General features: G+C 71.4%; 404 protein-coding genes, 3 tRNA genes and 2 riboswitches (2 of these 409 only partly in view). Of the genes, 232 read left to right on the top strand and 175 right to left on the bottom strand.

Annotation, left to right across the window (positions count from 1 at the left end):
• The 6 genes from rsmG to rpmH all read right to left on the bottom strand — a co-directional run.
• On the bottom strand, positions 1-463 hold the 5' portion of the coding sequence (rsmG, locus tag EWV39_RS04685) for a 16S rRNA (guanine(527)-N(7))-methyltransferase RsmG (RefSeq protein WP_129657133.1). Its footprint begins 251 nt before the window's first position; 463 of the gene's 714 nt are visible here — the first part of the coding sequence; the start codon lies at positions 461-463; its stop codon lies beyond the left edge, outside the window.
• Positions 460-1,110 carry a Jag family protein gene (locus EWV39_RS04680; RefSeq protein WP_129657131.1) on the bottom strand — a complete coding sequence of 217 codons (651 nt, stop codon included), beginning with the start codon at positions 1,108-1,110 and terminating at the stop codon, positions 460-462. Before EWV39_RS04680 ends, rsmG begins: the two co-directional genes overlap by 4 nt.
• A gap of 111 nt (positions 1,111-1,221) precedes the next feature.
• Complete coding sequence (gene yidC, locus EWV39_RS04675) at positions 1,222-2,193, bottom strand: membrane protein insertase YidC (RefSeq protein ID WP_129657129.1); 972 nt, start codon at positions 2,191-2,193, stop codon at positions 1,222-1,224.
• Positions 2,194-2,235: 42 nt separating this feature from the next.
• On the bottom strand, positions 2,236-2,529 hold the full coding sequence (yidD, locus tag EWV39_RS04670) for a membrane protein insertion efficiency factor YidD (protein WP_238148090.1): 294 nt from the start codon (positions 2,527-2,529) through the stop codon (positions 2,236-2,238).
• 122 nt (positions 2,530-2,651) lie between these two features.
• Positions 2,652-3,011 (bottom strand): ribonuclease P protein component, encoded by a 360-nt coding sequence (gene rnpA / locus EWV39_RS04665; protein WP_129657124.1) that lies wholly within the window; start codon positions 3,009-3,011, stop codon positions 2,652-2,654.
• Positions 3,012-3,115: 104 nt separating this feature from the next.
• On the bottom strand, positions 3,116-3,253 hold the full coding sequence (rpmH, locus tag EWV39_RS04660) for a 50S ribosomal protein L34 (RefSeq protein WP_129657122.1): 138 nt from the start codon (positions 3,251-3,253) through the stop codon (positions 3,116-3,118).
• A 692-nt stretch (positions 3,254-3,945) separates the two neighbouring features.
• Here rpmH and dnaA point away from each other — a divergent pair.
• The 12 genes from dnaA to EWV39_RS04600 all read left to right on the top strand — a co-directional run bounded on the left by dnaA (position 3,946) and on the right by EWV39_RS04600 (position 17,283).
• Entirely contained in the window at positions 3,946-5,667 is a 1,722-nt protein-coding gene (dnaA, locus tag EWV39_RS04655) for a chromosomal replication initiator protein DnaA (RefSeq protein WP_129657120.1), read from the top strand.
• 467 nt (positions 5,668-6,134) lie between these two features.
• The gene (dnaN, locus tag EWV39_RS04650; RefSeq protein WP_129657118.1) at positions 6,135-7,259 is read left to right on the top strand and encodes a DNA polymerase III subunit beta; all 1,125 of its coding nucleotides are present in this window, start codon (positions 6,135-6,137) and stop codon (positions 7,257-7,259) included.
• 10 nt (positions 7,260-7,269) lie between these two features.
• Positions 7,270-8,463 carry a DNA replication/repair protein RecF gene (gene recF / locus EWV39_RS04645; protein ID WP_129657116.1) on the top strand — a complete coding sequence of 398 codons (1,194 nt, stop codon included), beginning with the start codon at positions 7,270-7,272 and terminating at the stop codon, positions 8,461-8,463.
• Entirely contained in the window at positions 8,456-9,100 is a 645-nt protein-coding gene (locus EWV39_RS04640) for a DciA family protein (RefSeq protein ID WP_129657114.1), read from the top strand. Before recF ends, EWV39_RS04640 begins: the two co-directional genes overlap by 8 nt.
• A gap of 319 nt (positions 9,101-9,419) precedes the next feature.
• Positions 9,420-11,450 (top strand): DNA topoisomerase (ATP-hydrolyzing) subunit B, encoded by a 2,031-nt coding sequence (gene gyrB, locus EWV39_RS04635; RefSeq protein WP_129657112.1) that lies wholly within the window; start codon positions 9,420-9,422, stop codon positions 11,448-11,450.
• A 94-nt stretch (positions 11,451-11,544) separates the two neighbouring features.
• Positions 11,545-14,214, top strand: coding sequence for a DNA gyrase subunit A (gene gyrA, locus EWV39_RS04630; protein ID WP_129657110.1), 2,670 nt, complete (start codon positions 11,545-11,547; stop codon positions 14,212-14,214).
• Positions 14,211-14,765 carry a DUF3566 domain-containing protein gene (locus EWV39_RS04625; RefSeq protein ID WP_129657108.1) on the top strand — a complete coding sequence of 185 codons (555 nt, stop codon included), beginning with the start codon at positions 14,211-14,213 and terminating at the stop codon, positions 14,763-14,765. The genes gyrA and EWV39_RS04625 overlap by 4 nt, the downstream gene beginning before the upstream one ends.
• Before the next feature lie 151 nt (positions 14,766-14,916).
• A tRNA-Ile gene (locus EWV39_RS04620) sits at positions 14,917-14,990 on the top strand.
• 149 nt (positions 14,991-15,139) lie between these two features.
• Positions 15,140-15,212 (top strand) — tRNA-Ala (locus EWV39_RS04615).
• 191 nt (positions 15,213-15,403) lie between these two features.
• Positions 15,404-15,922, top strand: a complete 519-nt coding sequence (locus EWV39_RS04610; RefSeq protein ID WP_238148029.1) for a helix-turn-helix domain-containing protein — start codon at positions 15,404-15,406, stop codon at positions 15,920-15,922.
• Positions 15,922-16,485 carry a DUF6036 family nucleotidyltransferase gene (locus EWV39_RS04605; protein ID WP_129657106.1) on the top strand — a complete coding sequence of 188 codons (564 nt, stop codon included), beginning with the start codon at positions 15,922-15,924 and terminating at the stop codon, positions 16,483-16,485. The genes EWV39_RS04610 and EWV39_RS04605 overlap by 1 nt, the downstream gene beginning before the upstream one ends.
• Before the next feature lie 156 nt (positions 16,486-16,641).
• Complete coding sequence (locus EWV39_RS04600; RefSeq protein WP_129657104.1) at positions 16,642-17,283, top strand: phosphoribosyltransferase; 642 nt, start codon at positions 16,642-16,644, stop codon at positions 17,281-17,283.
• On the opposite strand, the gene EWV39_RS04595 is transcribed toward EWV39_RS04600, so the two are convergent.
• Positions 17,220-18,350 carry a LacI family DNA-binding transcriptional regulator gene (locus tag EWV39_RS04595; RefSeq protein WP_165313139.1) on the bottom strand — a complete coding sequence of 377 codons (1,131 nt, stop codon included), beginning with the start codon at positions 18,348-18,350 and terminating at the stop codon, positions 17,220-17,222. The genes EWV39_RS04600 and EWV39_RS04595 overlap by 64 nt on opposite strands.
• A gap of 165 nt (positions 18,351-18,515) precedes the next feature.
• Here EWV39_RS04595 and EWV39_RS04590 point away from each other — a divergent pair, with 165 nt between their 5' ends.
• From EWV39_RS04590 to EWV39_RS04575, 4 genes are all read left to right on the top strand, one after another.
• On the top strand, positions 18,516-19,856 hold the full coding sequence (locus EWV39_RS04590; protein WP_202864886.1) for an NCS2 family permease: 1,341 nt from the start codon (positions 18,516-18,518) through the stop codon (positions 19,854-19,856).
• Between the two features lie 125 nt (positions 19,857-19,981).
• Entirely contained in the window at positions 19,982-20,977 is a 996-nt protein-coding gene (add, locus tag EWV39_RS04585) for an adenosine deaminase (RefSeq protein WP_129657100.1), read from the top strand.
• 121 nt (positions 20,978-21,098) lie between these two features.
• On the top strand, positions 21,099-22,367 hold the full coding sequence (locus tag EWV39_RS04580) for an inorganic phosphate transporter (RefSeq protein WP_129657098.1): 1,269 nt from the start codon (positions 21,099-21,101) through the stop codon (positions 22,365-22,367).
• A gap of 3 nt (positions 22,368-22,370) precedes the next feature.
• Positions 22,371-22,664 (top strand): hypothetical protein, encoded by a 294-nt coding sequence (locus tag EWV39_RS04575; RefSeq protein WP_129657096.1) that lies wholly within the window; start codon positions 22,371-22,373, stop codon positions 22,662-22,664.
• Positions 22,665-22,858: 194 nt separating this feature from the next.
• Here the strand turns inward: EWV39_RS04575 and EWV39_RS04570 are convergent, their stop codons facing one another.
• Positions 22,859-23,698, bottom strand: a complete 840-nt coding sequence (locus EWV39_RS04570) for a hypothetical protein (protein WP_129657094.1) — start codon at positions 23,696-23,698, stop codon at positions 22,859-22,861.
• A 221-nt stretch (positions 23,699-23,919) separates the two neighbouring features.
• On the opposite strand from EWV39_RS04570, the gene EWV39_RS04565 reads away from it, so the two are divergent.
• Positions 23,920-24,465: a peptidylprolyl isomerase gene (locus tag EWV39_RS04565; RefSeq protein WP_129657092.1), complete on the top strand. Its 546-nt coding sequence runs from the start codon at positions 23,920-23,922 to the stop codon at positions 24,463-24,465.
• 117 nt (positions 24,466-24,582) lie between these two features.
• Entirely contained in the window at positions 24,583-25,401 is an 819-nt protein-coding gene (locus tag EWV39_RS04560) for a rhomboid family intramembrane serine protease (protein ID WP_129657090.1), read from the top strand.
• A gap of 331 nt (positions 25,402-25,732) precedes the next feature.
• Here the strand turns inward: EWV39_RS04560 and EWV39_RS04555 are convergent, their stop codons facing one another.
• The gene (locus tag EWV39_RS04555) at positions 25,733-26,590 is read right to left on the bottom strand and encodes a shikimate 5-dehydrogenase (RefSeq protein WP_129657088.1); all 858 of its coding nucleotides are present in this window, start codon (positions 26,588-26,590) and stop codon (positions 25,733-25,735) included.
• A gap of 183 nt (positions 26,591-26,773) precedes the next feature.
• On the bottom strand, positions 26,774-26,968 hold the full coding sequence (locus EWV39_RS04550; protein WP_129657086.1) for a CsbD family protein: 195 nt from the start codon (positions 26,966-26,968) through the stop codon (positions 26,774-26,776).
• 259 nt (positions 26,969-27,227) lie between these two features.
• Between EWV39_RS04550 and EWV39_RS04545 the strand changes: the two genes are divergently transcribed.
• Positions 27,228-29,225, top strand: a complete 1,998-nt coding sequence (locus EWV39_RS04545) for an APC family permease (RefSeq protein ID WP_129657084.1) — start codon at positions 27,228-27,230, stop codon at positions 29,223-29,225.
• Positions 29,226-29,316: 91 nt separating this feature from the next.
• On the opposite strand, the gene EWV39_RS04540 is transcribed toward EWV39_RS04545, so the two are convergent.
• The 4 genes from EWV39_RS04540 to EWV39_RS04525 all read right to left on the bottom strand — a co-directional run bounded on the left by EWV39_RS04540 (position 29,317) and on the right by EWV39_RS04525 (position 33,403).
• Entirely contained in the window at positions 29,317-30,432 is a 1,116-nt protein-coding gene (locus EWV39_RS04540; protein ID WP_129657082.1) for an NADH:flavin oxidoreductase/NADH oxidase, read from the bottom strand.
• A gap of 176 nt (positions 30,433-30,608) precedes the next feature.
• Positions 30,609-31,985 (bottom strand): galactokinase, encoded by a 1,377-nt coding sequence (locus EWV39_RS04535; RefSeq protein WP_129657080.1) that lies wholly within the window; start codon positions 31,983-31,985, stop codon positions 30,609-30,611.
• 102 nt (positions 31,986-32,087) lie between these two features.
• A complete protein-coding gene (locus tag EWV39_RS13890) occupies positions 32,088-32,771 on the bottom strand; it encodes a TetR/AcrR family transcriptional regulator (protein ID WP_193554677.1) in 684 nt (227 codons plus the stop codon).
• A 95-nt stretch (positions 32,772-32,866) separates the two neighbouring features.
• The gene (locus EWV39_RS04525; RefSeq protein ID WP_129657078.1) at positions 32,867-33,403 is read right to left on the bottom strand and encodes a type 1 glutamine amidotransferase domain-containing protein; all 537 of its coding nucleotides are present in this window, start codon (positions 33,401-33,403) and stop codon (positions 32,867-32,869) included.
• A gap of 122 nt (positions 33,404-33,525) precedes the next feature.
• Between EWV39_RS04525 and EWV39_RS04520 the strand changes: the two genes are divergently transcribed.
• Both EWV39_RS04520 and EWV39_RS04515 read left to right on the top strand, forming a co-directional pair.
• Positions 33,526-35,178 carry a Na+/H+ antiporter gene (locus EWV39_RS04520; protein WP_129657076.1) on the top strand — a complete coding sequence of 551 codons (1,653 nt, stop codon included), beginning with the start codon at positions 33,526-33,528 and terminating at the stop codon, positions 35,176-35,178.
• Between the two features lie 12 nt (positions 35,179-35,190).
• Positions 35,191-35,385, top strand: coding sequence for a hypothetical protein (locus tag EWV39_RS04515; protein ID WP_129657074.1), 195 nt, complete (start codon positions 35,191-35,193; stop codon positions 35,383-35,385).
• Here the strand turns inward: EWV39_RS04515 and EWV39_RS04510 are convergent.
• A complete protein-coding gene (locus EWV39_RS04510; protein WP_129657072.1) occupies positions 35,382-36,092 on the bottom strand; it encodes a MarR family winged helix-turn-helix transcriptional regulator in 711 nt (236 codons plus the stop codon). The two genes, EWV39_RS04515 and EWV39_RS04510, sit on opposite strands and share 4 nt — an antisense overlap.
• A 224-nt stretch (positions 36,093-36,316) precedes the next feature.
• On the opposite strand from EWV39_RS04510, the gene EWV39_RS04505 reads away from it, so the two are divergent.
• Entirely contained in the window at positions 36,317-37,351 is a 1,035-nt protein-coding gene (locus EWV39_RS04505) for a serine hydrolase (protein ID WP_129657070.1), read from the top strand.
• A gap of 25 nt (positions 37,352-37,376) precedes the next feature.
• Here EWV39_RS04505 and EWV39_RS04500 read toward each other — a convergent pair whose 3' ends face one another.
• The 3 genes from EWV39_RS04500 to EWV39_RS04490 all read right to left on the bottom strand — a co-directional run bounded on the left by EWV39_RS04500 (position 37,377) and on the right by EWV39_RS04490 (position 40,084).
• On the bottom strand, positions 37,377-38,039 hold the full coding sequence (locus EWV39_RS04500; RefSeq protein WP_129657068.1) for a response regulator transcription factor: 663 nt from the start codon (positions 38,037-38,039) through the stop codon (positions 37,377-37,379).
• Between the two features lie 78 nt (positions 38,040-38,117).
• Positions 38,118-39,473, bottom strand: coding sequence for a sensor histidine kinase (locus tag EWV39_RS04495; protein WP_165313137.1), 1,356 nt, complete (start codon positions 39,471-39,473; stop codon positions 38,118-38,120).
• A 116-nt stretch (positions 39,474-39,589) separates the two neighbouring features.
• On the bottom strand, positions 39,590-40,084 hold the full coding sequence (locus tag EWV39_RS04490) for a PTS sugar transporter subunit IIA (protein WP_129657064.1): 495 nt from the start codon (positions 40,082-40,084) through the stop codon (positions 39,590-39,592).
• 126 nt (positions 40,085-40,210) lie between these two features.
• Between EWV39_RS04490 and EWV39_RS04485 the strand changes: the two genes are divergently transcribed.
• A complete protein-coding gene (locus tag EWV39_RS04485; protein ID WP_129657062.1) occupies positions 40,211-40,975 on the top strand; it encodes a DeoR/GlpR family DNA-binding transcription regulator in 765 nt (254 codons plus the stop codon).
• A gap of 93 nt (positions 40,976-41,068) precedes the next feature.
• Here the strand turns inward: EWV39_RS04485 and EWV39_RS04480 are convergent, their stop codons facing one another.
• Positions 41,069-41,935 (bottom strand): CE1 family esterase, encoded by an 867-nt coding sequence (locus EWV39_RS04480; RefSeq protein WP_202864885.1) that lies wholly within the window; start codon positions 41,933-41,935, stop codon positions 41,069-41,071.
• A gap of 129 nt (positions 41,936-42,064) precedes the next feature.
• Between EWV39_RS04480 and EWV39_RS04475 the strand changes: the two genes are divergently transcribed.
• Positions 42,065-42,490 carry a DUF805 domain-containing protein gene (locus EWV39_RS04475; protein ID WP_129657060.1) on the top strand — a complete coding sequence of 142 codons (426 nt, stop codon included), beginning with the start codon at positions 42,065-42,067 and terminating at the stop codon, positions 42,488-42,490.
• Between the two features lie 13 nt (positions 42,491-42,503).
• On the opposite strand, the gene EWV39_RS04470 is transcribed toward EWV39_RS04475, so the two are convergent.
• Positions 42,504-42,800, bottom strand: a complete 297-nt coding sequence (locus EWV39_RS04470; RefSeq protein ID WP_129657058.1) for a PLD nuclease N-terminal domain-containing protein — start codon at positions 42,798-42,800, stop codon at positions 42,504-42,506.
• A gap of 256 nt (positions 42,801-43,056) precedes the next feature.
• On the opposite strand from EWV39_RS04470, the gene EWV39_RS04465 reads away from it, so the two are divergent.
• Positions 43,057-43,716, top strand: coding sequence for a LysE family translocator (locus EWV39_RS04465; protein WP_129657056.1), 660 nt, complete (start codon positions 43,057-43,059; stop codon positions 43,714-43,716).
• 84 nt (positions 43,717-43,800) lie between these two features.
• Here the strand turns inward: EWV39_RS04465 and EWV39_RS04460 are convergent, their stop codons facing one another.
• The 5 genes from EWV39_RS04460 to EWV39_RS04440 all read right to left on the bottom strand — a co-directional run bounded on the left by EWV39_RS04460 (position 43,801) and on the right by EWV39_RS04440 (position 48,614).
• On the bottom strand, positions 43,801-44,631 hold the full coding sequence (locus tag EWV39_RS04460; protein WP_129657054.1) for a CE1759 family FMN reductase: 831 nt from the start codon (positions 44,629-44,631) through the stop codon (positions 43,801-43,803).
• Entirely contained in the window at positions 44,628-45,878 is a 1,251-nt protein-coding gene (locus tag EWV39_RS04455; protein WP_129657052.1) for an LLM class flavin-dependent oxidoreductase, read from the bottom strand. Before EWV39_RS04455 ends, EWV39_RS04460 begins: the two co-directional genes overlap by 4 nt.
• A 247-nt stretch (positions 45,879-46,125) precedes the next feature.
• Positions 46,126-46,989 carry a glutamine amidotransferase gene (locus EWV39_RS04450; RefSeq protein ID WP_129657050.1) on the bottom strand — a complete coding sequence of 288 codons (864 nt, stop codon included), beginning with the start codon at positions 46,987-46,989 and terminating at the stop codon, positions 46,126-46,128.
• A gap of 41 nt (positions 46,990-47,030) precedes the next feature.
• Complete coding sequence (locus EWV39_RS04445; RefSeq protein WP_129657048.1) at positions 47,031-47,489, bottom strand: DNA-binding protein; 459 nt, start codon at positions 47,487-47,489, stop codon at positions 47,031-47,033.
• A gap of 57 nt (positions 47,490-47,546) precedes the next feature.
• On the bottom strand, positions 47,547-48,614 hold the full coding sequence (locus EWV39_RS04440; RefSeq protein WP_129657046.1) for an EamA family transporter: 1,068 nt from the start codon (positions 48,612-48,614) through the stop codon (positions 47,547-47,549).
• 133 nt (positions 48,615-48,747) lie between these two features.
• Here EWV39_RS04440 and EWV39_RS04435 point away from each other — a divergent pair, with 133 nt between their 5' ends.
• Entirely contained in the window at positions 48,748-49,692 is a 945-nt protein-coding gene (locus tag EWV39_RS04435; protein ID WP_129657044.1) for a LysR family transcriptional regulator, read from the top strand.
• A gap of 705 nt (positions 49,693-50,397) precedes the next feature.
• Here the strand turns inward: EWV39_RS04435 and EWV39_RS04430 are convergent.
• Positions 50,398-51,330 carry a sulfite exporter TauE/SafE family protein gene (locus EWV39_RS04430; RefSeq protein WP_129657042.1) on the bottom strand — a complete coding sequence of 311 codons (933 nt, stop codon included), beginning with the start codon at positions 51,328-51,330 and terminating at the stop codon, positions 50,398-50,400.
• 180 nt (positions 51,331-51,510) lie between these two features.
• Entirely contained in the window at positions 51,511-53,031 is a 1,521-nt protein-coding gene (locus tag EWV39_RS04425) for an MFS transporter (protein WP_420329937.1), read from the bottom strand.
• Positions 53,032-53,130: 99 nt separating this feature from the next.
• Here EWV39_RS04425 and EWV39_RS04420 point away from each other — a divergent pair, with 99 nt between their 5' ends.
• The 5 genes from EWV39_RS04420 (at position 53,131) to EWV39_RS04400 (ending at position 57,444) form a co-directional block, all read left to right on the top strand.
• Positions 53,131-53,661, top strand: coding sequence for a TetR/AcrR family transcriptional regulator (locus EWV39_RS04420; protein WP_129657038.1), 531 nt, complete (start codon positions 53,131-53,133; stop codon positions 53,659-53,661).
• A gap of 77 nt (positions 53,662-53,738) precedes the next feature.
• Positions 53,739-54,581, top strand: a complete 843-nt coding sequence (locus EWV39_RS04415; RefSeq protein WP_165313135.1) for an inositol monophosphatase family protein — start codon at positions 53,739-53,741, stop codon at positions 54,579-54,581.
• 140 nt (positions 54,582-54,721) lie between these two features.
• Complete coding sequence (locus EWV39_RS04410) at positions 54,722-55,330, top strand: hypothetical protein (RefSeq protein ID WP_129657035.1); 609 nt, start codon at positions 54,722-54,724, stop codon at positions 55,328-55,330.
• Positions 55,331-55,392: 62 nt separating this feature from the next.
• A complete protein-coding gene (locus tag EWV39_RS04405) occupies positions 55,393-56,127 on the top strand; it encodes a copper chaperone PCu(A)C (protein ID WP_165313133.1) in 735 nt (244 codons plus the stop codon).
• 9 nt (positions 56,128-56,136) lie between these two features.
• Entirely contained in the window at positions 56,137-57,444 is a 1,308-nt protein-coding gene (locus EWV39_RS04400) for a Dyp-type peroxidase (RefSeq protein ID WP_129657033.1), read from the top strand.
• A 56-nt stretch (positions 57,445-57,500) separates the two neighbouring features.
• On the opposite strand, the gene EWV39_RS04395 is transcribed toward EWV39_RS04400, so the two are convergent.
• Positions 57,501-58,235 (bottom strand): class F sortase, encoded by a 735-nt coding sequence (locus EWV39_RS04395; RefSeq protein WP_129657032.1) that lies wholly within the window; start codon positions 58,233-58,235, stop codon positions 57,501-57,503.
• A gap of 21 nt (positions 58,236-58,256) precedes the next feature.
• Positions 58,257-59,078 carry a hypothetical protein gene (locus tag EWV39_RS04390; RefSeq protein ID WP_129657031.1) on the bottom strand — a complete coding sequence of 274 codons (822 nt, stop codon included), beginning with the start codon at positions 59,076-59,078 and terminating at the stop codon, positions 58,257-58,259.
• A 358-nt stretch (positions 59,079-59,436) separates the two neighbouring features.
• Here EWV39_RS04390 and EWV39_RS04385 point away from each other — a divergent pair, with 358 nt between their 5' ends.
• Together EWV39_RS04385 and EWV39_RS04380 are read left to right on the top strand one after the other, a co-directional pair.
• Positions 59,437-60,051 carry a sigma-70 family RNA polymerase sigma factor gene (locus EWV39_RS04385; protein ID WP_238148028.1) on the top strand — a complete coding sequence of 205 codons (615 nt, stop codon included), beginning with the start codon at positions 59,437-59,439 and terminating at the stop codon, positions 60,049-60,051.
• Positions 60,045-60,974, top strand: coding sequence for an anti-sigma factor (locus EWV39_RS04380; protein WP_129657029.1), 930 nt, complete (start codon positions 60,045-60,047; stop codon positions 60,972-60,974). The genes EWV39_RS04385 and EWV39_RS04380 overlap by 7 nt, the downstream gene beginning before the upstream one ends.
• A 90-nt stretch (positions 60,975-61,064) precedes the next feature.
• On the opposite strand, the gene EWV39_RS04375 is transcribed toward EWV39_RS04380, so the two are convergent.
• Entirely contained in the window at positions 61,065-61,793 is a 729-nt protein-coding gene (locus EWV39_RS04375) for a GntR family transcriptional regulator (protein ID WP_129657028.1), read from the bottom strand.
• Between the two features lie 106 nt (positions 61,794-61,899).
• On the opposite strand from EWV39_RS04375, the gene argH reads away from it, so the two are divergent.
• The 15 genes from argH to EWV39_RS04300 all read left to right on the top strand — a co-directional run bounded on the left by argH (position 61,900) and on the right by EWV39_RS04300 (position 75,782).
• Positions 61,900-63,351, top strand: a complete 1,452-nt coding sequence (gene argH, locus EWV39_RS04370) for an argininosuccinate lyase (RefSeq protein WP_129657027.1) — start codon at positions 61,900-61,902, stop codon at positions 63,349-63,351.
• A complete protein-coding gene (locus EWV39_RS04365) occupies positions 63,348-64,250 on the top strand; it encodes an amino acid ABC transporter permease (RefSeq protein WP_129657026.1) in 903 nt (300 codons plus the stop codon). The genes argH and EWV39_RS04365 overlap by 4 nt, the downstream gene beginning before the upstream one ends.
• A complete protein-coding gene (locus EWV39_RS04360; RefSeq protein ID WP_272947822.1) occupies positions 64,247-65,044 on the top strand; it encodes an amino acid ABC transporter ATP-binding protein in 798 nt (265 codons plus the stop codon). Before EWV39_RS04365 ends, EWV39_RS04360 begins: the two co-directional genes overlap by 4 nt.
• 10 nt (positions 65,045-65,054) lie before the next feature.
• Entirely contained in the window at positions 65,055-65,912 is an 858-nt protein-coding gene (locus EWV39_RS04355; protein ID WP_129657025.1) for an ABC transporter substrate-binding protein, read from the top strand.
• Between the two features lie 82 nt (positions 65,913-65,994).
• Positions 65,995-66,831 carry a polysaccharide deacetylase family protein gene (locus EWV39_RS04350; RefSeq protein WP_129657024.1) on the top strand — a complete coding sequence of 279 codons (837 nt, stop codon included), beginning with the start codon at positions 65,995-65,997 and terminating at the stop codon, positions 66,829-66,831.
• Positions 66,828-67,862, top strand: a complete 1,035-nt coding sequence (locus tag EWV39_RS04345) for a polysaccharide deacetylase family protein (protein ID WP_129657023.1) — start codon at positions 66,828-66,830, stop codon at positions 67,860-67,862. Before EWV39_RS04350 ends, EWV39_RS04345 begins: the two co-directional genes overlap by 4 nt.
• A gap of 4 nt (positions 67,863-67,866) precedes the next feature.
• Entirely contained in the window at positions 67,867-68,073 is a 207-nt protein-coding gene (locus EWV39_RS04340) for a hypothetical protein (RefSeq protein WP_129657022.1), read from the top strand.
• A complete protein-coding gene (locus tag EWV39_RS04335; RefSeq protein ID WP_238148026.1) occupies positions 68,073-68,441 on the top strand; it encodes a type II toxin-antitoxin system death-on-curing family toxin in 369 nt (122 codons plus the stop codon). Before EWV39_RS04340 ends, EWV39_RS04335 begins: the two co-directional genes overlap by 1 nt.
• Positions 68,442-68,633: 192 nt before the next feature.
• A complete protein-coding gene (locus EWV39_RS04330; protein ID WP_129657020.1) occupies positions 68,634-69,416 on the top strand; it encodes a DeoR/GlpR family DNA-binding transcription regulator in 783 nt (260 codons plus the stop codon).
• Between the two features lie 272 nt (positions 69,417-69,688).
• Positions 69,689-70,690 (top strand): 1-phosphofructokinase family hexose kinase, encoded by a 1,002-nt coding sequence (locus EWV39_RS04325; protein ID WP_129657019.1) that lies wholly within the window; start codon positions 69,689-69,691, stop codon positions 70,688-70,690.
• 42 nt (positions 70,691-70,732) lie between these two features.
• Positions 70,733-72,232, top strand: coding sequence for a PTS fructose transporter subunit IIC (locus EWV39_RS04320; RefSeq protein WP_129657018.1), 1,500 nt, complete (start codon positions 70,733-70,735; stop codon positions 72,230-72,232).
• Positions 72,233-72,251: 19 nt separating this feature from the next.
• Positions 72,252-72,695, top strand: coding sequence for a PTS sugar transporter subunit IIA (locus tag EWV39_RS04315; protein ID WP_129657017.1), 444 nt, complete (start codon positions 72,252-72,254; stop codon positions 72,693-72,695).
• A 72-nt stretch (positions 72,696-72,767) separates the two neighbouring features.
• Complete coding sequence (locus tag EWV39_RS04310) at positions 72,768-73,610, top strand: class II fructose-bisphosphate aldolase (protein ID WP_420329942.1); 843 nt, start codon at positions 72,768-72,770, stop codon at positions 73,608-73,610.
• Positions 73,611-73,828: 218 nt separating this feature from the next.
• A complete protein-coding gene (locus EWV39_RS04305) occupies positions 73,829-75,214 on the top strand; it encodes an APC family permease (RefSeq protein WP_129657015.1) in 1,386 nt (461 codons plus the stop codon).
• A gap of 124 nt (positions 75,215-75,338) precedes the next feature.
• Positions 75,339-75,782 carry a hypothetical protein gene (locus tag EWV39_RS04300; protein WP_129657014.1) on the top strand — a complete coding sequence of 148 codons (444 nt, stop codon included), beginning with the start codon at positions 75,339-75,341 and terminating at the stop codon, positions 75,780-75,782.
• Positions 75,783-75,832: 50 nt separating this feature from the next.
• Here the strand turns inward: EWV39_RS04300 and EWV39_RS04295 are convergent, their stop codons facing one another.
• Positions 75,833-76,246 carry a GNAT family N-acetyltransferase gene (locus tag EWV39_RS04295; protein WP_129657013.1) on the bottom strand — a complete coding sequence of 138 codons (414 nt, stop codon included), beginning with the start codon at positions 76,244-76,246 and terminating at the stop codon, positions 75,833-75,835.
• Between the two features lie 87 nt (positions 76,247-76,333).
• On the opposite strand from EWV39_RS04295, the gene EWV39_RS04290 reads away from it, so the two are divergent.
• The gene (locus EWV39_RS04290; protein WP_129657398.1) at positions 76,334-76,588 is read left to right on the top strand and encodes a DUF1272 domain-containing protein; all 255 of its coding nucleotides are present in this window, start codon (positions 76,334-76,336) and stop codon (positions 76,586-76,588) included.
• A 426-nt stretch (positions 76,589-77,014) separates the two neighbouring features.
• On the top strand, positions 77,015-77,455 hold the full coding sequence (locus EWV39_RS04280) for a hypothetical protein (protein ID WP_129657012.1): 441 nt from the start codon (positions 77,015-77,017) through the stop codon (positions 77,453-77,455).
• Between the two features lie 129 nt (positions 77,456-77,584).
• Here EWV39_RS04280 and erm read toward each other — a convergent pair whose 3' ends face one another.
• From erm to nrdI, 12 genes are all read right to left on the bottom strand, one after another.
• Positions 77,585-78,394, bottom strand: a complete 810-nt coding sequence (gene erm, locus EWV39_RS04275; protein ID WP_129657011.1) for a 23S ribosomal RNA methyltransferase Erm — start codon at positions 78,392-78,394, stop codon at positions 77,585-77,587.
• 240 nt (positions 78,395-78,634) lie between these two features.
• The gene (locus tag EWV39_RS04270; protein WP_129657010.1) at positions 78,635-80,032 is read right to left on the bottom strand and encodes a GntP family permease; all 1,398 of its coding nucleotides are present in this window, start codon (positions 80,030-80,032) and stop codon (positions 78,635-78,637) included.
• 44 nt (positions 80,033-80,076) lie between these two features.
• Entirely contained in the window at positions 80,077-81,048 is a 972-nt protein-coding gene (locus EWV39_RS04265) for a 3-hydroxyacyl-CoA dehydrogenase family protein (protein ID WP_129657009.1), read from the bottom strand.
• A 536-nt stretch (positions 81,049-81,584) separates the two neighbouring features.
• A complete protein-coding gene (locus EWV39_RS04260) occupies positions 81,585-82,613 on the bottom strand; it encodes an LLM class flavin-dependent oxidoreductase (RefSeq protein ID WP_129657008.1) in 1,029 nt (342 codons plus the stop codon).
• 90 nt (positions 82,614-82,703) lie between these two features.
• Positions 82,704-83,726 (bottom strand): alpha/beta hydrolase family protein, encoded by a 1,023-nt coding sequence (locus EWV39_RS04255; protein WP_129657007.1) that lies wholly within the window; start codon positions 83,724-83,726, stop codon positions 82,704-82,706.
• 145 nt (positions 83,727-83,871) lie between these two features.
• The gene (locus tag EWV39_RS04250) at positions 83,872-84,264 is read right to left on the bottom strand and encodes a hypothetical protein (protein WP_129657006.1); all 393 of its coding nucleotides are present in this window, start codon (positions 84,262-84,264) and stop codon (positions 83,872-83,874) included.
• Positions 84,265-84,517: 253 nt separating this feature from the next.
• Positions 84,518-84,793, bottom strand: coding sequence for a hypothetical protein (locus tag EWV39_RS04245; RefSeq protein WP_129657005.1), 276 nt, complete (start codon positions 84,791-84,793; stop codon positions 84,518-84,520).
• On the bottom strand, positions 84,751-85,419 hold the full coding sequence (locus EWV39_RS04240) for a nucleotidyl transferase AbiEii/AbiGii toxin family protein (RefSeq protein ID WP_129657004.1): 669 nt from the start codon (positions 85,417-85,419) through the stop codon (positions 84,751-84,753). The genes EWV39_RS04245 and EWV39_RS04240 overlap by 43 nt, the downstream gene beginning before the upstream one ends.
• Positions 85,403-86,458, bottom strand: a complete 1,056-nt coding sequence (locus EWV39_RS04235) for a type IV toxin-antitoxin system AbiEi family antitoxin domain-containing protein (protein WP_129657003.1) — start codon at positions 86,456-86,458, stop codon at positions 85,403-85,405. The genes EWV39_RS04240 and EWV39_RS04235 overlap by 17 nt, the downstream gene beginning before the upstream one ends.
• Positions 86,459-86,543: 85 nt before the next feature.
• The gene (nrdF, locus tag EWV39_RS04230) at positions 86,544-87,569 is read right to left on the bottom strand and encodes a class 1b ribonucleoside-diphosphate reductase subunit beta (RefSeq protein WP_165313131.1); all 1,026 of its coding nucleotides are present in this window, start codon (positions 87,567-87,569) and stop codon (positions 86,544-86,546) included.
• 196 nt (positions 87,570-87,765) lie between these two features.
• A complete protein-coding gene (nrdE, locus tag EWV39_RS04225; RefSeq protein ID WP_129657002.1) occupies positions 87,766-89,925 on the bottom strand; it encodes a class 1b ribonucleoside-diphosphate reductase subunit alpha in 2,160 nt (719 codons plus the stop codon).
• A 2-nt stretch (positions 89,926-89,927) separates the two neighbouring features.
• On the bottom strand, positions 89,928-90,395 hold the full coding sequence (nrdI, locus tag EWV39_RS04220; RefSeq protein ID WP_129657394.1) for a class Ib ribonucleoside-diphosphate reductase assembly flavoprotein NrdI: 468 nt from the start codon (positions 90,393-90,395) through the stop codon (positions 89,928-89,930).
• A gap of 316 nt (positions 90,396-90,711) precedes the next feature.
• Here nrdI and EWV39_RS04215 point away from each other — a divergent pair, with 316 nt between their 5' ends.
• Positions 90,712-91,110 (top strand): pyridoxamine 5'-phosphate oxidase family protein, encoded by a 399-nt coding sequence (locus EWV39_RS04215; RefSeq protein ID WP_202864884.1) that lies wholly within the window; start codon positions 90,712-90,714, stop codon positions 91,108-91,110.
• Positions 91,111-91,155: 45 nt separating this feature from the next.
• On the opposite strand, the gene EWV39_RS04210 is transcribed toward EWV39_RS04215, so the two are convergent.
• Complete coding sequence (locus EWV39_RS04210; RefSeq protein WP_337589933.1) at positions 91,156-92,586, bottom strand: hypothetical protein; 1,431 nt, start codon at positions 92,584-92,586, stop codon at positions 91,156-91,158.
• Positions 92,587-92,809: 223 nt separating this feature from the next.
• Here EWV39_RS04210 and EWV39_RS04205 point away from each other — a divergent pair, with 223 nt between their 5' ends.
• From EWV39_RS04205 to EWV39_RS04165, 9 genes are all read left to right on the top strand, one after another.
• Complete coding sequence (locus EWV39_RS04205) at positions 92,810-93,907, top strand: polyprenyl synthetase family protein (RefSeq protein WP_129657001.1); 1,098 nt, start codon at positions 92,810-92,812, stop codon at positions 93,905-93,907.
• Positions 93,904-94,845 carry a phytoene/squalene synthase family protein gene (locus EWV39_RS04200; protein ID WP_238148025.1) on the top strand — a complete coding sequence of 314 codons (942 nt, stop codon included), beginning with the start codon at positions 93,904-93,906 and terminating at the stop codon, positions 94,843-94,845. Before EWV39_RS04205 ends, EWV39_RS04200 begins: the two co-directional genes overlap by 4 nt.
• Complete coding sequence (crtI, locus tag EWV39_RS04195; protein WP_337589932.1) at positions 94,842-96,557, top strand: phytoene desaturase family protein; 1,716 nt, start codon at positions 94,842-94,844, stop codon at positions 96,555-96,557. Before EWV39_RS04200 ends, crtI begins: the two co-directional genes overlap by 4 nt.
• Positions 96,554-96,877, top strand: coding sequence for a lycopene cyclase domain-containing protein (locus EWV39_RS04190; protein WP_129657000.1), 324 nt, complete (start codon positions 96,554-96,556; stop codon positions 96,875-96,877). The genes crtI and EWV39_RS04190 overlap by 4 nt, the downstream gene beginning before the upstream one ends.
• Positions 96,874-97,302 carry a lycopene cyclase domain-containing protein gene (locus EWV39_RS04185; protein WP_129656999.1) on the top strand — a complete coding sequence of 143 codons (429 nt, stop codon included), beginning with the start codon at positions 96,874-96,876 and terminating at the stop codon, positions 97,300-97,302. Before EWV39_RS04190 ends, EWV39_RS04185 begins: the two co-directional genes overlap by 4 nt.
• Entirely contained in the window at positions 97,299-98,198 is a 900-nt protein-coding gene (locus EWV39_RS04180) for a prenyltransferase (protein ID WP_129656998.1), read from the top strand. Before EWV39_RS04185 ends, EWV39_RS04180 begins: the two co-directional genes overlap by 4 nt.
• 181 nt (positions 98,199-98,379) lie before the next feature.
• Positions 98,380-99,816 carry a sodium/glutamate symporter gene (locus tag EWV39_RS04175; protein WP_129656997.1) on the top strand — a complete coding sequence of 479 codons (1,437 nt, stop codon included), beginning with the start codon at positions 98,380-98,382 and terminating at the stop codon, positions 99,814-99,816.
• A gap of 83 nt (positions 99,817-99,899) precedes the next feature.
• Entirely contained in the window at positions 99,900-101,588 is a 1,689-nt protein-coding gene (locus EWV39_RS04170; protein ID WP_129656996.1) for an amidohydrolase, read from the top strand.
• A gap of 52 nt (positions 101,589-101,640) precedes the next feature.
• Entirely contained in the window at positions 101,641-101,970 is a 330-nt protein-coding gene (locus EWV39_RS04165; RefSeq protein ID WP_129656995.1) for a P-II family nitrogen regulator, read from the top strand.
• 24 nt (positions 101,971-101,994) lie between these two features.
• Here EWV39_RS04165 and EWV39_RS04160 read toward each other — a convergent pair whose 3' ends face one another.
• From EWV39_RS04160 to EWV39_RS13790, 4 genes are all read right to left on the bottom strand, one after another.
• On the bottom strand, positions 101,995-102,846 hold the full coding sequence (locus EWV39_RS04160) for an HAD-IIB family hydrolase (RefSeq protein WP_129656994.1): 852 nt from the start codon (positions 102,844-102,846) through the stop codon (positions 101,995-101,997).
• Positions 102,847-102,984: 138 nt separating this feature from the next.
• Positions 102,985-104,022 (bottom strand): glycosyltransferase family 2 protein, encoded by a 1,038-nt coding sequence (locus tag EWV39_RS04155; protein WP_238148018.1) that lies wholly within the window; start codon positions 104,020-104,022, stop codon positions 102,985-102,987.
• Positions 104,019-104,903, bottom strand: a complete 885-nt coding sequence (locus EWV39_RS04150; RefSeq protein ID WP_129656993.1) for a PRD domain-containing protein — start codon at positions 104,901-104,903, stop codon at positions 104,019-104,021. The genes EWV39_RS04155 and EWV39_RS04150 overlap by 4 nt, the downstream gene beginning before the upstream one ends.
• Positions 104,904-105,156: 253 nt before the next feature.
• Complete coding sequence (locus tag EWV39_RS13790; RefSeq protein ID WP_165313129.1) at positions 105,157-105,318, bottom strand: hypothetical protein; 162 nt, start codon at positions 105,316-105,318, stop codon at positions 105,157-105,159.
• 101 nt (positions 105,319-105,419) lie between these two features.
• Here EWV39_RS13790 and EWV39_RS04145 point away from each other — a divergent pair, with 101 nt between their 5' ends.
• On the top strand, positions 105,420-105,935 hold the full coding sequence (locus EWV39_RS04145; protein ID WP_129656992.1) for a mycothiol transferase: 516 nt from the start codon (positions 105,420-105,422) through the stop codon (positions 105,933-105,935).
• Positions 105,936-106,033: 98 nt separating this feature from the next.
• Here the strand turns inward: EWV39_RS04145 and EWV39_RS04140 are convergent, their stop codons facing one another.
• Together EWV39_RS04140 and EWV39_RS04135 are read right to left on the bottom strand one after the other, a co-directional pair.
• Positions 106,034-107,473, bottom strand: coding sequence for a glycoside hydrolase family 1 protein (locus EWV39_RS04140; RefSeq protein ID WP_129656991.1), 1,440 nt, complete (start codon positions 107,471-107,473; stop codon positions 106,034-106,036).
• Positions 107,474-107,558: 85 nt separating this feature from the next.
• A complete protein-coding gene (locus EWV39_RS04135; protein WP_129656990.1) occupies positions 107,559-109,529 on the bottom strand; it encodes a beta-glucoside-specific PTS transporter subunit IIABC in 1,971 nt (656 codons plus the stop codon).
• Positions 109,530-110,143: 614 nt separating this feature from the next.
• On the opposite strand from EWV39_RS04135, the gene EWV39_RS04130 reads away from it, so the two are divergent.
• Entirely contained in the window at positions 110,144-111,337 is a 1,194-nt protein-coding gene (locus EWV39_RS04130; RefSeq protein ID WP_238148016.1) for an MFS transporter, read from the top strand.
• A gap of 236 nt (positions 111,338-111,573) precedes the next feature.
• Complete coding sequence (locus EWV39_RS04125; RefSeq protein WP_129656988.1) at positions 111,574-112,683, top strand: PLP-dependent cysteine synthase family protein; 1,110 nt, start codon at positions 111,574-111,576, stop codon at positions 112,681-112,683.
• 27 nt (positions 112,684-112,710) lie between these two features.
• Here the strand turns inward: EWV39_RS04125 and EWV39_RS04120 are convergent, their stop codons facing one another.
• Positions 112,711-112,893, bottom strand: a complete 183-nt coding sequence (locus EWV39_RS04120; protein ID WP_129656987.1) for a hypothetical protein — start codon at positions 112,891-112,893, stop codon at positions 112,711-112,713.
• A 202-nt stretch (positions 112,894-113,095) separates the two neighbouring features.
• Between EWV39_RS04120 and EWV39_RS04115 the strand changes: the two genes are divergently transcribed.
• Positions 113,096-113,743, top strand: a complete 648-nt coding sequence (locus tag EWV39_RS04115; protein ID WP_129656986.1) for a dihydrofolate reductase family protein — start codon at positions 113,096-113,098, stop codon at positions 113,741-113,743.
• Here the strand turns inward: EWV39_RS04115 and EWV39_RS04110 are convergent.
• The 4 genes from EWV39_RS04110 to EWV39_RS04095 all read right to left on the bottom strand — a co-directional run bounded on the left by EWV39_RS04110 (position 113,709) and on the right by EWV39_RS04095 (position 119,481).
• Positions 113,709-115,223 carry a PTS transporter subunit EIIC gene (locus EWV39_RS04110; protein ID WP_129656985.1) on the bottom strand — a complete coding sequence of 505 codons (1,515 nt, stop codon included), beginning with the start codon at positions 115,221-115,223 and terminating at the stop codon, positions 113,709-113,711. The genes EWV39_RS04115 and EWV39_RS04110 overlap by 35 nt on opposite strands.
• Positions 115,224-115,555: 332 nt before the next feature.
• Positions 115,556-117,064, bottom strand: a complete 1,509-nt coding sequence (gene araA, locus EWV39_RS04105; RefSeq protein ID WP_129657384.1) for an L-arabinose isomerase — start codon at positions 117,062-117,064, stop codon at positions 115,556-115,558.
• A gap of 58 nt (positions 117,065-117,122) precedes the next feature.
• Positions 117,123-117,839 carry an L-ribulose-5-phosphate 4-epimerase gene (locus EWV39_RS04100; protein WP_129656984.1) on the bottom strand — a complete coding sequence of 239 codons (717 nt, stop codon included), beginning with the start codon at positions 117,837-117,839 and terminating at the stop codon, positions 117,123-117,125.
• On the bottom strand, positions 117,832-119,481 hold the full coding sequence (locus EWV39_RS04095) for a xylulokinase (protein ID WP_129656983.1): 1,650 nt from the start codon (positions 119,479-119,481) through the stop codon (positions 117,832-117,834). The genes EWV39_RS04100 and EWV39_RS04095 overlap by 8 nt, the downstream gene beginning before the upstream one ends.
• Positions 119,482-119,768: 287 nt before the next feature.
• On the opposite strand from EWV39_RS04095, the gene EWV39_RS04090 reads away from it, so the two are divergent.
• From EWV39_RS04090 to EWV39_RS04070, 5 genes are all read left to right on the top strand, one after another.
• Complete coding sequence (locus tag EWV39_RS04090; RefSeq protein ID WP_202864883.1) at positions 119,769-120,827, top strand: LacI family DNA-binding transcriptional regulator; 1,059 nt, start codon at positions 119,769-119,771, stop codon at positions 120,825-120,827.
• Positions 120,828-121,210: 383 nt separating this feature from the next.
• A complete protein-coding gene (locus EWV39_RS04085; RefSeq protein WP_129656982.1) occupies positions 121,211-122,635 on the top strand; it encodes a sugar porter family MFS transporter in 1,425 nt (474 codons plus the stop codon).
• 189 nt (positions 122,636-122,824) lie between these two features.
• The gene (locus EWV39_RS04080; RefSeq protein WP_129656981.1) at positions 122,825-124,105 is read left to right on the top strand and encodes a type III polyketide synthase; all 1,281 of its coding nucleotides are present in this window, start codon (positions 122,825-122,827) and stop codon (positions 124,103-124,105) included.
• Complete coding sequence (locus EWV39_RS04075) at positions 124,102-124,854, top strand: class I SAM-dependent methyltransferase (RefSeq protein ID WP_129656980.1); 753 nt, start codon at positions 124,102-124,104, stop codon at positions 124,852-124,854. The genes EWV39_RS04080 and EWV39_RS04075 overlap by 4 nt, the downstream gene beginning before the upstream one ends.
• A gap of 189 nt (positions 124,855-125,043) precedes the next feature.
• Complete coding sequence (locus EWV39_RS04070; RefSeq protein WP_238148013.1) at positions 125,044-125,616, top strand: cysteine hydrolase family protein; 573 nt, start codon at positions 125,044-125,046, stop codon at positions 125,614-125,616.
• Between the two features lie 53 nt (positions 125,617-125,669).
• Here EWV39_RS04070 and EWV39_RS04065 read toward each other — a convergent pair whose 3' ends face one another.
• Positions 125,670-126,068 carry a hypothetical protein gene (locus tag EWV39_RS04065; protein ID WP_129656978.1) on the bottom strand — a complete coding sequence of 133 codons (399 nt, stop codon included), beginning with the start codon at positions 126,066-126,068 and terminating at the stop codon, positions 125,670-125,672.
• Positions 126,069-126,123: 55 nt separating this feature from the next.
• Entirely contained in the window at positions 126,124-126,867 is a 744-nt protein-coding gene (locus EWV39_RS04060; RefSeq protein WP_129656977.1) for an MBL fold metallo-hydrolase, read from the bottom strand.
• 485 nt (positions 126,868-127,352) lie between these two features.
• Between EWV39_RS04060 and EWV39_RS04055 the strand changes: the two genes are divergently transcribed.
• The 7 genes from EWV39_RS04055 (at position 127,353) to EWV39_RS04025 (ending at position 134,782) form a co-directional block, all read left to right on the top strand.
• Positions 127,353-127,556: a hypothetical protein gene (locus tag EWV39_RS04055; RefSeq protein ID WP_129656976.1), complete on the top strand. Its 204-nt coding sequence runs from the start codon at positions 127,353-127,355 to the stop codon at positions 127,554-127,556.
• Between the two features lie 180 nt (positions 127,557-127,736).
• Positions 127,737-129,533, top strand: coding sequence for a thiamine pyrophosphate-requiring protein (locus EWV39_RS04050; protein ID WP_129656975.1), 1,797 nt, complete (start codon positions 127,737-127,739; stop codon positions 129,531-129,533).
• A gap of 85 nt (positions 129,534-129,618) precedes the next feature.
• Positions 129,619-130,134, top strand: a complete 516-nt coding sequence (locus tag EWV39_RS04045) for a hypothetical protein (RefSeq protein WP_129656974.1) — start codon at positions 129,619-129,621, stop codon at positions 130,132-130,134.
• A gap of 184 nt (positions 130,135-130,318) precedes the next feature.
• Positions 130,319-132,565, top strand: a complete 2,247-nt coding sequence (locus EWV39_RS04040) for a catalase (protein WP_129656973.1) — start codon at positions 130,319-130,321, stop codon at positions 132,563-132,565.
• An 86-nt stretch (positions 132,566-132,651) separates the two neighbouring features.
• Positions 132,652-133,077: a CBS domain-containing protein gene (locus EWV39_RS04035; protein WP_129656972.1), complete on the top strand. Its 426-nt coding sequence runs from the start codon at positions 132,652-132,654 to the stop codon at positions 133,075-133,077.
• Between the two features lie 242 nt (positions 133,078-133,319).
• Positions 133,320-133,808: a transporter substrate-binding domain-containing protein gene (locus tag EWV39_RS04030; RefSeq protein ID WP_129656971.1), complete on the top strand. Its 489-nt coding sequence runs from the start codon at positions 133,320-133,322 to the stop codon at positions 133,806-133,808.
• On the top strand, positions 133,805-134,782 hold the full coding sequence (locus EWV39_RS04025; protein ID WP_129656970.1) for a cation efflux transmembrane domain-containing protein: 978 nt from the start codon (positions 133,805-133,807) through the stop codon (positions 134,780-134,782). The genes EWV39_RS04030 and EWV39_RS04025 overlap by 4 nt, the downstream gene beginning before the upstream one ends.
• Before the next feature lie 135 nt (positions 134,783-134,917).
• Here the strand turns inward: EWV39_RS04025 and EWV39_RS04020 are convergent, their stop codons facing one another.
• The gene (locus EWV39_RS04020; RefSeq protein ID WP_129656969.1) at positions 134,918-136,099 is read right to left on the bottom strand and encodes a zinc-dependent alcohol dehydrogenase; all 1,182 of its coding nucleotides are present in this window, start codon (positions 136,097-136,099) and stop codon (positions 134,918-134,920) included.
• A gap of 192 nt (positions 136,100-136,291) precedes the next feature.
• Here EWV39_RS04020 and EWV39_RS04015 point away from each other — a divergent pair, with 192 nt between their 5' ends.
• From EWV39_RS04015 to EWV39_RS04005, 3 genes are all read left to right on the top strand, one after another.
• A complete protein-coding gene (locus EWV39_RS04015) occupies positions 136,292-137,296 on the top strand; it encodes a diacylglycerol/lipid kinase family protein (RefSeq protein ID WP_129656968.1) in 1,005 nt (334 codons plus the stop codon).
• A 178-nt stretch (positions 137,297-137,474) separates the two neighbouring features.
• The gene (locus tag EWV39_RS04010; RefSeq protein WP_129656967.1) at positions 137,475-137,885 is read left to right on the top strand and encodes a hypothetical protein; all 411 of its coding nucleotides are present in this window, start codon (positions 137,475-137,477) and stop codon (positions 137,883-137,885) included.
• Positions 137,886-138,680, top strand: coding sequence for a nitroreductase family protein (locus EWV39_RS04005; RefSeq protein WP_129656966.1), 795 nt, complete (start codon positions 137,886-137,888; stop codon positions 138,678-138,680).
• Here EWV39_RS04005 and EWV39_RS04000 read toward each other — a convergent pair.
• Positions 138,677-139,342 carry a CPBP family intramembrane glutamic endopeptidase gene (locus EWV39_RS04000; RefSeq protein ID WP_129656965.1) on the bottom strand — a complete coding sequence of 222 codons (666 nt, stop codon included), beginning with the start codon at positions 139,340-139,342 and terminating at the stop codon, positions 138,677-138,679. The genes EWV39_RS04005 and EWV39_RS04000 overlap by 4 nt on opposite strands.
• Before the next feature lie 173 nt (positions 139,343-139,515).
• Here EWV39_RS04000 and EWV39_RS03995 point away from each other — a divergent pair, with 173 nt between their 5' ends.
• The gene (locus EWV39_RS03995; protein ID WP_129656964.1) at positions 139,516-141,069 is read left to right on the top strand and encodes a tryptophan-rich sensory protein; all 1,554 of its coding nucleotides are present in this window, start codon (positions 139,516-139,518) and stop codon (positions 141,067-141,069) included.
• Between the two features lie 97 nt (positions 141,070-141,166).
• Here the strand turns inward: EWV39_RS03995 and EWV39_RS03990 are convergent, their stop codons facing one another.
• Positions 141,167-141,904: a DUF2382 domain-containing protein gene (locus EWV39_RS03990; RefSeq protein WP_129656963.1), complete on the bottom strand. Its 738-nt coding sequence runs from the start codon at positions 141,902-141,904 to the stop codon at positions 141,167-141,169.
• A 417-nt stretch (positions 141,905-142,321) separates the two neighbouring features.
• Between EWV39_RS03990 and EWV39_RS03985 the strand changes: the two genes are divergently transcribed.
• Genes EWV39_RS03985 through EWV39_RS03975 form a run of 3 tightly spaced genes read left to right on the top strand, consistent with a single transcriptional unit; the run spans position 142,322 to position 143,460 of the window.
• Positions 142,322-142,732, top strand: coding sequence for a phage holin family protein (locus tag EWV39_RS03985; RefSeq protein ID WP_129656962.1), 411 nt, complete (start codon positions 142,322-142,324; stop codon positions 142,730-142,732).
• Positions 142,719-143,114, top strand: coding sequence for a DUF3618 domain-containing protein (locus tag EWV39_RS03980; RefSeq protein WP_129656961.1), 396 nt, complete (start codon positions 142,719-142,721; stop codon positions 143,112-143,114). Before EWV39_RS03985 ends, EWV39_RS03980 begins: the two co-directional genes overlap by 14 nt.
• A gap of 46 nt (positions 143,115-143,160) precedes the next feature.
• Positions 143,161-143,460, top strand: coding sequence for a DUF4235 domain-containing protein (locus EWV39_RS03975; RefSeq protein ID WP_129656960.1), 300 nt, complete (start codon positions 143,161-143,163; stop codon positions 143,458-143,460).
• A gap of 100 nt (positions 143,461-143,560) precedes the next feature.
• Here EWV39_RS03975 and EWV39_RS03970 read toward each other — a convergent pair whose 3' ends face one another.
• Positions 143,561-144,751, bottom strand: coding sequence for a YihY/virulence factor BrkB family protein (locus tag EWV39_RS03970; RefSeq protein WP_129656959.1), 1,191 nt, complete (start codon positions 144,749-144,751; stop codon positions 143,561-143,563).
• 185 nt (positions 144,752-144,936) lie between these two features.
• On the opposite strand from EWV39_RS03970, the gene EWV39_RS03965 reads away from it, so the two are divergent.
• Positions 144,937-145,656 (top strand): TetR/AcrR family transcriptional regulator C-terminal domain-containing protein, encoded by a 720-nt coding sequence (locus EWV39_RS03965; protein WP_129656958.1) that lies wholly within the window; start codon positions 144,937-144,939, stop codon positions 145,654-145,656.
• 158 nt (positions 145,657-145,814) lie between these two features.
• On the opposite strand, the gene moeB is transcribed toward EWV39_RS03965, so the two are convergent.
• The 4 genes from moeB to EWV39_RS03945 all read right to left on the bottom strand — a co-directional run bounded on the left by moeB (position 145,815) and on the right by EWV39_RS03945 (position 149,691).
• Complete coding sequence (moeB, locus tag EWV39_RS03960) at positions 145,815-147,005, bottom strand: molybdopterin-synthase adenylyltransferase MoeB (protein WP_129656957.1); 1,191 nt, start codon at positions 147,003-147,005, stop codon at positions 145,815-145,817.
• Positions 147,002-147,799 carry a thiazole synthase gene (locus EWV39_RS03955; RefSeq protein WP_238148084.1) on the bottom strand — a complete coding sequence of 266 codons (798 nt, stop codon included), beginning with the start codon at positions 147,797-147,799 and terminating at the stop codon, positions 147,002-147,004. Before EWV39_RS03955 ends, moeB begins: the two co-directional genes overlap by 4 nt.
• 327 nt (positions 147,800-148,126) lie before the next feature.
• Complete coding sequence (gene thiS / locus EWV39_RS03950) at positions 148,127-148,366, bottom strand: sulfur carrier protein ThiS (RefSeq protein ID WP_129656955.1); 240 nt, start codon at positions 148,364-148,366, stop codon at positions 148,127-148,129.
• Positions 148,363-149,691 carry an FAD-dependent oxidoreductase gene (locus EWV39_RS03945; RefSeq protein WP_238148010.1) on the bottom strand — a complete coding sequence of 443 codons (1,329 nt, stop codon included), beginning with the start codon at positions 149,689-149,691 and terminating at the stop codon, positions 148,363-148,365. The genes thiS and EWV39_RS03945 overlap by 4 nt, the downstream gene beginning before the upstream one ends.
• 159 nt (positions 149,692-149,850) lie before the next feature.
• Here EWV39_RS03945 and thiE point away from each other — a divergent pair, with 159 nt between their 5' ends.
• The 3 genes from thiE to EWV39_RS03930 all read left to right on the top strand — a co-directional run bounded on the left by thiE (position 149,851) and on the right by EWV39_RS03930 (position 153,350).
• Positions 149,851-150,717, top strand: coding sequence for a thiamine phosphate synthase (thiE, locus tag EWV39_RS03940; RefSeq protein ID WP_129656953.1), 867 nt, complete (start codon positions 149,851-149,853; stop codon positions 150,715-150,717).
• Between the two features lie 338 nt (positions 150,718-151,055).
• Positions 151,056-152,732, top strand: coding sequence for a heparinase II/III domain-containing protein (locus EWV39_RS03935; protein ID WP_129656952.1), 1,677 nt, complete (start codon positions 151,056-151,058; stop codon positions 152,730-152,732).
• 141 nt (positions 152,733-152,873) lie between these two features.
• Positions 152,874-153,350: a pyridoxamine 5'-phosphate oxidase family protein gene (locus tag EWV39_RS03930; RefSeq protein WP_129656951.1), complete on the top strand. Its 477-nt coding sequence runs from the start codon at positions 152,874-152,876 to the stop codon at positions 153,348-153,350.
• 58 nt (positions 153,351-153,408) lie between these two features.
• On the opposite strand, the gene argE is transcribed toward EWV39_RS03930, so the two are convergent.
• Positions 153,409-154,668: an acetylornithine deacetylase gene (gene argE, locus EWV39_RS03925; protein ID WP_129656950.1), complete on the bottom strand. Its 1,260-nt coding sequence runs from the start codon at positions 154,666-154,668 to the stop codon at positions 153,409-153,411.
• Between the two features lie 369 nt (positions 154,669-155,037).
• Positions 155,038-155,556: a flavin reductase family protein gene (locus EWV39_RS03920; RefSeq protein WP_129656949.1), complete on the bottom strand. Its 519-nt coding sequence runs from the start codon at positions 155,554-155,556 to the stop codon at positions 155,038-155,040.
• 383 nt (positions 155,557-155,939) lie between these two features.
• Between EWV39_RS03920 and EWV39_RS03915 the strand changes: the two genes are divergently transcribed.
• The 10 genes from EWV39_RS03915 to EWV39_RS03870 all read left to right on the top strand — a co-directional run bounded on the left by EWV39_RS03915 (position 155,940) and on the right by EWV39_RS03870 (position 169,585).
• Positions 155,940-157,487, top strand: a complete 1,548-nt coding sequence (locus tag EWV39_RS03915) for a glycosyltransferase family 4 protein (RefSeq protein WP_129656948.1) — start codon at positions 155,940-155,942, stop codon at positions 157,485-157,487.
• On the top strand, positions 157,477-159,258 hold the full coding sequence (locus EWV39_RS03910; RefSeq protein WP_129656947.1) for a glycosyltransferase family 4 protein: 1,782 nt from the start codon (positions 157,477-157,479) through the stop codon (positions 159,256-159,258). Before EWV39_RS03915 ends, EWV39_RS03910 begins: the two co-directional genes overlap by 11 nt.
• Before the next feature lie 11 nt (positions 159,259-159,269).
• Positions 159,270-160,193 (top strand): ABC transporter permease, encoded by a 924-nt coding sequence (locus EWV39_RS03905; RefSeq protein WP_165313127.1) that lies wholly within the window; start codon positions 159,270-159,272, stop codon positions 160,191-160,193.
• Complete coding sequence (locus tag EWV39_RS03900; protein WP_129656945.1) at positions 160,180-161,001, top strand: ABC transporter ATP-binding protein; 822 nt, start codon at positions 160,180-160,182, stop codon at positions 160,999-161,001. The genes EWV39_RS03905 and EWV39_RS03900 overlap by 14 nt, the downstream gene beginning before the upstream one ends.
• Before the next feature lie 96 nt (positions 161,002-161,097).
• Positions 161,098-162,246: a non-hydrolyzing UDP-N-acetylglucosamine 2-epimerase gene (gene wecB / locus EWV39_RS03895; RefSeq protein ID WP_129656944.1), complete on the top strand. Its 1,149-nt coding sequence runs from the start codon at positions 161,098-161,100 to the stop codon at positions 162,244-162,246.
• 98 nt (positions 162,247-162,344) lie between these two features.
• Entirely contained in the window at positions 162,345-163,199 is an 855-nt protein-coding gene (locus EWV39_RS03890; RefSeq protein WP_129656943.1) for a hypothetical protein, read from the top strand.
• A complete protein-coding gene (locus EWV39_RS03885; protein WP_129656942.1) occupies positions 163,200-165,716 on the top strand; it encodes a glycosyltransferase in 2,517 nt (838 codons plus the stop codon).
• Positions 165,713-167,146 carry a polysaccharide pyruvyl transferase family protein gene (locus EWV39_RS03880; RefSeq protein ID WP_129656941.1) on the top strand — a complete coding sequence of 478 codons (1,434 nt, stop codon included), beginning with the start codon at positions 165,713-165,715 and terminating at the stop codon, positions 167,144-167,146. The genes EWV39_RS03885 and EWV39_RS03880 overlap by 4 nt, the downstream gene beginning before the upstream one ends.
• Entirely contained in the window at positions 167,136-167,648 is a 513-nt protein-coding gene (locus EWV39_RS03875; protein ID WP_129656940.1) for a hypothetical protein, read from the top strand. The genes EWV39_RS03880 and EWV39_RS03875 overlap by 11 nt, the downstream gene beginning before the upstream one ends.
• Positions 167,649-167,665: 17 nt before the next feature.
• Positions 167,666-169,585: a hypothetical protein gene (locus EWV39_RS03870; protein ID WP_129656939.1), complete on the top strand. Its 1,920-nt coding sequence runs from the start codon at positions 167,666-167,668 to the stop codon at positions 169,583-169,585.
• Between the two features lie 210 nt (positions 169,586-169,795).
• On the opposite strand, the gene EWV39_RS03865 is transcribed toward EWV39_RS03870, so the two are convergent.
• The 4 genes from EWV39_RS03865 to EWV39_RS03850 all read right to left on the bottom strand — a co-directional run bounded on the left by EWV39_RS03865 (position 169,796) and on the right by EWV39_RS03850 (position 176,163).
• On the bottom strand, positions 169,796-172,468 hold the full coding sequence (locus EWV39_RS03865) for a glycosyltransferase family 2 protein (RefSeq protein WP_129656938.1): 2,673 nt from the start codon (positions 172,466-172,468) through the stop codon (positions 169,796-169,798).
• A 2-nt stretch (positions 172,469-172,470) separates the two neighbouring features.
• Positions 172,471-172,764 carry a hypothetical protein gene (locus EWV39_RS03860; RefSeq protein ID WP_129656937.1) on the bottom strand — a complete coding sequence of 98 codons (294 nt, stop codon included), beginning with the start codon at positions 172,762-172,764 and terminating at the stop codon, positions 172,471-172,473.
• Positions 172,764-174,017, bottom strand: a complete 1,254-nt coding sequence (gene wecC, locus EWV39_RS03855; protein ID WP_129656936.1) for a UDP-N-acetyl-D-mannosamine dehydrogenase — start codon at positions 174,015-174,017, stop codon at positions 172,764-172,766. Before wecC ends, EWV39_RS03860 begins: the two co-directional genes overlap by 1 nt.
• Before the next feature lie 133 nt (positions 174,018-174,150).
• A complete protein-coding gene (locus tag EWV39_RS03850) occupies positions 174,151-176,163 on the bottom strand; it encodes a glycosyltransferase family protein (RefSeq protein WP_129656935.1) in 2,013 nt (670 codons plus the stop codon).
• A gap of 93 nt (positions 176,164-176,256) precedes the next feature.
• On the opposite strand from EWV39_RS03850, the gene EWV39_RS03845 reads away from it, so the two are divergent.
• Positions 176,257-177,012: a DUF6270 domain-containing protein gene (locus EWV39_RS03845; RefSeq protein WP_129656934.1), complete on the top strand. Its 756-nt coding sequence runs from the start codon at positions 176,257-176,259 to the stop codon at positions 177,010-177,012.
• A 6-nt stretch (positions 177,013-177,018) separates the two neighbouring features.
• Here the strand turns inward: EWV39_RS03845 and EWV39_RS03840 are convergent, their stop codons facing one another.
• Positions 177,019-177,870, bottom strand: a complete 852-nt coding sequence (locus EWV39_RS03840) for a LysE/ArgO family amino acid transporter (RefSeq protein ID WP_202864882.1) — start codon at positions 177,868-177,870, stop codon at positions 177,019-177,021.
• Positions 177,871-177,950: 80 nt separating this feature from the next.
• Between EWV39_RS03840 and EWV39_RS03835 the strand changes: the two genes are divergently transcribed.
• The 4 genes from EWV39_RS03835 (at position 177,951) to EWV39_RS03820 (ending at position 181,311) form a co-directional block, all read left to right on the top strand.
• Complete coding sequence (locus EWV39_RS03835) at positions 177,951-178,883, top strand: LysR family transcriptional regulator ArgP (protein WP_129656933.1); 933 nt, start codon at positions 177,951-177,953, stop codon at positions 178,881-178,883.
• Positions 178,884-178,967: 84 nt separating this feature from the next.
• Entirely contained in the window at positions 178,968-179,525 is a 558-nt protein-coding gene (locus tag EWV39_RS03830; RefSeq protein WP_129656932.1) for a gluconokinase, read from the top strand.
• A gap of 7 nt (positions 179,526-179,532) precedes the next feature.
• Entirely contained in the window at positions 179,533-180,933 is a 1,401-nt protein-coding gene (locus EWV39_RS03825; protein WP_129656931.1) for a GntP family permease, read from the top strand.
• 150 nt (positions 180,934-181,083) lie between these two features.
• A complete protein-coding gene (locus EWV39_RS03820; protein WP_129656930.1) occupies positions 181,084-181,311 on the top strand; it encodes a hypothetical protein in 228 nt (75 codons plus the stop codon).
• Here the strand turns inward: EWV39_RS03820 and EWV39_RS03815 are convergent.
• Both EWV39_RS03815 and EWV39_RS03810 read right to left on the bottom strand, forming a co-directional pair.
• Positions 181,308-182,909: an amidohydrolase gene (locus EWV39_RS03815; protein ID WP_129656929.1), complete on the bottom strand. Its 1,602-nt coding sequence runs from the start codon at positions 182,907-182,909 to the stop codon at positions 181,308-181,310. The genes EWV39_RS03820 and EWV39_RS03815 overlap by 4 nt on opposite strands.
• Before the next feature lie 64 nt (positions 182,910-182,973).
• On the bottom strand, positions 182,974-184,386 hold the full coding sequence (locus tag EWV39_RS03810; RefSeq protein WP_129656928.1) for an APC family permease: 1,413 nt from the start codon (positions 184,384-184,386) through the stop codon (positions 182,974-182,976).
• A gap of 119 nt (positions 184,387-184,505) precedes the next feature.
• On the opposite strand from EWV39_RS03810, the gene EWV39_RS03805 reads away from it, so the two are divergent.
• Complete coding sequence (locus EWV39_RS03805; RefSeq protein WP_165313123.1) at positions 184,506-185,171, top strand: TetR/AcrR family transcriptional regulator; 666 nt, start codon at positions 184,506-184,508, stop codon at positions 185,169-185,171.
• Positions 185,172-185,372: 201 nt separating this feature from the next.
• On the opposite strand, the gene EWV39_RS03800 is transcribed toward EWV39_RS03805, so the two are convergent.
• Positions 185,373-186,449 carry a LacI family DNA-binding transcriptional regulator gene (locus EWV39_RS03800; protein ID WP_129656926.1) on the bottom strand — a complete coding sequence of 359 codons (1,077 nt, stop codon included), beginning with the start codon at positions 186,447-186,449 and terminating at the stop codon, positions 185,373-185,375.
• Between the two features lie 117 nt (positions 186,450-186,566).
• Here EWV39_RS03800 and EWV39_RS03795 point away from each other — a divergent pair, with 117 nt between their 5' ends.
• Both EWV39_RS03795 and EWV39_RS03790 read left to right on the top strand, forming a co-directional pair.
• Complete coding sequence (locus EWV39_RS03795; RefSeq protein WP_129656925.1) at positions 186,567-187,580, top strand: sugar phosphate isomerase/epimerase family protein; 1,014 nt, start codon at positions 186,567-186,569, stop codon at positions 187,578-187,580.
• A 212-nt stretch (positions 187,581-187,792) separates the two neighbouring features.
• On the top strand, positions 187,793-188,470 hold the full coding sequence (locus tag EWV39_RS03790; protein ID WP_129656924.1) for a metal-dependent transcriptional regulator: 678 nt from the start codon (positions 187,793-187,795) through the stop codon (positions 188,468-188,470).
• A gap of 10 nt (positions 188,471-188,480) precedes the next feature.
• On the opposite strand, the gene EWV39_RS03785 is transcribed toward EWV39_RS03790, so the two are convergent.
• Genes EWV39_RS03785 through EWV39_RS03775 form a run of 3 tightly spaced genes read right to left on the bottom strand, consistent with a single transcriptional unit; the run spans position 188,481 to position 191,151 of the window.
• Positions 188,481-189,359 (bottom strand): metal ABC transporter permease, encoded by an 879-nt coding sequence (locus EWV39_RS03785; RefSeq protein WP_129656923.1) that lies wholly within the window; start codon positions 189,357-189,359, stop codon positions 188,481-188,483.
• A 2-nt stretch (positions 189,360-189,361) separates the two neighbouring features.
• The gene (locus EWV39_RS03780; RefSeq protein WP_129656922.1) at positions 189,362-190,159 is read right to left on the bottom strand and encodes a metal ABC transporter ATP-binding protein; all 798 of its coding nucleotides are present in this window, start codon (positions 190,157-190,159) and stop codon (positions 189,362-189,364) included.
• Positions 190,156-191,151, bottom strand: a complete 996-nt coding sequence (locus EWV39_RS03775; RefSeq protein WP_129656921.1) for a metal ABC transporter substrate-binding protein — start codon at positions 191,149-191,151, stop codon at positions 190,156-190,158. The genes EWV39_RS03780 and EWV39_RS03775 overlap by 4 nt, the downstream gene beginning before the upstream one ends.
• Positions 191,152-191,484: 333 nt before the next feature.
• Between EWV39_RS03775 and EWV39_RS03770 the strand changes: the two genes are divergently transcribed.
• From EWV39_RS03770 to EWV39_RS03760, 3 genes are all read left to right on the top strand, one after another.
• Positions 191,485-191,970, top strand: coding sequence for a MarR family winged helix-turn-helix transcriptional regulator (locus tag EWV39_RS03770; RefSeq protein ID WP_238148008.1), 486 nt, complete (start codon positions 191,485-191,487; stop codon positions 191,968-191,970).
• A 122-nt stretch (positions 191,971-192,092) separates the two neighbouring features.
• Positions 192,093-194,381 (top strand): MMPL family transporter, encoded by a 2,289-nt coding sequence (locus EWV39_RS03765; protein ID WP_193554676.1) that lies wholly within the window; start codon positions 192,093-192,095, stop codon positions 194,379-194,381.
• 469 nt (positions 194,382-194,850) lie between these two features.
• On the top strand, positions 194,851-195,732 hold the full coding sequence (locus EWV39_RS03760; RefSeq protein ID WP_129656920.1) for a fructose bisphosphate aldolase: 882 nt from the start codon (positions 194,851-194,853) through the stop codon (positions 195,730-195,732).
• A 7-nt stretch (positions 195,733-195,739) separates the two neighbouring features.
• Here EWV39_RS03760 and EWV39_RS03755 read toward each other — a convergent pair whose 3' ends face one another.
• Entirely contained in the window at positions 195,740-197,350 is a 1,611-nt protein-coding gene (locus tag EWV39_RS03755) for an FAD-dependent oxidoreductase (RefSeq protein WP_165313121.1), read from the bottom strand.
• Positions 197,351-197,603: 253 nt separating this feature from the next.
• On the opposite strand from EWV39_RS03755, the gene EWV39_RS03750 reads away from it, so the two are divergent.
• Together EWV39_RS03750 and EWV39_RS03745 are read left to right on the top strand one after the other, a co-directional pair.
• Positions 197,604-198,152 (top strand): YceI family protein, encoded by a 549-nt coding sequence (locus tag EWV39_RS03750; protein ID WP_129656918.1) that lies wholly within the window; start codon positions 197,604-197,606, stop codon positions 198,150-198,152.
• Between the two features lie 258 nt (positions 198,153-198,410).
• Entirely contained in the window at positions 198,411-199,166 is a 756-nt protein-coding gene (locus EWV39_RS03745) for a hypothetical protein (RefSeq protein ID WP_129656917.1), read from the top strand.
• Between the two features lie 63 nt (positions 199,167-199,229).
• Here EWV39_RS03745 and EWV39_RS03740 read toward each other — a convergent pair whose 3' ends face one another.
• Both EWV39_RS03740 and EWV39_RS14080 read right to left on the bottom strand, forming a co-directional pair.
• Positions 199,230-199,592 (bottom strand): hypothetical protein, encoded by a 363-nt coding sequence (locus tag EWV39_RS03740; RefSeq protein WP_129656916.1) that lies wholly within the window; start codon positions 199,590-199,592, stop codon positions 199,230-199,232.
• The gene (locus EWV39_RS14080; RefSeq protein WP_238147999.1) at positions 199,583-200,284 is read right to left on the bottom strand and encodes a cell division protein CrgA; all 702 of its coding nucleotides are present in this window, start codon (positions 200,282-200,284) and stop codon (positions 199,583-199,585) included. Before EWV39_RS14080 ends, EWV39_RS03740 begins: the two co-directional genes overlap by 10 nt.
• Before the next feature lie 365 nt (positions 200,285-200,649).
• On the opposite strand from EWV39_RS14080, the gene EWV39_RS03730 reads away from it, so the two are divergent.
• The gene (locus EWV39_RS03730) at positions 200,650-201,288 is read left to right on the top strand and encodes an anthranilate synthase component II (RefSeq protein ID WP_129656915.1); all 639 of its coding nucleotides are present in this window, start codon (positions 200,650-200,652) and stop codon (positions 201,286-201,288) included.
• A gap of 124 nt (positions 201,289-201,412) precedes the next feature.
• Here EWV39_RS03730 and pknB read toward each other — a convergent pair whose 3' ends face one another.
• From pknB to EWV39_RS03695, 7 genes are read right to left on the bottom strand one after another with little or no spacing between them, the layout of a single operon-like run.
• The gene (gene pknB, locus EWV39_RS03725) at positions 201,413-203,533 is read right to left on the bottom strand and encodes a Stk1 family PASTA domain-containing Ser/Thr kinase (protein ID WP_129656914.1); all 2,121 of its coding nucleotides are present in this window, start codon (positions 203,531-203,533) and stop codon (positions 201,413-201,415) included.
• 9 nt (positions 203,534-203,542) lie between these two features.
• Entirely contained in the window at positions 203,543-205,546 is a 2,004-nt protein-coding gene (locus EWV39_RS03720; RefSeq protein WP_129656913.1) for a protein kinase domain-containing protein, read from the bottom strand.
• Complete coding sequence (locus EWV39_RS03715) at positions 205,543-206,985, bottom strand: peptidoglycan D,D-transpeptidase FtsI family protein (RefSeq protein WP_129656912.1); 1,443 nt, start codon at positions 206,983-206,985, stop codon at positions 205,543-205,545. Before EWV39_RS03715 ends, EWV39_RS03720 begins: the two co-directional genes overlap by 4 nt.
• Positions 206,982-208,535: an FtsW/RodA/SpoVE family cell cycle protein gene (locus EWV39_RS03710; protein WP_129656911.1), complete on the bottom strand. Its 1,554-nt coding sequence runs from the start codon at positions 208,533-208,535 to the stop codon at positions 206,982-206,984. Before EWV39_RS03710 ends, EWV39_RS03715 begins: the two co-directional genes overlap by 4 nt.
• Positions 208,532-210,409 carry a protein phosphatase 2C domain-containing protein gene (locus tag EWV39_RS14075; RefSeq protein WP_238147997.1) on the bottom strand — a complete coding sequence of 626 codons (1,878 nt, stop codon included), beginning with the start codon at positions 210,407-210,409 and terminating at the stop codon, positions 208,532-208,534. The genes EWV39_RS03710 and EWV39_RS14075 overlap by 4 nt, the downstream gene beginning before the upstream one ends.
• A gap of 4 nt (positions 210,410-210,413) precedes the next feature.
• A complete protein-coding gene (locus EWV39_RS03700; RefSeq protein WP_129656910.1) occupies positions 210,414-210,911 on the bottom strand; it encodes an FHA domain-containing protein FhaB/FipA in 498 nt (165 codons plus the stop codon).
• Complete coding sequence (locus EWV39_RS03695) at positions 210,911-211,864, bottom strand: FhaA domain-containing protein (protein ID WP_129657373.1); 954 nt, start codon at positions 211,862-211,864, stop codon at positions 210,911-210,913. Before EWV39_RS03695 ends, EWV39_RS03700 begins: the two co-directional genes overlap by 1 nt.
• Positions 211,865-212,070: 206 nt before the next feature.
• Here EWV39_RS03695 and EWV39_RS03690 point away from each other — a divergent pair.
• The 9 genes from EWV39_RS03690 (at position 212,071) to EWV39_RS03650 (ending at position 223,510) form a co-directional block, all read left to right on the top strand.
• Positions 212,071-212,157: transfer RNA gene (locus tag EWV39_RS03690), tRNA-Leu, on the top strand.
• A 419-nt stretch (positions 212,158-212,576) separates the two neighbouring features.
• Positions 212,577-213,923, top strand: coding sequence for an ATP-binding protein (locus EWV39_RS03685; protein ID WP_238147996.1), 1,347 nt, complete (start codon positions 212,577-212,579; stop codon positions 213,921-213,923).
• A gap of 236 nt (positions 213,924-214,159) precedes the next feature.
• Positions 214,160-215,275, top strand: coding sequence for an alcohol dehydrogenase catalytic domain-containing protein (locus EWV39_RS03680; RefSeq protein WP_129656909.1), 1,116 nt, complete (start codon positions 214,160-214,162; stop codon positions 215,273-215,275).
• A gap of 358 nt (positions 215,276-215,633) precedes the next feature.
• Positions 215,634-217,451, top strand: a complete 1,818-nt coding sequence (locus EWV39_RS03675) for a glycoside hydrolase family 15 protein (protein ID WP_129656908.1) — start codon at positions 215,634-215,636, stop codon at positions 217,449-217,451.
• Between the two features lie 136 nt (positions 217,452-217,587).
• Positions 217,588-218,256, top strand: a complete 669-nt coding sequence (locus tag EWV39_RS03670) for an OBAP family protein (RefSeq protein WP_238147995.1) — start codon at positions 217,588-217,590, stop codon at positions 218,254-218,256.
• A gap of 312 nt (positions 218,257-218,568) precedes the next feature.
• On the top strand, positions 218,569-219,000 hold the full coding sequence (locus EWV39_RS03665; RefSeq protein ID WP_129656906.1) for a hypothetical protein: 432 nt from the start codon (positions 218,569-218,571) through the stop codon (positions 218,998-219,000).
• A gap of 113 nt (positions 219,001-219,113) precedes the next feature.
• Positions 219,114-220,832 carry a dihydroxy-acid dehydratase gene (ilvD, locus tag EWV39_RS03660; protein ID WP_129656905.1) on the top strand — a complete coding sequence of 573 codons (1,719 nt, stop codon included), beginning with the start codon at positions 219,114-219,116 and terminating at the stop codon, positions 220,830-220,832.
• Positions 220,833-220,889: 57 nt separating this feature from the next.
• A complete protein-coding gene (locus EWV39_RS03655) occupies positions 220,890-221,288 on the top strand; it encodes a serine/threonine protein phosphatase (protein ID WP_238147994.1) in 399 nt (132 codons plus the stop codon).
• Between the two features lie 128 nt (positions 221,289-221,416).
• On the top strand, positions 221,417-223,510 hold the full coding sequence (locus EWV39_RS03650; protein WP_129656904.1) for a choline/carnitine O-acyltransferase: 2,094 nt from the start codon (positions 221,417-221,419) through the stop codon (positions 223,508-223,510).
• Here EWV39_RS03650 and EWV39_RS03645 read toward each other — a convergent pair.
• Positions 223,421-224,251: a nucleotidyl transferase AbiEii/AbiGii toxin family protein gene (locus EWV39_RS03645; RefSeq protein WP_129656903.1), complete on the bottom strand. Its 831-nt coding sequence runs from the start codon at positions 224,249-224,251 to the stop codon at positions 223,421-223,423. The two genes, EWV39_RS03650 and EWV39_RS03645, sit on opposite strands and share 90 nt — an antisense overlap.
• On the bottom strand, positions 224,248-224,790 hold the full coding sequence (locus EWV39_RS03640) for a type IV toxin-antitoxin system AbiEi family antitoxin domain-containing protein (protein WP_129656902.1): 543 nt from the start codon (positions 224,788-224,790) through the stop codon (positions 224,248-224,250). The genes EWV39_RS03645 and EWV39_RS03640 overlap by 4 nt, the downstream gene beginning before the upstream one ends.
• Positions 224,791-224,924: 134 nt before the next feature.
• On the opposite strand from EWV39_RS03640, the gene EWV39_RS03635 reads away from it, so the two are divergent.
• The 7 genes from EWV39_RS03635 to EWV39_RS03605 all read left to right on the top strand — a co-directional run bounded on the left by EWV39_RS03635 (position 224,925) and on the right by EWV39_RS03605 (position 233,287).
• Positions 224,925-225,614 (top strand): GntR family transcriptional regulator, encoded by a 690-nt coding sequence (locus EWV39_RS03635; RefSeq protein WP_129656901.1) that lies wholly within the window; start codon positions 224,925-224,927, stop codon positions 225,612-225,614.
• Positions 225,611-226,813 (top strand): MFS transporter, encoded by a 1,203-nt coding sequence (locus tag EWV39_RS03630; protein ID WP_129656900.1) that lies wholly within the window; start codon positions 225,611-225,613, stop codon positions 226,811-226,813. The genes EWV39_RS03635 and EWV39_RS03630 overlap by 4 nt, the downstream gene beginning before the upstream one ends.
• A gap of 114 nt (positions 226,814-226,927) precedes the next feature.
• On the top strand, positions 226,928-228,043 hold the full coding sequence (locus EWV39_RS03625) for a peptidase C39 family protein (protein ID WP_238147992.1): 1,116 nt from the start codon (positions 226,928-226,930) through the stop codon (positions 228,041-228,043).
• 29 nt (positions 228,044-228,072) lie between these two features.
• Positions 228,073-228,915, top strand: coding sequence for a helix-turn-helix domain-containing protein (locus EWV39_RS03620; protein WP_129656899.1), 843 nt, complete (start codon positions 228,073-228,075; stop codon positions 228,913-228,915).
• Between the two features lie 234 nt (positions 228,916-229,149).
• The gene (locus EWV39_RS03615; RefSeq protein WP_238147990.1) at positions 229,150-230,004 is read left to right on the top strand and encodes an ABC transporter ATP-binding protein; all 855 of its coding nucleotides are present in this window, start codon (positions 229,150-229,152) and stop codon (positions 230,002-230,004) included.
• Complete coding sequence (locus EWV39_RS03610; RefSeq protein WP_129656897.1) at positions 230,001-231,059, top strand: iron-siderophore ABC transporter substrate-binding protein; 1,059 nt, start codon at positions 230,001-230,003, stop codon at positions 231,057-231,059. Before EWV39_RS03615 ends, EWV39_RS03610 begins: the two co-directional genes overlap by 4 nt.
• A gap of 179 nt (positions 231,060-231,238) precedes the next feature.
• The gene (locus tag EWV39_RS03605; RefSeq protein WP_129657367.1) at positions 231,239-233,287 is read left to right on the top strand and encodes an iron ABC transporter permease; all 2,049 of its coding nucleotides are present in this window, start codon (positions 231,239-231,241) and stop codon (positions 233,285-233,287) included.
• 45 nt (positions 233,288-233,332) lie between these two features.
• Here the strand turns inward: EWV39_RS03605 and EWV39_RS03600 are convergent, their stop codons facing one another.
• From EWV39_RS03600 to EWV39_RS03580, 5 genes are all read right to left on the bottom strand, one after another.
• Positions 233,333-234,145, bottom strand: a complete 813-nt coding sequence (locus EWV39_RS03600; protein ID WP_129656896.1) for an alpha/beta fold hydrolase — start codon at positions 234,143-234,145, stop codon at positions 233,333-233,335.
• A 171-nt stretch (positions 234,146-234,316) separates the two neighbouring features.
• Positions 234,317-235,264 (bottom strand): quinone oxidoreductase family protein, encoded by a 948-nt coding sequence (locus tag EWV39_RS03595; protein ID WP_129656895.1) that lies wholly within the window; start codon positions 235,262-235,264, stop codon positions 234,317-234,319.
• 121 nt (positions 235,265-235,385) lie between these two features.
• Positions 235,386-236,120, bottom strand: a complete 735-nt coding sequence (locus EWV39_RS03590; protein ID WP_129656894.1) for a hypothetical protein — start codon at positions 236,118-236,120, stop codon at positions 235,386-235,388.
• On the bottom strand, positions 236,117-236,524 hold the full coding sequence (locus EWV39_RS03585; RefSeq protein ID WP_129656893.1) for a PadR family transcriptional regulator: 408 nt from the start codon (positions 236,522-236,524) through the stop codon (positions 236,117-236,119). Before EWV39_RS03585 ends, EWV39_RS03590 begins: the two co-directional genes overlap by 4 nt.
• Before the next feature lie 80 nt (positions 236,525-236,604).
• On the bottom strand, positions 236,605-237,243 hold the full coding sequence (locus EWV39_RS03580; RefSeq protein ID WP_238147989.1) for a TetR/AcrR family transcriptional regulator: 639 nt from the start codon (positions 237,241-237,243) through the stop codon (positions 236,605-236,607).
• A gap of 69 nt (positions 237,244-237,312) precedes the next feature.
• On the opposite strand from EWV39_RS03580, the gene EWV39_RS03575 reads away from it, so the two are divergent.
• Positions 237,313-239,001, top strand: a complete 1,689-nt coding sequence (locus EWV39_RS03575; protein ID WP_129656892.1) for an amidohydrolase — start codon at positions 237,313-237,315, stop codon at positions 238,999-239,001.
• A complete protein-coding gene (locus tag EWV39_RS03570; protein ID WP_129656891.1) occupies positions 238,998-240,422 on the top strand; it encodes an APC family permease in 1,425 nt (474 codons plus the stop codon). Before EWV39_RS03575 ends, EWV39_RS03570 begins: the two co-directional genes overlap by 4 nt.
• Positions 240,423-240,458: 36 nt before the next feature.
• On the opposite strand, the gene EWV39_RS03565 is transcribed toward EWV39_RS03570, so the two are convergent.
• Both EWV39_RS03565 and EWV39_RS03560 read right to left on the bottom strand, forming a co-directional pair.
• A complete protein-coding gene (locus EWV39_RS03565; protein WP_129656890.1) occupies positions 240,459-241,127 on the bottom strand; it encodes a GntR family transcriptional regulator in 669 nt (222 codons plus the stop codon).
• 118 nt (positions 241,128-241,245) lie between these two features.
• The gene (locus EWV39_RS03560) at positions 241,246-242,586 is read right to left on the bottom strand and encodes an MFS transporter (protein WP_129656889.1); all 1,341 of its coding nucleotides are present in this window, start codon (positions 242,584-242,586) and stop codon (positions 241,246-241,248) included.
• A 96-nt stretch (positions 242,587-242,682) separates the two neighbouring features.
• Here EWV39_RS03560 and EWV39_RS03555 point away from each other — a divergent pair, with 96 nt between their 5' ends.
• From EWV39_RS03555 to EWV39_RS03545, 3 genes are read left to right on the top strand one after another with little or no spacing between them, the layout of a single operon-like run.
• Positions 242,683-243,546 (top strand): transketolase, encoded by an 864-nt coding sequence (locus EWV39_RS03555; protein ID WP_129656888.1) that lies wholly within the window; start codon positions 242,683-242,685, stop codon positions 243,544-243,546.
• Positions 243,543-244,523 carry a transketolase family protein gene (locus tag EWV39_RS03550; RefSeq protein WP_129656887.1) on the top strand — a complete coding sequence of 327 codons (981 nt, stop codon included), beginning with the start codon at positions 243,543-243,545 and terminating at the stop codon, positions 244,521-244,523. Before EWV39_RS03555 ends, EWV39_RS03550 begins: the two co-directional genes overlap by 4 nt.
• A 23-nt stretch (positions 244,524-244,546) precedes the next feature.
• Positions 244,547-245,332 carry an SDR family NAD(P)-dependent oxidoreductase gene (locus EWV39_RS03545; RefSeq protein WP_129656886.1) on the top strand — a complete coding sequence of 262 codons (786 nt, stop codon included), beginning with the start codon at positions 244,547-244,549 and terminating at the stop codon, positions 245,330-245,332.
• A 251-nt stretch (positions 245,333-245,583) separates the two neighbouring features.
• On the opposite strand, the gene EWV39_RS03540 is transcribed toward EWV39_RS03545, so the two are convergent.
• The 4 genes from EWV39_RS03540 to EWV39_RS03530 all read right to left on the bottom strand — a co-directional run bounded on the left by EWV39_RS03540 (position 245,584) and on the right by EWV39_RS03530 (position 249,147).
• Positions 245,584-246,342: an SDR family NAD(P)-dependent oxidoreductase gene (locus EWV39_RS03540; protein ID WP_129656885.1), complete on the bottom strand. Its 759-nt coding sequence runs from the start codon at positions 246,340-246,342 to the stop codon at positions 245,584-245,586.
• A gap of 123 nt (positions 246,343-246,465) precedes the next feature.
• Complete coding sequence (locus EWV39_RS03535; protein ID WP_129656884.1) at positions 246,466-247,254, bottom strand: SDR family oxidoreductase; 789 nt, start codon at positions 247,252-247,254, stop codon at positions 246,466-246,468.
• Between the two features lie 165 nt (positions 247,255-247,419).
• Complete coding sequence (locus EWV39_RS13785) at positions 247,420-247,593, bottom strand: hypothetical protein (protein WP_165313119.1); 174 nt, start codon at positions 247,591-247,593, stop codon at positions 247,420-247,422.
• Positions 247,594-247,656: 63 nt separating this feature from the next.
• Entirely contained in the window at positions 247,657-249,147 is a 1,491-nt protein-coding gene (locus EWV39_RS03530) for an MFS transporter (protein ID WP_129656883.1), read from the bottom strand.
• A gap of 464 nt (positions 249,148-249,611) precedes the next feature.
• On the opposite strand from EWV39_RS03530, the gene EWV39_RS03525 reads away from it, so the two are divergent.
• Genes EWV39_RS03525 through EWV39_RS03515 form a run of 4 tightly spaced genes read left to right on the top strand, consistent with a single transcriptional unit; the run spans position 249,612 to position 252,770 of the window.
• Positions 249,612-250,997, top strand: coding sequence for an LLM class flavin-dependent oxidoreductase (locus EWV39_RS03525; protein ID WP_129656882.1), 1,386 nt, complete (start codon positions 249,612-249,614; stop codon positions 250,995-250,997).
• 11 nt (positions 250,998-251,008) lie between these two features.
• On the top strand, positions 251,009-251,551 hold the full coding sequence (locus EWV39_RS13945; RefSeq protein ID WP_202864881.1) for a flavin reductase family protein: 543 nt from the start codon (positions 251,009-251,011) through the stop codon (positions 251,549-251,551).
• Positions 251,548-251,976 carry an ester cyclase gene (locus tag EWV39_RS13940; protein ID WP_202864880.1) on the top strand — a complete coding sequence of 143 codons (429 nt, stop codon included), beginning with the start codon at positions 251,548-251,550 and terminating at the stop codon, positions 251,974-251,976. Before EWV39_RS13945 ends, EWV39_RS13940 begins: the two co-directional genes overlap by 4 nt.
• An 11-nt stretch (positions 251,977-251,987) precedes the next feature.
• Positions 251,988-252,770, top strand: coding sequence for a 2-keto-4-pentenoate hydratase (locus EWV39_RS03515; protein ID WP_129656881.1), 783 nt, complete (start codon positions 251,988-251,990; stop codon positions 252,768-252,770).
• 63 nt (positions 252,771-252,833) lie between these two features.
• On the opposite strand, the gene EWV39_RS14215 is transcribed toward EWV39_RS03515, so the two are convergent.
• Positions 252,834-252,968 (bottom strand): hypothetical protein, encoded by a 135-nt coding sequence (locus EWV39_RS14215; protein ID WP_272947821.1) that lies wholly within the window; start codon positions 252,966-252,968, stop codon positions 252,834-252,836.
• Here EWV39_RS14215 and EWV39_RS03510 point away from each other — a divergent pair.
• The 5 genes from EWV39_RS03510 to EWV39_RS03490 all read left to right on the top strand — a co-directional run bounded on the left by EWV39_RS03510 (position 252,919) and on the right by EWV39_RS03490 (position 257,570).
• Positions 252,919-253,632, top strand: a complete 714-nt coding sequence (locus tag EWV39_RS03510) for an IclR family transcriptional regulator (protein WP_420329941.1) — start codon at positions 252,919-252,921, stop codon at positions 253,630-253,632. The genes EWV39_RS14215 and EWV39_RS03510 overlap by 50 nt on opposite strands.
• A 119-nt stretch (positions 253,633-253,751) precedes the next feature.
• Entirely contained in the window at positions 253,752-255,359 is a 1,608-nt protein-coding gene (locus EWV39_RS03505) for an aldehyde dehydrogenase (NADP(+)) (protein WP_129656879.1), read from the top strand.
• A gap of 109 nt (positions 255,360-255,468) precedes the next feature.
• Positions 255,469-256,746 carry a flavin monoamine oxidase family protein gene (locus tag EWV39_RS03500; RefSeq protein WP_129656878.1) on the top strand — a complete coding sequence of 426 codons (1,278 nt, stop codon included), beginning with the start codon at positions 255,469-255,471 and terminating at the stop codon, positions 256,744-256,746.
• Between the two features lie 135 nt (positions 256,747-256,881).
• On the top strand, positions 256,882-257,376 hold the full coding sequence (locus tag EWV39_RS03495) for a riboflavin kinase (protein WP_129656877.1): 495 nt from the start codon (positions 256,882-256,884) through the stop codon (positions 257,374-257,376).
• Positions 257,377-257,381: 5 nt separating this feature from the next.
• Positions 257,382-257,570: a helix-turn-helix domain-containing protein gene (locus EWV39_RS03490; RefSeq protein ID WP_129656876.1), complete on the top strand. Its 189-nt coding sequence runs from the start codon at positions 257,382-257,384 to the stop codon at positions 257,568-257,570.
• Between the two features lie 36 nt (positions 257,571-257,606).
• Here the strand turns inward: EWV39_RS03490 and EWV39_RS03485 are convergent, their stop codons facing one another.
• On the bottom strand, positions 257,607-258,557 hold the full coding sequence (locus EWV39_RS03485) for a LysR family transcriptional regulator (RefSeq protein ID WP_129656875.1): 951 nt from the start codon (positions 258,555-258,557) through the stop codon (positions 257,607-257,609).
• Between the two features lie 395 nt (positions 258,558-258,952).
• Here EWV39_RS03485 and hxlB point away from each other — a divergent pair, with 395 nt between their 5' ends.
• Together hxlB and hxlA are read left to right on the top strand one after the other, a co-directional pair.
• A complete protein-coding gene (gene hxlB, locus EWV39_RS14340) occupies positions 258,953-259,456 on the top strand; it encodes a 6-phospho-3-hexuloisomerase (protein ID WP_165313115.1) in 504 nt (167 codons plus the stop codon).
• Positions 259,457-259,505: 49 nt separating this feature from the next.
• The gene (gene hxlA / locus EWV39_RS03475; protein ID WP_129656873.1) at positions 259,506-260,132 is read left to right on the top strand and encodes a 3-hexulose-6-phosphate synthase; all 627 of its coding nucleotides are present in this window, start codon (positions 259,506-259,508) and stop codon (positions 260,130-260,132) included.
• A 94-nt stretch (positions 260,133-260,226) separates the two neighbouring features.
• Here hxlA and EWV39_RS03470 read toward each other — a convergent pair whose 3' ends face one another.
• Positions 260,227-261,666, bottom strand: coding sequence for a GntR family transcriptional regulator (locus tag EWV39_RS03470; protein ID WP_129656872.1), 1,440 nt, complete (start codon positions 261,664-261,666; stop codon positions 260,227-260,229).
• 197 nt (positions 261,667-261,863) lie between these two features.
• On the opposite strand from EWV39_RS03470, the gene EWV39_RS03465 reads away from it, so the two are divergent.
• The 6 genes from EWV39_RS03465 (at position 261,864) to EWV39_RS03440 (ending at position 272,401) form a co-directional block, all read left to right on the top strand.
• A complete protein-coding gene (locus EWV39_RS03465; protein WP_420329934.1) occupies positions 261,864-265,430 on the top strand; it encodes a bifunctional proline dehydrogenase/L-glutamate gamma-semialdehyde dehydrogenase in 3,567 nt (1,188 codons plus the stop codon).
• Between the two features lie 1,077 nt (positions 265,431-266,507).
• Positions 266,508-267,518 carry an ABC transporter substrate-binding protein gene (locus EWV39_RS03460; RefSeq protein ID WP_129656871.1) on the top strand — a complete coding sequence of 337 codons (1,011 nt, stop codon included), beginning with the start codon at positions 266,508-266,510 and terminating at the stop codon, positions 267,516-267,518.
• Positions 267,515-269,449, top strand: coding sequence for a siderophore-interacting protein (locus EWV39_RS03455; RefSeq protein ID WP_129656870.1), 1,935 nt, complete (start codon positions 267,515-267,517; stop codon positions 269,447-269,449). The genes EWV39_RS03460 and EWV39_RS03455 overlap by 4 nt, the downstream gene beginning before the upstream one ends.
• A 20-nt stretch (positions 269,450-269,469) precedes the next feature.
• Complete coding sequence (locus tag EWV39_RS03450; protein ID WP_238147987.1) at positions 269,470-270,483, top strand: FecCD family ABC transporter permease; 1,014 nt, start codon at positions 269,470-269,472, stop codon at positions 270,481-270,483.
• Positions 270,480-271,562 (top strand): FecCD family ABC transporter permease, encoded by a 1,083-nt coding sequence (locus EWV39_RS03445; protein ID WP_202864878.1) that lies wholly within the window; start codon positions 270,480-270,482, stop codon positions 271,560-271,562. The genes EWV39_RS03450 and EWV39_RS03445 overlap by 4 nt, the downstream gene beginning before the upstream one ends.
• A 50-nt stretch (positions 271,563-271,612) precedes the next feature.
• A complete protein-coding gene (locus EWV39_RS03440) occupies positions 271,613-272,401 on the top strand; it encodes an ABC transporter ATP-binding protein (protein ID WP_129656868.1) in 789 nt (262 codons plus the stop codon).
• 25 nt (positions 272,402-272,426) lie between these two features.
• Here EWV39_RS03440 and EWV39_RS03435 read toward each other — a convergent pair whose 3' ends face one another.
• Complete coding sequence (locus tag EWV39_RS03435) at positions 272,427-273,326, bottom strand: LysR substrate-binding domain-containing protein (RefSeq protein ID WP_129656867.1); 900 nt, start codon at positions 273,324-273,326, stop codon at positions 272,427-272,429.
• Between the two features lie 221 nt (positions 273,327-273,547).
• On the opposite strand from EWV39_RS03435, the gene EWV39_RS03430 reads away from it, so the two are divergent.
• The 3 genes from EWV39_RS03430 (at position 273,548) to EWV39_RS03420 (ending at position 276,639) form a co-directional block, all read left to right on the top strand.
• On the top strand, positions 273,548-274,768 hold the full coding sequence (locus EWV39_RS03430) for a thiolase family protein (RefSeq protein WP_129656866.1): 1,221 nt from the start codon (positions 273,548-273,550) through the stop codon (positions 274,766-274,768).
• A gap of 143 nt (positions 274,769-274,911) precedes the next feature.
• Entirely contained in the window at positions 274,912-275,877 is a 966-nt protein-coding gene (locus tag EWV39_RS03425) for an EamA family transporter (RefSeq protein WP_202864877.1), read from the top strand.
• A gap of 96 nt (positions 275,878-275,973) precedes the next feature.
• On the top strand, positions 275,974-276,639 hold the full coding sequence (locus EWV39_RS03420; RefSeq protein WP_129656865.1) for a hypothetical protein: 666 nt from the start codon (positions 275,974-275,976) through the stop codon (positions 276,637-276,639).
• Between the two features lie 130 nt (positions 276,640-276,769).
• Here EWV39_RS03420 and EWV39_RS03415 read toward each other — a convergent pair whose 3' ends face one another.
• Positions 276,770-278,155, bottom strand: coding sequence for an ABC transporter permease (locus EWV39_RS03415; RefSeq protein ID WP_129656864.1), 1,386 nt, complete (start codon positions 278,153-278,155; stop codon positions 276,770-276,772).
• Positions 278,156-278,357: 202 nt separating this feature from the next.
• Here EWV39_RS03415 and EWV39_RS14210 point away from each other — a divergent pair, with 202 nt between their 5' ends.
• Entirely contained in the window at positions 278,358-280,049 is a 1,692-nt protein-coding gene (locus EWV39_RS14210; RefSeq protein WP_129656863.1) for a sensor histidine kinase, read from the top strand.
• Complete coding sequence (locus tag EWV39_RS03405; protein ID WP_129656862.1) at positions 280,046-281,893, top strand: glycosyltransferase family 2 protein; 1,848 nt, start codon at positions 280,046-280,048, stop codon at positions 281,891-281,893. The genes EWV39_RS14210 and EWV39_RS03405 overlap by 4 nt, the downstream gene beginning before the upstream one ends.
• On the opposite strand, the gene EWV39_RS03400 is transcribed toward EWV39_RS03405, so the two are convergent.
• Complete coding sequence (locus EWV39_RS03400) at positions 281,819-282,241, bottom strand: response regulator transcription factor (protein WP_129656861.1); 423 nt, start codon at positions 282,239-282,241, stop codon at positions 281,819-281,821. The genes EWV39_RS03405 and EWV39_RS03400 overlap by 75 nt on opposite strands.
• Before the next feature lie 286 nt (positions 282,242-282,527).
• Here EWV39_RS03400 and EWV39_RS03395 point away from each other — a divergent pair, with 286 nt between their 5' ends.
• From EWV39_RS03395 to EWV39_RS03385, 4 genes are all read left to right on the top strand, one after another.
• The gene (locus EWV39_RS03395; protein WP_129656860.1) at positions 282,528-283,415 is read left to right on the top strand and encodes an SDR family oxidoreductase; all 888 of its coding nucleotides are present in this window, start codon (positions 282,528-282,530) and stop codon (positions 283,413-283,415) included.
• 37 nt (positions 283,416-283,452) lie between these two features.
• The gene (locus EWV39_RS13775; RefSeq protein ID WP_165313113.1) at positions 283,453-283,611 is read left to right on the top strand and encodes a hypothetical protein; all 159 of its coding nucleotides are present in this window, start codon (positions 283,453-283,455) and stop codon (positions 283,609-283,611) included.
• Between the two features lie 161 nt (positions 283,612-283,772).
• Positions 283,773-284,012 (top strand): type II toxin-antitoxin system VapB family antitoxin, encoded by a 240-nt coding sequence (locus EWV39_RS03390; protein WP_129656859.1) that lies wholly within the window; start codon positions 283,773-283,775, stop codon positions 284,010-284,012.
• A complete protein-coding gene (locus EWV39_RS03385) occupies positions 284,009-284,404 on the top strand; it encodes a type II toxin-antitoxin system VapC family toxin (protein WP_129656858.1) in 396 nt (131 codons plus the stop codon). The genes EWV39_RS03390 and EWV39_RS03385 overlap by 4 nt, the downstream gene beginning before the upstream one ends.
• Positions 284,405-284,527: 123 nt before the next feature.
• Here the strand turns inward: EWV39_RS03385 and EWV39_RS03380 are convergent, their stop codons facing one another.
• The 5 genes from EWV39_RS03380 to EWV39_RS03360 all read right to left on the bottom strand — a co-directional run bounded on the left by EWV39_RS03380 (position 284,528) and on the right by EWV39_RS03360 (position 289,138).
• Positions 284,528-285,664, bottom strand: coding sequence for a DUF4097 domain-containing protein (locus tag EWV39_RS03380; protein WP_238147986.1), 1,137 nt, complete (start codon positions 285,662-285,664; stop codon positions 284,528-284,530).
• Positions 285,661-286,353, bottom strand: a complete 693-nt coding sequence (locus tag EWV39_RS03375) for a response regulator transcription factor (protein ID WP_129656857.1) — start codon at positions 286,351-286,353, stop codon at positions 285,661-285,663. The genes EWV39_RS03380 and EWV39_RS03375 overlap by 4 nt, the downstream gene beginning before the upstream one ends.
• Positions 286,341-287,696, bottom strand: a complete 1,356-nt coding sequence (locus EWV39_RS03370; RefSeq protein ID WP_129656856.1) for a sensor histidine kinase — start codon at positions 287,694-287,696, stop codon at positions 286,341-286,343. The genes EWV39_RS03375 and EWV39_RS03370 overlap by 13 nt, the downstream gene beginning before the upstream one ends.
• A 123-nt stretch (positions 287,697-287,819) precedes the next feature.
• Positions 287,820-288,470 (bottom strand): hypothetical protein, encoded by a 651-nt coding sequence (locus EWV39_RS03365; RefSeq protein ID WP_129656855.1) that lies wholly within the window; start codon positions 288,468-288,470, stop codon positions 287,820-287,822.
• 5 nt (positions 288,471-288,475) lie between these two features.
• Positions 288,476-289,138 carry a pentapeptide repeat-containing protein gene (locus tag EWV39_RS03360; RefSeq protein WP_165313111.1) on the bottom strand — a complete coding sequence of 221 codons (663 nt, stop codon included), beginning with the start codon at positions 289,136-289,138 and terminating at the stop codon, positions 288,476-288,478.
• A gap of 617 nt (positions 289,139-289,755) precedes the next feature.
• Between EWV39_RS03360 and EWV39_RS03355 the strand changes: the two genes are divergently transcribed.
• Positions 289,756-290,991, top strand: coding sequence for an MFS transporter (locus EWV39_RS03355; RefSeq protein WP_202864876.1), 1,236 nt, complete (start codon positions 289,756-289,758; stop codon positions 290,989-290,991).
• A gap of 102 nt (positions 290,992-291,093) precedes the next feature.
• Here the strand turns inward: EWV39_RS03355 and EWV39_RS03350 are convergent, their stop codons facing one another.
• From EWV39_RS03350 to EWV39_RS03340, 3 genes are all read right to left on the bottom strand, one after another.
• Positions 291,094-291,852, bottom strand: a complete 759-nt coding sequence (locus EWV39_RS03350) for an SDR family NAD(P)-dependent oxidoreductase (protein ID WP_129656853.1) — start codon at positions 291,850-291,852, stop codon at positions 291,094-291,096.
• A 117-nt stretch (positions 291,853-291,969) separates the two neighbouring features.
• Positions 291,970-292,236, bottom strand: a complete 267-nt coding sequence (locus EWV39_RS03345; protein WP_129656852.1) for a hypothetical protein — start codon at positions 292,234-292,236, stop codon at positions 291,970-291,972.
• Positions 292,237-292,392: 156 nt separating this feature from the next.
• Positions 292,393-293,664, bottom strand: a complete 1,272-nt coding sequence (locus EWV39_RS03340; RefSeq protein WP_129656851.1) for an alpha/beta hydrolase family protein — start codon at positions 293,662-293,664, stop codon at positions 292,393-292,395.
• Positions 293,665-293,836: 172 nt separating this feature from the next.
• Here EWV39_RS03340 and EWV39_RS03335 point away from each other — a divergent pair, with 172 nt between their 5' ends.
• Positions 293,837-295,171 carry a carboxylesterase family protein gene (locus tag EWV39_RS03335; RefSeq protein WP_129656850.1) on the top strand — a complete coding sequence of 445 codons (1,335 nt, stop codon included), beginning with the start codon at positions 293,837-293,839 and terminating at the stop codon, positions 295,169-295,171.
• A 68-nt stretch (positions 295,172-295,239) separates the two neighbouring features.
• On the opposite strand, the gene EWV39_RS03330 is transcribed toward EWV39_RS03335, so the two are convergent.
• The 6 genes from EWV39_RS03330 to EWV39_RS03305 form a co-directional block, all read right to left on the bottom strand.
• A complete protein-coding gene (locus EWV39_RS03330) occupies positions 295,240-296,766 on the bottom strand; it encodes an alkylhydroperoxidase domain protein (RefSeq protein WP_129656849.1) in 1,527 nt (508 codons plus the stop codon).
• Positions 296,767-296,890: 124 nt separating this feature from the next.
• Entirely contained in the window at positions 296,891-297,931 is a 1,041-nt protein-coding gene (locus EWV39_RS03325; RefSeq protein ID WP_129656848.1) for a putative FMN-dependent luciferase-like monooxygenase, read from the bottom strand.
• Positions 297,932-297,941: 10 nt separating this feature from the next.
• Positions 297,942-299,906 (bottom strand): dipeptide ABC transporter ATP-binding protein, encoded by a 1,965-nt coding sequence (locus tag EWV39_RS03320; RefSeq protein WP_129656847.1) that lies wholly within the window; start codon positions 299,904-299,906, stop codon positions 297,942-297,944.
• On the bottom strand, positions 299,903-300,706 hold the full coding sequence (locus tag EWV39_RS03315; protein ID WP_129656846.1) for an ABC transporter permease: 804 nt from the start codon (positions 300,704-300,706) through the stop codon (positions 299,903-299,905). Before EWV39_RS03315 ends, EWV39_RS03320 begins: the two co-directional genes overlap by 4 nt.
• Positions 300,703-301,707, bottom strand: a complete 1,005-nt coding sequence (locus EWV39_RS03310; protein WP_129656845.1) for an ABC transporter permease — start codon at positions 301,705-301,707, stop codon at positions 300,703-300,705. Before EWV39_RS03310 ends, EWV39_RS03315 begins: the two co-directional genes overlap by 4 nt.
• 21 nt (positions 301,708-301,728) lie before the next feature.
• Positions 301,729-303,357, bottom strand: a complete 1,629-nt coding sequence (locus EWV39_RS03305; protein ID WP_129657354.1) for a TIGR04028 family ABC transporter substrate-binding protein — start codon at positions 303,355-303,357, stop codon at positions 301,729-301,731.
• Between the two features lie 356 nt (positions 303,358-303,713).
• On the opposite strand from EWV39_RS03305, the gene EWV39_RS03300 reads away from it, so the two are divergent.
• The 6 genes from EWV39_RS03300 to EWV39_RS03275 all read left to right on the top strand — a co-directional run bounded on the left by EWV39_RS03300 (position 303,714) and on the right by EWV39_RS03275 (position 309,976).
• Positions 303,714-304,133, top strand: a complete 420-nt coding sequence (locus tag EWV39_RS03300) for an RNA-binding S4 domain-containing protein (RefSeq protein ID WP_129656844.1) — start codon at positions 303,714-303,716, stop codon at positions 304,131-304,133.
• Between the two features lie 106 nt (positions 304,134-304,239).
• A complete protein-coding gene (locus EWV39_RS03295; protein ID WP_193554675.1) occupies positions 304,240-305,643 on the top strand; it encodes an MATE family efflux transporter in 1,404 nt (467 codons plus the stop codon).
• A gap of 113 nt (positions 305,644-305,756) precedes the next feature.
• The gene (locus tag EWV39_RS03290) at positions 305,757-306,551 is read left to right on the top strand and encodes a hypothetical protein (protein WP_129656843.1); all 795 of its coding nucleotides are present in this window, start codon (positions 305,757-305,759) and stop codon (positions 306,549-306,551) included.
• A gap of 6 nt (positions 306,552-306,557) precedes the next feature.
• Positions 306,558-307,559 carry a TPM domain-containing protein gene (locus EWV39_RS03285; protein ID WP_129656842.1) on the top strand — a complete coding sequence of 334 codons (1,002 nt, stop codon included), beginning with the start codon at positions 306,558-306,560 and terminating at the stop codon, positions 307,557-307,559.
• Between the two features lie 119 nt (positions 307,560-307,678).
• Positions 307,679-307,782: riboswitch (TPP riboswitch) on the top strand.
• 41 nt (positions 307,783-307,823) lie between these two features.
• Entirely contained in the window at positions 307,824-308,633 is an 810-nt protein-coding gene (locus EWV39_RS03280) for a 3-oxoacyl-ACP reductase (protein WP_129656841.1), read from the top strand.
• Positions 308,630-309,976 (top strand): LLM class flavin-dependent oxidoreductase, encoded by a 1,347-nt coding sequence (locus tag EWV39_RS03275; protein WP_129656840.1) that lies wholly within the window; start codon positions 308,630-308,632, stop codon positions 309,974-309,976. Before EWV39_RS03280 ends, EWV39_RS03275 begins: the two co-directional genes overlap by 4 nt.
• Positions 309,977-310,015: 39 nt before the next feature.
• Here EWV39_RS03275 and EWV39_RS03270 read toward each other — a convergent pair whose 3' ends face one another.
• From EWV39_RS03270 to pdxS, 12 genes are all read right to left on the bottom strand, one after another.
• The gene (locus tag EWV39_RS03270) at positions 310,016-310,321 is read right to left on the bottom strand and encodes an antibiotic biosynthesis monooxygenase family protein (RefSeq protein ID WP_129656839.1); all 306 of its coding nucleotides are present in this window, start codon (positions 310,319-310,321) and stop codon (positions 310,016-310,018) included.
• Positions 310,322-310,409: 88 nt separating this feature from the next.
• Positions 310,410-310,838, bottom strand: a complete 429-nt coding sequence (locus EWV39_RS03265) for a hypothetical protein (protein WP_129656838.1) — start codon at positions 310,836-310,838, stop codon at positions 310,410-310,412.
• The gene (locus EWV39_RS03260) at positions 310,835-311,467 is read right to left on the bottom strand and encodes a helix-turn-helix transcriptional regulator (RefSeq protein ID WP_129656837.1); all 633 of its coding nucleotides are present in this window, start codon (positions 311,465-311,467) and stop codon (positions 310,835-310,837) included. Before EWV39_RS03260 ends, EWV39_RS03265 begins: the two co-directional genes overlap by 4 nt.
• A 106-nt stretch (positions 311,468-311,573) precedes the next feature.
• Positions 311,574-312,050 carry an RNA polymerase sigma factor gene (locus EWV39_RS03255; RefSeq protein ID WP_129656836.1) on the bottom strand — a complete coding sequence of 159 codons (477 nt, stop codon included), beginning with the start codon at positions 312,048-312,050 and terminating at the stop codon, positions 311,574-311,576.
• A gap of 98 nt (positions 312,051-312,148) precedes the next feature.
• Positions 312,149-312,790 (bottom strand): ATP-binding cassette domain-containing protein, encoded by a 642-nt coding sequence (locus tag EWV39_RS03250; RefSeq protein ID WP_129656835.1) that lies wholly within the window; start codon positions 312,788-312,790, stop codon positions 312,149-312,151.
• Between the two features lie 62 nt (positions 312,791-312,852).
• Positions 312,853-314,805, bottom strand: coding sequence for a hypothetical protein (locus EWV39_RS03245; protein ID WP_129656834.1), 1,953 nt, complete (start codon positions 314,803-314,805; stop codon positions 312,853-312,855).
• Positions 314,806-314,911: 106 nt separating this feature from the next.
• Positions 314,912-315,355: a lactococcin 972 family bacteriocin gene (locus EWV39_RS03240; protein ID WP_129656833.1), complete on the bottom strand. Its 444-nt coding sequence runs from the start codon at positions 315,353-315,355 to the stop codon at positions 314,912-314,914.
• 319 nt (positions 315,356-315,674) lie between these two features.
• Entirely contained in the window at positions 315,675-316,622 is a 948-nt protein-coding gene (locus EWV39_RS03235) for an NAD-dependent epimerase/dehydratase family protein (protein ID WP_129656832.1), read from the bottom strand.
• A complete protein-coding gene (locus EWV39_RS03230; RefSeq protein WP_129656831.1) occupies positions 316,619-320,176 on the bottom strand; it encodes an aminotransferase class I/II-fold pyridoxal phosphate-dependent enzyme in 3,558 nt (1,185 codons plus the stop codon). Before EWV39_RS03230 ends, EWV39_RS03235 begins: the two co-directional genes overlap by 4 nt.
• Complete coding sequence (locus EWV39_RS03225) at positions 320,169-321,542, bottom strand: beta-ketoacyl [acyl carrier protein] synthase domain-containing protein (RefSeq protein WP_165313109.1); 1,374 nt, start codon at positions 321,540-321,542, stop codon at positions 320,169-320,171. Before EWV39_RS03225 ends, EWV39_RS03230 begins: the two co-directional genes overlap by 8 nt.
• A 350-nt stretch (positions 321,543-321,892) precedes the next feature.
• Positions 321,893-322,474, bottom strand: coding sequence for a pyridoxal 5'-phosphate synthase glutaminase subunit PdxT (gene pdxT, locus EWV39_RS03220; protein ID WP_129656829.1), 582 nt, complete (start codon positions 322,472-322,474; stop codon positions 321,893-321,895).
• A gap of 4 nt (positions 322,475-322,478) precedes the next feature.
• Entirely contained in the window at positions 322,479-323,405 is a 927-nt protein-coding gene (gene pdxS, locus EWV39_RS03215) for a pyridoxal 5'-phosphate synthase lyase subunit PdxS (RefSeq protein WP_193554674.1), read from the bottom strand.
• Positions 323,406-323,491: 86 nt separating this feature from the next.
• Here pdxS and pdxR point away from each other — a divergent pair, with 86 nt between their 5' ends.
• From pdxR to EWV39_RS03200, 3 genes are all read left to right on the top strand, one after another.
• Positions 323,492-325,018 (top strand): MocR-like pyridoxine biosynthesis transcription factor PdxR, encoded by a 1,527-nt coding sequence (gene pdxR / locus EWV39_RS03210; protein ID WP_129656827.1) that lies wholly within the window; start codon positions 323,492-323,494, stop codon positions 325,016-325,018.
• 137 nt (positions 325,019-325,155) lie between these two features.
• Positions 325,156-325,776, top strand: a complete 621-nt coding sequence (locus EWV39_RS03205) for a hypothetical protein (protein WP_129656826.1) — start codon at positions 325,156-325,158, stop codon at positions 325,774-325,776.
• A gap of 70 nt (positions 325,777-325,846) precedes the next feature.
• Positions 325,847-326,302 (top strand): hypothetical protein, encoded by a 456-nt coding sequence (locus EWV39_RS03200; RefSeq protein WP_129656825.1) that lies wholly within the window; start codon positions 325,847-325,849, stop codon positions 326,300-326,302.
• A 99-nt stretch (positions 326,303-326,401) separates the two neighbouring features.
• Here EWV39_RS03200 and EWV39_RS03195 read toward each other — a convergent pair whose 3' ends face one another.
• Positions 326,402-327,685 carry a hypothetical protein gene (locus EWV39_RS03195; protein ID WP_129656824.1) on the bottom strand — a complete coding sequence of 428 codons (1,284 nt, stop codon included), beginning with the start codon at positions 327,683-327,685 and terminating at the stop codon, positions 326,402-326,404.
• 190 nt (positions 327,686-327,875) lie between these two features.
• Entirely contained in the window at positions 327,876-328,199 is a 324-nt protein-coding gene (locus EWV39_RS03190) for a metal-sensitive transcriptional regulator (RefSeq protein WP_129656823.1), read from the bottom strand.
• 140 nt (positions 328,200-328,339) lie between these two features.
• On the opposite strand from EWV39_RS03190, the gene EWV39_RS03185 reads away from it, so the two are divergent.
• From EWV39_RS03185 to EWV39_RS03175, 3 genes are all read left to right on the top strand, one after another.
• The gene (locus EWV39_RS03185; protein WP_129656822.1) at positions 328,340-330,364 is read left to right on the top strand and encodes a glycoside hydrolase family 15 protein; all 2,025 of its coding nucleotides are present in this window, start codon (positions 328,340-328,342) and stop codon (positions 330,362-330,364) included.
• Between the two features lie 298 nt (positions 330,365-330,662).
• Positions 330,663-331,274 (top strand): hypothetical protein, encoded by a 612-nt coding sequence (locus tag EWV39_RS03180; protein ID WP_129656821.1) that lies wholly within the window; start codon positions 330,663-330,665, stop codon positions 331,272-331,274.
• A gap of 16 nt (positions 331,275-331,290) precedes the next feature.
• Positions 331,291-331,839 carry a GNAT family N-acetyltransferase gene (locus EWV39_RS03175; protein ID WP_202864875.1) on the top strand — a complete coding sequence of 183 codons (549 nt, stop codon included), beginning with the start codon at positions 331,291-331,293 and terminating at the stop codon, positions 331,837-331,839.
• A gap of 250 nt (positions 331,840-332,089) precedes the next feature.
• On the opposite strand, the gene EWV39_RS03170 is transcribed toward EWV39_RS03175, so the two are convergent.
• From EWV39_RS03170 to EWV39_RS03155, 4 genes are all read right to left on the bottom strand, one after another.
• Positions 332,090-333,811 carry a glycoside hydrolase family 13 protein gene (locus EWV39_RS03170; protein WP_129656819.1) on the bottom strand — a complete coding sequence of 574 codons (1,722 nt, stop codon included), beginning with the start codon at positions 333,809-333,811 and terminating at the stop codon, positions 332,090-332,092.
• 59 nt (positions 333,812-333,870) lie between these two features.
• Positions 333,871-334,782 carry a carbohydrate ABC transporter permease gene (locus EWV39_RS03165; RefSeq protein WP_129656818.1) on the bottom strand — a complete coding sequence of 304 codons (912 nt, stop codon included), beginning with the start codon at positions 334,780-334,782 and terminating at the stop codon, positions 333,871-333,873.
• Positions 334,782-335,720, bottom strand: coding sequence for a carbohydrate ABC transporter permease (locus tag EWV39_RS03160; protein ID WP_129656817.1), 939 nt, complete (start codon positions 335,718-335,720; stop codon positions 334,782-334,784). The genes EWV39_RS03165 and EWV39_RS03160 overlap by 1 nt, the downstream gene beginning before the upstream one ends.
• Positions 335,721-335,805: 85 nt before the next feature.
• Complete coding sequence (locus tag EWV39_RS03155) at positions 335,806-337,098, bottom strand: ABC transporter substrate-binding protein (protein ID WP_238147984.1); 1,293 nt, start codon at positions 337,096-337,098, stop codon at positions 335,806-335,808.
• 107 nt (positions 337,099-337,205) lie between these two features.
• Here EWV39_RS03155 and EWV39_RS03150 point away from each other — a divergent pair, with 107 nt between their 5' ends.
• A complete protein-coding gene (locus EWV39_RS03150) occupies positions 337,206-338,411 on the top strand; it encodes an ROK family transcriptional regulator (RefSeq protein ID WP_129656816.1) in 1,206 nt (401 codons plus the stop codon).
• A 17-nt stretch (positions 338,412-338,428) separates the two neighbouring features.
• On the opposite strand, the gene EWV39_RS03145 is transcribed toward EWV39_RS03150, so the two are convergent.
• Both EWV39_RS03145 and EWV39_RS03140 read right to left on the bottom strand, forming a co-directional pair.
• Complete coding sequence (locus EWV39_RS03145) at positions 338,429-340,399, bottom strand: vWA domain-containing protein (protein WP_129656815.1); 1,971 nt, start codon at positions 340,397-340,399, stop codon at positions 338,429-338,431.
• A gap of 86 nt (positions 340,400-340,485) precedes the next feature.
• On the bottom strand, positions 340,486-341,931 hold the full coding sequence (locus EWV39_RS03140) for a sigma 54-interacting transcriptional regulator (RefSeq protein ID WP_129656814.1): 1,446 nt from the start codon (positions 341,929-341,931) through the stop codon (positions 340,486-340,488).
• Between the two features lie 123 nt (positions 341,932-342,054).
• Here EWV39_RS03140 and EWV39_RS03135 point away from each other — a divergent pair, with 123 nt between their 5' ends.
• Both EWV39_RS03135 and EWV39_RS03130 read left to right on the top strand, forming a co-directional pair.
• Positions 342,055-342,666, top strand: a complete 612-nt coding sequence (locus EWV39_RS03135; RefSeq protein ID WP_129657349.1) for an MSMEG_4193 family putative phosphomutase — start codon at positions 342,055-342,057, stop codon at positions 342,664-342,666.
• Positions 342,663-343,370 carry an SCO1664 family protein gene (locus tag EWV39_RS03130; protein ID WP_129656813.1) on the top strand — a complete coding sequence of 236 codons (708 nt, stop codon included), beginning with the start codon at positions 342,663-342,665 and terminating at the stop codon, positions 343,368-343,370. Before EWV39_RS03135 ends, EWV39_RS03130 begins: the two co-directional genes overlap by 4 nt.
• A gap of 20 nt (positions 343,371-343,390) precedes the next feature.
• On the opposite strand, the gene EWV39_RS03125 is transcribed toward EWV39_RS03130, so the two are convergent.
• Positions 343,391-345,232: an ABC-F family ATP-binding cassette domain-containing protein gene (locus EWV39_RS03125; RefSeq protein ID WP_129656812.1), complete on the bottom strand. Its 1,842-nt coding sequence runs from the start codon at positions 345,230-345,232 to the stop codon at positions 343,391-343,393.
• Between the two features lie 250 nt (positions 345,233-345,482).
• Between EWV39_RS03125 and EWV39_RS03120 the strand changes: the two genes are divergently transcribed.
• Together EWV39_RS03120 and EWV39_RS03115 are read left to right on the top strand one after the other, a co-directional pair.
• Complete coding sequence (locus EWV39_RS03120; protein WP_238147983.1) at positions 345,483-346,691, top strand: agmatine deiminase family protein; 1,209 nt, start codon at positions 345,483-345,485, stop codon at positions 346,689-346,691.
• A 1-nt stretch (position 346,692) separates the two neighbouring features.
• A complete protein-coding gene (locus EWV39_RS03115; RefSeq protein ID WP_129656811.1) occupies positions 346,693-348,411 on the top strand; it encodes an amidase in 1,719 nt (572 codons plus the stop codon).
• 25 nt (positions 348,412-348,436) lie between these two features.
• Here EWV39_RS03115 and EWV39_RS03110 read toward each other — a convergent pair whose 3' ends face one another.
• The 5 genes from EWV39_RS03110 to pta all read right to left on the bottom strand — a co-directional run bounded on the left by EWV39_RS03110 (position 348,437) and on the right by pta (position 355,263).
• Positions 348,437-348,949: an FBP domain-containing protein gene (locus EWV39_RS03110; RefSeq protein ID WP_129656810.1), complete on the bottom strand. Its 513-nt coding sequence runs from the start codon at positions 348,947-348,949 to the stop codon at positions 348,437-348,439.
• A gap of 424 nt (positions 348,950-349,373) precedes the next feature.
• Positions 349,374-350,024, bottom strand: coding sequence for a TetR/AcrR family transcriptional regulator (locus tag EWV39_RS03105; RefSeq protein ID WP_129656809.1), 651 nt, complete (start codon positions 350,022-350,024; stop codon positions 349,374-349,376).
• Positions 350,025-350,124: 100 nt separating this feature from the next.
• On the bottom strand, positions 350,125-351,741 hold the full coding sequence (locus EWV39_RS03100) for a M48 family metallopeptidase (protein WP_238147982.1): 1,617 nt from the start codon (positions 351,739-351,741) through the stop codon (positions 350,125-350,127).
• Positions 351,742-351,940: 199 nt separating this feature from the next.
• A complete protein-coding gene (locus EWV39_RS03095; protein WP_129656808.1) occupies positions 351,941-353,110 on the bottom strand; it encodes an acetate/propionate family kinase in 1,170 nt (389 codons plus the stop codon).
• A gap of 44 nt (positions 353,111-353,154) precedes the next feature.
• On the bottom strand, positions 353,155-355,263 hold the full coding sequence (gene pta, locus EWV39_RS03090) for a phosphate acetyltransferase (RefSeq protein WP_129656807.1): 2,109 nt from the start codon (positions 355,261-355,263) through the stop codon (positions 353,155-353,157).
• Between the two features lie 129 nt (positions 355,264-355,392).
• Between pta and EWV39_RS03085 the strand changes: the two genes are divergently transcribed.
• Positions 355,393-355,701: a thiamine-binding protein gene (locus tag EWV39_RS03085; RefSeq protein ID WP_129656806.1), complete on the top strand. Its 309-nt coding sequence runs from the start codon at positions 355,393-355,395 to the stop codon at positions 355,699-355,701.
• Between the two features lie 6 nt (positions 355,702-355,707).
• On the opposite strand, the gene EWV39_RS03080 is transcribed toward EWV39_RS03085, so the two are convergent.
• The gene (locus tag EWV39_RS03080) at positions 355,708-357,357 is read right to left on the bottom strand and encodes a dihydroxyacetone kinase subunit DhaK (RefSeq protein ID WP_129656805.1); all 1,650 of its coding nucleotides are present in this window, start codon (positions 357,355-357,357) and stop codon (positions 355,708-355,710) included.
• A gap of 216 nt (positions 357,358-357,573) precedes the next feature.
• Between EWV39_RS03080 and EWV39_RS03075 the strand changes: the two genes are divergently transcribed.
• Positions 357,574-358,449, top strand: a complete 876-nt coding sequence (locus EWV39_RS03075; protein WP_129656804.1) for a spermidine synthase — start codon at positions 357,574-357,576, stop codon at positions 358,447-358,449.
• Here EWV39_RS03075 and EWV39_RS13770 read toward each other — a convergent pair.
• From EWV39_RS13770 to EWV39_RS03060, 3 genes are read right to left on the bottom strand one after another with little or no spacing between them, the layout of a single operon-like run.
• Entirely contained in the window at positions 358,446-358,793 is a 348-nt protein-coding gene (locus EWV39_RS13770; protein WP_165313107.1) for a hypothetical protein, read from the bottom strand. The genes EWV39_RS03075 and EWV39_RS13770 overlap by 4 nt on opposite strands.
• On the bottom strand, positions 358,763-359,191 hold the full coding sequence (locus EWV39_RS03065; RefSeq protein ID WP_129656803.1) for a YchJ family protein: 429 nt from the start codon (positions 359,189-359,191) through the stop codon (positions 358,763-358,765). The genes EWV39_RS13770 and EWV39_RS03065 overlap by 31 nt, the downstream gene beginning before the upstream one ends.
• 9 nt (positions 359,192-359,200) lie before the next feature.
• Positions 359,201-360,682, bottom strand: a complete 1,482-nt coding sequence (locus tag EWV39_RS03060) for an NCS2 family permease (protein ID WP_129656802.1) — start codon at positions 360,680-360,682, stop codon at positions 359,201-359,203.
• Between the two features lie 215 nt (positions 360,683-360,897).
• On the opposite strand from EWV39_RS03060, the gene bcp reads away from it, so the two are divergent.
• The gene (gene bcp / locus EWV39_RS03055; protein WP_129656801.1) at positions 360,898-361,371 is read left to right on the top strand and encodes a thioredoxin-dependent thiol peroxidase; all 474 of its coding nucleotides are present in this window, start codon (positions 360,898-360,900) and stop codon (positions 361,369-361,371) included.
• Between the two features lie 627 nt (positions 361,372-361,998).
• On the opposite strand, the gene EWV39_RS03045 is transcribed toward bcp, so the two are convergent.
• The 4 genes from EWV39_RS03045 to EWV39_RS03030 form a co-directional block, all read right to left on the bottom strand.
• A complete protein-coding gene (locus tag EWV39_RS03045; RefSeq protein ID WP_129656799.1) occupies positions 361,999-362,820 on the bottom strand; it encodes a bifunctional allantoicase/(S)-ureidoglycine aminohydrolase in 822 nt (273 codons plus the stop codon).
• Between the two features lie 138 nt (positions 362,821-362,958).
• The gene (locus EWV39_RS03040; RefSeq protein ID WP_129656798.1) at positions 362,959-364,281 is read right to left on the bottom strand and encodes a DUF6986 family protein; all 1,323 of its coding nucleotides are present in this window, start codon (positions 364,279-364,281) and stop codon (positions 362,959-362,961) included.
• The gene (gene aceB, locus EWV39_RS03035) at positions 364,271-365,881 is read right to left on the bottom strand and encodes a malate synthase A (RefSeq protein ID WP_129656797.1); all 1,611 of its coding nucleotides are present in this window, start codon (positions 365,879-365,881) and stop codon (positions 364,271-364,273) included. The genes EWV39_RS03040 and aceB overlap by 11 nt, the downstream gene beginning before the upstream one ends.
• A 33-nt stretch (positions 365,882-365,914) precedes the next feature.
• Positions 365,915-367,342 (bottom strand): NAD-dependent malic enzyme, encoded by a 1,428-nt coding sequence (locus tag EWV39_RS03030; RefSeq protein WP_129656796.1) that lies wholly within the window; start codon positions 367,340-367,342, stop codon positions 365,915-365,917.
• A gap of 144 nt (positions 367,343-367,486) precedes the next feature.
• Here EWV39_RS03030 and EWV39_RS03025 point away from each other — a divergent pair, with 144 nt between their 5' ends.
• The 5 genes from EWV39_RS03025 (at position 367,487) to EWV39_RS03005 (ending at position 371,813) form a co-directional block, all read left to right on the top strand.
• Entirely contained in the window at positions 367,487-368,230 is a 744-nt protein-coding gene (locus EWV39_RS03025; RefSeq protein ID WP_129656795.1) for an SDR family oxidoreductase, read from the top strand.
• A 215-nt stretch (positions 368,231-368,445) separates the two neighbouring features.
• On the top strand, positions 368,446-368,940 hold the full coding sequence (gene uraD, locus EWV39_RS03020) for a 2-oxo-4-hydroxy-4-carboxy-5-ureidoimidazoline decarboxylase (RefSeq protein WP_129656794.1): 495 nt from the start codon (positions 368,446-368,448) through the stop codon (positions 368,938-368,940).
• Complete coding sequence (gene uraH / locus EWV39_RS03015; protein WP_129656793.1) at positions 368,937-369,278, top strand: hydroxyisourate hydrolase; 342 nt, start codon at positions 368,937-368,939, stop codon at positions 369,276-369,278. Before uraD ends, uraH begins: the two co-directional genes overlap by 4 nt.
• Before the next feature lie 4 nt (positions 369,279-369,282).
• Positions 369,283-370,191 carry a factor-independent urate hydroxylase gene (pucL, locus tag EWV39_RS03010; RefSeq protein ID WP_129656792.1) on the top strand — a complete coding sequence of 303 codons (909 nt, stop codon included), beginning with the start codon at positions 369,283-369,285 and terminating at the stop codon, positions 370,189-370,191.
• Positions 370,192-370,256: 65 nt separating this feature from the next.
• Positions 370,257-371,813, top strand: a complete 1,557-nt coding sequence (locus EWV39_RS03005) for a nucleobase:cation symporter-2 family protein (RefSeq protein WP_129656791.1) — start codon at positions 370,257-370,259, stop codon at positions 371,811-371,813.
• A gap of 117 nt (positions 371,814-371,930) precedes the next feature.
• On the opposite strand, the gene EWV39_RS03000 is transcribed toward EWV39_RS03005, so the two are convergent.
• Positions 371,931-372,698, bottom strand: coding sequence for an IclR family transcriptional regulator (locus EWV39_RS03000; protein ID WP_129656790.1), 768 nt, complete (start codon positions 372,696-372,698; stop codon positions 371,931-371,933).
• Positions 372,699-372,964: 266 nt separating this feature from the next.
• Between EWV39_RS03000 and EWV39_RS02995 the strand changes: the two genes are divergently transcribed.
• The 9 genes from EWV39_RS02995 (at position 372,965) to EWV39_RS02955 (ending at position 384,317) form a co-directional block, all read left to right on the top strand.
• Positions 372,965-373,792: a hydroxypyruvate isomerase family protein gene (locus tag EWV39_RS02995; RefSeq protein ID WP_129657345.1), complete on the top strand. Its 828-nt coding sequence runs from the start codon at positions 372,965-372,967 to the stop codon at positions 373,790-373,792.
• Positions 373,750-374,724 carry a 2-hydroxy-3-oxopropionate reductase gene (locus EWV39_RS02990; RefSeq protein ID WP_272947826.1) on the top strand — a complete coding sequence of 325 codons (975 nt, stop codon included), beginning with the start codon at positions 373,750-373,752 and terminating at the stop codon, positions 374,722-374,724. Before EWV39_RS02995 ends, EWV39_RS02990 begins: the two co-directional genes overlap by 43 nt.
• Before the next feature lie 9 nt (positions 374,725-374,733).
• Positions 374,734-376,512, top strand: a complete 1,779-nt coding sequence (gcl, locus tag EWV39_RS02985) for a glyoxylate carboligase (protein WP_129656788.1) — start codon at positions 374,734-374,736, stop codon at positions 376,510-376,512.
• 43 nt (positions 376,513-376,555) lie between these two features.
• On the top strand, positions 376,556-377,731 hold the full coding sequence (locus EWV39_RS02980; RefSeq protein ID WP_129656787.1) for a glycerate kinase: 1,176 nt from the start codon (positions 376,556-376,558) through the stop codon (positions 377,729-377,731).
• A 457-nt stretch (positions 377,732-378,188) separates the two neighbouring features.
• The gene (gene allB, locus EWV39_RS02975) at positions 378,189-379,508 is read left to right on the top strand and encodes an allantoinase AllB (protein WP_272947825.1); all 1,320 of its coding nucleotides are present in this window, start codon (positions 378,189-378,191) and stop codon (positions 379,506-379,508) included.
• Between the two features lie 276 nt (positions 379,509-379,784).
• Positions 379,785-381,377 (top strand): NCS1 family nucleobase:cation symporter-1, encoded by a 1,593-nt coding sequence (locus tag EWV39_RS02970; protein ID WP_129656786.1) that lies wholly within the window; start codon positions 379,785-379,787, stop codon positions 381,375-381,377.
• Positions 381,378-381,565: 188 nt separating this feature from the next.
• Complete coding sequence (locus EWV39_RS02965; RefSeq protein WP_129656785.1) at positions 381,566-382,291, top strand: aspartate/glutamate racemase family protein; 726 nt, start codon at positions 381,566-381,568, stop codon at positions 382,289-382,291.
• Positions 382,292-382,663: 372 nt separating this feature from the next.
• Positions 382,664-383,674 carry an aldo/keto reductase gene (locus EWV39_RS02960; RefSeq protein WP_129656784.1) on the top strand — a complete coding sequence of 337 codons (1,011 nt, stop codon included), beginning with the start codon at positions 382,664-382,666 and terminating at the stop codon, positions 383,672-383,674.
• 61 nt (positions 383,675-383,735) lie between these two features.
• Positions 383,736-384,317 carry a TetR/AcrR family transcriptional regulator gene (locus tag EWV39_RS02955; RefSeq protein ID WP_129656783.1) on the top strand — a complete coding sequence of 194 codons (582 nt, stop codon included), beginning with the start codon at positions 383,736-383,738 and terminating at the stop codon, positions 384,315-384,317.
• A 96-nt stretch (positions 384,318-384,413) separates the two neighbouring features.
• On the opposite strand, the gene mgtE is transcribed toward EWV39_RS02955, so the two are convergent.
• A complete protein-coding gene (gene mgtE / locus EWV39_RS02950) occupies positions 384,414-385,781 on the bottom strand; it encodes a magnesium transporter (RefSeq protein ID WP_129656782.1) in 1,368 nt (455 codons plus the stop codon).
• A gap of 302 nt (positions 385,782-386,083) precedes the next feature.
• Here mgtE and iolC point away from each other — a divergent pair, with 302 nt between their 5' ends.
• The 8 genes from iolC (at position 386,084) to EWV39_RS02910 (ending at position 395,017) form a co-directional block, all read left to right on the top strand.
• Positions 386,084-387,058 (top strand): 5-dehydro-2-deoxygluconokinase, encoded by a 975-nt coding sequence (iolC, locus tag EWV39_RS02945; protein WP_129656781.1) that lies wholly within the window; start codon positions 386,084-386,086, stop codon positions 387,056-387,058.
• Entirely contained in the window at positions 387,055-387,939 is an 885-nt protein-coding gene (locus EWV39_RS02940; RefSeq protein WP_129656780.1) for a Cgl0159 family (beta/alpha)8-fold protein, read from the top strand. The genes iolC and EWV39_RS02940 overlap by 4 nt, the downstream gene beginning before the upstream one ends.
• Before the next feature lie 10 nt (positions 387,940-387,949).
• Positions 387,950-389,881, top strand: coding sequence for a 3D-(3,5/4)-trihydroxycyclohexane-1,2-dione acylhydrolase (decyclizing) (iolD, locus tag EWV39_RS02935; protein ID WP_193554673.1), 1,932 nt, complete (start codon positions 387,950-387,952; stop codon positions 389,879-389,881).
• Positions 389,882-389,891: 10 nt separating this feature from the next.
• Positions 389,892-391,397 (top strand): CoA-acylating methylmalonate-semialdehyde dehydrogenase, encoded by a 1,506-nt coding sequence (locus tag EWV39_RS02930; RefSeq protein ID WP_129656779.1) that lies wholly within the window; start codon positions 389,892-389,894, stop codon positions 391,395-391,397.
• 253 nt (positions 391,398-391,650) lie between these two features.
• Complete coding sequence (locus EWV39_RS02925; protein WP_129656778.1) at positions 391,651-392,565, top strand: sugar phosphate isomerase/epimerase family protein; 915 nt, start codon at positions 391,651-391,653, stop codon at positions 392,563-392,565.
• Positions 392,566-392,600: 35 nt separating this feature from the next.
• The gene (locus EWV39_RS02920; protein ID WP_129656777.1) at positions 392,601-393,578 is read left to right on the top strand and encodes a Gfo/Idh/MocA family protein; all 978 of its coding nucleotides are present in this window, start codon (positions 392,601-392,603) and stop codon (positions 393,576-393,578) included.
• A 51-nt stretch (positions 393,579-393,629) separates the two neighbouring features.
• Positions 393,630-394,508, top strand: a complete 879-nt coding sequence (locus EWV39_RS02915; RefSeq protein ID WP_129656776.1) for a sugar phosphate isomerase/epimerase family protein — start codon at positions 393,630-393,632, stop codon at positions 394,506-394,508.
• A 317-nt stretch (positions 394,509-394,825) separates the two neighbouring features.
• Positions 394,826-395,017, top strand: coding sequence for a hypothetical protein (locus tag EWV39_RS02910; RefSeq protein ID WP_129656775.1), 192 nt, complete (start codon positions 394,826-394,828; stop codon positions 395,015-395,017).
• A 94-nt stretch (positions 395,018-395,111) separates the two neighbouring features.
• Here the strand turns inward: EWV39_RS02910 and EWV39_RS02905 are convergent, their stop codons facing one another.
• From EWV39_RS02905 to EWV39_RS02885, 5 genes are all read right to left on the bottom strand, one after another.
• The gene (locus EWV39_RS02905) at positions 395,112-396,152 is read right to left on the bottom strand and encodes a Gfo/Idh/MocA family protein (RefSeq protein WP_129656774.1); all 1,041 of its coding nucleotides are present in this window, start codon (positions 396,150-396,152) and stop codon (positions 395,112-395,114) included.
• A gap of 242 nt (positions 396,153-396,394) precedes the next feature.
• Positions 396,395-397,603 carry a Gfo/Idh/MocA family protein gene (locus EWV39_RS02900; RefSeq protein ID WP_129656773.1) on the bottom strand — a complete coding sequence of 403 codons (1,209 nt, stop codon included), beginning with the start codon at positions 397,601-397,603 and terminating at the stop codon, positions 396,395-396,397.
• Positions 397,604-397,808: 205 nt separating this feature from the next.
• Positions 397,809-398,582 (bottom strand): sulfite exporter TauE/SafE family protein, encoded by a 774-nt coding sequence (locus EWV39_RS02895; RefSeq protein WP_129656772.1) that lies wholly within the window; start codon positions 398,580-398,582, stop codon positions 397,809-397,811.
• An 8-nt stretch (positions 398,583-398,590) separates the two neighbouring features.
• Positions 398,591-399,478: a 5-deoxy-glucuronate isomerase gene (iolB, locus tag EWV39_RS02890; protein ID WP_129656771.1), complete on the bottom strand. Its 888-nt coding sequence runs from the start codon at positions 399,476-399,478 to the stop codon at positions 398,591-398,593.
• 134 nt (positions 399,479-399,612) lie between these two features.
• The gene (locus EWV39_RS02885; RefSeq protein ID WP_129656770.1) at positions 399,613-400,350 is read right to left on the bottom strand and encodes a GntR family transcriptional regulator; all 738 of its coding nucleotides are present in this window, start codon (positions 400,348-400,350) and stop codon (positions 399,613-399,615) included.
• Between the two features lie 194 nt (positions 400,351-400,544).
• Between EWV39_RS02885 and EWV39_RS02880 the strand changes: the two genes are divergently transcribed.
• The 4 genes from EWV39_RS02880 to rarD all read left to right on the top strand — a co-directional run bounded on the left by EWV39_RS02880 (position 400,545) and on the right by rarD (position 405,166).
• Positions 400,545-402,014: a sugar porter family MFS transporter gene (locus tag EWV39_RS02880; protein ID WP_202864874.1), complete on the top strand. Its 1,470-nt coding sequence runs from the start codon at positions 400,545-400,547 to the stop codon at positions 402,012-402,014.
• Positions 402,015-402,087: 73 nt separating this feature from the next.
• Positions 402,088-402,687 carry a pyrimidine dimer DNA glycosylase/endonuclease V gene (locus tag EWV39_RS02875; protein WP_129656769.1) on the top strand — a complete coding sequence of 200 codons (600 nt, stop codon included), beginning with the start codon at positions 402,088-402,090 and terminating at the stop codon, positions 402,685-402,687.
• Positions 402,684-404,114: a TIGR01777 family oxidoreductase gene (locus EWV39_RS02870; RefSeq protein ID WP_129656768.1), complete on the top strand. Its 1,431-nt coding sequence runs from the start codon at positions 402,684-402,686 to the stop codon at positions 404,112-404,114. The genes EWV39_RS02875 and EWV39_RS02870 overlap by 4 nt, the downstream gene beginning before the upstream one ends.
• Before the next feature lie 38 nt (positions 404,115-404,152).
• On the top strand, positions 404,153-405,166 hold the full coding sequence (gene rarD, locus EWV39_RS02865) for an EamA family transporter RarD (RefSeq protein ID WP_238147981.1): 1,014 nt from the start codon (positions 404,153-404,155) through the stop codon (positions 405,164-405,166).
• Between the two features lie 13 nt (positions 405,167-405,179).
• Here the strand turns inward: rarD and EWV39_RS02860 are convergent, their stop codons facing one another.
• Positions 405,180-406,574 carry a hypothetical protein gene (locus tag EWV39_RS02860; RefSeq protein ID WP_129656767.1) on the bottom strand — a complete coding sequence of 465 codons (1,395 nt, stop codon included), beginning with the start codon at positions 406,572-406,574 and terminating at the stop codon, positions 405,180-405,182.
• A 182-nt stretch (positions 406,575-406,756) separates the two neighbouring features.
• On the opposite strand from EWV39_RS02860, the gene EWV39_RS02855 reads away from it, so the two are divergent.
• On the top strand, positions 406,757-407,884 hold the full coding sequence (locus EWV39_RS02855; protein WP_129656766.1) for a CPBP family intramembrane glutamic endopeptidase: 1,128 nt from the start codon (positions 406,757-406,759) through the stop codon (positions 407,882-407,884).
• Positions 407,885-407,893: 9 nt separating this feature from the next.
• A complete protein-coding gene (locus tag EWV39_RS02850) occupies positions 407,894-409,210 on the top strand; it encodes a M18 family aminopeptidase (RefSeq protein ID WP_129656765.1) in 1,317 nt (438 codons plus the stop codon).
• Positions 409,211-409,354: 144 nt separating this feature from the next.
• Here the strand turns inward: EWV39_RS02850 and EWV39_RS02845 are convergent, their stop codons facing one another.
• The gene (locus EWV39_RS02845) at positions 409,355-410,794 is read right to left on the bottom strand and encodes a glyceraldehyde-3-phosphate dehydrogenase (protein ID WP_272947819.1); all 1,440 of its coding nucleotides are present in this window, start codon (positions 410,792-410,794) and stop codon (positions 409,355-409,357) included.
• Positions 410,795-410,942: 148 nt separating this feature from the next.
• Here EWV39_RS02845 and EWV39_RS02840 point away from each other — a divergent pair, with 148 nt between their 5' ends.
• The 5 genes from EWV39_RS02840 (at position 410,943) to EWV39_RS02820 (ending at position 415,114) form a co-directional block, all read left to right on the top strand.
• Positions 410,943-411,869 (top strand): carbohydrate kinase family protein, encoded by a 927-nt coding sequence (locus tag EWV39_RS02840; protein ID WP_129656764.1) that lies wholly within the window; start codon positions 410,943-410,945, stop codon positions 411,867-411,869.
• Positions 411,870-412,037: 168 nt separating this feature from the next.
• The gene (locus EWV39_RS02835) at positions 412,038-412,565 is read left to right on the top strand and encodes a YbhB/YbcL family Raf kinase inhibitor-like protein (RefSeq protein WP_129656763.1); all 528 of its coding nucleotides are present in this window, start codon (positions 412,038-412,040) and stop codon (positions 412,563-412,565) included.
• Complete coding sequence (locus EWV39_RS02830) at positions 412,562-413,368, top strand: HAD family hydrolase (protein WP_129656762.1); 807 nt, start codon at positions 412,562-412,564, stop codon at positions 413,366-413,368. The genes EWV39_RS02835 and EWV39_RS02830 overlap by 4 nt, the downstream gene beginning before the upstream one ends.
• Positions 413,369-413,378: 10 nt before the next feature.
• Entirely contained in the window at positions 413,379-414,350 is a 972-nt protein-coding gene (locus EWV39_RS02825) for a glycerophosphodiester phosphodiesterase family protein (protein WP_238147980.1), read from the top strand.
• Between the two features lie 212 nt (positions 414,351-414,562).
• Positions 414,563-415,114 (top strand): hypothetical protein, encoded by a 552-nt coding sequence (locus tag EWV39_RS02820; protein WP_129656761.1) that lies wholly within the window; start codon positions 414,563-414,565, stop codon positions 415,112-415,114.
• A 107-nt stretch (positions 415,115-415,221) separates the two neighbouring features.
• Here EWV39_RS02820 and EWV39_RS02815 read toward each other — a convergent pair whose 3' ends face one another.
• Together EWV39_RS02815 and EWV39_RS02810 are read right to left on the bottom strand one after the other, a co-directional pair.
• Positions 415,222-416,535 (bottom strand): uracil-xanthine permease family protein, encoded by a 1,314-nt coding sequence (locus tag EWV39_RS02815; RefSeq protein ID WP_238148076.1) that lies wholly within the window; start codon positions 416,533-416,535, stop codon positions 415,222-415,224.
• Between the two features lie 231 nt (positions 416,536-416,766).
• A complete protein-coding gene (locus EWV39_RS02810; protein ID WP_129656759.1) occupies positions 416,767-418,758 on the bottom strand; it encodes an OPT family oligopeptide transporter in 1,992 nt (663 codons plus the stop codon).
• A gap of 332 nt (positions 418,759-419,090) precedes the next feature.
• On the opposite strand from EWV39_RS02810, the gene EWV39_RS02805 reads away from it, so the two are divergent.
• Positions 419,091-420,734 (top strand): ATP-binding protein, encoded by a 1,644-nt coding sequence (locus tag EWV39_RS02805; RefSeq protein ID WP_165313105.1) that lies wholly within the window; start codon positions 419,091-419,093, stop codon positions 420,732-420,734.
• A 33-nt stretch (positions 420,735-420,767) separates the two neighbouring features.
• Positions 420,768-421,340: a hypothetical protein gene (locus tag EWV39_RS02800; protein WP_129656757.1), complete on the top strand. Its 573-nt coding sequence runs from the start codon at positions 420,768-420,770 to the stop codon at positions 421,338-421,340.
• 39 nt (positions 421,341-421,379) lie between these two features.
• Here the strand turns inward: EWV39_RS02800 and pgm are convergent, their stop codons facing one another.
• Positions 421,380-423,014, bottom strand: coding sequence for a phosphoglucomutase (alpha-D-glucose-1,6-bisphosphate-dependent) (pgm, locus tag EWV39_RS02795; protein WP_129656756.1), 1,635 nt, complete (start codon positions 423,012-423,014; stop codon positions 421,380-421,382).
• A 184-nt stretch (positions 423,015-423,198) separates the two neighbouring features.
• Complete coding sequence (hutG, locus tag EWV39_RS02790; protein ID WP_238147979.1) at positions 423,199-424,233, bottom strand: formimidoylglutamase; 1,035 nt, start codon at positions 424,231-424,233, stop codon at positions 423,199-423,201.
• A gap of 232 nt (positions 424,234-424,465) precedes the next feature.
• Between hutG and EWV39_RS02785 the strand changes: the two genes are divergently transcribed.
• The 6 genes from EWV39_RS02785 (at position 424,466) to EWV39_RS02760 (ending at position 431,844) form a co-directional block, all read left to right on the top strand.
• Positions 424,466-424,795 (top strand): rhodanese-like domain-containing protein, encoded by a 330-nt coding sequence (locus EWV39_RS02785; protein ID WP_129656754.1) that lies wholly within the window; start codon positions 424,466-424,468, stop codon positions 424,793-424,795.
• Between the two features lie 5 nt (positions 424,796-424,800).
• Positions 424,801-425,724: a prephenate dehydratase gene (pheA, locus tag EWV39_RS02780; protein ID WP_129656753.1), complete on the top strand. Its 924-nt coding sequence runs from the start codon at positions 424,801-424,803 to the stop codon at positions 425,722-425,724.
• A gap of 1,002 nt (positions 425,725-426,726) precedes the next feature.
• The gene (locus EWV39_RS02775) at positions 426,727-427,491 is read left to right on the top strand and encodes a lysophospholipid acyltransferase family protein (protein ID WP_165313103.1); all 765 of its coding nucleotides are present in this window, start codon (positions 426,727-426,729) and stop codon (positions 427,489-427,491) included.
• On the top strand, positions 427,488-428,270 hold the full coding sequence (locus EWV39_RS02770) for an ABC transporter ATP-binding protein (RefSeq protein ID WP_129656751.1): 783 nt from the start codon (positions 427,488-427,490) through the stop codon (positions 428,268-428,270). Before EWV39_RS02775 ends, EWV39_RS02770 begins: the two co-directional genes overlap by 4 nt.
• Positions 428,251-430,707, top strand: coding sequence for an FtsX-like permease family protein (locus EWV39_RS02765; RefSeq protein WP_129656750.1), 2,457 nt, complete (start codon positions 428,251-428,253; stop codon positions 430,705-430,707). Before EWV39_RS02770 ends, EWV39_RS02765 begins: the two co-directional genes overlap by 20 nt.
• Before the next feature lie 21 nt (positions 430,708-430,728).
• Positions 430,729-431,844, top strand: coding sequence for a HesA/MoeB/ThiF family protein (locus EWV39_RS02760; RefSeq protein ID WP_129656749.1), 1,116 nt, complete (start codon positions 430,729-430,731; stop codon positions 431,842-431,844).
• Here EWV39_RS02760 and EWV39_RS02755 read toward each other — a convergent pair.
• Positions 431,841-432,782, bottom strand: a complete 942-nt coding sequence (locus EWV39_RS02755) for a diacylglycerol/lipid kinase family protein (RefSeq protein WP_165313101.1) — start codon at positions 432,780-432,782, stop codon at positions 431,841-431,843. The two genes, EWV39_RS02760 and EWV39_RS02755, sit on opposite strands and share 4 nt — an antisense overlap.
• A 417-nt stretch (positions 432,783-433,199) precedes the next feature.
• Between EWV39_RS02755 and serS the strand changes: the two genes are divergently transcribed.
• From serS to EWV39_RS02740, 3 genes are all read left to right on the top strand, one after another.
• Positions 433,200-434,516 (top strand): serine--tRNA ligase, encoded by a 1,317-nt coding sequence (gene serS / locus EWV39_RS02750; protein ID WP_129656747.1) that lies wholly within the window; start codon positions 433,200-433,202, stop codon positions 434,514-434,516.
• Positions 434,517-434,598: 82 nt separating this feature from the next.
• Positions 434,599-435,450 (top strand): HAD family hydrolase, encoded by an 852-nt coding sequence (locus EWV39_RS02745; RefSeq protein WP_238147978.1) that lies wholly within the window; start codon positions 434,599-434,601, stop codon positions 435,448-435,450.
• Between the two features lie 99 nt (positions 435,451-435,549).
• The gene (locus tag EWV39_RS02740; protein ID WP_129656745.1) at positions 435,550-436,350 is read left to right on the top strand and encodes a carbon-nitrogen hydrolase family protein; all 801 of its coding nucleotides are present in this window, start codon (positions 435,550-435,552) and stop codon (positions 436,348-436,350) included.
• A 22-nt stretch (positions 436,351-436,372) separates the two neighbouring features.
• On the opposite strand, the gene EWV39_RS02735 is transcribed toward EWV39_RS02740, so the two are convergent.
• The 4 genes from EWV39_RS02735 to EWV39_RS02720 all read right to left on the bottom strand — a co-directional run bounded on the left by EWV39_RS02735 (position 436,373) and on the right by EWV39_RS02720 (position 441,474).
• Positions 436,373-438,508: an AMP-binding protein gene (locus EWV39_RS02735; protein ID WP_129656744.1), complete on the bottom strand. Its 2,136-nt coding sequence runs from the start codon at positions 438,506-438,508 to the stop codon at positions 436,373-436,375.
• Positions 438,509-438,578: 70 nt separating this feature from the next.
• Complete coding sequence (locus tag EWV39_RS02730) at positions 438,579-439,487, bottom strand: ABC transporter permease (protein ID WP_129656743.1); 909 nt, start codon at positions 439,485-439,487, stop codon at positions 438,579-438,581.
• A 3-nt stretch (positions 439,488-439,490) separates the two neighbouring features.
• Positions 439,491-440,534 (bottom strand): aliphatic sulfonate ABC transporter substrate-binding protein, encoded by a 1,044-nt coding sequence (locus EWV39_RS02725; RefSeq protein WP_129656742.1) that lies wholly within the window; start codon positions 440,532-440,534, stop codon positions 439,491-439,493.
• A 133-nt stretch (positions 440,535-440,667) separates the two neighbouring features.
• Positions 440,668-441,474 (bottom strand): ABC transporter ATP-binding protein, encoded by an 807-nt coding sequence (locus EWV39_RS02720; RefSeq protein WP_193554671.1) that lies wholly within the window; start codon positions 441,472-441,474, stop codon positions 440,668-440,670.
• Between the two features lies 1 nt (position 441,475).
• Positions 441,476-441,590: riboswitch (SAM riboswitch) on the bottom strand.
• Between the two features lie 233 nt (positions 441,591-441,823).
• Here EWV39_RS02720 and EWV39_RS02715 point away from each other — a divergent pair.
• From EWV39_RS02715 to purU, 6 genes are all read left to right on the top strand, one after another.
• Positions 441,824-443,263, top strand: coding sequence for an LLM class flavin-dependent oxidoreductase (locus tag EWV39_RS02715; protein ID WP_129656740.1), 1,440 nt, complete (start codon positions 441,824-441,826; stop codon positions 443,261-443,263).
• A gap of 213 nt (positions 443,264-443,476) precedes the next feature.
• Complete coding sequence (locus EWV39_RS02710; RefSeq protein WP_165313099.1) at positions 443,477-444,088, top strand: TetR/AcrR family transcriptional regulator; 612 nt, start codon at positions 443,477-443,479, stop codon at positions 444,086-444,088.
• A complete protein-coding gene (locus EWV39_RS02705; protein ID WP_129656738.1) occupies positions 444,085-445,815 on the top strand; it encodes an MDR family MFS transporter in 1,731 nt (576 codons plus the stop codon). Before EWV39_RS02710 ends, EWV39_RS02705 begins: the two co-directional genes overlap by 4 nt.
• Before the next feature lie 128 nt (positions 445,816-445,943).
• A complete protein-coding gene (locus EWV39_RS02700) occupies positions 445,944-446,264 on the top strand; it encodes a type II toxin-antitoxin system VapB family antitoxin (protein WP_129656737.1) in 321 nt (106 codons plus the stop codon).
• Positions 446,265-446,312: 48 nt separating this feature from the next.
• On the top strand, positions 446,313-446,975 hold the full coding sequence (locus EWV39_RS02695; protein ID WP_129656736.1) for a TetR/AcrR family transcriptional regulator: 663 nt from the start codon (positions 446,313-446,315) through the stop codon (positions 446,973-446,975).
• A 262-nt stretch (positions 446,976-447,237) separates the two neighbouring features.
• The gene (gene purU, locus EWV39_RS02690) at positions 447,238-448,110 is read left to right on the top strand and encodes a formyltetrahydrofolate deformylase (protein WP_129656735.1); all 873 of its coding nucleotides are present in this window, start codon (positions 447,238-447,240) and stop codon (positions 448,108-448,110) included.
• 181 nt (positions 448,111-448,291) lie between these two features.
• Here the strand turns inward: purU and EWV39_RS02685 are convergent, their stop codons facing one another.
• The gene (locus EWV39_RS02685; protein ID WP_129656734.1) at positions 448,292-449,113 is read right to left on the bottom strand and encodes a hydroxymethylpyrimidine/phosphomethylpyrimidine kinase; all 822 of its coding nucleotides are present in this window, start codon (positions 449,111-449,113) and stop codon (positions 448,292-448,294) included.
• A gap of 128 nt (positions 449,114-449,241) precedes the next feature.
• Between EWV39_RS02685 and EWV39_RS02680 the strand changes: the two genes are divergently transcribed.
• Positions 449,242-449,952, top strand: a complete 711-nt coding sequence (locus EWV39_RS02680; protein WP_129656733.1) for a queuosine precursor transporter — start codon at positions 449,242-449,244, stop codon at positions 449,950-449,952.
• 69 nt (positions 449,953-450,021) lie between these two features.
• On the opposite strand, the gene EWV39_RS02675 is transcribed toward EWV39_RS02680, so the two are convergent.
• Positions 450,022-450,882: an MBL fold metallo-hydrolase gene (locus EWV39_RS02675; RefSeq protein WP_129656732.1), complete on the bottom strand. Its 861-nt coding sequence runs from the start codon at positions 450,880-450,882 to the stop codon at positions 450,022-450,024.
• 150 nt (positions 450,883-451,032) lie between these two features.
• On the opposite strand from EWV39_RS02675, the gene EWV39_RS02670 reads away from it, so the two are divergent.
• On the top strand, positions 451,033-451,827 hold the 5' portion of the coding sequence (locus tag EWV39_RS02670) for an amino acid permease (RefSeq protein WP_238147975.1). The gene runs 621 nt beyond the window's last position; only the first 795 of its 1,416 coding nucleotides appear in the window; the start codon lies at positions 451,033-451,035; its stop codon lies beyond the right edge, outside the window.

Below are 451,827 nucleotides of genomic sequence, written 5' to 3'. Positions count from 1 at the left end.
CCTGCTCGCCTCGCGAACGCAGGATCGTGGCGTTCTCCAGCCCGAGGTCGTCGATGACCTCGTCCAGCCAGATGATCCGCCGCTCCAGCGGCTCGATCAAGGTGACCTCCAGGTCGGGGCGGGCGATCGCCAGGCAGAGGCCCGGCAGGCCGGCTCCCGAGCCGACGTCGGCCAGCCGCGCCCCCTGGGGGATCAGCTCCTGCACCACGGCGCAGTTGAGCACGTGCCGGGTCCAGAGACGGGGGATCTCGCGAGGCCCGATGAGCCCGCGTTCGATTCCGCTGGTGGCGAGGTGCTCCACGTACCTGCGGGCGAGGTCCAGGCGGTCTCCGAAGACGCCCTCGGCGGCCCTCAGATCGCCCCCTGAGAGTTCGGGAAGCTCCGGGACGGCTCCGGATGCATCCACAGCGACGTCGGCGCTCTCAGAGCCCTCCACGGCCTGGCGGCGGTCCTGCCCGCTCATGCCTGTGCCTCGTCGTTCCCGGCACCGGCCGCCGAGACCACGATGTGACGGCGCGCCCCCTCGCCCTCGGAGGCCGAGCGCATGCCGTGCTCGGCCACGATGTCGTGCACGATCTTCCGCTCGTAGGAGCCCAGCGGCTTCAGGTGATAGGGCTCCCCGGTGGCACGCACCGACTCCAGGGCCTGCTCGGCGAGCTGCTGCAGCTCGTGCTCGCGCCGTCCGCGGTGGCCGGCGACGTCCAGGATGAGGCGGGAGCGGTTCCCCGTCGAGGCGAGCACCGAGAGGCGCACGAGCTCCTGCAGGGCCTCGAGGACCTCGCCCTTGCGTCCGATCAGCAGACCGAGCTCGTCCTCGGCGTCGCCCTCCGCCACGACCGAGAGGTAGGTCCGGTTCTGGCGGACCTCGATGTCGATGTCCCCGTCCAGGTCCGCGATGTCGAGCAGCTCCTCGAGGTAGTCCGCGGCGATCTCGCTCTCGTCGTCCTCCGCGGAGGCGACCTCGCGTCCCTCGGAGGAGGGCGACGCGGTCCCGGCCGCGGGGGCGACGTCGTCCCCCGCGGGCCCTGACGCCTCGCCGGAGCCGGGGGCTGCGGCCTCCTCCGCCGGACGCTCGTCCTCGGCGCCGTTCGTCTCGTTCTGTTCTGACATGGGTGCTCTCCTCGCGCCCGCGCCGACCGCGCGGTGATTAGGGACGGGGATCCCGGCGAACCGGGCGGACCGGCGGCTCGCCGGGCGGGCGGCGGGTCCGGCCGGACCCGCCTAGCGCTTCTTCTTCTTGCTGCGCTGCTTGCTCACGGGCTGCTGGCGCTGACCGCTCTTGGCCCTCTCCCGCTGGGCCTCGAGCTCGGCCTCGTGCTCCTCCTTGCTCTTGCCCCGCGGGGGCAGGCCCTTGGCCGCGCGGCGCTCGTTGAGCTCCTTCTCCGCCTCGGAGCCCGGCGTCGGGTTGTTGCGGATGACCCACCACTGCTGGCCCATGGTCCAGAAGTTGGAGACCGTCCAGTACACGAGGACGCCGAGCGGGAAGTTGATGCCGCCGACGGCGAAGACGACGGGGAAGATGTAGACCAGCATCTGCTGCTGGCGGTACATCGGCGACTGCTTGGCCTGCTCGCTCATGTTCTTGGCCATGAGCTGCTTCTGGGTGAAGAACTGCGTGCCGGACATCAGGATGATCATGATGATCGCCATGGTCACGGTCGCCACGTGGTTGCCGTCGCCCGGCTTCATCAGGGTGGAGAACAGCGGCGCGCCGAGGACGTAGGCGTCGTTGAACTGGTGGACCATGTCCGGGGTCAGCAGGAGGATGCCCTCGTTGTTGGACGCCGCGCCGGGGACGCCGTTGAGCACGCGGAACAGGCCGAAGAAGATCGGCATCTGCACGATGATCGGCAGGCAGGAGGAGAACGGGTTGGCGCCGGTCCTCTTGTACAGCGCCATCTGCTCCTGCGCCTGGGCCTGGCGGGAGAGCTGGTCCTTCTTGCCCTTGTACTTGGCCTGGATCTTGGCCATCTCCGGCTGCAGCTCCTGCATGCCGCGCATGGACTTGATCTGCTTGACGAACAGCGGGATGGTCAGGGTCCTCATCACCAGCGTCAGGCCGATGATGGCCAGCACCCACGTCCAGCCGGACGTGGGATCCATGCCCACCGCCTCGAAGAGGCTGTGGAAGACCCAGAGGACCGCTGAGACGATCCACTTGAAGGGCCACAAGATGATGTCGAAGAAGTTCATGCGAAAATCGGCTCCTAGCCCCTGAGGCTCACGGGGCGTGTTCTAATCCGCAAGCGGCGGATGGTTCAACAGCAAAATTCTGGGTTCCGAGTGGGGCGCGAAGCGGCGCGAGCCGGCCGGCACCGGATCGACCCCGCCCGTGGCCCACGGGTGGCACTTCAGCAATCGTCTCACGGTCAGGGCCAGGCCCTTGACGGCTCCGTGGGTGGTGAAGGCCTCCAGCGCGTAGGCGGAGCAGGTGGGGAAGTGACGGCACACGTCCCCGTAGAGCGGCGAGATGAGCCGCCGGTAGAGCCTGAGGAAGGCGATCGCGAGATTCTGCGGGAGGGTCCACATGGCCTGCCCCGGTGTGAGGGGGCGGACGTACTCGGTGGGGGCCGCGTCCAGGGCTTCCTGGGACGTGCGGACGTCGTCGGCCTCGGCAGCGGGGCAGCCTGCGCCGCGGGGGTGCCGGGTCATCAGAGGCCTGCCTTCACGGTCGCCTTGCGCAGCGCGGCGCGCAGGGACCCCCGGTAGTCCTGGGAGAGCTCCTGCCAGCCGGCCTCCGAGGACGGCGGAAGGGCCCGCACCACGAGATTCAGGCCCGTGGGACGCTCCGCGAGGGTGCGGGCGGCCAGCTCCCGGAGACGTCGCTTGACGCGGTTGCGCACGACGGCGTTCCCCACCGCCTTCGAGACGATGAAGCCGCTGATGCTGGGGGTGTCCTCGGCCGTCAGGCGCGCATATAGAACTAAGTTCCGGCGCCCGCTGCGGGCGCCGGAACGTGTAGTTTCAGAGAATTGGACCGAGGTCCGCATCCGGTGCTGCTGTGCCAGCACGTGACGGCTCCTTCAGACGTCGGCCGGGCTCATCGGGCCCGGGCCGGCTCCATTCGCAGGGGCCGCGCGAGGACGTCGATCAGATCCCAGGCAGGAATGCTGCTCTAGGCCGAGACGGAAGCGCGGCCCTTGGACCGACGGTGAGCCAGGATGGCACGGCCGGCGCGGGTGCGCATACGAAGACGGAAGCCGTGCTTCTTGGCACGACGGCGGTTATTCGGCTGAAAAGTCCGCTTGCTCACTGGTTACTCCAAGACGATTAGTTCGGGCGCAACCCTTGGCCTAGTCCGCAGAGGAATCATGCAGGTTGACGCGTTGCCTGTACGACGTCCATGCGACGGACCGGCGGAGGCCGGGCCCACGCCCGCTTCACCGTGGGATGAACCCCGGGAGGGCGCAGTTCGCCGCATAAACGACTAACCAACTCTAAGAGAGGTCGGTTCGGCGGGTCAAGTCGCAGAGCGGGGGAGAAGCGGATTCGGACGCACGCCACATCGCGGGCCCGCCGCCCCCCTCCTGCACGGAGGGTGCAGCATCACCCCCGCACGAGGGGCCGCGCAAGGGTCGCAGGAGGGCGGCGGCAGGCCGGCGACGAGGCGGCTCCCGACGCCCGGAGGAGGGTTCCCGCTCCTCAACATCCTGTGGGCACAGCGCAACCCCCAACTGTGGATAATTTTAACGACATTTGGGCCGGCCCCCACGGCGGGATGACGGGGAACTACAGAACTGTGATTACAGGAACCCCCGAGATTCTGGGGCAGAGCGAGGGGTTCATGGCCTAAGCTGAACGGGTGCCGCGCGAGTTATCCACAGCGGGGAAGCCTGTGCACAACTATGTGGACAGGATGGGCACAACCGCTGGGAACGGCTCCGCACGACGTCGCGGAAGCCGACTCGTCAGACCGCAGACCGATCCCGATCAGCTAGGAGAGCCGTGACCGTACAGGGCAACGAAGAGATCCAGTCCCGATGGGACGCGTGCATCACGGATCTGCATGCCAACGAGAGCGTCTCGCGCCGCAACAAGGCGTTCCTCCGGATGGCTCAGCCCCAGGGCCTGTTCGGCAACACCCTGATCATCGCGGTGCCCAACGACCTCACCCGGGACGTCTTCCAGCGGGACATCACCGGCGCCTTCAAGGACGCCGTCTCCCGGTTCTTCTCGCCCGACACGATCGAGGCCTTCGTCATCGATCCCGACATGACCGCGCCGGGCGCTCCCGCACAGGCGCAGGCGCCGACCCAGGCGAGCCCGGCGGGAGGCGCCGGCGCGTCCGGCGCCGGACGCGCGTCGTCGAACCCCGCCCCCTCCGATCCGGCAGCCGCCGCCCAGCCGTCCCGGGCCGAGCCGGTCCCCGCGGACCCCGCCGCCTCGCGGTCCAGCGCCCCGGATACGCCCAGCTCCGGACTGCCGCCCATCGACGAGCTCGAGGCCGAACGGGGATACACCTCCTCCGCGCCCTCGGCCCTCCACGTCCCCTCCGAGCACGACGCCGAGGCGGCCCGCCCCCTGCCCGAGGTGCGCCTCCCGGCCCCCCGCACCACGCCGCCGCCGGCCGCCCGAGACATTCCCGAGGCGGCATCCTCCAGGACCGGCGGTGAGACCGAGTGGGAGAGCACCGCCCGGCTGAACAACAGCTACGTCTTCGACACCTTCGTCATCGGGCAGTCCAACCGCTTCGCCCACGCCGCGGCCTTCGCGGTCTCGGAGTCCCCCGCCAAGGCATATAACCCGCTGTTCATCTACGGCGACTCGGGGCTGGGCAAGACCCATCTGCTCCACGCCATCGGGCACTACACCAAGCGGATGTACCCGGACATGCGGGTGCGGTACGTGAACTCGGAGGAGTTCACCAACGACTTCATCAACTCCATCCGCGACGACGAGGGCTCGAGCTTCAAGCAGATCTACCGCAACGTGGACCTGCTGCTGATCGACGACATCCAGTTCCTCGCGGGCAAGGAGCACACGCAGGAGGAGTTCTTCCACACCTTCAACGCGCTGCACAACCACGAGAAGCAGGTGGTCATCACCTCCGACCTGCCGCCGAAGCAGCTGACCGGCTTCGCCGAGCGGATGCGCTCCCGCTTCGAGTGGGGTCTCATCACCGACGTGCAGCCGCCCGAGCTGGAGACCCGCATCGCGATCCTGCGGAAGAAGGCGCAGAGCGAGAACCTCGAGGCGCCGAGCGACGTCATGGAGTACATCGCCTCCCACATCACCACCAACATCCGGGAGCTCGAAGGGGCGCTGACCCGCGTCACCGCCTACGCCTCCCTGAACAAGCAGCGCATGGACCTGCCGCTCGCGGAGCTCGTCCTCAAGGACCTCATCACCGACGAGGGGATCTCCGAGATCACCGCCTCGACGATCCTGGGGCAGACCGCCAGCTACTTCGAGGTGACGCTCGAGGAGCTGCGGAGCAAGTCGCGCAACCGCACCCTGGTCACCGCCCGCCAGATCGCGATGTACCTGCTGCGGGAGCTGACAGACATGTCCCTGCCCAAGATCGGGCAGGAGCTGGGCGGCCGCGACCACACCACCGTGATGCACGCCGACCGGAAGATCCGGAAGCTGATGGCGGAGCGCCGCAACATCTTCAATCAGGTCACCGAGCTGACGAACCGGATCAAGCAGCAGCACCGGGACGCCTGAGCCGGGGATGGGAGCCGCCGTCGTGGACCTCTGAAGGGGGTCTGGGCGGGGTGTGGATCCGGCTGTGGAGAATCCGGGGATAACCCGGGCTCCTCGGGGGACGGAGCGCCGGCAACTGTGAATTACAGAAAATCGCCCCGATCCGGCTCCACATCCCGCCCACCGGGGCGGAGCTCTTAAGTCACAATCTGTCTACAGGGCGGATCCCCGCGCCGGCAGGGCAGATGGGGGTTATCCACAGTATCCACACGGGTTATTAACACTACTGTCCTTTAAAGAGATCATTCCGAATAACTATTCATCCGACCATCCAAGCCTGCCGGCAGGGTCCCGGGGGCCGCTCACGCGGCCTCTCGCTCCACGGAAGATCGGTAATTACAGAAAGCTGGGACGTCAGACGGCTCCGGTAAGCTGGCACCAGATCCGAAGCACTCGCCCACAGACCTGCAGAGAGGGACTTCGCAGACGTGAAATTCTCAGTTGACCGAGACGTACTGGCAGAGGCCGTCACCTGGACCGCGCGCTCCCTCTCCCCCCGTCCGCCGGTACCGGTGCTGTCCGGGCTGCTCATCAAGGCGGAGAACAACGAGGTCTCCATCGCGAGCTTCGACTACGAGACCTCCGCCAAGCTGAAGATCGCGGCCGAGGTCTTCGAGGAGGGGGAGACCCTGGTCTCCGGCCGTCTGCTCGCCGATATCTGCCGCTCCCTGCCCTCGGCCCCCGTGGACTTCCAGACGCACGACTCGAAGGTCTATCTCCACTGCGGCCCGGCGAAGTTCAACCTCGCGGCCATGCCGGTCTCCGACTACCCGGAGCTGCCCGGCCTGCCCGAGGTCTCCGGCACCGTGGACGGCGCGGCCTTCGCCCAGGCCGTCTCCCAGGTCATCATCGCGGCGAGCAAGGACGACACGCTGCCGATCCTGACCGGCGTCCGCGTCGAGATCGAGGGCCCCACGATGACCCTGCTCGCGACCGACCGCTACCGGCTGGCGATGCGCGAGCTCATCTGGGATCCGGCGGATCCCCAGATCTCCACCGCGGCCCTCGTCAAGGCCAAGACGCTCAACGAGGTCGCCAAGACGCTGGGCAACGCCGGCCAGCTGAAGATCGCCCTCTCCGACGCGCACGAACTCGTCGGCTTCGAGTCCGGCGGCCGCCGCACCACGAGCCTGCTGGTCGACGGCGACTACCCCAAGATCCGCTCGCTGTTCCCCGACCAGACCCCGATCCACGCCGTCGTGCGGACCTCGGAGCTGGTCGAGGCGGTCCGCCGCGTCTCGCTCGTAGCCGAGCGCAACACCCCGGTCCGCCTGGCCTTCTCCCAGGGCCAGCTGGCCCTGGACGCCGGCACCGGTGAGGACGCCCAGGCCAACGAGGTGCTCGACGCCCAGCTGACCGGCGAGGACATCACCGTGGCCTTCAATCCCGTCTACCTGAGCGAGGGGCTGCACGCCTTCGGCAGCGACTACGTCCGGTTCTCCTTCACGACTCCGCCCAAGCCCGCCGTGCTCTCCGCGCAGCAGGACCCGGACGGCGACGAGAACCGGGAGTACCGTTACCTGCTGATGCCCGTGCGCCTCCCGCAGCAGTAGGGGCCGCGGGGTGTACGTCGATCACCTCTCGCTCATGGGCTTCCGGACCTACGGGTTCCTGGACCTCCCGCTCACCCCGGGGCTGACCGTGCTGGTCGGCCCCAACGGGGTGGGCAAGACCAACATCGTCGAGGCCATCGACTACTGCGCGAACCTCTCCTCGCACCGCGTCAGCAACGACGCGCCGCTGGTCAAGGTCGGCAGCGACCGCGCCTACATCCGGACCCGGGTGGTGCGGGCGCACCAGCAGACCACCATGGAGCTGGAGGTCACCCCCGGCAAGGCCAACCGGGTGCGCATCAACCGGGCCGCGCCGGTGCGGGTCCGGGAGGCCTTGGGCATCTGCCGCACGGTGCTCTTCTCCCCCGAGGACCTCGGGCTGGTGAAGGGGGAGCCGGCGGCGCGGCGTCGCTTCCTGGACGACCTCGCGGTCTCGCTGCGGCCCGTCGTCGCCGGCTACCGCGCCGACTACGAGCGCGTGCTGCGCCAGCGCAACGCGCTGCTGAAGTCGATGCGCCGCTCCCGCGGCGCCGGCGAGGACGAGCGCGCCACCCTCGAGGTCTGGAACGGCCAGCTGGTGAACCTGGGCGCCCGCCTCCTGCAGGCTCGGTTCCAGGTGCTCGCCCGGCTGCTGCCGGAGGCCGACCGCGCCTACGGCCAGCTGACCGACGGTGGCAAGGAGCTGGGCTTCGCCTACGAGTCCTCCACGCTGGGCCGGCGCGAGGCCACGGACATGTCCGCGCTCGCCGCGCTGCCCCTCCAGGAGCTCGGGCAGATGCTGGCCAGCGCCCTCGAGGAGCGCGCCGAGGAGGAGATCGAGCGCGGGATGAGCCTGGTCGGCCCCCACCGGGACGAGCTGACGCTGATGCTCGGGGGCATCCCGGCCCGCGGCTACGCCTCGCACGGGGAGACCTGGTCCTACGCCCTGGCCCTGCGGCTGGGCTCCTGGTACGTCCACCGGGCCGACGCCGACGACGCCCCCGGCGCCTCCCCGATCCTGATCCTCGACGACGTCTTCGCCGAGCTCGACGCCGTCCGCCGCGCCCGCCTCGCCCGGATCGTCACCGAGGCCGAGCAGGTCCTGGTGACCTGCGCCGTCGAGGAGGATCTCCCGGACGAGCTCGACGTCGCCCGCCGGGTCGTGCGCGTCCGCCCCGGCGAGGCCGTGGCGGTGGAGGAGAGGACGGGCGCCCGCGATGGCTGAGCCCGGCGGGGACCCGTCACCGGGCGACGCCGAGCTCCGGCGGCGCCGGGAGCTGGAGCGCAACGAGGTCGACGCGCCGGCCTCGCTGCTGCAGCGCCTGCGCAACGCCGCCCTGGCCCGCGGCGAGGGACGGCTCACCGGCAACGCGGCCAAGAAGGTGATCCGCGAGTTCGGCGAGGTCGTCTCGGCGGAGCCCGGCAAGGCCAAGAGGAACCGGTGGCGCGAGGAGGGGTGGGACCCGAGGATCCTCGGCGGCTACAGCGGCCCGGGCAAGTCCTCGCGGGATCCCCAGGGCCTGGGCTCGGTGGTGGGGCACATGATCGCCTCCCGCGGGTGGAAGGAGCCGGTGGCCGTGGGCAGCGTGCTGGCCCGCTGGGGCGACCTCGTGGGCCCGGCGCTCGCGGCCCACACGGCCCCGGAGCACTTCGAGAATTCGGAGGTCACGATCCGCTGCGACTCGACCAACTACGCGACCGTGCTGCGGACCATGATCCCGCAGCTGATGCAGACCTTCGAGCGGGAGCTGGGGCACGGCATCGTCACCAAGATCACGGTGCTGGGGCCCTCGGTGCCCTCCTGGAAGAAGGGCCGGCGGGTGGCCCCGGGCGGCCGGGGCCCGCGCGACACCTACGGGTGAGGAAGCGCCCCGGTCCCGACCGCCTGTAATCCGATCTCTGGTGCTCGGTCCTCTTCGTGGATGGGACCCACACGGTCGAGGGTCACGGGAGCCTGAAGGGCCGTGACGGGCCTGTGAAGGCCATCCGCTCTCCGTCTGCACGCTCACAGCGAGCGATATCTGCCCCTTTTCGCCTCCGCGTCCGGTAGAATGGAGGGAGGTCAAACACCGCGCTCTCCTCTCCCTGCGGCTGCGGCACGCCCGCTCAGCGCGTCAGGGGAGTGCGCCCACTCGGACCGGGATCCCGCGGGGCCCGGAAGCAAGGAGCTGAAACCTCAAAGTGGCAGCGGAAGAGAAGCACGAATACGGCGCGAGCGACATCACGGTCCTCGAGGGCCTGGAAGCGGTGCGCAAGCGGCCCGGCATGTACATCGGTTCCACCGGTGAGCGCGGTCTGCACCACCTCGTCTACGAGGTCGTCGACAACTCGGTCGACGAGGCCCTGGCCGGCTACTGCGACCACATCGAGATCACCATCCAGGCCGACGGCGGGCTCAAGGTGGTGGACAACGGCCGCGGCATCCCCGTGGACCTGCACCCCACCGAGAACAAGCCCACCGTCGAGGTCGTCATGACCGTGCTGCACGCGGGCGGCAAGTTCGGCGGCGGGGGGTACGCGGTCTCCGGCGGCCTGCACGGCGTCGGCATCTCGGTGGTCAACGCGCTCTCCACTCGGGTGGAGACCACCGTGCGCCGGCAGGGCCACGAGTGGAGCATCTCCTTCCACGACGGCGGCTTCACCGATCACGAGCTGACCCAGGGCCGCGAGACCACCGCCACCGGCACCACCCAGGTCTTCTACCCGGATCCGTCGATCTTCGAGAGCACCGACTTCGACTACGAGACCCTGCGCGCCCGCTTCCAGCAGATGGCCTTCCTCAACAAGGGCCTGCGGATCACGCTGACCGACGAGCGGACCTCCGTGGACTTCGAGGACGAGGTGACCGAGGAGAAGAAGAAGCCCAAGGAGTTCAGCCTCAACCACGAGGGGACCACCGCCGAGGGCTTCCGCACGGTGGTCTACCAGTACGACGAGGGCCTGCTGGACTACGTGAAGTTCCTCAACTCCAGCCTCAAGACCACGGTGATCCACGAGGACGTCATCGCCTTCGAGACCGAGGACTCCGAGCGGATGCTCTCGCTGGAGCTGGCGATGCAGTGGACCGAGTCCTACCGGGAGTCGGTGCACACCTACGCCAACACCATCAACACCCACGAGGGCGGCACCCACGAGGAGGGGTTCCGCACGGCCCTGACCTCGCTGGTCAACCGCTACGCCCGGGACAACAAGCTGCTGCGCGAGAAGGACGAGAACCTGACCGGCGACGACGTCCGCGAGGGCCTCACCGCCGTCATCTCGGTCAAGATCTCCGAGCCGCAGTTCGAGGGCCAGACCAAGACCAAGCTCGGCAACTCCGAGGTCAAGACCTTCGTCCAGCGCGAGGTCTGGGACCAGCTGGGCGACTGGCTGGAGCGCAACCCCAACGAGGCCAAGGCGATCGTGCGCCGCTCGATCACCGCGGCCCAGGCGCGGATGGCGGCCCGGAAGGCCCGCGAGACCACCCGCCGCAAGGGCCTGCTGGAGTCCGGCGGCATGCCGGGCAAGCTCAAGGACTGCTCCTCCAAGAACCCGGAGATCTCCGAGATCTACCTCGTGGAGGGCGACTCCGCGGGCGGCTCGGCGGTCCAGGGACGCGACCCGGAGCGCCAGGCGATCCTGCCGCTGCGCGGGAAGATCCTGAACGTGGAGCGGGCGCGCCTGGACCGGGCGCTGTCCAACGCGGAGGTCCAGTCCATGATCACGGCCTTCGGCGCCGGGATCGGCGACGAGTTCCAGATCGAGAAGGCGCGGTACCACAAGATCGTGCTGATGGCCGACGCCGACGTGGACGGCCAGCACATCACCACGCTGCTGCTGACGCTGCTCTTCCGCTTCATGCGCCCGCTGATCGAGGCCGGCTACGTCTACCTCGCGCAGCCGCCGCTGTACCGGATCAAGTGGTCCAACGCCTCGCACGACTACGTCTACTCCGACGCCGAGCGCGACGAGGTCGTGGCCCGCGGCCTGGCCAACAACCAGCGCCTGCCCAAGGAGAACGGCATTCAGCGCTACAAGGGCCTGGGCGAGATGGACTACACCGAGCTGTGGGACACCACCATGGACCCCGAGCACCGCACGCTGCTCCAGGTGACCATGGACGACGCCGCCGCGGCCGACCAGGTCTTCTCGGTGCTCATGGGCGAGGACGTGGAGTCCCGCCGCGAGTTCATCCAGAGGAACGCCAAGGACATCCGCTTCCTCGACATCTGAGCGGACAGAATATATTCCGGGAACTGAATATTCCCGCTAGGGCACCCTGGACGGGCGCCGCACGATCTTCAGCAGGACGGGACAGGCAGACAGCATGAGTGACGACAACGGCTCGACCAACGAACCCCAGGACGGGCAGCCCCTCGAGGGGGAGGTGCTCGGCGGCGACCTCGAGGCGACGCCCTCGATGACGGACCGCGTGGAGCACGTGGACCTCCAGACGGAGATGCAGCGCTCCTATCTCGACTACGCGATGGCGGTCATCGTCGGCCGCGCCCTGCCGGACGTGCGCGACGGCCTCAAGCCGGTGCACCGCCGCGTCATCTACGCGATGCACGACGGCGGCTACCGGCCGGACCGCTCGTTCAACAAGTGCGCCCGCGTCGTCGGCGAGGTCATGGGCCAGTACCACCCCCACGGCGACTCCGCGATCTACGACACCCTGGTCCGGCTGATCCAGGACTGGATCATGCGCTACCCGCTGGCGCTGGGCCAGGGGAACTTCGGCTCCCCCGGCAACGACGGCGCCGCGGCCCCCCGGTACACCGAGTGCAAGATGGCGCCGCTGGCCATGGAGATGGTCCGGGACATCCACGAGGACACCGTGGACTTCCAGGACAACTACGACGGCAAGAACCAGGAGCCCGTGGTGCTGCCCGCGCGGTTCCCGAACCTGCTGGTCAACGGCTCCTCGGGCATCGCGGTGGGCATGGCCACCAACATCCCGCCGCACAACCTGCGCGAGGTCGCCGAGGGCGTCCAGTGGTACCTGCAGAATCCCGAGGCCGGCGACGAGGAGCTCCTGGAGGCGCTGATCGCGCGGGTCAAGGGCCCCGACTTCCCGACCGGCGCGCAGATCCTCGGCCACAAGGGCATCGAGGAGGCCTACCGGACCGGGCGCGGCTCGATCACCATGCGCGCCGTCGTCGACGTCGAGGAGATCCAGGGCCGCACCTGCCTGGTGGTCACCGAGCTGCCGTACCAGACCAACCCGGACAACCTGGCCATCAAGATCGCCGACCTGATCAAGGACGGCAAGGTCAGCGGCATCGCGGACATCCGCGACGAGACCTCGGGACGCACCGGCCAGCGCCTGGTGATCGTGCTCAAGCGCGACGCCGTGGCCAAGGTCGTGCTCAACAACCTCTACAAGCACACCCAGCTGCAGGAGAACTTCTCCGCCAACATGCTGGCGATCGTCGACGGCGTGCCCCGCACGCTCTCGCTCGACGCCTTCGTCCGGCACTGGGTCACCCACCAGATGGAAGTCATCGTCCGCCGCACCCGGTTCCGGCTGCGCCAGGCCGAGGAGGAGGCCCACATCCTGCGCGGCCTGCTCAAGGCCCTGGACGCCCTGGACGAGGTCATCCAGCTGATCCGCGCCTCCCCGACCGCCGACGAGGCGCGCACCGGGCTGATGGAGTTCCTCCAGATCGACGAGGCGCAGGCCCAGGCGATCCTGAACATGCAGCTGCGCCGCCTCGCGGCCCTGGAGCGCAAGAAGATCCAGGACCGGCATGACGAGCTCATGCGCCAGATCGAGGAGTACAAGACGATCATCGCCTCGGAGGAGCGCCAGCGTCAGCTGATCTCCGAGGAGCTCCGCGAGGTGGTGCACCGCTTCGGCGACGACCGCCGCACCCAGATCCTCATGGGCTACGACGGCGACATGTCCATCGAGGACCTCATCCCCGAGGAGGACATGGTCGTCACGATCACCCGCGGCGGCTACGTCAAGCGCACCCGGATCGACCAGTACCGCTCGCAGCACCGCGGCGGCAAGGGGATCCGCGGGGCGCAGCTGCGGGGCGACGACGTCGTCGAGCACCTGGTGGTCACGACCACGCACAACTGGATCCTGTTCTTCACCAACTTCGGGCGGGTCTACCGCACCAAGGCCTACGAGCTGATCGAGGCCGGCCGCGACGCCAAGGGCCAGCACGTGGCCAACCTCCTGGCCTTCCAGCCGGACGAGAAGATCGCCCGGGTGATGGCCCTGCGGACCTACGAGGACGCGCCGTACCTGGTGCTCGCCACCAAGCACGGACTGGTCAAGAAGTCCCGTCTGAGCGACTACGACACCAACCGCACGGCCGGGGTCATCGCGATCAACCTGCGCGACGGCGACGAGCTGATCTCCGCCCAGCTGGCCTCCTCCTCGGACGACCTGATGCTGATCTCCCGCAGCGGGATGTCGCTGCGCTTCACCGCGACCGACGAGGCCCTTCGCCCCATGGGCCGGGCCACCTCCGGGGTGACCGGCATGAAGTTCCGGAACGACGACGAGCTGCTGGCGGCCAGCGTGGTCACCGACGACTCCTACGTCTTCGTGGTGACCGAGGGTGGCTACGCCAAGCGCACCAAGGTCGAGGAGTACCGCGTGCAGGGCCGCGGCGGGCTGGGTATCAAGGTCGCCAAGCTCGTCGAGGACCGCGGGGAGCTGGTGGGCGGCCTGATCGTCGGCGGCGACGACGAGGTGCTCGTGGTCATGCAGTCCGGCAAGGTGGCCCGCTCCCACGTCTCCGAGGTCCCGGCCAAGGGCCGCGACACGATGGGCGTGATCTTCGTGAAGCCCGGCAAGAACGACCGCATCCTCTCGATCGCCCGCAACCAGGACAAGGGCGTCGACGAAGGGGAGGCGATCGCCGAGGGCGGCGCCGTTGAAGTCATCAATCCGGACGATGAAGTACCGTTGGGTGACGAGACTGATCGAACCGATGCACCGGAGGAGTCCGGCACGCGAGCACACGGAGGTAACGCGTGAGCAGCAATACACCGAGTTCTTCGGGAGGCAGGACCTCCGCGGGAGCCAAGGGCTCCGGCGCGGCGGGCAAGGCCTCCTCTCCGGGGACCAAGGGCTCCGGCACCGCGGCCAAGGCCCCGGCGTCGAAGGGGTCGGCCCCTCGCAAGACGACCGGCAACCGCCCGCTGGTCCGTCCGGCGCCCCGCTCCAAGGTGCGCCGCGCGCACCTGACCGTGGCGAGGATCGACCTCTGGTCGATCGCCAAGCTGGTCTTCCTGCTCTCGGTGGCCGTGGGCATCGTGACCGTGGTGGCCACCGTGATCCTCTGGCTGGTCTTCGAGGTCACCGGCGTGTTCAACGGGGTCAACGAGGTCCTGTCGATGCTCTCGAGCCAGGGCAGCGGCATCGAGATCACCGACTACCTCTCGCTGGGCCAGGTGGCCGTGTACGCGACCATCCTCTCGGTGCTCAACGTGGTGCTGATGACCCTGCTGGGGATCATCTCGGCGTTCCTGTACAACGTCGCCGCCAAGCTGGTCGGCGGCATCGGCGTGACGCTGACCGACGACTGATCGCCGGGTCCCGTGGAGCGCGGGCCGGCGCCTGAGAGGGCGACCGGCCCGCGCTTCGCGGGCGACGGGGGATGTGGGCCGCCTCACCGGATCGCCGGTTTGGTTCTCCCCGGGACGTCGTGTAGAGTCTAGTCTCGGTCCAAGGCCATGAGGGCGTATAGCTCAGACGGTTAGAGCGCTTCGCTGATAACGAAGAGGTCCCAGGTTCAATTCCTGGTACGCCCACCGAATCCCTCAAGGAGGACCCGATGAAGAAAGCGATCGCCGTCATCATCGCGGGAGCCCTCGCCTTCTCGGCGGCCAGGCGGCTGAGGGATGTCAGGGAGAACCGTTCCACGTGGGAGGCATCCACGGACCGGGTCGGCTGACTCCGCGGGGGCGTGGCGCAATTGGTAGCGCATCTGCTTTGCAAGCAGAGGGTTAGGGGTTCGAGTCCCCTCGCCTCCACCCGCATCACGGAAACCCCGTCAGACCTGATAGGTCTGGCGGGGTTTCGTGTTGCCCCCGGGCCCGGCTTCTAAGTCGTCCAGCGGAGCACCACGGCACGGCTCCCTCACCGGGTGGGAAGACGTATGACCACCTGTGCAGTCGGCTCTCCCCGCCAGGGGTATAGCTTTTTTCGCTATAATAGGGGCATGATGGCTGATCGCAGCGAGCTGCTTCGTCAGGTGATGCTCTCCACGGGCACCACCCAGTCCGAGCTGTCGAAGATCAGCGGGATCCACCAGCCCAGCATCAGCCAGTTCCTCGCCGGCAAGGTCGATTTCAGCGATCGTCGGGTCGACCGCCTGCTCGCTTGCATGGGGCTCCGGCTGGAGGTGGTGCGCCGAGCGGTGGAGCCGGAGCTGACCCGCGCCGAACACCGTTCGTGGCTGCTGCATCGTACGCTCTCGAGCCGCCTGACCAGGACGAGTCTTGACCAGTGGCAGCCGGTCATCGAAGGCAACCTGACTCGTCTGCACGAGGGAGTCACGGGCCAGCCGCATGAGCGGAACGTCGCCCGATGGGCGGCTCTCAACGGCGAACGAGACGTGCTCGGCCTGAAACGGGTGATGACGGGCCTCGACCGCGATTCGATGGAGATGCGCGAGGTCTCGCCGATGAGCGGCCTGCTCTCCGAGAGCGAGCGCCTCGACGCTCTGGTGGGGGCGGCCTGATGCGGCGCGACCAGCTGGAGCACGCGATCCGCGCGGCCTGTCAGATCATCGGGCACCCCGAGGTCATCGTCGTCGGTTCGCAGGCCATCCTCGGAACCTTCCGCGAGGACCGCCTTCCGCGAGACGCCACGATGTCGATCGAGGTCGATATCCTGCCGATCGCCGAGGACGCCGAGGAGACGAGCCGCTTGGCGGACATGATCGAGGGGGTCGCGGGCGAGTTCTCCTCCTTCGAGCAGACGCATGGTTTCAGCATCGACGGCGTGGATCTGGGGACCTCGGCGCTCCCCTCCGGCTGGCGCGATCGGCTCGTCAAGGTCCAGAACGCCAATACGGCCGCCCCATCGGGGGAGCCTCCGTTCACCGGGTGGTGCCTCGAGCGGCACGACCTCTGCGTGGCCAAGCTCTGCGCATTCCGTGAGAAGGACCGGAACTTCGTCATGGCCCTGCTGAACGCCGGGCTCGTCCGGCGGGAGGCCATCGCGGATCGACTGCCGGCGGTCGAGGAGCGCCACCGAGGTGCGGCGGCCCGGGCGCAGGAGTGGCTAGCTGCCCAGCCGTGAGGAGTGCGGCCTTTTCCCCACGCGGAGGGCGTCCCGGCCCCATGCCGTTCGGCGAGTCCATCGGCTCCCACCCTTGACCCCGCCCCCGTCCGGCAGTAGACCGAGGGAAAGGCCCCGCGCAGAGGCGGGCCCGCACGGGAGACGGAGGAGAGCGGCATGGTCCGGTTCCTTGATCGGCACGACGCCGGCCGGCTGCTGGGACAGGAGCTGGCCCGGACGCCCCTGCCCGCCCCCGTCATCCTGGGCCTGCCGCGCGGGGGAGTCCCGGTGGCCGCCGAGGTCGCCGTGCGGCTCGACGCGCCGCTGGACGTGCTGGTGGTGCGCAAGCTGGGACTGCCCGAGCACCCGGAGCTGGCGATGGGCGCCGTCGGCGAGGGCGGCGTCACGGTGCTGAACCCCGACGTCGTGCGCTCCTCCGGCGTCAGCCGGGAGCGGCTGGAGGAGGTCGCGCGGCGGGAGCGGGCCGAGGTCGAGAGCCGGTCCGAGCGGTTCCGGCGCGGGCGCCCCGGGCTGGAGCTGGCCGGGCGGACCGCGGTGATCGTCGACGACGGCGCCGCCACCGGCGCGACGGCACGGGCCGCGTGCCTGATCGCCCGGGCGCAGGGGGCGGAGCACGTGGTCCTCGCGGTGCCGGTGGCCCCGCCCCGCCTCGTCGACTCCCTCGCGGCCGCCGGCGACGCCGACGAGGTCGTCTGCCTGCACGCCCCGCGCGACTTCGGCGCCGTGGGCGCCTTCTACGAGGACTTCTCCCAGACCTCCGACGCAGAGGTGGTCAGGATCCTGGGCGCGGCGGGCTGACCCGCGGCGGCCGGACCCGCCGCGTCGCCCGCCTGCCCGGCAGCGTCGGCCGCCCGCGCCGTCGAGGTGCCGGGCAGCAGCTCCACCGGCAGCAGCGCGTGCTCGGCCCGCTGCGGTCCGGCGGAGGGGGAGCGCAGCTCGAGGCGCTCGAGCACCATCGAGGCCGCGCGGCGCCCGGCCTCGTGGGCCGGGATGTGCAGGGCCGTGAGGTGGGGGAAGGAGAGACCGGCGTCGGTCAGGTCGTCCGCGCAGGCGACGCTGAGGTCCTCGGGCATGCCGATGCCCATGGCCCGCAGCTGGTGGACCAGGCCGACCGTGACGACGCTGTTGTAGACGATGACCGCGGAGCAGCCGCTGCGCGCGACCCCGTCGGCGCTGACGGTCCCGGCCGCGAAGGTCGGCTCGGTGATCGGCAGCGCGGCGACCTCCCCCTCGGCCTCGTGCACGACCTCCTCCAGCGCGCCCAGGCGGTCCCGGTCCGTGCGCGAGCCCTCCGGGCCGCCCACGTAGGCGATGCGCCGGTGGCCCAGGCCGGTCAGGTGCCGTCCGAGGGCGCGCAGGCCCTCGTTCGTGTCGATCACCACCGAGCTCACCCCCGGGACCTTCCGGTTGACGGTGGCCACCGGCTGGGCGCGCGCCTGCTGGGACAGCAGCCCGGAGCGCCCGCGGGGGGCGACGGCGACCAGGCCCGCCACGCGCCCCCGAAGCCGCGCCATGAGGGTCGCCTGGCGCTCCGGATCGGCGGCGTCGACGATGATCACCAGGTCGTAGCCGTTCTCCTCGGCCGCCTGCTGGGCGCCGGAGACGATCGGCGTCAGGAAGGGGTTGGTCAGGGAGGGGACGGTCAGTCCCAGCAGCTCGTTGCGGCCGGTCGCGAGCGCGCGGGCGGCCGGGTTGTGCATGTAGCCCACCTCGGAGACCGCCGCGAGCACCCGCCGCCGGGTGCGCTCCGAGACGATGTCGGGCTGCCGGATGGCGCGCGAGACCGTCGCGATCGAGACACCCGCCGCGCGGGCGACGTCGGTGATCGTCGCGGGTCTGGCCCCGCTGTCTTCCCCAAGTGCCATCCGACCTCCCTGCGACCACCGTACCGTGGGTCCCGCCCTCCCGGAAGTCCACATTCTGAAAGCGTTTACACGCCGTTAACACCGCGAATTGACAGGCCGTGATCGTGAGGTCGAGCATATGAGCGTACAAGCGCTTTCACCGGCGCCGCGAGGAAGGCCACCGCCGTGAACACACCCCCGACGACCACCGGGAAGACCAACCGCCTGGCGGCGACGACAGACCGCCTCTTCCGCATCTCGGAACGCGGGAGCAGCATCCGGACCGAGCTGCTCGCGGGGATCAGCATGTTCCTCGCCTCCGCCTACACGATCGTCGTCATCCCGGGCATGCTCGCCGACGCCGGCGTCCCCCGGGGCGCCGCGACCACCGCCCTGATCATCGTCGCCGTCCTCGGCACGTTCGCGATGGGGCTGTTCGCCAACCTGCCGCTGGTGCTCGCGCCGGGGCTGGGCGGCGTCGCGCTGGTCGCCTACACTCTCGTGCAGAACGAGTCGGTGCCCTTCGGCGTCGCGATGGGCATCGTGTTCTGGTCCGGGATCCTCTTCCTGCTCCTGACGGTGCTCGGCATCCGCAGCCTCGTCACCCGGATCATGCCGACCAACGTGCGGCTCGCGATCGGCTCCGGCATCGGGCTGTACATCGCGTTCATCGGCTTCCGCTCCACGGGGCTGGTGGTCGGCGACGGCGACGGCCTGGTCCTCGGCGACCTCGGCGCGCCCGCGGCCCTGCTCGCGCTCGCCGGCATCGTCCTGCTGGTGGCTCTGCAGGCCCGGAAGGTGCCCGGCGCCTTCGTGATCGTCATCGTCGCGATCACGCTGGTGGGCATCCCGCTGGGCGTCACCGAGCTGCCCGGCAGCTACCTCGCCCCGCCGGACAGCCCGGGCCCGGTGGCCTTCGACATCGACCTGATCGGCGCGCTGGCCCCGCACTACTTCCCCTACCTCTTCGCGTTCTTCGCCGCCGAGTTCTTCTCCACCACCGGCGTGGTCCTCGCCGTGACCGAGAAGATCGGCGAGGCCACCGGCAGGAAGGACGCCGACCTCAAGCGGCCCTTCCTGGTGGACTCGGCCGCGATCGCCGGCGGCTCCTTCATGGGCGCGCCCAGCGTGACCACCTACCTCGAGTCGGCGGCCGGCACCGAGGCCGGCGGCCGCACCGGGCTGACCTCGTGGACCACGGCCCTCCTGTACGCCGTGGTGCTCGCCTTCATCCCGGTCGCCGGCATGATCCCCTCGGCCGCGACGGCGCCCGTGCTGGTCGTGATCGGCCTCAACATGCTCGCGGGCTTCCGCAAGGTGGACACCTCCGACATCACCGAGGCCATCCCCGCCGCCCTGCTGGTCTCCTGCACCCTGCTCTGGGGCAACTTCGGCACCGGCATCGCCACCGGGCTGCTCAGCTACGTGCTGATCAAGGCCGCGACCGGGAAGTTCAGGGACATCCACCCCGGCATGTGGGTGCTCACGCCCTTCCTCGTCTACTTCTTCGTGGCGGCCGCCCACTGAGCGACGCCGGCGCGGGGCGGCGGAGCGCCCTGCCCACGACGGCGTGACTGCGTCCCGCGGCGGGACGCCGGCCGCGGCCTCCTCGCCGCACCCGACAGCATCACCTACGACGAACGGACTCCTCCATGAAGACCATCGACCTCCACGTCCACCTGCCCGGCACCGTGCGATCCGGGACCCTCGCCGACCTCGCGGCCGCCAACGGCGTCGAGCTCCCGCTGCCGGCGGCCGAGCTGTACCCGCGGATCAACTCCGACCCCACCGATCAGGAGCAGGGCCGCGGGCCGTGGTTCCCCCTGCTGCGGGTCTACGAGCTGATCTCGGCGAGCCTGCGCACCCGCGGCGACTTCGCCCGGACCGTCTACGAGGCGATGGAGGACGGCTACCGGGACAGCGGGACCGTCTACTCCGAGCTCGCGTTCAGCCCCTCGGTGCACCTGGCGGCCGGCGTCGACTACCGGGAGATGGCCGCCGGGATCTCCGAGGGGATCGAGGCGGCGCGCAGGGACCTCGGCGTCGACGCCCGGGCGCTGGCCGCGGTGAACCGCGAGGACACCCCCGAGGTCGCTGTGGCGATGGTCGAGGAGGTCATCGCGCATCCTTGCGACGCCGTCGTTGGCATCGGCCTGGACTTCGACGAGCGCAAGGGGCTGCCCGGGAAGTTCGCCGAGGCCTTCCAGCTGGCCGGCCGCCACGGCCTCAAGCGCACCGCGCACGCCGGCGAGCACGTCCCCACCGCCGCGACCATCCCGACCTGCCTGGACGATCTGGGCTGCGAGCGGATCGACCACGGCTACCACGTGCTGAAGGACAGCGACGTCGTGAAGCGCTGCGCCGACGAGGGGATCCACTTCAACGCCGCGTTCACCACCTCCCGGCGGGCGCTGCGGCCGTGGCGCCGCGAGTCGATCCAGGGGATGCTCGACGCCGGCCTGAAGCTGACCATCAACTCCGACGACCCGGCCCTCTTCCCGACCACGCTGAAGCACGAGCTGGAGCTCGCCGTGGATCTGCTGGGCGAGGACCGGCGCCGCGAGTTCGTGGCCAACGGCGTCGAGGCGTCCTTCCTGCCCGAGGCGGAGAAGGCGGCGCTGCGCGAGGCGGTCGCGCGGGAGGACTGAGCCCCGCGCCGCCCATCGTCACGCGATCTTCACGCCCCGGACACCGCTCACCGTTGATGTTCACCTAAAGTTCACCCCGAGAATTATCCGCATCCTCGCACGGTCGGCATAATGCCTATATGTGACTCCCGAACTCATCATCCTCGGCATCGTGGTCATCACCGCCCTCGTCTTCGACTTCACCAACGGATTCCACGACACCGGGAACGCGATGGCGACGTCCATCGCCACCGGCGCGCTGAAGCCCAAGGTCGCGGTGGGGCTCTCGGCGGTGCTCAACCTGGTGGGGGCGTTCCTCTCCATCGAGGTCGCCAAGACGGTGGGCCGGGAGGTCGTGAACCTGGAGATGGCGGACGGGCACTCGCTCATGCTCATCGTCTTCACGGGGCTGGTCGGGGGCATCGTCTGGAACCTGCTGACGTGGCTGCTGGGACTGCCCTCCAGCTCGTCCCACGCCCTGTTCGGCGGGCTCATCGGCGCGACCATCGCGGGACTGGGGGTCAGCGGGGTGCTGTGGGCCGGCGTCGTCGCCAAGGTCATCATCCCCGCCCTGGTGGCACCGGTGATCGCCGCCCTGGTCTCCACGGTGGGGACGATCCTCGTCTACCGCCTGACGGCGCGCGTGGGGGACCGGCAGAAGACCCGCGGCTTCCGCTGGGGGCAGGTCGGCACCGCCTCGCTGGTCTCCCTGGCCCACGGCACCAACGACGCCCAGAAGACCATGGGCGTGATCTTCCTGGGCCTGGTGGCCTCCTCCGCGATCGACCCCTCGGCCGACATCCCGTTCTGGGTCAAGCTCGCCTGCGCCTTCGCGATCGCCCTGGGCACCTACCTGGGCGGCTGGCGGATCATCCGCACGCTCGGCAAGGGGCTCGTGGAGATCGACTCGCCGCAGGGCATGGCCGCCGAGGGCGCCTCCGCGGCCATCATCCTCACCTCCTCCCACTTCGGCATGGCCCTGTCCACGACCCACGTGGCCACCGGATCCATCCTGGGCACCGGGCTGGGCCGCAAGGGCGCCGACGTGCGGTGGAGCGTGGCCGGGCGGATGGTCCTCGCCTGGGTCATCACCATCCCCGCCGCCGCCGTGGTGGGGGCGGTGTGCTGGCTGATCGGCCACTTCGTCGGGCTGGTGAGCAACGAGCTGACCGGCGTCCTCGTGGTCTTCGCGATCCTGGCGGCGCTCTCGGCGGTCATGTTCGTCCGCTCCCGCCGCCAGCCCGTCCACTCGGGCAACGTCAACGAGCAGTGGGAGCCCGAGGACCACGACATCGCCCCGATCACCGGCGTGCTCGCCCAGGTCCCCGTCGCCGCAGGCCAGGTGCCCACGGCCCACGTGACCGTCCCGCCCGACGACGCCCCCGACCACCGACGCGCCTCCGGAGCCTGAGCCATGAACGACCTCCTCTCCCTGATCTCCAACATCATCCCCGTGACGCTGGCCGGGCTGGTCCTGGGCGCCGGGATGCCGGCGCTGTTCGCCCTGGCGCTGCGGATCTCCGCGGGCCGGACCGAGCGCCGTCCCGACGGGGCGGTGGTGCAGGTGCACCGGGCCTCCGCGGCCGCCCGGATCCTCGCCGGGCTCCTCTTCGCGGTCATCGTGCTGGTGATCCTGGCCGGGGTGCTGTGGATCGCCCGCGAGTACCTGCACCAGCTGACCGGTCTCCCCATCCTCGACGCCGGCTGAGCGGGGAGGGCCAGCTCCGGGGGCGGGGCGCCCGCATTCCTTCCGTCGTCGGGGGACATCGGGACGCCGTCCTCAGCGCTGGGAGTCCCCGGGGCTGGACGAGCCGTCCTGAAGGCGCAGTCCCGCCCGAACGCGACGAAGCCCGCCGCGCAGATGCGCGACGGGCGTCGTCGTGAACCGGTTCGGGACGAGGATCAGGTGTTCTTGTCCTTGTTGGCCGGCTCCTCGCCGTCGTCCTTGCGACGGACCTCGGGCTTGACGGTGTCCTCGCCCTTGCGGTTCGCGGTGTCCGCGCTCGCGGGCTTGTTCATCGCCGAGCCGGGGGCGGGGTGGCCGGTGTTCTTGGGATCGGCGTGCTCGGTGACCTCCTCGTTGGAGGGCGCCGGGGCGTTCGCCGGCTTGGTCACCTTCTGCTCGGCCGGGTTCGCCTTGCCGGCCGCGCCGGACTCGTCGTCCTGGGCGGCGGGCTTGGCGGCCGGGGCCGGCTTGGGGTCGGCCGGGGTCTGCCACGGATCCTCCACGGGGCGGGAGGCGCGCCAGGCGGCGACGCCGGCGACGGTGGCCGCCGCCAGGATGCCGAAGACCAGGAGGCCCTTGTGGGACTTCTTGTTGGCCTTCTTCTGCTCCTTGGCGAAGTCCTTGGCGGCCTGGGAGGCCTGCTTCTGGGCCTTCTTGAGCGCCTTCTTGTCCCCGGTGAGCTTGGCGACCGCGGTCTTCACCTGCGGCGGAGCCTCCGCGGAGTCCAGCTTCTCGGCCAGGCCCGCGGCGGCCACGCTGGCCTTGGCGCGAGCGTTGCTCACCGCCTGCTCGACGGCCGGGGTGGCCTTGTCGATCTGCTCCTGCACGCGGGGGGCGACCTCCTTCTGAGCCCACTCGTTGGCCTGGCCGGCGCGCTCCTGGAGCCTGGCGGCCCACTCCCCGGCGAACTCGGACGCCCTGTCGGCGCCCTGGTGCAGCTTGTCACCGGCGTTCTTCTGAGCCTTCTGAGCGGCCTTGGATGCTTCTTTCCTGGCCTTCTTGGTCTTGCTTGCCATGAGTTGTACCTCCTCATTGACCGACGCGCCGCGGATCTCGTCCGCGGCGATGCCCCGCTCCCGTTCCGGGAGGGGCACGCACATCGAGTCGGTTGTCGTCCTCTCTCACCATATGATGGGCGGCACGGCCGGGTCTGTCTTTGCTCCGGTATCGCCCCCTTGTTTTCACTGAAGGCGGAACGGTCTTGGGACCGCGCGCGAGCCCGTGTGAAAATAGCGCCATGACTGCCATCCCCACTGCCAAAGCCACCATCCACACCAACCACGGAGACATCGCCGTCAACCTGTACGGCAACCACGCTCCCAAGACGGTGCAGAACTTCATCGGCCTCGCCGACGGTTCGCAGGAATGGGTCGACCCGAAGAGCGGCGAGAAGAAGACCGGCACCCCGCTGTACGACGGCGTGATCTTCCACCGCATCATCCGCGACTTCATGATCCAGGGCGGCGACCCGCTGGGCCAGGGGACCGGCGGCCCGGGCTACCAGTTCGACGACGAGATCAGCCCCGACCTGAACTTCAACGAGCCCTACAAGCTGGCCATGGCCAACGCCGGCACCCGCGGCGGCAAGGGGACCAACGGCTCGCAGTTCTTCATCACCACGATCCCGACCACCTGGCTGCAGGGCAAGCACACCATCTTCGGCGAGGTCGCCGACGACGAGTCCAAGAAGGTCGTCGACGCCATCGAGGGCGTCGCCACCGGCATGATGGACCGCCCGGTCGAGGACGTCGTGATCTCCTCGATCGACGTCGAGCAGGCCTGACCGGCAGTCTCGGACGCCTACACCCTCACCTGAGGCCCACTCGCCCCGCGCGAGTGGGCCTCAGGTGTATCGCGGGCCCGCACACCCCGCGCCACGAGCACACAGCACAGGAGAGACATGGATCAGGAACCTCCCCGCTACGGGCAGCGCGCCGACGAGGAGCAGGGCGGCGAACGGCCGGTCTGCCCCCGGCATCCGGACACGGTGGCCTACGTGAGCTGCTCCCGGTGCCACCGGCCGGCTTGCCCCCGCTGCCAGGTGCAGGCGCCGGTGGGCGTGCAGTGCGTCGACTGCGCCCGCCAGGCGCGCCTGGAGGCCGAGCGCCGGGGCGGGGGAGTCCGGGGCAGGAGCTCCCTCTTCCCGCGGGCCGGCGCCCTGCCCGTGACGTGGACGCTGATCGCGGTCAACCTCGTGGTCTTCGTCCTGCAGTGGCTGCTGCCGAACCAGCTGGTGACGCGGGAGCTGGCGTACATCCCGGTGCTCACGGCGTCGGAGCCCTGGCGCATGCTCACCAGCGGATTCGTCCACGCGGGGATCGCGCACATCCTGCTGAACATGTACTCGCTGTACATCTTCGGACAGGCTCTCGAGCCGCGGATGGGCAGATGGCGGTTCCTCGCCGTCTTCCTGCTCTCCGTCCTGGGAGGCTCGGCGGCGGTGCTGCTGCTCTCCCCGCCCTACACCCTGGTGCTGGGGGCCTCCGGCGGCGTCTTCGGGCTCTTCGGGGCGTTCTTCGCCTGGACCCGGTTCCGCGGCGGGGACACCCGCGCGCTGGTCATCCTCATCGCGGTGAACCTCGTCTTCGGCTTCGTGGTGCCGGGCATCGCGTGGCAGGCCCACATCGGCGGCCTCGTGGTGGGGGCGCTGGTCGCCTGGCTCTTCGAGCTCGCCGCGAGAGGGCGCCGTCGCAGCGGGCGGGGCGCCTCCCGGCGGTGAGATCGGCCCCGGCCGGCGGACGGCCGCTCCGGAAGGGAGCGGAACGGGCCCGGAGATTCTTGTGATTACAGGAATCTCCGGGCCCGTCCGCGTTATCCACAGGCTTAACCCACAGGTGTTCATAACTACAGGGCTGTAACTCCACAGCTGTTAATAAGGCTGTGGATACCGAACGGCCCCGGAATATCGGGGTTGCCGGCGTATGCGTCGCGAGTTATCCCCCGCTGTTACCCACACTTGTGGATAACTCTGTGCACGGGGTGGGGATCATCCCGTCGGGTGGAAGAGCGCGGTTCCTTGTCATTCACCCTTCGGGCATTCATCCCGGCTCTCACGCTCCGCGTCGTCGCGTGGCCTCCTCCGCCTCGTCCACGTCCTCGGGCGAGGGGCGGACCCCGGTGTAGAGCGCGAACTGCTCCGCGGCCTGCAGGGCCGCGACCTCGCTGCCGGTGATCGTCTCCTTCCCCGCCGCGCGGGCGCGGAGGACCAGCGGGGTCTCCGCGGGCATGGCGACGACGTCGAACACCACCTGCGCGGCGTCGATCGCCTCCGCGGAGAAGGAGAGCTCCTCCTGCTCGGGACCTCCCTCCATCCCCACGGGGGTGACGTTGACGAGCAGGTCGGCGCGCAGACCCTCGGCGCTCGCCGCCCACTCGAAGCCGTACCGGCGCGCGATCTCGGGGCCGGTGCGCTCGTTGCGCGCCACGACGGTGCCGCGGGTGAACCCGGCGTCGTGCAGCGCCCCGGCCACGGCCCGGGCCATCCCGCCCGAGCCGCGCAGCACGAAGCTCGACGCCGGGTCCACGCGGTGGGTGCGCAGCAGCGAGGCCACCGCGATCACGTCGGTGTTGTACGCGGTCAGCCGGCCGGCGTCGTTGACGATCGTGTTGACCGCGCCGATGACCCCTGCGGAGTGGTCCACCTCGTCCACCAGGGGGATCACCGCCTGCTTGAACGGCATGGAGACCGAGCAGCCCCGGATGCCCAGGGCGCGGACGCCGCGGACGGCGCCCTCGACGTCCTCGGTGGTCATCGACTTGTAGAGGTAGTCCAGGCCGTACTTCTCGTACAGGTGGTTGTGGAAGAACGTCCCGTGGTTGCTGGGGCGCCCCGCCAGCGAGATGCACACGCGGGTGTCGCGATTCAGGGCGGGGCGGCTGGGTGCTTCGGCGGAGGGCTGCTGGTTCATGGGTCTCCTGGGGTCTGGCGGTCGTGGGTTGAGGTCAGCCGTGGGCCGTGGGCCGTGGGCCGTGGGCCGCAGGTTTGGGCTTTGAGGATGCGGGCGCGGGCGGGCGGGGCGCTTAAAACACCCGTGGCGGGTCACCTGGAGGTGACCCGCCACGGGCACGTCGGGCGTCAGGCGCCTGCGGTACTACTTGGTGAACTTGTCACCGAGGTTCCGCGCGGCGTCCTTGACCTTCTCCGCTCCGTCCTTGACGGCGGAGCTGATCTGATCGGCCTTGCCCTCGTTCTTCAGATCGTCGTTGCCCACGGCCTCGCCGACCTTTTCCTTGGCGGTGCCGGAGGCATCCTGTGCCTTGTTCTCTGCCTTGTCTTCGATACCCATGGGCTCTCCTTTCCTCATCGGCAGCCCCTAGCCTGTGCTACCCGGATCCATGCCGGGAGGGGGCCGCCTCCTGACCCTCACATTATGCGAGACGCCGGGGCCTGTGAACCGCCTCGGGGCCGTACGCGGCGGTTGTTCACGGTTGGCTCAAAACGGCGGCGGAAATAGCCTCCCGGAAGGGGCCCTCTCCCCGGCGTCCGGGTGTATGTTCTCTATGGGCGCCCACCGGTGCCCCTTGGTCAGTGAAGGACACGTCACGATGGGCACCATCCTGTCTGGCGAGACCCGCTCCTCCGGGACGCAGAGCCCCGGGCCGCACGCCTCGCATCCGCGCTCGCAGCGCCTCCGCTCCTGGTTCCTCTCCGAGGAGTCCTCGGTGCACGGGGACCTCCAGGGCCCGCACGGCCGCCGACCGGCCGACCGGCGGGGCCACCCCTGGTGGAAGGTCATGTGCCTGTCCGGCGTCGACTACTTCTCCACCCTCGGCTACCAGCCGGCGCTCGCCGCGCTCGCCGCCGGGCTGCTCTCGCCGGTGGCGACCCTGGTGCTGGTCGCGGTGACCCTGGGCGCGGCGCTGCCGATCTACCTCCGGGTGGCCCGCGAGTCCCCACAGGGGGCGGGCTCCATCCGCATGCTGGAGCGCCTGCTCTCCCGGTGGTCGGCCAAGCTCTTCGTGCTGGTGCTGCTGGGCTTCACGGTCACCGACTTCATGATCACCATGACGCTGTCCACCGCCGACGCCGCCGCGCACATCGAGGCCAACCCCTTCGTCCCCGCCGGCCTCCACGGGCATCAGGTGCTCCTGACCCTCGGGCTGCTGGCGCTGCTCGGGGCGGTGTTCCTCCGCGGATTCAGGGAGACCATCAACCTGGCGGTGTGGCTGGTGGGGGCGTACCTGCTGCTCAACGTCGTCGTGCTCGCGGCGGCCGGGCTGCGGATCGCGGCGCAGCCGGGGCTGCTCGCGGGGTGGTCGAGCGCGGCCCTGTCCTCGCACGGCAGCCCGTGGCTCGCCGTCGCCTTGGTGCTGCTCGTGTTCCCCAAGCTGGCCCTGGGGCTCTCCGGGTTCGAGACCGGCGTCGTCGTGATGCCCCAGATCCGGGGTGCCGGCGGGACCCCGGTGGCGAGGACGCGCGCGCGGATCCGGGGTGCGGGCCGGCTGCTGAGCACGGCCGCCGTGACCATGTCCGTGCTGCTGGCCGGCTCCTCGCTGGTCACCACCGTGCTCATCCCGCAGGAGCAGTTCGGGCCCGGCGGGGAGGCGAACGGGAGGGCGCTGGCGTACCTGGCCCACGAGCTGCTGGGCGAGGCCTTCGGCAGCGTCTACGACGTCTCGACGATCCTGATCCTCTGGTTCGCCGGCGCCTCCGCGATGGCCGGGCTGCTCAACCTGGTGCCACGCTACCTGCCGCGCTACGGCATGGCGCCCGAGTGGGCACGGGCCTCCCGCCCGCTGGTGCTCGTGTTCCTCGCGGTGGCCGTGGCGGTCACGCTCGTCTTCGACGCCGACGTCGAGGCCCAGGGCGGCGCCTACGCCACCGGGGTGCTGGTGCTGATCACCAGCGCCGGCGTCGCGGTGACGCTGTCGGCCAGGATCGCCGGGCAGCGCGGCCGGTTCCTGTTCTACGGCGCGGTGGCCACCACCTTCGTGTACATCACGGTCGCCAACATGATCGAGCGGCCGGACGGCCTGCGGATCGCCCTGGTCTTCATCGCCGGCATCCTCACGGTCTCGCTGCTCTCTCGGTGGGCGCGCTCCTACGAGCTGCGGACGACGTCGGTGACCTTCGACGCCGCGGCCGAGGAGCTCGTCGCGGCGCATCCGGGCCGGCCCCTGCACCTGATCGCCCACAAGCCGGACAACTGCACCCTGGCGGACTACCTCGAGAAGCGGCGGCGGGAGGGGCGCTCCCACAAGATCGGCGCGGAGAGGAACATCCTGTTCGTGGAGGTGAGCATCGAGGACCCCTCCGAGTTCCGCAGCGAGCTGCGGGTGATGGGGCGCAGGGTCGGCCGGTACGGGGTGCTGGAGGTCAGCGGCGCCACGGTGCCCAACGACCTCGCGGCGCTCGCGCTGAGGATCCGGGACATGACGGGGCAGGTCCCGCACCTCTACCTGGACTGGAGCACCGGGGCGCCGCTGCGCAACATGCTGGACTTCCTGCTCTTCGGGCAGGGGCAGATCGCGCCGACCGCGCACGAGGTGCTGCGCCGGGCGGAGCCTGACGAGGCGCGGAGGCCCGTGGTCCACGTGTCCTGAGGGGGGCTGGGCGGAACGGGAGAACGACGACGCCGCCCGCCCCTCGGAGGGAGGGACGGGCGGCGTCGTGCCTCGGCTCGGGGCGCGCCGGTCAGCGGCGGGCGCGGGCGTACTGCCCGGGCCAGGCGGTCTCCTGGCCCAGGGTCAGCGCGGCGTTCAGGGCCCAGCGCGGGTCGCGGAGCGCCTCGCGGCCCACGCTCACGGCGTCGGCCTGCCCGGAGGAGAGGATGTGCTCGGCCTGCACGGCGTCGGTGATGATCCCGACGGCGCTGGTGGGCACGCCGGTCTCCCGGCGGACGTGCTCGGCGAAGGCGGTCTGGTAGCCGGGCCCGGGGCGCACCTGCGGCGCGGCGAGGTTGCCGCCCGAGGAGACGTCCACCATGTCCACCCCGAGGTCCCGCGCGCGGGCCACGAACTCGGTGATGTCCGCCAGGTCCTCGGCGTTGGCGGCCCGGCCCTGCTCGGTGTCCGCCGGCTCGCGCCAGTCCACGGCGGAGACGCGCAGCAGCAGCGGCATGTGCTCCGGCAGCGCGCCGCGCACCGCCTCGACCACGCGCAGCGGGAAGCGCATGCGGTCCTCGAGGCTCTCGCCGCCCCAGCGGTCGGAGCGGGTGTTGACGCGGCGCTGCAGGAACTCGTGCAGCAGGTAGCCGTGGGCCGCGTGGATCTGGACGGTGTCGACGCCGGCCTCCACGGCCCGGCGCGCGGAGGCTGCGAACGCCTCGACCGTCTCCTCGATCTCCTCCTCGGTCAGGGCGTGCGGGGCGGGGAAGCCGCCGAAGGGCTCCTCGGTCGGGGCGAGGGTCCGCCACGCGCCGTCGTCCTCGGTCAGCGGACCGCCGGACAGGCCCGGGAGGTCGCCGGTGGTCGAGCCCTTGCGGCCCGCGTGCGCCAGCTGGATGCCGAACTTCGCGCCCTCGCCGTGCTCGTGGACGAAGTCGGCGATCCGGGCGAAGGCCTCGGCCTGCTCGTCGTCCCACAGCCCCAGGTCGCGCGGGGAGATGCGGCCCTCGGGCACCACGGCGGTCGCCTCGGCGAGCACCAGGGAGAAGCCGCCGGTGGCGAAGGATCCCAGGTGCATGAGGTGCCAGTCGGTGGGGACGCCGTCGGCCGCGGCCGAGTACTGGCACATGGGGGCGACCAGGGCCCTGTTCTTCAGATCCAGCTTCCGCAGGGTCAGGGGGCGGAAGAGCTGCGAGTAGGACACCGAATTTTCCTTTCCACATCACGTATCTGTCGACAGGGAGAACCTAGCGGAGGACGGAAGTATTCCGGTGTCCGCCCGCAGCGGAGCGAGGGGATGGAGCGGCGGGGGTGCGATGTGCGCGCGGGCGGCCGCGCCCGGGCACCCGGCGCGGTCGCCGCGCCGGATACGGCTCGGGCTCAGGCGTCCCGGTCCGCCGGCCGGCCGGGGGCCAGGGGGAGGAAGACCGGGCTGGCGAAGCCGCGGTCGGCGAAGGCGTCGGCCACGGCCTGCGCCGTCGGCTCCAGGCGGTCCTCCTCGACCAGCGCGAGCACCGCTCCGCCGAAGCCGCCGCCCACCAGCCGCGCGCCCAGCGCGCCCTGCTCGAGGCAGGTCCGCACGGCGACGTCGAGCTCCTCGCGGGAGGCTCCCAGGTCGTCGCGCATCGAGGCGTGGGACTCGGTGAACAGCTCGCCGAGCTCGGTCCACGTGTCCGCGGTGACGGGCAGGCGGTCGGTGAACAGGGCGCGGGCCCGCTCGACCAGCACCATGTCCGTGAACACGTGCCGGATCCACGACCGCAGGGTCTCCTCGCCGACCGAGTCGCGGATGGCCGGCTCGGCCGCGCAGCGGTCCAGGGTCTCCTCGACGACGCGGTGCCGCGCGGTCCGGGCCGCGGCGGCGTCGAGCTCCGGGAAGGCGATGCGGGCGGGCAGCAGGGCGCGCAGGTTCTCCACGCCCGCGGCGCGCGTGACGTCCTCACAGGCCTGACGGCGCCGCGAGTACTGGCCGTCGGCGAGGTCGTGCGGCGCGCGGGTGTCGATGACCAGGAACTTCAGCCCGGCCCCGGAGGCGTCGATGTGCACCGCCTCGATCGAGAGGTCGCGGAAGTCGATGACCAGCGCCTCGCCCGGCAGCGAGCGCAGCGCGGCCGTGTGGTCGAGCCCCCCGGTGCGGGCGCCGGCGACGCGGTTCTCCGCGTCCATGCTGACGGCGGCGAGGCGGGCGCGCAGCGCGTCGTTGTCCGGGCCGCAGCCGCCCACCGGCAGCGGGACCAGCGCGGCGGCTGCCCGCAGGGGGCAGGAGAGCTCCAGGAGGGCGAGCGCCGTCGCCGAGAGCAGGGCCGCCGAGGAGGAGAGGCCGCCGCCCACGGGGACCGTGGAGTCGATGAGCAGGTCGGCGCCGAAGTCGGCGGGCAGGGCGATGTCCGCCCCGCCCTGCTGATTCATCGCCCAGGCCACGCCGCCCACGTAGGCGAACCACCCGGAGACCCCGTCCGGGGAGAGCTCGGGGACCCTGGCCTCGGCGGGGTCCTCCATCTGCAGCGACTCGGCGTGCAGCACCCCGTCGCGGCGCAGCCGGCCCGCGACGAGCGTCCGGTACGGCAGCGGCGTCGGCATGCAGGAACCGCCGTTGAAGTCGACGTACTCGCCCAGCAGGTTCAGCCTCCCGGGGGCCGACCAGACGCCGTCCGGCTCCTGCCCGTAGCGGGCCGCGAACTCTCGGCGGAGGGCCTCCACCTGGGCGGTGTGGTCCGGCAATGCGGCCCAGTGGGCTGCGACGTGGGCGTCGGACATGCTGGAGAGCTCTTTTCTGGCGGTGGCGGGATGCGTCCGCGCGCCGGCCGGCGTCAGCGGCGCGCCCCCGGCACGCGCTCGGACGGCGCACATCACCACAGTTTAGAGGAACAGGCCCCTCAGCACCGCGCGCACTCCGAAGGCACAGGCCTCGGCGGAGGCTCCCATGACCTGGGTGGAGGGGTTCCCGACCTCGGCCGGGGACGTCCCAGGGGCGGCCTGGGCCCGGCTCTGCTCCTCGCCCACGAAGCCGAGCACCGTGTACAGGACCGTCCGCGCCGCCCAGCCGGCGCGCTCGGCCGCGAGGCCGGCGGACTCCAGGGCCGCGGCGACGGCGCCCAGGGGCGGCACCGCCTCGGGGCGGAGGGCCATCGCGAGGGAGACGACGTCGGCGGCGTCGGGGATGCCCGCCAGGCTCGCGCGCACGGCCAGGGCGCGCTCCAGGGCCGCCTCGGCCGCGCGGCGGGCCGCGGGCGGGGAGCCAGGGGGGAGGACCGGCTCGGCGGCGGGGGAGGCGGGCTCCGGCTCGGCGGTGCGGGTGCCGGATGCCGGCGCAGCGGGCCGGGAGGCGGCCGCGGCGGCGCGGGGAGGCCGGCCCGGCCCGGTCTCCAGCAGGCGGTGGGCCAGCTGGGCCAGCAGCTCCTGCTTGTTCCTGACGTGGTAGTACAACGCACCGGGGGCGACGTCGAGCTCCGCGGCGAGCCGGCGCATGGAGAGGTCCCCGAGGCCGTAGGCGCTCAGGATCTCCAGGGCGGTCTCGAGGATGCGCTCGCGGGTCAGGGCCACCCCACGAGTCTAGCCATGCGAAGGCCCCCGCCGGCCCCTCCGGCGCCGTGGCGCGCGGGGAGCCGGCGGGGGCCGGGCGGGGACGGCGTCGAGCCCTAGCTCAGCGCCTTGATGATCTCGGTGCTGAAGGCCTCGAGGTCGCCGGGGTTGCGGCTGGTGATCAGGTTGTTGTCCACCACGACCTGCGAGTCCTGCCACTCGGCGCCCGCGTTCTGCAGGTCCACCCGGATGGACTGGAACGAGGTGAGGGAGCGGCCGCGCAGCGCGTCGGCCTCGGCGAGGATCCAGGGGCCGTGGCAGATGGCCGCCACGGTCTTGCCCTCGCGCAGGAACGCCTTGACGAAGTCGGTGGCGCCCTCGGCGATCCGGATGGTGTCCGCGTTGACGGTGCCGCCGGGCAGGACCAGGGCGTCGTAGTCGGACGGATCGGCGTCCGCCAGGGCGACGTCGACGTCGAAGGTGTCGGCGTGGTCCCAGTCGCCCTTCATGGCGGTGAGGGTCTCGCCGGCGGGGGAGACGATGCGCGTGGTCGCGCCCGCCTCGTCGAGGGCCTTGCGGGGCTCGGTCAGCTCGGCCTGCTCCACACCGTGGGTGAGGAGGAAGGCGACCTTCTTGGAGGACAGATCTGCCATGGTGATTCCTTCCGTTGTACGAGGGGACATGACTCGTCTTCCGACGCTACCCCTGCGTCACGGAGGGCTGAACCCCCGTACGCTGTCCGCGCAAGGGCTTCCTTCTGCGTAGCATGCCTAGTGTGGAATTCCTGATCGTACTCATCGCCATCCTGCTGGCCACCGTGATCCTGGTGGGCGTGGGCGATCGCTTCAACCTGCCCTGGCCGGTCCTGCTGACCATCGCCACGGGCGCTGTGATCTTCGTCCCCGGCGTCCCGGAGGTGACCCTCGACGCCGAGCTGATCCTGCCGATCTTCCTCCCGCCGCTGCTCTGGGCCCTGGGCCAGCGGGCGAGCTGGCAGATGTTCCGCACCAACTGGCGCGCCATCGTGGTCTACTCGGTGGTGCTCGTGGTGCTCACCATCCTCGCCGTGATCTGGACCTCCATGATCTTCATCCCCGGCATGACGATCGCCGCCGCGGTCGCCATCGGGGCCGCCGTCGCCCCGCCCGACCCGGTGGCGGTGGAGGCCGTCGCCGAGCCCGTGGGCATCCCGCGGCGCATCGTCGCGACCCTGCAGACGGAGGGCCTGTTCAACGACGCCGTCTCCCTCGTGGCGTTCCAGGCCGCGCTCGCGGCGATCACCAGCCACAGCCACCTCTCCCCCGGGGCCCTGGGACTCCAGTTCGTCTACACCGCCGTCGCCGCGGTCGGCGTCGGGCTGCTGATGGGCTGGCTCGGCGCGGTGGGGCGGCGCCGGCTCGCGCACGGCGTCGGGCGCTCGGCCCTGACGCTGGTCATCCCGTTCGCGGTGTACATCGTCGCCGAGGAGGTCCACGCCTCCGGCGTGATCGCCGTGGTGGTCGCGGCCGTGCAGATGTCCAGCTCCAAGGGCGACCTGGAGCCCGAGGACCGCCTGACCGGCGCGGCCTTCTGGGAGGTCGTCGAGATGCTGCTGACCGGCGTCGCCTTCGGCCTGATCGGGCTGCAGCTGCGCCAGGTGATCGACGACGCCGGGGACCGCATCGGGGAGATGGTGCTGCACGGCGTGATCATCTCCGCGGTGGTGATCCTCCTGCGGCTGGCCTGGACGCTGCTCATCGCCGCGCTGAGCAAGGTGGGCCGCTCCAAGACCTCGCTGACGCCGCGCACCTTCGGCGAGTCGCTGGTGATGACGTGGGCGGGGATGCGCGGGCTGGTCACGCTGGCGCTCGCGCTCTCGCTGCCGGTGGAGGACTTCCCGTTCCACGCCGAGGGACTGGTGATCGCCGCCGTCGTGCTGCTGTTCACGATGGTCTTCCCCGGCCTGACCCTCCCTCTGCTGGTGCGCATGCTGGGCCTGGGCCGGGAGGACTGGCAGGACCGCCAGGAGCGCCGGCTGCTCGAGCGGGCCCAGCGCGCGGCTCTCGTCTCCCTCAAGGACAAGGCGGACGAGGCCCCGCCCGAGATCGTCGCCACGGTGACCGAGATGTACCGGCGGATGGTGCCCAAGAAGCCCTCCGAGGTCGAGGACCAGGAGGCGTACCGGCGCCAGATGAAGGAGCGGAAGGAGCGCCGCGCCCTCTTCGCCCAGGTGCGCGACGACGCCCTGGCGGCCGCGCAGGACGAGGTGATCCGGGCCCGCTCGGACCGCGGCGTGGACCCCGCCGCGGTGGACCGGGTCCTGCACCAGCTGGACCAGATGGCGGCGGTCAACAACCCCGATATGTACTCCATGATCGCCCTGACCAGGCAGGGCGGAACCGGGAACAAGAACCCCCGGCCGGAGGCGCCGGGCCGCGGCGAAGCATGATGGAATAGGGCTATGAACTTCCGAGCCTTCCTCACCCCCGCCTACATCACCTCGCTCGTGCTGCTGCTGCTCGCGGCGATCTTCATCTCCACGGGCCTGGGCGTGCTGGGATGGCTGGTCCTGCTCATCGGACTGGCCCTGAACGTGGTGGCCTCGAGCGTGACCAGCAACCGGGAGGAGCTGCGCCGCGCCGAGCGCGAGGGCTAGTCCTCCTCCAGCAGAGCCTGGTGGATGCGGGAGAAGAGGATCTCCAGGGCGGTGACCTCCTCGGAGGAGAGGTGCCGGAAGAAGAGGTCGTGCACGTGCCGGCGGTGGACCCGCCGGGCGGCGGTGAACACCTCGACGCCGTGATCCGTCAGCTCCGCCAGGGTCGCCCGGCGGTCCTCCGGGTCCTCGACGCGGTGGATGATGCCCTTCCCGCACAGGGTGCTGACCATGTAGCTCAGCCGGGAGGGCGAGAAGACCATGCCGCGGGCCAGGTCCCCCAGGCGGAGCCGCCGGTCCGGGGCCGAGTGCAGCATGAGGCAGAGGTTGTAGTCGGCGAGCCGCAGCTCCGAGTGCTTTCGCAGTTGCGCCTCAAGCCTGTTCTGCAGCGCCTGCGAGGTCTCGAAGTACTGCCGCCAGGCGCGCACCTGCGCCGGGGCCAGGAGGGCCTCGGGGGCGGGGAGCGGGGTGTCCGGGGCAGGCCCCGGCGCGGCTTCGGCCACGCCTCCCGGCTCGACTCCGAGCGCGGGGTCCGGGTCGGATCCCTGCACGGCCCCCGCCTCGGCCGCAGGGCCGGAGGCCGGCTCGGGACCATCGACGTCGCCCGGCGCGCCGGCCGCGAGCGGGAGGGGCGGCATGTCCGCGGCCTCTCCGCCCGCTGCCTCCCACAGCCCGATCGGGTCGCCGAACGGATCCTCTGGCGTCTCCACGGTGTCCTCCCGGTGATGCGGTCGTGCGGCACGGCCCCGCACCCTCCGCGCGGCGGCGCTCCACAGGGTGCGGCGTCTCTTCAGCTCTCCATTTTACGGTCCTCGCCGGCGGGTTCACCCTCCCCTCTCTGGGCGTATTCCGTGAATGACATGTGTCGAGGATCGCGGGGCCCGAACCCGTGAGCGGTTGGTCCCACGGGGTTCGCATCTCTAGGCTGAGGTGCATGTCTGAAGAATTCAGGGCCCCTGCGGCCCCTCGCGCCGAGCGCTCCCGTCCCGGCGGCGAGCGGCTCCCCGCCGCGAGTCAGCGCACCCCGTCCGGAGCGTCGATGGGGCGCCGTCGCGCCCTGGGCCTCGGCGCCTCCGCGCTGCTGGCCGGCGCCGTGCTGAGCGCGTGCGGCGGGAAGGGGCAGGAGGACGCCGTGCCCAGCGTCGGCGCCGCGCCGGGAGACGAGGCGGGCGAGGAGATCAGTCCCGTCCTGGAGGGGATCGCCGAGGAGTACGGGGCCGCGATGAGCCTCGCGGTCTTCGACCACGACGCCGGGACCCTCTACCGCTTCGCACCCGAGGAGTCGAGCTTCGAGGCGAGCATCGTCAAGGTGCCCATCGCGCTGTCGACGATGCGCCGGGCAGCCGAGGAGGGCGGCCGGCTGAGCGATCTGCAGCACGACCTCATCGAGCGCTCGGTGGGCTACTCCGACAACCTCGCGACCGCCGAGCTGTTCCGCCTGCTGGGCGTGCAGGGCGAGTACCTCTCGGAGCAGGGGCCCGAGGAGCCAGGGGACCCGGCGATGGAGGAGGAGGACGCCCGGAAGTCCTCCGACTACCTGAACGAGACCTACGACCTGCTCGGGGTCACGGGCACGCACGCCGACGGCACCTGGGGGGACAACGAGACCCAGGCCGCGGACCAGGTGCAGATCATGCGGGGGATCGTGGACGGCGTCGACTGGGTGGACCCCGAGGACATGACCTTCCTCACCGGCGTCATGACCCCCGAGGACGAGTCGCAGAACTGGGGCGTGGGCGCGATGATCGGGGACTCCGTGGGGGGCGAGGCCGTCACGGACGTGGATGTGAAGAACGGCTGGATCCAGGACGACACCGGCGCCTGGCACATCAACTCGGTCGGCGTGGTCTTCGTGGACGATCGGGCATATTCCGCTGCGGTGATATCCCACGGCTTCGACGAGCAGATGGTGGGCCAGGAGGCGGCCAGCGAGATGGTGCGCGCCTACTTCGCCGAGAAGTTCGGCTGACCGGCCCGGCCCGGCGGGCCGCCGCTCACCGGCCCAGGAACGCCAGCACCGCGCGCACGCGGCGGTTGCCGGCGTTGGGGTCCAGCCCCAGCTTGTCGAAGATGTTGCCGATGTGCTTGGCGACCGTGGCGGAGGAGACGTACAGCTCCCGCTCGATCTCCGAGTTGGCGCGGCCCTGGGCCATCAGCTCCAGGATCTCCAGCTCCCGCGGGGTCAGGCTCTCCAGGGCGCTGGAGCGGCTGTCCGCGGCGGCGTTGCCCATCAGGTGCTTCACGACGTCGGGGTCGATCACGGTCCCGCCCTCCGCGACGGTCTCCAGGGCGCGGGCGAAGTCCTCGATCCTGCCCACCCGGTCCTTGAGGAGGTAGCCGAGCCCGGTCGAGTCCTCCGAGAAGAGCTCCCGGGCGTAGGCGGCGGCGATGTACTGGGAGAGGACCAGCACGGGCATCCCGGGGTGCCGCTCCCGGATCCGGTGGGCCGCCTGGAGGCCGTCGGAGGTGTTGGTCGGGGGCATGCGGACGTCGGTGATGACGACGTCGACCTCCCCCTCGGCGGCCTCCTCCTCGACCGTGCGGATGAGGGAGGGGGCGTCCGCCACCTGGCGCACCACCTCGTGTCCCAGCCGGTTGAGGACCATGACCAGCCCCTCCCGCAGGAGGGTGGAGTCTTCGGCGAGGACAATGCGCACGTGGAGCCGCCTTTCGTGGAGCCGTCGGGCGCCGCGTACGCTCGCGCCGAGCCCGCGGCGGGGCGGCGGGCTCCTGCGTCAGAAGCGCAGCGTGTTCACCCGCTCGTCCTGGTTCAAGGGTAGCCGCACGCGCAGCGTCGTCGGGCCTCCGGCGGGCGAGTCGACGACGACGGTCCCGCCCATGGCCTCCGCCCGCTCGTTCAGCCCCGCGATCCCGCTGCCGTGCGCCGGGTCCGCGCCGCCCTGGCCGTTGTCGGAGATCTCCAGGTGCAGCGTCCCCTCGGCCGAGTGCGCGGTGATCCCCAGCCGGCTGGCGGTCGAGTGCTTCAGGGCGTTGGCGATCCCCTCGTTCGCGGCGTAGTAGGCGGTCCTCTCGATGTTCTGCGGCAGCACGGTGGTGGCGCAGTAGCTGAGGTCCACCGGCAGGATGCAGTTGTTGGCCAGCTCCTCGAGCGCGGCGCGCAGGCCGTGGTCCTCCAGCACGGCGGGGTAGATGCCGCGGACGGTGTTGCGCAGCGTCTGCAGGGCGTGGCGGGCCTGCTCCTGGGCGAGGGTGAGCTGCTCGCGGGCCCCGGCGGCGTCGACCCCCTGCTGCTCGAGGCCCTTGATGTCCAGCTCGATCATCCCCAGGCGCAGGCTGAGGTTCACGAGCTCCTGCTGGACGCCGTCGTGCAGGTCCCGCTCGATGCGGCGGCGCTCCCCCTCGAAGGACTCCATGATGCGGGCGCGGGAGTTCGTCAGGCCCTCGATCTGGCGCTGGATCTCCTCGGGGCGCGGGGCGAGCAGCGCCTTGGAGGCCGAGGCGGAGATCGCCGCGAGCAGGCCGTTGAGGTAGCCGAAGACGATCAGCGCCAGGAGGAGCAGGAGGGCGAACTTCCACCACTCGTCGGGGGTGAAGCCGGCGACGTCGGGTGCGAGGGGTGCGAGGGGGCCGAGGTAGTTGGACTGGATCTCCTCGCGCACGAGCCCTAGGGTCACGAGGCTCGCCGCCAGTGCCGCGGCCGTCGCGGTCTCGAGGATCAGGATCACCGCGCTGACCAGGCCGAAGATCCCGCCGATCACCGTGGCCAGCACCTCGCGCCAGGTGGCGGGCTCCCGGTATCGCACCCTGATCCACGTCCAGAACGGGCGCAGCGGCAGGCGGACGTGGCCGCTCGCGACGCCGTCGAACCCCAGGACCCACAGACGGCCCCGCTCGATGTAGCCGTACCAGAGGCCGAACAGCGGGATCATCGCGACGCAGATGAACGGCAGGAGGAGGATCAGCGGGCTGGTGAGGGAGTAGGACCCCAGGCCGCCCACCACGGCGAGCAGGAGCATGAGCGCGGCGAAGGCGAGGAACGGCTGCATGGCCAGCGCGAACAGAGCGAGCCAGGGCCCCTCCGAGACGGCGTAGAGGGGGCGGGAGAGCTTGCGCCACATACTGGTCGTCATGCTCCTCATCTTCCCCGAATCCGGCCCCGCGCGCAGTGGAGGGAGCTCGACGCCGCGGGGTAGGGGTGGCTCTACCGTCCGGCGCGGCGAGGCCCACCTGGGCGGCCGGCTGAGTCTCAGAGCGCGAGCCGGCCGAGGCGGGTCCGTCCCCGCACTACCTGCCCCCGCGGCTCCACGAACTCCGCCCCCTCGCCCCGCCGGGTCAGCACCAGCGCGCAGACCGTGGGCAGGGCGGCGATGCGCAGGTACTCCAGGTCGGCCAGGCAGAGGGCCTGCCCCGCCTGTACCGCCTGCCCCTCGGAGACCAGCGGGAGGAAGCCCAGCCCGCGCAGGAGGTGGGCGTCCACGCCGATGTGCACGAGGACCTGGGTGCCGTCCGGTGCATCGAGGTAGAAGGCGTGGTGGGTGCCGGGGCACGTCCGGACGGTCCCGGTCAGCGGCGAGGCGAAGAGGCCGTCCCCGGGTTCGACGGCGATGCCGGGCCCCAGATGGCGCTCGGAGTAGAGCAGGTCGGGGACCTCCTCGAGGGCCAGCAGGCGCCCGGAGACCGGCGCGATCAGCTCCCTGGCGGCCACGCGGGGCGCCGGAGCGGTGGGGGTCGGCTCGAACATGCTCGCTTCCTTTCGTTTGAGCTCGAAACGAGCCTATGATGGAAGCAAACGAAAAACAAGGGAAGGGAACGGAAGCCAATCGAAAGTCCGGTGCCGGTGCGGCGCTCTTGGATATCCTGGAGAGCGATGAGCAATCACCTGGACTTCGCCGAGCAGCGTCGCCATAAGATCGCCGAACTCGTGCGCCGCGAGGGAAGCATCCGACTGGTGGACCTCACCGCGCCCTTCGGCGTGAGCGAGCCGACCCTGCGCAAGGACCTCTCCGCCCTGGAGCGCGACGGCGTGCTGCGGCGCACCCACGGCGGCGCGATCGCGGTGGAGTCCCGCCCGCTGTCGACCCTGGCGGCGCGCAAGGCCCACAACATCGACGCCAAGCGGGCCATCGCGCAGATCTGCGCCACGCTGGTGGAGGAGGGGCAGTCCGTGTTCCTCGACTCGGGGACCACCATCGAGGTCCTCTCCGGACTGCTCCACCAGACGACCATCAACGTCCTGACCAACTCACCCGGCGTCGCCATGGCGGTGGCGGAGAAGCCGGGGATCCGGCACACGCTGCTCGGCGGCGAGTACAACCCCGTCGGGGGCTCGGTGACCGGCGCTCTGACGATCGAGACGCTCGGGCGGTTCAGCGTGGACACGGCCTTCATCGGCGTCAGCGGGGTCTCGCCCCAGGGGATCTTCACGGTCGACGTCGCGGAGAGCCACGTGAAGCAGGCGGCCATCGCCGCGGCCCGGCGCGTCGTCGTGCCCCTGGACACCTCCAAGATCGGCTACCGCGACTACTACCTGCTCACGGACCTGGAGTACGTGGACGACGTGGTCGCGGAGCGGCACGACGCCGAGCTCTCGCGCTGGTGCGCCGACCACGGGGTGCGGCTGCACGTTCCGTAGGGGGAGGGGCGCGGATCAGGGCGGCTCGACGACGAGCCCGGCGGCGGGATCGGACCCGAGGGGAGGTCCGGGCGCGGCCCCGGGCAGCGGTCGTCAGCCGTCCCGGCCCGTGAGCCCGAAGAACCCGCCGATCGCCTCCGCCGCCACGAAGGCCCGGGTCCCCGGCCCGAGCGAGGCGGGGAGGTCGTGGGGCGCCGGGACGAGGTGCCCCATCCCGCGGACCGTCCACAGCTGGACCGGCGCCCGCCCCTCCTGGGCCCAGGAGCTCACGACGACGCCCTCGCCCCGCTCCTCGAGCCGGGGCGGCCCCTCGTGGCCGTTGCGGCGCGCGAAGTACGCGGCGGAGTCCGGCGCCGAGAGCACCCGGCCGCGCGACTGCTCGCCCCACAGGCTGGCCTCGCCGCCGTCGTAGGGTGCCAGGGGGTCGGCGGTGCCGTGGACGGCCAGCAGTGGCACGGGATGCGGCGAGGCGTGCGGGTGCGCCGGGGCGAAGTTCTCCGGGGCGGGCTGGGTGGCCGCGAGGGTGGCCGCGCCCGCGAGCAGCTTGGGCGCGTCGTGGAGCAGCCGGATGACCATCTGGCCGCCGTTGGAGTAGCCGGCGGCGTACACGCGCTCGCGGTCGATCCCGTGGGTCCGCGCGAGCCGGCGGATGATGCCCGCGGTGAAGGCGACGTCGTCGACCCCCAGGCGCCGGCACTCGAAGTCGGCCCCGCGCCGCGCGTCGTTGAAGTGCCGCCCGACGCCGTCCGGGTAGGCGAGCACGAGGCCGGCGCGTGCCGCCAGCTCGTCGAAGGTCCCCGCCGTGAACTTCCGGAAGACCCGCGAGGACTGCTGCGACCCGTGGAAGAGCAGGAGCAGCGGCGGGCTCGCGGGCGCGCTCTCCGGGACGAGGAGCGTGAAGGTCCGCTCGCGTCCTTGTAATTCCATGGTCTCGCGGGTCGCTGTCCAGGGGGTGCTCACGGGGTCATCCTAAGCGGCGGCGACGTCGGACGCTCGGCGAGGCCCCGGGGTTCAAGTGCGGTGCCGCGTGTGATCTGCTGGGAGGGCAAGCCGCACGCCGGATGCCGACTGAGAAGCGAGGCCGTCTCCATGTCAGAGTCCCCGAGCTCCACCGCCTACCGCACCCCTCCCCGGAGCGCCCTCCGGCGCGCGAGCCTCAGGCAGGCGTGGCGGAGCTTCTTCCAGCACTACTTCGAGTTCAAGGGCTTCGCCTCCAGGAGCGAGTTCTGGTGGGTCCAGGGGCCGTTCATGGTGCTCTCCGGTCTCTACGCGCTGCGGCGGGAGCGCATGGACGAGATCCTCATGAGCAACGCCTTCGTGGCGCTGCCGGTGCTGCTGATCAGCCTCTTCCTGTTCATCCCCTCCCTCTCCGTCCATTGGCGGCGTCTGCACGACGCCGGCCTGGCCGGTCCCTGGTGGTTCCTCAGTTGCATCCCCGTCCTGGGGCCCTTCGCCCTCATGGTGCTGACGCTGCTCCCTCCCCGGCCGGAGCGGCAGAAGCCCGAGTGGACGTGAGGGCACGGCCGGATCAGCGCAGGGCCATCGAGCGCGGGTGCCGCCGGGCCTTTCCGGTGTCCTCGGTGGTCCCGGGGGCCCGTTCGGCGCGGAACCACAGCGCGGCCCCGAGCAGGGGGAGGCCCACGATGGCCAGGGCCCACCGCGCCTTCGAGGCGGCGGGGTGATGCGGCGAGCGCGCCGCGGACCGCAGCGCCGCGAGGGTGACGATCAGGAGGGTCGCGGCCGCCGCCGTCGTCATCAGGGCCATCACCAGGTCCGGTCGCTGGCCCAGGATCCCCAGGAGCGCCGTCAATTTGCTGATCATCATGGAACCAGTCTGGGGCGGCGGACGGGCCGGGCGCAGTGGAGACGGCGCTACTGATCCTTATAGCTGGCTCTACCTCGGCGGGGCCGGCCTTCGGCGCGCCGTGCTCGTCACTGCTGCGGGCCCGCATTGGGCCTGACGAGGGAATCGATGAACGCATCTTGGAAGAGTTGTCGTTTCACGTGAAACACAGTCCCCGGGTGGTATAGCGTGAGGAGGTTCGCGGCGGATCGCGCCGCGAGGAGAGGGAGGCGAGTCCTTGACGCTACAGGTGGTCCTGCCGCTGATCGCGGCCTGGGTGGTGGCGATCGCCTCGCCGGGCCCCGACCTGCTGATGATCCTCCAGCAGTCTGCACCGCGCGGAGGCGGGGGACAGGGTCCGCGTCCGCGGGCCCTCGGCCTCTCCGCCGCCCAGGGCGTCATGACCGGGAACCTGCTGTGGATGACGGCGGCGGCCCTCGGCCTGGGTGCCGTGGTGGCCCTGGCCCCCGGCATCCTGCCGACGCTGAAGATCCTCGGCGGCGCCTTCCTGCTCTGGATGGGTGCCTCGGGGCTGTGGGCGCTGCGTCGCTCCCTCGGCGGCGAGGGGCCGAGCGTCACCGGGCACCGCTCCACGATCGGCCGTTCCTACCTGCGGGGACTGGGGACCAACCTCGCGAATCCCAAGGCGCTGATCTTCTTCACCGCCCTCTTCGCCCCCTTCTTCAGCCGGGGCTACCCGAGCTGGCAGACCGCGATCCTGCTGGCGGTCATCCTCGTCGTCGGGATCGCCTGGTTCTCGACCTTCGCGTGGCTCGCCTCCAGCGGCCCGGTGATCCGCCTGGTGCGGCGGTACTGGGTGACCCTCGAGGTGGTGACCTCGGCGCTGTTCGCGATCATCGGCATCGCCTTCGTCGTCAACGGGGTGGTGAGCCTCTAGCGTCCGGCGGGTGCTGCGGGCTCGTGGGGAAGGCACACCGGGCCCGGGCGCGCGTGCGCACGGGCCCGGCCGCGTCCGGCGGGGTTACTGGCGGAGCAGCTGCTCGAAGGGCGTGACGCGCAGCGGCGGGAGACCGCTCGCGCGGTGGGCGGTTCGATGGGACGCGGTGCCGGAGGCCGCTCGTGCCGGATCGGGGGACGACTCGTCACCACTGGGTGCGGTGAGAGCTGGATCGCCCGGTGCGGTCTCCTCGCTCCTCAAGGGCCGGGGAGCCGGAGAGAGCTCTTCCCCGGCGGCGGACCTCGTCTCAACGGCCCCGGGTTCGGCCGGACCGGCGGGTGCTGCGGCCGGGGCGACGTCGTGCGCCGGCTCCCCGGTGCGGCGGCGGATCCGCTCCGCGAGCTCGCCGGCCGCGCGGTCGATGCGGCGCTGCAGGGACTCGTCCGCGCCGAAGTCGTCGGTCGCGGCGAAGACGCCGGTGGGGACGGCGTCGGCCCTGAGGTAGGCGAAGAGCGGGCGCATCGCGACGTCGATCATCAGGGAGTGGCGGGCAGTGCCGCCGGTCGCCGCGAGCAGGGTGGGGACGCCGTCGAGCTCCCCGTCCTCCACCAGGTCCCAGAAGGACTTGAAGAGGCCGGTGTAGCTCGCCTTGAAGGTCGGGGTCACGGCGATGACCGCATCCGCTCCGCGCAGGGCGTCCAGGGCCGCGGCCAGCTTCCCGGAGGGGAAGCCCATGGTCAGGTGGTCGGCGATGCCGTGGGCGAGGCCGCGGAGGTCGATCCTGACGGCGCGGGCCTCCGCGCCCGTTGGGCGCAGGCGGGCCTGGACGGCCTCGAGCAGGCGGTCGGCGAGCAGGGCCGTGGAGGAGGGCTCGGAGAGGCCGGCGGTGACGACGGCGATGGTCGGCGCGCTCATCGGGTCTCCTCCGTCCGCGTCGCGGGGCGCTCCTGATCGGTTTCACGTGTCCGCGCGGCGGTCCCGCGCTCCCGTTCGGCTCCGGGCTCCTGGCCCGCCTGGTGATCCCGCTCGGCCCGGCGCGCTTCTCCGGCCGGCGAGTCCTCGCGCCCGCCGGGCACCGGGTCGGCGCCGGCGCGCCGCCGCTCGACGAGCGAGGCGTGGGTGGGGGCCTCGGGCACGTGCGCGGGGCGGGCGGCGTCGAACTCCCGCCGCAGCGTCGGCAGCACCTCCTCGCCGAACAGGTCCAGCTGCTCCAGCACGGTCTTCAGGGGCAGGCCCGCGTGGTCCACGAGGAACAGCTGGCGCTGGTAGTCCCCGGCGTACTCGCGGAAGGACAGCGTCTTCTCGATGACCTCCTGCGGGGAGCCGACCGTCAGCGGCGTCTGGTCCGTGAAGTCCTCCATGGTGGGGCCGTGGCCGTAGACCGGCGCGTTGTCGAAGTAGGGGCGGAACTCCCGGCGGGCCTCCTGCGCGTTGCGGCGCATGAAGAACTGGCCGCCCAGGCCCACGATCGCCTGGTCCGCCGCGCCGTGGCCGTAGTGCTCGTAGCGCTCGCGGTACAGGTCGATCATCTGGCCGGTGAACTCCTTGTTCCAGAAGATGTTGTTGTGGAAGAAGCCGTCGCCGTAGTACGCGGCCTGCTCGGCGATCTCCGGCGTGCGGATGGAGCCGTGCCAGACGAAGGGCGCGACGCCGTCCAGCGGCTGCGGGGAGAGCGTGAAGGACTGCAGCGGCGTGCGGAACCTGCCGCTCCAGTTCACGACCTCCTCGTGCCACAGCCGGTGCAGGAGGTTGTAGTTCTCGATCGCCAGCGGGACGCCCTGCCGGATGTCCTTGCCGAACCAGGGGTAGACCGGGCCGGTGTTGCCGCGGCCGAGCATGAGGTCCGTGCGGCCGTCCGCGAGGTGCTGGAGCATGCCGTAGTCCTCGGCGATCCGCACCGGGTCGGTGGTGGTGATCAGCGTCGTCGAGGTCGAGAGCATGATGCGCTCGGTCTGCGCGGCGATGTAGGCGAGCGTGGTGGTGGGCGAGGACGTCGCGAACGGCGGGTTGTGGTGCTGGCCGACGGCGAAGACGTCGAGGCCGATCTCCTCGGCCTTCCGGGCGATCGCGACCGTGGCCTTGATGCGCTCGTGCTCGGTGGGCGTGGTGCCGTCGGTGGGGTCCTGGGTGACGTCGCCGACGCTGAAGATGCCGATCTGCATGGTGTGCTCCCGATTCATTTCAAAACTGAACTAAACATGGAACGCCCTTGGTGTGGGCCTTATTCCCGGAGGTTTTTGGTTGAAGGGTAAAGCAAAGATGGTCTCATCGAGCGTGGCGTGAGCAAGTCGTCAGCCGGGTGGGCGGCGGCGCCCGTCGTTCCGGCGGCCCGACGCGCCGCCGTGCTGACGTGCCGCCGGGTGACGTTCCCATGGGGCGACGTTCCGACGGAGGCCGTCCGGCCCTCCTTCAGTGGCCGTAGCGCTCGCGGAAGTTCCGCAGGATCATGGCGGGCCGGTCCACGACCGCGGCCCGGGCGGCGGCGAACGTCTCCTCGGCGCGCTCGGGGTCGAAGTACCCCTGATCCGCGTAGATGTGCAGACGGTAGAGGAGGCTCTCCAGGTCGAGCTCGGGGTGGAACTGGGTCGCGTACATGTTCCGCTGCACCCGGAACATCTGCACCGGGCACGCTACGCCTGCGGCTAAGAGGGCGGCGTGCCCCGGCAGTCGGCGGATCGCCTCCTTGTGCCCCACGAAGGCCTGGAACGTACGCGGCATGCCCGCCAGCAGGGGGTCCCGCGCCCCCTCCTCGGTCAGGGTGATCTCCACCGGGCCGGCCTGCTCGGCGTAGAGGTCGTCGACGACGGCGCCCTGGTGCAGGCCCAGCGTGCCCACCCCGTAGCAGGCGCCCAGGAAGGGGTGGTCCCGCCGCGCGACCTCGTCGAGCAGGCGCCGCAACTCCGCCTCGACGCGCACCTGTAGGGCCGACTTCGACTCCTGCGGGTCCGTGGAGTTGAAGGGGCTGCCGCCCAGGATCACCCCGGCGTGGCCGTCCAGGATCGTGGGCCAGTCGATGGGCGCGGAGGGCGACGACTTGTTATGCCGCACCTTGTCCTCCCGTGCCTCGTCATGCCGCGTCCTGTCGCGTGACGACTCGTCGCCCGGTGCGTCGCTTCCGTCGCCGCTCTGCCGAGCCCGGGCGTCCAGGATCCGGTCCAGGCGCATCGAGAGCAGCTGTCCCTCTCCGAAACCGCCGAGCCGCGCGGTGGAGCGCAGCTCGTCCGCCACGACGTCGTCGTGGGAGCGGGTCTGGATGAGCAGGAACGGCAGCATAAGGCTCAGCGTAGCGGTGAAAGGGGGCGAGCGGGCGCGCTCTACTCCGGGGCCTCTGGGGACTCTGCGACGGGGGCGGTGCGACTGAGCAGCCGTTCGTAGCGCTGTTTGGCCGCCTGCGGGGTGCCGAGGCCCAGCCCGAAGGCGATGTCCTGCCATGTCAGGCCGCGACCTCGCGCCATCTGGAGGAGCCCGCTCTCCAGCTCGTCCATCTCCCTGCGGGCCAGGGGGAGGAGGGTCAGGGCGGCGGTGATGTCGACCTGGTCCACCTCCGGCTCCTCGTCGTCGAGCTGTGCGATCCCGCCGAGCAGGAACGAGACGAGCCGGACGGCCTCGTGCGCGCCGAGGACCGAAGGGTGGATCTGGCGGTCGCGCTGCTCGGGCGTCGTCGCATGCCGCTCGGCTATGCGCATCAGGGAGGCGTAGACGCGGTGGGCTCGTGCCTCCTCCGGCTGGGGAGGGGTGAAGAGGTCGCCGGGGTGTTCGGGAATCGAGGTCATGGGAAGAGAATAGGGTTCCCATGGAAAAACTTCAACACTTTATTTTAAACAACTAGTTTAATTACCTGTGCTGTCATCGCTCCTGCCCGGCTCCCCGGCGTCGTCGGGGTCCTCCTCGGAGCGGACCACCGGCATCGCCCCGGTCCTGACGCCCAGCACGGACTCGTCTTCCTCCGTGGGCTCGATGACGGGCAGCGCGCCGGTGCCGACGCCGACCACCGGCTCCTCCTCGGCTCCGGCCTTGCCCGCCGCGGCCTTCCGCGCCCGGGAGCTGGAGACGGTGATGCCCACGCTCGCGATGATGACCAGCGCGATCGCGGCCAGGCGTATCGGCCCGGTGGCCTGCGAGAGCAGCGCCCAGCCCGCCAGCGCCGCGATGGCCGGCTCCAGGCTGAGCAGGATGCTGAAGACGTTGCTCGGCAGCCGGCGCAGGGCCGCGAGCTCCAGGGTGTAGGGGATGACTGAGGCGAGCAGCCCGGTCACGGCCGCGAGCAGCAGGATCCGCCAGTCGGCGAAGGCCTGCACGGCGCTCGAGGCGCCGATCGGCAGGATCAGCACCGTGGCGACGCCCATCGCCGCTGCCAGCCCGCCGGTCCCCGGCACCGCCTGGCCCACGTGTGCGCTCGAGAGCACGTACCCGGCCCAGAACGCCCCCGCGATCAGGGCGAACAGCACCCCGAGGGGATCCAGCCCCACCGCCCCCAGGAAGCTCTCCAGCCCCAGCAGGCACATCCCCGCCAGCGCGACGCCGACCATCGCGAAGTCGGCCACCCGCCGCGAGAGCACCGCGGCCAGCACCAGGGGCCCGAGGAACTCGACCGCCACGGCCGCGCCCAGCGGGATCCTGTCGATCGAGGCGTAGAAGAAGCCGTTCATCCCCGCCAGCGCCGCGCCGAAGAGGATCACGGAGCGCCACTGCCGCCACGTCCAGCCGAACATGCGCGGGCGCACCGCGACCAGCAGGATCACGGCCGCCATGAGCATGCGCAGGGAGGTCACGCCCCACGCGCCGAGGATGGGGAAGAGGTGCGTGGCGATCGCGGCCCCGAACTGCAGCGAGAAGCAGGAGCCGACGACGAGCGCGACGCCGCCGCCGAGCCGCGGCGATGCATCGGTGCGGGTCATGAGGCGGCTCCTGGGCAGGGCTGGGTGCGAGGGGCGATGGGCATGCATCCAGCATGGAGGCCCGGAAACCAATAGTCTAGCGAATGTATCTAATGGAAAACCGTCACTGAGTCTTAATGATCGGAAGGGTGCGATGCTGAACCTCCAGCGACTGCGGATGCTCCGCGAGCTGTACCGGCTCGGGACCCTCGCCGAGGTCGCCCGCACGCTGTCCTACACGCCGTCGGCGGTCTCGCAGCAGCTGGGGCTGCTGGAGCGCGAGGCCGGCGTGCAGCTGCTGCAGCGGGTCGGGCGCGGGGTGCGGCTGACCGACGACGCCGTGACCCTGGTGGAGCACACCGAGGCGCTGCTGGCCCGGCTGGAGCTGGCCGAGGCGGAGCTGGCGACCTCGCAGGAGAAGGTCAGCGGCGTGCTGCGGATGGCCTCGTTCCAGAGCGCGCTGCTGACCATCGCCCCCACCGCCCTGACGCTGCTGGAGCAGCGCCACCCCGAGCTGCAGGTGCAGATCGCGGAGCGGGAGGTGGGCCCGGCGTACGAGGGGCTGCTCTCGCACGAGTTCGACGTCATCCTCGGCGAGGAGTACCCGGGCCTGCCCGACCCGATCCATCCCGGCGTCGACCGCGTGGACCTGGTCACCGACCCCCTCCACCTGGTGCTGCCGACCGAGGGGCGGCTGGCGGAGCCGCCGCGGTACCTCTCCGACCTCGCGGAGGCGCCGTGGGCGGTGGACCCGCCGGACGCGGCGAGCGGGCGGTGGGCGCGGGCGATGTGCCGCGGCGTCGGCTTCGAGCCCCGCGCCCACTTCGACACCCTCAACCCGCTGCTGCAGGCCCAACTGGTGCGCACGGGGCACGCCGTCGCCTTCATCCCCGCCCTGATCGCGGTCCAGCACCTGGAGGGGACGCGGCTGGTGGCGCTGCCGGGGGACCCGCGGCGGAAGCTGTTCACCGCGGTGCGCAGCGGGCGGGCCCAGCACCCGGCGGTGTTGGCGTGCCGGGCCGCCTTCGCCGAGTCGGCGGCCAGGGAGCGGGCGCCCCGGCCGGCGTGGCGGCTCGAGGGGCTGAAGGCCGGGGGATGACGACGGCGTCCGGTCCCTCGGGGCTCGGAGCTCGAACCGGGCGGCGCCGGCCGGGGAAGGATCGCGGGGACGAACTGAGGGCAGGCAGGATGCCTACGCAGCGCGACTGCTGGGCTCGTCGGGCCAGAGCGATCCGGAAAGAAGCGGCTCGGAAAGAAGCGGGCCAGGGGGAAACGGTCCGGGGAGAACTGGGCCAAAGGGAAGCGGGCTGGGGAGAAGAGGGCGAGAGAGAAACGGGCTGGGGAGAAGCAGATCAGGGGGAAGGGGATCGGGGAGAAGAAGGTCAGGGGAAACGGATCGGAGAGAAACAGGTCAGAAAGAACAGCAGAGCTTCACACAACTAGCGTTTTTCGGAGCTTTCCCTCCGAAAAATCGGGCTGTTCGCTGTGAGGGGGTGGGTCCTGGGCCATGGACGCAGATTTTCGGTGCGATAACTCCGAAAACGGCTAGTTGAGGTCAGCACATATATCGCTCGATCAAACGGCCGGCGCTTCCGCTCCGGCATGCACCGCCGGCCCGTCGACGGAGCTCCCACCGGGCCCCGCGCCGGTCCGGCAGCGGTGCCTCTCCGGCCGCCTTCGCCGCCCCGGCCACCGCTAGTCCCGACCGCCGTCAGCTTCAGCCGCGGTCAGTCCCAGCCGCGGTCAGTCCCGGCTGTCGTCACTCTCGGACGTCGGCCGTGGGCCGGCGTCACCCGGGCCGCCGTCAGCGCTCGACGTCGCTCCCCACGCCGTCGGGCGCCGGAACCACCGAGGCCGAACGCTCGACGCGTCGGTCCGCTAACTCCCGGCGGACCGCCCACACGATGCCGGCCGCCCAGGCGAGGGCAATGAGGGCGAGGACCGCGGGCCCGACGCCGGCCGGGATCGCCCCGCCCACGGCGTCGGTCCCCAGCAGCGTCCGGGCGTTGGTCAGAATGATCAGCCCGCCGGCGCCCACCGCCAGGATGCGGGGTGCGAGCCAGCGCACCAGGTACGCGGCGACCGGGGCCGCGATCACCCCGCCCACCAGCAGCGCCAGGACGAAGGGGAGGTCGATGCCCTGGTGCCCCAGCGCGAGCAGGAAGCCGACCGAGGCGCCCACGCTCACCACGAACTCCGAGGCGTCGATCGAGCCGATGACCTTGCGCGGATGGATCTTCCCCGAGGCCAGCAGCGTCGGCGTCCCCACGGGCCCCCAGCCGCCTCCGCCGATCGCGTCCATGAACCCGGCGACCCCGGCCAGGGGGACCAGGAGGAAGCCGGGGACCCTGCCCGTGAAGCTCGGGCGCCGGTCCGGCATCCGCAGGAAGCGCCAGACGACGTAGACCCCCAGCCCCAGCAGGATGAGCGACATGACCGGCGCCGCGGCGTCGCCCGAGGCCGTCAGGACGTTGGCCCCGAGGAAGGCGGCGATCCCGCCGGGGACCGCCATGAAGCCGACGATCCGCCAGTCGATGTTGCCGAAGCGCCAGTGCGCCGCCCCGGAGGCCAGCGTGGTCCCGATCTCGGCCAGGTGCACGGTCGCGGAGACGGCCGCCGGGGCGAGCCCCACGGTGAGCAGCAGCGTCGAGGAGGTGACCCCGTAGGCCATGCCCAGGGACCCGTCCACGAGCTGCGCGGCCAGGCCGATCAGGGCCAGGAGGATGAGTTTCCGCATCGGGGTGCTCCGCTTCTCGGGGTGAACAGTGGGTTCACTCTAGGAAGAGGCGGGCCCCGGGCCCAACGATGAGTCACACCGCGTCTCGGCGTGAATCCAGGTTGCGCAACGCGACGTCAAATTGCCGGCCCCGGCGGCTAGCTCCTCGCGGCGCGCAGCGCGATGTGCCGGCCCCGGCGGTCAGCTCCTCGCGGTCCGCAGCGTGCGCAGCGCGATCACCGCCGCCGCGAGCATCAGCACGACGCCGATCCCCGAGGTGATCGCCACGCCGGAGTCGAAGGCGTGCCGCGCGGACTCCATGAGCTGACCCGCCAGGTCGTCCGGCAGCCCGCCGGCCGCCTGGGCCGCGCCGCCGAGGGTCTCGCCCGCCCCCTCGGCCTGCCCGGCGGGCACCGCGGAGGGCACCTCCACGTGGGATCGGTAGGCGGCGTTCAGGATCGAGCCGAGCACTGCCGTGCCGAGCACCGCGCCCGTCTCGTACGCGGTCTCCGAGATCGCGGAGGCGGCGCCCGCCTGGTGCGCGGGCACGGCGCTGAGGATGAGGTCGTTGGAGATCGTCTCCGCCGCCCCGATGCCGGCGCCCAGGATCACGAAGGCGAGGACCAGCCCCAGGTCGGACCCCATCGGTCCCGCGATGCCGATCACGGCGAAGCCCACGGCGTTGAGCAGCAGCCCGGCGGCGACGACGTGCGAAGGTCGCACCCGCCGCACGATCGGCACCACCGCCAGCCCCGAGATGATGGTCACGGCCAGCCCCGGCACCAGGAAGAACCCGGCCTCCATGGGGGAGCGCCCGCTGACCAGCTGCAGGTGCTGGGAGACGAAGTACAGGAAGCCCACGAGGGAGAAGACGCTCAGCAGGTTGGCCGAGACCGCTCCGGAGAACACCGGGTTGGCGAACAGCCGGACGTCGAGCATCGGCTCCGGACGGCGCAGCTGGCGCCGGATGAAGGCCCAGCCCGCCGCCGCGCTGATCACCAGCGCCAGCACCGTCTCGACGCCGAAGCCGTGGGTGGAGAAGGTCTTGATCCCGTAGACCAGCGGCGTCATGGTCAGCATGACCAGGAGGATGCTCAGCGGGTCGATCGGGCCCGGCCGGGGGTCGCGGGACTCCGGCACCAGGATCGGCCCCAGGATCAGCAGGGGCACCATCACGGGCACGGCCAGCAGGAACACGGAGCCCCAGTAGAAGTGCTCGAGCAGGAAGCCGCCCACGATCGGCCCCAGCGCCGCGCCGCCGGAGAAGCCGGCGGCCCAGATCGCGATGGCGGTCCGGCGCTCGGTGGCGTCCTCGAAGATGTTGCGGATCAGCGAGAGGGTCGAGGGCATCAGCATCGCCCCGAACAGGCCCATGCCGGCGCGCGCGGCGATCAGCCAGGCGGCGTCGGGCACGAAGGCGGCCGCGGCCGAGAGGACGGTGAACCCCGTGCCGCCGATCAGCAGGAGCCGCCGCCGCCCGATCCGGTCGCCCAGGCTGCCCATGGGCACGAGCAGGCCGGCGAGAACGAGCGGGTAGACGTCCACGATCCACAGCATCTGGTTGCCGGAGGGCCCCAGCGCCTCGGAGATGGGGGGCAGCGCGAAGGACAGCACCGTGTTGTCGACGGCGACCAGCAGCACGGGCAGCATGAGCACGACGAGCGCGGCCCAGCGCCTGGAGTGATGGACGCTGCGCCGGGGGCGGGCGAGGGCGGTGGACAAGGCTTCTCCCAAACGGACGTGGTGATGCGGGCCGGGGTGTGGCCCGATGACTACTGTACCGTCTGGACGGTTCATCGCAAGGGCGATATGGTCGAGATCATGAGTGCTCGCAGCAAGATCCTCGACGCCTACGAATCCATCCTCATCGAGGAGGGGGAGCGCGCCGCCACGCTGGAGGCCGTGGCCGCCCGCGCGGAGGTCTCCAAGGGGGGTCTGCTCTACCACTTCAAGGACAAGGGCGCGCTCGCCGACGGCCTGCTCGAGCGCCTCGGCGAGCTCGCGGCGCAGGACATGGAGGAGATGAGGGCGGCCCCCGACGGCGCCTGCGCCTACTACGTGCGCAGCTCCGTGTACGAGGACTCGGGCCTGGACCGGGCGCTGGTGGCCACCCTGCAGCTCGGCCAGGAGGCGCACCCCCGGGCGCGCACCGCGATCGCAGAGATCCACCAGCGGTGGCTCGAGCTGATCGTCGAGGAGGTCGGCGACCGGGCCACCGCCCGCGCGATCCTGCTGATCGGCGACGGGCTGTACTACACGGCGGCCCTGAGCGCCGGTGCCGTGCTGGAGGAGCCGGCGGCCGACGTCGAGGAGCTGCTGGGCGTGGTGGAGCGGCTCAAGCGGGGGAGCTGACCGCCGCGGCGTCGCGCTCCGCCGATAGAGTGCAGGTATCCGAGGCAGCGAGCAGCAGGGATGGAGGCGCGGTGCGCGTGACCAACGTACGAGGCATCACGGAGCTGGCGATCGAGGCGGCGCGCGGCGCCGGGCGGATCGCGCTGGAGGGCTTCCGGGCGCCCGACCTGGAGATCGACCTCAAGCGGGACTTCCACGACCTGGTCACGGAGTTCGACCGGCGCAGCGAGGAGCACATCCGGGCGCGCATCCGGGAGGCCTTCCCCGGCTCGGCGATCATCGGCGAGGAGGGCGGACGCTCGGGGGCCGACGACGCCGCGGGCCCCGGCGAGGGCGTGCTGACCTGGCACGTGGACCCCATCGACGGGACCTCCAACTTCGCCCGCGGCATGGCGCTGTGGGCCGTGTGCATCGGCGTCGAGCTCGACGGCGAGATGGTCTCCGGCGTCGTCTACGACCCGGTCAACGACCAGCTGTTCTGGGCCGACGAGCGGGGCGCCTTCCTGAACGACGAGCTGCTGGTCAGCCGCGGTGCGGCGGAGCCGTCCCGGGCCACGGTGATCAGTGACTTCCCGCTGCCCCGCGACCTGGTGCACTTCCCCGACCTGGCGCTCTCCCAGCTCGCGGAGCTGAGCACCTCCTTCTCCCAGCGCCGCTCGATCGGCAGCAGCGCCGTCGCCCTGTGCTGGGTCGCGGCCGGGTGGGCGGACGCCACGTTCTGCTTCGGCGCGAGCTCGTGGGACGTCGCCGCGGCCGGGTTCATCGTGCGCCGGGCGGGCGGGGTCTACGAGACCTACCTCGGCGGCGAGCGCCGGCCCGAGGAGCGCGACTTCGAGAACCCGCACTACTACGCGCACGTCCCCGAGGCGCGCTTCGACCTGATCCGTCGCATCATGCGCGAGCAGAGCCGGAGGCCCTGAGGGCCTCCTCGCCCGGTGCCTCCAGGGCCGGGGAGAAGGTCCCCGGAGCAGGGTGACGGGGCTCCGCCGCCCCTTGGTATCCTGCTGGGGTAGGCATCGAGCGGCTGCGCCGGAGGGAGGGAGCCCCCATGGAGCGAGGCATGCTCGCACGGCGCGGCTCCGTCGTCGCGCGCGGCTGGGCCGTCGGCACGGTCGCCGTGCTGGGAGGGGCCTCCGCCCACGCCGTGGCCGAGGGGCACGCGCCCCAGCTCGCGGTCGTACTGGTCTGCTGGGCGCTCTCCGGCCTGCTGTGCACCGTGATCGCCCTGTGCCGGCTCCCCGCCCTCTCGGGCGCCCTGGGCGTCCTGGTCTCCCAGGGGCTCCTGCACTGGCTCTTCGCCCAGACCGGCCACGGCACGACGTCGTCCGCCTCCCCCGCCGCGGCGGCGCACGCGCACCACGGCGCCGCCGTCCTCCCCTCCTCCGCGATCCCCGAGCCCCACGACCTCTCCCCGGCGATGGTGCTGCTGCACGTCGCCGCGGCCGCGCTGACCTACCTCGCGCTCCGGCAGGGGGAGGGCGCCCTGGGGCTGCTGGGCGACGCCCTGGCCCTGGCGATGCGCGGCCTGTTCCGCCTTCCCGCCCGCCCCGTCCTGGTGACCGCGCGTCTGCGGGCGTGCGGGAGCCACACCGTCCGGGCGCTCGCGGCCGCGACGGTCCCGCGACCCGTGGCTCCTCGCGGCCCGCCGCTTCCTCTCCTCACCAGCTGACCGACGATTTCTCTGCCCCCGCCACGCCGGGGCGCAGAGCCATGCCAAGAAGAGAGAACACCATGAGGAACACCATCAGCGCGCGCCGTCTCGGCGCGGCCTCCATGGCCCTGATCGCCGCCCTGACCCTCGCCGCGTGCGGGAACGACGATCCCGAGAACACCGCCGAGCCCTCCTCGGCGCAGAGCGCCGACGCCCCGGACACGCACAGCAACGAGGAGGTCGGCCTGACCGTCACCGGCCAGTGGGCCAAGGCCGCCGACTCGGGGATGACCGCCGCCTTCGGCACCATCGCCAACGACTCCGACGAGCCCGTGACCATCACCGGCGTCGACTCCCCGGCCTCCGAGGACATGCAGCTGCACGAGACGGTCACGGGCGAGAACGGCACCTCGACCATGCAGGAGAAGGAGGGCGGCTTCACCATCCAGCCGGGGGAGGAGCTGAACCTCGAGCCCGGCGGGAACCACCTGATGTTCATGGACCTCTCCTGCTCGCTGCTGGCGGGGGACGACATCGACCTCACGCTGCAGACCGAGGACGGCCACGGCATGAGCTTCGAGGCGCCGATCCGCGACTACCAGGGCGCCCAGGAGAACTACGACCCCTCGGCCGAGGAGTCCGGATCCGTCGAGGACGGCGAGGACCACTCGGGCCACGGGACGGAGGGGACGGACCACTCCGAGGGCGACATGGAGGGGATGGACCACTCCGAGCACGGCGGCTCCTCCGAGTCGTCGATGGACATGGGCATGGGCGACCCCGCCCAGGACTCCCTGCCCTCCTGCAGCGAGTAGGGGCAGCCCATGACCGCTGACAGGAAAGGACCGGGCAGCGGGAGGAAGAACCTGCTGACCCGGCGCAATGCGCTGATCGGCGGGGCAACGGCCACGGCGGGCGCCGCGGCGGCGGTCGGCATCGACACCGTCCGCCGCGGCGGCCTCCCGGGCGGCGGGGGGAACCCGCAGGTCGAGGACGCCTCCTCGACGGCCCCGCTCGCCGAGGCGCGGGTCGGCTTCCACGGGGAGCGGCAGGCCGGCGTCGTGACCCCCGCGCCCGCCTACGGGAACTTCATCGCCGTCGACCTCCGCGAGGACGTCGGCCGGGCCGACCTCCGCCGGATGCTCAAGGTGCTGAGCGCCGACGCCGCCGACCTCGCCGAGGGCCTGCCGCCGATCGCCGACCAGGAGCCCGAGCTGACGGAGATCCCCGCCAACCTCACCGTCACGGTGGGGTTCGGGGAGCGGGTGTTCGACGTCGTCGACCCCTCCGCCAAGCCCGGGTGGCTCAAGCCCCTGCCCGCCTTCGAGCAGATCGACCGGCTGCGCGAGGAGTACAGCGACGGCGACCTGCTGCTGCAGATCTGCTCGGACGACAGGATGACCCTCGCGCACGCCCAGCGGCTCCTGCTGAAGGGGCTGCGCGGCTTCGGCACCGTCCGCTGGGTCCAGGAGGGGTTCCGCAACGCCTCCGGCTCGCTGAAGGAGGGGACCACCATGCGCAACCTCTTCGGCCAGGTGGACGGGACCATCAACCCCACCACGGAGGACTCCAGCATGGACGACGTCGTGTACGGGCTGATGGACGGCCTCGAGCCGTGGGCGCCGGGCGGGACCTCGCTGGTGATCCGGCGGATCCACATGAACCTGGACACGTGGGACGAGGCGGACGCGCCCGGGCGGGAGGACGCCGTCGGGCGGAAGCTCTCCAACGGCGCGCCGCTGACGGGCGAGCGCGAGGAGGACCCCGCGGACCTCTCCGCGACGACCCCCCTGGGCTTCCACGTGATCGCCGACTACGCCCACATCCGGCGCGCCACCGCGACGACGCCGCAGGAGCGGATCCTCCGCAGACCGTACAACTACGACCTGCCGGTCAGCGCGGCCGGCGGGCTGGCCGGGAAGGGGGCGGACTCCGGCGGCGTGAGCGAGTCGGGGCTGATCTTCGCCTCCTACCAGGCCGACCCGGTGAAGCAGTTCCTGCCGATCCAGCGGCGGCTCGCCGAGCTGGACATGCTGAACATGTGGACCGTGCCCATCGGCTCCTGCGTGTTCGCGATCCCGCCGGGGTGCTCCCCGGGCGGGTTCGTGGGGGACTTCCTCTTCGAGGGGTAGTCCGAAGCCCCGCGGCGGCGCGGTGCGACCCTCCGGGGAGGCGCCGCGCCGCCGCGTCAGCGGACCAGGCTCGCGTAGACCACGTAGTTGTCGTCGAACAGGCCGGTCGCGGGGTCGTAGCCGTCGCAGGTGATCAGGCGCAGCTCGGCGTCGTCGGTGTTGCCGTAGACCTGGAGCGTCGGGAAGTCGTCCTTGGCGTAGGCCTCGCCGCGGTCCACGGCGAACGTGGCGGTGGACCCGTCCTCCCTGGCCACTTCCACGGTGTCGCCGGGAGCCAGGGAGCGCAGGTCCGCGAAGACGCCGGGCCCGCCGTCGGTCGCGTTGACGTGGCCCAGGAAGACGGAGGGTCCGCGCTCGCCGGGGACGGGGGAGCCTTCGTACCAGCTCGCGGGTGCGCCGGGTCCGTCCGGGGGCACCTCGAGCGCGCCGTCCTCCTGCAGGCCCAGGTGCAGGGTGAGGGTCCCGACGCCGATCGAGGGGATCCTCAGGGCCGTCGGCGGCGAGGGGTCCATGACCGCCGGGGGATCGGGAGCATCCGGCGACGACGCCTCGGCGGAGGGTGCCGGCCCGGAGGGGCCAGCTTCGGGAGGACCCGTCTCGGAGGGCCCCGGCGCGGCGGCGGTCGGCCCCGCGCCGGGAGCGGCCGCAGCGGACTGCGAGGCCGCGGACGAGGCGGGAGCGTCCGCGCCGTCCTCGTCCCCTGCCCCCGCCGAGCATCCGGCCAGGAGCAGGACGGCGGCGGCCGCGGAGGCCATGAGGCCCCCGCGGCCGCCCGTCGATGACCGCGTCATGACGCCGTCCGCCCGTTCCGGCTAGTCCTGCGCCGCCGCGCGACGACGACGCAGGTACAGCGCGCCGCCGCCGAGGGCGACCAGGCCGGCGGCACCGGCGCTCACGCCCGCGATCGCGGCGGTGTCGTCCGTGCCCTGCGCGACGCCGGTCTCGGCGCCACCGGCCGGCATGCCGTCCATCTGCGTGGCCGTCAGCGTGCCGCACGCGGCCGGGAGGGTCGCGGCCAGCGGCAGCGACGGGTCCAGTTCGCTCATCTCGTTCTGGGCCTGCTCGCTGAGGTTCATCGGATCCACGCCGTGGACCACGACGACGGCGGTGCCGTCCTCGATGGCCTGCTTGGTGGCGTCGTCGACCTGGAGGGTCCGCTCGTAGGTGTACTCACTGCCGCCGGGGAAGCGGTCCACCGCGAGGCCCGAGTCGGCGCCGGTGTCGCCCTCGGTGGTCAGCGAGCTGGCGATCATGCCGTAGTAGTCGTGACCCTCGGCCACGTTCACGGCGCCGTCGCCGTTCATGTCGGCCTCGGGGGGAGGGCAGACGCCCTGGGCGCCGATGTGGATGTGCTGCGCGTGCGGGAAGGGCCCGTCCATGAAGGTCTCGGCCGCACCCTGCACGTGCATGGTCACGGTGGCCTCGTTGCCGTCGACCTGAACGGTCGCGTCACCGGTGGTGCCGCTGTTGTTCATGGAGTTCAGGGTCGCCATGGAGGTCCAGGACCCCTGGCTGCTGTAAGTGGAGGCCCCTTCGTGGCCTCCGTGGCCCTCGTGGGCGGCGGCGGGGGCCGCCGCCATGGCAAGGGCGCCGAGCGCCAGGGCGGGTGCTGCGAGGAACGTTGACGTGCGCATCGGAATCTCTCCTCAGGTATGTGCGGCGTACGTCCCGGTTCCGGAGCGTACGTGTGATGTTCGGCACCGCTGAGGGGGTGGATGGGTGGGCGTTGTGATTTTTCTGAGATTTCTCTGGGCCGCACTCTCCGTGGCGCGCCGGCGTCGACGGGAGCCGCGCACTCGTCGGCGCGATGCTGCCCTTCCCGGACCTCCCGGGACCTTCCGGGCAGAGCGGACCCATCTCCCTTTCCCCCGGTGCCGAACTATGGGCATGAGGCGGCGAGGCCCGTCGAAGGCCGAGGTGACATATGGCATAGTTCGATGGGCGCACCGCCTCCCGGCGGACACCCCACCACGCAGCGGAGAGCGAGAACACGTGAGCTCAGGCCCCGACGCCCCGGACGGCGGCGACGGACCCTCGGAGGGGTCCGCCGCGGTCGGTGAGGCGTCCCATGCCGAGCTGGTGCGTCGCAGCGCCACGAGTGACGAGGGAGCCTTCGCGCAGCTCTACGACGCGACGGCCTCGCTCGTGTACGGCGTCGTGCTCCGCATGCTGCGCTCGCGGGATCTCGCGGCGGAGGTCGTCCAGGAGGTGTACCTCATGGCCTGGCAGCAGTCGGCGCGCTTCGACCCCGAGCGGGGCAGCGTCAGGGCCTGGCTGTGCACGATGGCGCACCGGCGGGCGGTGGACAGGGTCCGCTCCAGCCAGCGGGAGCGCGACCGCGAGGAGCGGTACGAGGCGGACCGCGCGGAGCCCGGCCCCGGCGACTCCACCTGGGGTCAGGTGGAGAGGACGCTGGACGAGGGCGAGGTCCGCGCCGGCCTGGAGCACCTGAGCCGGATCCAGCGGGAGGCCGTCTGCCTGGTGTACTTCCGCGGCTACAGTCACCGTGAGGTGGCCGAGCGCTTAGACATACCGTTGGGCACGGCCAAGTCCCGCATCCGGGACGGGCTGGTCGGCCTGCGGGCGGCATTGGGGGAGAGATGGTGAACGAACGAGCTGATGGGAGCGGCCGGGCCGACGACGTCCACGCGGACGCCGTGCTCTACGCCGTCGACGCCCTCGACGCCGCCGAGGCCCGGGCCTTCGAGGAGCACCTCGCCGGCTGCACCCGGTGCCGCGAGGAGGTCGACTCCTTCCGGGAGACCGGCGCCGAGCTGGCGGGCGCCGCCGCGGTGGATCCGCCGCCCGAGCTGCGCGAGAGCGTCCTGGGGGCCATCCGTGCGACGCGGCCCGATGCCGGGGAGGTCGAGGGAGCCTCCGGCACCGTCGTCGCCTCTTCCTCCGCGGACCGCGAGGACGACACCGCCTCCGCCCGCGCGTCGACCGCGGCCGACCAGGACGCGGCGGGCACCGCATCCTCCCCCGCGACGTCCGCTCCGACGGGCCCGCGGCACGCGGACCCGCAGGCGACGGCCGCCGTGCACTCCCTGGACGCCCGACGCCGCCGCGGCCGCTGGGTCCTGGCGGCCGCGGCCGCGGTGGTCGTCCCCGGCGTGGCCCTGGGCGGCTGGGCGCTGGGCCAGCACTCGGGCCAGCAGGAGCAGCGGGTCGTCGCGCAGGAGCATGAGCAGGAGCGGCAGCGCCAGGAGCGCCTGCTCGCCGCGGCCGACGTCGCCGTGCGGCACGTCGAGATGGACGGCGGCGGGACGGCGACCGTGATCGCCTCCCGCGACCGCGACGCAGTCCTGCTCGTGGCCTCCGGCGTGGCCGACCCGGGCGAGGGCAGGCAGTACCAGCTGTGGCTCATGGAGGACGGCACTCCGGTGCCCGACGCGACCTTCGACGCCGGGGCGGCCGGCGTCTGGGTGGACGGCGACCTCGAGGGCGCCCAGGCGCTCGCCGTCACGGTCGAGCCCGAGGGGGGGTCCGAGAGCCCGACGTCGGATCCGCTGATGGTCGCGGAGATCTAGGGGCACATGAGGCGCGCTCCGGGATCTCCCCGGCCGGCGCGTGCCGCCCTCTCATCGCGGCTCGATCCGCCGGGCCCGACGCGGTCCGGCTCAGACGGCGTCGACGTCGTCCTTGGCGGCCCTGCTGACCATCCGCAGGTGTTCGCGCACCAGCTGCTCGGCACGCTCGGCGTCGCGCTCCAGAAAAGCGGCTGCGAGCCGCTCGTGTTCGCGGCGCATCTTGGCGATGTCGTCCCTCTTGAAGTTGACGACCTCCACGATCAGGGTCGAGTCGAGCATGAGGTCGTCCTCGCAGCGCATCAGGGCGGTGTTCCCGGTGGTCGCGACCAGGGCGACGTGGAGGTCGCGGTGGGCCCCCGAGGTCTCCATGACGTCGTCGCCGCCGACGACGTCCACGTAGGCCTCCAGCGCCTTCCGCAGGGCCTCCAGGGCTTCTCCCGAGGCCGAGGCGCAACCGCGGGCCGCGTGACCCTCCAGGAGTAGGCGCGCCTCGAAGATGTCCTCGATCTCCCGCCCGGTGAAGGAGCGCACCCGGGCGCTGCGGTAAGGGCGCAGCTCCACCAGCCGCTCCTTGGCCAGCAGCCGCAGCACGTCCCGGGCGGTGGTGCGCGAGGAGCCGTAGGTCTGCGTCAGCCACTTCTCCGTCAGCTCGGCCCCCGAGCCCAGGGTCCCCTCGACGATCGCGGCGCGGACCCTGCGGACGATCTCGGCGGTCACCGGGGAGGAGTCCGTCCCCGGGGCCGGGCGTTCCGGGGAGGAGCCCACCGGCGCGAGGGGAGCCGCGGGCGAGGCCGCGTCGTTCCGCGAATTCTGTTTCATCTGAGTAAACTCTCCCGATTGTCGTACAATCCTCTTGACATGAGTGACCTGTGCCACCAGACTGTACGAATAATTGTATGACAATTATGGATCGAGAGGCGAGACGGTGACGGACACACACGTACATGACGGTGGAGCCCACGCGGAGGGCAAGCTCTGGGGAGGCCGGTTCACCGGCGCCAGCGCACCCGCCCTGGAGCGCCTCTCCCGCTCCCCGGAGCAGTACTTCTCCCTGGTCCCCGAGGACGTCGCCGGCTCGCTGGCCCACGCGGGGGAGCTGGAGCGGGCCGGGATCATCACCGGCGAGGAGCGCGCGAGCATCGCCGCCGCCCTCGAGCAGCTGGTGGTCGACCACCGCGAGGGCGCCATCCGCCCTCTGCCGCAGGACGAGGACGTGCACGGCTACCTCGAGCGCGAGCTCATCGCCCGGCTCGGGCCCCTGGGCGGGAAGATCCGGGCTGGCCGCTCCCGCAACGACCAGACCGCCAACGACCTCCGCCTGCACCTGCGCCGCGTGATCCCCGAGATCGCCGAGGGCGTGCGGGAGCTGACCGAGACCCTGCTGGCCCGGTCCCGGGAGGTCGAGGGCGTCGTCGCGCCGGGGTTCACCCACCTGCAGAACGCGCAGCCCATCCTCTTCTCCCAGCAGCTGCTGGCCCACGCCTTCCCGCTGGCCCGGGACCTCACCCGCCTCGAGAACGCCCGGCTGGCCTGCATGGCCTCGCCGCTCGGGGCGGCCGCGATGGCAGGCTCCACCCTGGCCGGGGACCAGCGGGCCATGGCGGCGGACATGGGGTACGACGACGTCGTGCGCAACTCCATCGACGCCGTCTCCAGCCGCGACCACGTCGTCGACTTCCTCTACGCCGGCGCGATGCTGGGCGCCGACCTCTCCCGCCTGTGCGAGGAGATCTGCCTCTGGTCCTCTCAGCAGTTCGGCTGGGCGCGGCTGGACGACGCCTGGTCCACCGGCTCCTCGATCATGCCGCAGAAGAAGAACCCGGACATCGCCGAGCTCGCCCGCGGCAAGACCGGCCGGCTGATCGCCAACCTCTCCGGCATGCTCGCCACCCTGAAGTCCCTCCCCTTCGCCTACAACCGCGACCTCTCCGAGGACAAGCACTACGTCTTCGACACCGCCGGGACTCTCCGCACGATCCTCCCGGCCCTGACCGGGCTGGTCCGCACCGTGGGGTTCGACGCCGGGGCCATGCGTCGGCAGGCCGTCCAGGGCTTCACGCTCGCCACCGAGATCGCCGACTGGCTGGCCGAGCAGGGCCTGCCGTTCAGCGAGGCGCACGACGTCGCCGGCCGCTCCGTGGTGCACTGCGAGGCCCGCGACATCGGGCTGGAGGACCTCACCGCCGAGGACCTCCGGGCGATCGACGAGCGGCTGACCCCGGAGGTGCTGGAGCGCCTGACGCTGGAGTCCGCGGTCGCCCGGCGGACCGGGGCCAACGGCACCTCCCCGGAGCGGGTCCGCGAGCAGCAGGCCGCGCTCGCCGACCTCCTCGAAGCTTCCCGCAGCGCATCCCAGAACGGCAGGTCACCGCAATGAGCACCGTCCCCACCGGAACGAACGTCGAGTCCTACCGGGTCATCCGGAACAAGCACGTCGGCAGGTACGTGGCGGCCGTGGTCACCGTGCTCCTGCTGCTCTCGGTCGTCCTCGCCTTCGCCCGCGCGGACATCGACTGGGCCACGGTCGGGGAGTACCTGACCGCGAAGTCGATCCTCACCGGCTTCATGGTGACGATCTACCTGACGGTCATCTCGATGGCCATCGGCATCGTCCTCGGCATCCTCATCGCCGTGATGCGCCTGGCCCACAACCCCGTGGTCAGCTGGATCGCCTGGCTCTACGTCTGGTTCTTCCGCGGCACCCCGGTCTACCTGCAGCTGCTGCTGTGGTTCAACATCGCGATCGTCTTCCCGCGCTACGGCATCCCCGGTATCTACGAGGGCCGCACCGTGGACATCGTGACGCCGATCGTCGCGGCCATCCTGGGGCTCGGGCTCAACCAGGCGGCGTACACCTCCGAGGTGGTGCGCGGCGGCATCCTCTCCGTGGACCGCGGGCAGGACGAGGCGGCCAAGGCTCTGGGCCTGACCGGGCTGAGCTCGATGCGCACCGTGGTGCTCCCGCAGGCGATGCGCGTGATCCTGCCGCCCATCGGCAACGAGACCATCGGCATGCTCAAGACGACGTCGCTGGCCTCCGCGATCGGCGCCACCGAGATCCTCAACGAGGCCCAGCACATCTACCTCGTCAACAACCTCATCATCGAGCTGCTGATCGTCACGGCCATCTGGTACCTGCTGGCGGTCTCGGTCCTCTCGATCGTCCAGTACTACATCGAGAGGCACTTCGGCCGGGGGCACGCGGCGCAGACCGCCGGCGTCGGGCTGCTCAGCCGCATCCAGACCGTCCTCGGCACCTCCAGGAGGAACCCGTGAGCACCACCGATACCGCGACGAGCACGGACCCGCTGGTCAGGCTCGAGAAGATCCGCAAGTCGTACGGCTCCAACGAGGTGCTGCGCGGCATCGACCTGAAGATCGCCTCCGGCGAGGTGGTCTGCATCCTGGGCCCCTCCGGCTCGGGGAAGTCGACGCTGCTGCGGTGCATCAACCACATCGAGAAGCCGAGCTCCGGCTTCGTCATCGTGGACGAGGAGGTCATCGGCTTCCGCAAGGACGCGCGCTCGGCGGGCGCCCTCCGGGAGCTGAAGGAGGCCGAGCTCGCGCGGCAGCGCCGCACCATGGGCATGGTCTTCCAGCGCTTCAACCTCTTCCCGCACATGACGGTGCTGGAGAACATCACGCACGCCCCGCGCCTGGTCCGGCACGTCGCCTCCCGGAAGGCCCGGGAGCGGGCCCTGGAGCTGCTGGACACCGTGGGGCTGAAGGACCGCGCCTCGGCGTACCCCGGCCAGCTCTCCGGCGGTCAGCAGCAGCGGGTCGCGATCGCCCGGGCCCTGGCCATGGACCCGGCGCTCATGCTCTTCGACGAGCCCACCTCGGCCCTGGACCCCGAGCTGGTGGGCGACGTCCTGGAGGTCATGAAGAAGCTGGCCCAGCAGGGGCTGACCATGATCGTGGTGACCCACGAGATCGGCTTCGCCCGCGAGGTCGCCGACCGGGTGGTCTTCATGGACAACGGCGAGATCATCGAACAGGGCCCGCCCCATGCGGTGATCGACGACCCGCAGCACGAGCGCACCCGGGCCTTCCTCTCCCGAGTGCTGTGAGGAGAAGGCCATGACAACGCGTACCCGACGGGGCGGGATGCTCGCCGCGCTCGCCGCCGCCCTGGTGCTGGTCCTCACCGGCTGCATCCCGGCCGCCGACGTCGACCGCAGCGAGAAGACCGTCATCCCCGGCACCCTGATCGTCGGCATGTCCCCGGACTTCCCGCCCATGGAGTACCGGGACGACGACAACGAGCTGGTGGGCGCCGACGTCGAGCTGGTCCGCGAGGCCGGCCGCCGGATGGGCATGGAGGTGCAGTTCGAGGAGCAGAAGTTCGACCAGCTGATCACCTCCGTGCGGACCGATCGCGTGGACGTGGTGTTCTCCGGCATCTCGGACACCCCGGTCCGGCAGAAGACCGTGGACTTCGTGGACTACTACCAGTCGGTGGGCCAGTTCTACACCCTGCCCGAGAACGCCGGGAGGTTCCGGGAGGACGCCGACATCTGCGGGCAGCCGGTCTCGGTGAGCACCAAGACGGACTACTACACCTCGCTGCTGGACTACAACGACGAGGTCTGCAAGGCCAACGGGCTGCCCGAGATCAGCATCGTGGCCACCGACTCGGGCGCCGCGGCGCGCCTGCAGCTGGACCAGGGGCGCGCGGTGGCCGCCGTGCAGGGACGCGAGAACCTCGCGTACTTCGCCACCACCGAGCCCGGCAAGTACGAGGTGGTCCTCTCCGACCTCACGGCCCTGCCCTTCGGCGCGGCGGTGCGCAAGGACAACACCCAGCTCTCCGAGGCCATCCGGGACGCCTTCCAGGACATGTACGACGACGGCACGATGGTCCGGATCCTGGAGAAGTACGGCATCGAGTCCGGCGCCCGGGCGCCGGAGATCAACGGGGTGAAGGGTGAGGCGTGACGTGCGGGGCTCGGCCCGGGGCGACTCGTCGCTCGGCGTCGGCCGTGAGTCGGCGGCGGGGACCAACGGTTCTCCGTCGCTGATGACCAGCCACGAGGGTGCCCGCAGGGCGGCGTCGGCTGAGGCCGCCGGGACCTTCGTCCTGTGCTTCGACCTGGACGGCCCCTCCGGGGACGCCCTGGTCAGCGGGGAGCTGTGGGACAAGCCCGGCTTCTTCTGCCAGGGCGCCTACGGGCCGCACCGGGCCGTGCCGCGCATCCTCGGGATCCTGCGGGAGCTCGGCATCCGGGCCACCTTCTTCACCCCCGGCTGGGTGGTGCGGACCTGGCCCGAGCTGTGCCTCCGCATCCGGGAGGAGGGGCACGAGGTCTCCGGCCACGGGGACCTCCACGAGCAGTTCTTCGGCCGTCCGGCCGAAGAGCAGCGGGAGGTGCTGGAATCCGCCCAGGCGTCCTTCCTCTCGGTGCTGGGCGAGCGGGCGGAGGGCTTCCGGGCGCCGTCGGGCGACTACGACCCCGCCACGCCGGCCCTGCTCGCCGAGGCCGGGTACACCTACTCGAGCTCCCTGCGCAGCGGCGACCGGCCGTTCCTGCGCCGGGACGCGCCGCTGGTGGAGATCCCCGCCAAGTCGATGTTCGACGACTACGCCTACTTCGCCTACCACCGGGCGCCGGACTTCCCGCGCGGGCTGGACCGGGTGGCCTCCTACCGGACGACCTTCGCCACCTGGGCCCTGGAGGCCCGGGCCGCCGCGGCCGAGGGGCTGACCACGGCCAGCATCTGGCATCCCAAGGTCATCGGGACGCCGGGGCGGCTGATCGAGCTGGAGCGGTTCCTGGCCGGGCTGCTGGAGGAGGGGGCTGTGAGGTTCAGGACGGCGCGCGAGGTCGCCCGTGAGTGCGGGGAGGAACGAGCATGAGGTGGCCCGAAGGGAAGTCCTGCGGGGTCCTGGTGACGGTGGACCTCGACGGCGACGCGCCGTTCCGCTCCGCCGCCCCCGAGAACGCGGGCCGGGAGAAGTCCCGCTCGGTCGGGCGCTACGGCCTGGACGAGGGCGCGGCGCGGCTGCTGCGGGTGCTCGACGACGCCGGCCTCGCCGCCGACTGGTTCGTCCCGGGCCTGACCGCGCGCGAGAACCCCCGGCTGGTCCGCCAGATCGCCGCCCGGGGGCACGCGGTGAGCTCCCACGGGGACCTGCACCTGGACTTCAACGGGCTGAGCCTGGAGGAGCAGCTCGCGGAGATCGTCGACGGGCGGACCGCGCTGGAGGAGGTACTGGCCGGCGGGGATGCCGCGTTCGCATCGGGCGGTGAGGACGGCCACCGCGCATCCGACGGCGATGCAGTCGCCATCGGCCCTTCCGCCGGCAGCCCTTCTGCCGACGGTCCATCCATCGGCGGTGCGGCCACCGGCGTGTCGTCCGCCCTCGGCGCGGGCTTCCGCATCCCCGCCGGCGAGTGGGCCCACGGGTTCCCCGAGGCCGCCCGCGAGGCCGGGTTCCGGTGGAGCTCCTCCCTGCCCGCCGACGAGCGGCCGTTCCGCTGCGGCGTCGGCGGCCTGGTGGAGATCCCCTTCCGGTACGAGCTGGAGGACCACCAGTACTTCGGCTACAACCTGGACCCGCCCTTCCCGCCGGGCCAGTCGCGGATCTCCCCGATCGAGACGGTGCGGGAGAACTGGGAGCTGGAGTACCGCGGCGCGCTCCGCTACGGCACGCTGTTCCACCTGCGGCTCAATGCCGAGGTCATGGGGACGCCGGGGCGGGCGGCCTTCCTGCGCGAGTTCCTGGCGGAGATCCGAGAGGAAGGCGATGCCTGGTTCGGCACCTGTGAGACCGTCGCCGAGTGGTCGGGCAGGATGGAGCCCGAGCCGGGTCATCCGTATGAGATGTTCGTGCGGTTGAAGGACGAGCTCGACTCTTCACGGGCGTTGAAGGGGCAGATATCATAGTGATATGGCTTTTCTCCTCCGGCTCCCCGATGACCTCGACCAGGCCCTCGAAGCGCAGGCCGAGGCGGAGCACAGCACCAAGCACGCCTTGGCGCTCGAGAGCGTGCGGGCCATGCTCAAGGAGCGCGAGCACCAGCGCCTGGTCATGGAGGGCGCCGAGCACATCATGACCGATCACGCCGAGACCCTCAGGCGTCTGGCCGACTCCTGATGCAGCGGGTGGCGATCGAGGCGGCGCTGGCGGTCACCGGCCGCCTGGGATTCCACGTGCGCGACGCCGGCCTCCTGGAGTCGGCGTTGGACCGCCCGGTGACCAGGGTCTTCGGCGAGTACGCCTACCCTCGGCTCGAGCTCGCGGCCGCGGCGCAGACCGAGTCGATCACTCGCAATCACGCCATGATCGACGGCAACAAGAGGACCGCTCTGGTGCTGATGGGCGCGTTCCTGAGGGTCAACGGCCTGCGGCTGCAGATGGACTCGGACACCGCCTATGACCTCATCATGAGCGTCGCGCAGGGGCAGCGCACCTTGGAGGACAGCGGCCGGCTCATCGGAGAGCATATGCGGGCCTGGGCGTGAGTCGCGGGGCGGACGCGGCGGCGTCGCTCGTCATCGAGCGCACGTACTGGTGGAGACGGCCGCTGTTTCTTGTGTACTTCTTTATAGTTTTCATAGCCCGAGCCGAAACCCTCTGGTCCAGGCCCCTGCGCCGCCGCCCGCCGCGCGGCGCATAGACTGGTGCCGTACCGCGCGGCGCCTCAGGAGGGATCCATGAACCAGCAGTCCCACACGGTGCGGCGCGCCTCCGAGCGCCGGGCCGACCTGATGCGGACGCTGGCGGCCTCCGGGAAGATCGACGCCGCGGCCGCGGCGCGGGAGATGAACGTCACCACCGAGACCGTCCGCAAGGACCTCATCGCCCTCGAGAACCAGGGCAGGCTGCGCCGCGTCCACGGCGGTGCGGTCCCGATCGAGGCGCTCACCTTCGAGCCCGAGGTGGAGGCCCGCACCGACTATGCCGAGGAGAAGCGGCGCATCGCGGCCGCCGCCGTCGAGTTCCTGCCCCGCACGGGCTCGGCGCTGATGGACGCCGGGAGCACCGTCGCCGTCCTGGCGGGCCTGCTGCCGATGGACTCGGCCCTGCAGTTCTACGTCAACGCCCTGCCCACCGCCCAGGCCCTCCTGCGCCTCCCGGAGGCGCGCGTCGAGCTGCTGGGCGGGACGCTGCGGCGGCCGACCGTGGCCACCGTCGGGGACTCGGTGACGCGCGCGCTGGAGGAGATCAACGTCGACGTCGCCTTCCTGGGGACCAACGGCATCTCCTTCGAGCGCGGCCTCACCACGCCCCAGCCAGACGAGGCGGCCGTGAAGCGGCGGATGCTCGCGAGCGCCGAGCGGCGGATCCTGCTGGCGGACCGCTCCAAGATCGGCCTGGTGCGCGGGGCCCAGCACGCGACCCTCCGGGACATCGACGTGCTGATCACCGACGTCGGGCTGGACCGCGAGCAGCGGCGGCGCCTGGAGTCCTTCGGCATCACGGTGGTCATGGCCTGATGTCGCGGCGCTGATCCGGAAGGGACCGATCCCGCCCCGGACTGCCCTCGGGCCTCTCCTTCCCCTCCCTGGGGTACAGCCTTCCGGCGTCTTCTTCCCTCTCCAGGTGTGGGATGACTGCGCCCACTGTGTTGCGAAAGCAGATTTTTTCTTGCCTTCCTTCGTGAAGCTCTTGCGTTAGCACGTCCGGGGGCCAATAATGGGCAACTAAGAGCATTGGAAACCAACTATTTAAGTTGGATACGCAGTTTTTAGTTCTCAGGAGAGCCTCCATGAAGGTACGCATCGGACCGGTGCTGACGGTGACGCTGGCCCCGGCCGTGGACTGGACCGTCTCGGTCGAGGGATTCGAGCTGGGCGGCGTCAACCGGGCCGTCTCCTCGACCCGGGAGGCCAGCGGGAAGGGCGTCAACGTCGCCTGGGCGCTGAGCCGCGCCGGGGTCCCGGTGGACGTCCTGGTGCCCGGGGCGGGGACGGCGTCGGCCTTCATCGACGACGAGCTCGAGCGGGCGGGCATCCCGCACCGCACCGTCCCCACCCGCCGGGAGACCCGCACCAACATCACGCTGCGCGTCCCCGGCTCCTCGACCAAGATCAACGAGCCGGCCCCGGCGCTGTCCGAGGACGAGTTGGCGGAGGTGACCCGGGAGGTCCGGGCCCGGGCGGCATCGGCCGAGGTGGTCGCGCTGTGCGGCAGCCTCCCGGCGTCGGTCCCGGCCGCCACCTACGCGGGGCTCATCGAGGCCGCCCGGGCGGCGAACCCTGATCTGCGCGTCGTGCTGGACACCTCCGGAGAGCCGCTGGCCCTCGCGCTGGCGGCGCGACCGGACCTGGTCAAGCCCAACGTCGACGAGCTGGCCGAGCTCACCGGCCGGACCATCGGGACCCTCGGGGACGTCCGCTCCGCGGCCGAGCAGGCCATGGAGATGGGCGCTGGCGCCGTGCTGGCCAGCCTGGGCGCCGACGGCTCCCTGCTCGTCACTCCCGAGGGGGCCTTCCGCGCGGTCAGCCGGGACATCCCCGTCTCCAACTCCGTCGGCGCGGGGGACGCCCTGCTCGCCGGGTTCATCGCCGGCGGCGACTTCGGCCCCCGCAGCCTCGGGACCGCCGCCCTGTGGGCGGCCAGCGCGGTCTCGGCCGCGACCACCCTGTTCCCCGTGCGCGAGGAGTTCACGGAGCGCATCGCCGTTGCCGGGGACCCCGACCCGGCGATCGCGCTCACCGAGCCCTCGCGCCCCCTGTCCAAGACCCCCGGCCCCCTCACGGCCGGTTAGCCACCTCCGCATCCACACCCACTCGTCAAGGAGGACGGATCCATGTCGGAGCAGTTCATCATCGCGGCCACCGGCTGCCCCACCGGCGTCGCGCACACCTTCATGGCGGCCGAGGCGATCAGCCAGGCTGCGGAAGCCCGCGGCATCGAGATCAAGGTCGAGACGCACGGCCAGGTCGGCGTCGAGAACGCGCTGACCCCGGCGGACATCGAGCGCGCGACCGGCGTCATCGTCGCGGCGGACAAGGACGTCCAGGCGGAGCGGTTCCAGGGCAAGCCCCTGGTCGACGTCGGCGTCGCTGTCGCGATCCACGAGCCGGACCAGCTGATCGACCGCGTCCTGGCCGCCGCCGAGCGGGGCGCCCGAGCGGCCTCCTCCGCCGAGGGCGCGCAGGGCGAGGACGGCGGGGCCGACGCCGCGCTGGACCACGACCTGCTCGACGTCGACTCCATCGAGACCGGCGGCAGCGGCGCGCGCCGGGCGCTGCGGGCCATCTACAAGCACCTGATGAACGGCGTGTCCTACATGCTGCCCTTCGTGGTGGGCGGCGGCGTCCTGCTCGCCGTCTCCTTCCTCTGGGGCATCTACTCCGCCGACCCGGAGAGCTCCGAGTACAACTCCTTCGCGGCCGCGCTCAACGAGATCGGCGGCGTGGGCCTGGGGCTCATGGTCCCGATCCTCTCGGCCTTCATCGCCGAGTCCGTCTCCAAGCGGCCCGGCCTGGTGGTCGGCCTGGTCACCGGCATGATCGCGATGAACAACGGCACCGGGTTCCTGGGCGGCATCGTCACCGGGTTCCTCTCCGGCTACGGGATGCTCGGGCTGTCCAAGCTGCTGTCCCGCATGCCCTCCGCCCTCAACGGGCTGAAGGCGATCTTCATCTTCCCCGTGCTCGGCTCCCTGGTCTTCGGCCTCGTCACCGTCCTGATCTCTGCCCCGATGGCCGGGTTCTCCGGCTTCCTCGAGGACTTCCTGACCGGGTTCCAGGGCGCCAACCCCGTGATCCTGGGGCTGATCCTGGGCGTCATGTGCGCCTTCGACATGGGCGGGCCGCTCAACAAGGCGGCCTACGTCACCGGCGTCGCGCTGCTGAGCGACGGGAACATCACCTTCATGGCGGCGGTCTCCGCGGCGTGCATCGCCCCGCCGCTGATCACCGCGATCGCCTGCACGCTCTTCCCCCGCGGCTTCGAGCCCGCCGAGCGCCGGGCCGGGTACGTCAACTACATCCTCGGCTCGACCCACATCACCGAGGGCGCGATCCCCTTCGCGGCCCGCAACCCGCTGGTGGTCATCCCGATCCTCATGGTCGGCAGCTCGATCGCCTCGATCCTGAGCCTCCTGTGGGGAGCCGGGTCCCCTGCGCCCCACGGCGGCTTCCTCGTCCTGCCGATCGCCACGCACCCGTTCCTGTGGTTCGGCGCGATCCTCATCGGCGCCCTCGTCGGCGGCTTGCTTTTCGGCCTCTACCGGACCCGGGCCGCCCGCAGGCAGGCCCTCCGGGCCGAGGCGACCGCCTCCGACCCCGTCCCCTCCGCCTGACAAGATCAAGGAGAACACCATGAGCATCTTCACCCAGCAGTCCATCCGCCTGGGCGTCCCGGCCCGGGACCAGCGGCAGTTCCTCCAGGCGGTCGCCGAGCTCGGCGCGGAGCAGGGGATCCTCGAGGACGTCCCCGGCGTCGTCGCGGCCATGCTGGACCGCGAGAAGCAGTCGACCACGGCCCTGATGGACGGCGTCGCGATCCCCCACGCCAAGCACGAGGCCATCCGGCGCCCCGGCGTCCTGGTCCTGCGCAGCGCCGCCCCGGTGGAGTGGACCGCGGGGGAGAGCGTCGGCGTCGGCGTCGCCCTGCTGGTGCCCGGCGCCGAGGCGGGCACCACCCACTTGCAGATCCTCTCCCGGGTGGCTCGCGCCCTGATGAACAAGGGGCTCCGCGAGACCCTCAACGGCGGCACGGAGGCCGAGATCCACGAGGCCCTGGGAGCCCGCCTTGACGCCTGACGCCTCGCTCGGCGCCCCGTCCCGCCGCCGATCCCGCCGTTCCCACCGCCGACTCGTCACCGAGGGAGACCGATAATGCTCGCCCCGCTCACGCACCTCGCCCTGCACTGCCGCCGCAAGGGGACAGGCCTGGGTGCCTTCAACGTCATCCACCTCGAGAACGCCGAGTCCATCGTGGAGGCGGCCGAGCGGCTGGACGTCCCCGTGGTCCTGCAGATCTCGGAGAACGCCGTGAAGTTCCACGGCGGGCGCCTGGCGCCGCTGGCCCGCGGCGTCCTCGCCCTGGCCGAGCAGAGCTCCTCCCGCGCCTGCGTGCACCTGGACCACGCCAAGGACACCGGGCTGATCCGCGAGGCCATCGGCCTCGGGTTCACCTCCATCATGTACGACGGCTCGCACCTGCCCGACGAGCAGAACCGCGCCGAGACCGCCCGGGTGGCCGGCTGGTGCCTCGACGCCGGGGTGAGCCTGGAGGCCGAGCTGGGCGAGGTCGGCGGGAAGGACGGCGTCCACGCCCCGGGCGCCCGCACCGACCCCGACGACGCCGCCCGGTTCGTGGCCGAGACCGGCGTCGACCTGCTGGCCGTGGCCGTCGGCTCCTCCCACGCGATGACCGAGCGCACCGCCCAGCTGGACCTCGACCTGATCGGGCGCCTCGCCGAGACGGTCCCGGTCCCGCTGGTGCTCCACGGCTCCTCCGGGGTCAGCGACGAGAGCATGGTGGCCGCGATCCGGGCCGGCATGACCAAGATCAACGTCTCGACGCACCTCAACCACGTCTTCACCCGCACGGTGCGGCAGGTGCTGGACGAGCATCCCGAGATGGTGGACTCGCGCAAGTGGGCGGGCCCGGGGTACCGGGCGATGACCGACGAAGTGGCCCGGCTGCTGGAGTTGTACTCGACGGCGGGGTGAGCACGCGACAGCGTGCAGGGCGCGCAAGCGCCCGTAGGAGGAGCGCAGCGACGACCGAGGCCGCGCGACAGCGCGGCCTCGCCCCCCCCCCCGGGGGGGCTGACCACCTCCTACGGCTCGTTGCCGAGGCCGAAGTCAGTGCTAGGGCCGCATGTGACTCACTGGCCCTCAGCGAACCGGGGGATCCGCCCCCGCGCCCACGGGCCTAAGATCGCCTCATGGCCACTTCACATGATCAGGCCGCCCCTGCCGCGGGGCCGGGCCTGCGCCGGGAGGTATCCTTCCACCAGCTCGTCGCCTACGGGCTGGTGTTCATCGGCCCGGCTGCGGCCGTCGGCGTCTTCGGGACGCTGGATGCGAAGTCGGGCGGCGTCGTGCCCCTCGTCTACCTCGTGGCGACGCTGGCGATGGCGCTCACGGCGTCGAGCTACGCGGTGATGTCCCGGGCGGTGCCGCGGGCGGGCAGCGTGTTCGCCTATGCGAGCGAGGCGATCGGGCGGCGCACCGGGTACATGTCCGGCTGGATGGTGCTGCTGGACTACGTGCTGATCCCCTCCGTGGCCTACCTGTTCTCCGGCATCGCGCTGAACTCGCTGTTCCCGCAGGTGCCGGTGTGGGTCTTCGTGATCCTCGCGGTGGTGGTGACCACGGGCCTGAACCTCTCCGGCGTGAAGGTGACCTCGCGGGTCTCCACGGCGGTGGTGGTGATCGAGGTCGTGGTCCTGCTGATGGTGCTCGCGGCCGGCGCCTGGGTGCTGGCCACCAGCGGCCCGGTGCGCGGCTGGCTGGACCCCTTCACCGGGGGCGACGCCGGCCTCTCCTGGCACCTCATGCTCGGCGCGGTCTCCGCGGCGGTGCTCTCCTACCTCGGCTTCGACGCGCTGGCGACCTTCGCCGAGGAGACCAAGGGCGGGCACCGGGTGATCGGGCGCGCGACGCTGGTCTGCCTCGTCGTCGTCGGCGTCCTCTTCATGGCGCAGACCTACGTGGGCGCCCTGCTGAGCCCCTACTCCACCGAGCAGCTGCAGGCCGATCCCTCGCTGCAGGGCGGCGCGTACTACGACACCGTGGACTCGGCGATCTCGCCGTTCCTCTACTGGCTGCTCGCGCTGGCCAAGGCGGCGGGCGGGGCGTTCGCGGCGCTGGTCGGGCAGTCGGCGGCCTCCCGCATCCTCATGGACATGGGGCGCTCCGGGGCGATCCCGAAGGTCTTCTCCCGGGTCACCGGGAAGACCGGCGTGCCCCTGGTCGGGGTGCTCGTGGCGGCGGCCGGGAACGTCCTGGTGGCGGGATGGGCCGCCACGCGCTCCGACGGGCTGGACACGGTGGTCTCCATCGTCGACGTCGGCGCGCTGGTCGGGTTCATCATGGTCCACGTCTCGGTGCTGACGTACTTCATGATCAGGCGCCGCGGCGGGCGGCCCTCGGTCTTCCGGCACGTGGTGATCCCGGTGGTCGGTGCCGCGGTCCTGGCCCTGGTGCTGGCGAACTCCACGCCGCTGGCACTGCTGATCGGCGCGGGGTGGGCCGTGGTGGGCTTCGTGGTGCTGGGGATCTATGCGGGGCGCAGGAGCCGGGCCGAGGTCGGGGGAACCGAGGGCTGAGGGCGAGGACGAGCGGTTGCAGCCTGCTTCCGCCGAAGCTCACCCATCCCTGGGGAAGGGGTATCCAGCCGCGGCGGCATGAGATACATTATGGCTCTCACTGTTATCCAGAGCGGAAGTCACCATGGGCCATTCTTACGGGGTCGATCCCGATCTCTCCGAGGAGGAGGCCGCGCGGCTGCGCACGGCGGTGGAGGGCCTGCGCGCCGAGCGCCGCCCGCTGACCGTTCTCCGGCGTTTCGCCGAGTACGACGCCGCGTTGCAGGCCAACCTCCTCGAGTCGCTCCGGCAGCGTCGGGACCGGTGGCGGGGCCTCTCCTGGTCGGCGAGGCTCGCGGGGCTGCTGTGCGTGGTCCTCGCCTGGCTGGCCTCCGGGGCAGGCAGCGGCGTCGGCGTCCTGGAGGGGCTCCTGCTGGCGGTGGGGGTTCTGCTCTTCCTCGCCGGCATCGTCGGCGGGTTCAGGGGCGGGGCCTACCGCAGGACCTTCTCCGCGGCGACCCTCGACGGCGTCGCGCCCGAGACCGTCGAGCTGATCCGGCGGAACGCCGAGCGGCGGGCGCGGGGCTAGCCGGCCGACGGCGTCGTGACGACGACTGCATCTGCGCAACCGCGGAGGGTTCACCCCAGCAGGCAGGCGTAGCGCTGGCGCTCCGGCCAGCGCGGGTCGGGCGCCTTCTCGGTGACCGTGAAGCCGAGGTGGCGGTAGAAGTCGACGGCGTCGTCATCGGTCTCCGCGTAGACGGCCCGGCCGGACCCCGCCTCGCGGGCGGCGTCCACCAGCGCGCTCCCGTGGCCGCTGCCTTGGGACGCCTCCTCGACCGCGATGTACTCGATCACCGTCGGCTCGGTGCGGGGATCGAGGGCCGCGAAGGCGACGACGCGGCCCTCCTCGATCACGCCGATGACCGAGAGCCCCGGCAGCTCCTCGCGCAGGATCCTGCCGAGCTCCTCCTCGCCGGTCTCGGTGGCCAGCCACATCAGGTGGGCGAACTCCGGCCGCGCCGTCTCATTCCTCCGCAGGGTGCGGATCATGCGTTCTTCCCTTCCGTGGATAATTCCCTCCGGATCGAGGAGGTCGTGCAGATCCGACTGCACGATTCTGACTTATACACTCGTTTCATGCTGGGGATTCGCCCCGATTGTGAGTGTTGCGACCGGGATCTTGTGGTCGATGATCCTCAGGTCTACATCTGCACGTTCGAGTGCACCTGGTGTGCGGACTGCGCCGAGCTGTTCGAGAACCGTGCGTGCCCGAATTGCGGAGGCAACCTCGTCCCACGGCCGATCCGACCGGAACGCCCACTTCGGAACACGCCGCCTTCAACGAAGCGCGTAGTGAATTCGGATTGCCTATCCCGGTACGCCCGGTTCTGAGGTCGTTCGGACCTCGCTCGACCGCGTCCCTCGACCGGCCCCACCGTGTTCGGCCGCCACCCGAGTGCGGGCGCGAGGTGCTCGGCGAACGTCTGCAAGACATGTGTACAAAAAACAACGCCGAGCTGTCTTGTGACGGTCTTGCACACGATTGTGAGATTCGGGTACGTCATCGATGTGGTCGAGCCCACAGCGGATCGCTCTCTGCTTGGCCTCCTCCGGGATGCTCTTCGGCGTGGTCGCTACCTTCCTTCCACTCTTGAAAGGAAGCGGCATCACACCGGAGACGGTTCAGCCCCCTGGATGGATGACCCTAACCATAAAATCCCGAGGCCAGGAAACCAAGAAAACGGCCTCTGCCAAACCGGGGTTTGACGCCCCACCAGGGCGCGATGCGACTTGATCTGTGTGTGCGAGCATGGAGCCATGTCGATGGATGTGGTGGCCGCTGCCTTGCTGGGCCTGCTCGTGGCGGCGGTGGGCACGGCCCTGCTCCTGCTGGCGGCGTGGTTCCGCTGGGGGCGATCGACGGCAGCTCGCCGCTGGGCGCGACGGAAGGACATCGACCAGGCTGCTGACTATGCCAACCTCGAGGCACTCGCCCTGGCGTGGACACCGATGCTCGGACAGACCCTGCTCCTCGCGGGGCCGGTCATCCCGTTGGTCACGCTGCTGGGCATCGGCACGTTAGCGGCGAACACGGTGACTGGACTGTTTATTGTCGTCGAGCTGGGTGCCTGGATCGCAATGCTCTTGATGACGGTCTACCGCTGGATCCTGCCGCTGTGGATGTACCCCGGCTGGCTGCGAGAAATCCGGCGGAGGGAAGTGGAGTATCTGCGGGACAGGCGGAGTCGTCCCCACTGAGCGATCAGCGTCCCGCCGGATCGATCCGCTTGCAGACCGCGCCGGGCCGGGGCGGACCCACGATGTTTCGGTCTCCTCGCACGAGTCATCCTACGATCTTCCGCCGATCGGGGAGCGCCCGGCGTCGCGTCATCGGCGTCCGCCCCGTTTCCCGCCTCCTCTCGCCGAGGGCCCGTCGACGATGGCGAAGAGTTCGGCCCACTGCGCGGCCGAGAGGTCGCGGGGCAGCGGCACGCCGCGGAACCCCTGGCCCGCGAGCCATCTCCTCGCCGCGGCCCTCTCCGGCCCGCTGACGACGCGTGCCAGGATCTGATGGAGGCCGTGCCCTCTGCCGGTGAACACGGCGTGGACGAAGTCCCTGTACCGAGAGCGCAGCCGGGGCTCCACGAGCGGGACGGGCCGCCGCGTGATGGTGAACAGCCCGCCGTCGACGCCGGGCGACGGGGTGAACGCCGATGCCGGGACGCGTGCGGCCAGTTCGAACTCGTACCAGGGCCACCATTGCGCGGTCATCATGGTCGCCCCGCCGACTGCCGCGCGACGTCGTGCCACTTCCCACTGCACCAGCAGGACCGCCGAGGTCCAGCGCTCGGCGTGGAGGATGCGGCGGAGCATCGCGGTGGTCTGGTCGAAGGGCAGGTTCCCCACCAGGGCGTGGGGCGTCGAGGGCAGCCTGTAGCACAGGAAGTCGGCGTGCACGACGGCGGTCTCCGGGGAGAGCCGGCGGCGGAGCCGGTGGACGTTCCGCAGACTCACCTCGACCGCGGTGAGAGGGCGGTCCAGCGACTGGAGGGGCAGGGTGAGCGCGCCGTCTCCGGCGCCGATCTCCAGGATGGGGCCCTCCGTGCGGGCGACGAGGTCGACGACCGCGGTGACGGTCCTGCGGTCGGTGAGGAAGTTCTGGCCGAGCTCGTGGCGGCCAGAATGATAGGTAGGCATGGGACAAGACTCCGGGCGAAGATGGGATGGCCCGGGCAGCATGAGACGCCGCCCAGCAACTGACGTGCTGAATGCGGCGGAGTGGTTATCGCGTGGTCTCCGCCGCTAGTGGCGGCGAATCTTTGTCACGGCGATGCTCGTAATTCCCATGCCTGGAATCTTATAGCACGGTCGCGAGGCGTCAAGGGCGTCGTATCCTACGTCCTGCGGGCCGGTGCGCCCGCGCGCACCGGCCCATCGTCATGCGATCGTGAAGACGATCGCGGAGAGGGCGAAGGCCACCAGCGAGATCGTCGTGCCGACCAGCGACCAGGTCTTGAAGGTGGTCATCGTGTCGAAGCCGCAGAAGCGGCCGATCAGCCAGAAGCCGGAGTCGTTGACGTGGGACCAGCCGATCGACGCCGCGCCGATCGCGACGACCACGGCGGCGACGGCTACCGAGCTGAAGCCGCCGTCCGTGATGGCCGGGGCCATGATGCTCGCACCGACGGTCGCGGCCACGGTGGCCGACCCCTGGGCGATGCGCATCGCCATCGTCACGAGATAGGCGGTCAGGATGACCGGCAGTCCCATCGCGTCGAGGCCGTCGGCGACCGAGTCTCCGATGCCGGTCTCGGTGAGCACGCTGCCGAAGGCGCCTCCCGCGCCCGTGATCAGGATGATCGAGCAGACCGGAGCGAGGGCGTCGTCGATCAGCTGCTCGAGCAGGCCCCCGGCTCTCTCCCCGCGTCGGCGGCGGGGGATCACGTACAGCAGCAGCATCGCGGCCAGGGCCGATAGGGCCAGCGCCACGGACGTGTCCCCGAGCAGCTGGGAGAGCTGGAAGAGGAAGTTCTCCTCGGCGACGGTGCCCTGGGCCTCGAGCGTCGCAAGACCGGTGTTGAAGAAGATCAGCACGAGGGGGAGCAGCAGCACCAGCAGGATCGTCCCGAAGGCTGGTCGTTCCTCTTCCGGCACGTCGCGCGGCTCACCGAGCAGGGTGGGCACCGGGGTGTCCGGGAAGCGCCTGGAGATGAGCCGGGCGACGCGGTAGCCGCCGAGGTACCAGGTGGGGAGCCCGACCAGCAGACCCACGAGGACCACCATGCCGACGTCGGCCCCCATCACGGTTGCGGCCGCGGTGGGGCCCGGATGCGGAGGCAGGAGGGCGTGCATGGTCATGAACGACGCGATCGACGGCAGCGCGTAGAGCATGAACGAGCCCCCGAGGCGGCGAGCCACGGTGTAGATGACGGGCAGCATCACGATGAAGCCCGCGTCGAGGAAGATCGGGAACGCGTAGAACAGCGAGGCCACCGAGAGCGCGAGCGGGGCCCGCCTCTCCCCGAATGTGCCGATCATCTTGTCGGCGAGCACCTGGGCTCCGCCGGTGATCTCGATCAGCCGTCCCATCACCGCACCGAAGCCCACCAGCAGCGCGACCGATCCGACGGTCGATCCGAAGCCTTCGATGACGACGTCGATCACGTCGCCGACGCCGGTCCCCGCCGCGAGACCCGTGGCCACCGCGATGATCAGCAGGGAGAAGAAGGCGTGCAGCCTCACCTTGATGATGAGGACCAGCAGCAGGGCGATCGCGACCACCGCGATCGTGAGGAGCAGCCAGATCGGCCGCTCTGCGAGGACGAGGTCTTCCACAGGTATCTCCGTTGACGTGTGTGGGACGGCCGGGTCGGCCTGGGTCAGTCGGCTCGCGGTGCCGGGCGGGGCGCCGGCCCGAGCTCGGCGAGGAGCTGCGCCATCTTCGCGTAGGCCCGGTTGCGGTAGGCGATGAGCTCATCGCGCGTGGCGTCGTCGTAGTCGCCGAGCAGTCCTTGGCCGTTCTTGACGCCCTTGCGGTCCTCGGCCACCGCCTCGGTGAGCATCGCCGGGGTCGCGAGGCGCTCGCCGAAGGCATCCTCGAAGGTGACGAAGCAGTTCGCGTAGACGTCGAGGCCGGCCTGGTCGGCGATCGCGAACGGGCCGAAGAAGCCGAGGCGGAAGCCGAAGGTCGAGCGCACGATCGTATCGACGTCGTCGGCCGTGGCCACGCCCTCCTCGACGATCGCGGTCGCCTCCTTCATCAGGACGTACTGCAGGCGGTTCAGGACCATGCCGGGGGTATCGGCCACCTGCGCTCCCTCGTTGCCGGAGCGGGCGAGCAGCTCCTTGACCGAGGTGACCGTCTCGGGGGACGTCGCCTCGCCTGCGACGAGCTCGACGCCGGGGATGAACGGAGCCGGGTTGGAGAAGTGCACCGTGAGGAAGCGCTCGGGGTTCCTCACGGCGCTCTCGAGCTCCTTGACCGGGATGGTCGAGGTGTTCGTGCCGATGATCGCGTCGGGGCGCGCGTGCTCGGAGATGCGACCGAGCACCTCGCGCTTCACGTCGAGGCGCTCGAACACGGCCTCCTCGATGAAGTCGACGTCCGCGACGGCCTCCTCGATGGTGCCCCCGGCGGAGATGTTCTCCTCCACGAGCGCGGTGCTGCCGGGGGCGAACAGGCCCTGGTCCTCGAAGTCGCGGGCCTCCTGGCGCAGGCGGGCGAGGGAGCGGTCAGCGGCCTCGACGTCGACGTCGGCGAGCCGGACGTCGAAGCCGGCGATGGCGAGGACCTGGGCGATCCCACCTCCCATATAGCCGGCGCCGACGATGGTTACGGTCGAGATGGGCATGCGAGAACTCCTTTGTCTTCGTCGTGCTGCGCGACTCTGCGAGCCGGCGCCTCTGTTCCGCGCACGTCATCCGGGGCTCCCCGTCCGGGTACGCGGATTCCCTCCAGACTACATATCCTATTGGATATTGGGTAGGGTCTTGGCTCTCCTCCGACTCGTTCCGGGTGTGATCGTTGCGGCCACCGCCGAGCCGGTGAGAGGCCTCCGTCTCCCACGAGGGGGCTGCTCAGCCTAGGGGAAGGTGGTGAAGGGCAGGCGGTGGTTGGGCATCCCTCCCCGTCCTCGACTCAGACATAGTCGCTCACCAGCGAAAACATGCGCGATCGCGAGCGGGTGAGGCTTGGCCGCTCCGCGGGATCGACAGGACTGCCGCTGAAGGCTTCGACACATCCGGGGAACTCGAGTTCGAAGCTCGCGCACGTTCTGGATTCCCGCGGCGGTAAGAGCCCTGTGAAGCGTTCCAATATGATCTGCCTTCTCGAGCAAGAGCCGTCGCTTCTCTGCGAGGAGTTTGCTGGCCGAGCGACGAGGCGCTTCTACCGCCACCCCAGGGCGGGCGCGACATACCGTATGAAGTTCTCCATCACCGACGCGCAGTAGGCGACCCCCAGCTGATTCGGCACCGTCAGCAGCAGCGTGTCCGCCGCCTGGATCGCCTCGTCCCCGCGGAGCTGCTCCACGAGCGCCTCGGGCTCGTCCGCGTAGGTGCGGCCGAAGACCGAGCGGGTGCTGTCGATGTAGCCGACCTGGTCGCTGCGTTCCCCGCTGCCGAGGAAGTAACGGTGGTCCAGGTCGCTGACGATCGGGAAGATCGAGCGGGAGACCGAGACCCGCGGCTCGAATCCGTGCTCGTGCCGCCCCCACTCCTCGCGGAACGCCTCGATCTGCCTGCGCTGCTGGACGTGGAAGGGCTCGCCGGACTCGTCGTCCTTCAGCGTCGAGGACATGAGGTTCATGCCCCGTTGCGCGGCCCAACGCGCCGTCGCGTCCGAGCCGGCTCCCCACCAGATGCGACGCCACAGCCCCTCCGAGTGCGGCTCGATGCGCAGCAGGCCGGGCGGGTTGGGGAACATCGGCCGCGGGTTCGGCCGCGCGAACTGGCGGCCGGAGATGGCCTCCAGCGCGGTCTCGGTGTGGCGGCGGGCCATGTCCGCGTCGGACTCTCCCTCGGCCGGCTCGAAGCCGAAGTGGCGCCAGCCGTCGATCACCTGCTCGGGCGAGCCGCGGGAGATCCCCAGCTGGAGCCTTCCCCCGGAGATCAGATCAGCGGCCCCGGCGTCCTCGGCGAAGGTCAGCGGATTCGAGTAGCGCATGTCCACGACGCCGGTGCCGATCTCGATGCGACTGGTCCGGGCTCCAGCCGCCGCGAGCAGCGGGAAGGGCGAGCCGAGCTGGCGTGCGAAGTGGTGGACGCGGAAGTAGGCGCCGTCGGCCCCGACCTCCTCGGCGGCCACGGCCAGGTCGATGCTCTGGAGCAGCGCGTCCGAGGCGCTCTGCGTGGACGAGGTGGGGTGTGGCGTCCAGTGCCCGAAGGAGAGGAAGCCGATCTTCTTGCTCACGTGCATCACAACCCCGCCGCGTGGGGTGCTATTCCGCACGACACCGACGCCGTGGGACCTCCCCTCCCGACGTCGTCCGCCAGCTGCTCGCCGGTCTCAGCCCGGCGAGGGGGAGGGTACGCCCACCTGATCCGCGGGCGCCTCCGAAGTCTGGACGATGAGGTCCAGGATCTCGGCGTGGTGCGCTCCCTGGGCGTCGAAGAGGGATCCGTGGGTCTCCCCCTTCAGCAGATGCAGGCCGCCGCGGCCGCCCCGCTCGCGGAGGGCCTCGATGTACCGCTGGGAGTTCTCCGGGGCGACCCTGGTGTCCGCCGTGCCGTGGACCGCCACGACCGGCACCGCCGGGTCGATGTTCTGGATGGGGTCGACGTCGGCATAGCGCTCCGGGACCTGCTCGGGGGAGCCGCCGAGGACGTCGACGATGCTCCCGTCGCCGTGCTTCGCCCCGTAGGTCATGTCGAGGGGCCCGGCGAGCGAGAGGACCCGGGTGGGGACGAAGCGCGGATGGGCGCCGAGCTCGTGCTCCTCCGCGGAGTCCCGGCTCCCGGCCCAGGCGGCCAGCTGCGCGCCGGCGCTGTAGCCCACCACCAGCTCGTCGTCGGTCGTGAACTCGGGATGCTCCTCGCTGAGCTCGGGGATGAAGTCCAGGGCATCGGCGACGTCGGTGAAGGTGATCGGCCAGCCGCCCCCGGAGCCGACGCGGCGGTACTCGATGTTGTACACCGCCATGCCGCGGCTCACCAGGTAGTCCGCGTAACCGTCGAAGGACGCGGCACCCGCCCCGGACCGCCAGGATCCTCCGTGGATCAGCACCACCAGCGGAACCGACTTCTCCGGGTGCCGCCCGGCCGGCAGATAGAGGTCTCCCCAGTTCTGGCTCGGGTCCGCCTCTCCCTGCACTGGGTAGCGGACCCGCTTGACCAGGGGTTCGTCCCGATCTGCGACGACGTCGCCGGAGAGCGTGGGACTGGAGGCGGGGGAGCCGGAGCCCGACGGCGTCACCCCGTCCCCCGTGCCTCCCGGGGAGCAGGAGGTCGCGAGGAGCAGCAGCGCGATGAGGGCCGCGCCGAGGCGCAGGCGAGCCGATCGGCTCCTCGTGCCCTGGGGGCTGACCCTCATGGTTCCCTCCGCTCGCCTCGGCGGTCGGTCACCGACCGGTGTCTTGCCTCGTCAGCGTAGCAGTGGGGCGGCCTGAGCGGCGGGGCGAGTTGCGGGGAGTGGCTTCCGACGACGCCGTAGCGCGAGGCGGCCGAAACATCCCCGCTCAACGACAATCCCCGGCCAGTCGTTCTATGGTCGCCTCACGGATTTCCTCGAGGAAGCCGCCCAGCCCCGGGTTGTGGATGAGCAGCCTGGCGTCCATCCTCCGGCGCAGCGCCGGTGCGAGCGGCAGGGGATTCAGGGGCTCCGGTGCCTCCGGGTCTCCCGGCAGGTCCATCACCGGCACGGCGTTCTTGAAGGTCAGCACGGGAGTCAGCCTCCCCGCCGAGGCCAGGCCGACGCCGAGCCAGAACGTCCACGGCATCGGCGAGAGGACGTACGCGATCGGCTCCGGGGCCTCCGCCGCCAGGGGGATGCCGGCCGGGTCCCCGTCGAGCCACCGGCGGTAGGCATGTGCCGAGTCGGGGGCGAGGAGGACGACGTCGAACTCACGCACGGACGGCTCCTTCCGCGATTCCGAGGGGACGCCCATACCCTAGCAAGTCACGTCTGGGCACCTCCTCACGGCTCAGAAGTCCCGTCCTCCTTGTGGCTTATCGGATGCGGATTCAGGAGGATCACGTTGGCCAGCTCCAGCACCCCCCCCCGCGTGACATGCGCGCGGGGCCACTGTGATCCTGCGACAGCAGATCTGCACACGGAACGGATGCGGGCTTGTGAGGATGAAGAGGGGCAGGCGCAGGGTGCTGTCAGTCCCAGCTGAGGGTCTCTGGCGACCATGTCTTGTCACTGGCTTCACCGGTGAGAGCGGGATCGATGAGGCGCGCCGCGAGTCGGCTTGCCAGCTCTACCGTGCTGTACCCGTCGCAGTGGGGCACCGGTTTGCTGAGCTTGATGTACCCGGGCCCCCACTGCGCTGGAACGGTGAACCGATCAAAGGGCTCCATCTTCCGTCGCCGCAGTTCGGCGTCGAGGGCGAGGGTCAGTGCGCCGCCGTCGATATGCTGCGTGACCGCGAAGACCACGATATCGACGAGATCCTTCTCCCGTCCCGAGGGGCGGCCATCGTGGCGCACACCTTGTCGGCGATCTGGTCGGCGACCGGATAGAGCCTGTACGGGTTGCTGATGAGTCGCGGCAGGTCGAGCGCGGTCACGGGTTCCGACGTCGTAGCCTCATCCGTCATGGCCACACCGACGGCGAGATCGACCTGAAGGCTGCCCTTCGCCGCGGTTCCGATGAAGACGTTGAACGTCACCCGGCATCCGTCCGCATAGGGCTGCGTATCGGTGGCGATGGACGCCGCGTGCCTCACGTACTCGAAGCGGAAGTGGTCATCGAGGCCGATCGAGGCGAGGCGTCTCAGATCTTTCAACGCCTGCTCGAGCGTATGCTCCTGCCGGTAGAGGTCGATGTCGCGGGTCGAGCGGGTGGACGTCACCCGCGCCAAGATGCCCGTTCCGCCCTTGAGAACCCAGCCCGATTCCTGACCTTCTGAGAACACCCGGCTGAGGAAACGGTTGAAGTACTCCAGCTCGATGCGTTTGTTCACGTTCAGGGAAGGATCCGCAGCTGTCGCCTTCCGGGCGGCGTCCTTGATGGCGGATTCGACGCCTCGGGCCGTGGGGTAGGGTTCAGGTCCGGTCGCCATGTGAGGTCTCCTGGTCTATGGGCGCGGCATCTCGCCGAGCAGCGGGAAGATCCTCGTGAGGCAGCGTCTTGGCTCTTTGCTCAGCAGCATTCCTCAGCGCAGGCGCGTTGACAGGCCTTTCGGTTATGCGCCCGGACTGGTCTGCCAAGCCACTGGAGAGCAGCCCCGCGAGGGCGGCGTCCGCGTTCGCCTGAGCGACAGCAAGTCGGGGCGTGACGGAGACCCGGAGCGTCCTGGCCAGGGACACCAGAACAGGACGGAGCGCCTGCTGGACCTCCGAGACAGCCGCAAGCTGCCTGAAGATGGCGGGGTCGATGCGCGGAAGATAGTTCGACATGATGAGAGCCCCCAGCGCAGGGTCGGCGGCAACACGGCGAGCGACGGCGTTCGCATCCAGCCCGGCTTCTTCCAGCAGCCTGTCTAGCACTGCCTGTCCAGCATGTCGTGTGAACCCATTCCGCTCGGCCAGCGGGGCCAGCAGATCACGGAGACGCTCAAGGTCCAGACTCTGCTTCTCGAGCGCGGCACCGAGAGCGTCCGCGACGAGACTGAGATCGCCCACGTCTTCGAGGAGGTCTGCGATCGTCCGCTCGAGTGTCATGGAGGGAAGACCGCGCACCATGGTCACGTCACGAGCATCGAGCGTGCGTCGCCGGTAGCGGAGCTCGGTTCGCTGCGTTTGGCGACGCGAAGACGAGACGAACTCGTGGCGCTCCGCCCACAGATCGCCGATTCCATGGAGCCGCGCTGCGGAGGCCCCCGCGACTACGACGTCGTCCGTGGGATCCTGCAGGCGACGCTCTCCGAGAGCCTTCGGCTCGGTGCTGAGCCAGGCGGCGTGAAGGTCCTCGAACTCGTCGCTCGGAGCACCTGCGTCTTTGTAGACACCATGCGCAAGACGTTCAAGGTGCCCGGCTTCCGCTAGGCGGGAGAGCATGAGCCGCGTGACCCCGAGCGCACCGGCCTGCGCCGCCGTCACCAGGCCCCATTGGGAGGCCGTGATGTCGGCGAGCACGCGGAGCGCGTCAGTGGATTTCATACTTGGATTGTATCCTTATGATGAAACTTTTCAAGGGTAAAATCACCAAGACCGGACTTTATGGGATGAGGCTCAGGGAACCGCCTCAGAAGTCCCAGTCCTCGTCACTAGTGTCCTCCGCCGTGCCGATGACGTAGGAGGAGCCCGAGCCGGAGAAGAAGTCGTGGTTCTCGTCCGCGCCGGGGGAGAGCGCGGCCAGGATCTCCGGGTTCACCTCGGTCTCCTCGGCGGGGAAGCGGGCCGGGTAGCCGAGGTTCATCAGCGCCTTGTTGGCGTTGTACCGGACGAAGACGGCGACGTCGTCCATCAGCCCCAGCGGCTCGTAGAGCGCGCCGGAGTACCTCAGCTCCAGTTCGTAGAGCTCCTCCAGCAGGGCGTAGGTGAACTCGCGCATCTCCTCCTGCTCGGCCGCGCTCCGCCGCTCCAGGCCGCGCTGGTACTTGTACCCGGAGTAGTAGCCGTGCACCGCCTTGTCCCGCAGGATCAGGCGGATCATGTCCGCGGTGTTGGTCAGCGTCGCGTGCACCGAGAAGTGCAGCGGCAGGTAGAAGCCCGCGTAGAGCAGCAGGGAGGAGAGCAGCGTCGAGGAGACCTTCCGCTTCAGCGGGTCCTCGCCGTAGTAGTGCCGCAGGACCTTCTTGCCACGCTCCTGCAGCAGGTCGTTGTCCACGGCCCAGCGGTAGGCGGCGTCGATCTCCGGGGTGCTGGTCAGCGTGGAGAACACGGAGGAGTAGGAGCGGGCGTGCACCGACTGCATGAAGGCGATATTGGTGTAGACGGCCTCCTCGTGCTCGGTCCGGGCGTCCTGGATCTGGCAGATCTCGCCGACCGTGGCCTGGATGGTGTCCAGCATGGTCAGGCCGGTGAACACCCGCATCGTCAGCGTGCGCTCCTCCCCGGACATGCGCTGCCAGGCCGGGATGTCGTTGGACAGCGGCACCTTCTCGGGAAGCCAGAAGTTGGCGGTCAGGCGGTTCCACACCTCCAGGTCCTTCTCGTCGTCCACCCGGTTCCAGTTGATGGGCCGCAGGCGGGCGGCGGGGTCGCGCCGGTACCCGGGCGGGGTGACGGAGGGGGCGGTCAGGGACGTCTCGCGGTCGGCGATGGTCATCGGGGTGTTCTCCTCGGGTCGTTGGTGTCTGGGGCCCACTCGTGTGGGGTGGAATGCGTCCCGCCTGCTGGCGGGCGGTCCGCTCGACGGTGGTTCCGTGGGTGCGGTGCGGCGTACCGGGGCCGGGCGACGGGTCCCGCCTGGTAGGCGGAGCCCATCGGCGCCGCGTCGGGCCGACGGCGCCGTCCGGGCGCGGTCAGAGCGCGCAGGAGACGCAGCCCTCCACCTCGGTGCCGGTCAGCGCCTGCTGCCGGAGCCGGATGTAGTAGAGGGTCTTGATGCCCCGGCGCCACGCGTAGATCTGCGCCCTGTTGATGTCCCGGGTGGTCGCCGTGTCCCGGAAGAACAGGGTGCAGCTCAGGCCCTGATCCACGTGCTGCGTCGCCGCGGCGTAGGTGTCGAGGATCCTCTCGTACCCCACCTCGTAGGCGTCCTCGAAGTACTCCAGATTGGACTGCTCCATGTGCGGCGCGGGGAAGTAGACGCGGCCCAGCCTGCCCTCCTTCCGGATCTCGATCTTCGCCGCGATCGGGTGGATCGAGGCCGTCGCGTGGTTGATGTAGGAGATTGATCCGGTGGGCGGGACGGCCTGCAGGTAGGCGTTGTAGATGCCGTCGCGCACGACGTCGTCCCTCAGCCTCGCCCAGTCCGCCCGGGTGGGCAGACGGATGCCGGCGTCGGCGAAGAGCGCGCGGACCCGCGGCGTCGCCGGCTCCCAGACGCGCTCGGTGTACTTCGCGAAGAAGCTGCCGTCGGCGTAGGCGGAGTCCTCGAACCCCTCGAAGGCGCGACCGCGCTCGCGGGCCAGCCGGTGGGAGGCACGCAGGGCGTGGTAGGCCACCGCGTAGAAGTACATGTTCGTGAAGTCCACGCCCTCCTCGCCGCCGTAGCGGATGCGCTGGGAGGCCAGGTAGCCGTGCAGGTTCATCTGGCCCAGCCCGATCGCGCGGCTCGCCCGGTTGCCGGCCGCGACGGAGGGCACGGCGTCGATCTCGGTCTGCTCCGAGACGCTGGTCAGCCCCCGCACGGCCGTCTCCACGGTGGCACCGAAGTCCGGCGAGGCCATCGCGCGGGCGATGTTCAGCGAGCCGAGGTTGCAGGAGACGTCCCGTCCGACCTCGCGGTAGCCGAGGGCGGCGTCGTACGTCGAGGCGGTGCCGACCTGCAGGATCTCCGAGCACAGGTTGGACATGGTGACCCTGCCCCGCAGCGGGTTCGCCCGGTTCACGGTGTCCTCGAACATCACGTACGGGTAGCCGGACTCGAACTGCAGCTCGGCGATGGTCTTGAAGAACTCCCGCGCGCTGATCTCGGTCTTCCGGATGCGCGGGTTCCGCACGAGTTCCTCGTAGCGCTCACCGACGGAGAGGTCGGAGAGCGGGACGCCGTACTCGCGCTCGACGTCGTAGGGGCTGAACAGCCGCATCGGCTCGTTCCGCTTGGCCAGCTCGAAGGTGATGTCCGGGATGACGACGCCGAGCGAGAGCGTCTTGATCCGCACCTTCTCGTCCGCGTTCTCCCGCTTGGTGTCCAGGAAGCGCAGGATGTCCGGGTGGTGCGCGTGCAGATAGACCGCGCCGGCTCCCTGGCGCGCGCCGAGCTGGTTGGCGTAGGAGAACGAGTCCTCCAAGATCTTCATCACCGGCACCACGCCGGATGCCTGCCCCTCGATCCTCTTGATCGGCGCCCCGGTCTCCCGGAGGTTGCTCAGCAGCAGTGCGACGCCGCCCCCGCGCTTGGACAGCTGCAGCGCCGAGTTCACCGCCCGACCGATCGACTCGAGGTTGTCCTCGATGCGCAGCAGGAAGCAGGAGACCAGCTCGCCGCGCTGCTTCTTGCCGGCGTTGAGGAAGGTGGGCGTGGCCGGCTGGAACCGGCCCGAGAGGATCTCCTCGGCCAGCGCCGCGGCGAGCCCCTCGTCACCGCGCCCCAGGTACAGGGCGGTGGCCACCGCCCTGTCTGTGAAGGTCTCGAGGTAGCGCTGCCCGTCGAAGGTCTTCAGGGCGTAGGAGGCGAAGAACTTGAAGGCCCCGAGGAAGGAGGCGAAGCGGTGCCCGGCGTCCTCGGAGCGGCGGTGGAGCTCCTCGACGAACTCCCAGCGGTAGGCCTCGATGAACTCCCGCTCGTAGTAGTCGTTCTCGATCAGGTGGTCGATCCTCTCCCGCAGGCTGCCGAAGCGCACCGTGCGGGGGATGACGTGCTGGCGGAAGTACTCCGCGGCGGCCTCGCGGTCGCGTTCGAACTGGATGGAGCCGTCCGGGGCGAAGAGGTTCAGCTGCGCGTTCAGCGCGTGGTAGTCCCTGCGGGTGCCGATGCCGGCGGGCGCCCGGTCCTGGGAGACGGCGGTGAGGGTCATGGTCAGTTCCTTCCTGCGAGGGCGGTCTCCGCCCAGAAGCGGCCCAGGCCGGCGTCGACCCGGTCGATGTCGCGCCGGGTGCCCAGCAGCTCGAAGCGGTACAGCTCCGGGACGCGGCACTTGGCGGCGATGACCGGCCCCGCCAGGCAGTAGTGCTCCCCGAAGTTGGTGTTCCCCGCGGCGATGACGCCGCGCAGCAGGCCGCGGTTGACGGGGTCGTTGAGGAACGCGCCGACCTGCTTGGGGACGGCGCCCGCGCGCTCGCCTCCCCCGTAGGTGGGGACCACGAGCACGTAGGGACGGGAGACCCGGATGCGTCCCTCGATCCGCGGCCGCAGCGGGATACGCGTCGCGGTACGCTCCAGGCGCTCGACGAAGCGGCGGGTGTTCTCCGAGGCGCTGGAGAAGTACACCAGGTCCGGGCAGCGCTCGGGAGGGATCTCCCGGACGCTCGCTTCCGGGCGTTCCATGACGGCTGTGGATCGGTTCACGTCGACCTTCCCCCGAGGATCTACTACATGTTGTGATCATGGCGCTCCGATGGCGCTAGATATGGTTCTACCATGGGTCGGCGATTTAATCTACGGCAATCCTGCGTTGCAAAGTACGCCTAGGCGAACTTATGATGTGAGCGGTGTGGGGGGCCTGGGCCCGCCGGCTTCGCGAGGGGATCCGCGAGGCCGGCGGCGCCGTCCCGGCGGACGGCTGCGATGAGCCCGCTGCCGCAGGGGGAGAGTCCGCCGCCGACCGAGACATCGAAGAAGAACCGAAGCGAGGAGCCCAGCCGTGGACGCCACCCTGACCGAAGAGATGAAGGACATGCTGAGGACGCAGCTGCCGATCCTCGCGACCGTCACCGACGCCGAGACCCCCAACATCGGGCCGAAGCGCACGCTGCGGGCGTATGACGAGTCGTCGCTGGTCTTCAACGAGAACACCGCGGGCCGGCACCTGGGGAACATCCGGGCGGGATCGAGGGTGGCCGTCGCCGTCGTCGACCGCGAGGCGCCGGACGGCTACCGATTCCTCGGCCGCGCCGAGGTGCACGAATCGGGCCCCGTGATGGACGACGCCGTCGCCTTCGCCCGGGAGCGCGGGATGGGCCTCCCGAAGGCCGCCGTGCTGATCCGGATCGAGGAGATCTTCTCCCTCAAGCCGGGGGCGACGGCGGGGAAGAGGGTCTGAGGCGAGGCGGCGTGCCTCGGGGTGCCTGCTCCGCCGCCGCCGGGCCTAGGCCCCCTCCTTCGCCGAGTTGGCCTCGGCGGACTCCTCGGGGCTCGTCTCCGCCTCATCGTTGGGGTCCACGTCGGCCTGGGCCTCGGAGCGGGAGCCCGGGTCCTGCGGCGACTCGTCGGCCCTGTCCTCGGGCTTCCCGGCGCCCTTCTCGTCGGTGCGGCGGCCGGAGTCCGCCTCCGAGCGGTCCTCCGGGGACTCGTCATCGCGTGCCGGCGACTCTTCACCCTCCGGGGACTCGCTGGCCTCTTCCCGGTCCGATCCGTCGTCCGGCCCGCGCCTGGACCCCGGCTCCGTGTCCTCGGAGCCGGAGTCGGTCGTCTGCTCGCTCGGGTCCCGGGTGTCGTCCTGCTTCCGTGCCTCCTTCTGCTCCTCGTCCTCGGTGAGGCGGCGCTGGCGCTCGCGCTGGCCGTGGGTGAGCTGGCGCAGGTCGGTCGCCGAGTCGAAGCTCGAGCCCAGCGCGCCGGCGACCACGCCCATGGCGGCGCTCAACCACGCGATGTCCAGGTAGTTGGAGAAGCGCGACTCGTGGCCGAGCTGATAGGCCATGAAGTCGGGGTCGATGACCACCAGGCCGCCCAGGAAGATCAGCAGGACCAGGGCCAGATAGAGCGCCAGGATGCAGATGAACAGGGTGACCACGGTGGAGAGGTTGTACAGCAGCACCACGCTGGCCAGGCTCTCCTTGACCGGCTTGTCCCAGAGCCTGTTGCTGGTGATCAGCCAGAGCACCATGAGCACGATCGCCATCAGGCCGATGGAGAGCAGGCGCGGCAGGCTGAGGGCGTCGGACATCTGCCAGATCGAGCTGTAGAAGATGCCGAAGGCGCCGACCGCCGCGGCCGCGGCGAGGGCGCTGGAGAGCCTCGGGGCGGTCCGCCACGGATCGTTGGAGAGCACCATCCCCGTGATCGTCCGCGGCGCGCCCGTTATGGTGTGCGCTCGCAGCGCGTACCTGCCCGTCGAGTCGTCCTTGTCCCACTGGCTCCAGTGGTGGTCCTTCAGGTCGATGCGCCCCCGCCGCTCCTCCGGCAGGGTCTGCTCTACGCAGTTCAGGATCAGGTCCCGCAGCCGCTTCTTGGGGAAGGCCGCACCCATCGTGGGGCAGGAGATGATGGCCAGCTTCTCGTCGGGGAACAGCTCGGCGACGAGCGGCTTGCCCTCGGCGTGGCGCGGCATCTCGGTGAGGAGGACGACGACGTCGACCCTGTCGTAGTCATCGGCGAGCTTCCTCGCCGCCGAGAAGTCGATGGTGTTGTCCGTGCGGATGCGGATCGGCTCGGTCTGGAGATGGAGGCCGTTAGGCGGAGCGAAGGCTTGGTCGAGGCGCTCGTTGAGCTCGTCCTCGATCTTCTTCATGCGGCGGGTGGGGAGACCCGGGTCGGCGATGACGAGCACGCTGACCCCGGCGATGGTCTTGTCAGTCACCGTTCTCACACTACGGGGGAGAGGTCCGCGGCGGCACCACTGCGCGGCGGCTTTCTGCTCAGGGACGTGCGGCGGGCGCCGGCGGGTTCTTGGGGGTATCCTGCTCCGCCCCTTCCGGCGCAACGGACCCCGGCGCGCCCCTCCCCGGCGCGGCCGGGCGCCTTCTCGGGCGCCGGGCCGCGTTATCCCGCCCCGCCGGCTGCCCTGCTGGTTGAATGGTGACATGTCAGCGCATCCCACCCACCTCACAGCGGCCACGGCCCGGTTGGCCGCGTTCGCCGAGGTCAGGGCGGGGGCCGCCCAGCATCTCAACACCGCCGCCGGAACGGTGTGGGATCTCATCCGGCGCATGGGCGAGGAGGGCAAGCACATCCGCTCCCGCCTCGTGCTGGCCGGCGCCCGTATGGACCCGGACGCGCCCGCCGTCGAGACGGGCCGCGCCGCCGAGGCCGCCCACCGCATCGCCGCCGCCTTCGACCTGCTGCACGTGGGCTTCTTGATCCACGACGACGTGATCGACGAGGACCCCCTCCGCCGCGGCGTCCCCACTCTCCACGCTAGCGCGCCCGGGGCGTTCCGGCGTCCTGGCGTGACCCTGGACCTCCCCACCGAGGGCGCGCGCCGCCGCTTCGGCGAGTCCGTGGCCATCGTCGCCGGCGACTCGGCCATCACCGGCGCTTACCGCATGATCATCGACGCCGGCGTCGACCCGCGGACGACGGTGCGGATCCTCGAGATCCTCGACGACGCGGTGGCCGCCACGGCCCTCGGCGAGATCCTGGACATCGAGTACTCGGCGCTCAGCGCCTCGGACGTCAGCTCGGAGGACATCGCGCGGGCCTCCGCGCTGAAGACCTCCGCCTACACCTTCGAGGCGCCCCTGGTGGCCGGCGCCCTGCTGGCGGGGGCCGACGACGCCGAGCTCGCCCTCCTCACCGCCATCGGCGAGCAGCTGGGCTCGGCCTACCAGATCCTCGACGACCTGGACGGCGTCTTCGGCTCCGCGGAGCACACCGGCAAGGCCGAGGGCGGGGACCTCCTCGAGGGGCGGCGCACCACGGTCCTCGAGTTCGCCCGGGACTCCGAGCTGTGGCCGCGGATCGTCGAGGCCTCCCGGGATGCGGCGCCGGACGTGCCGCTGCTGCGCGAGCTGATCGCCCGTTCCGGGGCGCCCGAGCGGGCGGGCGGCGTCGTGCTCGGCAAGGTCGCCCGGGTGCGCGAGCTGATGGCCGAGATCCCGCACGCGGTGACCGCCGCCGTGGTGGGGCGGGCGTGCGAGAGCTTCGAGCGCCGCGTCGAGCGGATCGGGGCGCTGGCGTGAGCGGGCTGGGTCGGTACCAGGAGATGTCCCGGGCCGCGGCGGCGAGCGTCATCGGCTGCTACTCGACGTCGTTCGGCGCCGCCACCCGGCTCCTCGCGCGCCCCGAGCGCGAGCGGATCCGGGACGTCTACGCGATGGTGCGGGTCGCCGACGAGATCGTGGACGGTCCCGCCGCCGCGGCCGGCCTGGACGCCGGCGAGGTGGCCGAGCGGCTGGACCGCTTCGAGCGGGAGGTCTTCGAGGGGATCGGGACCGGCTTCTCCGCCAACCCCGTGGTCCAGGCCTTCGCCCGCACCGCCCGCGAGTGCTCCCTGGACCCCGAGCACATCCGGGCCTTCTTCCGCTCCATGCGGGCCGACGTGGAGACCAGCGACTACAGCGGCGAGCGGCTCGAGGAGTACATCTACGGATCCGCCGAGGTGGTCGGGCTGATGTGCCTGGACGTGTTCCTCGCCGGCCCCTCCGGTCCCGACGCCGCCGCCTGCGGCCGTCCGGCTCCGGCGCGCACCGCGGTCCACCGCCAGGCGCTCGGCGACGGTGCCCGCCACCTGGGCGCCGCCTTCCAGAAGATCAACTTCCTGCGGGACCTCGCCGAGGACCGCGAGGATCTGGGCCGGGACTACACGGGCGTGCGCTCCGAGGAGGAGAAGGCGCGGGCCGTCGAGGATATCCGCCGCGACCTCTCGATCGCCGCCCACAGCCTGCCCGGGCTGCCGGTCTCGCCGCGCACCGGCGTCACGGCCGCCTACCTGCTCTTCAGCGAGCTGACGGACCGGATCGCCGCGACCCCCGCCGCGCGGCTGAGCACCGCCCGGGTCCGGGTGCCCGACGCCGTGAAGGTCAGGATCGTCGCCAGCGCCGTCCTCAAGGCCCGCCGGGGCGGTCCGGAGCGGGAGCTCCTCACCCGCCATCCGGCGCTGGCGGAGGATGCGTCGTGAGTCCCCGGCAGCGTGGGTCCCGCCCCGCCGCCGGCCCCGCCGTGGTGATCGGCGGCGGCGTCGCGGGCCTGGCCACCGCCGCGCTGATGGCGCGGGAGGGGTACGAGGTGACGCTCCTGGAGCGCCGCGAGGAGCTGGGAGGCCGCGCCGGGACCCTCCGTGCGGAGGGGTTCACCTGGGACGCCGGGCCCTCCTGGTACCTCATGCCCGAGGCCTTCGACCACTTCTACGAGCTGATGGGCACCTCCACCGCCGAGCAGCTCGAGCTGATCTCACTGGATCCCGCCTACCGCGTGTACTCGGGCGAGCGGGAGCCGCTGGAGGTCCGCAGCGGGGCCGAGGAGGTCGCGCGCCTCTTCGAGGGGATCGAGCCGGGGGCGGGCCGGGCCGTCCGGGAGTACCTCGACGACGCCGGGGAGACCTACCGCACGGCGGTCTCGGCGTTCCTCTACTCGACCTTCACCCGGCTCGGCCCCTACCTCGCGCCGGGAATCGCCGGGCAGGCGCCGAAGCTGGTGCGCATGCTGGCCCGCAGCCTCCACACGGAGGTGGCCTCCCGATTCTCGGACGGCCGGCTGCGCCAGATCCTCACCTACCCGGCCGTGTTCCTCTCCTCGCAGCCGCGCCGGACGCCGGCGATGTACGGGCTGATGAGCCACACCGACCTGGTCCAGGGCGTCCGGTACCCCCTCGGCGGGTTCGGGACCTTCGTGGACTCGCTGCGCCGCCTCGCGGAGGAGGCCGGCGTCGAGATCGTGACCGGCGCCGAGGTGACCGCGATCGAGACCGAGCCGCTGGCCGGGGGCGGTCGCGGTAGGGCGGCCGATGGCGGGAGGACCGGGCGCGAGGGGGCGCCCCGCCTCGGCGGCGTGGCCGGCCGGGCGCGCCGCCTGCTCGGGCGCCGGGCACGCGTCACCGGGGTGAGCTGGCGGGCCGGCGAGGGGGCGAGGCGGAGCCTGCCGGCCGGCGTCGTGGTCTCCGCCGCGGATCTCCACCACACCGAGACGGCGCTCCTCCCGCCGGGCCTGCGCACCCGCCCCGAGTGGACGTGGCGCCGGCGGAACCCGGGGATCGGGACGGTGCTGGCGTACCTGGGCGTGGAGGGCGAGCTGCCGCAGCTGGCGCACCACACCATGGTCTTCAGCGAGGACTGGGACCCCGACTTCCGCGCCATCTTCACGCGCGGCGACGTCGTCCCCGGGGCCTTCTCCGAGTCCGTGTACGTGTGCCGGCCCTCCGCGAGCGATCCCGGTGTCGCGCCGGAGGGCTCCGAGAACCTCTTCCTCCTGATCCCCGTGCCCGCCCGCGCCGGCGGGATCCGCGGCAGCGTCGACGGTCCCGGCGATGCGGAGACGGAGCGGATCGTCGACGCCGTGATAGCCACGATCGCCCGCCGCGCCGGCATCCCCGACCTCGCCGAGCGCGTCACCGTCCGCCGCACCGCGGGCCCCGGCGACTTCGAGGGCCGGTACCACGCGTGGCGCGGCAACGCCCTCGGGCTCGCCCACACGCTGGCGCAGTCGGCCTTCCTGAGGGGCTCCAACGCCTCCCGCCGTGTCGAGGGCCTGCTCTACGCCGGGTCCACGACGGCGCCCGGCGTCGGCCTGCCCATGTGCCTGATCTCCGCCGAGAACGTCATCAAGCGGCTGCGCGGCGACGTCTCCGTGGGGCCGCTGCCGGCGGGCTCCCTCGGCGGGGGGAGGCTCGGATGATCGGCTTCGCCTACCTCGCGGCCCTGGCCGTCAGCGCGGGGGGCATGGTGGTCCTCGACTGGAGGTACCGGCTGGCCTTCTTCCGCCGGCCGGGCTTCAGCGCGCTGGCGGTCCTCGGGATGCTGGTCTTCTTCCTGGCCTGGGACGTCGTCGGGATCTCCACTGGCATCTTCCTGCGCGGGGAGACCGAGTTCATGACCGGCGTGATGCTGGGGCCCGAGCTGCCGCTGGAGGAGCCGGTGTTCCTGGCCTTCCTCGCCTACCTGACGCTCGACGTCGCGGGGCTGCTGAACCGGCTGGGCCGGAGGGACGCCGCGTGACGTACTGGCTGATCAACCTTCCCTTCCTGCTCGTGGCGGCGGGGTTCACGGGATGGGGCGCGCTCCGGGCCGGGCGGCCCGGGCTGCCGAGCCGGAAGCGGTTCTGGGCGGTCTGGGGTGGGACGACGGCGGTCCTGCTGGCGCTCACGGCCGTCTTCGACAACATCATGATCGCGTCGGGGCTGTTCACATACAGCGAGGGGAATATCTCGGGGATCCGGCTGGGCCTCATGCCGGTCGAGGACTTCACCTACTCGCTGGCCGCTGCGTGGATCCTGGTGCCGTTGACGGTGGCGGGGCCGGGGCGCGCCGGGGCTGCGGGCGCGGAGGCCGGCCCGGCCTCGTGCGAGGAAGCGGGGCGCAGGCTTGGAATCTCTGAGGCGGGGACCGCCGCGACGGAACGCACGGAGAGGGGACGCACATGAGCAGCCGGAGCACGAGCGCGGGGAGGCTGGGTCCGGGGCGGATCCTGGGCGGCGTCGTCCTCTCCTCCCGCCCCCTGTCCTGGATCAACACCGCGTATCCCTTCGCGGCGGCATATCTGCTGGTCGGAGGCGGGTTCGACGCGCGGCTGGTGCTGGGGACGCTGTTCTTCCTCATCCCGTACAACATCGCGATGTACGGGATCAACGACGTCTTCGACTACGAGTCGGACCTGCGCAACCCCCGCAAGGGCGGCGTCGAGGGCGCCGTGCTCGCCAAGCCGCTGCACCCGTGGATCCTCGGCGCCTCGGCGGTCACGGTCATTCCCTTCGCGGCATATCTATGGACCGTGGGCACCGTGGTCTCAGGGATCTGGCTGGCGGTGAGCCTGTTCGCGGTGCTCGCCTACAGCGCCAAGGGGCTGCGGTTCAAGGAGCGGCCCTTCCTGGACTCGATGACCTCCTCGGCCCACTTCGTGACGCCCGCGATCGTCGGCGCGACGCTGACCGGCGTCGGGCTGGGATGGGGCTTCTGGACGCCGATCCTCGCGTTCTTGCTGTGGGGCATGGCCTCCCAGGCGCTCGGCGCCGTCCAGGACATCGCCGCCGACCGGGAGGCGGGCATCGGCTCCATCGCGACCGTGGTCGGCGCCGGCCGGACCGCCCTCTTCGCGACCCTGCTCTACGCCGCCTCTGCGGTGCTGCTGCTCTTCCGCGACGACGCCGGCCTCCTCGCCGCCCTCATCCCGCTCATGTACGCGGTCAACTCCGGTCGCTTCATCGGCCTGCCCGACGCGGAGTGCGAGCGGGCCCGCGCCGCCTGGCGGGTCTTCCTCCGGCTGAATTTCTTCGCGGGCTTCCTGCTGACGATGCTGCTGCTGTGGATGCGGGTGCTCTGAGGAAGGAGCCTCCGCGCGGCGTGCCCTGAGCGCGCGCCTCCTGCCGCCGGGACTGCTGTCGAGGTTCATCAGGACGTCCCGGCGTTCGCTCACAGGGGACAGACCCGCTGGGTCCGTCTTCCTCCGCCTGCGTGACGCTTCGCTAGTGTTGACGAACACATCGTCCCTGAGAGGAAAGACCATGCCCGCACTCTTCGCGCTCTCCGTGATCGGCGTGCTGTGCTGCGTCGGCATGGTCCTGAGGCGCTGGATCCCGTTCCTGAGGAACAACCTGGTCCCCGCCACCGTGATCGCCGGGTTCGTCGGCACGATCGCCATGAACGCCGGCCTCCCCCGCCTCCTCGAGGGAGTGGACGCCGAGCTGCTGGCGGGCATCACCACCCAGCTGTTCACCCTGGCCTTCATCTCGATCGGCCTCACCCAGACGCCGCGGGCGGGCGGCCCGAGGGGAGCCAGGGGCTCGGGCCTGCTGCGCGGATCCTGGTCCATGGGGCTGACGTGGACCCTCCTGTTCAGCCTCCAGGCGCTGCTGGGCTTCCTGGTGGTGTTCCTGGTGGGCGGCCGGTTCGACATGGACCCCATGTACGGGCTGCTGGCCGCCTTCGCCTTCGCGCAGGGACCCGGTCAGGCGGCCACGTTCGGCGCCATCTTCGAGCAGCAGGGCTGGGAGGGCGCGGTGCCCGTCGCCCTCGCCTTCGCCGCGGTCGGATTCGCCGCCTCCTTCCTGGTGGGGGTGCCGCTGGCGAAGTGGGGCATGCGCCTCGGGCTGGGCAAGCACAGCGTCCCGCTGAGCGACTCGGTCCGGAGGGGCTACTACCCCCGGGAGGAGCAGCGGGAGGCCATGGGGCGGGTCACCACCTTCCCCGGGAACTTCGAGACCCTCGGCTTCCACTTCGCCCTCATGGGCATCGCCTACCTGGGGGCGCACGGGATCTCCTGGTGCTTCGCCTTCCTGCCGGGGTTCCTGGGCACCACGATGTCCGGTCTCATGTTCTTCAACGGGCTGCTGGCGGCGCTGGTCGTTCGCTGGGTGCTCAACCGCGTCGGGCTGGGCCATCTGCTGGACAGCCAGCTGCAGGCGAAGATCACGGGCTTCACCTCGGACTACCTCGTGGTGGCCTCCTTCATGGCCGTGCAGCTGGCCGTCGTCGCGGCCTGGCTGGTGCCGATCCTTCTCGCGTGCGCGGTGCTGATCCTCGCGACGCTCGTGATCTGCTATCTGATCGGCCAGCGCTACGGCAGCGACCACGACTTCGAGCGCACCATGGGCCTGTACGGCACCGCGACCGGCACCACGCCCACCGGGCTGACCCTCGTCCGGATCATCGACCCCCGGCTCAGGACCGCCACCATGGCGGAGATGGGGCTGATGAACCTGCCGGAGATGCTCTACATCCCCGCGATGCTGACGATCGCCGCCGGGTTCGCCGGGACCCTCGCCGCGTGGCCGGTCGCGGGCATCCTGGCCGCCCTCACCCTCGCCTACTTCGTCCTGATGCTCGTCACCAGGTCGATCGGCCGGCGGACCTTCTCCTTCAGCAGGAGACGGAACGGCCGGCGCCGGGGGAGGGGCGGAGAGGCCGAGCGCCTGGAGGGCGAGCTGAACCAGTCGCCGTGAGCCGCCTTCCGGAGACGCCCCGCACCATCAGCCAGCCCCGGCGCCAGCGGCGGCCGGGATCATCGAGCAGCAAGGAGAACACGATGCGCACGCTCTTCCACTCAGGGACCATCCGCACCATGGTGGACATCGACGACGCCCCCGAGGCCGTCGTGGTCGAGGACGGCCGGATCCTCTTCGCCGGTCCCCGGGCGGAGGCGGTCGCGCTGATCGGCGAGGACCACGCCGAGGTGGACCTCGAGGGCAGGACGCTCATGCCCTCCTTCATCGACCCCCACGGCCACTTCCTCCTGTACGGCCAGTTCGCGGCCATGGTCGATCTGAGCGAGGCCTCGAGCGTGGACGAGATCGTCGGGGCCCTCTCCGAGCGCCTCTCCCGCCGTGAGGGCCCCGGCTCGGCGCCGCTGGTGGGCGTGAACTACGACCACAACTTCCTGCGCGAGGGCCGCCACCCGAACCGGGACGACCTGGACCGGGTGAGCGCGACCGTGCCGATCGTGGTGATGCACGCCTCCGTGCACCTGGGGGTGGGCAACAGCGCCGTGCTCGAGTTGGCGGGCGTCACCGAGGACACCCCCGACCCCGAGGGAGGCAGGTTCGGCCGGAGGCCCGGCGGGACGGAGCCCGACGGCTACGCGGAGGAGATGAGCGCCATCGCCGCCTTCACGACGGCGCTGGCCGACGGCGAGCAGTCCATGCAGCTGATCCCCGGCGCGGCGCAGAACCCCGCCGAGGCGATCCGGCGGGCCCAGGACGAGTACCTGCGCCACGGCATCACCACGGTGCAGGAGGGCGCGGCGGGCGCCCGCTCGGTGAACGACCTGATCGAGGCCGGGGGTGAGGGCCGGCTGGCGCTCGACGTCGTGGCGTACCCGGTCATCAACCACGGCGGCCCGGAATGCGTGGCCGAGCACCCGGAGCACGCGGCCGGATACCGCGACCACGTCCGGATCGGCGGCTACAAGATGATCCTCGACGGCTCGCCGCAGGGCCGCTCCGCGTGGCTGAGCACGCCCTACGAGGAGGACGACGCCGGCGGCGAGGCGGATGCGGCGGAGACCGGGCCCGGCGACGCCGCCGAGGACGTCCCGCACTGCGACTGCGGCTACCCCGCCCTGCCCGACCACGAGGTCGAGGACTGGGTGCGGCTCGCGGTCTCCCAGAGGCGCCAGCTCCTCGCCCACTGCAACGGCGACGCCGCCTCGGAGCAGTTCATCACGGCGATGGAGGCGGTGCAGCGGGACCACCCGGACCTCGCGGAGCTGCGGCCGGTGATGATCCACGCCCAGACGGTGCGCGCCGATCAGCTCGACCGCATGCCCGGCCTGGGGATGATCGCCTCGTTCTTCTGCGGGCACGTCTACTACTGGGGCGACGTGCACCTGCGGAACCTCGGGCCGCGGCGGGGGCGGTTCATCTCCCCCGCCCGGGCCGCGCTGGACCGCGGGGTGGGCATCACCCTCCACCAGGACGCCCCGGTGACGCCTCCGGACATGGCGCTCTCCCTGTGGGCGGCGGTCAACCGCGTGAGCCGCTCCGGCCGCCCGGTGGGGCTGGACCAGAGGATCACCACATGGGAGGCACTGCAGGCGGTGACCTCGGGGGCGGCCTACCAGTACGGGGAGGAGGCGGAGAAGGGCAGGATCCAGCCCGGGATGAGGGCCGACCTGATCGTCGTCTCGCAGGACCCGGTGGCGATGGACCCGGCCCGGCTGCGCGAGCTCGAGGTCGAGATGACCCTCAAGGACGGCGAGGTCGTCTACTCCGCCTGACGGGCCGGCCGGCCCCGACGGCGTCCACGGAAACGAAGCGAAAGGTCTCATCATGAAGCTCATCACCGCCGTCGTGCGCGACACCGCCGTCGTGCCCCTGCAGGTAGCGCTCGCCGAGGCCGGACACACCGGGATCTCGCGATGGAACGTCATCGGCCGGGGCCGGCAGCACGGGATCAGGGTCGGGGAGGTCGTGTACGACGAGCTCGCCAAGACCATGCTCTACATCGTCGTCGAGGACGGGGAGAAGGACGCGGTGGTCGACCTGGTCATCCGGACCGCGCAGTCGGAGGGCGGCCAGCCGGGGGACGGCCGCGTCTTCGTCAGCGACATCGCCGAGTCCTACACCATCTCCTCCCAGTCGAAGGACGGGGAGGAGTAGGGCGCCGGGGCGCCCGCCGGCCTCCTACGCCGTCTCGGCGGCCGGGGCAACGGCGTCGTCGGAGGCGGGGCCCGCACCGTCCGCGGCGCGCTCCTCCGCCTCCTCGGCGAGGACCTCGCGGATGTAGTCGGCGGCGCTGGTGGTCACGGTCTCCGTGGCCTCCTGGACCTCCAGGGGCGAGTGCTCGAACGACGCCGAGTGCTTCGCCCACGCGTGCATCGGCAGGTCGTTCCACGAGTCGCCGATCGAGTAGGGCAGGTAGCGTCCGCCCAGGTGCTGCTCGTCGAGCCAGACCAGCCCGCTGGCCTTGGTGCAGTTGGAGGGCACGATGTCCAGGAACATCTGGTTGCGGTGGCAGTCCACCACGTCGCCGTAGGTGGAGGTGATGAAGTCCTGCAGGCCGGCGATCTTGCGCTCGTCGTCCACCCAGATGGGGACGCCGACGAACTCGTGCTCGGGGATCTCGTCGGGGTCCATGGCCTGGAAATGCGGGAGGATCTCCGTGGTCTTGTCCGGGATGTTGGAGTAGAAGCGGACGTCGTCGGTGTCCAGGGTGGTGCCGTAGACGGCGACGTCGGGCTCGTCCGCGAACTTGCCCACCACGTCCTGGACCAGGCCGTTGGGCAGGGTGCTGCTGGTGAGCACGTGCTGCTCGGCGTCGGCCACCACGGCGCCGGTGTAGAGCACGTAGTAGTCGAAGCGGATCCCGTAGCCCTCGACCGCCTTGCGCGCGGAGGCGAGCGACTTTCCGGTCGCGCACACCGCCAGGTTCCCGGCCTCCTGCCACTCGCGGATCGCGTCAGCGCTCTCGCTGCTGATCTTCTGATCGAAGATCAGGGTTCCGTCCAGGTCGAAGGCCATCAATTTGCCGGGCATGCCTATGCTTTCCGTCCTCGTGGGGTAGGCGCACGGGACGGGGTCGCCCCGCCCGTTTCCCCATAGCTTAGGCTCCTGCGTCTCCGCAAGCATCCCGAGACGGCGAAATGAGCGATGAGCGAATATTCTCCGCCGGGCTCACAGCCCGTAGGCGCGCTTCACGTATGCGCCGTAGAGGGCCCGGTACAGGGCGGGCGAGGTCTTCAGCAGCACCCCCGCGGCGCCGAACACGGGACGGGCGCGCAGCGCGCGCAGCGTCTGGGACCACGTGATCCGGCTCCGGCACCGTCCGATCACCCCGCGGGCCTCCCGCTGCCCGGAGAACAGGGCCTGCTGGGCGTTGTTGAGGTAGGTGAGGACCCAGGAGACGTCGTAGGCGCGGCGGCCGGCCGGCGTCGTGACGGCCCCTCCCGCGGCCCGCCGCAGGTGGTCCATGAGCAGGTCGCTCTGCTCCACCGGGGTCACCCGACCCCAGGTCAGGCTGCCGGAGTCCACCGTGTACTCGTACAGCGACGTCGAGATCACGACGGCGCGGCGCGCCCCGGCGTAGACGCCCATCGAGAGGACGGCGTCCTCGGCGCGGTGGATGTCCTCCGGGAAGCGGAGGTCCTCGAAGAGGCTGGCGCGGACGAGCTTGTCCCACACGTAGGGGGTGAAGCGGTCCTCCAGCAAGCCCAGCACGGCCTGCTCGCCGGTGTAGACGCCGGCCGGGGTGCGGAAGCGGTCGCGGTTCTCGCCCGTGGCGTGGACCAGGGTGTGGCCGCAGGCAACGACGTCGGCCTCGTGCGCCTCGGCGAAGGCGTGCATCGTGGAGAGGAAGTTGGGGCGGTAGCGGTCGTCGGAGTCGATGAAGGAGACCCAGGAGCCCCGGGCGGCGTCGAGCGCCTGGTTGCGGACCGCGGAGACGCCCTGGTTCTCCGGGTTGTCGAAGACGCGGATGCGCTGGTCACCCGTCGCTTCGACGAAGTCGGCGACGACGCCGGAGGAGTCGTCCGGCGAGCCGTCGATCATCACCAGCAGCTCGAAGTCCGGGTCCGTCTGGGCCAGGACCGACTTGATAGAGCCGACGACGCGGGCGGCGGTGTTGTAGACGGGCATGATGATGGACGTGCGGGGGGCGCCGTGCGCCTCGCTCCGGGCATGGCGGGCCGACGTCCGGCTCCTCGGGTCGCTCACGGGCGGCTCCTCTGCTCCTCGGTGGTGCTCTCGCCCCACAGGTCCGCCGCCAGGCGGGCGATGTGGATGGTCAGGTAGGTGTGCTCGTCCTCGGAGAGGTCCTCGCCCACGTGCATCTCCAGCAGGAGCATGACCTTGTAGGCGCAGGCGTAGGCCTCCGGATACCCGGTCTTCACGGCCTCGTGGATCGCGGGAAGGGTCGGGTCGCTCTTCAGGGCGGGACGGCCCTGCTCGGCGCGGACGAAGAGGTAGCGCAGGTGCGTCACGAAGCGCGCGACCGAGAGGTTGGACTGGTCCAGCTCGTGGCCGTAGGCCGAGGAGATGATCTGGAAGATCTGCGCGAAGATCTGCGTCATCTTGAAGGTCTTGGCGAGGTCCTCGCTGGAGAACTGCGAGTTCACCAGGTGCAGGGCGAGGGGAGTGGCCTCCTCCTCGGGCAGGTCCGCGCCGAGCCGCTCGCGGGCCATCCGCACCGCGCGCTGCCCGAAGGCGAGCTCCTTCGGGTAGAGCTGGGAGACCTCGATGCTCAGCGGGTACTCGACCCCCATGCCCTTCCGGGCGCGGACCATCGCGAAGTTCAGGTGGTCGGCCAGCGGCAGCACGAAGGAGTGGGAGATCCTCATGCCCAGCTCCGTGCGGGCGATCTCCTCCAGCTCGGTGGCCAACGCCAGGATCTCGGCGGGGATCTCCGAGAGCAGCGCGCTCAGGTGCTCGTCGCCGCCGGCGGTCTCCGGGACGAAGGTCCGCTCGACGAGGGAGGGGTCCAGCGCCTCGTTCTTCTTCTTGCCGAAGGCGAGGCCCCGGCCGATCATGACGGCCTGCTCGCCGGCGTCGTCGGAGGCCAGCACGACGTTGTTGTTGAAGATGCGTAGGATCCGCACGCGCGCTGCTCCTTACTGTGCTGGAACTCTCGGTTCTCTCGATCAAGTCTACGGTCCCACCGTCCGGACGGTGGGGTGGGGCGGCTTCTGTGGATGGGGGCGGGGCGCGGGGAACGAGGGCGCGGCCTGGCGCCTGATGAGCTCGGAGGCTCGGAGGCTCCGGGGCGCGGGACGGCGTCGGAGCCCGGGGGCGGGGGGGGGGGGGGGGGGGGGGGGGGGGGGGGGGGACGCAGGGCCGTCAGGGCGGGCCGGCCTAGAGGGAGAGGATCAGCGCCAGCGGCACCGCGACCACCAGCACCGCCGCGACCACCCACGTCACGGCCCGCTGCCAGTTGATCGGACGGGGGTCCTCCTCATCGGGCTCATCCTCCGCGTACTTGAGCTCGTCCGGCAGTCCATCGGGGTAGTGGGCCATGGAATCCTCCTGGGGCGCTTGCGTGGAGCATCCAGCGTATCCGCTGGGGATTCCCGCTGGAACGGGTTCAGTGCGGAGCAGTGCGGACGTAGGGTTGGACCATGGATGCCATCGAGATTCTCAAGGACCTGGCCCGGCGCCCCCTCGAGGCCGCGGAGGGCCTCAGGGACTCGCTCACCCCCGAGCTGCTGAACGCGCACCCGGGCCACGACAACTCGATCGCGTGGCTGCTGTGGCATGCCGCCCGGGAGATCGACGAGCAGATCTCCGCCCTCTCCGGCGAGGAGCCGGTGTGGACGGCGCGCGGCTTCGACGAGCGCTTCGGCCTCGGCACCGAGCGCCACGAGCTGGGCTTCGGCCAGTCGGGCCAGCGGGCCCGGTCCATCGTGGTGGACGACGTCGAGCTCCTGTACTCCCACCTCGAGGCCGTGGTCGACGCCCAGCTGGCGTACCTCGGCACTCTCACCGCGGAGGACCTCGACGACGTGATCGACGAGGACTGGGACCCGCCGGTCACCCGGGCGGCCCGGCTGGTCAGCGTGTCCGAGGACGCGCTGCAGCACGTGGGCCAGGCGGCCTACGTCGCGGGGATGCGCGACGCGGCCTTCGTGGGCTGAGAAATCCCGAGAACCGGTCCCATCCCTCCGCCGGCCGCCCTTTCCGGACGACCGGCGGAGAAAAGGGCCGATCCGCGGAGCCGATTCCGCCTGAGAGGTCAGTAGCTCGGGCTCCAGTCCTCCGCGGGCAGCTCATTCTTCGCGATCAGCTCCTGGTACCAGTAGAAGGAGTCCTTGCGGTACCGGGCCAGGTCCTTGAGGTCGTCCTCGGTGCGGTCGACGTAGACGAAGCCGTAGCGTTTGGACACGCCCTGATGGGTCGATACCAGGTCGATCGCGGTCCAGGGGGAGTAGCCGAGGATCTCGACGCCGTCGGAGATCGCCTCCTGGGTCTGCTCGAGGTGGCGGCGCAGGTACTCGATCCGGTAGTCGTCGTGGACGCGGCCGTCATCGGTGAGCTCGTCGAAGGCGCCGAGGCCGTTCTCGGTCACGATCAGCGGCAGGTGGTACCGGTCCCAGATCGCGCGGTAGGTCATCCTCATGCCGACCGGGTCGATCTCCCAGCCGAACTGCGTCTTGACCAGGTGGGGGTTGTCCACGGCCTTGTAGAAGCCCTCCTCCCCGGCGGCGATCTGCTGGTCGGCGTCCGCGCCGCGGCCATCGGGATCCTCGCCGAAGGGCGCGTCCGCCACGGTGGAGGTGTTGTAGTAGTTGAAGGCGATGAAGTCGGGCTTGGCCGCGCGCAGGATCTCCATGTCGCCCTCGGCGATCTCCGGTGCGAGGCCCCTCTCCTCCATGTAGGCCCAGGCCACGGAGTTGTACTCGCCGCGAGCCGCCAGATCCAGGTAGAGCCAGTTCCGGAGGGCGTTGAAGTTGTCCGCCGCGATCACGTCCTCCGGCCTCGGGGAGGCCGGGTAGACGTAGGAGATGTTCGGGGCCGGGCCGATCTTGTTCTCGGGGAACTTCTCGTGGCTGGCGATCATGGCCTTGGCCTGGGCCAGGAACATGTTGTGGTTGGCCTGGAAGAGCTCCTTCTCCGGGGTGTCGGTCAGGGCGTCGATGATGCCCAGCTTCACGCCGAGCATGATCATCATGTTCTGCTCGTTGATGGTCAGCCAGTACTTGACCTTGTCGCCGTACTCGTCGAACAGGATCTCGGAGTAGCGGACGAAGGCGTCGGTGGTGGTCCGTGAGGCCCAGCCGCCCTTCTCGTTCAGCGCCGCCGGGGTGTCGAAGTGGAACATGGTCACGATCGGCTCGATGCCGTGGGCCAGCAGCTCGTCGATCAGGTCGTGGTAGAACTTCACGCCGGCCGGGTTCACCTCGCCGTCGCCGTCGGGGATGATGCGGGTCCAGGCGATGGAGAACCGGTAGGCCGTGAAGCCCATCTCGGCCATCAGCGCCACGTCCTCCTTGTACCGGTGGTAGTGGTCGGAGGCCACCGTGAAGTCGGAGGTGCCCGCCGGCAGATCGGTCTTGGTGTCGATGATCGAGGGGCCCTTGCCGTCCTCGTCCCAGGCTCCCTCGACCTGGTACGCGGAGGTGGAGGCGGACCACAGGAAGTCCTTCGGGAACGGCTTCAGAGTCTGGTGATGCACGGTATTCCTTTCCTTCGGATGCTGAACAGCTGGTGTGCGACGCCGCCGGCCCCGGGGAGCCCGGACAGCGGCGGCGCCGCGGGGATCAGGGCTCGACGACGACGGCCAGCTCGCCGGCCGCGAGGTCCTTGCCGATGCCGGGCTCCACGGCGGAGAAGTTCCCGGTGTTGGTGACGATCATGATGACCGAGGGGTCGTACCCGGCCTCCCTGATGGCGGCGATGTCGAAGTCCACCAGCGGCTGACCGGCGACCACGCGCTCGCCCTTGGCCACGTGGGCGGTGAACGGCGCGCCGTCGAGCTTCACGGTGTCGATGCCCACGTGGATCAGGACCTCGACGCCGGTCTCGGAGCGGATCCCGAAGGCGTGCCCGGAGTCGAGCGCGGTGACGACGACGCCGGAGATCGGCGCGATCGCCTGGCCGGCGCTCGGAACGACGGCCAGTCCCTTCCCCATGGCCCCGGAGGAGAAGACCGGATCGGACAAATCCTCCAGCGCCACGGTGTGGCCGGTCGCGGGGGAGACCAGGTCCGTGGTGTTCTCCTCGTCCACGGCCACCGGGACGATCGTGCCGGCGGGGACCACCTGGGCCTCGGCGGGGACGACCTTGGTGCCGATGGGGTTGGTGTCCGCCGGGACGCCGGAGTCGCCGCCCTGCGCGAGCTTGCGCTCCACGGGGGTGGCGGCGTCGTCCTCGGGGTCCTTCTTGGGCATCCCGAAGAAGAGGGTGAGCAGGAAGGTCACGACGACGGCGACGCCGATGCCGGTCAGGAGGGCGGTGAAGCTGCCCACGGTGAGGTAGGCCGGCAGCGCCAGGAGGGAGGGCAGCACGAAGGAGTCCGCGGCCGACCCTCCCGCCGCGGCGATGGCGCTGCCGATGGCGCCGCCGATGCAGCCGAAGATGAAGGGCTTCTTCAGCGGCAGGTTCACGCCGTAGACGGCCGGCTCGGTGACCCCGGCGAGGAAGCCGGAGAGCGAGGCGGGCCCGGCCAGCTGCTTGAGCTTGGCGTTCCTGGTGCGGATCATCACGGCCAGCGCCGCGGCGGCCTGAGCGATCACTGGCGCGAAGATGGCGCCGCTGAGCGGGGAGGACCCCTGCGTGATCAGGTCGTTCAGCATGATGGGGACGAATCCCCAGTGCAGGCCGAACATCACGAAGACCTGCCAGAAGCCGCCCAGCAGGGCGCCGCCGAGGATCGGGGAGAGGCTCCAGAACCAGCCGATGCCGGCGGAGATCGCCTCGGAGAGGAACACCGTGATCGGGCCGAGGGTCAGCAGCGTCAGGAGGCTGAGGACCAGGATGACGATCAGCGGCGTCGTGAAGTTCCGGATCGCGGCGGGCAGGACCTTCAGCAGCCACTTCTCCAGGTAGCTCTGCAGCCACACGGTCACGATGATCGGGATGACCGAGGAGACGTAGGAGACCGCGAAGACCGGGATGCCGAAGAAGCTCACGGGATCCGTGCCCTCGGAGAAGGCGACGATGCCGGGATAGAGCAGGAAGCCGGCCAGGGCCATCGAGGTGAACTGGTTGGTCTTGAACCGCTTGGCGGCGGTGACCGCGAGGATGAAGGGCAGGAAGTAGATGATCGCGTCCGAGGCCGCGTTCATGATCGCGTACTCCTGGGACTCGGCGTCGAATCCCAGGGTCACGGCCAGGGCGAGGAAGGCCTTGTAGAGGCCGGCGCCGGCCAGCGTCCACAGCATCGGCAGGAAAAGGCTGGAGATCAGCTCGATGAAGCGGTTGAGCAGGCTGCCCTTCGGCGCGTCGTCCTCCGCCGGGGCGTCGCCGCCGAGGCCGCTGGCGGCGATGATGGCGGCGTAGGCCTTGGGGACGTCGTTGCCCACGACCACCTGGTACTGGCCGCCGGCCTCCATCACGGTGACGACGCCGTCGAGGCCCTTGATCCTCCGGGTGTCCGCCTGGGAGGCGTCCTTGAGCTTGAAGCGGAGGCGGGTCGCGCAGTGCGTCAGGGAGCTGACGTTGTCCTCCCCGCCGACGGCGGCGAGGATCTCCTGGCCCGTCTGGGCGTAGTCGACCTTGGTCGATGCCATGGAAACTCCTTCGTCTATGGCATATGCGGTGCTGGGGCCTGTTTTCGGGCGCACTGAGTAGAGGTGCGTGCAATAGAGGCCTGCGGGCGGGTCCGGCGGCAGCCGGAGGGGGACCCGGGCACCCAGGCAATAAAAAAGACCCGAGCTCTCGACGCCGCCCAGTGGGGAACGTTCGATAGCTCAGGTCTTGCCTCAGATGATGGGGAGTGAACCCCGCCCCGAGTCACAATCCTAAGGACTGCCGGTCGGATGACCGTGATGCAGATTATATCCGAGAGATTCCGGAATTGTCCAGGGGCGGATGCGGCCGAGAGGGGAAGGGGCCCTTCCCCGAGAGCAGAGGGCCGGCATCGCCCTGGAATCCGTGCCGGGATCGTGGAAGCCGATTCGGTGCGCCCAGCGCACCGGTCCGCTGCGCCCGCGTCCTCCCTTCCTACCGTGGCTCGATGAGGAGGGCTCGAGGTCGGGGCCCGGCAGAGAGAGGGGGACGCATGGAACGGCGGGCGCTTTTCGCGGGCGGAGGGGCGAGGCGGGGGAGAGGAGGGCAGGGGACCGGGGCCGAGCGGGGAAGCCCACGCGGGGCCGGCCTCGTACTGGGCCTGTGCTGGACGGCCGTGTTCTTCGACGGCCTGGACATGTTCATGTTCGGGGCGACGATTCCGGCCATGCTGGCCGACGAATCGTTGGGGATGGAGGCCGGACAGGCGGGAGTCATCGGATCGCTGGCGACCTTCGGGATGCTCCTCGGGGCCCTCAGCGCGGGGCTCCTGACGGACGCGGTGGGCCGCCGCTGGGGCATCGCGGCGTGCTGCGCGGTCTTCTCGCTCGCCTCGGGGCTGTGCGCGGCCGCCCCCACCGCCGAGGTGTTCGGGGCGGGACGGCTCGTCGCGGGCCTCGGCCTCGGGGGCCTGCTCCCGACGGCGATCGCGATGGTCTCCGAGTCTGCCCCGGAGCGGCGGCGCAACCTCTCCATCGGGGTCCTCATGACGGGCCACCACGCCGGAGGCATCGCCGCGGCGCTGCTCGGCATCTCGCTCGTCTCCGCGCTGGGATGGCGCTCGATCTACTGGGTCGGCGTCGTCCCGGTGCTGGTGGTCGTCCCGCTGGCGCTCCTGGTGCTGCCGGAATCGCCCGGATTCCTGGCGGCACGAGGGCGTCGCGGGCAGAGGCGGGAGGCCGTGGGAACCGGCAAGGCGCGGCTCGGCATGATGGGACTGTTCCGCGGCCGCCGCGGGGTGACGACGCTGCTCTTCTGGTTCTCATCCTTCGCGGGTCTGCTCCTGGTCTACGGGGTGAGCACATGGCTTCCAGCCCTGATGCAGGCCGAGGGGCATCCCCTCGGCTCCTCCCTGGCGTTCCTGCTCACAGTCAACGCCGGCGGCATCGTGGGGATGCTCGTGGCCGGACGCATCTCCGACGCGTGGGGGCCGATGCGAGTCGCCACCCTGTGGTTCCTCGTCACCGCCCTGGGGACGTTCCTCCTGGGGTTCAAGGCCCCGCTGCCGCTGACGTACGCCCTGGTCTTCCTGGTGGGAGCGTTCCTCTTCAGCGCGCAGACCATGGTCTACGCGGCGGTCGCCCACGTCTTCCCCGCCCAGAGTCGCGCGACGGCGATCGGCTGGACCACCGGCATGGGCCGCTTCGGCGCGGTGTTCGGCCCCGGGATGGGCGGGTGGCTCTTCGCGACGGGTCATCAGTCCTGGGGGTTCGCGGCCTTCGCGCTCGCGGCGGTGCTCGGGACGGTGATGCTGCTGGGGGTGGCCTGGACGATGAGGCGGTGGGAGGGGCCGGCGTCGGCGCAGACCTGAGAGCCTGTGGACAGGGTGCGAGCGGGTCGTCCCTCCGGTCTATGGTGGGAGGAGGAGAGAGGTGCGGCCGGTGGGGCGCTCCTCGCGGAGGACCACCTGGCCGGCATCGTGCTCGCCGGAGTCCGCGGTCCGTCTCGCAAGCTGACAGGGAAGTAGGGATCCATGCACACGTACCCGAAGGCGGAGGCCGCGCGCCTCGCTGCAGGCTCCTCCGTTCAGCCGGCGGGAGGCCGCCGATGAGCGCCGGGATCCCGCCGCTCGAGGCCGAGGACATCGACCGCTACGACCCGGAGCACCGCGCCTGGCTCAACGCCGCGATCGCCACGGTGCAGTCGGAGGGCAACCGCACCTCGGACACGCATCTGCTCGCGGTGCCCCTGCCCGCCGAGTGGGGAGTGGACCTCTACCTGAAGGACGAGTCCACGCATCCGACCGGCTCGCTCAAGCACCGGCTGGCGCGCTCGCTGTTCCTGTACGGGCTGTGCAACGGCTGGATCCGCCGGGACGGCCCGGTGGTCGAGGCCTCCAGCGGCTCCACGGCCGTCTCGGAGGCCTACTTCGCCCGGCTGATCGGCGTCCCCTTCATCGCGGTGATGGCCCGCTCCACCAGCCGGGAGAAGGTCAAGCTCATCGAGCTGTACGGCGGGCGCTGCCACTTCGTCGAGGATCCGCGCGAGGTGTACGACGTCGCCGCCTCGCTGGCCCGGGAGTGCGGCGGCCACTACATGGACCAGTTCACCTACGCCGAGCGCGCGACCGACTGGCGGGGGAACAACAACATCGCCGAGTCGATCTTCGCCCAGATGGCGCGGGAGCCGCACCCGGAGCCGGCCTGGATCGTGGCGACGGCGGGCACCGGCGGGACCTCCGCGACGCTCGCCCGCTACGTCAACTACACCCAGCGGGCCACCGGCATCTGCGTCGCGGACCCGGAGAACTCCGCCTACTTCCCCGGCTGGCGCGACCACGACCCGGAGGCCGTCACCGCCGTCGGCTCGCGGATGGAGGGCATCGGGCGCCAGCGGGTGGAGGCGAGCTTCCTCCCCAGCAGCATCGACCGGATGATGCGGGTGCCCGACGCCGCCGCGATCGCCGCCGTCCACGTGCTGGACGAGCTGATCGGCCGGAAGGCCGGGGCCTCCACGGGAACGGGCCTGTGGGCTGCGCTGCGGCTGATCGGCGAGATGCGGGCCGGGGGACGGCGGGGCAGCGTCGTCGGGCTGATCTGCGACCCGGGGGAGCGCTACCTGGACCGGTACTACTCCGAGCGGTGGCTCGCGGAGCAGGGACTCGACGTCGCCCCGCACCGGGCGCGGCTGGAGGAGTTCCTGGGGATGCGGGGCTGAGGACGCTCGGCCCGGTGCGAGCCGACCTCACCCGAACAGCACGTAGGCGAAGATGCCGCCGAAGACCAGGATCGTCATGATCAGGGAGACGAGCTTGGCGCCTCCCATGGGCTCCCGCTCCGGGGTGTTGAGGCCGCCGTGGCCCATGTCCGCGTCGCCGGAGCCCGAGGAGTCGACGAAGTCGTAGTTGTTGTGGTCGTGTCTGTCCATGACGATGACCTCCTCTTCCGAGGCTATCAAGCGCCGTGCCGCGGTCGCCGGGAGCGACGGAGGCCGGGACGCCGAGGTGAGGCGGGACGCGGAGCCGATGCGGGAGGCCGGAGCCTTCCGCATCGTGCCGGTCGAGCCTAGAGTGAGCCTCACGGGCGCCTCGTCCGGGAGGCCTCCTCGGACGAGCAGACGGAGTCAGCAGATGGCACGGACCCGCATCCACAACCTCTCCGTATCGCTGGACGGCTTCGCGGCGGGTGAGGGACAGTCGCTCGAGACGCCTATGGGCCACGCCGGGCAGCGGCTGCACGAGTGGATGTTCGCCACTCGCTTCGGCGCGCCGATCCTGGGAGGCGAGGGCGGCTCCGCCGGAGTCGACGACGTCTTCGCCCAGCAGAACGAGCCCGGCATCGGCGCCGAGATCATGGGCGCGGGCAAGTTCGGCCCGCCGGGCTGGCAGGACGAGGCCGAGTGGACGGGCTGGTGGGGCCCGGAGCCCCCGTTCCGCACGCCGGTCTTCGTGCTGACCCACCGCCCGCGCCCGGCGATCGAGATGGAGGGCGGGACCGTCTTCCACTTCCTCGACGCGGAGCCGGCCGAGGCGCTGGAGGCCGCCCGCGCTGCCGCGGAGGGCCTGGACGTTCGCATCGGCGGAGGCGCCACCCTCGCGCGCGACTTCCTCGCCGCGGGCCTGGTCGACCACATGCACCTGGTCCAGGTCCCGATCGTGCTCGGCCGCGGCGTCAGGCTGTGGGACGGCCTGGAGGGCCTGGAGCGGGACTACGAGATCGAGGCCGTCTCGGCGCCCAGCGGGGTCACCCATCTGACCTTCGACCGGCGGGCTTCGTGACGGGGGCCTCCCGGGCCTTCCGTCGCTCCGCCGGCACCCCGAAGAGGTAGGTCAGGACGAAGGCCAGGGCCATCGCCGTTGCCATCCCGGTCAGGAACACCGCGAAGTTGCCGTAGTTCATGTACCCGGTGAGCGAGAGCAGGGAGGGCAGGCCGGTCACGTCGGCCGCGGAGCCCCCCGAGGTGGCGATCGCCCCGCCGATCGCTCCCGCGACGCACGCGATGACGAAGGGGCGCTTGAGCGGCAGGTTCACCCCGTAGACCGCCGGCTCGGTCACGCCGGCGACGAGGCCGGAGAGCCCCGCGGGCGCCGCGGCCTGGCGCAGCTTCCGCTCGCGGACGCGGAAGAACACGGCCAGCGCGGCGGCGCCCTGGGCGAGGACGGCGGCCGCCGTCGCGGTCTTCATGACGCTGTAGCCCAGCGTCGCGATGTCGTTGATGAGGATCGGCACGATGCCCCAGTGCAGGCCGAAGATCACCAGCACCTGCCACAGTCCGCCCAGGACGGCCCCGGCGACGACCGGCGAGAGGGCGAACAGCCACTCGATCCCGCCGGAGATCCCCTGCGCGAGGGCCACGGTCGCGGGGCCGATGGTCAGCAGCGTGACGACGGAGAGCAGCGCGAGCACGATCAGCGGCGTCGTGAAGTTCCGGAGCGAGGCCGGCAGCACCCGCAGGAGCCGGCGCTCCAGGTGGCCCTGCACCCAGACCACCACGATCATCGGGATCACCGAGGAGACGTAGGAGACCATGACCACCGGGATCCCGAAGAAGCTCACGGGTTCCCCGGCCGTGTTCAGGGCGATCACGCTGGGGTAGAGCAGGAAGCCGGCGAGGGCGAGGGAGGTGTACGCGTTGGCGCCGAAGCGCTTCGCCGCGGAGAGCGCGATGAGCGCCGGCAGGAAGTAGATCAGCGCGTCCGAGGCGGCGTACAGGATGGTGTGCTCCTGCGAGGCCTTGTCGAAGCCCAGTGCGACGGCGAGGGTCAGCAGCGCCTTGAACAGGCCGGCGCCGGCCAGCGGCCAGAGCATCGGGGTGAAGAGCTCGGCGATCAGCGCGATGAAGCGGTTGAAGAGGTTCCTCGAGGCTCCCTGAGGGGCCGGGGAGGACGCTCCCTCCGGGGTGGCACCCGGGGTGCCGGGAGCCGTCTCCGCTGCGTTCGGCGTCGGTCCCGCGCCGTCCGGCGTCGCGCCCGCGTCCGTCCCGTCCGGCCGCACCCCGAAGGAGGCGATCGCGTGGAGCGCGGCATAGACCCGGGGGACCTCGTCGCCGACCACCACCTGGTACTGCCCGCCGGCGGACCTCACGGCGACGACGCCGTCCAACCCCTCGATCCGCTCGGTCTGCGCTCGGGCGGGGTCCGCGAGGACGAAGCGGAGGCGGGTCGCGCAGTGGGTGAGCGAGCGGACGTTCCCCTGGCCGCCGACGGCGTCGAGCACCTCCCGCGCGAGCCGGGGTGCATCCATCCTGCTGGTCGCCATGACAACTCCTTCGTCTCCTGGCCCGGGATCGGGGCGGTGCTCGGCGCAGGAATGACGGCATGAAAAAAGACCCGGGTCCCGCGCGCCGGAGCGGCGCGGGACCCAGGTCTTGCCCCGGCGACGAGCCGCGCTCGGTCCGGGTCGCAATCCTGCGGTGCGGCTGTGTGGGGCCGCTGATTCCAGAGGTTAGGCGGGGCGGTCAGAGGAGCACAAGCGCAGAGGAGCGGTGCGGGACATATGCCGGATGCCCGGCATGACGCCGCGGAGGAGCCAAGGCGGACGGCCCCGCGACGTGCTCAGGATCCCGGAGATGCTCAGAACCTCGGAGGAGCTCAGAACCCCTGCGCCACCCGGTGGTAGACCGAGTTCCAGCGCAGCGCCTCCTCGAAGCCGTGCGCCGTGGTGCCCTCGTCGATGGCCGCCAGCTCGACACCCGCGATCGTCGCGAAGTCCCGCCACGCCTCCATCCCGAGGGCCGTGGTGAGCACGGTGTGGTGCGCTGCGCCGGAGGTCAGCCAGCACGTCGTCGAGGTCTGGAAGTCGGGTTCCGGACGCCATACGGCACGCGCCACGGGGAGCCGGGGAAGCGGCTCGTCCGGCTCGGTGACGGTCACGGCGTTGGCCGTCAGGCGGAAGCGGTCGCGCAGATCCGACATCGCGACGACGACGCCGCGGGAGGGGTCGGCGTCGAACACCAGGCGCACCGGGTCCTCGCGATCGCCGATGCCCAGGGGATGGATCTCGACCCTCGGCCGCCGCGTGGTCAGCGACGGGCACACCTCGAGCATGTGGGCGCCCAGGATCTTCTCCTGCCCGGGCCGCAGGTCGTAGGAGTAGTCCTCCATGAGGCTGGCGCCCCCGGGAAGGCCGTATCCCATGACCTTGGCGATGCGGATCAGGATACCGGTCTTCCAGTCGCCCTCGGCGCCGAAGCCGTATCCGTCGGCCATCAGGCGCTGCACGGCGAAGCCCGGCAGCTGGCGCAGCCCGTCCAGGTCCTCGAAGGTGTCGGTGAAGGCCCCGGCGCCCTCGCGCTCCAGGAAGCCCCGGATGGCGGCCTCCTGGCGGGCGGCGTAGCGCAGCGACTCGTGCCGTGAGCCGCCGGGACGCAGCTCGGCCTCGATCTCGTAGAGCCCGGCGTACTCCTCCACGAGCGCGTCCACGGTCTCCTCGCCGACGGCGTCGACCTCCTGCACCAGCTCACCGACCGACCACGTGTTGACCGAGGTCCCGAAGCGGATCTCGGCCTCCGTCTTGTCGCCCTCGGTCACCGCCACGTTGCGCATGTTGTCCCCGAAGCGGACCATCCGCAGGCTCTGGGCCTCGTGCCACCCCGCGGCGGCGCGCGCCCACGTCCCGATCCGCCGCGTGCACGCGGAATGGGTCACGTAGCCGACGACGGTGACGCGGGGGACGTTGAGGCGGGTGAGGATGTACCCGAACTCCCGGTCGCCGTGGGCCGCCTGGTTGAGGTTCATGAAGTCCATGTCGATGCTGGCCCACGGCAGCTCCTCATGGGCCTGGGTGTGCAGGTGCAGGAGCGGCTTGCGCAGCGCCTCGAGCCCCCGGATCCACATCTTGGCGGGGGAGAAGGTGTGCATCCAGGCGATCAGCCCGATCACCTGCGGCGCCGCCTCGGCCTCCCGGACGGTCTGCAGGATCCTCTCGGAATCGGTCAGGACGGGCTTCCACACGATCCGCACCGGGATGTCGGGCGAGTCCGCCAGGATCGAGGCGAGCCGCTGGGACTGCTCGGCGACCTCCCGCAGGGTCTCCTCGCCGTACAGGCCCTGGCTGCCGGTCAGGAACCAGATCTCGTGCTCGGTGAACGGGTTCTTCATCATCGGATTGCTGCTCCTTGGTTGGTGTCGGGGCCGGACGGGGGCGTGCTCCGGCGGCTCATCGTCCGTAGACGTTCTGGTATCGCTCATAGAGGCGGTCCACGACCTCCTCGGGGATCGGCAGCGGCTCGCCGTGCTGGCGCGCCAGGTGCACCGTCTTGGCGACCTCCTCCACCATCACGGCGGCCTTGACCGCCGCCTCCGCGCTCGGGCCGATGGTGAACGGCCCGTGGTTCCTCATGAGGACCGCGGGCGAGCGGTGGCCGCTCAGGGTCTCCACGATCCCCCGGCCGATCGAGTCGTCGCCGATGATCGCCAGGGGCCCCACGGGCACCTCGCCGCCGAACTCGTCGCCCATCATGGTCAGGGCGCAGGGGATCGGCTCGCCGCGGGCCGCCCAGGCGGTGGCGTACGAGGAGTGGGTGTGGACCACCCCGCCCACCTCGGGCATGCGGCGGTAGACGTAGGCGTGCGCCGCGGTGTCGGAGGAGGGGCTGCGCGTGCCGTCGAGGAGCCTCCCGCGGAGGTCGCACACGACCATCGCCTCGGCGGAGAGCTGGTCGTAGGAGACGCCGGAGGGCTTGATGACCAGCAGGTCCTCGGCGCTCGGCCGCCCGTCTCCCCTCACGACCACCCGTTCGGAGACGTTGCCGGCGGTCCAGACCACGAGGTTCCAGCGGGGGAGCTCCGCGTGGAGGCGGGCGACTCGTTCGCGGGCCTCCAGCAGGGAGCGCTGGATCGCGGGGGGAAGGTCGTGGATATCGGTCTCAGGCATGCTGCTCCTCGGGGTTCTGGGTCGGGCGCTCGGGTGCGTTCACGGTGGCCGCCGCGGTCCTCTGGAGCTCCAGGGCCTCCCGGTAGCGGGAGAGGTACCTCCGGAAGCCCTCGACGTCCCCGTCGCGGGGATCCACCACGTGGGTCTCGGCGTGGAGGAAGACGACGTCCTGGAGGTAGTCCTCGAGTGAGGAGCCGGCGTGGTCCAGGTAGGCGGCGAGCAGGGCGATTCCCCACGCCCCGCCCTCGGAGGCGCCCCGGGACACGGCGACCGGCGTCCCGGTGGCCGCGGCGAGGAACCGCTGCGCGACGCCGGCGGTCCGGAACAGGCCGCCGTGGGCGTGGAGGGCCTCGGGCGCGGTGCCCTCGCCGTCGAGCAGCTCCAGTCCGATGGCCAGGGCCGCGAAGGCCGAGTAGACCTGGGCCCGCATGAAGTTCGAGAGGGAGAGGGAGCTGCCAGGCGCCCGGACCGTCAGGGCCCGGCCGTCCTCCAGGCCGAGCACCGGCTCGCCGGAGGTGGTGTTGAAGGCGAGGAGGCCGCCGGCGTCGGCCTCTCCGCTGAGCGCCTCGGTGAGGATGGCCGCGTACGCCTCGTCGGGATCGACCGTGCGGCGCGTGCCGAAGGCCAGGGCGACCTCGGCGAACAGCTCCACCCAACGGCTCAGCTCATCGGCTCCGTTGTTGCAGTGCACCATGGCGACGGGCGCCCCCGCAGGGGTGGCGACCAGGTCGATCTCGGGAGGGCCGCCGTCCAGCCGGCGGTCCAGGACGACCATCGCGAAGATGCTGGTTCCGACGCTGACGTTGCCGCTCCGGGCGCGCACCGCGTTGGTCGCGACCATCCCGGTGCCGGCGTCCCCCTCGGGAGGGCACAGCGCGACACCGGGAGCCAGTCGCCCGGAGGGGTCGAGGAGCAGGGCGCCCTCGGCGGTGAGGGTGCCGGCGGGCTCGCCGGCCCGCAGGACCTCGGGGAACACCTCCGCGACGTCGACGGGCAGGCTGTCCCCGACCAGCTCGCGGAGCAGGTCCATGCGGCGGCGGTCGTAGCCGCGGCCGGCGTCGTCGACCGGGAACATGCCGGAGGCGTCGCCGACGCCGAGCACCCGCCGCCCGGTCAGCTTCCAGTGGACGTACCCCGCCAGCGTCGTCAGGTGCTCCAGGCGGGATACGTGAGGCTCCTCGTCCAGCATCGCCTGGCGCAGATGCGCCACGGACCAGCGGAGCGGGATGTTGGTCCCCAGCCGCTCGGACAGCTCCCGGGCGGCGGGACCGGTGGTCGTGTCCCGCCAGGTGCGGAACGGCACGAGCAGCTCGCCGGCGGAGTCGAAGGCCAGGTAGCCGTGCATCATCGCCGAGATCCCCAGGGCCGCGAAGCTGCCCGGCCTCGCCCCGAAGGCGTCCTCGGCCCGCTGCGCCATGTCCTCGTAGCAGGCGGCGAGGCCGGTCCACACCTCCTCCAGGGGGTACGTCCAGTGACCTTCCATCCAGTGGTTCTCCCACCTGTGCTCCCCCGTCGTCAGCACGACGCCGTCGGGGGAGACCAGGCAGGCCTTGATGCGGGTGGAGCCGAGCTCGATCCCCAGGACGGTCCGGCCGGCCTCGATGTCCTGCCGGTGCCCCGCCGTGTCCGAAGGGGCGCTCATGACCGTGCTCCTCGGGGTCCGCATGCTCTCGAGTCAGGGTTCCAGATCCGCATGGGCCGGTCTCCTCGCTGTTTGTTAACGCTAACATTTGTGGTGCGCCTCTCATCCTGCATCATCATCGGGTCCCTCGCAAGGGCATGACGGCGCCTTCAGCCGGGGGCCGCCTGGGGGAGGCGGCTGTGCTCGAGGGGCGGGGTGGGGCGCGTGCGGCCGAGCCGCCCTGGTGGCCGGGCGCCGTTCCGGCGCAGTCGCGCCGGGTGCTGAGATACCCTGAGGTGTTGCAGGGCGTGCACTCGGGCGCCGGCGAGCACAGGGGGCTGAACGGCATGGAGAAGCGGAATCGTCGTCCCAGCATGGCCGAGGTCGCCCAGCACGCCGGCGTCTCCCATCAGACCGTCTCGCGGGTCATCAACGGCTTCGCAGGGGTGCGCCCCCAGACCAAGGAGCGCATCGAGGCGGCCATCGCGGAGCTGGGGTACCGGCGGAACAACGCCGCCCGCACCCTCGTGACGCGCCGTTCCGGGCTGCTCGGCGTCATCGCCGCGGGCTCCTTCCTCTACGGCCCCACCAGCACGCTGGCCGGGATCGAGGAGGCGGCCCGGCATCGCAGCTACACCACCCTGCTCGCCACGATCAGGGAGGGGGCGCAGCAGGAGTTCGAGAACGCCATCGGCGTCTGCCTGGACCGGGCCGTGGAGGCGATCGTCGTGATCGCGGCGCAGGAGGACGTGATGCGCTACCTGTCCTCGTTGAGCGTCGACGTGCCGGTGATCGTCGTCGGGCCCGACCCTCATGAGCTGCCCTCCCTGGCGACGATGAGCGTCGACCAGAACGAGGGGGCCCGCCTCGCCGTGCGCCATCTGCTCGAGCTGGGGCACCGGCGCATCGTGCTGCTCTCGGGGCCGGAGCGCTGGGTGGATGCCGCCCAGCGGACCAAGGGGGCGGTCGAGGAGTGCGCCGCGGCGGGCGTCGACCCGGTGGTCGTGCACGGCGACTGGACGCCGGCCAGCGGCTACCGGCTGGGGCGGGAGATCGCGGAGCGGGCCGAGCCCGAAGGGGCCCTGGCGGTGTTCGCGGCCAACGACGCCATGGCGCTGGGCCTGCTCTCGGCCCTCCACGAGGCGCGAGTGGAAGTCCCCGGCCGGGTCTCCGTGGTCGGCTTCGACGACATCCCGGAGGCGGAGTTCTTCACCCCCTCGCTGACCACGGTGCGTCAGGACTTCACGGAGCTGGGCCACCGGGTCGTAGAGGCCGTGATGGCCGAGGTCGACGGCCAGGAGGCCGACCTGACGCCGGTGCCGCCCACCTTGTCGCGACGGGGGTCGACTGCCTCCGCCTGCGGCTGACCGCGCCGCCGCCGGGCCGCGGGATGCCCTGAGGCCGCCCCTCCCAGGGGCGCGGCGGGCCTTCGACGCCCCAAAATGTGAGCGTTGACATCCTGAAAAACTGTGGGCTAGGCTACATCACATCATAAATGTTAGCGCTAACTTCCTGCTTCTCCATCAGGGTTAGACGCTCGAGGCCCCACCCGGAAGAGGCAGCGTGTCAGCGAGGACGGCTGTTGTGAGACGAGGGACGACGTCGCACCGACGCCCGGCCCCTCGGCAGCGCACCGGCACAGAATCGCCGACCGCTCCGGCCGCGAGGCGGGCCGCACCGACAACTCGAAGGATCACGGCGATCCTCGGACCATGAGGGGCGAACTCCGGTTCCCCGCGAGGAGTGGAAAATGGAGCAAGAGAAGAAAGTCTCCAGCAGGTTCATATACTTCTTCGGATCCTTCGGAGGGATCCTCTTCGGCTACGACATCGGCGTCATGACCGGCGCCCTGCCGTTCCTCCAGAGCGACTGGGGCCTCTACGACGAGGCGGCCGTGATCGGCTGGGTGACCTCCGGCGTCATGTTCGGCGCGATCTTCGGCGGGGCCCTGGCCGGGCAGCTCTCGGACCGGTTCGGCCGGCGCAAGATGATCCTGGCCTCGGCGCTGGTCTTCGTGCTGGGCTCGATCCTCTGCGGCATGGCGCCGCACGACGGTGCCCTGTACCTGGTGCTGGTCAGGATCCTCCTGGGCCTGGCGGTCGGCGCGGCCTCCGCCCTGGTCCCCGCCTACATGTCCGAGCTGGCGCCCGCGCGGCTGCGGGGCAGGCTCTCCGGGCTGAACCAGACGATGATCGTCTCGGGGATGCTGCTCTCCTACATCGTGGACTTCCTCCTGAAGGACCTCCCCGAGACCTGGGCCTGGCGGACCATGCTCGCGATGGCGGCGCTGCCGGCCATCGTCCTGTACTTCGGCGTCCTGCGGCTGCCTGAGTCCCCCCGGTTCCTCATCAAGCACGGCCGCGAGCAGGAGGCGCTGAGGGTCCTCGGATACATCCGGAGCCCCCAGGAGGCCCAGCGCGAGGTCGCGACGATCAAGGACATGGCGCGGAGGGAGGAGCGGTCCGCCGCGAGGACCTCCTTCGCCTCACTCCTCGACGGCAAGTACCGCTATCTCGTGATCGCCGGCGTGGGGGTCGCGGCGTTCCAGCAGTTCCAGGGCGCCAACGCGATCTTCTACTACATCCCGCTGATCGTGGAGAACGCCACCGGGAACTCCGCCAGCTCGGCGCTGCTGTGGCCCATCATCCAGGGCGTCATCCTCGTGCTGGGCTCCCTGCTGTTCCTGCTCATCGCCGACAAGTTCAACCGGCGGCTGCTGCTGACCGTGGGAGGCACGGTCATGGGCCTGTCCTTCCTCCTCCCCGCTCTCCTCAACACGCTCATCGCGGATGCCGACCCCATGATGATCGTGATCTTCCTCAGCATCTACGTGGCGTTCTACTCCTTCACCTGGGCGCCGCTGACGTGGGTCATCGTGGGGGAGATCTTCCCGCTGGCCATCCGGGGGCGGGCGTCCGGCGTCGCCTCCTCCTTCAACTGGATCGGCTCCTTCGCCGTGGGGCTGCTCTTCCCGATCATGACCGCATCGATGCCCCAGGAGGCCGTGTTCGCGATCTTCGGCGTCATCTGCCTCCTCGGGGTCATCTTCGTCCGGGCCAGGGTGCCGGAGACCCGCGGGCGCTCGCTGGAGGACATCGAGACGAACAGCCTCCCGATCCGCGGCGCGGCCGCCACGGGGGCAGGGACCGTCAACCAGTTCGACGAGTCGCGCTAGCTCCCGGGCGGGGGCGGGAGCCGCCGGGGCGGGCCCCATGGGGTCTTCGCCCCGGCGGCTTTCCGCGTTGCTTCGGCGCTGATCCTGCGCCCGTCCCAGACCGGGACGGGTCGGTGGGCCGCGGGGAGGCGCTCTTCCCGGAGGCCGCGTCGCCGTTGCGCCCGTCCAGCCGGAGGGAAAGAATGAGCTATGCCCGCTGTCCTGAGATCCATCGAGATCGCCGTCCCGCCCGTCTCCCTCCGCCAGGAGGAGCTGCGCAATGTCTTCGCCGAGCAGCCGGGGATCAGCGCGCTCGCGAAACGCCTGATCAGGGCGGCATTCGACCACTCGGGGATCGAGCGGCGCCATACGGCGGTGGCGGAGCTGGGACTGGCCGCGGCCTCGGACGGCGGGACTTCGGGCGCCGCGGCGCCGGGCGGTGGAGCCTCGGCCGCCGCGGCCGCGGGGGCCGAGGCTGCCGGAGGGCCCGCGCCCGGCCCCGCCGGAGATCCCGCCCCCGACGCCGTCGAGCCCCTCTTCTTCGACGTCCGCACCCGCGAGGTCCTCGCCCCCAGCACCGGTGCCCGCAACGCCTTCTACGCCCGCGAGGCGCCCGGCCTCTTCGTCGGCGCCGCCCGGCGCGCCGTCGAGGCCTGCCCGGGCCTCGAGCCGGGCGCGGTCACGCACCTGGTCACCGCCTCCTGCACCGGATTCTACGCGCCCGGCCCGGATCTGGACGTGGTGCGCGGCCTCGGGCTGCCGGCGTCGGTGAAGCGCTCCCACCTCGGCTTCATGGGGTGCTGCGCGGCGTTCCCGGCCCTGCGCCAGGCCGCGGAGATCTGCGGCGCGGACCCCAGCGCCGTCGTGCTGGTGGTGTGCGCCGAGCTGTGCAGCATCCACCTGCGGACGGCGGAGGACCCGGACACCATCCGCGGTGCCTCGCTGTTCGCCGACGGCGCGGCGGCGGCGGTGGTCACGGGGCCCGACGCGGTCCTGGCCTCTGGCGCCGTGCCGGCTCCCGGCACGGCGCAGGCTCCCGCCGGCGAGGCCCCCGCCCCGGTCCTGCACCTGGACCGCTTCGAGACCACGGTGACCCCCACCGGCGGGGAGGAGATGGCCTGGAGCATCGGCGACCTCGGCTTCGAGATGGTGCTGGGCTCCTACGTCCCGCAGATCATCGGGACCCACATCGAGGAGGCGACGGCGCCGCTGGTGGGCGAGGACCGGACCGCCGTGCGCCACTGGGCGATCCACCCGGGCGGGCGCAGCATCCTCGACAAGGTCGAGGAGACCCTCGGCCTGAGCCCCGAGCAGCTCGAGCCCTCCCGCGCCGTGCTCCGGGACTACGGCAACATGAGCAGCGCGACCGTCCTCTTCGTGCTCCGCGAGATCCTCCGGGCGCCCATGGACGCGGACGAGGAGCTGGTCTGCGGCATGGCCTTCGGCCCCGGCCTCACCGTGGAGACCGCGCTGATGAGGAAGACCCGATGACCCCCGGCCGGGACCCGGCGGCCCTCCTCCTCTCCGACCTGCGGCACCGGGACGAGGATGCCGTGGAGCTCATGGACGACGCCGGGTGCGACCTCGCCGCGCTGAACCGCACCTACGCCGACTTCCGCTTCGTCAACGCGATGGTCGCGGGATGGCGCCGGACGTACGTGCGGCTGCTGCGCCCCCGCCTCCCCCGTGGGCGCACCGCCACGCTGCTGGACATCGGGTCGGGAGGGGGCGACGTCGCCCGCTCGCTCGCCCGCTGGGCCCGGCGGGACGGGCTGGACCTACGGGTGACCGGCATCGACCCCGACGAGCGCGCCCACGCGTGGGCCGCCGCGCGGCCGGGCCCGGACGGCGTCGAGTTCCTGCGGGCCGGCAGCGGCGAGCTGGTGTCCCAGGGGCGGAGATTCGACGCCGTGATCTCCAACCACGTGCTGCATCACCTGCGAGGACCCGCGTTCCGGCAGCTTCTGGAGGATTCCGCGCACCTGGCGAGGGGCGTCGTCGTGCACAGCGACATCCGGCGCAGCCCCTGGGCCTACCGCCTCTACGCCCTGGGGACGGCGCCCCTGCTCCTGCGGCCCCCGCGCCGCGCCTCCTTCGTCCGCGTGGACGGGATGATCTCGGTGCGGCGCAGCTTCACGGCCGCGGAGCTCCGCGAGGCCGCGCCCGCCGGCTGGAAGGTGGTGGAACAGGCCCCGTGGCGGAACCTCCTGTTCCGCGGTGGCTCCTCGGATGGGGGATGAGCCTGGAAGAGGGCGAGCGGCGCTGAGCCTGCGGAGATTCCGGGCCGAGCGCTGAGGTCGCGGAAGATTCCGGCCCGGGAGTGCTTCTGGGGACGCCGCACCGGCGAGTAACATCGCTCTCGGGGGCGCAGGCACCGGGGAGCGCCCCGGGCCGGGACGCTCGTCCGACGACCCGAGGAGATGGACCACGTGAAATCGGCTCTGCTGATCATCGATCTGCAGGAGGGCTTCTTCCAGGCGGAGGAGATGAAGGGGAGGAAGACGGACCTCGTGGACGCCGCGAACCGTCTCTCGGAGGCCGCCAAGGCGGTGGGAGTCCCCGTCTTCCTGATCACCACCGAGCACAGCCGCGACCGCTCGACGTGGACGCTCAGCATGCTCGACGACGGCCAGGGGTACCTCTTCCACGGCGACTCCTCCACCGAGCTGGTCGAGGGACTGAGCACCGAGGACGTGACGCGGGTGGAGAAGACCCGTGACAGCGCGTGGTTCGCCACCGACCTGGAGCTGCGGCTGAAGAACTTCGGCGTGGCGCACGTGTTCCTGGCCGGTGTCACCACGAGCGGATGCATCGCGCAGACGGCCCGCGATGCGTACGCCCGGAACGTCCGCACCACGATCGTCACCGACGCGATCGCCGACAGCAGACCCCACTACCAGGAGGCCGCGCTGAACCAGCTGGTCGAGGACCGGCAGGTGGACCTGACCACCCTCGATCAGGTCATCGATGAGTGGAGCGTCCCCTCGGGACCCTCCTTCTGAGAGGCTGCTCCGAACGGCTCTCCGCACCATAGGGCGCGGAGGGCCCGGCGCGGTCAGCCCCGGTTGTCGAGGCGGGTGAGGGCGCCCTCGGCGAAGGCGTAGGGGATCTCGTGCTCCTCGAAGATCTGGTTGGCCCCCGCCTCGAAGCGATCGCGCTGCCCGGGGTGGTCGGCGAGGGCCTCGCTGACCGCCGCGATGAGGTCGATGGCCTTGTCGTAGGACCGCGTCTGCCGCAGCTCGTGGGGGACCACGTGCTCCGGGACGTTCCAGCCGCCCTCGCAGCCGACGATGGCGCCGATCTTCCGCGCGAACTCCTTGTCGTGGTCGAACTCCTCCCAGAGGTTGGCGAGCTGGTTCCGAGCTCGTGGCGCCATCTCCTCCGTGGAGAAGCTCTCGTCCTGCCCGGAACCGGCTTCCGGGTCGTCCTGTTCGGTGGGCTGTGAAGAGATCATGGCTCTATCGTATGTCTCCTGCTCGTCGGTAGCTGGGGCGGGGCCGGGAAGTTCCTCAGGAGGGGCCGTGGGTGCGGGCCGCAGCCACCGCGTCCGCCGCTCCTCCGGCCCAGGGTTCGCCATGGCCCGGCAGGATGAAACGCGCGCCGGTCTCGGCGATGCCCTCCAGGGAGGCCAGGGCCTTCTCGCTGTCGGCAGTGGCGGCCCCCGCGACGATCCGGGGGCCGCGAGTGGCGGTGTAGGGGTCCAGCGTCACCAGGGCGTCACCGGTGATGACAGCGTCGCGCTCCGGTAGGTGCAGGCTGATATGGCCGTCGGTGTGGCCGGGCGTCGGGATGACGCGAGGGGCGCCGGGGCAGCTGAGGGTCTCGTAGGGCGCCACGGGGGTGATGCCCCGGACGCCGGGTGCCCATGCCGCGCCGTCGCGGACCATGGACGCCAGGAGGGGGATGGACCGGGGATAGCGGAACGGGTAGAGGACGGCCGGTCTCTCCCGGGAGTAGCGATAGGGATGGGCTGCCAGCGTCGCGTCCGCCGGATGGGCGTAGACGGGCAGCGACAGCCGCTTCTGCAGCCTGGCCGCGGTGCCCACGTGGTCGAAGTGGGCATGGGTGAGGATCAGGGCCCTCAGATCCTCCGGGCGCCGTCCGAGGCGTCTGATGGCGACGCCGATGTCCCGCCAGAAGGCGGGCAGGCCGGCATCGACCAGGGTCAGCCCGCCCTCGTCCGCTATCAGCCAGCAGTTGACGCCGCCCCGTCGGATCATGTGGATACCCTCGTGGACCTCCGAGAAGCTCATCGTCCTCCTTCGAGTGGTGGGAGAGTCCGCCTCGGCAGGGCGCATGCTCTCGACCGTCCGACCCCCGACGCGGGTTTGCCGGACTGATGAAGGAAAAATCTACCGTCAAAAGATATTTCCGGGAAGCCCCTTTTATACATACTCCATTGTTTATATCTTCTCCCGTGGAGTTCCGCAGGGCATTATGTGATGGTTGTCCCACGAGTCCAAGGGGCCAAACGGTTAAATTTAAAAAATGTAGACCCATGGACATGATGAGGATGGAGGAGTATCCTTCTCTGCCGCTCCAGCGGCCGCTTGTTACAGGGATGACAGGGCTACATCCGCATGATGGCGGGGGCTCCGCAAGAGTCGGTCAGAGGCCTGGGAGAATTCCCGAGGTTTTTCCTGATCCTGGTTGAAATACCTTCCCCGGGGTGCTTAGCGTGGTCGTGGAGCAACAAGCTCCGGTCAAAACCACGAAATTCTCGTCAAAGGAGTGGATGATGGCTGACAAGAACAACCCCGGACAGTTCGGCAACCGCAACGACACTGAGCAGCAGGCCCACAAGGGCGGCGAGGCCAGCAGCGGCAGCTTCGGCGAGTCCAACGCGGCTGACCCGCATCAGGCGGGCCAGGAGGGCGCCCAGGCCCAGTCCACGGAGGACAAGGCCAAGGGTGGCCGTCACAGCGGGGGCAATGGCAGCTGACCGGAGCCTACCGTGATCACCCGCCATCGGCGGGGTCGACCTGACCCGATGGTGCGGGATGGCGACCGGGGGCGGCGTACGCCGCCCCCGGTCGTCGTATCCGCGGACCCCGGCCACCGTGGGAACGGCCTTCCTAGGCCGACCTGCGAGACCATCCAGAACATCCCCCAGGAGGACCTCATGCTGACCAGCGACCTCATCGTGCGCCGCCTCTCCGCCTGGGGAGTCGAGCGCATCTTCGGCTACAGCGGCGACGGCAACAACGCGCTCATGGGCGCGCTCCAGCGCGCGGGATCCCCCGAGTTCGTCCAGGCGCGCCACGAGGAGGCGGCGGCCTTCATGGCGGTGGGGCACTCCAAGTACGGGGGCGGCGTCGGCGTCGTGACGGCCACCCAGGGGCCTGGCGCCATCCACCTGCTGAACGGCCTGTACGACGCCGCCTCGGACAGCGTGCCGGTGGTCGCGATCGTCGGGCAGCAGCAGACCGACACGCTGGGCTCCGGCTACCAGCAGGAGGTCGACCTGCACACGCTCTTTCAGGACGTCGCCGTCGGCTTCGCCCAGCAGCTCGCCTCGCCCGCCCAGGCGCCCATGGCGATCGACCGCGCCTTCCGTCAGGCCCTGAACCACCGCGGGCCCGCGGTGGTTATCGTGCCCCAGGACGTCCAGGAGGCCCCCGCCGTCGAGCCGGGGCAGGAGCACGGCCAGATCCCCACCTCATCCGTCAGCGCCGCCCCGGCGGTGCGCCCGTCCGCGGACTCCCTCGACCGGGCCGCCGAGGTCCTGGCCCCCTCGCGGAGGCTCACCCTCCTGGTGGGCCAGGGCGCCGCGGGGGCGTGGGAGCAGGTGGAGGCCTTCGCCGAGCACCGCGGGGCCGCCGTCGTGACGAGCCTGCTCGGCAAGCCCCACGTGGACGAGAGGGCGCCCTACGCGGCCGGGACCATGGGCCACCTCGGGACGCCGGAGAGCGCCGTCGTGCTCCAGGAGTGCGACGCCCTGCTGATCGTCGGCTCGGACGACCCCTGGACGGAGTACTACCCGCCTCCCGGCAGCGTGCCGGCGGTCCAGATCGACGTCGACCCCGTGAAGCTGGGCAACCGGCACCCGGTGGACGCGGGCATTGCCGGCGACGCCGCGGCCTCCCTGGAGGGCCTGCTCTCCCGGACGAGCCGGCTGGAGGAGACGGCGTGGCGGGAGCGGACCGTCCAGGCCGTCGACGCCGGCCGCCGCATCGCCCGGGAGCGCGCCGCCGTGGAGGTCGCCCCGGGGCGGGTCAACCCCGAGGCCGTCTTCCGCGAGTGGGACGAGCGCCTGACGGACGAGGCCATGGTGGCCGTCGACGTCGGATCGAGCGTCTACTGGTACGCCCGGCAGCTCAGGAGGGGCCCGGTGGGGCGCTCCCACCTCTCCAGCACCTTGGCCAGCATGGGGTGCGCGGTCCCGTACGGCCTGGCCGCGAAGCTCCTGCATCCCGAGCGCCTCCTCGTCGCCTTCGCCGGGGACGGGGCCCTGCAGATGCTCGGGGTCAACGAGCTCATCACCCTCGCCCGCGCCTGGCAGCGGTGGGAGGACCCCCGCTTCGTCCTCGTGGTCCTCAACAACGGGGACCTGGCCGAGGTGAGCTGGGAGCAGCGGGAGATGGAGGGCCAGCCGCGGTTCGAGCAGAGCCAGGCGCTGCCGGGGTTCGACGCCGCGGCCTACGCCCGCCAGCTCGGGCTCGAGGGCATCACCGTCACCGAGCCGGGGCAGCTGGGGGAGAGCATCGACCGCGCGCTCGCGGCGGACCGGCCGGTGGTCATCGACGTCGCGACCGATCCGCGGACCCCGATGCTCCCGCCGCTCTACCAGGACCGGGAGAAGCTCGAGGGCATCCGCGAGGCGATCTCCCACGAGCCCGAGGGCCGCGAGCACGCCCTGGACCTCCTGGACCGGTACGCCGGGATCGAGCTGCGGCTGCTCGGACTGGAGAAAGGCTGACTGGAGGAGGACTGAGGAGCCCGGCCGCCGCGGCGCCGGAGACGACCGAGACGACGACCCATCGCGCGAAAGGCCTGATGATCAGATGACACGACACCACGAGAGAGACTTCTTCCTCCGGGACTACGTGCAGCACCACTTGGTGGGCTCCAAGGGAGGGCTGGACCTGTTCCGGCGGGCCGCCCGAACCCAGCGGGACCCGCAGACGCGGGAGAGCCTGGGCGGGATCGCCCGGCAGGTCGAGCAGGAGCGCTCCGCGCTGGAGGGGTTCGCCGAGGCCCTCGGCGCCTCGAAGGGCCGCAGCTGGCAGGCGCTGGCCGGCCTCGGCGAGACGCTGGCGAGGCTGAAGCCCAACGGCCGGCTCCTGCGCCGCTCCCCGCTGAGCGACGTCTTCGAGCTGGAGATGCTGGCCCTCGGCGTCGAGGGCAAGAAGCGCGGGTGGATCACCATGCTCGCGGTGTCCCGACACGACGACCGCCTAGACCGGGGCCGGCTCGAGGAGCTGCTCGAGAGCGCCGACCGGCAGCTGGAGGAGCTCGAGCGCCTCCGGCGGACCACGGCCGCCGGATTGTTCGCGGGCGAGGCCGAGGAGGCGGCCTGAGCACCGCGGAGCGCCCCCGCCGCTGAGCACGGGGCGTGAGGAGAGACGGAGCCGTCGGACCCGGTCTCGGATGCATTCTCCGCCTCGACCCCCTCACACCGCACGCGATATGCGTCACACTGGAACTGGAGGGGAACCGCATCACCCTTCCCTTCGCATCACACACCATCCGAAAGGGCGCGCCATGCCGCACTCAGAAGCGAACCGTTCACGCACCAGCGCCGCCGACCAGGAGCTGACCCCGCCGCCGGGCAAGCCGGCGGGGCGGACGCCGTCGGAGGAGGAGCCCACGACGCCTCGGGAGCCCTGGGCCGCCAAGCCCGACCAGCACGAGGAGCCGCCCCGCACCCCCACCGGCGTCGAGCCCGGACCCGACCCCGACACCGTGGGCCAGCAGGGGTCCCGTCTCACCACCTCGCAGGGCGCCCGGCTGCGGGACACCGACCACTCGCTGAAGGCAGGCCCGCGGGGCCCGGTGCTCCTGCAGGACCACCACCTGCGGGAGAAGATCACCCACTTCGACCACGAGCGCGTGCCGGAGCGGGTGGTCCACGCCCGCGGCGCCGCGGCCCACGGCGTCTTCACCGGCTACGGCACCGCCAGCACGGTGACTTCCGCCGGATTCCTCGCCGAGGGGAAGCAGACGCCGGTCTTCACCCGCTTCTCCACCGTCCTGGGGTCCCGGGGATCCTCGGATACCGTGCGGGACACCCGCGGGTTCGCCACCAAGTTCTACACCGACGAGGGCACCTTCGACCTGGTGGGCAACAACATCCCCGTCTTCTTCATCCAGGACGCCATCAAGTTCCCGGACGTCATCCACGCGGGCAAGCCCCACCCCGACCGGGAGATCCCGCAGGCCCAGAGCGCGCACGACACGTTCTGGGACTTCGTCTCCCTGCACACCGAGGCGCAGCACCACGCGATGTGGAACATGTCCGACCGGGGCATCCCCCGCTCCTACCGGATGATGGAGGGCTTCGGCATCCACACCTTCCGCCTCTCCGACGAGGCGGGGGAGACCTCGCTGGTGAAGTTCCACTGGAAGCCGGCCCTCGGCGTCCACTCGCTGACGTGGGAGGAGGCCCAGCTGATCAACGGCAACGACCCCGACTTCCACCGGAGGGACCTCGCGGACGCGATCGAGAGCGGCGCCTACCCCGAGTGGGAGCTGGGCATCCAGGTCTTCCCCGACACCCCGGAGCAGACCTTCGAGGGCATCGACCTGCTGGACCCCACCAAGATCGTCCCGGAGGAGCTGGCGCCGGTGCAGCCCATCGGGCGGCTGACGCTGAACCGGAACCCCCGGAACTACTTCGCCGAGACCGAGCAGGTCGCGTTCCACCCGGGCCACCTCGTCCCGGGCATCGACGTCACGGACGACCCGCTGCTCCAGGGCCGGCTCTTCTCCTACGTGGACACCCAGCTGACCCGCCTCGGCGGCCCGAACTACGGGCAGCTCCCCATCAACCGGCCGCACGCCCCGGTCAACGACATGCTCCGCGACGGCTACGGCCAGCAGGCGGACCACGTCGGCACCGCGCCGTACCAGCCCAACTCGCTGGACGGCGGGTGCCCCTTCATGGCCGGCGGCGACGAGCGGGCTTTCACGGACATCCCGGTGACGGTCCCCGAGGCGAGCAAGCAGAGGGAGGCGCCGGCGAGCTTCGACGACCACTTCAGCCAGGTCCGCCTGTTCTGGGCCAGCATGACGCCGGTCGAGAAGGAGCACATCATCGGCGCGTACTCCTTCGAGCTCGGCAAGTGCTACGAGCCGGCCATCCGCCGGCGCCAGTTGCAGTGCCTGGCGGAGATCGACGCGACGCTGTGCGCCGAGGTCGCCACCGCCCTGGGGGAGCAGCCTCCGGCGCCGGAGGGGACCGTCGAGGGCCCCCTCGATCTGGAGTCGAGCCCGGCCCTCTCCCAGCTGGGGAGGACCTGGCCGCTGGACGGCCGCAGGATCGCGATCGTGGTCGACCCTGAGACCGCCGGGCCCGAGCTGGCCGAGCTGCACGAGGCGATCGTCTCCGCCTCGATGGTCCCCGCCGTCGTCGGGCCCACCGGTGGCGAGGTCGCGGGGGTGCCGGTGAGCCACACCTTCGCCGCCGCCCGGTCGGTGGAGTTCGACGCCGTCCTGCTCGCCGGCGCCCCGGCCCCGGCGGCCGACGCGCTCCCCGCCCGCGAGGCCAAGGCCGGGGCGGGCGGCTCCCGGCCGATCGACCCCCGCGTGCGGCTGCTGCTCGACGAGTCCTGGCGGCACGCCAAGGCGATCGGCGCCTGGGGCGAGGGACGCGCCGCGCTGGAGAGCGAGGGGTACGTCCTCGACGATGCCGGCGTCGTCGCCGCCGAGAGCTGGAGCAGCGCCCTCGAGAGGATCAAGGAGGTGATGGCCGGCCACCGGGTGTGGGACCGGTTCCCGACCCGGGTGTGACCCGCCGCCCGACGCCAGGGCGGGGGACAGCAGAGCGCAGAATCGACCGACGATGCGGCCGCGAGCCGCAGGAAAGCGAGTGAACCATGACGACAGCACGCGAGATCATGACCGCCGGCGCGCAGTGCGTCGGAGAGTCCGACAGCCTGGTGGAGGCGGCCCGCCTCCTGAGGGACCTGCAGGTCGGCGCCGTGCCGGTCTGCGGGGAGGACGACCGGCTCAAGGGCATGGTGACCGACCGCGACATCGTGGTGCGGTGCCTGGCCGAGGGCGGGGACCCCGGGTCGGTGACGGCGGGTGAGTTGGCCGACGGCAAGCCGGTCACCATCGGCGCCGACGACAGCGTCGAGGAGGCGATCGCCACCATGTCGAAGAACCAGGTGCGCCGCCTGCCCGTCATCGACGGGCACGACCTCGTGGGGATGCTCTCCCAGGCCGACGTCGCCCGGAACTATCCCGAGGACCGGGCGGGGGAGCTCCTCGAGTTCCTCTCCGGAGGGCCGGTGAGCTGATCCCGGCTCCCCGTTCACGGGAGGGAGGGCGCCGGGGCGCGGCCGTGGAGCCGTCCCCGGCGTCCTCCGCGCGCCGGCCTGCGCGGGTCGCCTCCGCGCGCCGGCCGGCCTCGCGCGCCGGACCCGCGGGCCGCCCACCTCGCCGTGGGCGGCCCGCCAGGGTTTAATGGAGGCAGCTCACTCCTCGCCCCGGCGTGCCGGGGGAGCGACGGAGCGGGGAACGTCGGGCCGGAGGAGGGCGCATGGGGTGGACGAGGCGGAAGACGACGACGCTGCTGGCGGTCGTGTCCGCGCTGGCCGTGCTGGCGGGATGCGGGACGACGATCCCGGCCGACCCCGACGGCACGCTGGACCGCGTCACCGGCGGCACGCTGCGGGTGGGGGTCTCGCACCAGCCGCCCTGGACCGACATCACCGGCGACGGCGAGCCGAGCGGAACCGAGGCCGGCCTCGTCCGCGATTTCGCCGACTCCCTCGACGCCGAGGTCGAGTGGGAGACCGGCGGCGAGGAGCACCTGATCCACCTGCTCGAGGAGGAGGAGCTCGACGTCGTGATCGGCGGGCTGACCAAGGACTCCCCCTGGGAGAGGCAGGTCGCGCTGACCACCTCCTACCGTGAGGCCACCGGCCCGGCGGGGGAGACCTCCCAGCACGTCATGGCGGTCCCGATGGGCGAGAACGCGTTCATGACCGCCCTGGAGCGGTTCCTGCTGGCGGAGGGGGAGGCATGAGCCCCGCTCCGCGGTTCGGCATCACCGAGCTCCCCGAGAAGCAGGCCCGGGTCCTGCGGCGGGCCATCCGGCTGGAGCGGATCGACCTGTGCTTCCGGGCGGTGACGGTGGTGCTCATGATCACCGTCGCCGGAAACTCCCAGGCCATGAAGGCGGCCTGGATCGAGGACGCGCTGTCCTTCCTGCCGCCGCTGTCCTTCCTGCTCGCGGTCCGCATCATCCGGCGTCGCCCCAGCCGGCGCCACCCCTACGGGTACCACCGCTCCGTCGGCGTCGCGCACCTGGTGGCCTCGGTCTGCCTCCTGACCATGGGGCTGTACCTGCTGATCGAGTCCGGGCTGGGACTGGTGGAGGCCGAGCACCCGGCGATCGGCGTCGTCAGCCTCCTCGGCCACCCCGTGTGGCTGGGATGGCTCATGATCCCCGCCGCGCTGCTGACGGGGATCCCGACCATGATCCTGGGGCGGATGAAGCTGAAGCTCGCGCCCGACCTGCACGACAAGGTGCTCTTCGCCGACGCGGACATGAACAAGGCCGACTGGATGACCTCGCTGACCACGGTCATCGGCATCCTGGGGATCGGGATCGGGTGGTGGTGGACCGACTCGGTGGCGGCCATCATCATCTCGGGCAGCATCATCAGGGACGGGTGGGGCAACCTGAGGAGCTGCATCGCCGACCTCATGGACGTGCGAGCCACCACCTACGACTCCTCCGAGCCCCACCCGATCATCGGCGAGATCAAGGAGGAGCTGCGGCGCCGGGACTGGGTGGAGGAGGCCGACTGCCGGGTGCGGGACCAGGGGCACGTCTTCCACGTCGAGGCGTTCGTGGTGCCCCGCGGGGGCCGCACGCCCTCTCTCGAGGAGCTGGCCGCCGCCCGCGAGGCCTGCGTGGAGCTCGACTGGAAGATGCAGGACATGGTCCTGGTGCCGGTCGAGAAGCTGCCCGAGGAGTTCCTGCCCCGCGGATGAGCCGCCGGGACCGCCCGCCTGCCCGGGCGGCCCCGGCGGCTTCTCAGCCCGAGCGGGCCCTCGGCTTCTCGGCAGCCTGGGCGGCCCCGGCGGCTTCTCGGCCCCAGCGGGTCCTCCGGCCGGCCCGGTCTGCTCTCAGCTCGCCTGCGGGTCCAGGACCACCTTGATGCAGCCTTCCGTCTTCTTCTGGAACATCTCGTACCCGTGCGGGGCCTCGTCCAGCGGCAGCCGGTGGGTCACGAGGTCGTCGATGCCCAGGGGATCGCTCGCGTCCTCCACGATCGGCATCAGCTCGTCGATCCACCTCTTGACGTTGCACTGGCCCATGCGCAGCTGGATCTGCTTGTCGAACAGCCTGAGCATGGGCATCGGATCGGCCTGCCCGCCGTAGACCCCGCTGAGGCTGATGGTCCCGCCGCGGCGAACCAGCCCGATCGCCGCGTGCAGGGCCGAGAGCCGGTCCAACCCGCCGACCTCCATCACCTTCTGCCCGGCGGCGTCGGGGAGCAGCCCCACGGCCTGGTGGGCCAGCTTGCCCAGCGGCGACTGGTGGCCCTCCATGCCGACGGCGTCCACCACGGCGTCGGGCCCCCGCCCCTCGGTGGCCTCCCGGATGGCCTCGTGGCTCTCCTCCGAGGTGTCGAAGACCTCGGCGCCGTGGCGCTTGGCCATCTCGCGCCGCTCCTCGACCGGGTCCAGGGCGAAGACCCTGGCCCCCAGGTGCACCCCGATCCGGGCCGCGAACTGCCCGACCGGGCCGAGGCCGTAGACCGCCAGGGTGTCCCCCTCGCCGACGCCGGCGTACTTCACGCCCTGCCAGGCGGTGGGGAGGATGTCGCTCAGGAAGAGGTAGCGATGGTCCGGGCGCTCCTCGCCGACCTTGATCGGGCCGAAGTCGGCGTGAGGCACGCGCAGGTACTGCGCCTGCCCGCCCGGGACCGAGCCGTAGAGCTTGGAGAAGCCGAACAGCGCCGCGCCGGAGCCGTACTCGGTGATCTGCGTCCTCTCGCACTGGGAGTACAGTCCGCGGGAGCACATCCAGCACGAGCCGCAGGAGATGGTGAAGGGGACGACGACGCGGTCGCCCTCCGAGAGCCCCGAGTCGGGTCCCGCCTCGACGACCTTCCCCATCGGCTCGTGGCCGAGGATGTCCCCCTGGTCCATGTAGGGTCCGAGGACCTCGTAGAGGTGCAGGTCGGACCCGCAGATCGCGCTCGAGGTCACCTCGATGATCGCGTCGTTGGGCATCTGCAGGCGCGGGTCCGGGACGGTCTCCACGCTGACGTTCCTCTTGCCTTGCCAGGTCAGAGCTTTCACGGCGTTTCCTCCTTATACTGGGCGTGCGCCGGGTCGGCGGTATCCCCCATCCTTCTCCGCCGCGGAAGGGGTGCACAAGACGGTGCGGACGGAGATTGTCGTGCTCTCGGCCCAGGGGGTGCAGGATGCTCCCCGCCGCCTCCGCGAGAATCGACAGGCGGCTCCCAGCAATGTGCCGGATGATGGGAGGAAATGAACCAGAAGCACAGCGGCGAGCAGCGCCCTCCTCGGAGCGTTCCGCACGGAGAAGACGCCCCTTCGGCCCGGGGCGACGGAGGAGCGCGTTTCCGCCGCATCGTCCTGATCTACAACCCCGATCCCGGGAAGGTCCCGCTGCATGCCGCCCGGCTGCTGGCGGACCGGTTGGAGCGGACCCTCCCCGGGGTCCCGCTCGAGCACCGCTGGACCGAGCGGGCGGGGCACGGGCGGCAGATCGCCCGGGCCGAGGCCGAGGGCGCTGCTCCCTCGGGGCCGCCCATCCTGCTGGTCTCGGTCAGCGGCGACGGCGGGTACAACGACGTCGTCAGCGGCGTGATGGACGTGCCCGCGGCCCATGTCGTCTGCGCGGTGCTCGCTGCCGGCAACGCCAACGACCACCGCCGCAGCACCCGCACGATGCCGCTGGCCGATGCGATCCTCCGCGGCCGGGTCCGTGAGGCCGATCTCCTGCGCTTGACGGTCCGGCCCAGCCACGAGGCCGTGGAGCACGACGGCCCCGAGCCGGTGACCCATGTAGCCCACTCTTACATCGGCTTCGGCCTGACCGCGGCCATGGCGGGCGGGATCGAGGACGCCGGCAAAGGCAGCTTCCGCGAGCTGCTCGGCGTCGTGAAGACGGCCCCGGCGCTGCGGCCGTTCGAGATCCGGCGCGCGGACGGGGAGCGCGCGCTCTACGACAGCCTGGTCTTCGCGAACGTCGGCAAGATGGCCAAGTACGGCAGGATCAGCCACGACGCCGAGCCCGACGACGGCCGCTTCGAGATCCTCGCCGTCCCGCACGCCAGCCGGTGGCGGATGCTCGGCACGACCCTGCAGGCGGTCACGATCGGCCTGTTCCCCCAGGCGACGCTGCCCCGCTACGCGTTCGAGACCTTCGAGGAGCTCCCTCTCCAGGTCGACGGCGAGATACTGCGCGTGCCGGCCCGCTCGCGGCTCCTGGTGGAGAGCGCGCACCGGGCGATCCGAGCCCTCGGCTAGGGGCGCGCTCCCGGGACGCCGCCCGGGAACTCGGGCCCGCCGACGCCGGGCCGGGGCGCCGCGGACCTCGTGAGGCCCCCGCCGGGCATCCCACATATCCGCCCTCCCGGTGCCAGAATGAGACGGAGACGCGGGTCACGTCCAGTGGTTCGCCCGGGCCGGTGGAAGGGGGAGTCTCATGGTCGGCACGGCAGCGCGGGTGCTCGTCGGCCTGAGGGCTGCCGCCGGCCCGCTGCTCTCCCCTCGGGCGCCCTGGGCCCCGGCGGCGTGTGCGGTCTACGCCGCGAACCTCCTGGTGGGCACCGCGAGCCTGCGCCGGCACCGGATGCCCCGCAGCCTCCACCACCGGCTCTTCGTCCTCACCTGCGCGACGACGTCGTGCGCCGCCGCCTGCTCCCTCCCGCGCGCCCGCTCCCGCGGCCTCGCCCTGGCCGGCGCCCTGCTGCCGCTCGCGGCCCTGCCGCGCTTCGGCGCCCACGCACGACGTCGCCCCCGGCGGCACGTCCTGCTCGCCGCGAGTGCGGCGCCCTTCTACCTCACGGCCCTCGCCCTCTGGGCGGCGGGCCTCCGCGACCACCAGGAGGCATGAGTGGAATTCCTCGACGCGCTCTTCAACCGCCGCACCACCAACGGCCCCTTCCTGCCGGACCCCGTCTCGGAGGAGCACCAGCGGCTGCTGATCAAGGCCGCGGCGTCGGCGCCCTCGCAGTTCAACAGCCAGCCGTGGCGCTTCCTGGTCATCGAGGACCGGGAGACCATCGAGACGATCGCCGGGATCAGCGGCGAGTCGATGACGGCCGTGCTCTCCGAGGGGTCGTTCTTCCAGCGGTACAAGCGCCACTTCCGCTTCAGCGCCCAGGAGATGGCCGAGCACCGCTCCGGCATGTACTTCGACAAGCTGCCCCGGCTGCTGCGGCCCTTCACCCGCACGGTCTTCACCTCGGCGGGGCAACGGACCATGAACGCGCTGCGGGTCCCGCAGACGCTGGGCGAGGAGAACCGGAAGCTGGTGGCGGGCTCGCCGCTGATCCTCGGCGTCATGCTCGATCGGAACGAGCGCTACGCCCACCCGCTGGCCGACTTCTACTGCCAGTTCAGCATGGGCGCGAGCATGGAGAACGTCTGGCTGACCACCGTGGAGCTGGGGATGGGCATCCAGTTCATCTCCTTCCCCATGGAGGTCCCCGAGCAGTGGGAGCGCATCACCGGGATGCTGGAGATCCCCGAGGACCTGGAGCTCATGGCCCTCTACCGGCTGGGCTACGTCCCGGAGCAGGCGGGGCGGCCGGTCATCGACTGGTCGAGCCGGGAGCGCCGCCCGCCCTCGCGCTTCGTGTTCCGGGAGACCTGCCGGACGCCGCAGGAGGGGTGGGACGAGGGCTAGTCCGTGATGACGGCCGGCAGCACCAGGAGCATGCCGAGCGTCCAGACCAGGTGCAGGGCGATGGGGGAGAGCAGCGCCCCCGTCCGCTTCGCCTCGTACTGGGCGGCCACGCCGATCACCAGCGCGGCGAAGACCAGCAGCGGGACGCCCATGCTGGCCGTGACCAGCATGTAGAGGACCACGGCCGCGATGCGGGAGGGCCTCTCCGCCCAGGGCAGCCGCCGCACCGCCACGTCCCGGAAGAACAGCTCCTCGCCGACGCCGTTGACCGCCGTGGTCAGCACCGTCAGCCACAGGATCCCCTGGCGGGCGTTGTCCAGCAGGCCGTCCACCGGCCCGGAGAGCGCCTCGACGTCCCGGACCACGAGCGCGCCCAGGAGGAAGACGACGATGAGCCCCGTCCCCAGCAGGGCGCCCCGCAGCACGTCCGGTCCGGGGGAGGTGCTCGCGAAGCTCCCCCGGCGGCCGCCGAAGACCAGCCAGGCCACGAGGTAGACGACGGCGGTGAAGAACGTGCCGAGATAGAAGACCGCGCCGCCGCGCTCGGAGACCGCCGAGGCGAACAGCCCCGCCGCGCCCAGCACCGCGGGCAGGACGACGGCCGCCAGCGCCGGCTTCACCGCCGACGTCGACGGCGTGGGGGACCTCCGTGACTCGTCCATGGGCACCAGTCTCGCACGGTGCGGCCACGGCCCGGGCCGCACCGGCCGCGGGACCGTCCCCGGCAGGGTCCGGGAAGTTCCCAGCCTCCGCAGAGCCGAAATCCCCGGCCCACCCCTCTTCCCGGCAAGACGGGAGCCATAGACTGAACATCCAGACCACGAGGAGGTTCGTCATGGCCCGAGAAGCCACCGAGACCCGCGGCGGCGCCCCCGCCCAGACCCTGTCCGGCATCCGGCAGCCCGAGGCCGGCGCATCCGCCGGCTCCCGGGAGGAGACGCGGAGGGCCCTGGTCACCGGCGCCACCGGCTACGTCGGCAGCCAGGTCACCGCCGAGCTGCTGAAGCGCGGCTGGGCCGTCAGGACCCTCTCCCGGAGCAGGGACAAGGCCCTGGACATGGAGTGGGGCGCCAAGATCGTCCAGGAGGGGCGGCAGGCCGGCCCCGGCCAGGTCGAGGTCCACGAGGGCGACGCGACCTCCGAGGACGACGTCGAGGCCGCGCTGGAGGGCGTCGACGTCGCCTGGTACCTCATGCACTCGATGTCCGGCGGCAGCGACTTCGTCGAGGCGGAGGCCCGGATGGCCCGTTCCTTCGGTACTGCGGCCAAGCGGCAGGAGGTCGGCCGCATCGTCTACCTCGGCGGCCTGCACCCCGAGGACGAGGAGCTCTCGGACCACCTGAGGTCGCGGGTGCGGGTCGGCGAGGAGCTCATGGACTCCGGGGTGCCGACGGCGGCGCTGCAGGCCGGCGTCGTGATCGGCGAGGGCTCGTCCTCCTTCCACATGCTGCGCCACCTCTCGGAGCGGCTGCCCGGCGCGATCGGGCCCTCCTGGATCGTCAACCGGATCACGCCGATCGGGGTGCGCGACGTCGTGCACTACCTCGTGGGCGCCGCCGACGTGCCGGGCAGCGTGAACCGGACCTTCGACGTCGGCGGCCCCGAGGCCATCCCCTACGCGGACATGATGAAGCGCTACGCCAAGGCGCTGGGGCTGATCCCGCGGGTGGTGCTCACGGCCCCGGTGACCACCAACTCGCTGGCCTCGCACTGGATCGCGCTGGTCACGCCGGTCCGGCGCGGGCTGGCGAAGCCGCTGATCGGCAGCCTGCTGCACGACACCGTGGTCCACGAGCGGGACCTCGAGTCCTACGCGGGCAAGCCCGAGGGCGGCAACCAGACCTTCGAGCAGGCGGTGCGGGCCGCCGTCGTGAACCTGGACACCCGGCGCTGGACCAGGGTCTTCTCCGTCACCGCGGTCTCGGTGGCGGCGTGCGCCGCCGTCGGCTCCGTGCTGGCCGACCCGCAGAACGCCTGGTACCGCTCGCTGCGCAAGCCCGCCTGGCAGCCGCCGGGCGCGGCGTTCCCGGTCGTGTGGACGGCGCTCTACGCCGACATCGCGGCGATCTCCTCGCTGATGATCGCCGACGAGCTGGAGGCCGGCCACGTGCGCAGGGCCCGCAGCCACATGGTGGCGCTGGGGACCAACCTCGTGCTGAACGCCGGGTGGTGCGGACTGTTCTTCCGCAGCCGCCGGCCGGGGCTGGCCGCCGTATGGGCGGGGGCGCTCGCGGTGAGCTCGGCGGATCTGGTGCGCCGAGCCGCGGAGTCGGCGCCGCAGCGCGGGGTGCTGCTGGCGCCCTACGCGGTGTGGAACGGGTTCGCGACGGTGCTCAGCGGGGCCATCGCGGGGATGAACCGGAAGGGTCGGCGGCGGCTCAAGCGGTGAGCGGGGCGCCGGCCCGCGGCATCCGGAGCGCGCTCCACGAGCGCGGGCTGATGCCGCGGGCTGGTCCCGCCCTGATCAGTGACCGGCCGCGCCCTGATCAGCGACCGGCGGCCGAGGATGCGTCGCCGTCGTCCTCGACGTCGATCTCCTCCTTGCGCACCTCGGCGCTCACCGACTTGCTGTCCTGCACGGTCCGCTTGCCGACGTTGACCTTCTCGGTCGCCACGGTCTCCTTCTCCACGACCGGGCGCTCCTTCCGCAGGGTGATGACCTCCTCGTCGTCGGCCGCCTCGCGGATGGGGGCGTCCGAGCGGGCCTCGGGGGAGCCTGGGTCGATGCGCTCGCGCTCGACGACGAGCTCCTCGTGCCGGACGGGGACCTCGATCTGCTCCGTCTGGGTGCGGACGCGCTTGCGCAGGTGAGCGCGTCCCGCCTCCTGCTGCCGGGTCCCGACGTTGAGGCGCTCCTCGTGGGCCACCATCTGGTCCCCGCCGCGGCCGGACCGCGGGCGGTCCTCGGCGCCGCCGTTCGCGTAGTACCGGACCACCTCGCGTTCCTCCTCCGGGGTGATGTGCTGGTCCGCGTCGATGGCGGGGGCGTCCTTGATGTACGCCTTGGAGAACGGAATGATCAGGCCCTCGTCGAGGCGCTGTGTGGCGTCGACCGGCACGAACGTCTCCCGGGTGCCGAAGAGCCCCATGTTGACGGTCACGAAGGTCGGCTCGCCGGTCTCGTCGTCGAGGTACACCTGGCCGACCGTGCCGATCTTGGAATGCTCGCTGTCAAACACGGTGGCATTCTCGAGCGCCTGGAAATCATATTCTTGATCAACCATTTCTGGATCACACCTTTTCATTCATGACCGCCCGTGAGATGCGCGGTCCGCCTGCCCGAGGATGACGGGTGGAACCACCGTAGTCCCGTAGCCTTACGTTGTAAACCAACCAGATCGAGCCGCGGAACCGGGGCGCCCTGCGGGCGAGGACCCCTCGTCAGGCCGGAGTCTGCAGGAGCCGGGAACACGAGGCCGGGCCCGCCCGGAAGAGGGTGACACCTCTCGAGCATACGTTGTAAGGTGGGCCGCATCACGCCATGGCGGATCCATGAAGGAGTACGTCCGCGACGGGATCCGAACCACCGATTCAGGTGGTCCGGTGCCGTGACGGGCCGGGAGCCGGCCCTCATCGGCCGCCCCGTCGTCTCCGGGTCCCCTCCGGCGCATCCGTCCCCGTCCCCACAGAAAGCGAGCGTCATGAGCCATCCAGCACCCCCGGAAGAGCCGAGCCCGGCACAGCTGATCACGCGCCTCTCCGAGCAGACCTCGCGCCTGGTGCGCGACGAGCTCAAGCTCGCCCGCGCGGAGCTGACCGCCACGGCCAAGCAGGGAGGCGTCGGCGCGGGCCTGCTCGGCGCCGGCGGCATCCTCGCCGCGTACGGCTTCGCGGCGCTCATCGCCACGGCGATCATCGCGCTGGCCCTGGTCCTCCCCGCCTGGCTCGCGGCGTTGATCGTGACCGTCGTGCTCTTCATCGCGGCGGGCATCGCGGCCCTGCTCGGCAAGAAGAAGGTCCAGGACCTCTCTCCGGCCCCCGAACGAACCATCGACAGCGTCTCCCAGGACGTCGACGAGCTGAAAGGACACATCCGCCATGACCGTTCCTGAATCCCCGAAGCCCTCGGACCGGACCGCGAGCAACCGGCCCGCGGCCGCCCCCGGCCGGGAGCCCGACGCCGAGGCCACCCCGGAGCAGATCGAGGCCGACATCGCCCGGACCCGTCAGGACCTCGGCGAGACCGTCGAGCAGCTGACCTCGGCCCTGGACGTGAAGGAGCAGGCCAGGCACCAGCTCGACGCCGCCAAGGACCGCGCCGCGGCGCAGCTGACCCGCGCCAGGGCCGGTGCCGAGGAGGGCCTGCGCACCGCCCGGGACTCGGTGACCGACGACGACGGCCGGCTCGCACGCAACGGCTGGGTCGCGGTGTGCGCCCTCGGGGTGTGCCTCGGCCTGGGCGTCGTCCTGCTGGTCCGCGCGACCCGCCGGTGAGCGCGAGTCCCACGACCACCCATCCCTCCCCGTGAAAGGAACCGACATGTCGAAGAACTCCTCCACCAGCACGTCCGCGAAGATCCTCTACCGCCCCCTCGGAATGGCCGGGAGCCTGGTCAGCGGCGCCGTGGCCGGCGTCGTGTTCAAGCAGGTGTGGAAGCTGGTCTCTCCGCAGAAGTCCGGCGACGACGCCCCCAAGGCGCTCGAGTCCGAGTTCAACCTCGGCGAGGTGCTCGCCGCGGCGGCGCTGCAGGGCGCGATCTTCGCGTTGGTCAAGGCGCTCGTCGACCGCGGCGGGGCGCGCGCGTTCCAGCGGGTCATGGGAGAGTGGCCGGGCGACTGAGTCGGCCGCCGACGCCGTTCCGCCGGCGCCCCCACCGGAAACCAGAAACGCTCCCGGGTCCCATCGGACCCGGGAGCGTTCCCCGTCGCGCGGAAGGGACTCAGTCCCGGCGGGCCGAGGACCCGCCACCGGCGCCGTCCTCCCCGCCGGGGGCGTTGGAACCGTCCTCAGCGTCCCGGGCGGTGCGATCCTCCTCGACAGCGTGCGCCTCGGCGTCGTCGGCGGTGGGGGAGTCGTCCTCCCCCGCGCTCATCCGCAGCGAGCGCGCCCGCTCCACGTCCTCCTCGTACTTCCGCTCGCGCTTGTCGCTGGCCTTGGTGTCGCGCGCCGGCAGCTGCAGCTCCTCCTCGGCCGGGATCCCGGCCTGCAGCTCACGCCCCCGCTCGACCTCGGCGTCGACCTCGGCGCCGAACAGCAGGATCACGTTGAGGATGTACAGCCACAGCAGCATGATGATCACGCCGGCCAGGGCGCCGTACGTGGCGTTGTAGCTGCCGAAGTTGGCGACGTAGAAGAAGAAGCCCAGGCTCGCCAGGACGGCGACGACGATGGCGATCAGCGCGCCGATGCTCATCCACCGGAACTTGGGCTGCTTCACGTTGGGCGTCGCGTAGTACATCAGGGCGACGACCAGCACGACGACGCCGGCCAGGATCACCCACTTGGCGATGCCCCACACGGTCAGCGCGACCTCTCCCAGCCCGATGGCGCTCCCCACCGCCTCGGCGACGGGCCCGGAGAGCACGAAGACCATGAGCGCCACGGCGCCCAGCACCAGGATCAGCGCCGTCAGCAGGTACTGCTGCAGGTTGAGCTTGATGGGCCCCCGGCCCTCGGGGACGTCGTGGATGGTGTTCATGGCCCGCCCGAAGGCCTTGACGTAGCTCGACGCCGACCACAGCGCCGTGAGCAGGCCGAGGACGAGTCCCAGCCCGGCGGCGGGCGCGGTCAGCACGGCCTCGAGCGCCGGCTTCACCGTGGACCAGGCGTCCGCCGGGACGATGCCCTCCGCCTCGTCCAGGATGCCGGTCACGGCCGAGCCGCTCTGGCCGAACAGGCTCAGGATGGACACGAGCGCGATGAGCGCGGGGAACATCGAGAAGACGGTGCGGTACGTGAGGCTGGCCGCGAGGTCTGAGCATTTGTCCGCCGAGAACTCCCGCACGGTGGTTCGCAGCACGTACTTCCAGGAGCGGGTCGTCAGCTCGGTCGGCGTGTCGGGTTTGCGGTCGTCCTCCGGGGCCGGCGCCTGGGCCGGATCCTCCGTTCCGCGGGTGGTGGATCGTGTCACGGGTCGTTCCTCTCCTCGGGTGCGCCCGCCGTGCGGCGCCGGGCGGGGGAGCGCCCGCGGCCCGGACCGGGCCGCTCCGGCTCGGCGCGAGGGGCCGAGCTCGGATGACGCTCCTCCTCAAGACTAACAACGTAAGGCTGAGCGTCCACTGGCGCTCGCCGGACGAAAATCGGAAACTGGGTGGCATGGACAGTGAGACGACGAAGCGGAAGGGCCACCGGACGAGCGCGCGCGGGCTGGATCGCGACCAGGTGATCGACGCCGCGCTGCAGATGATCGACGCCGAGGGCCCCCACCTGCTGACGATGCGCGGGCTCGGCAAGGAGCTCGGCGTCGAGGCCATGTCCCTCTACCGCTACGTCACCGGCCGCGAGGAGCTGCTCGAGGCCGTGGTGGTGCGGCTGCTGGAGGGGCTGATGGACCAGCTCGACGGCTCGATCACCGGCAGCTGGCAGGGGTATCTGCAGAACCTCGCGCACAGCGTGCGGGATCTCGCCCTCGCGCACCCCCGGGCCTTCCCCCTCATCGCGACCCGCCATCCGGCCGCGCCGTGGCTGCGCCCGCCCCTGCGCAGCCTGGAGGTGGTGGAGAACTTCCTGACGACGCTGGGGGACTTCGGCTTCACCGACGCGCAGAAGGTGGGCGCCTACCGCTCGTTCACCAGCTTCCTGCTGGGCCACCTCCTGCTCGACGCCGCCGCGCGCGGCGGGGGTACGGGCCCGGTGGAGGACCCCCTCGACGAAGGCGACGCGCAGATCCCCCACGGCGACGGCAACACCGATCTCAGCCGGGAGAGCGAGGTGTACCGGCTGCGGGACGCCCTGAGCGAGGACCACGGCGAGGAGGAGTTCGAGTCCTCGCTGGAGACCCTGCTGGACCGGATCGAGCTCGAGCTCTCGCAGTAGGCGACCTCGCGCCCTCCTCGAGCGGCGCGCCTCGTCGGATCAGGCGTGCCGGGCCCGGCCGGAGGGGCCGGACGGGCCCGGGCGAGAGCCGGCGGGACTTCACGCGGCGGCGCCCGACCTCGCGACGTCCGGCCGCGCGGGGCCCCACCCCGTGACGTTCAGCCTCGCGACCAGGCGTCGTAGCCTCCCGTCAGGCTCACGAGGCGGGCCTGCGGGTACCTCCCGCGCAGCACCTCCTGGGCGCGGCGGGAGCGGACGCCGGCCTTGCAGTACACGACGACGACGCCGTCGTCGTCGCGACCGAGCCTCAGCGGGTCCAGCGCGGGGAGCGCCCCCTCCGAGTCGACGATCCCGCCGAGCGGGACGTGCAGGGCGTCAGGGATCGCGCCGAGGCGATGCTCCCACTCCTCGCGGACGTCCAGGAGCCGCACCGGGCCGCCGTCGGGCCCTCCCGCCAGGAGCTCTCGCAGCTGCGCCGGGGAGATCTCCTCGGCGGTCCCGTCCTCGGCCGGCACGGCCGCACCGGCCGTCTCCCCGCCGACGGCGCACGCGCTCGCGGACTCCATCAGCGGCCCGAGATCCGCTCCGACCTCCTTCACGGGACGCCGCCCGGGGTCTGGCTCCAGCCTCAGCTCGCGGAACGAGGCCTTCAGGGCGTCGAAGAACAGGACCCTGCCGATCAGCGGCTCGCCCACGCCGGTGAGCACCTTGATCGCCTCGGTTGCCATCAGGGTGCCGACGACGCCCGGCAGCACCCCCAGCACGCCGGCCTCCGCGCAGGTCGGGATCTCGCTCGGGTCCGGCAGCTCGGGGTACATGTCCCGGTAGGTCGGCCCGCGGCCGGCCCAGAAGACGCTGACCTGCCCGGAGAACCGCAGGATCGCGCCGTGGACCACCGGCTTGCGGAGGATCTCCGCGGCGTCGGAGACCACGTAGCGGGTCAGGAAGTTGTCCGAGCCGTCGATCACCAGATCAGCCTCGCGCATCAGCTCCAGCGCGTTCCCGGGGGTGATGCGGCAGCGGTGCTCGACGACGTCGACCTCCGGGTGCAGCCCGCGCATGACGCCGGCCGCCGAGGCCGTCTTCGGCTCGCCGATCCGCTCCTCGGCGTGGATGACCTGCCGGTGGAGGTTCGAACGGTCGACGACGTCGTCGTCCACGATCTCGATGCGTCCCACCCCGGCCGCGGCCAGGTAGGTCAGCACCGGAGCGCCGAGCCCGCCCGCGCCGATCACGAGCACCCGGGAGTCGAGGAGGCGCTGCTGCGGCTCGGGGCCGAAGCCGCTCAGGGAGAGGTGCCGCTGGAAGCGCTCGAGCTGCGAGTCGCTGAGGCCGCTGAGGTCGCTCATCGGGGGTCCTCCGTGATGGTGGGGGCGGCGGACGGGTCCGGGGCGCCGTTCGAGGTCGGGGGATGCTCGGCATCGCCGGAGGCCACCCTCCCCTCCTGCGGGGAGGAGGCGAGGGCCTCGTTCCGGCGCGGGATGCGCCCGGCGCCGCCGGCGAACCAGCCCGCCTCGACCGCGAGGCTCATCGCGCGTCCCATCGCGCGGGGGTCGCGGGCGCGGGTCACGGCGCTGGCGACCAGCACGGCGTCGCACCCCAGCTCCATGGCCTGCGCGGCCTCCGAGGCGGTGCCGATCCCGGCGTCCACCACCACCGGCACGGAGGCGCGGGAGGCGATGAGCTCGATGTTGTAGGGGTTGAGGATGCCCAGGCCCGTGCCGATCGGAGAGCCCATGGGCATCACCGCCGCGGCCCCGGCCTGCTCCAGCCGGAGCGCCGCGGCGGGATCGTCGCTGGTGTAGACGAAGGGGACGAAGCCCTGCGCGGCGAGCCGCTCGGTGACCTCGAGGGTCTCGACGACGTCGGGCAGCAGCGTCCGCTCGTCGGCGATCACCTCGACCTTGATCAGGTCGGTCTCCAGCGCCTCGCGCGCCAGCTGGGCGGTGAGGATCGCGTCGCGGGCGGTGTAGCAGCCGGCGGTGTTGGGCAGGACGTCGATGCCGAGGCGGTCCAGCAGGGCGAAGACGCTGGTCTTCGTCTCGGGGCTGTACCGGCGCAGGGCCACCGTGGTCAGGGTGGTGCGCGAGGCGACGAGGGCGTGCTCCAGCGCGGCGAGGTCGCTCGCGCCGCCGGTGCCCATGATCAGCCGGTTCTCCAGGGTGTAGCCGCCGATGGTCAGCGGGGGCGGGGCAGCGGGCTGCGTCGCCGGGCCGGGCTGCGACGTCGGCTCGGTCTGCGGCGATGTCGGCTCGACCCACCTGGGAGAGGCGTCCGGATCGGTGGCGGGGCGCGCGGCGGTCTCTGGCGGGGCGGAGGTTCGAGGGTGCGCGGTCATGGTTCTCCTAGCGGGGCGATGGCGGTGGACGGCGGTGGGAGCCCGGTGGCGGTGGGGCCGGGGTGCGGCCAGGTGGTGGCGGCGAGCGGGCGGGCGGTGAGTGAGCCGGTGGCGGCGGTGCTGCAGGGGCGATCAGCCGCCCTGCACCGCCGTGACGAGCTCGAGCTCGGCGCCGGGCGCGAGCACGGTGCTCTGCCAGGCGCTGCGCGGCACCACGGCGTCGGCGAGGGAGACGGCTACGCCGAGCCGGCCGCCGTCGGCGGGCCTGCCCTCGGGCGTGAGCTCGCGCTCGAGGGTGCTGGCGACGGCGTCCACGATGGTCGCGTCTTCTTGTAATTCCACGGTTTTCCCGTTGACGGACACGGTGATCATGCGGGGGCTCCTTCCAGGGAGGGGGTCGAGGGTGCGGCCTGGGCCGAGGTGAAGCGGGCGGGGTCCATGCCGGCCAGCAGCGCGGCGTCGCGGTCCCCGAGGGGGTGGTCGGTGAGCAGCTCGGCGGCCAGGCGCGCGCCGAGCGGGGCGAGGAGGATCCCGTGCCGGGAGTACCCGGTGGAGACCACCACGCCCTCGGCACCCGGAACGCGGCCGAGGCAGGGGACGTCGTCCGGCGTGCCGGGGCGGGCGCGGGCGGTCATTTCCACGAGCTCCATGTCCTTGACGGCGGGGAGGACGGCGACGGCGTCGTCCAGCAGCTCCTGGACCCCGCCGGCGCTGACGCCGGCCAGGCCGTCCTCCCGCACGCTCGCGCCGACGACCAGGCCGCCGTCCTCGCGCGGCACGAGGTAGACCTGGCGGCCGCGCACGGTCGCCCGGACGGTGGCGCCGATCAGGTGGGCCTCCCCGGGCAGCAGCTGGCCGGGGGTGAGCCGCAGGCGCAGGACGTCGCCGTGGACGGGGCGCAGGTCGAGGGGGAGCCGCTCGGTGACGCCGGCGATCTCGCCGTGGGAGAGGCCGGCCGCGACCAGGACGCGGTCGGCGGTGAGCGACGAGTCGTCGCCGGTGGGTGACGACTCGTCACCGGCCAGCGTCGACTCGTCACCTGGGGGTGACGACTCGTCGCCCCGAGGCGGCGGCTCGTCACCGCCGGCGGAGACCGTGAGCCTCCACCGCTCGCCCTCGGCGTCGATCCGGGTGACCTTCCCGCGCACCCACTCGGCGGGCGGTCCCGCCTCGGGGAACGCAGCCGGGTCGAGCTCGCGGCCGAGCGCGTCGGTCAGCGCCCCGATCAGCAGCCGAGGGTCCACCTGCTGGTCCTCCGGTGCCGCGTATCCGCCTGCCAGACGGGGGTTCAGGGCGGGCTCGGCGCGGCGCAGCCCGCGGCCGGTCAGCTCGCGGACCTCCATGCCGTGGCCGCGCTGGACCGCCGCGCGGTCGTCCAGGGCGCGCCGGTCCGCGGCGTCCCAGCCCAGCAGCACCATCCCGTTCTCCCGGTAGCCGTGCGGGCGCGTCGTCGCGCGCTCGAGGTCCTCGATCAGGGCGGGGTACTCCTCCCGCGCGCGCATCATCAAGGGGTAGAGGCGCTCCTGGCCGAACTGCACCTCGCTGACCGGGGCGAGCATCCCGGCCGCGGCCCAGCTGGCCCCCTCCCCGACGTCCGGGCTGACGACGACGACCCGGTGGCCGCGCCGGCGCAGCTGCCACGCGGTCTGCACGCCGACGATCCCGGCGCCCACCACGGCGATATGCACTGAATTCATCTCCTCACGGCGGCATGACCCGCATCGAGTTCTGATGGTCGGCGGCTTCGCCCTCTCAGCCCGGCCTGCCCGGACTCCCACGTGTGCTCCCCAGTGTACGGAAGAATGGGCGTGGGATGCATCACCCTCTTGAAGCGCGCGTGATCTACTGTGGGCACCATGACTCCATCATCCGGCCAGCAGCCGTACGACGAGCAGCCACTCGCCTCCAGCGCCGAACAGTCACTCGGAGCCCCGGAGGAGGCCTCCCCTCTCCCCGCCCGCGACGGGGCGTGGCGCCGTCGTCGGCTGCAGGAGGCGCGCCTGTACCTCTGCACCGACCTGCAGCGGTACCTCCTCGATCCCTCGGACGGGGAGACCGTGGAGGTGCTCGACGCCGAGGCGCTGGAACGGTTCTTCGAGGCCTGCTTCCGCGGCGGCGTCGACATCGTCCAGGTCCGGGACAAGAAGGTCTCGGTGCAGGCGGAGCTCGAGGCGCTGCGATTGCTGGGCGAGGCGGCGAGGCGCCACGGCGGGCTCTTCGCGGCCAACGACCGGGCCGACGTCGCGCTGCTGGCGGGAGCGGACGTGTTCCACGTCGGCCAGACCGACCTGACCTCCGCCCAGGCCAGGCAGCTGCTGGGACCCGACGTGGTGCTGGGCCGCTCCTGCCACGACCGCGACCAGGTCAGCGTCGCGGCGCAGGACCCGGAGACCGACTACTTCTGCACCGGGCCCGTCTGGGAGACCCCCACCAAGCCGGGCCGCGCGGCCGTCGGCCTGGACCTGCCCGCCTTCGCGGCGCAGGTGACCGCGCGCGGGGTCATGGTGCACGGCGAGGTCGGCGGCATGGGCCCCACCACGGACAAGGGCTCGACGACGACGGCCGGCAAGCCGTTCTTCGCGATCGGCGGGGTGGACGCCGAGACCGTCGGCCCGGTGGTCGACGCCGGGGCGGGCCGCGTCGTCGTCGTGCGGGCGATCACCGAGGCGGCGGACCCGGAGGGTGCCGTCCGTGCCCTGCGCGAGGTCCTGCCGATCATCTGACCGGCACGTCTCATGACCTCGATCGCGTGCTGCCCCTCTGCTTCGACATGCTGAGCAGTGTGGGGCCGCACCCAGCAGGCGCCGCTTCACTCCCGTTGATGACTGCCGGTAAGCGCTAGAGGCGCTCCGCCCACATTCGTCGTCCCGTTCCTCTCCTCAGCCTGCAAGCCCTCATATGACCCTGGTTTCAGACGACCCACATCCCCACTGGCCCGTTGACAATTTGCGTATCCAGTGATGCTAAGTCTGATAGGCTGTGACAACCTAAAAATAATTCTTCCCTCTCGAGGCTAGGTATTATCCTGTATCGCTGGCCTGAAAGATCTGAAAGGTGCGACATGGATGACCTGTTCCCGAATCTGACGGAGCAGACGGTTTCACCGTCGGTCGAGACGAGCCGCCATACAGGGCCCGTTGCCAAGAAAGCAATGGATGGTTTTATTATCCCGTTCCCCGGATACCCCCAAGTGGAGTTCGGCGAGTCATTCGATTGGGGGCACGAAGAGCCGGGTCTGACGACAACCTATCAACTATATTTGCAGAACCTGCGTGTTGTTAACGAGCTGCTGAACGAGTATCAGCGTTCAGGGGATGTTGAATTCGTGGATAAGGCGACTGAGCTTGTTTTCAGTTGGCTCGAATATGTTGATGACGGTAATTCAGTGGCGATGACTTGGTATGATCACGCCATTGCGTCGCGCGTGCGTACCTTGATCTACTATGCGTACGTGTGCCGGTTGGCGGAAGTGGCGATCGACGAAGAGCGAATTGCGCAGTCGATCCGCCAGCACGCCGAGTTGCTCATGCTCGATGAGAACCACCGCATGAATAACCATGGCATCATGGTTGACTGGGCCTTGATCTGCTCCGGATTCGTTTTGGGAAACGAGAGCTACGTGCTCAATGGTCTCGGGCGGGTTCGGTCGATTTTCTGGCAGACTTTCAGCCCACGTGGGGTTCACCAGGAGAACTCCCCCGAATATCATCGGATGGTCTCGGGGATGTTCCGGTCGCTAGAGGAGTATCTCGGCGAAAACGGGGCCACGCTCGGCGGCGATATAGTCGAGTCCTTGGACAATATCGATCGGTATCCGGCGATTATCGCGAAGCCCGATCGGAAGCTTCCAGCCCTGGGTGACAGCTCGAGCGGCATATCGTCACCTCGAATCCTCTGGGGCAACTTCCATGACGAGCTCTCGGGGACAAGCGTCATGAAGCACAAGGACAGCGGGTTTTACCTGGCCTTCATATCCGGATTTTCGCAGACTGCCCACAAGCATTCCGATGATTTGAGCGTCATCCTGTCAAGCGGCGGTGTCGACTTTTTTGTCGATGCCGGAAAATATAATTACGGGAACAACAAATTTCGGCGATACGTGGTCTCCAGCAAGGCGCACTCCTCCTTCTCCCTCAATCGTGGTTACATCAAGACGCCTGATAATAAAATAACCCGAAAGATAGCCACCGACCATTTCCTCGATTCGAAATCGTTCACCGTTGCCTCTGGTTATAACGCGGGTTATGAAGGTGCGATCCTGCGACGTACCGTGTACTATCTTCCCGCTGAAGGTTTGACTTTGATTCGAGATCATGGGCGATCCGACCGTTCGGATGAACGCTGGTTTGAAAGGTTCAACCTCCATCAGGACGTGGCGATCGAAGCGATGGGGTCGAATGAGTACATGCTCAGCCGAGCCGGGGCCTCCCTCAACTTGAAATATTTATATGACGCGGATGTGAAGATCATTCAGGGGAACACGAAATCGAAATGGCCGTCCGCCCTGAACTCTCCTGCGAGCGGGAAGGTTGTGCCGACGTCGCAGGTCGTCGCGAGCAGGGATGGCGGTCACGAATTCCGGGGTTCGATCGCCCTTTCGGCAGGACAGCCTCGTACCGTTGAGGAGCACTCTGAGATGGGAGTGCTGCATCTGCGGGTCGATGGCCAGGAGTACCACCTTCCAGAATTCGATCTCCATCCCAGTGAGATGTTCGCGGAGGATGTGGCGGGTCGATGAGGGTTCCGCATCTCGTGGCCTGAGCGTCCGTGAACGAATCCTCTGACGACCACATATCTCGCCGAGAGCCGAAGGCGTTCCCCTCCGCCGCGCCGTCGGGTTGACTGGCGTCACAGACAATCCCGACCACGAGGAGGAACCATGACGGAGCTGACACAGGAGAAGGTCGTCGAGATCATGCGGGGCGAGGGCCTCGCGATGCTCACGTGCATCTCCCACGACGGCAAGCTGCACTCCCACCCGATGGCGCCCCAGGAGGTCACCGACGACGCCGACGTGCGCTTCTTCATCGGCCTGCAGGGCGAGCAGGCGGACGAGCTGCGCACCAACCCGGAGGTCAACCTCGCCTTCACGGAGGCCGGCTCATGGCTCTCGGTCTCGGGGCGCGCGGTCTTCGAGGAGGACCGCTCCAAGATCGACGAGCTGTGGAACGACGGCGTCTCCAAGTGGTTCGACGGCGGCAAGGACGACCCGAACCTGGGCCTGATCCGCGTGATCGGCGACTCGGCGCAGTTCTGGGGCCAGCCGGGCGGCAAGGTCGCCTCGATCGCCGAGCTGGTCAAGTCCAAGGTCACCGGCCAGCGCCCCGAGGGCGGCAGCGGGACCACGGAGCTGTAGCCGGATGCCGAGGCGCCGGCCGGGGACCCGCAGAGTCCTCGCCGGCCGGCCTCGCCCCCTACGCCTTCGCCCGCTCCAGCAGCGCCGTGAGGAACTCCTCGCACGCCTCGATCTGGGACAGCTCGATCCACTCGTTGGCGGTGTGCGCCTGGGCGATGTCGCCGGGGCCGCACACGATCGTGTGCAGGTCGGCGCCCTGGAACTGGCCGCCCTCGGTGCCGTAGGGAACGCGCGAGGGCAGCGGGGCGCCGTCGGGACCGGGGCCGCCGCGGTGGCCGCCGAGCTCCTCGCCCAGTGCGATCGCCGGGTCGTCGTCGGAGGTGTTCAGGCCGGGGACGTCGGCCAGGATCTCCAGGGAGATGCCGACGGCGTCGAGCGCCTTCTCGTCCGCCCCGCCGAGGCCGCGCACCAGCTCGGCCTCCCGCTTCATGGCGGGCTCCAGCTCCTCGAAGAGGAACCGCTCGATCCGGGCGCGGATCTTGTGCGGCGGCGTCGCGGCGATCGCCCGGAAGTCGTACTCGAGCACGCACTCCTCGGCCACGATGTTGTAGGCGATCCCGCCGCGGACGAAGTTCACGCCGCCGGTGGTGTGGGGGATCGCGAAGCCCTCGTCGTAGGGGCCCTGATCGCGCCAATCGTCGGCGAGACCCTTGTAGAAGTGGATGAACTCCCCGGCGTAGTGCACCGCGTTGACGCCGTGCACGGCCATCGAGGAGTGCTTGGGGACGCCGCGGAAGGTCACGCGGCCGCGCTGTGGCGACTTGTGCGCCTGGATCACGTTCATGAGCGAGGGCTCGCCGACCACGCAGTGCTCGGGGCGGATCCCGCGGGCACCGAACTCCTCGATCATCCGCGGCGCGCCGAGGCAGCCGGGCTCCTCGTCGTAGGAGAAGGCGAAGTGGATGGGCTCGGCCAGCTCGGCCTCCGCGATCCGGGGCAGCAGCCACATCGCGGCCCCGATGTAGGCCTTCATGTCCGCGGATCCGCGCCCGTAGAGCCTGCCGTCCTTGACCACCGGTTCGAAGGGGTCGGTCTCCCACGGCTGGCCCTCCACGGGCACGACGTCGGTGTGCCCGGAGATCACCACGCCGCCGTCGGTACCGCCGTCAGCGGCCGGGACGGTGGCGAAGAGGTTGGCGCGCGTGCCGTCCTCGGAGTAGCTCCGGTGGCTCTCGACGCCGTGGCGGGAGAACTCGGCCTCGAGGACCTCGATCAGCTCCAGGTTGGACTCGTAGCTGACGGTGGGGATGCGGATCAGCTTCTCGGTCCAGGGGAGGGAAGCGGGCGTGTGCTGGGATGCGTTCGCGTTCTGAGCCATATGACTCAGCCTAATCCCCGTCGCCTGCCGCGCACCTGCGCGAGGGCATGAAAGAGCGGGTTGCCGTGCGGCCTATGCCTATTTGGGGGAAAGGTCAACAGGAGAGTCGGAAAAATGTGGTCACTATGGGGGGATCGACCATCATCTGCATCGAGCAAACCCGCAGGCCCTCACGACAACCCGCCACTCTCACGCTACTTCCAACCCCCATCCCACCAACCTTTATGAAGCTTTATGACGTGAGGGAAAATGGGACTTTCACCTCAGTTGTCCCGGCTCGGGACAGCGTGGGTAGCGGAAGAGGGTACGGAGTGCAAACGCCCTGGTCGGCATCTCACCCGGGTGAGCCCGCGGGGCGGCCCGGAGGCTTCAGATGACGTAGGTGTTCTCCCCGAGGGAGTGGAAGGTGCGGTGATGGTAGACCAGCGGCGTGCCGGAGAGGTCGTGACGGGTCGCCTCCAGGACCTCGGCCGTGAAGACCAGGGCCGGGCCGGCCTGCGCCTTGGTGAGCGGGCGGCAGCGCAGCACGCGGCGCACGTCGGTCAGCAGGGGCTCCCCGGTGGGCAGGGCCTCCCAGCCCATCGAGTCGTCGAAGCGCGAGGAGCCGTGGGTCGCGAAGGTCTTGGCGAGCTCCACGTTCTCCGCGTCGAGCAGGTGGACGAGGAAGGTCTCGGCCTCCGCCACGTGGGCGGCGGATCCGCGCTGCGCCGCCAGGGAGAAGCCCAGGATCGCGGGGGAGGCGGAGATCGAGGTGACCGACGACGCCGTCAGCCCCACCGGCCCCTCCTCGCTGTCCGCGGTGATGATGGCGACCCCGGCCGGATGGTGGCCGAAGGCCTCCTTGAAGATCTCGCTGATCGGCGAGCCTGGCTCGGGGGTGACGCTCATGCTGGTCCTTTGCGTCCGTGGCGGGTACATGCGTGAGGACGCCGGACGCGGTCCGGCGGCTCATGGCCAGGATAGGCCCGCCGGCGGGGACGGGGAAGACGGGGCGTCATCGTGACACCGGAAGAACGGGCGGTGTCACAATCTGGCATCGAAAGTCGGATGATGATAAATGGCGTGGCTAGGTAATCTGAGAAATACCTGCACGTGAGGCGCTTTTTGCTTAGACTGCGGAAGGCGGCGTCCCAGCCGGTCACCCATCAGCTCCCGCACAACTCGCACGGTTGCCGAGCCCCTGCAGCGCGGCACCTCGCCCCCATCGCATGAGGAATATTCGCAGTGGAACACACCATGGAGGCGCCGATCCCGGGTCGGCGACGGCCCGCGTGAGGATCCTCCTCATCTCCCACTACTACGCTCCCGAGATCGGAGCCCCGCAGCGGCGGTGGTCCTCTCTGGTGGGGGAGTGGCGTGCCCTCGGGCACGAGGTCACCGTGCTCACCTCCATGCCGCACTATCCGCATCCGGACCTCACCGCGGACATGCGGGCAGGGACGCGGCCCTACCGGCGGGAGACCGGCGAGTTCGGCGAGACCGTGATCCGCATGCCCTTCCTGCCCCACGGCAGGGACGTGCTCACCCGCACCCTCGACCACGCCTTCGTCAGCCTCCAGAGCCTCGTCGTCGGCATGCCGCGGGCGGGCAGCAGGTTCGACGTCGTCATCACCACCGTCCCGGCGCTGACCTCCCTGTTCGTGGGGCACGTGGCCGCTCGGATCCTGCGGGTGCCCCTGGTGGTGGAGATGCGCGACGCCTGGCCGGACTTGGTGACCTTCACCCCCGGCATCGCGCCCGGCAAGGGGATCACCGGCCTGCTCCGCGGGCTCACGCACCGGCTGGTGACCCGCCTCCAGCTGGGCTCCCACCAGGTGGTGACCACCAGCGCGCGCTTCGCCGGGGTGCTGACCGCCCGCGGCGTCGAGGCCGTGACGGTGATCCGCAACGGCGCGGACCTGACCAGGACGCCGGACCTCGGCGGAGACCGGGCGGCCGAGCGCCGGGGGCTCCGGCGGCAGCGGGAAGCCCCGGGCTGCCCTCCCGCCGCTTCCGGGCCGGACCGCGGCTCTGCGGCTCCCGTTCCGGGCGACGACGCCGCGGCGTCGGCCCCGGAGCGCTCTCCCGGCACGCTGCGGATCCTCTACCTGGGCACGCTGGGACGCAGCCAGGGGCTCGCGGCGGTGATCGACGCCGCCGGGATGGCCGCCGCGGGGGGCGTGCACGTCCAGCTCCGCTTCGTCGGCGCGGGCGCGGAGCGGGAGGCGCTCCAGGAGCGCGCCCGCGAGTCCCTGGCCACCATCACCTTCCTCGATCCGGTGCCCCACCGGGAGGTCGGCGAGCACTACCGGTGGGCGGACACCGTGGCGGTCTCCCTGCGCGACTGGGCGCCCTTCCGCTGGACCGTGCCCTCCAAGCTGTACGAGCTCCTCGCGACCAACCGGCACGTCTCCGCCCTGGTCGCCGGGGAGTCGGCGGAGATCATCCGGGACGCCCGGGCCGGCTTCGTCGCCGCGCCGGGGGATGCGAAGGCGCTGGCCAGACACTGGATGGAGGTGGCCGCGGACCGGTCCCTGCTGGACCACGGCGGCGCCGGCAGGCGCTGGGCGGCCGCCCACACCGACATCAAGGACCTGAGCTCCCTCTACCTCCGCCTGCTGGAGGCCGCGCACCGCGAGGGCCGGCGCGCCCGGGCCCTGCCGCCCGAGCTCCGCGGGAGCACCGAGGGCCCCCGGGCCTCGGAGCACCGCGCTGCCGGGCCGGATCCCGCCGAGGGGGAGGCCGGGCGCCCGGCCGCCACCGGAGGGCCCACCGGCGCAGGGAACGGTTCCAGGGAACCCGACGCCCGCGAGGAGGGCGAGTACCGCGATGCCTCGTAGTCTCCTCCGCAACCTGGTGCTGATGGGGCGGACCCTGACCCAGCACGCCGTCGACGACCCCGTCCACCTCGTGGTGCAGGGGTCCCGGCGGGTTCCGCGGCGCCTCTCGCGGGCCCTCGGCGCCGGGATCGGCGCTGTCCCTGTGGACGGCGCGCGGGCGCTGGCCGCGTACCTCGGCGGGCGGGAGGACCGGGCGCGCGAGCTGTGCCGCCGGGCCCTCGAGGGGCGTTCCGGCGGCGTCGGGCGCCGTTTGGCCGCCGAGGTCGCGCTGGTGGTCGGCGGCGTGGACCAGGACCTCTCCCTCCTCCCGGCCGCCACCCGCGCCCGCGCCCTGTGGAAGGCGGGGAGGATCTCTGAGGCGCTGGAGGCCCTCTCGGGAGACAGGGGAGAGGCCGGCGGCTCCGCATCGAGCCGGTCTGGCACTCGCGGCCTCCTGCGCCGGCTCGAGGGCGAGGCCGCCACGATGCGCGCCGACTTCGCGCTTCCCGCCACGGGCAACCCGCTGCCGTCGGCTGAGCCCGGCTCCCAACATCCGGCGATGCGCGCGCTCCACGTGCTCACCAACTCGCTGCCCCACACCCAGTCCGGCTACACGCTGCGCAGCCACCGCCTGCTGAGCGCGCTCGCCGCGCGCGGGGTCGGCGTCGACGTCGTGACCCGGCTGGGCTACCCCGTGCTGGTCGGCATCCCCTGGGGCGAGGACGTCCAGGAGATCGACGCCGTCCGCTACCGCCGCGCCCTCACCATTCGCCCCGGCCCCGACCTGCCCTCCCGCCTGGAGCAGCAGACCCGCATGATGGCCGCGCTCGCCGAGCGGATCCGGCCCCGGGTCCTGCACTGCACCACCAACTACACCAACGCCCTGATGACCGAGGCGCTGGCCCGCGGCCTGCGGCTGCCGTGGGTCTACGAGGTTCGCGGCCTGCTGGAGGAGACCTGGGCCTCCGGGCAGCCGGATCACGACGCCGCCCGGGCCAGCGAGCGCTTCCGCGCGCTGCGGGAGCAGGAGACCCGCATGATGGGCCTCGCCGACCACGTGGTCACGCTCTCCGGGGTCATGCGGGATGCGCTGGTGGGCCGCGGGATCCCCCGGGAGCGCATCACGGTGCTGCCCAACGCCGTCGCGGAGCGGTTCTTCGAGCGGGAGCCCGCCCCGGCGGCCGCGCGACGCGAGCTCGGTCTGGCGGAGGAGGGCCTCTGGATCGGCTCGGTCTCTTCGCTGGTGGGCTACGAGGGCTTCGACACCCTGCTGCGCGCCGTCGCCCTGCTGAGGGCCGAGGGCGAGGACGTCCGGGTCCTGCTGGTGGGCTCCGGCGCGGCCGAGCCCGCCCTCAGGGCGCTGGCGGTCGAGCTGGGAATTGCCCCCGCGGTCATCTTCACGGGCCGAGTCGCGGCGGACCAGGCGGTAAGCTATCACCGCGCCTTGGATGTCTTCTGCGTACCCCGCAGGGACACCGAGGTGTGCCGTTCCGTCACCCCGCTCAAGCCCATCGAGGCGATGGCGGCGGGAACGCCGGTTCTGCTCAGCGACCTTCCGCCGCTGCGCGAGCTGGTGGACGCCGGACCCGACGCCGCCCCGCGCGGGGCGCTGTTCCGTCCGGAGGACGCCGAAGATCTGGCCCGCGGGCTGAGGAGGCTGCGAGCGGCGGAGGATCGGGCGCGGCTGGGCCGTGCCGGAAGGGAGTTCGCGCGGACCAGGACCTGGGCCGCCAACGCCGAGATCCTCGAGAACCTCTACGCCCGGCTGGCGTCGGAGGCCGTGAACCGGTGAGGAATGATGAAGTGAGCACTGAGACCGAGCGCCGGGCGAGCCCGGCCGGTCCCTGGGACGACAGCGCCCTCGCGGAGCGGGAGCCGTTCCGGGATCTCATCGCGGCCGGAGAGCTCAAGGCGGTGGGCACCCGCCCCTCGATCGGGGCCTATATCCGGGATATCTGGCGACGTCGTCACTTCCTGTGGTTCGACGCGCGCTCGCGGGTGCTGACCAAGAACAGCAAGCATCGGCTCGGCACGTTCTGGCTGGTGGGCAAACCGATCCTGGATGCGGCGTTCTTCTACGTCATCTTCGGCCTGGTGCTTCAGGTCGACCGGGGCATCGATAACTATCCGGGTTACGTCATCGTCGGCGTGCTGATGTTCAGGCTCACGACCGGCGCCCTCGGGCAGTCGGCCAATCTGATCCATTCCAATCGCTCCATGATCCGGGCTTTCAGCTTCCCACGAGCGAGCCTCGCGATCTCGATGTCGCTACGCGAGCTGCTCACCGCCGGACCGATCATCGTGGCGGTCTTCGTGATGCTGATGATCATCCCGCCGCATGAGTTCCCGAGCCTTTCGTGGCTGCTCGTCTTCCCCCTCATCCTGCTCCAGTCGCTGATCAATCTGGGCGTGGTGTTCATCGTCTCGCGGCTGGCGGTGAGCCTGCCGGACATCTCCTTCGGCGTCGGCTTCTTCAGCAGGATCCTGATGTACGGATCCGGCGTGATCTTCCCGATCGAGCGAATCCTCGCGCATCACCCTGCCGCCTATGTCGTGATCACCAACAACCCGCTGTTCATTCTGCTGTCCATGTACCGGTCTCTGCTGCTGGACCACACCGTCCCCTCCTGGGACCAGTGGTTGACCGTTGCGCTGTGGGGTCTCGGCCTGACAGTCGTCGGGTTCCTATTCTTCTGGAGGTCGGAGGAACGCTATGGCCGGGAGTGAGCTTCTGGGCAAGGAGACGAGTGTGCTGGTGGACTCGGTCTCCTTGACCTATCAGTCGAAGACGAGCTCTCCCTCTGGCGGGCTGCTCTCGGGCCTCCGCAGAGGCTCGCGGACGCAGGTGCAGGCCGTCAAGGACGTCAGCTTCAGCGTCTCACGGGGCGAGTTCGTCGGATTGGTCGGCCGCAACGGCTCGGGCAAGAGCTCATTACTGCGGGTGATCGCGGGGGTCGAGCCCGCGACCTCCGGGACCGTCTACGCCCGTTCCACCCCGACGCTCATCGGGATCAGCGCTGCCCTCATCGGTGAGATGACCGGTGCCGAGAACATCACGCTCGGGTGCTTGGCGATGGGAATGTCACCTGAACAGGTGGAGGATGCCCGACCCGGCATCGAGGAGCTGGCCGGCTTGGGAGACGCTATACAGCGGCCGATGAACTCGTATTCGTCGGGGATGGGCGCCCGTCTCCGCTTCGCCATCTCCAGGGCCGCCCATCCGGAGATCCTGCTGGTCGATGAGGCCCTCTCGACCGGAGACGCCGCCTTCTCCGACAGATCCCGCCGGGCGATGAATGATGCCCTCGACGACGCCGGGACCATCTTCCTCGTCAGCCACGCCGCCCAGACCATCGAAGAACTGTGCAGTCGGGCCATCTGGCTCGAACAGGGCCGGCTGGTGATGGACGGGTCCGCCGAAGAAGTCGCCCGGAAGTACCGGTGGTTCGCCCACGTTCTGGCCGAAGGCGATGAGGAGAAGGCCTTAGGCCTCCTCAACGACGCCTACGCGGAGAACCGGCGTCAGTACGACTGACGCTCCCATAGATATTTGTTTCGCCTTCCAAGAGTCAGACGTTGATAGCGTCCGATACCGCAGAGTACCCCTCGAAGACACCCCAAGGAGCAGTCGATGTCCCCGAAGCGCATTATGACCATCTACGGCACTCGCCCCGAAGCCATCAAGGTGGCCCCCATCATCAAGGCGCTGGAGGAGTCGGACTCCTTCGAGAGCCTCCCGGTGGTCACGGGTCAGCACAAGGAGATGCTCGCCCAGGTCAACAACCTCTTCGGAATCGAACCGGTGCGTGACCTCGAGGTTATGACTGCCAACCAGACCCTGAACGGGATCGTGGCCAAGGTGGTGCAGGGCGTGGACGGCATCCTCGAGGAGTTCAAGCCCGACGCCGTTATCGTCCAAGGCGACACGTCGACAGTCATGGGTGCAGCCGTGGCGGCCTTCAACCGGGAGATCCCGGTGATCCATCTGGAGGCCGGTCTTCGGTCGGGGGACATCAACTCCCCCTTCCCCGAGGAAGCGAACCGCAAGCTGACCACCCAGATCACCAAGCTGCACCTGGCCCCCACCGCCGAGTCGAAGGGCAACCTCCTGCGTGAGAACGTCGCCGAAGAGGACATCGTGGTGACGGGCAACTCGGTGATCGACGCGCTGTTCACCACCGTGGAGAAGCAGGTCGCATTCTCGGACCCGAAGCTCGAGAGCTTCCTCAGTACCGATCAGCCGGTGGTGCTGGTGACGACGCACCGACGAGAGAACCTGGGCGAGAAGATGGTCAGCATCTCCCGGGCCATCCGGCATCTGGCCCTCGAACACCCGGAGTACCGCTTCGTGTTCCCGATGCACAAGAACCCGAAGGTTCGCTCCGCGGTGCTGCCGCAGCTGGAAGATCTCGAGAACGTGCTGACGATCGAACCCCTCGACTACGGCGAGTTCACCCGGCTCATCGGGGCTTCCCGGTTCGTCCTCACCGACTCCGGCGGCGTCCAGGAGGAAGCGCCCAGTCTGGGGAAACCGGTGCTGGTCCTGCGCGAGAACACCGAGCGTCCTGAAGCCGTGACTGCTGGAACCGTACGTCTGATCGGCACCGATTTCGACCGCATCGTCGAGGAGGCGACCGCACTCATCGACGATGAGGAGCACTTCGCGTCGATGGCCAACGCAGTCAATCCCTATGGGGATGGCCAGGCCGCCGAGAGGACGGCTGCAGCTCTGAAGGAATTCTTCGGAGTCGGTTCGCGTCTCACGGATTTCCGGCCGTAAGAAGTGCCCGTGTGGTGCGCTGAGGGCGTGGGAGACTTGACCTGCGCTCTCGGCGCTCATGCAATACATCCGAGCCTGATGAAAGAATGGAGTGGCCAGTGGGCATAGCGGAAGAGGCGCAGATCGTCCGAATGGGAGAAGTGCCGTTAGGGAGCCCGTTGGCTCCCGAGCCGGGAACTTTCCTTCGATTGGATGTCCTTGTGGGGCTCGTCGCCGTGCCCGCTTTGCTGTGGGTCAACCCGGAATGCTCGGACCGTCTGCTGGTCCTGACCAATGGTGCGGTGGCTCGCGAAGAATCCAAGTCCCCCTTGGAGGTCTTTCAGCGCCGCACTTGGGCCGACCAGTTTCACGCTCACGTCCTGTATCTCTCCGATCCCACGTTGAGGCCCGAGAACGACCTGAGGATCGGATGGGGGCAGGGAGAAGCCGACCGATACGCACTTCCGGCGATGGCGCAGGCGGTGCAGTACGTGAGCGAGTGTCTCGATGTGCCCTCTCATCAGCATCTTTATTACGGCAGCAGCGCAGGTGGCTTCCAAGCGCTGCAGCTTGCGGCTAGAGACGACGGCTCATACGCCTTGGTGAACAACCCACAGGTGGACTGGAGCAAATATGTCAGCTACTTCCCTCGGAAGGCGGCCGAATACGCCTACGGAACGTCTGATGTTGAGTCAGTCCGCCAGGAGTTCCCGGATCGGGTGTCAGCTGCGAAGGCCATCGAGGATCTTGGCTATATCCCGAAGATCCGATACCTGGTCAACGCCGCGAGCAAAAACGACATCGAAGCGCAGCTGTCTGAATTCATGAGAGGCGTGAAATCGTCCGGTAGCAGGCTTGCAGATACTAAGGTCGATATTTCCGTCTATTATGACAAAGCGCTGGGTCACTGGCCGCTGCCGAAGCCGAGGACGCTTGCAGCGATCAACCATAGTCTGGCGGAAGGGAACTCATAGATGCCTGAGCAGACGTCGCTCATCACTACACTCTGGAACCTGGCGGAGTACTTGGACAGCGGTGCCGAGACGAGTCTGGAAGGGCGCATGTCCCGCGTCTGCAACTCTCTTCGCCCGCATTCCGGCCCGCAGCTCGTGTCGCGGATCTACCTTCGAGCCGCGATGCTCTCGGGAAGTCCGAAGCAGGCTCGGTTCGTCACGGATGTGCTGACCGAGAGCGAGCAGCTCAGCATGGCTCGCGTTCTGGCGGAGGAAGCGGCTAGGTCCGCTACGAAGTCTTGGCATCGGACCAAGCTCAATGCGCTCAAAGAGCACGAGCCTCGGGTATCGGACTTCGACCATCGCCGGGTGCTCTCGGTGACGGTCGGTCCCCATGGAATCAATTCCATCGGCATGGCCGTTCAGGTCGGTGGGGAGATCGTGGAGAACCCCGAGGCGGTGGATCCGAAGAGGTGGTTCTCCGAACTCGTCTCCCTGATGGAGGGAGGCGGCCCGGGCTACTTCCCGGACGTCCTGAGAGTTCATCTCACCGGCGACGCCGACCTGCGATCCTTATCGCTGCTGCTCTCCGGGGCGCAGATGCTCCCCCTCGTCCCCCTTCTCATCGCAGACAACGCACGACAGGCGCATGAGGTCCAGCGGCTGTGCAGAGAACGTGGAGAAGCCTTGTCGCTCGATGTGCCCGTGGGCCTCGCCACGGCGATCTCGGGCTCAGCGGAGAACGGTCAGAAGAGCTACACGTTCATAGGCTTCATGGATCGGTGTCTGCTCTCCACGCTGGGCACCGCACGATTCGCCGGGCGTACGCTCCGTGAGCTTGACGCCCAGATGCTGGGCGGGGCCGCCGTATGGTTGGCACGTCAGCCGGCCTTCCGCGGCAGACGCACCCTTCTGTTCGACGGGCTGCGCCAGGAGGCATGTGAGATCCTTCCGCTGCTGTCCAGGAGTAGGAGCATATCGTCAGCGCTGGCCTACCACGTGGCGGGCCGTGAGCGCTCACGAGAGGCAGAGGAGATCGCGGCCTCTCTCCTCGAGGTCGGGTTCTACGAGGAGGCCCTCGGGCTGCTCGACGACGTTCCTGAGAGTCATTGGGGCGCCTATCATCTGCCACGTCTTGTCAGGGCCCTCTACGGCGCGGCGGACTTCGACAGGCTCTGCGACCCTGCATTCGACGCCATGAATTCAAAGCGTGACTCGCAGATGGTCCGAGAGGGACGGGCCGCGCAGCGGATGCTCTCAGAGCTCTCGGAAGTACAGGAGGCCGCCCCGAAGGCGCCCTTCGAACCGGTGCCGGGCAAGGTCGTATCGATCCTTCACGCGAGCCAACCCTCACAGAGCGGAGGGTACGCCAATCGTGCTCATCAGCTGCTCCGGTCGCTGGGGGAGCAGGGTCTCGAGGTGGCTGCCTACACACGTCCGGGGTTCCCTGAGGGCGAGAATCGTCTGGAGCCGGGAGAGATCGACGAGGCTGACTTCGACGGGGTCGCCTATCGGCGAATCGGCACGAGCTCTCTGAGGAAGGCCGGCGAATACACGTATATGGAGGAGTCGGTCTCGTACTACCGACAGATCCTCCTGCAGGAGAGGCCTTCAGTCGTCCATCTCCGCTCGACCTATGTCTCGGCGCTGCCCGGCTGCATAGCGGCGAAGTCCCTCGGCCTGCCGGTGGTCTATGAGGTCTCCGGCATGTGGGAGCTGGTCTACGAAGCCAAGAACGAGTCGCGGATGGAAGGCCGGAGGGCGCGAACGGTGGCCCTCGAGAACGCGGTGCTGTGCGCGGCGGACGCGGTATCCACGCTGACGGGGGCCATGCGGGACATCATCCGGGAAAGGGTATCCCTGGCGGCCCCGGTGGACGTCCTGCCCAACGCGGTGGACCCCCACCGGTTCGCTCCGCAGGCCAAGTCCGACGACGTGCTCGAGAAGCTGGGCTGGCTCTCGGAGCTGCCGGTCGTCGGCTACGCCGGAACGTTCGTGGATTATGAAGGCCTGGACGTTCTGATGCGGGCGTTGGCCATCCTCAAATCGCGAGGCGCCGCCTTCCAAGGGCTGATGGTCGGCGACGGCGCGGTGCACGCCCATATCACGCATCTCGCGGAGGAACTCGACCTCGGAGAAAGGGTGCGCTTCACCGGCAGAGTCCCCCATGAGGAGGTGGACGAGCTCTACAGTGTAGTGGACATCTGCGTATACCCGCGGAAGCGCACGCCGGCTACCGTCGCGGTCTCTCCCCTGAAGCCCTTCGAGGCGTTGGCCTCTGAGAAGACGGTGATCGTCTCCGATGTTCCGGCTCTGACGGAGATCGCCGGAGACAACGAGCGGGCGCTCATCGTCAGGCAGGATGATCCCGAGGATCTGGCGGATGCGATACAGGTGGCGATGGACGATCCTCTGCGCATGACAGCGATGAGGAAGAGAGCGCGCACCTGGGTCGAACAGGAGCGAAGCTGGTCGACGGTGGGCTCCGCCTTCGCTGGGCTTCTCACGGCACACACACTGAAAGCAGGCCCGGCATGACAAGAGTCGCAGTCTTCTATGGCCACGCAGCCTCCAACTGGGGGGACCTCGCCATCAACTCCGGACTCGTCGAGATGCTGCAGAGCCTCGACGTCGACGTCGAACAGTCCTTCGCGGTGAGGCTGAACCCATCGGACAAGTATTCTGAGCCCTCCAGGGAGAGCCTGCAGTCGATGGCCCTTCTCGATGCTCCGCTGGACGGGGCCTCGAAGAGCGCATCGCGTGAACTGATGCAGCTCAATGACTACGTCTCCGCCTTGGACGGCTTCATCCGAGATTTCAAGCTGCGGTCTCTCGACTTCATCATCATCAACTCCGGCGAACATTTCTTCGAATCCGCAACGCAGGAGAATTTCCGGGATCTCCTGTGGCGTGCTCTTCCCGTGATGGCATCGAACCGGGCACGAACCCCCGTCGTCGTCATGCCCTCCACCATGGGCCCGTTTCGAACGCCGTTCGGTGAGACGCTCATGAACCTTTTGAAGAGGCTTCCTGTCGGCATGGCCTTTCGGGAGACCACGTCGCCGGAGATCGTGGGCCAGGAACCCTCCGAGGACACGCCGGTGCTGTTGGACCCCGGTTTCTTCGCGAAGGGGCTGAAGCGCAAGGAGGACGATGACGGGGAACGGGACGTCACGCACTATGGGATGGTCCTGCGCCTGGAGGACTACGGGCTGAGAGCGGGGTCTCGGCGCAGCGCCTTCGTCCAGACCAAGAACCGGAACTCGAATTTCCGTGATTCCGCCGCGTACCAGACGTACGCTGAATTCGGGAGAAGGCAGCTGCGTGCGGGGCACCGCGTGACGATCGTGGTGCAGACCTTGGCAGATCGCGAGATATCGCTGGCGCTCTTCGAAGGCCTCCATGAAGAGTTCCCGGACAGCGGCATCCGCCTGGAGGATCCAGAGGATTTCTCGGCGTTCTTAGAATGCATGCGCGCTCCGGGTGTGCTGGTGACCTCCCGTTTCCACGCAGCGATACTCGCGAGCGCCCAAGGCGTTCCCGTCGTCGGCATCTATTCGCAGACCCACGGACATAAGATGCCCGGCCTCTTCGATCTTCTGGAGCTCGGAGAATGCTCTGTCCGTCTGGACGACAGAGCCGCGGCGCAGGTGGTGACGGAGATGGTCGATGCTTGCGGTGTCGCGGTACGTCAGAAGGCGCATACCGCGGCCCGCATCGATGCGCTGAAGGTCCGGACTCTCTCCTGGCTAGAGGCGGCGCTTCGAAAGGGGTTCGAGCGTCCCATCGATACATCCAAGACTCAGATCCAGGCATTGGCCACCATCAATCGCGTCTTGGCGGAGACGATGAGCAAAGAGCACGAAGGGTCTATCAAGGCATCGATCAAGGGGATCGAGAAGTCGCTCGATGAACTGATCGATAGGCAAGCCGCATCCCAGGAGGAGACTGTAGAAGATGATGACTGACCACGATGATCTTCGATGGAGAAGACCGTCTGTGTACTCCACCTACAAGTTAATGCGCGATGACTATCGGAACAACCGGAAGGGCGGTATTCCGGGGCATACGAGTTGGACCACGGAAAACGCGGCCGGAACGGTCCTGATGAAGCACGCCATCCTCAGGGAGCCGCAGGATATGCTGTGGCTTCCGCCGCAGCTCTGCGCACCTGGCGTCGTGAATGTGCAGAGGCGGAGGAACGGTTCCTTCCCGATGCGGATGAGGTTCCTGATCTCGACCGACGCGGCTGTGCGTGACCTCCCGCTCTCGCTGAGGGTGGGAGTGGACGGTGACCTCAGCGAAGCGACGCCTATAGCAGAGGCGGAGGGGCTCCACGCCATGGACATCCCGCTCATCGGGCCGGGACAGTCGGCCTGGGTAGGCCTGCGTGCGGAGGAAGAGATTCCCCACTCTGTAAGAAAATGGGCTCGAACAGCGATCTTCTCGATCGACTCCCAGCGGCTGTGATTCTGAAGGATTCCCATATGTATGATGTGACCCTGTATCCGAGAGGCTTTGTTTTCTATCCGGCGGATTACACCGTCCCGGAGACGGCCCCGACCGCTGCCTTCGAGAGAATGGATCTGCCGGGCGGCGCATCGGTGGACATCGAAGAACTGGCCGACCGCGATGTTGTCCGCGACTCTGCGGATTGGGTCGTACTCATAGGGCTTGGCCTGCTGTTCGATCCTGTGACGGGGACGGTGAGAACGGACGGCCTGGCCGAGTCACTCCTCACTGCTGCGCACGAGGACCCTCAGGAGATGACGAAGGTCGAGGATCTTCTCTATGAAATGGGTGGTCGCTACTGCGTGCTTCTCCATGTGCAGGGGAAGACTCGCATCTATCACGATGCCCACGGCGGCAGGACCGTGTACTGGCGGACGGACTCTGGAGTGGTCTCATCCCATTTCGACATCCTGGAACGCCTGCGAGAGGAAGTGCCGAACCCCCATCCGCTGAGCCGGCTGACGATCGGCGGTCGATGGGAGCACACTCGTGATGCCAATATTCGGGCCTTGCTCCCCAACCACCGTCTTGAACTCGAAGAACGGAACGAGAGACGCTTCTTCCCGTTTCGGAACAACCCTTTCATGGGGTGGACCGCTGAGGAGAAGGCGCGGGAGATCGGGAGGATCTGGCACGCCCAGCTCGACGCCGTCCTCGCCCTGGGCCGGCCCAACGTCATGTCTGTCACGGCGGGCATCGACTCCCGACTCCTGCTTTCATTCGTCAAAGGCCAGGAAGAGCAGTTCGATGCTTTCACCTATGGGCCGCTTCCGGGCAGCCCGCAGGAAAGCAAGTTCAAGAAGAGTCTGAAGCTCGATCTCGAGAGAGCGGACCGTATCGCGTCAGCGATGGGACTTCGTCATCGATCGCTTTACCTCGATTCCGAGAAGCTTAAGCATATTGACAGCGATGTCCTCGACAGGAATTCCATACATATTCACGGACGTTATATCCTTCCGCTCTACCTCGAGAGCTTTCCCGATCGTCGTACTCTCTTCTACCGAGGGAACCTCGTCGAGACCGTTCGAGCGCATCTCGGCCTTCCCCCGGGAAAGGACTGGCACCGGGCGGTAGAGAAATTCTTGCTGGCAACCTCGATACGCGACATGAAGAGCGACGAACTCGCGATCTGCGCCGAGGCGACTCGCGAAGAGATGAAACGATTCGAAGACCCGGTGATCTCCTCTGACTACCAGATCACCGACCTCGCGTACTGGGAGGTGCGCATGGGCCGTTTCATCAGCGAAGTGTCCAATGAAACGGACATCGCTTTCGATGTATGGATGCCCATCAACCAGCGTCGTCTCCTGGACCTCTTCCTGGCATTCCCCTTCTCTGAGAGGCAGGACGAGTCCAGCATGTTTCAGGTGATCGATCAGGAATACCCGCTGCTCAACAGCTTCGACCTGAACAGCTACCCGTCCATGGAGGCCAGAACCCGTCTGTATGAAGAAGAGAAATCTCTCATCGAACGGGCTGCAGGGCGTCCGACGGATCGACAGGTCTGGAGAAGCCCGGCCGGTGAGGAGACCGTGTATTCGCCGGAGGGGCCGATGGCCCTGGACGAGCACACCTACGTGGCGGGATCTGCTATGCGACGGGAGTGGGAATTCTCCCGCGAGAGAGGCGCTGCTCGTCTAGTGTTCCGCAATCGATGGGCAGCACGTAGGGGTGCCGGGTATATGAAAATCGAGGTCGGCGTGGGCGACCAGACCCTGCGCGCGGTAGATATGTCTGAATCTGCACTCGCTGAGGTCGTCGAGATCCCCGAGGCTGTCCTCGGCGACAGGATCTGGATCGAGTTGAAGCCACTCCGGACAATGGGCACCGAATCATGGTTCAGGGCCTCTGTCACGGATGTTCTCGCATATGAAGAAACCGGCCACGGGGACTGAGGCGCTTCAGGATCTGATGATCTGTTCGTCTATCGCTGGAGCACCGGTACGGTCCTGAACTGGTATCGAACGCGGATGTTTCGATGGAATGGCCTCCCTCTTCGGTACAGTGCCATCCTCATGCGAGGCGATACCAGCAGAACAGAAAAAGGGGCCTCCCCCATCCGATGCATCGGATGGGGGAGGCCCCTATGGTCTCTCAGGCGGGCCTCAGCCGTCCGCCAGGGAGAGGACCCCGTCCTGGTCCTCCAGGACCGTCAGATCGTACAGATCCGCTAGTCCTTCGATGAGCTCTTTGCACTCAGGCTTGTGCTCTTCGGAGACGTTCTTGTTGTACTTATGCAGGTACCAACCGGTGAAGTACGGACGCAGGCGTCGTTCACGGTACGCGCCCATGAGGTTCGTCCGCTCCAGCCAGTCGATGCGGGCACGCTCCAGCGGGAAGTACTTCCGGTAGAACTTCGGCTGCAGTGTATTGACGACGGAGTTGGAGACCGCCCCGTAGTACACGTGGATCACCGTGGCGGTGACGCCGATCAGCTCGCTGGCCTCCAGCATCTCCTGGAACATGAGCGAGTCCTGCCCGAGGGCCCCCTCGGGCTGACGGATGCCCGTCGAACGCAGCCAGTCGGTGCGTGCCACGAGCGCCTGGATGCTCATCGGCTGGAAATTGATGGAGGCGATGGAGCCGGGTCCGGTCCTGCGGAGAGTGGTGGACTTCGGCAGCGCCGCGGGAGCCCGCAGGCTCTTGCGGAGAGGCCCGGAGTTGCCCACCTTGCGCCGGCTGGTGGACCACTTGGACATGTTACCGATGGCGAAGTCCATGTCCTTGTGGCTCTGCATCATGCGCAGCAGCTTGGCGTAGCCGTCCTCGACGGCCTCGTTGTCAGGATCCAGGTAGGTCACGAACTCGCAGGTGGCGAGGTCGAGCCCCTGGTTGCGCGGACGCGAGGCGCTTCCGGAGCCGCCCGGCGCGTTGAAGTAGGCGCGCACCGAGTCGGGGAACTCTCGGGCGAGGTCCCGTGCGATGAACGGGGTGATGCCATCCGTGGACCCGTCGTCCACGAGGATGATCTCCATCTGGTCGAAGACCGAGGAGCGCCTCAGGGACCTGAAGCACTTGTCTCGAAGATGAAGCCCGTTGTTGAAGATCGGGACGATCACCGACAAGGACTTGGCGGGGAGCTCTCCCCTCACGGATTCGACGCCGTCCGCGTCCGTCTGCAGCTCGACCGTCTCGACGACCGGCCGGGCGCCGAACGGGTCGATCTGGTAGCCGCCTGCCATCTCCTTGCGGCCCAGGTAGGCCTCGGCGTCGTATGCAACGCACGCCCCCCGGGTCGGACGCTCGACCTGCTGATGGCCGGCGTCCGCGGAGAGGTCCAGGGACTTCTCGATGAAATCGACGTCCGCGTACTTGAAGCCGTTGACCAGGTCCTCGACGACGTAGGGATCGTAGGAGAGGTCCTTGGAGAGGGGGAGAACCAGGTCGAACTTCTCCATCTCGGCCGCATCGGCGTCCGCCCCGAGGAACTCGGTGTTCCGGTACGTCTGAGGCTGCAGGGCCAGCTCTTCCGGTGAGACGCCCTCCTGCGTGAGGAGAGCGACTCGCGGCTGGACCCGATCGACGGGGAACCCTGCGAGCGTGAGGATTTCCCCCATCCTGTCGCGTGCGAGGTAATGGGAGTACGCGGTGCGCAGGCCGCGCATCTGATCCGCATAGATCTGATGGGGGGTGCCCCGGGAGCTGACGATGGCCTCGACCTCTTTGCGGCTGTCCCCGAGGAGGACGCTCGGGAACTGGTCGTTGACGCCCATCGAGTAGTTGGACAGCACCGAGGCACCCATGGCCTGCAGCTCGACGACTCGGTTGGCGAACATCGTCGATGAGCCGTAGACGGAGTTCAGGTTGATCTGAAGGTCCGTGATGCGCTGGATCTTCATCAGCAGGCTGTGGTCGACCGCCGGCCCCAGCGAGGAGATGTACTCCTCCGGGTAGCAGTAGTCGGGGTTCCCGAGCTCCGAGTTGCGATCCAGGATGAGCAGGTCGCGGCCCGCGTCCTGGACGCCGTCGAAGATGTTGCGAGCGTGCGCGCGCCGCTGGGGGTACTTGTGGCCGAGCCAGGACCCCGCGAAGATCACCTCGTCGCGGCGGTTCTTCCTGGAGCCCACCGGATTGTGGTGCTTGGGGCTCACCCCGAAGGTGACGGCCCCGTACCCCTGTGCCTGAGGGCAGCTCGTCATGTAGTCGGGGATCTTCTCCTCGGCCGAGGTGACGATGAAGTCCGCGACTGCGGCGTACGGCAGGAACTTCCCGTAGTTGGGGGGATCCTCCTTGGAGTAGAAGATCACCGGGATGCCCTGCGCCTTGAAAAAGGGCATGACGTCGTTCTTCAGCAGGTTCTTGGCCGCCCCGCTCCGCCACTCTCCTCCTACGCCCGTCCAGGTGGAGGCCACGAGGAGGACGTCCACCCCGGACGCCGTCTCCCGGTAGTTCTCAGGCGTGATGTAGACGAGGTTGGCGGTGCCTTCGAACGTCTCGTAGAGGAATTGGTCCGCGACGATCCCCACGCGGTAGGGATGAGGGCGGAGGAGCCGCGAGCCGAGATGGTCGGGCAGCATCGCCGCTTCAGCTGCGATCTCCTGCACCAGATCACGACGCTGATACTTGTGCACCCGCTGGGTGTACTCGCTCAGGCTGCGCGAAGGACGGAGGTCGTCCGCAGGACTGTCGGAGTCGATCAGTCGAGCGAAGTGGGAGGACTTGAAGTAGCTCTCCTGCGACTGGAGCTGCAGCCTCCGGGCGTTCAGCTGGTCGATGCGCAGCTGAACGCGTTCTCGACGGAGCGGGGTGGAGGAGGGCTTCTGGGTGTTGGGGGACATCGTTAGCGCTTGCCCTTCCGGTTCAGCTGCCAGTATTTCCGCTGCAGGCGTCCGAGAGGGGAGTTCTGGAGAACGCGCAGGTGCTGACGGGCGCGGAGCGCCTCGGTCCTGGCCTCGTTCTCCCGCCTCTTCAGCTGTTCGAGAGCTTCCTCCTGAGCCTGGATCCTGGCGAGCTGATCCTGGATCTTGGCGAGGAGCTCCAGTTCCTTCTGGTAGCTCTTGATGAGCTCGGAGGACAGCTTGTCCAGTTCCGAGCCCTGCTCATTGAGTAAGTCGGCGATTCCTTCGTGCGCCATTACCGCCAGATGCCCTTGGTGTCGATCACGGTCTTGCCCTTGAGCGCGGTGGCCGGCAGGTCCTTGAACTCCTGGTGGTCCACCAGCAGCAGCACGACGTCGGCCCGCTCGATGGCCTCCGAGTACTCGGCGAGCTCCAGGTTGGGGGTGCCCGTCAGCTTGGCGGGGAGCTCCTCGACGTTCGGCTCGGCGGTCAGCACCGTGGCGTGGGGGAGGTCCGCCGCGAGCTTCTTGGTGATGTTCAGGGCGGGCGACTCGCGCAGGTCGTCGATGTCGGCCTTGAAGGCCAGGCCGAGGGCGGCGACCGTGGGGTCGGCGATGCCGCGCATGGCCTCCTCGACCTTGCCGATGACCCACTCGGGCTTGCCGTCGTTGACCTCGCGGGCGGTGCGGATCAGACGCGAGTTCTCCGGATCGGCGGAGACGATGAACCAGGGGTCCACGGCGATGCAGTGGCCGCCGACGCCGGGGCCGGGCTGCAGGATGTTCACCCGGGGGTGGTGGTTGGCGAGCTCGATGAGCTCCCAGACGTTGACGCCGAGGCGGTCGGCGATCAGGGAGAGCTCGTTCGCGAAGGCGATGTTGACGTCGCGGAAGGAGTTCTCCGTCAGCTTGGCCATCTCGGCGGTCACGGCGTTGGTGGGCAGTAGCTCGCCCTCGCAGAAGCTCGCGTAGACCTCGGTGGCCCGGCGGGTGGCCTCGGGGGTCTCGCCGCCGATGATGCGGTCGTTGGTGATCAGTTCCTCCATGGCCTTGCCGGGGAGGATGCGCTCGGGGCAGTGGGCGAAGTAGAGGACAGGCTTGCCCTCGGGGTTCTCGGCGCCGTCGGCGACCAGGTCCGGGCGGAGGGAGAGGATCCTCTCCGCCATCTTCTGGGTCGCGAGCGGCGGGGAGGTCGACTCGAGGATGACCAGCTCGTCGCCGGTCAGCTGGGGCGCCAGCGACTCCGCGGCGGCCAGGACATAGGAAAGGTCGCCCTCGTAGTTGTCCTTGAACGGGGTGGGGACGGCCAGGATGTAGGCGTCGGCGTGGACCATCTCCGTGGTCGCGGTGAGGTTGCCGGAGTCGACCGCCTGCCGCAGCTGCTCGTCCAGGCCGGGCTCCACGATGGTCACCTCGCCCCGGTTGATGCGCTCGACGTTGGCGGCATTGATGTCGACGCCGGTCACCTTGACGCCGTGGTTGGCCATGACGACGGCGGTGGGGAGGCCGATGTAGCCGAGCCCGACGAAGCACACTGACTGAGAAGTCATATTCAGGGGTTCCTCAAATGTTTGGGAGCGATGTGGTCACCGGGGAAAGGCCAGGCATAGCCCTCGCCGGACCGTAATTGTTGCGTTTTTAAACCGAGGTGGAGTATATCGGATACCCGCCTCTGGCAAGCCGCTATGTCATCATGTGAGCGGTATTGAGACCGTAATATTTGAGCTCTCCGGAGGCGAGGATCTCCCGATCCTCCACCGCCCACGCGTGCCCGCCCTCCGCGGCATGGCGCATCTGGCAGAAGTTGAAGCGGTCCGCGGAGTATATGCGCCCGCCGGCATCCAGGACGCTGACTAGGAAGTTCGAATCCTCCCCGCGGGATACCTCGGCGAACGGCGTGTTGCGGAACGTCTCGGCCGTCCCCGTGATGGTCGGTCCCATGACGAAGTCGGTCCAGCGGTGCTCGCGCTCCGCGAAGCGCAACAATGTCGCGTCCGTCTCCTTCAGGTGCATGTAGTGCGCCTGCTTGCCCACGACGTCGGCCCCGGAGAACCGCATGGCCCGGAGCAGGTCGGCGAGGTACTGCGGGCCGTAGAGGTCGTCGTCGTCGACCTTGGTCATGACCTCGCCGGCGGCGGCGTCCACGAGCCGGTTGAGGCACGCGCCCAGCGGCACCCCGGGCTCGGCGTGCAGGATGCGGACGTCGGCGATCCCTGCATCGCAGGCCAGCCGGGCCACCTCCCCCGGGGCGGGCTCGAAGCCGTGGGTCAGCAGCACCAGCTCCGTCTCCACGTCCTGGAAGGCGCCCACCGTGCGGATCACGTGCTCGAGTTGGTGCGGCCGGTTGGTGGAGACCAGGGCGCTCACGCTGGGCAGCCGCAGCCGCTCGGTGAAGGCGAGGCCGCCGGCGTCGTGCTCCAGGCCCGCCGCGCGCAGCACGTCCACGGCGCGGTGCGAGTAGGTGTGGTGCCGCCAGATGGTCCGCTGGGCCAGGTGGACGGTGCGGTCGTTGAGCTCGGGGGAGCGGACCAGGGAGCGCAGGACGTCGCGGGCCTGCTCCGGGGTGTCCACCACGGGAACCTGGTTCTCGGTGAAGAAGCGGGGGATCGCCTCCGAGCGGGTGGTGACCACGGGCGTTCCGGAGGCGGTGATCTCGAAGACCCGGCGCGCGCACATCGAGGGCGAGTCGGTCACCGAGTTGACGTTGAGGAACGCCTTGTAGCCCTTGTAGGCCGTGAGCATCTTCGCGTACGGCAGGCCGCCGACGACGCGGCGGTCATAGGGCTCGGGGAACTGGTACCGCTCGTCGTCGCCCAGGAAGCGGGAGAAGATCTCCAGGCCCGTGGGCATCCGGCGGGAGGCCTCCTCCGCGGCGCCGAGCAGTAGGTCCATCTGCTCGCGGCGCTCGGGGAACTTGTGGGCGAAGTACATGCCGGCGAAGGCGACGTCGCGCTCGTGGAACCCCCACTGCGGGCGGATGGGGTTGTGCATCGCGTCCTGGGCGGCGAAGGGCAGGGGAGCGACGCGGTCGTGGCCCAGGGCCTCGCGGTAGCGCTCGATCAGTCGCGAGTCGGAGGTGAACACGGCGTCGAAGAGCTCGGCGGTGCCCAGGAAGTCCTCGAAGTGCGGTGGGTCCTCCTTGTTCCAGAAGACGGTGGGGATGCCGAGCTCCCGGCAGCGGGACACCAGGGCCCGCAGCTGATCCGAGGGCGCCTTGGAGCCGGTGAGCTGGTACTGCCAGGCCTTGCCGCTGCCGGCCCACGCCGACTCCACGAGCAGCAGGTCGATCCGGTGCCGCTCCAGGTCCTGCCGCCAGCTCTGCGGGGTGAGGGCCACGGTGGTGAACTCGTAGCCCCAGGCCAGCTCGGAGAAGTCGTCCAGGATGGTGGCGACCGTGACGTCGGCGAAGCGGCGGGGCCGGTCGGTCGGCTCGGCCGGCAGGAAGTCGAGGGTGTAGCCGGCGGGGGAGCCCCCGGGGGAGACGCCGGCGCGGGCGCCGAAGGGGTTGGAGCGGCGGGAGGCGGGCGCGGCGGTCCCGGCCCCGGTGCCGGCCTCGAGCGCGCGGGGGGCCGGGCCGGCGTCGAGCCCCAGCCTCACCCGCCGCAGGTGCTTCCGCGCCTGCTGCACGCCGCCGTGCCGCAGATGCCACAGGGTCCGGCGGAGGGAGCGCAGGGTGCTGGGGCGGGGAGAGCTCATGGGGCCTTCCGAGTGAGAAGATGGGGGCGGGGACTAGTCTATATAGACTCGTCCTCTGTGAAGACCGACAGGAGTATGGTTCTGGGAACTGAAGTGCGGAACACGCCGCGTCGCGTGTTCATCTACGGCTCGTGCGTCTCCCGGGACGCCTACGAGGAGCTCCCGGGCCGCGGCGAGGACCACGAGCTGATCGCCTACGTCGCCCGCCAGTCGCTGCTCTCGGCGGACCAGGACGCGACCGCGCGCCTGCCGGAGGACCTCGGCCTGGAGCACGCCTTCCAGGAGCGCATGGTCCGCAGCGACTGGGCCGGAGACCTGTGGGAGCGCCTCGAGGACGCCGAGGGCCTGGACCTGCTCGTGTGGGACCTCGTGGACGAGCGCCACGGCGCCTACTGGTTCCTCGACGGCGGGGTGGTCACCCGCTCGGTGGACATCATGGGCACCGGGCTGATGGACCTGCTGCCCGAGGAGCAGCTCATCGGCTTCGGCACCGAGGACCACCTGGAGGCGTGGAGCGACGCCGCCGAGGACTTCGCCGAGCGGCTGAGGGCCGCCGGCCTGTTCGAGCGGACCGTGGTCCTGGAAGTCCCGTGGGCCGAGGCCTCGCTGGGCGGCGAGCCCGTCCCGGCGAGCATGGGGCTCGCGCCCCAGGACGCCAACCGCCTGTACGCGCCCTACTACGCCCGGCTGCGGGAGCTGGGGTTCGACGTGCTGAGCGTCGAGGGCCCCGTCTACGCCGACCCCGGCCACAAGTGGGGCCTCGCGCCCTTCCACTACGCGCCCGAGGTCTACGAGCGCATCGACGCGGGCATCTCCGCGCGGCTGGGCCTGGGGCACGACGCCGGCTGAGCGCGCCTACTGGAGCGCCAGGCTCCCCGCGATGCAGAGCATCAGCACCGCGATCCCGCCGTCCAGCAGCCGCCAGGTGAGGGGCCGGGCGAAGAGCGGGCGCAGCAGCCGCGCGCCGTATCCCAGGGCGAAGAACCACGCCGCCGAGCCCGTGCACGAGCCGAGGAAGAACCACCAGCGGCCGGCCTCTCCCTGCTGGTTGGCGACCGAGCCCACCAGCACCACCGTGTCCAGGTAGGTGTGCGGGTTCAGGAAGGTGATGGCGGCGCAGGTCAGCAGGACCTTGGTCAGCTCGCGGCCTCGTCCGCGGGAGGCACCGGCCGGCGCGGAGGCGGGCTGCTCCACCCGCGGCAGGACGCCCGTCGTGGCGCGGGCCCCCGTGGTGGCGTCGGGGGACACGCTCTCGCGAGCCGCCTCCCTGCCGCCGGGGGCCGGGGTCGTCGCGGGGCGGGCATCCGCGCCGTTCCCCTGGGGGTCGTGGTGCTGCCCCTCGACGTCGTGGCCGCGCCCCTCGGCGTCGTCGTCCTTGCCGGTCTCCCGCGGCGGCACCACCAGCGTCTCCCCGGAGGGCCGGATCGCGCGCCGCGCGGCCATCGCCCCGTACCCGAGGAGGAACGCGACGCCGCCCCACTTCAGCGCCGTCAGCACCCACGGAGCGCGCTCGACCAGGAAGCCCATGCCGGAGACCCCGAGGGCGTAGAGCAGCGCGTCGGAGAGGGTGCAGAACACGATCACCGGCAGGATGGCGCGCCCCATGATGCCCTGGCGGAGGATGAAGGCGTTCTGCGCGCCGATGGCGACGATCAGCGCGAGCGTGGTGCCCGCGCCCATGAGGATAAGGGGGAGTTCAACGACCATGCTCTCCACGGTAGGCAGAGCGCACGGAACAGTACAGCTAAACTCTTTCAGGATGCCTGAGAAAAACTTATGATGGCCGGATGAGGAGATTCACGGCCGAGCAGCTGCGCACCTTCGCCGCCGTCGTCGAGGAGCGGACCTTCGAGGAGGCCGCGCTGGTGCTGCACGTGACGGCGTCGGCGATCTCGCAGCGGATCAAGGCCATGGAGCAGGCGAGCGGTCAGATCCTGCTGCGGCGCAGCAACCCCGTGGAGCCCACCGACGCCGGCCGGACGGTCCTGCGCCTGGCTCAGCAGATCGAGCAGCTGACCCTTGAGGCCGAGCGGGAGCTCACCGGCCGCTCCACGGACCGGCGGCTCGCCGTCGCGGCGAACTCCGACTCGCTGGCCACCTGGTTCCTCGACGCCGTCGCCGCCCTGCCCCGCGCGGAGCGGATCTTCTGCGAGATCCACCGCGAGGACGAGATGCACTCCTCGGCCCTGCTGCGCTCGGGCACGGTGATGGCAGCCCTGACGGCCGACCCGCAGCCGGTGCAGGGCTGCTCGGTGGAGCGGCTCGGCAGTATGCGCTACTGGATCGTGGCCGAGGCCGGATTCGCCGCCGAGCTCTTCCCCGACCTGAGCACGACGCCGTCCGGCCGCATCAGCGGTGGCCTCACCGAGGAGCAGCTCGCCTCCGCCCCCTCGGTGCGCTTCGACCGCAAGGACACCGGCCTGGACTCCATGGCGGAGATGCTCGCCCGGCGGCACGGCCTGCGCCCCCAGCACCACGCCCCGCGCGTCTTCATCCCCTCCTCCACGGAGTACCACCGCGCCGTGGTGCTGGGCCTGGGCTGGGGCGGCATCCCCGAGCAGCAGTGCGCCGGGGAACTGGAGCGGGGCGAGCTGGTGCGGCTGGTGGAGCGGCCGATCGACGTGCCCATCTACTGGCAGCGCTGGACGATCGCCTCGCCTGCCCTGGAGACGCTCACGGCCTCGGTGCGGGGGACGGCCGCCCGGGCCCTGAGGGAGTGAGCGCGTCGAAGGCACCCGGACGCCTCATGACGCCCGCGCCGGAAGGGTGAGGCGCCCCGCCGTGAAGGGTGGCACAATCGGGGCATGATGCCTTCTCCCGCACAACCCGTCCACGTGATCGTCATGGGGGTCTCCGGCACCGGCAAGAGCTCGGTGGCCGAGGCCCTCTCCCGGGAGCTGGGCAGCCGCTTCATCGAGGGCGACGCCCTGCACCCGGAATCGAACGTGCAGAAGATGGCGGCCGGGACCCCCCTCACCGACGAGGACCGCTGGCCGTGGCTGGACCTCATCGTGGAGGCCATGCGCGAGGAGGCCGGGCGGGGCGGCTCGCTGGTGGTCACCTGCTCGGCGCTCAAGCGCAGCTACCGCGAGGTGTTGGCCGGCAACGGCGCCCGGACCGTCTTCGTGCACCTGGCCGGCTCCCGCGAGCTGATCGCCTCGCGGCTCGGCGGGCGGGAGGGCCACTTCTTCCCGCAGGCCCTGCTCGACTCGCAGTTCGACACCCTCGAGCCGCTGCGCCCGGAGGAGAACGGCTTCACCGTCGACGTCGCCGCCCCCCTGGACCGGGAGGTCGAGGAGGTCCTGGAGCAGCTGCCCCGGTACAGTGGCGACAGCTCGGCAGAGACCACCTCGCACAGTTAGGACCGTCATGGAGATCGAGGGCTGGACCCCCACACTCGGAGCGCTTCCGCTGCTCCTGGTCGCCGCGGCGGCCATCGCGCTGCTGCTGGTGCTGATCATGAAGCTCAGGCTGCACGCCTTCCCGGCGCTGATCCTCGTCAGCCTCCTGACCGCCGTCGTCACCATCCCGCTCGACTCGATCGCGGACGTGATGCTGGACGGCTTCGGCGGCACGCTGGCGAGCGTGGCGCTGCTGGTGGGGCTCGGGGCCATGCTCGGCGGCCTGCTGGAGGTCTCCGGCGGGGCCAAGGTGCTGGCCCACAAGCTGATCTCGGTCTTCGGCGAGCACCGGGCGCCGCTGGCGCTGGGCGTGGCCTCGCTGCTCTTCGGCTTCCCCATCTTCTTCGACGCCGGCCTGGTGGTCATGCTGCCGGTCGTCTTCTCCGTCGCCCGCTGGGTCGGCGGCTCGATGCTGTTCTACGGGATCCCCGCCGTCGGCGCGTTCTCCGTGATGCACGTCTTCGTCCCGCCGCATCCGGGGCCGGTCACGGCGGCGTCGTTCTTCGACGCCAACGTCGGCATGGTTCTGCTGGTGGGCCTCGTCGTCGCGATCCCGACCTGGTTGCTGGCCGTCTACGTCTACAGCAAGTACATCGGCCGCAAGGTCAACCTGCCGGTGCCTAGCCTCTTCAGCGACCAGGAGGTCCAGGACCGCTCGGATCCGCCGCGCTGGGGCACCGTGGTGGCGCTGCTGCTGCTGCCGATGATCCTGATCTTCGCCAACACCGGCCTGAGCACCCTGGACAGCGCCGGCGCCCTGGGCGAGGGCGCCGCGGACCAGCTCTGGTTCCAGATCTTCGGGCTGCTGGGCGAGACGCCGGTGGCGCTGCTGATCACCCTGCTGGTCGGCGTCGTCGTCCTCGGGAGGGGGCGCGGTCAGAGCAAGAACGCCGTGCAGTCGACGCTCGAGGGCGCGCTGCCCGCGGTCTGCTCGGTCATCCTCATCACCGGCGCCGGCGGGATGTTCGGCGGCGTGCTGCGGACCTCCGGGATCGGCGACGCCCTGACGGACTCGCTCGAGGGGATCGGCGTCCCGCTGATCTTCGCGGGCTTCCTCATCGCCGGCATTCTGCGGGTCGCGCAGGGCTCGGCCACGGTCGCGCTGACGACGGCGGCCGGGCTGATCTCCTCCGGCGTCCAGGCCGGCGGGTACAACGAGGTCCAGGTCGCCGCGATGGTGCTGGCCGTGGCCGCCGGCTCGGTGATCCTCTCCCACTTCAACGACTCCGGCTTCTGGCTGGTGGGCCGCTTCTTCCAGATGGACGAGAAGACCACCCTGAAGACCTGGACCGTGATGGAGACGCTGATCGGCGTGGTGGGCTTCGCCTTCGCCGCGATCATCTTCTACGCGGCGGCAGCCTTCGGCTGATTCGGCTGAGCCGAAGGCGCGCCGTCGCCGTCATCGGCAGCGCGATCTCCTACGTTCGGCGTCCGTGCCGGGTAGCATGGACAGTCACGGCGGCATCGCAGTCGCCGGCCGGTCCCGAGGGTCCGGTGGGCCTCTCCGGAAGGGGGACGCGTGGCACAGTTTCCGAAGCGCTCCAGGAGCCAGGTCACCCTGGCCTTCCTGGGCACTCTGATCGTCGGCTCCGCGGTGGTCGCCTGGATCACCATCCAGTCGGGCACCCCGCACCTGTGGGTGTACGCCGCGCTCGTCGTCTTCGTGATCCTCGTGGTCCTCGCCGTCGTGTGGCTGGCGAAGGACAAGCCGGAGCACGGGGAGCGCGGGCCCGGAAGCAGGCACTAGACGAGGACGACCCGCTCTCCGCCCACGTAGGTCGCCACGACCCTCGCCGCGGCCATCTCCTCCGGTGAGACCGCCAGCGGGTCGGCGTCGAGCACCGTGAGGTCGGCGAGCGCGCCGAGGACGATCCGCCCGCCGGCGGCCCCCGTGGACTCGTGGCCCCCGGCCGTGTACCCCTCCAGCGCCTCCAGGGCCGTCAGCCCCTGCGCGGGCAGGATCGGCTCGCTCCCCGGCACCGCCGTGCGGCGCCGGCTGCGGGCGTCGGCCATGATCTCGCGCGGGTCGTAGGGCGCGATCGGCCAGTCCGAGCCGAGGGCGAGGACGACGCCGGTGTCGTGCACGTCCCGCAGCCGGAAGGCGAAGTCCACCCGCTCGTCGCCCAGGCGGCGCGACCACGCGTCGGACCGGTCGGCCTCCAGGAAGTGCGTGCAGTGGGTCGGCTGCATGCTCGCGGCGGCGCCGGAGGCGCGCAGGGCGGCCAGCCCCTCGTCGTCGAGCTCCTCGAGGTGCTCGATGCGGTGCCGTGGGCCGCCGGCGGGCAGGGCGGCGATGGCGTCGATGACGAAGCGGATGCCGCGGTCGCCGATCGCGTGCGTCGTCGTCGTGACCCCTGCCTCGTGGAGGGCGCGCAGGGTGGAGAGGTACCGCTCCGGCTCGGAGTAGTGGCCGTGGGTGCCCTCGCCGTACGCGTCGGGCCGGTGCAGCCACGCGCTGCCGTTGTCGATGGTCCCGTCGATCATGAGCTTGGCGCCGCGGACGGCGAAGCGCCGCCCCTCCCGGCCCTGCAGGGCGAGCACCCGCTCCAGCTGCTCCGGGCCGTGCTTGGAGAGGATCCACGGCGCCACCCGGAGCCGGATCGGCAGCTCGCCGCGCTCCTCGATGGCCTCGAGGATCCCGATGGAGTCGGGGTCCTCCAGGTCGAGGACCTCCCCGCCGGTCAGCCCGGCGGCGGCCATGCCCTCGAAGGTCGCCAGCACGGCCTGCGTCTTCTCCTCGAAGGTCATCGCCGGGACGACGGCGAGCACCCGCTCCATTGCGGTGGTTTCGACGAGGAAGCCGGTGGGCTCCCCCTCGGCGTCGACGACGATCTCCCCGCCTCCCTCGACCGGGCCGCCCTCCCTCACCCCGGCCGCGGCCAGCGCGGCGGGGGAGGCGATGCTCGCGTGGCCGTCGAAGAACATCACGTGGACCCTGCAGCCCGGCAGGAAGCGCTCGAGGAAGCGGCCCTCGGGCGCGCGCTCGCCGAAGACCGTCTGCTTCAACCCCCAGCCCAGGACCCACTCGCCGGACGAGGCGGCCTCGCCGGCGTGCTCCGCCAGGGCCTCGCCGACCTCCTCCGGCGTCGCGGCGTCGCCGAGGAAGACCCCGCGGGCCACGCTCTGGCCGTGGACGGGGTGGATGTGGGCGTCCACCAGCCCCGGCACCAGCGTCGCGGCGCCGTGGTCGACGACGCGCCGGGCGCCCCAGCCCGCGGCCTCCTCCCGGGTGCCGAGGTGGGTGACGCGCCCGTCGGTGATGCCGAGGGCGGTGATCCCGCGCTCGTCGGATAGCGTGTGGATCGTGCCGGCGAGGATCGCGAGCTCGGGTCCTGCGTGGGTCATCGTGTGGGGCCTTTCCGGTCGGTTCGTGGGTTCGTCGGTTCGGGGGTTCCTGCGGTGGTTCGGGTCAGAGGCGGATGTCGGTCGAGGGGGCGCGGGGCTCGGTGCCCGTTGCCGGATCCTCGTCCAGGGCGATGGCCGGCGGCTGGCGGCGGAAGCCCCCGGTGCGCCAGGCGAGGATCGCCAGGCCGACGAGGATCCACGCCCCGCCGAGGATGAAGGTGAACGGCGCCAGCGAGCTCCAGAGGTAGGCGATGAAGGCGAAGCCGAGGGCGGGGAGGAGCAGGTGCCGCACGGCCTGCAGCGGGCCCCGGTCCTTCCGGTCCCACCAGAAGTGCTTGATCATCGCCAGGTTCACCACCGCGAAGGCGACCAGGGCCCCGAAGTTGATCATGTACACCGCCTGGTCCAGCGTGATGAACAGCGCGGTGAGGGAGACGATCGAGACGAGGATCGCCGCGACGTAGGGGGTTCGGAAGCGCGGGTGGAGGAAGGCCAGCGGCCGGGGCAGCATCCCGTCGCGGCCCATGGCGAAGATGACGCGGGAGACGCTCATCTGGGCGGCCGTGCCGCACAGGACGGTGCCGAGGAGGTAGGCGATCAGGAACGCCGTCGTCAGCACGCCTCCTCCGACCGCGGCCATCATCTCGGTGCCGGCGGCGTCGAGGTTGGTCAGCTGCGTCCAGTCCGGGTAGAGCACGTTGCCGGCCCACGCGACGAGGAAGAAGATCACGCCGATGAACAGGATCGAGAGCACGACGCCGCGCGGGATGGTCCGGCGCGGGTCCCGGGTCTCCTCGGCGAGGGTCGAGACGCCGTCGAAGCCGAGGAAGGCGAAGGACAGCACCGCCGCGGCGGCCATCACGGAGCCCAGCGACCCGTTCTCGGGCAGCAGCGGGGCCGTCAGGGACTCGACGGTGAGGTCCTCCGCATGGGTGAAGGCCAGGACGACGAAGGCGCCCGCCACCAGCAGCGCGACCACCGAGAGGGCGAGGTTGAGCCTGCCGATCCAGCTCACGCCGATGATGCTCAGGCAGAGCACCAGGACGATGGCGGTCAGCGTGAAGATCCACATCGGCACCGCGGCGAACACCGAGTTGAGGTAGATGCCGATCAGCAGGAAGTTGACCATGGGCAGGAACATGTAATCCAGGAGCATGACCCAGCCGGTGAGGAAGCCGACGAACGGCCCGAAGGACATCCGCGAGTACACGTACGCCGAGCCCGAGCGGGGGACCGCCCAGGCCATCCGGGCGTAGCTGTGGGCGGTGAGCAGCATGGCCACGATGGCCACGATGTAGGCCGCCGGCAGGTGCCCCTCGCTCAGCCGCGTCCCCGTGCCGTAGATCGTGAAGACGGCCAGCAGGCCCATGGAGGAGAGCCCGTAGGCGACGACCGCCGGCAGTCCGAGGACCTTCTTCATGGTGACCTGCGGCGGGGTGCCGAAGGTCGCCGTGATGGGACTCTGGTGCTCGCTCATGGTGTTCTCCGCATCGCCGGACGGGGCCGAGACCCTCGATAATTAATCCCCATAATTTTCAACAGTGTGACATGGGATACTGGAGGTGTCCAGAGGGAATTCCAGGAGGTCATTGCCCGATGCCGGTCCCCCCGCGCCCCAGAGGCCGCCCCACCCGCCCCCTCCTCAGCAGGGAGCGCATCCTCGAGGCGGCCTTCGAGGTGAGCCGGGAGCAGGGCGCGTCCGGGTTCAGCCTCGCCCGGGTGGCGAAGCACCTCGGCGTGCAGCCTCCCGCGCTCTACAACCACGTCAGGGGGCGCGAGGAGGTCGTGACCCTGATGCGGAACTCCTTCACCGCCGGCATCGACGGCTCCGCCTTCGCGCAGGCGGACTGGGACGCTGCGATCGTCCCGATGGCGTGGTCCTACCGCGAGGCCTTCGCCCGCGACCCGGAGGTCGCCACGCTGCTGGCCGTCAACCCCGTCGGCTCGGCCGAGTCCGCCCTGGCCGTCTACCGGCCGATGGCGGCGAGCCTGCGCGCGGGCGGGTGGCCGGACCGGGAGATCGTGCCCGTCATCGTCGCCCTGGAGTCGTTCATCATCGGCTCCGCCCTGGACGTCGTGGCCCAGGGGGAGATCGCCCTGCCGGAGGGCGAGGGCGGGGACGATGCCCTGGCTATGGCCGTCCGGGCGGCCCGCGAGGACGGCCGCGAGCGGGGCGTCAGCGCCGCCGACCAGGCCTTCACGCTGGGGCTGGAGGTCATGGTGGAGGGTCTGCGCGCCCGGCTGCGGCGGCTGGGCGGGTAGCCGCGTCGGCTCGTCGTGGCGGTCCGACTCCGCGGTGCCCTCCGGCGGGGCCGCTCCCCAACGACGGAAGCCCCCGCCTCACGGCGGGGGCTTCCAGCATCACACACACAGGAAACTTATCAGCAACCAGTAAGGTGAGCCTATCCTCAACAGTTCGCGCTTGCCAAGGGTCTGCGGAGAATTTCCTACGTCATTCGTCATCTAATTCGGAGGCTGGGCGGGGAACGGCTGGGACGAGCCCGTTTCCGCCGGGGCTGGCCCGGTGGTCCGGCGTGCGATGAGGGTGGGTTCGAGGAGGGCCTCCGGGGTCGCTCCTGGTGTCGATGTCGATGCTGGGGCCGACGTCGCGCCGCCCTCCCCGCGGATCAGCCGCACCAGCAGCCCGGCGGCCGCGCGGCCGACCTCGTCGTGATGCGGGTCCACCGTGGAGAGCCGCAGCAGCGGGGAGGCCGCCAGGGGAGTGGCGTCCTGCCCCATGACCGAGAGGTCCTCGGGCACGCGCAGCCCCAGCTCCCGCGCCGCGGCCAGGGCGCCCATCGCCATGACGTCGTTGGCGGCGAGGATCGCGGTGGTGTCCGGGTGCTCGCGCAGCAGGCGCAGCGCCGAGATGTAGCCCGCCTCCTCGGTGGGGGCGCCCTCCCCGTCCACCGCAAGGCTCGTCGCCGGGTCCTCGGCGGCTGCCGCCTCCGCGGCCTCGCGGCGCGCCCGCGCACTGCCTCCCGTGCCGGTCAGATGGGCGATGCGGCGATGCCCGAGTCCGCGCAGGTGCTCCAGCGCCAGGCGGGCCCCGGCGGCCTCGTCCGCGGCCACCGCCCAGGCGCCCGCCGGCCGCTGCGCCCGGGTGCCGGCGACGACGAGCGGGAGCTCCGCCGGCACGGCCCGGGGATCCAGGGCCTCGGCGGCCATGATCAGCCCGTCCACCCGGAGCGAGAGGGCGTCGTCGACGGGGTCGCTGCCCAGGTGCCGGTTCATCGCCGCGTCCGTCAGCGTCAGTCGCAGCCCGTGCGGGACCAGCGCCTCCCGGACGCCCTCCAGCAGGGGGAGGTACCAGGGGTTGCGCAGGTCGTCGACGATCACGCCGACGGTGTCCGTCCGGGTGCCGGCGAGGATCGACGCCGCCCGGTTGGGGCGGTGGCCGAGCTGCGCCGCGGCGTCGAGCACCGCGGTCCGCCGGGCCTCCGAGACGCCGGGGTCCCCGCGCAGCGCCATCGAGACCAGCGACTTGGAGACGCCCGCGCGCCGGGCGACGTCGATGATGGTGGGCTGCCGATGCGCCATGCCGCCTCCTTGACAGGACATATAGACATAGATCACACTTCAGGAGTGGAGAAGTCTGGAACGTTCCACATTCTTCCACGCGACCCTCGGAACAAGCCCCCGGAGAGGAGCCGCCCCGTGAAGCTGGGCCTCTACAACGCCATCCTGCACGACCGCCCGCTGGCCGAGGCCCTGAAGGCCGTCGCCGGCCAGGGCCTCACCGGGATCGAGCTGAACACCGGCGGCTTCCTCCCGCCCCTCCACGTCCCGGACATGGACGCCATCCTGACCAGCGATGCCGCCCGCGACGACTACCTGGCGCAGTTCGAGGGCACCGGCGTGAGCATCGCCGGGCTGAACTGCAACGGCAACCCGCTGCACCCGAACCCTCGGATCGGGCCCCGGCACGCCGAGGACCTCCGCCGCTCCATCCGGCTCGCTGCCCGCCTGGGCCAGGACCGCGTGGTCACCATGTCCGGCCTGCCCGCCGGCGAGGAGGGCGGTACGCGCCCCAACTGGATCGTCAACGCGTGGAACTCCGCCGCGCTGGACGCCCTGGAGCACCAGTGGGGGATCGCGACGCCGTTCTGGCGCGAGATCGACGAGCTGGCCGCCGAGCACGGCGTCAAGGTGGCCCTGGAGCTGCACCCGCAGAACCTCGTCTTCAACCCCGCCGGCGTCCGGGAGCTGCTGGAGCGGACCGGGGCCGGGAGCCTCGGCGTCGAGCTCGACGCCTCGCACCTGTTCTGGCAGCAGATGGACCCGGTGGCCGTGGCCCGCGACCTCGGCCCGCTCGTCCTCCACGCGGCGGCCAAGGACGTGCGGATCAACCCGCAGGCGGCGATCAACGGCGTGCTGGACAACTCCTTCCGCCGTCTCGGCCCGGACGAGGAGCGCACCAACCTCGGCGGCGACGAGTGGGCCAACGAGTGGCCCCAGCCCGCCGCCTGGGACTTCGTGGCGATCGGCAAGGGTCACCCCGTGGAGTACTGGACCCGGTTCCTCGAGGCGCTGCGCGAGATCGACCCGCAGATGTGGGTCAACATCGAGCACGAGGACACCGAGCTGGGCCGCGAGGAGGGCATCGCGCTCGCCGCGGAGGCGCTGCGCGAGGCCGAGGCGGCGATAAGCGCCCCGACGAACGCGGGGTGAGGCCTCCGTCGCCTGTGCGGGATCGATCCCGCACGGGCGCTCGGCATCGCAGGGCGGGGGCCCGTCCCTCGTCCTCCGCGGGTCCGGATCCGCCGGGCGGCGGTCTCCGCCCTCCCCCTTCGCAGGCGCCACCTCGAGTGCCGAGGCGCGTTCAGTGGGCCTCTTCTCCGGCGGGCCCGCGCCCGTCCCGGCGGTTCCGTACCATGGAGACCATGTCTGTCACCCAGCTGAGCAGCTCCGCCCAGAACTACCTCAAGACCATCTGGACGCTGGCCGAGTGGTCCGACGACGAGGTCACGGCGTCGGGCATCGCCGCGGCCACGGGACTGCGGCTCTCCTCCGTCTCGGACGCGATCCGCCGGCTGACCTCGCAGGGTCTCCTGGAGCACGCTCCCTACGGCAGCGTGGAGCTCACCGAGGCGGGTCGGCTGCACGCCGTCGCCATGGTGCGCCGCCACCGCCTGCTGGAGACCTTCCTGGTGGAGGTGCTCGGCTACACCTGGGACCAGGTGCACGACGAGGCCGAGGTGCTGGAGCACTCGGTCTCCGACTTCATGATCGAGCGGATCGACGAGCGCCTGGGCCATCCCTCGCGCGACCCGCACGGCGACCCCATCCCGGCCGCCGACGGCACCACCACCCTGCCCGCCGCTATCCCCCTCACGCAGGCGGGCGCGGACCAGGCGCTGAGCGTCGAGCGGATCTCCGACGCCGACCCCGAGCTGCTCCAGTTCTTCGCCGGCCACGGCATCCGGGTGGGCACCCGCCTGCTCAAGCGGGCCCGGGACCCGTACCTGGGCGGCGTCGAGGTCCAGATCGACGACGGCGCTGCCCTCCCGCTGGGTCCTGCCGCGACCGACGCGCTCTACGTCTCCCGCGCGCAGGCCTGAGGCGGGCCCCTCAGGCCTCCTGGCGCCCGCGGCGCGCCGGGCGGAGCCGCCGCCCGCCCGTGCTCCCAGACCGGCGCCGGAGCAGGCTGGCCCCGTAGACCGCCGCGAACCAGAGGCCCTGGCACAGCACCACGGTGCCGCCCATCGAAGTGTCCAGGTAGTAGCTCAGGTACACGCCCAGCAGCGAGAACCCCACCGAGCTGACCGAGGCGATGACGAGCATCCGGTCGAAGCGGTCGGTCAGCAGGTAGGCGGTGGCCCCCGGGATGATCAGCATGGCCACCACGAGCACCACCCCCACGGCCTGGAGCGCGACGACGCAGGTCAGCGCCAGGGTCCCCAGCAGCACCGCGCCGAGCACCCGCGGGCTGATCCCGATGGTCTGCGCGTGGCCGGGGTCGAAGGCGTAGAGGGTCAGGTCCCGGCGCTTGAACAGCAGGACGGCCAGGCACAGCGCGCTGAGCGCCAGCACCTGGATCAGGTCGGCGGTGGAGACGCCCAGCAGGTTCCCGAAGATGATGTGGTTGAGGTCCACCTGCGAGGGCGTCACCGAGACCAGCACCAGGCCCAGCGCGAAGAGCGTGGTGAACACGATGCCGGTGGAGGCGTCCTCCTTGACCTTGCTGGTGTGGTTGATCCCCCCGATCAGCCCCACCGCGAGGAAGCCGAAGAGCACCGCGCCGACCGCGAAGGGCAGCCCGAAGATGTAGGAGAGCACGACGCCGGGCAGCACCGCGTGGGAGACGGCGTCGCCGATGAGGGACCATCCGGTGAGCACCAGCCAGCAGGAGAGCACGGCGCAGACCAGCGCGGCCGCGACGGTGGCCGCCAGCGCCCGGACCATGAACTCGTAGGCCAGGGGCTCGGAGATGTATTCCAGGATGTTCATGTTCACTCCCCGTCCCGCGAGTCGTCGCCGAAGGCCAATGCCAGGTGCTCGGGCCGCAGCACGTCCTCGACGTCGCCGCGGTAGACCACGCTGTGGCGCAGCAGGATGGCCTCCTCGGCGAGCTCGGCGAGGTTGCCGATCTCGTGCACGGAGATCAGCACCGTGGCGCCCTCGGCCGCCAGCCCCTTCAGCAGGTCCGCGATGGTCCGGGTGGAGACGCGGTCCACCCCGGCCAGCGGCTCGTCCAGCAGCAGCAGGCGGGCGCCCTGGGCGATCGAGCGGGCGAGGAATGCCCGCTTCTTCTGCCCGCCGGAGAGCTGCCCGATCTGGCGATGCGCGAACTCGGTGAGGCCGACCCGCTCGAGGGCCGCCGCGACCGCCTCGCGGTCACGCCGCCGCGGGTGCCGCCCGGGCCCCATGTACCCGTAGCGGCCCATCATCACCACCTCCCGCACGGAGATCGGGAAGCCCCAGTCCACGGCCTCGCTCTGGGGCATGTAGCCCACGAGGTTCTCCCGGCGGGCCCGCGCTGCGCTCATGCCGAAGACGCGGACGTCCCCGGCCTCGGGCTTCAGGAAGCCCGAGACGGCGTTGAACAGCGATGACTTGCCCGACCCGTTCATGCCCAGCAGGGCGGTGACGCGGTGGGAGGGGAGGTCGAAGGTGACGTCGCGGACCGCCCTGACCTCGCCGTAGGAGACGCTGAGGCCGCGCACGGACAGGGCGGGCTCGGCGGAGGCCTCGGCGCCGGGACCCCCGGCCAGCCCGTCGCCGCGGCCTCGTCCGTTCCCCTCGCTCATCGACCCTCCTTCCCGGTCAGCGCCGAGGAGATGGTCTCGGCGTCGTGCCGGATCAGGTCGAGATAGGTGGGCACGGGGCCGTCCGCCTCGGAGAGGGAGTCCACGTAGAGGGTGCCGCCGTAGGAGGCGTCGGTGGAGCTCACGACCTGCTGCATCGACTGGTCGGAGACGGTGGACTCGCAGAACACGGCCGGGACCTCGTGCTCCTCGACGTAGTCGATGGCCTCGGTCATCTGCTGGGCGGTGCCCTGCTCGTCGGAGTTGACGGGCCACAGGTACTTCTCGGCCAGGCCGGCGTCGCGCGCGAGGTAGGAGAAGGCGCCCTCGCAGGTCAGCAGGACCCGCTGGGGCTCGGGCAGGTCGGCCAGCGAGGTCTCGAGCTCCTCGCCGACGCCGCGGATCTGCTCCTTGTACTCCCCGGCGTTGGCCTCGAAGTCCTCGGCGTGCCCGGGGTCCAGGGCGGAGAAGGCCTCGGCGATGTTGTCCACGTAGGTCTCCGCCGCGTCGGGGCTCATCCAGGCGTGGGGGTTGGGCTTGCCCTCGGAGGAGCCGGCGGCGATGTCGATGGGCTCGACGCCCTCGGAGACGGTCACGTGCTCGGCGTCGGCGTTCTGGACGAACTGCTGGATCCAGGTCTCCAGGTTCATGCCGTTCTCCAGGACGAGGTCCGCGCCGGCGGCCTTCTTGACGTCGTCGGGCGTGGGCTCGTACTCGTGGATCTCCGCGCCGGGCTTGGTAATGGACTCGACCCGCAGGTGCCCGCCGGCGACGTTCTCGGCCATGTCGGCCAGCACGGTGAAGGTGGTGAGGACCACCGGGCGCTCGTCCTCCGCCGCGCTCTCGCTCCCCGTCTCCTGGGGGCCGCAGGCGGCGAGGACGGGCAGCAGGGCGACGGCGCCCGCGAGGAGCCCGGCGAGGGCGCCCCGGCGGGCGCGAGGGGAGGGGGCCGCCGCGCGCGGGGCGCGGCGCCGGGCGGGTCCGAAGAGTCTCATGGTCCTCCTGACGAGATGACGAGCGGCGCGACGCCGAGGGGGCGCGCCGAGGTGCGTGACGCGGCCACCGGGACCGCCCGGCGCTGTGCGGATCTCTGAAAGGTTCGCGGGCGACCCCGGTGGCGCGTACAGAACAGCATATTGTTCGCCGTGCCGAACTTTCAACATCCGACGCTCCGAAGAGCATGGTGAACGCCATCTTCCGGAGGGCGCCGGGTCAAGGGGCGAATGGCCGGTCCCGGCGGGGTGAGTCCGCCGGGTGAGGAGCCGCGTTGTGATGCCCTCTTTAACTAGCTAGGCTAGTAACTAGGTAAGCTAGGAAAAGAGGCGAGCATGACGGAGAGCGCATCCGACGGGGCGTCCGCGGGTCCCCGGCCACCGGTCCCGCCGCGCGTCCTGGAGACCCTGGAGGGCATCCAGGGCCTGAGCGAGCGCATGGACCAGATGCACGGGGACCTCAAGGACTCGATGGGGATGAACGCGAGCGACCTCGCCACGCTGCGCATGCTCGTCATGCGCGAGCGGGCCGGGCAGGCCGTGACGGCGGGGGAGATCGCCCGGCAGCTCGGGATCTCCACCGCCTCCACCACGGCCCTGATCGACCGGCTCGTCGCCAGCGGGCACGCCGAGCGCGTCCCCCACCCGCAGGACCGGCGGGCCCGGATCGTGGTGCTGACCGAGAAGGCCCGGCGGGACTTCTTCACCCACTTCGGCCATCGGCTGGCGGCCATGCGCGCCGTCGCGGCCTCCTACGAGGACGAGCAGCTCGCCCTCATCAACGACTTCCTCGCCCGGCTCGGCGAGGCGCTGCGGGACTGAACCGCCGGACCCACCCGCCGGACCCATCCGCGGGCCCCTCCAACCGGCCCTCCCGCCGGGCCGGCCACCCCGCCCGGCCCCCATCCCTCCCCGCGACACCCCGCACAGAACGGACGGACCCCATGCCCCCACAGCACCTCGCCCGAGGCCGACGCCGCCGGGTCCACTGGCTGCGGATCCTGATCCCCGCGCTGCTGATCCTCGCGTGGTTCGGCGCAGCCGGCGTCGGCGGCCCGTACTTCGGGAAGATCTCCGAGGTCTCCACCGAGGCGGCCACGGACCGGCTCCCGGAGTCCGCCGAGTCGACGCGGGTCGCGGAGCTCAGCGCCGGGTTCTCCGACGCGGACGCGATCCCCGCGATCCTCGTCCTCGCCCGGGAGGACGGCCTGGAGGACGCGGACCGGGACTACGCCGCCGACGTCGTCCAGCGGCTCGGCGACCGATCGCTGCTGGAGGGCGAGGCGTCCCCGCCCATCGAGTCCGAGGACGGGCGTGCGATCCAGGTGGTCGCGCCGCTGTCCCCCGACGTCGACGCCGGGGAGGCGGTGGACCAGATCCGGGCCGACCTCGCCGGGACCGCCCCGGAGGGGCTCGAGGCCCACGTCACCGGTCCTGCCGGGTTCAGCGCCGACCTCGCGGAGGCGTTCTCCGGCATCGACGGGCTGCTGCTCGGCGTCGCGCTGGCGGTCGTCTTCGTGATCCTGCTGATCGTCTACCGCTCGCCGCTGCTGCCCGTGCTGGTGCTGCTGACCTCGATGGCCGCCCTCTCGGCGTCGATCCTGGTCATCTGGAACCTCGCGAACGCCGGGATCCTGACCGTCAACGGCCAGATCCAGGGCATCCTGTTCATCCTGGTCATCGGCGCCGCGACCGACTACTCGCTGCTGTACGTGGCACGGTACCGCGAGGCGCTCGTCCGGCACCGGGACCGGCAGAAGGCGACCTGGACCGCACTGAAGGGGACGATCGAGCCCGTCGCGGCCTCGGGCGGCACCGTGATCGCGGGGCTGCTGTGCCTGCTGTTCTCGGAGCTGAAGACCAACGCCGCGCTCGGGCCGGTGGCGGGGACCGGCATCGTCTTCTCGATGCTCGCGGCCCTGACCTTCCTGCCGGCCCTGCTGTTCGTGTTCGGGCGCAGCGCTTTCTGGCCCTTCCGTCCGCGGTTCTCCCGCTCCGACGTCGCGGCGGACTCCAAGCTGTGGAGCCGGGTCGCCGGCTTCGTGGAGCGCTCGCCCCGGCGGATCTGGCTGGGCAGCGCTGCCGTGCTGGGCATCCTCGCGGTGCTGGCCGTGCAGTTCCGGGCCGAGGGCGTCCAGCAGTCCGAGCTGGTCCTGGGCGCCTCCGACGCCCGCGACGGCCAGGAGGTCCAGGCGGAGCACTTCCCCGGCGGCTCCGGGACGCCCGCGCAGGTCCTCGCGCCCGAGGGGGAGGGGGACGACGTCGTGCGGGGGCTCGAGGCGCTGCCGGGCGTCTCCTCGATCGCGCTCGCCTCCGCCGACTCGCCCTCGGGCTCGATCCCTGTGGGGTCCGCGGCCGGCGAAGAGGCGGGCGGAACCGCGGCCGACGGCACCTCGGGGGCCGACGCCGAGATGGGTGCCCCCGGCTCCGACGCCGCCGGTGGTCCCGGCGCACCGCCCTTCGCGGACGCCGCCCCCACCGTCGTCGACGGTCGGGTGATGCTCCAGGTGACCCTCGCCGACTCGCCGGACACGGCAGCGGCCCAGCGGACCGTGGGCGAGATGCGGGATGCCGCCGCGGACTTCGACGACGTCCTGGTGGGCGGCACCACGGCCCAGGAGGTGGACACGCTCGACTCCTCGATCCACGACCGGGCGCTGATCATCCCCATCATCCTGGTGGTGATCACGGTGATCCTCATGCTCCTGCTCAGATCCCTGCTGGCTCCGCTGTTGCTAGTGGCCACCACGGTGGTCTCCTACCTCTCCGCGCTCGGCGTCGGGGCCCTGGTGTTCGACCACGTGCTGGGCTTCCCGAACGCCGACCCCACCGTGCCCCTCTACGCCTTCGTCTTCCTCGTGGCGCTGGGCATCGACTACAACATCTTCCTGATGACCCGGGTGCGGGAGGAGTCGCTGCGCCACGGCACGCGTCGCGGCGTGAGGCGGGGCGTGATCCTGACGGGCGGGGTGATCACCTCCGCCGGGGTGGTCCTGGCCGCGACCTTCGCCGCGCTGGGCGTCATCCCGCTGATGTTCCTCGCGCAGCTGGCCTTCCTCGTCGCCTTCGGGGTGCTGCTGGACGCGAGCCTGGTCCGCGCCCTGCTGGTCCCGGCCCTGGTGCACGACGTCGGCGACGCCGTCTGGTGGCCCTCGAAGCTCCGGCACGGACCGACCCGGCCGGAGCCCGCGCAGGTCTCTGCGAGCACGCGCTCCCGGGAGGGCGGCGGATGAGGGCAGTTCACCCCCTCATGCCGGGCTGTTATGGTGGGGGTGCTTCCTGCGGGGCAGGCTCACCGGGTGCGACCGGTGGACCCGCCGTCACTGAGGGGAGCTAGCGCCCGTCAAGAGCGCGTAGCAGATCAGCAAGGGCCCAGATCACTGGTGCGATACCTCCAAGGATTCCGCACCAGATCTGGGCCTTCTGCTTCCCATGACCATCTCGGTGTCGAGGGGCATGACCCATCAGCCCGCCACCCCCTTTCCGCTTCCTGCTCTCCACGAGGCAGATCTGTCGTTGGCTCGGGGAGCGGTCGCCGTGGAGGTGACCCGGTCAGCCTATCCAGCGGGACTGAGCGCCTCACCCTGCTCCGGATGGTTCGGCGGCCCGTCTTCATCGCATATGACCCCTGGTATATGAGAAGCGTTCTCATCTATGCTGGAAGGGCCCGATCACACGAGCCCGCCCAGACAGGAGTCACCCATGACGGACGCCCGGCAGCATCGCTTCGAGAACGACCCCGGATTCATCGCGGCACTGGACCAGAGCGGCGGCAGCACGCCCAAGGCGCTCGCCGCGTACGGCGTCGACGAGTCGCGGTACTCCACGGAGGAGGAGATGTTCGACCTCATCCACGCCGCCCGCTCGCGCATCATCACCAGTCCGGTCTTCACCGGGGAGCGCGTGCTCGGCGCGATCCTCTTCGAGGGCACCCTCGAGCGCGAGGTCGGGGGCCGCGACGCCGCTTCCTACCTGTGGGAGGAGAAGGGCATCCTCCCGTTCCTCAAGATCGACAGGGGTCTGGCCGAGCGGGAGCACGGGGTGCAGCTCATGAAGGAGATCCCGGACCTGGAGCGGACGCTGGCCCGGGCCGCCGAGCGGGGCGTCTTCGGCACCAAGGAGCGCTCGGTGGTCCACGAGGCCGACGCCGCCGGCGTCGCCCGGATCGTCGAGCAGCAGTTCGAGGTCGGCGAGCGGGTCCTGGCCGCCGGCCTCACCCCGATCCTCGAGCCCGAGGTGGACATCCACGCGCCCGCCAAGGCCGAGGCGGAGGCCCTGCTGAGGCGGGAGGTACTGGACCGGCTCGACGGCGTCACGGCCCCGGTGGCCCTCAAGGTCACCATCCCCACCGAGGACGGGTTCTACGCGGAGCTGATCGGCCATCCGAAGGTCGCGCGCGTCGTCGCCCTCTCCGGCGGATACGGGCGCGAGGACGCGAACGCCCGCCTGGCCCGCAACCCGGGGCTCATCGCGAGCTTCAGCCGGGCCCTGCTCGACGGCCTGACCGCCGGGCAGTCGCCCGAGGAGTTCGACCGGACGCTCGAGGCCTCGATCGAGTCGATCTACCGGGCCTCGACGGCCTGAGCCGCCCCTACTTCCCCAGGAACTCCGCCGCCGACTCCCCGGCGATGCGGCCCGAGTTGAAGGCGAAGGCCAGGGTCAGGCCGTCGATCTGGGGGTAGGTGCCGCCGTAGAACCCGGTGGCCTCGTTGCCGCCGGCGAAGACGCCGGGCACCGGGGCGCCGCGGGAGTCGAGCAGGCGCGCCCGCTCGTCGATCCGGAGTCCGCCCAGGGTGCCGCGCACCGTGTTGACGACCCGCACGGCGTAGAACGGCCCGTCGGTCACCGCGTAGGAGAGGACGGCGGAGGGGGTGAAGAACTCCTCGTCCTCGCCCGAGGCCACGGCCGCGTTGTAGGCCTCGACGGTCCGCGCGAACTCCTCCGCGTGGAAGCCCACGGCACCGGCGAGGTCCTCCACCGAGGCGCCCATGTGGGCGTGGCCGAAGTCGACCGCCTCGCCGAGCGCCTCCGCGATCTGCGGCTGCACCGGGGTGCCCTCGCTCCCGGCGGGCAGCGGCGCGCTGTGGTCCTCGGCCGGGGCCAGCGGCAGGCCCTCCTCGGCCAACGCGGCCACGGTGGCGGAGTCCAGGATCATCCAGAACTGACCGCCCTGCTGGTACACCGCCGGGCCGCGCTGGCCGAAGCGGTAGGTGACGGACTCGTTGACGAAGCGCTTGCCGGCGCCGTTGACCCACAGCAGCGGCAGGTTGGCGAGGATCGCCAGGGCGCGGGAGGAGTAGCGCCCCGGCACGGTGAAGCTGGGGATGTCCAGGGTCCGCTCGGCGTCGGCGACGCCGCCCGCGGCCTCGGCGATCTCCCGGCCGGTCCCCACGGACTTGCGCTCGCCGGTGAAGTGGAGGGAGCCGGCGTCGATGGGGCCGAGGTCGCGCTGCACGAGCTCCTGGTTGCCCACGTAGCCGCCGCTGCCGATCACCACGGCCCGGGCGGAGACGTCCACGTAGACCGGCCCGGTCTCCTCGTCGGAGGCGATGTCCTCGCTGGCGTCCTTGGAGATCGCGGTGGCCACGGACAGCGGCTTCCCGGCGTCGGTCTTCTCCGCGCGCACGCCCAGGACCTCGCCGTCCGGGCCGGTGACCAGCTCGGTCGCGGCGGTCTCGGTCAGCAGCGTGCCGCCCATCTCCTGGAAGGCCTTGAGCAGCTTCTTGAACCCGCCGAACTTGGAGACGTAGTGGTGGTACGTCCGGGCCGTGCGGTGGGAGGTGAGGATCCCGGCGTCGGGGGAGGCGGGTCCCTCCTTGGCGGAGCGCTCCGCCAGCGCCGTCTTCAGCCCGTACCCGCCCAGCCAGGACACGGTGTCCCCGGAGCGGCCGACGACGGCGCGCACCAGCCTCTCGTTGCAGCGGTGCCGGTTGTACTCGGTGATCGCGAGGAAGGCGTCCCGGGCGGTGAAGGTCTCGCCGGCCTCCTTCTGGGCCTCCGACTCGTAGGCGGCGAAGCCGGTGGCCCCGAACATGGCCGCCCCGCCGGGCCGGTTGCCCTTCTCCAGCAGGACGACGCCGACGCCGCGCTCGGCGGCGGCCAGCGCCGCGGCGATCCCGGTGCCGCCGGCGCCGATGACCAGCAGCTCGGCCTCGTAGTGCTCGGCGTCGTGACGGGGCTCGAACACGGGTGCGGTAGTCACATATCCTCCATGGGTTAGGTCCACCTCACAGGGTAGATGGAAATCGCCGGAGGAGACAGGCGCGCCCGCCGGGTGGGAGCCTCCGCTTCACCCGGCGCAAGATTCTGTCATCTGCCACGGCTCAGGCCTCCTCTTCGGCTCCCATCGCGGCCCCGCCTCGCCCGGACGGAGCCCGGACAGGAAATCCATTGCACGGTAAACGGTTTACATGTAAAGTTTTGAGCGACAGCAGACCACGCGAAAGGAACACGCCATGACCACCCTCCCCGGACTCGTCCCCGGCACCTGGGACTTTGACCCCGCCCACTCCGAGATCGGCTTCTCCGTGCGCCACGCCGGCATCTCCACGGTGCGCGGCACCTTCAACGAGGCCACCGCGACGCTGGAGGTGGCCGAGGACGTGGAGGACTCCCGCGTCGAGGCGAGCATCCAGACCGCCTCCGTGGACACCAACAGCCCCCAGCGGGACGGCCACGTAAAGTCCGCGGACTTCTTCGACGTCGAGAGCCACCCCGAGCTGACCTTCGCCTCCACGGCCGTCCGGGTCGACGGCGAGGACCTCGACATCGACGGCGAGCTCACCATCCGCGGCGAGACCCGGCCGGTCACGCTGAAGGGCGAGTTCGGCGGCGTCGCGGTCGACGCCTTCGGGCAGACCCGCGCCGGCTTCTCGGTGGAGACCTCGATCTCCCGCAAGGAGTTCGGCATCACCTGGAACGCCGCCCTCGAGGCCGGCGGGGTGCTGGTCTCGGACAAGGTCAAGATCACCCTGGACGTGGCCTTCACCGCTCCGGCGGCGTAGGGACGCGACGGTCCGGCGGTGATCCCGCCGGGCGGGCCGGCCGGGCCGGCCGCTGAACGGGCGCCCGCCGTCCCGCCGCGGGACCTTGCGGCGAGGGGGAGCAGGACGAGGGCCCCGGGCGAACGCCCGGGGCCCTCGGCGCGTGCGGAGGTATCGTGAGAGGACGGCAGTCCTCGGCCACGACGCTGGCCGCGGGCGCGGCGCGGCTCAGGCGCGGCGCCCCTGGAGGAGCCGGCGCGCACCGGAGGGAGACGACCCATGAGCACCCTGAAAGACTGGAGCATCGCCCACCGTCCCTGGGTGGAGCGCTTCGTCCTGAACCTGCGCTCGGCGGGCCTGCCGGAGCGGGAGATCGGCGAGGAGCTCACCGCCGCACACGCCCAGTGCGAGCAGGCCGGCGGCGTCCCCGAGGAGATCCTCGGCCACCCCGACGACTACGCCGAGGCCATCGGCTACCCGGTCCACCGCGCCGGCGCGGAGCAGCGCGGCATCCTCTCCTGGGTCAGCCCCGTGGCGATCCAGGCGGTCCTCGCGCTGGTGGGGACCTACGCGATCCGGGCCTGGATCGAGGGCATCGACCTGCGGCTGAACCTCGGCACCCTCATCTCGTGGCTCGTCATGGCCCTGGTGATCTCGGGGCTGGGCGCCCTGGTGGCCTGGAGCGGGCGGAGGGTCTACAGCATCTGGCTGCTGATCGTCTCCTACGTCGTCGCCCTCGGCGCCGGGATCGCCGGCGCGCTGCTCTCCCGGACCGGGCTGCCCGTCGTCGCCGCCGGGAACCCCGTGCCGCTCGGGATCCTGTGCGCCGCGATCATCGTGCTGATCGCCGTCACCAGCACGGTCCGCGAGGTCCGCGGCGGCTTCAAGGGGCTGGACCCGGTGGAGGTCGAGGACGGGGTCTCGGCGTCGGGGGAGCGGCGGCCCCGCCCGGCCCGCCTGCCGGTGCTGGCGGTGTTCTGGGTGGTCCCGCTCTACCTCGCCGTCGACGCCTGGCTCACCAGCGCCGCCGCCTGAGCCGCCGGGGGCGCCCCGCCCGACCCGCCGAGTGCCCCGTCTGACCCGCCGGGGCGCCGCGGGTCAGGAGAAGCGCTGGTAGAGGAAGTAGACCACCGGAACGAGGACCAGCAGGAGCAGCGCCCACCGGCGCAGGCGCGTCTCCGTCCGGGCGGCCCGGATGTCCGGGCGGGAGCGGCGGTCCTCCTCCTCGGAGGCCGACGGCGCGCCGGCGGCCGGGGCGGCTCCCTCCCGTCCGCTGCCGTCGGCGGCCTCGGGCCCGGGGGAGGCCGGCCCGGAGCCCGCCTCGCGGTGCTCGCTGTCCGCGGGGCCGCGGCTCCCGGCGCTCTCCCCGGGGTCTCCCTCCGCGGGGACGCCGTGTTCGCCGCGGTCCCCGGCCTCGGGGCCCTCCGCCGCCTCGCGGCGCTCGCCGGGCACTACTTCCACCTGGTCGTCATGATCAGCCCCACCATCATCAGGCCGATGCCGATGCCGATGTTGCCGTACCCGATCTGCGGGATCGGCAGGGCGCTCTGGGTGATGTACCAGACGATGATCCACAGCAGGCCGACGATCATGAGGCCGAGCATCAGCGCCTTGTACCAGGTGGGAGTGACCGAGCGGTCCCCGATGCTGGCGGTCATCTCCTCCGCGACCCGGCGCAGCCGCTCCTCGTGGATCTCGTCCTCGACGGCGACCCGGGAGGCCGCGGCGTCGTCCTCCGGGCCCTCGGCGGCGGGCTGGAAGCGGCCGGACTTGGCCGGGTTCCCCGAGCGGCGGGCGGCGCGGGTGCCGGCCTCCTCGGCGTCGGCCTCCGCGGCGGGGCCGGTCTCTGCGGCGGGGCCGGTCTCTGCGGCGGGGCCGGCCTCCGAGGCGGGCTCGGCGTCAGCGGCGTCGGGCTCGGCCGCCGGGGTCCTCCCCTTCGGCTCCGGATCGGACTCGCCCGCCTCAACGGCCTCCTGCTCGTCGGTCACCACGGCGAGGTCCGCCGCCTCCTCCGGGGGAAGCTCCTCCACGGGCGTGGTCTTGCCGCGGCTCCAGTTGGAGAGACGGAAGCGGCGCTTCTCCCGGGTCTCCGACCCGTCGCCCACGAGCTCCTCCGGATGCACCTCGGGCTGCTGCCTCTTTCTCTTGGCCATGTAGTTCCTCCTGTGCGGCCGGACCCGCGAGTGCGGGCGCCGCGCGCGGTAAAGATTCGGGCGGACGTCGCCGCGGTCCCCGCGACCGTCCACCGTCCGAGTGTAGCCAATCGCCCTGAGAGTTTCCGACCCGCCCGCGGCCCGGAACCTCATCCGGCCGCGGGCCCGGGCCCTCACGCTCGATCCGGGGCCGGGGCCTCAGACGGCCACGGTCAGGGACCCTACCGCCCGCCCCTGTGGCCGCCCGCCGTCCTCGCGGTACCCTTGATCATTGCGGTCCGTCTCCCCGCCGGAGCGCCTCGCCCCCGCAGGGCGGGCGCCGCCGCTGAACCCCGATGCGACGGACCGATCGACAAGGAGCGCTCATGACCGTCAAGATCCTCGTGGTGGACAACTACGACAGCTTCGTCTTCACCCTGGTCGGCTACGTCGAGCAGTTCGGCGCCGAGACCACGGTGATCCGCAACGACGCCCTGAGCGCCGAGGACGCCGTCGAGCTGGCCCGTCAGCACGACGGCGTGCTGCTCTCCCCCGGCCCCGGCGCCCCCGCCGACGCGGGCGTCTGCCTGGACCTCGTCCACTGGGCGGCGGAGGAGGGCAAGCCCCTGTTCGGGGTCTGCCTGGGCCACCAGGCGATCGCCGAGGCCTTCGGTGGCACCGTGGGGCACTCGCCCGAGCTCATGCACGGCAAGACCTCGGTGCTGACCCACGGGAGCACCAGCGTGTTCTCCGGGGTGCGCAACCCCTTCACCGCGACCCGCTACCACTCGCTGGCCATCGCCGAGGGCACCCTGCCCGAGGTCCTCGAGGCCACCGCGACCACCGAGTCCGGGATCATCATGGGGGTGAGGCACCGGAGCGCGCCGATCCACGGCGTGCAGTTCCACCCCGAGTCGGTCCTGACCGAGGACGGCTACCTCATGGTCGGCAACTGGCTGGAGACGACGGGGCTCAAGGGCGCGGCGGGCAGGGGCCGCGGCATGTCCCCGCTCATCAGCTCCTAGGCCGTGCGCCCGGCGGCGCCGGCCCGGTCAGGGCGGAGGCCGGCCCGGTGATCGCGGCGCTCCCCTCCGGCCCGGCCGGCCGAGTCGGCAGATCGGCCCGGTCAGCCCGGTCAGCCGGGGACGCTCAGTCCCGGCCGCTCGCCGAGGGCGAGGCGCTCGAGCGGGAGGGGCTCGGCGTCGAGCTCCGGCTGGGGCTCGGCGACGCGGAGGGCTCCGAGGAGGGCGTGGGCTCGGCCGATGGCGTGGGGGCGGCCGAGGAGGTCGCCCGCGGGCTCTCCGCCACGGTCATCGTCACCGTGGAGCCCTGGGCGATCGAGGAGCCGGGCGCCGCCGACTGCCGCAGGACGGTGCCGGGGGCCTCCTCGCTCGAGGGCTCGGTGACGATCTGCGTGGTCAGCTGGGTCTCCTCGGCCGTGAGCGCCGCGATCGCGGCGTCGCGGTCCATCCCGGTGATGTCCGGGACGGTCACCTTGCCGGTGGAGAGCACCAGGTTGACGGTCTCGCCGCTGGCCACCGGCTCGCCGATCGCGGGCTCGGTGCCGACCACCATGCCCGCCTGGATGCTCGGGCTGTCCACGGTGGTCACGGTGCCGGGCACCAGCCCCAGGTCCGTCAGCTGGGAGCGCACGTAGGCCTCCGACTGCCCCGCGAAGTCCTCCGGGAGGGTGACGCTGGCGGGACCGTCCGAGACCACCAGCGAGACGCTGGAGCCCTCCTCGAGCTCCTCGCCGGAGCCCGGGTCGGTCCGGATCGTCTGGCCGGCGGCGACGTCGTCGGAGAACTCCTCCTGGACCGAGACGCGGAAGCCCTCGTTGCGCAGCGACTGCTCGGCCTCTTCCTGCGAGAGGCTCTGCACCTGCGGCACGGAGGCGTAGACGGGCTTGTTCAGCTCGTACTGGTAGTAGATCCAGGCGCCGGCGGTGGCGGCCAGCAGCAGGAAGATGATGGTCCCCAGGATGGCGAAGATCCACGCGGTGCGGCGGCGCCGGCGGGCGGCCAGGGCCACGTTGCGCTCGCTCGCGTAGAGCTCCGCCTCGTCGTACTCGTCCTGGGCGGAGGGGAAGAAGCCCGCGACGTCGGCCTCCTCGGCCTCCGGGGAGCGGCGGGCCGAGGGGTCGTACTCCTCGTAGGTCAGGGGGCGGGTGCCCTCGTCCGAGGGCTGCACGGCCTCGCCCGGCTGCGCCGGCCGGTCCGCGGCGGGCACGGCGGCCATGCCGGCCGGCATCGTCGTGGGTCCCGCCGAGGTGATCGCGGGGCCGGCGGGGTCGGAGGCGACCGAGATGCCGTTCAGGGCGTTCCGCAGGGCCCCGCTGAACTCGCCCGCCGACTGGAAGCGGCTGTGGCGGTCCTTGCGCAGGGCGCGCAGCACCACCGAGTCGAGGGCGGGAGAGACGGCCTGCCGGTGGCGGCTCGGGGGCTCGGGGATCTCGCGCAGGTGCTGCTCGGCGACCTCGAGGCTGGTGGCGCCGTCGAAGGGCGGGCGGCCCGCGAGCATCTGGTACAGGATGCACCCGGCGGCGTAGAGGTCCGAGCGGGCGTCCACGGTCTCGCCGCGCGCCTGCTCGGGCGGGATGTACCGGGCCGTGCCCATGACGGTCTGCGCCTCGGTGAGCGGGGTGGCGGTCTCGGTCAGGGCCCGGGCGATGCCGAAGTCCATGACCTTCACCAGGGGCCCGGCCTCGGGGTCCTCCTCCCGGTCCGGCACCATGATGTTGGCCGGCTTGATGTCCCGGTGGACGACGCCGTGCTCGTGGCTGTACTCGAGCGCGTCGAGCAGGCCCTCGGCGTAGGCCGCGGCGGTCTCGATCGGCAGCTCGCCCTCGGCCAGGACGTCCTTCAGGGTGCGGCCGGTCAGCAGCTCCATGACGATGAAGGGGATCAGCTCCGCGCGCGGGGTCGTGGGCAGGGGGCGGGTGCTCTCGGCGTCGCCCTCCGGGGCCTCCAGGAGGCCGAGCGGGACCGTGGCCTCGGAGTCCGCCGCGTCCTCGTCCACGGGGGTGAACGTGCCGGTGTCGTAGACCGCGACGATCGAGGGGTGGTTCAGGGACGCGACCGCCTCGGCCTCGCGCTGGAACCGGGCCCGGAAGACGCTGTTCTGGGCGTGCTCGGGGCGCAGCACCTTGATGGCGACGCCGCGCCCGAGCCGCGTGTCCTGGGCCGCGTAGACGGTGGCCATCCCGCCGGAGCCGATGAGCTCGCCGAGCTCGTACCGGTTCTCCAGGATCCTGGGAATCCGCTGGTTCATCGTTCCCTGTTACCCGTCGGTGCCCGTCTGGCCCCGCGGGGCGGGGTCGGCCTGCTGCGGACCGTCAGCCTGCTGGCTGCCGGGCTGCTGGGCGCCCGACTGCCCGCCCTCGGCCTGCTGGGCGGCGTCGGAGTCCGAGGATCCGGACTCGGGGGAGCCGGACTCGGCCGGGGCGGGGTCGCCGCCGGCGTTGGTCGAGCCCTGGCCGGAGCCGCCGGAGTCCTGGGTCGGGGCGGGCGAGCTGCCGCCGCCGTTGCCGCCGGAGGACGAGGAGGGGGCGGAGGACGGCGTCGAGCCGCCGCCGGAGGAGGACGAGGGCGAGGGCGAGGAGCCGCCGCCGGACCCGGAGCCGGTGGAAACGTAGACGTCCACGTTGGAGCCCACCGAGACGCGGGTCCCGGAGTCGGGGGAGGTGCGGATGACCTGGCCGGCGGGGTACTCGTCCGAGGACTGCTGGTGGCGGGTCACGTTGACGCCGAGCTCGGTGATCTCGTCGATCACCGCGTCGGCGTCCCGGCCGACCATCGAGCCGGGCAGGGTGACGGACTCGGGACCGGTGGAGTAGGAGACCGTGACCTGCGAGCCCACGGCGATCTCGCCCGTGGGGGAGACGTCCAGCACGGTGTTCTCGTCCTGCTCCGAGTCCTCGCCCTCGGAGCTGACGCGCAGCCCCAGGTCCGAGAGCTCGGAGACCACCGCGTCCAGGGGACGGCCCTGGTAGGCCGCGGCGTCGACCGTGACGGTCTGCCCGGAGGCGCTGGGGTCGCTGCTCGGGGACTCCGAGGCACTGGGGCTCGCCGAGGTGACGGTCCCGGGCGAGGACTGCTCCTGCCCGCTGCCGAAGGCGTCCGAGGCGACGATCCACCAGATGCCGCCGCCGATGGCCAGCAGCAGCACGATCAGCGGGACGATCCAGCGCCACGCGCCGCCCTTGCGCCTGCCCTCGCCGTCCGAGTCCGAGGCATAGTCGCCCTGGTACTTCAGGGAACGGGGCTCCTCGTCCAGGGCGGGCAGGGTCGAGGTGGTGGGCTGGGTCTGCTGACCCGTCGCCGCGCCCGAGCCGAAGGACCTGGTGGCCGTCGCGTCGGAGCCGATGGCCTCGGTGGGCGCGGTGAGGGCCTGCGTCTGGTCCTCGTCGGCGCTGATCGGCAGGTAGGTCGAGAGGGCCGGGACGGCCTTGACCGCCGCCTTGAGGTCGTTGCGGCGCATCGCGTCGATCGCCGAGGCCAGCGTGGTGGCGTTGGCGGGGCGCTGCGCCGGGTCCTTGGACAGCAGGCACATGATCATCGCCTGCGCGGCCACCGGCACGGTCTTGGGCAGCGGCGGGGGCGGGTCGTTGACCTGCGCCAGGGCGATCGCGATCTGCGACTCCCCGGTGAAGGGCCGCTTGCCCGCGAGGCACTCGTAGCCGATGACGCCCAGCGAGTAGAGGTCCGAGGACGCGGTCGCGGTCTGCCCCGTGGCCTGCTCGGGCGCGAGGTACTGGGCGGTGCCCATCACCTGGCCGGTCGCGGTCAGCGGGACCTGGTCCGCGAGCCGGGCGATGCCGAAGTCGGTGACCTTCACCCGGTTGTCCGGGGTGATCATGATGTTGCCGGGCTTGACGTCGCGGTGGACCAGGCCCTGGGCGTGCGCGGCGGCCAGCGCCCGGGCGGTCTGGGCGATGATGTTCAGCGTCCTGTCGGCGGGCAGGGTCTTCTCCCGCTCGATGATGTTGGACAGCGGCTCGCCGGGCACCAGCTCCATGACCAGGTAGGCCGAGCCGTCCTCCTCGCCGTAGTCGAACACGTTGGCGACGCCCGGGTGGTTCAGCAGCGCGGTGTGGCGCGCCTCGGCACGGAAGCGCTCCAGGAACCCCGGGTCGCCCGTGTACTCCTCCTTGAGGATCTTCACGGCGACGACGCGGCCCAGGACCTTGTCCTTCGCCTTCCAGACCTCGCCCATGCCGCCGACGGCGATGCGTTCGGTCAGCCCGTAGCGACCCCCGAGGGTCGTGGATGATGAGGGCCTCACTTGTTCAACACCGCCTCAAAAATCTGCCGGGCGCCGGGACTCGTCAGTTGAGCACCGGTAGCCGCATCTACATCTTCATAGACAATAGCAACTGCGACCTGCGGGTCGTCCGCCGGGGCGAATCCCGTGAACCACGCGTCGTTCAGGCCGTCGGAGCCCACCTCCGCCGTCCCCGTCTTCCCGGCCACCTGGGTCCCGCCGACGGCGGCGCCGGAGGCGATGCCGTTGTCCACGTCGTTGACCATCCAGTCCCTGACCTGGTGGGCCACGTCCTCGCTCGTGGAGCGCCGGGCCTGTTCGGCCGAGAACTCGTAGAGCGTGTTCAGGCTGTTCGAGCGGACCGTCCGGACCAGGTTCGGCTTCATCTGCACGCCGTCGTTGGCGATGGCGGACGACATCATGGCCACCTGCAGGGGGGTGGTCCGGACGTCGTACTGCCCGATCGAGGCCAGAGCCAGCTCCGACTGGTTCATGTCCTGGGGGAAGGACGAGGGGGTGACCGAGAGCGGGATGTCCATGTCCTGGCCGTAGCCGAAGTTGCTAGCTGTCTCTGAGATCTTATCCTGTCCGAGGTCCATCGCGATCTGTGCGAAGGGGGTGTTGCAGGACTGTTCCAGGGCCCACTCGATGGTGGCCGAGGTGCGGGACTGGCAGCTGCCCTCCACGTAGTTGGGCAGGGAGATGTCGGTGCCCGGCAGCGGCAGGTTCTGGGGGTTGTCCAGGGTGGAGTCGGCGTCGTACTTCCCGGACTCCAGGGCCGCGACGGCGTCGATGATCTTGAAGGTCGAGCCGGGGGAGTAGAGGTCCCCGGAGATCGCCCGGTTGGACAGCGGGCGGTCGGGGTTCGAGTTCAGCTGCGAGTACGCCTCGATCACCGACGTCGAGTCGTGGGAGGCCAGGGAGTTGGCGTCGTAGGAGGGGCTGGAGGCCATCGCGAGGACCTCGCCGGTCTTGGGGTCCATCGCCACGATGGAGCCCTTGTGGCCCTCCAGGAGGCCGGTGGCCAGCTGCTGGAGCTCGCCGTCGAGGGTCAGCTCCACGGAGGCGCCGTGGGCCTCGCCGTCGGAGAAGATCTGGGCGATCCTGTCGTAGAACTGCGCGTCGGAGTCGCCGGAGAGCTCGTCGTTCATCGCCTGCTCCAGGCCGGTGCCCCCGTAGACCATCGAGAAGTAGCCGGTCAGGCCCGCGTACTGCTCGGACTGGTCGTACATGCGCTGGTAGTTGAAGCCGTCGTTGGAGGGCTCGGAGTAGGCGATCTCGGTGCCGTCCACCAGGATCGAGCCGCGCGCGGAGCCGTACTTGTCGTAGAGCTGGCGGCTGTTCCAGGGGTTCTCGTCCAGCGCGTTCGCGCGGAAGAACTGCACGTAGGTCAGCGAGCCGATGAGGAGGATGAACACGCCCGCGGCGGCCAGCCAGGTGCGTCGGATGGCTTGGTTCACGAGCGACCTCCTTCAGAGGACGGGGAAGGGGCGGATTCCTCGCGCCGGCCGGCGCCCAGTCGCGAGATCGCTGCCGTGGCGCCGGGGTCGTCCGCGGCGGGCAGGGAGGACGGCGTGGGGGCGCTGCCGCCGCCGGCCCCCTCCTCCGGCGACTCCTCGCCGACGACCCGCGGCGAGCGGGCCGAGTGGGAGATGGCCAGCAGCAGGCCCACGATCACCCAGTTGGCCAGCAGCGAGGAGCCGCCGGCGGACATGAACGGCGTCGTCAGGCCGGTCAGCGGGATCAGCCGCGTGACGCCGCCGACCACCACGAACAGCTGCAGCACGAGCACGGCGGACAGCCCCGCCCCCAGCAGCTTGCCGAAGGCGTCCGGGGTGCCGAGCGCGGCCCGCAGCCCGCGGGAGACCAGCACCAGGAACAGCATCAGGATCGCGCCGAGGCCCAGCAGGCCCAGCTCCTCGCCGATCGAGGTGATGATCATGTCCGAGTTGGAGAAGGCCACCAGGTCCGGCCGGCCGGCGCCCAGGCCGCGGCCGAACAGCCCGCCCGAGGCGAGGCCGAAGAGCCCCTGGACGATCTGCCCCGAGCCGCCGAACTCCTGGTTGTAGACCTCCGGCTCGAAGGCCCCCAGCCAGGAGTCGATGCGCAGGGTCACGTGGCTCATGGTGGTGTAGGCGAAGATCCCGCCCACCAGCACCAGGAGCAGGCCGATGACGACCCAGGTGAGGTTGTTGGTCGCGAGGTAGATCATGGCCAGGAACAGGCCGAAGAACAGGATCGCGGAGCCGAGGTCGCGCTGCAGGACGAGCACGCCGATGCTCACCAGCCAGGCCACGAACATCGGGGCGAAGTCGCGGAAGCGCGGCAGGCGGATCCGGCCGATGCGGCGTCCGGCCAGCAGGATGAGGTCGCGGTTGGCCGAGAGGTAGCCGGCGAAGAAGACGGCCAGGGTGATCTTAGCGACCTCGCCGGGCTGGAAGGTGCGCCCGCCCAGGGAGATCCAGATCCGGGCGCCGTTGATCTCGGTCCCGAGTCCCGGTGTGAGGGGCAGCAGCAGGAGGAGGATCGACGCCGCGAGGCTGATGTAGGTGATCCGGCGCAGCACCCGGTGGTCCTTCAGGAACCAGACGCAGGCCGCGCAGGCGAGCATGGCGACGGCGGTCCAGGCCGTCTGCGAGGGTGCGACGCCGTTCTCGGTGGTCAGGTCGATCCGGTAGATCATGGCCAGCCCGATGCCGTTCAGGGCCACCGCCACGGGCAGGATGAACGGGTCGGCGTAGCGGGCCTTGACGTGCAGGATCACGTGGATGATCAGGGAGCCGACGATCAGGGAGGCGGCCGCCATGACGATCCGGGAGTCGAGCTCGGCGGCGAGCTCGACGTCGACCATGCACATGGCCCCGATGCCGATCACCCAGGCGATGACCAGCAGGAACAGCTCGATCAGGCGGCGGGCGCGCGGGACCGGCGCCGGCTCCTGGGCGGCCTGGTGCGCCCCGCCGGCCTCGGGGGGCTGCGGGCGGACGTCGTCGCGGGTCTTCGGCGTCATGAGCCGTCACCTCCCGGGGTGGTCTGGGGCGCCTCGGAGACGGTGCCCTGGGGCGCGGGCGAGGGGGATGCCTCGCCCTCCGCGCCGAGGTTCAGGTCCGAGACGATCCGCTGGGCGTCCTCCAGGGAGGAGGCGACGATGCCGTTGTCCACCCGGGTCTGGGAGAACTCGGGCAGCTCGGAGACCTCGGTGTCCGTCCGCTCCTCGACGCTGCTCAGGTGCACCGGGCCCACGGACTGGTTGACGCCGCGGTAGACGGCTACGTAGCCGTCGCTCTCCCCGACGTAGTACTGGGTGTTGATCCAGGCCAGCGAGGCCCAGACGACGCCGGCCAGCAGGACCACGATGAAGGTCCAGATGAACAGCGTCAGGCCGATGCGCTGCTTGCGCGGCGGGTCCTCGAGCTCCTCGAGCAGCTCCTCGGGGAGCTCGTCGTTGGCGCCGACCGTGACCTTGGTGGTCTCGGTCATCGTGGCGCGGCGCTGCAGGGTCGAGTCGGTCACGGTGGGGATGGCGCCGGTGTGGGTCGCCGCCTCCGCCGCCCCGACCAGGCGGTGGGGGCGGACGTCGAGCTCGTTGCGCAGCACGGCCGCCGAGCTCTGCTCCTGCTCCTCGGCGTCCTCGAGGTCGATGCCGGAGCGCTGGGTCATCGCGTTGAGCACGCCGTCGGAGAAGGAGTCGCCGCGCCAGGCGCCGTGATGGATCAGGTGGCGGGCGGCGTCCTCCTCGGTGCGGGGGAGGCGGCGGCGCCAGGGGGCCACGCGGCGGGGGGTGGCCAGTGCCGGGCCGTCCGGGGTCCCGCCGGGGGGCGGGGGCTCGGAGTCCTCGGCGCCGTCGTCGTCACCGGGGTCCGGTGCGGCGGCCTCGTCCGCCTCGGAACGCGCACCGGCCTGCGGGGCCTCCCCGGAGCGGGAGCCGGCCGGCGAGGCCTCCTCGCTCTCGGGGTCGGCGGCTGCCGGGCGGTCCTCCCCGGGGCCCTCCGCGCCCGCCTCCTCGGGGTACGGCGTCGCGTCGGCGGTGCGGCGCGAGGCCTCGGCGGCGTCCTGCGGGCGCGTGACGGCCCAGGGCTCGGCGTCGTCCGCCGTGCTCCCCGGACCCGGCGCGGCCCCCACGGCGGCGAGCTTGCTGGTGGGGGTGGCGATGACCTCGGCCTCGGGCGCGATCTCCACCACGGCGATGGTCACGTTGTCCGGCGCGCCGCGGTCCAGCGTCAGGTCGACCAGGGTCTCGCAGATCTCCTGGAGGTCCTCGGTGGACTTCATGACCGCCTCGATGGTGCGGTCATCCACCACGCCGGAGAGGCCGTCCGAGCACAGCAGCCAGCGGTCGCCGGCCTGGGCGTCCACGCGCCGGAGCTCGAGCTCGGGCGAGGCGTCGGTGTCCCCCAGGACCCGCATGATCACGTTCTTGTGGGGGTGGGTCTCCGCCTCCTCGGGGCGGATCCGGCCCTCCTCGACGAGGCGCTGCACGAAGGTGTGGTCCGTGCTCATCTGCTCGAAGGAGTCCCCCCGCAGCCGGTAGGCGCGGGAGTCGCCGATGTGCGCGAGCTCGAGCTCGTCGCCGTCGACCAGCAGCGCCGTGCAGGTGGTGCCCATGCCGGCCAGCAGGGGGTTGAGCCGCACCAGCTGGTTCAGGATGATGTTGGCCGTCTGGATCTCGTCGGCCAGGAAGGTGCCCGCGGTGCCTCCGTAGCCGGGGCGGTCCAGCGGCGTGAGGTCCAGGACCGTCGACGCCGAGGCGACGTTGCCCCCCACGTGGCCGCCCATCCCGTCGGCGACGACGGCGAGGTAGCGGCCCGTGTAGGCGGAGTCGTCGTTCTTGCTGCGCACGCGCCCGGTGTCCGAGCGGGCTGCGTAGCGAAAGGCGATGCTCATCGGATCAGGCCCTCAGCTCCATGACGGTGCGGCCGACGCTGAAGGGGGTGCCGGGCTCGACCAGGGTCGCCCGGCTCAGCCGCTCGCCGTGGACGAAGGTGCCGTTGGTGGAGCCGAGGTCCTCGAGGAACCAGCGCGAGCCCTGCGGGAAGAGCCGGGCGTGGTGCCCCGAGCAGTAGTCGTCGTGGAGGGTCAGCGTGCAGTCCTGGGCCCGTCCCAGCAGGACCGGCGTGTCGCCCAGGCGGATGGTGGTGCCGGACTCGGGCCCGTCGACGATGACCAGCTGGCCGGGGCGCTGGGGAGCGCTCGGGGCCTGCTTCTGCTGCCCGCTGGCGGTGCTCTGCGCCGCGCCCCGCCGGCCCCTGCCGGGCAGCGAGTTGAAGCGGAGGATCTGGTTGATGCCCAGATCGCGGCGCTGCGCCGCGAGGATCACGAATACGAAGACCCACAGCAGCGCGAGGAACCCGAAGCGCAACAGGGTCACCGTCAGTTCAGATGCCATCAGCTGCTACTCCTCGGGGCCAGAAGGCGGAAGGTGATCTTGGTGCGCCCCATTGTAATGACCGAACCGTCCACCAGCTCGCGCCGGCCGTTCAGGCGCGTCCCGTCCACCGTCGAGCCGTTGGTCGAGCCGAGGTCCACGGCGAGGTGCACGCCGTCCTGGGTGAGGATCTCCAGGTGGCGCCGGGAGACGCCGGTGTCCTCGATGGTGATGTCTGCCTCGGAGGAGCGGCCCAGGACGATCGAGGCGGCCTGCAGGGAGAACCGCTGGCCGTTGATGTCCAGGACGGGGCGCAGGTCCGCAGCCGGCTCGCGGCGGGCGCCGGAGCCGGGGCGGGCGCGCGGCGTCGTCAGGCGGGAGGAGCCGGTGGGCAGCGAGGTGCTGGAGGCGGCCGCCGCGGCGGCGGGTGCGGCGGAGGGGGCGACGCCGGCCTCGTACCCGGCGGGCTCCCGCAGCCCGCGGTCCTCGCCGCGGGTCCCGGAGCCGGGCGCGTGCGTGGCCTGGTGGGCGATGGGGGAGGAGACCGTCGACGGCGCGGGGGCCTCGGCGCCCTGCCCGGCGCGGCCCCGGGCGGGGTTGCGGGGGGTGCGCTCCTGCGTCGAGATGACCAGGAACTCGCCGGGCCGCAGGTCCTCGGTGCGGGAGCGGGTGAAGGTCACCCGGACCGCGCCGCGCAGGGTGTAGCCCTGGGAGCGGGCGTGCCGGATGGCGACGTCGCACAGCTCCTCGGCGAGGTTCTCCCCCCAGTCCTGGGCGCGCGGGAAGTCGGTCTCCGAGAACTCGATGGTGAAGACGTTGGGGGCCAGGGTGCGGCCCTCGGCGATGACGTAGGACTTGTTGTCCATCTCCGCCCGCAGGCGGCTCGCGAGGTCCACCGGCTCGATCCGGTTCCGGGAGCCCGCGGTGAAGACGCCGCGCACAGCCTTCTCGAGGCCGCGCTCGATGTTGTCCATGAGTCCCAAGGGCTGCCTCCTGTTCTGCGTGCGGGCGTGGACGTGCTCGATCCTAAGGATAGTAGAGGGGGTTTCTGGGAGAGGCATCAATGCGTGGCGGAGGACACGGAGCCGCCGATTAGACAGGCGCGCGACGACGTGGTTATGATTATCAGCGTTGCTTTCCGCGAGCATCGCCGAACGAGGCGGGCGAGCGGAGTCCACTTGCGCGAGTGGCGGAATAGGCAGACGCGCACGGTTCAGGTCCGTGTGCCCGAGAGGGCGTGGGGGTTCAACTCCCCCCTCGCGCACCAAGGAAACTCCCCGGCCAGGGTTCTGGCCGGGGAGTTTTTTCGTTGTATAGATCTTCCCGGAACTTCCCAGGAGCGCGCGCCGTTTTCCTGCGGTGGTAGTCGAAGGGGGCGCGGATCTCGATAAGCCTTCGAGGGGCGGTCGATCTTGCGTAGCGACGCTGAGGCGGGTGCCAAGGTGTCCGAGGGGACAAACTGTTATTCAAACTGATATTCACAGTGAGGTTTTCGCAGTTTCAGTAGTACTCTGACGGCATGAGCTGGGATGAGGAACATCTGCAGTCGGTCCTCGCCGATATGCGGGCCCGTCGAGGGGACACCACTTCCATCGAGGTGAAACGAGCGGCTGGGGGTCTTCCCCGGCTGGCTGACACGCTCTGCGCCTTCGCCAACATGCCCAATGGGGCACTGTCATTCTGGGCGTGGACGAAGCCTCGGGAAACTTCGAACCGATTGGCATCGAGGACTTCGCCGAGATGGAGGCGGGGCTCGTCGCCATGGCCAGGTCGTCCGTCTCGCCATCCCCACAGATCGAGTGCCAGCGCTTCGTCTTGGGGAAGGCTGACGTTCTGGTTGCTCATGTAACGCCGTTGCGCATGATGGACAGACCTGCGGCAGTGGGCGGTAAGTCGTACCTTCGACAGTCTGACGGCGACTATGTCATGCAGGAGCACGAGATCCGCATGATCGAAGTCGCCAAACTGCACGCGGATGAACAGGTTGACTATGATCTACAGCCGGCTCGCGGCCGATCTGAGGCGGATCTGGTGCCCGAGCTGGTCTCTTCGTACCTGGGGACCGCCCGAGATCGGGACGCCCGCCTGCGCCAATACGGTGATTCGGACATCCTCCGTATGACCAGTGTGCTCACCGCACAGGGCGAGCCGAGTCTTGCGGGTCTCTACGCCCTCGGAGCATACCCACAGGGACATTACCCGGGGCTGACTGTGACAGCGGCCGTGCAGCTGCAAGGTGGGGAAGGCCTCGCCCGTAGTAGAAATCTTGAGGATTTCACGGGGCCAGTGCCCGTCCTGCTTGAGGAGATCATGGACTGGGTTCGGCAGAACCTCGGAACCCTTCAGCGTTACCGCGATGATGGACACTTGGAGTCGCTGACCGAATTGCCCCTGCATGCTGTTCGAGAGCTCATCGCGAACGCGCTCGTTCACAGAGACCTCGGGCCGAATACCCTGGGCATGGGCAAGGGGATTCAGCTTCGTCTGACGCCCCGGAACCTGATGATCCTGAGTCCTGGTGGGTTGCGTGGAGTGTCGCTATCCCAGCTCGAAAGCGATGATCATGCACAGGCCGCGGTCAATCAGAGGTTGTACCAGATGGCGAAGAAGCTGAAGACGCCGGATGGGGCCTCGATCATCGAGGGAGAGGGCGGCGGTCTGAGGGAGGTGTTCAGGGCCGCGCAGGCTCACCAGCTGCCGCGACCGCAGCTGGTCGATACCGGCGTTCAGTTCAAAGCCCTGCTCTGGCGGCCCGTAGAGCCTGCGCTGTCCACTCCGGTGATGTCCGAACCTGGCCCCAGCGACACTGAGGATGAGATCGTCCCGAAGAGCTCTGCCCCGACGGTCCATGAAGAGCGGATACTGGCAACGCTCCGGGACCATGGCCCTATAGCTCTCAAGGATCTTGCTGCCCGGACAGGGCTGAACTCCGGTCAAGTTCGCTATGCTCTGGCGTTGCCCCTTGCCGAGGGCGTCGTGGCGATGAGCGGCGGCCAGGGCCACAGGAGCACTCTTTACCGTTTAGGCCTGTAACTCCGGGGACACACCTCAGAAGTGACAACGACAGCGTCAGTTTTAAGAGTATGAGTATGACTTTGGCGTGAGCCTGAAGAGCAAGATTCTTCTACCTCAGGGAGCTGGCCAGGAGCTTATCGCGTGTCGGTCCCCTCCGCTCGGGATGTCTACCCGCCTCGTCCGGCATCCGGACGAGGCATAGGCTGGACGGACGACATAACCAGACCCCCAGAGCCTCCCGGAAGGAGCGCGCCGTGAAGATCCGCGCAGCCGTCCTCACCACCATGGAAGCCGAGCGCCCTTTCGCCGACTCCGCGCCCCTGAGCATCGAGGAGCTCGAGCTGGACCCGCCGCAGGACGGCGAGGTCCTCCTCCGGATGACGGCGGCCGGCGTCTGCCACTCGGACCTGTCCGTGGTGGACGGGAACCGGCCCCGCCCGCTGCCGATGGCGCTCGGGCACGAGGGTGCCGGCGTCGTCGAGAAGGTGGGCCCCGGCGTCGAGGGGCTGGAGGTCGGCGACCACGTGGTGACCGTGTTCCTCCCGCGCTGCGGCGAGTGCGAGAACTGCAGGACCGACGGCAAGCTGCCCTGCTCGCGCGGCACCGAGTCCAACAACGCCGGGTACCTGCCGGGCGGCGGCGAGAGGATCCGCCTGCACCGGCCCGACGGCTCCGACGTGCTGCACCACCTGGGCGTCTCGGCCTTCGCGACCCACGCCGTGGTGAACCAGGCCAGCGTGGTCAGGATCGGCGAGGACGTTCCCCCGGAGGTGGCGGCTCCCCTGGGCTGCGCCGTGCTCACCGGTGGTGGCGCCGTCGTCAACGCCGGGCAGCCCGAGGAGGGCGACTCGATCATGGTGGTGGGGCTGGGCGGCGTCGGCATCGCGGCGCTGCTGACCGCCGTCGGACTCGGGAAGGGGAGGGTCATCGGCGTGGACGCGCAGGAGGAGAAGCTCTCCCGGGCCCGCGAGCTCGGGGCCGACGAGGCGTACACCCCCGCGCAGGTGGCCGAGCAGGGGAGCAGGGCGGACCTGGTGATCGAGGCCGCCGGGCACCCCAGGGCCTTCGAGACCGCCTTCGAGGCGACGGCGGTGGGCGGGAGGACCGTGACCGTCGGCCTGCCGAGCCCCGACGCCGAGTCCGTGATCCACCCGGTGGTCCTGACCTCCGAGGCGCGGACTGTGGTGGGGAGCTACCTGGGCTCGGCGGTGCCCTCGCGGGACATCCCCCGGTACGAGGACCTGTGGCGCAGGGGCGAGCTCGCGGTGGAGGAGCTGGTCTCCTCGACGATCACCCTGGACCAGATCAACGAGGCGATGGACGCGCTCGCGGACGCTCGGGTCGTGCGGCAGGTGATCGTCTTCGAGTGAGGGGCGGGTGTCTCGGCGAGGGCGCCTTCTCAAGGGATCCGCTGGATTCCCGCCCGTGCGGAAGCTCGTGCTCGCAGCCCCTCCGGGGGATGGGATCGAACAGTACTACAGCACCCTTCCAGGGCCTTCTATCGGGCGCCCGGGATCGCTCACCGCGCATACCGTGACGGCCTATTGCGCGTGATTCGCGGGCGGTGGCGCGGGCCTGACATGTCCTCTCGTAGAGTCTGACGGGAGCCGCTGAGCAGGGGGTCGAGTACGGGCCAGCCCTCCGGCCGCGCTCTCTGAGCCCCCCGGAGACGACTAAGAGAACGCCCGCAGGCCGCGGAGCCCCGCAGGACGTGGAGAGAGGTTCCCCATGAACACATCGACGACGCCGAGCAACGAACGCCCGCTGCGGGACTACGCGGCGATCGGGGACGGCCAGACCGTGGCGCTGATCAGCCGCGGCGGCGACATCGACTGGCTGCCGCTGCCGACGCTGGAGGGCAAGCCCGTCTTCGCCGGCATCCTGGACCCGGAGTACGGGGGAGAGCTCTCCCTGGCCCCGGCCGGCGAGCTCTCGGCCAGCCGGGAGTACGTCCCCGGCACCAACGTCCTGCAGACCACCTACACCACCTCCACCGGCACGGCGCGGGTCACCGACTCGATGAACCTGGACATCGGCGGGCAGCTGCCGTGGGTCGAGCTCGCCCGCCGGGTCGAGGGGCTCACCGGCGAGGTGGACTTCACCTGGACGGTGGCGCCCGGCACGGCGCTCGGCTCCTCCTCCCCGTGGGTGGACCTCGTCGGCGACCGGGAGGTCCTGCGCTGCGACGGCGTCAGCATCGCCCTCACCGGCCTCGAGCACGGCCCGCAGCCGGTGGACGAGAAGGCCCTGCACGACGTCGCCCTGCGCGGAGAGCTGCGCACCTCGCCCGGCTCGGAGCACCTGCTGGTCCTCACCGCCACGGAGCACGAGCCCCTCTACGTCGCCGACCCAGAGATCGTCCAGCGCCGCTGCATCGAGGGCACCCTCGGCACCTGGCGGGAGTGGTCCGAGGAGTTCACCTACCACGGGCCGTGGGCCGACGCCGTCAAGCGCAGCGCCCTGACCTTGAAGCTGCTCATCTACGGCCCCACCGGCGCCGTGGCCGCCGCCGCGACGACCTCCCTGCCCGAGAGCTCCGCCGGCGGCAAGAACTGGGACTACCGCTACGCCTGGGTGAGGGACCTGGCCTACACGGTCAAGGCCCTCGACGGCTTCGGCCTGCGCGGGGAGACGCACGCGGCGATCTCCTGGATCCTGCGGACCGTCCGGGAGCGCGGCCCCGAGGTCGAGGTCATGTACAGCCTCCACGGCGGCACGTGCCTGGACCAGGTGGAGCAGGACGCCCCGGGTTGGCGCGGCATCGGCCCGGTGGTCACCGGCAACCGGGCCCAGGGCCAGCTGCAGCTGGGGGTCTACGGCGATCTCCTCTCCATCGCCCGCACCTACGTCGAGGGCGGCCACGTGCTCGACATCGAGACCGGGCGCCTGCTCGCCTCGATCGCCGACCAGGTCTGCGACCTCTGGCACCGGCCCGACGCCGGGATGTGGGAGCTGCCGGAGGAGCATCACTACACCTCCTCCAAGATGGGCTGCTGGCAGGCCCTGCAGGACGCCTCCTACCTGGCGGAGAACGGCCACATCCCCGGTCCGGTCCACCGCTGGGACAGCGAGCGGGGCCGCATCCGCGCGTGGGTGGAGAGCAACTGCTGGTCCGAGCGGCGGCAGGCCTACGTGATGCACCCGGACACGGAGGCGCTGGACGTCTCGGTCCTCCTCCACGCCCGCAGCGGGTTCGACCGCTCGCAGCGGATGTCCTCGACGATCGACGCGATCACCGAGGAGCTCGGCGCCGGACCGCTCCTCTACCGCTACTCGGGGATGCAGGAGGAAGAGCACACCTTCGTGGCGTGCGCCTTCTGGCGGGTGGCGGCCCTGACCGAGGTCGGCCGGCTGAAGGAGGCGGAAGAGGCGATGGAGGAGCTGGTGGCGGCGACCAACGACGTCGGGCTCCTCGCGGAGATGATCTCGGCCGAGGACGGCGGCTTCTGGGGGAACCTGCCCCAGGGGCTGAGCCACCTCGCCCTCATCCAGGCGGCGCTGACGGTCCGGGCGGCGCGCGAGGCGGGAACGGAGGACGCCTCCTGATCAGCCCCTCCCAGGGGTTCAACCCCGGACTCTCCCCGCGTAGGGTGAGGTGATGGAACCAGTTGACTTCAGAAACTTCGGAACCGGTCTCGCCGTAGGGATCGGAGCGACGGCCGCGGCGCTTGTGGGGCGCACCGTGGCGAGGACCGCGCGGGCGAGCAGGGGCCACCCCTGGAAGCACCGGGTGCTGGACCTGGGCTCGACGCTGCTGCAGCGGAAGTACCCGCTGGGTGCCATGAGCACCTACCTCGACGGCCTGCACATGTACGCCGACGAGACGGGGCGGCAGGTCCAGGCCTCGCACTTCTGTATCCACCTGCGGCACGACCTCCACCAGTGCGTGATCTTCGACCGGAACGCGCCCGACGCCCGCCTGATCGGCATCGAGTACATCATCAGCGAGGAGCGGTTCCGCAGCCTTCCCGAGGAGGAGAAGCGGCTCTGGCACAGCCACCACTACGAGATCAAGTCCGGGCTCCTCACCGCCCCGGGCGTGCCGGAGATCGCCGAGCACGCGTACTTCGAGGACCTGGTGAAGACCTACGGCAAGACCTTCCACACCTGGCAGTACGACCTCGACGACTTCCCGTACGGCATCCCGCAGCTGATGATGGGCTTCACCGAGGACGGCCAGGCCCGCGAGGAGCTCGTGCGGGAGCGGGACCGCAGGGTCGGGGTCTCGACGCCGCGCAACCGCGAGCGGCGCGCCGACATCCCCACCCCCGACGTCGCGCCCGGGGCGAACTCCTGGGAGAGCGGCCGCGTCGTGCAGACCACGCTGCGGGAGACCGACGTCGAGCGGTAAGATCCGCCGGGAGCCTCCGACGCCGTGCTGCTTACGGCGGAGCCGGGCCTCGCGCGGTCCTCGCTCCGGACGGCGGCTGCGGTACGATCCCTTGGCTTGGCTTGGCTTGGCTTGGCTTGGCTTGGCTTGGCTTGGCTCGGCTTGGCTTGGCTCGGCAACGCCGTGAGCACTCCCAGTACCCCTGGCCTGGGCCTTCGCCTGAAAATGGGGTAGCGTCTTGAGGTGTACCGTCTGGACGGTACTCTTTTCAGGAGTCATGTCCGGATGGGACTGAAGCTCGAAGCCGTTTCTTGTGGTGGAAAGTGGAAAATCATGCGCGTCGTGGTGTTCGGTGATGCTCGGCATCTGCTGGGTCCGTGGGACCGTGAGATCGATGCGGTCGAGGAGGAGGGGACCTTCTCCCTCGCGGTGTACCGCATCCCGGATCGGGAGGGGATCCTCGCCTACTCCCGGTTCCGCAGGCGTCTGCTGGACGAGGTGAGGGAGGCGCTGCTCGAGCAGCGCACCGACGTCCTGATCCTCGTGGTGGACGCCGTGGGCTGCCGGCGCGAGGAGCGGCTGCGGGGCGTGCTGCGCGACGTCGTCAACCAGCTCTCCTACGACGTCGTGGTGCTGCCGGTGAACAGCGAGATGGTCATCAAGTCCACGGTCATCCTCCACGAGAACCAGCGGCAGGCCGTGCGGGACTCGGTGGCCAGGAGGCGCTCCCGCCGGGGCATGCGCACCGCCGAGCCCTTCCTGTGACGGCGTCCTCGCGGGGCGAGGAGATGCTGCTGCGGCGTCCTCGCGAGACGGCGAGGCCCCGGCGCGCCGGGGACGTGATGTGCACGACGTCGTTCCGGTCATAGACTGCATGCATGAGCAGCAATCCTGAGGTGAAGCCCGGAGTGGACATCAAGCCGCGGTCGCGCGACGTGACCGACGGCCTCGAGCGGGCGGCCGCGCGCGGCATGCTCCGCGCCGTCGGCATGGGGGACGAGGACTGGGGGAAGCCGCAGATCGGCGTCGCCTCCTCCTGGAACGAGATCACCCCCTGCAACCTCACCCTGGAGAAGCTCGCGGGCTTCGCCAAGGAGGGCGTGCACGCGGCCGGCGGCTACCCGCTGGAGTTCGGCACGATCTCCGTCTCCGACGGCATCTCGATGGGTCACGAGGGCATGCACTACTCGCTGGTCAGCCGCGAGGTCATCACCGACTCGGTGGAGACCGTCTTCGGCGCCGAGCGGCTGGACGGCTCGGTGCTCATGGCCGGCTGCGACAAGTCGATCCCGGGCATGCTCATGGCCGCCGCCCGCCTGGGCCTGTCCAGCGTGTTCCTCTACAACGGCTCGATCATGCCGGGCACCGCCAAGCTCTCCGACGGCAGCGAGCGCGAGGTGACCCTGATCGACGCCTTCGAGGCGGTCGGGGCCTGCCGCGCCGGGAAGATGACCGAGGCCGACGTCGACGCCATCGAGCGCGCCGTGTGCCCCGGCGAGGGCGCGTGCGGCGGCATGTACACCGCCAACACCATGGCCTCGGCGGCCGAGGCGATGGGCATGTCCCTGCCCGGCTCCGCCGCGCCGCCGGCGATCCACCGCAACCGCACGCTCTTCGCCCGGCAGTCCGGCGAGGCCGTGGTCAACTTGCTGCGCCGGGGGATCACCACCCGGGACATCATCACCTACGAGTCGCTGTGCAACGCGATCGCGGTGGTCATGGCCTTCGGCGGGTCCACCAACGCGGTGCTGCACCTGATGGCGATCGCACACGAGGCCGGCGTCGACCTTACCCTCGACGACTTCAACAAGATCGGGGACAAGGTCCCGCACCTGGGCAACGTCAAGCCCTTCGGGCAGTACGTCATGAACGACGTCTTCAAGATCGGCGGCGTGCCCGTGGTCATGAAGGCCCTGCTCGACGCCGGCCTCCTCGAGGGCGACTGCATGACCGTGACCGGCCGGACCGTCGCGGAGAACCTCGCCGACATCAACCCGCCGGACCCGGACGGGAAGATCCTCCGTGCCCTGAACGACCCGATCCACCCCACCGGCGGGCTCACGGTGCTGAAGGGGACGCTCGCCCCCGACGGCGCGGTGGTGAAGTCCGCGGGCTTCGACGCCGACGTCTTCGAGGGGACCGCCCGGGTCTTCGACCAGGAGCAGCCGGCGATGGACGCGGTGCTGAACGGGGAGCTGAAGAAGGGCGACGTCGTCGTCATCCGGTACGAGGGGCCCAAGGGCGGGCCGGGGATGCGGGAGATGCTCGCGATCACCGGCGCGATCAAGGGCGCCGGGATCGGCAAGGACGTCCTGCTCATCACCGACGGGCGGTTCTCCGGCGGCTCGACCGGGCTGTGCATCGGGCACGTGGCGCCCGAGGCCGTGGACGGCGGTCCCATCGCCTTCGTGAAGGACGGGGACCCCATCCGGGTGGACATCGCCGGGCGGACGATCGACGTCGAGATCCCCGAGGAGGAGATGGCCCGGCGGAAGGCGGAGTGGGCGATCCCGGAGAACCCGCGCCTGCACGGGGTGCTGGGCAAGTTCGCGAAGCTCGTGCGCTCGGCTGCGGTGGGGGCTGTGACCAACTACTGAGCGGCGGGCGCCTCGCCGGTGCCGTCCCGTCGATCCGTCTCCTGCTAGGTTGCAACCATGAAGCACGCTACGCCGGACGGCCCCACCCTGACGGAGATGACCACCGTCTTCGACCACCTGCGCTCCGAGGACCGCGAGCACGTGGGCTACATCGGCATGACCGAGGGCGGCGGCTTCGTCCCCTTCGACCGCCTGCACCGGCGCCGCGGCGAGCCCTCGGACCTCGACGCGGCCGAGCGGACTCTCGACGAGGTGGGGTTGGGCTTCCTGGCCCAGAGCTGGCGGCTCCGGCTCGAGGACGGGAGAGAGGTCGCCGTCGGCATCGTGGAGGTCCGCCGAGACGACGTCGTCGTCACGCGCGTCCTGGAGGATGCTGAGGCCGGCGTGGCCAAGGTCCTCGACCTCACCCGGCGGGTCGCCCTGCCGCTGCCGACGGACCGGCTCATCCCCGCCTGAGGTGCAGAAGCGTGCCGGCAGCCGTTCCCCTCCGATCCCGCGTCCCGGTCACATGGTGACGCAAGACACGCGCAGCGCCGTCCGATCCGGCAGAATGGGCAGCAACTCGTCCTGTCGAAAGGATCGCCATGACCCCCGCGCCCCTGCCGGTCCCCGGCCTCGACGAGACCCTCGGCCGATTCCTCCGCGCCGCCTCCGCGATCGTGGACGAGGAGACCCTGGAACGCTCCCGGCGGGCCGCCGAGGAATTCCGGCGCGGTCGCGGCGTCGAGCTCCAGGAGGCCCTCGAGGTCTTCGCCCGCCGGGAGGACGACGCCGGCCGCAGCTGGCTCTCGGAGGCGTGGCTCGCCGCGTACATGGAGGACCGCGGACCGCTCACGCTGGGCGGCAACGTCTCCTTCCAGCTCAACATCGGGAGCGAGACGTGCGGCGTCGAGCGCGCCGCCGAGATCGTGCACCGGGCCGCCGTCGTGCACCTGGAGCAGGCCGCCGGGCGGACCGTCCCGGAGGTCGACGCCCGCGGCACCGAGCTCTCCCGGGAGCAATGGGCGGCGCTCAACGGCGGGGTCCGGCACCCGCGGGCCGGCCGGGACGTCTTCCTGTCCTGCGAGCTCGGCGCCGCCCGCCGCGAGATCGGGGTCCTGCACCGCGGCCGCCTCCACGTCCTGGCGATCAGCGACGACGCCGGCCTGCCACCGGGCCCCCGGCTTCTGGCGGACGGGCTGCGGCGGGTCCTCGCGGTGGGGGCGGCTCCGGCCCCTTCTGAGCCGGACGCGGCCGGCGAGGGCCCGGGGGAGTCGGCGGCCGCTGCCGTGGATCCCGATCCGGTGGGCGTCACCGAGGAACCCGATCCGGCGGCCGCCACCGAGGAACCCGGGATGGGCTTCGCGGACCTCTCCTACCTGGGCAGCGGCGAGCTCGCCGCCCCGCTGGAGCGCATCCTCTCCGACCCCTCCAACGCCCGGACCTACCAGCGGCTCGCGGACCTGCTCTTCACGGTCTCCCTGGAGGACGGGGCCGCCGCGGCCTCGGAGCACCTGCGGGCGCTGGCCTTCGACCCCGGCCGGGTGTGGGCGGCCAAGCCGATCAGCTACGAGGTCGGCCTCCGGGACGACTGGGCCTGCCTGCACGCCGAGCACTCCACCATCGACGGCGCGACGCTGGTGGAGCTCGTCCGCCGCATGCAGGAGGTGGAGCTGCCGGGGCCGGACGACGACGCGGCCTCGTCCGCCGGCCTCGCCTCGCCCTCCGACGTGGTCCAACCCGTCGACGCCGACCTGCCTGACGGCGTCGTCCTGCTCCCCGGCGCCACCCAGCCCGCCGAGCCGGCGGAGCTCCTCTGGCGCCTGGACCCGGCCATCCGCCGGGAACTGCGGCGAAGCCTGGAGGAGTACCGACGACGCGCCCATCGGCTGCGCGTCGAGCTGGTCCGGGTGCCGCGCGTCCCGCAGGAGCGGCTGCCCTTCCCGATGAGCGCCGACGCGCTGCAGCAGCTCGTCATGGTCCTCGCCCAGCTGCTCGCCTTCGGACGGCTGCGTAGCGTGTACGAGTCGGTGGACATGCGCGCCTTCCAGGCCGGGCGGACCGAGTGCCTGCGCCCCGTCACGCCCGAGGCGGCCTCCTTCGCCCGGGCCCTGCTGGAGGGGCGGGCGGGGCGTGAGGATCTCGTCGCCGCGCTGGAGGCCCATCGGGGGTGGATCAAGGCGTGCAAGACCGGCCGCGGCGTCGACCGGCACCTCGGCGGCCTGGAGGCGACCTCGCGGCGGCTCGACGTCGAGGACCCCTTCTTCGACGACGAGGCCCTCGCCCTGCTGCGCGCCGACTTCCTCTCCACGACCTCGCTGGGCACCTGCGCCCAGATCATCCGCTACGCCTTCGCGCCCAGCGTCCCCGGCGGATTCGGCGTCAGCTACACGCAGTACCCCGAGTGCTTCGAGTACTGCGTGACCTACGACGCGGAGGAGGCCGAGCGGCCCGGCCCCTTCATGGAGGGCCTCGCGGAGGGGGGGCCGGCTGCTCCGGGAGTTCCTGGCGGGGCTGGGGGAGGGGGACGTTTCGGACCGTGGGTGACAAGGCCTGGGAGGAAGCCGGGAGCCGATGGGAGGGGCGGGCCGTGCCGCGGAAGCCGGAGTTCAGCTCCCCGCCGCCGTGATGTGCCGGACGAACTCGTTGACCCACTCCACGGCTTCCTCGAGGACGGGCAGCACGTCGAGGCCTTCTGAGGCCTCTGCATAGAGAGAGCCCCACCCCTCGCCGGCGCTGATCACCGGAGGCCATGCCTGCCGTCGTCGGTAGTCGAAGAGCCGCGAGCACGTCACCGCCACCTGCGCGGCGTCGAGGTCCTCGCCCTTCTCGAGGATCTGGAGATCGACGAGGTCGCGCGCGCGTTCGCTTCCCGTCTCCGAGAGGGCGTGGAGCTTCTGCGCGACTTGGTGGTCGGTGCGCATCACAGGCACGGGCTTCGGCGCTTCGAGCCCCACCTCGGTGAAGAGCCTGGTGAGATCGGCGGCGATGCGGTGCTCCGGCTCCGCCGCATCGTTGATCTCGTTGTGCCCCAGCTCGAACCTCACCGTGCACCATGCTCGACCTCGGTAGTCGAGCTTCACCTCGAACGGCCGCATCACGTACGCCGGCGGCACCGCCATCGGTCGTGGGGCCGCCTTCTCGACCAGTCTCCCGGTGAAACCCGCCCATCCGGCGGCGAGAGACTCCTCGAAGGCGCTGCGGAATCGGGTCAGCGGCTGGATCATCGCGGCGTCGAGATCCCGGGTGAACCGTGTTCCACGGCCGTAGCGCAGCGCCATCGCGCTGCCGCCTTTGACCGCGCCCTCGGGCAGCATCTGGCCCACCACGACCAGCGCCATCCCCACCCGACGACGCAGCGCGAGGCCGTCGCTGCCCTCCAGGTTCCGTATGCGCTGCTCCAGGGAGCGGACGTTCGGCGGCGCCCCGGCGTAGCTCATGGCCGAAGCTCCCTTCTCACCCGGTGCCATTCGGCCGTGGTCAGCAGTCCCTCGTCGCGGGCCTGCCGGGCGGCGTCCAGGAGGCGCTCCGCCTCGATGCGTCCACGGCACTCGAGGATGGCCTCGGCGACAGGCTGGGATTCCAGGCCTTCGTAGAACGTCGTGTGGGCCTCACCCTTCACCTGGGTCAGTTCGAGGAACGCCGGAAGCTTCGGGCGCGTACGGCGGCGCACGGCCACCGTGATCCGCCGCGGATTCACGTCGGCGAGCGCGAAGAGAGCGAGCACCGATTCACCGTGGAGGTACGCTCCCTCGCCGGCGCGCAGGAGCGCCTCGGCGAACTGGTCGTAAGCGCTCACGGGGACGTCCGGCACCCGGTACAGCCCGTATGCGACGTTCTCCAGGCCGCCGCGGGCCGCCAGCTTGGGCAGCTCGACCGCGGGCACCCCCGCTTCGGCCGCTTCCTTCGTCGTGACGTACCCGTAGTGATCGAGCGCGATCTCACGCACGAGCTGTCGATATCTCGTCTCAGCAGCCATGTCATAACTATACCGAAAACGGTAGCGTCGTGACTGGCGTGGCCCTGAAGCCCGCCCCACTGGGCGGGATCTATCGAGGGCGGGTGAATCGCGCCGAGTTCCCTTCCATAGCCTCATGATGTATACATAGATGCATGCATCAAGAAGACACGGGCCCTCTCATCGGCCTGCCCTGGTCCGGGGAGGAGCGGCCCCGCTCCATCGCGGACCGCCTCGCCCGCGCCGTCGCCCAGCGGATCGTCCGCGGCGAGCTGGAGGCCGGCGCCCTGCTCACCGAGGCCGAGGTCGCGGCGGCGCACGGCGTCAGCAGGACCCCCGCCCGGGAGGCGATGCTCCAGCTGGAGGGCTGGGGCCTGGTCTCCATCGCCCCCAAGAAGGGCGCCTCGGTCACCGTTCCCACGGCCCGCGAGCGCCGCGAGCTGCTGGACCTGCGCTCCATGCTGGAGACCCACGAGGTCCGCCGCGTGGCCGACGATGCCGCGGCCCGCGCCGCCCTGGCCTGCCGGCTGCGCGAGGTCCTCGCCCGCCAGCGGGAGGAGCTCGGCGACCCCGCCGCCTTCGCGATGCAGGACTACGCCTTCCACGCCGCCATCATGCACCACGGCGGGAGCCGTGCGGTCGAGGAGATCGCCGGCGTCTTCGGCCCGCGGCTGGTGCGCCTGACCAACCTCGCCGTCGCCTCCTCGGCCGGCCGGCTGCAGACCTTCGTGGACGAGCACGCGGCGCTGGCCGAGGCGGTGGAGGCCGGCGACGTCGTCCGCTTCGAGGCCCTCATCGACCCGCACATGGCCTCCGGGCACCGCGGGTACGAGGTCGCGCAGTGAGCGGCGCGCGCACCGACCGCAGCTGGCTCCTGGCGGTGCCCTCCGTCTTCCTGCTGGCCTGGGGCGGCAACCACTTCACCCCGCTGCTGCACCTGTACGAGACCGTCGGCGGGTACGAGCCGTGGCAGGCGAACCTGCTGCTCGGGATGTATGTGTTCGGCCTCATCCCCGGCCTGCTGGTCGCGGCGGCGCTGTCCGACCGGCACGGGCGGCGCTCGGTCACCCTCGCCGGGATGCTGATCGCGATGGCCGGCAGCGTGATCCTGGCGTGCAGCATGCACTCGTTCATCCTGCTGTGCGTGGGCCGGCTGATGGCCGGCGTCGGCGTCGGCGTGGGGATGTCGGTGGGCTCCAGCTGGATCAAGGAGCTCTCGCTCCCGCCCTGGGACCGGAAGGCGGGGATCACCGCGGGGGCGCGGCGGTCCTCGCTCACGCTGACCGTGGGGTTCGCGCTGGGCGCCGGGGTGACCGGGGCCGTGGCCCAGTGGGCGCCGTGGCCGGGGCAGTCGCCCTATGCGGTGCACCTTCTGCTGAGCCTGGTGGCGCTGGCGCTCCTGCTCAAGGCGCCCGAGGGGCTGCCGAGGGAGCGGCGGGCCCAGGGGGCGTGGTGGCGGGATCTGCGGGCGCCCTCGGTCGGCAAGCCCGCGTTCCGGTGGGTCATCGTGCCGGCCGCGCCGTGGATCTTCGCCGCGGCCGGCGTCGCGTACGCGGTGATGCCCGCCGTCGTCGAGTCGAGGATCGGCTCGTGGACGACGCTGTACGCCACCGCGCTGACGGTGGTGACGCTGGGCATCGGCGCCGTCGCCCAGACGACCGTGGGCTACCTGAACCGGCTGACGGGCGGGCGCGCGCTGTTCCTCGGCCTCGGCGGGATGGTGCTCGGCATGGGGCTGGCGGCGTGGGCCGCGCTGATCGCCAGCCCGGTGCTGGCCTTCGTGGTCGCCGTCGTGCTGGGGATCTCCTTCGGCGTGTGCCTGGTGGCGGGGCTGCTCATCGTCCAGGGCATGGCGGAGCCCGGGGAGCTCGCGGGGGTCACCGGGGTCTACTACTCGCTCGGGTACGCGGGGTTCCTGCTCCCGACGCTGCTGGCGGCGCTGACGCCCGGGGTCACCTACCCTGCCGCGCTCGTCGTCGTCGCGGGGGTGTGCGTGATCTCGCTGGCCGTCGTGGCGGTCTCCTTCCGGCGGGTCCGGGGCTGAGGGGCGCGGCCGGGTCCGCGAGCCGGTCGCCCGGATAGGCTCGTGCGAGGACCGCCCCGGCGCCGGCCCCTCGGGATGCGCCGCCCCATCGTCGCCTCTCGGCAGGAGCCCGCCGTGCCATCTCATCCCCACCCCCTGCCGGGCCGGACCGTCGTCCTGCCCCTCGACCCCGCCGAAGGGGAGCTGGAGCGGCTCGTCCCCGGGGAGGTGCTGCGACGCTGGCGGGAGCCGGACCGCTCGGCCCACGCCCCGCGGGTCCTCGCCGTGGCCGACGACGCCGGGCGGCGCTGGCTCGGCGTCGCCCTGACCAGCGCCCGCCCCGGCACCGCCTACGTCAAGATCGTGGACGCGGTGGGAGAGGTTCCGGCGGTCGTCGAGGCGGTGGTGGAGGACGCGCGGCGCTCGGGGCTGGTGCAGGTCAAGTGGGAGGGCTGGACGACGGATGCCGCCGAGGCCGCCGCCCTGGGGTTCGCTGCACTGCGCGCTCCCGCCGGGGCGGGCGCCGGGCCCGACCGCGGAGCGGAGACCGCCGGGCCGGCGTCGGGCTACGTGCGCTGGCTCGTGGACGCGGACGTGGAGGAGACCCGTTACCATCGCCAGAGCACCGACTTCACCTGCGGGGCCGCCGCGGCGATGATGGCGTGCGCCCAGGACGAGGCCCCGGCCTTCGGCGACCCAGGCTCCAGCGTGCCGGCCCCCGGTGTCTTCAGCCGGGAGGCGGAGCTCCGGCTGTGGCGGGAGGCCACCAACTTCCCCGCCTGCGAGCCGGTGGGCATGGGGCTCGCGGTCCGGAACGCCTGGCCCGCCCGGCGGATCGGGGTCCACCTCGACGCGGACGGCCCGGTGCTCCTGGACCACTGCTCCGGGGACGAGCGGGAGTGGCGCGCGGTCCTGCAGCGCGTCTCCCGCGCCGAGGCCGAGCGGACCGGGCTGCCGATCGACCGCTCGCGGCTCTCGACGGAGGAGGTCCGGGAGGCCCTCGGCCGGGGCGAGCGCCTCCTGCTGCTCCTCTCCCTCTCAGCTATGCAGGGGTTTGACGTCCCGCACTGGGTGCTGTGCCACGGCGCGGTGCCGGGCGCCCTCGTCGTCGAGGACTCCTGGACCCGCTCCGCGGCGGGGGAGACGTGGGTCGACGCGCACCTGCTGCCCATCGCGGACGCCTCGCTGGACGCGATGGCGGGGGTCGAGCAGGCCCGGGTCCGCGGGGCCGTGCGGGTCGGCGGCCGCTGAAGTCGGCGGAGCGACCTACACTGATCCCCATGACCACCACCACCGGCGGGAGCGCGGGCCTGGGGGCCTGGCGGCGCGAGCCCGCCACCCAGGTGCTGCGGGCCCGCCCGCTCCCGGACACCGCCGCCGCGCCCTTCGTGATCTTCGCCGAGTCCCACGTGACCGGCGTGCCGACGGAGTGGGAGCCCCACGCGCACCCCATGCACGAGCTGGTGTGGGTGCGCAACGGGACCCTGACGGCGCGGGTCGGGGGCCGGGTCTTCACCGTCTCGCAGGGCAGCGGCCTGTGGCTGCCCGCCGGAGAGCTGCACGCGGGGCGGCTGACGGCGAAGGTCGAGCTCTACGACGCGTTCTTCGCCCCCGAGCACACGCCCGCCGGCTTCGCGCGCCCGATGGCCATCGCCATGCACCCCGTGCTGGAGTCGCTGCTGATCCACCTCGGCCGGCGGGACCTCGACGCCGGGGCACGCGCCCGGGCGGAGGCCGTGGTCCTCGACGTCATGGAGCCCTCGCCGCAGCAGCTCTTCCTGCCCCTCCCCGGCGACCCGAGGATCGACGCGATCGCCGAGGCCCTCCTGGCGGACCCGGCGGATCGCCGTTCCCTCGAGGAGTGGGCGCGGGACCGGGGATCCAGCGTCCGCACCATCGCCCGGGCGTTCAGGACCTCCACGGGCCTCTCCTTCACCCAGTGGCGGCAGTCGCTGCGCATCCACCACGCGCTGACGCTGCTGGCCGAGGGGCGCGAGGTGCGGGAGACCTCCGACCTGCTGGGCTACGCGCAGCCCAGCACCTTCATCGACGCCTTCCGCCGCGTGATGGGTGCGACGCCGGGCGCCTACCTGGAGGGCCTCTCCGCCGCTGCTGACCGGTGATCCGTATCCCATGTCGCCAAAACCTGATTGCGGCCATGACCAGGCAAACTTATCCTAAGTGAGTGAAGGCAAACCTAACCTCCCCTCTCCGCTCGCGCGCCCGGCAGCTGCAGTCCGGGCCCCCGCTCCGTCTCCGTGCCGCATGCGGGAGCCGGCCGGCCGTCAGCGCCTCCTCGGCGCGCCCCGGGACCGATGACTGAGGAATTGCGCAACGTTTCGCTGCGTGAAAGCGCCATGAGCGGCGAGCGGCTGGTCCTGCGGTACGGGAGGTCCACCGTCGTCGACGGCGTCTCCCTGGCGCTGCGCGGCGGCCGGGTCACCGCGCTGGTGGGGCCCAACGGCAGCGGCAAGTCGACGCTGCTGCGCTCGCTGGCCCGCCTGCACCGCGTCGAGGACGGCCGGGTGCGGCTCGGCGGCGAGGGGGAGGGCGGCCGCGAGGCCTCCGCGCTCACCTCCCGCGAGTTCGCCCGGGAGGTCACCCTCTTCGCCCAGTCCCGGGACGCCCCGGAGGGGCTGACGGTCCGCGAGGTCGTGGCCTTCGGCCGGCACCCGTACCGGCGCCGCTTCGCGGGGCTCTCGGACGAGGACCGCCGGGCGGTCGAGCACGCCATGGACGTCACCGACGTGCGCTCCATGGCCGAGCGGGCCGCGGGCGAGCTCTCCGGCGGGGAGGTCCAGCGCGTCTGGCTGGCCGCCTGCCTGGCGCAGGACACCGGCGTCGTGCTCCTGGACGAGCCCACCAACCACCTGGACCTGCGCTACCAGGTGGAGACGCTCGACCTGGTCCGCGACCTCGCGGAGGACCACGGCGTCGCCGTCGGGGTGGTTCTGCACGACCTCGACCACGCCGCCCGGGTGGCCGACACGCTCCTGCTGATGCACGCCGGCCGCATCCACGCCTGGGGGGCGCCGGCCGAGGTCCTCACCGCGGAGAACATCGGCCACGTCTACGGCATCCGCGTGGAGGTCGACGCCGATCCCCGGACCGGCCGCCTCCGCATCGACCCCATCGGCCGCCACGCGGCCCGGGGCCGCCCCTCCGCCTCCTCCCACTCCACCGAAGAAACCAGCAGAAGGAACCCCTCATGATCCGACTCCCCCGACTCGCGGCCGTCGCCGCGACCACCCTCGCGGTCACCCTGGCCGTCGCGGGCTGCGGCACGACCGACGTCGAGAAGGAGGACTCCGGCACCGCCGCCTCCTCCTCGGAGGGCTGCTCCGACGACAGCACGAGCACCTCGACGGACCCGGTCTCCCTGACCGACGGCGTCGGACGCCAGGTCGAGCTGGACAAGCCGGCCGAGCGCATCGCCGTGATGGAGTGGCAGCAGGTCGAGGACGCGCTCACCCTGTGCGTCACGCCCGCCGCCGTCTCCGACGCGGAGGGCTACAGCACCTGGGTCAGCGCCGAGGAGCTCCCCGAGGGCGTGACCGACATCGGCACCCGCGAGGAGCCGGACCTGGACACCCTCTACGCCGCGGACCCGGACCTGGTCGTCGTCGAGGCCTTCAGCGCCGACGACGAGATGGTCACCCGCCTGGAGGAGCGCGGCGTCCCCGTGCTGGTCACCAAGGGCGCCGACCCCGAGGACCCGATCGGCAACATGAAGAGCGTCTTCGAGATGATCGGCGAGGCGACCGGGCGCAGCGAGCGGGCCGATCAGGTCGTCCAGGAGTTCGACGACCACCTGGCCGAGGCCAAGGACCAGGTCTCCGACGCCGACCTGCCGACCAAGGACTTCCTCTTCTTCGACGGCTGGGTCGAGGGCGGCAACCTCACCGTCCGCCCCTACGGCCAGGGCGCCCTGTTCACCTCCCTCGGCGAGGAGCTCGGGCTGACCCCCGCCTGGACCGACGAGATCAACGAGGCCTACGGCGACGGCGGGGTGGACCCCTCCTACGGGCTGGCCCAGACCGACGTCGAGGGCCTGACGGCCGTGGGCGACGCCAACCTCTTCTACGCCAACGACGAGGGCGCGGGCGGCTACGTGGAGGAGCTCGAGAAGAACTCGATCTGGACCTCCCTGCCCGCCGTGAAGGAGGGCCGCGCGCACTCCTTCCCGCCGCGGGTCTGGGGCGCCGGCGGGCCGCGCTCCACCGAGCAGGCCATCGACGCCTACGTCGACGTCCTGACCCAGGAGTGAGCCCGCAGCCCCGCGCCGCGACCGAGCGGGCGCCGCGGACAGGATCGGAGCCGACGCCGCTGCCCGGCACCGGTCCCGGGCCGCAGGCGGGCGCCGGCCCGAGGCGGCAGCCCGGAGCCGGACCGACGCCGCCCGGATCAGAGCCGAGGCCCGGATCCGGAGCGGCGTCCGGCCCCGGCCTGCGCGGCGGCGCCGCCGGGGCGGCGGTCGTAGCGCTGCTGATCGTGGCGATCCTCGCCGTCGGCGCGTGGCACCTGACCCAGGGCACCTCCGGCGCCGGGGTCGCGGACCTGATCCGCTACCTCGGCGGGGCCAGGGAGGACGTCGGGGGAGTGCCCATCGGCGACGTGCTGGCCGGCTCCCGGCTGCCCCGGCTCTCCGCCGGCGTCGCGGTGGGCTTCGCGCTCGGCGCGGCGGGGGCGCTGCTGCAGTCGGTCACCCGCAACGCGCTGGCCTCCCCGGACACCCTGGCCGTCACGGCGGGCTCCTACTTCGCGCTGACCTGCGTGGCGGCCTTCGGGCTCGCCGTCCCGCTCTGGGCCTCCGGCCTGGTGGCCTTCGCCGGCGGGCTGCTGGCCGCAGCCGTCGTGCTGGCGCTGGCCGGCCGCTCGGCCGGCGCCGGGACCACCCGGCTCATCCTCGCCGGCTCCGCCCTGGCGATGGCCCTGGACGCGGCGACCGGGATGCTGCTGATCCTGTTCAAGCAGAACACCACCGGCCTGTTCGCCTGGGGGAGCGGATCGCTCGCCCAGCTGAACATCGACGCCTCGCTGCGGGTGATGCCGCTGCTCGTCGTCGTGCTCCTGGCGGCTCTGCTCCTCTCGCGCAGGCTCGACGTGCTCGGGCTGGGGGACGACGCCGCCTCCTCCCTGGGTGTGCCCATCCGCTCGACCCGCGTGGTCGCGGTGCTCTGCTCCGTGCTGCTCACCGCGGCCGCGGTGACGGTGGCCGGCCCCATCGGCTTCGTGGGCCTGGGCGCCCCCGTGGTGACCCGCATGCTCGCCGCCCGGATCCGGGTGCTGCGCCGGCACGCCTTCCTCGTCGCGGTCTCCGGGCTGCTCGGCGCGCTGCTGGTCCTGCTGGCCGACGCCGGGCTGCGCGGCCTGCTCGGCGCGGAGGGCGCCGCCTCGATCCCCACCGGGGTCCCGACGGCGCTGCTCGGCGGCGCGCTGATCGTCGTCCTCGCGCTGCGCCTGCGCGACTCCGGGCCGGTGCGCCGGCCGCCCGGGGCCAGGAACCGGCCCCGTTTGCGCCGGCGCTTCGCGACCGTGCTCGTCGTCGTCGTGCTCGTGCTGGCAGCGGCGATGCTCCTGGGCCTGCTGGCCGGCAGCCTGTGGCTGCGCACCGGGGACCTCGGGATCTGGCTCCAGGGGACCGCCCCGGAGCTGGTCGCCCGCGCGCTGGATGAACGCGCCCCGCGCGTTGCCGCCGCGGTGCTCGCCGGGGCGGCGCTGGGGCTCTCGGGCTGCGTCGTGCAGAGCACGGTGCGCAACCCGCTGGCGGAGCCGGGTCTGCTGGGCATCACCGCCGGGGCGGGGGTGGGCGCGGTGATCGTCGTGACCCTGATCCCCGGCGGCGGGCGGCCGCTGCTCATCGCGATGGCGATCCTCACGGGCCTGGCCACCTTCGCGGCGATCGCCGTCCTGGCGTGGCGGGGCGGGCTGCTGCCGGACCGGTTCGTCCTCATCGGCATCGGGTTCGGGTACGCGCTGAGCGCGGTCAGCACCTTCCTGCTCCTACGGGCCGACCCGTGGCAGACGCCCAGGATCTTCACCTGGCTCTCGGGCACCACCTACGGGCGCGAGTTCCCCGACGTCGCGTGGGTCGCACTGGCCCTGCTCCTGGCGGCGCCCCTGCTGTGGTCCCTCTGCCGGCACCTCGACCTGCTCGCGGTGGACGAGGACACGCCCCGCATCCTCGGCGTGCGGCTGGAGCGGACGCGGCTGGGGGTGCTGTGCGTCGCGGCGGTGCTGGCGGCCGTCAGCGTGGTCGCGATCGGCGTCGTCGGCTTCGTGGGGCTGATGGCCCCGCACCTGGCGCGCGCCATCGTCGGGGCGCGGCACGGGCGGATCATCCCGGTCTCGATGCTGCTGGGCGGGCTGCTGGTCTGCGTGGCGGACACCCTGGGGCGTTCGCTGATCGCACCCGCGCAACTGCCGGCGGGGCTGATGATCGCGTTGGTCGGGGCACCCTACTTCGTCTGGCTGCTGCGGCGCTCGCGGGTCTGAGGAGCGGGCTCGGGGGCGTCGGCGCGACTGCGTCCCGGTCCCGGGTCAGGCGGAGGGGGCGGGACTCAGGGAGGCCGGCCCGGGGGCGGCGTCGTCCTCGTCCTCGCTCAGGAAGTCCAGGATCAGGGCGTTGACGAAGGCCGGCTTCTCCGCGAGGAGGCCGTGTGAGGCGCCCGGGACGATGCACAGCTGCGCCGCCGGGATGGAGGAGGCGATCAGGAGGCTGTGGTCGGGGCGGATCGTGTCCCGGTCGCCCGAGACCACGAGCGTGCGCGCGGCGATCCCGGCGAGCTCGCCCGGGTCGATCGAGGGCTCCCGGGTCCAGAGCCGGAAGAGCTTGGCGAGGACCGCCTCCGCGTGGTCCGGACCGTCCGGGGAGAGCCGCCGGTGGACCTCGCGGTCGACGTCGGGGGTCGTCTCCGCGGCGGGGTCGGGCGGCAGCGGGGCGAGGACGGGCAGGCCCTCGGCCTCGGCGGAGCCGGTGAACGCGGTGGGGTCGAGGTTGCCGCTGACGGCCACGAGCGAGCGGACCCGCTCCGCGTGCCGGAGGGCGAGCAGCAGGCCGATGATCGCGCCGTCGCTGTACCCGATCACGTGCGCCGGCCCCGCTGCGTAAGCGTCCAGGAAGGCCAGGGCCTCGACGACGCCGCGCTCGTAGCCGAACTCGCCCTCGACGTCGGCCGAGCGGCCGTGCCCCGGCCGCTCGTAGGCGAGGACGCGGTAGCGCGGGGAGAGCGCCCCGATCTGCGGCCGCCACGACTCGATCGAGCCGAAGCCGCCATGCAGGAGCAGGACCGGATCGCCCGCGCCGTGGGCCTCCCAGTAGAGGTCCGTCCCCTCGATGCGCGCATAGGCCATCCGCTTCACCTGCTCTCCCTCGATGCCGGGGCCGACGCCGGGTCCCGGACGCGGGCCGTCCGTGCGGCGGCCCGCGTCACCCAAGGTACCCCAGGGGCGCGGTAGGGCGGTGCCCCGGGACGTCAAGGGGGCCTCAGGGCTGCTCGGGCGGCGTCGTTCCCACCCTCGGCCTCAGAACGTCAGGACGATGCGCCCGCGCTGCCCGCCCTCGGCCAGCAGCCGGTGGGCCTCCGGGGCCTGCTCGGCGGGGAGGCTCCGGCCGTAGTCGGGCGTCAGCGCGGAACTCTCCACGGCGTCGACGATCTGGTCCAGCTTCCCGCCGTGGTGGTAGTCGTCGAAGACCATGATCTTGTGGACGGTCACGTCCGAGTCCTCGGGGGCGGACCAGCCGCGCACGGTGGCGAAGCCGCCGCCGGCGCGGACCGCGGGGAGGGCGAGCTCGTTCTGCACGGCGGCGTCGAGCAGCCCGTCCACGCCGTCCGCGGCGATCTCGCGGATGCGCTCGGCGACGTCGTCGCCCCGGGGCACCACGTGGTCGGCGCCGGCCGCCAGGACGCGCTCCCGGTCCTTCTCGGCGGCCTCGGCGACGACCGTCAGGCCGCGCCGCTTGGCCAGGGCCACGGCGTAGACGCCCAGGGTGCCCGCCGCGCCGGTGACCGCGAAGGTGCCGCCCTCGCCGATGCCCAGCCGGTCCAGGGCCTGGAGCGCGGTCAGGCCGTTCATCGGCAGGGTGCTGGCCTCCTCGAGCGAGAGGCCTGTGGGGACGCGGGAGAGCGAGTCGGCGTCGGCGACGAGGAACTCGACGTACGCGCCGCCGTGCGGGCCCGAGGGCAGGGCGATGGCCATGACCTCCTGGCCGACCTCCCAGGCCGAGGTGTCGAGCTCGCCCGTGGGCTCCCCGACCTCGTCGATCACGCCGGCGGCGTCCATGCCGGGAGCCAGGGGCTCGGCGGGCTCGGAGCCGCCGTAGCCGCCGGTGCGCACGGCCGTGTCCGTGGGGCTCACGGCCGCCGCGCGCACGCGGATGCGCACCTGGCCGGGCCCGGCGTGGGGCTCGGCGACGTCGTGGGGAGCGAGGACCTCGGGTCCGCCGAATGCTGTCAGTCCGATGAGCTTCATAGTGGCGGTAACAGCTGCGGCGGGCGCGGTATTCCGCGGAATCGGGGGCCGGGCGGACGGCGTGGTCGCCGGTCTCCCGCGATCCAGCGCTCCTGCCGCCCGGCTCCACGGCGACGGTCTGCTACAGAATCAGCTCGAGCCCCGCCAGCAGGACGCAGCCCAGCAGCGTTACCACCGGCAGGACGGCGAACAGCATGCGCTCGGGAGCGTCCCGGGACGGCCCGGGATCCTCCGGGTCGACGAGGGGGTCTGCCCTCTCCCGCTGTGCGACGACGCGCCCCCACACGGCGCCCGCGGCGACCACCGCGAGGCCGGCGATCAGCACGGGCCAGGGCGGGAGCTCCAGCGCGGGCGCGTCCACGAGCGCCCCGAGCCCCCACGCCCCCAGGGCCACCAGCACGACGACGCCCGTGAACGCCAGGACGCTGAGGACCGGCCGGCGGGCGACGACGCGGAGCACGGCGTCGGCGGCGAAGGCCAGCAGGAGGTCCACGATCAGGAGCAGGGCGAGCGTCGCCGCCCACCCGGCGGTGACCTCGGCGGGCCTCCCTCCGGCGGACGCGCCGGCACCGAGGAACGCGACCATCATGCCCAGGGTCTGCACGCCCACGGGCGCGACCGTCCGCGCCTGGGAGCTCCGCTCGGGCGGGTTCAGCTCGGCGAGCGAGGCCGCGTACTCGGCCGGATCGCCGAAGGCCTCCCGCGCATCCTCACCACTGTCGACGCAGTGCCCGTCGACCTCGCGCAGCGCGTCGCCGATGCGCGGGCCGCTCAGCTCGAGCAGCCGCGCCTCCAGGATGAAGCGCTGAGCCCAGGCGGCGTCGACGTGCGGGGCGAGGCGTTGCTCTGCTGTCATCCGTGGCATCGGAGGTCCTCTCGTTGCGCTGAATCGGTGGTCCTCTCGGGCTCGCGGCCGGGAGTCGCCGAGGCGCCGGTCAGCACGCCGTCGACGACCTCGGCGAAGCGCCGCCAGCTCGCGGCCTGCTCCCCGAGGCTGCGCCGTCCCTCCTCGGTGATGGAGTAGTACTTGCGTCCCGGTCCGCCCTGGCCGGCGCGCCACTGGACCGTCAGGGACCCGGCGGCCTCGAGGCGGCCGAGCAGCGGGTAGAGCGTGCCGCCCTTGACCGTGCCGAATCCGGCCTCCTCCAGGCGGGCGGCGATCGCGTACCCGTAGGTGGGCCCGTCGTCGAGCATCCGCAGCACGGCGAATCCGAGGACGCCGCGCAGCCACTCGCCGGGCCACTCCGAGGTCTGCTTCATGGCTAGACAGTAACGCCATCTAGTCAGGCGCGCAATATAGTCATCCGAATGAGGAGTTTAGAGGCACCTGGGCACCGGGCTCATTCTGATTGCCCCGGCGCCGCCCCCAGCCCCTCCGCCGCCCGGTGCATCGCCTCCTCGGCGATCCCGACCGTGATCCTGTCGTTCCCCGCCACGATGTGCAGGCCGTACGCGTCCTCGAGGGCCACGAGGTTCATGGCGAAGGTCTCCAGCGGGATGAGGGGCGCGAACTCCCCGGCCGCGGCTCCCCGCTCAAGGATCGCCCGGTAGGTCCGCAGCTGCCTGTCGTACATGGTCCTGACCAGGTCCCGGTGCACCGTGGAGGTGCCCGAGAGGACGTCGAACTCGTAGAGCAGGCGCATCAGGGCGTCGTCGGGCCCAGAGGGAAGGCCCTCCCGGATGGCGACGGCGAGCTGGGCCCGCGGCGACCCGATCCCCTCGACGAGGGCGTCCCGGCGGTCGCAGAAGCGCTCGATGCCGGCCCGGTGCGCCTCGGTCAGCAGCGCGTCCATGTCGTCGTAGTAGTAGAGGATGGCGCCGCGGGTGAGCCCGGCCCGCCGGGCGATGTCCGTCATGGACAGGGACTGCAGCCCCTTGCTGCCGGCGGCCTCGAGGGCGGCGCTGACGAGGGCTTCTCGGCGCTGGGACTGGTTCTTGGGGCGGGCCATCCATTGACAGTACCGCGAGACCCATGTCACTCTGAACTTCATTCTTTGACATTGGTGTCAAAGAATCGAACTCCTCAGTCTCAGCCCCGGGAGGGCCCCATGCTCGATCTCCTCATCACCGGCGCCCGCGTGCGCACCTTCGACCCCCTGAGCCCCTGGGCCGAGGCCGTCGGGATCCGCGGCGGGCGCATCGACTACGTGGGCGGCGCCGCGGACGCGCCGGCCGCCCGCCGGGTACGGCACCTCGAGCGGGGGCTGGTCACCCCCGGCGTCATCGACAGCCACAACCACCTCCTGCTCGGCTTCGACCCCGACGCCGTGAGCCTCGAGGGCGCCGAGACGCTCGAGGAGGTGCGCCGCCGCATCCGGGACCTCGCGGACCGCCGCCCCGAGCTCGACTGGATCTGCGCGGAGAACGCGGTCTACTCCGTCGTCGAGGGCCGCCGCCCCGCCGCACGGGACCTCGCCGGCCTCACCGACCGCCCCGTCTTCGTCACCACCTACGACCAGCACTCCGTGTGGCTCAACGACGTCGCCCTGCGTGCCCTGGGCATCGCCGACGGCGCCAAGATCCCGTGGGGTCGCCCCGAGCGCGACGCGGACGGCGCCCCCACCGGCTGGGTCACCGACTTCTACACCAGCGCGATGACCACCGCCGGCCTGGCCGCGCTCCAGCGGGACATCCCCCTCTACTCGCCCGCCCGGCGCTACCGGAAGCTGACGGGCAGCATGGAGATGGCCACCCGCTTCGGCATCACCACGGTGGTGGAGCCCCAGGTCCCGCTCGCGGAGAAGGAGCTCTTCCACCGCGCCGAGGCCGAGGGGCGGCTGACCTCGCGGGTCATCGCCGCGCTGTTCCACCCCATCGACGCCGACGCCGCCTTCCGCCGGGAGCTGCGCGCCGCCGTCGACGCGACCCCGGAGACGGACCGGCTGCGCTTCGGCCCGGTCAAGCTCTACGCCGACGACGTCATCGAGCCCCACACCGCCTGGATGCTCGAGGACTACGCCAACCGCCCCGGCCACCGGGGCCACCCCTCCGCTCCGGTCGGCGAGCTCACCAAGATCGTCACCGAGCTGGACCGGCTGGGCTTCCAGACCCACACCCACGCGACCGGCGACGGCGGCGTCCGGCTGGCCCTCGACGCGATCGAGCACGCCGGGCGGGCCAACGGCAGCGCGGACCGGCGGCACGGCGTCGTGCACGTGGAGTGCCTGGACCCGGCGGACCTGCCCCGCTTCCAGCGCCTCGGCGTCACCGCCGCGATGCAGCCGCGGCACGCCTCCCCGGACCTCATCAAGGGGACCTGGATGGAGAACGTGGGGGAGCAGCGCTGGGGGCGCGCCTGGCGGACGCGCTCGCTCATGGAGTCCGGGGCCCACGTGGCGCTGTCCAGCGACTGGCAGGTGGGGGAGATGGACCCCCTGGTCGGGATGTACTCGGCCCTGACCCGCGCGGGCCTGGACGGCTCGGAGGACTGGACCCGGGGCGAGCGTATCGGGCTCGACGCAGCCCTGCGCGGTTACACCGCAGAGGGCGCCTGGGCCTGGCACGCGGAGGAGGACCTCGGCGTGATCCGCCGCGGCGCGAAGGCCGACCTGGTGGTCTGGTCCGATGACCTCTACTCCTTCGCCGAGGAGCCGGCGGGCCTGCTCGAGCAGCACGCCGCGCTCACGATCGTCGGCGGCCGGATCGTGCACGATGCCGGGGAGGCGGGCGCCCCGGCGCCCGAGCCGGCCCCGACGGCCCACTGCTCCGCCCACCAGCACGACGGAGCGACGGCATGAGCGAGAATCGCCTTCCCGCCGAGCCCGCGGTGAACGAGCCGGAGATCGTCACCACCGGCATCCGCGAGGCCTCCCCGCCGCGCCAGGGTGAGGGCCGCTCCCTGCGGCGGACCCTGTCCCTGCGCCACATCGTCTTCCTGGGCCTGGCCTACATGGCGCCGATGGCCATGTTCGACACCTTCGGGATCGTCTCCGAGACCACCGAGGGCCACGTCCCCCTGGCCTACCTGATCACTGTCGCGGCCGTGCTGGTCACCGCGCTCAGCTACGCCCGGATGGCGCGGCTGATCCCCAGCGCCGGCTCGGCGTACACCTACGCGCGGCGGGCCATCGGCCCCTCGGTCGGCTTCATGGTGGGCTGGTCCGCGACGCTGGGCTACCTGCTGCTGCCGATGCGCAACGCCCTGCTCGCGGCGATCTACATGGGCGCCCTGCTGCCCGAGGTCCCCGCCTGGGTGTGGGTGGTCTCCACCATCGTGATCTGCACCGGCTTCAACGTCCTCGGCGTGAAGCTCGCCGCGCAGGCGAACATCGCGATGGTCGTGGTACAGGTGGCGGTCGCCGCGGCCTTCCTGTTCTTCGCGATCCGCAGCGTCGTGACGCAGACCGAGGGGGCGGGCTTCACCGGGACGCCCTTCGACCCGACGTCGGTCCCTCCCGGCGCGATGATCGCCGGCGCCTCGCTGCTGGCCCTGTCCTTCCTGGGGTTCGACGCCGTGAGCACCATGTCCGAGGAGGCCGTCCACCCGCGGCGGGACATCCCGCGCGCGATCCTCATCATCGTGGCCAGCGCGGGCGTCTTCTTCATCGGCACCACCTACGTGATGCAGGTGCTCTTCCCCGACGTCGCGACGGTGGGTGACATCGTCGGCGCCTCGCCCACGATCGCCCGGTACGTCGGCGGCGCCGCCTTCCAGGCGTTCTTCGTGGGCGGGTACATGTTCGCGGTCCTCGGCTGCGGGCTGACCCAGCAGATGACGGCGGCCCGGCTGCTCTACGCGATGGGACGGGACGGGATGCTGCCCCGGCGGCTCTTCGGCCGGATCTCCTCGCAGACGGGCGTGCCCGTGGTCAACATCCTGATCATCGGCGTCCTCGCCTGCTCCGCCCTGTTCCTCGACCTGCAGGCCGCGGCCTCGCTGATCAACTTCGGGGCGTTCGTGGCGTTCGCCGCGGTCAACCTCTCGCTGATCTTCGCCTACGTGAGGTTCCTGCGGCCCACGGGGCGCAGGGGGCTGGTGGGGCACGTGCTGCTCCCCGCCGTCGGCGTGGCCGTCAACGTCGCCCTGTGGGTGGGGCTCGACGCCCCCGCGAAGATCGTGGGCTGCCTCTGGGTGCTCGTGGGCTTCGGCTACCTGCTGTGGTCGACCCGGGGCTTCCGGCGCAGCCCGCTGGACCTGGCGGATCCGGATCAGGCCTGAGGCGCGCGGGGCCCGTCTACCGCGAGGGGCGGGCCCCTAAGCCTCCCCGAGCAGGTTCGCGATCGCCTCGCGCATGTGCTGCCGCAGGGCGCTCGCGGCCTGGCCGGGGTCGCCTGACTCGATGCCGTCGACGACGGCGGCATGCCGCTGCGGACTCATGTTCCCCACGGCCTTGCCCAGTCCCGACCAGGCGATGGTCATGCGGATCGAGCCCTCCAGGGACTCCCAGGTGTGGATGAGCGTGGAGTTCTCGGAGAGGCGGCACAGATCGTGGTGGAAGTCGAGGTCCGCCTCGACCTCGTCCTCAAGGGATCCGTTGCCGCGGGCGGTCTCCATCCCGGCGAGCTTGGCGCGCAGCTCCCGGGCGATGGCGGCGCGGTCCTCGCGGGTGCTCAGCGTCTCGACCGCGAGCGCCTCCAGCGCCGCCCGGACGCTGAAGATGTCCTCGATCTCCTCCCGGTCGAGGGATCTGACGGACATGCCCCGGCTGGAGTCGAGCGTCACGAGGCCCTGCTGGTGGAGCTCGCGCAGGGCCTCGCGGAGGGTCCCGCGGCTGATTCCCAGCTGGCCGGAGAGCTCGGTCTCGATCAGCCGGGTCCCCGGCGCGATCTTCCCCGCGGTGATGGCGCTGCGGAGCGCGTCGAGCGCCTGCTCACGCAGGCTGGTGCGGCGCAGGTTCGTCAGTGCCGTTCCACGAGTGCCCATGTCCCCATCCCCAGTGCTCGCTCTCTCGGTCCGTCGCCCGCTTGCACGGGTCATCTCATCGTAACGCCCCGCCCGGCGGGGCAGGACGGGGCGTCACGGGGTGGTGTCGGGCCCGGGGTCAGCCGGCCGGGGCCTCGTGCTCCAGCTCGGCGATGTAGCGATCGGTCGCCTCCCGGTCCTTCCGGGTCCAGGTCTCCCGGGTGACCGCCGCAGCGATCAGGCCGATGAGGCCGTACAGCGAGAAGAGCAGGGCCGGTCCCACCCAGTTCAGCCAGATGTACAGCAGGGTGGTGAGGAACGGGGTGAACCCGGAGACCATCGCCGAGATCTGGTAGGCCAGCGAGGCGCCGGAGGAGCGGGTCTCGGCGTTGAAGAGCTCGGGGAACCAGGGGCCCTGGACTCCTGCCAGCGCGTTCTGGCTGATGTTGTACGCGAGGACCACGGTGATGACGATGACGGGGAAGAGCCCGGTGTTGGCCATCAGGAACATCGGGATGCCGAACAGGGCGGTGAAGGCGCAGACCCCGATGTAAACCGGCTTCCTCCCGATCCTGTCCGTCAGGCTGGCCCAGAGGAAGGTCGCGAGGATTCCGATCCCCGCCGCGATGCACAGCGCCGTCAGCGTCTCCTGGTTGGTGGCCAGGCCCTCGGTGTGCAGGTAGGAGATCATGTAGGTGACCGAGACCGCGTACGCGGCCGTCTCGGCGACGCGCAGGCCGATGCCGCGCAGGATCGTCCGCCAGTCGTCGCGGATCACCACCCGGATGGGGGAGGTGAGCAGCGCGTTGCTGCTCTTCGTCTCCTCGAAGACGGGCGACTCGGGGACCTTGGAGCGGATGATCAGCCCCACCGCCACCAGGATGATCGAGGCCAGGAACGGCAGCCGCCACGCCCAGGAGCCCGGCAGGTGCACGCTGAAGAGGAAGACCAGGTTGGCCAGGAGCAGCCCGATGGGGAACCCGGCCTGCACCATCCCCGTGTACTGGCCCTTCTTCTTCCACGGCGCGTGCTCGTAGCTCATCAGGATGGCCCCGCCCCACTCCGCACCGAAGGCGAGCCCCTGCACGATCCTCACGACCACCAGCAGGACGGGAGCGAGGAGGCCGACGGTCTGGTAGGTCGGCAGCAGGCCGATGGCGAAGGTCGCCAGCCCCATGATGATCAGCGACATCACCAGCACGGGCTTGCGCCCCACCTTGTCCCCGAGGTGCCCGCCGACGATGCCGCCCAGCGGCCGCGCGAGGAAGCCGACGCCCAGCGTCGCGAAGGAGGCGAGGGCCCCGATCACCGGATCCTCGCCGGGGAAGAACGCCGTCCCGAAGTACAGGGCGGCGGCCGTCCCGAATCCGATGAAGTCGTAGGTCTCGATGACGGCCCCGATGGACGAGCCGACGGCCACGCGTTTCGCCTCCGGCGTCCCGTCAGGGGCGCCGCGCTGGCGCAGAGCTTCGCTGCTCATGCTTGCCTCCGTACTGTTGACTGTTAACAAAAGCTCAGCATAGTATGACCTGGACCACAAAAACGTGTCAACAGTCAACGAACGAGAGGTGCTTCCATGCAGACGCGCAACGCCTCGCCCCGCATCGACGAGGAGCGGCTGACGAGGATCAGGGACTTCGCCCGGGGGGTGCGCACCAGCTCCCTCATCCAGGCGGAGGTCCAAGGACAGGGGTACATCGGCCAGGCCCTGGACCTGTCGGACATCATGGCGGTCCTGTACGGGGATCAGCTCGCCTACGACCCCGCCGATCCCGCCTGGGAGGACAGGGACAGGTGCCTGATGTCGATGGGCCACTATGCCCTGGTCCTCTACGCGGCGCTCGCGGAGGCGGGCATCTTGCCCAAGGACGAGCTGAAGACCTACGCGGGCGACGACTCGCGCCTGCCGATGTCCGCGATGGCCTCCTACACCCCCGGTGTCGAGATCTCCGGAGGGTCGCTGGGGCACGGGCTCGCGGTGGCCAACGGCGTCGCCCTCGGGCTGAGGCGGAAGAGCTCGGAGGCCTTCGTCTACAACCTGCTATCCGACGGCGAGCTCGACGAGGGGTCCACCTGGGAGGCGGCGGCCGTCGCCGCGCACCACCGGCTCGACCGCCTGATCGCGATCGTGGACTTCAACAACCAGCAGGCGGACGGGAAGAGCCAGCACATGCTCGGCACCGAGCCGGTAGACGCGAAGTTCGAGGCCTTCGGGTGGACCGCCCGGCGGGTCGACGGCAACGACGTCGAGGCCGTCCTGAACGCCCTGATCGAGCTGCGGAACGAGGAGTCGGAGCGACCCCGTGTGCTGATCGCGGACACCAAGCTGGGCAAGGGCGTCAGCTTCCTCGAGCAGCGGGAGAAGCTGCACTTCATGAAGGTCTCCGACGAGGAATGGGACCGGGCACACGACGAGCTGAGGGAGGGCCACACGGCATGAACGCGCAGAGACTGACCAGCGACGCGATGAGTGCATCGATCGCACGCGAGGGGCAGCGGACCATCTCGGCGCCCCTGGGGCACGCCCTGGTGGAGCTGGCGGAGCGGAACCCCGACGTCGTCGGGCTCTCGGCCGACCTCGCGAAGTACACCGACCTGCACGTCTTCCGCGACGCGATGCCCGATCGCTTCTACCAGATCGGGATGGCGGAGCAGGCGCTGATCGGCGCCGCAGCCGGACTCGCCCAGGAGGGCTTCGTGCCCTTCGCCTCGACGTACTCCGTCTTCGCGACCCGCCGCGCCTACGACTTCCTGGCCCTGGACGTGGCCGAGGCCGGCCTCAACGTGAACATGGTGTGCGCCCTGCCGGGCCTCACCACCGGCTATGGCCCCTCGCACCAGGCGACGGAGGACCTCGCGATCCTGCGGGCCATGCCGGACCTGACGATCGTGGACCCGTGCGACGCCGTCGAGATCCAGCAGGTGGTGCCGCAGGTGGCCGCCGTTCAGGGGCCGACCTACACCCGCATCCTGCGGGGAAGGGTGCCGGCGGTGCTGGACGAGTACGACTACGAGTTCGAGCTCGGCCGGGCCAAGATGCTGCGCGACGGGGCCGACGTCCTTCTGATCTCCAGCGGGCTGATGACCGAGCGCGCGCTCGAGGCGGCGAAGGAGCTGGAGGCCGACCGCGTGGACGTCGCGGTCCTGCACTCGTCCACGCTCAAGCCCTTCGACGCCGAGACGGTGCTGCGGGAGGTTGCCCGTGACCGGCTGGTGCTCACCCTGGAGAACCACTCCGTGGTCGGCGGGCTCTTCGACGCCACCGCGCACGTGCTGGTGGAGAACGGCCAGGCCCGGAAGGTGCACCCCGTCGGGCTGCCGGACGAGTTCCTCGACGCCGGCGCGCTGCCGACGCTGAACGACCGGTACGGCATCAGCACCGACATGGTGGTGCGCAAGATCAAGAGCCTGCTCTAGGGCGGAACGGAGAACGGAGCGAGATGGTGGAACAGGGGAACGGGAAGAACAGGACCGCGATCGTCACGGGGGCGGCCTCGCCCAACGGGATCGGGCTGAACACGGCGCAGCGGTTCGCGCGGGAGGGGTGGGGCGTCGTCGTGCTGGACCTCGACGGCACCGCGGCCGCTGAGCGGGCACAGGAGCTGATGCGGGACTTCGGGGTGCCGGCACACGGCGCGGGGGTCGACGTCGCCGACGAGTCGTCGGTGCATGGGGCACGCGACGCCGTCCTCGCCCGCGTCGCCGCCGGGGAGCTGCCGCCGCTGGGCGCGGTGGTCAACATCGCAGGGATCACCTCGCCGGCCCCCTTCCTCGAGACCGACCTGGCCCTGTGGAACCGCGTCATGGCGGTCAACGCCACGGGCACCTACCTGGTCACGCGGGCCTTCCTTCCCGCCCTGCTCGAGGCCGGGTGGGGGAGGATCGTGAACATGTCCTCCGTCTCGGCCCAGCGCGGCGGGGGAGTGTTCGGCAAGGTCCCGTACTCCTCGGCCAAAGCGGCGATCCTGGGGTTCACGAAGTCCCTGGCCCGCGAGCTCGAGGACTCGGGGGTCACCGTCAACGCGGTGGCACCCGGGGCGGTGGACACGGACATCCGGGTGGGGAGCACCGAGGAGATGGAGGCCTCGATCGCGACGGCGGTGCCGCTCGGGCGTACCGCGACCAAGGACGAGGTCTCCAACTGCATCTACTTCCTGGCCGGGGACGAGTCGTCGTACCTCACCGGGATCACCCTGGACATCAACGGGGGGAGCCACATGCACTGAGCCCGCCGGGCCGCTGCATGACGGACACGGGACCCGCTGGATCCTTCGAGGATTCGGTGGGTCCCGTCGAGGTGTGGGGGCGTGCGCCGGGCGAGTATGCATCCCGCCGCGCCGGAGCCGCATCCTTCATCCGGTTCCGTCCCGTCGTCCGCCCGGACCGGGGCCCGCCAGCCGGGCTCTCGTCACCGGCCTCGCCGTCCGTCCCGTCCTGCCGATGCCCGCCCGGTCGCCCCCGGCCCGCCTCGCCGCCGCTACTCCGGCGTCGGCAACCTGATCGTGCGGCCGCCGTCCAGGACGATGACCTCGCCGCTCAGGAACCGGGCGTGGTCCCCGGCCAGGTAGACCGCCAGGTCCCCCACGTCCCGCGGCTGCCCGAGCCGGCCCACGGGGTGCAGCGCGTGCAGCGCCTCGCGCGCCGCCGCCGGGTCCTTCTTGGAGTCCAGGTACGCCTCGCTGAGGTTGGAGGTGATCCAGCCCGGGGCGATCGCGTTGCAGCGGACGCCGTCGGCGCCGAGATCGATCGCCATGGCCCGCGTCATCCCGTGCACCCCGGCCTTGGTCGCCGCGTACGCGACGTGGGAGGGGTTGGTCAGCTCCCCCTCCACCGAGCCGATGTTGACGATGCTGCCGCCGCCGCGCTCGCGGAAGTGCGGGAGCGCGGCCTGAGCCAGGAAGACCGGGGCCCGCAGGTTGATGGCGGCCATGGTCTCCCACTCGTCGACGCCGAGCTCGGAGAGGTGCCGCTCGAACATGACGCCGGCGTTGTTCACCAGGACGTCGAGACCGCCGAAGTGCTCCACGGTCCGCTCGACCACCGCCGGGACGGAGGCGACGTCGGAGAGGTCCGCGGGCACGTGGAGGACGGCGTCGTCCTCCAGCAGCGCCTCGTCCGGGACCGAGCGCTGGGCGATCGCCACGCGGGCCCCCTCCTCGAGGAAGCGCTCCACGATCCCGCGGCCGATTCCCGCCCCGCCGCCGGTCACCAGGGCGACCTTGTCCTTCAACTGCATGTTCTCCACCTCAGCTTCCCACCGGCACGACGCCGGTGATCTCGATCGTGTTCCCCGCAACGTACCGCGCCTCCTCCGAGGCTCGGCGCAGGATGATGCCCGCGGGTGCCCTCGGGCGCGGTCTCAGAAGGTCCCCGGGTACGCCCCGCCGTCGATCAGGAGGTTCTGACCGGTGATGTATCCCGCCTGGGCGGAGCAGAGGAAGGCGCACGCCGCCCCGAACTCCTCGGGGGTCCCGAACCGTCCCGCCGGGATCTCCTGCCGGGCTTCCCGGGCCAGATCCTCCGTGCTCCGCCCGGAGTCGCGGGACTCGGCCTCCAGGCTGTCGGTGAGCCGGCGCGTGGCGAAGGAGCCGGGGAGCAGGTTGTTGATCGTGACGTTCCGCGAGGCGAGGCTCGGCTGGCGGGCGACCCCCGCCACGAATCCGGTGAGGCCCCCGCGGGCGCCGTTGGAGAGCCCGAGGGCCGCGATGGGCGCCTTGACCGCGGAGGAGGTGATGTTCACGATGCGGCCGAACCCGCGCTCGGCCATGGAGTCGGCGACGGCCTTGATCAGCTCGACGGGCGTGAGCATGTTCTGCCGCAGCGCGGAGTCCCACTGCTCCGCCTCCCAGTCCCGGAAGTCGCCGGCGGGCGGTCCGCCCGCGTTGGTGACCAGGATGTCCGTCTGCGGAGCGGCGTCGAGCACCTCCCGGCGGACCTCGGGGTCGCCGATGTCCCCGGCGACGGCCCGGACCTCGACGCCGAGCGCGCCCCGCCGCAGGAGATCCGCCGCCTCCTCCAGCGGCTCCGGGCTCCTGGCGTTGATCACCAGGTTCACGCCCTGGGCGGCGAGGGCCTCGGCGCATCCGAATCCCAGGCCGCGGCTCGCGGCGCATACCACGGCCCAGCGGTCGGTGATGTTGTACTCCATGGATATCCTTTTCGAGTATTTCGATCATGACGTGAGGCGGGTCCCTTGCAGGGCCCCGCCTCACACAGGAATAGGCCCTGTCCCCCCGGGGCGGTGCTGAGGCGCCTCTCCCCGGCTTCTCATGATGTCGGGGTATGGGCGGAAGGCCGGCTGCTGCCCTCCGGATCAGTGAGAGCCGGCGGGTTCCTTCCTCTCCTCGACGAGGCTCAGCCCCTGCCAGGGCGTGGCCTCGACCAGGCCGTAAGCGGTGAGCCTCACCAGGGTCTCGGCGGGCGGTGCGGTCCGGGGCTTCGGCCTGCGCAGGCGGCCGGCGGCTCCGAAGAGATCGATGACGGACATGGTTCCTCCTGAACGTTTCGTGGTCGCTGGTTGAAGGCGGTGCCTTCGCGAACGGGTGGGTAGCTACCTGTTGTTTGCGGTGAAGATGGGCATGGTGCTGGTGTCCACCCGGACGTCGGACTCCTGGTTCCGGACCAGATGGCGGGCCTCCTCCTCGGTCTCGACCACCGGCACCGATCCCACGAGCGGTCGCCCGGCGGTCTCCTTCATGAAGAACAGGGCGACCAGGGCCAGCAGCGAGAAGAACATCGCGTAGAACGCCGGGGAGTACGGGCTCCCGGTCAGCTGCATGATCGACTGGCTGAAGAAGGGGGCGGTGCCGCCGAAGGCGGAGAGGGCCACGTTGTGCGTCAGTCCCATGCCGCCGTAACGGGACGCCGTCGGGAACAGGGCCGGCAGGGCGCTCGCCGTGAGGGCGAGGAAGCAGGTGGCCGGGATGGCGATCATGAACATGGCGAGGTAGACCGACCACTCGGTGCCGATGTGGACCACCGCGAAGGCGGGGATCATCAGCAGCAGCGAGGAGGCGATCCCGATCCCGTAGACCGGCTTGCGCCCGATTTTGTCAGACAGATGGGCGGCGAAGGGGATGCCGATCGCCACGGCGATCAGGATGGGCACGGTCGCGACGGCGGCGCCCATGTTGGAGATCCCGATCTCGGTCTCCAGGTAGGTGGGCATGTAGCTGGTGAGGATGTAGGAGATCGAGCTGTCCGCGGCGGTCAGTGAGCAGCCGATCAGGACCGCGGGCCAGTAGTTCTTGATGATGCCGGCGATGCCGTACCGCTTGAACAGCGAGCCGTCCGGGATCTTGACGGCGATGGCCTTCTCATCTTCGAAGGCGGGGGTCTCCGGGGTCCTCGTGCGGAACCAGATGACGACGGCGCCCAGCGGGATGGCGATGAGGAAGGGGATGCGCCACCCGCCGTCGAGCATCGCGTTCTCCCCCCAGATGTTAGTGGTGATCGCCGACGTCGCCGCGACCGTCGCCGCCCCGGCGGCGAAGCCGAGCATGGACTGGCTGTTGAGGAACGACGTCGTGAGGCCGCGCTTCTTGTCGGAGGAGAACTCGGAGACGTAGGTCGCGACCCCGGAGAACTCGCCGCCGGTGGAGAACCCCTGGACCATCTTCAGCAGATAGAGGGGGAGCAGGGCCCACAGTCCGATGGTGTGGGATGTGGGGAGCAGGCCGATCAGGGCGGTGGCCAGCGCCATCATCGAGATGGTCAGGAACAGGATCTTCTGGCGGCCGATCTTGTCGCCCAGCGGGCCGAGGATGATCCCGCCCAGAGGTCTGACGAGGAACGACACCGCGAAGCCGGCGAGCGTCACCAGCAGGCCGACACTCTCGTCCATGCCGTGGGTGAAGACGGCGGTGATCGTCACGGCCAGGTACCCGTAGATGCCGAAGTCGTACCACTCCATGAAGTTGCCGACGCCGGCGCCGACCTGGGCCTTGCGCATCTCCTTCTTGTCGACGATCACGCAGTCGTCAACCTCGAGGGGACGCCCTTCCAGCGCGGACTCATCTGTCGCGGGGGCTTTCTTGATCATGGTCGAAAATCCTCTGGTCGTCTCGTTGCGAGAGGGGAACGGCGAACATCGAGCGGTCGATGTCGGGGTATCGGGACGGACTGCGAGGATGCTGCAGGCCTCCGCTCCACTCACCGGTGATTCGGAGAGCGCTGTTCACGCTCTGTGCTGATGGCCGAGCGAGCTGGCTGTGTCAGGGCGCGCTCGGCGAAGGTGCGGGGACATGCCCTTGAACTCTGAGGACGTCCTCGTCCGCCAGAGATCTGGAGCTTTGAGTTGATCACTGTATGAACGACTCGTTTGCTCAGTGACTACAGAGTAGAGTGCCCTGGATCACGCGTCAACGCATGACCGCCAATCCGCCCGCCTTCACGTCATGACGAGAAAAGGCGGATTCTTCGCTTGACCGCTCAATATGAGCTGGATTACGGTCTAACCACTAGATAGACACAGTGGTCACTAGATGAACAGATAGGAGTGAGATCATGACACAGCAGATGCGGGTCTTCGCCTTCGACTTCAGCGGTCCCGCGCACCTCTCCGCGGGCCTCTGGCGCCACCGGGACGACCGCGGACCGCAGTACACCTCGATCCGGTACTGGGTCGACTACGCCCGGATGCTCGAGCAGGCGTGCTTCGACGGGATCTTCTTCGCGGACAACGTCGGCTACCACGACGTCTACCGCGGCAGCGTGGCAGACGCCCTCAAGGACGCCGCCCAGATCCCGGCGAACGACCCCGCCTACGCGATCCCGGCCATGGCAGCCGCGACCACCCACCTGGGGTTCGGCGTCACGTCCTCCACCGCCTACGACCAGCCGTACGCCACGGCGCGGAAGTTCACGACGCTGGACCACCTGACCGACGGCCGCGTCGGCTGGAACGTGGTGACCTCCTACTCCGACAGCGCCGCCAAGAACCTCGGGACCGGCACCCAGCTCGCCCACGACGACCGCTACGGCCGCGCCGAGGAGTTCATCGACGTCGCGCTCAAGCTGTGGGAGGGGTCCTGGGAGGACGGCGCCGTGCGCGTCGACGCTGAGTCCTCCACCTACGTGGACCCCGAGCGGGTGCACGAGATCAACCACTCCGGCGAGCACTTCGACGTCCCCGGCATCTTCCTCTGCGAGCCCTCGCCGCAGCGGACGCCGGTGATCTTCCAGGCCGGCGGCTCCAGCCGCGGCGTCGCGGTGGCCGCCCGGACCGCCGAGGCCGTGTTCATGAACGCCACCTCCAAGGCGGGCCTGAAGAAGCAGGTGGACAACCTGCGCCAGCAGGCCGCCGAGGCCGGGCGGGATCCCGAGCACCTCGCCATCCTGCAGATGATCACGGTCATCAGCGCCCCCACCGACCGCGAGGCCCAGCAGAAGTACGAGGAGTACCTGAAGCTCGTCGCCTACGACGGCGCGATGGCGCGCTACAGCGGATGGGCCGGCCTCGACATGGACACCTTCGACCCGGACGTGCCGCTCAAGCACGTCAACACCAACGCGGGCCAGACCATGGTCGACATCTTCTCCAAGATGGACCCCACGAAGGAGTGGACCCCGCGCGACATCGCCGAGTACATCGGCCTCGGCGGCACCGCGCCGGTGATCGTCGGCGGCCCCGAGACCGTCGCGGACGAGCTGCAGTCCTGGATGGACGAGACCGGGATCGACGGCTTCAACGTGGTCCACGCGGTCAAGTACCAGGACATCAAGGACTTCACCGAGCACGTGGTCCCCGAGCTGCAGCACCGCGGCCTCATGCGCACCAGGTACGAGGGCCGGACGCTGCGCGAGAACCTCTTCGGCCAGGGCCAGTCCCGTCTGCCGCAGGACCACCCCGGGGCTGCGTACAGCCACCGGGCCGCCGTCGGAACCGCGTGAAGGAGGAGCATATGGACACCATCACCGATCCCCAGCCCCAGGAGATCACCAAGGAGGACTACCGGAAGGTCTTCGGCGCCCTCCCCACCGGCGTCACGGCCATCACGGGCCGGACGGAGGCGGGGAAGCCGATGGGCTTCGTCGTCGGGACCTTCGCCTCGCTGTCCCTGGCGCCGCCGCTGGTGACCTTCTGCGTGGACAAGTCCTCCAGCACGTGGCCCACGCTGCGCTCGCTGGGGCGCTTCACGGCCAACATCCTCTCCACCGAGCAGCTGCCGGTCAGCCGGGCCCTGTCCCGGAAGGGCGATGAGAAGTTCCAGGGCGTCGCCTACACGGAGAGCGCACTCGGCACCCCGCGGATCGACGACTCGGTCGCGTGGATCGACTGCGAGGTGCTCTCGGAAGTGGTCGCGGGCGACCACTACGTCATCGTCGGCGCCGTGCACGCCATGGAGTTCGGCCGGGGCGAGGCCCTGGTCTTCCGCGGCGGGAAGTTCGGCGAGTACAAGGAGTGGCCTCCGCCGGAGCCCGCCCCGGAAGGAGCAGCGAAATGAGCGACATGCTGACGCGCATCACCGACGCCTGGGTCCGCGCCTGGGGTCAGGGCGAGACGCAGGCCTTCGAGGACCTCGCGGGCGATAACTACAGCCGGCAGTCCAAGACCGGGCCGGAGGAGCTGGACGAGGTCGTCCGGCAGATCACCGAGTCCTACAACGCCTTCGCCGACTTCAACGTCGAAGTGCTGCACGCCATCGAGGACGACAACCTCGTCGCCATCCACTGGCGCAGCACGGGCAGGCACACCGGCGAGTTCATGGGCGTCCCGCCCACGGGCCGCACCGTCACGGTGATCGGGGCGTCCTTCCTCGAGCACGCCGGCGGGAAGATCGTCCAGGAGTCCACCGTGTGGGACCCCCGGGAGATGCTGTCCGCGATGCAGATCTGGCACCTGGGGGACTTCCTCCGCGGGAAGGCTTAAGGAGAACGCACATGAGCATCGACGTTGAGACCGTCGCCCAGCGGCTGATCGACGCCACGGAGGCGAAGCAGCCCCTGCAGGAGCTCTTCGGCAAGCGGCCGGCCATGAGCGTCGCCGACTCGTTCCGGGTCCAGCAGGAGGTCGTGCGCCGCAAGGTCGCCGGCGGGGACAAGGTGGTCGGGTTCAAGCTCGGCAACATCGCCAAGGCCATGCAGAACAAGTTCGGCGTGGACCAGCCCGACTACGGCTACCTGCTGGCCAGCCAGTTCGAGCCGGAGAACCTGGCGATCTCCGCCCAGCGGTACATCCAGCCCTACGTGGAGCTGGAGCCGGCCTTCATCCTCAAGGACGACCTCGGCGGCCCTCACACCACCGTCGCCGACGTCATCCGGGCCACCGACTACGTGGTCCCCTCCTTGGAGATCATCGACTCCCGGGTCAAGGACTGGGACATCGGCATCTTCGACACCCTGGCGGACTCGGGCTCCAGCGGCGGTGTGATCCTGGGCTCCCGTCCGCGGCGGCTCACCGAGGTGAACCTCGCGGACACGCCCGGGCACATCCTGGTCGACGGCGAGACCGTCGCCTCGGGGAACACTTCGGCCATCTACGGCAGCCCCATCTCGGCGCTCGTCTGGCTGTGCCGCCGCGTCGCCGAGTTCGGGGTGGAGTTCCGGGCCGGGGACGTGATCATCCCGGGCAGCTGCCTGGAGGCCGTGAGCCTCACCCCCGGCACCCAGGTGACCGGGACCTTCGAGGGATGGGGGGAGGTGAGCTTCGAATACAGCCGCTGACGGCTAGGCTGAAGGGACCGGTCCGATAGAAAGGTCTCTTAGCATCGTGACAGATACAGGCCATCAGCCGGCGACGGCGACCAGCGGCAACCGGTCCGTGGCACGGGCGGTGCACGTGCTGCGGGCCGTGGCGAGCAGCTCCGTCCCACTGAACGTCAGCGAGGTGTCCCGGGCGATCGGCCTTCCGCGGGCGACCACGTTCCGTCTCCTCCTCACCCTGGAGGAGGAGGGGTTCGTGGACCGCCTGGGCAACACCTACTCCCTGGGGTGGGATCTCGCCCGCATCGCCCGAGGCGTCGATCCGGCGATCGGCCTGGCGAATCGGGTGCGTCCCATCGTCGCGTCCCTCGCCGACGACCTCGGGGAGACCGTGACGCTGAGTCTGCGCCAAGGCCTCTACGAGCTGGATGTCATTCTGCAGGAGTCGCCTCGGATCGTCGCGGTGACCGTCTCCAACCAGAGCAGCGAAAGCATGACCGGGAAAAAATGGCCGCACCATGCATCGGCGACCGGCAAGCTGCTGCTGGCGGAGCTCGAGCCGCACCAGATCAGCGAGGTCATCGGGGAGAAGCCTGAGCGCCTCGCCTCCCGGACCATCGTCGACCAACAGGAGATCCAGCAGGAGATCCGACGGGTCGGGGAGCAGGGCTGGGGCGAGATCGACGACGAACTCGAGGACGGCATCTATTCGCTGGCCGTTCCGATCAAGGACAGTCTCGGGCACATGATCGCCGCCCTGGCGATGGTGGTCCCGAAGCATCGCATCGACGATGCGTACAACAGAGACGAAAAACTCACCGTATTGAGAAACGGCGCCGCAACACTGAGGGAACGGTTCTTCTCAGCGACGCCCGAGGAATAACGACCACCACGTCCCTGAAGGGTTCAGGCGCCGTGGCATGGTCCTCGGCGTCGACCGCTTCCCCCGCTGGAGAGAACCTCCGGCGCTGGGAGCAGCGGCGCCCCCGAAAGGAGATGGACATGGTGGAGACTACGGTCAAGACGCTCAACTCGCTGGTCAACGGCACCTCGCTGCCCGGCGAGGCCGGAACCGTTCGCGGGGTGGACCCCGCCCGCAACGCCGAGACCGGCCCCGAATTCACGCTTCTGGCGGAGTCGCAGGTCGAGGAGGCCACCCGGGCCGCCGCGGAGGCCTTCGAGAGCTACCGCAGGACGGATCCCGAGACCCGGTCCGCCTTCCTCCGCACCGCCGCGGACCGCCTTGAGGAGTCCGGGGAGGCCATCGTGGAGTCGGTCCAGATCGAGACCGGCCTCCCGGAGGGCCGGGCGCGCGGCGAGCTCGCCCGGACCGTGGGCCAGCTGCGGCTGTTCGCCCGGGTCGCCGAGGCGGGCGACTACCTCGGGGTCCGCATCGAGCCGGCTCTCCCCGAGCGCACGCCCCTGCCGCGCCCCGACCTGCGGCAGCGCAAGCTCCCGCTGGGCCCCGTCGCGGTCTTCGGCGCCTCGAACTTCCCGCTGGCCTTCTCTGTCGGCGGCGGCGACACCGCCTCGGCGCTGGCCGCGGGCTGCCCCGTGGTCTTCAAGGCACACAACGCCCACCCGGGCACCGCCCAGCTCGTCGGCCGGGCGATCACCCAGGCGGTGGAGGAGAACGGCCTGCACCCGGGCACGTTCTCCCTGCTCTACGGCCGGGGCTCCGCCGTGGGCCAGGCCCTCGTGCGGGATCCCCGCATCAAGGCCGTCGGCTTCACCGGCTCCCGCTCGGGCGGCACCTCCCTCATGGAGACCGCCGCCGCCCGCGAGGTCCCGATCCCGGTCTACGCCGAGATGAGCTCGATCAACCCCATCTTCCTGCTGCCCTCCGCGGTGCGGGGAGACCGGAAGAAGCTCGCGGCCGACTTCGTCGCCTCCCTCAACGGCTCGGCGGGCCAGCTGTGCACCGCCCCGGGGCTCTTGCTGGTGCCCTCGGGCGAGGACGGCGACGACTTCGTGCGGCAGGTCGTCGAGGAGCTGACCTCGACCTCCGGGCTGACCATGCTCACCAGCGGCATCTGCAACGCCCGCGTCGAGGGCGAGGAGCGCCTGCGCGGCGTCTCCGGCGTCGAGGCGGCGGCCCAGGGGCAGGCCGGCTCCACGGAGAACGCGCCGGCCCCGGCGGTGTACTCCACCGACGTCGAGACCTTCCTGAGCACGCCCGAGCTCTCGGACGAGATCTTCGGCGCCGTCTGCCTGATCATCCGGTACGACTCCGACGAGCGGCTGCTGGACTTCGTCGACGGCCTCGAGGGGCAGCTCACGGCGACCCTGCACCTGGACGCGGAGGACGGCGACGACGCCGCGGCCGCCGGGCGCCTGCTCGAGCGCCTGGAGCTCACCGTCGGCAGGATCCTGTTCAACGGGTGGCCGACCGGCGTCGACGTCGGAGACGCGATCGTCCACGGCGGGCCGTACCCCGCGACCTCGGACGGGCGCTCCACCTCGGTGGGGACGCTGGCGATCGAGCGCTTCCTGCGTCCGGTGGCCTACCAGAACGTCCCCGAGGGGCTGCGCCCCACGGAGCTGCGGGACGAGAACCCCTGGGACCTGGTGCGCCGGGTGGACGGGGAGTACCAGCTCCCCGAGAGCTGAGCGCGGGTCCGGGGCCCGCGCCGGGCCCCGGATCGATGACCGGAACAACTCCGGGGACGAGCTGCTGACGGCTCGTCCCCGGCACACTTCTCCAGAAAGAGGATCACTCATGGAAACCGCTGACGTCGTCATCGTCGGAGCCGGCATCGCGGGGCTGGTGGCCGCCCGCGAACTGTCCCACCAGGGGCGCAACGTCGTCGTCCTGGAGGCCCGGGACCGGATCGGGGGGCGCACCTGGACGGACCGCCGCCTGGGTTACGACCTCGAGATCGGCGGGACGTGGATCCACTGGACCCAGCCGCACTCGTGGGCGGAGGTCACCCGCTACGGGCTCGACGTCACGCGCGGCCCCGTCGCCGAGGAGACCTACTGGCTCGCCGGGGACGAGGTCCGCCGGGGCGGGCTCGAGGACCTGATGGGGCTCATCGACTCCGGGATGAGGCGGGTGCTGGAGTCCACGCGGACGTGGCTCCCCCGGCCGGACCAGCCGCTCGCCGTCGAGGGACTGGAGGAGGTGGACAACCGGAGTCTGCAGGATGCGCTGGACGAGCTGGACCTCTCGGTGGACGAGCGCAACGCCAACGAGTCCGCCTGGGTGGGCCACTTCAACGGGCCCCTGGATCAGTGCTCCTTCCTCAGCGCCATGCGGTGGACCACCGCCGCGGCGGGCTCGTGGCACCTGATGCACGAGGCCACGGCCATCTACCGCCTCGCCGGCGGCACCCGGGGCCTGGTGGACGCGATCGCCCGGGACGGGGGCGCGGACATCCGGCTGGACTCGCCGGTGCGGAACATCGCCCACGACGCCGACGGCGCCACGGTCAGCTACGGGGAGGGGAAGGAGATCCGCGCCGAGCACGTGATCGTGACCCTGCCCCAGAACATGATCGGCCAGCTGCCGGTGGACCCGCCGCTCGAGGAGGGGAAGACCGCCCCGAGCGCGGAGAAGACCGGCTCCCAGGGCGTGAAGGCGTGGATCAAGGTCAAGGGGCCGATCAAGCCCTTCTTCGCGTACTCCAGCCAGCAGCACCCGCTCTCGGTGGTGCGCACCGAGTACCTGGACGACGACGTCGCCGTCCTGGTGGGATTCGGCGCCGACGGCAGCCGGATCGACGTCAACGACGCCGAGCAGGTCAGCGCGGCCCTGCGCACCTGGCGCGACGACCTGGAGGTCCTGGAGACCACCGGCCACGACTGGATGGACGACGAGTTCTCCCAGGAGACGTGGCTGATCCAGCGGCCCGGCCAGTTCACGAAGTACCACGCGGCGCAGCAGCGGGCCGAGGGCCGGCTGCACTTCGCCAGCGGCGACCACGCGAACATCTGGGCCGGCTTCATCGACGGCGCGATCGAGAGCGGCCTGCGGGCCGTCCGCGAGGTCAGCTGAATCAGCTGACGTGAGAGCGGCCGCGTCCTGTGCGGCGCGGCCGCTCCGTACTCCGGGGCGGAGCGCCTCGGTGCGACGACTCGGCAGGAGAGACCCGGGACCTGCGTCCCGAGAGCAGGAAGAAGAGGTGGTCTCATGATCACGGTGACCGGAACGGTAGTCCCCGGGGACCAGCGCGGACGCGTCCTGGGCTTCCCCACGGCCAACATCGCGGTGAGCGAGCGGTCGGATCTCGACGGCGTATGGGCCGGCACAGTGGAGTTCTCCGACGGGTCCGTGAACCCGGCGGCGGTCTCGATCGGCCGGCGTCGCACGTTCTACGACGCGGACGGCGAGCTGCTGCTGGAAGCCTTCCTGATCGGGTACTCGGGGGACCTGTACGGGCTCACCCTCCGAGTGCATCTGCAGGAGTTCCTGCGGGGACAGGAGGGGTTCCCCAGCATCGAGGCGCTGACCGAGCAGATGCACCGCGACGTCGCGCGTACGCTGGGCGCTCTGGGATGGCCGCAGGAGAATGCTGGAGCGTTCGCTGAGACAGCCGCCGCAGTGTCCGCCGGGACGTCCGCTGCAGTCTCCACCGGAGGCGGTGCTCATCTCGCAGCGGCTCGTGAAGCCGGGAGCCTCCGGTGAGCGCGGTGAGCACGACCTCGGCGGGATCCGGGCTCGCGCTGCCGCGCTGGGCGGTCCAGCGCGTCTCCGCCGTGGTGCGGCAGGCGGGCGGAGCCTCGGGCGGCTCCTCGGCGCTCCCGCTCGGCGAGATCGCCCGGAAAGCAGGGATCAGCAAGAGCCTCACCCGGCGGTGCCTGCGCAGCATCGGCGCGTGAAAGGCGGACCCCACCCCTGTCCGGAGCCGTCCGGGGTCACTGCTGAAGGTAGGCGGTCCTCCAGTGATCGGCCAGCTCCTGGAACGCCTTCATGTGCTTGGAGGCGAGGGAGATGAACCGGCGCGTGGCGGGGGAGGGCGGGCCGTCCAGGGAGGTGGCGAAGACGAACTGCTCCTCGAAGACGGGCTCGAGGGGCGCCCACTTGATGCGGTGCGACTGCTCGTGGAAGTGGGTGACGAGGTAGGAGACCAGGGTGTCGCCGATGCCGTGGAGCGCCAGCGAGAGCGCCGCGTCCTGGAACTCCACCTCCACCAGGGGAGAGATCTTCACCCCGGCCGCCCGCGCCCGCTCCGTGAGCGAGCGGCGCAGCGGGTCGTCGCGCTGCCAGCGGGCCTCCGAGAGGACCAGCCGTGCTTCCGAGAGCATCTGGATGTCCACCGGCTCCCGGGTGTGCTCGGAGTCGTTGCTGACGTAGACGACGGTGTCCCTGAGCACCGGCTCGCTGAGCTTCACGCCGCGGGCGTCGACCGGCAGCTGGACCAGCCCGGCCTCGAGCCTCCCCTCGCGGATCGCCTGCACCACCTCGGAGGAGTTCAGCCCCACGTTGCGGATCCTCACGTGCGGGTAGAGGGCGTGGAACTCCGCGATCAGCGGTGTCAGGAGATAGCGGTGGGCACTGCTGAAGGTGCCGAAGGAGACCTCGCCCCCGGTCAGGGAAGTCATCGCGGAGGCGGCCTCGGAGACCGCCTCGGTGGAGCGCACCGCCTGCTGGACGAACGGGATGAGGGACCTGCCCACGTCCGTGAGCTTCAGGGACCGGTTGGTGCGGATGAACAGGGGAGCCCCCAGCTCCCGCTCGAGCCGCCGGATCTGCTCCGAGAGGCTCGGCTGGGCGACGTGCTCGTGCTCTGCCGCGGCGCTCAGCGACCCGTGCTCGACGGCGGAGAGGAAGTACCTGAGCTGCCGGATCGTCGGTCCCTCACCCATGGGGCCGCTCCTCGTCGTCGCGTGTCCTGAACAGAGATTGTCCCGTCGGGCCTGGCTCAAGGATGAGCCTTGCCCTGGTTGAGCAAAACAACTCTACACCGCGGCATATGACCCGGGACACAATGGGACACGTGGCATCGGATGCGAGTGGTCGATGGGAAGTTCCGGAGATCGGAAAGGCTCGGCATCAGAGCTCCGCCGGTCAGGGTGCAAGGGGCAAGGGCGCCCCGGCATCACCCGCCGCGGGTCGAAAGCCCCTGAGGCTCCTCGGCGCGAGGGCTCGCCGGCGTCATATGCGAAATATCAAGAAAGGGGGGATTGTGAGTCACCAGGCAGCTATCGTCAAACAATCTTTGGATCTCGTCCAGCGGGACAACCATGCTCTTTTGGACAAGATGTCATGGAAGGAGACGGGCTCCCTCACGCAGGCCTCGGAAGCGCTGGCCGGCGTAAGGCGGCTCTTCTTCTACGGCGCGGGCCGCTCGGGTCTGGCGCTGCGCATGACGGCCATGCGCATGATGCACCTCGGCTACGACAGCTACGTGGTGGGGGACGCGACGACGCCCTCCATCGGCCCGGGCGACGCGCTGGTGGTCGCCAGCGGGTCGGGAACCACGGCGAGCGTCCTGCAGGTCGCGGAGAAGGCGGAGAAGGCGGGCGCCGTGGTGGTCTCCCTGACGACCGACCCCGCCTCTCCCCTGGCCGCGCTGTCCACCGTGGCGATCACCGTGCCGGGCTCGACGAAGCAGGAGCGCCCGGACGGGTACCAGCAGCAGTACGCGGGCAGCCTCTTCGAGCAGGCCGCCGTGCTGATCGGCGACTCGCTCTTCCACGCCCTCTGGCGTCAGAGCGGGAAGTCCGCCGAGGACATCTGGCCTCGGCATTCGAACCTCGAATGACCTCCTCGGACCCCGAGTGACGTCGAAGACCCCGATGAAAGGAACAAATATGCAACTGCAGTTCGCCATGGACACGCTGACCACCGACGACGCCCTGCGCCTGGCACAGGCGGCCGCCCCGCACATCGACATCCTGGAGCTGGGCACCCCTCTGGTCAAGAGCGAGGGCTTCTCCGCCATCACGGCCGTGAAGGAGGCCCATCCGGACAAGACGGTCCTCGCCGACCTGAAGACGATGGACGCCGGCGAGCTGGAGGCCGACGAGGCCTTCAAGGCCGGCGCCGACCTGGTGACGGTGCTGGGCGTGGCCGGGGACAGCACCATCAGCGGCGCCGTGCAGGCCGCGCGCAAGCACGACAAGGGCGTCGTCGTGGACCTCATCGGGTCCCCGGACAAGGCCCGCCGGGCCAAGGAGGTCATCGACCTCGGCGTCGACTTCGTGGAGATGCACGCCGGGCTCGACGAGCAGGCCGAGGAGGGCTACGACTTCCGCAGCCTGCTCGAGGCCGGCAGGCAGTCCGGGGTGGCCTTCTCGGTCGCCGGCGGCATCAACGCGGGCTCGGTGCAGGAGGTGCAGGAGGCCGGGGCGCAGGTCGCCGTCGCCGGGAGCGCGATCTACAGCGCCGAGGACCCCGGTGCCGCCGCGGAGCGGATCAAGGCGAACATCACCGCCTAGGCGCCTCTCGGGAGGCGACGGCCCGGAGGGCGCTCAGCGCACCCTCCGGGCCGCTCTGCGTCCGGGGCCGGCTCTGGCCGGGGCGCGGGCCCGCTCACCGCCACGCCGTCAACCGCCCCCACAGGTCCCGGTCGAAGGACGTCGGGGACAGCGCCGTCATGTGGCGGACCGCGTTGTCCAGCTTGGCGCGCCAGCGGGCGACGGCGTCGTCGGGCGCGCCCTCGAGCAGGGCGGCGAGAATGCGGCGGTCGTCGGCGAGGATGCGCTCCACGGCCGGGCTGTAGTCCAGCTGCAGCACGGAGATGAACATCCGCACGCGCAGGGTCAGGGCGTGGAAGGTCCGGGCGGACTGGGTCAGCCCGCTCGCGTCCGCGAGCTCCTGCTGGAAGTGGAGGTCGGCCTGGTCGACGTCGGCGCTGGTCCCCTCGGCCGCGGCGGCCTCGAGCGAGCGCAGCGCCAGCCGCGGGGCGAGCAGCCGGTGCCGCGGCTGGGCGGCGCAGCCCCGCAGCAGCACCGAGCCCACGTGCAGCCGCGAGGCGTAGAGGTCGATGACGTCCTGGCCCGTCACCGCCGGCACCGCGAAGTGGCCGTCCGCGTAGGCGAGCAGGCCGTCGTCGACCATGCGGCGCATCGCGGCCCGCACCGTGGGCATGGTCAGTCCCATCCTGGCGGCGAGGCCGGCGGGGGAGAGGCGGTCGCCCGGGCGGAAGCCGGTGTTCATGACCTCCTTGCGCAGGGAGATGGCGATCTGCTCGGTGATGGACAGCCCCGCCTGGGGGAGCCAGCGGGGACCTCCCCTCGCCCGTCCCGGTGCCGGGAACTCCGGGACCGTGAGGGTGTTCGATTCAAAACTCTCCTCGATTTCCCGCCACGCCCGGCCCTGCGGCGGCGCGTCCCGACGGCGCCAGCGCACCCCCAGCAGGCCTCTGCCGACCCGCGCCGCCAGCTGGCCCAGCAGGTCCCCGGGGATGGCGTCGACGCCGGGCACGCACGCGTCCAGCGCCGCTGAGACCTGGCCGAGGAAGTCCTCCCACGGCTGGGCCCAGGGCTCCCAGACCAGGCGCAGGACGCCGGCGGGCAGGCTCTCGTCCTCCGCGGGAGGGGCCGCCTCGGAGGGCCAGTCGCGGGCGCCGGAGACCCGCAGCGCCGCCATAAGGGCCGCGGCGCGGCGCGCGGAGGACTGAGGCTCGGCGGGCGGGGAGGACGCGGCGTCGTCGAAGATGATCACGATGCGGGGGAACTCGATGCGGAACTCCGCCAGCTGCATCGTCCGCCCCTCCCCGGCGGACCCCGCGGACCAGGACGAGCTGCGGATCCTCGTCACCGAGCGGCTCACCACCGACTGGCTGAGCCCGGTCAGCAGGGCGATGCGGCGGGTCGAGAAGTCACGGGTTCCCACGCGCGGGCCGGCGGTCGCCAGGACGCTGGCCACGATGTCGTCCGCGGCCTCCTGGATCCGCGGCCTCCCCCGGCGCGGGGCCGCGGGCCCGGGCGCCGCCGGGAGGGGGCGGCGGGAGGGGACGGGAGAGGCCATGGCTCAATTCTGACTCAAAGCTGTCTCCAAGGCCATCCCGCCGCTTCCCCCGGCAGCGCGACGCGGCACACACTGGGATCCGTGAGCGGCCCGACGACGCGCCGCCCCACCGCACACCACCTTCGCCGCGCAGGATCCCCGCGCGGCCACCCCTCATCCCCGGGGCCCGCCCCGAAGACTCCCGAAGGAGGAACGCCTTGGACACCTCGACCATCCCCCGCGTCACCAAGACCCCGGAGATCCGCCTGGAGACCGCAGGCTCGCTGGACCGGCTCGCCGATGCCGCCGCCGCCAAGGTGACCCGCTGGCTGGAGACCGGCAGGGGCGCGGCCAAGCCCAACCCCTCCGCCGAGCGCCTCGCCGCGGTCCTCTCCGACCCCAAGGGCCTCGACTTCACGGTCGGCTTCGTCGACCGCGTGATCCGCACCGAGGACTCGAAGGCCGCCGCCGAGGCGCTCTCCGAGCTCGGCGCGATCGCCCCCGCCACGCTCTCCGCCCTGGACCGCGCGCAGATCAAGGCCGGCTCGGCGCTGGCCAAGCACCTGCCCTCCGTGGTGGTCCCCGCCGCCCGCTCCCGGATCCGCTCGATGGTCGGGCACATGATCGTGGACGCCCGGGACGAGCCGCTGGGCAAGGCCGTCGCGACCCTCACCCAGGACGGCCACCGGCTGAACATCAACCTGCTGGGCGAGGCCGTGCTCGGCGAGGGGGAGGCGGACCACCACCTGGCGGAGACCCGCCGGCTGCTCGCCCGCGAGGACGTCGACTACGTCTCCATCAAGGTCTCCTCGATCGCCTCGCAGATCTCCATGTGGGGCTTCGACGAGACGGTCGACTACGTCGTCGGGCGCCTCACCCCCCTCTACCTCGAGGCGGCCAAGGCCCCCGCCGGATCCAAGTTCATCAACCTCGACATGGAGGAGTACCGGGACCTCCGCCTGACCATCGAGGTGTTCACCCGGCTGCTCTCCCTGCCCGAGACCAAGGACCTCGAGGCCGGGATCGTGCTGCAGGCCTACCTCCCGGACGCGCTCGGGGCGATGCAGGAGCTCTCCGAGTTCGGCGCCCGCCGGGTCCGCGAGGGCGGCGCCGGCATCAAGGTGCGCCTGGTCAAGGGCGCCAACCTCGCCATGGAGCGGGTCCACGCGGAGATCGCCGGCTGGCCCGTGGCCACCTGCGAGTCCAAGCAGGCCAGCGACGCCAACTACAAGCGCGTGCTGCACTGGCTGTTCACCCCCGAGCGCATGGAGGGGCTGCGCATCGGCGTCGCCGGGCACAACCTCTTCGACATCGCCTTCGCCCACCTGCTCGGCGTCGAGCGCGGGGTCTCGGAGCGGATCGAGTTCGAGATGCTGCAGGGCATGGCCACGGAGCAGGCCGCCGCGGTGAGCGCCGACGTCGGGCAGCTGCTGCTCTACGTCCCGGCCGTGCGCCCTCAGGAGTTCGACGTCGCGATCTCCTACCTCGTGCGCCGCCTGGAGGAGAACGCCGCGAGCGAGAACTTCATGTCCGGGATCTTCGACCTGGAGCCGGGCAACGAGATCTTCCGCCGCGAGGAGGCCCGCTTCCGCGCCTCCCTGCGGGATCTCGAGGAGATCCTCGAGGCCGAGGGCGAGACCGCGCCGAAGCCCCAGCACCGGCAGGACCGCTCCGCCGAGACGCTGCCGGAGCCGCTCGCCGACGACGCCGCGCTGCCCCCCTTCGCCAACGAGCCGGACACCGACCCCTCGCTGCGCGCCAACCAGCAGTGGGCGCGCGATGCCGTGGAGACCTCCGCGCGCGAGGGCTGGCTCGAGGAGCAGCTCGCCCCCGAGACCGTGGGCACCGCGGACGTGGAGGGCCTCGTCGCCTCGGTCCGCGACGCCGCCGCCGAGTGGGCCGCCCGGCCCGCCGCCGAGCGCGCCCGCATCCTCTACCGCACCGCGGACATCCTCGCGACCCGCCGCGGCCACCTGGTCTCGATCGCCGCCGCCGAGGTCGGCAAGGCGGTCGCGCAGTCCGACCCGGAGGTCTCCGAGGCCATCGACTTCGCCCGCTACTACGCGCACTCCGCGCTGGAGCTGGAGGAGGTGGGCAACGCCGGGTTCACCCCGGACCGGGTGGTCCTGGTGACCCCGCCGTGGAACTTCCCGCTCGCGATCCCGGCCGGCTCGACCTTCGCCGCGCTCGCGGCCGGCGCCGGCGTCGTCCACAAGCCCTCGAAGCCGACCCCGCACTGTTCGATGGCCATCCTGGAGGCCCTGTGGGAGGCGGGCGTCCCGCGCGAGGTGCTGCGCGGGGTCTACCCGGCCGACCGCGACGCCGGCCGCGCGCTGGTCAGCCACCCCGGCGTGGACCGCGTGATCCTCACCGGCGCCTCGGAGACCGCCTCGATGTTCGCCTCCTGGCGCCCCGAGCTGAAGATCGCGGCGGAGACCTCGGGCAAGAACGCCCTGGTCGTGACCCCGGCCGCGGACCGCGACCTCGCCGTCGCGGACCTCGTCCACTCGGCCTTCGGCCACGCGGGCCAGAAGTGCTCCGCCGCCTCGCTCGGCATCCTGGTCGGCAGCGTCTACGACTCCGAGCGGTTCCGCCGCCAGCTGGTCGACGCCGCCGCCTCGATGGTCGTGGACTGGCCCGTCAACCTCTCCGCGACGATGGGCCCGCTGACAGAGCTGCCCAGCGACAAGCTCCGCCGCGCGCTGACCCAGCTCGAGGAGGGCGAGCGCTGGCTGCTCGAGCCGAGGCAGCTCGACGAGTCGGGCCGGCTCTGGTCCCCGGGCATCAAGGACGGCGTCAGGCCCGGGTCCTTCTTCCACCTCACCGAGGTCTTCGGCCCGGTGCTCGGCCTCATGCGGGCCAAGGACCTGGACGAGGGCATCGAGCTGCAGAACGCCACCGACTTCGGCCTGACCGGCGGCATCCACAGCCTGGACCCCGCCGAGGTGCGCCGCTGGGCCGAGGAGGTCCAGGTCGGCAACGCCTACGTCAACCGCGGCATCACCGGCGCGATCGTCCAGCGCCAGTCCTTCGGCGGCTGGAAGCAGTCCTCGGTGGGGCTGGGCTCCAAGGCCGGCGGCCCCAACTACGTCATGATGATGGGCTCCTGGCACGACGCCGCCCGGCCCGGTGCCGAGCGCCGCCCCTCCGGCGACGCCGCGGTGGACGCGCTGCTGAAGCGGATCGAGTCCGAGGGCCTGCTCGGCGCGGAGGGCACCGCCTGGCTGGGCGAGGCCGCCGCCGACGACGCCGCGGCCTGGGCCACCGAGTTCGGCGCGGCCCGGGATCTCACCGGCCTGCGCAGCGAGGCCAACATCTTCCGGTACCGCCCGGCGGAGCTGGTGCTGCGCGTGTCCGCCGACGCCGGCGCGGTCGAGGCGGTCCGCGCGCTGCTCGCCGCTCGGCGCGCCGGCGCGGGGGTGCGCATCGTGGCCGATCCCGACGTCGCCCCCGAGGTCTCCGCGCTGCTCGCGCTCGCCACCGGCCGGCTGGGCTTCGCCGCCCCCGAGACGCGCGACGACGCCGCCTTCACGGCCCGGCTCGCCGACGGCGCGTACGACGACTCGGTGGGGGCCCGCGTCCGCGTGGTCGGCACGCTGGCCCCGGCCGTCCGGGAGCGGCTGGCCGCCCGCCCGGAGGTCGCCCTGCTCGACGACGCCGTGACCGCCTCGGGCCGCGTCGAGCTGCGGTACTGGGTCAAGGAGCAGGCGCTCTCGATCACCCTGCACCGCTTCGGCAACCCCTCCTCGGCGTTCCACGCGCTGGCGGACGAGCTGAAGGGCTGAGGATGCGGGACGGCCGCCATCGTGAAGATGGCGGCCGGCCCAGCCTCCAGGCCATGCGGCCGGCCCAGCCTGTAGGTCATAATGTGAGGACGAGACCGGCAGGGGGCCGGTAGGCGCCGCCGAGCAAGGGCCTCGCCGATCATCACCCGGTGCGATGCTTCCGGCGGCGGATCCTCTTCTCGAGGAGGCGGCGCGAGCGATGCAGCTTCCAGAACCCCCACAGATGGCGCACCAATGTCCTGCCCCCATCCTGGAGGCGCGGAAGCCCCCGAACGGACAGCTCCCGTTGAATCTCCTCCCGGTCCTGACCTTTCATGGACTCGATGAGAGCCTGGCTCTCCGCATAGGTCGGAGCGTTGAAGGGGTGATCCCGAATTCTCTCATGAACCAGGCTGAGCTCTTTTTCAAGCTCCTGAACGCTCTTCCGACATGGGCGCCTCACGAGAGATTTCTGTATTCGTTGCACTGTGTTCAATCACCTTCTGCCGGTCACGATTTCCTGGGTTTCCCCGCAGTTGAACTGTGACGATGCCACTGCCCCATGGGTTTATGACATGCTGCCCCGACTGTGGAAGTCAAGGGGAATTTACTTTCTTGTATATGGCAGGGGCGCGGTTTCTGGGAGGGCGGGTTGGCGCCTTTCGTGATTCTGGGAAAGAACCCGCTGATGAGAGTGCTGATGCCTGGTTCGAACGTCTTGACCAGGCTTCCCCGGGCATCGACCGGTTCGAAAAAACACAGACTTTAGAGCTGCGACTTAAGTCCGCAAGGGCCGCCGGAGACGGGCGCCCAGACAAGGGGAGGGTGAGACCCGGGCTGCCGGGGCAGTTGCGTCCGTTCCGCAACCCCCGGCCGCCGTCCGAAGGGGGGATTCGATGCGGCGGACTGCGTCAAACCTCTGCGTGTGCGCCGAGCGGTCCCGGAACCCGCAACGGGAAGTCACGTGACGGCCCGCCCTGGGAGCGCCAGCTTAGGGCATGCTAACCTATCTTCGCGCGTCGTCATCGCGCGCCGAGATCACAGCGGCGGCCCCGCGAGAGCGGGGTCGGCCGCCGGTTCACCTTTGAGGAATGAAATATGTCTAAATTCTCCACCCTGTCCAAGCTGACAGTGTCGCTGCTGGTCGCATCGACGATCGGCCTGGCCGGATGCTCGCAGGGCGCCGACGAGGCCAGCTCCGACAGCAGCCAGTCCGCCGAGCAGTCGGCCGACCGCACGGTCTCCACCCCCAAGGGCGACGTGACGGTGCCGGGCGACCCGCAGAAGGTCGTCGTGCTGAATTACGCCCTGGCCGGCTACCTCTACGACCTGGACGTCCCCGTGACGAACGTGGTCCCCGAGGACGCGGACGGCGACGGCGAGTTCTCCGACATGTGGGGCGACAAGCCCGAGGAGGACGGCACGGAGTTCCTGCCCTGGAGCACCGAGGGCTTCGACCTGGAGTCCATCATGGCCGCCGAGCCGGACCTGATCATCGCCGGCGGCTGGGGCTTCCCCTACTTCCAGGCCGACGAGATCTACGACGACCTCTCGGACATCGCCCCGACCGTGATGGTGGACAAGGGCTTCGAGACCTGGCAGGACCAGCTGAAGTTCCTGGCCGTGGACACCTTCGGCAAGCAGGACAAGTACGACGAGATGCTGAGCGACTACGACGCCCGCATCGAGGACGTGCGCGGCAACATCGAGGTTCCCCCGCAGCCGACGTCGTTCATCTCCGTGGTGGCCGACGGCACCCCGTACCTGGCCTTCGACAACTCGGCCCTGCCGGAGCTCTTCTCCGACCTCGGCTTCGAGGTCAACCCGCTGACGGAGGAGAACAACCTGGAGCCCTACACCCAGGGCGGGGACATGGCGGAGCTGTCCACCGAGCAGCTCGGTCAGCTCGTAGACTCGGAGACGGTCTTCGTCAACGGGTTCAACGCCGACACGCTCTCGGTGGACGAGCTGAAGGATCGTCCCGTGTGGCAGGACCTGCCCGCGTTCCAGAACGGCCACGCCTACGACCTGCCGTACTGGGCCTCCCGCCACGACTACGACGAGGCGATGGCCCTGCTCGACCAGGTGGAGGAGAACTTCGGCAAATGAGCCACCACCAGCTGATCATCCACCCGCTGATCCTGCGGACCGTCGAGGTGCTCGACGTCGAGGACGTGACCCCGCGCATGCGCCGGGTCCGCCTCGGCGGCGAGCAGCTCCTGGCGGGCTCGCGGGACGGCGCGGAGGCCCCCGCCTTCGCGGCGCCGGGATTCGACGACCACGTCAAGCTCATCTTCGCCGAGAGCGGCCCGGTGAGCGACGTCCTCCCGCGCCAGCTGGAGAACGGGATCGAGTGGACGGACGCGCCCCTGCGCCTGACCCGGGACTACACCCCTCGGTGGGTGGATGCATCGGCCGGAGAGCTCGCGCTCGACTTCGTGATGCACGGAGACGGGCCCGCGGTCGCCTGGGCGGGCTCGGCCCGCCCGGGCGACGAGCTGACCTTCGTGGGCCCCAAGGGGTCCACGGTCTTCCCCGACGGCGTGAGTACTGTGATCATGTTCGGGGACGAGACCGCACTGCCCGCCATCGGCCGCTTCCTCGACGAGCGGCCGACGGCGGCGCCGGCGCACATCGTCGTCTCCCTCGACGACCCGCGGGGCCGCCAGGACCTGAACCTCGGCCCCCGAGACACGATCCACTGGCTCGAGGGGACGGGCGCCGACGGCGAGGGGATCCTTGCCGGGGTGCGCGCCCGCCTGGACGAGCTGGCCGGTGAGAGGGGCCTCGACCCCCTCCTCGGCGAGACCCCCTTCCTGTGGGCCGCGGGCGAGGCGAAGTCCTTGCTGCCGCTGCGCCGCTGGGGCTCCCGGGAGCTCGGCCTGCCCAAGAGCCGCACCAACATCACCGGATACTGGCACCTGCCCAAGGACGAGGGACGGGCCGGCGACGCCGGTGCCGAGCCCTCCCTGCCGGCCTCGCCGGTCGCCTGGTTCGCCCTGGCCGCCGCGGTCCAGACCGGCGCCCTGGAGCCCCTGGCCGAGGCTCCCGCGAGCACGGCCGCGATCGCCGGGGCCGCCGGCGTCGAGCCCGAGGGCCTCGAGGCGCTCCTGCACGTGCTGGGCCAGCACGGCGTCGTGGAGCACCGCCAGTCCGCCGGGCGGGCGGACTGGCGCCTGACCGAGCTCGGCCGGGAGCTGATGGAGGACGAGCACCTCCGCGAGGACTTCGAGCCCGCGGCCTTCGCCCACGTCGCCTCGCTGACCCGCCTGCCCGAGGCCCTGCGCGGTTCCGGCGCAGACGCGGCGGTCAACGCGGAGGGTTCCTCCCCGGATGCCGCCTCCGCGGGGCGCGCCTCGTCGGCTCCCTCGGAACCGGCGGCGCAGCCCTCCTCGGAATCGGCCGCGGGGCACCCCTCTGCGGAGCCTGCCGCCGGGAACGCTCCCGCGGAGGCCCGCCCCTCCGCCTGGACCCTGCACCACGGGCGCACCTTCGCCCGTTCGGCCGAGGAGGACCCGGAGCTGCTGGAGGAGGTCGCCGAGCACGCCGAGGCGCTCGACTACCTGCAGCACGCGGTCTTCGGCAGCCTGGACGCGCTCGGGGCCGGGCGCCTCGCGGTCACCGGCCCCGGAGCCCCCGCCCTGCACCGGCTGCTGGAGGAGCGCGAGGGCGCCCCCGCGGCCTGCCGGCTCGCGGAGTCGCCCTTCGACCGCCCGCTCGAGGCCGACGGCGGCGTCCCCGTCTCCGTCATGTGGCTGCACCTGCTGGACGACGACGCCGCCCTGGCCCACCTGCGCGCCCTCGGCGCCTCCGGGGACCGCGCCATCGTCATCGACTCTCCCCGCCCGGACGAGCTGAGCCCCTCCGCCGCGGAGAAGGCCCTGGTCTCGCTGGCGGTCACCGGCCGCGCCCACCGCACCGACGAGCAGCTCGCCGAGCTGGCCCGCGCGGCCGGCTGGGACGGCGTCGAGATCGACCGCATCGGCTGGGGATTCGTCTCCTGCCGGCTCTCCAGGAGCGCGGGGGCCCCGGCCCGATGACCGCGAGCACGACGACGGACGTGCAGCCGCGCACGCGGTCCCGGACCCTGCTGTGGGCCGGCGTGGTGGCCTCCCTGGCGCTGCTCCTGCTCGTGTGCCTGCTGAGCCTGTTCGTCGGCTCGGGGCAGATCGCCCCCGGCGTCGTCTGGCAGGCGCTGTGGAGCCCCGAGCGGCTGATCGACCACTCCACCATCCGCGACGTGCGGATGCCCCGGACCGTGCTGGCGGTGCTGGTCGGCGCCGCTCTCGGGGTCTCCGGGGCGCTGGCGCAGGCCGTGACCCGCAACCCCCTGGGCGATCCGGGCATCCTCGGCGTCAACGCCGGCGCCGGGCTGGCCATCGCGCTCGGCGTCGCGATCCTGGGCATCACGAGCATCGACCAGTACCTCTGGATCGGCTTCCTCGGGGCGCTGATCGCGGCGGTCATGGTCTACGCCATCGCCGCGCGCGCCCCCGGCGGGATCACGCCGGTGCGGCTGACCCTGGTGGGGGTGGCGCTGAGCGCCGTCTTCCTCGGGGCGAGCCAGTCGCTGGCCCTGCTGCGCCCGCACGTCTTCGACCAGATGCGGTTCTGGGGCGCGGGCAGCCTGGCCGACCGGCCGCCGGGGACCGTCACCACGATCCTGCCGTTCATCGCCGTCGCCCTGGTGATCGGCGTCCTGTGCGCCCGCTCGCTGAACGCGTTGGCGCTGGGGGACGACATCGCCCGCTCCGTGGGCGTGCACGTCGGCGCCCTGCGGGTCGTCGTCGTGGTGGTGGTGACCGTGCTGTGCGGCGCCGCGACCGCCGCCGCCGGGCCCATCTCCTTCATCGGGCTCATGGTCCCGCACGCCGTGAGGTTCCTGACCGGGCCCGACCAGCGCTGGATCCTGATCTTCTCCCTCATCCTGGCGCCGGTGCTGCTGCTCGCCGCCGACATCCTGGGGCGCGTCGTCGTGATCCCCGCCGAGCTGCAGGCCGGCGTCATGACCGCCTTCATCGGCGCGCCCGTGCTCATCGTCCTGGTGCGCCGGGCCGGAAGGAGGAGCCTGTGAGCGCCCCCGCCGTGCACCGCCGCTCCGAGAGCGCCGGAACCTCCCGCGAGCCCCGGTACCTGTCCCTGCGCCTGGGCCGCCTCAGCCGCCGGATCGCGCTGTCCCACCTGGTCACCGCCGCCATCCTCGGCGTCGTCGGGGTGGTCATCCTGTTCACCGCGCTCTCCCTGGGGGACACGATCCTGCCGCTGGACCGCGTCCTGGGGGCCTTCATGCCCGAGGCCAGCCGGCTGGACCACAAGGTCGTGGTCGAGTGGCGGGCGCCCCGGGCCCTGGCCGCGCTCGTCTTCGGGGCCTGCCTGGGCGTCAGCGGCGCCCTGTTCCAATCGCTGACCAGCAACGCGCTGGGCAGCCCCGACATCATCGGGCTGAACACCGGCGCGTACTCCGGGGTGCTGCTGGTGATCACCTTCGGCGGGACCGGGTACCTGGCCTACGCGGCAGGTGCGGTCGCAGGGGGCCTGGTGACCGCCGCGATCATCTACCTGCTCGCCTATTCGCGCGGGCTCCAGGGCTTCCGGCTGATCATCGTGGGCATCGCGGTCTCGGCGATGCTCTCCTCGGCCAACACGTGGTTCATCGTCAAGGCGGACCTCGACCTCGCCCTGCGCGCCGCGGTGTGGGGCGCGGGCACGCTCAACGGGCTGCGCTGGGAGCCGCTGCTGTGGGCCGGCGGGGTGGCGCTCGTCGTCGCACTGCTGCTGCCGTGGCTGAACCGGCGCGTGGGCGGTCTGGAGCTGGGCGACGACACCGCCACCATGCTCGGCGTCCGCGTGGAGAGCTCCAAGCTCGCGCTGGTGGTCATCGGCGTGATCATGACGGCGCTGGTCACGGCGGTCACCGGGCCCATCTCGTTCATCGCCCTCGCCGCTCCCCAGATCGCCCAGCGGATCCGCCCCAACGGCGGCTCGCTGGACCTGCTCGGCTCCGCGCTGATGGGGATGATCCTGCTCGCCGGCGCCGACCTGGTCGCCCAGCACCTGATCCCCGCCGCCTCCGTCCCGGTGGGCGCGGTGACCGTGTGCATCGGCGGCCTCTACCTCGTCTGGCTCCTGATCCGGGAGGGCCGGCGCGCATGAGCCACGCCACGCCCACCCCGCTCACCGGCCGGAACGCACAAGGAGGACCCATGATCGAATCCCCGTCGGAGCGCCTGGTCGGCGACCGGCTGAAGGTCGGCTACAAGGACACGTCCCTGGTGCTCGACGACGTCACGGTCAGCGTGCCCGAGGGCTCCTTCACCGTGATCCTCGGCCCCAACGCCTGCGGGAAGTCGACGATCCTGCGCACGCTGGGCCGGCTGCTCAAGCCGCGCGCCGGCGTCGTGACCCTGGACGGGCAGGACATCGCGCGGATGAAGACCCGCGAGCTCGCCAAGAGCCTCGCCCTGCTGCCGCAGAGCCCCTCCGTGCCGGAGGGTATCTCGGTCCAGAACCTGGTGGCCCGCGGGCGCTTCCCCCACCAGTCGCTCATGAGCCAGTGGAGCCCCGAGGACGAGGGCGCGATCACGGAGGCCATGCGGGTCACCGCGGTGGACCACCTCGCGCACCGCCCGGTGGACACCCTCTCCGGCGGGCAGCGGCAGCGGGTGTGGATCTCGCTGGTCCTGGCGCAGGAGACCGGCCTGCTGCTGCTGGACGAGCCCACCACGTACCTCGACGTCACGCACCAGGTCGAGATCCTGAAGCTGCTGGAGCGGCTGCGCGCCTCGGGGCGGACCGTGGTGGCCGTGCTGCACGAGCTGAACCAGGCGGCGCGCTTCGCGACCGACATGGTGACCATGAAGGACGGGAAGGTCGTGGCCGTGGGGACCCCGGAGGAGATCATTACCGAGGAGAACATGCGGGCGATCTACGGCCTGGAGTCCCGCGTCATCGAGGACCCCGACACCGGGAAACCCGTGGTCCTGCCGCGCTGAGGGCGTTCGCGCCCCGAGGGGCGCCTCACGCGCTCCCGTCCGCCGGGAGGATGCGGCCGGCGATCTCCCAGACCGCGCGGACCGCGGCTGAGTGGTCCTCCCGCCGGGAGACGAGGGCCGCCTCCAGGGGCGGGGGCGGGTCCTCGAGGGGCCGGTAGACGAGCCCCGGCGGCTCGATGTGCTGCACCGAGGAGACCGTGAGGGTGACGCCGACGCCGGCCGCGACGAGGCTCAGGATCGTGTACGAGTCCGGCGCCTCCTGGACGATCTGGGGAGTGAAGCCCGCCTCCACGGCCACCCGCAGCAGCGCCTCCCGGACGCTCGAGCCCTGGACGCCCGGGAAGGTCACGAACGGCTCCCCGGCGAGGTCGGCGACCGCGACCCTCTCCCGCTCCGCCAGGGGATGGTCGGAGGGCAGCGCGACCACCAGCTCCTCGCGGGCGAAGACGATGCTCTGCAGGCCCGGATCCGCGAGGGGGAGCCGGGCGAAGCCGATGTCGAGGCGTCCCGCCGCGATGTCGGCGACGGCGGTCCCGGCGTAGGTCTGCCCCACGAGCACCAACTCGATCCCCGGCTGCTCGGCGCGCACGGCCCGGGCCAGCTCGGGCAGCGCGCCGCGGCTGCTCGCCCCAGTGAAGCCGAGCGTGACCCTCCCGACGATCTCCGAGGGGCCCAGCCTCGCCGAGCGCTTGAGCAGCTCGACGTCGCGCAGTATCCCGCGGGCCGGCTCGAGCAGCGCCGCCCCCGCGTCGCTCAGGGAGACCGAGCGGGTGCTGCGGTGGAAGAGCCGGGTGCCGAGCTCGGTCTCCAGCTGCTTGATCTGCTGGCTGAGCGCGGGCTGGGCCAGGTGGAGCCGCCGCGCGGCCCGCCCGAAGTGGAGCTCCTCGGCGGTCGCCACGAAGCTCTCCAGGTGCCTCAACTCCACGGTTCCTCCTCGGCGCAGTAGCGGACAGGGCTCCCACGCGCCATCCGTCCTCCTCGGAAACGGCCTCTCCGCGACGATTGAAAGGCCCGGAAGAGCCGGCGGATGACGAGGCGAACGCCCATTGATACATCGATCTTATGACAGAGGTCGCTATTGACTATTGGACGCGATCAGCATCCCGTGACAAGTTGTGATGCAGAGGCCGAGGGATGGAGAAACACATGGAGCAGGCATTTCTGGTGGGAGGGGCGCGGACGCCCGTGGGCCGGTACGGGGGAGCGCTTTCCTCGGTGCGGCCGGACGATCTTGCGGCGCTGACCCTCCGCGCCGCCCTGGAGCGGGCCGGGATCGGGGACCCCGGGCTGGTGGAGGAGGTGATCCTCGGCAACGCCAACGGGGCGGGGGAGGAGAACCGCAACGTGGCCCGGATGGCCTGGCTGTTGGCCGGTTACCCCGACTCCGTGCCGGGCCTGACGGTCAACCGCCTGTGCGCCTCGGGCATGTCGGCGATCATGCTCGCCTCGCAGATGGTCCGGGCCGGGGACGCCGACGTCGTCGTGGCCGGCGGCGTCGAGTCGATGTCCCGCGCGCCGTGGGTCATGGAGAAGCCCTCGCGCGCCTTCGCCAAGCCCGGCGAGGTGGTGGACACCTCGATCGGCTGGCGCTTCCCCAACCCCGAGTTCGTCTCGGGGGAGCTCTCCCGGGACGGCAGGATGACGTACTCCATGCCGGAGACGGCCGAGGAGCTCGCGGCGGTGGACGGCATCGCGCGGGAGGACGCCGACGCCTTCGCCGTGCGGTCCCATGAGCGGGCCCTGGCCGCGATGGAGTCGGGGGCGTTCCGCGAGGAGATCGTCCCGGTCGAGGTGAAGGGGCGCAAGGGCGCGGTCCACACGGTGGACGCCGACGAGGGGCCGCGGGCAGGGACCACCGCCGAGGTGCTCGCCGGGCTCAAGCCCGTGGTGCGGCCGGGCGGCGTCGTCACCGCCGGGAACTCCTCCTCGCTGAACGACGGCGCCTCGGCCGTGGTCGTCGCCTCCGGGGCGGCGGTCGAGCGGCTGGGGCTCACGCCGCGGGCGAGGGTCGCGGGGCACGCCGCGGCTGGCGTCGCCCCCGAGATCATGGGCATCGGGCCGGTGCCCGCCACGCGCAGGGCCCTCGAGAAGGCGGGGTGGGGGTTGGACGACCTCGGCGCCGTCGAGCTCAACGAGGCCTTCGCGACGCAGTCGCTCGCCTGCATCCGGCGGCTGGGGCTGGATCCGGGGATCGTGAACCGCGACGGCGGCGCGATCGCGCTGGGGCATCCGCTCGGCTCCTCCGGCTCGCGCATCGCCATCACCCTGATGGGCCGGATGGAGCGCGAGGGGGCGGAGCGCGGGCTGGCCACGATGTGCGTCGGCGTCGGGCAGGGCACCGCGCTGCTGCTGGAGCGGGTCTCCTAGGCCTCACGGGTGGCGGGCGGAAGGGCCCGCGGGGTCCGGCGGGCGTCACGGGAGGACACGTCGGCCGCCCCTTTCGATCGGGCTGCTCCTGCGCGGATAACATCGTCCTGGCCGTCAGGAAGCGGGACGAGGGGAGATGCGGCGTGGGAGCTCGTGGACCGGCCCGGAGGAGCGTGCTCTTCGCGGCGGGCCTGATCGTGGTCGGCTCCGCCGGGATCCAGACCTCCTCGGCGCTCTCGGCCTCGCTGTTCGCCTCGTACGGGGCGCTCGGCACCAGCGCCCTGCGGATGGCGCTGGCCGCCGCGATCCTGCTGGTCGCCGTCCGGCCCTCGCTGCGGGGGCGGAGCCGCTCCGAGTGGGGCGGGATCGTGGTGTACGGCGTCGCGATGGCGGCGATGAACATCAGCCTGTACAACGCGATCCAGCGCCTGCCGCTGGGCATCGCCGTGACCCTGGAGTTCCTGGGGCCCTGCGCCGTCGCGCTCCTGGCCTCGCGGCGGATCAAGGAGGGGGCGTGCGCGGTGCTCTCGCTGGCCGGCGTCGCGCTGATCTCCGCCGGGCCGGGCGGCTACTTCGACCTGTGGGGCTACGTCGCCGCCCTGTGCGCCGCGGCCTTCTTCGGGCTCTACACCCTCTTCGCGGCCAAGGTCGGCAAGGCCGGCTCGGGGCTGGACGGGCTGGCGCTGTCCGTCGCGGCGGGCGGTCTCCTGACCCTGCCGTTCGCGGCGGTCCACGCGCCCCAGGTGTCCCTCCCGCACTGGGGGCTGCTGGCGCTGGCCGCCGTGGTGGGCGTGGCCATCCCGTACTCGGTGGACACCATCGCGGGGCGGATCACCTCGGCGCGGGTCATCGGGACGCTGTTCGCGATCGACCCGGCCATGGGGGCGCTCATCGGGTTCCTCCTCCTCGGCGAGATGATCAGCTGGACCGTGCTGGCCGGCATCGCGGTGGTCGCGCTCGCCGGGGCGCTGCTGGTGTGGGCCTCCGGCGACTCGGGGATCGAGGTCCCGGAGCCACCAGGGGAGGGCTGTGCCGGAACCGAGGGAACGATTCCCGCCGCGACCCCCGCTTCACATTCCACGCCGGCTGTTGACCCGTCGGAGGGATAGTGGAAGTGTCGTAGGACACATCGAGGTCAATGAGCCGGACGTCGAGAGCACGCGATCCGATTGATCGCGCGGCCCCGGCCAGGGAGGTGACCCATCATGGGAACCACGACCACGAAGCTGTCCGTCGCCGGCGCCGCGCTGGCCCTGGCGATCGTCCCCTTCGCGGGAGGCCCGGCGCTGGCCGGGAGCCCCGCGCCGGAGCAGTCGGCCTGCGGGCCCGCCGCCCCTGAGGCGGGGAACTCCCAGCTGCCGAGCATCCCCGACACCTGGACCGGCCAGGGCGTCTGGGAGCGCACGGGGACGCTGGAGGTCGACCACCCGGACTTCGGCCCGCTGGAAATCCGCACGTACTTCCACGTCACGAGCGCCCCCGGGGCCGCTCCGACCACCGGTGACGGCGCCTACGCCGTCTACCAGGACGGCCGCGCGGTGGGCTTCGCCTCCTCCGAGGGGGCCCAGGCCGTCGGCTTCGGCCCGGAGCCGTTGCTGCCCGTGCCCGAGATCGACCTGGGGGACGGCGGGAACGTGGACATCCACGGCAACGTCTACCTCGCCGGGGGCGGTCTGACGGTTCTCACCCCCACCGAGTCCGGCTACGACTCGCGAGGCACCCTGCCCTCCGCGGACGGCTCCTCGCCCTTCGCCACGGCCCAGTCCGTGACGGCGGACCCGGAGACCGGCGAGCCTCGCATCCGCGTGCAGGACGGCCCGGGCGAGACCACCGACTACGTCTGGGTGGACGGCGGCTTCCAGCCGGCCTGATCCACCGCCGCCGGACGAGGCGGGCCGAGCGCCCGTCGGCGTGCCGGCGAACTCCCACCATGACGTGCCGCCGCGCGCTCCCCACGGGCGCGCGGCGGCACGTCGTGGGACGGGCCCGGGGCGGGGCAGCCTAGCCGCGTGCGGCGTCGTCCCCGGACCGGGGCTCGCCGGACCGGGCTTCCCCGGGGCGGGCGTCGCTGGGCCGGGTCAGCTCCTGCTCCAGCGGACCGCCCAGCGCCCACATGCTGGTCGTGTCCGTGTCCCCCGAGGCGGGCGAGCCCGAGGGCGGGGTCTCGGGTGCGGAGAGCGCCCGGTTCTGCTGGACGATGATGCCGCCGGTGGTGGCCTTGAGCCCGAAGTCGTCCAGGATCGCCTCGCGGTCCCGCTCGTGCTGCCGGCCGCTGGCGCGCTGGGCGTCCTGCATCATCGTCGTCTTGCCCTGCAGCATCCGGCGCACCCGCTGCCACTCCCAGTAGCGCTTGCCCACCAGGGTCAGCAGGATCCCGACGACGGCGTAGCAGGCCAGCATGATCCACCCGCGCGAGTAGCCGGGCCCGACGTCGTACAGCAGCCGCTTGAGCATCTCCGTGATCCCCGAGCCCACCACCACGTGGTTGAGCGCCCGGAACGGCTCGGGCATGAACCACTCCGGGAACGCCGCGCCCGAGGCGGGGATCGAGAGGAAGATGAAGACCGTCATGGCCGGTGCGGCGATGAACCGGCCGCAGAAGTAGCTCAGCCCGTTCACGGCCAGCCCGATCGCCAGCGCCCACATCCAGCCCAGGCCCCACAACTGCCAGAAGTGCCCTTCGATCGCGCCCAGGACGGGGGAGGCCAGGAAGCAGGTGATGAAGGAGAGGATGAAGCTGACCACCACGATCACCGCGAGCCGGGTGCGCCGCCGCAGCGGCCCTCCCATCAGCCCGATGAACATGGCCGCGAGATAGCCCGAGATGCACCACGCCAGCATGAGGTACATGGGGGTCATGCCGACGTCTCCGGTCGGCAGCGGCGCGACGTCGGACTTCTGCGGCGGCTGGTCCGGGTTCAGCAGCGGCCCGAGGGCGGCCGGGATGAGGTTCGCGGCCTGCGCCTGGTGCGCCGAGGCCACGATCAGCGCGTTGCCCTCGACGTCGTAGGCGGCCGCGATCTCCCCGGAGCGCACCTGCTCCTGCGCCGCGTCCCCGTCCTTGACGGACACGAAGGACCACGCCCCGGGGGCGGCCTCGTCCGCCACGTCCTGGTACTGCTCGACGGCGTTCGCCTGGCCGACCACCCCGATGGGCACCTCGCGCGGCGCCGTGCTCTGGAACGCGCCCACGTAGCAGAGGACGAACATGACCGCCATGAACAGCGGCATCCAGAGCTGGAGGAACACCAGCTGCAGGGAGGGGTTCAGCGAGGAGAACCATCGCCGGTACGCGGACTTCTCCGGCGGGACCGCGTGGATGCGGCGGGGGTCCACGTTGGTGGCCCCGCGGCGGGACGAGTGCTGGGGGTGTGCGTTTTTTGCCATCGTTTCTCAGGGTACGCCTGTCCTCCCGAGCCGGGACTCCCACTCCCACGGCGGGAGCAGGACGACGTGGCGCCGCAGGCCAGAGTCCGCGTCGTACCCGCGTTGGGAGGCCCCGAGACGTATATCATCGGTATCGCCTACCGGCCGGTACACCGCTCGGTATCCGAGGTTTCCGAGCACGGCGGGCGGTACAGCGATGGCGATGACGGCGAGTCGCAGCACCGGCGCGGGCCGGCGCTGGTGGCGCACCGAGACGATCGCCCAGAACGCCCGCCTGCGCGTCGTCGTCCCCGAGTGCCTCTTCACGCTGCTGCTCATGATGGCGGTCATCGCGTACGTCGCGACCCTGGAGCTGGACATCCGGCACGGGTTCCTGTGGAGCGGCGTCGTGCTCTGCCTGGCGATCACCGCGCTCGCCGTCGCGCTGCCGTGGGACCGGGCGGCGCCCGGCTGGATCGCGCTGCTGCCGGTCGCGGACATGGTCTCCATCGCGCTGCTCCGGATCGGGCTGCTGCCCGACGGCGTCTCGCTCTCGCTCCTGCTCTTCGCCCCGGCCATCTGGCTCGTCCTGCTGCTGCAGCGGCGCGGGGTGGTCCTCGCGGCGGTGGTCTCGCTGCTGGCGGTCTCACTGCCCTCCCTGTTCTACATCCCGCCCTACCTCACGCTCGGCGGGGTCGTGCGGAACTCGCTGCTGCCGCTGGCCGTGCTCCTCATCTCCTGGCTCGCGCTGCTGCTGTACCAGCGCCTCGAGCAGAACCTGAACCGGCTGGTCACCGCGCAGCGGCAGAAGGAGCGGCTGCACCGGATCGCCCGGACTCAGGCCCGCCTGCTGACCGGCGTGGGGGAGAACCTCAACGTGGGGGTCCTCGTGCTCGACGTCGAGGGCAACGACGTCCTCTACAACCGGGCCCAGCGCAGCTTCCACTCGCTGGTCTCCCCGCCCTCGAACCCGGACAGGACCGAGGCGGGCCACTACGTCTACCGGGCCGACGGGCGGACGTCGATGCCGGTGGAGGAGCGTCCCGCGCACCGGGCCGCCCGGGGGGAGGTCTTCGAGAACGTGACCGTGGTGGCGGGGCCGCCCGACTCCCGGCAGCGGACGCTGTCCGTCTCGGCGCGGCACGTGCTCAACGGCCAGGGAGAGCACGAGGCCACGGTGCTGATCTTCCAGGACGTGACCGAGCTCCAGGAGGCCGTCCGCGAGCGGGACCGGTTCGTCGCCACGGTCTCCCACGAGCTGCGGACCCCGCTCACCTCGATCATCGGCTACACCGACCTGGCGCTGGACGAGGCCGAGGAGGATCCGCTGCTCGCCGAGTACCTCGACGTCGTGCTCCGGAACTCCCGGCACCTGCGCACCCTGGTGGAGGAGCTGCTGCTGGAGCAGCAGACGCGGGTCGGCCGCACCGAGCGGCACCTGGAGCCCACGGATCTGAGCGAGCTGGTCGAGCGGGCGGTGGAGTCCCAGCAGCCGCAGGCCGCGGAGAAGGGGCAGACGCTCAGCGCGGTGATCGAGGGACCGGCGCCGGCGATCCCGCTCGAGCGCTCCCGGATCATGCAGGTGCTCATCAACCTCATCGCCAACGCCGTGAAGTACACGCAGGAGGGCGGACGGATCACGGTGTCCACCTCCGTCACCCCCGGCTCGGTGGGCTTCACGGTCACCGACGACGGCCCCGGCATGGAGGCCGAGGACGGCGAGCGGATCTTCTCGCCGTTCTACCGCACGCGGGCGGCGACGGCGGGCGGCCTCCCCGGGGCGGGCATCGGCCTGGCCCTGAGCCGGAGCATCGTCGAGGCCCACGAGGGGCGCATCTCCGTGCGGACCGCCCCCGGCGAGGGCACCAGCATCTGCGTCAGCTTTCCGATCCCGGCAGCGGAGGGGACCCCATGAGAACGGCTCGTCACAGGCGACAGCCCCCACCCCGGGTAGGGCCCGCGGCCTTCGCGTGCGCGGTGCTCTACGGCGTCGCGGCGTCCTTCGTCTTCTGCTTCTCGGGCACCTTCGGCAGCTACGGCGAGCACCCGTGGCACGACGCGCTGCTGATCCTCGTGACGATCACGGCCGCCGTCGCGCTGACCTACATCACCCTCCTGCTGCGGGTCTACACGCTGCGGCCCTCCACGCGCGGCGGCGACCCCGAGTCCTTCAGCTGGCACCTGATGATCCCGTGCCGGGACGAGGAGAGCGTCATCGCCGCGACCGTCTCGGCGGCCCGTACCAGCTTCCCGAACTGCCACGTGTGGGTCATCGACGATGACAGCGAGGACTCCACCGCCCGGATCGTCCGGGACCTGATGGACTTCGACGATCGCATCCACCTGGTCTCCCGGGTCCGGCCGGACGCACGCACCGGCAAGGGCGACGCGCTGAACGCCGCCTTCCAGCGCGTGGCCGAGTACGTCGGGCCCGACCCCGAGGCACGACGCCGCGCCCTCGTCGGGGTCCTCGACGCGGACGGCTACCTCTCGGACAACACGCTGGAGCTGCTCTCTGGCCCCGACGCCTTCGGCGACGGAGGGATCGGCGCGGTGCAGATCGAGGTGTGGATGAAGAACCGGAACGACCGCAGGCCGCGGCCGCAGTCCGGGGCCTACCTCAACGCCCTGGGCCGGTACCTGGTCCGCATGCAGGACATGGAGTTCCGCACCTCCAACTCCGCGATGCAGCTGCTGCGCGTGCAGACCGGCACCGTCGGCATGGGCGGCAACGGCCAGTTCACCCGGCTCAGCGTCCTGGAGGACCTCGCCGAGGCGCACGAGCATCCCTGGGGCAGGAGCCTGAGCGAGGACTACGAGCTGGGGCTGAACATCCTCTCCCTCGGGCACGTCAACCACTACGTGCGGGAGGCCTACGTCTCGCAGGAGGCGCTGCCCTACTTCAAGCGCCTCATCACCCAGCGCACCCGGTGGGCCCAGGGGATCATGCAGTGCTCCGCCCTGCTGCCCTCGCTGCGGCGCAGCAGGGCGCTGAGGCCCTCCGGATCCGCGGAGATCCACTACTTCATGACGCTGCCGTGGATCATGATCATGAACCTCGCCTTCGTCCCGTGGCTGCTCTACCTGGCGGTCACCAGCGGCCAGGCGGGATTCCTGGGCGGGACGAGCACGATCCTGGTCGCGGCGGCCGGGATGGTCTTCCTGGTGCTGCCCTACGCGCTGTGGGGGCCGCTGTACCGGCGCTGGGGCCGCGAGCGGGTCGGCTGGGCGGCGTCGTGCCTGCTCGGCCTGGGATACCTGCTGTACGTCTACTTCACGTACCTGTACTACCCGCGCGCGATCGGCCGGATGCTCACCAAGCGCACCTCCTGGGCCAAGACCGCGCGGAACGCCGACGGCCTGCAGACGGTCCCGGCCCCCGGGCTGGCGCCGGCCCTGCGGGTCGAGCACCTGCTCGCGCTGGATCCGCGGGTCCTGGCGGAGCTCGCCGAGGACCTGGAGAGCGAGGCCTACGCCCGCGAGGTGGTCGCGGCCTTCGTCCTGCGCTGGCCGGCCCGCCTGGCCCACCTGCGCGAGGCCGTGGCGGCGGAGACCCGGGTGCGCGCCCTGGACGCGATCGCGAGTATCCGCGTCTCCTCGACCATGGTCGGCGCCCTTCAGCTGGAGGGCGCGGCCCGGACGGTCACGGAGCTGCTGCAGGCCGGGGACTACGACGCCGCGCGCTCACTCATGCCCGCCCTGGAGGGTGTCGGGGAGCGCACCATCGCCGCGATCCGCGCCGAGTATCTCGGCGATTGAGGCCCGCAGCTCGCGGGGCCGGAACGGCTTGGTCAGGTAGGCGTCCGCTCCCGCGGCCAGGCCCGCGGCCCGGTCCGCGTCGGTGGAGCGGGCGCTGATCATCACGATCAGGCCGCCGAACTCCGGGCGGATCCGCCGGACCACCTCGTAGCCGTCGATGTCCGGCAGTCCCACGTCCACGGTGATGATCGCGGTCCCGGCGCCGGCCTCACGCGCCGCCTCCAGTCCCGTCGCGCCGTCGACCGCGCTGCCGACCTCGAAGCCGCTCTGCTGGAGGACGATCTCCAGGAGGCGGCGGATGTCGTCGTCGTCCTCGATGATGAGGGCGGTGGGGGTCTCGGCGGCCATGGCTGTCCTTCGCGTCGTCGGTCTGGGTGCAGTCATCACATCGTAGGTGACGCCGTGCTTCCGACCGTGATGTTTCGCCGCCCGCTCGGGACCGCGGAAAACTGGCCTGACTAGGAGCGTCGGGGAAGGGCACTGGGTGCTGCCGCGGGTCCCGGAGCGCGCCGCGCAGCGCCCGCTTTTGGGCTCACAGCCGAAAGCCTCGACATCGGCCGGCGGTCCCTCACTAATCTGGCAGTACATCGGGCGGGGACCTCCCCCGCCCGCCCCTACCGGAGAGGACAGCGATATGAGTGACACTCTCAAGGACCCCCGCAGCAAGTACGAGAGCATCGAGCCGCCCGAGCAGACCCAGTCCGAGCCCGGCCTGGACCGGGACCTCGAGCCGCTGGCCGACCTCGGGACCAACAGCTACAGCGGCAGCGGCCGGCTGGCCGGCCGGAAGGCCCTGATCACCGGCGGCGACTCCGGGATCGGCGCGGCGGTGGCCATCGCCTTCGCCCGGGAGGGGGCCGACGTCGCCATCGCCTACCTCCCGGCCGAGCAGCCCGACGCCGACCGCGTCGCCGAGGAGATCGAGCGCGCGGGCGTGAAGTCCCTCCAGCTCCCCGGCGACCTGCAGGAGCTGGCGCAGTGCGAGGACGTCGTGGCGAAGACGGTGGAGGCCTTCGGCGGCCTGGACGTGCTGGTCAACAACGCCAGCCGCCAGGTGTGGCACGAGAAGCTCGAGGACATCGAGGACGAGCAGTTCGACACCACCATGAAGTCGAACATCTACTCCTCGTTCCGCGTGACCAAGGCGGCCCTGCCCCACCTGGAGCCGGGCTCCTCGATCATCTTCACGTCCTCGATCCAGGCCTACGAGCCCTCCGAGACGTTGCTGGACTACGCCATGACCAAGGCCGCGCTGAACAACCTCAGCAAGGGCCTGGCCCAGGCGCTGGCCCCGCGCGGCATCCGGGTCAACGCGGTGGCCCCCGGCCCGATCTGGACCCCGCTCCAGCCGAGCCACGGCCAGCCGCAGGAGAAGCTCACCCAGTTCGGCCAGGGCGGCCCGCTGGGCCGCGCCGGCCAGCCGGCGGAGCTCGCCGGGGCCTACGTGTTCCTGGCCTCCGAGGACGCCTCCTACGTCGCGGGGGAGACCCTCGGCGTGACCGGCGGCAGCCCGACGCCGTAGCCGCCCGCAGACCCACCACGACCACGAGGAGGTCGCCATGTCAGATCAGGACAAGCTCGAGAAGAACGCGTCCGAGGAGGAGCCCGGCCAGGGCGAGACCACCCAGGAGGCCGGCGCCAGCCGCAAGGACGACGGGAAGGACTCCGGTCAGGAGGGCTCCTCCGGCCGGAAGGGCTCCGGCTCCTCCGGGGACTGAGCCCGCCGTCCGCACGCAGGGGACCCGCCCTTCCCGAGGCTTCGGCCCGGGAGGGGCGGGTCCTTCCTGCATGCGGGCCCTCGGGGCCCGCGGGTGCCGGCCCGTGCCTCTGCCTCTTCGAAAGGTATAATGGTACCTACAGAGAGTAGATAGGTACCATCATGGCGCTCAACATCAAGGACGAACGGGTCCACGAGCAGGTCAGGGAGCTGGCCTCCGAGCTCTCCGTCTCGCAGGCGGAGATCGTGAGGAAGGCGGTGGCCGAGCTGTACCGCCGGGAGCATCGCGCCGATCAGCTGGAGCGCATCGAGCGCTTGGCATCCGCCATCGCCGCGAGCGTCCCCGCCGGCGAGGAGCTGAGCGATGAGGTGCTCTACGACGAGGACGGGCTCCCCGCATGATCGTGGACACTTCGGCCGTCATCGCGATCATCAGGGACGAGGGGGATCGGGAAGCCTACGTGCAGGCCCTCCTGGACGACTCTTCCCCCAAGATGGCCTCGCCGACCTACCTGGAATGCTGCATCGTGATCCAGCGGCTGGGGGACCCCGTCGCGGAGAGGAGGCTCGAGGAGCTGCTGCAGGCGCTCGGCGTCGAGGTCGTCCCGTTCACCCTCCCCGATGCGGAGACGGCGCGCCGGGCGTACCGGGACTTCGGCAAGGGGACGGGACACCCCGCTCAGCTCAACTACGGGGACTGCATCTCCTACGCAACGGCGGTCAACCGGCGTGAGCCGCTTCTGTGGAAGGGTGAGGACTTCGGGCACACGGGGGTCGCCGCGGCGCTGGGCTGAGGCCACGCGCCCAGGGGGTGCCGGCGCGGGAGCGCCCGGCCCTCCCGAGGGGGGAGCGCCGGGCGCCGAACGGCCGCCGACGGCGTCGAGACCTCCCGCAGGGGCCTCGCCGCCGTCTGCCGGTCACCTGCCGGGCCGCAGCGTCACGTCCCCGGCGGAGAGCTCGCCGGAGACCGTCGCGGCCGCCGTCGAGCCGCCGCTGTCCAGCTGATTGTCCAGGGAGCCGGCGGAGCGGCCCACGGCGACCCGGTAGGGCTCGTCCGGCAGGGTGAGGTCCAGGGCCCCCGCGCTCACGTCGAACTCGACGCTCGACGGCGCGTCCCCGGTCAGCTCGGCGTCGATGCGCCCCGCGGAGACGTCGAACCGGCCCTCCTCGACGCCGCTCAGGTCGAGGTCCGCCCGCCCGGCTTCGATCCCGGCATCGAGCGTGCGCGCCGAGCCGGTGACGGTCAGGACGCCGGCGTCGACGGAGGTCTCGAGACCGGCGAAGGAGCCGTCGGCCCGCAGCTCGCCGGAGTCGAGGGAGAGCTCGGCGTTGAGCGAGCCGTCGTCGAGCTCGCGGGGCAGGGTCAGCACGGCGTCCTCCTGCTCGCGGTGGCACCACATGATGCACCAGTCGCCGCGCTTGCCCACCGACAGCTCGCCGCCCTCGCGCTCCATCCACCAGCCGTTCCGGGCGCCGTTCCTGACCTCCAGGACCGCATGGTCGACGTCGCCGAAGGCCACGGTCATGGAGGCGGCCTCGGCGTCCACGTCCAGATCGGTGAGGCCGCCGGCGTCCGCCGTCTCCACGGTGTCCTCGCGGTTGACCGCGCCGAACGCGGCCCACGCCTCGGAGCCACCCGAGCCGATCAGCGCGATCCCGCCGACCACGGCCGTCAGCACGCCGATCACGACGCCGTACCCGGTGCGCCGCGGCAGCAGCGGGGAGCGGGGCTCCGGCGAGGGCCGCCGCGCCTGCGGCTGGTCCCACGGGACCTCCTCCCGGTGGCGTCCGGAGGGGGCGCCGGAGTCAGCGGGGCCGGATGCGCCGTCCGGGCCCGCGGCACCGCCGGCGGGGGCTCCGCCTCCGGGAGCGGCCCCCGTCCCGGAGCCGGGGACGTACCCGGCTCCGCGGCCGGCCTCGACCGCGCCCTCGGAGGCCTCCCCCGCCTCGTCCGGGCGCTGCGTCTCGCCAGGGTACTCGTATCCGTCCTGCCCCTCCGCGCCCTCGCGGCGCCCGGGGCGGCCCGGCTGGTTCTCGTGGTCCGGGGTGCTCATCGGATGGTCCCTCCTCGGCCGTGCTCGGCGGACTGCGAGCCGGTGGTGCTTTCGATGTGGGCGAGCGCGGCCAGGACGCGGCGGTTGCCGGATTCGTCCTGCTCGAGCCCGAGCTTCTGGAAGATGGCGGTGATGTGCTTCTCGATGCTCGCCTCGGAGAGGAAGAGCAGCGCGGCGATCGCGTGGTTGGACTTGCCCTCGGCCAGCGCGGCCAGCACGGTGCGCTCGCGCTCCGTGAGGCGCTTCAGCAGGTCGTCCTCGTCGCGGCGGGTCAGCAGCTGCGTCACGACCTCCGGATCCAGCACGGTGGTCCCCGCGGCGATCCGGTCGACGGCGTCGAGGAACTCGGAGACGTCCGCGACCCGGTCCTTCAGCAGGTAGCCGAGCGAGCCGCCGTGGGCGGTGATCAGCTCGGTCGCGTAGCGCTCCTCGACGTACTGGGAGAGCACCAGCAGCGGCAGGTCGGGGCGGCGGGACCGCAGCTCCAGTGCCGCCCGGACGCCCTCGTCGGTGTAGGTGGGCGGGAGGCGGACGTCGAGGACGCACAGCTCGGGGGCGGCCTCGGCGACGGAGCGGACGACGTCGGAGGCGTCCGGCAGCGCCGCGACCACCTCGTGGCCGGACTGCTCCAGCAGCCGCACGAGCCCCTCGCGCAGCAGGACCGAGTCCTCGCAGATCAGGATGCGCACGGCACGCTCACCTCCAGCGCGGTGGGACCGCCCTGCGGGCTGTCCAGGCGGACGATCCCGCGGGCTCCGCGGACGCGGTGGATGATGCCGTCCAGGCCGCCGCCGGGCAGCACCCGGGCGCCGCCGACGCCGTCGTCCTCGACCCGGGCCCACAGGGCCCCGTCGGGCCGCAGCCGCACGGTGACCCGGCAGGAGCCGGCCCGGGAGTGCTTGGCCGCGTTGGTCAGCGACTCGGCGATCGCGAAGTACACCGCCGACTCGGCCTCGCGCCCGCAGCGGCCGTCCATGCGCACGTCCAGGTGGACGGGGATGTGGGAGCGGCCTGCCAGGGCGGAGAGGGCGGCGTCGAGCCCGCGGTCGTCCAGCACGGAGGCGTGGATGCCGCGCGCCAGCTGGCGCAGCTCGGTGATCGCGGCCTTGGTGGAGGTGTGCGCCTCGCCGATGAGCTCCTTGGCGCCCTGAGGGTCCTCCTCGATCTTCCGCTGGGCCAGCCCCAGGGTCATGCCGACCGAGACGAGGCGGGGCTGCACGCCGTCGTGCAGGTCGCGCTCGATCCGGGTGCGCTCGACGTCGGCGGCCCGGACGGCGCCCTCCCGCTGCTCGGCGGAGGCCCTGGCCCGCTCGGTCAGCTCGATCTCGCGGACCGGCGCGAAGATCAGGGCGACCGCGACGACGCGGTGCAGCAGCGTCAGCCCGAGGATCCCCGCCAGCGCGAGGACCACGGTCAGCGCGCCGATCCACGGCGCCTGTGCGGCCGGGATCGTGATCTCGAAGGGGCCGGGGACGGTCTCGGCGGTGCCCAGCGGCGCGAAGGCGATGACGGCGGCGCCGACCAGCTGCTGGAAGAACCAGATGACCGCCATGCCCATGACGGAGGCGAGCGCGAAGTTCACCAGCGCGCGCCACATCCTGCCGTCGATGAACTGGTGCCAGAGCATCAGCAGGAAGCCGCCGAAGCCGGGGCGGACGCGTCGGCGCCGCTCCAGGGGCGGGGTCTCGAGGGCGTACAGCGAGTCGACGCGGGCCACCTCGAACCACCCGACGCCGAAGAGCACGTAGACCAGGCCGACCAGCAGCACCAGCCCGATCCCGAGCACCACGATCAGGCCGAGGCCCGCGGCCACGAGAGCGCTGACGACGCCGAAGACGACGGGGCCGATCGCGCCCAGGCCCGCCAGGTGCAGGAGGGTCAGGAGGATGCGGGGGCGCGGCTGGGGCGCGGGGCCCCCGGCGGGGGTGCCGGAGGCCGGCGAGGAGGGGCGGCCCGGGATGGGCGGCTGCGGTCCGGAGGGTGCCGGGCCCGCCGCTCCCCGTGGCGGTGCGGAGGGGTTCTCTGAGGTCATGCTTCTAAGCTAGAGGGCTCCGGGCCGCTCCGGAACGGAGGAACTCGTAGGAGGCGGTTCGGGAAAACCCGAAAAGCCGCTGGTCGGCGGGAGGAGGCAGCCCCGGCGTCGTCCTCGGGGGAGTCAGGTCAGGGTGAGGTAACCGGCCCCGATCGCCCCGCCGATGAGGGTCCCGACGACGAGCTCCGCCGTGGTGTGCCGCCGCTGGGCCCAGCGCGACCACCACACGGTCGCGTGCACGGGGATCGTGGCGAGCAGCCACCACGGCCCGAACAGGCCGGGGATCAGCACGGCGAAGAGCGCGCTCATGCCGGCGTGCGCGCTGGCCTTGAGCCGGAAGTTGACCAGCGCGATGGCGAGGATCGCCACGAGCATCGCCAGGATGAGGGCCTTCACCTCGGGTGCGCTCGGGGTGAGCAGCAGCACCGCGGCGCCGGCCGCGATCGAGAGCAGCGAGATGCCGTAGAAGCCGTACCGCTGCCGCCGGTGGTAGATGAACTTGTCCGTGGTGCGGCCGGTGCGCGCGAACCACAGCGAGAGCGCCAGCGGGATCCCGACGACGCTGACCAGCCCCACGGCCGCCTGCCAGAGCCAGTGCCCGGTGCTCGCCAGCGGCACGGCGAGCAGGAGGATCCCGGCGAGGACGAAGGGGGAGAATACCTCCTTCCCGCAGAAGCGGGCGAGGCGGTCGAGACGGCTGGGACGGTTCTGCACGGGGCTCTCCGGGGTGGGAGGGATGGGACGGCTCGGGGCGGAGGGGCGCTGGGACTCCATCGGCCCTACTCGGCGACCAGCAGGCCGAAGTGCTCGGCGAAGGCCGGCGTCAGCCGCATCGACTGCTCGGGGGTGATCACGGTGCCCTTCATGCCCTCCAGCCCGGAGACCGAGGCCATCTCCAACCCGCGCAGGTCCACGTGGCGCAGGACGGCGTCGCGGAACCGCACGGAGTCCGCGCTGCACTCCTCGAAGGCGACCCGCTCCGCCGCGAGCCCGACGAGGTCCAGCTCGCCGAAGCGGCAGCGGCGGAAGACGACGTCGTGCATCCGGCCGCCGCGCAGGTTCAGCCAGTCGATCCGGCTGTCCTCCACCACCAGCTGGCGGACCTCGGCGTCGTGCAGCTCGACGGCGCCCAGCCGGGAGCCGGTCAGCTCGACGTCGCGCAGGGTGCACCCCGGCGCGTCGAGGGCGGGGGCGAGCATCCGCTCGATCCGGGTCTCCGAGAAGCGGGCGCCCCGCAGGCGGGTCTCGTGGGCGGTCGGGCGCAGCAGCTCGCACTCGGAGAACTCGATGCCGGAGAGGTCCCGGCCCGAGACGTCGACGTCGGTGAAGCGCGCCCGTTCGCACCGGTCCTCCCCCTCGAGCGAGGCGGGGTCGCCCTCCTCCAGCTCGGGCAGGTTCAGGGGGGAGAGCGCGGGGCGCTTGAGCTGGGGGCGGCGGGGCATGGTGCCCTCCTCTCGGGGTCGGGGTCGGGGCCGGAACCGAATCGGAATCGGGGCGCGACCGGGATCGCGGGCCTGAAGGGTGAGCATATCCCGGCGGGCTGCCGGCAGGAGGATCCGGCGAGGGCAAGCCGCGTCCGATGGGACCGTCCGCCGGGGATGCGGCTGGGGGCGCCCGTCGGGGAGAGGCGGTTGAGGGGGAACCGCCCGCAGGGTGCTCGAAGGTGGCAGTCGCCCGCCTGACGCGGCGGGGCGGGATCTCGGCCCCGGCAAGGGCCCCGGACGAAGAACAGCCCCGTCACGGACCTGACGATCCGTGCGGGGCTGCTCTCCATCAATCACTCGCACCTATGAGGTAGTTCCTACTCTAGGAACCGATCCTGTCCGCGACGTTGAGTGGGCCCCGGCACGGCCTCGGAAAAGCCTGGGAGACATCGGGGAACGACGTCGCGCCCGGACCCGCGCGTCCGGCTTGCCGCGCCCACCCGCCCGGGGCATTCTGGATGGGGGCGCCGCCCGGCCCATGCGGGCGGCTCCGGCCTGCCCTGCCGCCCGTCATCTCTCCTCGAGGAAGGACACGCCGCGTCCTCGTCCGCCCACGACGTCGCGCCCGCCAGCCCATGCCCCTGACCCCGCCCCGCTCCTCCCGCATCCCCGTCCCCGGCCGCTCCGCCTGGATCCCCGTGGCCCTGACCATCCTGGCCGTGGCCTGGGGCGGCAACGAGTTCACGCCGCTGCTGATCATGTACCGCGAGATCAGCGACTTCTCGACGCTCACCGTGAACATCCTCCTGGGCGCCTACATCCTGGGGATCATCCCGGCGCTGCTGATCGGCGGGAGGCTCTCGGACCGCATCGGCCGCAAGCCGGTGCTGCTGCCCGCCGCCCCGATCAGCGCCCTCGGCTCGGCGATCATGGCGCTGCTGCCCGGCTCGGTGCTCGCCCTGGGCGCGGGGCGGATCCTGTGCGGCGCCGCACTCGGGCTGGTCATGGCGGTGGGCTCCACCTGGGTCAAGGAGCTCGGCGACGCCGCGGGGGAGCGCAGGCCCGGCGTCGCGGCGCGGCGCTCGGCCAACCCCCTGACCGGCGGCTTCCTGGCCGGCGCGACCGTGGCGGGCGCCCTGGCCCAGTGGAGCCCCTGGCCCACGACGGCGCCCTACCTGCTGCACATCCTGCTCGCCGTCCTCGCCGGGGTCTCGCTGCTGCGGGTCCCCGAGACCAGGCCGCGGCAGGAGAAGGCTCCGAAGGCGGCGTCCGCCCGGGTCCCCTCGGGGCTGTGGGCGCACTTCGCGCGGTCGGTGCTGCCGATCGCCCCCTGGGTCTTCGTCGCCGGCACCGTAGCCCAGGCGGTCATCCCGGTGGTGATGGCGCCGGCGGTGGGCAGCCTCCCCATCGCCTTCGCCGCGCTGCTGGCCGTCATCATGATGTCGACGGGGTTGCTCGGCCAGGCGTGGGCGCGCCAGCTGGTCGCCGCCTACCGGAACCCGATCGGGCTCGCGATGGGCTTCATCTGCGTGGGACTCGCCGCGGCGGCGTGGGCCGCCGCGAGCCTGCGGATCGAGCTCGCGCTCGCAGCCGGCGTCGTGCTGGGCACGGGCTACGGGATCGCGCTGGTCACCGGGCTCACCGAGGTCCAGCGGATCACCCCGGACGAGCACCTGGGCACCGTGACCGCGGCGTACTTCTCGCTGACCTACGTCGGCTTCCTGGCGCCCGCGCTGCTGAGCGCCCTCGCCCCCTGGGTCCCGTACCCGGTCTCCCTCCTGCTCGGGATCGTCCTGGCGGCCGCGTGCGCCGCGATCTCGCTCACGGCCCGGCCGCGGGGCGGAGGGCACGGGCGGGGCGGCGAGGCCTAGGCGGGAGGGCCCGGCGAGGCTCCCGGAGGCCGGGCCAAGCCGATCCTAGTCAGGCCAGGCCTAGTCGGTCCAGGCCGGCCCGCCCGGCGTCGCTGCGGCGCCCTACGCCTCCACGCGCGGCCGCACCCACACCTCGGCCAGCTGGGTGTCCGCCGGGGCGTCGACGACGTGGCGCACCGAGCGGGCGACCGTGCCCGGCTCGATCAGCCGCTCCGGCGCGGCCTTCGGGTAGTCGTCGTCCCACTGGACCATCGGGGTGTCGGTCGGGCCGGGGGAGACGGTGGAGACGCGGACGCCGTCGCCGGCCACCTGCTTGCGCAGCCCGTCCGCCACGGCCTGCAGCGCGTGCTTGGACGCGGCGTAGGTGACGTTGTACGGGGTCACCGCCCGGGAGGCGCCCGAGCCGATGAACACCACGATCCCCTCGGTCTCGCGCAGCCGGGGCAGCAGCACCCGCGTCAGCTCGGCCGGCGCGACGACGTTGGTGCTCAGCATCTCCTGCCAGTCCTCGACCGAGGCGTCCTCGACCGTCGAGCGGGGCGCGATCGCGGCGGCGTTGATCAGCGCGTCGACCCGCGGCAGCCGGGAGAAGACCTCCTCGATGGCCCCCAGCTCCCCGAGCTCGCAGGGCAGGACGACGACGCCGCCCTCCCCGGCCCGCTCGGCGGCCTCGGCGAGGCGCTCGCGGCTGCGGCCCACCGCCACGACCAGGCGGTCCTTCGAGAGGTCGGCGGCGATCTCGCGGCCCATCCCGCCGGAGGCGCCGGTCAGCACCGCGACGGGAAGGTCGGTGCCCTCGATCGCCGCGACGACGTCGTCGAGCGCGTGGGTGGTCTCTTCGCTGAGCTGGGTCTGCGTCATGCGTCCTCCTGTTGGGGATGGATCTGCGGATCGTTGTCGATGCCCTGTCGATTCTCCCAGCGCGCGGGCGCGGCGGAAGGGGCTCAGCGGTGGGTGAACGCGCGGCGGGGGGGGGGCTTAACCGCGGCCTTCTCTCCGCTCGCGACCGCGGCCCTCTCTCCGGTCGAGGCGGGTCATCGCGTAGAAGAGGAGGCTCACCAGGAGGAGGCCGGCGGCCGTCGCGAGGAGGTAGACGAAGAGGACGCTGAGCGCCATCCAGTCGGCGTCCTCGGAATCTGTCGCGCAGCGTGCCCAGACGGCGCCCGCGGCGGCCAGGCCTGAGGCCAGCAGCGTGAGACGGGCGATGAGGCGGTGCGTTCGCGAGGAGGACTGCTCTACGGGCAAGGAGCGGCCTCCTTCCGGCGGGGATGCGGCATGGGCGTCCTCGGGGTTCGGGCTGCCAGGGTAGGGGGCCGCGCCCACCCGGGTCAATGAGAAGGACGGGCGATCGGTCCCGCCGGCAGCCCTCCCGGTGGCCCCTCCCCGGCTCAGCGCTGACCCTCAGCCGCGCCCCTCGGCGGCGCCTCCTCCGGCGCGGGACGTCCGGCCCCGCCGCGGTGCCAGCCGCTCGTCGAGCCAGTCGAGGGTGCGCTGGGCGGTGAGCTCGCGCGCCATCGGCTGGCAGTGGAAGGAGGCGCCCTCGGCGTCGCTGAAGGGCATGAAGTCCGAGCCCTCGATCATCCCGGACAGCTCCTCGGACTGGCCGGGGAAGAATTGCTCCCGGTCAGGGGAGAGGATCAGGGTCGGAGTCCGCACCCGGCCGGCGACGTCGGCGGCGTCGTGTTGCGAGACCGCGTCCAGCGTCCCGGCGTACCCGTCGGCGCCGTAGGGCCGGGCCCGGAAGTTCCACACCGCCTCGGTCCGCCTGCCGCCGGGCAGCCGCATGCCCAGCTCCATCGCGCGCTCGAACTTCGCCCGCTCGCCGCGCTCGTAGAGTCGCAGGATCGGGGCCGGGATCTCCTTGCGCCAGGACGCGGAGACGTCGACGACGCCGCCGTCCAGGACGGCGGCCGCGAATCGGTGCTCGAAGGCCATCGCCCGCGTCGCCCAATAACCGCCCTGGCTGACGCCGTAGAGGGCGAGGCGCTCGGGGTCGACGTCGTCGCGCCCCTGCAGGTGCTCGACCACCGGCGTCAGCACCGCCTCCCAGTCCGGCCGGAAGGGGACGCCCCGCTCGAAGAGCATCGACTGCTGGCCGGGGCCGTCGAACAGGAGGACGCCGTAGCCCCGCTCCAGCGCGGCCTCGGCGATCTCGCACCACAGCCCGCTCAGCGTGCCGTCGCTGCCGTTGACGACGACGAGCGTCGGGGCGGGCGGCCGCGCCTCGTCGGGGTGGAAGTGCCAGCCCGGCATCGTGGAGTCCTCGTAGGGGATCTCGACCTCCTCGATGCTCCACCGACTCGTGGCGACGAAGGCCTCCCAGACCAGCCGGTGCGTGCGGAAGGTGGGGACCAGGGCCTCGGCGGAGGGGAGCTGGTCGATGCTCTCCAGGGCGGCGGCGAGGTAGTTGGCGGAGCGGAGGAAGGCGCGGGCGGCGCTGGTGCGATGCCCCCGGGCGGTCGCGGCGTCGCCGACCGTGGCGAGGTGGCAGCCGAGGTCGTGCCAGGCGGAGAACCAGCCGGCGTGGTCCCCCTCCTCGACCCGGGCGACCGTGGCCAGCACCTCCCCGGGCTCGCTCCCGCCCCGGCTCGCCCGGCCGAGCAGGCAGCGGACGGCGTAGTCCCAGGACTCGCTGCGGTAGAAGCCGTCGCGGTATACGGTGTGAGGTTTCACGGTGACCCCCGAGTTTGGTGATGTGGATCACTTTTCATTGTAGAGGGCGGGCGGTCAGGGCACCGACGCCGGGACCTGCCGGCCCGATGAACCCGGCACGGTTCGCCCGGCGGCATATCGTGGGAGGGCCCCGGCGTCAGGGGCGGGCGGACACCGAGGCGAAGGAGCTGGGATGACGGTACGGCTGATCGACCTTCCCGTGGGCACCGTGCGCGGCGAAGAGGGCGAGGGCGTGATGCGGAGCCGTGGTATTCGCTACGCCCTGGCCGATCCGCAGGGGGAGCCCCGGCCGTACACCGGGCCGGCGGAGGACGACGTCGGGCTCCAGACCGAGCATCCCCCGGCCTCCCCGCAGACGAGCTCCGCCATGCTGAAGACGCTGCTCGGCGGCTTCCCCGACCACATGGGCCAGGATCCCCAGTGCCAGTACCTCTCGGTGACCGCGCCCGCCTCGGCGCAGGAGGGGGATGGCCTGCCGGTGATGGTGTGGATCCACGGCGGCGGCAACGCCAACTCGAACCCCGAGTTCTCCGTCTACGACCCGCGGTGGCTGGTCGAGGAGCAGCAGGTCGTGGTGGTCAAGCCGACCTACCGGCTGGGCTACCTCGGCTTCGGCGGCCACCGCGCGGACCACCCGCCCAACCTGGGCGCGATGGACCTGCTCGAGGCGCTGCGCTGGATCCGGTCCCATATCGGCTCCTTCGGCGGCGATCCGGGCAACGTCACCCTCTTCGGCCAGTCCTCCGGCGGGGACATGGCGCTCTCGCTGATGGGGGCCCGGGAGGCCGAGGGGCTGTTCCACCGCGTGATCGCCCAGAGCCCGCCGCTGGGCATCCGCGGGATGAGCGCGAAGCTGCGGGCGAGGGTCACGGCGAAGGTCGACGGGGAGGCGGCCTCCCAGGCGGCCCCCACGCTCGTGCAGTACCAGCAGGCGATCGAGAAGGCGGCCTGGCTCTACGGCTCCGGATTCATGCCCTTCGGCATCCAGTGGGACGCCCCGCCGTTCGCCGGCCCCGGGACCAAGCGTTCCAAGATCCTCGCCGGGTCCCGGGGACGCGACGTGCTGATCGGGACCAACGACGCGGAGTCGGGCATGTACCTGCCGGTAGTCCCCGGCGTGCGGAGGGTCTACGACGATCCGCGATGGCGGCGATGGGTCCGCCTCCTGCTCGTCCGCCCCACCACCTACGGGATCTTCTCCGGCGCCTCCCGCCGGATGTCCAAGGCGCTGCGGAGGACGGCGCGCTCGAGCACGTACTACCGCTTCTCCTGGACGCCGACGCCGGGGACGGCGGCCATCCACCTGGCAGAGCTCCCGCTGCTCTTCGGCGGCCCCCGCAACCCGACCTGGAAGGGCTCGCCGCTGCTCCCCGTGCGGGGGAGGTCCGAGGTCTCCCGCGCGGACGACGCCAGCCGGGAGATGCGCGCCGTCTGGGGACGCTTCGCCCGATCCGGCCGGGTCGGGGACAGCACGGTGTTGGAAGGCGACCTCCGCTTCGAGGGGTGAGGAGACGGGCGCGCGGCCCCGCCGCCGCACGCCCTGCCGTCCCGGTCCCGCGCCGTCGTGCCGGCCGATCAGACCCCGATGCGCTCCGGCTCCCCGAGGGAGAGCATCAGGCGGTTGGCCCAGTTGAAGAAGGACGCGCCGTTGATCATGTCGATGATCTCGCCGTCCTCGAGGCCCGCCCGGTGGAGGGCGTCCACCTCCCGCGCCGAGAACTCCTGCGGCGTGCGGGTCAGCGCGGCCGAGGCCGCCGTGATGGCGGCCCAGCGGGCGTCGGCCTCGGGGGTGGGGAGGCCGGCCTCGTCGGGCCCGCGGCGCAGCTCGACCTCGACGCCGGCGTCGAGCAGCCGCTGCACGGCGTCGAGGTAGCCCTCGTCCTCCTGCACCGCGCGGTGGGAGTGGATCGAGGCGCAGAACAGGCACCCGTTGAGGCGGGAGGCGACCGTCGCGGCGACCTCGCGCTCGGCGCGGGAGAGGCCGCCCTCGGTGTTGTAGAAGATGTCGAAGTCGGTGAGGGTACGGGCCTCCAGGGCGTCGGGGTCGCGCACGAGCAGCCGGAAGTAGGGGCTCTTGGTCCGCGACTCCTCGACGAGGGCCTCGCGCTGCCGGTCCGTCAGCGCGGCCTCGGGGACGGGGCTGATCCACGGCAGCCAGCCGAGGCCGCCGCGCCGGAACCGCTCGGGGCGCTTCAGCGCCGGGTAGTCGGTGACGCGCTCGTGCAGACCGTCTTCCGCGTTCGACGACGACTCGTCGGTCTCGGGGGAAGCGGCGGTCACGTCGCCGCCCCTCGCATCGGGCCCGGCGGCGCCGTGCGCCGCGGCGTCGTCCGAGGGGCCGCCCTCCGAGGATTCGTCGCCCGGCTGCGAGCCGGCCGCCTCCGATGCGCCGTCTCCCGCCTCCGACGCGCCGCCGGACCGCCCATCCGACTTCCCGCGCCCGGCGTCGGCCCCGAGCGCCGCCAGCCCCTCCGCCGCGCGGATCTGGAAGCTCAGGAAGGAGACCAGCTGGGCCAGGGAGACGACGCCGTCCTCGTCCCAGCCCGCCTCGAGCAGCGCGCTGAGGTGCCGGGGCGCGGAGTCGCGCGGGTGGAGGACCAGCAGGTGGGCGTACTCCAGCGCGGAGGCGAGCTCCTCGCCCAGCACGCGGCGGGACGCAGCCGGGAGCAGGAACACGGGGCCGGGCACGTTCTCCGCCGCGAGCTCCGGGACGGGGTAGTCGCCGTAGGGGCCGACGACGCGGTCGCGGGCCGTCGGTCCGCCGACGCCGATCCCCGGCCCCGACTCGATCGCGGCCGCCCCGGCGGCGTCGACCGCCGCCACGACGTCCTGGGGCGCCTCGTCCTCCAGGACGTCCCCGTAGAAGTGCCGTGCCGCGTCCGAGCCGGTCACCTCGGCCACGAAGGTCGCGACGGCGTAGCGCTGCGGGATCGTGAAGGCGCCGGGCTCCTCCGGCTCCAGGAGCGCGGCGAAGCTGCGCTGGGCGTTCTCCTTGGCCTGCGGGCGCAGGTCGCGCAGGCGGTCCAACGGGTCACCGGGGGCGATCCCGGCCAGCAGGTTGACGATGTCGGCGGTGGGGACGGTGCGGTCCTGTGCGGTCATTCCGGGTGCTCCTCGGCGTCGTGGGCGTCTTCGCCCTGCGTGCTTGTCGTCGGTGGTCGGGGCGGGGGAGGCCCCCGATGGGCGGGCGAGTGGGTCCGATCCCAGGGCCCGGACCCGAGGCGGTCTATCCGCGGCTGGCGGCCAGTGCGTCGTCGGCGGTCGAGATGCCCAGGCGCGGGGCCACCTCGGTGGCCAGCAGCTCCAGTGAGCGCAGGGTCTCCTCGTGCGTCACCGGCGCCGAATGGACCTGGAAGGCGACCAGGGTCGCGTGGTCGGTGACGACCCGGTCCTCGGAGAGCCGCTCGACGATCTCCTCCGGCGTGCCCAGGAACGTGTCGGTGGCGACCAGCAGCTCCTCGTCGCCCAGCCCCGAGGTGTCCCGGCCGACCAGCCGGTCCGCCTCGCCCTGCCGCAGCTTCTCCGCCGTGCGGCGGACGAGTCCGGCGCGCTCGGATGCCTCGACGGCGATCGCGGTGCGCGAGGCCATGATGCGCGGCGCCGCGCCCTCCGGGAGCCGCTCGAGGTAGGCCTCGACCACCGGCACCTGGATCTCGCTCAGGGCGGCGTCGGGGGAGTCCCGGCGCGGCTGGGTGCGGGAGAGCATGAGGCCGTCCCCGCGGGAGCCGGCGATGCCCGCCCCGAAGGTCCCGAAGCTCGCCTGCCACAGCTTCCCCGGCAGCTGCGGTGCGGCCGGGTAGAGGCGGTTGCCGCCCGCGGTCTCCTCGCCGCGCCACAGGGTCTCGAGGGTCTCCAGCTTGGCGCCGAAGGAGGGACCGCGCTCGGCGAAGTCGGCGCCGAAGGCCGGGAAGGAGTTCGGGTTCCCGCCGGAGCCCAGGCCGACCTGCACGCGCCCTCCGGAGACCGCGTCCAGCACGGCGGCGTCCTCGGCGACCCGGACGGGGTCCTCCATGGGCAGCGTGATCACGCCCGTCGCGAGCCCGATCCGCCGGGTGCGCTGCGCCGCCGCGCCGAGCAGCACGAAGGGCGAGGGCAGCCCGCCCTCCGCCTCATGGAAGTGGTGCTGGGCCACCCAGGCGCTGGCGAAGCCCAGGCGCTCGGCGGCCTCGATCTGCTCGAGCGCGTAGCGGTAGCGCTCCGCCGCGCTCGCCTCCTCCAGCAGCCGGGTGAAGAATCCCAGGGTCTTGGTCTTCGCGTTCTCGGTCATCACGTGCCTTTCAGTTGCGTATCGCGCTCGACGAGGAGGCGCCCGACGCTGTCCGCGCCGGCCGTGGGATCGCGGCGAGCAGCCGCCGGGTGTAGGGGTCCCGCGGGTCCTCGAAGATCTGCCGGGCGGGCCCCGCCTCCACCTGGTGCCCGCGGGAGACCACGGACACAGTATCGGCGATCTGGCGGACCACCGCCAGGTCGTGGGAGATGAACAGGTAGGTCAGACCCAGCTCCCGCTGCAGCCGCTCCAGCAGGCGGAGGATCTGTGCCTGCACGGTGACGTCCAGGGCGGAGACGGCCTCGTCGAGGACCACCAGACGCGGTTCGATCACCAGCGCCCGCGCGATCGCGACCCGCTGCAGCTGCCCGCCGGAGAGCTCGCGCGGGCGCCGCGCCGCCAGCTCGGGCGGCAGCGCGACCTGCTCCATGACCTCGGCGACGCGCGCCCGGCGCTCCTCCCGCGTGCCGACCTTGAAGTTGGCCAGCGGCTCCGCGATCGCGGCCTCGATCGAGAACTTCGGGTCGATCGCGGTGTGCGGGTTCTGGTGCACCAGCTGCACGGTGCGGCGGAAGTCGCGCCGCTCGTGCCTGCCCAGGCGGGCGACGTCGTACCCGGCCACGAGCGCGGTGCCCGCGTCCGGGGCGATCAGCCCGGCCAGGGCCTTGCCCAGCGTCGTCTTCCCGGAGCCGGACTCGCCGACGACGCCGTGGGTGGTCCCCTCCGCGACGTCGAAGCTCACGTCCTCGACGCCGATGACGTCGTCCCGGCGCTCCGCGGTATCCGATGCCTCGGCGGAGGTCGAGGCCTCGTCCGGTCTCCGGTCGTCCTCTTCCCGGCTGTGGCGGGCGTAGACCTTCGAGAGTCCCTGAACCGACAGCAGCGGGGCCGCGTCAGGGCCGGCCGCGCCGGTCCCGCCCCACGGCAGGCCCGTGCGTCCCCCCGATGTCGCCGCTTCGCCGCCGGTGGGACGGTCGTCCTCGGCGGGCCGCCGCTCGCCGCCCGCCCCGCGTCCGCTCTCCTCCTCGGTCACCACGCGCAGCGAGGGCGCGTCCCGCAGCAGCCGGCGGGTGTAGTCGCACTGCGGGTCGGAGAAGATCCGGGAGGCGGGGGCGTCCTCGACCACGCGGCCGGACTGCATGACCGCGACCCGGTCGGCCCGCTCGCCCGCGACCGCGAGGTCGTGGGTGATGAACAGGATCGAGGTGCCCTCCTCGCGGCGCAGGTCGTCCAGGAGGTCCAGGATCTTCTGCTGGACGGTGACGTCCAGCGCCGAGGTCGGCTCGTCGGCGATGATCAGCTCGGGGCTCAGCGCGATCGCGGAGGCGATCAGCACGCGCTGCCGCATGCCGCCGGAGAGCTCGTGGGGGAACTGCCCGGCCCGCAGGCGGGGGCGGTCCAGACCCACCCGCTCGAGCAGCTCGAGCACCCGCTCCCGGGTCTCGGGCCGGCCCACGCGGCGGTGGATCCGCAGTGCCTCGGCCACGTTGGCCCCGACGGTCTTGAGCGGGTTCAGCGAGTTGCCCGGGTCCTGCGGGATGTAGCCGACGTGGGCGCCGCGGACCCGCTGCAGCTCGGCCTCGCCCGCGCCCAGCAGCTGCCGCTCGCCGAGCAGGACCGAGCCGGAGGCGACCGAGGCATTGCCGGCCAGCATGCCGATCACCGCGCTCGCCGTCGTGCTCTTGCCCGAGCCGGACTCGCCGACCACGGCCGTCATCCCGCCGTGCGCCACGCTCAGGGAGACCCCGTGCAGGGCCCGGCGCGACTCGCGGGAGCCCCGCAGCGAGTAGTCGACGCTGAGGTCCTCGACGCTGAGCACGGGCCGGGCGCCGGGGTCCCCGGCCTCCGCGGGCCGGTTCGCGGGACCGTCCTCGTACGGCGTCGTGCGCTCCGCAGGCTCGGCCGCGTGCCGTCCCGGGCGAGGGGCCGCGCTCGCTCCGGGCCCCGACGTCGTCGTGCGTTCCGTGGCGCTCATGCAGTGGCCTCCCGCAGGGTCGATCCGATCTTGTGCGTGGCCATCACCACGGCCATGATGACCGCGCCCGGCAGCACCGTGACCCACCAGGCGGTGGCCACGTAGTCGCGCCCCTCGGAGATGATCAGGCCCCACTCCGGCGTCGGCGGCGGGGTCCCGTAGCCCAGGAAGCCCAGCGTGGAGATCTGCAGGATCGCCGATCCGATCTGCAGCACCGCGAGCGAGAGCACCGGCGAGACGGCGTTGGGCAGGATGTGCCGGCGCAGCACGTTCCAGTAGGTGCCGCCCGAGCCGTAGGCCGCGGCCACGTAGTCGCTCTTGCCGATGCTCACGCTCTGCGAGCGGGCCAGCCGGGCGAACAGGGCGATCGAGGTGACCCCCACCGCGATCGCGGCGTTGATGGTCCCGAACCCCAGCAGGATCACGATCGTCAGCGAGAGCAGCAGCGCCGGGATGGAGAGCAGGACGTCGACGACGCGCATCAGGGCGTCGTCCAGCGGCCCGGGACGCGTCCCCGCGACCAGGCCCAGCACGGTGCCGACCACGAGCCCGACGCCCACCGCGACCAGCGCGGCGAGCAGCGAGTGGGAGGCGCCGTAGACGACCCGGGCGAAGACGTCGCGGCCGATCTGGTCGGTGCCGAACCAGTGCGTCGCGCTCGGGGAGAGCAGCGCCGGGGTCTCGCCGCCGTCGTTGGGGTCGAAGCCGGTGAACAGGCCGGGGAAGACGGCGGCGAGCACGGCGACCAGGGCGATGAGCGCGGCGATCACCGCCGTCGGGGAGAGCCGGAGATTCTTCACGAGGCGACCTCCTGACGGTTGCGGGGGGCGGCGTCGACGTCGCCGATCCGGCGCGAGGCCGGGATGGGCTTGGCGCGGCCGGAGCGCAGTCGCACGTCGATGACCGGGTAGAGCAGGTCCACCACGAGGTTGATGATCACGTAGCCCAGGGTCGCGAGCACCACCACGGCCAGTAGCACGGGGTTGTCCCGGCTCGAGACGGCCTGGGCGGTCAGCTGCCCGATCCCGGCGCGGCCGAACACGGTCTCGGTCACGACGGCGCCGCCCACCAGCTCGCCGAACACCAGCCCCGCGATGGTCAGCGCCGGCAGCGCGGCGTTGCGGGTCACCGAGTGGACCAGCAGCCAGCCGGGCCGGGCCCCCTTGGCCTGCGAGACGCGGACGAAGGGCTGTGCCCGGACCTCGTCGATCGAGCGGATCAGCACCTGGGCGATCGGCGCCGAGATCGGCAGCACCAGCGTCGCGGCCGGGAGGATCAGCGACTCCACGGGTCCGGGGTCCACCACCGAGACCCAGCCGAGCTGGAAGGAGAAGACCTGGGCCAGGATGATGCCGAACCAGAACACCGGCACCGAGATGAAGACCGAGGGCACGGAGTCGAAGACCCGGCGCAGCCAGCGGGCGCGGCCGTAGGTGGCCAGCACCGCGATGACGACGGCGGCCAACGCCGCCGCGATGAAGGCCGTGGCGGCCAGCGCCAGCGTCGAGGGCAGGGCCGTGCCGATGAGGTCGGAGACCGCGGCCCCCGACTGCACCGAGTAGCCGAAGTCCCCGCGCAGGAAGCCGGTCAGCGCGATCCAGTACTGGACGTACCAGGGCTCGTCCGCGCCGGAGTCGGCGCGGATCCCCTCGATCTCCGCGGAGGACAGCCCCAGCTCGGGGTTGGCGTAGCGGGCCATGACGCCGTCCCCCGGCAGGATCGCCAGCAGCAGGCTGGCGACGGTGAAGGCGATGAACAGGACCAGGGCCGCCTGGCCGATCCTCAGCGCGATGTATCGCATGGTGTGCTCTCCCGGGCCTCTCTACTCGGCCAGCCACGTGTCGTAGAACTGGGGACGCGCCACGGCCTCGGTCCGGAAGCCGCGGACGCGCTCGCGGAAGCCGAAGACCTGCGGCTCCTCGAAGAAGGGCAGCACGTAGGCGTTCTCCACCAGGTGGTCCTGGGCCGCCCAGCTGGCGGCCTCCCGCCGGTCCTCGGTGGGCTCCGCGGCGATCCGGCCGAGCAGCTCCTCCAGCTCGGGGTCGCCGTACTCCTGCGTCTCCTCGTCCAGGTTCAGCAGCACGTCGCGGTTCTCCCCGGAGTACTGGCTCTTCAGGACGTCGTAGTCCGCGCGGCCGACCATCGAGTGGTACAGCTGGATCCGGTCCAGGTACTCCGCGTCGAGGTTCTGGGTCGCGTAGTCGCCCTCGTTGATCTGCAGATCGACGCCGACCCGCAGCAGGTCCTGCTGGACCAGGCTCATGACCTCGCGGGAGCGGGGCTGGGGGATCGCGGTGTTGACCCGCAGGGACAGGCGCTCGCCGTCCTTGGAGCGGATGCCGGACCCGCCCTCGCGGGTCCAGCCGGCCTCGTCCAGCAGCCGCTCGGAGCGGTCCGGATCGTGCGGCCAGGCGTCGCCGAAGTCCTTGTACCCGGCGGCGCTCTCGGCCAGCACGCCGGTGGCCAGGGGGTAGTTCTCGGTGAACAGCTTGCGCATGATCGACTCGCGGTCGATCGCGGCGATGATCGCCCGGCGCACCCGGAGGTCCTGGAGCAGCTCGTGGCGGAAGCGCAGGTTCAGGCCGTTGTTGACGCCGTTGGTGCCCGCCGCGTGCAGCTGGACGCCGCGCTCGCGCAGGCGCGGCTCGTCCGGGGACTCGATCTCGCGGACGCCGTCGGCCTGGCCGGAGACCAGCGCGCCGATGCGCACGGAGTACTCGTTGTTGACCACGTAGTCGATGCCGTCCAGGTACGCCCGGCCCTGGTGCTCGAAGTGGGGCGGCGCCCAGTCGTAGTCCTCGCGGACGCGCAGGGTGAGGCGGGTGCCGATCTCCTCGGCGTCGATCACGAAGGGCCCGCTCGCGGCGATCCTGCCGGACTGTCCCGGCCCGTAGCCGGTGGAGTCGAGGTCCAGGCTCGCGTCGGAGAGCAGCCCGGCGTTCATGGTCGAGACCGCCTGGACGAAGCCGGGGGCCGGCGCGGAGAAGTGGAAGCGCACGGTCTCCTCGTCGAGCACCTCGCCGCGCTCGTAGTTGCTGATCTGCTCCGAGGGCGGCAGCTGGCGGGACTTGTCGCCCAGGCCGTAGAGGTCGAGGTTCTTGACCACGTTGGCCGCGGTCAGCGGCGAGCCGTCCGAGTAGGTGACGTCGCGGCGGATGCGGAAGGTGAACCGGGTGGCGTCGTCGTTGACCTCGGGCAGCTCGACGGCGATCCACGGGTGCAGCTCGAGGGTCTCGGCGTCCTGGTACAGCAGCCGGTCGGTGATGTTGTTGACGATCCCGCCGTTGGGGTAGAAGCCCGCCTGGGGCGGGAAGAGCGTGGTGAAGGTCTGCGGCTCGAAGTAGACGAGCGTCCCGCCGGTGCGCGGGGGCCCGCCGGTGGCGACGTCGGTCTCCTCCGCCGCGCACGCGGAGAGCGCGAGCAGGGAGCCCGCGCCGAGCCCCAGTCCCATGACCTGGCGGCGATTGAGCAAGCGGTCCGACGTCTTCACCGGATCAGCGTGGCCCCGGCGCGCACGGGGGGTCAAAGCTCCGTTCACAAACGTACCCGGGGCGTCACGCGAGGTAAGGGGGCTTGCGCGGAGGGCTGCGGGCCGTTCCGCATTGCCAGGCACCTCCCAGGCGGTGCTGGGCCCGGATTCAGGGCCGCCGAGTAACTTCGTCAGTACCTCATAAAGGTGCGAGTGATTGATGAGGGGCGGACCGCGAATCCGTCCCGAGCCGCCGGCCGGAGCGTCCGTCCTTCTGAACGGGCCTCCGGCCGGCGGTCTTTAACGAGGGGCCGGGTGCGCCGCTAAGGTGGGGGAGCATGAGCCCAGCGAACACCGACGCCGCCTCCCCGGACCGCCAGGCCCAGCCGGCCGGGCCCGCGAGCGTGCGCATCGACGCCTGGCTGTGGGCGGTGCGCATCTACAAGACCCGCTCCGCCGCGACCACCGGCTGCCGCGCCGGCCACGTCCGCCTCAACGACCAGCCCGTCAAGGCCTCCCAGGCGCTGCGGGCGGGCGACGTCGTCAAGGTGCGGACCCCCGGCTGGGAGCGCGTCTTCGAGGTCACCCGCCTGATCGTCAAGCGCGTGGGGGCCTCCGTGGCGCAGCAGTGCTACGTCGACCACTCCCCGCCGCGCCCCAGCGCCCTCTCCGCCCCGGTGCCGCGCCGCGAGCGCGGGGCGGGCCGCCCGACCAAGAAGGAGCGCCGGGAGATGGACCGGCTCCGGGGGCAGGGGTAGGCCGAGGCGGGGCTTCCTGCCGGGCCGGCGGAGGGGCCGCCGGGGTCAGCCCACGGACATCGCGCTGGTCTGCTCCTCGCCTCGCGGCGGGCCCTAGACTGGTCCGGTGGACTCCCAGCCTGATCAGCCTACCCAGACATCCCCGCGCCGCGGCGGCCGGCCGGCGCGCGAGACCTCGCTGAACCGCCAGATCCTCGCCCTCGCGGTCCCTGCCTTCGGGGCGCTGATCGCCGAGCCGCTGTTCATCCTCGCCGACTCCTCGATCGTGGGGCACCTCGGCACGCCCCAGCTGGCGGGCCTCTCGGTCGCCTCCACGGTGGTGCAGACCGTGATCGGGCTGATGGTCTTCCTCTCCTATTCGACGACGCCGGCCGTCGCCCGGTTCTTCGGCGCCCGGAACCTGCCCGCCGCCTACGAGAAGGGCCGGGACGGGCTGTGGGTCGGGCTGGGCCTCGGCGTCGTCATCGCCGTCGCCCTGTGGGCGCTCGCCGAGCCGCTGCTGCGGGCCCTCGGCGCGCGCGGGGAGGCCCTGGGGTACGCCGTGGACTACCTCAGTTGGTCCATGCTCGGGCTGCCCGGGATGCTGCTGGTGCTGGCCGCCGTCGGGATCCTGCGGGGGCTCCAGGACACGCGGACCCCGCTGTACGTGGCCGGGGCGGGGGCCGTGGTCAACGTGGGCCTGAACTACCTGCTGGTCTACCCGTTGGGCCTAGGGGTGGCGGGCTCGGCGATCGGGACCTCGCTGGTGCAGTGGGGGATGGCGGCCGTCTACCTGGTGCTGGTGGCGCGCGGGTGCCGCCGGCACGGCGTCGGGCTCTTCGCGACGACGCCGGCCCGGCTGGGCGCGATCCTGAAGGTCGGCTCGTGGCTCATGCTGCGCACGCTCTCGATGCGGGTTGCCCTGCTGGCCACGGTCTTCGTGGTGACCAGCCAGGGCTCGACCAACCTCGCGGCCTACCAGATCGTCATGGCCTTCTTCTCCTTCCTCGCCTTCGCGCTGGATGCGCTGGCGATCGCCGCCCAGGCGCTGCTGGGCAAGGAGATGGGCGCGCGGGACGTGCGCGCCGAGGAGGGGAAGCGGCACGTCCGGCGGCTGATGGGCCGGCTGGTGCGCTGGTCGCTGGGGTTCGGCGTGGTGACCGGGCTGCTCTGCCCGCTCGTCGGGTTCGGGCTGGGCTGGGTCTTCACCTCCGACCCGCAGGTCCAGCACCTCTTCGCCCTCGCGCTGCTGGTGGTGGCGGTGGGGCAGCCACTGGCCTCCTACGTGTTCATCCTCGACGGCGTCCTGATCGGCGCGCAGGACGTGCGCTACCTGGCGGTGGCCTCCTTCATCGCCCTGCTCGGCTACACCCCGATGCTGGCGGGCGTCTACGCGCTCGGCGGCGGCCCGGGGGAGATGGACCCGGCCGGCTTCGTCTGGCTGTGGATCGCCTACGCGATCGTCTACATGGGGCTGCGCGGGGTGACGCTGGGCCTGCGGGCGCGGAGGGACGTGTGGATCAGGCCCTGACCCCCGTCCGCCCCCGTCCTGGCGGGGGATCGAGAAAACGCGGCTGTGACTAGTAAGTACTGCGCCACTTCGATAATGTGAAACACATTACACACGCTGATCGAGGTGACGATATGACTTCCCGCCAGCCCGAGGACATGCCGGAGGACCACCGCCGGGACGACGCCGGGGGAGCCCGGCCGGTGGGCGAGGGGAGCGGCTCCGGATCATCGCAGGCCGGCCTCCCGCCGACGACGCAGTGGCCCGTCGCGGAGCCGAGCCCGGACGGAGGGAACCCAGACGGCGCGGGACCGGGCGGCGGAGGTCCCGGCGGACCCGGCGGCCGCGCCCCGTACGGCTACGATCCCGGCCCGGCGGGCCAGGGTCCCGCGGGCGGGGAGCGCTCGAAGATGAAGCGCATCGGCGCCATCCTGAGCATCGTCGGCGCGGCGGTGCTCGTGCTCAGCGTGGTCGCCGCCGTGATCATGGCGGTCTCGGGGATCGGAGGCGCCGTCTCCGAGGCGCAGAACGGGACCCGCATCGACGGCATGGGCTCCGTGGAGCTCGAGGCGGACGAGGACATGCAGGTCTACATCCGGGAGGGCGCGGGCGCGCCGATGTGCAACATCTCCGGCCCGGCCGGGGCCTCGATCGAGGAGGGCACGCCCCAGGAGAGCAGCTTCAGCCGCGACGGCACCACCTGGACCTCCTACACCTCCTTCACCGTCAGCGAGGCCGGGACCTATGACATGGCCTGCTCCGGCGGCGAGGTGATCGTGGGGCCGCCGGTCTCCGTGGGCGGCATCATGACCGGCGTCGGCGGCGTCCTGATCGGCGTCTTTGGCGGCGGGCTCGGCTTCATCCTGCTCGTGGTCGGGTTGGTGCTGTTCTTCGTGGGCCGCTCCCGCGAGCGCGCGGGAAGGGCCTAGCGGCGGATGAGGCGACGGCTCGCGGGGGCGCTGGCCCTCGGCGCGGGGATCCTGCTGGCCGGCTGCGGCGGCGGTGACGGGGACGGGCAGAGCTCGCTCCCGGACCCGCCCGCCCGGGGCAACGTCCTGGACGAGGCGGGGATCCTCAGCGACCAGGAGGAGCAGCGGCTCAGCGACCTGATCGACCGGCGCAACGGGGAGACCGACGCGGCGCGGGTCGCGGTGCTGACCGTGGACGGCGTCGAGGGCGACTGGGAGGACTGGACCCGCGACGTCGCGAACTCCTGGGGCCTCGGCGAGGGGGACGCCTCCACCGGCGTCCTGCTCGCGGTGGACATGGACGAGCGGAACCTGCGGATCGAGGTGGGCGACGACGCGCGCGAGGCGATCACCGACGACGACGCCGAGGAGATCGTCTCCGACGTCCTGGAGCCGCCCTTCCGCGACGATGAGTACGAGCGCGGCCTGACCGATGCGACCGACGCGCTGTACGACGAGGCGCAGGGGCTGCGCGCCGGGACGGAGTCCGACGGGAGCGGCAAGCTGATCGCGGGGATCGTGATCGGCGTCGTCGTCCTGTTCGTCGCCGGGGTGGTCCTGTGGGTCGTCCTGGACGTCCGGAAGTGGCGGCGCATCGCGGACGAGCAGATCGACGAGTACCTGCGGGAGAACCCGGGCAAGGAGGTCTCGGAGGAGACCCGCCGGGCCTTCCGCAAGTACCGGTACCACCACCGGAAGCCGCCCGAGGACCAGGAGGAGCGCGAGGAGCGGCGTCGCCGGGCCGAGGAGGAGGGAGAGCCCCTCGACGAGGCCGAGGACCCGCGGCAGTACACCCAGTACGCGTCGAGCTTCGGGGCGTGGCTGCCGCTCTACATGGTCGCACCCGCCCTCTACACCGGGGGCGGCACCCCGCCGCCCGGGGCCGAGGGGTCCCCGGGGGCGAGCGGGAGCTCCTTCGGCGGGACGCCCGGCGGCTTCTCGGGCGGGGGCGCGAGCGGGAGCTTCTGAGGGGCCCGGGGCTGGTTCAGCTGGTAGGGCGCGTGAGGTCGCAGAGATATCCGCTAGACATACGGCATCGGCCGTCTTCGGGAAGGACTCGACTGCCGGGGCTGCCTTGCTAGGGTGAGAGGTACGACACGGGGTGCCGCCGGGACAGAGCCGGCGGCTGAGATGAGACCCGTCGAACCTGACACAGCTAGCACTGGCGAAGGGAATGTCCGATCGGCGCGGTCCGCGCCGCACCTCCTTTCGCCTCAGAGATGAGGCACCACCATGACCGAGACCTCCGCAGCCGCCGCGACCTCCGCCCACGGCGCCGCCCTGCCCCTGGACGAGCAGGTGGTCCTCGTGACCGGCGGCGCCCGGGGGTTGGGCGCCTGCATCAGCCGTGCCTTCCTGCGGGAGGGGGCGCGCGTCGTCGTCGGCTACCGGAGCAGCCGCGAGGCCGCGCGGGCCCTGGAGGAGAAGCACCCCGGGCGGGTGCTCGCCGTCGAGCTGGACGTCCGGGACCGGGAGCAGGCGGCCCGGGCCGTCGACGCCGCCCGGGAGCGCTTCGGCGGCCCGGTCACCACGCTGGTGAACAACGCGCTCGTCGACTTCTCGTTCGACGGCGAGCAGCGGCCCAAGGCCCACGAGCTCACCGACGAGCACCTGCGCTCGCAGACCGAGGGCTCCCTGCACGGCCCGGTCCGGATGATCCAGGCGGTGCTGCCGGGCATGGCCGAGCAGGGATTCGGGCGAGTCGTCAACATCGGCACCAACCTCTTCCAGCACCCGGTGGTGCCTTACCACGACTACACGGCCGCGAAGGCGGCGCTTCTGTCCATCACGCGCACCTTCGCGCACGACCTCGGCCCGGACGGCGTCACGGTGAACATGGTCTCCGGCGGGCTGCTGCGCACCACCGACGCCAGCGCCGCGACCCCCGAGGAGGTGTTCGACGCGATCGCCTCCGGGACCCCGCTGCGGGAGGTCACCACCCCGGAGCAGCTGGCCGACGCCGTGCTGCTCTTCGTCTCCCCCTGGGCTCGGGCGGTCACGGGACAGAACCTCATCGTCGACGGCGGGCTGGTCAAGGGATGAGCCGGGAGAGCGACGAGTCGTCGCGGGCCGCGTCGCCCAGGAAGCAGGCCCACCTCAACCTCTTCGCCTACGGCTGCGGCCACCACAAGGCCGCGTGGCGCGCGCCGGGCTCGGCGGTCGAGCGCCTCGGGGAGATCGAGTACTACGAGGAGCTGGCCCGCACCGCCGAGCGGGGCCTGCTCGACGCCGTCTTCTTCGCCGACGGCCAGTCGCTCGACCCGCCCTCCCTGGCCGACTCCCCGGGATGGTTCCTGGAGCCGCTCACCGCGCTCTCCGCCATGGCGCGGGCCACCGAGCGGATCGGCCTGGTCAGCACCGTCTCGAGCACGTTCTACCCCCCGTACCACGCGGCCCGTCTGCTCGGCAGCCTGGACCACATCAGTCGGGGCCGGGTCGGCTGGAACGTGGTGACCTCCATGTCCGACGCCGAGGCCCGCAACCACGGCATGCCCGGCATGCCGCCGCACGAGCGCCGCTACGGCCGGGCCGCCGAGTTCATCGACGCCGTCCAGGCGCTGTGGTCCTCCTGGCCCCGCACCTCCCTGGAGGCGGACCGCGGCGGACGCTACGTCGACCCCGAGCGGATCCGCGGCGTCGCCCACGCCGGCGAGCACTTCAGCGTGGCGGGCCCGCTCAACGTCCCCGAGCCGCCGCAGGGCCGTCCGGTGCTCTTCCAGGCGGGCGCCTCCGAGCAGGGGAGGGACCTGGCGGCGCGCTACGCGGAGGGCGTCTACGCGGTGGCCTACGACCTCGAGCAGGGCGTGCGCTACCGGCAGGACGTGCGGCGCAGGGTCCGCGAGGCGGGCCGGGACCCGGACGACGTCGTGGTCATGCCCGGACTGGTCGCCTACGTGGCGAGCACGGAGACCGAGGCCCGGCGCCGGCAGGCGGAGCTCGACGCGCTGCTGCCGGCCGAGGCCTCCCTGCGCCAGCTGGGCAGGTTCACCGGCAGGGACTGCTCGGACTGGGAGCTGGACGCCCCCGTGCCCGAGCTGGCGCCGCTGGAGGAGTTCACCGGGCCCCAGGGGAGGTACGCGACGATCCTGCGCATCATCGCCTCCGAGCGGCCCACGGTGCGTCAGCTGCTCGGCCGGCTCGCGGCCGGCGGCGGGCACTGCACCATGGTGGGCACGCCCGAGTCCATCGCGGACCGGATCGAGCAGTGGCTGGACGGCGGCGCCGCCGACGGCTTCAACCTGATGCCGCCGACCCTGCCCGGCGGCATCGAGGACTTCGTGGAGCAGGTGGTCCCCGAGCTGCAGCGGCGCGGCAGGTTCCGGCGCGAGTACCGGGGCACGACGCTGCGGGAGCACCTCACGGGGTCCCCGCGCGGCGCGGCCTGAGCGCGGGCCCGGGCCGCCGGGGCCCGGGCCATGCCGGGATCAGCCCTGATCCGTCTCCTCGAGCGGGACGACGTCGAAGCCGAGGACCTCCACGCTCATGCCCCGGCGCTCGTCCTCGCCGTGGTTGCCGGCGGGCCGGGCCGCGGACCACTTCTCGTAGCTCTCCCGCGAGTCCCACCGGGTCGTCACGAAGTACCGGCTCTCGCCGATCCGGGGGCGCAGGAGCTCGAACCCCTGGAAGCCCTCGGCGGCGTCGACCCCCTTCTTGCGGGCGGCGAAGCGCTTCTCGATCTCGGCCTCGGCGCCCTCGGGGAACGTGAGCGCGGTGATGTTGACGAATGTCATCTTCTATCCTTCCTCTCGTAGAACTGGAGACCCCGGCGTTCGCCGCGAAGCCGCGGCGCGGGTGATCCGTGGTGATGGTTCCGCGGTCTCATATCGATCCCAGCAGCAGGAGCGCGCCGGCGACGAGGCAGACGACCTTGACCCCCTCGAACCCCACGTAGACCCAGTGCGCACGGGAGCGGCTCCGGGCGCCCTCCCCGGTGAGCACCCGCGCCGAGCGCCGGCGCAGCGCCGGCCGCACCGCGAGCAGCTGCACCGCCAGCAGGACGACGGCGGCCGCCAGCCAGAGCACCCCGGCGGACCGGGTCCCGTCCAGCAGCAGCCCGAGGGCGACGACGACGGCGAGGACCGCCTCGGCGACGTTCAGGGCCCCGAAGACGAGCCGCCCGATGCCGAGTCCCAGCTCGGTCGTGATGCCGGGGGCGCGGAACTTCAGCGGCGCCTCCAGGAAGGAGATCGCGGCCACCATGCCGAGCCAGACCAGGGCCGCCGCCGCGGCGATCGCGACGCCGCTCATGCTCCCGCGCCTTCCGAGAGCCGCGCCCGGCAGAGCCCGGGGGTCGCGAACGGCTCCAGCGACGTCACCTCCGCCTCGGCGCCCCAACCCGCCAGCGCTCCGCGCATCAACCCGGCGTGGACGGCGCAGATCAGCTCGCCGTGCTCCGCGACCGTCTGCCGGAAGGGGCAGTTCAGCAACTCCACCGTCCCGGCGTCGGCACGCCGCGGTGCGAAGCCGAGCTCGCCGAGCAGTCGGAACAGCTCCCCCACCGCGTCCCGTTCCCGCGGGGCGGCGCTCCGCGCATGCGTGAGGCCCCAGGCGTAGCCGGCCTCGGTGGCCCGGGTGCGTCCCTGCTCGGTGTGTCCCAGACCGGTGGCGAGGACTCCCGCCAGCATCTCGTAGTGGCGTTCACCTTCGTGGGCCCCGGCGCTCGGGCGGTACAGCGCTCGCGGGCGTCCCCGGCCCATCGACTGCGCGTCCCGGCGTTCGACGTCGCCGGAGCGCTCGAGTGCGGCGAGGTGAAACCGCACCGTGTTGGGATGGACCGAGAGGTCCGCGGCCAGCTCGTCCGCGCCGACCGCCCCCTCCGCGGCCCGCACGGCCTGCAGCACGCGCTCCCTGCGTCCGGTGCTCGGGTGGCTCTTCATGCCCTCGATTTTATCCAATGGATATTGGAATAAACAGTCGATGACGCGGAACCTCGCGTCATTCCGATACGCCGACGCAGCAGGGGAACGGCGGGGCACGACGCCGTCACAGGAGACTCCGGAGGCGTCTTTTGGCCCGAAGCACCCTGACACGAGCCGCTTCGGCGGAACATCCCGATCTGCGGGCGATCTCGGCGGCGGGGAGATCCTCCCAGAACGCGAGATGCAGGATCCGGCGGTCGGCGGAGGACAGCTCCCGCATCGCTCGGTGCATATCGAGCGCCTCGGCGATGGATTCCCCGACGTCGTCCTCCACGAGGTTCTCGCTCGTCGCGAGGAGCCTTCTCTGCAGATCCCGATGCCGCCGGATGCGACGATACTGCGCACCGATGAGATGGCGCACCACCTGATGCAGCCACGCGGTGGTGAGGTCTCCGCCGGAACGATGGTGCGCCCACGCGATGCCGAAGGCCTCGGCGGTCAGGTCATCGACCTGCTCCGATCGGCCCAGCCGCCGGCTGACGAGGGCACGGACACGCCCATGGTGGAGTCGGTAGAAGTCGACGAAGCTTTCTTGATGCACGAACCCCTCCCCCTGCCCGTCCGCGCCGACGGGATCATGCGGTCCATTCCGAGCAGTCCCCTAGCTGCTCTTCCCCGCGCTCAAGCGGTCCCCGACCATCACATCGGTCGCGCCATCTCGTGGACCCGCGAGCATCTGCGCACCAGCCGCTCGTCGTGGGTCGCGATGATCACCGCGGTCCCCTCCTCCGCCAGCTCCTCGAGCAGCTCCGTCACACGATCCCGGTTGCCCTGGTCCAGGGAGGCAGTGGGCTCGTCGGCGAAGACGACGTCGGCCTCCCGGTATAGCGCCCGGGCCGCGGCCAGACGCTGTTTCTCACCTCCGCTCAGGTGAGCCGCCGTCTCCGACTCCGGCCGTCGCAGGTCCACGCGGCGCAGCGCCTCCCCGACCGCGGGGAGGGGGCCGCGCGCGGGCCGGCCGAACAGGTCGGTCCGCAGCGCGACGTTGAAAGCGAGGCTGGCGTCGTCGATCACGCCGTAGTCCTGCTGGATGAAGGCCGCCCGCTCGCGCCAGAAGGCGCGACGCCGTCGCTCGCTCCACCTCGTCGCGTCCTCCCCATCCACCGCGACGCGCCCGTCGACCGGTCGCAGGAGCAGCCCCAGGCCGTGGAGCAGGGTCGTCTTCCCGCAGCCGCTCGGCCCGGTGAGGGCCGTGAGCTCCCCGGCGAGGCAGGCGAGGCTCGCGGATTCGACGACGAGTCGTCGGCCGATGCGGATGCTGAGATCGTGCGCTTCGATCATGTCGTTCCTCCAGTCGGTACGGTGTCGACGCCGGGGCCCGGGCCGGCGTTCGATTCCAGGGTTCACAGGGCGCGTTCGGCCGCCTGGCGGAACGCCCACCGGGTCGCCAGGAGGTGGCTGGCGCTCGCGATGACGAGCCCCAGCGCGGCGCCGGCCCAGACCCATCCGCGCTCCTCGACCCCGCTGCGGCCCATGACGACGTAGACGACGCCCGTCAGCACGGTGCCCGCCGCCCACTGCGGAACGAGCCGGGGCGCCACGATCCTCCACCGGGACTCGCCGGACAGTCCCAGGACCCGGTCGCGCGGCAGGGACACGATCGCGGCGATGGCGGCCCCCACCGCGGACGCGACGAGCAGCGCCGCGGTCAGGGCGACCAGCGAGAGCGCGGTGATCAGGGCGAGGTAGGAGGAGAGCTGGGCTCGGAGGAGACCGTCCTCGGCCACGAGCTGCACCCGGACGGCGTCGCCCAGCCCCGCCTCCCGGACCTCCCGCTCCGTCGCGGCCAGGCCGGTGAAGACGATGTTGGACGAGGAGATGGCCGCTCCCAGGGAATCGTCATTGAAAGAGTTCAAGTCCGGCACGACCACCAGGATGGGCTGCCGGGGGAAGATCATTCTGCCGGTGCCGCCCTCGATCAGGGGCGGTCCGGCTTCCCCGCGGTGAACGTAAAGCTCGAGACTCTCCGGAGCGCTACGTGTCCAGAGCGGCAGTTGCTCATCGAGGAATTCATGCGCCTCGACGGGGAGGCTCTCACGGGTCGCGGGAGCGAGGTCGGCATCATCGACGTCGGTGCGCTCCAACCACGCCCGGCTCACGAGGGCCAGGGGCGAACGGTTCGGGGAGGGCCCGTCACCGTCCGCGGAGGACGGGGCCGCTTCCCACGCGTAGGAGAACGCCGCTGCCCCTCGTCGATCCGCATTCCGGGACAACCGCCCCAAGGGCTCGCTGACGACGTCGAACTCCTCCTCGGTCGCGCCCGTCATCAGCGCGAGACTCACCTGATCGGTGAGCAGCCGCCACTGCGCCTGCTCCCGGGCGGTGGCCTCCGCGTCGCGCCAGACCGCAGCCGTCGGGGGGACCGTCGCGACCACCAGGAGGAACGACAGCGCCATCAGCCCCGTCGCGGTCACGCGGTGTCCCTGCGCGGCGTGGCGCAACCGGGACAGCACGGCCGAGGAGGGCCACGCGACGGCCGAGAGCAGGGCGAAGGTCCCGACCGCTCCCGCGACCATCAGCGCCTCGAGGGTTCCCAGAAGCAGGACCATCGGGAGGACGAAGACGCCTCCGCGCGTGGCGGCGAAACCGGTTGCCGCAGCGGCCACGAGCCCCGCGGACCCCGTCAGCGGCAGCGCGAGCCCCGCCAGATCCCGCCCCATGATCCTGCGGGGCGCCATGCCGGCCAGCACCAGGAGGGCGCGACGCCGGGCACGGACGGCCCACCAGTACAGGGCGAGGCACACCAGCAGGAGCAGCGCGGCGACGAGGCAGGCCGTGAAGGCGGGCTGGGCCGCGAGCAGGCCCGGCACGGAGGCGGCCGCCGAGGGGATGCGTGCCGCTCCCACCCTGTTCTCCTCCAGCCATGCGGTGAAGGCGGGCAGATCCGGGTGTTCGCCGGTGACGAGGTACCGGCCCTGTGGGGAGGAGTTCTCCAGGGTCTCCGAGCCGCTGACTTCTGCGTCGGGAACGGCCCCGAACCGGGGGAGTCGGTCTGGGAGCGAGCGTGAGGCGCTCAGCTCGACGAGCACCTGGTCCGAGCCCGCGCTGTTCCGCACGTTCCCGGCGAAGCGGACCAAGCCCAGCCCGAGGTCGTCGCTGGCCCGGCTGAGGGCGTCGAGAGCCGTCGCCTCGTCGAGCGCGGAACCGACGAAGTCGAGGTCGAACGCCGCGCTCGCGCCCGCGGTCCGCGGAACGGCCCGGTCCTGCAGGTCGAGGAAGACCGCGGACAGGACGGCCAGGAGCGCGAAGACGACGACGCCGGTCCCGGCGACGACCCGATGATGAACGGAGCCCACTCGATGCCTCCTGAGCTGTGCGATGGTCCGGCGGACTGGAGAAGAACATGGCGGGGGACTCCGGTCGCTCGCCTGATGCGAGCGGCCGAGCCCCCCCTGGGAATCGTCAGCAAACGCGGTAGTAGTACCGATCAACGTCCCACGGGTTCTGGAGCGCCCATCTCTCGGCGACACTGCGTTTACCCGCGGGGGTATCCATGCTGCGCGCGATGTGTCCGTTCTTAGAGACGGAGGAACCATGGCACCGGTTCACCGTGTAGTACGAGCGGATATTCGCGTTCCAGAAGCCGTATTCCCAGTGACCACCTTCGCGCGGAAATGCGATTTTCCGACCGGCGGAGAGCCAGAAGGGCTCGGTTTCCGGGATTCCGGAAGAAGCTTCCTCTGCTACGCGGATCTCCTCAGCGCTGCCGACGGTGGGATCGTCGATTGACGTGGGTGAGGCATAGGACAGGGTGGGCGTGATGGCGATAGCGGCCAGCGTCAACGTCACTGCGGTTACGAGTCTCCCGCCGAAGCGTCGCTGCTGAGGGTTGGAGGGGATGTTCATGATTGCTCCTTGACGGTGTATCAGGCCGCAACGCGATCAAGGCACCGGCATTGCTGAGGGGATCGCCAGTGATCCCCGGCCCGTACCTCTTCTATGTCAGGGGAGGCGAATACGTTACAGGTGGCTGCACGCCCGGTTGTGCCGAGACAGGCGCCGCACAGAGAACCTGGGGCAGGTCCGACCGCTGATTGTTGTTCGCCCCCTAGACAGACCCGTCAGAACTCGAAGACCTCCGGCGCGGGGAAGAGGTGAATTGCCCCTCGTCTTCTGGACGGATGAGCGGGCGGCGGAACAGCACCCGCCTCGCGGGCACGCAGCGTCATGGGAGGCCCGGCCGGTGCGCCAGGCGCTCCACGAGGTCCTCCAGGGTCATCTTCGGCGCTGACCACCCCTGGCTCCGGATGCGCTCGTCGTCGACGATGAAGTCGCGCTCGACCTGGTACATCATCTCCCGCTGCTCCGCGGCCCGGCGGCTGAGGAGCGCGGCGGCGGCGACGGCGGGCCTCCTCAGGACACGGAGGGGCAGCGGGCGGCCCCTGCGCTCGCCCAGTCGCCGGGCGAGCTCCCGCGCGGAGAAGGCGTGCAGCGTCGGCAGGTGGACGACGCCGGGCTCCCGGCGGACCGCCTCGCCCGTCGCCAGCTCCACCAGCGCCGCGGCGACCTCCTCGGTGAAGGAGAAGGAGTGCTGCGCTTCGGGGTCGCCGATCCAGGTGAGCGCCCTCCCACCGTGCTCGGCCGCAGCCGCGAGTGTGCTCCACGGCAGGAGGCAGACCTCCGCGCGGGGTCCGAGGAAGTCGGAGGCGCGGGCGACCAGGACGTCCTGGCCCCGGTCCAGTGCCTCCCGGACGGCCTCCCAGCCGGCGAGCCGGGCCCGGCCCTTGGCGCTGCACGGCGTGAGAGGGGAGTCCTCGTGGAGCGGGTTCCCGGCGTCGCCGTAGACGTACAGGTTGTCCAGCAGGGTCAGGGGAATGCCCTCGTCGGCGCAGGCCGCGAGGATCTCGCGGACCATCGGGGCCCAGTCGGCGAGCCAGAGCCGGGAGCGGTAGGGCAGGCCCACCGTCGCGATGACGGCGGAGCAGCCTCGGATGGCCGTGCGCACCTCTCGGCGGGAGTAGTCGGCGAGGGGATGCGGGACGCCCGGGACGTCCCGCGGATGCCGGGCGCAGGCGCGGACGGCGTGCCCGTGCTCCAGGGCGGCCCGAGCCGCCAGCTGGCCGATGGCGCCGGAGACGCCCAGCACCGCGATCTCCGCGCTGCCCGCCTTCATCGTCCGGCTCCGCAGGCTGCGCTGTGCTCTCCCTCGGGGAGGCCCGGCGTCGGGCTCGCCGTGGACGGCCGAAGCTCCGTCCCGGGGGCGGGGGCCCCGCCCCCGGGACGGGACAGGAGATCCGCCGTTGCGTCGAGCGCGGCGTCGAGCTGCTCCCGCGTGTGGTCCTGGGTGATGAAGAACCGCAGGCGGGAGAGGTTCTCCGCCACGGCGGGGAAGACGATCGGGTTGACGCTGATGCCGGCGTCGTGGAGGCCTCGGGAGACCTCGATCGTACGCCCGGAATCGCCGATGATGACGGGCACGACGGCCGCCCCGATCGCATCGCCCACCTCCAGCCCGCGGGCCCGGGCGCCGTCGAGGAAGTGCCGGGAGTTCTCCCGCAGGGTGCGGAGGCGGCCGGGCTCCTGTTCGATCATCTCGAGCGCGGCCAGGGCGGAGGCGGCGTTCGGCGGGGTGATCGCGGCGCTGAAGACCAATCCCGAGAGGGAGAACCTCAGGTGCTGCACGAGCGCGGAATGGCCCGCGATGTAGCCGCCGCAGCTCGCCAGGCTCTTGGACAGGGTGCCCATGAGGAGGTCGACGTCGTGCGGGTCCACCCCGAGCTCCTCGCAGATCCCGCCTCCGCGGGCCCCCAGCACGCCGATGCTGTGGGCCTCGTCGACCATGAGGTGCGCCCCGTGCTCCTTCGCGAGGCGGACCAGCTCCGGCAGGTCGGCGACATCGCCGTCCATGCTGAAGATGCCCTCGGTGACGATCAGGGCCCGTCGGAAGGAGCGGCGGCGGCTCCGCAGGGCCCTCTCGAGGAGATCCGTCCGGTTGTGGGGGAAGGAGTGCCGGGCGGCGCCCGAGGCCCTGATCCCCTGGAGGATGCTGTCATGCGCCAGGGCATCGTGGAAGACGATGTCCTGGGGGCCGTAGAGGTGCGGGATCACGCTCATGTTGGTCCCGTGGCCGCTGACCAGGACCGCGGCGTCCTCGGTGCCGACGAGGCGGGAGATCGACGTCTCGAGCTGCGTGTGCAGCGGACGGTTCCCGGAGAGGATGCGCGCCGCGGAGCACGAGGTCCCATACCGGGAGACCGCTTCCTGAGCGGCCCGTACCACGCTGGGGTGGCCGGTCAGCCCGAGGTAGTTGTACGAGCCGAAGCTGATGTACTCCTCACCGCCGATGCTGGTGGTGGCGTCGGCGACGCCCTCGTGCTCCAGGTAGTAGGGAAGCGGCGCGGTGCCCCGAGCGGCCTGCTCCAGTCGCCTCCCGGTCCGGCTGACCTCCTCGGTCTGCCACAGAGGTCGGGGATCGACCGCGACAGCGTCGTCGCGGGAAGCGGCGGTGTCTTTCCCTGGTGCGCCGGCCTCGGCCGGGGCTTCGGTGGGGTCCGGCGACGCCGTTCCGGCGGCCGGCTCCGGCGCCGCGCTGTGTGGATCCGGCGTCGTCGCGCTACCGTCCTTCCCCTCGCCGACCACCTTGACGAGGTCCTGCACCGTAGTGATGCGGGATGGATCCAGGCTCGTGGGGCGCCAGCCGGGGAAGCGTTCCGCGAGTGTTGCCAGGATGCCGGTGAGCATGAGGGAGTCCAGGCCGAGGTCGGCGCCGAGTTCGTCGGCGGGGAAGATCTGCTCGGGCGCATATCCGCCGACTTCCGCGACGATCCGGCGGATGGTCTCCCCGAGGTCCTCGGGGTCCGAGCCCGGGGCGGAGGCCGAGTCAGGGGTGGGTGGCACCGGTGCATCGGGCGGAGTCCGCATCGCCCCGGCGTCGGGCACCGAGTCGCTGTTCACCGCATCCTCGCGTTCCCGGCCCCCGTGCCCGGTGTTCCTCCCGCCGTCAGGTGCCGGATGTGACGCGTCGTCACGGCGCCTGGCGTCGTGGGGCAGGGCCGGCGTGGCCTCCTTCTCTGCGCCGAGGATCCAGCGCAGAGTCCTCATCTGGTCGTGCATGAGCGCCGCGGTGAGCGCCAGGGCGGTCGATCCGGCGGAAGCTGCTCCTTCCGGAGGGGCGCCGTGCTCGGGGAGGCTGCTTCTCCCCGCGGCCTCGGCGCCGGTCGCCGGGGCGGCCTGCCGGGAGGACGGTCGATTCGGCTGCGGTCGGTGCGTCATGGGTTCGCTCTCCGATTCTGCGGGACGATGCGGACGGTGTGCCGGTGCCGGCGCAGAGGCGTCGGCCGAGGCGCGGGCGAGGAGCACGCTCTCCGCCGTCGAGGCGGCGTGGGGTGCCCGGGAGGCGACTCCCAGACCGCCGATGAGGACGTGAGGCCGGAAGCTCCTGACCGACAGGAAGAGCGTCGCCACAGCTCTCGCATGCTCGGCGGCCTGCGGATCCGAGCCGCCGAATCCCGCGTGTGGACCCGTGAAGCCGGGATTGGTGCGGCGATACATCTCGATCAGGGAGGTTCCTCCGCTGACCTGCACGAGGAAGTCCGGCGAAGCCTCCTGGGCGGCCAGGCAGGCTTCGCGGAAGCGGACCGTCGTCGAGAGCTGGCGGCTCAGCAGGTCCAACGCCTCCCGCCGGCTGCGCACCCGGGACCCGGAGATCGAGGAGTAGAGGCGGATGCCCTCCGGCGTCGGCAGGTCTGCCGCGTCGAGCGAGGCGAGCGCGGCGCCGAAGGCCCTGTCCGCCTCCGCCATCACGGGGGTGTGGAAGGCGGAGGAGGTACGCAGAGGCGTGCAGGCGACGCCGCGCCGCGTCAGCTCGCGGGCCGCCTCCCCGACTGCGGCCGCCGGGCCGCCGAGGACTGTCTGGGAAGGGTCGTTGTCGCAGGCGAGGAAGAGGCCCTCCGGCGGCTCCGCGGAGGCGGGGAGTCCCTCCGTCCCGTTGCGCACCGCGAGCATCGAGGAGCCAGGGGCGAGGGAGCGCGTGCATTCGACCCGTCGCCTGACGAGGTCCAGAATCTCCGTCTCGCCGAGGACGCCGGCGGCCCGGAGCGCGCCGAACTCGCCGACGCTGTGGCCGAGGACGGCGTCGGCCGGTACCCCGGCCTCCTCCAGGGTGCGGACCATGGCAAGGGCCGTGACGGACAGGAGGGGCTGCGCGATCGAGGTCTCCCGGCACCCGGTCTCCAGACTTCTGCGATTGTCTTCCGATGCGGTCCAGGCCTCCGAGAGGCGCGTGCCGAGGGCGTCGTCGCCGAAGCGGCCCTCGAGCTCCCGCACGTGCTCCGCGTACGCCTCCGATCCCCGGGCGAGCCAGGCGTTCTCCCCCGGCCGCTGGCTGCCCTGGCCCGGGAAGAGGAGGAGCGGGGAGGAGTCGTGGTCGGCTCGGGCCATGCCGATGCCGGAAGGACCGAGAGTCCGGGGCATCGTTCCCTCCGCGTCCCGGATCGCCGCGAGCCGCTCCCGGAGCTCGCCGAAGGACGAGGCGATGAGGGCCGCCCGGTACTCCTGAGGCGGCGCGAGGGAGAGGGCGGTCGCCAGGTCCCGGAGGACCGCTGACGGAGAGCCCGCTGCCTCGACGGCCCCGGCCGGATCCTCGAGGGCGGAGAGATGACGGGCGGCCAGCCGACGCAGCTCCTCGGGCCCGCCGGCCGAGAGGAGGAAGGGGAGGTGCTCAGCCACGGGGCTCCACCTCCGGCCCCCTCAGGACGAGGTGGCTGTTGGTGCCCCCGAACCCGAAGGAGTTCACCGCCGCCCGGCGGATCGGGCGATGCCGCACGGCCCCCCGGCAGGCGGGGAGGAGAGGGCTCTCGACCAGCTGCGGGCTCCACCGGCCCCCGGGCACGCCGGGCTGCGGCGGCCAGGTCCCCCGGGCCAGCGCCTGCGCCGCCTTGACGAAGGACAGGGCGCCGGAGGCGGCCATCGTATGGCCGATGACGGCCTTGCAGGATCCCAGGAGGACCTGCGCGCTCGGGTCCACGACCCGGCGCAGGGTCTCGATCTCGGTCCGGTCCCCCACCTCCGTGCCCGTCCCGTGCCCCTCGACGGCATCCACCTCGAGGACGCGCTGGCCAGACGAGGCGAGCGCCTCTTCGACGGCGGCTCTCTGCCCCGCCGCGGTGGGCGTCATGATGCCGGGGGCGCGGCCGTCGCTGGAGCTCCCCCGGGCCTCCACCACCGCCCAGATCCGGTCGCCGTCCCGCCGGGCGTCCTCCAGCCGACGCAGCAGGACCAGGGCCCCGCCGTCGCCGATGACGAAGCCGTCCGCCATCGAGGTGAAAGGCCTGCACACCCCCGTGGGGGAGAGCGCACCCACCGCCGAGAACGCGATGTGGGCCTCGGGGGTCAGCGCCACGTACACGCCGCCCGCGATGCACGCGTCGGCGCGTCCGCTCGTCAGCAGCCCGCATGCCGTGTCGATCGCGATGAGCCCGGAGGCGCAGGCTGCGTCCATGGTGTATGCGGAGCCCCTCAGGTCGAAGGAGGACTGGACGACGGCGGCGACCATGTTCGCCAGCACGCCCGGCATGGTGTGCGCGCTGAGATCCCTGACGGACCTCTCGGAGACGCCGCGCAGGGCCTCCCGGAAGCCGGCGGAGCTCCGGCCCAGCGACCCATCTGTCAGCATGTCCGCGACCACCGCGGCCGAGCTCACCGAGCGGTAGTCGGTGGAGCTGACGCCGATGACGGTGGAGATCCGGCCCTCCGTGGCGGCGGAGACGTCGATGCGAGAGCCTGCCAGCAGCTCCTCCGTCAGCCCGAGGGCCATGCGCTGCTGAGGGTCCATGCGCAGGGCCCTGGCACGCGGGATCCTGCGGTGTCGGGCGTCGAGGGCGTAGGGGTCCCGGACAGGTGCCATGACGTGCGAGTAGCTGAGGTTCCCGCGGCCCGGACGCGAGGCGGCGGGCCGTTCCCGCCATCGTGACGGCGGCACCCCGCGGAACTGCGGCTGCGCGCTCTCCAGGAGGTTCCAGTACTCGTCTGCGCTGCTGGCGCCCGCGCACCGGGCGGCCACGCTCGTCACGGCGATCTCCGTCGTCTTCCCCATGATGTTCCCCTGCATCTCCACGGCGTTGTCGAAAGCTCCATACGTGCTGTATGGGTTGATGCGCAGTCTAGAGAAGGGGCCCTGGGGAATCGAGAAATCACCCTGGGACAGGAGGCGGACGATTTCGGAAAGGCTCTGGCGCCATTCCGGAAAGGGAAGGGGAAGCGGGGGATCAGAAAGGGGAATGCCCTCGAGGGAATACGAAGAAATCCCTGGTGGGAAACGTATGGCGACAGCGAGGGCGCTGCCGGGATCCAGCCCGCGGCGCCCGGAGCGGGGCACCCGGCGGGCCGGCTCAGACCTCCCGGCGGCGCCCTCCCCGCACGCCTCACGCGGAGGGGGAGGGTTAACTACCCGACCATCCCGAGCAGCTCCGCGTGGACCGAGGGCTCCCCGGTGAGCTCCGGGTGGAAGCTGATGCCCAGCGTCGAGCCGGAGCGCACCGCGACCACCCGCTCCTCGTGGCGCGCCAGGACCTCGACGCCGTGACCCACGCGGGTCACCGCCGGCGCGCGGATGAACGCGGCCCGGACGGCGTCGGCCTCCTCCCCGCCCCAGGCCAGGGTCGCCTCGGCCGAGGCGACCTGAGAGCCGAAGGCGTTGCGGGCCACGGCGACGTCGAGCACGCCGAGCGAGCGCTGGCCCGGCGCGGGGTCCTCGATCTCGGCGGCGAGCAGGATGAGCCCCGCGCAGGTCCCCAGCACCGGCAGCCCGCTCCCGATCGCCTCGAGGAGCGGCTCCCGGAGGCCGAAGAGCCGGGTCAGCCGGTCGATCGTGGAGGACTCGCCGCCGGGCAGCACCAGCGCGTCGAGTCCCGTGAGATCTTCCGGCCGCTTGACCAGGCGCGTCCCGGCGCCCAGCGACTCCAGCAGCCGGACGTGCTCGGCGACTCCTCCCTGGAGGCCGAGCACGCCCACGGTCGGCGGGGTCAAGCGCTCACCAGCCGCGCTCGGACAGGCGGTGCGGGGCGGGCAGGTCGCCCACGTTGATCCCGACCATGGCCTCGCCCAGTCCGCGGGAGGCGTCGGCGACGGCGGCCGGATCGTCGTAGTAGGCGGTGGCCTTGACGATCGCGGCCGCGCGCTGGGACGGGTTGCCGGACTTGAAGATGCCGGAGCCGACGAAGACGCCGTCGGCTCCGAGCTGCATCATCATCGCCGCGTCCGCCGGGGTCGCGACGCCGCCCGCGGTGAACAGCACCACCGGCAGCTTCCCGGTGCGGGCCACCTCGAGCACGATGTCGTACGGCGCGGCGAGCTCCTTCGCCTTCACGTACAGGGAGTCGGGGTCGGCGGCGTAGGCCGCCTGGATCTGCGCGATCTCGCCGCGGATGGTGCGGATGTGCTTGGTCGCCTCGGAGACGTCGCCGGTCCCGGCCTCGCCCTTGGAGCGGATCATCGCCGCGCCCTCGGCGATGCGGCGCAGGGCCTCGCCCAGGTTGGTCGCGCCGCAGACGAAGGGCACGGTGAACTTCTGCTTGTCGATGTGGTTGACGTAGTCGGCGGGGGAGAGGACCTCGGACTCGTCGATGTAGTCAACCTTGAGGGCCTGCAGCACCTGGGCCTCCACGAAGTGGCCGATGCGGGCCTTGGCCATCACCGGGATGGAGACGGCCTCGACGATCCCGTCGATCAGGTCCGGGTCGGACATGCGGGCGACGCCGCCCTGCGCGCGGATGTCGGCGGGCACGCGCTCCAGCGCCATGACGGCGACGGCGCCCGCGTCCTCGGCGATGCGCGCCTGCTCGGGCGTGACGACGTCCATGATGACGCCGCCCTTCAGCATGTCCGCGAGGCCGCGCTTGACGAGGGGGGAGCCGGTGAGGGTCCGGTCTGAGGTGAGGGTTTCAGTCATGGGGTCCATCCTGGCCCGGACGGGTGGCCTATTCAAAGATCCAGAATCGATATAGATTTTTGGTCCAGTCATGAATGGCGTCCTAGACTCGTCCCATGCCCCGCTACCCCGCCGACGCCGAGATACCGGTCCACGTGGACCGCTCGGCCGGGCCCATCCCCGGGCAGATCGTCGAGCAGATCCGCCGCCTGGTCACCACGGGCGCGCTGCGCCCCGGCGACCCGGTCCCCTCGACGCGGGGGCTCGCGGAGCGCCTGGGCATCTCCCGGGGCACGGTGACCACGGCTTACGACCAGCTCGCGGGGGAGGGGTACCTCGTCTCGGACCTGGGCAGCACGCGGGTCACCCCCGACCTGCCGCCGGGGGTGACGGACTCGGGGCGTCGAGGGACGACGTCGTCCCCGGACGGTCCCGGCGGCCCCGCGGCCTCCGCCTCCCGCCCGGCCCCGCCAGCCTCCGCAGTCCCGCTCGTGGACCTGCGCCCGGGCACCCCGGACATCTCCTCGCTCGCCAACACCGCGTGGCGCTCGGCCTGGCGCTCGGCGGCGGCGCACCCCGGCCTCGGCTACGGGGCGGAGGGCTCCGAGGAGCTGCGGCGCGAGCTGGCCGAGTACCTGCGGCTCATGCGCTCGGTGGTCGTCTCCCCGGGCGACCTGGTGGTCACCGCGGGCGCCCGTGACGGCCTGCGGCTGCTGCTGACCGTCCTGGGCCCGCCCTCCTCGGGGCCCCTCACCGTTGCGGTCGAGGACCCCGGATACCCCTCGCTGCACCGGGTCCCCCAGGCCCTGGGGCACACCGTGGTGCCGGTGCCGCTGGACGCGCAGGGGCTCGATCCGGCGGGCCTGCCGCGCGGGGCCGGACGGCCCGACGTCGTGCTCCTCACGCCCTCCCACCAGTACCCGCTGGGCACCTCGATGCCGGTCTCCCGCCGCCTGGAGCTGCTCCGCTGGGCCGAGGAGCACGACGCGCTGCTGGTGGAGGACGACTACGACTCCGAGCTCAGGTACGTCGGCGACCCGCTGCCCGCCCTCGCGGCCCTCGACTCCCGGGAGGCGGCCGCGCACGGGCGGGTGGTGACGCTCGGCTCCTTCGCCAAGACGCTGACGCCGGGCCTGGGGCTGGGGTTCGTGCTGCTGCCGGGATGGCTGAGGGGTGAGGTCCTGCGGCTGCGGCGCGACGCCGGCGCCCCGGTCTCCGCGGTGGTCCAGGACGCCGTGGCCGACTACATGCGCTCCGGGGGCTTCCGCCGCCACACCGCCCGGATGCGGCGGGACTACCGCCGACGCCGCGACCTGCTGGCCCGGACCCTCGACGCCGCCCTGCTGCCCGCCGGCGTGGAGGTGCTGCCCATGGACGGCGGCCTGCACGCGGTCCTGCGGATGCCCGGCCCGGCGGACGAGGCGAGGGTGCTGGAGGCGCTCGGGCGCGCCGGGATCGCGGTGGCGGCGCTCGGCGAGTACTGGAGCCGCGGGCGGCGCGCGGCCGGGGAGGCCGGGGACGGGTGGCCGCAGGCGGGCGTCGTCGTCGGCTTCGGCGGGCTGAGCGAGGCCGGGCTGGTGCGGGGGCTGACGCGGCTCCGCGGGGTGCTGCGGGAGGTGCTCGGGCCTCCGGGGCGGGGATGATCCGGCCTTCCGGCGGGCGCCGCGCGAGATCCGCGCCATTTCGGGGGCGGGGCGGGTGCCGATAGGCTGATGCGTGGCCCGTGGCGGTCCGCGACGCCCGGTGACCGCCCGCCCCCATCCCTTCCGGAAAGGCCCTCATGTCCGCCACCGATCCCCGAGAGACCGCCGTCGAGCTGCGTGCCCTGCAGGGCCCCGTGCTGCTCCGGGCCCTCCTGCTCCTGGCCTTCGGGCTGGTCACCGTGTTCTGGCAGCCCTCGGACCACTGGAGCTGGGGAGACCCCGGCATGACGGCCGTGACCTGGGTCAGCGGCATCTTCATGATGCTGCACGGGATCGTGCTGATCTACCTCCAGCGCAGCCTCAACGAGCACGTCAACCACCGCCCGGGCGCCGAGCGCACCGCGGTCCAGTCCTTCGGCCTGCTGTACCTGCTCGGCGGGGTCCTCGCGGTCTCCTTCGCCCGCGAGGGGGCGCAGCTGGTGCTGGTGGCCGGGCTGATCTACGGCATCGCCGGCCTGACCGAGCTGCTCATGGGCTTCCGCGGCACGGGCCGCTCCGCGATGGCCAGGGACTGGAAGATCGCCGGTGGGGTCACGCTGCTCACGGCCGTCGCGCTGTTCCTGGTGGGCGATATGGGGCCCAAGGCGATCTTCGGCGTGCTGGGCGGCGGCGCGCTCGTCACCGGCGTGTTCCAGCTGCTGGCGGCCCTGAGCTTCCGGCACGACGCCGCGGACCTCGAGCGGCGCTCCGAGGCCTAGCCCGCCGCGGGGCCGGTTTGCCCGGGCCGCGTAGAATCGAAGAAGCATCGATCCTTCAGGAGGAGACCCCGTGGCACACCGCCCCAAGCGTGGACTGAAAGCAGACATCAAGGGCCCGCTCATCATAGCGGCCGTCCTCGGTGTGATCGCTTTCGCGGGCGTGGCCATCTTCGGCGCCGGCGGCACCGACCACCAGGCGCCCCTGCGCCTGGCCCTCTCCGCCGGCGGCGGCGTCTTCGTCGTCACGCTGGTGGTGTGCGCCACCCTGATCATCGCCGAGAAGCCCAACGACGAGGAGCTCGGCCAGGGCACCGGCGTCAACCGCCGCTCGGCCGACCTCTACGCTCAGTCGCGCGCCCGCCGGCAGGCCCGCGAGCGCGCTGAGGAGCAGGGCGCCGGGTCGGCCTCCGCCTCCGCCTCCGGGGCCGACGCCGGCGGATCCGCTTCCGCTGATCCCAAGGGTTCGGGGGCTCAGGGCGACGATCCGAAATATGGCCAGCGAGCCCACCCGGAGGAGCACAACTAGCGCGACTCCGGCGAAGGGCCCCAGCCGTAGGCCTTCGGTCGTCTCTGAGGGAGGCGGGCCCGTCGGCAGGATGCTCTCGCGTGGGGCGCCGCGATGAACTCAGCGAGAATCCACGTCCTGGGGGCACGCCTCGAGCTGCCGGCTGACGTGCTCGACCAGGGCGTCGAACACCCCGGATTCCGTCACTTGACGGCTCCCCTTCCAGGTCAGGTGCCAGTCTCCATCGATGAGTCGGACCTTGAGGTGGATCGGCGTGTCGGATCGTTGTGAACGGGTCACGCCCTGCGGCTGGATCGCGGACATCCTGAACCCTCGGAACGACCACGCTCGCGGATCGTGCTTGCCGAAATAATTCAAGAGCGCGTGGCTGCCGTAGTTCCTGGGGTTCCCGGCGCCGAGTCTTTCCCGGACGGGGTAGAAGAGCTTCGGGAACCGCGCATCGTGCTGTCCCATGGCCTCCCGCGTGCAGTGCTCACGCATGAAGAACTGGGGAACGGCATGCGCCAGCCATCCTCCCGCAGACCGCGCGGCCGAGGTGGAGCGCCCCAAGCGCGTGGCGTCGATTCTGAAGACCGGCAGGTTCGTGAACTCACGCAGGCCCGTGTGGAGGGCTCTCACGATCGTGAACTCGTCCAGGTCCGATCCCGAGGAGCAGCGTCTGCGATGCGAGCGGACGCTGGTGAGCGGCGCATCGAATCCCGTGTGGGGGAGAGGGTCGATGGCATGGAGGAGATCCAGGTATCTCTCGACCTCGGCCGCGGCGGCACGGTGCGCGTGGAGGCTCCGAGCGTACTCGGCGTATCGGCAGCGTCTGCTCCGGATCGCATCCTCAGGATCCCGCAGTGAGCGGATATAGGTCCGGACATACTGGGAGAGCGAAAAATAGTCGGCGGTGAAGTGCGTGAAAACGAACAGGATGTGCCGTCGGGATCGGGTCTTTAAGAGGCACACCGACCAGGTCTTGCCGCCTCGCACGTCCGCACTGCTCACGAACTCATCGATATGACGGTTCATGGCGATCTGCAGGTCGGCCTCCTCGACGGGGACGGCGGTGAACCAGCAGGTGCGGGGCGGCGTCGTGGGGAGGTGCGGGCGCGCGGCGTCGTCCTTCACGATCTGGCGGCCTCCTGCGCCGGGGTCTGCCGCGAGATGGGTCCTCAGGGCGGCGTGGACTTGCGCTGTCGCTCGGCAGGCGGCCCGGGCGGCGTCGTCGTCGATCAGCGCGGAGGTTGTCACGGCGACCGCCATGACGTCCCGTTCCAGGGGAAGATGGCGGTTCGTCCCGTTCACCGAATCGAATTGGCCGATCGTCAGCGGGAGCGATGAGGAATCCTCGGGGCGCCCCTTACGGTGCTCATGGTCGCGGGCGCTGGGCAGCTGCACGATGCCTCCTCCAGTCCTCAGAAGAATGATGGGCCGTCGGCCCGCCCCTCGGCGGCCCTGCTGACGGCGGTGACATCTTCTATATGTCTGAGGCGTCGGATTCGTTACAGGTGCTACGGGGAATCTCGATGATTCGACGGGGGCTGCAGTTGGGGGAGGGTGCGGCGCAGCCGATATGGTGGTCCCGGTCCTAGCTGCGGACCAGGCGCGAGATGGCCGCGGTGGCCTCCGCGATCTTCTCCTGCAGGACCTCGCCGTCGCCGTCCTCCGCGGCGGCGGCCGCCACGCAGTGGCCGAGGTGCTCCTCGAGCAGCCCCACCGAGACCGCGTGCAGCGCCTTGTTGACCGCCGAGACCTGCGTCAGGATGTCGATGCAGTACTTGTCCTCCTCGACCATGCGGGCGATCCCGCGGACCTGGCCCTCGATGCGGCGCAGCCGTTTGAGGTAGGCGTCCTTCTGATGCGTGTAGCCGTGGGGCGGGGTGCTGGCGTCGGCGCGTGCGGTCTCATCCATATGCCGAGAATATACCCCGCTGGGGTATGCTACAAGTTCCTCTGCCCCCAGCGGACGAGGCGGGGCCCGGAAGCTGTGAGAAATCACCCTCACCGAGTCGAAAGGCACGGGTGCTGATGGATTCCCGATAGATTAACAGCATGGCTTCACATATCGAGGACTACGCCCTGCTCTCCGACATGAGCACGGCCGCGCTCGTCTCCCGCGAGGGGTCGGTGGACTGGTTCTGCGCCCCCCGCTTCGACTCCGAGGCGTCCTTCGCAGCGCTGCTGGGGGACGAGGACCACGGGCGCTGGCTCCTCGCGCCCAAGGCCTCCCTCGGGGCCGACGCCGCCCCCGCCGGCGAGGACTTCTCGCTCACCGGGGAGATCTCCGAGGGCGAGGAGCCGTACGCGCGCGTCGTCGAGCGCTTCTACGGCGAGAACTCCTTCGTCCTGCACACCGTGTGGACCACGCACGCCGGCTCGGTGCGCGTCACCGACTTCATGCCGCTGATGGGGCGCACCGAGATCGTCCGGCGCGTCGAGGGGCTGGCGGGCGAGGTCACCATGCACCAGGACCTGCGGATGCGCTTCAGCTACGGCCGCACCCGCCCCTGGTCCACCCGCTACGAGGGCGCCCCCGACCCCGCGACCGGGTACTCCGACCCGGCCGACGGCATGGTCGTGGCGCTGGCCGGACCCGACGCGCTGGTCTTCCGCGGCGACCCCCTGCCCGAGGCCACCCAGTCCCCCGAGGGCACGCTCACCTGGGAGTTCCCGATCTCCGCGGGCCAGGTGCGCGACTACACGCTCACCTACTTCGCCTCCCACCGCAACCCGCCGCCGGCGCTGGACATCCACGACGCCCTGAACCGCACGGTCGCCCACTGGAGCGAATGGTCCGACCAGTACCAGGACCCCTCGCTGCCGGCTCCGGCCAGCACCGGCTCCATCCCGGCGTCGACCTCGGCCTTCAGCGCGGTGGACGCCGCCGGCCCGGACTCCGGGGCCATCTCGCTCGGCTCGGTTCCGGCGGACGGCGCCGAGGGCGAGGACCCGCGCCTGGCCGGATATCGCGAGGCGCGCACCCGCTCCCTGCTGGTCATCCGCGCGCTGATGAACCGCGAGACGGGCGGCCTGGTGGCGGCGCCGACGACGTCGCTGCCCGAGGTCGTCGGCGGGGAGCGGAACTGGGACCACCGGTTCTGCTGGCTGCGCGACGTCGCGCACGCGGTGGAGATCGCCGTGGAGCACGGCCACGAGCGCGAGGCCGCGCAGCTGCGCAACTGGCTGCTGCGCGCCATCGCCAACGACCCCTCCGACCTGCACAACGTCTACGGGCTGGCGGGGGAGAGCGACGACTTCGAGCGGCACGTGGGCTTCCTGCCCGGCTACGAGGGCTCGCGGCCGGTGCGGCGCGGCATCGGGCCCGCCTCGCAGCTGCAGGGTGACGCGATGGGCCGGCTCATGTCGACCTTCGAGCGGCTGCGGCGCCTCGGGTTCGCCGAGGACCACCTCTCCTGGCCCATCCAGCAGGCGCTGCTGAACTCGGCGGTCGGGCACGTGGGCGAGGAGGACCAGGGCATCTGGGAGACGCACGGCGAGACCCAGGTCTACACCCACTCGCAGGCCATGCTGTGGGCGGCACTGGACGCCGGCGTGCGTGCGGTGCAGATCCACGGCATGCCGGGCGCCGCCGAGGCGTGGGCCGCGGCCCGGGACCGGCTCTCCGAGCAGATCTGGGCCCACGGGTACAGCGCCGAGCTGAACTCCTTCGTCCAGGTCTACGGCGGCGACACGGTCGACGCCTCGCTGCTGCACATCGCCCAGGTGGGCTTCGTGGCCTACGACGACCCCCGCATGCTCGGCACCGCGGAGCGGATCGAGCGGGAGCTCGGCGCCGGCCACGGGCTGATCTACCGCTACCGCAACGCGGACGGGCTGGACGGCATCGAGGGGCAGGACAACCCGCACCTGGGCTCCTCGCTGTGGCTCGCGGAGCAGAACATCCGGGCGGGCCGGGTGGAGCACGGCCGGGCGATCCTCGACGCCGTGCTGGAGCGGGCCAACGACGTCGGCCTCCTCTCCACCGAGTACTCGGTGCGCAACGAGCGGATGACCGGGAACTTCCCCCAGTCGCTGGCGCACATCGCGCTGGTCTCCGCGGTGGACGCGCTGCTGTAGGAACGACGCCGGTCCGCTCCGGGCGGAGGGGGCTCGGCCCGCGGGTCCGCGGAGAGGTCCGTGGATACGAGAAACCCCCTCGAGCCTCAGGCCCTCGGGGGTTTCATGGATCAGCGGGTTCCTCACCCGTATCCAAGGAACAGTAGGCTATGCAGTGTAAAAGGTCAAGGGCGCGTGCAGGCAGGGGGCGAGGCGTCATGACGCGAGAGCTGCACCATCTACGAACATATTTACACGACGTGCGCCTGGGCCTTATCTGGCGAGGGTCGGCTCTTCTTCTCTGCACGAAGTCATCGCGATGTATCAATGGAACACACATCTTTCCTCCTCGTTCCACGAGGTGTTGAGCTTCGTCGAAGTGGTGTTCAGGAATGCCGTGGACCCAGCCTTGCGCAGGTGGAACAGAACGGAGTCGGATGTGGAGGAATGGCTGCGCTCCCCAGCGGAGCCATTGAGCTCTATCATCGATGCGCACCGCATCCGCGAGATCGGCAACCAGGCTCACCGGGCTCGGAAGCGGCGGTCCCCGAATCATCCGCGGAAGAACGAGCCGATCTCTCACGACGATCTGCTGGCTAACACGACATTCGGTCTATGGGCTACCTTGCTCCCCCGGAAACGTGGGGGCGGCGATCCTGCTATCACGAGGAGGCTATGGGAAGATGCGCTGAAGGGCGCCTTCCCATATCTGCGCAATGACCCGCACGGGCACGCAACCGGTGACCGGATGCGGCGGCTCCATGCTCTACGGAACAGGGTCTCGCACATGGAGAATCTCCTGGAAGTGGATGTCAGCGCGCGTCTTCGAGATGCCCTGCAGCTCGTCAACAGCATCAATCCCGATGTGCATGACTGGTTGCGTGATTCCCAGCGCGTTCAGTCGGTGGCGTCCCTTCGACCGTTTCCGTGATCGGAAGGGAGGGATGATGGCGGAGAAGCGAATGAGCGCGCCCGGCGTCGTCCTGCGGGTTCCCGAGCCGCGGGACGCGGAGCCGCTCCACGCGCTCTTCGACGACACCGCGGTGATGCGCTACGTCGGCGATGGGACGGAGCGGAACCTTGACTATTATCGCGGCTTCGTCGAGGGTCAGCGGGAGGTCTTCGACGCCGAGGGCGTGTGCCTCTACGTGGTGGAGCACGACGGCGTCCCGGCGGGCTTCGTCGGCGCCCAGCGATGGCTCCACCCGTGGGGCCCGCAGGGGCGGCTGGAGATCGGTTGGCGCCTGGGCCGGGCCTTCTGGGGGAGGGGCATCGCCACCGTGGCCGGTCTGGAGGCGCTGGAGCGGGTCCGGGGGGCCGGGCATCGGGAGGCGGTGGCGATGATCGACGTCGCCAACGCCCCCTCGATCCGGCTCGCGGGCCGGCTGGGGATGACCTTCGGGTCCCGGCACGAGGTCTCCGGGCATGAGCTGACGGCGGGCGCCGACCCCGGGCATCCTGGGCGCAGCGTGCTGGAGTACCGGGTCGAACTGTAGGACCCGGGAGCCGCCGGCCCGCTGGTGCCTGTTCTCGCTGGTGTCTGCGTGGGGCCGCCGTTCCGCTGGCGCTTGCGCGGGGGCCGATGCCCGTGCGAGCGTGCGGGAGCCGGCCCCAGCTGAGGCTGCGCGGGAGCCGGTCCCCAGCCGAGGCCGCGCGGGGCCGGCGCCCGCTGAGGTCGCGCGGGTGGAACCGCACGGCTTCAGCGGGGCACCGGCGCCTCGCCGGGCCCGGGGAAGAGCCGCCTCGCTACGCCTTCAGCCACACGCTCGCCTCGCCGGGCAGCGTCCCCTCCTCCTCGAGCGCGACGCTGCCGACCAGCACCTCGCCGCGCAGCGGCTCGGGCAGCGGGAACGGCCCCTCGCCGAAGTTGGTGACGTTGACCCACCCGTTGGGCCGGCGGAAGGCCAGAACCTGCGGATCCCCCGTCTCGAGCCACTCCAGCCGCTCCTCGGTGCGCAGCTCGCCGCGCAGCGCCAGCGCGCGCCGGTAGAGGGACAGGGTGGAGTCCGGATCGCCGTCCTCGCGCTCGACCGAGTGCTCCGCGAACCATTCCGGCTGCGGAATATGCGCGGATCCGCCGAATCCGAGGGACTCGCCCCCGGCGCTCCACGGCAGCGGCACGCGGCATCCGTCCCGTCCCACGCTCACCCCGGGGCTGCGGAAGAACGTCGGGTCCTGCCGGTCCTCGTCCGCGATGTCCGCGACCTCGTGCAGCCCCAGCTCCTCGCCCTGGTAGATGTAGGCGCTGCCGGGCAGGGCGAGCTCGAACAGCGTCGCCGCCCGGGCCCGGCGCAGCCCCCGCTCCGCCTTCAGCTCGGGCTCCCGGCCGCGGTGGAGCAGCCAGGACGTGCCGGTCTTCTGCGTCGCGTCCGACTCGGCCGGCAGGCTGCCGTCCTCGCGGGGCTCGGCGGGCTCCGGGGGGAGGCCGTAGCGGGTGGCGTGGCGGACGACGTCGTGGTTGGACAGCACCCAGGTGCTCGAGGAGCCCGAGCGCGCCGCCAGCTCGAGGTTGAAGGCCACGATCTCCCGGAACTGCGCGGCGTCGAAGCGCGCGCCGAGCAGGTCGAAGTTGAAGGCCTGGCCCAGGCCCCTCGGGCTCGCGTAGGCCGGCCGGCGGTCCGAGGCCACCCAGGCCTCGGCGACGGCGATGCGCGGGGGGTCGTACTCGTCGAAGACCTGGCGCCACTCGGCGTAGATCTCGTGGACGTCGTCGCGGTCCCACACGGGGTGGTTGCCGTCCACGGGGATCGCGTCCAGCTCCGCCTGGGTGGGCAGCTCCTCCGGGAGGTCCTTGCTCAGGCCGTGGGCGACGTCGACCCGGAAGCCGTCCACACCGCGGTCCGACCAGAACCGGAGCGTCTTCAGGAAGTCCTCGCGGACCTCCGGGTTGCGCCAGTTCAGGTCAGGCTGCTCGCGGGCGAAGAAGTGGTGGTACCACTGGCCGTCGCCGACCGGCTCCCAGGCCGGGCCGCCGAAGCCGGAGGTCCAGTCCGAGGGCGGCTGGGCGCCGTCGGGTCCGAGGCCGTCGCGGAAGATGTAGCGGTCCCGCTCCGGGGATCCCTTCGGCGAGGCCAGCGCCTCCTTGAACCACTCGTGGCGGTCCGAGGTGTGGTTGGGGACGATGTCCACGATCAGCTTGATCCCCGCGGCGTGCAGGGCCTCGGCCATCGCGTCGAAGTCGGCCAGCGTGCCGATCTTGGGGTCGACGTCGCGGTAGTCGTCGACGTCGTACCCGCCGTCGGCCAGGGCCGAGGGGTAGAAGGGGCTCAGCCAGACGGCGTCGATCCCGAGCTCCCGCAGGTAGGGCACCCGGTCGGCGACGCCCTTGAGGTCGCCGATGCCGTTGCCGTCGGCGTCGGCGAAGGAGCGGGGGTAGATCTGGTAGACGGCCGCCTGGCGCCACCATTCGGCGTCCGTCCGGCGGGCGGCGGGGTGGGGGGAGGTCGCGAGCGCTGCTTCGGCAGTCATGCTGTCCTTTCGGTTCGTGGGGGGGGCTTGGCGGAAAACTGCGGGCCGGGCTGGGAAGGCTACTTCACGGCGCCCTGGGTCAGGCCCGACATGACCCACCGCTGGGAGATCACGTACGCGATGATCGCGGGGACGATCGCCAGCAGGTAGGAGGAGAAGGAGACGTGGTAGTTGTTGCTGAACTGGTCCTGGAAGATCTGCTGGATCACCGGCAGGGTCTGCAGGGCCGGGTCGCCGATGATCAGCGAGGGCATCATGAAGTCGTTCCAGCCCTTGAGGAGGGCGAAGATGCCGACGGTCGCCGCCATGGGCATCATCAGGGGGAAGACCACCTTCCAGAACGTCGTCCAGGTGGAGGCGCCGTCGATGTAGGCGCTCTCCTCCAGCTCACCGGGCAGCGAGCGCAGGAACGCGGTGAACAGCATGACGCTGAAGGACATCTGGAACATGATGTGCAGCAGGATCACCCCGGCCGGGTTGTCCAGCCCCACCATGCCGGTCAGCTTGACCTGCGAGAGGGCGAGCACCGGGAAGGGTAGGAACATCGCCGTCATCAGGTAGAGGAAGGAGTACCGGAACAGCCTTCGGTTCCAGTTCCGGGAGATGGCGTAGGAGGCCATCGCACTGAGGAGCACGGTGCCGAGGACGCTGACCACGGTGACCGTCAGGGAGATGCTGAAGGCCACGGGGAAGTTGGTGAGCGTCCACGCCTCCCTGAAGCCCTCGATGCTCCAGGGGGAGGGGAGGGCGAAGGCCTCGGCCTGCACCGCCTGCTGGCCCGTCTTGAATGCCATGGAGAGGGCGACGAAGAAGGGCAGCAGGACGAAGCAGGCTGCGACGATCATCAGGGCGGTGGTGACCCACACCCTGGTCCCGGAGCTCCGGCGCCGGGTGGGCCGGGTCTGGCTTCTGGACGGGGCGGGGGCGGTCGGGTCCTGCTCCACGGGGTCGAGAGTGGTCTGCATGGCCATCAGAACTGGGTCCTTCCTCGGGTGACGCGGAGCTGGATGAGGACGATCACCAGGGTGATCAGGAAGAAGATGGTCGAGTTGGCCATCTGGTAGGCGTAGTCGCCCTTCTGGAAGCCTCGGAAGATCGACATGGTCACGGAGACGGTGGAGGTCCCCGGGCCGCCGTCGGTGAGGCCGACGACCACCTCGTAGGTGCTCAGGAAGTCCTTGAACCCCAGGATGACGTTGATCAGCACGTACCCGGAGACCAGCGGCAGGGTGATGCTCCGGAACTGCTGCCACGGAGTGGCGCCGTCTATGGACGAGGCCTCGTAGACGTCCCTGGGGATGGTCATCAGTCCGGCGATGTAGATGAGTATCGCCTGCGGCGTGTACTGGAAGGCCGTGACCAGGACGATGGCGATCCATGCCAGGCTCGGATCGGAGAGGATCGACTCCTGGAGGGGCCCGACGCCCAGGGCTTCGGCCGCGGCGGGGACGGTGTTGTTGAAGATGAACTGGAAGACGAAGGCGATGATAATCCCGGAGACCATCATCGGCAGCACGAAGATGGTGCGCAGCGCCGTCTTGCCCTTGATCTTGCTGGTCAGGCCGAGCGCCAGGGTCAGAGCGATGATGTTGACCAGGACGACGGTGGTCAGGGCGACGAGGAAGGTGAAGCCGTAGGAGGAGAGGATCGCCGGGTCGCTGAACATCACGGCGTAGTTGGTGAAGCCCACGAAGTTGAACTCGCCGAACCCCACCGAGTCGGTGAAGCTGAAGAAGATCCCCATGACGGCGGGCAGCGTGATGCAGAGGGTGAAGAGCACCAGGACGGGGAGGAGGAAGAGGTAGTGGACGCGGTCCACGCGGCGCCGGCGCGCCGGCCTCGGGCGGGCTCGCCTCCGGCGTTCGCCGGGTGGGGGAGCGGTCGCCAGCTGTTCGGTGACGGTGGCCATGGATGCTTGTCCTTGCCTCGGGCGTCGTCGGCGTCGACGGCGCGTGGCGGGTCTGGAGGAGTGTCGGGGTCGGCGGCGGGCGGGTCTATTCTCGGGGCTTCTGGCGCCGGGCCAGGCGCACCCAGTCCTCGTCGAGGGTGCGCAGCGTGCCCTCGAGGCTCTGCCCGGTGGCGATGCCCTGGGCGTAGTTCTCGTAGGGGATGGTCCGCGGGATGGAGATCGAGACGCCCTGGTAGTATGCCGCGCGGTCGACGTAGCCCTGCAGGTCCTGGAGCCGGGAGTCGGAGGCGACGGGGGAGCCCTCGCGGACCCCGAAGCCCAGGTTCTTCGCGTTGTAGTCGTCCGCGATCTCCGGGGCGATCAGGTAGCGGACCAGCTCGCGGGCGGCGTCGGGGTTCGGGACGCCCTCCGGGATCCAGAGCGCCAGGTCCAGGTTGGCCCGGATCCTGCGGTCCTCGGGGTCCTCGGTCATGGGCAGCGGGAAGAAGCCGAGGTCGGTGTCCGGGTTGGCGGTGTCGATCTCGGTCAGTGCCCAGGGCCCCTGGAAGTACATGGCCGCCTCGCCGTTGGCGAAGGCGACGTTGCCGTTGCCGTACTTCCTGCTCGCGGCGTCGGCGTTGCGGAACTCGTTGATCTCCAGGGCTTTCTCCAGCGGCTCCCGGAAGGCGTGGGAGAAGGAGACCTCGGCGTCGGGCCCGCCGTCGGCGCCCTGGGCGCGGAGGTCCTCGAAGAAGCCGGCGACGTCGACCGAGCCGCCGATGGCGTAGTCCAGGAGCCCCTGGGAAGCGGTCCACGGATCTCCGTGGGTCATGTAGATCGGGGTGACGCCCGCCTCCTGGAGGATGCCGCAGGTCTCGATGAACGCGGAGTAGGTGGTGGGCACCTCCAGCCCGTGCCGGGCGAAGATCTCCCGGTTGTACAGCACCGCGGCGCCCATCATGGAGTAGGGGATCACGCTGGTGCGGCCGGGGTACGTGGGGTACTGGTCCACGAGATCCATGACGGCGGCCCGGATGTCCGCCTCGGCGAGGAGGTCGGAGACGTCGGAGAGCTCGCCGCGCTCCTGGTAGGCGGCCATCTCGTAGTTGTAGTTCAGCAGGCCGAGGGAGGGCGGGTCGCTGCGGGCGAACTTCGCGGCGAGGCTGTCCGGCACGGTGTCGTGGACCACCCGGATGCGGCCGTCCTGCTCGGCGTTGAACGTGCTGATCAGTTCGCGGAAGTAGGCGACGGCCTCCCGCTTGGACTGGTAGAGCGAGAGCTCGGTCCGGCCGGCGCTCCCGCACCCGGCGAGGCCGAGCGCGAGCGCTCCGAGGGCGGCGCCGCCCAGGACTGAGCGGCGCGAGGGCCCCGGCGGCCGATGGCGATCCGTGATGCCCACGTGGGACCTCCCTATGATCTGCGACACAATTTCTGTACGGAATAAATATAAGCACTAAATGTAGTCTGCGCAATAATGGATCCAGAAGTGACGTCATGAGGAGCGCCATGGAGGCAGAACACACGCGGAGCGGCCAGAGCTCCCCCCAGTACCTGCGCAGGATGAACGCCCGCAAGGTGCTGGACCACATGTGGCACGGGCGTCCCGCCACGGCCACGGAGCTGATGGCGGCGACCGGCCTGACCCGCTCCACCGTGCTGGCCCTGTGCCGGAACCTCGCCGAGCAGGGATGGCTGGAAGCGCTCGAGAACGCCCGGGAGGCGGGGACCTACACCAAGGGCCGGCCCGCCCTGAGGTACGCGTTCCGGGAGGGGGCGCTCTTCGTCGTCGGCGTCGACTCGGGGCCGCACCGCGTCACGGCCGGGGTCGCCGACCTGCGGGGGCGCGAGCTCGCCCGGGTGGAGCGGGAGTTCGGCCACGAGGAGGTGGGCGGGCAGGAGCGCCGGTCCGAGATCCTCGCCGCCGTCGACGCCGCGCTGGAGGACGCCGGGGTCCCCTCCTCCCGGGTCGGGGCCATGGTGATCGGGGTCCCGGCGCCGGTCGACGCCGAGGGCCGCTCGCCCGACGGGCTGAACGAGTTCTGGGCGCTGATGAACCCCGAGCTGCGCACGCTCGCCGCCGAGCGCGGCTGGGAGTGCCTCGTCGAGAACGACGCGAACCTGGCCGCGATGGCCGAGCTGCACCGCTACCCCGCCGCGCGGGACGCCTCCTTCGCCGCGCTGCTGTCCGGGGAGCGCTTCGGCGCGGGGCTGGTGCTGCGCGGCGAGCCGCTGCGGCAGCCTCGCGGAGGAGCCGGCGAGATGGGGCTGCTGGACATGGTGGAGGGGGTGGGCTCCGCCCGGGGCCTCGCCGCCCGCGCCCGCGAGCTGGCCTGCGAGGCGATCGAGCGGGGGGAGCGGACCTCCCTCGAGCGGAGGCCCCCGGGAGGGCCCAGCGCGAAGGAGGTCTTCGAGGCGGCCGATCGGGGCGACGCCGTCGCCGCCGGGGTCGTGGCGCGGCTGGCGGACGTCCTGGCGCGGGTCTGCGTGGTCCTGGCCGGGCCGCTGGACCTGGACCGCATCGTGGTCTCGGGCGGCATCGCACCGGCGCTCGAGGGCGTCGTGCGCGCGGCCCGGGAGCGGATCGCGGAGCACCTCTACGCGCCGTGGCTCGAGGTCGTGGTCTCCGAGCTGGGGGCCGACGCCGTCCGGGTGGGCGCGGTGCACAGCGCGGTGGAGCTGGTGCGCGCCAAGGCGCTGGACGAGGCACCCTAGGGTCCGGGGCGCCCGGTTCAGGGCCGCGCGTCGAGGTACTCCCCCACCACCGAGGAGCCCAGGTCCTCCGGCTCGGGTGCGACCACCCGGCCGTCCACCCGCCGGGCCATGGCGGCGAGGAACCGCTCGAGGCCGGCGTCGTCCCCCAGCCGGAAGAACGTGATGCGGGCGCCGAGCCGCCCGATCCTCTCCAGCTCCGCGACCGTGAGGTCCAGGGTGCGCGGGGAGGGGGGCCAGTCGAAGAACGCCTCGCCGTCGGGCATCAGGTGGGCGGTGGGCTCGCCGTCGGTGACCACCAGGAGCACCGGCTGCATCGACGGGTGCTCGCGGAAGAAGCGGGTCGCCAGCAGCAGCGCGTGGTGCAGGTTGGTGCCCTGCTCGTGCACCGGGGGCAGGGCCGTGAGCTCCTCGGCGGACAGCCCGTGCGCCCAGCGGCCGAAGGCGATCGTCTCCAGGGCGTCCCCGCGGAACCGCGTGGTGACCAGGTGGTGCAGTGCCAGGGAGGTCCGCTTCATCGGCAGCCAGCGGCCCTGGGCGGCCATCGAGAACGAGGTGTCCACCAGCAGCGCCACCGCCGCCTGGGTGCGCGCCTCGGTCTCCTGGACCTCGACGTCGTCCACCTGCAGCCGGACGCCGCCCGCCGCGGAGCCCCCCTCGGCGACGGTCCGCTGGACGGCGTTGGTGACGGTGCGGGTGACGTCCCAGGGCTCGACGTCGCCGAACCGCCACGCGCGCGTGGCCCCCGTGGGCTCCCCGGCGGCGCCGGCAGCCCGGGTCTCCCGCGCCCCGGCCCGCCCGCTCAGCTGCCGGGAGATGTCCTGCAGCAGCGACTTCCCCAGCCGGCGGATGGCCTGCGGGGAGAGCCGGAGGGAGCCGTCCGAGGCGCGGCGCAGCAGGCCCGAGTCCCGCAGGGCGCGCTCCAGCTCGGCCAGCGTCCGGGCGTCCACCGCGGCTTCCTCGCCCAGCTGCCGCGTCAGCGCCTCGAGGTCGACGTCGTCCAGCCCCGCGCCCTGGTGGTCCTGCGCGAGCTGCTCAGCCAGGGAGTCCAGGTCGGCGACGTCCTGCAGCAGGCCGGTGCCGTCCCCCAGCCCCACGCCCTCCTGGCCGCCGAACCGCTCCGAGCCGGACCAGTCCTCGCCCGGGCGCAGGGCCTGGAGCTGGGCGTCGAGCCGGCCCAGCTGCTTCATCAGCTCGGGGGAACCGAAGGCCTGGGAGGAGAGCCGCATCAGCTCATCCCGCTGCTCCGGCGTCATCGAGTTCATCATCCGCTGGGCGGCGGCCGCGCGGGCGGCCATCGCGTCGATCAGCTCCTCCACGGACTGCGGGTCCTCCGGGAAGAACTCCCCGTGCTGGTCCATGAACTCCCGGAAGGCGGCCTCGGTGTCCTCCCCGCGGGCGTGCTGGGCCAGGAGGTCGTTGAGGTCGGAGAGCATCTGGCCGATGCGCTCGCGGTCCTCGTCCGTGGCGTTCTCCAGGGCCTCCTTCATGCCGGCGAAGCGCTGGTCCAGCATCTCCCGGCCCAGCAGGTCCTTGATCCTCTCGTAGGACTCGCGGGCGCTCTGGGAGGCCCAGTCGTAGTCGGCGAGCTCGCTCACGGCGGCCGCGGTCGAGGACGGCAGGCCGTCCAGCCGCATCTCACGGAACTGCCGGTCCATGGGATCCATCCGGGCGTCGCGCAGGAACTGCTCCCGCTCGCGCCGCAGCGCCTCGTCCAGCAGGCCCTTGGCCTCCTCCAGGGTGCCGCCGAGCCGGTGGCGCTGGAGCAGCTCGCGGCGGCGCTGGTTGACGCGGCCCGCCAGGTCGTCGAGGCCGCGCTGGCCCCTGCCCCCGCGGCGCAGGAACTCGCGGACGGCCTCGCGCGGGGAGTAGCCCTCCATGACGTCGCGGCCCACGGCCTCCAGCGCCTCGGTCAGGTCGGCCGGGGGCGCCAGGGGGTCGGGGCCGCCGGTGTAGCGGCCGTATCGGCTGTAATGGCGGTGAGCGGGCATCTCGGGCCCTTCCTTCTGCTCGTGAGGCTGACGCCGGGGCCGGGCGCGGTCGGGATCGGCGCCCGCCCGCGCCCGGCCGGGGAGCCTCAGCCGTAGACGGTGCCCTCGGCGTCGGCGTCCTTGGAGATCTTCTGGGACAGGAACAGGGCCTCCAGGGCGAGCTCGATCGCGTTGGCCCGCTGGCCGGGCGTGCTCGCCCCCAGGCGCTCCGCGATCCGGTCGTAGAGCCCGGCGCCGGCCGAGCCGTCCCCGGCGGTCCCGGCGCCGTCCTCCACGGGGTCGGCGTCGTCATCCTCCAGCGCCGGGAGCTCGGCCAGCAGGTCCCGGGCGGGCACGTCGCCGCCGGTGCTGACGGTCACGGTGCCGTCCAGGGCCTCGATGAGCGGGCCGAGGTCGATGCCGCGCAGGCGGGACTGCACGGTCTCCATCGTCGCCCGGCGCAGCAGGTGCTCCAGGACGGCGATCTCCCGGCCTTCCTCGCCGGACTCGAACTCGATCTTGCCCGCCAGGACCTCCACGGCGGCCTCGACGTCCACCAGGCGCGCGACGGCGTGCTCCTCGCCGTGGATCGCGGCCCGGCGCAGCGCGGAGGCCGCGGTGGTCTCCGCGCCGGCGATCGAGAAGCGCGCCGAGACGCCCGAGCGCTGGTCCACGGCCGGGGACTGCCGGAGCAGGCGGGTGTACCGGGCGAGGATCTCCAGCAGGGCCTCCGGCACCTCGGCGACCAGCTCGGCCTCCTGCCGGGTCACCGCGATCTCGTCCGCCAGCTCCAGCGGGTAGTGGGTGCGGATCTCGGCGCCGAAGCGGTCCTTGAGCGGGGTGATGATCCGGCCGCGGTTGGTGTAGTCCTCCGGGTTGGCCGAGGCCACCACCAGCACGTCCAGCGGCAGCCGCAGCACGTAGCCGCGGATCTGGACGTCCCGCTCCTCCATCACGTTGAGCATGGAGACCTGGATGCGCTCGGCGAGGTCGGGCAGCTCGTTGATGGCCACGATCCCGCGGTGCGCGCGGGGGATGAGGCCGTAGTGGATGGTCTCCGGGTCGCCGAGCCGGCGGCCCTCCGCGACGCGGATGGGGTCGACGTCGCCGATCAGGTCCGCGACGGAGGTGTCCGGCGTCGCGAGCTTCTCCACGTAGCGCTCCTCGCGGTGCCGCCACGCGATGGGCAGGTCGTCCCCCTCGATCGCGATGCGCTCGCGGACCGCCTCGGTGAGGGGGTCCTCCGGGTGCTCGTGCAGCTCGGAGCCCCGCACCTCGGGGGACCACTCGTCCAGCAGGCCCGCCAGGGTGCGCAGGAGCCGGGTCTTGCCCTGGCCGCGCTCGCCCAGAAGGACGACGTCGTGCCCGGCGAGCAGCGCGCGCTCGAGCTGGGGCAGCACCGTGTCCTCCAGTCCGTGCAGGCCGGGCCAGGGGTTGCGGCCCTCCGCCAGGGTGGAGAGGAGGTTCTCGCGGATCTCCAGGCGCAGCGGGCGGTGCTCGTAGCCCGCCGCCCGCAGCTCGCCGAGGGTGTGGATGTCAGGGCGCTCAGTCACACCGTCAACGCTAGACCTCTCCCCGCGCGAGGGGAAGGCGTCCTTCCCGACCCGGTGCGCGGATCCGGCTCCGCGGGTAGCGTGAGGCGCGTGAGCAACGACGACGCCGCGCGCCCCACCATCATGATGCTCGTCCGCCACGGGCAGACCCCCACCACCGGCAGGGTGCTGCCCGGCCGCGCGCCGGGGCTGCACCTGTCCGAGCGGGGGCGGGAGCAGGCCGAGGCGGTGGCCGAGCGCCTGGCCGGCGTCCCCGTCAGCGCGATCTACACCTCCCCGCTGGAGCGCACCCGAGAGACGGCCGCGCCCGCCGAGCGCGCCGCGGGCCTGACCGCGCGGACGGAGGAGGGCCTGACCGAGTGCGACTTCGGCGACTGGACCGGCCGGGAACTGGCCGGGCTGGCGAAGCTACCGGAGTGGGGCACGGTGCAGCGCGCGCCCTCGTCCTTCCGGTTCCCGCACGGGGAGAGCTTCTCCCACATGCAGGCGCGGGCGGTCGACGCCGTGGACCGGCTGCGCGAGGCCCACCCCGGCGGCGTCGTGCTGTGCTTCTCCCACGCCGACCCGCTCAAGGCCGTGCTGGCCCACGCGCTCGGCACGCACCTGGACCTGTTCCAACGGATCGTGGTGGACCCGTGCTCGGTCTCGGTGATCGTCCACCGGCCGGGTCAGGCGCCCTCGGTGGCCCGGGTCAACTCCACGGACGGGCCGCTGGCGCCCCTGGTCCCCTCGTGACCGGGGCCGAGGAGGAGGCCCTGCTGGCCGGTGGGGAGATCGAGCTGGTGGGGCTGATCGAGTCGAGCAGCAACTCCGCGATGCTGATCCGGGTGGACGACGGCGCGCGCCGGGCCCTGGCGGTCTACAAGCCGGGGGAGGGCGAGCGGCCGCTGCGCGACTTCCCGCCCGGGATCTACCGCCGGGAGCGGGCCGCCTACGTGCTCTCCGAGGCGCTGGGCTGGGAGCTGGTGCCCGTCACGGTGCTGCGCGAGGACGGACCCTTCGGCCCGGGTTCCGTCCAGCGGTTCGTCCCGCACGACCCCCGCCAGCACTACTTCACCCTCCACGACTCCCACCCGGAGACCCACCCGGACCTGCTGAGGATGGCGGTGTTCGACGTCGTCGCCAACAACACCGACCGCAAGGGCGGGCACGTGCTGCGCGGCGAGGACGGCCACGTCTGGGGGATCGACCAGGGGCTGTGCTTCTCCGCGCTGTTCAAGCTGCGCACCGTGATCTGGGAATTCGCGGGGCGGCCCGTGCCGGGGCCGCTGCTGGAGGACCTGGCCTCCCTGGCGGACGAGCTGCCCGGCGAGCTGACGGAGCTGCTGCTGCCGGTGGAGCAGCTGGCCCTGCAGCGGCGGGTCGAGGACCTGCTGGAGCACCCGGCGCTCCCCTTCGACGAGACGGGCGGGTACCGGGTGCCCTGGCCGCCGCTGTAAGGCGACGGCGCCGCGGGCGCTCATGCCCCGGCGTCGGCCTCCGCCCCGGCCTCCTCGCGCCCCGCCTCCCGGATGCGGTCCAGGTCCACGGTGCGGTCGACGCCGATCCGCTCCAGGAAGTCCTCGTCGTGGCTGACCACCAGCAGCGCGCCCCGGTAGCCGTCCAGCGCGCCCACCAGCCAGTCCACGGTGGGGATGTCCAGGTTGTTGGTCGGCTCGTCCAGGATCAGCAGCTGCGGGGCCGGGGCACCGAGCAGGATCCTGGCCAGCGCGACCCGGAACCGCTCGCCGCCGGAGAGCGACTCGACGGCGCCGAAGACCTTCTCCCGGCGGAAGAGCAGCCGGGCGAGCCGGTCCCGTAGCTGCTGCTCCGAGGCCACGGGATTGGCCTCGGCCACCGCCTGGATCACCGTGCGGCCGGCGGGCAGCTCGATCCGCTGGGGGAGGTATCCGAGCCGCTCGATCCGGGAGCCGACCCGGTACGTCGGGCCGGGCAGCTCGGGCAGCGGGCTCCCCCGGTCGGGGTCGGCCTGCGCCCCCTCCTCGCCGGCGGCCACGATGCGCCGGAGCAGCGTCGTCTTGCCCGAGCCGTTGGACCCGGCCAGCCGCACGTGCTCGGGGCCCGTGACGATCAGGTGCTCGAGGTCCGTCCCGAGGGGAGCGGGGCCGCCCTCAGGGCGGGCGCCCGCATCCGGTTGGGCGTTCTCGTCCGGCCGGGCGTCCGCGTCGGACCCCTTCGCCTCGTCGGCGGAAGCCGCATCGGCTCCCGGCGCCGGGGAAAGATGTAATTCCACGATCCTGGTCCGGGCGCCGACGGCGGTCTCGGGCAGCTCCAGGTGGACCTCGTCCGTCTCCCGCAGTCCCGCCTCGGCGGCGGTGAGCGCCTCCTCCGCGGCGCGCTCGCGCCCGGCCATCAGGGCCCGGGCGCGGGCCGAGCTGCGCTCCGCGCTGTTCTTGTCGTTGCCCATCGCCATGCCGGGCTTGCGCTTGGTCTGCTCGAACTTCCTGCCGCGCCGCTCGTCGCGGCTCTGCTTGACCTGCTGGGCCATGCGGTCCCGCTTCTCACGCTCGGCGGTGGCGGAGGCGTCGCGCACGCGGCGGCGGGCGGTCTGCTGCTCGGCCTCGATCGCGGCCTCCCAGTCCGAGTAGCCGCCCTCGAAGCGGCGCAGCGTCGAGGCCTCCTCGCGCGGCCCGGCGGGTGCGAGCTCGCTGATCGAGTCGCAGGTCTCCAGCAGCCCGCGGTCGTGGCTGATCGCCAGGATCGGGATCCGGCCGCGCATCTCCTCCAGGAGGCCGCCCAGCCGCTCGCGGGCCGCGGCGTCGAGGTTGTTAGTCGGCTCGTCGAGGATGAGGGCATCGGGCCGGGTCAGGCGCAGCCCGGCCAGGGCGACGCGGACCGCCTGCCCGCCGGAGAGGGTCCCGACGCCGCGGCCCAGCGACTCCCCGGGCTCGCCGAGGACTCCCAGCCCCTCGCGCTGCAGCACGGCGGCCGCCCGCTCGGCGATGTCCCAGTCCTCCCCGATCGCGTCGAAGAGCGCCGGATCGATCTCCCCGGCGGTCACGGCGTCGATCGCGGAGAGGACCGGGGCGAGGCCCATGAGCTCGCCGACCGTCGCGGCGGTCCGCAGGCCGAGGTCCTGCCGCAGGATGCGGGTGCGCTCGGGAGCGACGAGGGATCCCGAGGTGGGGGAGAGCTCGCCGAGCAGCAGCCGGGCGAGCGTGGTCTTGCCCGAGCCGTTGGCGCCGATGACGCCGTGCAGGCCGGGGCCGTAGACGGCGTCGACCCCGTCCAGGCAGGGGGTGCCGTCCGGCCAGGTGAGGGCCAGGGAGTAGAAGGAGATGGTGTTCGTGGACGCAGGCATGCGGATGCCCCTCTCAGCTCGATGGGATGCTGAGCGGCACCGGCCTGATGCGGCGGGTGGGTGCGGATGCTCAGCGGGTCAGCGCAGAGGGGCACTCTTCACGGGATCGCCTTTGTGAGGGGACACGAACGTCGGAGACTCTAGCACGACGCCGGGGCGGAGGGAAGGGACTTCGGCGTCGGCCCCTTGACATCGGGGCTCCCGTCGTCCCTAATGAATACTGTTCATTTAGGTGAGGAAGGACACGTCCATGACCGAGTCAGCGCTTCCCGAGGCCCCCGCGGGGCAGCGGACCACGATGCCCCCGGAGTGGGCTCCCCACGAGCGTACGTGGATGGCCTTCCCCACCGCCAACGAGACCTTCGGGCCCGAGGGCTCGGACGGGCTCGCCGCGGCCCGCGCCGCGTGGTCCCGCGTGGCCGGCGCGATCGCCCGCCACGAGCCGGTCCGGATGCTCGTCTCCCCGGGCGACGAGGCGGCGGCCCGCGAGGCGCTCGCCGGCCACGACGTCGAGCTGCTCCCGGTCCCCCTCGACGACGCCTGGGCCCGGGACAGCGGCCTGACCTTCGTCCACGACGCCGAGGGCGGCGTCGCGGGCGTGGACTGGATCTTCAACGGGTGGGGCGCCCAGGACTGGGCCGCCTGGGAGAGCGACCAGCACGTCGGCGCGGCCATGGCCGAGGCCGCGGGGGTGCCGCGCCTGGCGAGCGAGCTCGTCAACGAGGGCGGCGGCTTCCACGTCGACGGCGCCGGCACCGTGCTGCTCACCCGCACGGTGCAGCTGGACGACGGCCGCAATCCCTCGCTCGACGCCGAGGACGTCGAGCGGGAGGTCCACGCCCGCCTCGGCACCCGCCACGCGATCTGGCTCCCGCGCGGCCTCGCCCGGGACTACGGCGAGTTCGGCACGCGCGGGCACGTGGACATCGTCGCGGCCCCCACCGAGTCCGGCGCGATCCTGCTGCACCGCCAGGACGACCCGGCGCACCCCGACTACTCCGTGACCCGCGAGCTCAGGGCCTTCCTCGAGGGCCAGCACGACGCCGAGGGCCGGCCGCTGCGGATCGTGGACGTCCCCGCACCGGAGACCATCGTCGAGGACGGCGAGTACGTCGACTGGTCCTACATCAACCACTACGTGGCCAACGGCGTCGTCGTGCTGTGCGGCTTCGGCGGCGAGCGGGACGAGCAGGCCGCGCGGATCCTGGGCGAGGCGTACCCGGGGCGGGAGGTCGAGGTGGTCGACGCCCGGGACATCTTCCGGTTCGGCGGCGGCATCCACTGCATCACGCAGCAGCAGCCGCTGCCGCGGACGGCGGGCACCGGGGCCGGGGCGGCCGGGACCGCGGCCGCCGGGTCCGAGTCCATCGGGGGCGCTGGCTCCGCCGAGAGCGGTTCCGCGGACGCCGCCGCCGCGGCCGCCGCCGGCACCTCCGCCTCCGCCGAGGGGAGGGCCTGAGATGGCGTACGACGTCGTCGAGGCGAGCATCCCGCAGCTGCGCGCGGCCCTGGAGGAGGGCCGGACCACGAGCGAGGAGCTGGTGGAGGCCTACCTCGCGCGCATCGAGGCCTACGACTCCTCGGGCATCCGCCTCAACGCCCTGGTGGTGATGAACCCCGAGGCGCTCGAGGAGGCCCGGGAGTCCGACCGGCGCCGGGCCCGGGGCGAGGCCCGCGGCCCGCTGGAGGGCATCCCCTACACGGCCAAGGACAGCTTCCAGGCGCGCGGGCTCACGGTCGCGGCCGGCTCGCCCGCCTTCGCGGAGCTCGTCGCGCAGTGGGACTCCTTCGCCGTCGAGCGGCTGCGCGGGGCCGGGGCGGTGCTGCTCGGCCTGACCAACATGCCGCCGATGGCCAACGGCGGGATGCAGCGCGGGGTCTACGGCCGGGCTGAGAGCCCGTACAACGCCGACTACCTCACCTCGGCCTTCGCCTCCGGGTCCTCCAACGGCTCGGGGACCGCGACAGCGGCGAGCTTCGCCGCCTTCGGCCTCGGCGAGGAGACGTGGTCCTCGGGCCGCGCGCCGGCGTCGAACAACGGGCTGTGCGCCTACACGCCCTCGCGCGGGGTCATCTCGATCCGCGGCAACTGGCCGCTGGTGCCCACCATGGACGTCGTCGTGCCCCACACCCGGACCATGGGCGACCTGCTGGAGCTGCTCGAGGTCCTGGTGGCCGACGATGCCCGGTCCCGCGGCGACTTCTGGCGCGCCCAGCCGTGGGTCGGGATCCCGCGGGCCTCCGAGGTCCGCCCGGCCTCCTACCGCGAGCTCGCCGCGCCGGACGCCGCCGCGGCCCGGAGCGCGCTCGACGGCGTGCGGATCGGCGCGCCGCGGATGTTCCTGGGCACCGACGAGGCCGCCGGCACCGCCGAGCGCCCCGGCATCGGCGGGCCCACCGGCCGGCGGATCGAGCCCCGGCCCAGCCTGCTGGACCTGTGGCGCGCGGGTGCGGCGGACCTGGAGGAGGCGGGCGCGGAGGTCCGCGAGACCGACCTGCCGGTGGTCTCCCGGTACGAGGGCGACCGCCCCGGCGCGCCGACGATCGCGACCCGCGGCTTCGTCACCCCCGAGTACCTGCACACGGAGATCATGGACCTCTCCGCGTGGTCCTGGGACGACTTCCTGCGCGCCAACGGCGACCCGGCGCTGAGCCGGCTGGCCGAGGTCGACGGCGCCCGCATCTTCCCGCACGAGGAGGGCACCCTGCCCGACCGCTACGAGGGCTTCGACGACGACATCGCCGAGTACCCCGAGCTGATGCGCCGGAAGGGCTACGCGGAGCTGACCGAGATCCCCGGCCTGGAGGAGGGCCTGCGCGGACTCGAGCGGACCCGCCGCGTGGACTTCGAGGAGTGGCTGGACGAGCAGGGGCTGGACGTCATCGCCTTCCCCGCCGTGGCCGACGTCGGCCCCGCCGACGCGGACGTGAACCCCGCTTCCGCGGACCTGACCTGGCGCAACGGCGTGTGGGTGGCCAACGGCAACCTCGTGTGGCGCCACCTGGGCATCCCGACCGTCACCGTGCCCCTGGGGGTCATGGAGGACATCGGCATGCCGGTGGGCATCACCTTCGCGGGCCGGGCGTACGACGACGCGCGCCTGTTGCGCCTCGCCGCGGCCTTCGAGGCCACCGGCGAGCGCCGGATCGCCCCGCCCCGCACGCCGCGGCTGGGCTAGCGGCAACGGCGCCCGGGGTCCGTGCTCAGCGCGGCCGGGCGCCGCTGCCGCTCTCGATCCTCTCGACCAGCGAGCGCACGTTGTCCAGCGTCCGCTCGGCCCGCTGCTCGACGCTGAGCGTCTCCTCCATCTGCCGGACCCCATCCGGCCGCTTCTTCCCCAGCGTGTAGTCGCTGCAGCGCAGGTCGGAGCAGATGTAGGTGGCCATGGAGTTGTAGCGGTCCTTCGCCGACTTCGAGCGCTGGATGGAGACCAGCGAGACGCCGCTGCCGGGGTGCAGCGTCATGCACAGCTGGCACATCTGCGCGGAGCCGCGGCCCTTGGGCGGGTTCTTCTGCAGGGCCAGCCCGCGCAGGCCCGCCTCGGTCTCGACGACGAGGTACCCGCTCTGCGGCGACTTCGGGTCGACCCAGCCGAGGAAGATCAGGGACTCCCAGTCGGCGTCGAGCAGGGTGCGGGGGATGGCGATCCTCTGGGCGGCGCCCTTGGAGCAGTTGACGAAGCTCTTGCGGATCTCGGATTCGGTGTGCGTGTTCACGATGTCTCCTCGCGGGGATGAGACGTCTGCGCGGAGCGGGGCACAGGAGCGCCGAGGGCTTCGGCATGACCCCTCGCCGATGGGGGAAGGACAGCCGGTGCGTGCTCGTGGAGACGTCGGGGGAATAGGGGTGCTTCGAGCGCGGGTCCGCGGGACTCATGCCGCGGAGAGGGGCCGGGAGGCCGGTCTCGGGGCGCGCTCGACGGCGCGGCCGGCGCCGGATGTCGGTGCCCGGCCGCTCGGAGCAGCTCTATTCAGTGCCGGCGTTGAACAAGCCGACGACCTCCTGACGCCCGTGGGCGGTCGATCGCGAGAAGATACGCGAGACAATATACACCCGGAGGGCGGCGGGCCTCCAGGAGCCCGGCGCGGGACCGAGCCGATCCCGCCTCGTGCCGGTCCCGCACCGTGCCGGACGTCCGCCTCAGCCGAACCGCCGGCGCAGCCCGTCGACGAGGGCGTCCAGGGCCAGCTCGAAGGCCCGGTCCGCGGCGGCCCGCGAGCCCGCCGGCCGCTGGGCCGCCGCGCGGGCGAAGACCGGTGCGATGTCGGCCCGGCCGCCGGGGTCGAAGATGTTCTGCGGCGCCGAGGCGTCGTAGGCGGCGCCGAAGACCAGCGCCTCGATGCCGACGATCACGTCCACGGCCTGGTCGCCGGGGATGCCGGCGTCGTCCAGGGCCCGGGCGACGCGCTCGTACATCTGCAGCGTGCGGGGCGAGTCGGCGACCGGGAGCACGGCCATGACCGGGATGAGCGCCGTGTGCCGGATGAAGCAGAGGCGATAGGAGACGGCCCAGTCCCGCAGCGCCTCGTGCCACGGCTTGGCCCCGAAGCTCGAGCAGTCGATCTCGCCGTTCAGGCTGTCCTGGATCATGACCAGCAGGTCCCGCTTGGAGGAGACGTGGTTGTACAGGGCCGACGTCGAGACCCCCAGCTCCCGGGCCAGGCTCGCCATCGTCAGGTGGCGGTAGTCCCTGGCCCTGACGATCTTGATCGCCGCGCGGGTGATCCGCTCGCGCGAGAGCACCGGCGCGGTCGGGCGGCCGCGCCGGCGGGAGGTGGTCTGGGGGCTCATGGGGTTCTTTCGTCAGGACGGGGACCGGCGGCCGGCCGGCGGGCTGCCCGCCCGTCGGCCGCACCGTTCCAGTCTACGGTCCGGCGCCTCTCCGGCCGGCTCATGCCTCCGGCGGATCCCAGGGGCGCCGCGGCCTCGGCTCCCCGGGGGATCCGGCATCGGGGGCCTGGCCGTTCGGGTCCCGTTCCGCCGGGGCGTCCGCCGGGGTGCCCTCACCCGTTGGGCCGTCGCCCGTCGGACCGGACGGCGTGAAGCCGTACGGCGCCGGGCCGTCCGATGACGGATCGTCCGGTGACGGACCGGTCGTTGCGGGGCCAGCCGGGGCGGGTCCTGCGGGGGCGGGCCCGTCCGGCGTCGGGCGCGGGCCGTCCTCGGGCGGGCCGCCCCGGCCCGGGCCGCCGGGGCCGTCCGGGAAGCGCCGGCCGGGTCCGGCCCAGCGGGTGTCCAGCAGGTCCGGGATGCGCCGGTCGCGCTGCTCGGCGGGCGCCTTGGCGTCGGTGACGTTGATGCCCCAGTGGCGATTGCCCGAGTGCTCCGGGTAGGAGGAGATGAAGCGCTCGCCCTGCTGGGGGTCGGCCCACAACTCGGCGGCCTCCGCGGCGGGGACCATCGACAGCGGCGTCGCGGGCGGGTTGAAGCGCGGGCGCCAGATCAGGCGCCCGGCGGCGGTGCGGTCCCGCAGCGCGTGCGCCCGCCAGGTCAGCGAGGGATGGGTGCCGCCGAGGTTGGCCATCCAGACGAAGGGCCCGCGCTCGTACACGGCGCGGTCGGCGAACTCGTCGAAGTTGACCTCGGAGTTGAGGTACTTGCCGGCCGCGAGGACCCGGATGCTGCCGCGGGCGCCGCGGGGCCAGAAGCGGAAGCCGAAGTTGTCCGCCGTGTACTCCTGCGCGCGGGAGAGCACCGAGTAGAACAGCGGGATCTGGGAGAAGAAGGAGAGCCCCAGGAGCCGGAAGTAGGAGACGTGCCCGGCCGCGATGTGCCCGACCTCGTGGCCGATGATGAAGCGCAGCGCATCCGGGTCGCGGGCCTCGCCTCCGATCTCGAAGAGGTCCGAGTAGACCGCCACGAAGCGCCGGTGCCCGTGGCCGGAGGCGAAGGCGTTGATCAGTCCGTTGCCGAGCACCACGTAGGCGTCCGGCACGCGGCGCAGGCCGGCCGCCGTCGCCGCCTCCACGAGCATCTGGTACGCCTCGGGGAACTGGGTCGGGGAGATGCGGACCCCCGCCAGGCGCAGCCGGGCGTACATCATGCCGCGGGCGAAGAAGATGACGAGCGGGAGCAGGAAGACGACGGCCAGGATCTGCTCGATGGTGCTGGAGGTCAGTCGCTCGGCCTGCTCCTGCAGGTACGGGTCGGCGCTGTCCCGCAGAGTGTCCGCCAGGATCACCTGGAAGAACAGGATCCACAGCGAGTAGGTGTAGCCGGCCAGCGTCACGCAGAATCCCACCACCAGCCACGGGATCTCGCCGGGGTGCCGCAGCGCCTTGCGCAGCGACTCCGCCAGCAGCGACTGGGTGGAGAACAGGGCGGGGGCGGGGAAGGGGCTGCGCGGCCGCTGCCGCGAATCCTCCGGCACCCAGCCGCTGCGCAGGTCGTCCGGCAGGGGGTCCCTGGGCAGGGTCGACTCGGCCGGTGAGGTCCCCGGCGCGCCGTAGCGGTGGGAGTCGCGCTCGAAGCTGGATTCAGGACCCTGCCCCGGAGGGTGGTTCGTCATGGGGCTCCTTCGGCTGGTTCCGACACGTAGACACCACGTTAGACCCGCGGGCCGCCGGGCCGCCGCTCGCCCCGCCGCGTCGCGTCATCCGCTCCGCGACCGTCCCCCATCCATCCGGTCGCACGACGTCGTCGCCGCCCCGGGCGCTGCCGAGGCCCGCCCGGAGCGGCCTCGGCAGCGCCCCTGCGGGACGCCCTGCTCAGCCCCGGTCTTCGAGCACCCCCACGGAGGCCTCGGCGATCGCGCGCTCCTCGTCGGTGGGGACCACGAGCACCGTGATCGCCGAGTCCGGCCCGGAGATCTCCCGGACCTCGTCCGAGCGGACCTCGTTGGCCTCCTCGTCCAGGGTCACGCCGAGGGCGCCCAGGCCCTCGAGGACCATGCGGCGGAAGGGGGCGGAGTTCTCGCCGATGCCGGCGGTGAAGATCAGGGTCTCCGCGCCGCCGACCACCACGTGGTACCCGCCGATGTACTTGGTCAGCCGGTAGGCGGCCATCCGCAGGGCGAGCAGGGCCTTCTCGTCGCCGTTCTCGGCCAGATCGACGAGCTCGCGCATGTCGTTGGTCCCGCCGATCGCCAGCAGGCCGGACTCGTTGTTGAGCACGCGGTCCATCCGCTCGGCGTCGTACCCGTCGGGGCCGTCCATCAGGGCGGTGAGCACGGAGGGGTCGACGTCGCCCGAGCGGGTCCCCATGACCAGCCCGGCCAGCGGCGTGTACCCCATCGAGGTGTCCACCGAGGCGCCGCCCTTGATCGCGGTGACCGAGGCGCCGTTGCCGAGGTGGGCGACGATGCCGTCGAAGTCCTCCCGCGGCACCCCGAGGTGCTCGGCCGCCCTGCCCGTGACGTAGTCGTGGCTCGTGCCGTGGAAGCCGTAGCGGCGGATGCCGTGCAGTCGGTAGAGCTCGTCCGGGATGGCGTAGCGCCAGGCGTGCTCGGGGAGGGTCCGGTGGAAGGCGGTGTCGAAGACCGCGACCTGCGGCATGTGCGGCCACTTCTTCTGGATCGCGCGGATGCCCAGCGCCGCGGCCGGGTTGTGCAGCGGGGCCAGGGGCGCCAGGCGCTCGATCGCGCGGACGATCTCGTTGTCGATCAGGACCGGCTCGGAGAAGCGCTCGCCGCCGTGGACCACGCGGTGCCCGACGACGTCGATCTCCCGTCCATCCAGCTCGCCGTCCAGCCGCCCGGCGAGCAGGTCCAGGGCCTCGGAGTGGTCCGCGACGGCGCCCTCCTGCCCGATGCTCTCGATCAGCCCCTTGGTGAGGATCTCCTCCCCCGCCCCGGCGTCCCGGGAGTCGGCGCCGGAGGGCACCTGGCGGACCTGGTACTTGATCGAGGAGGAGCCGGAGTTGATGACGAGGACGAGCATGCCGGGCCTTTCGGGAGGTGTGGCGGGGGGAGCGGAGCGGGTGGTCAGATCGACTGGGCCTGGATCGCGGTGATCGCGACCGTGTTGACGATGTCGTCCACCGTGCAGCCCCGGGAGAGGTCGTTGACCGGCTTGCGCAGCCCCTGCAGCACCGGGCCCACCGCCACGGCGCCGGAGGACTGCTGCACGGCCTTGTAGGTGTTGTTGCCGGTGTTCAGGTCGGGGAAGACGAACACGGTCGCCCGCCCGGCGACCTGCGACTCCGGCAGCTTGGAGGCCGCGATGGAGGTGTTGGTCGCGGCGTCGTACTGGATGGGCCCCTCGACCTCGAAGGAGGGGTCCGACTCGCGCACCAGCCGGGTGGCCTCGCGGACCTTGTCCACGTCGGCGCCGGCCCCGGAGCCGCCGGTCGAGTAGGAGAGCATCGCCACCCGGGGCTCGACGCCGAACTCCCGCGCGGTCTGCGCGCTGGCCCGGGCGATGTCCGCGAGCTGCTCGGCGTCGGGGTTGGGGTTGACCGCGCAGTCGCCGTAGACCAGAGCCCGGTCCTCCAGCAGCATGAAGAACACCGAGGAGACGATCTTGACGTCCTCTTTGGTCTTCACGAACTCCAGGGCCGGGCGGATGGTGTTGGCGGTGGTATGCGCCGCGCCCGAGACCATGCCGTCGACGTCGCCGCGCTGGACCATCATGGTCCCGAAATATGCTCCCTCGAGCATGCGCTCCCGCGCGTCCTCGAGGCTCACGCCCTTGTGGGAGCGCAGGCGCGCGTACTCCTCGGCGTAGGACTCCCGCAGCGGGGACTGCGCGGGGTCGATCAGCCGGACGCTGCCGTGGACGGGGGCGTCCTCGCCGGGGGAGAAGCTCAGGTCGATGCCCTCGGCCTGGGCGAGCTCGCGCACCGCCGCCTCGCGGCCCAGCAGGGTGACCTCGCAGAAGTCGCGGCGCTGGATGATCTCCGCGGCGCGCAGGACCCGGACGTCCTCGCCCTCGGGCAGGACGATCCCGCGGCGGTCCGAGCGCGCCTTCTCGATCAGCTGGTGCAGGAAGCGCAGCGGGGTCATGGTCGCGGGGCGGGGCAGCTCGAGGCGGCCGAGCAGCTCCTTGTCGTCCACGCGGCGGGACCACTGGCCCAGCGCCGCGGCGATCTTGCGCGGGGCCCCGGCGCGCAGCCGGCCGTGCACCGCCCCGACCGCCTGGGCCGCCGAGTAGGTGTCCACGGGGGAGCGCAGCACCGGGAAGGGCGCGGCGCCGACCAGGTCGCGGGTGGTCTGGTTGGTGTCCAGGTCTCCGGAGAGCAGGAGGCCGGAGGGGACGGGGAAGCTCGGCGAGAGCGCGGAGGCCAGGGTGGCCATGACGACGTCGGAGCGGTCCGCGGGGGTGATGACGAAGTCGCCGTCGGCCATCTGCTCCAGGAAGTTGCCCACGGTCATCGCCGCGACCTTGACCGCCTGGATGTCGCGGTCCAGGGACATCGGGAAGTCGCTGTCCAGCTCCAGCTCGTGGACGACGTCGTCCACCGTCGGATGGGAGATCGCGGTGTCCTCGGGGATCACGTAGACCTGGCCGCCGCGGCGGCCCACCGGGATGCGGCCGGCGACGTCGTCGGCGATCGCGGGGTCCACCCGGTTCACGACGATCCCGAGCAGGTCCGACTTGGCGGCGTGCAGCTCCGCGCGGGTGACCTCCACGGAGGACACGATGTCCTCGGGTGCCTCGGCCCCGGCGCCGTTGATCACGGCCAGCACCGAGCAGCCCATGTTGTTGGCCAGGCGGGCGTTGAGGTCGAACTCGGCGCTCGCGGCGTTGGGGCCCAGCATGTCGGCGCCGTCGACGATGATGACGTCGAACTGCTGGCTCATCTCGGAGTAGACGGCCAGAGCGGTGCTGACCAGCTCGTCCTGCTCGCCCGCGGCCAGCAGCTCCCGGCACCGACTCATCGAGACCCCTCCGCGGGCGGCGGCCTCGTCCAGTCCGAAGACCTCGCGCATGAGCCGGATGCCCGGGTCGTCCTCCGCGGCGTCGGTCAGGTGCACCGGGCGGAAGTACCCGACCTGGTCGGCGCGGCGGATCAGGGAGTCCGCGAGACCCAGGCAGACCAGGGCCTTGCCGGCCCGGGGAGTGAGCGCTTCGAGAAAGATGCCGGTGGTCATGCGGGCCGTCCTCGCGATCGGGATCGTGGTGTCAGCGGGGTTCCGGTCCCAAGTCTAGGCGGGCGGCGGGGTCCACGGGCTGAGAGATGCCTCTCGCCCCCGCCCGCGGATCGTGGATAGGCTGGGGGCATGTTGTTCGCATTCTCCGTCGCGCCCTCCGGGGGCGAGAACGCCGACGCCTCGGTCCACGAGGCGGTCGCCGCCGCCGTCCGGATCGTCCGCGAATCCGGCCTGCCCCACCGCACCGACTCCATGTTCACCACGCTCGAGGGCGAGTGGGACGAGTGCATGGACGTCATCAAACGCGCCACCGAGGCCGTGGGCGAGTACGGCACCCGCGTCTCCCTGGTCCTCAAGGCCGACATCCGCCCTGGCTACACCGGGGAGATGACCGGCAAGATCGAGCGGCTCGAGGAGGCGCTGGGCTCGGAGGGCTGAGGGCGCTCAGCCCAGCAGTCCCGCGGCGTCGACCCCCTCGAGGTCGACGCCGTCGCGCTCGGCCACCGCGTGCAGCACCAGCGCCATGGCCACCGCGCCCGGGTCCGGCGCGCCGAGCACCCTCTCGCCCAGGTAGCTGGCCCTGCCGCGGCGTCCGCGCAGGTCCTTGGTCGAGGCCGCGCCCTCGACGGCGGCTCGCACCGCCGCGGCGTCGAGCTCCTCGTGCTCCGCGGCCGGGGCGAGGGCGTCGAGCATCGTCCGGTCCCCCGGCTTCGCCCCGCCGACCCGCTGGACCGCCTCCAGCCCGGCGCGCACGCCCTCGCCCCTGCGCTCCGCCCGGGCGAGCTCGGAGAGGACCAGGCCGAACAGGGGTCCGCTGGAGCCGCCGACCTCGTCGAGGAACGCGCTCGCCAGGGCGTCCAGCTCCTCGTCGGGGCTCGCGGCGCCGCGCTCGGCGGCCCGTCGCACGCCGTGGGAGAGGTTGGTGCCCATGTCCCCGTCCCCGGAGCGCTGGTCCAGGGCGTTCAGCGGCTCGCGGTAGCCCTCGAAGCGCTCGGCCAGCGCGTCCAGCCACTGCGAGGACGCGCCCTTCCCGTCCTCGTGGCCGGTGTTCGCGGACCGGGGGCCGGTGTCCTCGGCGGCCTCCGCGATCCGCGGGTGCGGCAGGCCGGGGGCGGCGTGCGGGGCGATCCAGTAGCCGACCCAGGCGGCGTCGTCGGCGGCGGTGAGGGTCAGGGAGAAGCCGCGCATGTCCAGCGCGGAGATGTAGGTGCCGGCGACGAGGCTCGCGAGCTCGGCGCCGCGTCCGCGCAGGGCCGCGGCGGCCTGCGCCGCGATGTGGGAGAGCTCCAGGTTGCTCACGCCGCCGAGTCCGTTGACCATGACCACGTAGTCGGCGCCGGCGGGGGCGTCCTCGTGCCCGAGGGAGTCCAGCAGCTCGTCGACCATGCGGCCCACGAGCTGCTCCACGCCCGGGTCGGCGATGGTCTCCGCGGCGGTCTCCCCGTGGATGCCGACGCCGTACTCGAGGCTGCCCTGCTCCACCTCGAAGCCCTCGCCGCCGCCGGGCCGGGTGTGCGCCGCCCGGGCGACGGCGAGCGAGCGGGTCCGCGCCCCGACCCGGCGGCCCAGCTCCAGCAGCTCCCCGAGGCCCTGGCCGGCGTCGGCGGCGGCGCCGAGGATCTTCTCCAGCACCACGGTCGCTCCCGTCCCGCGGCGGCCGGCCTCGGCGCCCTCGCTGCCGAGGTCGTCGTCCACCACCAGGGTGCCGACGCTGTACCCCTTCGCCTCGAGGCGCTCCCGGGCGATCGCGAAGTTGATGACGTCGCCGGTGTAGTTCTTGACGATCAGCAGCACCTCGGCCCCGGGCTCGGCGACGTGCTCCACCGCCGCCACGACCTGGCCGTTGTGGGGAGAGGTGAAGACCTCCCCGGGCACAGCGACGTCGAGGCCGCCCTCGCCCAGGAACCCGGCGTGCATGGGCTCGTGGCCCGCCCCGCCGCCGCTGACCAGCCACACCCGGCGGCCCTCGGCCGGCCAACGGTTCCAGGCGAAGACCGGGTCCGTGCTGTACCCGATGCCTCCGCCCGCGGTCAGCGCGAGACCGTGGAGGGCCTCGGCGTGCGGGGCCTGGTCGGGGGAGAAAGGCGTGGTCATGGGTCGCTCCTTCAGAACGGGGGCGCCCGGGGGACGGGCGCCCGGAACCGGGCGGCGCCGCGGGCGGGCGGCTCGCGGCGTCCTTCCCCTCACTGTCTGCCACCGCGACCGCCCGCCGCAAGGCCTTCCGCCGGGAGCGTGGTGGTGGGGCCCCGCGGAGCATGACGGCGGACCGCTCCGAGCCGCCCCGCCGCGGAGGCGACTACGCTGGTGCCCATGGCCAAGAAGAGGAAGGGCGGGCAGACCGCGGGGGCGGCCGCCTCGTCCGCGCAGGGGGTCCCCGTCGCCGGCACCTACCCGATCGACACCGGCACCGCCGAGCTGATCCCCGACGACTCCCAGGCCGGCGCATGGCTGGTGCTGGTCAACGGCGTGCAGTCGAGCCACGTCGTCCTCGGCCGGCCGCGCGAGCTCGCCTTCGAGTACATGCGGTGGTTCGCGGCCGGCATCGAGTCCTTCGTCGGCGCGCACCTCGACCCGGCGCAGCTGCGGATCACGCACCTGGGCGGCGGGGCCTGCTCGATGGCCCGGTACCTCGCGGATGCGTACCCGGGAAGCCGCAACACCGTCGTCGAGCTGGACGGGCGGCTCGCCGAGCTGGTCCGCGAGCAGTTCGACATCCCGCGAGCCCCGCGGGTCAAGATCCGGACGGGGGAGGCGCGGGCCGTCACGGAAGGATTCGTGGACGGCAGCCGCGACGTCGTGATCCGGGACGTCTTCGCCGAGGCCGTGACGCCTGAGCCGCTGACCACCGTGGAGTTCTTCGCCCACGTCCGCCGCGTGCTCGCGCCGGGCGGGCTGTACGTGGCCAACTGCGGCGACGGCCGGGAGCTGGCCGGGGCCCGGGCTGAGATCGCGGGGCTACGGGAGGTCTTCGCGCACGTCGCCTGCATCGCCGACCCTCCCATGCTCAAGAGCCGTCGCTACGGCAACATCGTCCTGCTGGCCTCGGACTCCCCGCTCCCGCGGGCGGGGGACGACGACGCCGCAGCACTCGGCCGTGTCCTGCTCGGCGGCGCGGTCCCGGCCCACTACAAGGACGAGGAGTGGGCCCGCCGGCTGGCCCTGGGCGCCGCGCCCCGGAGGGACTAGATTCGGGGCATGGAGAACTCCCGGCGCCTCGGGCGCCTCCTCCGGCACCCGGCCCTGAGCCGCGGCGGCTCGTTCCTCTCGATCGGGTCGCGGAACAGCGCGCTCAGCCTGTGGTCCGCGAACTCGACGCTGAGCATCGGCTCGATCGGGTCCTTCGGCTCGGCGGGCTCCATCGGCTCCTCGTGCTCGATCCTGTCCATCGGAAGCTTCGCGTCCGCGGCGTCGATCCTCTCCGCGGCCTCGACCCTGGCGATCATGTCCTGGCGGTCGCGGCGGGCGATGCTGGCGGCGCTGAGACGCGCGGCACGGCCCCTCAGCCCACGACGCCGTCCACGTAGAGCCACCGGCCGTCCTCCCGGAGGAACCGGCTGTCCTCCCGCTGCACGCCCCTGACCCGCTCCTCGGGCGGGATGCCCGGGCGGGAGCGGTAGTGGGCGGCGAAGCGCACGCGGGCGGCGTCGTCGAAGGGGCCGCCCTGCGTGCCCAGGATCTCGAGACGCTGCCACAGGATCGTCCCGTCAAGCTCCAGTTCCTCCGGGCGGGTGGAGGGGTGCCAGGTGCGCAGGAGGTAGGCGGCGTCGTGCACGGCGAAGGCGCAGAAGCGCGAGCGCATCAGGGCCTCGGCCGTGGGGGCCTCGCGCGCGCCTGAGTGCAACGGCCCGCAGCAGGAGCCGTAGACCTCGCCGGTGCCGCAGGGGCAGCGGCTCTCCGGGCTCGGCGGGTGCGTCGCGGGGCTCGGCATCGGGATGCCCTAGCCCATCCAGCTCTCGATGACGCCCATGCCGAAGTACAGCAGGAACGCCGCCGAGACCACGTACATCAGCGGGTGCACCTCCTTGCCGCGCCCCTGGACGAGGCGGATGAAGGCGTAGGAGACGAAGCCGGCGCCGATGCCGTGGGCGATCGAGTAGCTGAACGGCATCATGGCGATGGTCAGGAAGGCCGGGATGCCCAGGCCCCAGTCGCTCCACTCCACGTTCACGGCCTGGCGCACCATGAGGAACCCGACGATCACCAGCGCGGGCGCCACGGCCTCGAAGGGCACGATGTTGACCAACGGCGAGATGAAGGTCGCGACCAGGAAGAGCGCCCCGGTGATGACCGGCGCCAGGCCGGTGCGCGCGCCCTCGCCGATGCCGGTGGCGGACTCCACGAAGATCTGGGAGGACGATGCCGAGGCCCCGCCGCCGGCGACCGAGCCCAGCGCATCCACCGCGAGCACGCGGTTGATGCCGGGGATCTTGCCGTCCTTGGTGATGTTCCCGGCCTCGGTGGCCAGGCCCACCGAGGTGCCCATCGCATCGAAGAAGACCGAGAGCAGAATCGCGAAGACCATGAGGGTTGCGGCCATCCCGCCGAGGGACTGGAAGGCGCCGAACCAGCTGAACTGACCGATCAGCGAGAGATCGGGCAGGCCGAACCAGGACTCGGGCACGCCGGGCACCACGAGCGACCAGCCGGCGGGGTTCTCGGTGGACGCCCCGGAGGGGGCCACGGACTCGATGACGATGGAGAGGATCGTGGAGATGATGACGCCGATCAGGATCGCGCCGCGCACGTTGCGGATCATCAGCGCGATGGTCACGAAGAGGCCGACCAGGAACACCAGGATCGGCCAGCCGAACAGCTCGCCGCCGACGCCGAAGGAGACGGGGACGGTGGTCCCGGCGTCGTCGGGCATGCGGCGGATGAAACCGGCGTTGACGAAGCCGATGAAGGAGATGAACAGTCCGATGCCGACCACGATCGCGGTCTTCAGCGAGGCCGGCACGGCGTTGAACACCGCCGTCCGGAAACCGGTGAGCACCAGCAGGAACATGACGATGCCGGCCCACACCACCAGGCCCATGAGCTCGGGCCAGGTGAGGCCCGGCGTGGTGGCGATGGTCGCGGCGAGGAAGGCGTTGATGCCGAGTCCGGCCGCCATCGCGAAGGGGTGGTTGGAGAGGACGCCCATGAGGATGGACATCAGGCCGGAGACCAGGGCGGTCGCCGCGGCGACCCGGTCGATGCCCAGGGCGTTGCCGGCCCCGTCGGCGCCGAGTCCCAGGATCAGCGGGTTGAGGACCACGATGTAGCTCATGGCGAAGAAGGTCGCCAGGCCGCCGCGCATCTCGGTGCCGATGGTCGAGCCGCGTTCGCTGATCTTGAAGAAGCGGTCCAGCCCGCCGCGGGGCCTCCCGTTCACGGGTCGCTGGGCGCGGCTCGGAGCCGCGGTGTTCTCAGAAGTCATTCGTTGAATCCGTAGATACTCTCAGGGGGTGGGATGCCGGGGTCCGCCGCGGCCGAGTCGATTCTAGTACGGATCGCCGGCCGGCCCGCGCGAGCGGCGGCCGCGAGGCGTGGGAGGGCCCTCCATCCCCTGAGAAGCCCTGGCCGGGCGTGTGACGCGGCTGACAGAATGGGAGGGCCGCGAACCCGCGGACGACTTCGACGCAAAGGAGCATCATGACCGCTCAGCTGACCCCGGGCGACGTCGCCCCCGACTTCTCCCTCCCCGACGCCGAGGGTGGCACCACCTCGCTCGCCGACCTCGCGGGCCGCAAGGTGGTCCTCTACTTCTACCCCGCCGCCTTCACCCCCGGCTGCACCACCGAGGCCTGCGACTTCCGGGACAACCTCGCCTCCCTCAAGGGCGCCGGCTACACCGTCCTGGGGATCTCCGGGGACCCGGTGGAGAAGCTCGCGGACTTCGCCAAGGAGTACGAGCTCACCTACGGCCTGCTCTCCGACGAGGGCTCCGAGGTCGCCCAGCGCTACGGCGCCTGGGGCGAGAAGACCATCAACGGCGAGCAGCGCACCGGCGTGCTCCGCTCGACCTTCGTGGTCGGCGAGGACGGCAAGCTCGTCCGGGCCGACTACCAGGTCGACGCCGAGGGCCACGTGGCGCAGCTGCGGCGGGACCTGGGCATCGACTCCTAGAGCCGCGCCGCCGGGCCGGGTCCCCGCCGGGACCGGTCCCGTCCTGAGGCTGGCCGGCGGGAGCCGCGGCCCTCAGGCCAGAGGGAGCCGCCCGTTCACCCTTTCCGGTGCGGGCGGCTCTTGCGCGCTCCGGGCGCGGCGGGAACGGGCCATTGTCCGGACCGGTTGGCCAGAGGGGCGAGCCGGACCGGGCGGCCTCATCAGCCGAGTCGGGCCAGCCAGGTTAAGGCTGGCCATAGAGGTGCTCTCAACTAGGGGTTTTCGGAGGAATCCGTCCGGAAAACGCGCGCTGAAGAGAGTGGGGAGCACGCCAGGGCTACATTTTTCGGAAGGAAAGCTCCGAAACAGCCCAGTTGCCGTCTGCCATCATCATGTCTGAGCCCTGAGCCCTGAGCCCTGAGCCCTGAGCCCTGAGCCCTAACTCCTGAGCCCTGACCCCTGACCCCTGAGCCCGAACGACAGAGAGCTCCCCTGGACGACGTCCATCGTCCGGGGGAGCTCTCATCGGGCCCTCCTCGCCTGCGGAGGAGACCCGGCCACTGACCCGTCGTACGGGCCCCGAGGAGGGCCCGCGCGCGGAAGGGACGCAAGGCCTCGGGCGGCGCCGGCGCCGTCCGAGGCCGCCGCTCAGCGGTTCAGGGTCAGCGGCATGTGCCGGTTGACGTCCTTGTACAGCAGGTAGCGGAACTTGCCGGGGCCGCCGGCGTAGCAGGCCTGGGGGCAGAAGGCGCGCAGCCACATGAAGTCGCCGGCCTCCACCTCGACCCAATCCTGGTTGAGCCGGTACACGGCCTTGCCCTCCAGCACGTAGAGGCCGTGCTCCATCACGTGGGTCTCGGCGAAGGGGATGGCCCCGCCCGGCTCGAAGGTCACGACCGTCACGTGCATGTCGTGGGAGAGGTCGGCCGGGTCGACGAAGCGCGTGGTGGACCAGGCGCCGTCGCAGTCGGGCATGGGCGTCGGGGCGACGTCCTTCTCGTTGGTCACCACGGGCTGGGGCTCGTCGATGCCGGGGGCGGGCTGGTACGCCTTGCGGATCCAGTGGAAGGTCGCGAGGTCGCCGGAGTCGTTGCGCAGGCTCCAGGTCGACGACGGCGGGATGAAGGCGTAGCCGCCCTCGGTCAGCGCGTGCGCCTCGCCGTCGATGGTCACCTTCACGGAGCCGCCGGTCACGAAGAGCACCGACTCGGTGCCCGGCTCGGTCTCGGGATCGTCGCTGCCACCGCCCGGGCCGACCTCGACGATGTACTGGGAGAAGGTCTCGGCGAAGCCGCTCAGTGGGCGCGCGATGACCCAGAGGCGGGTCGAGTCCCAGCCCGGCAGGAGGCTGGTGACGATGTCGCTGAAGACGCCCTTGGGGATGACCGCGTACGACTCGGTGAACATCGCACGGTCGGTGGTGATCTGGGTCTGCGGGGGCAACCCGCCGCGGGGGTTGTAGTAAGCCATGGTTCAACGTCCTTGGTGAATCGGGGCCCGCCCCGCTCCCGCCGGGGGAGGAGGACGTGCTGGGTGGTGGGGAAGAGAAGAGGGTGGGGGAGCCTGAGGCGGGGCGGCCGGCGGATGTCCGCCGGCCGCCCCGCACGATCAGCTCGTGGAGGCGGGGGGCTCGGGGGAGTCCCCGAGCGGCCGGGTCTCCGAGTGCGGCCGGGCGATCGCGGCCACCGTAGCGGGGTCCAGCCCGCAGGAGTCCGTGATCTCCTCCGCGGAGAGCGCCCCGCAGGCGTGCCCGCGCTGGATGAAGCGGGCGAGGGCGCGCGCCGTCGCCGGCTCGTCCAGGATCGCGCCGCCGGTGCCGTACACGTAGTTGCGCAGCCGCAGGGCGGCGGCGTCGAACCCGCGGCGGTAGAACGCGTAGGTCGCGATGTACCGGGTCGGCAGCTGGGCCCAGTGCAGGTCCCAGCCCTGGTAGTAGCCGCGCTCCAGGCTGCGGCCGACCAGCCGGGCGTGCAGCCGCCAGGCGGCGTGCACGTCCTCGTCCGAGCCGATCGGCAGGATGTTGGTGGATCCGTCCGAGAGGGTCACTCCCGTGCCGGCGACCGCCACCTGCATCACCGACTTGGCGAAGTCGGCGCCCGGGTGCTCCATCGACTGGTACTGGGCCGCGATCTGCAGCGAGGCGCTGTAGTCGTAGGTCCCGTAGTGCAGGGCCGTGATCCGGCGGTCCGCGCGGTGCAGCATCGCCGCCACCGGCACGGTGCCCTCGGCCCCCAGGATCAGCTGGGGGGTCTCGACCTGCACCTCGAAGCGCAGCCGGCCCGGCTCGAGGCCGTGCGCGCGCTCCAGGCGCTCGCAGACGGCCACCATGGCCTCGACCTGCTCCACGGTGCTGACCTTGGGCAGCGTGATGATCAGCCCCTCGGTCAGGCCGCCCGCGGCGATCAGCGCGCCGAGGAACAGGTCCAGGGAGCGCAGGCCGCGCCGTCGGGTGTCCTCCTCGAGGCACTTGAACCGCAGGCCCGCGAACGGGGTCGCGGAGCCCTCGGCGATCTCGCGGGCCAGCAGCCGCGCGGACTCGACGGCGAGGCGGTCCTCGACGTCGTCGGGCTGGGCCCCGAGGCCGTCCTCGAAGTCGATGCGCAGGTCCTCGATGGGCTCCTCGCGCAGCTTGGCCTCGACGAGCGGGGCGATCCGCTCGGCGAGCTCGTCCTCGACGCCGACGACGCGGCACAGCTCGCGCAGCCCGCCGTGCTCGGCCGCGAGGTCCAGGGCCTGCCGGCCCCAGTCGGCCGCGAGGCCCTCCTCGTAGCGGTCGGCCCGCACGTAGACGGTGTGCACGGGCTGGCGGTCCCCGGCCTCGCCGGGGTAGCGGTCCGTCAGCGCGGCGTCGGTCCCGGCCAGGCGGGAGTCCAGCTCGCCGTACAGCGCGTCGTCGAGGGCCGGGGCGACCGGGCTGGTCTCAGCGGCCATCGGCGACCACCCACTCGTAGGCGGGGGTGGTCAGGAAGTCCGCGTAGTCGTCCGAAAGCGCCAGGTCCGCCACGATGCCCGCGGCGGGCTCGTAGTAGCGGGTGTAGAGCTCGTCGCCGACCTCGCCGCGCAGCTTCTCCTTCTGGGTCTCCAGCGCCTCGGTCACCAGCTCCCGGGTCGCGGTGTTGCCGGTGTCGGTGTAGACCACGCCGTTCTGGATCTGCTGCCAGATCTGGGAGCGGGAGATCTCCGCGGTGGCGGCGTCCTCCATCAGGTTGTGGATGGCGACGGCGCCGTTGCCGGAGATCCAGACCGCGGTGTAGGCGATGGCCACGTACAGGTTGCTGTGCAGCTCGGCCTCGGTGCGCTGATCGCCGGCCGAGGGGACGTCGATCAGCTGCTCGGCGGTGACCTCGACCTCCTCGCGCAGGCGGTCCACCTGGTTGGGCTTCTCGCCCAGGACGCCGTCGAAGACCTCCTGGCAGACGGGCACGAGGTCGGGGTGGGCCACCCAGGAGCCGTCGAAGCCGTCGTTGGCCTCGCGGGTCTTGTCGTTGCGCACCTTCTCGAAGGCCGCCCGGTTGACCTCCTCGTCCTTGCGGGAGGGGATGAAGGCCGCCATGCCGCCCATCGCGTGCGCCCCGCGCCGGTGGCAGGTCTTGACCAGCAGCTCGGTGTAGGCGCGCATCAGCGGGGCCGTCATGGTCACCGAGGAGCGGTCGGCGAGCACGAAGCGGTCGCCGGAGTCGCGGAAGTACTTGATGATGCTGAACAGGTAGTCCCAGCGCCCGGCGTTGAGGCCGGCGGCGTACTCGCGCAGCTCGTAGAGGAACTCCTCCATCTGGAAGGCCGCGGGGATGGTCTCGATGAGCATCGTCGCGCGGATGGTCCCGTGCTCGATCCCCAGCGACTCCTCGGCGGCGGAGAAGACCTCGGCCCACAGGCGCGGCTCGAGGTAGCTCTCCATCTTCGGCAGGTAGTAGTAGGGCCCCTCGCCGTTGTCGATCAGCTGCTGCGCGAGGTGGAAGAAGTGCAGGCCGAAGTCGACCAGGGCGCCCACGGCGGGCGTGCCGTCGATGAGCAGGTGCTGCTCGTCCATGTGCCAGCCGCGGGGGCGGGCGACGACGGTCGCCAGCGGCACGTCGGTGCGCAGGCTGTAGCTCTTCCCCTCCGGCGAGGTGAAGGACAGCGTGCCGCGGGCGGCATCGCGCAGGTTCAGCACGGAGTCGATGACGTTGCCCCAGGTGGGGCAGCTGGCGTCCTCGAGGTCCGCGAGCCACACCTTGGCCCCGGAGTTCAGCGCGTTGATGGCCATCTTGGCCGGGGTCGCGGGGCCGGTCATCTCGACGCGGCGGTCCTGCAGGGCGGCGGGGACCGGGGCGACCTTCCAGTCGCCCTCGCGGACCTCGCGGGTCTCGGGGTCGAAGTCGAGCCGGCCCGAGTCGGCGACCCGCTGGCGCTGCTCGGCCCGCTTCTCCAGCAGCTCGGCGCGGCGGGGGGCGAAGCGCCGGTGCAGGTTCTCGACGAACGCGAGGGCGTCGTCGGTCAGGATCTCCCCGGCGCGCTCCACGGGGGTCCGGTCGGTGATCTCGATCGTCATGCGACTCTCCTTGGGTAGTTGTTCTGCGTTGTCCTAAGAGTGCGCCCGCGCCGAGGCCTCCACGGCCTCCGCCACGCGGTGCGCGACCTCGGGGTTGAAGACGCTGGGGACGATGTAGTTCGGGTTCAGCTCGTCCTCGCTCACGCTCTCGGCGATGGCCCGCGCGGCGGCGACCAGCATCGAGTCCTCGATGTCCCGGGCGCCGGCGTCGAGCAGGCCGCGGAACAGGCCGGGAAAGGCCAGGACGTTGTTGATCTGGTTCGGGAAGTCGCTGCGGCCGGTCGCGACGACGGCGGCGTGCTTGGCCGCCACGGAGGGCAGGATCTCCGGGTTCGGGTTGGCCATCGCGAAGACGATCGCGCCCTCGTTCATCGCCGCGACGTCCTCCTCGTCCAGCAGGTTCGGGGCGCTGACGCCGATGAAGACGTCCGAGCCGCGCACGGCCTCCTTGAGCGAGCCGGAGAAGCCCGAGGGGTTGGTGTTCTGGGCGATCCACTCGCGGTGGGCGTCGTCGTAGTGCTCCCCGCTGTGCAGGGCGCCGTTGCGGGCGCAGGCGACGATGTCCTTCGCGCCCTGGGCCTGCAGGAGGTTGATGATGGCGTGGCCGGCGGCGCCCACGCCCGAGAGCACGATGCGCACGTCCTCGATCCTCTTGCCCACGACCTTGAGGGCGTTGAGCAGCGCGGCGAGGGCGACGATCGCGGTGCCGTGCTGGTCGTCGTGGAAGACGGGGATGTCCAGCTCCTCGCGCAGGCGCTTCTCGATCTCGAAGCAGCGCGGGGCCGCGATGTCCTCGAGGTTCACCCCGCCGTAGACCGGCGCCATCGCCTTGACGATGTTGATGATCTCCTCGGTGTCCTGGGTGTCCAGGCAGACCGGCCAGGCGTCGACGTCGGCGAACTGCTTGAAGAGGGCGGCCTTGCCCTCCATCACCGGCAGCGCGGCGGCCGGGCCGATGTTGCCCAGGCCCAGCACGGCGGAGCCGTCGGTCACCACGGCCACGGTGTTGCGCTTGACCGTCAGGCGGCGGGCGTCCTCGGGGTTCTCCGCGATCGCCATGCACACCCGGGCGACGCCGGGGGTGTAAGCCCGGGAGAGGTCGTCGCGGTTGCGCAGAGGGACCTTGGGCTCGACGGAGAGCTTGCCGCCCAGGTGCATGAGGAAGGTGCGGTCGCTGCGCTTGTGCACGTGGGCGCCCTCGATGCCCTCGATGAGCTCGGCCACGCGCTTCGCGTGCGCCTCGTCGGCGGTGTTGCAGCTGAGGTCCACGGTCATGCTGTCGTGGGTCGACTCGACGACGTCGAGCGCGGTCAGGTCCGCGCCGGCCTCGCCGACCGCGGCGGTCAGGGCGCGGGTCGCGCCGCCGGTGGACGAGCACTCGATGCGCAGGGTGATGGCGTAACCCGGGCTGGTCGCGGCGGCGGGTGCCTTCTCGCCGGTCGGCTGTTCGGTCGTGGTCATGGCGTACCTCCTGGAGCAACGCGTTGGATAATGGGGAGGCGAGCCGTGTGACTCATGCCTCGTTTCCACAATACGGATATTATATTCTGATCAATGAAATTTCAAGGGTACCGGCGGACGTGACGCCGGAGGAGAGGACGGAACATGGAGCGAGTCGCCGTGGTGACGGGAGCCGGCAGCGGGATCGGGCGGGCGACGGCCCGCGCGCTGCTCGACGAGGGGTGGCGGGTCGCGCTGGCCGGACGGCGTCGCGAGCCCCTCGAGGAGAGCGCCGCGGGACGCGAGGGTGCGCTGGTGCTCCCCGCCGACGTCGCCGACGCGGAGCAGGTCGAGGCGCTGTTCGACGCCGCCGTCGGGCGCTGGGGCCGGGTGGACCTGCTGGTGAACAACGCCGGCACCTTCGGCCCCACCGTGCGGCCCGACGAGCTGGACCCCGATCAGTGGCGCGAGGTGCTCGAGGTCAACCTGACCGGCGCGATGCTGTGCGCGCGGGCCGCCTTCGCCCGCATGCGCGCCCAGGAGCCCCGCGGAGGGCGCATCATCAACAACGGCTCGATCTCCGCGCACAGCCCGCGCCCGCTCAGCGCCGCCTACACCGCGACCAAGCACGCCATGACGGGCCTGACCAAGAGCCTCTCCCTCGACGGGCGCGAGGCGGGCATCAGCGTGGGGCAGATCGACATCGGCAACACCGCCACCGAGATCACCGAGGGGCTGGGGACCTCCAGCGGTGCGCGGCAGGCGGACGGGAGTCTGCGCGTGGAGCCCACGTTCCCCGTCGCGGAGGCGGCCCGGGCCATCGTGTTCATGGCCTCGCTGCCGGCCGGGTGCACCGTCGACTCGATGGTGCTCACCGCCACGGGGATGCCCTTCCTGGGGCGGGGCTGAGGTCCTCGTGGCTGAAACATCTGAAACATCGCCGACACGTCCCTGAAACTCCCGTTCGATATCCTCTTGACAGCAGGCATGTGACTCACACTACAATCGGATCATGGAATTCGTTTTCCACATATCGGAAAACGTGACCCGGTTCGAGGGGTCAGGTTCCACCGGGGCCGGAAGCGGCCCGCCAGGACGATCCACATGACGATCCAGGAGGATTCATGCAGCTCGAGGAGTTCAACGGACTCGACGCCGGGGAGGCCGACGCCGTCGTGCGTCCCTGCGTCGACATCGACCGCTGGGTCGCGGGCGTCGTCGAGCGCCGCCCCTACGCCTCGGTCGAGCAGCTCCTCGAGACGGCCCGCGAGGCCGCGAGCCCGTTCACCGCGGACGAGGTCGACGCCGCCCTCGCCCACCACCCCCGCATCGGCCAGCGCGCCGAGGGGGGCAGCGCCGAGGCCTCCCTGTCCCGCTCCGAGCAGGCGGGCGTGGGGATCGACGACTCCGTCACCGAGCGCCTGCGCGCCGGCAACCTCACCTACGAGGAGAGGTTCGGCCGGGTCTTCCTGATCCGCGCCGCCGGGCGCGACGCGGAGGAGATCCTCGGGGAGCTGAACCGGCGCCTGGATCACACCGAAGAAGAAGAACTGCCGGTGATCGCGGACCAGCTGCGTCAGATCGCCGTGCTGCGCCTGGAAGGAATCGTGACGCCATGACCGTCAGTCACATCACCACCCACATTCTCGACACCGCCGCGGGGAAGCCCGCGGAGGGTGTGAGCGTCCGGCTCGAGGCCCGCGGGGCCGAGGGCTGGACGGAAATCGGCAGCGGAACGACGGATGCGGACGGCCGGGTCAAGAACCTCGGCCCCGAAAAGTCCGATGCGGGGGACTACCGCATCGAATTCGCCACGGGCGAGTACTTCGAACGGGAGGGCGTCGAATCGTTCTTCCCCTTCGTGACGCTCGCCTTTTCCCTGCGGAATCCTGAGCAGCACTACCACGTACCGCTGCTCATCAGTCCGTTCGCATATTCCACTTACCGAGGGAGCTAAACCCATGTCCATCGACACCAACCTCTCGAGCAGCAAGATCGTCCTGGGCCAGAACCAGTACGGCAAGGCCGAGGTCCGCGTCGTCCGTGTCAGCAGGGACACCGACCGCCACTCGATCGAGGACCTCAACGTCTCCTCCCAGCTGCACGGCGACTTCCTCACCGCGCACACGGAGGGCAACAACGAGCACGTCGTTCCCACCGATACGCAGAAGAACACCGTCTACGCCTTCGCCCGCGAGGGCGTCGGCTCGCCCGAGGACTTCCTCCTGCGGCTGGCCGACCACTTCACCAGCGAGTTCGACTGGGTCTCCGGCGGCCGCTGGGAGGCCGAGCAGTACGGCTGGGAGCGCATCAACGACCACGACCACTCCTTCGTGCGCAGCAACCGTGAGGTGCGCACGGCCGTCGTCGTTGCCGACGGGGACCGCCGCACCGTGGTCTCCGGCGTCCAGGAGCTGACGGTCCTCAAGACCACCCAGTCGGGCTTCGAGGGCTACCCCAAGGACAAGTACACCACCCTGGCCGAGACCGACGACCGGATCATGGCCACCGACGTCAAGGCCCGCTGGCGCTTCGCCGACACCTCCGGCGTCGACTTCAACGCCGTGTACGACGACGTCACCTCCATCCTGCTGGCGAAGTTCGGGGAGAAGTACTCCTCGGCCCTGCAGCAGACCATGTTCGAGATGGGCAAGGCGGTGCTGGAGGCGCACCCCGAGATCGCCGAGATCAAGCTGTCCCTGCCGAACAACCACCACTTCGTCATCGACCTGTCGTTCTGCGGGCTGGACAACCCCAATGTGGTCTTCCACGCCGACGATCGGCCGTACGGCTTCATCGAGGCGACCGTCCGCCGCGAGGACGCCGACGACGCCGCCGCCGTCTGGGAACTGATCCCGGGCTTCTGCTGACCCATTCGTAGGCCGGCGGGCGGGTGCCCACGTCACCCGCCCGCCGGCCGCTCAGGAGGTTCCCCATGAGCTCTGCTCGCACCACCAAGCATAAGAAGGGCGTCGCTGTGCCCGCCCGCCCCGAGGATGAGCGGCTTCCCATCGGCAAGTCTTTCGGCTACGGGATGCAGCACGTCCTCACCATGTACGGCGGGATCATCGCCCCGCCCATCATCGTCGGCAACGCCGCCGGCGCCTCCTCCGACCAGATCGCGCTGCTCATCGCGTGCTGCCTCTTCATCGGCGGCCTCGCGACGCTCCTGCAGACCGTCGGAGTCCCCTTCTTCGGATCCCAGCTCCCGCTCGTCCAGGGCACCTCCTTCGCCTCCGTGGCGACCCTGGTGTCGATCGTCAGCGGCGGTGAGGGTCTGCCGGCAGCCTTCGGGGCGGTGCTGATCGCCTCGGTGATCGGCCTGATCATCGCCCCCTTCTTCGCCAAGATCGTCCGCTTCTTCCCACCAGTGGTCAACGGCGTGGTGATCACCTCGATCGGCCTCTCGCTGCTCCCCGTGGCGGGCAACTGGATCATGGGGAACAACGCCGACTCGCCGGAGTACGGCAGCATGGCCAACGTCGGGCTGGCCGGCCTGACCCTGCTCATCGTGCTCGTGCTCTCCAAGGTGGGCAGCGCGGCGATCTCCCGACTGTCGATCCTGCTGGGCATCGTCCTCGGGACGATCCTCGCCGCGCTGATCGGGATGGCCGACTTCTCCGGGGTCGGCGAGGGCTCGGTCGTGGCCTTCCCCGAGCCCTTCGCGTTCGGCATGCCGACCCTCCACATCGCCGGCACCATCTCCATGATCATCGTGGTGCTGGTGATCATGACCGAGACGACCGCGGACATCCTGGCCGTGGGGGAGATCTCCAAGACCAAGGTGAACTCCCGCCGCGTGGCCGACGGCCTGCGGGCCGACATGCTGGCCTCGGTGGTCGCGCCGGTGTTCAACGGCTTCACGCAGAGCGCCTTCGCGCAGAACGTGGGGCTGGTGGCCATCACCGGCGTGCGCAGCCGCTTCGTGGTCGCCGCCGGCGGCGTGATCATGCTGGTGCTGGGCCTGTTCCCGATCATCGGCCGGGTGGTCGGCTCGATCCCCTACCCCGTCCTGGGTGGCGCGGGCATCGTCCTGTTCGGCACGGTCGCGGTCAGCGGCATCCGGACCCTGGCCAAGGTCAAGTACGAGAACAACCTGAACATGGTGATCGTCGCGGTCTCCCTCGGCTTCGGCCTGCTGCCGATCGTGACCCCCACGATCTGGGACAGCTTCCCGGAGTGGTTCGCCACGATCTTCCACTCGGGCATCAGCTCGGCCGCGATCATGGCGATCTTGCTGAACATCGTGTTCAACATCTTCAAGGTGGGCAACACCGAGGCTTCCTCGGTCTTCTCGGCCGGCCCGCCGCGGATGGTCTCGACCACCGAGCTCACGGCCCTGCAGGAGGGCGACTACATCGAGAACGGCAAGCTGCTGGACAAGGACGGCAACGAGATCCCCGTGGCGACCCCGGAGAAGGTCCAGGAGGCTCTCCACACCGGCCAGATCAAGCGGATCCCGCTGCGTGGGGAAGAAGGGGGAGGGCACTAGCCCCTCCGCCGCCTCCCCGCACGCGAGAAGCGCCGGGCCCCCGACCGGGGACTCGGCGCTTCGCCGTCGGCTCTGCGGCCGACGCCCGCTGCGAGGGGATCGCAGCGGGCGCCGGGCTCACTGCGGCTGCAGCTCCTCGGAGATGCGCCGCGCCGCGGCCTGCAGGGCGGGCACCGCGCGGTCCGCGAAGTCCTCCCGCACCCGGGTCGTCGGCCCCGAGACCGAGATCGCCATGGGTGTGGGGGCCTCGGGGACCGCGACCGCGAAGCAGCGGACGCCGAGCTCCTGCTCGCCGTCGTCGATCGAATAGCCCCGCCGGCGGATCTCGGAGAGGTCCGCGAGCAGGGACTCGGTGGTGCCGTGGCTGCGCTCGGTGGCCACCGGCATGCCGGCGCTGGAGACGATCCGCAGGACCTCCTGGTCGGGCAGCTGCGCCAGGATCGCCTTGCCGACGCCGGTGGCGTGCGTGTGCGCCCGGCGGCCCACCTCGGTGAACATGCGCATCGGGTGCGGGGAGGGGCGCTGGGCGACGTAGACGATCATGTCGCCGTCGAGCACCGCCATGTTGGCGGTCTCGCCCAGGTCGTCCACCAGCGCGGCGAGCTCGCCGCGCGCGGCGGAGCCGAGCTGGCGGCCGGCGGTCTCGCCGAGCTGGATCAGCCGGGCCCCCAGCGCGTAGCGCCGGGAGGGAAGCTGCCGCACGTACCCCAGCGAGACCAGGGTCCGCAGCAGGCGGTGGATCGTCGGCATGGGCAGTCCCGAGGCGGAGGCGAGGTCGCTCAGCGAGATCTCGCCCCCGGCGTTCGAGATGGTCTCCAGCAGCTCGAAGACGCGCTCGACCGACTGGACGCCGGCACCGCCTTTGCTCTTGGTCTCCACAGTCATCAATGGTCCTTTCCGTGTCCCGGCGGTGCCGCCTCGACGGCGGTCCTCCGGACCCCTCCCACGATACCGATTGGTCCGCTGGGAGGAGGGCTGGTCCTCGTCGATGGCTCGCAACGGCGAAGAGCTTGATCCTCATCACAATCTCGTCGTAGAGTATTCCGTATAGCAACATTGATATTCCATAAAGCGGAAAATCTCAATGGCCTCGGCGGGTGTTTCGCCGAGGGACCGAGAACCCATCCAGCGCGAACCCGGAAGTGAGCACTATGAACGCCTTCCCCTCCGTCCCGTACACGGTCAACGCCTCGATCCTCCTCACCGACCGCCCGATCCTCGAGCGCGCCCAGGCGGTGCGCGAGGCGGGCTTCGACGCGGCCGAGTACTGGTGGCCCTTCCAGGAGGCGGTCCCCTCCGACGCCGACGTCGCCGACTTCGAGCGCTCGGTGACCTCGGCGGGCATCTCCCTGACCGGCCTGAACTTCTTCGCCGGCGACATGCCGGGCGGCGAGCGCGGCCTGGTCTCCTGGGTCAGCCGCCGCAAGGAGTTCGAGGACAACATCGACGTCACCGTCGGCATCGGAGAGCGCCTGGGCTGCCGGGCCTTCAACGCCCTGTACGGCAACCGCACCGACGACGTCCCCGCCGAGCAGCAGGACGAGGTGGCGCTGGAGAACCTCGCCGCCGCCGCCCGCGCCGCGGCCCGCATCGACGGCGTCGTCCTCCTCGAGCCGGTCAGCGGCAGCGAGGCCTACCCGCTGAAGACCGCGGCCGACGCGCTCGCGGTGATCGGCAAGCTGCAGGCCGAGGGCATCCAGAACGTCAAGCTGCTCGCGGACTTCTACCACATGGCCGTCAACGGCGACGACGTCGACTCCGTGATCGCCCGGCACGCCGCCGAGTTCGGCCACATCCAGATCGCCGACGCCCCGGGCCGCGGCGAGCCGGGCACCGGCGACCTGCCGCTGGCCCAGTGGATCGAGGCCTCCCAGCGCGGCGGCTACTCCGGCCGGATCGGCCTGGAGTACAAGGCCACCGGCGAGGATCCCTTCGCCTGGCTCCCGGCCGAGCAGCGCGCCACCGCCACCAGCAACTAACCCACCACGTCTCCACGGATCTTAGGAAGAGGTCAGCAATGAGCAAGATCGCAGTCATCGGATTGGGCATCATGGGTCTCCCCATGGCCAAGAACCTCGTCGCCGCGGGCCACGAGGTCACCGGCTACAACCGCAGCCAGGACAAGGTCGACGCCTTCGTCGAGGCCGGCGGCAAGGGCGCCGGCAGCGTCAAGGAGGCGGTGGCCGGGGCCGACGTCGTCATCACCATGGTCCCCGACTCCCCGGACGTCGAGGCCGTGGTGACCGGCGAGGACGGCGTCTTCGCCAACGCCCCGCAGGGCGCGCTGTGGATCGACGCGAGCACCATCCGCCCCGACGTCGCCGGCCGCCTGGCCGAGGCCGCCCGCGAGGCCGGCATCCGCCCCCTCGACGCACCGGTCTCCGGCGGCGAGCAGGGCGCCATCGACGGCGTGCTGTCCATCATGGTCGGCGGCTCGGAGGAGGACTTCGCCGCAGCGGAGGAGGTCCTCAACGGCGTCGGCAAGACCATCGTGCGCGTGGGCCCCGCGGGCTCCGGGCAGACCGTCAAGGCCGCCAACCAGCTGATCGTGGCCTCCAACATCCAGGTGCTCGGCGAGGCCGTGGCGTTCCTGGAGGCCTACGGCGTGGACACCGACGCCGCGCTGAAGGTCCTGGGCGGCGGCCTGGCCGGCTCCAAGGTGCTGGACCAGAAGGGCCAGAAGATGCTCGACCGCAACTTCGACCCCGGCTTCCGCCTCGCCCTGCACCACAAGGACATGGGCATCGTGACCTCCGCGGCCCGCGAGGCCCAGGTCGCGATCCCGCTCGGGGCCCTCGTGGCCCAGCTCGTGGCGGCGACCGTCAACCAGGGCGACGGCGCCCTGGACCACTCGGGCCTGTTCAAGCAGGTCCTGCAGCTCTCCGGCCGCGAGGCCGAGGACAAGGCCTAAGGGGAGACCATGACCAGAATGCGCACCGTCGACGCCATCGTGCAGATCCTCGAGAAGGAGGGGGCCACCGAGGCCTTCGGCCTTCCCGGGGCGGCGATCAACCCCTTCTACTCCGCGATGCGCGCCCACGGCGGGATCCGGCACACGCTGGCCCGCCACGTGGAGGGCGCCTCGCACATGGCCGAGGGGTACACCCGCTCGGCCCCGGGCAACATCGGCATCTGCGTCGGCACCTCCGGCCCCGCCGGCACCGACATGGTCACCGGGCTCTACTCGGCCTCGGCCGACTCGATCCCGATCCTGTGCATCACCGGCCAGGCGCCGGTGGCCAAGCTGCACAAGGAGGACTTCCAGGCGATCAACATCGCGGACATCGCGGAGCCGGTGACCAAGATGGCGATGACCGTCCTGGAGCCCGGCCAGGTCCCCGGTGCCTTCCAGAAGGCCTTCGGCCTGATGCGCTCGGACCGCCCCGGCCCCGTGCTGCTCGACCTGCCCATGGACGTGCAGCTGGCCGAGATCGAGTTCGACATCGACGCCTACGAGCCGCTGCCGGTCAACCGCCCGGCCGCGAGCCGGACTCAGGCGGCCAAGGCCCTGGACATGATGTTCCGGGCCGAGCGCCCGCTGATCGTCGCCGGCGGCGGCGTCATCAACGCCAACGCCTCCGAGAAGCTGGTCGAGCTCGCCGAGCTGCTCAACGTGCCGGTCATCCCCACCCTGATGGGCTGGGGCGCGATGCCGGACGACCACCCGCTCATGGCGGGCATGGTGGGCCTGCAGACCTCCCACCGCTACGGCAACGCGACCTTCCTGGAGTCCGACTTCGTGATCGGCATCGGCAACCGGTGGGCCAACCGCCACACCGGCGGCCTGGAGCAGTACACCGAGGGCCGGACCTTCGTCCACGTCGACATCGAGCCGACCCAGATCGGCCGGGTGTTCTCCCCGGACCTCGGGATCGTCTCCGACGCGGGCGCGGCGCTGGACGCCCTGCTCGAGGTCGCCCGCGAGCGCAAGGACGACTTCTCGATCCCCGACTACGACGTCTGGGCCAAGGACTGCGCGCAGCGCAAGAGCACCATGCAGCGCAAGACCCACTTCGACCAGACGCCGATCAAGCCGCAGCGGGTGTACGAGGAGATGAACTCCGCCTTCGGCAAGGACGTCACCTACGTCTCCACGATCGGTCTCTCCCAGATCGCCGGCGGCCAGTTCCTGCACGTCTACGGGCCCCGCCAGTGGATCAACGCCGGCCAGGCCGGCCCGCTGGGCTGGACGGGCCCCGCGGCGCTGGGCGTGGTGCGCGGCAAGCCGGGCCAGACGGTCGTGGCGCTCTCCGGGGATTACGACTTCCAGTTCATGGTCGAGGAGCTCGCCGTCGGCGCGCAGTTCAACCTCCCGTACATCCACGTGGTGGTGAACAACTCGTACCTGGGCCTCATCCGGCAGTCGCAGCGCGGCTTCAAGATGGAGCAGAACGTGTCGCTGGCCTTCGAGAACATCAACTCCCCCGAGACCCAGGGGTATGGTGTGGATCATGTCAAGGTGGTCGAGGGCCTGGGCTGCAAGGCCCTGCGGGTGACCGATCCGGAGAAGATCCAGGAGGCCTTCGCGCAGGCGCGGTCGCTGGCCGAGGAGCACCAGGTGCCGGTGGTCGTCGAGGTCATCCTCGAGCGCGTCACCAACATCTCGATGAGCCCCTCCAACCTGGACAGCGTCGTGGAGTTCGAGGAGCTGGCCGAGCGCGGGGAGGACGCCCCCACGGCCATCTCGATGCTCGACTGAGCCGCGTCCCCCGCCCCTCCCCGCCGGATCGAAACGAGTGATCATGCCGCACAGCACCAGCCGGACCCCGCGCATCGTCGTGGCCTCCGACAAGTTCAAGGGATCTCTGACCGCCCACGAGGTGGGTCGGAGCCTGGCCGCCGGGATCCGCGCGGCCGTCCCCGAGGCGCAGGTCGAGACGATCCCGGTGGCGGACGGGGGCGAGGGCACGCTCGAGGCGGCGATCGCCGCCGGCTTCGAGCGCCGCTCGGCGCGGGTGCACGGGCCCACCATGGAGCCCGTGGACGCCGACTACGCCCTGCGGGGCGAGGAGGCCTTCGTCGAGATGGCCACCGCCTCGGGCCTGGACCTGCTGCCGGGCGGCGAGCGCGACGCCCTGGGGGCCACCAGCTACGGCACCGGCGAGCTGATCGCCGCGGCCCTCGACGCGGGGGCCGCCCGGGTGGTCCTCGGCGTCGGCGGCAGCGCCAGCACCGACGGCGGAGCCGGGCTGCTGAGCGCGCTGGGGCTGGAGCTGTACGACGCGGAGGGGGACCCGCTGCCGCCGGGCGGCGGCGCCCTGGAGCGCCTGGATCGAGTCGAGGCCGCGGGCCTGGACCCGCGCCTGGCCCGGACCGAGTTCGTGCTCGCCAGCGACGTCGACAACCCGCTGCTCGGCGAGCACGGCGCCGCCGCGGTCTTCGGACCGCAGAAGGGTGCCTCCGAGCAGGACGTGGCACGGCTCGACGCCGGGCTGGCCCGGTTCGCCCGCCTGCTCGGGGAGTCCCTCGGGATCGCCGAGCGGCGCCTGGAGGATAGCCACGGCGCCGGTGCCGCCGGAGGGGTCGGCTACGCCGCCCTCGCCGGCCTGGGCGCCCACCGCGAGGCGGGGATCGAGGTCGTCCTGGAGCTGGTGGGCCTGGCCCTCGGGATCGCCGGGGCCGACCTGGTGATCACCGGCGAGGGGAGCCTGGACGAGCAGTCGCTGCACGGCAAGACCCCGATGGGCGTCCTGGCCTGCGCGCGGGAGGCCGGCATCCCGGTGCTGGCCGTGTGCGGGCGGAGCCTGCTGGACGCGGAGCGGGTGCGGGAGGCCGGGTTCACCGGGCTCCACGCCCTCGCCGAGCTGGAGCCTGACCCGGCCCGGAGCATGTCCGAGGCCGGCCCGCTGCTGGAACGGGTGGGTGCGCGCATCGGCGAGCGGCTGCCCGAGCTGCTGGACGGCGCCGACGCCCGCTGAGCCGGGTCGACGCCGCCACTACTGGATGGAGAAGGAAGACATGACACAGAAGAACTCGTCCCGCAAGGGCCGCGAGGCCTCGTCCTCCGGCGGGGAGAAGCCCCAGGAGCAGGAGGCCGCCCAGGAGGTCGCCGAGAGCGCCGAGGCGCAGCAGGCCTCGGCCGCCGCCGAGACCCAGCACGACGGCGCCCCCGAGCCCGAGTCGCCCGAGACCGTGGCGCAGGAGGACTCCGCCCGCTCGGCCACCAAGCCGGCCTCGCTGGACGCCGCCTACCACGAGGAGCAGAGCCGCAAGCTCTCCGTCAGCGACCGGGTCAACGACCCGGACCGCATCCGCGGGCTCATCGAGGAGTACCGCAAGGAGCACGGCCTCCCGACGCAGCGCTCCGAGGACCGCCCCCACGCCGGCGCGACCGACGAGGGCACCTTCGCCGGGGACGATCGGAAGTTCGACCTCGTGGTCCGCGGCGAGCGGATCATGACCACCGCGGGCTTGGCCGCCCGCGAGGTCGGCGTGAGGGACGGCAAGATCGTGGCCCTCGAGCCGCTGGGCTCCGGCCTGGTGGGCGAGCGAAGCATCGACCTGGCCGAGGACGAGACCCTGCTCCCCGGACTCGTTGACACCCACGTGCACATCAACGAGCCCGGCCGCACCGACTGGGAGGGCTTCGCCACCGCGACCCGCGCGGCCGCGGCCGGCGGCGTCACCACCGTGCTGGACATGCCGCTGAACTCCATCCCGGCCACGGTCAACGTGCCGGCGCTGGAGTACAAGCGCCTCTTCGCGCAGAACCAGTCCTTCATCGACGTCGGCTTCTGGGGCGGGGCGATCCCCGGCAACAAGAAGCACCTGCGCTCCCTGCACGACGACGGCGTCTTCGGCTTCAAGTGCTTCCTCCTGCACTCCGGCGTGGACGAGTTCCCGCACCTCGAGGCCGACGAGCTCGAGGAGGACCTCGCCGAGCTCAAGACCTTCGACTCGCTGATGATCGTCCACGCCGAGGACTCCCGGGCCATCGACCGGGCCCCGCAGCCCGAGGGCGACGTCTACGACACCTTCCTGCGCTCCCGCCCCCGCGGCGCGGAGAACCTCGCGATCGCCGAGGTCATCGAGCGGGCCCGCTGGACCGGGGCGAAGGCGCACATCCTGCACCTCTCCTCCTCGGATGCGCTGCCGATGATCGCCTCGGCCAAGGAGGACGGGCTGGACCTCACGGTCGAGACCTGCCCGCACTACCTGACCCTGCTCTCGGAGGAGATCCCCAACGGGGCCACCGCCTTCAAGTGCTGCCCGCCGGTGCGCGAGGTCGGCAACCGGGAGCTGCTGTGGGAGGGGCTCATCGACGGGACGATCGACTTCATCGTCTCCGACCACTCGCCCTCCACCCTGGACCTGAAGGATCTGGACAACGGGGACTTCGGCGTGGCCTGGGGCGGGGTCTCCTCGCTCCAGCTGGGCCTGGCCCTGATCTGGACCGAGGCCCGGCGCCGCGGCGTCGAGCTGGAGCGGGTGGTGCAGTGGATGTCCACCAAGCCGGCCCAGCGCGCGGGTCTGCGATCCAAGGGCAAGCTGGCCCTGGGGTACGACGCCGACCTGGCGATCTTCGCCCCCGACGAGGGCTTCGTGGTCGACGCCGGCAAGCTCCACCACAAGAACCCCATCACGCCCTACCAGAACAAGGCCCTCTCGGGCCGGGTGCGGCGCACCTTCCTGCGCGGCGCGGAGGTGGACTTCCAGGAGCCCGCCGGCCGCCTCATCCGCCGCGGAGAGGCCTGACGGAAGGCCTGTCGGAGCGCGCGCAGCGGCCGCCGGGGAACGCATCCCCCGGTGGCCGCTGCGCGCTTCCGCGCGTCCAGGGCCGGCGGGGAAAAGACGGGGGCTCGACGCTTGACCACCTAGCGTGTGCTACGTAACATTTCTTATAGGAAAATTCCCTTTCCGCATCGCGGAAACATGAGGAGCCCGACGCCGGCCGATGAGCGCCCGCGAGGACCCCTTCCCCCATCTCCACCGGCGGCTGCATCAGCCCCGTGTCAGAGGAAGGTCCGTACCATGAGCCAGCAGCCCGGGGGCGTCCCCCCGCAGCACGAGCGGCACCAGGAGCACCACGTGCGGCTGAACGAGGCCGAGCCGTGGGGCACCGGAGACCCCGCCGTCGACGCCATCACCCACGTGCCCGGCACCACGGTGCCCATCCCCACGGGCGTGAGCCCCAACCTCTACAACGGGGACCTCGCCCCCACCACCCGGGCGGGCCGCACCTGGAACGCCTACAGCATCTTCACGCTGTGGGCCAACGACGTGCACTCGCTGGGCAACTACGCCTTCGCCATCGGGCTCTTCGCCCTGGGCCTCGGGGGCTGGCAGATCATGCTGGCCTTCCTGCTCGGCGCCGTCTTCCTCTTCCTCCTGCTGAACCTCTCGGGGTTCATGGGGGAGCGGGTCGGCGTGCCCTTCCCGGTCCTGAGCCGCATCGCCTTCGGCGTCCACGGCTCCAAGATCCCCGCCATCGTCCGAGGCGGCGTCGCGGTGATCTGGTTCGGCATCCAGACCTACCTCGCCTCGGTGGTGCTGAGGGTGCTGATCGTGGCGGTGGCACCGGGCCTGGGCTCGCTGGACGAGAACTCGATCCTCGGGCTCTCGACCCTCGGCTGGATCTCCTTCCTGGTCCTGTGGGTCGTGCAGATCGTCATCGTCAGCTTCGGCATGGAGATGATCCGCCGCTACGAGGCCTTCGCCGGGCCGGTCATCCTGGTCACCATGCTGGCGCTGGCCATCTGGATCCTCGTCCAGACCGGCGGCAGCATCTCCTGGTCCACGGAGAACTCCCTGACCGGGGGCGCGATGTGGGTGGAGATCTTCCAGTCCGCCGCCCTCTGGGTGGTCATCTACGGGACCTTCGTGCTGAACTTCTGCGACTTCACCCGCGGCGCCCCCTCCGAGAAGTCGGTGGTGCGCGGCAACTTCTTCGGCATCCCGATCAACATGCTGTTCTTCGCCGGCATCGTCGTGGTCCTCTCCGGCGGCACCTACACGATCAACGGCACCGTCATCGAGTCGCCGACCGACGTCGTCACCGCCATCCCCAACACCCTCCTCCTCGCGCTGGCCTGCCTGGCGCTGATCATCCTGACGATCGCCGTGAACCTCATGGCCAACTTCGTGGCGCCGGTCTACACGCTGACGGGGCTGTTCCCGAAGAGGCTGAACTTCCGCCGCGCGGCGGTGGTCTCCGCGATCATCGGCCTGGTCATCCTGCCGTGGAACCTGTACAACTCGCCGGTCGTCATCGTGTACTTCCTCGGCGGGCTGGGAGCGCTGCTCGGGCCCCTGTTCGGCGTCATCATGGCCGACTACTGGCTCGTGCGGAAGGGACGGGTGGACGTCCCGGCGCTCTACTCGGAGGATTCGAACGGGGAATACGCGTACACCCGCGGCTTCAACATGAAGGCCGTGGCGGCCTTCGCCCCGGCCGCGATCGTCGCCCTGGTCCTCGCGCTGGTCCCGCTCTTCGCGGTGGTCTCCGGCTTCTCGTGGTTCATCGGCGCCATCCTGGCCGCCGTGATCTACTTGATCATCGCGGACCGCTCCCGGGAGTTCCGGGCCGTGGACGGCGAGAGCATCGCCGTCACCCCGCATCACTGACACCCAGCGCCGCTGAGCGCGCGGCCCGCTGCGCCGGTCCTGGCCGCGGCGGGCCCGCCCGCAGCATCGAACCCGACCGCTGCATCGAACCCGGCTACCGGATCGAATCCGGCCGCCGGCCCGAACCGACGCCGAGCCGCCCGTCGCGGCCGACCCCACAAGCCCGCCGAACCGAAAGGCCCCAGAACGTGCGCATCCTCGTCGCTAACGTCAACACCACCGCCTCGATGACCGAGGCCATCGCGCAGGCCGCCCGCGCCGCCGCCGCGGAGGGGACGGAGATCGTCCCCATCACCCCCTCCTTCGGCGCGGAGTCGGTGGAGGGCAACTACGAGTCCTACCTCGCCGCCGTCGCCGTCCAGGAGGCCGTCCGGGACTACGACGGCCAGTACGACGCCGTGATCCAGGCCGGCTACGGCGAGCACGGCCGGGAGGGCCTGCAGGAGCTGCTGGAGGTGCCGGTCGTGGACATCACCGAGGCCGCGGCCTCCACCGCGATGTACCTCGGGCACAAGTACTCCGTGGTGACCACCCTGGACCGGACGCTGCCGCTGATCGAGGACCGGCTGCTGCTGGCCGGGCTCTCGGCCCGCTGCGCCTCGGTGCGGGCCTCCGGCCTGTCGGTCCTGGAGCTCGAGCAGGACCGGGATCGCACCGTCGAGGCGCTGGTCCGCGAGTCGGTGCGCGCCGTGGAGGAGGACCGCGCGGAGGTCATCTGCCTGGGCTGTGGCGGCATGGCCGGGCTGGACGAGGCGGTGCGCGAGGCCACCGGCGTCCCCGTGGTGGACGGCGTCGCGGCCGCGGTGACCGTCGCCCAGTCGCTGGTGGGCATGGGGCTCAAGACCTCCAAGGTGCGGACCTACGCCCCGCCGCGGCCCAAGGGGCTGATCCGGCCCGTCGCCGGGGCCTCCTGAGTCGCCGCCTCGTGGGCGGGGCTCTGCGGATCGGTGCGTCGGGAGGCGACCGGGCCGACTCTCCGGGGCGATTCGGCAGCCCTCGGTCTCGGAGGCGCCTGGACGCTGCGACGAGCGGCGGACATAGACGCCTCATCGTGTGCTGGGGGTTCTCGGAGCTATCTTTCCGGAAAACGGAGGCTCCGCTGGTGCCGGCTCGACGGTCCCGCGCCGTCATCGGCCCATCATCGTCCCTGGATTTTCGGAACGATAGCTCTGAAAACCGCTAGTCCACGGATACTATGGTCCCGACGTGACGTCGCGACGGGCCTCGGGCCGTCCCGGGTGCGGGCTTCTGGACGCCCGCCCCGCCCCGCCCGCTAGGGTGGAGCCATGAACGCACCGAAGAACGCCGCATCGCCCGCCTACCGTCCGCTCGGGGACTCCGGGCTGATCGTCTCCAGCGTCGGGCTGGGCTGCAACAACCTCGGCCGGGCGGGGACGCCCACCGAGGGGCAGGAGGGCGCCGACGCGGTGATCCGCACGGCCCTCGAGACCGGGATCACCCTGTTCGACGTCGCCGACGTCTACGGGAAGGAGCCCGGCACCTCGGAACGGATGTTCGGCCGCGCGCTGAGCCGGCTCGGCCGGGACGCGGAGGACGCCGTCGTGGTCTCCAAGTTCGGCATGGACATGAAGGGCGCCAACGGGGCGGACCACGGTGCCCGCGGATCCCGCCGGTACGTCACCCGGGCCCTGGAGGCCTCGCTGGAGCGCCTGGGCCGGGACCACATCGACCTGTACTTCTACCACACGCCCGACGGCGTCACCCCGCCCGAGGAGACCCTCGCCGCCCTGGACGACGCCGTGCGCGCCGGCAAGGTCCGCTACCTCGGCCACTCCAACCACTCCGGCTGGCAGATCGCCGACGCCGAGCACCTCGCCCGCTCCTCCGGCGGGGCGCGGTACATCGCGGCGGAGAACCACTACAACCTCCTGGACCGCCGCGCGGAGCTCGAAGTGCTGCCGGCCGCCGAGCGCTTCGGCGTCGGGGTGCTGCCGTACTTCCCGCTCGCCAACGGCCTGCTGACCGGCAAGTACCGGAAGGGGCGTGCGCCCGAGGGCTCGCGGCTCTCGCACTCCAAGCGGGAGCTGCTGGAGTCCACCGACTGGGACCAGATCGAGCGCTTCGTGGAGTTCGCGCGGGAGCGGGACCTGAGTCCCGTCGAGGTCGCCTTCTCGTGGCTGGCGAGCAGGCCGCAGGTCGCCAGCGTCATCGCCGGGGCGACCTCGCCCGAGCAGGTCCGCGCCAACGCCGCGGCGGCCTCGTGGACGCCGGGCGAGGAGGACCTGGCCGAGCTGGACCGGATCTTCCCCGCCCCCGCGCGGATCGCGCTGTACTGATCCCGGCCGCTCTTCGGTCCTCCCTGCCCTCTCCCCGCCCCGTCTGCTATAACTCGTCTCCATGACGTCAAAAGGCAGAGTCGGGCGGCCCTCGGACCCGGCGATCGGCGAGGCGCTGCGGGAGGCGGCGGAGGAGGTCCTCACCCATCACGGCTATCCGGAGCTGAAGGTGGACCGGCTCGTCCGGCAGGTCGGCACCACCCGCGCGGCCTTCCACCGGCGCTACTCGGGCACCGCGCAGCTGGCGCTGGACATCCTCCTGCGGCGCTTCGGCGACGCCCCGGTGGTGCCCACGGGCCGCCTCTTCGAGGACCTCCTGACCCTGGAGTCCCACGAGGTCCGCATGTTCGCGGATCCGCTGTTCCGCAACATCGTCTTCGGCCTGATCATGGCCAACGACCCGGTGGTCATGGAATCCTTCGGGCGGGAGTTCGACGTGCCGCGGCGGGAGAACCTGAGAGCGGTCCTCGACGCGGCGCTCGCCCACGGCGACCTGGCCGCCGGGCCGGAGGACTTCGACTACGTGTGCGAGCTGATGTTCGGGCCCCTGCTGGCGAAGATCATGGGACCCGGGCCGTCGCCGGACGAGGCGACGGCGCGGAGGATCGCCACGACCGTCCACCGGGAGCTGACGGCGGGCTGAGGTCGGCCCCGGCAGGGCGCAGGGTCTCCCCGGGGTCGCCCCTCGGCTGGGGCTCGCGCCGGTACCGCGTCCGCCCCCGCTCTCGCTCCCGGCCCCTCAGATCCCCAGGATCGCCTTGGCCACCAGGAAGTACACGATCAGCCCCGTAGCGTCCACGAAGGTGGCGATGAAGGGCGTGGACATGACGGCCGGGTCGATCCGCAGGGACTTGGCGATGCAGGGGATCGCCCCGCCGGCCGCGGCGGCCATGACGCAGATCGCGAGCATCGACAGCCCGACCGTCAGCCCGATGGGGGCGGTGTAGCTCTCGGAGAAGAACGAGACCCCCATGATGACCAGGAAGGCGACGGCGCCCAGCGTCAGGCCCAGCACGGCCCCCACCCTGACCTCGCGCAGCAGCACCCGGCCGATGTCCCGGGCCCGCACGTCGCCCACCGCCAGCGCCCGGGTGATGGTCACCGCCGCCTGGGAGCCGGTGTTGCCGCCGGTGCCGATCAGCAGCGGGATGAAGGAGGCCAGGGCGACCACCTGGGCGAGGTCCTCCTCGAAGTAGTCCAGCACCCCCACCGTCAGGGCCGCCGAGATGGCCAGGAAGAACAGCCAGACCACGCGCGTGCGGACGAGCCGGTTGATCGGGGTGCTCAGGTAGGGCCGGCGGATCGGCTCGGCCGCTCCCGCGCGGGAGGCGTCCTCGTCCTCGGCGCGCTGGACGATGCGGGCGGCGTCGTCGAAGGTCAGGATGCCGACGAGGCGCTCCTCGCGGTCCACGACCGGAACGGCGAGGACCTGCGCGTCCACGCAGCGCCGGGCGGCGTCCTCCTCCGCGTCCTCGGCGGTGACGGAGACGGGTTCGGTCATCAGCCCCGCCACCGGCGTCTGGGCCTCGGCCAGGAAGAGGTCGCGCAGGCTCACGACGCCGACCAGCACCCGCGCGTCGTCGACCACCGGCAGCACGTAGATGGTCTCCGCGCCCTCGCCGTACCGGCGGGCCAGGGTCAGCGCGTCGCCGACCGACTGGCCGGGGTGCAGCCGCAGGTACTCGGTGCTCATGCGGCGGCCGATGGTCCCGCGTCCGTAGCCGAGGATCGGGGCGGTCAGCTCGCGCTCGTCCTCGGAGAGCCGCTGCAGCAGGCGGTGGGCCACGCCCGCCGGGAGCTCGTCCATCAGGTGCACGCGGTCGTCCGGGTCCAGGCCGGCGAACAGGCCCACGACGTCGTCGTCCCGCAGGCTCGAGAACAGCTCCGCCCGCAGGCCCTCGTCGAACCGCTCGAAGACCTCGTGGGCCTTCTCCTTGGGCAGCAGCCGGAAGGCCACCGCGCGGTCGGTCACCGGCAGGCGCTCGAGGGTGCGGACCAGGTCCGGCAGGGAGAGCCCGGAGGCCTGCTCGGCGACGGCGTCGAGCCGCTGCCGGGCGATGAGCTCCGTCCAGATGCCCGCCGTGGCGGTCAGATCCAGCTGTTCCATGAATGGTCCCTCCTCGACGCGGCGCCCGGGCCTCCTGGAGTGCCCGACGGCGGCGGACGGCCCTGGAACAGACTAGCCGCCGGCGGGCGCCGCGGGGCGGGGGAGGCGGTGTGACCTGCGCGGAGGCGACACGCCGAGCACCCTTTGTCCATACAAACATTGACAGGACAAACTGCACCAGGCAGACTGAACTGTGTTGGCCGGGTCACTACCGGCCGGGCCACGGCGTCGCCCGCACCTTCCTCCGCGGGAGGCCGGCGCCGGGGCCGAGGCGACGAACGATCGGAAGGACCGAGCAGCCCATGAGCTACGACCTGTTGACGATGGGGCGCATCAGCGTCGACATCTATCCCAACGACATCGGGGTGGGGCTGGAGGACGTGACGTCGTTCGGCAAGTACCTCGGCGGCTCGCCCTCCAACGTCGCCGTCGCCGCCGCCAAGCACGGCAGGCGCAGCGCCGTCATCACCCGCACCGGCGACGACCCCTTCGGCGAGTACCTGCACCGCGAGCTGACCCGCTACGGCGTCGACGACGCCCACGTCAGCCCCGTCCAGGGCCTCCAGACCCCGGCGACCTTCTGCGCGATCAAGCCGCCGGAGGACTTCCCCCTCTACTTCTACGGCCGCTTCCCCACCGCCCCGGACCTGCAGATCAGGGCCGAGGAGGTGGACGTCGACGCCGTCCGCGAGGCCACCGTCTTCTGGTCCACCGTCACCGGCCTCTGCCAGGAGCCCGCCCGCTCGGCCCAGCTGCACGCCCACCGGGCGCGCCCCCGCCAGGAGCTGGGGGAGGGCCGGCACACCGTCCTGGACCTCGACTACCGCCCCATGTTCTGGGACTCCATCGAGGACGCGACCGCGCAGGTCCGCGAGAACCTCAAGCATGTGAGCATCGCCATCGGCAACCGCGAGGAGTGCGCCGTGGCGGTGGGCGACGGCTCTCCGGACGAGCAGGCCGACCGCCTGCTGGAGGCCGGCGTCAGCATCGCCGTCGTCAAGATGGGCGCCGCGGGCGTGCTGGCCAAGACCGCCGAGGACCGCGTGGTCTCCGAGCCGGTGGCCGTGGAGACCCAGAACGGCCTGGGCGCGGGCGACTCCTTTGGCGGGGCCTTCTGCCACGGCATCCTCTCCGGCTGGGAGCTGCAGCACGTGCTCGACTTCGCGAACGCCGCGGGCGCCATCGTCGCCTCCCGGATCGCCTGCTCCGAGGACATGCCCACCAGCGACGAGGTGCTCCAGCTCCTCGACGAGCGCGGCCGGGGGTTCCAGGCATGAGCACCGGGACGCACCGCTACGAGGACCTGACCCGCATCCGCCTCGAGGACCCCGACGCCGTCCAGCGCGCCGCGGACTCGCGGACTCGCCACCCCGGCGTCGTCTACGGCCGGCAGAACTTCATCGTCGCCGCCGACCACCCCGCCCGCGGCGCCCTGTCCGTGCGCGGCGAGGCCGGCATCATGGCCGACCGCGGCGACCTCCTGGACCGCCTGCAGACCGCCCTGAGCAACCCGGCGGTCGACGGCGTGCTGGCCTCCCCGGACATCCTCGACGACCTGCTCCTGCTGGGCGCCCTGGACGGCAAGCTGGTCTTCGGGTCGATGAACCGCGGGGGCCTGACCGGCCTGGTCAACGAGATCGACGACCGCTTCACCGGCCACACGGCCTCGGCGCTGAAGCGCATCGGCGCCGACGGCGGCAAGATGCTCACCCGCATCCACTACCGCGACCCCGCCACCGTCGCGACCCTGGAGTCCACCGCCCGCGCCGTGAGCGAGCTGGCCGCCGAGGGCCTGTACGCCATGGTCGAGCCGTTCATCTCCGAGACCGTGAACGGGAAGGTCGTCAACGACCTCAGCCCCGACGCCGTCATCAAGTCCGTCGGGATCGCCGCCGGCCTGGGGGAGAGCAGCGCCCGGACCTGGATGAAGCTGCCGGTGGTCGAGGAGATGGAGCGCGTCATGGCCGCCACGACCATGCCGACGGTCCTGCTCGGCGGGGACCCCACCGAGAGGCCCGACGAGATCTTCGCGACCTGGGAGGCCGCCCTGGCCCTGCCCGGCGTCCAGGGCCTCACCGTGGGCCGCACCCTGCTGTACCCCGAGGACGGCGACGTCGCCGCCGCCGTTTCCACCGCAGCCTCGCTGTTGCGGAAGTAGAGAGGACACCATGACCACCCAGACCCTGTCCGTCAGCCAGGCGCTCGTGAAGTTCCTGAGCAGCCAGTACACCGTGGACCGCATCGGGGCGCACGAGTACCGGGAGCGCACCATCCCCGGGATGTTCGGCATCTTCGGCCACGGCAACGTCGCCGGGGTGGGGCAGGCCCTGCGCCAGTACCAGGAGCAGGACCCGGCGCTGATGCCCTACTTCCAGGGCCGCAACGAGCAGGCCCAGGTGCACCAGTCGGTCGGCTACGCCCGGCACGTCCGCCGCCGCGCGACCTACGGCATCACCACCTCGATCGGCCCGGGCTCCACCAACCTGGTCACCGGCGCCGCGCTCGCGACCACCAACCGGCTCCCGACGCTGCTCTTCCCCTCGGACGTCTTCGCCACGCGCGCCACCGACCCGGTGCTGCAGCAGCTCGAGCGCCCCGACGCCTACGACGTCACCGTCAACGACTCCCTGCGTCCGATCTCCCGGTACTTCGACCGGGTCTGGCGCCCGGAGCAGCTGTTCTCCGCGCTGCTCAACGGCATGCGGGTGCTGACCGACCCGGTCGAGACCGGCGCGGTGACCATCGCCCTGCCGCAGGACGTCCAGGCCGAGACCGTGGAGGTCCCGGAGGAGTTCCTCGCCGAGCGGGAGTGGCGCATCCGCCGCCCCGACGCCGAGGACGAGGACGTCCGCGCCGCGATGGACCGGATCCGCTCGGCCAAGCGCCCGGTGATCATCGCCGGCGGCGGCGTGCACTACGCCTTCGCCGTCGAGGAGCTGCGGCGGTTCGCCGAGGCCACCGGCATCCCGGTCGCCTACACGCAGGCCGGCGTCGGCGTCATGGACTGGGACCACCCGCTGTGCCTGGGCGCGGTGGGATCCACCGGCTCCACCGCCTCCAACGCGCTGGTGGGCGAGGCGGACCTGGTCATCGGCATCGGCACCCGCTACGAGGACTTCACCACCGCCTCCCGCACCGCGTTCCAGAACCCGGACGTGGCCTTCGTGAACATCAACGTCGCCTCCTTCGACGCCTTCAAGCACGGCACCCGCGTGCCCGTGGTCGCCGACGCCCGCAAGGCGCTGCTGAAGCTCAACGACGCCGTGGGCGGCCACCGCGTGGGCGCCGAGCTCGGGGAGCGGGTCGCCGAGGAGAAGGAGCGGTGGGACGGCATCGCCGACGCCGCCTTCGCCGAGCGGTACCGCCCGATCCCCTCGCAGAACGAGATCATCGGCACGGTCAACTCCGCGATGGACGACCGCGACGTCGTGATCTGCGCCGCCGGCTCCCTCCCCGGGGACCTGCACAAGCTGTGGCGGGTCAAGGACCCGTACGGCTACCACGTGGAGTACGCGTACTCCTGCATGGGGTATGAGATCGCCGGCGGGCTGGGGGTCAAGCGCGCGAGCCTGCACGAGCGGGACGGGCGCGACGTCGTCGTCATGGTCGGCGACGGCTCCTACCTGATGATGCACACCGAGCTGGTCACCGCCGTCGCGGAGGGAATCAAGCTGATCGTGGTGCTCATCCAGAACCACGGCTACGCCTCGATCGGCGCGCTCTCGGAGTCGCTGGGGTCCCAGCGCTTCGGCACCAAGTACCGGTTCCACGACGACGAGCGCCAGAGCTTCGACTCGGGCGAGCGGCTGCCGATCGACCTGGCGGCCAACGCCGAGTCCCTCGGGGTCAGGGTCATCCGGGTCCAGCCCGGCGAGGCCGTGGCCGAGGACCTGGCCGCCGCCGTGGCCCGCGCCAAGGCGGAGCCCGAGGGCTCCGGGCCGGTCCTGATCCACGTCGACTCGGACCCGATGGTCGACGCGCCCTCCTCGGAGTCGTGGTGGGACGTCCCCGTCACCGGCACCGCGGAGCTCGCCTCCACCCGGGAGGCCTACCAGACCTACGCAGAGAAGAAGTCCACGCAGCGCCCGCTGCTCGGCTAAGGAGAGAACATTGAGCACTGACATCCTGCACTTCATCAACGGCGAGGAGACCGCCGGCTCCGGCGAGCGTCGCCAGGACGTGTACAACCCGGCGACCGGCCAGGTGACCGGCAACCTGCACCTGGGCGGCCAGGACGACCTGAACGCCGCCGTGGCCGCGGCCAAGGAGGCCGGCGAGCAGTGGGGCGACATGTCGCTGGCCAAGCGCTCCGCCGTCCTCTTCTCCTTCCGCGAGCTGGTCAACGCCCACGCCGACGAGCTGGCCGCGATCATCACCTCCGAGCACGGCAAGGTCCTCTCGGACGCCAAGGGCGAGGTCAAGCGCGGCCTCGAGGTCGTGGAGTTCGCCTGCGGGCTCTTCGAGCTGCTGAAGGGGGAGTACTCCGACCAGGTCTCGACCGGGATCGACGTCTACTCCTTCCGCCAGCCGCTCGGCGTCGTCGCCGGCATCACGCCGTTCAACTTCCCCGTCATGGTGCCGCTGTGGATGTCGCCCGTCGCGATCGCCACCGGCAACGCCTTCATCCTCAAGCCCTCCGAGCGGGACCCCTCCGCCTCGGGCCTGCTGGCCAAGCTGTGGAAGCAGGCCGGCCTGCCCGACGGCGTGTTCAACGTCCTGCACGGCGACAAGGAGATGGTGGACGGCCTGCTGGAGCACCCGGACGTGGACGGCATCTCCTTCGTGGGCTCGACGCCGATCGCCAAGCACATCCACGAGACCGGCACCCGCAACGGCAAGCGGGTCCAGGCCCTGGGCGGCGCCAAGAACCACGCCGTCATCATGCCCGACGCCGACATGACCATGGCCGCCGAGCACCTCAACGCCGCCGCCTTCGGCTCCGCGGGCGAGCGCTGCATGGCGATCTCCGTGGCGGTCGCCGTGGGCGACGCCGCCGACGAGATCGTCAGCCGGGTCAAGGACCTGGCGGCGGGCATCAAGGTCACCGACGGCACCGATCCCGACGCCGACATGGGCCCGGTCATCACCCCGGCCGCCAAGGAGCGGATCGAGCGGATCGTGGGCGAGGCGCAGCACGACGGCGCCGCCGTCGTCCTGGACGGCCGCGACCTGATCGTGAAGGACCACGAGGAGGGCTTCTTCGTCGGGCCGACGATCCTGGACAAGGTCAACCAGACGATGAGCGCCTACGAGGAGGAGATCTTCGGCCCCGTCCTGGTGGTCCTGCGCGCCGAGTCGCTCGAGGAGGCCATCGAGATCATCAACGCCAACCCCTACGGCAACGGCACCGCGGTGTTCACCTCCAACGGCGCCGTGGCGCGGACCTTCCAGCGCAAGGTCCAGGTCGGCATGATCGGCATCAACGTGCCGCTGCCGGTGCCGGTCGCCTGGCACTCCTTCGGCGGCTGGAAGAACTCGCTGTTCGGCGACCTGCACATGTACGGCCCGGACGGCGTCCGGTTCTACACCCGCGGCAAGGTCATCACCCAGCGCTGGCCCGAGCCGACCCACGTGTCCGGGGCGTCCTTCGCGATGCCCTCCAGCAGCGACCACTAGCGGACGACGCCGGCCCCGCCCGGCCTCCGCGCACCCCGGGCCCGCACCCGTCCTCGGACCCGTGCCCGTCCCGGGGCGCCGTCCGTGCCGGGTGGGGCCGGCGCGGACGGACCCAGGCCCTCAGGCCCCGCCCCTCCGGGCCGGCTCCCAGGGCTCTGGGCACGGGCGGGCGGCACCGCGACTCCCGCCTCCGCCGCCCGCCCGCGCCCCACCGCCCCATCCCAGACCTTTCGACGAGGAAAGCGAACAGCACATGACCGAGAACAAGCTCATCATCGGGACGGCCCCCGACTCCTGGGGAGTGTGGTTCCCCGAGGACGAGAAGCAGACCCCCTGGCAGCGCTTCCTCGACGAGGTCGCCGAGGCGGGGTACAAGTGGATCGAGCTGGGGCCCTACGGCTACCTGCCGAGCGATCCGCAGACCCTGGCGAAGGAGCTCAAGGAGCGCGACCTGAAGGTCAGCGCGGGCACGGTCTTCACCGCCTTCCACCGCGGCCACGAGCAGTGGGACCTGGCCTGGGAGCCGGCGCGGAGGGTCGCCGAGCTGACGGCGGCGATGGACGGCAAGCACGTCGTCGTCATCCCCGCCCAGTGGCGGGACGACAAGACCGGCAAGGAGATGGAGCCCCGCACGCTCGAGGAGCGCCAGTGGGAGGAGCTCGCCAGCGGCCACGACCGCCTGGGCCGGGTGCTGCAGGAGGAGTTCGGGCTGTACCAGCAGTTCCACTCCCACGCGGACACCCACGTGGAGACCATGGACCAGATCGAGAGGTTCCTGGCCATGACCGATCCGAAGTACACCACCCTGTGCCTGGACACCGGACACGCCGAGTTCGGCGGTGCCGACTCGGTCGCGCTGATCGAGCGGTACCCCGAGCGGATCGGCTACCTCCACCTCAAGCAGATCAACCCCGACGTGCTCGCCGAGGTGCGCAGGAACGACTGGGACTTCGGCCGCGCCACCGCCGAGGGCGTGACCATCGAGCCGCCGCACGGCCTGCCGGACCTGCGCCTGGTCATCGAGGCCGCCGAGAAGCTGGACCGTCCGCTGTTCGGCATCGTCGAGCAGGACATGTACCCGGTCGGCGACTTCGACGTCCCGCTGCCCATCGCGACCCGCACCCGCAAGCACCTGCTCAGCTGCGGCTCCCGCACCGTCCCCGCCTAACCGCCTCCCCAGGCCACCCGGAAGGAAACTCACCAATGACTCAGGAACTGCGCATCGCCGTCGTCGGCGCCGGCCGCATGGGATCCGACCACATCGAGCGGATCCGCCGCCGCATGGAGCGGGCCCGCATCACCGCGATCGTCGACATCGACGAGCCGAAGGCCCGGGCCGCCATCGACGGCATCGAGGGCGCGAAGGTCTACACCGACTTCACCGAGGCCATCGAATCGGGCGAGGTGGACGCGGTGCTGGTCGCCACGCCGGGCTTCCTCCACGAGCAGGTCCTCCTGCCCACCCTGACGGCGGGGCTGCCGATCCTGTGCGAGAAGCCGCTGACGCCCGACTCGGAGTCGGCGTGGCGGGTCGTGCAGGCGGAGGCCGCGGCCGGCCGCAGGCTCATCCAGGTGGGCTTCATGCGCCGCTTCGACGCCGGATACCGCGCCGTGCGCGCCGCCGTGGAGTCCGGGGAGCACGGCGAGCTGCTGGCCCTGGACTGCGAGCACATCAACCCGGAGGTCCCCGACGCCTACACGGGCAGGAACCTGATCGACGACACCGTGGTCCACGAGTTCGACGGCATGCGCTTCCTGAGCGGCGAGGAGATCGTCTCGGTGCGGGTGGCCGGCGGCCGGCGCTCGAAGCACGCCAAGAAGGGCCTGATGGACCCGGCCCAGATCCAGATGGAGACCGAGTCCGGGGTCCGGATCACGGTCAACACCCACGTCACCTCGCAGTTCGGCTACGCCGTGACCACCCGCGCCAGCTTCGAGGACGCCCACCTGCAGGAAGGGGTCGACGTCGTCACCCCCGGCTTCGAGGAGCGCTTCCTGGACGCCTACGACGCCGAGGTCCAGGAGTGGATCGACGCCTGCCTGGCCGGCGAGCTCGCCGGCCCCGACGCGTGGGACGGCTACGCCGCCGCCGCGTGCTGCGAGGCCGGGCTGAAGGCCGTGGAGGACCTCGGCCGGAGCTACCCGGTCTCCCTTCAGGAGAAGCCCGAGCTGTACCGGTAGGACCGGCGCCGCGCCGTCTCCCTCCCGCCCCGAACCTCTCGAGGAGCCACCATGAAAATCGCCTTGGACCCCACCCCCTTCCACCGCACCCACTCGCTGCTGGAGTTCCCGCGGCTGGTCAAGGACCTCGGGTACGACTACTTCCAGATGACCCCGCACCCGGACTTCATCCCGTTCTTCAACCACCCCAAGGCCGACGACGACCTCGTCGCGGACCTGGGGAAGGCCTGCAAGGACGCCGGCGTCGAGATCGCCTCGATCCTTCCCGTGCTGCGCTGGTCCTCGCCGGACCCCGACGCCCGCGAGGCAGCGGTCCGCAACTGGAAGCGCGCGATCCAGATCGCCGTGGACCTCGGCGTGCAGCAGATGAACACCGAGTTCTCCGGCCGCCCCGAGCTCGCCGAGGAGTCGGAGCGCGCCTTCTACCGCTCGATGGAGGAGCTGCTGCCGATCATCGAGCGCGAGGGCATCCACGTGGCGATCGACCCGCACCCGGACGACTTCGTGGAGAACGGCCTGGAGGCCTGGCGGGTCATCCGCGGGGCCAACTCCAAGAACCTCGGGTTCGTGTACGTCTCCTGCCACTCCTTCCACATGCAGGAGAAGCCGCTGGACATCATGCGGACCGTGGGCGACCGCATCCGCGTGGCGCACGTGGCCGACACGATGGACCACCACCGCTCCAACGGACTGCGGTACATCACCAACCCTCCCGGCAGCCCGGCGCGCGTGCACCAGCACCTGAAGGTGGGCGACGGCGACGTCGACTGGGACGAGTTCTTCGGCGGCCTCGCCGAGGTCGGCTTCCTCGACTCGCCCGACACGGTGCTGGTCTCCAGCGTCTTCGGCGAGAACGAGAACGCCGACGAGGTCTCCCGCTACCAGCTGCGCACCATGCAGGAGCGCGTGAGCGCGGCCCGCAAGGGCTGAGCGCGAGCCGGCTACCCGGCTGAGGGCGGCTCCCTGACGACGTGCGACGTCGTCGGGGAGCCGCCCTTTCGCGTACCCGAGGTCGGGCTTGCGCGTGCCCGCGGCTGTTCTTTCACGTTCCCGGGGACGGCCTCGCGCGTTCTCTGCGCCGTTCATTCGTGTCCCCGGGATCGGCTGGCCCGCCTGCCCGCACCGACTGGTGCCCCCCGTGGGTCTGGCGCGAGCGGCGGCGCCTGTGCTTGGCTGGAGGTTATCGATACGGCGTCGTCCGTGCCGCCCTCCCGGGCGGAGGCGGGGCGCCCCAGGAGGTGGAGACCGTGGCTGCGGACCAGCATGAGGACCGGAGGAACGCCGGCCGGCGCGAGCCGGACGAGGCGGAGTCGAGGATCGGCATGTCCGCCGAGGAGGAGCAGCGTGAGGCCCGGCGGCCGGACGCCACCGAGCCCGCCGACGAGGGCGTGGGCGCGCTGACCGACGAGAAGGGCCGGGAGCCGGACACCGAGAACTAGGCCGGGAGGTCGGGGGTGGGTGCCGCACCCCCGGCCGCAGGTGGGCGGGGGCGCGGCCCTCCGCACCGCTAGGGCCCCGCACGATGTCGTGCGCTCAGCGCAGCGGCTCGACGTTCTCCGGCTGTCCCGTCTCCGCGGAGCGCTGAGCCGCGAGCGCGATCTCGAAGGCGTGCAGGCCCGAGGAGGGCGGGCTCGCGTTGCGCCCCTGCCCCGTGACCAGCTCCACGAACTCCTGCATCTCGCGCACGAAGGCCGGCTCGAAGCGCTCCTGGTAGCCCTCGTACACCGTGCCGGGGGAGTGGATCCCGCCCTCCTGGTCGATGTGGGAGACGGCGAGGCCCTCGGTCTCGCCGACGGAGTAGGTGGCGCGGCTGCCGTGGACCACGGTGCGCACGTCCTGGCCACTGGCGTTGCCGCGGATCCCGACCAGCGTCGCCACCAGCCCGGAGCCGAAGTGCAGCACGGCGTGGGCGGTGTCGATCTGGCCGTGCTCGGCGTGCGCCCGGTCCTCCAGGGCGCCGCCGGCGGCGTAGACGCGCTCCACCCGCTCGGAGACCAGCCAGGGGACGGCGTCGAAGTCGTGCATCATCAGGTCCAGCCAGAGCCCGCCGGACTCGCCGAGTGCCTCCGGGCTGGCGATCCGGCGGTCGGCGTTGACGGCGTGGACGGAGCGCAGGGTGCCGGCCCGCTCGGCGTCGAGCAGGCCCTTGAGCGTGCGGTGCTCCTGGCTGTGGCGGCGGTGGAAGCCGACCATGACCCGCTCGTCGGCGCCCGCGGACTCGACCTCGCGGAGCAGGCGGAGGTAGTCGTCGGCGGTCAGGGCGAGGGGCTTCTCGACGAAGGCGGGCAGACCGCGGCGCACGGCCTCGACCACCAGACCCGGGTGCGCGCGGCCCGGAGTGGCGATGACGACGCCGTCGGTGACCTCGAGCGCGCCCTCCAGGTCGGTGGTGGTGCTCAGGTCCACCTCCGCGGCGGCCTCGGCCCCGGCCCGCTCCCGCACGGCCTCCGCGGAGTGCGCGAGCCGGTCCGGGTCCCGGCCCACGAGCTCGACGTGGGTCAGGCCGGGCGTGGACATCAGGTGGGCGGCGTGCATCCTGCCGATGCCGCCTGCCCCGATGACGGTGATCTTCATGGCGGGTCCTTCCTGCCGTGATGGGCCGGGACGGACGGCCCGGCCGCTGTGTCCGTGGGTCCCACGCTAGTCCACCCGGCCCTCGCGCGTCCGGGCCCCGGAGGATCTGTGGACGAGCGGCCGCGTCGGCGCAGGAAGATTCGCCGGGCGCGGAAGGCCCCCGGCGGAGAGCCTGGAGCAGGCGCCCTCCGCCGGGGTCGGAGCCGGTGCGAGAGCTCCCTCCCGCACCTGCCGGGCGCGGATCAGGCCACGCGGACCTCGGCGCCGTCGCGCTCAGCGGACTGGGCGATCGCCTCGATGACCTGCAGCGTATGCAGCCCGTCGGCGAACCCGGCGCACGGCTGCAGCCCGGTCTCGACGCCGGCGACCTGGCCGAGGAACGCCCGGGCCTGGATCGCGAAGTTGTCGTTGTAGTTGTAGCCGATGCCGGGGGCATCCATCGCGCAGGAGTTCGCGAACAGCGGCGTCTCCGGGTTGACGAGCACGCGGCGCTGGCCCCGGGTCTCGGCGCTGGCCTGGGCGTCGTCGTACATGAACTCGGCGGGCTTGGTGATGTCGAAGGCCGCCTGCGCCCTGGGGCCCACCACGTGGTAGGTCTGCGAGTTGGGCGTCCCGAAGGCCACCCGCGAGATCGTGTAGGTGCCCACCGCGCCGTTGGCGAAGCTGCAGGTGAAAGTCAGGAAGTCCTCGTTCTCGACCGGCTCTACCTCGTCCGAGACCTCGACGTGCTGATGCCCGACGACGGCGCCCAGCGGCAGCGGGCGCTCCTTGGTGATGGTGTCCATGAAGGCCCCGCGCACGGCCGTGACGGGGCCGTTGATCTGCTCGCCGGTGTCCAGGACGTGGGAGCCCAGATCGCCGAGCGCGCCCGAGCCGGGACCGCCCTTGTAGCGCCAGGACATCGGCGCGCGCTCGTCGCAGGAGTAGTCGCACAGGTAGGTCGAGATGAAGTTGGTGACGGGGCCGAACTCGCCGCTGTCCACCTTGGCCTTGATGGCGTTCAGGGCGGGCATGCGCCGCACGGTGTAGCCCACCGAGGTGATCAGCGGGCGGCCCTGCGCGTCGGTCCTCTGGCCGTACTCGCGCTCGAGCTCGACCATCGCCTGGGCGTCCTCGAGGGTCCCGGCCAGGGGCTTCTCGCACAGGATGTGCTTGCCGGCCTCGAGCAGGCCGCGGGCGATGGGCAGGTGCAGGGCGTTGCCGACGACGATGCTCACGGCGTCGATCTCCGGATCCTCCGCGACCTGGCGCCAGTCCGAGTAGGTGCGCTCGAAGCCGTAGCGGCGGGCCGTGTCCTCGCCCAGGGGGACGTTGGCGTCGGCCACGGCGGCCAGGCGGATCTGCGGGAAGTCCGACTCGTAGACCGAGCCGGCCTGGCGGTATCCGTACGCGTGCGCGCGCCCGGCCATTCCCGCTCCGATGACTGCTACGGACAGTGGGGTCTCGACCAACGTTCCTCCTTGAACTGAATGACAGTATGTAAGGACAATTATCCGGAGGTGGTGTGATCCGCGTCAACCCTGGGTCGGTGTCTCGCCAGATGGTTCCCCGGGTGCAGCGTGGCCGGGTCGCCGCCGTGACCCCCGTGGGGCGTCCTGCCGGCCCCGGCCCGCCCTCTCGGGGTCCCCGCCGACCCGTGGCCGGGCCGGGCGCGGGCTAGAGGAGCAGGTAGACGGCCCCCAGGAGCGTGAGCACGACGATCGCGCGGTCGAATACCTGCTGCCGGATGCGGTCGGCGAGCCAGCGGCCGGCGAGGGCGCCGATGATCACGGCGGGCACCAGCACCAGGTCGAGCACCAGGGTGTGGGCGCTGACCAGCCCCAGCCCGATGGATACCGGCAGCTTGAGTAGGTTCAGGGTCGCGAAGAACCACGCGGCCGTGCCGAGGAAGGCGTGGACGGGGAACCTCGCGGAGAGGAAGTACATGGACATGACCGGCCCGCCGGCATTGGCCACCATGGTGGTGAACCCGCCGAGCGAGCCGTAGCCCGTGGAGCTCAGTCGGGAGGCGGTGCGCACGCCGCCGCCCGGATCGGTCCCGTCCCCGGCGGCTCCCCGGCGCCGCGGGCGGCGCTGCCACAGCGTGAAGCCGACCAGCATCACCAGCAGGACGCCGATGACGCGGCGCACCCAGGCGTCGTCGGCCAGGGCCAGGAAGACCGCGCCCAGCGCGAGTCCGGCCAGCACGGAGGGCGCCAGGCGCAGCAGCGTCGGCCAGTGCGCGTGCCGGCGGTAGGACCACATCGCGAAGGCGTCCCCCACCAGCAGCAGGATCAGCAGCGCGCCGGTGGACTCCCGGGCGGGCAGGACCGCGGCGAAGGCGGCGATGGAGAGGGTGTTGACCCCCGGCAGGGCGGTCTTGGAGACCCCCACCAGCACCGCCGCCACCGCGAGCAGCGCCCACGCGGCGGGCGCGACGTCGGCCAGCATCCTCGCCCCTAGCCTCCGAAGGGCAGGCGGGAGTCGACGTCCTGGCCCTCCCACTGCTGGCGGACCCAGCCGTGGTGGGGGTCGTCGCTGATGAGCCACTTGCGGACGGGGCCCGGCCCCGCCATCACGTTGAGGTAGTACAGGTCGTAGCCGGGAGGGGCCATGGCCGGCCCGTGCCAGCCGTAGGGGACCAGCACGACGTCGCCCGTGCGCACCTCGGCGTTGACGTCGATCTCCCGCTCGTCGGAGGCGTAGACGCGCTGGTAGCCGATCGCGTCGACGGCCTCGGCGGGGGCGTCGGGAGTGGTCCGGGTCTCGAAGTAGTAGATCTCCTCAAGCCGGGTCTCGCCGTCCTTCTCCTCGTCGTGCTTGTGCGGCGGGTAGGAGGACCAGTTCCCGGCGGGGGTGAGGACCTCGCACACGATGAACCGGTCGGCCTCCAGGGCGTCCGGGGTGCCGAAGTTGCGGACCTCGCGCGAGCAGTTGCCCGCGCCGCGCAGCTCCAGCGGAGCCTCGTCCTTGCGGATCAGGCGGGTGGGGTGCTCCCGCCGGGCGGGGGCGCTCGCGACGGCGACCCGGACGCCCTCCTGGCCGGAGAGCTCCAGGGCGCGGCCGACGCCGGTGTAGAGGACGTCGGTGGGGCCGTGGAAGACCGAGGCGCGGCCCGCCAGCTCGTAGGCCTCGCCGTCGACGCTCGCGGTGACGTCGCCGGTCAGGGGGATCACGATGCGCTCCTCCTCGGCCGCGTCGAGGCGCAGCGGCTCGCCGCCCAGCGTCGCGGTCCGCAGGCCGGTGTGCTCCCAGCCCTCGACCGTCAGCGATGAATCGTGCCCGCCCAGGGAGATGTCCCAGGGGCCGTCGGCGGCGCTGCCTGCGGGGTAGACCCAGTTGGTCATGGGGGTGTCCTTTCGTCGTCGGTTCCGAACGGAGGTATCAGAGGGGCGACGCCGTCGTGCGGCGGCTCCCGGCGGGGCCGGGCGCGCGGCAACCTTCCCCGAAGGGGACGCGCGGTGCGGCGCCGGCCCGGCTCTCAGGCGGAGAGCGTCAGCTCGAAGGAGTAGGAGTCGGCGCGGTAGACGTGGCGGCCGGTCTCGACGCGGCGCCCGACGTCGTCCGTCGCGGTGCGGGCCATGGTCACCAGGGCCGCGCCCTGGGTCGTGTGGAGCAGGTCCGCCTGGGCCTTGGTGGCCACCGCGGCGCCGATCTTCTGGTTCGCGAGGCGGAAGTTGACCCCCGCCTCGCGGAGCAGGGCGTAGAGGCCGCGCTCCCGGAGGATCTCGGCGCTGAGTTCGGCGATCGAGGTGGGGACCCAGTTCTCCATGATGGCCAGGGGCGTCTCGCCGCGGCTGCGCAGCCGCTTGAGGTAGTAGACGGGGGCGCCCGCCGCGATGCCCAGCCTCTCCGCGACCTCCGCGGCGGCGGCCTCCTCGCGGAAGGCGAGGACCTCCGTGCGCGGACGCGCGCTGTCCTCGGTGAGGTCGTCGTAGAGGGAGGTCAGCCTGACCGGGCGGCGCACCTCGGAGGCCACCACCTGGGTGCCGACGCCGCGTTTGCGGACCAGCAGCCCCGAGCGGACCAGCTCGTCCATCGCCTTGCGCACGGTCGGGCGGGAGAGGTGCAGCTCCTTGGCGAGCGCCAGCTCGTTGCTCAGCATCGTCCCCGGCGGCAGGCTGCCCGCGGAGATGGCCGACTCGATGCCGTGGACCAGCTGGTGGTAGAGCGGCACGGGGGAGGACCTGTCGATGGTGATGTCTAGAGGCGCTGCCATGGTCTGCTCCCGGATCTCGTCGAGGCCGTTTGTCTCATTGTTAGGACATTGAGCCCCACCCTAGCAGAGTGGCCCATCTCTCGGGATGCATAGCCTCGAAAAGTGCTTGAATGAAGGGAAGACCCCGGTGCGCGCTGGCAGCCAGCGCACATCGGGTTTATTGATGTATTGAGTTGTGAGGAGGAACGCCGGAGATGTCTCAACCATCCGGAGGACGCGGTGACGAGGCCGTGAAGGAAGCCACGAGCCGCGAGGCGGATGGGGGAGCGCCCGGGGGCGGTACCAAGCTCAACGGCAGGATGCGGTTCATCGCCGTCATCCTGACCTTCGGTGGGCTGCTCTTCGGCTACGACACCGGCGTCGTCAACGGCGCCCTGCCCTCCATGACCGCGGACTTCCAGATGAGCCAGCAGTACGAGGGCTTCATCACCTCGGCGCTGCAGTTCGGCGCGATCTTCGGCGCCGTGTTCGGCGGGCGGATCTCCGACCGCTACGGGCGGCACCGGACCATGGTGGTCGTGGCGATCCTGTTCACGCTGGGCTCCCTGGGCTCGGTGCTCTCGCCGGCGTGGTGGGTCCTCTCCGGGTTCCGCGTCATCCTGGGCCTCGCCGTCGGCGGCGCCTCGGTGACCATCCCCGTCTACCTCGCCGAGCTCGCACCCTCCCACCTGCGCGGGCGGATGGTCTCCCAGAACGAGTTCATGGTGGTCTTCGGCCAGTTCCTCGCCTTCGCCTTCAACGCCGGGATCACCGGCGTCATGGACGCCGAGCACGCCAACACCTGGCGCTGGATGCTCTCCGTGTGCCTGGTCCCGGCCATCGTGCTGTGGGCGGGCCTGACGGTGGTGCCGGAGTCGCCGCGCTGGCTGGCCCGCGGCGGCCGCATCGACGCGATGCTGAAGGTCCTGCGCGAGATCCGCGAGCAGGCGTACAGCAGCCGCGAGGGCGACGAGGTCAAGCGCCTCGCCCAGCGCGACGAGAAGGCCTCGCAGGGCACCCTGGCGGAGCTGTTCTCGGTGCGGTGGATGCGCCGGATCCTCTACATCGGCGTCGGCATGGCGATCATCAACCAGATCTCCGGGATCAACGTGGTGCAGTACTACGGGGTCTCGATCCTCACCGACGCCGGCTTCGAGGGCAACGCCGCCTTCGTGGTCAACCTGCTGATCGGGCTGGCCGGCGTGGTGGGCGTGGGCATCGCGCTGGGGATCATCTCGCGCGTGCGGCGCCGGACCATGCTCACCGTGGGTCTGTGCGCCACCATCGTCACCCTGGGCCTGCTGGCCTCGACCGCGGTGTTCATGCCGGACGAGAACCCGATGAAGAAGTGGATCATCCTCGGCTCGATCGTGGTCTTCGTGGGGTTCATGCAGTGCTGCATCGGCACCATGACGTGGCTGTTCATGTCCGAGATCTACCCGCTGAAGGTCCGCGGCGTCGCGATGGGCATCAGCACCGGCGTGCAGTGGACCATGAACTTCCTGGTGGCCCTGCTCTTCCCGATGCTCTCGGCCGCGCTGGGCCTGGGGGCGACGATCGGGCTCTTCGTGGCGCTGCAGGTCCTCGCCCTGATCTGGGTGCGGCTCAAGGTCCCCGAGACCAAGGGCAAGTCGCTCGAGGAGATCGAGGACTCCTTCAAGGAGGCGGAGCCCGCGACGTCGTGACCGGCGGGGCTCGCGGGTAGGCTGGGGATCAGACGGCCGCCCGGCGGCCCCCACGATCGGAGGGAGCGCTCCCGTGAGGCTCTGGTCCCTGCACCCCGACCACCTCGACGCCAAGGGCCTGGTGGCCGGCTGGCGCGAGGCGCTGCTGGCCCAGAAGGTGCTGGCCGGGGCCACCCACGGGTACCGCAACCACCCCCAGCTGGTGCGCTTCAAGAGCGCCCCCGACCCGCAGGCGGCGATGTCCGCCTTCCTGCGCCCCCTCGCGGAGGAGGCGGCGGCCCGCGGGTACAACTTCGACCGCGGGAAGATCATTCCGGGTCCCCTCATCGCCGCGGAGGCCGACGTCGCCGACCCCGGCCCCGACCTCACCGGCCTCGGCTTCGTCGACGCCCGCCATGCCCCGGCCGCCCCCGCAGCGGTCGACGGCCCGGCGCCGGCCTCCCGCTCCGACCCGGAGGCGCCCGCCGAGGCCCGGGTCCCCCGCATCCCCGTCACCGAGGGGCAGGTCCGCTACGAGGCGGAGCTGCTGCTGTTCAAGCTGCGCATGCGCTCGCCCAAGACGGTCGACGCCTTCGAGGCGCTGCTGCGCTCCGGCCTGCCCCGTCTGCACCCGCTGTTCCGCCTGGTGCCGGGCGAGGTGGAGCCCTGGGAGAAAGTGAGGAACGACCTATGAGCGTCTTCCGCTACTCGGCCACGATCCCGCGTCCCCGCCAGGAGGTGGCCGGCTGGTACGCCTCGCCGGGCGCCGTCGTGCGGCTCAGCCCGGACTGGAGCTCGAAGGTGCTGCAGGAGCCCACCGACGGGCTCGAGGTGGGCTCGGTGACCCGGCTCCTGATGGGCGTGCCCTGGGCCGACGGCGCCCTGCCCGCCGGGCTCCCGCTGCGGGGCGGGGTGCGCTGGCGCGCCGTCCACACCGAGTACGCCCCTGGCGAGGGCTTCACCGACGTCATGGACCGCGGCCCGCTGCGCTCCTGGCGGCACCGGCACGCCTTCACCGACGCGCCCGGCGGCGGCACCGAGGTCTCGGACCGGGTCGAGTACGAGCTCCCCGGCGGCCTGGACCGCAGGTTCCGGCTCGGCGCGCGGGCCTTCGAGGGCGAGCTGGAGCGGGTCTTCGGCTTCCGCACCCGGAACACCCGCGCCGACCTCGACTTCCACGCCCGGCTCCGCGAGCTGCGGCCCGAGCCGATGACGGTCGTGATCGCGGGCGCCTCGGGGCTGGTCGGCACCCAGCTGAGCGCGCTGCTGCGCTCGGGCGGGCACCGGGTGATCGCGCTGAGGCGGCGGAGCGGGCCCAGCCGGAGGCTCGGCGAGGACGCCATCGCCTGGGACCCGGCCCGCGGGGTGCTGGACGCGGAGCTCCTGCGGGGGACCGACGTCGTCGTCAACCTCTCCGGCGCCGGCATCGCGGGTCCCTTCACCCGGAAGCACCGCCAGGAGGTGCTGGACTCCCGCCTCGACGCGACCGGGACCATCGTCCGGGCCATGAGCGCGGTGGCCGGACGCGGCGGACCGCAGACCCTGGTCAGCGCCTCGGCCAGCGGCTACTACGGGCACGACGCCGGCGAGGTGGACGAGTCCGCCGCCCCCGGCGAGGACTTCCTCGCCGAGGTCTGCCGGCGCTGGGAGGCGGCGGCCGCGGAGGCGGAGACGGCCGGCATCCGGGTCGCGACGATCCGCACCGGGCTGGTGATGAGCGCCGGCGGCGGCCTGCTGGCGGCCCAGCTGCCGCTGTACCTCGCCGGTGGAGGGGGTCCGATGGGCGGCGGCCGGATGTGGCAGCCCTGGATCTCCCTGGACGACCTCGTGCAGATCTACGCCTGGACCGCCGCGAGCCCAGGGATCTCCGGGCCGGTCAACGCGGCGGCGCCCGGCGGCGTGAGGCAGGCGGAGTTCGCCAGGACCCTGGGCCGGGTGCTCCGGCGTCCGGCCGTGATCCCGACGCCGGCCGCCGCGCCCGCCGCCCTGCTCGGGAGGCAGGGAGCGCGGGAGCTCGCCCTGAGCAGCGCCCGGCTCGTGCCCGGCGTCCTCGCGGCCCACGGATACACGTTCCGGTTCACTCGGCTGGAGGAGGCGCTGAGGCATACCCTGGGGAGGTGACTCCTCCCAGCGAATCCTCAGCGAACGAACCCGCCGCAGTGACCGGGGCCCTGCACGCCGTCATCCCGCCGGGCGGCGATCCGCCGGCGGGGCAGCGGGCGGTCTCCGGGGAGGAGGGTGCCCCCGGCAAGGAGGGCTCGCGGCTGCGCGCGGGCGTCCTGCTGGCCCTGGGCGCCTACGGCATCTGGGGCTTCCTGCCGCTCTACTTCAACGCGCTGACGGGCATCCCGGCCCTGGAGATCCTCGGCTGGCGGATCGTGTTCTCGCTGGTGCTGTGCCTGGTCCTGGTGACCGCGACCCGCTCGTGGGGTCGGGTGGTCGCCGCCTTCCGCGCGCCGCGGATCAACCTGACCCTGGGACTGGCGGGGTTCATCGTCTCGGTCAACTGGCTCGTCTACATTATCGCCACCACCACGGGGCACGTCCTGGAGGCCTCGCTCGGCTACTTCTTCAACCCGCTGGTGACGATCGTGCTGGGCGTGGTCGTCCTGCGCGAGCGGCTGCGTCCGATGCAGTGGGTCTCCGTGGGGCTGAGCTTCGCGGCCGTCGTCGTGCTCAGCGTGGACTATGGGGCGCTGCCGTGGATCTCGCTCGTGCTGGCCGTCTCCTTCGCCCTCTACGGGCTGGTGAAGAAGAACGTGGGCTCGCGCGTGGACGCGCTGACGGGGCTGAGCTTCGAGACGGCGTGGCTGACGATCCCCGCCGGGATCTTCCTGATCGTCGTCGGGGCGGGCGGCGGCCTGGCCCTCACCGGGGCGGACACGCCGACGACGCTGCTGCTGGTCGCCTCCGGGATCATCACCGCGACGCCGCTGCTGTGCTTCGCCGGCGCCGCCTCGCGGCTGCCGCTCTCCGCGGTGGGCATGTTCCAGTACCTGACCCCGATCCTGCAGTTCCTCATCGGCTACCTCGTCTTCGGGGAGCACATGTCGACGGGTCGCTGGATCGGCTTCGCGATCGTGTGGCTCGCCGTGATCCTGCTGATCCTCGACGCCGCGCGCGCCGCCGGCGTCAACCGGCGGGCGGCGCGCCTGGCCCGGCGGTGCGGCTAGGGGCCGAGGCGGCTCACTCGAAGGCCAGGCTCCACTCGGTCTCGCCGTAGGTGCTCTCGACTTGGACCAGGACCGGGTCGTCCTCGCTGCTGGCGGGGAGCTTCACCTCCGTGTCCGAACCGGCCTCGATGCTCTCCGTGAAGAGGGTCTCGCCGTCCATGCTGTACCCGGTGACGGTGAGGCCCTCCTTGCCGCTGCGGTAGGCGAACGTCGCCGTGGTGCCGTCGCCGGTGTAGCCGAAGGCCACGCTGCCGCTGAGGACGGCCTCGTCCTGGTCCTCGGAGATGCCCAGGGCCTGGGTGTCGTAGACCTTGAGCTCCCAGACGCCCTCGTCGTCGGCGTCGATGCTGAACCCCTCCGTCGAGTAGAAGTCGTCGGGGTCCACCCAATGGGAGCCGGCGGTGGTGCCGATCTCGTTGGCCAGCAGGTCGCCCTCCTCGCCGGCGTCGAGGCCCCAGACGATGAAGTTGGAGTCGCCCTGGTACCAGTACTCGACGTAGTAGAGGGTGTTCGGGTCGAGGTCCGCCTCGACCCTCTGCTCACCCCGGCCGTTGAAGGAGTAGACCGGGTCCGCCGTGGTGGCCTCGATGCCCTGGTCCGGACGGGTGCCGCTGGGCCGGGCGCCGGGGTCGCCGGAGGCGGGCGCCTGCGAGCTCTCCGAGGGGGAGGACGAGCTCTCCGACGGGGAGGACGAGGACGACGCCGAGGCCGAGACGGAGGGGCCGACCTCGCGGTCGTCGTCGGCCACGGGGTCCCCCGCCGAGCGGAAGAAGCCCACGAGGACGATGACGAGGACGACGATCAGGATCAGCAGGACGGCTCCGATGATGGAGAGGATCCCGGCGGTGGAGGTGAAGAAGCTCTTCTTCCGCGGGGGCTCCTGAGGGGTCCCGCCCGGACCGCCGGCGTCCGCGCCGCCCCAGCCGCCTCCGCCCGCGCCGGTTGCACCGCCCGCGCCGGCCGCCGCGCCGGAGCCGGCGGGAGCGGCACCGGCCCATCCCTGTTCAGGGTCTCGGGCGGAGGCGGCCGAGGCCGCGGCCCATCCGTCATCCTGCCGTCCCCCGCCGGATGCCGCGTTCTCCGGGGCGTCGGGACCGGCTCCGTCGGCGGTCCCTAAGGGCGCGGGCTCACCGGGCGCGGGTTCTCCGGCCCCGGACGCTGTGGCCCTGGTCCCTCCGACCCCGGACCCTGCGGCCGCAGACCCGTCGGCGACGTCGGCCTCGCGGCTCCCGGGGGCCGGATCCACCGGGACGCCGTCCGGGCCCACAGGCCGGCCCTGCTCGTCCTTCCAGAAGACCCAGCCCTCCGGGGCCGGGCCCCAGGAGGGGTCGGGCTGCCAGCCGGGACCCGGGCGCCAGCCCTCCGGGGGCTGGGGCCAGTTGGGAGGGGCGTTGAACGTGTATGCCATGGCGTTTTTCCTCGAGAGGGTGCGGGCCCTCGGCTTCCATGCCGCCGGCCACCGGTGATGATGTGAAATAAGTTACGCGGTGACCTGGGGAAACGGAAATATCGGCGGCCGATCCGCTGGGCTGCGCCTTTCGTCGCACGACGTGCGGGTCGGAAAGGGGATGAGATGAATAGGCTGGGGGCATGACCGATCGCCACAGCCGAGCCTCGGAGCCGGCGTCCTCCTCCTCGCGGACATCCCCGACCCCGCCCGGCCCGGCACCGGCGGGGCCCGGCGGCGCCGGCCCGGCCGAGTCCCCGCGGGGCGCCCCGCCCCGCGCCGCGGAGCCCCTCTCCGCCCATCCCGTCCCGGCCGGCGCCGCCGCGGCCGCCGCTCCGGCGCCCCGCCCCGCGGAGCTCGCCTACCACCGGCTCAGCCGCGCCGACCCGCGCCACCGGTGGTGGAAGCCGCTGGTCGAGGTCGTCATCTCGGCCCCGCTCTTCTTCCTCGTCAGCATCGTGCTGGGCCTCCTCCTCGGCATGGTGGCCCTCCTGCCGGGCGGCCCCGACGTGTCCCTGGAGGTCACCTCCTCCGGCTACCCCACGGACATCTTCACCCAGCCGCTCGTCTTCTTCATCACCTTCTTCAGCATCGTGATCATGCTGCCCTGCGTGCTGCTGGCGCGGACGATCATGGGCCCGGCGCCGCTGGGCCTGATCTCCTCCGTCGCGGGGCGGCTGCGCTGGGGGTGGCTGGGCCTCTGCCTGCTCGCGGGCTTCGGGCTGTACGCCGTGGTGCAGGGGCTGCTCATCGGCGTGCCGCTCGCCGCGGGGGCCCCGGCGCCCGAGACCTCCTTCGACCCCGCCGTCGGCCTCTGGATCCTCGCGCTGACCCTGGTGCTGGTCCCCGTCCAGTGCGCGGCCGAGGAGTTCGCCTTCCGCGGCTACCTGATGCAGACCATCGGGCGCTGGCTGCGGCACCCGGCGTGGGCGATCGTGCTGCCCGTGCCGATCTTCGTCCTCGGGCACGGGTACGACCCGTGGGGCCAGGCGAGCGTGGGGGCCATGGCGCTGGTGGCCGGGTACCTCTGCTACCGCACCGGCGGCCTGGAGGCCGCGATCGGCCTGCACGTGTCCAACAACGTCATCGGGCTGCTGCTCGGCGCCATCGGCTGGGCGGACCCCTTCGCCTCGGAGGGCGGCAGTCCCTTCGACCTCGCGGTGGCGCTGGTCCTGGACCTCGGCTACGCCGCGCTCATCGTGCTGCTCGCCCGGCGCCGCGGCGTCCAGACCCGGCGCCGGGTGCTCCTGCCGCCCGGGGCCCGCCCCTAGGATGGGTGCATGACCAGCAGCACCGCGACCGCACCCGACCCCGCCGCCCACGCCGAGGACCTCGGCGCCTTCGTGGCCGCCTCCCCCTCCTCCTTCCACGCCGCGGCCGAGGCGGCCCGCCGCCTCGAGGCCGCGGGGTTCCGGCGCCTGGACGAGGCGGAGCCGTTCGGCGCGGAGCCCGGCGGGGCGTTCCTCGTCCGCGACGGCGCCCTGATCGCCTGGCACGTCCCGGAGGAGGCGAGGCCGGGCTTCCGCATCCTGGGCGCCCACACCGACTCGCCCTCCTTCAAGCTCAAGCCGCGCCCCTCCACGGGTCGCTTCGGGTGGCGGCAGGCCGGCGTCGAGGTCTACGGCGGGGCGCTGCTGAACTCCTGGCTCGACCGCGAGCTGCGCATGGCGGGCCGCCTCGTGGTCCGCGAGGCCGACGGCGGCACGGGGGAGCGGCTGGTCTCCACCGGGCCCGTGGCCCGCATCCCGCAGCTGGCGATCCACCTGGACCGCTCCGCCAACGAGGGCCTGACGCTGGACCGGCAGGCCCACACCCAGCCGATCTGGGACACCGGCGAGGACGAGGGCGACGTGCTCGCCTTCCTGGGCCGCCACGCCGAGGGCCCGGGCGGCCCCGTGGAGGCCTCCGCGATCCTGGGGCACGACGTCGTCCTCGCCGACGCCCAGCCCGCCCGCCTCTTCGGCGCCCAGGGTCAGTTCCTCGCCTCCGGCAGGCTGGACAACCTCTCCTCGGTCCACGCCGGGACGCAGGCCCTGATCCGCGCGGCCGAGGCCGGCGGCAGCGCCTCGGGCCGCACGCTCGTGCTGGCGGCCTTCGACCACGAGGAGATCGGCTCGGGCACCCGCTCCGGGGCCGCCGGACCGATCCTGGAGGACGTCCTGGTCCGGCTCGACGCCGCCCGCGGCGGCGCGGAGGAGCACCGCCGCGCGCTCGCGGCCTCGGTGTGCCTGTCCTCCGACGCCGGCCACCTCGTGCACCCGAACTACCCGGGCCACCACGACCCCGTGAACCGCCCGTCCCCGGGCCGGGGGCCGCTGCTGAAGATCAACGCGAACCAGCGCTACGCGACCGACGCCGTCGGCGCCGCCGAGTGGGCGCTGGCCTGCGAGGACGCCGGCGTGCCGTACCAGGAGTTCGTGTCCAACAACGACGTCCCCTGCGGCTCGACCATCGGCCCGATCACCGCGACCCGGCTGGGGATCCGGACCGTCGACGTCGGCCTGGGCCTGCTCTCGATGCACTCGGCCCGGGAGATGTGCCACATCGACGACGCCGCGGCGCTCGGCCGCGCGGTGGAGGCCTTCTACCGCCGCTGAGACCCGTTCCGCGCTCGCGCGCCCGGGGCCGCCCCGAGCGCCGCGCACCCGCCCGCCGGGACGACGAAGGGCCCGCACCGGGGAACCGGTGCGGGCCCTCTCACCCGGCGCGGGACCGGCGTCGTGCCCCGCCGGCTGCCTCCGCTAGCCGCGGGGGAAGCTGGCCGGGTGGGCGTCGGCCATCTCCTCGACCACGCGGATCACCTGGCAGGAGTATCCGAACTCGTTGTCGTACCAGACGTAGACCACCACGGAGTTCCCGGAGACGATCGTCGCCAGCCCGTCCACGATCCCCGCCCGGCGCGAGCCCACGAAGTCGGTGGAGACGACCTCGTGCGAGTCCGTGTAGTCGATCTGCTTGCGCAGCGAGGAGTTCAGGGACATGTCCCTGAGGTAGGTGTTCAGCGAGTCCTTGGACTCGGGCTCCTTCTCCAGCTGCAGGTTCAGGATCGCCATCGAGACGTCCGGGGTGGGGACGCGGATGGAGTTGCCCGTGAGCTTGCCCTTGAGCTGCGGCAGGGCCTTGGCCACGGCCTTCGCGGCCCCGGTCTCGGTCAGCACCATGTTCAGCGCGGCCGAGCGCCCGCGCCGGTCGCCCCGGTGGAAGTTGTCGATGAGGTTCTGGTCGTTGGTGAAGGAGTGCACCGTCTCGACGTGGCCGTGGCGCACGCCGTACTCGTCGTCGAGGACCTTCAGCACCGGGGTGATGGCGTTGGTCGTGCAGGAGGCGGCGGAGACGATCGTGTCCTCGGGGGAGATGATCGCGTCGTTGACGCCGCACACGATGTTCTTCAGCTCGCCCTTGCCCGGCGCGGTCAGCAGGACCTTCGCCGCGCCCTTGGCCTGCAGGTGCTGGGAGAGGCCCTCCTCGTCGCGCCAGCGGCCGGTGTTGTCGATGACCAGCGCGTCGCGGATGCCGTACTGCTCGTAGTCGACCGTGGCCGGGTCCGAGGAGTAGATGAACTGAATCGGCACGCCGTTGGCGGTGACGACGTCGTTCTCCGGATCCGCCTGGATGGTGCCCTGGAAGGCGCCGTGCACGGAGTCCCGGCGCAGCAGCGAGGCGCGCTTGTAGAGGTCGTCCTCGCCGTTCCTGCGCACGACGACGGCGCGCAGGTTCAGCCCCGAGCCCAGCCCGCGCTCGATCAGGATCCGGGCCAGCAGGCGCCCGATGCGGCCGAAGCCGTAGAGCACGATGTCCTGGTCGGTGTGGCCGTTCTCGTCCTGCTGCCCGACCACCTCTGAGAGCTGGCCACGCAGCCATCCGTCCAGGTCGGCGTCGTTGCCCTGGGACTTGTGGAGCTTGTTCAGGCGGGCCAGGTCCACCGAGGCGGGCCCGAGCTCGAGGCGGTCCAGGGCCTCGACGATCGGGTAGGTCTCCTCGAGGCTGAGCTCCACGGTGTCGATCTGGCGCGCCCAGCGGTGGGCCTTGATGATGTCCGTGACCGACTGGTTGATCAGGCTGCGGCCGTGGATGTTCACGACCACCCGGTTCTCCCGGTGCAGACGGCCGATCAGCGGGATCATCGCCTCGGCCAGCTCTTCGCGGCGGGACCATTCGGTGGGGGTTACAGATGTAGTCACTGGTGATTAACTCTTCCTCGCTCCGGGGCGTCGCTGACCCGGGCGTGCTGCTTGCACAAACATTGCAATGCGACCGTCTCCTAGGATAATCGATGGCGCGTGCCGCCACCGACCTCGCGGAGCCTGCCGCGATCGGTAAGCTGGGGGCATGTTGACCGTGATTGGCGAGGCCCTGATCGATATCGTCCGGAGCGGGGATCGAGGCTCGCGCGCCCACCCCGGCGGAAGCCCCATGAACGTCGCGGTCGGGCTCGCCCGGCTCGGGCACCGTACCCTGTTCGTCGGCCGCTACGGCCGGGACGAGAACGGCGCCCTGCTCGAGTCGCATCTGCGGGAGTCCGGCGTCGAGCTGCCGGTGGGGCCCGACGACGCTCCGACCTCGGTCGCCGAGGCCACGATGGACCAGCGCGGCTCGATGTCCTACGACTTCCAGCTCGACTGGAACCTCGACGCCGCCGCGGACCAGCTGGGCGAGATCCTCGCCGGCACGGAGATGCTGCACGTCGGGTCGATCGGCGCGATGCTCGAGCCCGGGGCCTCCACGGTCCTCGACGCCGTCCGCGCGGCCGCCTCGCACGCCCTGGTCTCCTACGATCCGAACTGCCGCCCGACCATCGTCCCGGACTCCTCCCAGGCCCGGGGATGGGCCGAGTCGGTGGTCGAGCACGCCGACGTCGTGAAGGCCTCGGACGAGGACCTGCTGTGGCTCTACCCGGGACGGACCGTCGAGGAGACCGCGCGGGCCTGGCTCGAGGCCGGGGCGAGCCTCGTCGTGGTGACCCGCGGCGAGCTGGGCCCCTGGGCGCTGAGCCGCGGCACCGGCCCGGAGGGCGTCCGGGTCCCCGCCCACCAGGTCGAGGTCGCGGACACCGTGGGGGCCGGGGACTCGCTCATGGCGGCCCTGATCTCCGCCCTGGTGGACCGGGGGATCTCCGGCGCCGGGGCCTCCGAGCGCGTGGCGGGGCTGGGCGACGCCGAGGTCTCCGGGATCCTCGCCTACGCGGCCAAGGCCGCCGGCATCACCGTCTCCCGGCCCGGCGCCAACCCTCCCACCCGGGAGGAGCTCGCCGCCTGAGCGGGAGGGGACGACGCCGGCCCGCTCCCTGATGCGGGCCCGGCGGCTCCCTCCGGGCGGGCAGCTCCGTCCCGCGGCGGACGCCGCCGGTCCCGGGCCGCGCAGCGCCCGTCCATCGACCAGACCGTACGAGACCGACCGAGAAGCGACACGAGAGAAGAGGCGATCATGCTGAACCGCTCCCCCTACGCCGACCTGCCCGAACTCCCCGAGTTCACCCTGACCTCCGAGGACGCCCGCGACGGCGAGCCCCTCGCGCTGCCCCACGCCTCCGCCGTGATGGGCATCGAGGGCGGCGAGGACCTCGCCCCGCAGCTGGCCTGGTCCGGCGCCCCCGAGGGCACCAAGTCCTACGTGGTGACCTGCTTCGACCCCGACGCGCCCACCCCGTCCGGCTTCTGGCACGCCTGCGTCTCCAACATCCCGGCCTCGGTCACCGAGCTGCCGACCGGCTGGGCCTCGCGGGAGATCGAGGGCGCCGTCAAGCACCTCAACGACGGCGGCAACCGCGAGTTCACCGGCGCCGCCCCGCCTCCCGGTCACGGCGCGCACCGCTACATCTTCTGCGTCACCGCGGTGGACGTGGAGGAGCTGGAGGTCGACGAGAGCGCGAGCCCAGCCGTGGTGAACTTCAACCTGTTCTTCCACGGCATCGGCCGGGCCTTCCTGACGCCCACCTACGAGGTCGCCGCGTGATCAAGCTGATCGCCACGGACATGGACGGGACCGTGCTCGGTCCCGACTTCCGTTTCCGGCCGCGGACCCTGGAGGCCTTCACGGCGGCCCAGGAGGCGGGGATCGAGGTCGTGTTCGTGACCGGCCGGCCGCACCGGTGGCTGGACCCGCTGCACGAGCAGCTGGAGTACGACTCGGTGGTCATCTGCTCCAACGGCGCCGTGGTCTACGACCTCGCGAAGGACGAGGTGCTGGAGTCGGAGCTGGTGGACGGCGGCGTCGTGCTGGACCTGATGCGCCGCCTCGGCCGCAGGCTGCCGCGGGCCAGGTTCTGCGCCGAGACCCTGGACGCGGTCCTGGAGGAGGAGAACTGGGGCCGGACCAACATCATCGAGACGGGCGATGTGGAGGTGGGGCCGATCGAGGCTCGCCTGGATCCCGCCACCGGCGTCATCAAGCTGCTCGTCAAGGACGACTCCCTGCAGCCCCGCGAGCTCTACGAGCAGGTCGTGGAGGAGGCGGGCGACGTCGTCTCCGTGACCCACGCGGTGGCCAACCTGCCGCTGGCGGAGGTCGGGCAGCCGGGGCTGTCCAAGGGGCGCACCCTCGCCCGCTGGTGCGCCGAGCGGGGCATCGCGGCCGATGAGGTGGCGGCCTTCGGGGACATGCCCAACGACACCGAGATGCTGCGCTGGGCGCGGCACGGCTACGCGATGGCCTGCGGATGGCCCGAGGTCATCGAGGCGGTCGGCAGGACCTGCCCGCCCTTCGAGGAGGACGGCGTGGCCCAGACCATCGAGCGGCTGATCGCCGAGCAGGCCTAGGGCGGCGGCCGTGCGGGAGAACGGACCAGAGGGAGCCCGCGGCGCCGGAGGCGATGAGCGCGGCGGGGACGGACGCGAGAGAGGTCGCGGGAGCGGCCGCACGGCCTGGCGCGAGGGCCGCGGCGGACCCTGGCGCGGTGAGCGTGGCGGGCCTCGGCGCGACGAGCGCAGCGGGCCCGGTGCGCCCGCAGGCCCCGCGGTCGAGGTCCTGGCCCACCGCGGCTTCGCGGCCGAGGCCGCCGAGAACACGCTGGAGGCCTTCCGCGCCGCGGCGGAGCTGGGCGTCCGCTGGATCGAGACGGACGTGAACACCACCGCCGACGGCGTCCCCGTCCTCATCCACGACCCCTCCCTGGAGCGCGTGGCCGGCATCCCCGGCGACGTCGCGGAGATGACCGCGGAGGACCTCCGCGAGGTCCGCCTGCCCGGCGGGGAACGCATCCCGACCCTCGCCGAGGCCCTGCGGACCTTCCCCGAGCTGCGCTTCAACATCGACCTCAAGGACGAGGGCGCCGTGGCCGCGGTCCCCGGCGTCGTGCTCGCGGCCGGCGCGCGGGACAGGATCCGGCTGGCCTCCTTCTCCGAGTCCCGGCGCCGCCGCGTCCAGCGGGAGCTGGAGGCGGGCCACGGCCGCCTCCTCGCCAGCCCCGGCTACGGCGGCATCTTCGCCTTCTGGTTGACGACGAGGCTGCTCGGCCCGCGCGGGACGGCCGCCCTCTGGCCCCGCGCCGCCCGCCTGCTGGGGCGGTGGATCGCGCCCTTCGACGCGCTCCAGGTGCCCGCCGCGCGCCGGGTGGGGCCGCTGACGGTCCGCGTCGTCAGCAGGCGCTTCGTCGCCGCGGCCCACGCCTGCGGCTACCGGGTGGAGGTCTGGACGGTGGACGAGCGCGAGGAGATGCGGCGGCTGGTGCGCCTGGGAGCGGACGGCATCATCACGGATCGCTCTGACGTCGCGGTGGAGGAGTTTCCCGCGGCCTCTTAATGGGGGAGCACGTCCCAGGTATGGTGTCTCTCGTCACTTTATAATATACTGGTCGAACGCCTTAGTTTCTCCTAGTGACAGGGCGGGGCATCTGATGTGATGCCTGGGGGACGCCAAGAGCCAGGCGGGGGCCTGGCGAGGGGGGGGTATTGGAGAATGCATCGGTATCTGCTGTTCGCCCGGACCTGTCACGGGGTGTGCAGGAGGATGTGGTGAAAGATCAGGAACGGTCCGGTCTGCATGGATTTCGTGCAGCCGTCGAACGGACGTTGAACTCCGGTCCTTATGGGGAACGGTTCGAGAACTGCGTGGAGACCGGCACGGGGTCGTTGCGGGTCGTGGTAGAAGGGTATGCGTATCCGCGACTGGTGACCTTCGCGCAGTCCGGCACGATGCATACTCCGGAGGGCGTCGAGAGCCTCCCGGAATCGAGGATGGTGGAAGGCGACCTGTATCAGCTGACGGGGGCGGACGAATGGATCCTGCTCCCGGGGGCGGGTCTGCGTCATTCACCGTTCGGACCGGTGGCGGCCTTGCTCGCAGCGGTTGATGGCGTGGAGGTCTCTCCCGGCCGCTGGCACGTCCGAGTTCCGGGGGGCCTGGGGGACCGGGAGCTCAGAGAGGCGAACGAGGCGGCCCGCGGGCTCTCAGGCGAAGACGGGGAAGGCACAGCCGTTCCTGCCGTCGAGCCTCTTCCCGAATGGGCCTCGGTCGTCATCGAGTCAGGGATCGTACGCGAGGTGCGATATCCCGTCGCGGAGTAGGGGATGGAGGGGGAGCCGCCCTTTTGGCTCGCACTGAGCCTCACCCCAGGCGTCGCCGTGCAGGAGGTGTCCAGGCCTCAGGTCGGCTGAGGAGAAGCCGGCCGGCCTCACCCCATCGGCGAGGGGTCCTGCGTGGAGTCGGGCTCCAGCGGGTCCGCGCCGATCGAGCCGCGCTTGCGGGCGATGAAGGCCATCAGGTGGTAGACCACCAGCGTCGCGCCCGTGCCCAGGGCGATGCCGGCGAACTGCAGCCCGCCGATGTCCCAGGTGTAGTCGGCGATGCCCACGATCAGGGCGACGGCGGCCGTGGTCAGGTTGACCTGGTTGGAGAAGTCCACCCGGTTCTGCACCCAGATGCGCACGCCCAGCATCCCGATCATGCCGTACAGCACCGTGGCGGCCCCGCCGAGGACCCCGGCCGGGACCGTGGCCACGGCGGCGCCGAAGACGGGGAGCACGGAGAGCAGCAGCGCGAAGATCGCCGCGACCCAGTAGGCCGCGGTCGAGTACACCTTGGTGGCGGCCATGACGCCGATGTTCTCGGCGTACGTGGTCGTCCCGGAGCCGCCGCCGGAGCCGGCGATCGTCGTCGCCAGCCCGTCGGCCATGATCGCCCGCCCGGCGTAGCGGTCCAGGTTCCTGCCGGTCATCAGTGCCACGGACTTCACGTGCCCGATGTTCTCGGCGACCAGCACCAGCACCACCGGGACGAACAGGCCCACCACGGCCAGGTGGAACTCGGGGGCGTGGAACTGCGGCAGGCCGAACAGCCCCTCGCTCTCCCAGGCGGCGCGGATGGCGGAGAAGTCGACCTCGCCGCGGATCACCGCGGTGATGTAGCCGATCACGACGCCGACCAGGATGGACAGGCGGCCCAGCATGCCCCGGAAGAGCACCGAGACCAGGATGATCGAGCCCAGGGTGACCAGGGCCGTCACCGGGGCCGCCATGAAGTTGTCCTTGGCGGAGGGTGCCAGGTTGAAGCCGATCAGCGCCACGATGCTGCCGGTGACCAGGGGCGGCATGAGCTTCTGCAGCCAGCCCGTCCCCGCCCGCTGGACGATCAGCCCGATCACGAACAGGGCGACGCCCGCCATGACCACCCCGCCCAGGGCCCCGCCCGGGCCGTACTGGTTGGTGGCCGCGCCGATGGGCGCGATGAAGGCGAAGGAGGACCCGAGGTAGGAGGGCACCCGCCCGGCGGTGAGCAGCAGGAACAGGACGGTGCCGATCCCGGAGAAGAACAGCGTCGTCGAGGGCGGGAAGCCGGTGATGAGGGGGACCAGGAAGGTCGAGCCGAACATCGCGACCACGTGCTGGGCCCCGATGCTCACGGTCCTGCCCCACCGCAGCCGCTCCTCGGGGGCGACGACGCGGCCCGGCGGCACGGTCCTGCCGTCGCCGTGCAGCTGCCACGCGATCCCGAGCCGGCGGGCGAGAGAGCCCCGCTCCCGCGGCGGCGCGCTGTTCTCGGTCGGGGGCTGGGCGGTGGGGCTCACGGGCACTCCTCGGAGGTGTCGGACGGACGAGCGCGGCGCCGGGCCGGGGCGCGCGTCGTCGCGGCCGGCGTCGTCGCTGGGGAAGGGGGGCGGGCCCGCAGCCGGGGCCTCACCGATTGTACGCACGAGGGCGCGCCGGCGAGGCCCGGCCCGTCAGCGCTCCGCGGCGGCCGTCTCCCGGTCCAGCCCGGTGGAGACCCGGCGGATCCAGCGGTACAGCGCGACGATGATGCCGATGAACACGACCGCGCCGATCCACTTCCCGGCGGTGAGGAAGGACTCGCCGACCACCGCGAGCGGCTCGTCCTTGCCGGTGCTCGCCACCACGGCCGCGAACAGGACGCCCCAGAGGCTCTCGCCGACGATCAGGCCGGTGGCCAGCAGCGTGCCCATCCGGCCGGCGCGCTCGGGGTTCTTCCGCCGGGCGGCCCAGCGGTTGTAGAACAGCCCGACGAAGGCGCCGATGGGGATGATCAGCGTGACGGTGATCGGCAGGTACATGCCCATGCCGACGCCGAGCGCCGGCAGGCTGGCCCGGCGGGTGGTCTTGCGCAGCACCTCGTCGAGCACGATCACGCCGATGCCGATCAGCGCGCCCAGGCCGATGAGGTTCCAGTTCAGCGAGCCGCCGAAGATCCCGTCGATCACCGAGGAGATCAGCGAGGCCTGGGGCGCGGCCAGGGCCTCGGGTCCGGCGCCGGGCGCCCCGGCGAAGCCGAAGCCGGTGTTCATCAGCTGCAGCACCGGCGGGATGATGAGGGATCCGAAGACGACGCCGATGACCAGCGCGACCTGCTGCTTCCACGGCGTCGCGCCCACCAGCTGGCCGGTCTTGAGGTCCTGGAGGTTGTCGTTGGAGATCGTCGCGACGCTGAAGACCACGGCGGCCGTGAACAGCGCATAGGCCACCATCGCCGAGGACTGGTCACCGTCGCCCTGGGAGCCGAAGATCAGGCGCAGGATCAGCGCGACCATGATGGCCACGAGGATCCCGACGCCGGAGATCGGGCTGTTGGAGGCGCCGATGAGGCCGGCCATGTAGCCGCACACCGCGGCGACGGCGAGCCCGACCAGCAGGATGTAGAGCAGGCTGACCAGGACGAGCCCGAGGGCGCTCTGGGTCAGCGGGGTGCCGTGGACGAAGAGCCACAGGATGAATCCGATGGGGACCATGGACACCAGGATCACCGTGATGACGACGTTCAGCGGCAGGTCCCGCTCGACGACGGGCACCTGCTGGCCGGTGTGCCGGGCCCGGGTGGAGGCCAGGGCATCCTTGATGCCCCGGACGATGGGCCCGATGATCTTGATGAGCGTCCAGACCGCGGCGATCGCGATCGCGCCGGCGCCGATGAACCGGACGTCGCCGGCGAAGACCGAGTCGACCGCCTCGGAGATGTCCCCGCCGGGCAGCTCGCCCGAGCTGAAGATCGGCAGCAGCACGCCGTAGGAGATCACCAGGCCGACGATCATGGCCAGGCCCACCGAGACGCCCACCAGGTGCCCGACGCCGATCAGCGCGAGCGAGAGGCTCCCGCCGACCATGGTCCCGCCCTGGCCGACGCGGAAGACGGACGAGATCGAGCTGGCGGCCACCTTGAGCGAGCTGAGCAGGGAGAACGCGGCGGCGGAGAGCGCGCCCACGAGGATGACCCGCAGACCGCGGCGGTTCTCCTCGTTGGCGCCGGCCTCCTCGCCGACCTTGAGCACCTCGGCCGCGGCCACGCCCTCGGGGTAGGGGAGGTCGGAGCCGGTGACCAGGGCGCGGCGCAGCGGGATGGAGTACATCACGCCGAGGATCCCGCCGAGGGCGCAGATCGCCGCGGTGGTCCAGTAGGGGAACCCGCTCCACCAGCCGATGAGCACCAGGCCGGGCAGGACGAAGATGATCGCCGAGAGCGTCCCCGCCGCCGAGGCGATGGTCTGGACGATGTTGTTCTCGACGATGGAGTGATGGGCGAACTTCCGCAGGATCGCCATGGAGATGACGGCCGCGGGGATCGAGGTGGCGAAGGTCAGGCCGACCTTGAGCCCCAGGTACACGTTGGCGGCGGTGAAGACCAGGGTGATGATCCCACCGATGATGATGCCGCGGACGGTCAGTTCCCGCACCGCTGACCGGGCGGGTGCGCTTGAAGCGGTCACAGCGATTCCCTTCTCGACGACCCCGGGCCTCGCCGGTGCGCGGCGGGAGTGCGGGGCGTGCCAGATCCTGATCGGATCGCCGGGCGGTCGCGCGGCAGGAACTGGGGCGGTGATGGTGTCGCGGGCCGTGCCGGAGACGGCCCGGAGGGGCTCCGAGAGGAGCCGAAGTTTAGCGTCCCCATCTTATGGCGCGCTCCGCCGCCCGACATATTCCCGGCCGGACATGGTCAACCGTCCTCTCCGCCGTCCCGCCCGTCCTGGCGGGCGGGACGGCTCATAGTCCCCTTCCCGTTCCGTGACTATGAGGCGACTATGTGACTAGGATCATGACTATGAGAAGCACCCGGCAGCTCATCGCGCGGCTGAGGGCCTCCGGATCGGAGTCCACGGAGGTCGAGGTCAAGGCCGCCCTGCACGGCTTCCCCCAGTCCGCGCTGGAGACCATGAGCGCCTTCGCCAACGGCTCCGGCGGCACCATCCTGTTCGGCCTCCGGGACAAGAGCTTCCTGCCGATCCCGGGCTTCAACGCCCAGCGGGTGCACGACGCCGTCTCCAACGCCGTGCGCTCCAAGCTCACCCCGCACCCCGCCGTCGAGCTCTCGATCGAGGAGTTCGAGGGGCACCGGCTGGTCCGGGCCGACGTCGAGGAGCTCCCCTACTTCGAGAAGCCGTGCTTCGTCTCCCACAAGGGGGCCTACGGGGGTTCCTACGTCCGGATCGGGGAGGGCGACCACAAGCTCTCCGAGTACGAGGTCTCCCAGCTGCGGGAGAACGGCATCCAGCCGGAGTACGACCGCGAGACCGTGGAGGGCGGCAGCCAGGAGCTCCTCAGCGCGACGGCGGTGAGCAACCTGCTGGAGAGCGCCGAGTACCGCACGCCCTCGGCGTTCATGGGGGTGGAGCGGCACGTCGCGCTCAAGCGGCTCAACGTCATCGCGGAGCCGCACAAGAGCGCCAGGCCGACCCTGGCGGGCCTGCTGGCCCTGGGCGTCTACCCGCAGGAGTTCTTCCCGCAGCTGACCATCACCTTCGTCGCGGTGCCGGGGGCCTCGCTGGGCGTGCTGGGGCCGGAGGGCATGGCGTTCACCGACAACCAGTCCTTCAACGGGAGCATCCCGGCCATGATCACGGCCGCGGTCGACGCCGTGCGCCGCAACTCCCACCGCGCGGCGGTCATCACCGGCCGCGGCCGCACCGACGTCTTCGACTACCCCGACGTCGCCGTGCGCGAGGCCATCACCAACGCCGTCATGCACCGGGACTACAGCCCCTACGCCCGGGGGATCCAGGTGCAGCTGGAGATGTACTCGGATCGCCTGGAGGTCCGCAGCCCCGGCGGCCTGTACGGCGGCATCCGGGCCGAGGAGCTGGGCCGCGCCGCCGTCTCCTCCTCCCGCAACGCCGCGCTGGCCAAGCTCCTGGAGGAAGTCAGGATGCCGCGGACGGGGGCCTCGGTGTGCGAGAACCGCGGCTCCGGACTGGCCAGGATGGCCTTCGCGATGGAGCGGGCCGGCAAGGACCCTCCCGAGTTCCGGGCGACGCCGACCTCGGTCACCGTCATCCTGCGCCGCGCCCCGTCCGAAGCGGCCGCCGACCCCGCGCCTCCGTCCTCCGGCGCCGCCGGCCCGGGCGATGGCGCAGCCGCCCGGCAGCGTGCCCTCGGCGCGGGCCCAGCTCCCGACCCCGCCCCGGGAGCACCGCGGCTCGCGGCGTCCGCGGGCCCCCGGAGGCTCCCCGCGGCGGGACGGGCTCCCGGCTACCCGCACGAGGAGGAGCTGCTGCGCCTGCTGCTCGAGAGCCGGGCGCCGGTCACCAGCCAGCGGGTGCAGGAGCGGCTGGGGCTCTCACAGTCGGCCGCGAACCGGCTGCTGCGGCGGATGATCGACGCCGGACGGCTGGCGGCCACGGCCCCGCCGCGCAGCCATCGACGCGCGTATCGCCTGGTCACCTCCGAGGATCGGCGCGGCGGGGGCTGATCCGGACGGGCGGATGTTGGGTACGCTGGAGCCATGAGCGAGCGCCCGAACCACGAGAACAGCGGATCCGACCCCCGGGACGGCTACGAGACCCCCGCCGGCGGCGCGTCCGCCGGGGACTCCCAGCAGTCCTCGAGCGGCTACGGCTACGAATCCCCGAGCTACGGGAGCTCCGGGTACGAGGCTCCCGGCTACGAGGCCCCCGGCTACCAGTCGGCGGGCTACGGAACGCAGGGCTACGCGGCGGGAGAACCCTACGGCCGCGAGCCGGCCGAGGTCTACGGCGCCCCGGGGCAAGCGGGCGACCCCTACGCCGCGCCGGCGCTGGCGCAGCGGGGACCCGCCACCGCGCAGGCCCAGACCCAGGCCCAGACCGCCATGATCCTGGGGATCGTGGGCGTCGTGGTGACCATCGTCGGCGTCATCCTGGGGCCGATCGCCCTCTCCCAGGCCGGCAAGGCCGAGCGCGGGGGAGCGGACGCCACGGCGGGCCGGGTCCTGGGCTGGATCTCCACGATCCTCGGCGGGCTGCTGGCCCTGTTCTTCGTCGCCTACATCGTGTTCGTGATCGTCATGATCACGGTGGTGGCGAACTCGGGCTACTGAGCCCGCCGGCCCGGCCTGGCCGGCGGGAAGAGCCGCCGGCTAGGCGATCACGGCGTCGACGATCTGCTTCGCCTCGTCCTGGACCCGCTTCAGGTGCTCGGGGCCGTTGAAGGACTCCGCGTAGATCTTGTAGACGTCCTCCGTGCCCGAGGGGCGGGCGGCGAACCACGCGTTCTCCGTCTGGACCTTCAGCCCGCCGATCGCGGCGCCGTTGCCCGGCGCCTCCGTCAGCTTGGCCGTGATGGACTCCCCGGCGAGCTCCGCGGCGGCGACGTCGGCGGGGGAGAGCCGCTTGAGCTTCGCCTTCTGCTCCCGGTCCGCGGGGGCGTCGATGCGCGCGTAGCTGGGCTCGCCGAACCGCTCGGTCAGCTCCGCGTACCGCTGGGACGGGGTCCTGCCGGTGACCGCGGTGATCTCCGAGGCGAGCAGGGCCATGATCATCCCGTCCTTGTCGGTGCTCCAGGCGCGGCCGTCGCGGCGCAGGAAGGACGCGCCGGCGGACTCCTCGCCCCCGAAGCCCAGGCTGCCGTCCAGCAGGCCCGCGACGAAGTACTTGAAGCCGACCGGGACCTCCACCAGGCGGCGCCCCAGCGACTCGGCGACCCGGTCGATGACCGAGGAGGAGACCAGGGTCTTGCCGACGCCGGCGCCCCCGGGCCACCCCGAGCGGTTCCGGTAGAGGTAGTCCACGGCCACCGCGAGGTAGTGGTTGGGGTTCATCAGCCCGGCGTCGGGGGTCACGATGCCGTGCCGGTCGGTGTCCGCGTCGTTGCCGGTCGCGATGTCGTACCGGTCCCGGGCGGAGATCAGCGAGGCCATCGCGTGCGGGGAGGAGCAGTCCATCCGGATCTTCTCGTCCCAGTCGAGGGTCATGAACCCCCACTGCGGGTCGACCTCGGGGTTCACCACGGTCATGTCCAGGCCGAAGCGCTCCGCGATCTCGATCCAGTACCCCACCGAGGCCGAGCCCATGGGATCCGCGCCGATGCGCAGCCCCGAGGCCCTGATCGCCTCGAGGTCCACGACGTCGGGGAGCTCCGCGACGTAGTGCTCCAGGTAGTCGTAGGTGCGGGTGGTCTCCGCCGCGCGGGCGCGCTCGTACGGGATGCGGGCGACGCCGGCGAGCCCGCTCTCCAGCAGCGCGTTGGCCCGGTCCGCGATCCACTCCGTCGCGTCGGCGTCCGCCGGTCCGCCGTGGGGCGGATTGTACTTGAACCCGCCGTCGGAGGGCGGGTTGTGGCTGGGGGTGATGACGATGCCATCGGCGCTCGGGGCCCCCGGCCGCGCGTTGTGCCGCAGGATCGCGTGCGAGAGGGCGGGGGTGGGGACGTAGCCGTCCCGCGCGTCCAGCATGACCAGGACGCCGTTGGCGGCCAGCACCTCCAGCGCGGTCTCCTGGGCGGGCCCGGAGAGCGCGTGGGTGTCCCGCCCCATGAACAGCGGGCCGGTGTACCCCTGGCCCGCGCGGTACTCGACGATCGCCTGGGTGATCGCGGCGATGTGCGCCTCGTTGAAGGAGCTCTTCAGCGCGCTGCCGCGGTGCCCGGAGGTGCCGAAGGCGACCCGCTGGCCGGGGTCGCCCGGATCGGGGGCGACGTCGTAGTACGCGTCCCGCAGTGCGGTGAGGTCGACGAGATCCCGAGGTTCGGCCGGGGTGCCTGCTCTGTTTCCCATGCCACCAATCTAGCCCTCGGAAGGGGCCGGTGGGGCGGATATCCACAAGAGAGCGGCTGGATGTCGGGGAGGGCCGGGGCGGGACGCCCGGCGCGCAGGGCGGGGATGGGCCCCGGCGCAACGCGAAGGGCCCGGCGTCGCGGGGACGCCGGGCCGCGGGAGGCCCCGGGCGGGGCCGTCCCGATCAGACCGAGGAGAGGCGGGAGGCCCCCATCGAGCGCTCCCGGGCGGAGAGCAGCTCGTCGTGGGCCTCGGAGGCGGGCGCGTCCGCGGCGGGGCGGTCGAAGCTGGTGATCGCGATCCAGTTGACCAGCCGCGCGGCGATCCGGGCGGTGCGGTCGTCGGTGTCGAAGCGGGGGTTCATCCCGACGACGTCGACCACCGCGACCTTGCCGCTGGCGGCCACGCGCTTGCAGATCTCCTCCACCACGATCGGCGGCACGCCGAGGGTCGCGGGGGCGCTGACGCCGGGGGCCACCCAGCCGGGCAGCACGTCGAGGTCCAGGCTCAGGTGCACCAGGTCCAGCGGCTCGAGCTGCTCGTCGACGAAGCGCAGCACCTCCTCCAGCCGGCTCTCGCAGCAGTCGGTGTCCTTGAGGTAGGCGGCCCCGTGCTTCTGCGCGTTCTCGAACTGCGCGCGGGTGTTGTCCGGCTCGCTGACACCGATCACCGAGTAGCGGAAGTCCCGGCCGGTGCCCTCCTCCTCCTGGTGCACCTGGCGGAAGGCGGTGACCGCGGTGGGGACGGGGTGCCGGCGCAGGCCGAAGTGGGTGTCCAGGCTGAGCACGCCCCAGGTCTTGACGCCGTCCAGGGCGCCGGACTCGCGGAGGCCGCGGTAGGTGGCGTAGGAGGTCTCATGGCCGCCACCGAGCACCACCGTGAGCCGGTGCTCGCTGATGACCTCGGAGAAGACCCGGCCGGCCTCCTGCTGGGCGGCCTCGAGTTCGTGTCCGTCCACGCGCACGTTGCCGCGGTCGTGCACCACGTTCGCGCCGTGGAAGGCGAGCTGGGCCAGGGCGTGGCGGATCTTGTCCGGGCCCTCGGCCGCGCCCGGGCGGCCCTGGTTGCGGACCGTCCCCTCGTCGGACTCGAAGCCGACGATCGCCATGCTCTGGGCCTCCTCGCCCGTCTGCTGCTGCCCCTCGTACACCATGTGGTGCCATCGGGTGTGGATCGCTCCGGGACCCTCGTCGCGTCCCTGCCAGGGGGTGAAGTCCATGGCCGCCATCTCCTTAGATGCCTGCGAGGCGAAAACGCCGATTCGTGATGAGCATAGCTAATACCCGCCTCCGGTGGGATGGCAAATGGGTCTTTGTGACCGGAACGCGGATTCTCCCGGACCGGTGGCGGCGGACGGCGTCGTGATAGCGGTCCCGGCGCGGTAGGTTGGTGGGAGGACAGCCGAGAGGCCGACGGCGCCGCCGCCGGCCGCGAGTATTTCAGGAGTGATGATGGACGCCACCGTTCCCACCGCCAGCGTCGAGCAGATCCCCGCCGACGCCAAGATCCTGGACGTGCGCGAGGACTACGAATGGGCCGAGGGGCACATCGACGGCGCGCAGCACATCCCGATGGACCAGATCCCCGCCCGCTACGGCGAGGTCCCGCTGGACGAGGACGTCTACGTGATCTGCCGCTCCGGCGGCCGCTCGATGCGGGTGACCGCCTACCTCAACCAGTACGGCTTCGACGCCCTCAACGTCGTCGGCGGCATGGGTGCCTGGCAGGACGCCGAGAAGCCGATGGTCAGCGACAACGGCCAGACTCCCCAGGTCCGCTGACGCGCATGAGGTACACGTTCCTGGGCCCGGAGGGCACGTTCTCCGAGGCCGCCCTCCTGTCCGTGCATGAGGCCTACGACGCCGAGCGGATCCCCTCCGCCTCGGTGGCCTCCGCGCTGGCCAAGGTCCGCTCCGGCGAGGTCGACGCCGCCATGGTGCCGATCGAGAACTCGGTCGAGGGCGGCGTCAGCGCCACCCTCGACGCCATCGCCGCCGACGGCGACCTCAGGATCGTCCGCGAGGCCCTGATCCCCATCCGGTTCATCCTGGTCGCCCCCGAGGGCACGCTCCTGGAGGACGTGCGCTCCGTCTCGACCCACTCGCACGCCTGGGCGCAGGTGCGCGGATGGATGGGGGAGCGCCTGCCCCACGTGGACTACATCCCGGGATCCTCCACCGCGGCCGCCGCGGTGGGTCTGCTGGCCGAGGGCTCGCCGGGCTACGAGGCGGCGGTCTGCTCCCCGATCGTGGCCGAGCAGCACCCGCAGCTGAGCGTGCTGGCCAGCGACATCGGCGACAAGGCGAACGCCGTCACCCGCTTCGTGCTCGTCACCGGCGAGCAGGCCCCGCTGCCCGAGCCCACCGGTGCCGACAAGACCACCGTGGTGATCCCCCTGCTCGAGGACCACGCGGGGGCGCTCATGGCCCTGCTGGAGCAGTTCGCCGCCCGCGGCGTGAACCTCTCCCGGATCGAGTCGCGGCCCACCGGCGAGGCGCTGGGCTCCTACTTCTTCTCGGTCGACGCCGAGGGGCACATCGCCAACGCCCGGATGGCCGACGCCCTGCGCGGGCTGCACCGGGTCTCCCCGGGGGTCAAGTTCCTGGGCTCGTACCCGCGGGCCGACGGCGTCGCCCCCAAGGTGAGCCCCCAGAACTCCGACGAGGCCTTCAACGAGGCGGGGGACTGGGTGCGGCGGCTCCAGGGGTAGGCCGCGGGGCAGCCCCTCCGGTCCGACCGCGTGTCGGAGCCGGAGGGGCTTTCCTCTGCCCGCATCCTCCCGCGGCGGCCGCCCCTCTTCGGCCGGCGGGCATCTTCTCACCCCCCTCTCCACGCGTCTGAGGCTGGTCATCCGAGTGATATCTCCGCCCTGCGCAGACTCCTTTCCGGCATGACGTGCGATGATCGCGCGCAGGACGAGACGCCCCCGAGGTCGTGACGGCACTCAGCGCTCTGCGCGAATCGTCTGAAATTCCCTTTCTTTGACGTTCCGATGCCGGAAAAGCTTCGATGGCAATAGAGAGATCCACTTCCCACGATCCGGATCTCTCGCAATCCGCCGACCGGATGCGTCGCGATGTTTCGGACGCCTTTCATCGTCGTGCGGGTCTTCTCACAGGGGGATGGGGAAAGGAGAGGTTATGAAACTGCTGGTCAGCAGAAAGCTGCCTGCGGGCTCCGCCGCCCGATGCAATAACCGATGCATGTGCACCTAGGCGTCTCGTTCGACGCGCTTTTCGAAGGATATCCGAACGGATGGTCGTGAGAGGACTCCGGCCGGTGCCGAGTGGGGGAGGTGAGAGATGAGGGTCGTCCATGAGAGCGAACTGCCCGTAGGCGCGGCAGCGCGCTGCACCCAGGACCGCTGCATGTGCACCTAGCGTGCCAGCCGAGCGGCGCGTGCTGGCGTCGGGAGGGAACCGGCGCCAGCACGCGACGTCGATCCATCGTCCCGTCCTCGATCTTCAGCAGGTGCACCGTGAACATGCCCCTTTTCAACTTCTTCGACATCTCACAGCGCTGGCAGCTCTATCAGGCATTGCGGGGACTCTGCCCGCGACGGTGCTGGGATATCATGTGCGACCTTTACCGGGCTGATCAGGCCCACTATCTTTCTCAGCCGGAGAATGCCCGGATTCATGACGAGCTCGCTCGGAACGCTCTGGGATATATGCGAGAGGCTCCCGCGCTGGCGGGGCGTGATCTGGAGGCCATGGCGGAGCGATTCAGCTCCTATGGCCCGCGCCTCCAATTCGAGTCGGTGTTCCTCATGCTCTGGCTCGAGGACCGACGCAGCCTGCTCGGGGAGGTCCTCGACGTCTCCGGGCGAGAGCACCTCGCGTCCGCGTTGAGCGCCGGGGCCGGCGTCCTCGCGCTGCCGGTCCACCTCGGGCCCTCCTACCTCATCGGCCCCCTGCTGGCGATGGAGCATCCTACGAGCATGGTCTTCAACCGGGTCAATTTCGAGGAGTGCAGGACGCTGGCGTTCCCGCACCTGCCGGCCGAGGCGTTCTCGATGCACGAGGTCGACGTCGTGCGCGCCGCGGTGAGGGCGCTCCGGGCGGGCCGGATCTTCTCCATCTTCCCCGAGGTCGATCCCCGAGGGGTGGGCCGGCACCATACGAGGGTGCCCTTCCTCGGCACGACCGTCATGGCTCCTCAGGGGCCGGTGATCATCAGCCGTATGACCGGGGCTCCGATGCTCCCCGTCACCCTTGAGTCGAAGCGCGACGGGACGTTCCTGCTGACCTGCCACGAGCCGCTGGAAGCACCTGCCGGCCGGGAGGACGCGGCGGAGTCGATGCGGATCCTCTGGCATCGCCTGCACGAGATCATCCTCAGCGGCCCGACCGAGGACTGGGAGATGTGGTGCGAATTCGACGCGATGCAGCCGAGCCGCCTCGGGACCGGGAGGGCGTCCATGCCCCGATGCCGGGAGGCATCCGCCTCCGGAGCGCGCGGCGAGGACGCTCCATGAGCCCCTCCAGCATCTCGGTGCGCGGCGCCAGGAAGGTCTATCGCACGGAGGGCGAGCATGAGCTGACGGCGGTGAACGGGATCGACCTGGAGGTCGCAGAGGGCGAGCTGATCGCGTTCATGGGGCCCTCCGGATCGGGCAAGAGCACCCTGCTGAACCTCCTCGGAGGCCTGGACTCCCCGACGAGGGGCAGCGTGCGGGTGGCGGGCCGGGAGATCAGCTCCATGGGAGAGAAGGAGCTGGCGAGGTTCCGCTTCGAGTCCATCGGCTTCGTCTTCCAGCACTTCCACCTGATGCCGAACTTCACCGTGGCCGAGAACATCGCGCTGACGGCGCTGATCGCCCATCGCCCCCGGTCCCAATGGCTCGAGAGGGTGGTCGAACTGCTCACCGCGGTGGGTCTCGTCGATCGCATCGACGCACTGCCCCACACCCTCTCCGGCGGACAGCAGCAGCGGGTCGCCGTCTGCCGGGCGATCTTCGCCCGGCCGCCGGTCCTGTTGGCGGACGAGCCGACGGGAAACCTCGACAGCAGGAGCTCCGCCGAGGTCCTCCGCCTGTTCCGCCGCGCGGTCACGACGGGGCCGGGCGCCACAGGCCTCCTCGTCACCCACGACCTCGAGGCGGCGGTCATCGCGGACCGCGTCCTGCTGCTGCGCGACGGCAGGATCGCCGGGGAGTTCGTGCCGGGCCGCGGCGAGGGAGCCGGACAGGACGAGAGGGAGGAGGGGGGACGTGCTGACCGGATTCGTGCATGGCTTGAGGCATCTTCGGGCTGACATCCGGAAGTACCTCCCCGCCTTCCTGGCGATGGCCGCTGCGGCCATCCTGCTGCTGGCCACCACTCTCACCACCGGCATCGCCGCTGAGCGGATGGGCGCCGGCGTCGAGTCCCTGGGCGGCATCGCAGACGTCGGCCTCGTCCCGGAAACGGCAGGGGGCCTCATCGCGGAGGGGCAGGCGGAGGAGATCGCGCGGATGCCCGACGTCGCCCTCGCGATCCCCACCTACAGCGAGTCCACCGTGCTGCGCGGACCGGACGGGCGGGAGCTGACGCCGATGCTCACCGGGTATCCGACCCGGCACAACGCGGGACTGGCCTTCGAGGGCCTCGAGGGGGATCTCCCCGGAAGGGGAGCGGCCGAGCTCCTGCTGCCGCGCGACATCGCCGGAGAGCTCGGGGCGGGAATCGGGGACCTCGTCGAGGTGCTGGGCAGCGGAGGGGTCGAAGAGCTCAGGACGGTCGGCATCGTCGATCCGGACGAACTGGGCATGATGGCCTACGAGAACGTCTTCACGGACCTGGGCACCGCCCAACGGCTCTTTCATCACGCGGGACAGGTCACTCGCGTGGACGTGCAGGTGACCTCGGATCCGGGGCAGTGGGCGCTGACGGCCCAACAGCGGCTGCCCGAGGGCGTCGTCGTCCAGGAGACCGGGGCGATCACCGCCTCGTTCGCCCCGGTCCTCCAAGCGGTCGGCATCATCCTGAAGGTCGTCTCCGGCGCTGCGCTGGCGATGTCCGTGCTGCTGACCGCCGTCGCGTTCAGCAGCGTCGTCCGGGCGCGTCGTCGCAGCTACTCGCTCCTGAGGACCATCGGCGCTCCCCGAGGCTGGGTCGGCCGGGGCGTGCTGACGGAGGCGGCGATCCTGGGCGTGCTCGCGGGGCTGGTGGGCGCCCTGATCGGCCCGGTCGTCACCCTCGGGCTGCTCCGCGTGCTGCCCGGTGAGGGCGGCTGGCCGTCCTTCCCCGGCGTGCTGCTCCACGCGTTCCTCTCCTGGGCCATCTGCGTGGGGGCCGCGCTGGCCGGATGCGCGGCGGCGCTCGGCCAGCTGTATGCGCGAGGAGCGCTGCACGGCCTCGCCTCTGCCGACCGGGGTATCTCGAGGCGCCGTCGGATGCTTCTGGGCGGAGGGGGTCTGGCGGCAGTCGCCGCCGCGGCGGCCCTGCTCCGGCCGGAGGGGACGACGTCGTCCTCCGCCGTGGCCTTCTTCCTCCTCCTGACGGGCGCGGCCCTCACCGCGCCGCTTCTGGTCGCGGGCTCCGCCCGGCTCCTGGCGCGCGGCCGGTGGACCCTGGCCTATGCGGCGCGGCGCCTCTCCGCCGAAGGGCAGATGACGGCGCCCGCCGTCATCATCGTGATCATGGTGGGCCTCTCGGCCTCGCTGCTGACGGTGGCCGGTTCGCTCGGGGGCGCCATGGAGCGGCAGATCGCGAGCCAGTTCGGGGCCGACGTCCAGATCTCCTCCCAGGTGCCGGTCCGGGAGGAGGACCCGGGAGGTCTACGCGACGTCGGGGGGATCCGCCGCGTCACGGCGATCGGAGCCCTGGACCTCGAGGTGCGCTCCGAGCGGCCCGAGGACGCCGGGCTCCGGACCTCGGCCCTCTCCATCGACCCGTCGGGCTTCTTCGACACCGCCGAGCTCGCCTTCACCGAGACAGGGAGCAAGGGCGACGTACGGCGGGCGCTCGACGCCGGTGCCGTGGCCCTGCCCGAATCGGTCGCCGGCGCGCTCGGCGTGGGCCCCGGGGACTCCGTCCTCCTCCGCGTCGAAGACCGCTCGGTCCGCGCCCCGGTGGCCGGGGTCTTCGTCTCCCTGTCCACCGGCACGCAGCTCGTGGTGCCGAGGGACGTCGCCGAGCAGCTGGGGGACGATCCAGGGTACGACGCCTGGCACCTGGCGGTGGCGGAGGGCTCCTCTGCCGGGGACGTCCGGGACCGCGTCGAGGCGGCGGTGCGCGAGGCGCTGCCGGGGGCCAGCGTCATCACGGGGGCCGAGATGCGGGACCGGGCAGCGGGCGAGATCGCGACTTACACCTTCTCCGTCCTCGGACTCGTCAGCATCACCGTCCTCGTCGGCTCGGCGGGGGTCGCCGGGATCCTCTCCCTCTCGGTCCTGCGTCGCAGCGCGGAGCTCTCCACGCTGCGGGCCATCGGCCTCTCGGCGGGAGCCGTCGGGAGGCTCCTCCTGGCCGAGGCGCTGATCCTCGCGGTGCCGACGATCCTCTCCGGGGCGCTGGCCGGCACGGCCGCCGGATGGGCGCTCTGCCGTGTCCTCGCGGACGCGATGGGGGTCTCCGCGGTCTTCCACGTGGACCTCCCCCTCACCTGCGTGCTCGCCGGCCTCACCCTGGGCGCCCTGACGATCACGGGCTGCTGGCCGGTGATCAGGGCACGCCGCACCGCCCCCGCAACCTCCCTGAAATCCGCATGAGAACCCCTCCAGAGGTGAAGAATGACGATCCCACTCGACAGCTATCCCGATTCCAGCCTCCGCCGCCCGAGGCTCCGACCCTCCGTCGTCGTGCAGCGCTCGGAGCACAGGATGCGCTTCCTCTCCTTCGCCGACCTGAAGGAGGTCGAGTTCGAGGTCAGGCCCTACGTGCATGCCCTGATCCGGCACCTCGACGGCGAGACCTCGTGCGAGGAGCTCCTGGCGACCCTGAGGAGGGACCACGGGGAGGACGTATCCGAGGAAGAGGTGCTCGACGTCGTGCGGTGCCTGGCGCAGCACGGCCTGCTGGTGCGCGGGACGGGCATCGAGGAGTCCGAGCCCTTCCTCGTCCGCCAGGCGCAGTTCCTCGCGGAGCTCGCTGCCTCCCGTCCCGAGCTCCCGGCCGACGTGGGGGTCCTGCAGGAGCGGCTCTCCGGGGCCGAGGCGCTGGTGCTGGGGGCCGGAGGGACCGGCAGCTGGGTGGTGCGGGCCCTGTGCGCCTCGGGAGTCGGGACGGTGGCCGTCCTGGACCCGGACGACGTCGAGCTCAGCAACCTGAACAGGCAGGCGCTGTACCTGCGAGAGGACGTCGGCTCGCCGAAGGTCGAGGCCCTGGTGCGGAGGTGCGCCGAATTCGCTCCGGCCACGAGGATCCGCGCGGTGCGACAGCGCGTGGGGGCCGCCGCGGATCTCGTCGCCCACCTGGGGCAGGCCGACGTGGTGGTGAGCTGCGCCGACGAACCCTCGGTGAACGCGGTCTCGGACCTCGTCGCCGAGGCCTGCGAGCCGCGGGGGATCCCGCACATCGTCGGCGGCGCCTACGGGGGACATCTCGGCATCCCCGGGACCACCGTCCTGCCGGGGCGGAGCGTGTGCTGGAAGTGCCTGCGCCACGAGGCGGAGCGGGAGCGGCTGGCCTCCGGATACGAGGACGTCCTCGGTCGCACCGGCTCGGCGGGGAGCATCGGCGCGATCACGGCCCTCGTCGCGAACATCACCGCGTGGGACGCCATCCGGGTGCTCGTGGGGATGCCCCCGGCCCTGGCGGATCGGGTGCGCGAGCTCGACGTCATCTCCCTGGACTGGAGATCGAGGCCCCTCAGGAGCCGTCCCGGCTGCCCCTGCCGCCCCGCCTAGCCCGCGCTGAGTCCCAGCCAGTTCCTCAGCAGCGTCGGGGTCCGCTCGGGGTAGGTGTGCACGTTCAGCACCGCGGGCCTGACGCGGGCGCTGAGGTCCAGCGCCGTGCCGAGCAGGTCGCCGTCGAGTTCCACGGGCTGCGGGGAGGACCCGAAGTCGATCTCCACGGAGGTCCCGTGCAGGTGCTCGAGCACGGGCAGGCCGCGCCGGTGCCGGGTCAGCACCTGCACGGCCAGGGCGCCCCAGCCCAGCAGGTTGCGGGGGGTGAGCAGGATGACCTCCAGCTGGCCGTCGTCGGCCCGGGAGTCGGAGGCGAGGTGGATGCCGGCGGTGATCTCCCCGCAGTTGGCGATCAGCACGGACTGCATCCGGCGCTTCAGCGGCGGGCCGCCGTCGATCCGCAGGGTCACCGGGCTCCGGGGGGAGACGAGGTTGCGCATGCCCGCCTCGAGGTAGGCCAGCCAGCCCCAGCGGGTCTTCAGCTCCTCCTTGGCGTCGGTCATGATCTGGGCGTCGAAGCCCGCCCCGCCCATGACCAGGTAGTTCATCTCGGAGGTGCGGCCGCCCTCGAAGTTCACGCGCAGCCCGACCATGTCGATCCGCCGGATCGCGCCGTGGAGGGCGATGTCGACGCAGGAGACCAGGTCGCTGAGCGGCAGCTCCAGGTTCCGGGCCAGCAGGTTCCCCGTGCCCAGCGGCAGGATGCCCAGCGCCGCCGTCGTGCCGGAGAGCGCCTCGGCGACCGAGCGCACGGTCCCGTCCCCGCCGGCGGCGATCACGATCTCGCAGCCGTCCTCGAGCGCCTTGTGGGCCATCCCCGTGCCGGGGTCCTCGGCCGCGGTTTCGTAGTAGCGGGCCTCCGGCCAGCCCGCCCGCTCCAGCTCCCTGGAGACCACGGTGCAGCCGATCTGCGCGGCCTCCTTGGTGGGGTTGAACACGACGCCGACCCGGCGCGCCGGCCCGGGGCTCAGCCGGGGCCGCCAGGGGAGGGGCTGGGGGGTAGATTCGCGGGCGCATGCGCCAGGCGGCGGCGACGCTCGCCACGGCCGCGCTGCCGATAGCGGCGGCGGCGGTGGCGATGGCGCGTCCCCTGAGTCTCATATTTCCAGGCTACCGGTCATGGTGGGGGTCCCCGCGCCACGGGGCCCCGCCGGGGCGGGAGGGCCAGCCGGGTCGGGGCCTCGGGCGGGCCACAGCCCCCCGGCCCGGGACCGCTCCGCCCGGCCCGGGACCGCTCCGCCCGGCCCGGGACCGCTCCGCCCGAGCGAGCCGCGGCCGTCCCGTCCGACCGAGTCGGAGTCGTCTGATGAGGCCTCCTGACGGGTCCCCGCGCGCGGTGGGGTAGATTAGCTCGGGTGATCGACATTAACCACTTGCGCGAAAACCCGGACCTCTTCCGTGCTTCCCAGCGAGCCCGTCAATCCGACGTGGGGCTGGTGGACCGGATCCTCGACGCCGACGCCTCCCGCAGGCAGTCGATCAGCGACTTCGAGTCCCTGCGAGCCGAGCAGAAGGCCTTCGGCAAGAAGGTCGCGCAGGCCAAGGGCGAGGAGAAGCAGGCCCTGCTGGCCGAGGTCAAGGAGCTCTCCGCCCGCGTCAAGGAGGCATCCGAGGCCGCCGACGCCGCCCAGGCCGCCCAGGACGAGCTGCTCTCCGCCCTGGAGAACCTCGTGATCGACGGCGTCCCCACCGGCGGCGAGGACGACTACGTGGTCCTGAAGACCGTCGGCGAGCCCCGCGACTTCGCCGCCGAGGGCTTCGAGCCCCGCGACCACCTCGAGCTGGGCGAGCTGCTGGACGGCATCGACATGGCCCGCGGGGCCAAGGTCTCCGGCGCCCGGTTCTACTTCCTCAAGGGTGCCGTCGCCCGCCTGGAGCAGGCCCTGCTGTGGATGGCCCTGGACCACGCGACTGCCAACGGCTTCACGATGCTGACCACCCCCACCCTGGTCCGCCCGGAGACCATGGCCGGCACCGGCTTCAACGTCAAGCACGACGACGAGATCTACCGCCTCGAGCGCGATGAGCTGTACCTGGTGGGCACCTCCGAGGTCGCCATCGCCGGATACCACGCGGACGAGATCCTCGACTTCGAGGACGGGCCGAAGAAGTACCTCGGCTGGTCCACCTGCTACCGCCGCGAGGCAGGCTCCGCGGGCAAGGACACCCGCGGCATCATCCGCGTGCACCAGTTCAACAAGGCCGAGATGTTCGTCTACAGCCCCGTGGAGCAGGCCGAGGAGATGCACGAGCGGATGCTCGCCTGGGAGGAGGAGATGCTGGCCAAGTGCGAGCTGACCTACCGGGTGATCGACACCGCCGCGGGCGACCTCGGCTCCTCGGCCGCGCGCAAGTTCGACTGCGAGGCCTGGGTCCCCACCCAGGGCACCTACCGCGAGCTGACCTCGACCTCCAACTGCACCACCTACCAGGCGCGCCGCCTGAACATCCGCGAGCGGCGCCCGGACACGGTGGACGCGCAGGGCAAGGCCAAGAAGGGCGGCACCCGCGCCGTCGCGACCCTCAACGGGACGCTGGGCACGACCCGCTGGCTGGTGGCGATCCTCGAGACCCACCAGCAGCCCGACGGCTCGGTGCGCATCCCGGAGGCCCTCCGCCCCTACATGGGCGGCCTGGAGGCCCTGCCGGTGGTAGCAGCCCGGAGCAAGTGAGTTCATCTCCCGTTCGCCGCCGGTTCGGCGGCGGGGAGGAACGCGTCCGCCTGGGGCGTGTTCGATGGAAGGCATGGTGACGATGACCAACGAGACAACCGTCCGGACCCCCGCCCGCACCGGCTGGCGGCGCGAGCCGGGAGTGAAGTACCTGGTGGCCCTCGACGTCGACGGGACCCTCGTGGACCACGACGGCCACATGACCGAGGCCGTCAAGGAGGTGCTGGGCGGCGTCGTCGCGGCCGGGCACCACGTGGTGGTCGCGACGGGCCGCTCCAAGGGCGCGACGCTGCCGATCGTCCAGCTGGCGGGACTTCAGACCGGCTACGCCGTGAGCTCCAACGGCGGGGTGACGCTGCGGCTGGATCCCTCGCTGCCGGGCGGCTACGAGATCTCCGAGGCCGTGACCTTCCGGGCCCACTCGGCCCTGACGGCGCTGCGGGACCGGCTGCCGGGCGCGATGTTCGCGCTCGAGGCGGCGGACGGCTCCTTCTACTCGACCGCCGAGTTCCAGGACCGCAGCTTCGGGATGGAGGCGCGGCAGGTCGGCTTCGAGGAGCTGGCCGGGATGGACGCGGTGCGCGTGGTGGTCTTCTCCGACGAGGTCGACCTCGGCTCCTTCTCCCGCCTGGTCGACGAGGTAGGCCTGCACGGGGTGACCTACGCGGTGGGCTGGACCCCGTGGCTGGACCTCTCCGCCAGCGGGGTCACCAAGGCCTCCGCGCTGGAGGAGGTGCGCCGCTCGCTCGGCGTCGAGCCCGAGCACACGGTGGCGATGGGCGACGGCAACAACGACATCGAGATGCTGCAGTGGGCGGCCCGGGCCGTGGCGATGGGCCAGGCGCCCGCCGACGTCGCCGCCGCGGCCTCGGAGGTCACCGGCACGGTGTACGAGGACGGGGCGGTGCCGATCCTCTCCGACCTCGTGGACTAGCGCTCCCGGCCCTCGCCGGTGCCGGCGCGTCCCGGATTCCCGCCGCCCGCGCCCGCCCCGTATGCTCGGGGCAGAGGCAGTCGAACGGGAGGAGCGGCGATGCGGATCGCCATCGCGCAGATCAACAGCGGCTCGGACGGCGGGGGGAACCTGGCCAAGGTCGCCGAGTACGTCGAGCGGGCGGCGGAGGCCGGCGCGGGGTGCGTGGTCTTCCCCGAGGCGACGATGCTCGCCTTCGGCTCGGACCTCGCCGCCGGGGTGCAGCGCCATGCCGAGTCCTGGCGGACCGAGCTGCAGTGGCTCGCCTCCGACCACGGGATCACGGTGGTCGTCGGGGAGTTCGGCGTCGGCAGCGAGGGCAGGGTGCGCAACCTGCTCGCGGTGTACACCGACCGGGGCGAGCGCCACGAGTACGCCAAGATCCACCTCTACGACGCCTTCGGCTACCAGGAGTCCCGCTCCGTGGAGCCGGGGGAGCGGCCCGTCACGGTCAACCTCGACGGGACCGGGGCCGGGCTGGCCGTCTGCTACGACATCCGCTTCCCCAAGCTCTTCGCCGAGCTCTCCCGGTCCGGCGCCGGCGTCGTGCTGCTCGGGGCCTCGTGGGGCGCCGGGGAGGGCAAGGCCGAGCAGTGGGAGACCCTGGCCCGGGCTCGCGCCCTGGACAGCAACAGCTACGTGGTCGCGGTGGACCAGGCCGACCCGGAGGCCTCCGGCGCGCAGGTGGACCCCTCGGCGCCCACGGGGGTGGGGCGCAGCGTCGTCGCCGACCCCTTCGGCCGGGTGGTGGCCCGCCTGGGCGGCGAGGAGGAGCTGCGCGTGGTGGACCTGGACCTCGACGTCGTGGACCGCGCCAGGCAGTCCATCCCGGTCCTGGAGAACGCCCGGCTGGGCTACTGAGGCAGCCCGCGGTGCCGCCGGCTCACCGCGCCGCCAGCACCGCCGCGATCTCCTCCAGAGCCTCCTCGTTCTGCAGCGAGGACCGGTCGCCCAGCGCGCGGCCCTGGTAGAGCTCCCCGAGCAGGCGCCGGGTGATCTTCCCCGAGCGGGTCTTGGGGATGTCCGCGACCGCGACGACGTCGCGCGGCTTGGCGATCGGCCCGATGTCCTTGGCCACGTGCGCCCTCAGCTGCTCGTACAGCTCCTCCCGGCTCAGCGCCTCGCCGGACGGGGTGACCTTCACGAAGGCGACCGCGGCGTGCCCGGTCAGCGGGTCCTCCACGGGGCACACCCCGGCCTCGACGACCGCGGGGTGGGTGACCAGCGAGGACTCGATCTCGATCGTGGAGAGCCGGTGCCCGGAGACGTTGATGACGTCGTCGATCCGGCCCAGGATGTAGATATCGCCCTCCTCGTCCCGCTTGGCGCCGTCCCCGGCCAGGAACCAGCCGCGCTCGCCGTAGTGCTTCCAGTACGAGTCGAGGTAGCGCTGCGGGTCGCCCCACACGGTGCGCGCCATCGAGGGCCCGATCCCGTCCACCACGATGAAGCCCTGCAGGCCGGGCCCGCTCTCCTCGCCGTGCTCGTCGACCACGCGCACGGACAGCCCCGGCAGGGCGCGGGTCGCGCAGCCGGGCTTGGGCGCCGGCCCCCCGCCCTCGGCCGGGGCGAAGCAGGGGTCGTGGGGCCGCGGGGAGCACACCGTGGAGCCGGTCTCCGACTGCCACCACGTGTCCACGAAGGGCGCGACGTCGCCGCCGACGTTGTGCCGCAGCCAGCGCCACGCCTCGGGGTTGATGGACTCGCCCACCGAGCCCAGCAGCCGCACCGAGGAGAGGTTGTAGCTGCCCGGAACGCCGTGGAGGAAGGCGCCCATCAGGGAGCGGATCAGGGTGGGCGCGGTGTAGTAGTTGGTGACGCCGTAGCGCTCGATGATCTCGAAGTGCCGGCCCGGGTGCGGCGTCGTCGGCGTGCCCTCGTAGATCACCTCGGTGACGCCGTTGAGCAGCGGGCCGTAGATCTCGTAGGTGTGGGCCGTGACCCAGGCGAGGTCGGCCGTGCACCAGTGCACCGTGGAGTCGACCTTGGCCGGGTCGTTGACCGCCGAGAGCTCGTCCGGGCGCGGGACGCCCTCGGCGTCGGGCACGTCCGGCAGCAGGTCGAACAGCAGGGCGTGGGTGTACGCCGTCTGGGTCAGGTAGCCGCCGGTGGTGTGGACCAGGCCCTTGGGGCGGCCGGTGGTCCCGGAGGTGTAGATGATGAACAGCGGGGTCTCGGCGTCGAAGGCCTCCGGCTCGTGGACCTCGGAGGCCTCCTCGAGCAGGTCGTGCCACCAGACGTCGCGCCCCCGGGTCCACGGCACGGAGCCCTCCTCCTTGGAGCGGTACCCGCGGTCGCCCGGGCGCAGCCCGACGCCGTGCGGGCTCCGCTTGGCCGGCCGCGAGGTCCGCCGCACCACCACGACGTGCTCGATGCTGTTCTCCCCGGCGCAGGCGAGGTCCGCCTCGGCCTTGACCGGCACGACGCTGCCGCGCCGGTTCTGCCCGTCCGCGGTGACCAGGACCTTGGCCCCGGTGTCCTCGACCCGGAACCGCAGCGCCTCCGCGGAGAAGCCGCCGAAGACCAGCGAGTGGACCGCGCCGATCCGGGCGCAGGCCAGGGTGATGATCACGGTCTCGGGGATCACGGGGAGGTAGACGACCACCCGGTCGCCCTTCCCCACGCCGAGTCCCAGCAGGGCGTTGGCGGCGCGGGAGACCTCGCGCTGCAGCTGGGCGTAGGTGTAGGTCAGCCGGTCCCCGGGCTCGCCCTCGAAGTGCAGGGCCACGTGGTTCCCGCGGCCGGCCTCCACGTGCCGGTCCACGGCGTTGTAGGCGGCGTTGAGCTTCCCGCCCTCGAACCAGGCGATCTCCGGGACGGTGTAGGCGGGCAGGCCGTCCTCGTCGGTCCCGGTGCGGCGCGGCTTCTCGAAGCGGTGCGCGGTGTGCCACGGCTCGGCCCAGTCGAGGCGGCCGGCCTGGCGCTCCCAGAAGGCGACGCGGGCGGCGTCGGACTCGTGGGCGGGGTTGGGGGCGGGACGGGCCGGGTCGGCGAAGGAGAAGTCGGCGGGCAGTGTCATGGGTGTGTCTCCTGGGTCGTCGCCCGGTGCCGGGCGGGGAGGTGTCGCGGAAGAGGTCGGGGCCGCCGGCTCAGGTCGAGGATACCGCGCCCCAGCGGCGCTGCGTCCAGCGCTCGAAGAGCCCGAGCAGGGCGTCGGTGAGCTTGCCGAGGATCGCCAGCAGCAGGATCGCCAGCAGGAGCCGGTCGGTGCGCCCGTTGTCCTGGGAGTCGGTCAGCAGGAAGCCCAGGCCCATCGAGGCGCCGAGCAGCTCGGCGGCGACGAGGAACAGCCAGCCCTGGGCCAGCGCCAGGCGCAGGCCCGAGACCACCGAGGGCAGGACCGCCGGCAGCTGCACGGTGGTGAACAGCCGCAGGCCGTTGATCCCGAAGGAGCGCGCGGCCTCGATCCACTGCCGGTCCACGTGCTGCAGGGCCGCCGAGACCGTGGTGTAGACGGGGAAGAACGCGCCGATGGCCACGAGCGTGACCTTGGAGTTCTCGCCGATCCCGATCCACAGCAGCAGCAGCGGGACCCAGGCCAGGGAGGGTACGGCCCGCAGGGCGCCGATGCTGGGGCCGGCGAGCATCGAGGCCCAGCGGGAGAGCCCAATCCACGCGCCCAGGGCCAGCCCCAGGCCGGCGCCGATCAGGAAGCCCCAGAACACGCGCTGGGTGGAGATCGCCACGTGGATCCACAGATCCCCGCGGCGGGCGAGCTCGACGCCGGCGGAGAGCACCTTCGCCGGCTCGGGCAGCTGCGCGGGGGTGAAGGTCCCGTTGGAGGACAGCGTGTGCCACAGCAGCAGGAGGATCACCGGGATGATCAGCCCGAGCCCCGCGGCGGCGGTGCCGCGGCCGCGGCGCGGACGGAACGGCGTCGGGTGCGGGGCGTCGGGAGCGGCGCCCTGGGCGTTCTCCAGGGCGCCGCCCGGCCGGACGCCGTCGGGGTCCGGCCCGCCGGTCCGGCCCTGCTCGGTGGTCTCGCTCTGATGCGTCATGGGTCAGTCCCCCTCGATCGCGCCGGCGACCGCGTCCGGTTCGGCGGCCTCTGCGTACTTCTTCTCGACGATGCGCTCCAGGGCGGCGTCGACGTCGTCCTGCGAGCTCACGTCGCCCGAGTCGACGAGGATCGGGCCGATCCCCTCGAGGACCTCGACCTGCTCCGCGCCGGGCACGGGGTCGATGTCCAGGTGCGTGCGCTCCCACACCGTGCGCGCCACGGGCGGCTCGATCCCGGCCTCGGCGGCGAAGATCTCGACCGCCTCCTCCGGGTGCTCGAGCGCCCAGCGGCGGGCGTAGGCGTAGGTGTTCACCACCAGCTGGGCGCCGGCGCCGTTCTGCTGGAGGAAGTCCTCCCGGGCGTTGAGGAACCCGTAGGTGTTGAAGGAGAGGTTCCGGTAGAACAGCACGTCCCCCGACTCCTCCTCGGCGGTGGCCATGATCGGGTCCAGGCCGGACCAGGCGTCCACCTGCCCGGTGTCCAGGGCGGTGCGGCCGTCCGAGTGCTGGAGGTTCTGCACGGTGACGTCCGAGGCGCTCAGGCCGGCCTCGCCGAGGGCCTGGAGCAGCAGGAAGTAGGGGTCCGTCCCCTTGGTCACGGCGACCGAGGCGCCGCGCAGGTCGGCGACCTCGCGCAGGGACGAGTCCGGCCGGCGCACCAGGGCGGCCCACTCCGGCTGGGAGAAGAGGTCGATGACCCGGATCGGGGAGCCGTTGGCGCGGGCCAGCAGGGCCGCGGAGCCGGCGGTGGAGCCGACGTCGACCGCCGCCGCCAGCAGCGCCTGGTTGGCGGTGTTGGAGCCGGTGGAGCGGATCCACTCGACCGACTGCTCGCTGCGCTCGGCGCCCTTCTCCAGCCAGCCCTTCTGGCGGATGATCAGGGAGAGCGGGTTGTAGGTGGCGTAGTCGATGCGGATCCGGCCGGCCGAGTCGCTGTTGGCGACGCCGCTGCCGGACCCCTCGCCCGCCATGCAGCCGGTCAGCGCCAGGCTCGCGGCGCCGGCCCCGGCTGCGCCGAGCAGGGCGCGGCGTGAGATGGAAGGCATGGTAGTCCTCGGAAGATGTGGGTGGGAGAGGGAGGAGGCGGGCCGTGCGGGCCCGGCGGCGCTGCCGGTGGGCTGGCCGGCCTGCGTTCGGGAGGCGGGGCGCACGTCCTCGCGGGCGCCGCGGGCCGGGAGGTCAGCGCTCGACGCCGAGCAGGCCCAGCAGGTGCCCGCGCATTCGCGCCAGGGCGGCGTCCTCCCGGGAGCGCGGGCGGGGAAGGTCGACGTCGAGGATCTCCGCGATCCCCGCCGGCCCGGTCCCCTCCGGGCGGCCCAGCACCACGACCCGGTCGGAGAGGTACAGCGCCTCCTCGACGTCGTGGGTCACCAGGAGCACGGTGGTGGGGTCCTGCACATGGATGTCCAGGAGAAGGTCCTGCATCCGCAGCCGGGTCAGGGCGTCGAGGGCGCCGAAGGGCTCGTCCAGCAGCAGGACCCGCGGATTGCGGGCCAGGGCGCGGGCGAGGGAGGCGCGCTGGGCCATGCCGCCGGAGATCTCGGCGGGCCGGTGCCCAGCGTGCCCGGCGAGCCCCACCAGCTCGAGCAGCTCGGAGACCCGCTGCCGCCCGGCGGCGCGGGGGAGGCCGCGGGGCAGCCCGAGGGAGACGTTGGCACTCACCGAGCGCCAGGGCAGCAGGCGCGGCTCCTGGAAGGCGACGGCACAGCGCGGGTCGATGCCGCGCACCGGGCTGCCGTCGATGCCGACGCCGCCGGTGGTGGCCCGGCCCAGCCCGGCGGCCGCGCGCAGCAGGGTGGACTTGCCGCAGCCGGAGGGCCCCACGACGGCGACGATCTCGCCCGGCCGGGCGGTGAACGTCACGTCCTCGAGGACGCGGACGGGCTCCGAGCCCCCTCCCCGGGCGGCGGGGAAGGCCTTGCCCACTCCGCGGAAGTCGACCTCCGCGGCGGTCGTCGACGTGGCCGCTGGCGCAGCTGACATCATCACTCCATCGCACCCTGGCGTTAGCACCGTGCCGGGCGCGGGCGAGGTCTCCTCGTCCGTGCCGGAGGTTGCTGCGACGTCCTCGAGCCAGGTCTCTCGGTCACTCTGGATGGCTTACCCCTCCAGTAAAGAGGGCGGCGGACGCATGCGACAAGTGTTGCGTCATACTCCGGGCGGCGCGTCATCTTCGCGTCACACAGCGGCGGGGACGCCGGAGCGGGGCCTTCGCGCGTCTTCCGGGGTAACGGGGAGGAGCCGGCGGTCATACTCGGCGGAACCGTGGCGCGGGGCGGGACCGGCTCCCTACGCTGATGCCGGGAACACCAGCGGCTCACCGAGAGGACCACGGATGACCGGCAAGAAGCGCATCGCCATCAACGCCTTCGACATGACCTGCGTCGGGCACCAGAGCTTCGGCCTCTGGCGCCACCCGCGCTCGCGGGCCACGGAGTACAACACCATCGAGTACTGGACCGACCTCGCGCGGACCCTTGAGAAGGGGCTGTTCGACGGGCTGTTCCTGGCCGACGTCGTCGGGATCTACGACGTCTACCGCAACTCCGCCGCCCCCGCCCTGCGGGACGGTGCGCAGGTGCCGGTCAACGACCCGTTCATGCAGATCTCGGCGATGGCGGCAGTGACGAGCCACCTGGGCTTCGGGATCACCAGCGCGGTGACCTATGAGCAGCCCTACACGCTGGCGCGGAAGTACGCGACGCTGGACCACCTGACTCGCGGCCGCGTCGGCTTCAACGTGGTGACCTCCTACCTGCCCTCCGCGGCGGAGAACCAGGGGCTGCCCCGCCAGATCGAGCACGACGAGCGCTATGAGATCGCCGAGGAGTTCCTCGACGTGACCTACAAGCTCTGGGAGGGCTCCTGGGAGGACGGCGCCGTCAGGGAGGACCGCGAGTCCGGGATCTACGCCGACCCCTCGCTGATCCACCCCATCGGGCATCGTGGACGGCACTTCACCGTGCCCGGGGCGGGCCTGACCGCCCCCTCGCCGCAGCGCACGCCGGTGATCTTCCAGGCGGGCGCCTCGAGCAGGGGCCAGGCCTTCGCGGGGAGGCACGCCGAGGCCGTGTTCATCGGCGCCCTGCGCCCCGACCTCACCCGCTTCATGACGGACGCGATCCGGGACCGGGCGGAGGCGGAGGGCCGCGGGCGCGAGGAGGTCAAGATCTTCGCGATGCTCTCGGTGGTCGTCGCGGAGACGGACGAGGCGGCCCGGGCGAAGTACGAGGACTACCTCTCCTACGCCGACCTGGAGTCCTCGCAGGCGATCATCGGCGGCTGGTCCGGGCTCGACCTCTCCCGGTTCGGGGAGGACGAGGTGCTGAACTACGTCAAGACCGACTCGATCCAGTCCTTCCTCACGCCGTTCACGCTCCAGTCCGAGGGCAAGGAGTGGACGCGGGCGGAGATCGCCCGGCACTGCGCGGTGGGCGGGATGGGCGACGTCGTCGTCGGCTCCCCGCAGACGGTCGCGGACCAGCTCGAGCGCTGGATCGACGAGGGCGGGCTGGACGGCATCAACCTGGCCTACCACGTCTCGCCCGGCTCCTTCGAGGACTTCGTGGAGTACGTCGTGCCCGAGCTGCAGCGGCGGGGACGCTACCGCACGGAGTACGAGGGCTCGACCTTCCGGGAGAACCTGTTCGGCGCGGGCCGGACCCAGGTGGCCGAGAGCCACCCGGCCGCGCGGTACCGTGGCGCCTTCGCGAACAGCCCCTCCTGCGAGGAGGCCCCGGCCCGCGAGCTGGAGGACGACGTCGTGGCCCCCTGATCCCGGCGCGACGCACCGCGGAAGGCCCCGTGCCCCCGCCCATTTCCGAGGGCGCGGAGCACGGGGCCTCTCGCGTCCTCGAGAGCCGCGGCGGCCGGCCTCCGAGGGCGGGGGAGAGGTACCCCACACTTCTTGCAGTTGTGCAAAGAGTGCACAACTGCATAACATATAGCCATGCAAACTTGTGAACCGTCGTTACGGGAGCGCCGTCGTGTGCGCACGTGGGACGCGATTCACGCGGCGGCCTCGGAGCTGGCTCGGAAGAACGGGATCAAGCAGACCACCGCGGAGCTGATCGCGGAGCGGGCAGGCGTCTCTCCGCGGACCTTCTTCAACTACTTCTCCGCCAAGGAGGACGCCATCATCGGGCTGCGCACGCCCATGATGAGCGAGGAGGTCCTCGAGTCCGTCCGGGAACGGGAGGACGGCAACCTGCTCGCCTACGCCGCCCACATCCTCATGCGCGTGCTGCGGGACTCGCTCTCCCACCACAGCTGGACGCTGGACGGGGAGGTCTTCCGGGAGCACCCGGAGCTGCGGCAGCGCATGAAGATCCACATGCTCCGGTGCGAGCACGAGCTCCAGGACTTCCTGCTGGCCATGGACTGGGGGGTCTACGAGTCCACCGGTCGCCTGGTCCGCCGCGAGGGCGAGGAGGGCGCCCCCGACGAGCATCAGACCGAGCGGGTCCGCGCCACCGTCCTCATGGCGGCGGCGGTCCTGCGTCACATCAGGTTCGGCGCCGAACTCTCCACGGCGGAGCTCGACTCCGCCATCGGCGACACCGTCACACTCTTCGCACACATCGTTAAGGAGGCTCGATGAGCACTCAATACACACCGCGCCATTCGCGGCGCGGCGGTTCCGCCACGGAACAACCCGGCGCCTCCGCGGCGCAGGCGCACTCCTCCTCGCACCACGCGGGCGAGGCATCGCACACCAACATCCTGCTGCTGTTCATCGGCCTGATGATCATCATGCTCATGTCCTCGCTGAACCAGACGGTGCTCTCGCCGTCGCTGCCCACCATCGTGGGCGAGCTCAACGGCGTCGAGCACATGAGCTGGGTGATGACCGCGTTCATCCTGGTCTCCACGATCATGATGCCGGTCTACGGCAAGCTCGGGGACCTCTGGGGGCGCAAGCCGCTGCTGATCTTCTCGATCGTGGCCTTCGCGGCGGGCTCCCTGACCGGCGCCATCGCCCAGGACATGACGACGCTGATCATCTCCCGCGGCCTGCAGGGCCTCGGCGGCGGCGGCCTCATGATCCTCTCCCAGGCGGTCATCGCCGACGTCATCCCCGCGCGTGAGCGCGGCAAGTACATGGGCGCCCTGATGGGCGTCTTCGCGTTCTCCTCGGTCGCCGGCCCGCTGCTGGGCGGCTGGCTCACGGAGGGTCCCGGCTGGCGCTGGGGCTTCTGGATGAACCTCCCGCTGGCCGCGCTGGCCCTGTTCGCCGCGATCTTCCTGATCCCGCACACCAACCGGCCCGTGCGCCAGGAGCGCAGCAAGATCGACGTGATCGGCATGGCGCTGCTGGCCGCGGCCACCGCCTGCCTGGTGCTGGCCATGACCTGGGGAGGCAACCAGTACGACTGGGCCTCCCCGACCATCATCGGCCTGCTGATCGCGACCGTGGTCGCCGTCGCCGTCTTCATCCCGGTGGAGTCGAAGGTCGCGGAGCCGGTCATGCCGCTCAAGCTGTTCAAGGACCGCAACTTCAACCTGACCACCGTCGCCAGCCTGTGCATGGGCATCGCGATGTTCGGCGCCATCGGCTACATGCCGACCTACATGCAGATGGTCCTGGGCGTCACCGCGACCCAGGCCGGCCTGCTGATGATCCCGATGATGGGCACCATGCTCATCACCTCGGTCACCATCGGCGCCGTGGTCTCCAAGCGGGGGCGCTACAAGGTCTTCACCGTGGTGGGCTCGCTGTTCATCGCGGCCGGGCTGTTCTTCCTCTCCAGGATCCAGGTGGACACCCCGACCTGGGAGATCTGCCTCTGCCTGGCGCTGATCGGCCTGGGCCTGGGCATGTCGATGCAGCTGCTGACGCTGATCGTGCAGAACTCCTTCCCGATCAGCATGGTCGGGACGGCGACGGCGTCGAGCAACTTCTTCCGCCAGGTCGGCGCGACGATCGGCTCGGCCCTGGTCGGCGGTCTGTTCACCTCCCGGCTCACCACGTTCCTGCAGGACCGGCTGCCGGTGGAGGCGATGGCCGGCAGCGGCGGCGCCAACTCGCTGACGCCCGAGCTGGTCAACGGCCTCCCGGGCCCGATCCACGACATCATCGTGGACTCCTACAACGAGGCCCTCACGCCGATCTTCCTGTGGATCATGCCGCTGGGCGTGCTGGCCGCGCTGCTGCTGATGTTCATCGTCGAGAAGGCGCTGGCCACCAGCGTCGGCGAGTCCGGCAAGACCTCGGCCTCGGCCGGGGACCGCTCTCGGGAGGATCGCGACGGGGACCTCGAGGACCGCTCCCCGAACACCGGCGAGATCCCCCTTCCGGAGACCGGGACGATGATGCCGACCCGCTGAGTCTCCGTCCGGAGCCTCCTCCCCTCGCCCTGTGCGGATGCGACGGCGCCGGGGCCGATCCTCGAGGATCGGCCCCGGCGCCGTCGTGCTCCCTGCAGGATCGGCCGGGCTGGCCGTAGGATGGGGCCATGATCTTCAAGGCGGTGGGAGAGGCCCGACCTTATCCCGAGCACGGCTGCAGGACCCCCAGGGACTGGGGCGTGATCGCCCCGCAGCAGGTCCGGCTCGACCACCTGATCACGACGCAGCGCATGCTGGACCTCTCGACGCTGCTCCACGACGACTCGACCTTCTACGGGGACCTGTTCCCGCACGTGGTGCGCTGGAACGGCCAGCTGTACCTCGAGGAGGGGGTGCACCGGGCCCTGCGCAGCGCCCTGCAGCGCCGGCAGGTCATGTACGCCCGGGTGCTCGACATGGACGGCGCGGAGGTCGCTGACCGGGGGTGATGCGAGCCCCTCTTCTGTTTTGGTGACACCCGGGCGTATACTGTCGGCATGCCCCGTATCACCGCTTCCTCCAACGCCGCGCAGCGGGAGAACACCAAGAACGCGATCCTGCGCTCCTTCGGCGACCTCCTCTACACGCGCGGCCTGACCGGCCTGACCATGACCCACGTGGCCAAGAACGCCGGCATCGGCCGCACCGCCGTGTACAACTACTTCGCCGACATGGGCGAGCTCCTCGTCGCCTACGCCCTGGACGAGACGGAGCGGTTCATCGGCGACCTCCGCACCGAGCTCGCCGCCGTCACCAACCCCGTGGACCAGCTGGCCGTCTACGTGCGCCTGCAGATCGAGGACATGTCCCGCCGGCACCTGCCCCCGGGGCCGACCATGCGCTCCGTCCTCTCCCCGGAGTCCTTCGAGAAGCTGGGCCACCACGTGGGCGAGCTCCAGGCGGTCCTGGCGCAGATCCTGCGGTCCGCGATCGAGCAGGGTTACCTGCCGGAGGCGGAGATCGGCGAGCTGGCCCGCCTGGTGCACGGCTCCCTCAGCTCCGCGACCGACCGCGGGCGCCTCGAGGACGGGGACACCCGATCGGCCCGGATCGAGCAGATCGTCACGTTCATCCAGCGCGGGCTGGGGGCGCAGTTCGACCAGGAGGGCCACGCGGTGCCGGCGTACGCGCGCCCCCGGCTGGAGTCGGTCGCCTCGTAGCGGGACCGTTGCGGTCGCCCCCCCTGGGCCCGTTCCGGGAGCCCGGCTCGTCGCACCCGGGCTCTGGCTCGGGACGTCCGGCAGGTCCGGCTCGTCGCCGGGTGGGGCGGCGTCGTCGTGAGCCGTTCTGCCTCCGGCCGGATCGGGGGCGATGCGCCGCTGCGCGCCGGGAGTCAATATAGTGGAGCCGGTGCGGGGACGACGCGGCCCGGCGTCGGCCCTGCCGCCGAGCCCCCGATCCCGGAACAGTACGGAGAAAAGATTGACCACTCTCATCGACGAGCTGAACGACCAGGGCTGCCTCGTGGTCCAGGGCCCCGACCGGCCGGGCCTCGTGGCGACGGTGAGCGCCGCCATCGCCCGCAACGGCGGGAACATCATGCAGAACGACCAGTTCACGAGCATCGGCGAGGACGCCACGTTCTACCAGCGCACCGTCTTCCACAAGGAGGGCTTCTCCGGATCGATGGAGCAGATGCGGGAGGACCTGGCGACGACGCTGGACTCGGCGGGCCTGGAGTGGAAGCTCATCGACCGCTCGGCGCCCAAACGCATGGCGATCCTGGCCCCGAAGTCGGACCACTGCCTCCTGGAGCTGCTCTGGCTCCAGCAGCGCGGCGAGCTGCCGGTGGAGATCCCCATGGTCATCTCCAACCACCCGGACCTGCGCGAGGAGGTCGAGTACTTCGGCGTGCCGTTCCACCACGTCCCCTCGCAGGGCCCGGACAAGTCGGAGGCCGAGGCCCGGATCCTGGAGCTGGTCGACGGGGAGGCTGACTTCGTGGTGCTCGCGCGCTACATGCAGATCCTCTCCGAGGACTTCCTGCGGCGGATCGACGTCCCGGTCATCAACATCCACCACTCGTTCCTGCCGGCCTTCATCGGCGCCGGGCCGTACCGCAAGGCCTGGGAGCGCGGCGTCAAGCTCATCGGGGCCACCGCCCACTACGTGACGCCGGAGCTCGACGCCGGCCCGATCATCGAGCAGGACGTCACCCGCGTGAACCACACGTACTCGCCCGTGGACCTGCAGGAGCGGGGGGCCTACGTCGAGCGCGCGGTGCTCTCCCGGGCGGTCCAGGCCCACGCGGAGGACCGCGTCTTCCGGCACGGGAACCACGCGATCGTCTTCTGAGGCCCTGAGGCCCTGAGGCCCTGAGGCCCTGAGGCCCTGAGGTTCTGGGGACCAGGGGCACTGAGGCGCCGAACCCCGAGGGCCGGGCCTCGAGGTCCTGAAACGGCGAGACCCTGAGGCCGCCGACGCCCCGGGAGGGGGCGGCCGGCGGCCTCAGCCGTCCGTCACGGCCCGGCGGCGATCAGCCCCGGTTGACCTGGCGGAGCGAGTCGAAGGGCGCGTGCGAGGAGATCCGGGCCCGGATGCCCTCGGTGACGAAGTCCTTGGCGGTGCGGGCGGCCTCGAGCGGCGTCGCCCCCTTGGCGAGCTCGGCCGTGACCGCCGCGGCGAGCGAGCAGCCCGCCCCCGCGACCGCGACCTCGCCGATCTTGGGCGCGCTCAGCACCTCCAGCGTCTGGCCGTCGTAGAACACGTCGACGGCGTCCGGGCCGTCCAGGCGCACCCCGCCCTTGGCCAGCACCGCCGCGCCGGAGACCTCGTGGATCCGGCGCGCGGCCTGCTCCAGCTGCGCGACCGTGGAGATCTCCTCCATGCCGGACAGGGAGAGGGACTCGAAGTGGTTGGGGGTGATGAAGTCGGCGAGCGGCAGGATCCTGGCCTTCAGGGCCTCGTCGGTGTCCAGGGCGGCGCCCGGCTCCTGGCCCTTGCAGATCAGCACGGGGTCCAGCACCAGGTTCCTCGGCTTCTGCTCGGCGAGGACCCCGGCGACGGTCTCGATGGTCGCGGGGGAGCCGAGCATGCCGATCTTGACCGCGTCCAGGTCGTAGGCGGTGGTGTTGACCTCCAGCTGGTCGGCCAGGGTCTGCTGGTCGACGGGGGTGAGCCGGTGCGCCCAGCCGTTCTTCGGGTCGAAGGCGACGATGCAGGTCAGGGAGAGGCAGCCGTAGACGCCGAGGGCCTGGAAGGTCTTCAGGTCGGCCTGGGCGCCCGCTCCTCCGGTGGCCTCGGAGCCGGCGATGGTCATCGCGACGGGGGTGGATGTCGTAGTAGTCATACTCCCCATTATGGTCTCAGGCGGTACACTTTTCAGGGCCCGGATGGCAGGCGGGCCGCGCGGCGCCGTGCGCCGCGATCACTGAGAACCCCGGACCGGCGCAGCGTGCCCGGGACGGTCTCCCCGACGACGCGAAAATGAGTGAGAGCCTCGTGCAAGCCCACCCGGAACCCCGGTACGCCCGCCGCCCCAAGACCTACTTCGACCTGCTGGTCGCCGCGTACTGCGTGCTGCTGATCCTCTCCAACATCGGCGCGACCAAGGGCGTCTCCTTCGGCCCGGTCATCACCGACGGGGGCTTCTTCCTCTTCCCGCTGGCCTACGTGCTGGGCGACGTCGTCACCGAGGTCTACGGCTTCCGCGCCGCGCGGCGGGCGATCGTCACCAGCTTCTGCGCCGGCGCCTTCGCCAGCGTGTGCTTCTGGATCATCATCGCCCTGCCGGCGGCGGAGTTCTACGAGAACCAGTCGGCCTTCGAGACGGTGCTCGGGCCGGTGCCCCGGATCGTCGCCGGCTCGCTCGCGGGCTTCCTCGTGGGGCAGCTGCTCAACGCCTGGATCATGGGCCTGATCAAGCGGGCCACCCGGGAGAAGCACATGTGGGCGCGGCTGATCGGCTCCACCCTGGTGGGCGAGTTCGCGGACACGCTGATCTTCTGCGCCGTCGCCGCGCCGATCCTGGGCATCACCCAGGCCGGGGAGTTCGTCAACTACCTGCTGGTGGGCTACCTGTACAAGTGCCTGATCGAGGTCGTGCTGCTGCCCGTCACCTACCCGGCCATCCGCTGGTTCAAGCGGCACGAGCCGACCTACCCGCAGCCCGAGGAGGCGGTGGCCGTCAGCCGGTGACGCCACAGCGGGGCGGAGCCGACTCCGAGGGGCGCGACGCCGGCCGTTCGCGGACGGATCCGGCGGCGGTCAGTCGGTGAAGCCGGCGATCTCGCCGATGTCGACGAGGTAGGCCAGCTGGGCCTTGAGCGTCTTCAGGGCGGAATCCCGGACGGCGTCGGGCACGTCGCCGTAGACGCTCTCGGCCAGCGCGCCGGCGGAGGGGGCGATGTCGTCCTCGGTGGCCTTGAGCCGCTGCCGCAGCTCGTGGATGCGGGTGAGCCGGTGGTCCAGGAGCCGGTCGCAGGCCTCGTGCAGGCTCTCCCCGGCCGGTCCGTGGGCCGGCAGCACCACGAGGTCGCGGTGCTCCATGAGCTCGCGCAGGCTGTCCAGGTAGTCCTCCAGGTCGCCGTCCGGGTAGTCGAGCATCGTGGTGCCGCGGCCGGGCACGGTGTCGCCGGTGAGGATCACCGAGTCCTCGTCCACGCGCAGGCACACCGAGTCCGAGGTGTGCCCGGGGCAGTGCAGGGCGAAGATCTCCACCTCGGCGGCTGAGACGACCTCGCCGTCCTCGAGGGGCTCGGCGTCGATCGAGAGGTCGGCGGTCCAGGCCCGGACCGGTGCGCCGGTCAGCTCGCTCAGCCGGCCCGCGTTGCCCGTGTGGTCCCGGTGGCGGTGGGTCAGCAGGATGAGCACGACGTCGCCGGCCTGGGCCAGGGCGTCGGCGTGGGCGGCGTCGTCGGGCCCCGGATCCACCACGACGACGCGGGGCCGCTCCGCCCCCTCGGCGGGGGGCCAGTGCTCCCCGAGCGCGCCGACCACGTAGGTGTTGGTCCCCTCCAGGGTCATGGCGCCGGGGTTGTCCACGGTCAGGTAGGCGGTGTGCTGGCTCGTGCGCACCCAGGCGCGAGGTGCGGCGAGGTGAGCGTCGGAACTGGCGGATGCACTCATCCCACTAGTTCACCACACGGTGCGGGGCGTTCAGCGTTTAGAGTGGGTATCTGCGGCGAGTCCCGGTCCACCGGCGACCTCTGCCGTCACAACGCTTCAGCGCCGGCCCCGGAGGGCGCCGGGCTCCTCGATGAAAGGCATCGCCGCCTCATGGTTCAGCAACACAAGCCGGCGGGCGCGCTGGCCCGCTCGCTCTCGCACGAGCAGATGACGATGATCGCCCTCGGCTCGGCCCTCGGCACCGGCCTCTTCCTGGGCTCCGGGGCCGCGATCAGCGTGGCGGGGCCCGCCGTGATCGTCTGCTACGCGCTGGGCTCCCTGATCGCCGCCATCATCGCCTGCGCCGCCGGCGAGATGGCGGTCAAGTACCCCGTGCGGGGCGGGTTCGGGACCATGGCCGGGCGGTTCCTCGGCGCCTTCGGCGGATACATCACCCGCTGGGCATACTGGGCGACCACCGTGTGCGTCGCCGGGGCCGAGCTCGTCGCGGTCTCGACCTATCTGCGGTACTGGTGGCCCGAGCTGCCGATGTGGTGGGGCATCGCCGCCTTCGGCGTCGGGATCATCCTGCTCAACGCGTTCAGCGTGAAGTCCTTCGGCGTCGTCGAGTTCTTCCTCTCCGGGATCAAGGTCTTCGCGGTGATCGCGTTCATCCTCATCGGCCTGATCCTCATCTTCTTCGGACTGCCGAACCACCCCGCGGAGGGCGTGGGGCACCTGACCGAGCACGGCTTCATGCCCAACGGCGTCTCCTCGGTGTGGCTGGCGATGGCGCTGGTGATGTTCTCCTTCGGCGGCGTCGAGCTGATCTCCATCTCCGCGGCCGAGGCCAAGGACCCGGTCCGCTCGGTGCGCGCGGCGGGGAAGGCCACCATCTGGCGCCTGGCCACTTTCTACGTCCTGGCGCTGTTCGTGGTCATGTCGCTCATGCCGTGGTCGGCGGCG

It is taken from the genome of Rothia halotolerans, assembly GCF_004136635.1.
GTDB lineage: Bacteria > Actinomycetota > Actinomycetes > Actinomycetales > Micrococcaceae > Rothia > Rothia halotolerans.
The sequence above is the reverse complement of the archived record's forward strand: the minus strand, read 5'-3'. Positions and strand labels throughout refer to the sequence as shown.

Excerpts from the sequence above, each read along its gene's own strand:
- pdxS (WP_193554674.1), bottom strand. The coding sequence starts at position 323,405 with ATGGACCCCATGACTGAAACCCTCACCTCAGACCGGACCCTCACCGGC.
- EWV39_RS03560 (WP_129656889.1), bottom strand. The coding sequence starts at position 242,586 with ATGAGCAGCGAAGCTCTGCGCCAGCGCGGCGCCCCTGACGGGACGCCG.
- pgm (WP_129656756.1), bottom strand. The coding sequence starts at position 423,014 with ATGGGAAACAGAGCAGGCACCCCGGCCGAACCTCGGGATCTCGTCGAC.
- EWV39_RS04065 (WP_129656978.1), bottom strand. The coding sequence starts at position 126,068 with ATGATCTCTTCACAGCCCACCGAACAGGACGACCCGGAAGCCGGTTCC.
- EWV39_RS04560 (WP_129657090.1), top strand. The coding sequence starts at position 24,583 with ATGGATCAGGAACCTCCCCGCTACGGGCAGCGCGCCGACGAGGAGCAG.
- EWV39_RS03285 (WP_129656842.1), top strand. The coding sequence starts at position 306,558 with ATGAGGCGACGGCTCGCGGGGGCGCTGGCCCTCGGCGCGGGGATCCTG.
- EWV39_RS03650 (WP_129656904.1), top strand. The coding sequence starts at position 221,417 with ATGACCCCCGCGCCCCTGCCGGTCCCCGGCCTCGACGAGACCCTCGGC.
- EWV39_RS04515 (WP_129657074.1), top strand. The coding sequence starts at position 35,191 with ATGAACTTCCGAGCCTTCCTCACCCCCGCCTACATCACCTCGCTCGTG.
- EWV39_RS04045 (WP_129656974.1), top strand. The coding sequence starts at position 129,619 with ATGACACGACACCACGAGAGAGACTTCTTCCTCCGGGACTACGTGCAG.
- EWV39_RS02925 (WP_129656778.1), top strand. The coding sequence starts at position 391,651 with ATGACCGAGAACAAGCTCATCATCGGGACGGCCCCCGACTCCTGGGGA.
- pheA (WP_129656753.1), top strand. The coding sequence starts at position 424,801 with ATGAGGTACACGTTCCTGGGCCCGGAGGGCACGTTCTCCGAGGCCGCC.
- EWV39_RS04180 (WP_129656998.1), top strand. The coding sequence starts at position 97,299 with ATGAGCAGCCGGAGCACGAGCGCGGGGAGGCTGGGTCCGGGGCGGATC.
- EWV39_RS03390 (WP_129656859.1), top strand. The coding sequence starts at position 283,773 with ATGGCGCTCAACATCAAGGACGAACGGGTCCACGAGCAGGTCAGGGAG.
- EWV39_RS04390 (WP_129657031.1), bottom strand. The coding sequence starts at position 59,078 with ATGCGCACGTCAACGTTCCTCGCAGCACCCGCCCTGGCGCTCGGCGCC.
- EWV39_RS04080 (WP_129656981.1), top strand. The coding sequence starts at position 122,825 with ATGCCCGCTGTCCTGAGATCCATCGAGATCGCCGTCCCGCCCGTCTCC.
- EWV39_RS03335 (WP_129656850.1), top strand. The coding sequence starts at position 293,837 with ATGACGGTACGGCTGATCGACCTTCCCGTGGGCACCGTGCGCGGCGAA.
- EWV39_RS03005 (WP_129656791.1), top strand. The coding sequence starts at position 370,257 with ATGAGCTCTGCTCGCACCACCAAGCATAAGAAGGGCGTCGCTGTGCCC.
- EWV39_RS04170 (WP_129656996.1), top strand. The coding sequence starts at position 99,900 with ATGCGCACGCTCTTCCACTCAGGGACCATCCGCACCATGGTGGACATC.
- EWV39_RS04455 (WP_129657052.1), bottom strand. The coding sequence starts at position 45,878 with ATGCAGATCGGCATCTTCAGCGTCGGCGACGTCACCCAGGACCCCACC.
- EWV39_RS02840 (WP_129656764.1), top strand. The coding sequence starts at position 410,943 with ATGTTGACCGTGATTGGCGAGGCCCTGATCGATATCGTCCGGAGCGGG.
- EWV39_RS04030 (WP_129656971.1), top strand. The coding sequence starts at position 133,320 with ATGGGGTGGACGAGGCGGAAGACGACGACGCTGCTGGCGGTCGTGTCC.
- EWV39_RS03270 (WP_129656839.1), bottom strand. The coding sequence starts at position 310,321 with ATGACATTCGTCAACATCACCGCGCTCACGTTCCCCGAGGGCGCCGAG.
- yidD (WP_238148090.1), bottom strand. The coding sequence starts at position 2,529 with ATGTGGACCCTCCCGCAGAATCTCGCGATCGCCTTCCTCAGGCTCTAC.
- EWV39_RS02800 (WP_129656757.1), top strand. The coding sequence starts at position 420,768 with ATGAGCGAGCGCCCGAACCACGAGAACAGCGGATCCGACCCCCGGGAC.
- EWV39_RS03455 (WP_129656870.1), top strand. The coding sequence starts at position 267,515 with ATGAGCCACCACCAGCTGATCATCCACCCGCTGATCCTGCGGACCGTC.
- thiE (WP_129656953.1), top strand. The coding sequence starts at position 149,851 with ATGACTCCATCATCCGGCCAGCAGCCGTACGACGAGCAGCCACTCGCC.
- EWV39_RS02675 (WP_129656732.1), bottom strand. The coding sequence starts at position 450,882 with ATGAGTGCATCCGCCAGTTCCGACGCTCACCTCGCCGCACCTCGCGCC.
- EWV39_RS03485 (WP_129656875.1), bottom strand. The coding sequence starts at position 258,557 with ATGGGTGAGGGACCGACGATCCGGCAGCTCAGGTACTTCCTCTCCGCC.
- EWV39_RS04255 (WP_129657007.1), bottom strand. The coding sequence starts at position 83,726 with ATGAGGGTCAGCCCCCAGGGCACGAGGAGCCGATCGGCTCGCCTGCGC.
- EWV39_RS03935 (WP_129656952.1), top strand. The coding sequence starts at position 151,056 with ATGGATGACCTGTTCCCGAATCTGACGGAGCAGACGGTTTCACCGTCG.
- nrdI (WP_129657394.1), bottom strand. The coding sequence starts at position 90,395 with ATGGAACGCCCGGAAGCGAGCGTCCGGGAGATCCCTCCCGAGCGCTGC.
- EWV39_RS04375 (WP_129657028.1), bottom strand. The coding sequence starts at position 61,793 with ATGAAACAGAATTCGCGGAACGACGCGGCCTCGCCCGCGGCTCCCCTC.
- EWV39_RS03495 (WP_129656877.1), top strand. The coding sequence starts at position 256,882 with ATGATCACGGTGACCGGAACGGTAGTCCCCGGGGACCAGCGCGGACGC.
- EWV39_RS04570 (WP_129657094.1), bottom strand. The coding sequence starts at position 23,698 with ATGGCAAGCAAGACCAAGAAGGCCAGGAAAGAAGCATCCAAGGCCGCT.
- EWV39_RS03780 (WP_129656922.1), bottom strand. The coding sequence starts at position 190,159 with ATGAGCGAGGGGAACGGACGAGGCCGCGGCGACGGGCTGGCCGGGGGT.
- EWV39_RS02995 (WP_129657345.1), top strand. The coding sequence starts at position 372,965 with ATGAACGCCTTCCCCTCCGTCCCGTACACGGTCAACGCCTCGATCCTC.
- EWV39_RS04145 (WP_129656992.1), top strand. The coding sequence starts at position 105,420 with ATGGATGCCATCGAGATTCTCAAGGACCTGGCCCGGCGCCCCCTCGAG.
- EWV39_RS03310 (WP_129656845.1), bottom strand. The coding sequence starts at position 301,707 with ATGCGATACATCGCGCTGAGGATCGGCCAGGCGGCCCTGGTCCTGTTC.
- EWV39_RS04025 (WP_129656970.1), top strand. The coding sequence starts at position 133,805 with ATGAGCCCCGCTCCGCGGTTCGGCATCACCGAGCTCCCCGAGAAGCAG.
- EWV39_RS03305 (WP_129657354.1), bottom strand. The coding sequence starts at position 303,357 with ATGGGACTGGGGCTCGGCGCGGGCTCCCTGCTCGCGCTCTCCGCGTGC.
- EWV39_RS04260 (WP_129657008.1), bottom strand. The coding sequence starts at position 82,613 with ATGCACGTGAGCAAGAAGATCGGCTTCCTCTCCTTCGGGCACTGGACG.
- EWV39_RS03860 (WP_129656937.1), bottom strand. The coding sequence starts at position 172,764 with ATGGCGCACGAAGGAATCGCCGACTTACTCAATGAGCAGGGCTCGGAA.
- EWV39_RS03505 (WP_129656879.1), top strand. The coding sequence starts at position 253,752 with ATGGTGGAGACTACGGTCAAGACGCTCAACTCGCTGGTCAACGGCACC.
- EWV39_RS04475 (WP_129657060.1), top strand. The coding sequence starts at position 42,065 with ATGTCAGAGTCCCCGAGCTCCACCGCCTACCGCACCCCTCCCCGGAGC.
- EWV39_RS03610 (WP_129656897.1), top strand. The coding sequence starts at position 230,001 with ATGATCCGACTCCCCCGACTCGCGGCCGTCGCCGCGACCACCCTCGCG.
- EWV39_RS03695 (WP_129657373.1), bottom strand. The coding sequence starts at position 211,864 with ATGGACAACATCGAGCGCGGCCTCGAGAAGGCTGTGCGCGGCGTCTTC.
- EWV39_RS04000 (WP_129656965.1), bottom strand. The coding sequence starts at position 139,342 with ATGGACGAGTCACGGAGGTCCCCCACGCCGTCGACGTCGGCGGTGAAG.
- EWV39_RS03135 (WP_129657349.1), top strand. The coding sequence starts at position 342,055 with ATGATGCTCGTCCGCCACGGGCAGACCCCCACCACCGGCAGGGTGCTG.
- EWV39_RS03440 (WP_129656868.1), top strand. The coding sequence starts at position 271,613 with ATGATCGAATCCCCGTCGGAGCGCCTGGTCGGCGACCGGCTGAAGGTC.
- EWV39_RS04265 (WP_129657009.1), bottom strand. The coding sequence starts at position 81,048 with ATGCCCATCTCGACCGTAACCATCGTCGGCGCCGGCTATATGGGAGGT.
- EWV39_RS03385 (WP_129656858.1), top strand. The coding sequence starts at position 284,009 with ATGATCGTGGACACTTCGGCCGTCATCGCGATCATCAGGGACGAGGGG.
- pucL (WP_129656792.1), top strand. The coding sequence starts at position 369,283 with ATGTCCATCGACACCAACCTCTCGAGCAGCAAGATCGTCCTGGGCCAG.
- EWV39_RS03710 (WP_129656911.1), bottom strand. The coding sequence starts at position 208,535 with ATGACGCCGAAGACCCGCGACGACGTCCGCCCGCAGCCCCCCGAGGCC.
- EWV39_RS03530 (WP_129656883.1), bottom strand. The coding sequence starts at position 249,147 with ATGATCAAGAAAGCCCCCGCGACAGATGAGTCCGCGCTGGAAGGGCGT.
- EWV39_RS03430 (WP_129656866.1), top strand. The coding sequence starts at position 273,548 with ATGGAGCAGGCATTTCTGGTGGGAGGGGCGCGGACGCCCGTGGGCCGG.
- EWV39_RS02980 (WP_129656787.1), top strand. The coding sequence starts at position 376,556 with ATGCCGCACAGCACCAGCCGGACCCCGCGCATCGTCGTGGCCTCCGAC.
- EWV39_RS03080 (WP_129656805.1), bottom strand. The coding sequence starts at position 357,357 with ATGACCACGCCTTTCTCCCCCGACCAGGCCCCGCACGCCGAGGCCCTC.
- EWV39_RS03700 (WP_129656910.1), bottom strand. The coding sequence starts at position 210,911 with ATGGCATCTGAACTGACGGTGACCCTGTTGCGCTTCGGGTTCCTCGCG.
- EWV39_RS03145 (WP_129656815.1), bottom strand. The coding sequence starts at position 340,399 with ATGCCCGCTCACCGCCATTACAGCCGATACGGCCGCTACACCGGCGGC.
- EWV39_RS13785 (WP_165313119.1), bottom strand. The coding sequence starts at position 247,593 with ATGTCCGTCATCGATCTCTTCGGAGCCGCCGGCCGCCTGCGCAGGCCG.
- EWV39_RS02850 (WP_129656765.1), top strand. The coding sequence starts at position 407,894 with ATGACCAGCAGCACCGCGACCGCACCCGACCCCGCCGCCCACGCCGAG.
- EWV39_RS02855 (WP_129656766.1), top strand. The coding sequence starts at position 406,757 with ATGACCGATCGCCACAGCCGAGCCTCGGAGCCGGCGTCCTCCTCCTCG.
- EWV39_RS03810 (WP_129656928.1), bottom strand. The coding sequence starts at position 184,386 with ATGAGCGAGCACCAGAGTCCCATCACGGCGACCTTCGGCACCCCGCCG.
- EWV39_RS04505 (WP_129657070.1), top strand. The coding sequence starts at position 36,317 with ATGTCTGAAGAATTCAGGGCCCCTGCGGCCCCTCGCGCCGAGCGCTCC.
- EWV39_RS03730 (WP_129656915.1), top strand. The coding sequence starts at position 200,650 with ATGACCGTCAAGATCCTCGTGGTGGACAACTACGACAGCTTCGTCTTC.
- EWV39_RS03900 (WP_129656945.1), top strand. The coding sequence starts at position 160,180 with ATGGCCGGGAGTGAGCTTCTGGGCAAGGAGACGAGTGTGCTGGTGGAC.
- EWV39_RS02735 (WP_129656744.1), bottom strand. The coding sequence starts at position 438,508 with ATGACACTGCCCGCCGACTTCTCCTTCGCCGACCCGGCCCGTCCCGCC.
- EWV39_RS02775 (WP_165313103.1), top strand. The coding sequence starts at position 426,727 with ATGGCGGAGCGATTCAGCTCCTATGGCCCGCGCCTCCAATTCGAGTCG.
- EWV39_RS02760 (WP_129656749.1), top strand. The coding sequence starts at position 430,729 with ATGACGATCCCACTCGACAGCTATCCCGATTCCAGCCTCCGCCGCCCG.
- EWV39_RS03030 (WP_129656796.1), bottom strand. The coding sequence starts at position 367,342 with ATGACCACGACCGAACAGCCGACCGGCGAGAAGGCACCCGCCGCCGCG.
- EWV39_RS03920 (WP_129656949.1), bottom strand. The coding sequence starts at position 155,556 with ATGAGCGTCACCCCCGAGCCAGGCTCGCCGATCAGCGAGATCTTCAAG.
- EWV39_RS04430 (WP_129657042.1), bottom strand. The coding sequence starts at position 51,330 with ATGCGGAAACTCATCCTCCTGGCCCTGATCGGCCTGGCCGCGCAGCTC.
- EWV39_RS03240 (WP_129656833.1), bottom strand. The coding sequence starts at position 315,355 with ATGAACATCCCCTCCAACCCTCAGCAGCGACGCTTCGGCGGGAGACTC.
- EWV39_RS04555 (WP_129657088.1), bottom strand. The coding sequence starts at position 26,590 with ATGAACCAGCAGCCCTCCGCCGAAGCACCCAGCCGCCCCGCCCTGAAT.
- EWV39_RS02955 (WP_129656783.1), top strand. The coding sequence starts at position 383,736 with ATGACGTCAAAAGGCAGAGTCGGGCGGCCCTCGGACCCGGCGATCGGC.
- EWV39_RS04405 (WP_165313133.1), top strand. The coding sequence starts at position 55,393 with ATGAGGAACACCATCAGCGCGCGCCGTCTCGGCGCGGCCTCCATGGCC.
- EWV39_RS02895 (WP_129656772.1), bottom strand. The coding sequence starts at position 398,582 with ATGCTGGCCGACGTCGCGCCCGCCGCGTGGGCGCTGCTCGCGGTGGCG.
- EWV39_RS04535 (WP_129657080.1), bottom strand. The coding sequence starts at position 31,985 with ATGTCCGACGCCCACGTCGCAGCCCACTGGGCCGCATTGCCGGACCAC.
- EWV39_RS02730 (WP_129656743.1), bottom strand. The coding sequence starts at position 439,487 with ATGACGCATCAGAGCGAGACCACCGAGCAGGGCCGGACCGGCGGGCCG.
- EWV39_RS04450 (WP_129657050.1), bottom strand. The coding sequence starts at position 46,989 with ATGCTGCCGTTCCTGCTCATCCAGACCCGCTCCCACGACGACGTCGTG.
- EWV39_RS02835 (WP_129656763.1), top strand. The coding sequence starts at position 412,038 with ATGCTGAACCGCTCCCCCTACGCCGACCTGCCCGAACTCCCCGAGTTC.
- argE (WP_129656950.1), bottom strand. The coding sequence starts at position 154,668 with ATGGCTCAGAACGCGAACGCATCCCAGCACACGCCCGCTTCCCTCCCC.
- EWV39_RS04095 (WP_129656983.1), bottom strand. The coding sequence starts at position 119,481 with ATGAGCGCCCCTTCGGACACGGCGGGGCACCGGCAGGACATCGAGGCC.
- EWV39_RS03965 (WP_129656958.1), top strand. The coding sequence starts at position 144,937 with ATGGACAGTGAGACGACGAAGCGGAAGGGCCACCGGACGAGCGCGCGC.
- EWV39_RS04055 (WP_129656976.1), top strand. The coding sequence starts at position 127,353 with ATGGCTGACAAGAACAACCCCGGACAGTTCGGCAACCGCAACGACACT.
- EWV39_RS03750 (WP_129656918.1), top strand. The coding sequence starts at position 197,604 with ATGACCACCCTCCCCGGACTCGTCCCCGGCACCTGGGACTTTGACCCC.
- EWV39_RS04435 (WP_129657044.1), top strand. The coding sequence starts at position 48,748 with ATGCTGAACCTCCAGCGACTGCGGATGCTCCGCGAGCTGTACCGGCTC.
- wecC (WP_129656936.1), bottom strand. The coding sequence starts at position 174,017 with ATGACTTCTCAGTCAGTGTGCTTCGTCGGGCTCGGCTACATCGGCCTC.
- EWV39_RS03785 (WP_129656923.1), bottom strand. The coding sequence starts at position 189,359 with ATGAACATCCTGGAATACATCTCCGAGCCCCTGGCCTACGAGTTCATG.
- EWV39_RS04610 (WP_238148029.1), top strand. The coding sequence starts at position 15,404 with ATGGCTGATCGCAGCGAGCTGCTTCGTCAGGTGATGCTCTCCACGGGC.
- EWV39_RS03620 (WP_129656899.1), top strand. The coding sequence starts at position 228,073 with ATGACCACCACCACCGGCGGGAGCGCGGGCCTGGGGGCCTGGCGGCGC.
- EWV39_RS14080 (WP_238147999.1), bottom strand. The coding sequence starts at position 200,284 with ATGGCCAAGAGAAAGAGGCAGCAGCCCGAGGTGCATCCGGAGGAGCTC.
- EWV39_RS03115 (WP_129656811.1), top strand. The coding sequence starts at position 346,693 with ATGGCGTACGACGTCGTCGAGGCGAGCATCCCGCAGCTGCGCGCGGCC.
- EWV39_RS04490 (WP_129657064.1), bottom strand. The coding sequence starts at position 40,084 with ATGTTCGAGCCGACCCCCACCGCTCCGGCGCCCCGCGTGGCCGCCAGG.
- EWV39_RS03150 (WP_129656816.1), top strand. The coding sequence starts at position 337,206 with ATGGAGGCAGAACACACGCGGAGCGGCCAGAGCTCCCCCCAGTACCTG.
- EWV39_RS03470 (WP_129656872.1), bottom strand. The coding sequence starts at position 261,666 with ATGGCCTCTCCCGTCCCCTCCCGCCGCCCCCTCCCGGCGGCGCCCGGG.
- EWV39_RS03565 (WP_129656890.1), bottom strand. The coding sequence starts at position 241,127 with ATGGGCACTCGTGGAACGGCACTGACGAACCTGCGCCGCACCAGCCTG.
- EWV39_RS03885 (WP_129656942.1), top strand. The coding sequence starts at position 163,200 with ATGCCTGAGCAGACGTCGCTCATCACTACACTCTGGAACCTGGCGGAG.
- EWV39_RS02940 (WP_129656780.1), top strand. The coding sequence starts at position 387,055 with ATGAGCACCGGGACGCACCGCTACGAGGACCTGACCCGCATCCGCCTC.
- EWV39_RS04010 (WP_129656967.1), top strand. The coding sequence starts at position 137,475 with ATGGTCGGCACGGCAGCGCGGGTGCTCGTCGGCCTGAGGGCTGCCGCC.
- pta (WP_129656807.1), bottom strand. The coding sequence starts at position 355,263 with ATGACCACCGGCATCTTTCTCGAAGCGCTCACTCCCCGGGCCGGCAAG.
- EWV39_RS04600 (WP_129657104.1), top strand. The coding sequence starts at position 16,642 with ATGGTCCGGTTCCTTGATCGGCACGACGCCGGCCGGCTGCTGGGACAG.
- EWV39_RS04575 (WP_129657096.1), top strand. The coding sequence starts at position 22,371 with ATGAACGACCTCCTCTCCCTGATCTCCAACATCATCCCCGTGACGCTG.
- EWV39_RS03880 (WP_129656941.1), top strand. The coding sequence starts at position 165,713 with ATGACAAGAGTCGCAGTCTTCTATGGCCACGCAGCCTCCAACTGGGGG.
- EWV39_RS03675 (WP_129656908.1), top strand. The coding sequence starts at position 215,634 with ATGAACACATCGACGACGCCGAGCAACGAACGCCCGCTGCGGGACTAC.
- EWV39_RS04485 (WP_129657062.1), top strand. The coding sequence starts at position 40,211 with ATGAGCAATCACCTGGACTTCGCCGAGCAGCGTCGCCATAAGATCGCC.
- EWV39_RS02970 (WP_129656786.1), top strand. The coding sequence starts at position 379,785 with ATGAGCCAGCAGCCCGGGGGCGTCCCCCCGCAGCACGAGCGGCACCAG.
- EWV39_RS03830 (WP_129656932.1), top strand. The coding sequence starts at position 178,968 with ATGATGCCTTCTCCCGCACAACCCGTCCACGTGATCGTCATGGGGGTC.
- EWV39_RS03600 (WP_129656896.1), bottom strand. The coding sequence starts at position 234,145 with ATGGCCTATGCGCGCATCGAGGGGACGGACCTCTACTGGGAGGCCCAC.
- EWV39_RS04240 (WP_129657004.1), bottom strand. The coding sequence starts at position 85,419 with ATGGCGACCGGACCTGAACCCTACCCCACGGCCCGAGGCGTCGAATCC.
- EWV39_RS03815 (WP_129656929.1), bottom strand. The coding sequence starts at position 182,909 with ATGACCCACGCAGGACCCGAGCTCGCGATCCTCGCCGGCACGATCCAC.
- EWV39_RS03235 (WP_129656832.1), bottom strand. The coding sequence starts at position 316,622 with ATGAAGGCGGGCAGCGCGGAGATCGCGGTGCTGGGCGTCTCCGGCGCC.
- EWV39_RS02920 (WP_129656777.1), top strand. The coding sequence starts at position 392,601 with ATGACTCAGGAACTGCGCATCGCCGTCGTCGGCGCCGGCCGCATGGGA.
- moeB (WP_129656957.1), bottom strand. The coding sequence starts at position 147,005 with ATGAGCGACCTCAGCGGCCTCAGCGACTCGCAGCTCGAGCGCTTCCAG.
- iolC (WP_129656781.1), top strand. The coding sequence starts at position 386,084 with ATGAGCTACGACCTGTTGACGATGGGGCGCATCAGCGTCGACATCTAT.
- EWV39_RS03590 (WP_129656894.1), bottom strand. The coding sequence starts at position 236,120 with ATGACAGCAGAGCAACGCCTCGCCCCGCACGTCGACGCCGCCTGGGCT.
- EWV39_RS03320 (WP_129656847.1), bottom strand. The coding sequence starts at position 299,906 with ATGAGCGCCACGGAACGCACGACGACGTCGGGGCCCGGAGCGAGCGCG.
- EWV39_RS03955 (WP_238148084.1), bottom strand. The coding sequence starts at position 147,799 with ATGGGCACCGGCGGCGCGAGCGACCTCGCCGCGCTGGAGCACGCCCTC.
- EWV39_RS03770 (WP_238148008.1), top strand. The coding sequence starts at position 191,485 with ATGACGGAGAGCGCATCCGACGGGGCGTCCGCGGGTCCCCGGCCACCG.
- EWV39_RS02905 (WP_129656774.1), bottom strand. The coding sequence starts at position 396,152 with ATGAAGATCACCGTCATCGGGGCAGGCGGCATCGGCAGGATGCACGCC.
- EWV39_RS03840 (WP_202864882.1), bottom strand. The coding sequence starts at position 177,870 with ATGGTCGTTGAACTCCCCCTTATCCTCATGGGCGCGGGCACCACGCTC.
- EWV39_RS02915 (WP_129656776.1), top strand. The coding sequence starts at position 393,630 with ATGAAAATCGCCTTGGACCCCACCCCCTTCCACCGCACCCACTCGCTG.
- EWV39_RS03265 (WP_129656838.1), bottom strand. The coding sequence starts at position 310,838 with ATGAGCGGCGTCGCGATCGCCGCGGCGGCGGCCCTGGTCTGGCTCGGC.
- EWV39_RS14210 (WP_129656863.1), top strand. The coding sequence starts at position 278,358 with ATGACGGCGAGTCGCAGCACCGGCGCGGGCCGGCGCTGGTGGCGCACC.
- EWV39_RS04305 (WP_129657015.1), top strand. The coding sequence starts at position 73,829 with ATGGCCACTTCACATGATCAGGCCGCCCCTGCCGCGGGGCCGGGCCTG.
- ilvD (WP_129656905.1), top strand. The coding sequence starts at position 219,114 with ATGAGCAGCAATCCTGAGGTGAAGCCCGGAGTGGACATCAAGCCGCGG.
- EWV39_RS14075 (WP_238147997.1), bottom strand. The coding sequence starts at position 210,409 with ATGAGCATCGCCTTTCGCTACGCAGCCCGCTCGGACACCGGGCGCGTG.
- EWV39_RS03100 (WP_238147982.1), bottom strand. The coding sequence starts at position 351,741 with ATGACGAACCACCCTCCGGGGCAGGGTCCTGAATCCAGCTTCGAGCGC.
- EWV39_RS04605 (WP_129657106.1), top strand. The coding sequence starts at position 15,922 with ATGCGGCGCGACCAGCTGGAGCACGCGATCCGCGCGGCCTGTCAGATC.
- EWV39_RS04565 (WP_129657092.1), top strand. The coding sequence starts at position 23,920 with ATGACTGCCATCCCCACTGCCAAAGCCACCATCCACACCAACCACGGA.
- EWV39_RS04395 (WP_129657032.1), bottom strand. The coding sequence starts at position 58,235 with ATGACGCGGTCATCGACGGGCGGCCGCGGGGGCCTCATGGCCTCCGCG.
- EWV39_RS03870 (WP_129656939.1), top strand. The coding sequence starts at position 167,666 with ATGTATGATGTGACCCTGTATCCGAGAGGCTTTGTTTTCTATCCGGCG.
- EWV39_RS04115 (WP_129656986.1), top strand. The coding sequence starts at position 113,096 with ATGGCACGGACCCGCATCCACAACCTCTCCGTATCGCTGGACGGCTTC.
- EWV39_RS04320 (WP_129657018.1), top strand. The coding sequence starts at position 70,733 with ATGTCGGAGCAGTTCATCATCGCGGCCACCGGCTGCCCCACCGGCGTC.
- mgtE (WP_129656782.1), bottom strand. The coding sequence starts at position 385,781 with ATGGAACAGCTGGATCTGACCGCCACGGCGGGCATCTGGACGGAGCTC.
- EWV39_RS03515 (WP_129656881.1), top strand. The coding sequence starts at position 251,988 with ATGAGCATCGACGTTGAGACCGTCGCCCAGCGGCTGATCGACGCCACG.
- EWV39_RS03745 (WP_129656917.1), top strand. The coding sequence starts at position 198,411 with ATGAGCACCCTGAAAGACTGGAGCATCGCCCACCGTCCCTGGGTGGAG.
- EWV39_RS03160 (WP_129656817.1), bottom strand. The coding sequence starts at position 335,720 with ATGGCCACCGTCACCGAACAGCTGGCGACCGCTCCCCCACCCGGCGAA.
- EWV39_RS03575 (WP_129656892.1), top strand. The coding sequence starts at position 237,313 with ATGCTCGATCTCCTCATCACCGGCGCCCGCGTGCGCACCTTCGACCCC.
- thiS (WP_129656955.1), bottom strand. The coding sequence starts at position 148,366 with ATGATCACCGTGTCCGTCAACGGGAAAACCGTGGAATTACAAGAAGAC.
- nrdE (WP_129657002.1), bottom strand. The coding sequence starts at position 89,925 with ATGACCCTCACCGCCGTCTCCCAGGACCGGGCGCCCGCCGGCATCGGC.
- EWV39_RS03280 (WP_129656841.1), top strand. The coding sequence starts at position 307,824 with ATGACCGAGACCTCCGCAGCCGCCGCGACCTCCGCCCACGGCGCCGCC.
- EWV39_RS13790 (WP_165313129.1), bottom strand. The coding sequence starts at position 105,318 with ATGGCCCACTACCCCGATGGACTGCCGGACGAGCTCAAGTACGCGGAG.
- add (WP_129657100.1), top strand. The coding sequence starts at position 19,982 with ATGAAGACCATCGACCTCCACGTCCACCTGCCCGGCACCGTGCGATCC.
- EWV39_RS03380 (WP_238147986.1), bottom strand. The coding sequence starts at position 285,664 with ATGAGCACCCCGGACCACGAGAACCAGCCGGGCCGCCCCGGGCGCCGC.
- EWV39_RS02785 (WP_129656754.1), top strand. The coding sequence starts at position 424,466 with ATGGACGCCACCGTTCCCACCGCCAGCGTCGAGCAGATCCCCGCCGAC.
- EWV39_RS04085 (WP_129656982.1), top strand. The coding sequence starts at position 121,211 with ATGGAGCAAGAGAAGAAAGTCTCCAGCAGGTTCATATACTTCTTCGGA.
- EWV39_RS04060 (WP_129656977.1), bottom strand. The coding sequence starts at position 126,867 with ATGAGCTTCTCGGAGGTCCACGAGGGTATCCACATGATCCGACGGGGC.
- EWV39_RS04335 (WP_238148026.1), top strand. The coding sequence starts at position 68,073 with ATGCAGCGGGTGGCGATCGAGGCGGCGCTGGCGGTCACCGGCCGCCTG.
- EWV39_RS04120 (WP_129656987.1), bottom strand. The coding sequence starts at position 112,893 with ATGGACAGACACGACCACAACAACTACGACTTCGTCGACTCCTCGGGC.
- EWV39_RS04380 (WP_129657029.1), top strand. The coding sequence starts at position 60,045 with ATGGTGAACGAACGAGCTGATGGGAGCGGCCGGGCCGACGACGTCCAC.
- EWV39_RS03535 (WP_129656884.1), bottom strand. The coding sequence starts at position 247,254 with ATGGAGTACAACATCACCGACCGCTGGGCCGTGGTATGCGCCGCGAGC.
- EWV39_RS04470 (WP_129657058.1), bottom strand. The coding sequence starts at position 42,800 with ATGATGATCAGCAAATTGACGGCGCTCCTGGGGATCCTGGGCCAGCGA.
- EWV39_RS03025 (WP_129656795.1), top strand. The coding sequence starts at position 367,487 with ATGGAGCGAGTCGCCGTGGTGACGGGAGCCGGCAGCGGGATCGGGCGG.
- EWV39_RS13940 (WP_202864880.1), top strand. The coding sequence starts at position 251,548 with ATGAGCGACATGCTGACGCGCATCACCGACGCCTGGGTCCGCGCCTGG.
- EWV39_RS03930 (WP_129656951.1), top strand. The coding sequence starts at position 152,874 with ATGACGGAGCTGACACAGGAGAAGGTCGTCGAGATCATGCGGGGCGAG.
- EWV39_RS04050 (WP_129656975.1), top strand. The coding sequence starts at position 127,737 with ATGCTGACCAGCGACCTCATCGTGCGCCGCCTCTCCGCCTGGGGAGTC.
- EWV39_RS03190 (WP_129656823.1), bottom strand. The coding sequence starts at position 328,199 with ATGGATGAGACCGCACGCGCCGACGCCAGCACCCCGCCCCACGGCTAC.
- EWV39_RS04550 (WP_129657086.1), bottom strand. The coding sequence starts at position 26,968 with ATGGGTATCGAAGACAAGGCAGAGAACAAGGCACAGGATGCCTCCGGC.
- EWV39_RS04160 (WP_129656994.1), bottom strand. The coding sequence starts at position 102,846 with ATGCCCGGCAAATTGATGGCCTTCGACCTGGACGGAACCCTGATCTTC.
- EWV39_RS04410 (WP_129657035.1), top strand. The coding sequence starts at position 54,722 with ATGCTCGCACGGCGCGGCTCCGTCGTCGCGCGCGGCTGGGCCGTCGGC.
- EWV39_RS02860 (WP_129656767.1), bottom strand. The coding sequence starts at position 406,574 with ATGGCATACACGTTCAACGCCCCTCCCAACTGGCCCCAGCCCCCGGAG.
- EWV39_RS04680 (WP_129657131.1), bottom strand. The coding sequence starts at position 1,110 with ATGTCAGAACAGAACGAGACGAACGGCGCCGAGGACGAGCGTCCGGCG.
- EWV39_RS03585 (WP_129656893.1), bottom strand. The coding sequence starts at position 236,524 with ATGAAGCAGACCTCGGAGTGGCCCGGCGAGTGGCTGCGCGGCGTCCTC.
- aceB (WP_129656797.1), bottom strand. The coding sequence starts at position 365,881 with ATGACGATCGAGATCACCGACCGGACCCCCGTGGAGCGCGCCGGGGAG.
- EWV39_RS03875 (WP_129656940.1), top strand. The coding sequence starts at position 167,136 with ATGATGACTGACCACGATGATCTTCGATGGAGAAGACCGTCTGTGTAC.
- EWV39_RS02700 (WP_129656737.1), top strand. The coding sequence starts at position 445,944 with ATGATCTTCAAGGCGGTGGGAGAGGCCCGACCTTATCCCGAGCACGGC.
- EWV39_RS04125 (WP_129656988.1), top strand. The coding sequence starts at position 111,574 with ATGAGCGCCGGGATCCCGCCGCTCGAGGCCGAGGACATCGACCGCTAC.
- EWV39_RS03790 (WP_129656924.1), top strand. The coding sequence starts at position 187,793 with ATGTCTGTCACCCAGCTGAGCAGCTCCGCCCAGAACTACCTCAAGACC.
- EWV39_RS03975 (WP_129656960.1), top strand. The coding sequence starts at position 143,161 with ATGTCGAAGAACTCCTCCACCAGCACGTCCGCGAAGATCCTCTACCGC.
- EWV39_RS13775 (WP_165313113.1), top strand. The coding sequence starts at position 283,453 with ATGTCAGATCAGGACAAGCTCGAGAAGAACGCGTCCGAGGAGGAGCCC.
- EWV39_RS03075 (WP_129656804.1), top strand. The coding sequence starts at position 357,574 with ATGGCCAAGAAGAGGAAGGGCGGGCAGACCGCGGGGGCGGCCGCCTCG.
- EWV39_RS02870 (WP_129656768.1), top strand. The coding sequence starts at position 402,684 with ATGAGCGTCTTCCGCTACTCGGCCACGATCCCGCGTCCCCGCCAGGAG.
- EWV39_RS03105 (WP_129656809.1), bottom strand. The coding sequence starts at position 350,024 with ATGAGCCCCCAGACCACCTCCCGCCGGCGCGGCCGCCCGACCGCGCCG.
- EWV39_RS02740 (WP_129656745.1), top strand. The coding sequence starts at position 435,550 with ATGCGGATCGCCATCGCGCAGATCAACAGCGGCTCGGACGGCGGGGGG.
- EWV39_RS03360 (WP_165313111.1), bottom strand. The coding sequence starts at position 289,138 with ATGCCCCGCCGCCCCCAGCTCAAGCGCCCCGCGCTCTCCCCCCTGAAC.
- EWV39_RS04100 (WP_129656984.1), bottom strand. The coding sequence starts at position 117,839 with ATGCCTGAGACCGATATCCACGACCTTCCCCCCGCGATCCAGCGCTCC.
- EWV39_RS02885 (WP_129656770.1), bottom strand. The coding sequence starts at position 400,350 with ATGGCAGCGCCTCTAGACATCACCATCGACAGGTCCTCCCCCGTGCCG.
- EWV39_RS04040 (WP_129656973.1), top strand. The coding sequence starts at position 130,319 with ATGCCGCACTCAGAAGCGAACCGTTCACGCACCAGCGCCGCCGACCAG.
- EWV39_RS03615 (WP_238147990.1), top strand. The coding sequence starts at position 229,150 with ATGAGCGGCGAGCGGCTGGTCCTGCGGTACGGGAGGTCCACCGTCGTC.
- EWV39_RS03865 (WP_129656938.1), bottom strand. The coding sequence starts at position 172,468 with ATGTCCCCCAACACCCAGAAGCCCTCCTCCACCCCGCTCCGTCGAGAA.
- EWV39_RS03180 (WP_129656821.1), top strand. The coding sequence starts at position 330,663 with ATGTATCAATGGAACACACATCTTTCCTCCTCGTTCCACGAGGTGTTG.
- EWV39_RS02725 (WP_129656742.1), bottom strand. The coding sequence starts at position 440,534 with ATGCCTTCCATCTCACGCCGCGCCCTGCTCGGCGCAGCCGGGGCCGGC.
- EWV39_RS03990 (WP_129656963.1), bottom strand. The coding sequence starts at position 141,904 with ATGGTTGATCAAGAATATGATTTCCAGGCGCTCGAGAATGCCACCGTG.
- EWV39_RS04205 (WP_129657001.1), top strand. The coding sequence starts at position 92,810 with ATGTCAGCGCATCCCACCCACCTCACAGCGGCCACGGCCCGGTTGGCC.
- EWV39_RS04440 (WP_129657046.1), bottom strand. The coding sequence starts at position 48,614 with ATGACCCGCACCGATGCATCGCCGCGGCTCGGCGGCGGCGTCGCGCTC.
- EWV39_RS04345 (WP_129657023.1), top strand. The coding sequence starts at position 66,828 with ATGAGGTGGCCCGAAGGGAAGTCCTGCGGGGTCCTGGTGACGGTGGAC.
- EWV39_RS04495 (WP_165313137.1), bottom strand. The coding sequence starts at position 39,473 with ATGACGACCAGTATGTGGCGCAAGCTCTCCCGCCCCCTCTACGCCGTC.
- hxlA (WP_129656873.1), top strand. The coding sequence starts at position 259,506 with ATGCAACTGCAGTTCGCCATGGACACGCTGACCACCGACGACGCCCTG.
- EWV39_RS03400 (WP_129656861.1), bottom strand. The coding sequence starts at position 282,241 with ATGGCCGCCGAGACCCCCACCGCCCTCATCATCGAGGACGACGACGAC.
- EWV39_RS04365 (WP_129657026.1), top strand. The coding sequence starts at position 63,348 with ATGAGCACCGTCCCCACCGGAACGAACGTCGAGTCCTACCGGGTCATC.
- EWV39_RS04525 (WP_129657078.1), bottom strand. The coding sequence starts at position 33,403 with ATGGCAGATCTGTCCTCCAAGAAGGTCGCCTTCCTCCTCACCCACGGT.
- pdxR (WP_129656827.1), top strand. The coding sequence starts at position 323,492 with ATGCCCCGCTACCCCGCCGACGCCGAGATACCGGTCCACGTGGACCGC.
- EWV39_RS04640 (WP_129657114.1), top strand. The coding sequence starts at position 8,456 with ATGGCTGAGCCCGGCGGGGACCCGTCACCGGGCGACGCCGAGCTCCGG.
- EWV39_RS02680 (WP_129656733.1), top strand. The coding sequence starts at position 449,242 with ATGAGTGAGAGCCTCGTGCAAGCCCACCCGGAACCCCGGTACGCCCGC.
- EWV39_RS04295 (WP_129657013.1), bottom strand. The coding sequence starts at position 76,246 with ATGATCCGCACCCTGCGGAGGAATGAGACGGCGCGGCCGGAGTTCGCC.
- EWV39_RS03645 (WP_129656903.1), bottom strand. The coding sequence starts at position 224,251 with ATGAGCTACGCCGGGGCGCCGCCGAACGTCCGCTCCCTGGAGCAGCGC.
- EWV39_RS04135 (WP_129656990.1), bottom strand. The coding sequence starts at position 109,529 with ATGGCATCGACCAAGGTCGACTACGCCCAGACGGGCCAGGAGATCCTC.
- EWV39_RS03775 (WP_129656921.1), bottom strand. The coding sequence starts at position 191,151 with ATGAGACTCTTCGGACCCGCCCGGCGCCGCGCCCCGCGCGCGGCGGCC.
- EWV39_RS04290 (WP_129657398.1), top strand. The coding sequence starts at position 76,334 with ATGCTGGGGATTCGCCCCGATTGTGAGTGTTGCGACCGGGATCTTGTG.
- EWV39_RS04400 (WP_129657033.1), top strand. The coding sequence starts at position 56,137 with ATGACCGCTGACAGGAAAGGACCGGGCAGCGGGAGGAAGAACCTGCTG.
- EWV39_RS04315 (WP_129657017.1), top strand. The coding sequence starts at position 72,252 with ATGAGCATCTTCACCCAGCAGTCCATCCGCCTGGGCGTCCCGGCCCGG.
- EWV39_RS03995 (WP_129656964.1), top strand. The coding sequence starts at position 139,516 with ATGGCCCGAGAAGCCACCGAGACCCGCGGCGGCGCCCCCGCCCAGACC.
- EWV39_RS03825 (WP_129656931.1), top strand. The coding sequence starts at position 179,533 with ATGGAGATCGAGGGCTGGACCCCCACACTCGGAGCGCTTCCGCTGCTC.
- EWV39_RS03095 (WP_129656808.1), bottom strand. The coding sequence starts at position 353,110 with ATGCTCGTCCTCGTCATCAACTCCGGCTCCTCCTCGATCAAGTACCAG.
- EWV39_RS02880 (WP_202864874.1), top strand. The coding sequence starts at position 400,545 with ATGTCTCAACCATCCGGAGGACGCGGTGACGAGGCCGTGAAGGAAGCC.
- EWV39_RS04190 (WP_129657000.1), top strand. The coding sequence starts at position 96,554 with ATGATCGGCTTCGCCTACCTCGCGGCCCTGGCCGTCAGCGCGGGGGGC.
- EWV39_RS04235 (WP_129657003.1), bottom strand. The coding sequence starts at position 86,458 with ATGAAATCCACTGACGCGCTCCGCGTGCTCGCCGACATCACGGCCTCC.
- uraD (WP_129656794.1), top strand. The coding sequence starts at position 368,446 with ATGCAGCTCGAGGAGTTCAACGGACTCGACGCCGGGGAGGCCGACGCC.
- EWV39_RS03850 (WP_129656935.1), bottom strand. The coding sequence starts at position 176,163 with ATGAGCTCTCCCCGCCCCAGCACCCTGCGCTCCCTCCGCCGGACCCTG.
- EWV39_RS03365 (WP_129656855.1), bottom strand. The coding sequence starts at position 288,470 with ATGGAGTCCCAGCGCCCCTCCGCCCCGAGCCGTCCCATCCCTCCCACC.
- EWV39_RS03545 (WP_129656886.1), top strand. The coding sequence starts at position 244,547 with ATGGTGGAACAGGGGAACGGGAAGAACAGGACCGCGATCGTCACGGGG.
- EWV39_RS03640 (WP_129656902.1), bottom strand. The coding sequence starts at position 224,790 with ATGGCTGCTGAGACGAGATATCGACAGCTCGTGCGTGAGATCGCGCTC.
- EWV39_RS03205 (WP_129656826.1), top strand. The coding sequence starts at position 325,156 with ATGTCCGCCACCGATCCCCGAGAGACCGCCGTCGAGCTGCGTGCCCTG.
- EWV39_RS03910 (WP_129656947.1), top strand. The coding sequence starts at position 157,477 with ATGCCTCGTAGTCTCCTCCGCAACCTGGTGCTGATGGGGCGGACCCTG.
- EWV39_RS02715 (WP_129656740.1), top strand. The coding sequence starts at position 441,824 with ATGACCGGCAAGAAGCGCATCGCCATCAACGCCTTCGACATGACCTGC.
- EWV39_RS04460 (WP_129657054.1), bottom strand. The coding sequence starts at position 44,631 with ATGAGCGCGCCGACCATCGCCGTCGTCACCGCCGGCCTCTCCGAGCCC.
- gyrA (WP_129657110.1), top strand. The coding sequence starts at position 11,545 with ATGAGTGACGACAACGGCTCGACCAACGAACCCCAGGACGGGCAGCCC.
- EWV39_RS04035 (WP_129656972.1), top strand. The coding sequence starts at position 132,652 with ATGACGACAGCACGCGAGATCATGACCGCCGGCGCGCAGTGCGTCGGA.
- EWV39_RS03355 (WP_202864876.1), top strand. The coding sequence starts at position 289,756 with ATGCCCCTGACCCCGCCCCGCTCCTCCCGCATCCCCGTCCCCGGCCGC.
- iolB (WP_129656771.1), bottom strand. The coding sequence starts at position 399,478 with ATGACCAACTGGGTCTACCCCGCAGGCAGCGCCGCCGACGGCCCCTGG.
- EWV39_RS02705 (WP_129656738.1), top strand. The coding sequence starts at position 444,085 with ATGAGCACTCAATACACACCGCGCCATTCGCGGCGCGGCGGTTCCGCC.
- EWV39_RS03555 (WP_129656888.1), top strand. The coding sequence starts at position 242,683 with ATGCAGACGCGCAACGCCTCGCCCCGCATCGACGAGGAGCGGCTGACG.
- EWV39_RS03370 (WP_129656856.1), bottom strand. The coding sequence starts at position 287,696 with ATGACCTCAGAGAACCCCTCCGCACCGCCACGGGGAGCGGCGGGCCCG.
- EWV39_RS03040 (WP_129656798.1), bottom strand. The coding sequence starts at position 364,281 with ATGGCCGCTGAGACCAGCCCGGTCGCCCCGGCCCTCGACGACGCGCTG.
- EWV39_RS03330 (WP_129656849.1), bottom strand. The coding sequence starts at position 296,766 with ATGACCGCACAGGACCGCACCGTCCCCACCGCCGACATCGTCAACCTG.
- EWV39_RS03350 (WP_129656853.1), bottom strand. The coding sequence starts at position 291,852 with ATGACGCAGACCCAGCTCAGCGAAGAGACCACCCACGCGCTCGACGAC.
- EWV39_RS04280 (WP_129657012.1), top strand. The coding sequence starts at position 77,015 with ATGTCGATGGATGTGGTGGCCGCTGCCTTGCTGGGCCTGCTCGTGGCG.
- EWV39_RS03460 (WP_129656871.1), top strand. The coding sequence starts at position 266,508 with ATGTCTAAATTCTCCACCCTGTCCAAGCTGACAGTGTCGCTGCTGGTC.
- EWV39_RS02695 (WP_129656736.1), top strand. The coding sequence starts at position 446,313 with ATGCCCCGTATCACCGCTTCCTCCAACGCCGCGCAGCGGGAGAACACC.
- hxlB (WP_165313115.1), top strand. The coding sequence starts at position 258,953 with ATGTCATGGAAGGAGACGGGCTCCCTCACGCAGGCCTCGGAAGCGCTG.
- EWV39_RS02960 (WP_129656784.1), top strand. The coding sequence starts at position 382,664 with ATGAACGCACCGAAGAACGCCGCATCGCCCGCCTACCGTCCGCTCGGG.
- EWV39_RS03985 (WP_129656962.1), top strand. The coding sequence starts at position 142,322 with ATGAGCCATCCAGCACCCCCGGAAGAGCCGAGCCCGGCACAGCTGATC.
- EWV39_RS03060 (WP_129656802.1), bottom strand. The coding sequence starts at position 360,682 with ATGACTTCTGAGAACACCGCGGCTCCGAGCCGCGCCCAGCGACCCGTG.
- EWV39_RS03540 (WP_129656885.1), bottom strand. The coding sequence starts at position 246,342 with ATGCAGTTGAAGGACAAGGTCGCCCTGGTGACCGGCGGCGGGGCGGGA.
- EWV39_RS02745 (WP_238147978.1), top strand. The coding sequence starts at position 434,599 with ATGACCAACGAGACAACCGTCCGGACCCCCGCCCGCACCGGCTGGCGG.
- EWV39_RS04595 (WP_165313139.1), bottom strand. The coding sequence starts at position 18,350 with ATGGCACTTGGGGAAGACAGCGGGGCCAGACCCGCGACGATCACCGAC.
- EWV39_RS03290 (WP_129656843.1), top strand. The coding sequence starts at position 305,757 with ATGACTTCCCGCCAGCCCGAGGACATGCCGGAGGACCACCGCCGGGAC.
- EWV39_RS02805 (WP_165313105.1), top strand. The coding sequence starts at position 419,091 with ATGAGAAGCACCCGGCAGCTCATCGCGCGGCTGAGGGCCTCCGGATCG.
- EWV39_RS04300 (WP_129657014.1), top strand. The coding sequence starts at position 75,339 with ATGGGCCATTCTTACGGGGTCGATCCCGATCTCTCCGAGGAGGAGGCC.
- EWV39_RS03405 (WP_129656862.1), top strand. The coding sequence starts at position 280,046 with ATGAGAACGGCTCGTCACAGGCGACAGCCCCCACCCCGGGTAGGGCCC.
- EWV39_RS03260 (WP_129656837.1), bottom strand. The coding sequence starts at position 311,467 with ATGAAGAGCCACCCGAGCACCGGACGCAGGGAGCGCGTGCTGCAGGCC.
- EWV39_RS03325 (WP_129656848.1), bottom strand. The coding sequence starts at position 297,931 with ATGACCGAGAACGCGAAGACCAAGACCCTGGGATTCTTCACCCGGCTG.
- EWV39_RS03945 (WP_238148010.1), bottom strand. The coding sequence starts at position 149,691 with ATGAATTCAGTGCATATCGCCGTGGTGGGCGCCGGGATCGTCGGCGTG.
- EWV39_RS03000 (WP_129656790.1), bottom strand. The coding sequence starts at position 372,698 with ATGACTGTGGAGACCAAGAGCAAAGGCGGTGCCGGCGTCCAGTCGGTC.
- EWV39_RS03665 (WP_129656906.1), top strand. The coding sequence starts at position 218,569 with ATGCGCGTCGTGGTGTTCGGTGATGCTCGGCATCTGCTGGGTCCGTGG.
- EWV39_RS03415 (WP_129656864.1), bottom strand. The coding sequence starts at position 278,155 with ATGGCAAAAAACGCACACCCCCAGCACTCGTCCCGCCGCGGGGCCACC.
- EWV39_RS03765 (WP_193554676.1), top strand. The coding sequence starts at position 192,093 with ATGCCCCCACAGCACCTCGCCCGAGGCCGACGCCGCCGGGTCCACTGG.
- EWV39_RS04350 (WP_129657024.1), top strand. The coding sequence starts at position 65,995 with ATGACCAGCCACGAGGGTGCCCGCAGGGCGGCGTCGGCTGAGGCCGCC.
- EWV39_RS03395 (WP_129656860.1), top strand. The coding sequence starts at position 282,528 with ATGAGTGACACTCTCAAGGACCCCCGCAGCAAGTACGAGAGCATCGAG.
- EWV39_RS04175 (WP_129656997.1), top strand. The coding sequence starts at position 98,380 with ATGCCCGCACTCTTCGCGCTCTCCGTGATCGGCGTGCTGTGCTGCGTC.
- EWV39_RS13945 (WP_202864881.1), top strand. The coding sequence starts at position 251,009 with ATGGACACCATCACCGATCCCCAGCCCCAGGAGATCACCAAGGAGGAC.
- EWV39_RS03120 (WP_238147983.1), top strand. The coding sequence starts at position 345,483 with ATGACCGAGTCAGCGCTTCCCGAGGCCCCCGCGGGGCAGCGGACCACG.
- EWV39_RS03065 (WP_129656803.1), bottom strand. The coding sequence starts at position 359,191 with ATGCCGAGCCCCGCGACGCACCCGCCGAGCCCGGAGAGCCGCTGCCCC.
- EWV39_RS04075 (WP_129656980.1), top strand. The coding sequence starts at position 124,102 with ATGACCCCCGGCCGGGACCCGGCGGCCCTCCTCCTCTCCGACCTGCGG.
- EWV39_RS04340 (WP_129657022.1), top strand. The coding sequence starts at position 67,867 with ATGGCTTTTCTCCTCCGGCTCCCCGATGACCTCGACCAGGCCCTCGAA.
- EWV39_RS03835 (WP_129656933.1), top strand. The coding sequence starts at position 177,951 with ATGAGGAGATTCACGGCCGAGCAGCTGCGCACCTTCGCCGCCGTCGTC.
- bcp (WP_129656801.1), top strand. The coding sequence starts at position 360,898 with ATGACCGCTCAGCTGACCCCGGGCGACGTCGCCCCCGACTTCTCCCTC.
- erm (WP_129657011.1), bottom strand. The coding sequence starts at position 78,394 with ATGCCTACCTATCATTCTGGCCGCCACGAGCTCGGCCAGAACTTCCTC.
- EWV39_RS04355 (WP_129657025.1), top strand. The coding sequence starts at position 65,055 with ATGACAACGCGTACCCGACGGGGCGGGATGCTCGCCGCGCTCGCCGCC.
- gcl (WP_129656788.1), top strand. The coding sequence starts at position 374,734 with ATGACCAGAATGCGCACCGTCGACGCCATCGTGCAGATCCTCGAGAAG.
- hutG (WP_238147979.1), bottom strand. The coding sequence starts at position 424,233 with ATGGACTTCACCCCCTGGCAGGGACGCGACGAGGGTCCCGGAGCGATC.
- pknB (WP_129656914.1), bottom strand. The coding sequence starts at position 203,533 with ATGAACCAGCGGATTCCCAGGATCCTGGAGAACCGGTACGAGCTCGGC.
- EWV39_RS03300 (WP_129656844.1), top strand. The coding sequence starts at position 303,714 with ATGAGCCCAGCGAACACCGACGCCGCCTCCCCGGACCGCCAGGCCCAG.
- uraH (WP_129656793.1), top strand. The coding sequence starts at position 368,937 with ATGACCGTCAGTCACATCACCACCCACATTCTCGACACCGCCGCGGGG.
- EWV39_RS03125 (WP_129656812.1), bottom strand. The coding sequence starts at position 345,232 with ATGCCTGCGTCCACGAACACCATCTCCTTCTACTCCCTGGCCCTCACC.
- EWV39_RS03570 (WP_129656891.1), top strand. The coding sequence starts at position 238,998 with ATGAGCGAGAATCGCCTTCCCGCCGAGCCCGCGGTGAACGAGCCGGAG.
- EWV39_RS03805 (WP_165313123.1), top strand. The coding sequence starts at position 184,506 with ATGCCGGTCCCCCCGCGCCCCAGAGGCCGCCCCACCCGCCCCCTCCTC.
- EWV39_RS04330 (WP_129657020.1), top strand. The coding sequence starts at position 68,634 with ATGAACCAGCAGTCCCACACGGTGCGGCGCGCCTCCGAGCGCCGGGCC.
- nrdF (WP_165313131.1), bottom strand. The coding sequence starts at position 87,569 with ATGACCATCGCCGACCGCGAGACGTCCCTGACCGCCCCCTCCGTCACC.
- EWV39_RS03595 (WP_129656895.1), bottom strand. The coding sequence starts at position 235,264 with ATGAAGCTCATCGGACTGACAGCATTCGGCGGACCCGAGGTCCTCGCT.
- EWV39_RS03760 (WP_129656920.1), top strand. The coding sequence starts at position 194,851 with ATGACGGACGCCCGGCAGCATCGCTTCGAGAACGACCCCGGATTCATC.
- EWV39_RS03175 (WP_202864875.1), top strand. The coding sequence starts at position 331,291 with ATGGCGGAGAAGCGAATGAGCGCGCCCGGCGTCGTCCTGCGGGTTCCC.
- EWV39_RS03500 (WP_129656878.1), top strand. The coding sequence starts at position 255,469 with ATGGAAACCGCTGACGTCGTCATCGTCGGAGCCGGCATCGCGGGGCTG.
- EWV39_RS03165 (WP_129656818.1), bottom strand. The coding sequence starts at position 334,782 with ATGGCCATGCAGACCACTCTCGACCCCGTGGAGCAGGACCCGACCGCC.
- EWV39_RS03045 (WP_129656799.1), bottom strand. The coding sequence starts at position 362,820 with ATGGCTTACTACAACCCCCGCGGCGGGTTGCCCCCGCAGACCCAGATC.
- EWV39_RS03980 (WP_129656961.1), top strand. The coding sequence starts at position 142,719 with ATGACCGTTCCTGAATCCCCGAAGCCCTCGGACCGGACCGCGAGCAAC.
- EWV39_RS03800 (WP_129656926.1), bottom strand. The coding sequence starts at position 186,449 with ATGGCGCATCGGCAGCCCACCATCATCGACGTCGCCCGGCGCGCGGGC.
- EWV39_RS03635 (WP_129656901.1), top strand. The coding sequence starts at position 224,925 with ATGCATCAAGAAGACACGGGCCCTCTCATCGGCCTGCCCTGGTCCGGG.
- EWV39_RS04165 (WP_129656995.1), top strand. The coding sequence starts at position 101,641 with ATGAAGCTCATCACCGCCGTCGTGCGCGACACCGCCGTCGTGCCCCTG.
- iolD (WP_193554673.1), top strand. The coding sequence starts at position 387,950 with ATGACCACCCAGACCCTGTCCGTCAGCCAGGCGCTCGTGAAGTTCCTG.
- EWV39_RS03250 (WP_129656835.1), bottom strand. The coding sequence starts at position 312,790 with ATGATCGAAGCGCACGATCTCAGCATCCGCATCGGCCGACGACTCGTC.
- wecB (WP_129656944.1), top strand. The coding sequence starts at position 161,098 with ATGTCCCCGAAGCGCATTATGACCATCTACGGCACTCGCCCCGAAGCC.
- EWV39_RS02770 (WP_129656751.1), top strand. The coding sequence starts at position 427,488 with ATGAGCCCCTCCAGCATCTCGGTGCGCGGCGCCAGGAAGGTCTATCGC.
- EWV39_RS03275 (WP_129656840.1), top strand. The coding sequence starts at position 308,630 with ATGAGCCGGGAGAGCGACGAGTCGTCGCGGGCCGCGTCGCCCAGGAAG.
- EWV39_RS04420 (WP_129657038.1), top strand. The coding sequence starts at position 53,131 with ATGAGTGCTCGCAGCAAGATCCTCGACGCCTACGAATCCATCCTCATC.
- EWV39_RS03655 (WP_238147994.1), top strand. The coding sequence starts at position 220,890 with ATGAAGCACGCTACGCCGGACGGCCCCACCCTGACGGAGATGACCACC.
- EWV39_RS03185 (WP_129656822.1), top strand. The coding sequence starts at position 328,340 with ATGGCTTCACATATCGAGGACTACGCCCTGCTCTCCGACATGAGCACG.
- EWV39_RS04325 (WP_129657019.1), top strand. The coding sequence starts at position 69,689 with ATGAAGGTACGCATCGGACCGGTGCTGACGGTGACGCTGGCCCCGGCC.
- EWV39_RS02720 (WP_193554671.1), bottom strand. The coding sequence starts at position 441,474 with ATGATGTCAGCTGCGCCAGCGGCCACGTCGACGACCGCCGCGGAGGTC.
- EWV39_RS04015 (WP_129656968.1), top strand. The coding sequence starts at position 136,292 with ATGAACCAGAAGCACAGCGGCGAGCAGCGCCCTCCTCGGAGCGTTCCG.
- EWV39_RS03085 (WP_129656806.1), top strand. The coding sequence starts at position 355,393 with ATGTTGTTCGCATTCTCCGTCGCGCCCTCCGGGGGCGAGAACGCCGAC.
- EWV39_RS03525 (WP_129656882.1), top strand. The coding sequence starts at position 249,612 with ATGACACAGCAGATGCGGGTCTTCGCCTTCGACTTCAGCGGTCCCGCG.
- EWV39_RS03170 (WP_129656819.1), bottom strand. The coding sequence starts at position 333,811 with ATGACTGCCGAAGCAGCGCTCGCGACCTCCCCCCACCCCGCCGCCCGC.
- EWV39_RS03420 (WP_129656865.1), top strand. The coding sequence starts at position 275,974 with ATGGGAACCACGACCACGAAGCTGTCCGTCGCCGGCGCCGCGCTGGCC.
- yidC (WP_129657129.1), bottom strand. The coding sequence starts at position 2,193 with ATGAACTTCTTCGACATCATCTTGTGGCCCTTCAAGTGGATCGTCTCA.
- araA (WP_129657384.1), bottom strand. The coding sequence starts at position 117,064 with ATGAAGAACCCGTTCACCGAGCACGAGATCTGGTTCCTGACCGGCAGC.
- EWV39_RS03550 (WP_129656887.1), top strand. The coding sequence starts at position 243,543 with ATGAACGCGCAGAGACTGACCAGCGACGCGATGAGTGCATCGATCGCA.
- EWV39_RS04110 (WP_129656985.1), bottom strand. The coding sequence starts at position 115,223 with ATGGCGACCAGCAGGATGGATGCACCCCGGCTCGCGCGGGAGGTGCTC.
- EWV39_RS04445 (WP_129657048.1), bottom strand. The coding sequence starts at position 47,489 with ATGACCTCGATTCCCGAACACCCCGGCGACCTCTTCACCCCTCCCCAG.
- EWV39_RS02685 (WP_129656734.1), bottom strand. The coding sequence starts at position 449,113 with ATGGGGAGTATGACTACTACGACATCCACCCCCGTCGCGATGACCATC.
- EWV39_RS04545 (WP_129657084.1), top strand. The coding sequence starts at position 27,228 with ATGGGCACCATCCTGTCTGGCGAGACCCGCTCCTCCGGGACGCAGAGC.
- EWV39_RS03225 (WP_165313109.1), bottom strand. The coding sequence starts at position 321,542 with ATGGGGAAGACGACGGAGATCGCCGTGACGAGCGTGGCCGCCCGGTGC.